The following is a 362,188-nucleotide window of genomic DNA, read 5'->3' as shown; positions in this document are numbered from 1 at the left end:
CCAGCGACGATATCGTCGCTGGCATCTTTCCGTTCGGAACTAGAAACCGGCTTTTGGTTTTGCTCGAAGCCCGTAGCTCGCGACTCGTGGCTAGGGTTATTTCTCGACGAACGCCCGCTCGATGACGTAGTCGCCCGGCTCGCCCATGCGCGGCGAGATGGCGAAACCGAGTTCGTCCAGCAGCCCGCTGGTTTCCTCGAGCATCGCCGGGCTGCCGCAGATCATGGCCCGGTCCTGCTTCGGATCCAGCGGCGGCAATCCGGTATCCTCGACCAGCTTGCCGCTGCGGATATGGTCGGTCAGGCGCCCCGTGGTGTGGAACTCTTCGCGCGTCACTGTCGGGTAGTAGACCAGTTTTTCGCGGATCTCGTCACCCAGGTATTCATGCGCCGGCAGCTCCTTGGAGATGAAGTCGGCATAGGCCAGCTCGCTGACGGTCCGCACGCCGTGGATCAACACGACTTTCTCGAAGCGCTCGTAGACTTCGGGGTCCTGGATCAGGCTCATGAAAGGGGCAAGGCCGGTGCCGGTGGAGAGCATGTAGAGATTGCGCCCCGGCAGCAGATCGTCACACACCAGCGTGCCGGTCGGCTTGCGGCTGACCATGATCTGATCACCGACCTTGAGATGCTGCAGGCGCGATGTCAGAGGGCCGTCCTGTACCTTGATGCTGAAGAACTCGAGGTGGTCTTCGTAATTGGGGCTGGCTACGGAGTAGGCACGCACCAGCGGCTTGCTGTCGACTTCCAGACCGATCATGACGAACTGGCCATTCTTGAACCGCAGGCTCCGCTCGCGCGTCGTCCGGAAGCTGAACAGCGTATCGTTCCAGTGGTGGACGCTCAGTACCTCTTCCAAGGCAAATTTGCTCATGACCCGCTCCTTATCTCTAATACGAACGCTAATAACTAAAGAGAATAAATCAAATCCAATATAGATAGGTTAACTATAAGAAAAGATGGGTATTCTGTTAAGCGGGTTATTTGGATAACCTATATCCATAAAATCGATAACGGACGCTCTTCATGCGCTATACCCTGCGTCAACTCGAGGTTTTCGTGGCGATTGCCCAGCATCAGAGCGTTTCTCGGGCCGCCCGGGTGTTGTCGATGTCGCAATCGGCAACGAGCACGGCACTGGCTGAGCTGGAGCGTCAGTTCGACTGCCAGTTGCTGGATCGCCTCGGCAAGCGCCTCAAGCTGAACGCGCTCGGGTTTCAGCTATTGCCCAAGGCGGTCGCCTTGCTGGATCGAGGGGAGGAGATCGAAGAACTGCTGCAGGGTCAGAGCGGCATCGGCTCGCTGGAGGTAGGCGCCACGCTGACGATCGGCAACTATCTGGCGACGCTGCTGATCAGCGACTTCATGCAGCGCTACCCGGAAAGCCGGGTCAAGCTGCAGGTTCGCAATACCGCCTCCATCGTCGAGCGCATCGCCTTGCATGAGCTGGACCTGGGTCTGATCGAGGGCGACTGCCAGCATGACGATATCGTCATCCAGCCGTGGATCGAGGATGACCTGACCGTGTTCTGCTCGCCCCGCCATCCGCTGGCCAGCGAAGGCACCGCCGATGTCGAGAGGCTGCTGCGTGAAGCCTGGATCATGCGCGAGGTCGGCTCCGGCACGCGCCGGACGCTGGAGCACGCCATGCGCCACCGCCGGGGCCGCTTCAATATTCTGCTGGAACTGGAACATACCGAAGGGATAAAACGCGCCGTGGAATCGGGTCTGGGGATCGGCTGCGTATCGCGCCTGGCGCTCAGGGACGCCTTCCGCCGGGGCAGCCTAGTGCCGATCGCGACGCCCGAGCTGGACCTGACGCGTCGGTTCGCGTTCATCTGGCACCGTCAGAAGTACCTGACGACCGGCATGCGGGAATTCCTGCGGCTGTGCCGGGAGATGACGGCCGGCATTCAGCGCAGCGATCAGATCGATCTGCCGTCGATTCCCTGAGAAACCGACGGCATCACGAATATACGCTTCACCAGCCCAGTTTCTGGGCAATCTCCTCTTCGCTGGCTTTCGAGAGATCCTTGTCGATCGTCTGGGTCACGCATTTCATCGTCGTCTTGTCGAGTTTACCGCGCAAATGGCCGAGAAACCTGGGCTCGGCGATCAGTACGATTTCGTCCGCCTTGCCCTGGGTCCGGGCGTCACGCAGATAGGTGGCAACTTCCTTGGCGAAAAACTCGGCTTCCTTCTCCGAAGTCGCCTGGTCATTGCCGGTATGACGCTGGCTGGCGCCAGGGCCGGAGAACGCCTCGCCTTGACCACCGGTTCGCAGATCGCCGGCATGCAAACGCCCCTCGGGATGCGTCAGCGTATGCACTTCGCGCAACACCCTCGCTTCGCGGGCGAAGATACGGGCGCGTGACGCGTCGGCAGCCACTACATAAGTCTTGTCCATGATCGATTCTCCTGTTCCGTGGATCGTTCCTCTAGCGTGGTAGAGAATCGCGCCGCGCTCAACTGGAGGTTGAACGAATACGCCCTGCCGTTCGGCAGGGCGCAGGATGAGACCTTCTTCGACGCCAACAGGCAGCTAGCCTCCAGGGTTCATCAATGACCCAAGATCTGGCTGAGAAACAGCTGTGTGCGCTCCGAGCGCGGGTTGTTGAAGAACTCGGTGGGCGGCGCTTCCTCGATGATCTGGCCCTGGTCCATGAAGATCACTCGGTCGGCCACGGTCTTGGCGAAGCCCATCTCGTGGGTCACGCAAAGCATGGTCATGCCTTCATGGGCCAATTCGATCATGACATCGAGCACTTCCTTGATCATCTCCGGGTCGAGGGCGGATGTCGGCTCGTCGAACAGCATCACCTCGGGACGCATGCACAGCGCCCGGGCGATCGCCACACGCTGCTGCTGGCCACCGGACAGCTGGCCGGGATACTTCAGCGCCTGATCGGCAATCTGCACGCGCTCCAGATACTCCATGGCGGTCTTCTCCGCCTCGGCGCGCGGCTTCTTCTGCACCCAGATCTGGGACAGACAGCAGTTTTCCAGCACGGTCAGGTGCGGGAACAGATTGAAGTGCTGGAAGACCATGCCGACATTGCGACGAATCTGCTCGATCCGCTTGACGTCATGGGTCATCGGCACGCCGTTGACCACGATCGAGCCCTGCTGATGCTCTTCCAGATGGTTGATGCAGCGAATCATCGTCGACTTGCCGGAACCCGAAGGTCCGCAAATGACGATACGCTCGCCTTTGGTCACGGTCAGGTTGATATCGCGCAGCACATGAAAGTTGCCATACCACTTGTTGAGATGATCGATTTCGATCATCGGTCGGTCGCTGCCGGGCGCGGTTGTCGGAGACGCTGTCACTTCGCTCATGGCAATGATTTCCTGATCACGATCTTGTTGTGTGAGGGCATGAATTCGGAGACGTTCATCGCTCTCATCGTTTATGTCCGGTATTCAGACGACGCTCGATGTACTGGCTGTAACGGGACATGCTGAAACAGAAGACCCAGTAGACCGCCGCCGCGAACACGTAGCCCTCGGTGGAAAAGCCGAGCCAGTTCGAATCGGTCAGACCCGCGCGGATGATCGCCAGCAGATCGAACAGGCCGATGATCAGCACCAGCGAGGTATCCTTGAACAGCGCAATGAAAGTATTGACGATGCCCGGAATGACCAGCTTGAGCGCCTGCGGCAGAATGATCAGCCCCATGCGATGCCAATAGCTCAGCCCCAGCGCCTGCCCGGCCTCGTTCTGCCCTTTGCCGATCGCCTGCAGGCCACTGCGGATGACCTCGGCCATATAGGCGCTCCAGAAGAACATGATGCCGATCAAGGCTCGCACCAGCTTGTCGAAATCGATGTTACCCGGCACGAACAACGGCAGCATGACCGAAGCCATGAACAGCACCGTGATCAAAGGCACGCCACGCCAGAACTCGATGAAGATCACGCAGACGCCCTTGACGAAAGGCATCTTCGAGCGCCGCCCCAGCGCCAGGATGATACCCAGCGGTAGCGATCCCACTATGCCTACGACCGCGATCGTCAGCGTCAGCATCAGCCCGCCCCAGGCGCGAGTAGGCACGTGCTGGAGACCGAACATGCCGCCTACCAGCAGGACGAAGGCGATGATCGGAAAGCCGATCAACGTGAACAGCGCGACCCACTTCTTGCGTGGCATTTTCGGGATCGCCAGCCACGCGACCAGGATCGCCAGCAGCGCAAAGACGATATCGACCCGCCAGCGCGCCGCTTCTGGATAGAAGCCATAGACGATGGATTCGAAGCGCGCCGAGATGAACACCCAGCAAGCCCCCTCGCCGGTACAGGCATCACGCGTGGTACCGATCCAGTCGGCGTCGATCACCGCCCATTCGAGGAACGGCCACACCAATCGCGCCAGTAGCAATATGACCAAGATCGAGATGATGCTGTTGATCGGCCCGTTGAACAGATTGGCACGGAACCAGCCGATCACGCCCCGGCTCTGGTCCGGCGCCTCGCGCGCCTCGATCATTTCGGTGCGGAAGGTAGAGTCAGTCATCTCAACGCTCCTTCAGCAGCGTGCGCGCATTGTAGAGGTTCATCAAAAACGACACCGTCAGGCTGATGACCAGATAGACCGCCATGGTCATGGCGATGATCTCGATCGCCTGTCCGGTCTGGTTGAGCGTAGTGCCGGCAAAGACGGCCACCAGATCCGGGTAGCCGATGGCCGTGGCCAGAGACGAGTTCTTGATCAGGTTGAGATACTGGCTGGTCATCTGCGGAACGATGACGCGCATCGCCTGCGGAATGACGATCTTGCGCAGGGTGATGGCCTCCGGCAGGCTCAGCGAGCGCGCCGCTTCGGTCTGGCCATGAGAGACCGACAGAATGCCCGAGCGCACGATCTCGGCGATGAACGCCGCCGTGTAGATCGACAGTGCCAGCCACAGCGCCAGCAGCTCCGGCAGAATATTGATGCCACCACGGAAGTTGAAGCCGGCCATTTCCGGCAGCGCCCACTCGAGCGGCGATCCGGTGGCCAGGAATACGATCAGCGGCAAACCGATGATGATGGCCGCACCGATCCAGTAGACGGGCAGCGCTTGCCCAGTGCGCGCCTGACGCCGCTTGGCGAGCAGCCCGAACACGATCGCGGCGACGATGGCGACCAGCAACGCCCACGGCGTGGCAGAGAACCCGTCCAGCGGCTGAGGGTCGGGCATCACCATGCCACGCACGTTGAAGAAGAAGGCATCGAACAGCGACAGGCTCTGTCGCGGCGATGGCAGTGCCCGCAGCACGGCGTAATACCAGAACAGGATCTGAACCAGCAGCGGGATATTGCGGAAAGCCTCGACGTAGATGGTCGCCAGGCGCGCCAGCAGCCAATTGGGCGACAGGCGTGCGATACCGACCAGAAAGCCGATGATCGTCGCCGCCACGATCCCCAGCGCGGATACCAGCAGCGTATTGAGCAGCCCGATGACGAACGTTCTGCCGTAGGTGCTATCGCTGGTGTAATCGATCAGCGTCTGCGGGATCGAGAAGCCGGCGCGCCCATCCAGAAATCCGAAGCCGGTATGAATACCGCGAGCTTCGAGGTTGAGCAGCGTGTTGTGAACCAGATAACCAATAAAGGCAGCCAGGACCAGGAACAGCACGGCCTGGATAATCAAGGCACGAACGGCGGGATTTCGCCACAAAGGGCCCCGCCCCCGTCGCGGGAGGGTCGTGGATGGACGCAGCATGAGCTGTCTCTACTCGAGCGTTGAGAGGCACCGCGCCCCGGCGCTCAGACCGAAAGGGCGCGGTGTCGAGAGGACGATTTGACGCTTAGCGAACCGGCGGAGCGTACTGAATGCCGCCATCGTTCCACAGCGCGTTGATGCCGCGATCGATCTTCAGCGGAGAGTCAGCGCCGACGTTGCGTGCGTAGATCTCGCCGTAGTTGCCGACCTGCTTGACGATGTTGTAGGCCCAGGCATTGTCCAGCCCCAGTTGCTCGCCGTACGTGCCGTCCTTGCCCAGCAGACGTGCCACGCCGGGATTCGGCGGGTTGTCGCGCATCTCATCGACGTTGTCGCTGGTCACGCCCAGTTCTTCGGCGTTGAGCATGGCGAACAGCGTCCACTTGGCGATGTCGAACCACTGATCGTCACCCTGGCGCACGACCGGGCCCAGCGGCTCCTTGGAAATACGCTCGGGCAGAATGGTGACGCTGTCCGGATCCTTGAGCTGCAGGCGCAGCGCCGCCAGTTGCGAGGAGTCGGAAGTCAGCACGTCGCAGCGGCCGCTATCGAAGCCCTGGGCGGTCTGGTCGGGCGTGTCGAACGTCACCAGTTGATAGTCGAGATTGTTGGCCGGGAAGTAGTCGGCGATGTTGAGCTCGTGAGTCGTGCCCGACTGGATGCAGATCGTTGCACCATTGAGCTCCTTGAGGCTACTCACCCCGAGATCCTTCGAGACCATGAAAGCCTGGCCGTCGTAGAACGTCACGCCGGTGAAGTTCAGCCCCAGGGCGTTGTCCCGCATGGCGGTCCAGGTGGTGTTGCGTGATAGTACGTCCACCTCACCGGACTGCAGCGCCGTGAAACGCTCTTTGGCCGTCAGCGGGGTAAACGCGACCGACTCGGATTTACCCAGTGTGGCAGCGGCCATCGCCCGGCAGAAATCGGCATCGATGCCGGTCCAGTGCCCGTCCTGATCCGGTGCAGAAAACCCGGTCAGGCCTGCGTTGACGCCGCAACGGAGAGTACCGTTGCTCTTGACGTCATCCAGCGTGGCGGCCTGAGCTTGCGTCGCGGCCAGCGTTCCCAGGGCAGCGATGGAGAGCAGGGCCAAGCTTTTGTTCTTGTGGCGCATAGTGAATCAACTCCCTAGCGTTATCGTATAAGTGCATGCCGAGCATGCTCGTACGACAGTAGCAAAGTCCATTCCACATCTGTCTTATTGTGCTTAAAAGTCTATTTTGAATGTCTTTTCGAGGCGGATGCCCCGTCATGACGCCCGGCATCGACATCCCGGCGGCAATAAATTGTTTCAAAACAGTGCTCAAAAAACACAGACGCACCAAAAAGGTGCCTAAGTCGAAGCGCGAGTCAACGTGGCATACATTGGAGATGGGTTATCGATCTTTCCGGCCATTGTCCAGAACGGCTTTCGTCCAGACCGGCCATTGTCCAGACAGACGACGGCGCCGCTTCGACTTCCCGCGTTGAACCAGAGCCAGCAATAGCAGGCCCGCGCCAGCGCCTAGTGCATTCGCAAGAATATCGCCCCAGTCTCCACCATGACGTCCTGGCACCCAGACCTGCAGATATTCGATGCCGATACTGAAGACGACTGCCGCGCCCCACGCAACCGGCCACCGGCAACCCGTAAGACGCAGACCTGTTGCCAGGCCAGCGTAGGCAATGAAGTGATTGAACTTGTCCCACGGCAGGTGCTGCGGCAGGTCGGTAGCCGGGCTCAAGCTGCCCCAGGCGATCCCCGCCGCCCAGATCAACGTGACCAGCGCGCACCCTTTTTGCCATAGGCTCATGGGCATGGGCTCTCTCCTGGTTCGCTGTCTCGCCTGCCGGGGCATTCACTGCACCGAGGTCGAGGCTCAACTTTCATCGGCGAGATTGGGCGGCAAGCCGCAGCGCCGACAGAGTGCCGGCGTCAGCGATGTCAGCCAGCGCTCATGGCTCTCGAGACGGTCGGCGCCGAGGAAGGCCAATCGATGGCGGTGATCGCCGATGAATCGATAGGTGCGTTCACGCAACGCTCGCGGCACCCGGCGCAGCGCACTGATACGCTGCCACTCTCCCTGCAGTCGAGTCGCGAGGCGCCAGGCGGCATCGCTATTGCGGCTGAGTTCGCCATCGGCGATGTACCAGATGCTGTCGGTGCCCGAAAAGTCGATCTGAAAGTGCTCGCCCAGCCGGCGGGACACCGGGCTTTTCAGCCCGGCAATGCGCAGCCGGCTCTCGGGGCGCTCGTGCGCCAGCAGCCAGCGCACCGAACGCCGGCAGAACGGGCAGTCGGCATCGAACAGCAGCAGGCCGTCGCCGGGTTCTTTAGCGACAGGCTCACCGGTGGTAGGCGGGGCTGAGTTCATGCAAGGCGTCCATGAAGGCGGTGACGTGGCCCGGGTCGGTGAACTGGCTGATGCCGTGCCCCAGGTTGAAGACATGGCCCTCGCCCGGCCCGAAGCTCTCGAGAATGCGCGCCACCTCTTCGCGAATCCGCTGCGGCGGCGCGAACAGCACGTTGGGGTCGAGGTTGCCCTGCAGCGCAACCCGCTCGCCGACACGGCGCCGGGCATCGCTCAGCTCCGTGGTCCAGTCCAGACCGACCGCGTCGCAGCCGCTGTCGGCGATCGACTCGAGCCACTGCCCGCCGTTCTTGGTGAACAGGATCACCGGCACGCGACGGCCGTCGTGTTCGCGAATCAGACCATCCACAATGCGCTGCATGTAGGCCAGGGAGAACTCGCGATAGGCCGGCGTCGATAGCGCCCCGCCCCAGGTATCGAAAATCTGCACGACCTGAGCGCCAGCGCGAATCTGGGCATTGAGGTAGTCGGTGACCGCGGTTGCAAGAATGCCCAGCAGCGCATGCAGGGTTTGCGGATCGCCGTAGAGCATCGCCTTGAGATGGCGGAAATCCTTGCTCGAGCCGCCTTCGACCATATAGGTTGCCAGCGTCCACGGACTGCCGGAAAAGCCGATCAACGGCACGCGGCCATCGAGCTCGCGGCGAATCGTGCTGACGGCGTTCATGACGTAGTCGAGATCCCGCTCCGCATTCGGCGCGGTCAGCGCCGCGACGTCAGCGGCGGAACGCACCGTCTTGCGGAACTTGGGTCCTTCGCCGGTCTCGAAGTAAAGCCCGAGCCCCATGGCATCCGGAATGGTCAGGATGTCAGAGAACAGGATCGCCGCATCCAGCGGATAGCGCTCGAGTGGCTGCAGCGTCACCTCGCAGGCCAGATCGGCGTTGCGGCACAGATCCATGAAACTGCCGGCCTGGGCCCGGGTCTGACGATACTCGGGCAGGTAGCGGCCCGCCTGGCGCATCATCCAGACCGGCGTGCGGTCCACCGGTTGGCGAGCCAGCGCCCGCAGCAGGCGATCGTTGTGCAGCGCCCGCGGCTGGAGATCCTGGGATAGTGTCATGGCAGCCTTCATAGTCGAGGGGGTTTAAATCAAGAGCCTCCGCATTGTAACGGATCGCCCGAACATGCAGTAAAACCTCCGGGTGTCAAAATTGATGTCAGCTATCGGCGCGATTTGCAGCCTTGTAACGGATCGGCCGGCAAGCCTGTTATAATGCCGCCCCTTTATTATTCATCGTCCGGCGCTTCGGCAACCATATTCGAGCGTCTCCCCCACATCGCGAGGTCATCGTGACGATCCGCTTCATCGCCGCATCGCAACTGCCGACTCCCTGGGCGACGTTCATGCTGCACGGCTTCCAGGAAGCCTCCACCGGCAAGGAACACGTCGTGCTGACGCTCGGCGACATCACCACGCCTGAGCCGGTTCTCGCCCGAGTGCACTCGGAGTGCCTGACCGGTGATGCCCTGTTCTCGATGCGCTGCGACTGCGGCTACCAGCTGCAGGAAGCCCTCAAGCGGATCGCCGACGAAGGGCGCGGCGCGCTGCTCTATCTGCGCCAGGAAGGTCGCGGCATCGGCCTGCTCAACAAGATCCGCGCCTACGCGCTTCAAGACGACGGTGCCGATACCGTCGAGGCCAACGAACGGCTCGGGTTCGGCGCCGACCAGCGCCGCTACGATATCTGCGTGCCCATGCTCGAACACCTCGGCATCCAGTCGCTGCGATTGATGACCAACAACCCGCGCAAGGTCGAGGCCCTGAGCCAGGATGGCGTGACGATTCACGAGCGCCTGCCAATCACCACCGGTCGCAATCCGTTCAACGAGCACTACCTGACCACCAAGGTCGGCAAGCTCAATCACATGATGAATCTGGACGACTTCACCCCGGCCAGCGACGTCGACATCGAACGCGACGCCTGAATCTTCTCGCACCCTGCGTTCGCGGGCTTTTGCCGGCGTCAACTCAGCGTCATGATGAGCCCATAGACTGAACCCGGGCCGCAACGGCCTGTCCAATCGGACAGCGCCTTGCATCCTGCACGCCCTGATCGTCGAGGGGGTTCGAATACCATGTCAGACGTTCAACCGGATTACCCGACCCAACGATCGGCTCCCTCGGGCAGCCGGCCCAGCGCCGATGAATCCGGTGCAGAGTTCTCGAGACTCGAGGAGTGGCTGCACAGCATCAGCCACGGCATCGGCGCCGCCCTGAGCCTCGCCGGCATGATCGTGCTCATCGTGCTGGCCAGCATCGCCGCCCACGTCGATCCGTGGAAGATCGTCAGCGTTTCGCTCTACGGCGGCTGCCTGCTACTGCTCTATACCGCCTCGACGCTCTATCACGGCTTTCGCCGCCAGCGACTGAAGCGCGTGTTCCAGGCTTTCGACCACTGCGCCATCTATCTGCTGATCGCGGGTACCTACACGCCGTTCCTGCTGGTCAACCTGCGCGGCCCGATGGGCTGGGCACTGTTCGCCGTCGTCTGGAGTCTCGCCCTCGGCGGTATCGCCCTGCGCCTGATCTGGCCGCATCGATTCAGCGTGCTGCGGATATTCATCTACCTGATCATGGGCTGGCTGATCCTGATCGCCTCCGGCGATATGGCGGATCATCTGCCCGACACCGGTATCGCGCTGCTGGTCGCCGGCGGCATCACCTACACCCTGGGCGTGATCTTCTACGCTGTTCGCGCAATCCCCTTCCATCACGCCATCTGGCACTTGTTCGTGATCGGCGGCAGCGTCTGCCACTTCTTTGCCGTCTACACCGCCGTGCTGCCCTTTCAGGCCTGACGCCCGCGACGGCCGATTTCGACACGCGGATTGCCAAAGCGCCCGAGGCGGCTATGATCGTTAGCGGCTGGCAAGTGCCCCGCAGTGGAAACACGTCAGCCCGTCGCGCTTACCTTCAAGGATTGCCATGTTTCGCTGGTTCGAAAACCGTCTCGACCCCTTCCCGCCGCAGGAACCGCAACGTCCACCGGACACGCTGATCGCCTTCTGCCTGCATTACACCCGCGGTGCCTGGCCGTACCTGATGGCGGCGACGGTGCTGATGGCGCTGATCGCCGGCATCGAAGTGTGGATGTTCGGATTCCTCGGCAACATCGTCGACTGGCTGGCCGGCCAGGATCGCGAGACGTTTCTCGCCGACCAGGGCTGGAAGCTGGCTGGCATGGCGTTCGTCGTGCTGCTCCTGCTGCCCGGCATGGTGTGGCTGCATTCGCTGTTCCAGCAGCAGACGCTGATGGCCAACTTCCCCATGCGCATCCGCTGGCTGGCGCACCGCTACCTGCTGCGGCAATCGATGGGTTTCTATCAGGACGAATTCGCCGGTCGTATCGCCACCAAGGTGATGCAGACAGCGCTGGCCGTACGCGAGTGCGTGATCAAGCTGTTCGACGTGCTCAACTACGTCAGCGTCTATTTCCTCGGCACGCTGCTGCTGGTGGGCAACGCCGACTGGCGTCTGGCGCTTCCCCTGGTGGCGTGGCTGGCCGGCTATCTCGTGCTGCTGCGGGTATTCGTGCCGCTCATGGGTCGCGTGTCCAAATCCCAGGCCGACGCGCGCTCGCGCATGACGGGCCGTATCGTCGACAGCTACAGCAACATCCAGACGGTCAAGCTGTTCTCCCATGCCAGCCGCGAAGCGACATTTGCCAAGGAGAGCATGGATGGCTTCCTGGTCACCGTGCATCGCCAGATGCGACTGGTCACCGGCCTCTATGGGCTGCTCTACCTGCTCAACGCGCTGCTGCTGTTCAGCATCGGCTGGCTATCGATCCATCTGTGGCTGACCGAAGCCGTCAGCGTAGGGGCGGTCGCCGTGGCGCTCGGCCTGGTCATGCGGCTATGGGGCATGTCGCAGTGGATCATGTGGGAAGTCTCCGCGCTGTTCGAAAACATCGGCACGGTGCAGGATGGCATGGCGACACTCTCCCTGCCCCGCCAGATCGAGGACGAGCCCGAGGCGAAGCCGCTCGCCATCGATCGCGGCGAGATCGTGTTCGACCATATCCGCTTTCACTACGGCAAGGGAAGCGGCGTCATCGACGACCTCTCGCTCCACATTCGCCCCGGCGAGAAGATTGGGCTGATCGGCCCTTCGGGCGCGGGCAAGTCGACCCTGGTCAACCTGCTGCTGCGCTTTTTCGAGCTGGAAGGCGGCGCGATCCGCATCGACGGGCAGAACATCGCCGACGTCACCCAGGAAAGCCTGCGCGCGAAAATCGGCATGGTGACGCAGGACACCTCGCTGCTGCATCGCTCGGTGCGCGACAACCTGCTCTACGGCCGGCCTGACGCCACCGACGAGATGGCGTGGCAGGCGGCGAAGCAGGCCCACGTCTCGGAGTTCATCGAATCGCTGCGGGACATTCATGGCCGGCAAGGCTTCGACGCCCATGTCGGCGAACGCGGCGTCAAGCTCTCCGGCGGCCAGCGCCAACGCCTGGCCATCGCCCGCGTCATGCTCAAGGACGCGCCGATCCTGATTCTCGACGAGGCCACCTCGGCGCTGGATTCCGACGTCGAAGCCGCGATCCAGGAGAACCTCGACCAGCTGATGCAGGGCAAGACGGTGATCGCCATCGCCCATCGCCTCTCCACCATCGCGGCCATGGATCGTCTGGTGGTCATGGAGCAGGGTCGCATCGTCGAACAAGGCAGCCACGCCGAGCTGATTCGTCAGAACGGCCTCTATGCTCGGCTATGGCGACGCCAATCGGGCGGCTTCCTGGAAGCGGAACCCTCCCAGCCCACGGCGGACGAGACGCGCTGACAGATGCGCTGGGCGTCGTCACGCCCGATGCGACGACAGCCCCGCGACGCCCTGCAGCGCCGAATTGCTGCCGCCGGCGTTGGGAATCACGCTGAAGGTGCCGTCGGTCTCCAGCACCACCGCATGTACACGCTCGACGTCGGCGATACCGTTCTCGCGAATCGCCGCACGCACCTCGGCCTCGACCACCCGCTCCTGCGCCATCGCCTCCTGACGGAACTGACCCTGGAACAGCAGGAGCGTCGGCTGCGACTTGATCAGATTCTTGACGGCACGAGAGCGCACCGAGGAAAACGTGATCACGAACTGCAGCGCGACGATGACCGCAAACGCCGTGATGCTCTGCGCCAGCGAGACCTGGGTCGAGACCAGCGCCGTCGACAGCGTCGACCCCAGCGCGATGGTGACCACGAAGTCGAAAGCGTTCCACTTCGACAGCGTGCGCTTGCCGGAGAGCCGGATGATGGCGATCAGGACCAGATAGCTGATGATCCCGACGACGATCGTATGGACGATCGGATGCATGGATAGACTCCTGATCAAGCTGTGATAGAGGAGCTGTCAGCGTAGGTGCCGTGGCGCGATGCGGCCAATCCTGCCCCGGCAAAAGGCCATGGCGGCTGGCCGACGACGGCGGACGCGGAGCGCCTCTTCAGCTCGCCAGTTTCAACCCCACTACCGCCGCGACGATCATCCCCACGAAGGCGAGCCGCAGCGGGCGTCGCGATTCTCCCCACAGCAGCATGCCCATCAGCGTGCTGCCGAGGGTGCCGATGCCGGTGAAGATGGCGTAGGCCACGCCCATGTCGATCGAGCGCATGGCGATCGACAACAGGCCGAGCGAACTGCCGAAACCCACGACGAGAAGCAGCAGGCCGTGCAGACGCTGGCCGCGATTGAGACGATCGAAGCCGGCAACGCCGACGATCTCGAAGCAGCCCGAGGCCAATAGCGCGATCCAGTGGAGAGTCGTCGGTTCCATCAGTCGTTCACCTGTTGAAGTCCAATCACGCCCACCAGCAGCAGCACGATGAATGCCAGCACCGGCCAGTGAAACGGCACGCCGAAGAAGACCCAGTCGGCCATCGCCGTACCCGCCGCGCCCAGCCCGACGAAGACCGTGTAGACGGTGCTCGTCGGCATGTAGCGTACCGCGCGCGAGGCGAGCCACAAGCTGGTGATCGCCAGCACCACCGTCAGCAGCCAGTCGGTGAGCGTCTCGGCATGCTTCAGTCCGGCGGCCCAGCCGACTTCGGCCAGGCCGGCCAGCGGCAGGATTCCCCATTGCGGTCGCATCATCGCTTGATCCACTCGATAAAAGATGGCTAACTAACGGTCGTTAGTTTATTTCGCCCCATGACTCTTGGCAAGCTACGCCTTCAATCACACCGGAAGATTCCCTTGAACACCCGAGATCGACTCAAGCAGATCGGCCTTTCGCTGTTCGCGCGCCATGGCTATGAAGGCACGACGCTGGCACAGATCGCCACGGCTGCCGGCATCAAGAAGCCTTCGATCTACAACCATTTCGACAGCAAGGCGGCGCTGTTTCTGGAACTGTCCCGCGATGCCGACGACGACCTGATCGCGCTAATCGATGCCAGCCTGGCCGATATGGCAGCCGCCCCGTTCGAACACCGACTGCGCCATCTGCTGCAGCAGTGCGCCACGTTTGCCTACCGCGAGCATCAGGGCGTGTTCTACAAGCGCTTCCTGCTGTTCCCCCCGCAGGATCTCGTCACCGAAGCCGAGGCCATCACCGAGCAGGGCGAATCACGGATCGATCGACGTCTCGTGGCCTTCGTGCAGGAGGGACGCCGAATCGGCGCCTTGCGGTCGACATTGACCGACGACCACTTCGTCGCAGCGTTCTACTGCGTCGTCGACGGGCTGCTCTCGGAGACTTTCATGTATGAAAAGCGCGAGTTCGAACGCCGGTTCGAAGGCGTCTGGTCGGTGTTCTGGGCGGGCGTGACGGCAGGCTGATCAGCCACTTTCCGGCTTGCGATACGCCTGGTAGCAGTGCTGGTTGCGTTCGAGGGCGACCAGCGAGTGTATCTCCAGGCCGGGAATGTTGGCGGCTTCGAGCCTGCCAAGTGCGGAGATGGACTCCGGCGGACAGTGATTGCGCGGCGGTATGTCGTTCCAGCCCAACAGAAAGAGACCGCCGGGCTTCAGACAGACCACCGCGCCGGCGAAGGCGGCTTCCACCGCATCGGGCTCGTCCAGGCCCCAGCCCAGCACGCCGTTGCAGATCACGCCATCCAGGCTCTCCGGAGGCAGGTGCTCGGTAATATCGGTCATGTTGGCCACGATGTGCGAATCGCCGCCGAAGGCTGCCTTGGCCGGGTCGATTTCCATGGTCGTGACGCGTTTGCGCGGCAGCAGTTGAGGATAGTGCCGGGTATACCAGGCGCAGCCGACCAGCAGCAGTGTTTCGACGCCGGGATCGCGGTTCAGGGCGGGCAGCACGACGTCCTCGAGCAGACGCCGGTCGCCGTAGCGATAGCGAAGCACCCAACCACTCTTGTCGATCGTGCCCAGCATCCGGGCGGCAGTACGGTAGAGATCGGCCTTCGCTGGCATGCAGTCACATCCTTGTTGCGGCTGTCTCGAGGTCGAATCTCTATCTAAGCGTGTTCGCCGACAGGAGACAATAGCGAACGCTGCCCTCGCGAGACGGCTTCAGCCCCCGCGCTGCTCCCGCGTTTTCTTGATCAGGTCGTAGGCGTTGCTGATCTCGCTGGTGCGCTCCTTGGCCATCTCGCGCATGCTCTCCGGCAACCCCTTGCCGGCCAGCTTGTCGGGGTGGTTTTCGCTCATCAGCTTGCGATAGGCGCGCTTGAGCTCGGCATCGGAGACATCCTCGGACACACCGAGCACCCGATAGGCATCCTCCAGCGACTGGCCGCTGGTCGCACCGCCCGCCCCCTGATGGGCACCGCCGCGCAGCATCGCTTCGATCTGCTGGATCTCGGCTTCGGAGAAGCCCAGGCCGCGCGCCACGCGCAGCAGCATGTCGTGTTCGGCGGGATGCATCTGGCCGTCGGCGGCGATCGCTGCCAGCTGCACCTGCAGAAATACCTGCAGCAGCGCACGCTGGCCGCCGGTGACGCGGCGGATCGTCTCGACCTCGGCATCGAGATCGAACTCCGGCGACTTGCCGCGATTGAAGGCAGCCTTGGCGCGTTCGCGCATCTCCCCGCTCAGGTTGAGACGATCGAACAGCATCTCCGCCGTGCGAATCTCGTCCTGGGTGATGTGGCCGTCGACCTTGCACACGCAGCCCATCACCGCGAAGGTCGACTCCAGGAACTGGTGCTGGATATTGACCACGCGCCCCAGCAGCGTGCTGCGCAGCTTTCGGCTGACCCACCAGCCGATGGCGGCGCCGATCAGAAGGCCCGGCAACTTGCCGAAGAGATAGCCGATGACGGCGCCGATCAGAATGGCAATTGACATGAAGATCCTATCAGTCGTTGTTGATGTTCAGGCGACGACGGATGGCCGCTTCGATGCCATCGGCATCCAGCCCGCAATCGCGCAGTAGTTCGGCCGGCTTGCCGTGTTCGACGAAAATGTCGGGAATGCCCAGATTGAGCACCGGCACCTGCACGCCCTCGGCCGCCAGCAGTTCGATGACGCCACTGCCGGCGCCACCGGCCACGACATTCTCCTCGAGCGTGACCAACAGATCGTGGTCCCTGGCCACCGCCAGAATCGCCTCGCGGTCCAGCGGCTTCACCGAACGCATGTTGAGGTGCGTCGCGTCGAGCCGCTCGGCGACCTCGGCCGCCGGCGTATTGAGGCTGCCGAATGCCAGCAGCGCAATACGCGCCTTGCCCTGTTCCGCCGTCGCTTCACGACGCCGCTCGGCCTTGCCGATCGGCACTCGCGCCTCGAGATCCGCCGGGATCTCGCTGCCCGGGCCGGTGCCGCGCGGATAGCGCACCGCCGCCGGGCCATCGTGGTGATAGGCGGTGGAGAGCATCGCCCGGCATTCCGCCTCGTCCGCCGGAGCCAGAACGATCATGCCCGGTACGCAACGCAGATACGAAAGATCCATCGCCCCGTGATGCGTCGGGCCGTCCTCGCCGACGAGGCCGGCGCGATCGATGGCGAAGGTGACATCGAGATGCTGCACGGCGACGTCGTGGATCAACTGGTCGTAGCCGCGCTGCAGGAACGTCGAGTAGATCGCCACCACCGGCTTCATCGCCTCGCAGGCCATTCCCGCCGCCAGCGTCACCGCATGCTGCTCGGCGATCGCCACATCGTAGTAACGTTCGGGATAGACCTGCGAGAAGCGGATCAGATCGGAGCCCTCGCGCATGGCCGGCGTGATGCCGATCAGCCGCGAATCCGCTGCGGCCATGTCGCACAGCCAGTCGCCGAAGACGTTGCAATACTTGCGCGGCTTGGGTCTGGTGGACTTGGACCGGGTTTCGGATGAAGCCGATAGTCCACTCGCCGGCGGCGTGGTCGCGTCCATTTCGGGCGGTGTCGGCGGCGTCTTTTCCAGCTTGGTAATGGCGTGGAAGCCGATCGGGTCGGCTTCCGCCGGCCGGAAGCCGCGCCCCTTGCGGGTGCGGACATGGAGAAACTGCGGACCGTCGAGATCGCGCACGGCCTCCAGCGCCTGATTCAGCGCGGCTAGGTCGTGACCGTCGATCGGCCCGAGATAGTTGAAGCCCATCTCCTCGAACAGCGTTGCCGGGCTGATCATGCCCTTGACGTGCTCTTCGGTGCGTCGCGCGAATTCCAGCGCGCCCGGCAGATGCGACAGCACACGCTTGCCGTTCTCGCGCATGGCGGTATACGGCTTGCTGGTGAGAATCCGCGTCAGGTAACTCGCCATGCCGCCGACGTTTTCCGAGATCGACATCTCGTTGTCGTTGAGCACGACCAGCAGGTTGGCATTGACGTGCCCCGCATGGGCCAGTGCCTCGAAAGCCATGCCGGCGGTCAGCGCGCCATCACCGATCACCGCGCAGACACGGCGCTGCTCGCCCTTGGTCCGGGCGCTCAGCGCCATGCCCAGCGCCGCCGAGATCGAGGTGCTCGAATGGCCGACGCCGAAGGTGTCGTAAGGCGACTCCTCGCGCCGCGGGAACGCGGCAAGACCGCCGTATTGCCGGATGCTCGACAGCGCCTCGCGCCGGCCAGTGAGAATCTTGTGCGGGTAGGCCTGATGGCCGACATCCCACAGCAGGCGGTCGTGAGGGGTATCCAGGGCGCGGTGGAGCGCCACGGTCAACTCGACCACGCCGAGCCCGGCACCGAAATGACCGCCGCTGCAGCCCACGCTATAGAGCAGGTAGGCGCGCAGCTCATCCGCGACCTGCCGCTGCTGGGACAGTGACATGTGGCGCAACCCCGCCGGCGACTCGAGGGTATCGAGCAGCGGCGTCAGGGGGCGCTGAGTAGGAATCTCGTCGAACAGCTTCATAGACATGTCGTTACCGGTCAGTGATCGCGATCGATCATGAAACGAGCCAGCGCCGCCAGCGGCTGGCCGGCCTCGCCCAGCGGCTCGAGAGCGGCGAGCGCATCGTCGAGCAGATCGCGGGCACGGCGCTGCGCCTGCGCAACGCCAAGCAGGGCGGGATAGGTGGGTTTGTCGCGGCGCGCGTCGGCGCCGGAGATCTTGCCCAGCGTCTGGGTATCGCCGGTGACGTCGAGAACATCGTCGTGAATCTGGAACGCCAGCCCCATGGCCGATGCGTAGCGGTCCAGCGCCGCGACTCGGGGATCGGACTCGTCGACCGCCACCAGCGCGCCCAGGCGGACCGCGGCCCGAATCAGCGCGCCGGTCTTGTGCTGATGCATCATTTGCAGCGCCGCGAGATCCATCGGCACCCCGACGGCGCCCAGATCGATCGCCTGCCCCGCGGCCATGCCGTCACGGCCCGCCGCCTGGGCGAGTGTCGTGATCAAGGCGCCCAGACGCGGATGCGGCCGGGAGGCCAGCGCCTCGAAGGCGAGCGTCTGTAGCGCATCGCCGGCCAGAATCGCCAGCGGCTCATCGAAGGCGCGATGAACCGTCGGCCGGCCGCGGCGCAGGTCGTCATCGTCCATGGCCGGCAGATCGTCATGGACCAGCGAATAGGCGTGGATCATCTCGATCGCCGCCGCCGGCGCGTCCAGCGTCTCGTCATCGGCGCCCAGCGCGCGCCCGGCCAGATAGACCAGCACCGGTCTCAGACGCTTGCCGGTCCCCAGCACGCTGTAACGCATGGCATCGTCGAGCGACGCGCTGGCGCCATTCGCACGATTGAGCCATGCCGCCAGCACATGCTCGCTGCGCGACCGCGCGGCGCCGATCAGCCCCGCGGCATCAGGCGTCTCAACGTTCATGATCCGGCTCCTGATCGAACGGCTCCTGGTCGTCGAACGGAACCGCCTGCAGCGTGCCGTCGCTCTGCTCGAGCAGCGCCTGCACCTTGAGTTCGGCGCTGTCGAGGCGATGCTGGGCATCCCGTGTCAAACGGATACCGCGCTCGAACGCGGTCAACGACGCTTCCAGTGTCAGTTCGCCGGATTCGAGCTGGGCAACCAATGTCTCGAGCTGATCCAGCGTCGCGGCAAAGTCCTTGGCAACGTCGGCGTCCTGGGAGGCGTCGACGTCCTGTGAAACGTCCTTGTCGGCCATCTTGTCGGGCATGGGGCTCTCATGTCATCGCTCGAGGACGCCCCAATGGCGCCGAGAGCGTTCTTCGAGGCACGGGCGTCGAAACGCTGCCGCACCGGTTCGGAAATGGCTTCTCAGTATACACCGCCGCCCCCGGGGGTCGTCTGCCCTTGGCGGCAAATCCGGCGGCCTCGCGGCGCTATCGAAATGGGCACGCTTCCTGATCCCGGTCGAATTCCGCCTTCATTGTTAATCCAGATCAACATAAAAGCCGTTAACCGCACTTATTGGCGCTATTGCGGCCATTCCATCCGAGATGCGCTGGAAGAGAGCCAACATGCTTTCTAACTTCAGGTGGACGCAAGCGACCGTTGTGTCGTCACGGAAGCCAAAACCATTGCAAGGAGCCACCTGCATGAAAGCACTGGTCTATCAGGGTAGCCACGACGTGCGCGTCGAAAACGTTCCCGAACCGAAAATCGAGCAGGACGACGATATCGTCTTGCGGGTTACCGCCACCGCCATCTGCGGCTCCGACCTCCACCTCTACCGGGGGTCGATGCCAGCCACCGAACCGGGCGACATCTTCGGCCACGAGTTCATGGGTATCGTCGAGGAAGCCGGCCCGGCGGTCACCAGCGTCAAGAAAGGCGATCGCGTCGTGGTGCCCTTCGTCATCGCCTGCGGCAGCTGCTTCTTCTGCCAGCACGCGCTCTACGCGGCGTGCGAAACCACCAATCCCGACGAGGGCGGCGCTCTCAACAAGAAGTCGATCCCCGCGCCGGCCGCTCTGTTCGGGTTCTCCCACATGTACGGCGGCATCCCCGGCGGGCAGGCCGAATACGTGCGCGTTCCCCAGGCCAATACCGGCCCGTTCCCCATCGCCGACGGGCTCGACGACGAACAGGTGCTGTTTCTGTCCGACATCCTGCCGACCGCCTATCAGGCGGTGCTGAACGCCGGCATCACCCCCGGTTCGAGCGTGGCGATCTTCGGTGCCGGTCCGGTGGGGCTGCTGTCGGCGGCCTGCGCCAGAATGGAAGGCGCCGAGCGGATCCTCATGGTCGACAATCAGCGCTATCGCCTCGACTTCGCCAAGCAGGCCTACGGCGTCGAAACGCTCGATTTCGATGAGATCGACGACGTGGCCGAAGCGATCATCCAGATGACCGACGGCTACCGTGGCGTGGATGCGGTGATCGATGCCGTGGGCTACGAGGCCAAGGGTCATGGCGGCAAACTGCCGGCGATGGACAACTTCGAGGTCGAGAGCAGCGACATCGCCCTGCACCAGTGCCTGGCTGCGGTGCGACGCGGCGGCAATATCAGCGTCCCGGGCGTCTATGCCGGCGCCGTCAACGGCTTTCTGATCGGCGATTTCTTCGACAAGGGCCTGACCATGAAAGGCGGCCAGACCCACGTTCATCACTATCTGCCCAAGCTGCTGGAAGCCATCGAGCAGGGCAAGCTCAAGCCCGAGGCGATCATCAGCCATCGCATGAAGCTGGATCAGGCTGCCGACGGCTACCGCATGTTCGAAGACAAGCAGGACGACTGTCGCAAGATCGTGCTGACGCCCTGAACCGCCGCGCTGCCGGCAGGCTTCACTGCTGTCGACCGCCCTCGATAAACCGCCCCCTCCGCACAAAACAAGACGGAAAAACAGAACGGCATCCCGGACGCCCCCATGCGGGGCGTTCCGCGTCCGTCATTGGCTGCCTTGCCGCCAGCACTCGCCGCCTGTCGCGGCAGATCTTGAATGCACGGACTTCATGTCGAAGCCGCGTCATTTTCATCCCGCCCGGCAGTGCCTGTGTTAAGCTGTGCGCCCGCTGGCGCCGCTGAGGCGGAGATTTCTGCCCCAGTCCCGCCAGGTCTTCCCCCATGACCGCGACACGGCTTTCATGCCACCGTCGCCACAAGCCGATGAAGAAGGGTTGATCCACCAATGGCCAAGACGTCTCTGGACAAGAGCAAGATCAAGATCCTCCTGCTCGAGGGCATTCACCAGTCCGCCGTGGATACGCTGCTGAACGCGGGTTACACCAATATCGAGACGCTCTCCACGTCGCTGGCCGAAGACGATCTGATCGAAAAGATCCGCGACGTGCACTTCATCGGCATTCGCTCCCGGACCCAGCTGAACGAGCGGGTCTTCGCCGCGGCGGAAAAGCTGACTGCCGTCGGCTGTTTCTGCATCGGCACCAATCAGGTCGATCTCGATGCGGCGCTCAAGCGCGCCATCCCGGTATTCAACGCGCCCTACTCCAATACTCGTTCGGTGGCGGAGCTGGTGCTGGCCGAAACGATCATGCTGCTGCGCGGCATCCCCGAGAAGAACGCTCGCGCGCATCAGGGCGGCTGGCTGAAATCCGCCAAGAACTCGCATGAAACCCGCGGCAAGACGCTGGGCATCATCGGTTACGGCAGCATCGGCGCCCAGCTCTCCGTACTCGCCGAATCGCTCGGCCTCGACGTGCTCTACTACGACGTGGTGACCAAGCTGGCGATGGGCAATGCGCGCCAGGTAGGCAGCCTCGAGGAGCTGCTGGCCCGCGCCGACGTGGTCAGCCTCCATGTGCCGGATCTGCCGTCGACGCGCTGGATGATCGGCGCCGAGCAGATCGCGCTGATGAAGCAGGGCGGCATCCTGATCAACGCTTCTCGCGGTTCGGTCGTGGATATCGAGGCCCTGGCCGAAGCGCTCAAGAGCGGCAAGCTGCTGGGCGCGGCGATCGATGTCTTCCCGGTCGAGCCCAAGGGCGCCGACGAGGAGTTCACCTCGCCGCTGCGCGGTCTCGAGAACGTGATCCTGACCCCACATATCGGCGGCTCCACGCTGGAAGCGCAGCAGAACATCGGCATCGAAGTCGCCGAGAAGCTGGTGACCTACTCCGACAACGGCACCACCATCACCTCGGTCAACTTCCCCGAGGTGGCGCTGCCGTCGCATCCGGACAAGCATCGCCTGCTGCACATCCACGAGAACGTGCCCGGCGTGCTCTCCGAGATCAACCGCGTGCTGTCCGAAAACGGCATCAACATCGCCGGCCAGTTCCTGCAGACCAACGACAAGGTCGGCTACGTCGTCATCGATGTCGACAAGGCCTACGGCAAGCAGGCACTGGAAGCGCTCAAGCAGGTCAACCACACCCTGCGCCTGCGCGTGCTCTACTCCGAGAGCGACTATCAGGCCTGAAGCACGATCAGGCCTGAAAAGATGCCTTAATGAGCCGACGATCGAAAAGCCGCCCTTGGGCGGCTTTTTACGTCAGGTCAGGCGTATCGCTACGTGTTTACGGCAGCTCGCCAGTGCCGTTCTGGCCCCGCGAAGCATCCGCCGGATTGCTGGTCGGCCCTTGCTGGGGCACGCCGGCCTTCACCTCGCGCTGCCCGTCGTTGTAACGGTTGAACGTGCAGCCGCCGATCAGGGAGAACAGGACCAGCGCCCCGGCAAACGCAATGAGAATTCGCATAACGGTTCCTTGAATCATCGTTGATGGCGGCGATGCTCGAACGCCGCTCTCGTATTGTGGTCATTCACACCAGACATTCACTCCGAACATTACTCCGGACATCCACATCAGCTATCGACACACGACATCGACGCGAAACCTCCTCGCGGGACATCGCCGTGTCAGAAGTCGATACCGATACCAGCATAGACCGTCCGCCCCGGTGCCGGATCGAAATAGCGCGCGTTGGTCGCATTGATGATCACGTTGGCATAGTGCTCGCGGTCGAACAGATTGCGGATGCCGACATAGCCCTTCAGCCAGGTATCGCCGCCCAGCCGCCAGCCATCGCCGCCGCGCAGGTTGACCAGCCAGACGTCGTCGATCTTCACCTCGTTGGCATCGTCGGCCATCATCGAACCGATGTACTGGGTTTCCACCGTCGCGAACCTCTGGCCGAGCCCCTGCCAGGTCAGGCGATTGACCCAGGTCTTCTCCGGCAGGCCGGGAATCCGGTTGCCGTCATAGTTGCCGTCGGCGTCCTCGAAGTCATCGAATTCGTACTTGGCCAGCGTCAGCGCGCTATCCAGGCGCCAGCTGGGCTGGAACTGCCAGCCCAGCGCCGCCTCGATACCGTCCTGCTGGCTCTTGCCGGCGTTCCGATAGTAGTCCCGGCCATCGATCTGATAGGAGACCAGTGAATCCCGCACCCGGGTCGAGAACAGCGTCACGTCGTAATCGAGGCCGTTGTCGAAGTTGCCGCGCAGGCCGATCTCGCGATTCCACGCCTTCTGCGGTTCGATGCCGGGATTGAAACCGCCGACGCCGGCCGGGTTGGCGAACTCGGCGAAGGTCGGCGTCTCGAACGACGTGCCCGTCGACAGATAGACCTGATGCGTGGGCAGGTAACGGAAGCTGAGCCCGGCACTGCCGCTCCACTGCTCGAAGGTACGGTCGCCGCTGTCGTCGCCGTCGTCATTGGCGAGATCGATATAGTCATCGTCGATATCGAAATCGACCCGATCGTAACGGGTGCCGAGCGAGAGCGTCCAGCGCTCGGTCAGGTCGAGATCGCCCTGCAGAAAGGCCCCCAGCGAGGTCGCTTTCTGGGTCTCGTCGGCGGTGCGTCCCTGATGGTCGCCATCGATGTTCACCGCCTCCCGGTAGCGGTCGTCCACCTGACGCCCCACATCCACGCCGGCCACATAGCGCAGCGGCAGCTCGCCCAGCCTCAGCGCCTGGTGATACTCGGCGCTGCCGCCGTAGTAGTCGCGATCGTAGGCAACGAAGTTGTCGTCACCCACATAGGCCAACTGCTGCTGGTAGTCGCGCTTGAGATAGAAACCCTTGAGGTAGAATTCGCCGGGGCCGGCGGAGAGATCCTCGTACTGCAGGCCGAGCACCTGCTGATCGACCTCCTGCCCCGCATCGATACGGGTCGGCGAGTAGAAGTTGCTGTCGACCGTGCCTGCTCGATCCTCGTCCACGGCTGCCGCGGTCAACCCGCCCGGGTCTTCGGCGTAGGGGCTATCCAGCAGATTGACGATCGCCGTGAGCGCGCGATCACTCCCCAGTTCGCGACGCAGCTTGGCGTTGAGCAGGTATTTCTCGGTCGAACTGTGGTCGCGATAGCCGTCGACATTGAGCGCCGACACGCTGATGTGGTGCGACCAGGGGCCGTTGACGCCGCCGTTGCTGACCGATGCCTTCTGATAGCCGTCACTGCCACCTTCGATACGGATATGGCTGCCCGGATCGTCGCTGCCGTCCGCAGTGGTCACGCTGATCACCCCGCCGGCGGCATTGCCGTACTGCACCGCGCTGGGGCCGCGGATCACTTCGATGCGCTCGGCGCTGTCGAGATCGATCGCATCCAGCTGTGCCTGACCGTCCGGCAACGTGTAGGGAATGCCATCGACCAGCACGGTGATGCCACGCACGCCCCAGGGCGTCCGCGCGCCAAACCCGCGAATCGACACCCGTTCGCCCTGGGCGAAGTTGTCGCGATTCTGCAGGAAGAGGCCGGGCACCGTGATCAGCGACTCGTCCAGGCGGACCCGCTGCTGCCCCTGCTGAATCTCCTCGCGCTCGACCACCGAGACGGCGGCCGGAGTGGCATACAGCTCGCGGGAGAGCCTTGGCGCGGTGACCTCGATCACCGGTTGCGCGGCCGGCGGCGGGCTCGCGGCAGACGGCGCCGAGCCGGACTGCGCCAGTGCTACGCCGGGCAGGACGGCGCCCAGGCATAGTGCCGTTGGAAGGTAGCGAAATGTCATGGCGTTCCCTGCAATGGAGATGTTTGCCGCTTTTCCAGCGGCTTGTGAAGATGTGGTGTATCGCTTTTGGCGAGCGTTCCGACTCGCACGGCCGCGAGACGGGCGCCATTTTTACGCCTCGATGGCGCCCCCGCAAGGCCAAGCCTCACGGTCGCCGGTTGGCAAGAATTCGCGACCTTGACCATGCTGGAGGCTCGAATACTGCATTCCTCGAGCAATCCAATCGTAAGCAGGGAGGCTTGGCAATGGATTTGGGCATTCGCGGTAAAACCGCATTAATCACCGGCGCGCAAAGTGGTATCGGCCTGGCCACGGCCCATACCCTGGCGGCCGAAGGCGTCAATCTGGTGCTCACCGATCTCGACCCGCAAGCGCTGGAGCGCGCCGCCAACGACTTGCCGGGCAAGCCGCTATGCCTGACGGCAGACGTGACGCGGCAAGCGGAAGTGGACGAACTGGTCGCCAAGGGCGTGCAGCGCTTCGGCGCGATCGATATCGTCATCCATACCGCCGGCGTGACTGGCGCCAAGGGCGATCCGCTGGAACTCACCGACGGGGATTACGAGCACGCCTGGCAGATCGACTTCTTCTCTGCCGTGCGAGTGGCTCGCGCCACCATTCCTGCCATGCGCGATCGCGGCTGGGGCCGTTTCATCTGCATCACGTCGGAAAACAGCGTTCAACCCTACTGGGAAGAGGCGGTCTACAACACCGCCAAGGCGGCGCTGAGCACCTTCGTCAAGAATCTCTCCTACAGGGAAGCCGCCCACGGCGTGCTCTGCAATACCGTGGCCCCCGCCTTCATCGCGACGCCCATGACCGATGGCATGATGAAACAGCGCGCCGATCAACTGAGCGTTTCCTTCGAAGAGGCGATCGCAGGTTTTCTCGAAAAGGAGCGCCCCGGCATCGTCGCCAAACGCCGCGGCGAAGCGCAGGAAGTCGCCCACGTGATCGCCATGCTGGTGTCAAAGCACGCCTCTTTCGTCAACGGCAGCAATATCCGTGTCGACGGCGGCTCCGTCATTTCCGTTCAGAATTGAACGCCCCGCCAGACAGTCAGCCATTCCAACCAACGTCTGGGCCGGGCCGACGAGCGACAAGGCGGAGAGCCCCGTCGCTCGCTCAGGCGTCACCAAGAGGGTGGCATATACCGAACCTTCCCTCCGGCATCAGCCTTCACAGCGGCAACCCCAGGCATAAACTAGGCATAAGCCCCTGGCATAAAAAAGGCGAGCCAATGGCTCGCCACAAACTTCCGTCAATGATTCGTTAGGTCTCATCCCGACGGAAGAGCGCTCGGGAATGGCACGCCTGCCCGAATACCGCCGGGCCTGATTCGCGAACCATCGCATGACTGTCGTGCAGCCAACGGCGCGGAAAAATGGCCGCGACCGATGCTCACAGGATGCCAAATTAAGCGAGCAACGCCCGAGCGTCAATATTTATGGAAACCGTTTCCACTTTTTTAATGGCGGATGCGGCGCCGTTATCAGAAGCAGGTTTCGAGAATGTCCTTCACCTCCAGCCGTTCGTCGACCAGCAGCAGGCGGCGCCACTTGTCGAAGGTCAGGCAGGGATGCGAGGTGCCGAAAGCGATGACATCGCCAACGGCAATCTCGGCATTCGCGGGAATCTCAAGAAAGACGTGCTGGTCCATGATGTGCGTCGTTCGCCACGCGCTGATATCGGTCGGCGTCGCGTTCTCCATGGCCGATGAATAGAGGCGCAGCGGCAGCGGCAGATCCGGCTCGTGGCCGATATCGCGCTTGCCCAGCGCGACGATCACCAGGCCCGGCTCGGGTAGCGACTGCACGTGGGCGAACACCTCGAGCGCGGGCTTCAACTCCCCCTCGAGCCCGGGGTGACGCGATTTCACGGCGTCCATGGCGCCAGCGTAAAGCCTGTGATCGTGAACGACGTAGCAGCCCGGCCGCAGCACCGGCGTGTAATGCTCGCGCAGCTCCGCCCTGTCGAACGCCTCGGCAATCAGATCGAACCACTTGGAGCCGGACGCGGTAACGATCGGCGCCTCGCGCTGGAGCACGCCACTGGCCTGCAACGCCCGGACGGTATCGACCAGTCGCTCGCCGTAGGCGCGCACGGCGGCGACCTCGTCGCCACCAGCGATCATCCCCTCGTAACCTTCGATACCCACCAGCGCCAGCGCCGGCTGTTCCGCGATCGCCGCCACCAGCGCCTCGACCTGTTCGGCGTCGCGACAACCGCAGCGACCGCCGTCGATGCCCAGCTCGATCAGCACATTGAGCGTGAGGCCACGTTCGGCGAAATAGCGCCCCAGATCGCGCACGTTATCGTCACCATCGACCACGCAGTAGTATTCGAGGCCACGCTCGATGGCATCCGCGATCAGCCTCATGTTCGGCCGGCCGACCAGTTGATTGACCATCAGCACGCGATCGATGCCGTGGGCATGCGCCGCCACCGTCTGCACCGCCGTCGCCAGCGTGATGCCCCAGGCACCCGCCTCGATCTGTCGCTGGAACAGCGCCGGCGTCATCGTCGTCTTGCCGTGGGGCGCGAGTTTGGCGCCGTGATCGTCCGCGAAACGCTGCATCCAGGCGAGATTGTGCGCCAGCGGTGCCTCGAAGATCGCCGCCGCCGGCAGCGGCACGTCCGCCAGCAGATTGGCGGGGGTCGAAAGCGGCGTGCCTTTCTGCGGCGGCGCCAAAGACGTCATCGGGTCAGCCATCGGTTCTTCTCCTGTCGCGAATGTTGTGCTTGTGGTGATCGTCGTCACCGAGAATGCCGGGCCGAGTCTGTCTTCCCAGCCCTTTGTCTCAGGTCTCTGTCTCAGGTCTTTGTCTCAGGCCTTTGGGGTATTTACTAACACACAAAATAAAAATATGTTAGTCACTAACATCGACTGCCTACTTACCGACTATCGAGCCCAACGTGAGCCAGGAAATCGACATCTTGTCGCACATCACCGCTTGCCTGCCGAGTCTGCGCGAGGCGGAGAAGAAGGTCGCCAATCTGATCTTCGATGATATCGACTTCGTCGCGGAGGCGAGCATCGGCGAGATCGCCAGGCGCGCCGAGGTGAGCGATGCCACGGTGACCCGCTTTGCTCGAGCGGTGGACTGCCGCAACGTTCGCGACCTCAAGACGCGCCTGACCCGGGCGCTGGCTGCCGGCCGCCGCTTCATCCAGGAGGCGAGCGAGGATGACGGCCTCGGCGTGATCTACGACACCGCCGCCCAGACGCTGGCGCTCAATCGCACGCTGATGGAGCAGGCAGACGTCGAAGGCGCGGTATCGCTGCTCGACGACGCCCGCCAGATTCTGGTGTTCGGGGCCGGCGGCGGGTCGACGGTGATGGCGCAGGAGCTGCAGTTCCGGCTGGTTCGCCTCGGCTACGCGATCAGCGCCTATCCCCAGTCGCTGCTGCCGCGCATGGTTGCCTCGACCCTGGAGCCCAGCGACGTGGTCGTGGCGCTTTCCGTTACCGGCTATACCCCGGAAATCGTCGAGGCGGCCGAACTGGCGCGCCAATACGGCGCCCGGGTACTGGCCGTCACTGCGGTCGGTTCGCCGTTGGCCAAGGTCGCCGATATCACGCTACCGCTGGCCGCCCGCGAGACCGATTACATCTATTTTCCGTCGTCTTCACGCTACGCCATGATGGCCGCCATCGACATGCTGGCCCTCGGTCTGGCGCTGCGCCACCGCTCGCGCACTCGCGACAAGCTGCGACGACTCAAGATCACTCTCGATGCCCACCGCGGCGGCGACAACCGCCAGCCGCTGGGAGATTGAGCATCACGAGCCGCTTTCAGGAGCCACCATGCCCCACGATTTGTTGATCCGCGGCGCCAGCGTCATCGACGGCACCGGACGCGAGCCTTTCATCGCCGACGTGGCGATCGAGGGCGACCGGATCGTCGCCATCGGCGATCTGGGCGATGCCGACGCCCGCGAGACCGTCGATGCCACGGGGCTGATTCTCACTCCCGGCTTCATCGATGTGCATACCCACGACGACACCAACGTCATCCGTACCCCCCAGATGCTGCCCAAGCTTTCCCAGGGTGTGACCACGGTGGTGGTCGGCAACTGCGGCATCAGTGCCAGCCCGGTACGGCTCGCCGGCGAGGTGCCGGACCCGATGAACCTGCTCGGCCGCGCGGAGGATTTCCGCTACCCCAGCTTCGCCGCCTATGCCGAGGCGATCGAGCAGGCGCAACCCAGCGTCAACGTCGCGGCGCTGATCGGGCATACCAGCCTGCGCAGCCAGGTCATGGATCGCTTCGACCGTGCCGCCAGCGACGACGAGATCGCCGCCATGCGCGAGCAGCTGGAAACGGCTCTGGCCGAGGGCGCCGTGGGCATGAGTTCCGGGCTCGCCTATCGCAATGCCTATCACGCCCCCACCGCCGAGATGAACGCGCTGGTCGAGGCCGTCGGCCGCGCCGGCGGCGTCTACACCACGCATCTGCGCGACGAGTTCGCCGGGCTCCCCGAAGCCATGGACGAGGCCTTCGCCACCGCCGCCCACGGCCAGGCGCCGCTGGTGATCTCGCACCTCAAGTGCGCGGGTGCCGGCAACTGGGGCAACGCGCCCAGGGCACTGGCGAAGCTCGACGACGCCGCACTTTCCCACGGCGTGCACTGCGACTGCTATCCCTATACCGCCGGCTCCTCGACGCTGGATCTGGGCCAGGTCACCGACGAGATCGACATCTTCATCACCTGGTCCGACCCGCACCCGGCAATGGCGCGCCAATCGCTGAAGACGATCGCCGAGCAGTGGAAGCTGTCACTGATGGACGCCGCCCGGCGCCTGCAGCCGGCCGGTGCGGTCTACCACAACATGAGCGAAGCGGACATGCGCCTGGTGCTGTCGCATCCGCTGTCGATGATCGGCTCCGACGGGCTGCCCAACGATCCGCATCCGCATCCGCGTCTGTGGGGCGCGTTCCCGCGAGTGCTTGCGCACTACAGTCGCGACCTGAAACTGCTGCCGTTGACCGAAGCCGTGCGCAAGATGACCGGACTTTCCGCCGCCAACTTCGGCCTGACCGACCGCGGCGAAATCCGCGTCGGCGCCTTCGCCGATCTTGTGCTGTTCGATCTCGACGCCCTCGAGGACACCGCGACCTACACCGCGCCGATCGCCAGGGCGAGCGGCATCGAGCGGGTCATCGTCAACGGCGTGGTCAGCTACCGCCAGGGCGAGGCCAGCGACCCACGTGCCGGGCGACTGCTGCGACGAGACGTTCGCCTCTCGCCTGCCCCGTCTCGTATCCATCCATGAACCCACTTATCCCGATCAGCAGTTCATCAAAGCAACAGGAGACAAGACCATGAGTATCAAACGTTATGGCGTCGAAGGCGGCGTCGGCACCGGTGGCCAGAAACTGCCCTTCGCCCGCGCCACCGAGGCGGCCGGCTGGCTGTTCGTCTCTGGCCAGACGCCGATGACCGACGGCGAAGTCGTCGAGGGAAGCATCATCGAACAGTCCCGGCTGGCGTTCGCCAACTGTCTGAAGATTGCCGAAGAAGCCGGCTACGGCGTCGAGGACGTCGTCCACGTCACCGCGGTGCTCACCGACGCGCGCTACTTCAGCTCGTTCAACAAGGTGTTCAAGGAAGTGTTCGGCGACCATCCGCCAGCGCGGATCTGCAGCGTTCAGGACCTTGTCGTCGACTGCAAGGTTGAGGTCGATATCAAGTGCTATCGCGCTGATCGCGCTTGATAAATGCCTGCGCGGACGCAGCACTGCGTTGCGCGGTACTCGGATGCTCGCCTAACCCCATGTTATGTCTCGCATCCTGCGTGCCGTGCGCCTTGCGCTGCATTCCGCTCGGCTATTTATCGATACGACTCGGATGCTGGTCGAATCATCTGACGAAAAACGTCGAATCGTTTGAAAGGAAGAAAGGTGGTCGCGCCCCGGCAAGGGCGCGACCGCAGTGAAAAACCCCATAGGCCATGACATTCCACACTGCTCCGGTCGCGGCAACGACCGGAACGACAATTATAAGAGGTCAATATGAACAGTCACGTTTTCCTCGGGGCCTTCATCGCCTACGTGCTCGTCATGATCGCGTTCGGGTGGTGGGTATCCCGCAACAGTCGCAGCACCGGCGACGACTTCCTGCTCGGCGGACGTAGCGTCCCGATCTTTCTGACCATCGGCACGACGGTGGCGACCATGGTCGGTACAGGCTCCAGCATGGGCGCGGTCGGGTTCGGCTATGCCAACGGCTGGGCCGGCGCGCTCTACGGCATCGGCGGTTCCATCGGCGTGCTGCTGCTGGCGTTCTGGTTCGCGCCGGTACGCCGCTTTCGCTTCATGACCATGAGCGAGGAGCTTTCCTATTACGTCGGCGCCAATCGTTGGGTGCGCAATATCGTCGCCGTTCTGATCTACATCGCCTGCATCGGCTGGCTGGGCGCGCATATTCTCGGCGGCGGGCTCTACCTCTCGTGGATGGCGGGAATCGACCTGACTACCGCGCGCATCCTGGTGGCGCTGGGTTTCGGCATCTACTGCGTGATCGGCGGCTACATGGCGGTGATCTGGACCGACACCGTCCAGGCGGTGGTGCTGTTCGTCGGCTTCATCGCGATGGCGATCATCGCGCTGTTCGAGGTCGGTGGCTTCTCCGGTCTCGGCGCCAACATGGACATCGCTGCCACCAGCTTTCTGGGCATCGACAAGATCGGCCTGGTGCCGGCAATCTCGCTCGCCGCGGTCATTGCCGTCGGCGTGCTGGCAACGCCCTCCTACCGCCAGCGGATCTACTCCGGCAATTCGGTCGGCTCGGTGCGCAAGTCGTTCGTGATCACCGGCATCCTCTATCTGTTCTTCTCGATCATTCCGGCGATCATCGGCATGGCGACCCATGCGCTGAATCCCGGTCTCGACAACAGCAACTTCGCCTTCCCGTTCCTGGCCACCGAGATCCTGCCGCTGTGGCTGGGCCTGCTGCTGCTGGTCGCGGGGCTGTCGGCCACCATGTCGAGCGCGAGCTCGGATGCCATCGCCGGCGTCTCGATCCTGCTGCGCGACGTCTACGTGCTGTTCACCGGCCATACGCCGTCGGCCCGCAAGGTCGTGGGTCTCTCGCGGCTGGCATTGGTCGCGACGATCGGGCTGGCGCTGCTGTTCGCGCTGACCTCCAATAACGTCATCAGCTACATCACCAGCATGATCGCCACGGTGATGGCGGGAATGTTCGTCTGTGGCGTGCTGGGGCGCTTCTGGCCGCGCTACAACTGGCAGGGCGCCATCGCCACCCTGATCGCCGCCTCCGCCACGTCACTGGCGGTGATCAATGTGGATAGCTGGACGGCGTTCTGGGGCAACCCCAGCATCCCGGCAGTGCTAGTGGCGCTGGTCGTGGGCGTCGTCGTCAGTCTGGTCACGCCGGCCTCGAAGGTGACGCCGGAACAGGCGCTCAAGATCATCGACGACGAGCGCGAGCGCATGGAGCTGGAGGAAGACCCGGCGGCGGCCGTCAGCGGCAAGACCGCCTGAGTCGGGACTCCACAAGAACTCGATGCCCCGCGCCAGCGGGGCATCGTCGTTCTCGACTCTCGCCCGCTGATCCGCTCTAGACCACCACCCGGATCGCCATCGGCCGCTCGTCGAGATTGTCGGCGCCAGCGCGGTCGACGACGAGGAACTCGCCTTCCCGCTCCAGCACCGAATGAATGGCATGCCAGGTGCCGGCGCGGTAGTTGACGCCCTGGCGGCCGTCAGTGACGAAGGCGCAGATCCCGTCAGGGTCGATGTCGTCTCCCGGCGGCGCCACGACGACGATGAAGCGTTCCTCGTGCAGCGGCATGAACGCCTGGCTGCCCAGCGGATGACGTTCGAGCAGCTCGAGCTCCAGCGGCAGCGTGACCGGCTGGCTGACGAACACGCTGATCAGCGGTCGCGAGGGGGCGTCCAGGATCTCCACCCGGGCCAGATCGTGATGGCGCTGCGTGCGCCCGCCGTTGATCGCAAATGACTCGCTGATACGCGCGTCGATCACCTCGCCGAACGGCGCGAAAGCCTCCGGCGTCAGCTTCTGGGCCTTCAATTCCAGCATGACTCTCTCCCCTTGGTACTTCGTTCCAATCTAGCGCATCATCGTATACAAAATGAAACCGTTTCGTCTTTATGCACCTTCATGGTGCGATTCGCTATTCCAGCGCGCATCGGTTGTGCGTCGTCATGCCATCCGAGCTTGAAGACTCTCTCGCCGCCTCCCCCCCGACAGGTGAACGCATGGCTGAAGCGAAATCATGCCATGCAATGGCGCCGATTCTAAAAGCCTGATCGCTGGTCTCTTTTTGGCAGCGTCGCGTTATCCACACCGTCTGCGCCCCATCCCCCTTCACGTGCATGCGGGATATGGCACGCATCTTGTATACAAAAAAAGGAACCATCATCGCAAACCGCCCTGCGGAGGGCAGCCGCCATGCCACAGCAACCGCATCATCAGTACAGCGACCGGCTCTATAACGCCGATCTCGCGCCCACCAGGCAGAACTGGAACTGGTACAACATTCTCGCCTTCTGGCTTTCCGACGTGCACAGCGTCGGCGGCTACGTGGTCGCCGCCAGCCTGTTTGCTCTGGGTCTGGCCGGCTGGCAGGTGCTGATCTCATTGTTGATCGGTATCTGCATCGTACAGATCTTCGCCAACCTGATGGCGAAGCCGAGCCAGAAAGCCGCGGTGCCGTTCCCGGTGATCTGCCGGCTCTCGTTCGGCGTGCTGGGGGCTAACATTCCGGCGATGATTCGCGGCCTGATCGCCGTGGTGTGGTACGGCATTCAGACCTATCTGGCCTCCAACGCCCTGACCATCGTGATCCTGCGCCTGTTCCCCGGCATGGAATCGCTGGCCGGCCCCAGCTTTCTCGGTCTCTCCTACCTGGGCTGGATCAGCTTCATGCTGCTGTGGGGCCTGCAGGCGATCGTGTTCTGGCGCGGCATGGATTCGATCCGTCGCTTCATCGACTGGAGCGGCCCGGCGGTCTATCTGGTGATGTTCGCCCTCGCCGCCTGGCTGGTGTGGCAGGCGGGCTGGTCCAACATCAGCTTTACCTTGAGCGACATCCAGCTCTCCCCCGGCGAGCAGCTGTGGCAGATGGTGATCGCCGCCGCCATCGTCGCCGGCTATTTTGCCGGGCCGACGCTCAACTTCGGCGATTTCACCCGCTACGCGCGCACCTTCGATGACGTCAAGCGGGGCAACTTCTGGGGCCTGCCGGTCAACTTTCTGGTGTTCTCGGCGACCACGGTGATGATGGTGTCGGCGACGCTGCCGGTGTTCGGCGAGATGATCGACGACCCGATCGAGACCGTTTCCCGCCTCGACAACACCTTCGTCGCCGTGCTGGGCGCCGCAACCTTCGTCACCACCACCATCGGCATCAATATCGTCGCCAACTTCGTCGCGCCGGCGTTCGACTTCTCCAACATGGCGCCCAGCAAGATCAGCTTCCGTACCGGCGGCTTCATCGCCGCCGTCGGCTCGATCTTCCTGACGCCATGGAACCTGTTCAGCAATCCGGAGATCATCCATTACACCGTCGATCTGCTCGCGGCCGCCATCGGTCCGCTCTATGGCATCCTGATCATGGACTACTACCGCATTCGCCGGGGCGAGATCGACGTGGACGCCCTGTTCAGCGTCGATCCCAACGGCCCCTACTGGTATCGCAACGGCTTCAATCCGGCCGCGGTGAAGGCCGTGGTCGCAGCAAGCGTGATCGGCATCGTGATCAACTTCCTGCCGCTGGGCGACCTGGGGCACTTCTCGGTCTTCATCGGCGGCGCCCTGGGCGCGACCTTCTACGCCATGGCGATGCGTCGTGCCACCGCCGCAGCGGCCGTCGCCTCGTAGGCGCCCGTTCTGTCTCCTTGAGCGCCTCGCGCGCTCTCTCCCGTTGCCGGCGCCTCCAGCGCCGGCTTTTTTGTGATCGCCGCGGCTCGACATCAAAGATCGCGCCTCATTTCCCGCACGGTACGCTTCCCATAGCGCCGTGAAGATTGTATAAAATCTACAATATCCGCGACATTTCTCGTCGCGATGCCTTCCCACGTCTTGCGGGGCCGCCCGGATCGGAGGAAATACGCATGAAGCGCATCCATGTCATCGATTCCCACACCGGAGGAGAGCCGACACGCCTGGTCATGTCCGGCTTCCCGGCGCTGCCCGGCGACACCCTCGTCGAGAAGCGCGACGCGCTGCGGGAATCCCAAGACCACTGGCGTCGCGCCTGCCTGCTCGAGCCGCGGGGCAACGATGTTCTGGTCGGCGCGCTCTACTGCGAGCCCGTCACGCCGGACGCGACCTGCGGGGTAATTTTCTTCAACAACTCGGGCTATCTGGGCATGTGCGGTCACGGCACGATCGGGCTGGTAGCGTCGCTGCATCACCTCGGGATGATCCAGCCCGGCGATCACCGGATCGACACCACCGTCGGCCCGGTCAGCGCCACGCTGCACGAAGACGGCGCGGTGACGGTGCGCAACGTGCCCGCCTACCGCTATCGCCAGCGCGTGCCGGTCGAGGTGCCTGGCTACGGCGTGGTGCATGGCGATATCGCCTGGGGCGGCAACTGGTTCTTCCTGGTCGGCGAGCATGACCAGACGGTAACCCTGGCCAACGAGGAAGCGCTGACGGCCTTCACCTGGGCGATCCGCCAGGCGCTAGATGCGCAGGCGATCACCGGCGAGAACGGTGGCCATATCGATCATATCGAGCTGTTCGCCGCCGACGACACTCGCACCGGCACACCGGCCGACAGCCGCAACTTTGTGCTCTGCCCCGGCAGGGCTTACGACCGCTCGCCCTGCGGCACCGGCACCAGCGCCAAGCTGGCCTGCCTGGCGGCGGACGGCAAGCTGGCCCCCGGCGAGACCTGGGTGCAGGCCAGCATCACCGGCAGCCGCTTCGAGGGGCGCTACGCGTGGCAGGGCGATCGCGTACTGCCCTCCATCACCGGCAACGCCTATGTCATCGCCGACGCCACGCTGCTGATCGACGATAACGACCCGTTTGCCTGGGGTATCACCGCGTCGTAGCCGTTCGGCAAGTTATTTTCGAAACGCTATTTCCGAAACGCCATTCCCGAAAGGCCATTTCCGAAAAGCCATTCCCGACAGACCTTCAAGGATTCCAGAGGACAACCATGAACGACTCCATCTTCACCGGCTGCATTCCCGCTCTGATGACGCCCTGCACCGCGGATCGCACGCCGGATTACGACGCGCTGGTCGCCAAGGGGCGCGAGCTGGTCGATCTCGGCATGCGCGCGGTGGTCTATTGCGGCTCGATGGGCGACTGGCCGCTGCTGAGCGAGGCCGAGCGTCAGGAAGGCGTGGCCAGACTGGTCGCCGCTGGCGTGCCCGTCATCGTCGGCACCGGCGCGGTCAATTCGAAGGAAGCGGTCTCCCACGCCGCCCATGCGGCCAAGGTCGGTGCCCAGGGGCTGATGGTCATTCCCCGCGTACTCTCCCGCGGTACCGCTCCCGCCGCCCAGAAGGCGCACTTCTCGGCGATATTGAAAGCCGCGCCCGAGCTGCCGGCAGTGATCTACAACAGCCCCTATTACGGCTTCGCCACCCGTGCGGACCTGTTCTTCGAGCTGCGTCGCGAGCACCCGAACCTGATCGGCTTCAAGGAGTTCGGCGGTGCAGACGACCTGCGCTACGCGGCCGAGCACATCACCTCCCAGGATGACGAGGTCAGCCTGATGGTCGGCGTCGACACCCAGGTATTCCACGGCTTCGTCAACTGCAATGCCACCGGCGCCATCACCGGGGTCGGCAACGCGCTGCCGAAAGAGGTGCTGCAACTGGTCGCGCTCTGCGAGAAGGCCGCCAAGGGCGATCTCGTGGCCCGGCGCCAGGCCCGGGAGCTGGAGTCGGCGCTGGCGGTGCTCTCCTCCTTCGATGAAGGCGTGGATCTGGTGCTCTATTACAAGCAGCTGATGGTGCTCAACGGCGACAGCGCCTACGAACTGCACTTCAACGAGAGCGACGCCCTGAGCGACGCCCAGCGGCGCTACGTCGAGACCCAGTACGCGCTATTCCGTGAATGGTACAAGCAGTGGTCGGCGCAGCTCGGCAACGTCGGCCAGGGGCTGCCAGCAGGTCGATGACCACTCTCGCCAGAGCCGGTGTTGCGTTCCGGCGGGACGGGAAACGGCGTGAAAAGTCGGCGAGCGCCTCCTGGATTGCATACAATATCCAACATTTTGCGGACACGATGGCACTTCATGGCGACTTTCAAGACCCGAGCCCAGCACGTGGCGGACGATCTGCGCGAACGCATTCTCGGCGGCGAGTTCAAGGGCGGCTCCCAACTGCGACAGGACGCGCTGGCCAAGGACTACGACGTCAGCCGCATTCCCGTTCGGGAAGCGCTGCTGACCCTGGAATCCGAAGGGCTGGTGGAATTCCACGCCCATCGCGGCGCCTTCACCACCGAACTCTCCGTGGCGGCGATCCGCGAACTGTTCGATCTGCGCGTGCTGCTCGAGACCTACGTGCTGCGCTACGCGATCCCGAACCTGACGGCGGCGGATCTCGATCACGCCGAGAGCATCCTGCGCCAGTACGACGCCGCGCTCGATTCCGGCAGCCAGATCGACAACTGGAGCGACTATAACTTCGCGTTTCACCATGCGCTGTACGCCCCTTCCGGGCTGCCCGAAACCCTGGCCATGATCGGCCAGTTGAATACCAAGTCCGGGCGTTATATCCGCATGCAGCTGCTCTATACCCGCCAGATCGAGAAGGCGGAACTCGAGCACCGTCAGTTGCTGGAACTGGCGCGCCAGGGCGACGTCGACAAGGCCTGCCAGTTGCTGGAAAACCACATCAAGGACGCCGCGGAAGGCATCGCGGCGGTGCTGGAAAAGAATCTGCGCAGCGCCTGAGCCGCTGCCCGCCCCATCGATCTGGTCGTGAGGTAGCGCATGTCGGACTCATCCCCTTCGGCTTCGCCCGATGCCGATATCATCGTCGTCGGCGCCGGCCTCGTCGGCGTCACCAGCGCGCTGGCATTGGCGCGTCAGGGCCACCGCGTGCTGGTGCTCGACAAGCAGGAGCCCGGACGCGGCGCCTCCTACGGCAACGCCGGGCATCTCGCCACCGAGCAGGTCTTCCCGATCGCAGATGCCTCGATCCTGACGTCGCTGCCCGGCATGCTGATGGACCCGATGGGGCCGCTGCGGCTGGACTGGAAATATCTGCCCCGCGCGCTGCCGTGGCTGACCCGGCTGGTGCTGAACCTGCGCCCGGCGCCGTTCCGCCAGAGCGTGGCCGGTATCCGCGCCCTCAACGAGCGCAGCCTGGCGGCGTGGCAACGCCTGCTGGCCTCGGTCGACAGCAGCCATCTGCTCAAGGCCGATGGCTCGCTGCTGGTCTACGAGAAGCCAGAGTCGCACTCGAAGCTGGAAGCGCTCGAGTCGCGCATGCGCGAACAGCAGGTGCCGGTCGAGCTATGGGACGGGAGCGCGATTCAGCGCGCAGCGCCGCAGCTCTCGAACGCGCTGCTGGGCGGGCTGTTCTTCCCGGCCACGGGCCATGTGCTGGATCCTTGGCGGGTAGTCAATACCCTGGTGGATGCCGCCCGACGCCAGGGCGTGCAATTTGCCCAGGAGGCGGTACGCTCGGCGCAGGTGATCGATTCCGGCGTCCGGCTCATCACCGATAGCCGACAACTGACAGCGAGCCGCGTGCTGCTCGCCTGTGGCGCCCACTCGGCAGCATTGACCGCGCAACTCACCGGCAAGCGCATACCGCTGGATACCGAGCGCGGCTATCACCTGATGCTGCCCCGCGAGCATGACCGGCTCCCCTTTGCGGTGACCTCGCTGGAGCGCCGCTTCATCATGACGCCGATGGAAACCGGCCTGAGGCTGGCTGGTACCGTGGAGTTCGCGGGGCTGGACGCACCGCCCAACATGGGCCGGGCGTGGCAGTTGCATCGCCTAAGCCGGGGCCTGTTCAAGAACGATCTCGACGCCGAGGACGCCACACCGTGGATGGGCTTCCGCCCGTCGCTGCCGGACTCGCTGCCGATCATCGACCGCCTCGAAAATGGCCGCGTGTTGCTGGCCTTCGGCCATCACCATCTGGGGCTGACGCAGTCGGCGATCACCGCCGAGATGATCGCGGGCCTGGCCGACCCCGGCAAACACGACGCCTCTGCCACATCGGTCCACCGGGACGACCTGCCACCGCGGGAGCCCTATCGGCTCTCCCGCTTCGGTTAACTTCCGGAAAGCGACAGTTTCATGTGCCGGTTGACGTCCTTGTAGAGCAGGTAGCGGAACGGCTCCGATCCGCCGGCATAGCAGGATTGCGGGCAGAAGGCGCGCAACCACATGTAGTCGCCGGCCTCGACCTCGACCCAGTCCTGGTTGAGGTGATAGACCGCGCGGCCCTCGAGCACGTAGAGGCCGTGCTCCATCACGTGGGTTTCGTCGAACGGGATCACGCCTCCCGGCTGGAAGGTGACGATGGTCACGTGCATGTCGTGGCGCAGATCCGCGGGATCGACGAACCGCGTGGTCGCCCAGCGGCCCTCGGTGTCCGGCATCGGCGTCGGCGCGATCTGCTGCTCGTTGGTGACGAAAGACTCCGGCGCCGCCAGCCCCTCGACGAATTCGTACGCCTTGCGAATCCAGTGGAAGCGCACCGGCGCCTCGCTCGCGTTGCGCAGCTGCCAGTCGCAGCCCGGCGGCAGATAGGCGTAACCTCCCGGCGTCATCTCGTGCGTCTCGCCCGCGATGGTCAGCATCATCTCGCCCTCGACCACGAACAGCACGCCCTCGGCACCGCTGTCCGGCTCCGGCCGCTCGCTGCCGCCACCGGGCGAGACTTCCATGATGTACTGGGAAAACGTCTCGGCGAAGCCGGAGAGCGGCCGCGACAGCACCCACAGCCGAGTCTTCTCCCAATGCGGCAGAAAGCTCGTGACGATATCGCTCATCACCCCCTTGGGAATGACGGCATAGGCCTCGGTGAAGACCGCACGGCCATGAATCAGCTGGCTTTGCGGCGGCAGACCGCCGTGGGGGGCGTAGTAGGTTCGTTTAGGTCCATCGTAGCTGCGCTGCGACATGAGGGGTTCCTTGCTTTTCAAGCCGGATGCTCGGCAGCCCAGTGGCGGGCAATATCCACACGGCGAGTTATCCACACCCGGTCGTGCGCTTCGAGATGATCGAGGAAGCGCTGCAGCGCGCGGAAGCGGCCGGGTCGGCCGACCAGCCGGCAATGCAGGCCGATCGACAGCATCTTCGGCGTGTCCGCGCCTTCTTCATAGAGCACGTCGAAGGCATCTCGCAGGTACTGGAAGAACGGCTCGCCGTGATCGAAGCCGGTCGGCGAGGCAAAGCGCATGTCGTTGGTATCCAGCGTGTAGGGCACGATCAGGTGACGATGGGTCTGGCCGTGGCTGTCCTGAACGTCGCTCCAGAACGGCAGGTCGTCGCCGTAGTAGTCGCTGTCGTAGAGGAAGCCGCCCTGGTCGAGCAGTAACCGCCGGGTGTTGGGGCTGTCGCGGCCGGTGTACCAGCCCAGCGGCAGCTCGCCGTAGAGGGACTGGAAAATGGCCAGGGCGCGTTCGAGATGCTCGCGCTCGATCGCTTCCGGCACGTTCTGGTAGTGGATCCAGCGATAGCCGTGGCAGGCGATTTCATGGCCCAGCTCGCGAAATGCCTGGGCGACTTCCGGGTTGCGCTCCAGCGCCATCGCCACGCCGAAGACCGTCAACGGCAGGCCGCGCCGCTCGAATTCGCGCAGCACGCGCCACACGCCGGCCCGCGAGCCGTATTCGTAGATCGACTCCATGCTCAGGTGGCGAGCGGGGTAGGCTTCGGCGCCGGCGATCTCGGAGAGGAACTGTTCGGAGTGGCTGTCGCCGTGGAGGATGCTGTTCTCGCCGCCCTCTTCGTAGTTGAGGACGAACTGCACCGCGACACGGGCCTGGCCCGGCCAGTTGGCTTGCGGTGGCGTGCGGCCATAGCCGATCAGATCGCGTGGATAGTCTAGGGAGATCATGCGCAGCGCCCTTGTGGTTGCCGAACCGATCGACGCGAATCGCGTCTCATCGGCCATCGTTATCGATATTGTATTCAAAGTCGTTTATTTTTGTGGACAAAATAAACGTACCGCGATTTTTCCCTCTCGCCAAGGTGGCAAGCCATGCGTATTCACGTCATCAATCCCAACACCACCGCCAGCATGACAGACAAGATCGGCGCCTGCGCCAGCCGCGTGGCCGCCGGGAACACGCAGATCCACATCAGCCAGCCCGACAGCGGGCCGGTATCGATCGAAAGCCACTTCGACGAGGCGATCAGCGCCGTCGGCGTGCTCGAGGAGATACGCCGCGGCGAAGCGATGGGAATGGACGCCTACATCATCGCCTGCTTCGGCGATCCGGGCCTGCTCGCCGCTCGCGAGCTGACCCGCGCTCCGGTCATCGGCATCGCCGAAGCCGGCTTTCACCTGGCGACGCTGGTCAGTACGCGCTTCTCCGTGGTCACGACGTTGCAGCGCACCGCAATCATTGCCGAGCACCTGCTCGACCAGTATGGATTCCGCGATCACTGCCGGCGAGTCCGAGCGACCGACCTGCCGGTACTGGAGCTGGAAAATCCGGCGGGCAACGCCTATCAGGCGCTGCTGGAGGAGTGCCGGCAAGCGAAGGATGACGACGGCATTGGCGCCATCGTGCTGGGCTGTGGCGGCATGGCGGATCTCACCGAGCGGCTGACGCTGGACCTGGGCATGCCGGTCATCGAAGGCGTCAGCGCCGCGGTGAAACTGGCGGAATCGCTGGTCTCGCTGGGGCTCGGCACCAGCAAGCACGGCGATCTCGCCTTTCCCCGACCCAAGCCGTTCGTGGGCCGTTTCGCCGATTGGGGCGAGTGAGCCTCGAGTTTTCCCTAGCCGAAAATCGCGCTCAGATCCGGCGCCTCGTCCCCGCTCTCCTCGATCGACAGCGACGCCTCGATCGCCTTGAGGTGGCGCTGCATGAAGGCGACCGCACGCGCTTCCTTGCCGGTTTCCAGCATCGTGACCAGTTCGTCGTGATCGTGGGATTCGCAGCCCAGATGGCCGGAGGATCCATAGACCGCCAGGATCAGCGAGGAGCGCGAACATAGGCGTTCGATGAACTCGGCCAGCGGCGTGTTGCCGGAGAGTTCGGCCAGGCGCTGGTGGAACTGGGCGGAAAGCTGGATGGCCCGGCTCTGCTCGCCGGCCCGCAAGGCCTGACGTTCGCTCTTCGCAAGCTCGCGCAACGCCTTGGCGTCGGCCGGCTTGAGCCGGCGGGAAACCCAGGGCATCAGTTGGCATTCGACCAGTTGGCGAGCGGCGAAGACGTCTCGCGCCTCCTCGATGCTGGGCCGGCTGACGCTGGCGCCACGGCGCGGCGTCAGCGTTACCAGGTGCTCGAGCGCGAGGCGCTGGAGAATCTTGCGGATGCCGGTGCGGCTGACACCGAACACCTCCGCCAGCGCGTCCTCGCGCAGACGCGCCCCGGGTCTGAGGCGATGCTCGACGATCGCCTCGCGAATCTGCTGATAGATCGCTTCGTGACGCTCGGCGCCGTTGCCCGCCTTGCCGGCCCCCCGGCTGCGCCCGGTCGGCTTGCCGGCTTGCCCTTCATCCCGCCCTGTCGCTGCGTTCGCGCTTGTTGCCATCGTTGTTCGCTCCACCCAGCGTACGTTTCCACGTCCATTGATCCATGGCTCGATTGTATACGCCGCCCCTGGAGATGACAGCCTCCCGTCTTCCTCAACCCTTGACCAGCCGCCGGGCGCAGGCGTTGTGCCTGGCCACCATGGCGTCGAGATCGTGACCGAGCAGCCGGCCCCCTTCGACGCGCCGCACGCCGTTGACGATCGAAAGATCGACGTTCGGCGGCTGGCAGAACACCAGCGAAGCCAGCGGATCGTGGAGCGCGCCGCCGGCCAGCGCCAGCGAGTCGAGCCGGAAGCCGATGAGGTCGGCGGCCTTACCCACCGCGAGCTGGCCGATATCGTCCCGGCCCAGCACCGATGCCCCGCCACGGGTGGCGAACCACAGCATCCGGCGGGCGGTGATCTCGCTCATGTCGCCCTGCAGCCGACCCAGCAGCATCGCCTGGCGCGCCTCCGCCAGCAGATGCGAACCATCGTTGGAGGCGCTGCCGTCGACCCCCAGGCCGACGCGCATGCCGGCGCGGTGCATCGCCATCACCGGCGCGATGCCGGAGCCGAGCCGCATGTTGGAGCTGGGGCAATGTGCGGCGCCGCAGCAGTGACCACCGAGTCGCGTGATCTCGTCGGCATGCGGATGCACCATGTGCGCGAACCAGACATCGCTGCCGACCCAGCCGACCTGCTCGGCGTACTCCACCGGCGTGCAGCCGAAGCGCTCACGACAGTAGGCTTCCTCGTCGCGGGTCTCGGCCAGGTGCGTGTGCAGATGCACGCCGTAATGGCGCGCCAGCGTGGCGCTCTCCTGCATCAGCTCGCGGGAGACCGAAAATGGCGAACAGGGCGCGACCACGATCCGGGTCATCGCCCGCTCGGAGGCGTCGTGATAGCGCTCGATGGCGCGCTGGGTATCGTCGAGGATCGCCTGCTCGGATTCGACCACGCTGTCCGGCGGCAGCCCGCCCTGGGACTCGCCCACCGACATTGACCCCCGCGAGGCGTGAAAGCGCAGGCCAAGCTCGGAGACCGCCGCGATCTGGTCGTCGATGCGCGCGCCGTTGGGCCAGAGGTAGGTATGGTCCGCCGCCGTGGTGCAGCCGGAGAGCAGCAGCTCGGCGGCAGCGATCTGGCTACTGGCGTGAAGCGACTCCGGATCGAGCCGCGCCCAGATCGGATAGTGCGTCACCAGCCAGTCGAACAGCTCGGCGTTCTGCCCGGCGGGCAGGTTGCGCGTCAGGGTCTGGTAGAAGTGATGGTGGGTATTCACCAGCCCCGGCAGGATCACATGGCCGCGAGCATCGATGACGACGTCGGCCGGTCCGGCTCGCTCTTCTGTCAGTTCTTCCGCCGGACCGATGGCAACGATGCGATTGTCCTCCAGCCGGATACTGGCGTTGCGCAGCTCGCGCTCGGCATCGTCGAACGTCGCGATCAGTTCGGCGTTATGGATCAGCGTGGTCGTCACAATAGATCTCCGGGAACATGAAAACTTCACTGACGGAGAAAAGCCGCGAGCGATGGCCAGGCGAGGCAAAAATTCTTGAGTCAGCGGAGTTAACGTATCTGTTAATGAGCATGGCGAGATAATTTTTAACGACGCATGGCCGAGTGCAGCGCTTTTCTAGCTGCCCCGATACGTGGAGTAGGCAAAAGGCGACAGCAACAGCGGCACGTGGTAGTGCTCGCCGGGCGCATCGACCGTGAACTGCAGCGGAATCCGGTCGAGGAAATGGCCCGGGGACGACTGGCTGGCACGTAAGCCGGATGTGTGGCCGGCCCGTAAATAGTCGCCGGCGTGGAACAGCAGTTCGTAGACGCCTGCGGTGAAGTCGTTGCCTTCGAGCAGCGGCGCATCGCAGCGGCCGTCCGCGTTGGTCTTCACGTCGGCCAGACGCAGGCGCGTGCCGCCCTCCAGCCGATAGAGTTCGATGCGCAGCTCGCTGGCGGGGCGGCCCAGCGCCGTGTCCAGCACGTGAGTGGTCAGATAGCCGTGGGAAGTTTCGCTCATGAGGGCCTCGATAGGGTGGCACGCGCGGCGGGCGCGAAAACAGTGGATTGCCGAGCGCGGAAAGCGTTAGCCTCATTCAAGTGCGTTTGTATACAAAGGTCAACCGGAGTCCTCATGGCCACAATGCTTCTCTCCCCGCGCCCCAGCCAGTTGGATCGCGACGCCTTCATCGTCAGTTATGGCGAGATCTACGAACACTCGCCATGGATCGCGGCGCAGAGCTGGGATACCGGTCTCGGCGAGGCGCAGGACCCCCCAGCCGGGCTGGCCGAGCGGCTGCGCCAGCAGGTAGACGCGGCATCGCCGGAAGCCCAGCTCGCGCTGATCCGCGCCCATCCCGATCTGGCCGGCAAGGCGGCGGTCGCCGGCGAGCTGACCGACGACTCCCGCTCGGAGCAGGCCGGCGCCGGCCTGGACCAGTGCACGCCGGCAGAGTTCGCCCGCTTCGAGAAGCTCAACCAGGCCTACCGCGAGCGCTTCGAATTCCCGTTCGTGATCGCCGTTCGCGGGCTCGACCGCCACGCGATCCTCGAGGCGTTCGAGACGCGCCTGAATCACTCCCCGGAAGAGGAGCGTCGCACCGCCATCGAGCAGATCCACCGGATCGCGCTGCTGCGCCTGGAGCAGCGAGCCGACCGAAAGTCGTAGCCGCTGGCGCACAGACACTGGGAGAGCGAGCGGTTATCCTGAGCGCCTGACCACGGACGAACACGAGAGCGGCGACGGGTGACGGACAAAGAGCGGAATCGGGTGACAGACCAGGAGCGGATTCGGGCGACAGCGACCGATCAGCCACGACACGGCGCGGCAGAGCCCAAACGTCGTTCCGTCGGCCGGCCGGCCGGCAGCGCCAAGAGCAGCGGCGGACACAGCCAGTCGCTGGTACGGGGTCTGACCATTCTGGAAGGGCTGGCTGCGGCTCCGGACGGGCTGGCACTTTCCGACATTGCCGAAGACGTCGATCTGGCGCCCTCGACCACGCACCGCCTGTTGCAGGCGCTGTTCCAGCAGGGCTTCATCACCCAGGATGTCGAAAGCGGGCTGTGGAAGATCGACGTCAAGACCTTCCGCATCGGCAACAGCTTCCTCGAAGCGCGGGATTTCGTCGCTACCGCGCGCCCGTTTCTGCGCCGCCTGACCGCCACCACCGGGGAAACCGCCAATCTCGGTATCCGCGACGACGGCATGGTGGTCTATCTCGCCCAGAGCGAATCCAAACAGATGATGCGGATGATCACCCGGCTCGGCTCGCGGGCACCGCTTCACGCTTCCGGTGTCGGCAAGGCGCTGTTGGCGTGGATGCCGCCGCAGGAGTTCGAGCAGATCGTGGCCGGACGCACGCTGGAGGGAGAAACGCCCAACACGCTGACCGATGTCGACAGGCTGCGCGCACAGCTGGTCGAGATTCGCCGCCAAGGCTACGCCGTCGATCGCGAGGAGCATGCCATCGGTCTCAACTGCGTTGCCGCCACGCTCCACGACGAAAGCGGCCTGCCGCTGGCCGCGATCTCAGTTTCCGGCCCGGTGGCCCGTATCGACGATTCCCGCCTGCCCGAGCTTGCCGCACTAGTCGCGGAAACGGCCCGCGAGATTACCGCCAAGATCGGCGGCAAGACACCGACCGAACCGCCGGCGTAGTATCTGGCCCCGAATAGTGTCTGGCCCGAAACGTCGTCGAGCGCAGACACTTTTCGCCCGGGAATCCTCAGGTATTCAGGATCACCCCGCCATTCAGATGGATAGTCTGTCCGGTCATGTAGGAAGACTCCTGGCTGGCCAGATAGACGTAGGCCGGGCCCATCTCGCTGGGCTGGCCGGCGCGCTGCATCGGCACCTGCCCACCGAAGCCCTCGACCTTTTCGTCATCGAAGCTGGCCGGAATCAGCGGCGTCCAGACCGGGCCCGGCGCCACCGCATTGACGCGAATCTCGCGATCCACCAGCGACTGCGCCAGCGAACGTACCAACCCCTGGATCGCCCCTTTGGTGGAGGAGTAGTCGATCAGCGTCGCGTTACCCTTGAAGGCATTGACCGATGACGTCGCGATGATCGTGTCACCGGCGCTCATGTGCGGCAGGGCTTCGCGCACGAAATAGAAGTGGCTGAAGATGTTGGTGGCGAAGGTGCGCTGCAACTGTTCGTCGGTGATCTCGGTGACGTCGTCCCAGTCATGCTGCTCGGCAGCGTTGTTGACGAGGATGTTGAGACCGCCCAGCTCCTGGCGCGTGCGCTCGACCGCTTCACGACAGAACGCGGAGTCGGCCACGTCGCCCTTGAGCAGCAGGCAGCGCTGGCCTTCGGCTTCGATCAGCGCCTTGGTGTCTTCCGCATCGCGATCCTCATCGAGATAGACCACGGCACAATCGGCCCCTTCGCGGGCGTAGTGCACTGCCACGGCACGGCCGATACCACTGTCGCCGCCGGTAATCAGCGCCACCTTGCCCTTGAGCTTGTCGGTGCCGCGATAGTCGTCGCGAATGAACTCCGGCTCGGGCTGCATGTCATGCTCGTCACCCGGCTGGTGTGCCTGGTGCTGCGGGGGAAAATGCGATTCTGACATTCTGGCTCCCTCCTGAATGGAATCGAATGAACGATGGCGGCTGAATGGGTGCCGTCTCTGCTCGCCGCGGCGAATCCTCCAATGGATTGCCACGGCGCACCCAAAGCATAGGAAGCCTGGGCGGATTCATTCAAATCCCGCTATCGGATCTTAAGCCAGATTAACGGTATCGACGACGCTGCAGGAGGTGGCTCCCGTGGGCCGTCGGCCCGGCCGGCGAACGGGAATATTCGACAGCCAGGACGATATCGCCGCCGGGCGTGAAGCCGGTGACGCACGGCGCGATGCTTAAGAAGATTCGAGCGATACCCATGCTCTTTTGCAATTCCCATTTGAAACCATTCCCATAAAATGCAATGGATCAAAATCTCTGTAGAGCTGAAACTGCATTTTTCCTTGACCAAAACAACGTCATGACTGAGAATCTGTATATCGACCTACAGAGATCTAAATATGAGACTCGCTGGGCTTTGCAATATCCACTCAGGCTATACAGCGCGCGGTAAGCTCGAGCCAGTATCGAAAGGCGGGGTTCCTGCCTTACAGCTGCGAGACGTCGCTATGGACGGCGCAACACCAGGCCCCAACTTCCAACGGTACGATCTTGGCAAGCTGTCCGATCACTACTTCGTTCGAGGAGGCGAAGTGGTGTTTCGCTCTCGTGGGGAACCGAATACAGCGGCTGCCATTGGGAATGCCCTTGCAGAGCCTGTCGCTGTTATTGTGCCGCTTTTAATAATGCGTCCAGACCCGAATTTTGTTCTTCCGGAATACCTGGCTTGGGCCATCAACCAGCCTGACGCGCAGCGAAGGCTCGGTGCGGAGGCTCAGGGGACAAGCCTCAGGATGATCCCGATGAGAGTCCTTGAAAATCTTGATATCGCCGTGCCCGACCTGAGCACGCAAAAACGTATCGTCGAACTGAGTGCCTTGGCGCGGCAGGAGGGTCGCCTGCTCCGAGAGATCGCCACTCGCAAGGAACAGCTTGCAAGCATCATTCTCAGCGAGGCCGCAATGGCTGCTGATCAGAAGGAAATTGCCCAATGACTGACCAAGTTACGCAACAGCAGATTAACCAGACAGCCTGGGCAGCCTGCGACACCTTCAGAGGTGCCGTCGATGCGGGTCAGTACAAGGATTACATCTTGGTTATGTTGTTCCTGAAGTACATTTCAGACCTCTGGAACGATCATCTCAAAACCTACCGTGAACGATACGGTGACGACCAAGCTCGTATTCGCCGACGCTTGGAGCGCGAACGATTTATCCTCCCCGAGGGGGCCAGTTTCTACGACCTTCACACTCAGCGAAACGAACCCAACATCGGCGAGCTGATCAATATCGCCCTCGAAAAGATCGAAGACGCCAATCGCAGCAAGCTGGAAGGTGTCTTTCGCAATATCGACTTCAACTCGGAAGCCAACCTCGGCCGCCCCAAGGACCGCAACCGCCGGCTCAAGAACCTGCTCGAGGATTTCGCCAAACCCGCACTCGACCTGCGCCCCTCGCGGGTGACCGAGGACATCATCGGCGAGTGCTACATCTATCTCATCTCGCGCTTCGCCTCGGACGCCGGCAAGAAGGCCGGCGAGTTCTACACGCCCACGGCGGTCTCGCGCTTGCTGGCCAAACTGGCCGCGCCCGAGCCGGGCAGCACCATCTGCGACCCCGCCTGCGGCTCCGGCTCGCTGCTGATCCAGGCTTCCCAGGAGGTCGGCTCCGAAAACTTCGCCCTCTACGGTCAGGAGGTCAACGGCGCCACATGGGCACTGGCGCGCATGAACATGTTCCTGCACGCCAAGGATGCCGCGCGCATCGAGTGGTGTGACACCCTCAACAGCCCGGCTTTGGTAGAGAGCGACCACCTCATGCGCTTCGACGTGGTGCTGGCCAACCCGCCGTTCTCGCTGGATAAATGGGGCGCAGAGAACGCCGGTGCCGATCCGTTCGCGCGCTTCTGGCGCGGCGTTCCGCCCAAATCGAAGGGCGATTACGCCTTCATCACCCACATGATCGAGATTGCCAAGCGTCAATCCGGCCGCGTCGCGGTCATCGTGCCTCACGGGGTACTGTTCCGCGCCGGTGCCGAGGGGCGCATCCGCCAGCAGTTGATCGAAGAGAATCTGCTCGACACCGTCGTCGGCTTGCCCGCCAATCTGTTCACCACCACGGGGATTCCGGTCGCCATCCTGATCTTCGACCGCTCGCGGGAGGAAGGCGGCGCCAACGAATCACGGCGCGACGTGCTGTTCATCGACGCCAGCAAGTCATTCACGCCGAGCAAGACCCAGAACGTGATGGATGACGCCCATATCGGCAAGGTGCTGGAGACCTACCGCACCCGCGCCGAGATCGAGCGCTACTCCCATCGCGCAAGCCCGAAGGAGCTCTTTGATAACGGCTATAACCTCAACATTCCCCGCTATGTGGATACTTTCGAGCCAGAGGAAGAGATCGACGTGGCCGCCGTGCAGCGAGACATCGTACGGATAGAAGGTGAGCTGGCCGAAGTTCGAAAGAAGATGGATGGTTATCTGAAGGAGCTCGGCGTCGATGTCTGAAGGCGAAATCATTCTCTACACCACCGAGGATGGTCAGGCCGAGATTCAGCTGCGTGCCGTGGATGGCACCGTATGGCTGACCCAGGGCCAGATGGCGGAGCTGTTCGCTTCCAGCCCGCAGGGCATCACCCAGCTCGTGCGGGCGATCTATGACGATGAAGAACTGACCGAGGCGGCAACCTGTAAGGAATTCTTACAAGTTCGTAGCGAGGGTGGGCGCCAGGTGCGCCGCTCGCTCAAGCACTACAATCTCGAGCTGATTCTGGCGGTGGGTTACCGCGTGCGCAGCCCCCGCGGTGTGCAGTTCCGCCGCTGGGCCTCGACGATCCTGAAGGAGTATCTCGTCAAGGGCTTCGTCATGCACGACGAACGCCTGAAGGACCCCACCTGGGACTACTTCGACGAACTGCTCGAGCGCATCCGCGATATCCGCGCATCAGAAGCGCGGTTTTATCAGAAAGTGCGCGATATCCTGGCGCTCAGCGAGGATTACGACCCCAGCTCGCCGGCAGTACCCACCTTTTACGCCACGATCCAGAACAAGATGCTCAACGCCGTGACCAGCCATACCGCCGGCGAGCTGATCCGCGCCCGCGCCAACCCCGAGCAGCCCAATATGGGCCTGACGACCTGGAAGAATGCCGACAAGGGGCGACCGCTGCGCAAGGCCGATGTGGGCACGGCCAAGAACTATCTGGCCGAGGCCGAAATCAAGGAGCTCAACCTGATCGTCGAAACCTTCCTCAACACCGCCGAACTGCGCGCGACGAGACGGCAGACCATGCGGCTGGCGGAGTGGGAGCGCGTGCTCGACACCTTCCTGACCGCCAACGAACTGCCAAAACTGGAGGGGCCGGGCTCCATCTCGGCGGAAGCCGCCAAGCGTATCGCGCACGAGCGCTACGAGGCGTTCGATGCCAGGCGCAAGGCCGCCCAGAAGCAGGCGGCGGATGAAGCGGGTGATCTCGAGGAGCTGAAGCGTATTGCCGATGTGGCGAAGTCGGGGAAGAGGGGGCGTGGCGATGACTGATCTCTCTCAGAAAGACGCTGTGCTGACCAAGACCAAATTGAACAACATTTCTTCGATGGCTAGAGCGCAAGAAACGAACATGGCAACAACGCCGCTCTCTGTGCTTGTAAAAGCCAATGCTCCCATCGTATACGGCATAGTACAGCCTGGATCTGAAGTACCGAAAGGCATTCCTTTCGTTCAGAGTAGAGATGTAGGTGGAGAAGTTGATATTCATGCACTACAACGGACATCGCCGGAAATCGCAGCACGATATGATCGATCTCAAATAGAGCTAGGAGATATTCTTTTTTCGCTCAGAGGCAATATCGGTCAGTCTTCAATTGCGCCACCTGATCTGGAAGGCGCGAACATCGCTAGGGGTGTGGCACGTATCCGTATTGGAGATAACTTCACCCCAGAGTTTGTGAGGTACGTGCTACAGGGACCAGTATTGCAGAGACTAATTGCACGCAACGCAAATGGCAGCACTTTTCGCGAACTCTCTATCGAAGAACTCCGAAAGTTACCGATTCCTAATGTTAGCTTGCCCGAGCAGTGCAGGATTGCCGAGATTCTGCGAACTTGGGACGAGGCGCTCGAAAAGCTCACCACGCTTCGAGCGACGAAGGCGCAGCGCCTAGGCAGCCTAAGGGGGACTCTTCTTTTCGGAAACCTCCGTCTGAATGGCCAGCGACACCACTGGACGCCGACACGCCTTGCGGCCGTTACCCATGAGCTGACCGAGCGAAATGGAGCTAAAGGACTCGGCCGCGACTACGTCATGGGGGTAACCAAGGCCCAGGGTGTCGTGCCCATGCGGGAACAGACCATTGCCGGTGATATCAGCCGCTATAAGCGCCTGCCGCCTCGCGCTTTCGCTTATAACCCCATGCGCATCAATGTCGGCTCCATCGCGATGAATCACCGCGATGAAGAGGTACTGGTCAGCCCAGACTACGTCGTCTTCGCCTGCAACGCCGACGGGCTTGATCCCGGCTACCTTGACCATCTGCGAAAGACTTCGTGGTGGGCCCACTACATCAATAGCGGTGGCTCGGGCAGCGTTCGCCAACGCACCTACTACGCCGATTTGGCCGCGCTGAAGCTACCACTGCCCGACCTCGATGAGCAGAAAGCGCTTGCCGACGTACTGGACACCGCACGAGACGACCTGGAAGCGACCGAACGCGAAATCGATGCTGTGACTCGGCAGAAGCGCGGGCTGATGCAGAAGCTGCTAACTGGTGAATGGCGAGTCGAAATGGAGTAATGAGATGACTGTGCGCACCCTCAACATACGTCTTTTACGTGAAGGCCGAGATATAGAAGAAGCTTTCACTGAAACCTTCGCCCCAAACACGAATCGCGCTCTTCAGCGAGGGCCATGGGAACTCATTGAGGGAGCCACAGTATTTGTCGGACAGATATATTCCAACCCTCCTAAATGGCGCTCTTTCATCGAGGAAGGATTTTATGAGCTATCCGACGACATCTTCACGGGTGGGGCGGGTGCTGTAATCTTCACGCCTGTTGGGTCACGATTCGCTGCCATTTGCTTCGGCCATATTCATATCGCTCTCAACGACGATGCGTTTGAGCGACAGTTTGGATTGAAGGTCACGCTGAACTCTGTTCCGGGGAGCAATATACGTTCACTGGATTTGGCAACACCAGATGCGGTTACATTCCAAAAAAGAGTTCAGGCTAGCCGTGATAGCGATGTCAATGCCTTCGGCGTTGATCGATTGCGTGATGTCGCGAGGGTCGCAGGTGGTACGCCTAAAGATCCAAGCTTTGCACGTTTTGTTGCAGGTAAGGATTCTTTATCTATCACTTGTGAGCTAGATATTAATGATGTCCAGAAAAAATGTAATGAGATCTTTAAGATTTACGAAAAAACAGACTATAAAACTGATTTTAAATGGGTTGATAACCTGCGACCCGTGATCGAAAAGGATCTCATCGAACAGCTGGACGAAAAGTTATTTGTAGATCTGGGTGAGTTGCGAAAGGGTAATCCGGTGGATCTTCACATGTCGCCACCGGAAGTGGCCAACTATATCGAAGGGAGTGAGCTTCACTACAATGGCTTTGGAAGTCATGGGGCCACATTTCACAGCTTGGCAATAACTGACTATATAAGTGAGCTGAACCGATGCAAATTCACCGGCGACATTAAAGAGATAAAGGAAAAACACCGAATTTCCGCGAAGCCGTCTGACAAAGATCAGTTTTCGGAAAAATGGAAAGTTTACGATTGCTTTATTCACGAGGCGTCTTTGACCTCGAAAACGGACACGTTTTATTTTATCCTTTTTGCTGGCAACTGGTTTCAGGTCGAAGCATTATTCAAGGATAGTGTGAACAAATTTTTTGATGAGATCGACACAGTCAATATTATTGGAAAGACCGCTGCACATAACGAGCAAGAACTCATCGCGAATCTGGTTGAGACTAGGGCAGCAGATCTTCTCAAGCTCGATAGGGAAAAAATCAACCCCGCCGGTGTGCGAAATGCAAACCTCGAGCCAGCGGACTTTTTGTCAGATAAAAAACACTTCATTCACTTGAAAGACGGCCACTCTTCCGGCCCCATAAGCCACCTTTGGTCACAGGGTGTTGTCAGTGCAGAGGCTTTCGTAGGCGATAAAGAGTTTAGGAAAAAACTGCGTTCAATTGTTAAGTCTGAGAAGAAAGGTTTTGAAGTCCATTTGCCAAAATCAACCGAACGTGTTGTTCGCGAAAAATACACTATTGTTTACGGAATCATGCGCCAACCCTACGCCGACGGGACTTTGGGATTGCCATTTTTTAGTAAGGTAAGTTTGCAAGTTTCAGTTGAACGCCTCCGAAAATTGGGATTCGACGTTGCGATAGAACTGATCGAAAAGCCGGCGTCTTCGGCAGGGGTAAGAAGAGGACGTACCTCTTCGGTTGCAACGTCCGAAGAAGCAGGCGGCAAAGCTCTGGCAAAATCATAATGAACAAAGTTTTTAACGCCGCTGAAAAACACCAGTCCCAGATTCCCGCGCTACAGCTGCTGGTGGCGCTGGGCTTCACTCCGCTGTCGCAGGCGGAGGCGCTGCGCCTGCGCGGTGGGCGGCTCAAGAACGTGGTGCTGGACGATATCCTGATCGAGCAGTCGATGCGCCTCAACCGCTTCACCCATCGCGGGCGAGAGTACCCCTTCGACCTGCAGGATGCCCATGAGGCGCTGCGTCGGCTAAAGCCCACGCCGGACCGGCTGAAGGGGCTGCGCGTTACCAATCAGGAGATCTACGACACCCTGGTGCTCGGCACCACGATCACCAAATCCATCGATGGCGACTCCAAGAGCCACTCGTTTCGCTATATCGACTGGGAGACGCCCGAAAACAACGTTTTCCACGTCACCGCCGAATTCGCGGTCGAGCGGACGGCGTCTCGCCAGACCCGACGCTGCGATATCGTCGCGTTCGTCAACGGCATTCCGTTCGTGGTGATCGAGAACAAGCGGCCCACTGAACACCTGAAGAAGGCCGATAGCCAGCTGATCGGCTATCAGCGCGAAGATGGCATTCCCCAGCTCTTCCACTTTGCGCAGCTGCTGATGACCATGAACCGAGTGGAGGCGCGTTATGCCACCGTCGGTGCCAAGGCGAAGTTCTGGCACGGCTGGCGGGAAGAGGATGATGCGGAGGATGCCCTCTCCGTCATGGCGCGCGCGCTCCCCGCCACGGCAGCACCGGCCCCGGAGCAGATGGCCGAACTCGCCAGCGAGGACGAAGCCGAGCGACTGCTGGCGGCGGCCAACCAGCCGCTGAGCATCGCGGAAGCGCAGGCGATCTATACCGGCCGCCTGGCGGATGCCCGCGACCATTTCCTGGCGCTGCGGGAGGAAGGCGAGCGCGCCGTGACCGCGCAGGATCGAACGCTCTATGCGCTGTGCCGGCCGTCGCGGCTGCTCGATCTGATCCGTCGCTTCACCGTGTTCGATGGCGGTGTGCGCAAGATCGCGCGTCATCAGCAGTTCTTCGGCATCCGGCGGGCGATCGAGACCATTAGCCAGCACGATACCCGCGGTGCGCGCAAGGGCGGCGTGATCTGGCACACCCAGGGCTCGGGCAAGTCGCTGACCATGGTAATGCTGGGTCGTGCCCTGGCGCTGGAAAGCGGCATCGAAAACCCGCGCATCATCATCGTCACCGACCGCGACGATCTCGACCGGCAGATCAAGGGGACGTTCAAGTCCTGCGATCTGGAGCCGGTACGGGCGACGACCGGCGCGCATCTGCTCGAACTCGTGCGCGACAAGACGCCACTGATCACCACGATCATCAACAAGTTCGATACCGCACTGAAGCACAACCAGCTGCCGGATGACGATCCCAACGTCTTCGTACTGGTCGACGAAAGCCACCGCACCCAGACCGGCCGCTACGGCGGGCATAGCCAGTTTGCCGCCAAGATGCGCCGGCTGCTGCCCCGCGCCTGCTATCTCGGCTTCACCGGTACGCCGCTGCTGAAGAAAGAGAAAAACACGCTACAGACCTTCGGCCGGCTGATCCATCGCTATGGCATCGACGAAGCGGTGGCCGACGAATCCGTGGTGCCGCTGCTCTACGAGGGCAGACTGGTCGAGCAGCAGGTCTCGGGTCAGGTGATCGACCGCTGGTTCGACAAGATCAGCGTTGGCCTGAGCGAGGATCAGCGCCGCGATCTGAAGCGCAAGTTCTCGCGCATGGATGCACTGGCCAAGACCGAGCAGGCGATCCGCGCCAAGGCGTTCGACATCTCCGAGCACTATCGCCAGCACTGGCAGGGGACGGGCTTCAAGGCGCAGATCGTCGCGCCGTCGAAGGCTGCGGCCGTTCGCTTCAAGGCAGTCCTGGACGAGATAGACCACGTCTCTAGCGCGATCGTCATATCGCCGCCCGATGAGAACGAGGGCAACGAAGAGGTCGATCAGCAATCGAGGGATATGGTGCAGGATTTCTGGTCGCAGATGATGGCGCGGTACAAGACCGAGGAGGCGTACAACCGCGAAATCGTCGAGGCTTTCAAGGGTTCCGGCGATCCGGAGATCCTGATTGTGGTCTCGAAACTTCTCACCGGCTTCGATGCGCCGCGCAACACCGTGCTTTACATCTGCAAGTCGCTCAAGGAGCACAATCTGCTGCAGGCCATCGCGCGCGTGAACCGACTCTTCGAGGAGGGCGATACGGAGAAGCAATTCGGCTTCGTCATCGACTACGAAGGCCTGCTCGGCGAGCTCGACAGCGCGTTGACCACCTACAACGCCTTCGAGGGCTACGAAGCGGCGGACCTCGCCGGGACGGTGCACGATGTCCGCGAGGAGATCCGCAAGCTGCCTCAGCGTCACGATCAGCTCTGGGATCTGTTCAAGTCGGTGCGCAACAAGCGCGACATGGAGCAGTTCGAGCGCCATCTCGCCGACGAAGCGCGCCGCCAGGACTTCTATGCGCGCCTGAGCGCCTTCAGCCGTTGCCTGCATATCGCGCTGTCGTCGGACAAGCTGTTCGACGTCTTCGACCAGAATAAAGTGGACGCCCTGAAGCGCGACTGGCAGCAGTTCTCGGAACTCAAGCGCTCGGTCCAGATCCGCTATCAGGAAACGGTCGATATCCGCGAGTTCGAACCCAAGATCCAGAAGCTACTCGACGATCATGTCGTGGCGATGCCCGCCGAGACGATCATCGATGTGGTCAACATCAACGATCCCGATGCGCTGAAAGCGGTGGTCGATGAAACCGGCGTCTCGGAAGCCTCGAAGGCCGACCGCATCTCCAGTGCCACGCGGCGGGCGATTACCGAGAACATGGATGAGGACCCCACCTTTTACAAACGTTTTTCGGAGCTGCTCGAAGAGACGATTCGCGCCTATCGCGAGCAGCGGCTCTCCGAACGTGAGTACCTGCAGAGCGTAGTAAAGCTGGCAAGCCAGATAGCACGCAAGGAGCGCGGCCATCACGTGCCGGAGCGCCTTCGTGGCGATGAGGATGGGCAGGCGTTCTTCGGTATCCTCGACGGCCAACTTCAGACCCGAGACGATGCGACGGTGGCGGGTGACGAAGCGGCCGTCATCTCCTTGGACATCATCGAGATCATCAAGTCACATCTGATCGTCGATCTGTGGTCGAACGAGGTGGCGCAGAACGATCTACGCAACGCCATCGACGATTACTTCTTCGATGTTATCCGCGACCAGAAGGGCGTCGATCTGCCGGTCGAGGTGCTGGACGATCTGGAGCAGAAGATCATGAATCTCGCCCGGGCCAGGTTCACCGCATGACTCGGGAACGTCACTGCCTGCGCTATGGCGCCCAGGAGATTCACTACGAGGTCAAACGCCGACCCAGAAAGACGCTCGAAATCGCCGTCGAGCCGGACGCCTCGGTGATGATCGCAGCCCCTCTGGAAACACCTTTGGCGGCCATCGAAGCCAGACTGCGCAAGCGCGCCGCCTGGGTGGTGCGGCAGCAGCGTTATTTCTCTCAGTTCCTGCCGCGGACACCCAAGCGGCAATATCTCGCCGGTGAGACGCACCTCTACCTCGGAAGGCAGTATCGCCTGAAGGTGATCCCGCATACGCACAAGCGTGTGAAGCTGATCCGGGGCTTCATCGTCGTGCAGACCCCTCGCCCCCACAGCCCCGAGACGACACGCGAACTGGTCGAGGCCTGGTACCGGGATCGGGCCCACATCAAGTTCCCGGAGCGGCTGGAGCACTGCCTGGCCCGCTTCGCGGTGCCGCAGTCATTCCGCCCGATCGGGATCATCGTGCGTCGGATTCAGCAACGTTGGGGCTCCATGTCTCCAGCTGGCCGCTTGCTGCTCAATCGCCGCCTGGTTCAGGCCCCGGTGGACGCCATCGACTATGTAATCACCCATGAACTCTGCCACCGCGCCGAGCCCCATCACGGCCCGGCGTTTTTCGAGCTGCTGGAACAGGTGATGCCGGACTGGGAGCGGCGTAAGCAGCGGCTGGAACGGGCTATGGCTTGAGGGCTGCGCCTGCCCAAATGTCCGGCTCTCTCACGAGCGCCGTTGCCAAGCCACCGCCGAGCGTGAAGCGAGCCGCCAGCGGCGCTACACTATCGCCGCCGCATGCGCTGTCACATTCGCCCGCCAAAGAGGTTTCCCGATGCCTTCGCACCTGCTCTCCGTCGACTCGCTCTCCCGTGACGCCGTCGATCACCTGATCCGCATTGCCGAGCGCATGGAGCCGATCGCCCAGCGGCGCAAGGTGACCCGCGTGCTCGAAGGCGCCGTGCTCGGCAACCTCTTCTTCGAGGCCAGCACCCGAACCCGCATCAGCTTCAACGCCGCCTTCTGCCGGCTCGGCGGCAGCGTCTGCGACACCACCGGCTTCACCTTCTCCTCGATGGCGAAGGGGGAATCGCTCTACGACACCAGCCGCGTCATGGGCGGTTACGTCGACGCCATCGTCATGCGCCACCCGGAGCAGGGCTCGGTGGCTGAATTCGCCGAAGCGACCCAGGTGCCGGTGATCAATGGCGGCGACGGCCCCGGCGAGCATCCGAGCCAGGCGCTGCTGGACGTCTACACCATCACCAAGGAGTTCGCGCGGCTGGGCAAGCCGTTGGCCGGCGCCCACCTGCTGCTGACCGGCGATCTGAAATACGGCCGCACCGTGCACTCGCTGATCAAGCTGCTGTCGCTCTACGAACCGCTGCGGATCACGCTGGTCTCGCCGCCGGGGCTGGAAATGCCGCAGCACCTGATCGACCTGGTGGCATCTCGCGGGCATCGCATCGAAACGCGCCCCAATCTGGCGGAGAACTTCGACGACGTGAACGTGATCTACGCCACCCGCATCCAGCGCGAGCGCTTCACTGCGGAGATGTCGGAGAGCTTCGCCGAACTGACCTCGGATTTTGTCGTCGATCGTGGCTTCCTCGACCGCCGCTGCTCGCCGACCACCATCGTCATGCACCCGCTGCCGCGAGACAGCCGCCCCGGCGCCAACGATCTCAGCACCGATCTGAACGGTGACCCGCGCCTGGCGATCTTCCGCCAGACCGACAACGGCATTCCCATGCGCATGGCAATCTTCGCCCACCTGCTGCAGGTCGAGAACCTGATCGAACAGGATCTGCGTGACGTGCGCTGGTTCGTGCCGCCGAGCTTCGGCGTCGACGACCGCACGCTCTGAATCAGCGTCGCGCCTGCCAGAACAGCGAAAACAACTCCGATTGCGAGCTGACACCCAGCTTGGCGTAGAGATGCTTCTTGTGGGCGCGCACCGTCTCGATCGAGATTGCCAGACGACGGGCAATCTCCTTGGTCGAGCTGCCACCCAGCATCAATTGACTGACTTCGCGCTCACGCTCGGTCAAGGCGTAGCGTGAATCGAATTCAAGCTCCTTGTCCGGTTGCGGATGCCACGGATGTGGTCCGGAAGCGCCAGCTTCTTCCGGCTCGAAATGCATGCGAAGCCGCATCAGCGCCAGTATCCACGGCTGCATCAGGGCGAGACTGCCCAGCGCTTCCCGGGAAAATGGACGAGTCGAGCCCAGCGACAGGCACAATGTCCGGCGCTCATCCAGCGTCTGATTGAAGTGGATCTCGTCGGCGACGATGTTGCGCTGGAAATAGCGCTGATAGTACTCGGTGCGCGTGAAGTGCTGCGGCGCCACTTCGGCCAGCGTGAACAGACCGCAACGTTCGCGCTCGCAGGCATCGATATAGAACGGATCGAGCAGATACAGGCCACGCTGATAGTCCTGAAACAGCGCGTCGTCCGCACCGTCGTCCTCGTCGCTTTCCGCGAGGATAAGGGGTGGCTGCTGGCGGTCGAAAACCAGTGCCACCCAGGTATCGAAATGCACTTCCCTCGCCAGCCGACGGACGAGAGCCAGCCAGAAGCCGGCGCGATCCACGTTCTCCGCCAGTTGGCCAAAGGCGCGATGCCACTCCAGGCTTTCCAGCGAGGTCATCTCGACTGAGCCTGTCTCCGGCCGAGCTCGTTGGGTCATCGTTTTTTCTCTTTCAGGCCAAGCCGAGTCCCCCGATCGGGTTACCCCGCTTGCGGGATAGGCAGTGGCGCGGGATTGGGGATACTGAAGGCATCAGCTCCCGTTTCAATCACAACTTCCCGGAGTGTTCCATGCAGCTTGTCCTGGCACAACTCGCCAGCCGTGAAGGCGAAATCGAGCACAATCTCGCCCGAGCGCTCGAGGTCGTTCATGGCGTCGACGACGATACTGCGCTGATCGTCTTTCCCGAAACGCATCTGAGTGGCTTTGCCGAACCGGAGCATGTGTCCGATCGTGCCCTGACGCTCGACGGGCCGGAGCTTCAGGCATTGATCGAGGCCAGTCGCGAGCGCGATCTGGCGATCGCCATCGGCCTGCTGGAGCGAGATGGCGAGACCGTGTTCAACACTACCGTGCTGATCACGCCCGAAGACGGTATCGCACTACGCTATCGCAAGACCCACCTGTGGCCGGACGAACGCACGCTGGTTCAGCCAGGCGATGCGCTTCATTGCCTCGAATGGCGCGGCCGATGCATCGGCCTGTTGATCTGCTACGACCTGGAATTCCCCGAGCCGGCCCGCGCGCTGGCAACCATGGGGGCCGACCTGCTGGTGGTGACCAACGGCAACATGGATCCCTACGGCCCCGTACATGCCCGTGCCGCTCAGGCCAGAGCCCAGGAAAACCAGTGCTTCCTGGCCATGAGCAACCGGGCCGGCCAGGGCGCCGGGCTCACCTTCGCCGGCGAGAGCGCATTGATCGGCCCCGATGGCGACACCCTGTTCCGAGCCGGTCGCGAGGAGACCGTTCAAGCGCTGCATCTGGACCCGGCGCGCCTCTCCAGTGCCAAACAGGATTACCACTACGCAGAGGATCGACGTCTAAGCCTCAGGGGGCATCTCGAAACCCAGGGCTCGCGGCGCAGCTGGCATTTCGACTGAACCCGTTCCGGCTCCCTGCGTTCATCACGACGACGGCTGCTAGCCGCAACGACCATAACTCGTCAAACAACCATAACTCGTAAAACAACCACAACAGGACATTACGATGTCGGAAATGAAGAAGACCCTTACCCTATCCCAGGTCGTGCTGTTCGGCCTGGCCTACATGACCCCGATCATCGTGCTCGGCACTTTCGGGGTGCTGGCAGTGGTCACCCAGGGTGCAGTGGCAGGCGCCTATCTCGCCGCGCTGGTGGCGATGCTGTTCACCGCCCACAGCTACGGCCGCATGGCCGCCGCCTACCCCGTCGCTGGCTCTGCCTACGCCTACGTTCGTCACGCCATCGATGATCGGCTGGGATTCCTCGCTGGCTGGGCCATTCTGCTCGACTATCTATTCCTGCCGATGGTGATCTGGCTGATCGGGGCGGCCTATCTGAACTCCGCTTTCCCGACCATCCCGACGGCGCTGTGGCTACTGGCGTTCATCGGCGTGACCACGGTCATCAACGTGCTGGGGCTGAAGCTGGCCAGCCTGGTCAATAGCGCCATGATGCTGATCCAGATGCTGGTGCTGGTCGCCTTCGTCGGTCTCAGTGTGCACTACATTCTCGGCGACCCGACCCAGCCACTGTTCAGCCTTACTCCCTTCCTGGGTAGCGACAATGCCTCGCTGCCGATACTGATGGCCGGTGCGGCCGTCGCCTGCTATTCGTTTCTCGGCTTCGATGCGGTGACCACGCTGACGGAGGAAACCAAGGATCCCCAGCGCACGCTGCCCCGGGCGATCCTGCTGATCACGCTGCTGGGCGGGCTGATCTTCATCGTCGTCTCCTACTGCGTCCAGCTCGCGGCGCCGGGCTTCGACTTCGCCAATCCGGACGCCGCCGCCTACACCATCGCGCGCAACATCGGCGGTGACGTGTTCGTGTCGATCTTCCTGATCGGATTGGTCGTGGGTCAGTTCGCCTCGGGCATCGCCGCCCAGGCCAGCGGTGCACGCCTGATCTACGCCATGGGCCGCGACGATGTGTTGCCGCGCCGCTGGCTCGGCCGTCTGGGTCGTCATGGCACGCCCGTGGGCGGGCTGCTTCTGAGCGCCGTGGTGGCCTTGCTGGCGCTGACGATGGATGTGCTTTCTGCGGCCTCGTTCATCAATTTCGGCGCTTTCCTGGCCTTTGCCCTGGTCAACCTGGCGGTGATCTTTCATTACTATCTCAAGGAGGGCCGCCGTGGCCCGAGCGATACCCTGCGCTTTCTGGTATGCCCGGCGATCGGACTCGGCGCGATCGTGTGGCTGCTGTTCAGCCTCGATCACAAAGCGGTCATGCTTGGCTCGATATGGCTACTGGCAGGATTGGGCTGGCTGCTGTGGCTGACCCGCGGCTTCCGACGCCCCACGCCGGAGTTGCATATCGACGCGTGAAGCAGCATCTTCTGTAAAGTGGGAACGGGTTCTCGCCGGGTGCGGGGCCCCGTTCTCCGGCATCCATCGAGCGGCGATGCCTCGCACGCTTCTCGCAATTTCCTCGCGCCAGCCCCGCCTCACATTCCCCCGTCGAAACGACGCGGCCTGCGAACACGACACGAACCATCATGCTGTCGAATATTCCATCATTCATCCCATATCCAGCGTTCTCGATATTCCGCTATGGGATAGCCAGATCGGCTCTGAACCGGATTGTAACATTGTGAAAAATAAGGCATTAAACGGCGATAAATCGGGTTTTTCATCGCGAATTCGGCAGGGAAAAGACCAGCGAGAAGGGCTGCGTGGTTGTCGGAATTCACGTCGTTCGGCAGGAAAGGGTGTTATTAAATAGTTGACATCGACCACGGCATTGATGACACACTGAGCGAGCCAGGTCACCCTTCGACATGGCAGAATCAACAATTACAAGCGCAGCGCGCAACCCAAGACGGACTTCCTATGACAGTTTATTCGTCGTCGGCGACAACCGCCTCCTGGTACCGGGACTCCATCGCCGTCGAGCTCGAGCCAGCGCTCCCGCTGGAAGGCGATCATCGCGCCGATGTCTGCGTGATCGGCGCGGGCGTTACCGGTTGCTCCGCCGCGCTGCATCTGGCTCAGCAGGGATACCGCGTCATCCTGCTCGAAGCGCTGAACGTGGGGCACGGTGCCTCCGGGCGCAGCGGCGGGCAGATACTGCCGGGCCTGGGCACCGACATACGCACCGTCGAGAACGCCCTGGGCCGATCCGCCGCCCGCGATATCTGGGAAATGAGCCGTGAAGCCGTAAGACTGACCGCCCACCTCGTCGATCAGCACCAGATTCCCTGCGAGATGTCCTGGGGCTACCTCCACGCCGCGGTCAAGCCTCGTCACGTCGTCGAGCTCCGGCAGTGGCAGGAGCGGATGGTCCGCGACTTCGACTATCACGGGCTCGAGTGGCGAGAAGGCGACGCGCTGCGCGAGCACGTCGTCACCGATGCCTACCCGGCGGCGCTCTGGGAGCGCGAAGCCGGCCACCTGCATCCCCTCAATTACACGCTCGGCCTGGCCCGAGCCGCTCAGCAGGCCGGAGCGATCCTTCATCAGTTCAGCCCCGTGGTCGATATTCGACACGGCAAGCAGGCCACCGTCGTCACCGAACGCGGCCGGGTCATTGCCGATCACGTGGTCATCGCCACCAACGCCTACGGCGACCGGCTGGTGCCCGAGATGAGCGGGCGCATCATGAGAGCAGCCAACTACATGATCGCCACCGCGCCCATGAGCGAGCAGCAGGCCGCCCAGGTGCTCCCTCGAAACGATGCATTGTCGGACACCAACTTCGTACTCGATTACTATCGCCTGTCGAGAGACAGACGCCTGATCTACGGCGGGGAGGTGAGTTACGACGGCCGCCCGCCGCGAGGCCTGGAAGCACGTACCGACGCCAAGATACGGCGCCTGTTCCCGGTGCTGAAAGAGATCGACATCGAATATCGCTGGGGGGGAGACGTGGCCATCACAATGAATCGCGCGCCGGACTTCGGCCGGCTGGCGCCCAATGTCTTTTATGCCCAGGGCTACTCCGGCCACGGGATGGCGCTGGCGGGGCTGGCCGGCAAGCTGCTGGCCGAGACCATTGCCGGGCAGAGCGAGCGCTTCGACATCTTTTCCGCCATGCCCCACCGGATGTTCCCCGGGGGGCGGTGGTTACGGACTCCCCTGCTGGTACTGGCGACCAATTTCTACAAGCTTCGCGACCGGCTGTGACGAGCGGCAAGCACGACGAGGAGTGCCCAATGACCGATTTGACGAACGCCGTGAACACCACCGAGCGCCTGGATCGAGAGGAGGCTCGGGTGGCAGCGGCAGATGCGGCGGCGAGAGGCAAGCGCGGCGCTTCCTCGATCAGGATGCAGGGGTTACGCAAGCAGTTCGGGCGCGATTCGATTGCGCTGGCGGGGGTCGACCTGGACATCCACGCCGGCGAATTCTTCACCCTGCTGGGGCCGTCCGGATGTGGCAAGACGACGCTGCTGCGCATCCTCGCCGGGCTGGAAGAGGCCGATGACGGCCAGCTGACGATCGGGGGGAAGGATGTCATCGACACCCCGCCGCATCAGCGCAGCGTCAACACGGTGTTCCAGTCCTACGCGCTGTTTCCCCACCTGTCGGTGCGGGAGAACCTGGCGTTCGGGTTGAAGATGCGCGGTGTCGCGGCCAAGGCGCGTGAAGCCAAGGTGGCGGAGATCGCCCAGTTCATCCAGCTGGGAGATCTGGTCGACCGGCGTATCGACCAGCTGTCCGGCGGTCAGCGCCAACGCATCGCCCTGGCGCGAGCGCTGGTCTGCGAGCCCGACGTGCTGCTGCTGGACGAACCGCTTTCGGCGCTGGATGCCGGCCTGCGCAGCCAGCTGCAGGTCGAGCTGCTGCGGGTCCAGAAGCGGCTCGGCATGACCTTCGTGTTCGTCACCCACGACCAGGACGAGGCGATGGTGATGTCGGACCGGATCGCCGTGCTCGACGACGGCCACATCCAGCAGGTCGGCCCGCCCCAGGAGGTCTACGAGCGCCCCGCCAACGCCTTCGTGGCCCGCTTCATGGGACACGGCAACCTGTATCGGATCCATCGCCGCGACGGCTCGCGCCTGAGCACGGAAATCGGCACGCTGCAGATGGACGGGGACAGCCAGGGCGAGCTGGTGCTGATGCGCCCGGAAACGCTGGATCTCAAGCCGGGCCACGTCGAAGGGCCCAATCATCTGCCCGGCACCATCACGGAACGGCTCTATCGCGGAAGCCATGCGGAATTTCGCATCCGTATCGCGGACACGACGCTGCAGGCTACCGTCAACAACCGTGGCAGGCGGCTACCGGACGTGGGGGACGAGGTGACGGTCGTCGTCGCCCCGGAAGACCTCGTGACCCTGAGCGAGTGAGACCCGACATGTCGACGAACAATATTGCGGTAATGGGACGCAGCCAGGGCATGGTCCGCGAAGCGCGTCATCTCCTGTTCACGGTGGCGCCGGGTGCCCTCTGGATCGTCATCTTCCTGGTGCTGCCAAGCCTCTACCTGATGGCCGTTGCCTTCATGTCCAACGGCCCCTACGGCCTGCCGCAGATGCCGCTGTCGCTGAACTCGTTCAAGCAGTTGGCCGGAGTCGGATTCCTGGGCTGGAGCCCGGGCAATCTCTATACCCTGCTGCGCTCGCTGTGGCAGACCCTGGTCGCGACCGGACTGGTGGTGCTGGTGGCCTATCCGCTCGCCTACTACATCACGATCTGCCGGGCGAAGTGGCGGCCGATCATGCTCCTGCTGGTGGTGGTGCCCTCCTGGACCAACCAGGTGATTCGCACCTTCGGCTGGATGAACCTGCTGGCACCCGGCACGCCGCTCTCCAACGCGGCCGAAGTGCTTGGCTTCATTCCGCCCAACATGGGCCTGTACCCCTCCAACTTCGCGGTGACGCTGGGGCTGGTATACAACTTCCTGCCCTTCATGGTGCTGCCGCTCTATGCCGCCTTCGAGAAGCTCGATACCGCACAGGTCGAAGCGGCGCAGGATCTCTACGCCAGGCCCGCCCGGGCGTTCTGGCACGCCGTCTTCCCGCAGACGCTGCCGGGGCTGCTGGCCGGAATCGTGCTGGTCGCGATTCCCGCCTTCGGCATGTACGTCATTCCGGAGCTGCTTGGCGGCGGCAAGGCGATGATGCTCGGCAATCTGGTCGCCACCCAGTTCTCCGGCGGTTCCAACTGGCCGCTGGGCGCGGCCGGTGCGATCCTGATGCTGATCGCGACCTTCATCGGGCTGTTCGCGATGCGGCGCATCGGCAAACGCCTGGGTGGCGGCGAGGAGGTGGTGATATGAGAAAGCGAACCCTCAAGCGCTGCCTGACGGCCTTCTGGTGGATCACGCTGGTGTTCCTGTACCTGCCGCTGGCCGTGGTGGTGCTGTTCTCCTTCAATGCGTCCAACAGCGCCGCCAGCATGACCGGCCTGTCGCTGCGCTGGTATCACCAGCTGCTCGGCAACGAGCAGATCATGGCCGCCTTCGGCAACACCCTGGTCCTGGCGATCTGCTCGTCGGTCATCGCGCTCGTCATTGGCTGCCTGATCGGCTACGGCATGTATCGCCACCGCCACCGCAAGCTCGGCTGGCTGATCGTGCTGATCTACCTGCCCATCGTGCTGCCGGACATCGTTTTCGGCATTTCCGAGATGGCCTTCTTCGTCCAGTTCCACCGGCTGACCGGGCTGCTCCAGCCGGGGCTGGGGACCATGGTCATCGCCCACGTGACCTTCCAGATTCCGTTCGTCGCGCTGATCGTCTATTCACGCTTCGTCGGGCTCGACCCGACGCTGTTCGAGGCGGCCAAGGATCTCTACGCCACCCCCGTCAAGCGCGTCGTCCACTTCATGCTGCCGACCATCAAGCCGGCGCTGATATCCGCCTTCTTTCTCTCCTTCACGCTGTCGGTGGACGACTTCGTGATCAGCTTCTTCACGGCGGGGCCGGAGAGCGCCACGCTGCCGATCTACATATGGGGCGCGATCAAGAAAGGCGTGTCGCCCGAGATCAATGCCATCGCCACGCTGATGATCGGTGCGGTAGCGATAGCCGCCGCGATCAGCCTGTTGTTCAGCCGTAAAAACCAGCACAGTCGCAAACGTCAATCCTGACCAGAGAGCCCGCGCGCGGGTAAACACTGAAGAGACAACAAGGAAAAAAGCCCATGTCGAAGCACACCAAGACTGCCGCCGCCGTTGCCTTCTGCAGCCTGCTATTGGGAACCGGCGCGCAGGCCGCGGAAGAGAAGCTCTACCTGTTCAACTGGACCGAGTACATGGACCCCGAGATCATCACGGCGTTCGAGCAGAAGTACGACGTCGAGGTGGTGCAGAACTACTACAACTCGCTGCCGGAGATGTTCGCCAAGCTGAACGCGGGCGGCGCGTCCCAGTACGACATCATTGTCCCCTCCAACTACTACGTGCCGCGCTTGATCGAAACGGGCCTGGTCCAGAAGCTCGACCACGCGAAGATTCCCAACCTTGCCAACGTCAAGGAGCAGTTCAAGGACCCGAGCTTCGACCCGGGTTCCGCATACTCCGCGCCCTACCAGTGGGGCACGACGGGCATGGTCTACAACACCGACACCTTCCCGGACGCCCCCAACAGCTGGTCGCTGATGTTCGACCCGAAGGTCAATCCCGACTATCCGTTCGCGATCATGGGCGACGGCCAGGTGGCCATCGGCGCCGCCTGCGGTGCGCTGGGCAAGCCCTATGACTGCAACACGCTGGACAGCTGGCGCGAGGCCGCCAAGCTGATGATCGAGACCAAGAGCCGCGACAACTTCTCCGGCTTCACCGACGGCACCCCGGCACTCCAGCAGCTGGCCCGGGGCGTGACCCACGTGGGCATGTCCTACAACGGTGACTATCTCTACTTCAAGGGGGAGGATCCGAAAGCCTTCGAGCATCTGGCATTCGCGATTCCCGACGAGGGCGCCGAAATGTGGGTGGACTCCATGATGATCCCCTCCGGCGCCCCGCACCCGGATCTGGCCCACAAGTTCATCGACTTCATCCTGGACGCGAAGATCGGCGCCCAGTTGTCCAACTACAACTACTACGCCAGCCCCAATGCGGCGGCCGAGCCTTATCTCGACGAGGCGCTGAAGCAGCCCCCCGCCCAGCCCACCGAGGAGGAGATGAAGCGCCTGCGTTTCACGCCAAGCCTCGAGGGCGAGCAGTTGCAGACGTTCCAGCAGCTCTGGTCCGAAGTCCAGGCCCGATAACGGCAGCGGCCGGGCGCGGCGGGTCTGCGCCCGGCAGCCAAGAGACACCACACGGGACACTCTCATGAGTCACCACCAGGAATCGTCACCGCTCAAGGACTGGTTTCAGCAGCACGGCATCACCGAAGTCGAGAGCCTGGTGACCGATCTCACCGGCATTCTCAAGGGCAAGATCATGCCGGCCAGCAAATATCTCAACGGAGGGCGGCCGCGACTGCCGGACTCCATCTTCATCCAGACCGTCACCGGCGGTTACCCGGACGACGAGGACATCCGCTTCTGGAATCCCGCGGAACGGGACATGGAGCTGGTGCCCGACCCCAATGCCGCCTTCCTGGTGCCCTGGGCGGACGACCCCACCGCCCAGATCATCCACGACTGCTACTACCTGACGGGCGAGCCGGTCGATCTCTCGCCCCGCCACGTGCTGAAGCGCGTTCTGGAGCTCTACGAACAGCGAGGCTGGCGACCGGTGGTCGCCCCCGAGGTCGAGTTCTATCTGGTCAAGACAAACATCGACTCCGACTATCCTCTCGAGCCGCCGATCGGCCGCACCGGACGCCAGGAGAGCAGCCGGCAGTCTTTCTCCATCGACGCGGTCAACGAGTTCGATCCGCTGTTCGAGGAGATGTACGACTACTGCGAGGCGATGCACCTCGACCTGGACACGCTGATCCACGAAGAAGGCGCCGGCCAGATGGAAGTCAACTTCCAGCACGGTAACCCGCTGGCGCTGGCGGACCAGGTGGTCATGTTCAAGCGCGTCCTCAGGGAAACGGCGCTGCGCCACGGCATGTACGCGACCTTCATGGCCAAGCCGATGGCCAACGAGCCGGGCAGCTCGATGCACATTCATCAGAGCCTGGTCGACGCCCAGGGCAACAACCTGTTTGCCGGTGAAGAGGGCCAGACCAGCACCCTGTTCCACCATTTCATCGGCGGCCTGCAGCGCTATCTGCCGGCCGCCATGCCGCTGCTGGCGCCCAACGTGAACTCCTATCGTCGCCTGCTGCGCCACGAGGCCAGCGGCTCGGCGCCGATCAACGTCGACTGGGGCACGGACAACCGTACCGTCGGCCTGCGGGTGCCCGTTTCCACCCCGGCGGCGACCCGGGTCGAGAACCGGCTGCCCGGGGCCGACGCCAACCCCTATCTGGTGCTGGCCGCCTCGCTGGCCTGCGGCTATCTCGGCATGATCGGCCAGATAGAACCGCGCCCGCCGATGGTCGGCTCGGCCTGGGCCAGCGGCAACAAGCTGCCGGACGACATCGGCCCGGCCCTGGATCGCATGCGGGAGTGTACCGCCCTGGCGGAGATCCTCGGCGAACGCTTCACCAACAGCTATCTCGCCGTCAAGCACACGGAACACCGCGCCTACTTCCGCGTCATCAGCTCATGGGAACGCGAGCATCTCCTGCTGCGGGTCTGACCCGGGCCATGACGACGATTCACGAGACGGCTCACGAGAGACGACGAATCTTGAAACAACGATTCGCAAGACGACGGACAGGCAACCAGGAGGCACCATGAAAGCGAAGCACTGGGCGGTCTTGATGGCAGCGGGAGTGATGAGCGGCAGCGCCCTGGCGGACGCTCGGCCACAGCTGAACCTGTTCAACTGGACCGAGTACATGGATCCGGAGATCATCGCGAATTTCGAGGCCGAGACCGGCATCGACGTGGTGGAGAACTACTACAACTCCAACGCCGAGATGCTGGCCAAGCTGAACGCCGGCGGCGACGCCCAGTACGACATCGTCATTCCGTCGGATTACTTCGTGCCGCGCCTCATCGGGGCGGGGCTGATCCAGCCGCTCGCGCCGGACGACCAGGCACTGGAAGGCATCGACAACATCATGGCAGATTTCCGCCACCCGGCCTACGACCCGGAAGACACTTATACCGTGCCGTATCAGTGGGGCGTGACCGGCATCGTCTACAACACCGACACCTTCCCCGACCCGGACCCCAGTTGGGGGCTGCTGTACGATCCCGCCGTCAACGCCGATTACCCCTTTGCCCTGCTCAAGGGGGATGCCCAGTTCACCTTCTCCACCCTCTGCGCCTACCAGGGCGAGGGGTTCGACTGCGTCGGGCAGGCGCCATGGGTCGAGGCGGCGAAGATGGTCATCGCCACCCGCGCCCGCGACAACTTCGTCGGTTTCGTCGATGCCACCGCCGCCATCGAGCAGATCGCCAGCGGCGTCATCCACGCCGGCATCGCCTACAACGGCGACCTGGCCAGCAAGAAGAGCGAAGACCCGGAGCTCTACGGCAATATCGGCTTCTTCGTGCCCAAGGAAGGCTCGCAGCGCTGGGTGGACGTGATGGCCATCCCGGCCCGGGCGCCCCATCCGGAGAGCGCGCGTAAATTCATCGAATATCTGCTGCGCCCCGACGTCGCGGCCCAGCTCTCCAACTACAACCTGTACACCTCGCCCAACGCCGCGGCACAGTCGATGCTGACCGCCGAGCTGCGCGAGCCGCCGGTGATGCCCGATGCCGACACCCGCTCCCGGCTGTCGCTGACGCCCACCGTCGACGGCGAGCAGTTGCAGTTGCTGCAGCAGTTGTGGTCGGAAGCCCGATCCCGCTGATCGGCCTTCACCCCTTTCGTTATTTCATTCATGGAGTCCAGGATGTCCGCGCCTTCCGACGTGAAACACCCGCCACCCGCCCTCGAACACGCCTCCTCCTGGTACGCGGCCTCGGCCAATGCCGCGCCGGCGCGCCCGGCGCTGTCGGCCGATGTCAGCTGCGACGTGTGTGTGGTGGGCGCCGGATTCACCGGCCTGTCGTCGGCGCTGCATCTGGCCGAGAAAGGCCTGAAGGTGATCGTGCTGGAAGCCGCGCGCGTCGGCTATGGCGCCTCGGGGCGCAATGGCGGCCAGATCGTCAACAGCTACAGCCGCGACATGGACGTGATCGAAGACAAGTACGGCGTCGAGACGGCTCGTGCTTTGGGCGACATGGCGTTCGAGGGCAATCGGGTGATCCGCGAGCGCATCGCGACCTACGGCATCCAGTGCGACCTGCGCAACGGCAACCTGTTCGCCGCCTGCAACACCAAGCAGCTCGAGGCCCTGAGGCATCATCAGGCGCTGTGGCAGCGTTACGGCAACGATCAGCTCGAACTGCTGGAAGGCGACGCCTACCGGCGTGAGGTCGGCAGCGACCGCTATACCGGCGTGCTGATCGATCACACCGGCGGCCACCTTCATCCGCTGAACCTGGCGCTGGGCCAGGCAGCCGCCCTGGAATCGCTGGGCGGCGTGATTCACGAGCAGAGCCCGGTCCTGTCCCTCGAGCATGGCGCCCCGGTCACGCTGAGGACCGCCAGCGGCACCATCAGGGCCGACCGCGTCGTCATGGCCGGCAACGCCTACATGAGCGGCGTGATGCCTGAGCTCGAGCGAAAATCCATGCCCTGCGGGACGCAGATCATCACCACCGAGCCTCTCGGCGAAGATCTCGCACGGCGCCTGCTGCCCAACGACATGGCAGTGGAGGACTGCAACTATCTGCTCGACTACTACCGGCTGACGCGCGACAACCGGCTGCTGTACGGCGGCGGCGTGAACTACGGCAGCGAAGGATCGGCCGATATCGAAGGCGTCATCCGTCCCAAGATGCTCAAGACGTTCCCCCAGCTCAAGGACATCAAGGTGGATTACGCCTGGAGCGGCAACTTCCTGATGACGCTGAATCGGCTACCGCAGTTCGGCGTCATCAACGACAACGTCTATTACGCCCAGGGCTACTCCGGCCACGGCGTGACCTGCACGCACCTCGCCGGCCGCCTGATCAGCGAAGTGATGACCGGGCGTGACGAGCGATTCGACGCCTTCGCCGGCCTGCCGCACCAGCCGTTCCCCGGCGGCCGCATGCTGCGCGTGCCGCTATCGGCGCTGGGCGCCTGGTACTACGAGACACGCGACCGGCTCGGCATCTAGCTTCCTCGGCATCAGACGCCGACAGGGCGCACGGGAAGGTCGAAGCCCAAGGACGGACGAGCGCCGGCAGCGCCCGTCACTGCGGCTGGCAGGCGCGGGCGAACCCCTGGAAGATCGCATCGTAGAGCGCGTGCTGCCGGGGCTCCCATTCGGGATGCCACTGTACCGCCAGGGTAAAGCCGGGCGCTTCCGGCAGGGAAACCGCCTCGACCAGACCGTCCGGCGCCACCGCCTCCACGAACAGGCCCTCCGCCAGCCGGTCTATGCCCTGCTGATGCAGCGAGTTGACCCGCGCCTTCAGCCCTTCCTGGCGCTCGCCGTAGAGGCTGGCCAGGCGGCCGCCGGGCCGGATGTCGATCTCGTGGCTCGGCGCATATTGCTGTGCTTTCGATCCTTCCGGCTCGCGGTGGTCCATCAGGCCGGGCACACGCTGGACGGCCTGATGCAGCGTGCCGCCAAGGGCCACGTTGAACTCCTGGAAGCCGCGGCAGATCCCCAGCAGCGGCAGGCGCCGTTCCAGTGCCAGCGGCACCCACAGCATGGCGGCGTGATCGCGATCCAGGTCGTCCCGGGTGTTTTCCGGCGCCCGCGCCGCATCGTATCGACTCGGCAGCACGTTCGTGTAGCTGCCGGTCAGCATCAGGCCGTCGAGACGATCCAGCAGCGCGCCGGCAGCGCCAGCGTCGCCGTCGCGCCAGACCGGCAGGATGACCGGCTCCAGCCCGTACTCGCGCAGCGCGCCGAGATATTTGTCGGTGACCATGTGGGCGGGGTGGCCTTCCACCTCGCGGCGGCAGGCAATGACACCAACCAGGGGACGCTTCTGCATGATGCCTCCTCGGAACCGGAATCCGTTGTGTTTTTATCAACAGGTGATGGTCTGCCTTTCTTGCCACGCACCGGTCTTGGGAAATGAAAGCATCGCCATATATCCATTTAAATTCAGACGCTTAATTATGAAAACAGCTGAATTCAACTTGGAAGCTCAGCGAATAACCCGTAAATAATTTGACAACAATACCGGGCAGACGGAACACTATCAACGACCATAATAAACGATCGCAGGTGACATCATGTCCTCCCTTCCCGTCGACGAGGCTCGTGACTTCCTGGCGCGTCACCCCGCTATCGATAGCATCGATCTGCTGCTGAGCGACCTCAATGGCGTGCTGCGCGGCAAGCGGATTCCCCGGGAAAATCTCGAAAAGGCCTACGTCAACGGCATCAATCTCCCCGGCTCGGTCTTCGCGCTGGATATCACCGGCAACACGATCGAGGAGACCGGCCTGGGCCTGGACATCGGCGACTGCGACCAGGTCTGCCGCCCGATTCCCGGCACCCTGATGCCGACGCCCTGGCTGCGGGACGGCCACCAGGGGCAGTTGCTGATGACCATGCGCAACGAGCACGACGGCCCGTTCTTCGCCGACCCGCGCAACGTCCTCGCGCAACAGGTGCAGCGCCTCAAGGCGATGGGGTTCACGGCCGTCGTCGCGCTGGAGCTCGAGTTCTATATCGTCGATCGCACGCGGGACGACCTGGGCCGGGTGCAGCCGCCCCGCTCGCCGGAAACCGGCGAACGCGCGACCACGAGCCAGGTGTATTCGATTTCGGAGCTCGACGAGTACGCCGGGTTCCTGGGCGACATCCAGGCCGCGGCCGCCACCCAGAACCTCCCGCTGGACACGGCGCTGAAGGAGTGCGCTCCGGGGCAGTTCGAGATCAACCTGGTGCACGGCAGCGACGTGCTCAAGGCGTGCGACAGCGCGGTGCTGCTCAAGCGCCTGATCAAGGGCATCGCCGTCAACCACGGCTTCGAAGCGACGTTCATGGCCAAGCCCTACGACGCGGAAGCCGGCAACGGCATGCATGTCCACATGAGCCTGCTCGATGCCCACGGTCGCAACGTCTTTGCCGCCGCCGACGAGAATCCGCTGGGCACCGAGATGCTGCGCCACGCCATCGGCGGCCTGCTCAGGCTGATGCCGGAATCGGTCGCCCTGATGGCCCCGAACCTCAACTCCTTCCGCCGTTTTCAGCCGGGGCTCTATGTTCCCATGGCGCCGACCTGGGGCTTCGACAACCGTTCCGTGGCCCTGCGCATTCCCTCCGGGCCCAATGCCGCACGGCGGATCGAGCATCGTGTCGGCGGCGCCGATGCCAACCCCTACCTGCTGCTGGCCACCCTGCTCGCTTCGGTCATTCACGGCATCGCCAACCGGATCTCCCCCGAAGAGATCGTCACCGGCAATGCCTACGAGCAGTTCGACCCGGTACTGACCAACAGCTGGTCTCGGGCGCTGGAGCTGCTCGAGCGGTCCGAGGTGTTGAACGAGGCGCTCGGCCAGGACTTCCTGAAAGTGTTCCTGGCGAACCGCCGTGCCGAGCGGGCATCCGCCATGCAGGTGGTCAGCCGGCTCGAGTACGACTGGTACCTGCGCCACGTCTGACCCGTGGAGCGTCACATCGGCGAACCGCCAGCGACGCCACCACGACGGCATCACCGCCGCCGATCCCAAATCCGGCACGTCCACCCAGGAGGAGCACGCCATGACATCGCCAGATGCCGCAAGACTCAAGGCGCTCGACCGCGATCACTACATGCACCCCTTCACCGATTTCAAGGCGCTGGGTGACGAAGGCAGTCGACTCATCACCGCCGCCCACGGCGTCTACATCGAGGACGACGAAGGCCGGCAGATCCTGGATGCGATGGCGGGGCTGTGGTGCGTCAACCTGGGCTATGGCCGCCAGGAGCTGGTCGACGCCGCGACCCGGCAACTGCAGCAGCTGCCCTACTACAACAGCTTCTTCAAGACCACGCACCCGCCGGCGGCCGAGCTGGCCGACACCCTCTGCGGCCTGGCGCCGGGTCATATCAACCGCGTGTTCTTCACCGGTTCCGGCTCCGAGGCCAACGATACGGTGTTGCGCATGGTGCGCCGCTACTGGGCGCTCAAGGGCCAGCCCGAAAAGCAGTGGATCATCGCCCGCGACAACGCCTATCACGGCTCGACGGTCGCCGGCATGAGCCTGGGCGGCATGGCGCCGATGCAGGCCCAGGGCGGGCCCTGCGTGCCGGGCATCGCCCACATCCGCCAGCCTTACTGGTTCGACGAAGGGCGAGAGATGTCGCCCGAGGCGTTCGGCAAGGTCTGCGCCGAGGCGCTGGAGGCGCGCATCCAGGCGCTGGGGCCGGACAAGGTCGCCGCCTTCATCGCCGAGCCGGTGCAGGGCGCGGGCGGCGCGATCATCCCGCCGGAGAGCTACTGGCCGGCGATCAAGGCGGTGCTGTCGCGATACGACATCCTGCTGGTCGTGGACGAAGTCATCTGCGGCTTCGGCCGCCTGGGCGAATGGTTCGGCAGCGTTCACTACGGTCTCGAACCGGACCTGATGTCGGTCGCCAAGGGCCTGTCGTCCGGCTACCTGCCGATCGGCGGCGTGCTGGTCGCCGACCGTGTCGCCCGGACGCTGATCGACGACGGCGGCGAATTCCATCACGGCTTCACCTACTCCGGGCACCCCGTCTGCGCCGCCGTTGCGCTCGAGAACCTCAGGCTGATGAAGGCCGAAGGCGTCGTCGAGCAGGTGCGCCAGGTGACGGGGCCGTATCTGGCGAAGCGCTGGAAGGCGCTAGAACGGCATCCGCTCATCGGCGAGGCCCGCTCCCTGGGACTGATCGGCGCGCTCGAGATCGTCGCCGACAAGGCCACCGGGGCGCGTTTCGACAAGTCTCTCAAGGCCGGCGAAACCTGCCGTGACATCTGCTTCGAGCTCGGGCTGGTGATGCGCTCGGTGGGCGACACGATGATCATCTCGCCGCCGCTGGTCATCACCGAGGCCCAGATCGACGAACTGCTCGCGCTGGCGACGGCCGCGCTGGACGAAACCGCACGCCGGCTGCAGGCCCAGGGGGCCACCATTTCGGCAACGAAGGAGACAACGACATGAGCCTGACGCCAACGCTGGCCGACTGGCAGGCCAGGGCCGCCACCCTTGCCGCCAGCCTCGAGACACGCGCCTTCATCGACGACGAGTTCGTGGCGGCCGAGAGCGGCGAGACCTTCGCCACGATCAACCCCGCGACGGGAGACACCCTGGCCGACGTGGCGAGCTGCGATGCCGCCGACGCCGACAAGGCGGTGGCCGTGGCCCGCGCGGCGTTTACGCGTGGCGACTGGGCGCGGCTGGCGCCCACCGAACGCAAACACGCGCTGCTGCGCCTGGCCGCGCTGATGGAGAGCCATCGCGACACGCTGGCCCTGCTCGACACGCTGGACATGGGCAAGCCGATCAACAGCGCCCAGAGCGATGTCAGCGGCGCCATCGGCTGCATCCGCCACCAGGCCGAATCGATCGACAAGCTCTACGGCGAGGTGGCGCCGACCGGCGACGATACCCTCGCCTTGGTGCTGCGCGAACCGCTGGGTGTCGTCGCCGCCATCGTGCCGTGGAATTTCCCGCTGATGATGACGGCCTGGAAGATCGGCCCGGCGCTCGCCGCCGGCAACAGCGTCATCCTCAAGCCCTCCGAGAAGTCGCCGCTCTCCGCGCTCTATCTGGCCTCGCTGGTGCGCGAGGCGGGCCTGCCGCGCGGGGTTTTCCAGGTGCTGCCGGGCTTCGGCCACACCGTCGGCAAGGCCCTGGCGTTGTCCATGGAGGTCAACTGCCTCGCCTTCACCGGCTCGACCGGCGTCGGCAAGCAGCTGCTGCAGTACGCCGGTCAATCCAACCTGAAACGGGTGTATCTCGAGTGCGGCGGCAAGAGCCCGAACATCGTCTTCGCCGACTGCAAGGACCTGGACCGGGTGGCCCGCCACGCCGCCGAGGCGATCTTCTACAACCAGGGCGAGGTCTGCATCGCCGGGTCACGCCTGCTGGTGGAAAACAGCGTGCGCGAGGCCTTCATCGACAGGCTGCTCGCCGCCGCCGAATCGATGCAGCCGGGCGATCCGCTGGACCCGGAAAGCTTCATGGGCGCCATCGTCGACCGTACCCAGTACGAGCGGGTGCTGGACTACATCCGCCAGGGCGTGGAAGAAGGGGCGCGGCTGCGCATGGGCGGCAAGGCCCTCGACGGGCCGGGTCTGTTCATCGGCCCGACCGTGTTCGACGGCGTCACCGACGACATGGTCATCGGCCGGGAGGAGATCTTCGGTCCGGTGCTGTCGGTGTTCGGCTTCGATACCGAGGAGGAGGCGATCGCGCTGGCCAACGACAGCGACTACGGGCTGGCGGCCGGCTTCTGGAGCCAGGACATCGATCGCATCATGCGGGTCACGCGGCGCCTCCAGTCCGGCCAGGTCTTCGTCAACAACTGGGCCGGCGGCGACCAGACCGTACCCTTCGGCGGCGTCAAGCAGTCCGGCAACGGGCGCGACAAGTCGCACCACTCGCTGGCAGAGTACTCCGAGCTCAAGAGCGTCTGGATGTCGTTGTCGCCGTGAAACCGGCATCGTGAAACCGTCGTCATGAACCCGTTGTCGTGAAACCGTCGTCGTGAACCGATGCCGCTCGTGGCAGGCCGCCACGAGCGATCAGAACGTCTTGGCGGGGGTGGCGCAGCTGACGAGCCGGCAGGCCGACTTGCCGGGGTTGCGGAAGCGGTGGGGGATGTTGGTGTTGAAGTAGTACGCCTCGCCCGGCGCCAGTGTCCGCGTCTGGGCGCCGATCGTGATCTCGATCTCCCCCTCGAGCACGACCCCGGCTTCCTCGCCCTGATGGGCGATCATCTCGCGTCCGGTATCGCTGCCGGCCGGATAGGTCTCGATCATGAACGACAGCGCCCGCGACTCCCGGTTGGCCCCCACCAGCTTGTAGATCACGTCGCCGGCGCCGACATCGGTCAGCTCGTCGGCGCCGAAGAAGACCTGGTTGCGGTTCTCCAGATCCATGGTGAAGAAATCCCCCACGCTCATGGGAATGGCGTCGAGGATCTTCTTCAGCGAGCTGACGGAGGGGCTGACCTTGCCCTGCTCGATCAGCGACAGGCTGGAGTGGGTCACGCCACAGCGCTTGGCCAGCTCTCGCTGGGAGATGCCGCGAAAGGTTCTCAGGGCTCGCAGGCGAGCGCCGACATCATCAGACATCCATTCTCTTCCTTAGGCGATGGTCACCGTACGTCGGGGATACCGGACGGAAGCGACTCGCGGTTGAACCAGCTCTCCAGGATCAACTGCGCGGCGATGCCATCCACGCCGCGATCGCGGTAGTTGCCCTTGTGGCCCTGCCCCTGGGCGATCAGCTTGGCGGCGCGGGTGGTGCCGCGCTCGTCGAACATCTCGACCGGCTTGCCGAAGCGCCCGTGCAGGCGGTTGCCGAACTTGCGGGCACGCACGCTCATCTCGGATTCGCTGCCGTCGTCGTGGATCGGCAGCCCCACCACCAGCAGATCCGGCTGCCACTCCTTCAACAGCTTCTCGACCTTGACCCAGTCCGGGATCCCGTCGCGAGCGGTCAGCGGCTCCAGACCGCTGGCGGAACACAGCATCTCGTTGCCGACCGCCACGCCGATACGCCGCGTGCCGTAGTCGAACGCCATGACAAGACGCCGGCCCAGCTTGCCATCCATCGCCGCTGCCATCAGGCGTGTCCGGCGTCGCGGGTCATCAGGTTGAGATCGACCCCGAGGATGCCGGCGGCCGCGCTCAGGCGCTGCTCCGGCGGGCGCTCGAACAGGATCGCGGCGTCGCCTTCGACGGTCAGCCAGGTGTTCTGCTTGAGCTCGTCCTCGAGCTGGCCGGACTTCCAGCCCGCGCATCCCAGCGTCACCAGGTACTGCTCCGGGCCGCGTCGCTGGGCGATCGCCTGCAGCATGTCCATCGACGTGGTCAGCGCCAGGCCGTCGGCGACCTGGATGCTGGAATCCCAGTCGCTGGCGTTGCCACGGTGCAGGATGAAACCGCGATCGCGGTAGGTCGGCCCGCCGTTGTAGACCAGCACATCGTTGTGCGGGCCGGGCTCGGATTCGATATCGAGCTGCTCGAACAGCCCGTCCAGCGTCAGCTCCGAGGGGCGGTTGACGATGACGCCCAGGGTGCCGTCGTCGTCATGATCGCAGAGATAGGTCAGCGTCCCTGCGAAGTTGGGATCTTCCAGGTGCGGCATCGCCATCAGGAAATAGTGTTTGAGGCTCTGCATCGGCGTAGGCATGGATGTTGGCCTGTTCGTGGACATAGGGCTCCGTCGGGCATCGCGCAGCGGCCCGGCCCGGCAAACAGGCCGCGAACCGCCAGTCATGGAGGAAAGGGGTCCAGTGTATCACCTGTGCCAGGCTAGACCGGATCAGCCGAGTCGCTTGGCGATCGCCGCCATCAGCTGAGCGGCGATATCGGTGCCGCGCTGGTCGTCGATCTCGCGCACGCAGGTGGGGCTGGTGACGTTGATCTCGGTGATGTAGTCGCCGATCACGTCGAGGCCGACGAACAGCAGGCCCTTCTCGCGGATCATCGGCTGCACCTGTTCGACCAGCCAGTAGTCGCGATCCGTCAGCTCGCGGGAGACGCCGCGGCCGCCGGCGGCCAGGTTGCCGCGGGTCTCGCCGGCGCTGGGAATGCGCGCCAGCCCGTAGGGCACCGGCTCGCCGTCGACCAGCAGGATGCGCGTATCGCCATCCTTGATCTCCGGCAGATAGCGCTGGGCCATGATCTGGCGCTGGCCACGCTCGGTGAGCTGCTCGATCACCGCGCCGAGATTGCGGCCTTCGGGGCCGATATGGAAGATGCCGGTGCCGCCCATGCCGTCCAGCGGTTTGAAGATGGTATCGCCATGCTCGGCCTGGAAGGCGCGCAGCACCGCATCACGGCAAGAGACCACCGTCGGCGGAATGCAGTGGGCGAACTGCTGGGCGAACAGCTTCTCGTTGCACTCGAACAGCGCCCGGGTCGGGTTGACCACCAGCGTGCCTTCCCGCTCGGCAAACGCCAGCAGATGGACGGCGTTGAGGAAGTGGCTGTCCACCGGCGGATCCTTGCGCATCAGGATCACGTCGAGCTCGCCGAGCGGCATGGCCTCGCGCTCGCCCAGGTCATACCAGTGCTGCGGATCGCGATGCACCTTGAGCGGGCGCACGCTGCCCATGGCGCGCCCTTCGTAGAGGTAGAGATCTTCCTGCTCGAGATAGTAGAGCGACCAGCCCATCGCTTCCGCCGCCCACAAAAGCGTCAGGGTGGTGTCCTTCTTGTAGGTGATATCGGCGATGGGGTCCATCACCACGCCGAGCTTGATAGCGTTCTGGCTCATCGATCGGGTCTTCCAGAAGAGGTATTGAATGGGCCGCAGTATGACGCAGCTCTCGCCGCGTCACCAAAAGAGATCGCGTTCAAAGCTCCCCGCTCGGCCTCGGATGCCTCACTCGCCATCACCCAGCTCGTTCCACAAGAACCGCCACGCCAGCGCGCCCAGCTTCGCCCGCTGGGCATTGTCTGCCGCGCCGCCGTGGCCGCCTTCGGTGTTTTCGTAGTAGTAGACGTTGCCCGCGCCCATCGCTTCCATGCGCGCCATCATCTTGCGGGCGTGGCCGGGGTGGACGCGGTCGTCCCGGGTCGAGGTGGTGAACAGCACCGCCGGATAATCCACGCCCTCGCACAGGTTGTGATACGGCGAGTAGTCTTTGAGGAAATTGTCCCAGTCGTCGCTGTCCGGGTCGCCGTACTCCGCCATCCACGAGGCGCCCGCCAGCAGCAGGTGGTAGCGCTGCATGTCGAGCAGCGGCACCTCGCACACCGCCGCAGCGAAGTGATCCGGGTAGCGGGTGATCATGTTGCCGACCAGCAGGCCGCCGTTGGAACCGCCCTGGATGCCGAGCTTGTCCGGCGTGGTGACGCCGGTGGCGACCAGATCCTCGGCGACGGCGGCGAAGTCCTCGAACGCCTTGTGCCGTTCGCCCTTGAGCGCGGCGCGATGCCAGCGCGGGCCGTACTCGCCGCCGCCGCGAATGTTGGCGACCACGTAGGCCCCGCCGCGGGAAAGCCAGCTGCGCCCGGCGCCGGCGATGTAGTGCGGCGTCAGCGAGATCTCGAAGCCGCCGTAGCCGTAGAGCAGCGTCGGCAGCGGCGCGGTCGGCCTGTCAGCGTTGCCGTTCGCTGGATCTCCCGCGCCGGCCGGCAGCACCAGAAAGTAGGGAATCGACGTGCCGTCCAGGCTGGTGGCGAAGCGCTGCGTCACCTGCATGCCTTGCGTCTCGAAGAAGCTCGGCGCGCGCTTGACCGTTTCCGGCGGCGCGTCTAGTTGCGCCAAATCCCGATGTTTCAGGTCCAGGCGCGCCAGCGTCGTGGGGGTGAGATAGTCGGTAATGATGACGAAGACCTCGTCGCTCTCCTCGTCGTCGACGGCCGCGACGCCGATCTCGCCGGTCGCGGGCAGCCCGGCCAGCGGCCGCGGCGACCAGTCGTCGCCCTGCCCCGGCGTCAGTACCTGCAGGCGATGCTTGACGTCCTCGAGGACATCCAGCACCAGGTAGTGCCGTGTCCACTCGAAACCTTCCAGCGAGCGGTGCGCATCCGGCACGAACAGCGTGGTGAAGTCGCGATCGCCGCGCTTGAACGTCTCGTAGTCGATCGCCAGCAGCGCACCGCTGGGATACGTCACGGCGGCGTCGTTCCCGCCGTTCCCGCCGTTCCCGCCGTTCCCGCCGTTCCCGCCGTTCCCGCCGTTCCCGCCGTTCCCGCCGTTCCCGCTATTCAGGGTCCAGTCCTCGCGCAGATGGACCAGCAACCATTCCCGATGGACCGATGCCTGGGCGGAGAGCGGCACCTCGATGGGCACATGCTGTCCATCCGGCGTGATTTCGAGCAGACGCTGCTCGTAGAACGCCAGCGCGTGATGGATGAAGTCGCGTTCGAAGCCGCGAGTGCTATCGTGGAAGGCGACGGCCATCAAATCCTGCTCGGCGGCCTCGAAGACGGTTTCCGCCTCGCTCAGCGGCTCGCCCCGCCGCCAGCGCTTGACGCGCCGCGGATAGCCGGAACTGGTCAGCGAATCGTTTTCCGAGCCCGAGTCGGCGCCACCGAAGTCGGTATAGACGAACACCGTGTCGCGGTCGATCCAGCTCATGCCGCCCTTGGCCTCCGGCCGCGTGAAGCCGTGTTCGCCTTCGCGATCGACCCCGCCCCCGACCCAGCGCTTGCCGATGAGATCGAACTCGCGGGTGACGTCGGCATCCGCGCCGCCGCGGGAGAGCGAGATCAAGGCGCGCTCCCAGGGCTCGCCGGGATGCGCCGGTTCCAGGCAGCTCGCGCCGTGCCAGACCCAGTTCTCCCCTTCGGCGGCGTTCAGCGCGTCGACGTCGATCAGCACCTCCCACACCGGTCGCGGCTGCCGATAGGAATCCCAGGTGGTGCGTCGCCACAGGCCGCGCGGATGTTCGGCGTCCTGCCAGAAGTTGTAGTAATGCTCGCCGCGTTTCACCACGAACGGAATGCGGTCGTCGGCGTCCAGAATCTCGCGCAATCCGGTCTCCAGCGACGCGAACTCGGCGTCCGCGAAGCGCGCCAGCGTCCGGCGGTTCTGGTCCTCGACCCAGGCCAGCGACTCGGCGCCATCTATCGCCTCCAGCCAGCGGTACGGGTCTTCGTTCGGGACGCCGGCCGTCTCGGGATCGGCCGACTGGTAACGACAAGGCGGAAAGTGAAGCACGGGCATCTCCAGAAAGCGGTCCAGAAAACGGTTCAAAAACCGATTCAAAAAACGGTTCGAAAAAACAGCTCGAGAAAACAGTCGTGGCTGCCGTTGAGCCTAGCATGCGCCAGTGACTCATGGCTGATGGCCGCAATGATTGCAGCCATCAGGCGATAAAAAATTGGCGATACGTGACCAGCTGTCCGACGCTGAGAGTGACCCAGCCAGTGTTGGCCGTATCTGGCCACCGCTCAGACCGTTCGCGCGGCCGGCCACCAACGTCGTATTGGCCGTGCTCTGGCTTCGTGCAACGGTGGCATCGCAATGACCACTTCCGGGAGAGCCTCATGGACGACTGGACGCAAACCCTGACGGCAGGACCGCTGTTGGGTATCGCCGCTGCAGCGATCGCACTGCTGCTGATCCTCATCATTCGCTTTCATCTGCACGCCTTTCCGACACTGGTGCTGGTCAGCCTGCTGACCGCGTTCGCCACCGGCATCCCCGCCGGCGCCATCGTCGATACCATGACCGACAGTTTCGCCGGCACGCTGGGTTCGGTGGCACTGCTGGTCGGCTTCGGCGCGATGCTGGGCAAGCTGGTGGAGCACTCCGGCGGCGCCCAGGTGCTGGCGGAACGGATGGTATCGCTGTTCGGCGAGGCCCGCGCCCCGTTCGCGCTGGGCATCGCTTCGCTGATCATGGGCTTTCCGATCTTCTTCGATGCCGGCCTGATCGTGATGCTGCCGATCATCTTCGCCGTGGCCAAGCGTCTGGGTGGTCCGGTGCTGCTCTACGCCCTGCCGGCGGCGGCGGCGTTCTCGGTGATGCACGTGTTCGTGCCGCCGCATCCCGGCCCGGTCACCGCCACCGAGCTCTACGGCGCCAACCTCGGGCTGGTGCTGCTGGTGGGCATCCTCATCGCCTTCCCGATGTGGTATCTCTCCGGTTACCTGTGGGGGCGCTTCGCCGCCAACCGCTTCGATTTTCGGCTGGAAGTGAGCCTGTTCGGCGGCCAGGACAACGACGAGATTCAAAATCCGCCTGGCGTCGGCACGGTCATCGCGCTGCTGTTGCTGCCGCTGGCACTGATCTTTCTCAACACCGGGCTCGACTTCGCCCGCGCCGCCGGCGTGGCCGACAGCGACGCCACCTGGTTCCAGTTCCTCTCCTCGCTGGGCGAGACGCCGATCGCGCTGCTGATTTCGGTACTGGTGGCGATCTACGTGCTGGGCAGCCGTCGCGGCGAAGGCGGCAGCGCCCTGGAGAAGATCGTCGACTCCTCGCTGGGGCCGATCTGCTCGGTAATCCTGATCACCGGCGCCGGCGGCATGTTCGGTGGCGTGCTGCAGGCTTCCGGCATCGGCGATGCGCTGTCCGATTCGATGAGCGACCTGGGCCTGCCGGTCATCGCCGCCGCCTACCTCGTCGCCGTGGTGATGCGTCTGGCGCAGGGTTCCGCCACCGTGGCGCTGGTGACTGCCGCCGGGCTGATGGCGCCGGCCGTGGCCAATGGCGATTTCTCCGCCATGCAGGTGGTCGCGATCACGCTGGCCACCGCCGCCGGCTCGGTCTTCGCCGGCCACGTCAACGACTCCGGCTTCTGGCTGGTGGGCCGCCTGCTGGGAATGGACGTGAAGACCACGCTGATGACCTGGACCGTGCAGCAGGCGCTGGAGTCCCTGGTCGGGTTCGTGCTGGCCTGCGTGGTTTACCTGATTTTCTAGATCGCAGACGCGCTAGCCATTGAAATTGGCCATAAGGGAGAACGATGAAAGACCTATTCGACATTCGCGACCGGCTGGCGCTGGTCACCGGTTCCACGCGCGGGCTGGGCAACGCGCTGGCACGCGGGCTGGCCGAACAGGGCGCCCACGTGATTCTTCACGGGCGCCGGCAGGAAGCGGCCGAGGAAGCCGCCCGGAAGCTGGCGGCGGAAACCGGCGCCAGCGTCGATGCGGTGGCATTCGACGTGACCGATGCCGAGGCCGTGAAGGCCGCCATCGACCCGCTGGTCGAGCGTCTCGGCGTGCCGGACATTCTGGTCAACAACGCCGGCCTGCAGAAGCGCGCCCCGTTCAACGACTTCGACCCCGCCGACTGGGAGGCGGTAATCGCCACCAACCTCTCCAGCGCTTTCTATGTCTCCAAGGCGCTGAGCCCGGCGATGTCCGAGCGCGGCAGCGGCAAGATCGTCAATATCGGCTCGGTGCAGTCGAAGCTCGCGCGGGAAACCATCGTGCCCTATGCCGCCTCCAAGGGTGGCGTGGCGCTACTGACCCAGGGCATGGCGGCGGATCTGGCCCGCTACGGCATCCAGGTCAACTGCCTCTCCCCCGGCTACTTCCAGACCGACATGAACCAGGCGCTATGGCAGGACGACGACTTCAACGCCTGGATCGAGAAGCGCACCCCGGCGCAACGCTGGGGCCAGGTCGAGGAACTGGTGGGCACGCTGATCTACTTCTGCTCCGGCGCATCGAACTTCGTCTCCGGGCAGAACGTGTTCGTCGACGGCGGCATGACCTCGGTGGTCTGAACACGCCTCACGACAGCGATCCAGCGATCCAGCGATCCAGCGATCACCGCTAGCCGGCGATAGCTTTCCTGTATCGGGTCAGTCGCAAGGATTCATTGTTGGCTGGCTAATTGTTTCCTAGACTTTGGTCCAATGACCGCGAGCCCAGATCGGGCTCGTTTTGCTTTTGGCCTGACCTCATAAGGCCCAATGTCATCATTGATTACGACATCATCGCTGATTACGGCATCGTAAAAAGGAGTTCACGATATGACATCGCTTTTCGAACCGTTCGATCTCGCCGGCACTCGCCTGAACAACCGCATCGTCATGGCGCCGATGACCCGCGCCCGCGCCAAGGGTGACGTGCCCGACGAGATGGGCGCGCTCTACTATCGCCAGCGCGCCAGCGCCGGGCTGATCATCTCCGAAGGCAGCCCGATCTCCCGCGAGGGCCAGGGCTACCTGTTCAACCCGGGCATCTTCGGCCCCGACCAGATCACCGGCTGGAAGAAAGCGACCCAGGCCGTGCATGAACGCGGCGGCGTGATCTTCTGCCAGACCTGGCACGTCGGCCGTGTCTCGCATACCTCGATCCAGTTGAACGGCGCCGCGCCGATCAGCAGCTCCGACAAGCAGGGCGGCATGGCCTTCGGCTACAACGAAGACGGGCAGCCCGACATGCTGGCGGCCACCAAACCCCGCGCCGCCACGACCGAAGAGTGCCGCCGGCTGGTCGAGGATTTCGGCCAGGCCGCGCTCAACGCGCGCAATGCCGGCTTCGACGGGGTCGAGCTGCACGGCGCCAACGGCTATCTGCTCGAGCAGTTCATCAACGCCGGCATCAACGATCGCACCGACGAGTACGGCGGCTCGCGGGAAAATCGCTGCCGCCTGCTGCTCGAATCGATCGACGCCTCCATCGCCCTGATCGGCGAGCATCGCGTCGGCGTGCGTCTGACGCCCTACGGCACGCTGTTCGACATGCCGCTGTATGACGACATCGAAGGCACCTATCTCTACCTCGCCGAAGAGCTGAGCAAGCGCAACCTGGCCTATGTCCATATCATGGATCAGGGCGCCCAGGGGCAGAACGCGCTGCCGCGCGAGTTCCTGCGCAAGTTCCGCGACGCCTATCACGGCACGCTGCTGTTCGCCGGCAACCTCGACAAGGCGGAAGCGCAGCGCCTGGTCGACGACGGCATCATCGACCTGCCGGTGTTCGGCCGCCCGTTCACCTCCAACCCGGATCTGGTCGAACGCCTGCAGAACGACTGGCCGCTGGCCGAGTTCGATCCGGACACCTTCTACGGCGGCGATGCTCGCGGCTACGTCGACTTCCCCACCTACGAGGAAGAGCAGGCACGCCTGGCACGCGAGAAGATGATCAAGGAAAAATCCTGATCCCGGCTCGCGGATCGCGCTGACGATCGTTCGAGACGGTCGTCCCGAATCATTGCATCATCCACAACGAGAAACGCCCCNNGGGGCGTTTCTCGTTTGCCTGTCGGCAGGCGTTAGGGAAGCGCTGAATAAATCGTCGAGCAGGATGAAGTGGGCGGCATTCCGTCGCAAGGCGCACGGAGCGCAGCAACCGGAGCCTATGGGGTATAGGTGAGGATTCCGACCGGGCTGGCGCTCCAGCACCGCGCAACGCAGCGATTCGCCTGCGCAGACATTTAGGCAGTGTTTCCTTAGCGGCGGATGCCCAGCGCCTCATGCTGCTTGGCAAACAGCGCCTGACAGCCGCTCTCGGCCAGGTCGAGCATGCCGTTGAGCTCGGCGCGGGAGAACGCTTCCGCTTCCGCCGTGCCCTGCACCTCAATCAGCTTGCCATCTTCGGTCATTACCACGTTCATGTCGGTATCCGCGGCGCTGTCTTCCGGATAGTCCAGGTCGAGTACCGGCGAGCCCTTGTAGACGCCCACCGAGATCGAGCTGACCAGCTGACGGAACGGATCGGTCTTGATCATCTTCTTGCGCTGCATGTACTGCAGCGCCTCGACCAGCGCCACGCAGGCCCCGGTGATCGAGGCCGTGCGCGTGCCGCCATCGGCCTGCAGCACGTCGCAGTCGACCGTGATCGTGAACTCGCCGAGCTTCTTCAGATCCACCGCCGCCCGCAGCGAACGGCCGATCAGGCGCTGAATTTCCAGCGTGCGCCCGCCCTGCTTGCCCCGCGCCGCTTCACGGCCGCCGCGAGTGTGGGTCGCGCGCGGCAGCATGCCGTATTCCGCCGTCACCCAGCCCTGGTTCTTGCCGCGCAGCCAACGCGGCACGCCGGCTTCGACGCTGGCGTTGCACAGCACCTGGGTATCTCCGAAGCTCACCAGCACCGAGCCTTCGGCGTGACGGGTAAAACCGCGGGTCAGCGTGACCTCGCGGGGCTGATCGGGTTGTCGTCCACTCGGGCGCATGAAAGCCTCTCGATCCAAAACATCAATGACAGAAGCGCCACACTGACGGCGCCTCATGGAGGTCGGCCATTCTACACGGGTCAGCCGCACATTCACGGCTACCGAGCGGCCGCCAAGCGCCTTGTCGATGCGGTACACTCCAACGATCAGCTCGACGATTCAAGGAATTCCCATGCCCCACAGCATGACCGCCTTCTCCCGCCAGACCCATGAGGCCAACTGGGGCAGCCTGCAGCTCGAACTGCGCTCCGTGAACCAGCGCTACCTGGAGCCCCACTTCCGCCTTCCCGATGCCCTGCGCGATCTCGAACCGCACTTCCGCGAAGCGATGCGCCAGCGTCTCGCCCGCGGCAAGGTGGAGTGCTCGCTGCGCTTCGACCCCGCCGAAGGCAACGCCGCGCCCGGGATCAACGCCGATCAGCTCGCCGCGCTCTCCCAGGCTCTGGAGCAGGTACGCGCCCAGTTGCCGGAAGCACCGATGCCCAACGCGCTGGAACTGCTCGCCCACCCCGGCGTGATGGCCACCCAGCGTCTGGATTTGGAAAGCGTCAAGGCCGCCGCGCTCGAACTGTTCGACACCGCGCTGAACGACCTGCAGACCGGCCGCGCCCGCGAAGGCGAGCGCTTGGCGGAACTGATCAGCGAGCGGCTCCAGGGCGTGCGCGAGCAGGTCGCCGTGGTTCGCGCCCACCTGCCGACGATTCTCGAACGCCAGCGCAAGCAACTGATCGAACGGCTGGAAAGCGCCAGGGCCGAACTCGACCCGCAGCGGCTGGAAGCGGAAATGGTGATGGTGGCGCAGAAGGCCGATGTCGCCGAAGAACTCGACCGGCTGGAGACCCATGTCACCGAAGTCGAGCGCCAATTGAAGCAAAAAGGCCCGATCGGCCGACGCCTCGACTTCCTGATGCAGGAACTCAACCGCGAAGCCAACACCCTCTCATCCAAGGCCATCGTCGCCGACACCACCCGCTGCGCGGTGGAGCTGAAGGTGCTGATCGAGCAGATGCGGGAACAGATTCAGAATTTGGAGTGAGCAGCATGCGCCGAGCGGCACCTTGGAGCGTTACTGAAGTCGAAGCCATCGTCGCAACGTACCGGCAGATGCTCGTCGCCGAGCTGAGTGGGCAGCGCTACAACAAGCGTCAACTCAACCAAGCGTTGATGGAACGGCTCCAAGATCGCTCAAGGTCTTCCATCGAATACAAACACCGCAATATCAGCGCCGTACTGCGCGACGCGGACTGTCCCTACGTGAGCGGCTACAAGCCCTTGAGCAACTACCAAGGAATGCTCGTCGAAGCCGTAGAGCGGGTATTGTTGGGTAGTGAGCTCTTCGATCGTGCCGCTCGTTTTGCGGCCGAGCGCCCGGCTGTCGATTCGGCCGAGCCAGTCGACGATGCCATTATCGTCATGCCCCCCGAGTCGTCTCGGCCACGACATAGCATCAATGAGAAGCCCGCCGCCTACGAACGGCAACCGCGCAAGCGAGACTATCTAGCGCGCGAGGCCCAGAACCGTGAACTCGGTCTAGCCGGCGAGCGTTTCGTGGTCAGCTACGAACAACACCGCTTGATGCAGGCCGGCCATGCCAAACTGGCCGATAAGGTCGAACATATCGCGGAGACGCAGGGCGACGGCGCGGGGTTTGACGTCCTCTCTTTCGAAGCGGATGGCCGGGAGCGATGGATCGAAGTCAAAACGACAACATTCGCCATCGAAAGCGCCTTTTTCATCTCGCCCAATGAACTGGCCTGCTCTCGCTCACACGCCGACCGCTACCACCTTTTCCGCCTATTCGACTTCCGGCAACGACCGCGGATGTATTGTTTACAAGGCGATCTGTATGATCATCTGTGGCTGGAGGCCAATAGCTACCGGGCAGGAATAATTTAGATCTCGCTAACACACGTACCACAGTCATCGTCAAAAGTTGTGCGAATGAAGCGTAGTTCGACGGCTAGATGGTCCGATGAGGGATACCCGAACACCTGCACGCGCCGAAAATGGTACATAAAAGGCAGCGTGATGCTGATAGAGATTGGCCGAGCAGCTCTCCCCACTCAACCGCCGAGGGCAACGCAGCAAGAAGCTGGTGGGGGTGGTGGACGAACTGAATCAGAAGATGGGGCACGGCACCGTCAGTCAGGATCGGTACGCCCAGCGCCGGTGCCGCATGACACCTGCGCTGCGCACATCGGTCGTCGAAGTATACAATGAGGCGAGAAGATGTTCCGGGTGCGAAGACTTAAAGTCACTACCGAGACGAACCTAAAGGCTCAATCCGCCATGAAGTTACTTTCGAAAAGTAAGATTTCTCTATAGAGCTCGTCTTCAAAATCATCACCACCTTGGAATTTAAACTCCCGTTTCTGGTGGAGATCCAGCACGACGCACTGTTCAAGGGGGAAGCCGCAAGATTCGGACATGATATAGCAAATATAATTAGCCCTTTTAACCGTCATAGATTGAGAGCCATTCAAATGCAGCTTTATAAGCTTTGCATTGTTTTCGACAATGTAATTTAACTCTGGGTTACAAATTATCCTAGTAGAAGCATAAGTGTAGACGCCTTTAGGAGAATCAAACTGCTGAACACTTTTCCCCTGAATCCAGCCTATAAACTTATCTATTAAGCTTTTATAGTGGGGACGTTTTTTTTCGCTAACTCTATCAACAATCGCCTGCAGCTCGATAAAGGATTTCTTATTTTTTACAAGGCCTTTAAGAGCCGGCCTCAACGATACGTAGAAATCTCGATAATGCTGGTACTCACCACGACCCTTGAGCTTCTGTGTCCGTCCCTTTTTTAACTGAGGGTTAGACGTAACGATGTACGAAAAATCAGAAACGTTTATTTCCGGCATGTAGCCTCCAGACAGTGCTCATTCGAGTGATTCGGCCCGATCTTTCACGGATGCACACAGCGCATGTGTATCTTCCAACACCTAAATTAACATTATATTACAATAAAGATGATAATCAATACATCGGCAGATAGAGGCCTACCAAAGGTGAATAAAAGTAGAGTAGATGAAAGAGGATTCGACTTGAGTCACGAAGGCTAAAGAGGGTTTACCAGCTCCTCATCATCCCCTTCGCCCGGCTTGTTCACACGGGTCGGGACAGCCCAATGTATGACCGAATCAGCGGGGATAGGCCGCACAAAGCGGCGAACAGTATCGCGGTCGGTGAGCTCCGGATCGAGCTAAGATTTCAGGCTTTCATCTTTAAAAATCAATGGTACGTGGTAGTACACGCTCCCCGCCGAGCCGCGGGTCGGTTCGATGATGATAGTGAGACACGGCTTGCCATCGGCGCGCTAGGTTCAGACACCGGTGAAGAAGAATGGCTCGCGATCCTCTCGGCAAAGGAAATACGGCTGCTTAGGTTTGTGCCGGGCAGCTCCCCAAATCAGCCGTCAGCGGGTATCAGAGGCAACTGTGACGCTGAAACGCCGCCTGATAGAAATTCGATGTCGCCACCGTTCCAACGCGTGCGTTGATCGGCTGCGGCACTCACTCTTCTGCCCACTTCGGCTTATAGCTCCACCGCTCGCTATCGAACATCAACTGCATATCATCCGCCTGTCACCGAATTCGCGAAATCTAAATGCTTGGCGCCACTGTAGCGTGGCGCCAAGCATCATCATCGCGAAGCTCACCGAAGCGTTGAGCGAATCGCGGGTATGTGCTGTAAAGAAGAAGTGGTTACGCACCAGCTTTCACACATCTTCAGTATGCTGAACATCGTAGACTTTATCTTGATAGTGTGAAATTAGACGATGATCAAGAAGCGCTTGAAATATATCTCTACAAACATCATCCGTCACAACAATCTTGTTATTATCATCAACTTCAATGTTCAGCCTGAGGCGATCCTTATTATTAATCAAGCTTTCAATAAAGCCAGAGTCCTTATAATACCCTTTTTGCTGAATAGCAGCCGCTCGCCTTAAATGTATCTTATTATTCCCCACATATTTTTTGATTGGCCCAACATCATTAAAAAGGTCAACGAAGTTCATATCGTTATTGAGCTGATTAAAGTTAGCTAGATGAGCTTGCTTATATCTAAGAATAGATTCGCAATTATTTTTTTGCAGCGCAAATACAGTGTTATTACAAACCAAAATATCAAACTTCTTTTGAAGAGAAAACGTATCCGAGTCTTCCACCTCGAGTTCTTCACCAGTGAAATGCACGGAAAAGAAATTTCGCCTATTAATATTTTTCCATTCTGAGGGTGTTTTCTTTATTCCATAAATAGCTCTCCCATCCTTAACGAACTTAGCGACATAGAAGACCGCATTTTCGATATGCTTTACCTTTTTAATCTTATTTTTATCATTTTGCTCCTCGCAAGCATCAATGATTAACCCCACGTGAGTCTCTTCGTAAGGTATAGTAAGCGCACTATTTTCATTAGTTTGCGCAAGAATATCATAAGGTGAAACTTCAGAAACTCTGTCGATTTCGCTTTGCACAACTTGTGAAAGCCCTAGGTCAAGGTTTTCTCCAGTTTCTATCCAGCGTCCTGTATATCTAGGAAGATCCTTGTTAGTAGCATCCTGACCAGTTTTGAATATCCATAAGTGAACATTTGCATTGTTGACATCAAACGCCTTTAGAGACTCAAAATCTTCGCTCACTGCTTCCTCCGCACTATTATCACATCTTGTATCTTGTTATGGCTAATCCATTTTCCAGAAACCACCTCTAGATTAGAAAGCATAACTCCAGACTTCTCCAAACCACCTTCCTTTAAAACATACGAAACTTCGTAAAACTTCCAGTTAAAAATAGCAAGGACAGGATTCAAAACAGCTCGCCCCGATTTAAAAGTTATCCAAAACAACCATGCCAAAAAAATTAAATAGCCTAAGAACTCTTTAGGCTCCGAGTAGTTTATGGATATAAATGCGACCAAGTATGGAAGCACATAGTTCATCAGATCCATAGGAACATGCTTAATTTCAAGAAGCTTGATTTCGTACTTGCACCTAATTCTGCTAAGCAAAAATAGAGACAAAAATAAGCAAGCTAGGCAAAATGCGACTATTCCAAAACCAAAACCCGGATTATAGAACGGCAGATAGCAACTTTCGACGCCAGAAAAATATCCCCAACAAACATTATCCCCAAGCGCAGATTCATCAAAATCTTTAATCAAGAGGATGACGCTAAGTGGTAGATAAGAACCACAAAAAATCAAAAATGCTGATGGAATTTTAAGCTGCATCTACCTATCTCAAACTTAAAAAAGTGTCATTACAAGGCGCATCTCAATGTTAAAATCATCCGAAAAAAATGTTTACCTCAAAGCCGTCCCGCTTTCCGTCATGCCTGTCCAATAACTCCATGCCTGGAGATCCTCGGGCTTGATCAACTCCCGCTCGTAGACCAGATTGTCACTGATCAGTATCCACGCTCCACCAGCTACGCGCTGCACTCGCTTTAGTCGTAGCTCGTCGACCATACGCAGCAGAAGCTTCCTTTTTAGAGTGCGTAGACACGATTGACCAGCACCTACTCACGGCCGAGGATCGATCCGATTCTTGGCAGTCGCCATCCCGTCCGATAGTGAACCATGTTACAAGGCGATACAAAAGCGCCTGACCGCTATTTCATTTTCGAGCAGAAGTTAAAATAGCGCCGCCCGCAATTTCAGCTTCGCATCAACGCATCAGTGCCGCCCCTGCCCCTGCCCCTGCCCCTGCCCCTGCCCCTGCCCCTGCCCCTGCCCCTGCCGCCACGAGACTAGCAGAACATCACAACACCCAACCCCGTTCCTGAGGTCGAAACCACTACCACCCTCGACCATTGGCGTAGAAGCGTCCCCGTTGTCGCCATGATCGGCTACCCTTGCGTCCCTGGCTTTGCCGCCGATATAGCACCTTTCGATCTCCAAGGATGGCTCTCTTGTCGACTTCCGTGATGCCCCGCCGGGGCGTTCTGACTCTCGTCGCGTTGCTGCTGGTGGCGCTCAATCTTCGCCCGGCGCTGACCAGCGTGTCGCCGGTGCTCGGCAGCATCGCTGAGGCGCTGGCGCTCTCCCCCAGCTGGCAGGGCATTCTGACAACCCTGCCGGTGCTGTTCCTGGGTCTCGCGGCGCCGCTGGCACCCAAGCTGGTGCGTCGCATCGGGCCGGAGCGCAGTGTTTTTGCCGCGCTTGTGGTGTTGGCGGTGGCGCTGCTGGCGCGGCCCTATATCGGCACGCCGGGGCTGTTTCTGGGTACGGCTGTCGCCGGGGGCTGTATCGGGGTCATTGGGGTGTTGCTGCCGGGTATCGTCAAGCGGGACTTCCCCCGTCGCGTCAGCATCATGACGGGGCTCTACACCGTGGCACTCAACCTCGGCGCTTCTGCTGCCGCGGGCACTACGGAGCCGCTGCGTCAGGCGTTGGGCGGGCTTTGGCAAGACGCGTCCCAAGGGGCTTCTCACAGTTCCTGGCAGGGCGCGCTGGCGTTCTGGCTGCTGCCGGCGGTGATCGCCGCATTGTTCTGGCTGCCGCAGCTCAAGGGCACCAAACCCGCTCGCGTACCCGTCCGTCGCGGGGCGCGCCTGCGTCACGATCCGCTGGCGTGGCAGGTGTCGCTGTTCATGGGGTTGCAGTCGTCGCTGGCGTACATCGTGTTCGGCTGGCTGCCGACGATCCTGCAGGATCGCGGCCTGGCGGCAGTCACCGCGGGGCTGGCGCTATCGGTGTCGATCCTGCTGCAGGTGACCACGGCGATCCTGGCGCCGTTGATCGGTAGCCGCATGCGTGACCAGCGGGCGGTGCTAATCGGCGTCATGGGGCTCACCCTGATCGGGCTGCTGGGCTGTCTCTATGCGCCGATCGGCAGCGTGTGGCTGTGGATCGTGGTGCTGGGGCTGGGTCAGGGCGGCACCTTCAGCATGGCGTTGACCCTGCTGGCACTGCGCGCGCCGGATGCGACCACAGCGGCCAGCCTCTCGGCAATGGCTCAGGGCATCGGCTATACCCTGGCGGCGATGGGGCCGCTGCTGGTCGGCGTGCTGCACGACTGGAGCGGCGGCTGGAACGTGGTGGGCGTTCTGGTGAGCGCGATTGCCCTCGGCGCGCTGGTGATGGCGCTGGGTGCCGGGCGCGACCGCCAGGTGGCGTCGACCTCTGGTGTGAATTGACGGCGCGAATTGAAGATTCGGGCTGACGAACCCGGGCGCCGGAATCGGTTACTCTAGAAGAGCAACCAACGACCCCGGAGACTCGCATGCCAGCCAGAGCCATCAGCCTCGAGCAACAGCAGCGCCTGATCGAGATCGTGCGCAATGCCGCCAAAACCGAAATCCTGCCGCGCTTTCGTAATCTCTCCGAAGACGCGATCCGCTCGAAGAGCGCGCCGGACGATCTGGTGACCGACGCCGACCAGGGCGCGGAGCGGATGATGACGGCGGCGATCCGCGAGCTGATGCCGGAGGCGACGGTGATCGGCGAGGAGGCGGTGGCCGATGCCAGCGCCAATCTCGACGATATCGCCGGCGCGGAGCTGGCACTGATCATCGACCCGGTCGACGGCACCTGGAACTTCGCCCGCGGGCTGAACCAGTTCGGGGTGATTCTGGCGGCGACCAGCTTCGGCGAGACGATCTTCGGCCTGCTCTACGATCCGCTGGCGGACGACTGGATCGTCGCCCGCCACGGCGAAGGCGCCTGGTTCGGCCGCCCCGACGGCACCGAGCGCAAGTTGCAGGTCTCGGATACCGCCAGGTTCGACGAGATGGTCGGCTCCACCTCGATCCGGCTGTTCCCCAAGGCGCAGCAGTATCAGCTCTCCGCGACCTTCCCCGACTTCCAGCGCATGATGGCCTTCGGCTGCGCCTGCCATGAGTACCGCACCATGGCGTTCGGCTTCGTCGATTTCATGCTCACCGGCAAGCTGATGCCGTGGGATCACGCTGCGGGGTTGATGATCCACGCCGAAGCCGGCGGCTATTCAGCGCTGCTGGACGGCACGCCCTACCAGCCGACGATCCATCAAGGCAGCGTGCTGGCCGCTAGCTCCCGGGCGCATTGGGAGCGGCTGCGTGACAATTTCGCGTTTTTGATGTGAAGGCGATCGACCCGTGTAGGGTTCGTTGATGACGACGAAAACCGGCGCCGAAAAGGCGCCGGTTTTCTTTCTATCGTCAATACAGACTCGTCGATAAGGACTGCCGTCAATAAAGGCTTGCTGCCAACGAAGATCCGTGTCGATCAAAAAATGATCAGCCAGACCGATCAGGGAATGATCTTCTCGGCGCGCAGACGATCGAACAGGTCGAAGAAGGCGCCACGCGTCTCGCGGAAGTGATCGAAGCCGAAGTCGCGGGACTTGGTGGTGTCGTTGACGCACTCCTGATCGCGGCCCAAATCGGCATCGGTGTGCCACCAAGAAGCGAGTTTGCTGACATCCGGCTCGACCAGATCGTGCTTCGCGGCAATTTCGCGCCAGGTTGATTCGGCACCGGCCATCTGTTGTTCCAGCGGCTGCATTGTATCCGGGTCGTCCGAGGCTTCGGGCCCCTGAACCTTGAGGTCAAAGTACTCGCCGATCTCGCGCCACATCCGGCGCCAGCGGAAGACATCGCCATTGACGGTGTTGAAGGCCTGGTTGGCCGCGCCCGGCGTGGTGGCAGCCCACTCCATCTGCCGCGCCAGTACCAGCGCGTCGGTCATGTCGGTGAGCGCGTTCCACTGGGTCTGCGAGCCCGGGAACACGAACGGCTGGCCGGTCTCCTTGCAGATCGAGGCGTAGACGGCGAGCGTCGTGCCCATGTTCATGGCGTTGCCGCGGGCATAGCCGATCACGGTGTGCGGGCGGTGCACGTTCCAGTTGAAGCCGTGGCGCTCGGCGGCTTCGAAGAGCACGTCTTCCAGCGCGTAGTAGAAGTTGTCGCCCGGCACGCGCGGCTCGGATTCGCGGAACGGGGTTTCGGTGCGTCCGCTGCCGTAGGCCTCGAACGAGCCCAGATACTGCTTGGTGCCGGTCACCAGCGAGGCGTGATCGAGCTTGTCGCTGTCGAGCCCGGCGAACAGGTTGCGCATCATCGCGCTGTTGGCCTCGACGTTGGCCTTCTCGTTGTCGCGACGGATCCAGGTGCAGTAGAAGACGTGGGTGATCGGCAGGCCGGCCAGCGCCTGCTTGGTGGCGGCTTCGTCCAGCAGGTCGGCGGTGACGGGAATCACGCCGCTCTGCTCGGTGGCGCGCCGAGACAGGCCGTAGACGGTCCAGCCGCTGGCGACCAGATGAGTTGCCAGATTGCCGCCGGTGATGCCGGTCGCGCCGACGACGAGTGCAGTGCCTTTACGCATGATCGATGACCTCCTTCCGAGTTCAGGAAGATCCGGCATCGCGCCGGATCGATGAACGCAGTCTGGTAGCGTCTGATCGTTGCTACAATCGAAAGTGTCGCAAATCTTTATTGCACTAAACGCAATTTCAGAAATTTCAAAGCAATGGATTTCAACGCCGTGAATGTCAATTCGCTGGATCTCAACGCCCTGCGCGTGTTCGAACGGGTCGCGGCCACCGGCAGCTTCACCGCGGCCGCGCACCATTTTCACCGGGCGGTCTCTTCGGTGTCACGCCAGATTCGCGGGCTGGAAGAGGCGGTCGGCCAGCCGCTGCTCTATCGACACACTCGGGCGGTCGCGCTGACCGAAGCCGGTTGGCGCTACTACGAGGAAGTGCGCGAGATTCTGGAACGGCTCGATCTCGCCACCGAAGCGTTGGCGTACCCTGACGCCGAGCCCAGCGGCGTATTGCGGATCAACGCGCCGGTGGCTTTCGGCCAGCGCCAGATCGTGCCGCTGTTGCACCGGTTCCAGCGCCATCACCCGGGCATCACTGCCGAGCTGCAACTGAACGATCATGTCGTCGATCCGGTGCGAGAAGGCCACGACATCACCTTTCGTGTCGGCGATCTGGCCGACTCCTCGCTGGTGGCGCGCCGCCTGGCGCCGATGAACTATGTAGTGGCCGCGGCGCCGAGCTATCTTCAAGCGCATGGCGAACCTCGCACGCCCGAGGCGCTGGCCGAGCACAACTGCCTGCTCTATCAGGGCGAGATGGGCCGCCAGCGCCGGTATTTTCAGGCACCGACGCAGAGCGGCCCGACCCCGTTCGAGGTCAGCGGCAACCTCTACAGCAACGATGCCGAAAGCCTGCTGCGCGCCGCGCTGCTGGGGCAGGGTCTGGTGCTGTTTCCGACCTGGCTGGTCGCCGATGCGCTGGTGCGCGGGGAACTGGTGCCCCTGCTCGAGGCGTGGCGCAGCGAGGTGATGCCGGGCCGGCGCGACATTCACGTGCTGACCACCGAGCGCCGGCTGCGCACGCGCAAGGTGCGCGCATTTCTCGACTACCTGCAGGCATCGCTGGAGCCGCAACCCGCCTGGGATCGGTGGCGGGAGAGGATCGGCAACGCCCCGCCGACGCTGTAGCTCGGTGGCCTGCCGGCGCTCCACCGCCCACGGCAGACCCGGGGCCTAGCGCCCCAGAACGATCGCTGTGATTACCCCGGTGGCGACGGCCGCCAGCACGTAGTCGCCGTCGATGTGCAGCCAGCGATGCCCTCGCGGCGGTTCCCGCAGGTGCCGGGCGTGCCAGTCGCGTACCCAGTAGCGATCGTCCCGATAATAGTGATCGGCAAGACGGCCGCCCTTATGCCAGCCGTGGTGATCGTCGCGATCGTGATAGGCATGGTCACGGTAATGATCGCGATAGTCCCGATCACCGCCACGATCGTGATGGCCGTTGCCATGATGACCCTTGTCGTGATGTCCGTGCTTCTGGCCATGCCCGTTACCGTGCCCATTACCGTGACCCGGGCTGGCCTGGGCGAGCCCCGCAGTACTCAGCGCGGCGATAAGAATGCCGATCGTCACTGCACGATGTTTCATGGGTTATCTCCTCTCGTCGCCCTCGGTGGCGCCATGGAGCCAGCATGAAACGGCATTAAGAAAACAGTGTTCATGAATTGTGAATTTCGCTTCGCCGACGCCCCTCGCTCGCCGATGACACGGCGACAGACCGGCACGCAAACCACGGGCGGATCCCTCTTAGCGTGCTAAGATCGCCGACTCCCCTTCTTTTGCCCGGACTCGCCGCCCGTGTCAGCCATCGCCTTTCAACCTGCAACGCCCACGCCCTGGCCCACCATCGTGCTGCTGGCGATGACCGCGTTCTGCGCCGCCGCCACCCAGCGAATCCTCGACCCGATGCTGCCGCGTCTCGCCGAGGTCTACACCACCACGCTGAGCGCCGCCTCCTGGGCCATCACCGCGTTCGCCATTGTCTATGGCTGTCTGCAGCTGGTACTGGGGCCGAGCGGCGACCGTTACGGCAAGCTGCGTGTGATCTCGCTGTTCTCCCTGCTCGCCGCCGTCGCCAGCCTGTTGTGTGCCTTGTCGGGGAGCCTGGCGACGCTGATCGCGGCGCGCATGCTGGCGGGGGTGGGTTGCGCGGCGGTGATTCCGCTGGCGATGGCGTGGATCGGCGACAACGTGCCCTACGAGCAGCGACAGGCGGTGCTGGCGCGCTTTCTGATCGGGCAGATCTGCGGGCTGGCCTGCGGCCAGACCTTCGGCGGCCTGGCCGCGGAACAGGAGTGGTGGCAGTGGCCGTTTCTGGTCTACACCGTGCTTTTCGCAGCCGCTGCCGGGCTGCTGTGGTATCGCGTCGGCCGTCACGAACGGCCCCGGAAACGGGAACGGGAATCCCTCGGCGTGAGCCTGCGCCACGTGCTGCAGAAGCCGTGGCCGCGCGTGGTGCTGATCAGTGTGTTCTTCGAAGGCGCGGCGGTCTTCTGCGGGTTCGCGTTCGTGGCCAGCCATCTGCACGTCGCCGGCGGGCTGCCGTTGACCGAAGCCGGGCTGATCCTGGCGGTGTTCGCCGTCGGCGGCTTGAGTTTCGCGCTGCTGGCGCGGCGTCTCGTCCCCAAACTGGGCGAAACCGGGCTGTGCCAGCTGGGCTGCGTGCTGATCGCGATCGCGCTGGCCGCCATCTGCCGGTGGCCGACGCCCGGTGTCGCTGTCATCGGCTGCTATCTGTTCGGGCTGGGGTTCTACATGCTCCACAACACGCTGCAGACCAACGCGACGCAGATGGCGCCGGAGCGACGCGGCGCCGCCGTCTCGCTGTTCTCGACCGCGTTTTTTACCGGCCAGTCTCTCGGCACCGCCATCGGCGGCGCCATTATCGCCTTCTCGGGTACGACACCGACCCTGGCACTGGCGGCCATCGCCGTGCTGCCGGTCGGCTTCGGCTTCGCCTGGCAGATCCGTCGGCGCGATCGTCAGGTAGCGGCAACCTCATAGAGGGCGAGAACGGCGAGGCTGAAGACATCGGCGGCTGGAGACATCGGCGTTACAAAATGTGTCTTCGGCGGCGATGATGGGTGGGCTCTTCTACCTTGAAAAGACGCACCGACGTTCAAGGAGGAGGAAGCATGCGCCTGTATATCTACGATTACTGCCCGTTCTGCGCCCGGGCGCGGATGATCTTCGGCCTGCGCGACGTCCCGCTGGAGACTCAGACCCTGCTGTTCGACGACGCCGAGACGCCGACGCGTCTGGTCGGCGAGAAGACTGTTCCCATACTCGAATTCGACGACGGCGGGACGCTGACCGATACCCAGCAGATCGTGCGCGGCATCGATGCCGAGGCGGAAGGCGTGAAGGTCATGGATGGCCCGCAGAATCCGGACATCGAGCGCTGGGTGAAGGCCGCCAGCGACACGATCTTCAAGCTGTTCGCGCCGCGTGCGGTAGAGGCGCCTCTCGGCGAGCTGGCTACCCCCGAGGCGGCGGAAGCCTTCCGCGCAAAGATGACCGATATGGTCGGCGACCTGGACGCGCTGCGTGAGCAGACGCCGGCGCTGCTGAACGATCTGGAGCGCTGGTTCACCGAACTCGAGCCGCTGATCCAGTCACCGGAGGCGGTCAATCAGGTGCTGTCGCTGGATGACATCACGCTCTACCCGGTGCTGCGCCACCTGTCGCTGGTCGAAGGGGTGAAGTATCCCGAAAAGGTCGACGCCTATCGCCTCGCCATGGCCCAGCTTTCCCGCGTGCCGTTGCACGACCAGCCGATCGAACCCGGCTGAATCCTGGAATCACGCTCGCTGTAGGCGGGCCAGGACGATCGGTTATGCTGAAGGAGACCGACGGACAGCGAGCCAACTCCATGCCTCCACACGCTTCGATCGACGACGCCAACGTCAACGTCAACGCCAATACCAACGCCAATATCAACGCCAAGCTCAATGCGCTCGCCACCTCGCAGCAGGTACTCGACTTCTGGTTCGAGGAGCTGACACCGAAGCAGTGGTTCATCAAGAGCGATGATCTCGACCGGGAGATCGCCGAACGCTTCGGCGAGACGCTGGCCGCCGCGGCCCGCTGCGAGTGCTGGCAATGGCGCGAGACGCCCGCGGGCCGGGTCGCGGAGATCGTGATGCTCGACCAGTTCTCGCGCAACGTCCATCGCGATACGCCGAGTGCCTTCGCCCAGGACCCGCTGGCGCTGGCACTCGCCCAGGAACTGATCTCGCGAGGCGAGGACGACGCGCTGCCGCTGACCCGGCGCATCTTCGCCTACATGCCGTTCATGCACAGCGAGTCGCTGGCGATTCACGACCAGGCGGTCAAGCTGTTCGACCGGCCCGGCATGGAGGAGCAGCTGGACTACGAGCACCGCCACCGCGCGATCATCGAGCGTTTCTGCCGCTACCCGCATCGCAACGCGATTCTCGGACGGGAATCGACGCCGGAAGAGATCGAGTTTCTCAGCCAGCCGGGCTCGTCGTTCTAGCCGCGAATCTTGGCCGAATCGCGGCCTTCAGCCTCAGCTCAGGATGAAACCCACGCAGGCAGCAGTGGCCAGCCCCATCACGCCGTTGAAGATGCGCCAGGCGCGCGGCGTCTTCAGCAGCCTGCCGATCGCCATGCCGAAGCCGGCCCAGAGCGAGATGCAGGGGAAGGCGATCACCTCCATGAACAGTGACAGGATCGTGGCATTGACTAGCAGGGAACCCTCGCTCGGCATGAAGCCGGCAATCAGCGCGATGCCCATCACCCACGCCTTGGGATTGACGAACTGGAACACCGCCGCCTGCCAGGCGGTCAGCGGTCGAGCCCCTTCCCTGGCGGCCAGATCCGGCGGCGGCGCGGTGGCGATCTTCCATGCGAGATAGAGCAGGTAGATGGCGCCGACGATCCTGAGCGCCTGCTGCACGACCGGGAAGCGCTCGAACAGCACGCCGAGACCCAGCGCCACGGCCATGAACAGCACGAAACAGCCCGCCATGATGCCGAAGATGTGCGGCAGCGTGCGGCGATAGCCGTAGAGCGCGCCGGAAGCGGTCAGCATCACGTTGTTGGGGCCGGGCGTGCCGGTCATCGAGATCGAGAACAGCGCCACCGAGAACCACCAGGCCAGCGAGGTCATTGGCCACCGCCCGGCGTTTCCGCCCAGGTCAGCGTGAAGCGGCGATTGCGCGCGCCGCGATTCTTGATGCTGGCGACCTGGATCGGCCCGATCTCGGCGGTGGAAGCGACATGCGTGCCGCCGCAGGGCTGGTAGTCGACATCACCGATGCGCACCATGCGGATCTCGCCGGCGCCACGCGGCGGCGTCACCGACATCGTCTTGACCAGCTCGGGGCGGGCATCGAGCTCCGCTTCGCTGATCCACTCGCTGGTGACCGGATAGTCGGCGGCGATCAGAGCATTGAGCCGCTCGGTCAGCTCGTCCTTGTCGAAGCTGGCGTCGCCGAGGTCGAAGTCGAGCCGCCCGCGATCGGCGCCGATGCTGCCGCCAGTCACGCCGTGGGGCACGACCACGGAGAGCAGATGCAGCGCGGTGTGCATGCGCATGTGGGCATGGCGCCGCGGCCAGTCGATCTGCTGGGTGACGCTCTGGCCGACTTCGAGACCATGTCCGGGGTCGAGCAAGTGGCATACCTGCCCATTCTCGCCCTTGCGGGTATCGTTGACCGCCAGCGTGCGGCCGTCGGCAGTAATGAACACGCCCCGGTCGCCCGGCTGGCCGCCACCGTGGGGATAGAACAGCGTGGCATCCGTGACCACGACACTGTTTTCGCCGATCGCCCCTGTCGTTGACAACACGGTCGCCAGGCTTTCACGGGCGTAGGGCAGTTCGCGGAACGTCAGTGCGGTAGACATCGGACACCTCTTCAGAAAATCGTTTTCCAAAATCGTAGGGGTACAATTTGTTGACTCGGCGGCTCAAAAGCCGAACAATCCGAGCATAAACGCCGCTGAATTCTGGTCAACTCGATTTTTGTCACCATGACAATCTGGATACCCACACTTCCCGGGCAGGGACCGCGCTACCGCGAACTGGCCGATGCCATCGCCGCCGCCACGGCCAGCGGCGAACTGCCGACGGGCACCAAACTGCCGCCCCAGCGCCGGCTGGCGGACGCGCTGGGTGTCACCGTCGGCACGGTGACGCGCGCCTACGCGCTTGCCGAACAGCGCGGCATCGTCAGCGCAAGAGTCGGCAGCGGCACCTATGTGCGTGACCGGCAGCCACGGGTCGAGCCTTTCAATCATGTTCGGCAGAGCCCGCCCGAGAGCGACATGATCGATCTCAGCCTGTCGCTGCCGCCGGCGCATCCCGAGCGCGAAGCCGCACTGGGACGGGCGATGCAGGCGATCCAGCGCGATCCGGCCAGTCTGCGGGCGGCGATCGACTACCAGCCGGAGCAGGGCCAGGCGGGCCAGCGGGAGATCTTCGCCGACTGGTTCACCCGCTCGGGCCGGCCGGTCTCGGCGGACGAGCTGCTGATCGATCAGGGCGGGATGCATGGCATCTATCTCAGCCTGAGCGCGCTGCTGACGCCGGGCGAGCGTCTGGCCGCCGAGCGCCTGACCTACCCCGGCCTGATCAGCGCGCTGCAGCAGCTCTCGCTCAAGAGCGTGGCGATTCCCCATGACGAGGAAGGCATTGATATCGGCGCCTTGGCCAGAGCCTTCGACCAGCAGCCGTTTCGCGCGCTCTACGTGATGCCGGACTGCCATAATCCGACCACCGCGCGGCTCGGCGAATCGCGCCGCCACGCTCTGGCCGAGCTGGCGCGGGAGCGGCAGTTCTGGCTGATCGAGGACGAGGTCTACCAGCACCCGCATATCGAACCCGCGACGCCGCTCTACCAGCTGGCGCCGGAGCGCACCGTGACGCTGTTCTCGGTCGCCAAACTGCTGGGTGGCGGCCTGCGCGTCGGCGCCCTGCGTGCGCCCAAAGCGTTGCACGGCCGTTTGACGGCAGCGCTGCGCGCCCAGAGCTGGATGCCGCCGCCGTTGATGACCTCGCTGGTCTGCCACTGGATCGCCAGTGGCGATGCCGCCGCCCTGCTGGCATGGCAGCGCGAGGAGCTGGCATGGCGTTTCGATCACGCCATGCAGAAGCTGGAAAGGTTCAAGCCGCACGGGCAGCGCGGCGGTTTCTATCTATGGCTGCCGTTGCCCGGCGAGCTGCGCACCAGCCATGTGGTAGAACAGTTGAAGGCGCGTCGGGTCACCGTCAGCAGTGCGGAAAGCTTCTGTCTCGGCAATGTCGCGGCGCCGCAGGCGATCCGCATCTGCATCAGCGCCGCCGAGAGCCGGGAGGCGCTGGATCGCGCGCTGAACATCATCGCCGAGACGCTGGGCAATCCGGACCCGATGCTGTGGCAGACGGTATAAGCTGTGGCGAACGGTATAAGCTTCGAATGACTCAATATCCCAAGGCGGGATCGACCCGATTCTCCAGTGGCCGGTCGTCCAGATAGCGCTCGACATTGGCGAAGAAGAAACGCAGGCAGCGCGGCACGTAATCGGCGTCGTAGAGCCCGCTGTGCGGCGTGACGATCAGGTTGCGCGTGGTCCAGTAGGACGAGTCCGCGGCCAGCGGCTCCTGGGGGAAGACATCCAGCACGGCGCCGCGCAGCTGCCCGGCTTCCAGCCGCTTCGCCAACGCCGCGACATCCAGCACCGGGCCGCGGCCGATGTTGATCACGCCGCCACGCGCGGGCATCGCCGCCAGTTCCGCCTCACCGACCACGTTGCGGGTCTCCGGCGTCAGCGGCAGCGTGATCAGCAGGAAGTCGGCGTTGGCCAGCGCGTCCTTCAACCGGCTCTGCGGCAGGCTGACATCGGCGAGCGGATGCGGCTTGCCCGAACGGCTGACGCCGATCACTTTCAGATCGAGCCGCTTGGCCGCCTCGGCCGCCGCGCTGCCCAGCGCGCCCATACCCAGAATCACCACCGTCTTGCCGTCGATGGGTTCGATCGCGGTCTGCTCCCAGTGCTTCTCGCGCTGTTGGGTGACGAAATCCGGCAACCGGTTGTTGAGCATCAGCAGCGCGGTCATCGAGAACTCGCGGGCCCGCGCCTCGTGATTGCCCTTGGCGTTGGTGACCAGCACGTGGTTCGGCAGCCGGTCCAGCGGCACTCGGTCCACCCCCGCGCTGGTGATATGGATCCATCGCAGGGCGGGCGCCCGTGCGGCGACGTCGGCGATATCCAGCGCGCCGACCAGAATCAGCACCTCCGCCGTCGCCAGCGCGGCATCGAGGGCGGCCTCGTCGTGGCTGAAGCTCAGCGCGATACGCGACGACAGCCCCGCGAACTCGTTCAGAATGCCGAAGACGCGCTCGTCGGCGAAGTCCTTCGACTGCCGGAAATCAGGGTCGGTATAGATATGGATATCGAGAGCGGTGGACATGAGGCTCCTCGCGCGCGGTTCGCGGTGATGGGATCATGGAGGGCCGGATCGCCAGCTGACCTGGGCGTGATGAAATCCGGCCGTCATCCGATCCGACGGTTGTCGTGTGCAGATCGTGTTATATGAAGATCGTGTTGTATGACGATTGGCGAACCCGCAGTGTTACCGTAAAACCTCATAGCCGGCAAATCATCGCCCGGCGAAACGGCGAGAATCGCGTTCCCCGTTCGATGTCATGCCGTACCGCCCGCGCCAAAACAACCGTCATGCCAAAGGAACCGCCATGCCTGCCCTGATCCGCCGCCCCTTCGTCTTCCTCCGCCACGGCCAGAGCACCCGCAATCTCGAACGCCGGATCGGCGGCCAGCATGACGTGGCGCTGACGCCGCAGGGAGAGGAAGAAGCCCGGCGCGCGCGGGCGCTGCTGGGCGATATCGACTGGTCGCTGGTGGCCGCGAGCCCGCTGCAACGCGCCTATCGTACCGCCGAACTGGCGCTGGGCCGAGCGCCGGATCGTGTCGTCGACGGGCTGATGGAGCGCCACTGGGGCGAGCTGGAAGGCCAGGCGATTCCGGAAACCATTCCCTACATGAGCACGCCGGCAGGCGGCGAATCCTGGGAGGCGTTCGTCGAACGCATCGCCGATACGCTCAACGCGCTGCTCGAGGAAGCCGACACCCCGCTGATCGTCGGCCACTCCGGGCTGGTGCGCGCCGTACGCTGGCTGGCTCATGGCACGCCTGCCGGCCCGCGCTCGGCCAACGCCGTGCCGCTATGGATCGCGCCGGAGGGCGCAGAGAAATGGACGATCCGGGCGTTGACACCTGCCGACTTGTCGTCGGCCCCATCGCAAGTCACCGCCTGCCAGCGACAAACCTGATACGGAGCCTGACCTTTGTCATCCCATGCCCTGAAGATCGCTGCCGCCATTATCGTCGATGACGAAGCGCGCCTGCTGCTCGTGCGCAAGCACGGTAGTCGTTATTTCATGCAAGCTGGCGGCAAGATCGACGCAGGCGAGACACCAGCGGAGGCGCTCGCTCGGGAAGTCAGGGAAGAACTCGGCGTGACGCTCACGAATTGGGAAGCCCCCGTCGAAGCCAGCGCCGAAGCGGCCAACGAGGCGGGATGTTTCGTCGAAGCCCATCTCTTCTGGGCAACGATCGCTGGCAACGTTGCCGCCGCCGCGGAAATCGAGGAGGTCTGCTGGGTGACTTTGGAACAGGCCAGGAGCCTTCCACTTGCCGCGCTGACCCGCGATACCGTATTGCCCATCATCGAACAGCGTCTAAAGCGTGCCTGATTGCACGGAGTCGAGGAGTTCGCCGGAATCCATGTCCGACGCCCGGCTCAGAGATTTGCAAGTCATTCCGGCCATCACCATGAGCTTGTCCTTCGCCTCATGCTGGTGCGGTTTCGTCTTCCACGACGCTAATATCGATCCGGTAATGCGCATGCGTGGAAAGGTTAACCAGCGCATCAAGACTGAACTTGCTGATTCGGCCCTTCAGCAAATCATTGACGCGAGGCTGAGTCAGCCCCAGGCGGCGGCCAGCTTCGGCCTGGCTTACGTTCCAGCTTTTTACCCGCTCGCCAAGAATCATCATCAGCTTGGACCGCAGACGCATGTTTGCCGCTTCCTCGGGGGTATCCTCGATAGCATCCCAAATGCTTGCGAAACGCTCATTGGCCATGTCTCTGTCCTCACTTTCATGCTGCTGTCCGCCGGTTGAAGACCGGTACGTCAACAGACGTAGCCTCTACTTTCGGCTTTTCGGGGGCTCGGGCGGCAGCTCCTTAAACCGTTGCTTGCCTAGCGCCAGATCCTTGGGAGCCGTCTTCTCGGTTTTCTTCTGGAAGCAGTGAAGGACATAGATAGCATCCTGTCGCTTCGCGATATAGAACGTCCGATAAGCCCCGGTTTCGTCCTTTACCCTGATTTCGTAAACCCCGTTGCCCACGGTTTTCATGGGCCTGGAATCTTCAGGCTCCAGGCCAGCTTGAACCCGACCGATCTGGTAACCCATATCCTGCTTTGCTGTCTGAGGGAAAGCCCGTAGCTGATCCAGCGAGTCCCCACAGAATTCAACCGGCTTTTCTTCCTCTGCCATGATGAACCCTTAATCGGTAACGCGACATTATATCTAATTCGATATACCGGCAAGATTACATCGAGACTATATTGCTCTTCGAACTGACCGCTAGGCTGGTGCGTCGCCACCCGTGCAGGTCTTCCAACGCTCAGAGAGTGGTAGAGCCTGCACGGGAACACTGGGCGAGCGTGGTTCATCTTTCCGCCAGAAAGATTCAGGAAAAATCAGAAGGCCGACACCAGCCCGCTCGCCCCTGATCCGCCTCAGCGCTCAGTCCACCGCCACCGACCAGGTCAGCGATTCGCCGGCCCGGTACGGTACGAAAGTGTTGTCGCCTTGGCCGATCGACTCGGCAACGGGTGTGGGTCGGCGCGTCAGTGTCACGCTGCCTTCATTCAGCGGCAGGCCGTAGAAGCGCGGGCCGTTCTCGGAACAGAAGGCTTCGAAGTGCTGGAGCGCACCCTCCTGCTCGAACACGTCGGCATAGACCGAGAGCGCGGCTTCGGCATTGAACACGCCGGCACAGCCGCAGGATGTCTCCTTGGCGGCGGTGACGTGGGGCGCGGAATCGGTGCCGAGGAAGAAGCGCGGGTGTCCGCTGGCGACGGCCTTTCGCAGCGCCTGCTGGTGCTCCTGACGCTTGAGGATCGGCAGGCAGTAGAGGTGCGGGCGGATGCCGCCGACCAGCATGTCGTTGCGGTTCTGGGCCAGGTGCTGTGGCGTCAGCGTGGCGCCCAGGAACTCGTCGCCTTCCAGTACGAACTGGGCCGCTTCCTTGGTGGTGATGTGCTCGAAGACCACCTTCAGCTCGGGGAACTGGCGGCGGATGTCGGTCATCACCTCGTCGATGAAATGCTTCTCGCGATCGAAGATGTCGATCTCGCCCCGGGTGACCTCGCCATGGATCAGCAGCGGCATGCCGATGCGCTGCATCACTTCCAGCAGCGGATAGACGTCGGTGATGCGCTTGACGCCGTGCTGGGAGTTGGTGGTGGCGTTGGCCGGATAGAGCTTGGCGGCGGTGAACAGGCCGTCGCCGTGACCGCGCTCCAGCGTCTCGCGGGAGACGCTCTCGTTGAGATAGCAGGTCATCAGCGGGGTGAAGTCATGGCCGGCGGGAGTTGCCGCCAGAATCCGCTCGCGGTAGGCGCTGGCCGCCTCGATCGTGGTCACCGGCGGCACCAGGTTGGGCATGACGATGGCGCGGGCGAAGGTCTGGCTGGTGTAGGGGAGCACCGTCTCGAGCACCTCGCCGTCACGCAGGTGCAGGTGCCAGTCGTCGGGGCGGCGGATGCGAAGCGTGTCGGGCGAAGCGGTCATCGGGAACTCCTGGCAGTCGGTTGAGCGAATCGGCACTCATGATACCAGAGACCGCCTCGCCGGCATTCGCCTCGCATCACGCCTAGGCGGACGCCTGGCGGCGGTTCCGGCGTAGCAGCAGCCACAGCGCCACGCTGCACAGCACCGCGACGAGCAGGTCGAACAGCAGCCCGGTCATCTTGAGGCTGAGAACGCTGCCGACGAGGCCGATGCCCACGACCGGCAGCGAGATGGCGATATAGGCCACGAAGAAGAAGGTGGAGACGACGGCCGCCTTGTGCTCGTCGGGGCTGGCCGCCGTCACCGCGCCCATTCCGGCACGGAAAGCGATGCCCTGGCCGATGCCGGCGACGATCGCGCCGATGATGAAGCCCGCCAGCTGCGCCGCGCCGATCCCCCAGGCGACGAAAAGCACGCCGACGAACAGCACCCCGCAGCCGATCGGCAGGCGGCGCGCCTCGGGCAGACGCCCCTGCAGCATCTGGCCGACCGTGGACGCGATGAACAGAAGCCCGGCCACGAAGCCGATCAACGCGTGATTGGTATAGCCCAGCACCTTGCCCAGAAAGACCGGGGTCACCGCAGTAAAGAAGCCGCACACCATGAATCCGGCAAAAGCGGCGATGGCCGCCGGGACGAACACGCCCCGCACCTCGGCGGGCACCTTGAGTTTCTGCACCCGCAGGCGAATCCGCTCGGGGCGCTTCACGGTTTCCGGCGCACGCCAGATGCAGACCACCGCCACCAGGGCGAGCACCAGGTGGACGATATAGGGCAGCGCCAGCGGCATGGGAAAGAGTACCGCCAGCACGCCGGCGAGCATCGGCCCGAGACCCAGGCCGCCCATGTTGGCCGCGGTGGCGACGAGAGTGCCGACGCGCCGCCACGAGGCCGGCACCAGTTCCATCACGGCGACGGTCGCCGTGCCGGTGAAGATGCCGGCGGAGACGCCCGACAGCACCCGCCCCGCCAGGATCATCCCCAATCCGTCCGCGTGCCAGAACACCAGGTCGCTGATGATCGACGCCGCCAGGCCGGCAAACAGCAGCGGGCGGCGGCCGAGCTGATCGGACCAGCGCCCGGTAATCAGCAGCGCCGCGATCACGCCGGCAGCGTAGACGGCGAAGATGATCGTGATCATCAACTGCGAGAAACCCAGCTGTTGCTGGTAGATGGGATAGAGCGGCGTCGGCAGTGTGGTGCCGATCATCGTCGCTGCGAAAGCCAGGGCAACCCCCAGAAATGGGCCGGCGCGGCGGGTTTCGGTAGCGTTCGAGGCGTTCATGGACGTCCTTGTCGGTTCGGCGCGGTCGCTGGCGGGACCGAATGTCACGAATGGGGAAGCAGTGTAGCCGATAGGGCTCGGCCAATCCGCGCCGGTGCCGACGATCTCGCCCCGTCTTCCGGCAGCGTCGCCCGGCATGGCGGGCTATCGGGGGTATGGCGTTTCCGTGGCATAATAGGCCGCTTCATGCATTCCCGGACGGTCGTTCTGTCATGTCGCACGCTTCTCCGACGCCTCATACTCCTGTCGCCGAATTCGGCGCCGGTGCCCTGGGCACGCTCTACATCGTTTCCGCGCCCTCCGGCGCCGGCAAGACCAGCCTGGTGCGCGCCCTGCTCCAGCGCAACGCGGATATCGGCGTCTCGGTGTCTCATACCACGCGGGCGATGCGCCCTGGCGAGCAGGATGGCGTCAACTATCACTTCGTCAGCCAGCCCGAGTTCGAGACGATGGTCGAACGCGGCGAGTTCTTCGAACATGCCTGGGTCTTCGATCGCCACTACGGCACCTCGCGGGTGGAGGTCGAAAAGCGCCTTGCCGTGGGCGAGGACGTGATCCTCGAGATCGACTGGCAGGGCGCCCAGCAGGTGCGCGCACAGGCTCCCGATGCCGAATCGATCTTCATCCTGCCGCCCTCGCGAGCCGCGCTCCAGGAGCGGCTTTCCGGACGCGGCACCGACGACGAGGCGATCATCGCGCGGCGCATGCGCGACGCGGTCAGCGAAATGTCCCATTACGACGAGTACGAGCACGTCATCATCAACGACGACTTCGAGCACGCGCTGAACGAGCTCGAGTGTATCGTCCATGCGCGCCGTTCACGGCTCGACAAGATGCAAGCGCGCCACGCCGCCCTGCTCGAGTCGCTGCTCAACGACGTCGACTGAGTGCTGCAGGGGAAATAACGGCCGCCCTGACCCCGGTGGTCGCGGCGGGGCTTGCTGGCCGGAGATGGCGCGCTCTTGTCAGAGATAACGCAACTCCAGTAGACTGCTCGGTCCCGCAGACCCCGTATTCCGGGGCGCGTCTACCCATTTTTTGGCAGCAGGGCTACCATCATGGCACGAGTGACCGTCGAAGATTGTCTGGAACATATCGAGAACCGTTTCAAGCTGGTAATGATCTCGTCCCAGCGCGCCCGTCAGCTCGCGCGCGGCTCCCGCGATGCGCTGCTGCCGTGGGAAAACGACAAGCCGACCGTCATGGCACTGCGCGAGATCGCCACCGGCCAGATCGACGACAGCATCCTCGACGAACCGGTCGAAGCCGCACCGCCGCGTCCGCGCCCCGAGCCGACCCAGGAATACGATATCTGAACCAGGCTTCCGGCGTGACCTGTGCTTCCGTGTCGTCGTCACGACCGCCGCGGACCGGTTGCCGAACGGAACGTCGATAACGGGTTGTCAATCGGGCTGTCAATCGGACCGTTAATCATATAGGGCAGGCGCGCCGCATGTTCACCATCGATGACCTGGCCGATCGCCTCGGCGGCTATCTCCCGGACGACGAGATTCAGCAGGTCAAGCGCGCCTTCTACTATGCCGAGCAGGCCCACGATGGCCAGCAGCGCCGCTCCGGCGAGCCTTACGTCACCCACCCGCTCGCCGTCGCCAATATCCTCGCCAACATGCACATGGACCATCAGAGCCTGATGGCCGCCATGCTGCACGACGTCATCGAGGACACCAGCGTCTCCCGGGAAGCCCTCGAAGCGCAGTTCGGCGAGGCCGTGGCGGAGCTGGTGGACGGCGTCTCGAAGCTGACCCAGATCACCTTCGAGGACAAGGCGGTCGCCCAGGCCGAGAATTTCCAGAAGATGGTCATGGCGATGTCCCGCGACATCCGCGTGATCATCGTCAAGCTCGCCGACCGCCTGCACAACATGCGCACGCTCGGCGCGCTGCGTCCGGACAAGAAGCGCCGGATCGCCCGCGAAACGCTCGAGATCTACGCCCGCATCGCCGGGCGGCTGGGTATCAACACCATCCGCGTCGAGCTAGAGGATCTGTCGTTCCAGGCGATCCATCCGATGCGGTCCGAGCGCATCAAGCGCGCGGTGGCGAGCGCCCGAGGCAACCGCCGTTCGACCATGCGCCAGATCCAGACCAGCCTGCAGCGCCGGCTCGACGAGGACGATCTCACCGGCAGCGTGGTCGGGCGGCAGAAGCATCTGCTGTCGATCTATCGCAAGATGCACGACCAGCGCAAACCGTTCGCCGAGATCATGGACGTGTTCGGCTTTCGCATCATCACCGACAGCGTCGACAACTGCTATCGCGTGCTGGGTGCGGTGCACAATCTCTACAAGCCGGTGCCGGGGCGCTTCAAGGACTACATCGCGATCCCCAAGGCCAACGGCTACCAGAGTCTGCACACCACGCTGTTCGGTCCCAGCGGCATGCCGATCGAGGTGCAGATCCGCACCCGCGAGATGGAAGCGATGGCCAACAACGGCATCGCCGCCCACTGGCTCTACAAGGCCGGCCAGACCGAACGGCCCATCGCCGCCGGCAGCCATGCCCGCGCCCGCGAATGGGTTCGCGGTCTGCTCGAGATGCAGCGCCACGCCGGCGACTCGCTGGAGTTCATCGAGCACGTCAAGAACGACCTGTTCCCGGACGACGTCTACATCTTCACCCCCAAGGGCGACATCATGGAGTTGCCTCAGGGGGCGACAGCGGTCGACTTCGCCTACAGCGTTCACACCGATATCGGCAACAGCTGCATCGCCTGCCGTATCGACCGCCATCTGGCGCCGCTGTCGACCCCGCTGGAAAGCGGTCAGACGCTGGAGATCATCACCGCCCCCGGCGCGCGCCCCAACCTGGCCTGGCTCAATTTCGTGATTACCGCCAAGGCCCGCTCGGCGATTCGTCACGCCCTGAAGAGCCAGCAACGCAGCGAGGCGATCCAGCTCGGCCGCCGCCTGCTCAACCGCGCCCTGGGCAGCTTCGAGACCAGCCTGGAAAAGCTGCCTTCGGAACGGCTCTCGGCGCTGCTGGACGAGCTGGAGCTCAAGACCGAAGACGACCTGCTCGAGACCATCGGCCTCGGCACCCGCCTGGCGCATACCACCGCGCGGCGGCTGGTCACGAACGATCTTCCGGTCGAAACCAGCGCCGGCGGCGAGCGGGATCTGGACCGGTTGCTGGCCGATTCGCCGCACAACGGCCCGATCGTCATCAACGGCTCCGAGAGCATGGCGATCAGCTTTGCCCGCTGCTGCCACCCGCTGCCGGGAGACCCGGTGATCGGCCACCTGTCGATCGGCAAGGGGATCGTCGTCCACCGTCACGAGTGTGGTAACCTCGACGAGTTGCGCGACGATCCCGACAAGCTGGTCTCGTTGACCTGGTCGAAGCAGATCGATCAGGATTTCCCGGTCCCGCTACGGATCGAAGTCGAGACCCGGCGCGGCCTGATCGCCGAACTGGCCAGCCTGATCACCGATGCCGAGGCCAATATCGAGCGCATCGGCATCGAGGAACGCGACGCCCGGCTCTCGATCGTCAATCTGACCATCCTGGTCAAGGGCCGCATTCATCTGGCGCGAATCATCAAGCGCCTGCGCAATCTGAATCACATCGGCCGCATCGTTCGCGCCCGAAACTGATCCGTGACGGCTGCCCCGCCGCGTCATGCGCGGCGGGGCAGCGTTTTTTTCGAAATGGCCATGCCATTAGAAAAATATTTATGAAAAGGCATTGGATAAGAAACTGGAGGGTACGCCATGAGCAACAAAGCCGTGATCAACACCGACAACGCCCCGGCCGCCATCGGCCCTTATTCCCAGGCCATCAAGTCGGGTAACACCGTCTATCTTTCGGGCCAGATTCCACTCGACCCCACCACCATGGAAATGGTCTCCGACGACTTCGAAGCCCAGGCCCGCCAGGTCTTCACCAACCTGGCCGCCGTGTGCCAGGAAGCCGCCGGCTCGCTGCAGGACATCGTCAAGCTCAACCTCTACCTGACCGATCTCGACAACTTCGCCGTGGTCAACAAGGTGATGGAAGAGTTCTTCCAGCCGCCCTTCCCGGCCCGTGCCGCCGTCGGCGTCAAGCAGCTGCCCAAGGGTAGCCAGGTGGAAGCCGAAGCGGTCATGGTCATCGGCGACTGAACCGGCCTTGCGCCCTTGGTGACCGACCGGATCGTCGATGAGAAGACTCTTCTTCGCCCTCTGGCCCGACGACACCACTCGCCAGGCACTGGCCGCCGAGGCCGAACGCCTGGCGCCACTCTGCGGCGGCTACCCGCTGCCCGCAGAGAACATGCACATCACGCTGGCATTTCTCGGCAATGTCGACGAAGCCCGGATCGCTCCCCTCGTGGCCCTCGCCCAGGGCTGGCCGGGGCTGCAGGGCGAGTGGACGCTGGATCGGCTGGGGCATTTCCCCCAGCCTCGCATCGTCTGGGCCGGCAGCCAGATGCCGAGCGACGCGCTACTGACGCTCGATGCCGAGCTCTGGCAGGCGCTGTCCCGCCACGGCTTCACCGCGCCGCAACGTGAATTCACCCCTCACGTCAGTCTGGTACGCCAGGCCGAACGTGCGGCACCCCAGTCACGGCTGCCCACGTCGATCCGCTGGCGCTTCGACCATCTCGCCCTGGTGGAGTCGCAGCTCGGCAACGGCGGCTCGCGCTATCGGACGCTGGCTGACAACATCAGCTGAGATCATGGCGATGGGCGCGACTCGCCCTCGGCGGCTTCGAGAAACGCCCCGGTATCGCCCTGGAACAGCGGCAGCATGCGGGCCAGACGCGCATGGGGCCAATCCCACCAGGCCAGCGCTTCCAGGCGTGCCGAGGTTTCCGGATCCTCGAAGCGGGGCCGCAGCGGACGAGCGGGGTTGCCGACAACGATGGTGTAGGCGTCAACGTTCTTGGTCACCACACTGCCAGCACCGACGATGGCGCCATTGCCGATGGTGATGCCGGGCAGCACGATGGCACCGTGGCCGATCCAGACATCGTGACCGATCACGACACGATCCTCGGCGCGCCAGTCGAAGATCCGGTCGTCGACGCCCTGGTCGCTGCCGGCGAAGCCGAACTTGCCGGGGCGGTAGCTGAAATGGTGCAGCGTCGGCCGCCACCAGGGGTGATTGCTGGGATTGATACGCACGCTGGAGGCGATCGACGTGAATCTGCCAATCTCGGTGAACATCAGGTCGCAATCGCGCTCGACATAGCTGTAGTCGCCGAGCGTGACGTGGTTGAAGACGCAGCGATCGCCCACGCCCAGGCGACTCTCGTGGAGTTTCGCCGTGGGCGCGCCGGTGGGGGCGGCGCTCAAGCGTCGGGAAGCGGGCTGTGAAGACATGAATCCCTCTCAGAAAAGAATGTCGCTGCCATCGGCGGCCAACTCCACGCCTTCCGGCAGGGTTCGCGACGTTGCCAAGAAGTCGGCGTCCAGTTCGTGACTGATGTGCGTCAGCCAGGCCCGCGCTGGCGACAGTCGCTCGATGATCTCCAGCGCCATGCTGACGTTGTTGTGGTTGCGGGGCGCGGCGTGAGACTCCGGGTGCGGGGAGTTATAAGAATCCGGATGGGTGGCATCGATCACCACACCATGCGGCCGCCATTCGGTCAGGAAGCGTTCGGTGGCGCCGGGCAAGCCCACGGTATCGCACAACCAGGCCAGCCGATTGACGCCGTCGGAGATCGCGTAGCCCAGCGTCGGCTTGCTGTGATTCAGCGGCAGCGGCGTGACCTCGAGCCGGCCCAGCTGCAAGGGCCGAAACGGCTTCAGGCCGGGTTGGAAGTCGAGAATGCCGGGGTTCTTGTGCAAGTCGGCACAGCCTTGAGGATCTTTGGGACCGTAGACCGGAATCGATTCGCCCCGGCCCCAGCGCAGATGCAACAGCCCCTGCACATGATCGGCGTGATAGTGGGTCAACAGGATGGCGGCCGGGCGCTGGCGCTCGCAGCGGGCGGCCAGATCCATGCGGCCGGCGTCGATCAGGATCAGATCGCCATCGAGTTCGATCTCGCCGCAACAGGGCTCGCGGCGGTGGCAGCTCAGCAGCCGCGCGCGCTGGCAGGCCAGGCAGTCGCAGCCGAAACAAGGCACCTGGGCGCTGTCGCCGGTGCCGGCGAAGCGCAGCTTCACGCCGGACCGTCCGCTACAGGCGTGGCGTCGAGCCAGGCTTCGAGCGCCTTCACGCCATGCGCCAGCTCGCCGCCGTTGTCGATACGCGCAATATCGCTCAGCGCATCCTCACCGCCGCCGCGCGCCAGCCGCGCCTCGATCTCGGCCGGTGTCTCGCGCCCGCGAGCGATCAGACGCCGGCGCAGCACCTCGGCATCCGCCACGACCAGAACCGGCATCAGGACCGCGCCGAAGCGTTGACGGGCGCGCTCCAGCGCTCGCCGGCTGCCGTTGAGCACCACCGTATGCCCCGCCGCCAGCCACGCTTCGATCTCGATGCCGACGCCGTAGTCGAGCCCATGTGCGCTCCATGAAAGGCAGAACAGCCCCTGCTCCCGCCGCCAGTGGAATGCCTCGCGGGAGAGTTCGATACAGTTCTCCGCCCCGCCGCTGGCGCGCGTGATGTAGCGATGCGCCACCAGCGCGTCCGGGCGCCGTCGTGCCAGCTCGCGCAGCAGACTGTCCTTGCCGACGCCGCTGGCGCCCATGACGTAGATCAGACGACCTTCATCCATATCGCTGCCTTTATGTATAAGCGTTCTCGGATTTCTCGGTCCTGAGATAATCGGTCCTGAGATAAATAGCCGAGCGAGATGACCGAGACATCGGCATTTATCCAGGGTCGATCTGAAAATCGACGAGCGCAGTCCAGACAAGGCAAAAATCGGCGAAAGAGCGGAGTTTACGGGGTGTAAATGAGCATCTTGAGCCGATTTTTAACGCCGTATGGACAAGCGCAGGCATTTTCAGACGTACCCTCAGTGAACTTGCTTACCCGCAGACCAAACCCGCTGCACCACCGGATGATCGGCGATCAATCGCACCCGCAGCAGATCGGCACGCAGCCCCGGCGCCAGGCGCCCACGATCGGTCAGGCCTACCGCTTCGGCCGGTATGCGTGTCGCAGTGGCGACCGCCCGGGTCAGTGCGTAGCCGTTCTCCATCGCCGCCACCCGGAATACGGCATCGAGCAGCGCCGCCGGATAGTAGTCCGACGACAGGATATCCAGCACGCCCAGCTCGACGAGTTCGGCGGCGGCGATGTTGCCGGAATGGGAACCGCCGCGAACCACGTTGGGTGCGCCCATCATCACCGCCATGCCAGCGCGGTGGGAGGCCTCCGCCGCTTCGCGGGTGGTGGGGAACTCCGCGACCCGGGTGCCGTATTCATGGCTTTCGACGACGTGCTCGACGGTGGCGTCGTCGTGGCTGGCGATCGCCAGGCCGCGTTCGCGACAGGTGGCCGCGATGGCGCGTCGATGCTCGGCGCTGTAGCGCTGGCTGTTGTCGATCTGGGTCGCCATGAAGGCATTCATCGCCGCGTCATCGAGCTGGTACTTGCCCTGATAGTAGACGCGATACGCCTCGAGGCTGGCGAACTGGCGCTGGCCGGGGGCGTGATCCATCAGCGAGACCAGGCCCAGCAATGGTGATGACGACAGCTCGTTGAACCGCGCCAGCGTGTTCGGGTGACTCACCTCGCAGCGCAGGTGCAGACGATGATCGACCCGCGCCAGACCGTCGTGAACGATCTGCGACAGGGCATGGCACATCTCGTCCAGTGCCCGGTGGCGCATGCTCTGCTCGTCGACGTCACCGATCGAGACCGCATCGAACACGGTGGTGATGCCGCTGGCCGCCATCTGGGCGTCGTGGGCCAGCGCCGCCTGACGCCCCGGCCACTCGACCTTGGGTCGCGGCTGGAAATACTTTTCCATGTTGTCGGTGTGCAGCTCGACCAGCCCTGGCAGCAGCGTGTCGCCTTCGCAATCGACGGCGCCCGTAGCCTGGCTCGCGCCATGGTCGATGGCGGTGATCCGGCCGTCGCGGATCACCAGCGTGCCGTCGATCACCTCGTCGTCGAGCACCAGCCTGGCGTTGGTCAGCACCTGTTCCTGCGTGCTCATGACAGCGTCTCCTGAGTGTTCTGGGTGACGGAAGCGCGGGCGCCGAGACTGTCGTCCAGCGGCAGCAGGCGATCGGCGACGCGATCGCGGACGTCCTCGTCGTGGAAAATGCCGAGCATCGCCGCGCCGCGGGCCTTGGCCTCGCCGATCAGGGCGATCACCACGTCGCGATTGGTGGCGTCCAGCGACGCGGTGGGCTCGTCGAGCAGCAGCAGCGGATGCTCGCCGATGAAGCCGCGGGCGATGTTGACGCGCTGCTGCTCGCCGCCGGAGAAGGTGCCGGGCGGCAGCTGCCACAGTCGCTCGGGCAGGTTGAGCCGGGCCAGCAGCGTCTCGGCGCGCTGGAGGGCCTCGTTTTCGTCGGCACCACGCGCCAGCAGCGGCTCCATCACCACGTCGACGGCGGCGACCCGCGGTACCACACGGAGAAACTGGCTGACGTAGCCGATCACGTCTCGGCGCAGGCCGTGCCAGGCGTAGGCCGGCAACGTCTCGAGGTCGAGTTCGCCATCCTCGAAATGCAGCCGGATGTGGCCCCGGTCGATGCGATAGTCGCCGTGGAGCATCTTCAGCAGCGTGCTCTTGCCGATGCCGCTGCGGCCGGCCAGCACCAGGCATTCGCCGGCGTCGAGGGTCAGCGAGAGATCGCGCATCACGTCGATCTCGAGCCCGCCCTGGCCATGCAGCAGGAACCGTTTGTGCAGCCCATCCACCGTGAGGCGAGGTCGGGCGCGCTTCGGGGAAACACTAGTCTCGGAAAGCATCGGAATTCCTCCCTCAAGGTGTCAGCACGGATGAAACCAGCAGCTGCGTATACTCGTGCTGCGGATCGTCGAGGATCTGGTCGGTGAGGCCGGTCTCCACCACCTGACCGCGGCGCATCACCATCAGGCGATGAGCGAGCAGGCGCGCCACGGCGAGGTCGTGGGTGACCAGCACCACCGAAAGCCCCATCTGGCGCACCAGCGTGCGCAGCATGTCGAGCAGGCGCGCCTGCACCGAGACATCCAGCCCGCCGGTGGGCTCGTCCATGAACACCAGCCGTGGCCGGGTGACCAGGGTGCGGGCGATCTGCAGGCGCTGCTGCATGCCGCCGGAAAACGTGCGCGGCGCGTCGTCGATACGGCCCGGATCGAGCTCGACCTGGTGCATCCACGCCTGCCCCGTCTCCCTGAGCTGGCCGTAGTGGCGCTGACCTTGGGCCATCAGCCGCTCGCCGATGTTGGCCCCGGCGGAAACGCCCATGCGCAGGCCGTCGCGGGGGTTCTGATGCACCAGCCCCCATTCGAGACGCAGCAGCTCCCGGCGACGCGCCTCGCCGATGGCGTAGAGGTCGAGCTCGGCCTCACCCCGGTCCAACACGTCTTCGCCGGCATGGCGGCGATAGATCACGCGCCCCGCATCCGGCGCTTCCAGCCCGGCGAGCACGCGCAACAGCGTCGACTTGCCGGAGCCGGACTCGCCGACGATGCCCAGCACCTCGCCGGCATGCAGTTGAAAATCGATCGCCTCGCAGCCCTTGCCGGGACCGTAGAGGCGGGTGATGTCCTGAACGTCCAGCAGGACCGGGCGCTCCAGTACCGGCTTCTTCATGCCACCTCTCCCCGTCGCGTCTGGCAGTAGTCGGTATCGGAGCAGACGAACATCCGCCCGCCCTTATCGTCGGTGATCACTTCGTCGAGATAGCTGTGATCGCTGCCGCACAGCGCGCAGGTGTGCTCCCAGGTCTGGACCTCGAACGGGTGGTCCTCGAAGTCGAGGCTCTCGACCCGGGTGTAGGGCGGGATCGCGTAAAGCCGCTTCTCGCGGCCGGCGCCGAACAGCATCAGCGCCGGGTTGCCGTCGAGCTTGGGATTGTCGAACTTGGGAATCGGCGACGGGTCCATCACATAGCGCCCGTCCACCTTGACCGGGTAGGCGTAGGTGGTGGCGATATGACCGTAGCGGGCGATGTCCTCGTAGAGCTTGACGTGCATCACGCCGTACTCCTCCAGCGCGTGCATCAGCCGCGTCTCCTGCTCGCTGGGCTCGATGAAGCGCAGCGGCTCGGGGATCGGCACCTGGAACACCAGGATCTGGCCGGCGCGCAGCAGGGTCTCGGGAATCCGGTGGCGGGTCTGGATGACGTCCGCCGCGGTGGTGGCGGTAGTGGTCTCGACGCCGGCCACGCGCTGGAAGAAGTGGCGGATGCTGACCGCATTGGTGGTGTCGTCGGCGCCCTGGTCGATCACCTTGAGAATGTCGTCGGCGCCGAGAATGCTCGCGGTGAGCTGCACGCCGCCGGTGCCCCAGCCGTAGGGCATCGGCATCTCGCGACCGCCGAACGGCACCTGATAGCCGGGAATCGCCACCCCCTTGAGCAGCGCGCGGCGGATCATGCGTTTGGTCTGCTCGTCCAGATAAGCAAAATTATACCCATCCATATCAGTTCTCCTCCGACGGCGACTTGACGGCTTCATGAGCATCCGCCAGCTCGGCCTGGCGTGCGGCATGTTCGCGTCGCAGGCGGCGCAGCAGATCGAGCTCGGACTGGAAGTCGACGTAGTGCGGCAGTTTCAGGTGCGAGACGAAGCCGGAGGCGTCGACGCTGTCGGCATGCGCCAGCACGAACTCCGCCTGCTGGGCGGGACCGATGATCGGCTCGCCCAGTTCCTCGGCGCGCAGGGCGCGGTCGACCAGCGCCATGGCCATGGTCTTGCGCTCGTTGTGACCGAAGGCGAGGCCGTAGCCACGCGTGAACTGCGGTGCAGCCTCGCGCGAGCCGCCGAACTGGTTGATCATCTGGCACTCGTTCAACGCGATCTCGCCGACGCAGATCGTCTCGTCCCACTCGTCGACGTGGATCTCGACCTCCACCTGGCCCAGGCGAATCTCGCCGGCAAACGGGTGGTTGCGGCCGTAGCCGCGCTGAGTGGAGTAGCCCAGCGCCAGCAGGTAGCCCTCGTCACCACGGGCCAGCATCTGCAGCCGGGCGGCACGGTCCATCGGATAATCGGGCGGATCGCGGGTGATGTCCGCAGGCTCACTGCCGTCGTCGATCTCCTGCTCGACCAGGCCTTCGTCGTTGAGCAGTTCCAGAATCTGCGGGCACGCCTCGGCTTCGGTGAGTTCTTCGCGAATCTCGGCGGCCGGCACCTCGGCACCGGCCAGCTGCAGGAAGTCGAGCAGGCGGTGGGTGTAGTCGTAGGTCGGCCCCAGAATCTGGCCGCCGGGGATGTCCTTGTAGGTGGCGCTGATGCGGCGCTCGATGCGCATGTTGGCGGTTTCGAGCGGCTCGCTGACCGCCAGTCGCGGCAGCGTGGTGCGATAGGCGCGCAGCAGGAACACGGCTTCGGTGAGATCGCCGCTGGCCTGCTTGAATGCGAGCGCGGCGAGTTCGGGATCGTAGAGCGAGGCTTCGCTCATCACCCGGTCGACGGCCAGCCGCAGCTGGTCACCGACCTGGGCGACCTCCAGTTCCGGGCGATCGCGATCGCCGCGGCGGCGGTCGGCCAGCCAGCGATGGGCGTTGGCAATCGCCTGCTCGCCTCCCTTGACGGCTACGTACATCAGTTCGTCTCCTGAGAATCGGCGCGAGCCTCGACACTCGCAATTCGGGTGCTGCGGGGAATCGCCGCCAGCTGCGCGCCGCAGCCGAAGATGACGTCCAGCCCCTGCGGAAAGCTGGCACGGTTGCCGGCCAGGCGAGTCATCAGTGCCCGGCAGCCGGCGCCGTCACCGATATCGAGCACCCGCGACTCGGCGATGCCGGGACCGCTGAGCCGCCAGCCGTTATCTTCGTCGTTGGCACCGTTCGAATCGTTTTCCAGCCGCTCGACGGCGACCAGTAGCGTGGTACCGCGATCGGGATAGGTGTCGCTGCCCACCGCGAAAGGTGTCTGCGGATCGAATGACTCGTGGGTCAGCAGCGCGAAATCGGCACTCGCCGGGTCGTCGGTGATTCGCGCGCCGGTGTGGAAGGCCAGAGCCTCGCGCAGGGCCGGCGAGTCGAAGTCGGCGGCGATCCAGACGCGTGTCTCGAGGTCGCAGAGCGTCAGCACCACGCCCCACAGTGCGGCGCCCAGCGCGTCACTCGGCGGTGCCGGCACGGCCAGCGTGGTCAGCGTGCCCGGCTCGGACATCGCGCCGAGAATCTGGCGAAACAGACGCTGACTGTCGTGGGCGGGGTCGGCCAGTCCAGGCCAGACGAGATCCCTCGTCGTTTCCGTCTTTACCGTCATTGCTTTGTCCATCGTCACTTTCTCCATCGTCATTCGCCCGTGCTCATTCGCCACGTGCTCACTCACTACGTACCTATTCACCACGTACGAGGGTGAAGAAGTCGACGCGGGTGGCGGCGGCGGTGGCGGCATCGCGGCGCTGGCGCTCGGCCAGTTCCTCGGCCAGCGGCGCGAGTACGTGCGTCTCGAGCCTCTGCTGCCATTCGGCGTGCTGGGCGACGGCATCGGCCAGTGCGATCAGCTCGGCGTGGCGGTGGTCACGGCCCCGCACCCAGCCGTGGCCGAGGGTGCCGTCATCGAGGGCGACGCTGGCGCGGGTCAGGGTCATCTCGCCGAGATGGAAGGCGTTGCCGGTACCGCCGGTGCGGCCCTTGAGCATCGCCATGCCGGTTTCCGGGCCGCGTAAGCAGCGATGTGCGGGCACTGGATCGAGCGCCGTCCAGCACGCCTCGATTCGCTCGCGGGTAGAGAGCGCCAGCAGCCGCTGGCGCGCGCCTCGTGATGTGTCGTTCATGACGCAACCTCGTCGGTGTCGAAATCCATGGGGTCGATGTCGAAATCAACGTGATAGGAGAGCCGGTCGGCACGCGCCCGGCCCATCGAGATTTCCACCAGCGCGCCGTCGGCATCGGTGTTGTCGCTGGTCATCAGCAGTAACGGTGCATTGAGCGGACACTGCAGCCAGCGGGCGTCGTCGCGGGTGGCGGTTGCGGCATCGATGCGCACCCGGCGTCGGTGAAGCCGCAGGCCATAGTGCTGACCCAGCAGGGCGCGGGTGGAACCGCCGCGATAGCGCTCCAACCAGCCCGGCACGCGCTCGGGATCGAACCAGTGGCGCAGCCGCATCAGCGGGGCATCATCGACGTAGCGCACGGTATCGACCCGCAGCAGCGGCTCGTCGGCGGGCCGTCCGAAACGCAGCGCGATCGCCTCGGGGGGCATCTCGAGCCCCTGTTCGAGACAGCAGGTATTCGAAGACAGGCCGAGGCCGGCCAGATTCTGGGTCACCTTGCTGCCGGCGCTGACGGCGTAGTCGAGACGCCGATCCACCACCTGGGTGCCGCGTCCCTGATGGCGCGTCACCAGGCCGGCGGCGACCAGCTCGTCCAGCGCCCGGCGCACCGTGTGGCGATTGACTGCGAAGCGCCTGGCGAGCTGGGCCTCGGTCGGCAGCAGATCGCCGGGGGCATAGTCGGCGCGCACTTCGCGCACCAGCTCCTCGGCCAGTTCGCGGTAGCGCGGCATCGTCAAAATTTGTCTAGACATCATCGGACCCAAAAAACCGGGGGAAGCCCCGGCATCAGATGAAGCGTTTGCGAACACGCTGCGACGCCATATCGAGCAAAGTGACGGCAACGATGATCACCAGCATGATCGTGGCGGTCTCGGTGTACTGGAATCCGCGCATGGTTTCCCACAGCGAGACGCCGATTCCGCCGCCGCCGACCATGCCGAGCACCGTGGCGGAGCGAATGTTGGACTCGAAGCGGTACAGGCTGACCGAAATCCACAGCGGCAGAACCTGGGGGATCAGGCCGAAGATAATCTCTTCCAGTCGCCCGGCGCCGGTGACGCGAACGCCTTCCATCGGCCCGGCATCGGTGGCTTCCACCGCTTCCGAGAACAGCTTGGCGAGCACGCCGGTGGTGTGGACGAACAGCGCCATGGTGCCGGCGAACGGCCCCAGGCCGACGGCGACCACGAACAGCATCGCGAACACCAGTTCGTTGATCGCGCGGCACGCATCCATCAGGCGTCGTACCGGCTGGTTGATCCACCACGGCGCCAGGTTGTCCGAGGAGAGCAGGCCGAACGGGATGGCGAACAGCACCGCCAGCAGCGTGCCCCAGATCGCGATCTGGATGGTCACCAGCATCTGGTCGATGTAGTGATCGAGACTGCCGAAGGTCGGCGGCACGAAGTCGGCGGCGAGCGTGGCCATGTTGCCGGCGTTGCTGACCAGCAGGCCCGGGGCCATTTCGGCGCCCTGCCAGGCCCAGCCGAGCACGCCTGCGGCAACCGCCCAGCCCAGCAGCGTGGTCCAGCTGCGCTTGCCGGCGCGGGCTTGCATGTCGAGGGAAGAGGCGCTTTGCATGTGCGTTGTCCTGACGAAGAGATCGATGAGGATCGGAGCTCGATCGTCGGCGGCAGGTCGAAGAGTCGATCTGCCGCCGGCCGGGAGCGGAACCTCAGTTGGCCATTGCCGTGGTGTTGTCGGCCTGCTTGGCCTGCGCGGCTTCGCGGGCATCCATGCGCTGGTTCAGCGATTCGAGGCGAGCGTCGATATCCGCGAGTTGCTGCTGCTTCTCCTCGGCATCGATCGAATCGTCGGCGGCGAGCTGGGCGCGCTGCTTGAACAGTTCGAGCTGACGGATCGGCAGCAGCTGGTCGTTGTCGGAAGCGGCAAAACCGGACCACTGCAGCGGTTCGAGAATCTGCTTCTGCTTGTCGGTATCGCCGTAGCTCAGGAAGAAATCGCGCAGCTCGTCCTTGGTTTCCTGCGGTAGATCGGTACGCCAGACCAGCGGATCGGAGGGGATCAGCGGCGACTTCCAGATCACCTTGAGCTGGTCGGCCTTGTCGGGATGGGTGATCTCCAGGCGCTCCATGCTTTCGGTGTTGAACGTCGCGACATCGACCTGGCCGTTGGCCACGGTCAGCGCATTGGTCTCGTGATTGGAATTGAGCGTGCGCTTGAACGCGGTGGCGGGATCGACGTGGTTCTTGGCGAAGACGTAGTAGCCCGGTACCAGATAGCCCGAGGTAGAGTTGGGATCGCCGTTGCCGAAGGTCAGTTCGCTGGCGTGATCCAGCACGTCGTCGACCGAGTCGTAGGGGCTCTTCTTGTTGACGATCATCAGGCTCCAGTAGCCCGGTGCGCCGTTGGCGGCGACGGTCTGGGCGAAAATTTCGCCGCCGGCGCGATCCACCGCTTCCATCGCCGACTTGTTGCCGTACCAGGCGAGATCGACCTTGTCGAAGCGCATCGCCTGGATTACCGCGGCGTAGTCGGTGGCGAAGAACGGCTGGACCTCGACGCCCAGCGCCTCGGTCATGTCGTCCAGAAACGGCTGCCACTGGGTCGACTGGTTGGAGCTCGATTCGGTAGAGATGATGCCGAAGCGCAGCGGCTCGTCAGCGGCCTGGGCCGAACTGACGGCCAGCGTGGTGCCGAACAGGCCGAGTCCGGCGATCAGCGGCAGGGCCGCACGGCGTAGACGGGATGAGATCATGTCGTTTCCTCGAAGCGTCGGGGGTTGGTGATCGATAGTCAGGGATCGGTCGTGGGTATGGCGGTGGTCCTGCAGCGCTCGCTCGGCTCAGCCCACCGCATGCAGCAGCGTCGCCATCCGGTGATCGGGCTGGCGGGATTCGAGCTCGTCGAGACCGGCGTTCTCGTAGAGCGCCTGCAGGCGGCTATCGGTGAGGCCTTCGATCGGCCCGTCGTAGTAGAGCCGCCCCTGCTTGAGGGCGATGGCGCGGCGGCAGTAGCGGCGCGCGACCTCGACCTGGTGCAGGGTGACGACGATGGTGCGGCCGTCCTCGCGGTTGATGCGCTGGAGGATTTCCATCACCTCGCGGGCGCTGCGCGGATCGAGGGAGGCGATCGGCTCGTCGGCGAAGATCACTTCGGCCTCCTGGACCAGCGCCCGGGCAATGGCGACGCGCTGCATCTGGCCGCCGGAAAGGGTGTTGGCGCGCTGGTGGGCGAGACCGACGATGCCGACCCGCTCGAGTGCGCGCAGCGCCAGGTCCCGTTCGTACTGGGTGAAGCGGCCCATCAGTGCCCGCCATCGCGGCATCGCCCCGAGGTGGCCGATCAGCACGTTGGTCAGCACGCTCAGGCGGCCGACGAGATTGAACTGCTGAAAGATGTAGCCGGCACGACGGCGCTGCTCGCGACGCGCGCCGACCAGTCGTCCCTGGCGCTGCACGTCGCGATCCAGCACTCTGACGTGACCGTGCGACTGGCGGTCGGCACGGGTCAGACCGATGAGATGGCGCAGCAGGGTCGACTTGCCGGAGCCCGACGGCCCGATCAGGGTGACCATTTCGCCGCTGGCGATCTCGAAACCCACCTCGCGCAGCGCGGCGTGGTTGCCGAAGGATTTGTCGAGCCGTTCGACGCTAATGATGGCGGTCATACGATTCGTCCCGGAAAGTGTTTGGAACCCGAAAAGGTTGGACACAGTCTGGCGACGTCGTGTGACGGTTATTTATCTAGACAATTAAGAAACGGTGACAAGGATGGGGGCAAAAAACGCCACGAAAAAAGCGCCCGCAGGCGCTTTATGAGGAGTATCAGCAGGTTGGCGGCGGCCGTCATCGTGTTGACACGAATTCGTCGTCGAATCGTCACATCCGACGGGAGACGATACCGGCCATCTAACGCGCGTCAGGCGGTTTCCGCGGCGGGCAGGAAACCACCCTGCCTGAGCACGTCCTCGTAACCTTCGCGGAAGGTGGGATAACGAAACGTGTAACCGGATTCGAGCAGCAGCCGGTTGTTGCAGCGCTTGCTGGAGCGGCGGCGCAGCGGCGATTGGATGACCTCCGGCGTCTCGACCTTGAGCCGCCCGGCGATCCAGGCCATCACCTCGTGCAGTGGCGCCGAATCGCAGTCGCTGGCGAGATAGACCGGCTCCAGCGGCTTGCCGTCCAGCGCCAGCTGGATCAGGTGAGCGATCACGCCCGCGCAGTCGTCGCGGTGAATGCGGTTGGAGTACATCGGTGGATTGGCGGCGGCGATTCGGCCTTCGCTCACCTGGCGGATCAGCCGGTCGCGACCCGGGCCGTAGATTCCCGAGAAGCGGATGGCCGTGCCGGGCAGATCGTGCGCGAGCAGCGCCTGCTCGGCCTCGCGCATCAGTATCCCCGAGAAACCGTGGGGTTCGGTCACCGAGGTCTCGTCCACCTCTTCGCCGCCCTGCTGGGCATAGACGCTGGTCGAGGAGACGAAAAACACCCGCTCGGGTTTCTTTTCACGGGCACCGAATGTCTGTAGAACCGACTTCAGGCCCATCGGATATGCCGCCTCGTAGGCCGACTCCTCGAACCGGTCTGCCGTCACCGTGTAGATCACGATGTCTGCATCCGGCAGTGCCGCCAGCGCGGCTTCATCGGTAATATCGAGCGCCACCGCTTCGATGCCGGTGCCGGCGAGCGCCTCGACATTGCGGCGCGCGCCGATCACGCGATGACCGGCCTCGATCAGTTGTTTCCCGAGCTGGGTGCCGATATCGCCGCAGCCGAGAATTAGCGTAGTTTTCTTCACCTTTCCCTAGCCTCTTGGTAAAACGTCCTTGATGACTCGTCCCTGAGGACGCGAATGACCTCGAGAACCACACACTGACTTCGTGCGACAGGGAGCCTTCCGGTCCCAGCCAATGACTCTAACAGAACTCCGCTACATCGTAACCTTGGCCCAGGAGCGCCATTTCGGCCGCGCTGCCGAACGCTGCTTCGTTTCACAGCCGACGCTCTCGGTGGCCGTCAAGAAACTCGAGGACGAACTCGGCATCGCCCTGTTCGAACGCTCCAAGTCCACCGTCCAGGTGACGCCGCTGGGCGAGCGGATCGTCGAGCAGGCGCATCGCGTGCTGGAGCAGGCCACGCTGATCCGGGAGATGGCCACCGAAGGCAAGGACCAGTTGATCAGCCCGCTGCGGATCGGCGCGATCTATACCATCGGCCCCTATCTGTTTCCGCATCTGGTTCCGGCGCTGTCGCGCATCGCGCCGCAGATGCCGCTCTATATCGAGGAGAGCTTCACCGGCGAGCTGCGGCGCAAGCTACGTGGCGGCGAGCTCGATGCGATCTTCGTGGCGCTGCCATTCAACGAGTCCGACGTAGTCACCAAGACGCTCTACGAAGAGCCGTTCGAGGTGCTGCTGCCGGCCGGCCATCCGTGGACGGAGAAGGCGGCGATCGCCAAGGAGGACCTGCTCACCGAACGGCTGTTGCTGCTCGGCGAGGGTCACTGCTTCCGCGATCAGATCCTGGAAGCCTGCCCGGCGATCAGCGTGCAGCTCAACAATCCCGCCAACACATTGATCGCCGAGGGCGGCTCGCTGGAAACCATCCGCCACATGGTCGCGTCGGGGCTGGGCATCACGGTCCTGCCCAGACTGGCGATCGGCACCAACCACTATGAAGGTGGCCTGCTGGAGAGTCGGCCCTTCAAGGGCAGCGCGCCCACACGCAGCGTCGCGCTGGCATGGCGCGCCAGTTTCCCGCGGCCCAAGGCGATCGATGCGCTGATTCAGGCGATCGATAAAATCCAGAGTAGCGACGTCGAGGCCGCATGAGCCTTGATGTGCCGGTAACCGACCTCTCCGGCGTCGGCGAGGCGCTGGCCGGCAAGCTGGCCCGGCTGCGCATCGAGCAAGTCGTCGACCTGCTGTTTCATCTGCCGCTGCGCTATCAGGATCGGACACGGATCACGCCCATCGGCACCTTGCGTGCCGGCACCGAAGCCGTGGTCGAGGGCGAAGTCAGCGCGGCAGAGGTCGTCCGCGGCCGTCGGCGAAGCCTGCTGGTCCGGCTCAAGGACGGCTCCGGCATTCTCAGCCTGCGCTTCTTTCATTTTTCGCCGGCCCAGCAGCAACAGTTCGTCAAGGGTGTTCGAGTACGCTGCTTCGGCGAGGCCCGCGCCGGCAGCACCGGGCTCGAGATCTATCATCCGGAATACCGCCTGGTTCAAGCCGATTCCGCCCCGGTCGACGAGCATCTGACGCCGATCTATCCCGCCACCGAAGGTCTCGCGCAACCGCGCCTGCGTGCTCTGATCCAGCAGGCGCTGAAGCGGCTCGAACAGGCGCCCGAGAGCTTGCCGGAGTGGATTCCCGAACCGCTGCGCGGCCGTTTTCGGCTGCCGGGGCTGATCGAATCGCTGCGCTATCTGCACGAGCCGCCGCCGGACGCCCCGCAGGAACGCCTGGCCGATGGCCGCCACCCGGCACAGCGACGGCTGGCGCTGGAAGAGCTGCTGGCTCACCAGTTGAGTTTGCGCCAGGTGCGCCTGCGCATTCAGACCGATGGCGCGCCCCGGCTCGCGGCGAGCAGCAACCTGCAGGCACGCTTTCTGACCCAGCTGCCGTTCTCGCTGACCCAGGCGCAGCGCCGGGTGCTGGAAGAAATCGGGCGGGACCTGGAGCGGGAAGTGCCGATGCTGCGGCTGGTGCAGGGCGATGTCGGCTCGGGCAAGACCGTGGTCGCCGCCATGGCGGTGCTGAACGCCATCGCCGGCGGCTGCCAGGCGGCGGTGATGGCCCCTACCGAGATTCTCGCCGAGCAGCACTTCCGCCAATTCCGTGCCTGGCTCGAACCGCTGGGGATCGAAGTCGGCTGGCTGGCCGGCAAGCTCAAGGGCAAGGCCCGGCTGGACACCAAGGCGGCCATCGCCGACGGCCGCGTGCAGGTCGCGGTCGGCACCCACGCGCTGTTCCAGGATGACGTGGCCTTTCATCGCCTGGGGCTGGCGGTGATCGACGAGCAGCATCGCTTCGGCGTTCACCAGCGCCTCGCGCTGCGCCAGAAGGGCGAATCCGGCGGTCTGACCCCGCATCAGCTGATCATGACCGCCACCCCGATCCCGCGGACGCTGGCGATGAGCGCCTACGCCGATCTGGATCTGTCGGTGATCGACGAGCTGCCGCCGGGACGCACGCCGGTACAGACCGTGGCGGTACCCGACGAGCGTCGCCCGGAAGTGATCCAGCGCATCCGCAACGCCTGCGCCGACGGCCGCCAGGCCTACTGGGTCTGCACGCTGATCGAAGAGTCGGAAGCGCTGACCTGCCAGGCAGCCGAGGTGACCCGCGATACGCTGGTGGAAGCACTGCCGGAGCTGAACGTGGGGCTGGTTCACGGCCGCATGAAGGCGCAGGAAAAGGCCGACGTGATGGATGCTTTCAAGCGCGGCGAGCTGGATCTGCTGGTGGCGACCACGGTGATCGAGGTCGGCGTCGACGTGCCCAACGCCAGCCTGATGATCATCGAGAATCCGGAGCGGCTGGGGCTCTCCCAGCTGCATCAGCTCCGCGGCCGGGTCGGTCGCGGCAGCGTCGACAGCTACTGCGTGCTGCTCTACCACCCGCCGCTGTCGAACCACTCCCGCCAGCGGCTCGGTATCCTGCGCGACACCACCGACGGCTTCAAGGTGGCGGAAAAGGACCTCGAACTGCGCGGCCCCGGCGAAGTGCTCGGCACCCGCCAGACCGGGCTGGCGCAGATGAAGATCGCCGATCTCGAGCGCGACCGCGACCTGCTGGATACCGTCACTGCCTTGGCCCAGGCGCTGCTCGAGGAAGCCCCCGACGCCGCGCCACCGCTGATCCAGCGCTGGCTGGGCGACGAAGCCGGGCGCTACGGGCAGGTGTGAAGCCTGGCCGTAACGCCCGCGCGCTCAGGAACTTCAAGCATTCTCGGCGGCTTTGCCGCCAATCTTCTCGCCGCTGTCCTCTTCGTCATCTTTTCCGTCGTCACCCTTTCCGTCGCCACTTTTGCCCTCGCCCGGCGTCTCCACCGGACGCGCGATCAGCCGGGCCGCCGCTTCGCTCATCGGCACCAGCTGGCGGCTGATGTGCAGCAGTTGGGTCTGGATCACGCGGCGCTCGTCGTCGGCGTCGTCCTGGGCGGCGGTGGGCTCCTGCTCGAAGATCGCCACCAGCGCGTTCTGCTCGGCCCGGGGATCGTCGATGGGCTGGCGCGATTGCAGGTTGGCAGCAATGGCGTCGAAGCGATCCGCGATCCGCCGTGCCGCGGCATAGATCTCGGCATCGCTTTCGGCATTCGACTCGTTGGCCGCCAGCGCGCCCCGATGCGCGCCCAGAGCCGAGAGATAGCCCAGCAGCGTGTGGGAGACGACCAGGAAGCGGAAACCCTCGTCGGCGTCCTTTTTGCGGTAGTGCCCCGGCTCCTGCAGCATGTTGGCCAGCACCGTGGAGAGCGCGGCATCGGCATTGTGGGCGTTGCGGCGCGCCAGCCGGTAGGCGAGGTCGTCCTGCTTGCCGGCCTCGTACTGGTGGATGATCTCGCGCAAATAGAGTGTGCTGTTGGTCAGCGCCGTCGAGGCCACCTTGTGCAGGCGCCGCCCCTGCCAGTCCGGCAGGATGAAGAACACCGCCAGGCCGGATATCAGCGCGCCGATCAGGGTATCGATCAGCCGCGGCAGGATCAGGTCGAAGCCGTCGCCGACCTGGTTGAAGCTGCTCAGCACCAGCGTGGTGATGGCGGCGGTGGCGATGACGTAATGCTTCTCGCGATTGGCGAAGAAGACGACGCCGGCCACCACGGAAATCAGCGACTGGAGCAGCGGGTTCGGGAACAGGCTGATCAGCGCCCAGCCCACCACCAGGCCGACTACCGTACCGATGATGCGCTGGCGCAGGAAGCGGCGCGTGGCACCGAAGTTGGGCCGACACACGAACAGCGTGGTCAGCAGGATCCAGTAGCCTTGGGTCGGATGAACCAGATGCAGCACGCCATAGCCCACCAGCAGCGCGGTCGACAGGCGCAGCGCATGACGAAAGGTCGGCGATCCCGGCGTCAGATTGAGGCGGATGCGCTCCCAGGCGTCGCGAAAGCTGCGCGGCGAACGGTCGAGGAGACTGGCATCCTTCTGATCGACCACCGCATCCGGGTTGTGGGCGCTGGAGAGCTGGTCCTCCAGTGTCGCCAGGTTACGGCCCAGTGCCTGCAGCGAGCGCAGCAGCGGGGTCCATTCCGGATTGCGCTGCGCTCGCAGGTAGACGATCGACGCCCGCAGATCCTCCAGCGCCTGCTCGCTCTGGCCATGCTCGAAGGGCTGGCGCAGCAGCAGCGCCTTGGCCAGCCGCTTGCACGCCCGGCCCTGCTGGTCGAGTAGCCGCTGGCAGCGGAACAGCACGTCGTGATGGAAGAAGGTCTCGGTCAATGCCGAATAGGGGTAGTGAGAGGCGCTGACCCGCTCGTGGATGTCCTGGGCGATGAAATAGAGCCGCAGGTAGCGGTTGAGCTTGCGGCTGCCACGCTGGCCCTCGAGCCGGCGGAAGATCATCTCCTTGGCCTGGTTGAGCGCGGTCACCACGCGGCCGTTCTGGCGCGCCAGCGCGACGCGACGGCTTTCGACATCGACCCCGCGCAGCGGCTCGAACAGTGTCGCCTTGATGATCAGATATTCGCCCAGCTCCCGGTAGAGCTGCGCCATGCTCTGCTTGACCGGCTGGCGCGAGAACAGCGCACACCAGACGACCGAGATCGCCCCGTACCAGGCCGCACCGCCGACCAGCAGCAGCGGCTGATGCCAGAAATTGCCGTCGGTGGTGCCGCCGTGCTGCTCGATATTGATCATCGAATAGACCGACAGGATCAGCGTCGCCGAGGCGATGGTGGCGTAACGTTGCTCGATGGCCCCGAGCATGATGAAGGTGAACGCCGACAGCGCCAGACCGGGCGCAAACAGCCAGGGCCAGGGAAACAGCAGTTCCACCGAACTCGAGGCGACCAGGAAACAGATCAGCGTCACCAGCAGTGCCCGAACGCGGCCTTCCCAGTTGTCGTCGGTCTCGGAGAGAGCGCTGGCGATGATGCCGAGGAACAGCGGGATGGCGAGCGAGATCTGATCCTGGGACCAGCTCAGCGCAATGGCGCCGCTGAATGCCAGGAACACGCGGAAGCTGTAGGCGAACTTGTCCAGCGTCCACAGCTGGCGCAGGGAGTGGGAAAACGAATCGGAAATCTCGGTCTCTCCAGGATTGTGGTCGTGCCGTCAAGATAGCGCGCCCGCGATACCGGGAACAGACGCCGCCGACCATGAACGAATAGAGAACCCCACCAAATGTTAGACTTTAGTATAACGTCGTTACACCTATCGGCAGCAACGGCTTTGCGCTTTATCCACGCCCCCACTTCATCCCTGTCCCGGAGTTCGGCATGATCGGGGTTTACCGGAAGATTGAGGCAGAACGTGCGACCGACCAGGCATTCGCATCGAAACGGCGTGTGGCGAGCACTCGCCATCATGGGCCAGGCATTGCGGGCGCTGGTGTTGCTGGCCGTGATCGCGTGGGGCGCGCTGGCGCTGCACTTCGAGCTGCCAGGATCGATGCTCGTCGTCGACTCGGTGATCGCAGTATGGGTGCTGGTCGGCCTGGCCGCGCTGCTGGCGCCTTTATGGAAGCACCGCCATCGCCGGGCGTCATCGACGCTGCGCGTCCTGTTCGCGCTGACGCTGATCGCCGTCGTGAGCTGGTGGCAGAGCCTCGAGCCCAGCAACGATCGCGACTGGGCACCGGACGTGGCGCGCCAGCTCTCGGTCGAGCGCGAGGGCGACCGGGTCCGGCTTCACAACGTGCGCGACTTCGAATGGCAGACGCCGAACACCGCAACGACTCGCTGGGAGACCCGCGAGTACGATCTCTCGCAGCTCGACTCGGTGGACATGGTGGTCTCCTACTGGATGGGCCCGGCAATCGCCCACACGCTGGTCACGTTTGGCTTTGCCGACGGCCGGCATCTGACGTTTTCGGTGGAGATCCGGCGCGAGCGGGACGAGGCATTCTCGATCAGCGGCGGCTTCTTCAAGCAGTTCGAGCTCAACCTGATCGCCGCCGACGAGAACGACATCCTGCGCCTGCGCAGCAACGTCAGAGGCGAGGACGTCTATCTCTACCGGGTCGGGCTTTCGCCGCAGGCACGCCGCGAGCTGTTCGTCGCCTATCTCGACGAAGCCGAGCGGCTGCGCCGAACGCCTGAGTTCTACAACACCCTGACCAGCAACTGCACCACCATCGTGTTCGACATGGTCGACAGGATCGTCGCCGGGCTGCCCAGGGACATCCGGCTGATTCTCTCCGGCTATCTGCCGGAATACGTCTACGAGATCGGCGGGCTGGATACCACCCATCCGCTGGCGTTCCTGCGTAACCGCGGCTATATCAACCTGCGCGCCCAGCAGATTTCGTACAATGCCGGGAGCGAGGCCTTTTCCCGTGCCATTCGCGACGGGGTTCCCGCCGCCGACGGCGAGATCCTTCACGCTTCGTCACCCTGACGTGCCCTGACCCGACCTTGATGCCATGACCTCCCTACGCGACGCCATCGAAAACCGTATCAGCCATCTGACCGGCCGCACGCTGGGCGGGGTCGACTATACCCAGCCCAAGGGCGATCCGGGCCTGTTCGGGCCGGATACCGTGGCGTGGAAAGTCCACGGCGAATTCACGCCGATGATGTGCGGCGGCATCAGCGCGCTGCTGCTGCAGATGCTGCACCCGCTGGCGCTGGCCGGCGTGTGGGATCACTCCAACTTCCGCCGCGACATGATCGGCCGGCTGCGCCGCACCAGCCAGTTCATCGCCGTCACCACCTTCGGCTCCCGCGACGACGCCGAGCGCATTCTCGAGCGGGTACGCCGAGTGCACGACAGCGTCAGCGGGCATGCCGCCGACGGTACGCCCTACGCGGCCAACGATCCGGATCTGCTGGTGTGGGTCCATGTTGCCGAGATGAGCCGTTTTCTCGCCTCGCATCGGCGCTATCGCGATCCCGGCCTGAGCCTCGAGGATCAGGATCGCTACTTCGCCGAAACCGCCCGCGTGGCCGAAGCGCTGGGCGCGCGCCACGTACCCAAAAGCCGGGCGGCCATCGATGACTATCTCGAGCGTCAGCGGCGCTATCTGGTCTGCGACGCCCGCACCCGCGACGTCATCGACGTGCTACTGCACGCGCTGCCGCCGAGCCCGGTCATCCGCCCCGTCGGCGCGCTGTTCATGCGCGCCGGCATTGATCTGCTGCCACCGTGGGCGGCGACGCTGCTGAGCCTCGAGATGTCGACGCTCGAGCGTCGCGCCGTGCGCAGCGGCATTCGTACCATCGCCCCGGTGGTGCGCTGGGCCGTGCGCAACGGCTCCTACCGTCGCGCCATGGAGCGGATGCAGGCCCGGGAGCAGGCTCAGGACTGATCGCCGGCCAGCTCGCGACGCAGCCATTCGGCGAGGCGCTCGCCGCGTCGGGCGTCGACTCCCGGAGCCAGCCACAGCCCCAGTGAGGCGGTGGTCTCGACCGCCGGCCATGGTGCCATCAGGCGTTCCTGACGCAGTTCGGCGGCCACCAGCAGCTGCGGGGCAATGGCGACCCCGAGTCCCGCCAGCGCGGCTTCCAGCAGATAGTAGAGATGTTCGAAGCTGCGCCCCCGGCCCCGCGCCGCTGCCAGCGTCTCGTCGTCCACGCCCATGGCCGCCGCCCATTCGGGCCAGGCTTGCGGCCGCGACGCCGTGTCCAGCAGCGTGAGCCGTTCCAGCATCGCCCCGGCCGACGCCTGCGATGTCGCCGTCCAGACCGCCGGTGTCGCCACGGCGACGATTCGTTCCGGCATCAGCGGGAACACCGTCATGTCGGCGGGCCACGGCGGCGCGGCGAAGCGCAGCGTGGCATCGACGTCCTCCCGGCGCGGGTCGAGTTCGTTCTCGCTGGAAACCACCCGCAGTCGCAGTTCGGGCAGGTCGGCGTTGAGCCGGTCGAGCCGTGGGATCAGCCAGCGCGCCAGCAGGCTGCCCGGGCAGGCCAGCGTGAACGGCGCTTCGTCGAGACGCCGCGCGAGTCTGGCGCAGCCCTCGCTCAAGCGTGAGAAAGCCTCATGCACCGCCGGATACAGCTCCCGGCCGTGGGCCGTCGGTTCGAGCCCGCGCCCCGCCTTGTCGAACAGCGCCGTGCCGAAATGGTGCTCCAGGGTTCGCAGTTGACGGCTCACCGCGCCGTGCGTGACATTCAGCTCCCGCGCGGCGTCGCTGACGCTGCCCAGACGAACCGTGGCTTCGAACGCACGCAGCGCATTGAGCGAAGGTAGCGTGGTCATCCCTCCTCCGTCGATTGGTGATTTTTTCTCACAGAAAGCGGAGAGTTTATCGATTTTCCCCGCCGCGTTACCAGCCTAGTCTGAGCTCATCGAATCGACTGACCGGGAACGACTGATGAGCACAAAGATGGTTGATCTCCCCGACGAGCATGGCTTTTTCGGCGGCTCGGACGATCGGGGCCAGGCAGGACGAGGCTATGGCGGGCGCTATGTCGCGGAAACGCTGATGCCGCTGATCGGCGAGATCGAGGCCGCCTACGACGAGGCGCGGGCCGACCCCGCCTTTCAGGCACGGCTGGACGAGCTGCGCCGTGACTATATCGGTCGCGCCACGCCGCTCTACTTCGCCGAGCGCCTGACCGAACACTTCGGCGGCGCGAAGCTCTACCTGAAGCGCGAGGATCTCAATCACACCGGCGCGCACAAGATCAACAACGCGCTGGGGCAGGCGCTGCTGGCGAGCCGCATGGGCCGCCGCCGGCTGATCGCCGAGACCGGCGCCGGCATGCACGGCGTTGCCGTCGCCACGGTGGCGGCGCGGCTGGGCATGGCCTGCGTGATCTACATGGGCGCCACCGACATCGAGCGCCAGCAGCCCAACGTGCAGCGCATGCGCCTGCTCGGCGCCGAGATCGTGCCCGTCCACGCCGGCACGGCGACGCTCAAGGACGCCATGAACGAGGCGCTGCGCGACTGGGTCGCCAATGTCGACGACACCTTCTACATCATCGGCACCGTGGCGGGACCGGCGCCCTATCCGCGCATGGTGCGGGATTTCCAGTCGGTGATCGGTCGCGAGACGCGCGAGCAGCTGCTGGCGACGCAGCATCGCCTGCCGGACTCGCTCGTCGCCTGCGTCGGCGGCGGTTCCAACGCCATGGGACTGTTCCACGCCTTTCTCGACGATACGGACGTGGCCATGATCGGCGTCGAAGCGGCCGGCGAAGGGCTGGAGAGCGGCCGCCATGCCGCCAGTCTCAATGGCGGCACGCCCGGCATCCTGCACGGCAATCGCACCTACCTGCTGCAGGACGACGACGGCCAGATTCAGGACGCCCACTCGATCTCCGCCGGGCTCGACTATCCCGGCATCGGTCCCGAGCATGCGTATCTGCACGATAGCGGCCGGGCGAGCTACGTGGCGGTGACCGACGACGAGGCGCTGGAGGCCGTCGCGCTCTGCTGCCGGCTGGAAGGCATCCTGCCGGCCTTGGAGTCGGCACATGCGCTGTACCACGCCGGGCGTCTGGCAGCGACACAGGGTCCGGATCAGGCCATCGTGGTCTGCCTGAGCGGCCGCGGCGACAAGGACATGGATACCATCACCCGTCACCTGATGCCCGAGGAGGCCGACTCATGAGCGCTTCGTCTTTGAATACGGATGCCCTGGATACGGACGTCCTGGATATGAATACCTCGAATACCCAGGCCTTGATCGCCGATTCGCGCCTGACGCGCCGCTTCGCGGCACTGCGTACCGAGAATCGCGCCGCGCTGGTGACCTACGTCATGGCCGGCGACCCCGACCCCAAGACCAGCCGTGACCTGCTCGAGCGCCTGCCGGCCGCGGGCGCCGATATCATCGAGCTCGGCATGCCGTTCAGCGACCCGATGGCCGACGGCGTGGCAATCCAGCGCGCCGGGCAACGCGCGCTGGCGGGCGGCCAGACGCTGGCGCGCACGCTGGAGAGGGTGCGTGACTTCCGCCGCCGCGACGATGACACCCCGATCGTGCTGATGGGCTATCTCAATCCGATCCAGCGCTTTGGCGAGGATCGCTTTCTGCAGGCGGCTGCCGAGGCCGGCGCCGATGGCCTGATCCTGGTCGACCTGCCGCCGGAGCATGGCGCCGCGCTGACCGCCCGGGCTCGCGACCTGGGGCTGGCGCGGATTCCGCTGGTGGCACCGACCACGCCGCCGGAGCGGTTACCAAAGCTGCTCGCTCAGGGCGATGGTTTCGTCTACCGCATCGCCTTCAATGGCGTGACCGGCACTCGGCGAACCGATATCGCGGCCTCGCTGGGCGAATCGCTCATCGAGCTCAAGCGACGCTCGACCCTACCGGTCGCCGTCGGCTTTGGCGTGCGTGACGGCGACACGGCCGCTGCCGTTGCCCGGGTTGCCGATGCCGTCGTCGTCGGTAGCGCGCTGGTCGAGCGGCTCGCCGAGACAGGCGTGGAGGGCGCGTTGGCACTGACACGGGAACTGGCCGAGTCGATTCACGGCGCCCGGAAAAGCGAATCCTGAACGCGTCAAATCGTTCGATTTTGCGCACGAGTACGTGCGCAAAAACGCGCTTTTGTTCGATTATTTAGGTAATACACTGTCTTCATTGCGCCGTCGCTGACGCTCGGCGCCCGAAACCAGGAGACAGACCATGTTGACGATTCGACGCGGTAACGAACGCGGTTATGCCGATCACGGTTGGCTCAAGAGCTACCACTCGTTCTCGTTCGCCGGCTATCACGACCCGAAACATGTGCACTTCAGCGTGCTGCGGGTGATTAACGAGGACCGTGTCGCCCCGGGTCAGGGTTTCGGCCAGCACGGCCATCAGGACATGGAGATATTCTCCTATGTGCTGAGCGGCGAGCTGGCCCACCGCGACACGCTGGGCAACGGCTCCTCGATCGGCCCCGGTCGGGTGCAGATCATGACCACCGGCACCGGCGTCGAGCACAGCGAGTTCAATCACTCCGCCAGCGAGCCGGTGCACTTCCTGCAGATCTGGCTGTTCCCGCGGGCGCAAGGGCTGACACCGCGCTACGCCGAAAAGGATTTCGATGAAGCCGATAAGCGTGGCCGGCTGTGCCTGATCCTGTCACCGGATGGTCGCGACGGTTCGCTGGAACTGCAACAGGACGCCTTCATCTACGCGTCGCTGCTGGACGGCGACGAACGGGCAGAATTGCCACTGGCAACGGATCGCCAGAGCTACGTGCACGTGGTCAGGGGCAGTATCACGGTCAACGGCCAGGCGCTCGAAGGCGGCGATGCGCTGATGCTCGTGGATGAGCCCGGCGTGACGCTGGAAGGCGGCGAGGATGCGGAAGTACTGGTCTTCGATCTGCCGGCCGTGCAGCTGTCTTGAGATCGATTTGGTATCGGCGACCGGCGACAGGGACGTTGCCGGTTTCGTCGTTCATGGTCTAGGGCTCATAGCCCGTAGCCATCATCAAAGATACTTCAGCAGCCCCTGCAGTCGTTCCAGATCGCGGGAGTCTCCCACCAGCCGCAATTGGCCGTTGAACAGCCCTTCGCGGAAGGCGCGCTGAGAGGGCTTGCGCAGAAATCGCGTGGCGCTTTCCGAGTCGCGGAAGCGCAGTTCCAGCGTCAGATCGGTCGGCAGGCCGACATCGCTCTGGATGGCGTGCGGCGTCATGCGATAGTGACGGGCGATCGTGAGGTCTTCGGTGGCAACGCCCCAATCGAATCGCTGGAGCTTTTCCAGGGCATCGCGAAACGCCGCCTTGCGGGAACGCGCGCGCTTGAGCATCACGCCCAGCCACCAGAGCATCAACTTGAGCTTCATGCCACCTCGCACGAATCGACCATCATGGGAATATGGCGGGGAAGAATGCCGACCCACCCTCTTGCGGCGGATCGGCTATCGTTTCGCCCATGGCAAACGAGCGAATCAAGAACCCGATTGCCCGAGCTTACTTGCTGACGGCGTCCTTGAGAGCCTTGCCGGGCTTGAAGGCCACGGTCTTGCTGGCCGGAATGTCCAACGGCTTGCCAGTCTGCGGGTTCTTGCCCGTCCGTGCGGCGCGCTCGCGAACCGTGAACGAACCGAAACCGATCAAAGTGACATCGCTACCCTTGGAAACCGTATCGGTGATCTCGTCGAGGATGACGTTCAACACCTGACTGGCCTTGTCCTTCGACAGATCCGCACGCTCGGCAATCGCCGCAGCGAGTTCTGGCTTACGCATAGAGCCCTCCTAGTTTGGCAATGGCGTCACCTAAAACGCCTCGCGTTTGAGACGAGTTGTTGTTCTCGATGAGGAACAACGCCCTCCGGTCGCATAATAGGCCGCTTGGGGCGCGGTTTGTCCAGCATCAGGTGACGATTCGTGGCTTATAGATCCGCAGCCACCGGGGCTAGCCTAGCAATGGGGGGGTCGCTCGCGCTAGTTCGACTTTTCGACGAACGCAGCGCCCGGTCAGCGCGAAGCCCAGCAGGACACCATTGTCGTCCTCGGCCAGCGCGGTGAAATCGCCGCCTTCTCCTTCGATCCGCCAGCGCTGAGGCGCTTTTCGCGGCGGCAGCGCGACCACCGGCAACAGCGGCGTCTTGACCACGATCGGCCAGCTCCCGTAGCTGACCTCGGTCGGCGTGCCGGTCAGCGTCGCCGCCAGCGCCTTGGCGCTGGCCTGCAGCGGCTGGACGTACATCGCGTTCAGGCCGTTGCCCGGGGTGCCGAGGCCGTCGACACAGGCCACGTCTCCCAGCGCGAAGACGTTCGGATCGCTGGTGGCGAGCCGGCGATCGGTGAGAATGCCCGCCGAAGACACCGCCAGCCCCGCAGCCTCGGCGAGCGCAGTCCGGGGCGTCAGTCCGGTCGCGATCAGCACCAGGTCCGCTTCGAGGCTTTCGCCATCCTCCAGCGCCAGCGTCACGCCTTCACCGTCGTCATGGAGTGCCGTCACCCGGCGTTCGAAAATGCTGCGGATGCCGGTCTCCTCGAACGCCTCGCCCAGCGCCCGCCCCAGCGGCGGTGGCAGCAGGCGGGCCAGCGGCGTTGCCTCGGGAGAGATCAGCGCCACCCGGTGACCGCCGGCATGCAGGTCGCTGGCGAACTCGCAGCCCACCAGGCCCGCGCCGATGATCGCGATGCGGGCCTGGTGACCGGGGTGACGATCCAGCAAGCCACGCAGCCGCCGGTAGTCGTCGAGATCGTTGATCTGGAAGACCCGATCGTGCAGCGCGGGGGAAACGTCGAACGGCTGCCGGGGCGCCGCGCCGGTGGCCAGTACCAGTTGGCCGTAGGGCAGGATTTCGGTGCCGATCCGCAACTGGCGATTGGCGGTATCGATGGCGTCCACCGTGGTATGGATGCGAACCCGGGCCTGCAACGATTCGGCCACGCCCACCGCATCGCGTATCGCCAGCGTTTCCGCCGTCTGCCGCTTGGTGAAGGCGCTGGAGAGCAGCGGCTTGGCATAGTCGTCGCCGCTGTCGGCGCTGATCAGGGTGATCGGCCGCTCGGCATCGTGGCTTCGTACCGCCCGGGCCAGGCCCAGGCCGGCCATGCCGGTGCCAATGATCGTCAGGGGCGCAGTGGAATGATCGGATTGACTCATTACGGGGGCTCGTTCGGTCGGTCGTCTCGAGACCTCATGGTACACTACGCCGCCTTCGAGCCGCGCCGCCCCGCGGTTCCCGCCATTTTCACGGCGCTTTTCATGATACTGCTCACGGAGTCGTTTCGCGTGCCCGCAACCTGCCACTGCCATGCCTTGTCATCCGCCGAACGATCCTGGCGCTGGATCCGCTGGTCCCCGGCCGCCGCTCAGCGCCCTCGCATGAGCACCGCCTGGTGGCAGTGGGTTGCCTCCACCGACTCCCTTACCGCACGGCTCATTGCGGCGTCCGAGCGCCCGTTCCGGGTCAAGCTGATCCATCAGGGCGTCGAGCGGCCGCGCCGCGACGAAGCCCAGGCCCTGGGCCTGGCTTCCAGCGAGATGGCCTGGGTGCGCGAGGTGATGCTGATGAGCGGCGAACGGCCCTGGGTCGCGGCGCGCTCGATCGCACCGCTGGATCGCATCGGTTGCCGGCGCCTGCGGACGTTGGGGGAACGCTCACTGGGCAGTTGGCTGTTCGCCCAGCACGATCTCCAGCGAGATCCGATCGAGGTGGCTCGGGTCTCGCCCGCCGGTGCCGGGCTCTGGCTGCGCCGCTCGCGCTTTCGCCACGGCACCATCCAGTTGCTGGTCCAGGAGTGCTTCCAGCGTGAAATGGCCGAGGATCTGGGCCTTTCTTCGATCTGAGCGGCAATTCGCGACCGAAACGACGATCTGGCCCAATTACCCGTCCAGCCTCGAAGCGAGACTGCAGTTGCAGTAAAGTCGTTGGCGATTTTCAGGCCTTGCCATTTCGGAGATTCGTATGTCCAGCGCCAACGATTCAGCCGCCCGACCCCGCGGCGATGGTCCCCCCGCTCTCCCCCGCGGCCTCGCCCGCCTGCCCGACTTCCTTCGCCTGACGCGTCTCGACAAGCCGATCGGCACCTGGCTGCTGATGTGGCCGACGCTGTGGGCGCTGTGGCTGGCCGCAGACGGCCTGCCGGATCGCGCCACGCTGATCATCTTCGTGCTCGGGGTCTACCTGATGCGCGCGGCCGGCTGCGTCGTCAACGACTACGCCGACCGCCATCTGGACGGGCACGTCAAACGCACCCGCGAGCGCCCGCTGGCGACCGGGCGGATCAGCGAAAAGGAAGCCAAGATCCTGTTCGCGGGCCTGGTGGTGCTGGCGTTCGTGCTGGTCTGCCTGACCAATCTCGCCACCGTGCTGCTCTCCTTCGTCGGCGTCGCGCTGGCCGCGATCTACCCGTTCATGAAGCGCTACACCCATCTGCCTCAGGTGGTGCTGGGCATGGCGTTCTCCTGGAGCATCCCCATGGCGTTCATGGCGGTGAGTCGCGAGGTGCCGCTGGATGCCTGGCTGCTGCTGGTCGCCAACGTCGCCTGGACCGTGGCCTACGATACCCAGTACGCGATGGTCGATCGCGACGACGACATCAAGATCGGGATCAAGTCCACCGCACGGCTGTTCGGCCGGTGGGACAAGCGGATCATCGGTCTGCTGCAGCTGCTGACCCTGGCGCTGCTGGCCTGGGTCGGCACCCGGACCCAACTGGACGGGTTCTTCTGGCTGGGGCTGGCGGCGATGGCAGCCACCTTCGTCTACCAGCAGTGGCTGATTCGCGAACGCGAGCGTGATGCCTGCTTCCGCGCCTTTCTCAACAATTTCTGGTCCGGCCTGCTGCTGTTCGCGGGGCTGGTTCTCGCCCTGTGGCCGCTGGTCTGACCAAGCCGAGACTGAGCGGCTGGCGCGGTTGTCATATCGCTGTCATATTTTCACGATGTAATCGTCACCGTTCTGTCACGGCCGGAAGTTATCCCGGTGCGCCAATCGCGCATGGGGAAAGCTCCCCGGCGGCTCACCCGAGGCATGCGCATGAGCTCCAAGACCGTACTCATCGTTGACGACGAAGCATCCATTCGCGAAATGATCGCCGTGGCGCTGGAGATGGCCGATTATCACGTGCTGGAGGCGGAAAACGCCCAGACCGGCCACGCCATGGCGCTGGACAAGAAGCCCGACCTGATCCTGCTCGACTGGATGATGCCCGGCACCAGCGGCATCGAACTGGCTCGACGCCTGAAGCGCGAGGAAGCCACCGCCGAAATGCCGATCATCCTGCTCACCGCCAAGGGCGAGGAGGACAACAAGGTGCAGGGGCTGGAAGCCGGTGCCGACGACTACATCACCAAGCCGTTCTCGCCCCGCGAGCTGGTGGCCCGCCTCAAGGCGGTGCTGCGCCGCGCGACGCCGCCGGGCATCGAGGAGGCCGTCGAGGTCGCCGGCCTGCGTCTCGACCCTTCCAGCCACCGCGTCACCTCCCACGGCGGCGCGCTGGAGATCGGCCCCACCGAATACCGGCTGCTGCAGTTCTTCATGACCCACCAGGAGCGCGCCTACACTCGTAGCCAGCTGCTGGATCAGGTCTGGGGTGGCAACGTGTACGTGGAAGAGCGTACCGTCGATGTCCATATCCGCCGGCTGCGCAAATGCCTGGGCGAGGCGCACCAGCATCTGGTCCAGACCGTGCGCGGCACCGGTTACCGTTTCTCGACCCGGGAGTGAGATAGGACGTGCGCTACTGGATCAACGAACTGTGGCGCCTCGGCTACATGCTGTTCGGGCTCGGCGCGATAGGCTTGTTGCTCGGTGAGCTGGGCGGCGAGCTGTTCGCCGGGCTGGGATGGGGCCTGGCGGCCGGCCTCGGGCTCTATGTCTTCCTGCATCTGCGCCACGTGCGCATGCTCTACGTCTGGCTGCTGAAGAACCCCCGCGAAGCACCGCCACCCGGCACCGGCGTCTGGGGTGACCTTTTCGACCGGCTCTACAACTACCAGAAGGCCCAGACGCAGCTGCAGCAGCGCCTGCGCGACATCCTGCGCCGTATCCAGGACTCCTGCGAGGCGATGCGTGACAGCGTGGTGATGCTCGACCCCAACGGCGATCTCGAGTGGTGGAACAGTGCCGCCTGCGACATGCTCGGCCTGCAGCCCGATCACGATCGCGGCCAGCCGATCACCAACTTCTTGCGCGATCCGCGCTTCATCGCCTATTTCGAGAACGGCGACTACAGCGAGCCCCTGCTGATCCCCTCGCCGATCCAGGCCAACCGTACCCTGCAGTTCCATCTCACCCTGTTCGGCGACAACGAGCGTCTGCTGATGGCCCGCGACGTCAGTCGCCTGCATCAGCTGGAGATGATGCGCCGCGACTTCGTGGCCAATGTCTCCCATGAACTGCGCACGCCGCTGACGGTGCTGGCCGGCTATCTCGAGACCTATCTCGACCATGCCGACCAGCTCCCCGAGCGCTGGCAGCGCGGGTTCGGGCAGATGCAGGCCCAGACCACCCGGATGCAGAACCTGGTCGAGGATCTGCTGCTGCTGTCGCGCCTGGAGATCGACAGCCCCGACGACGATCGAGACGTGCTCGACGTGGGCGCGCTACTCGAGGAGATCGCCGACGATGCCCGCGATCTCAGCGCCGGCCGGCATCAGGTGGCGGTGGAGGCCGAAGCGTCGGGACAGCTGCTGGCGAACACCAAGGAGATCCGCAGCGCCATCTCCAACCTCGCCTTCAACGCCGTCCGCTACACGCCCGAGGGCAGTACCATCACCCTGCGCTGGAAGCCCTGGCACGACGGCGCCGCCATCGAGGTCGAGGACAACGGCGACGGCTTCGACCCGATCCATATCCCCCGCCTGACCGAGCGCTTCTATCGCGTCGACAAGGGGCGCAGTGCCGCGACCGGTGGTACGGGGCTGGGCCTGGCCATCGTCAAGCACGTGCTGCTTCGCCATGACGCCAATCTGGAGATCGTCAGCCGCCCCGGTCTCGGCGCCCGTTTCCGCTGCGTGTTTCCGGCCTCGCGCCTGGCGCCAGCCCCCTCCCGACCCGCTCCGGATCTGCCCGAAACGCCGGTCTGACGCGCTCTGCCTGGTTTTTCAGTTTTTCCTCAACCTTCATCGTCCGCGGCCGATAGTGGAGGCAATTCACTATTTGTTTATATGAATTGCGCTCTCACAATCAATGAGGAATGGCCCGACGATGACGATGCGACAAAAACTCTGGATCACGGTTGGCCTGATGTGGCTGGGCATGCTGATTCTGGTGGGCTGGATGGCCCTGGAGAAACGCGAGACGCTGATGGCCGAACGCGTGAACAGTCTCAAAAGCTTCGTGGGCAGCGCCCAGACGATGGTCGAGCGATACGCCGAGCGCGCCGATAATGGCGAGTTCACCGCAGAAGCGGCCCAGAAATTCGCCCGCAGCAACCTCTCGGCGCTGGATCTCGAAGGCAGCTATGTCTACGCCTTCGACAGCGATATCCACCTGGTCTACCACCCCAAGCGCGAGATCGGCAGCGACATGAGCGGGTTCCGCGACGACAACGGGGTCTACTTCTATCGCGAGCTCAAGGCGCTGGCGGACTCGCCCGACGACGGCACGCTGGAGTACACCTCCACCAATGCCGACGGCGAGGACGTGTCACGCATCAACTACGTGCGCTACGTCCCCGAGTGGGACTGGTACCTCGCCGCCAACGTCTACATCAGCGACATCCAGCACGCCTTCTGGGCCGGCGTTCTCAAGATGAGCCTGATTGCCGGTGTCATCGGCGTGATCATCACGCTGATCATGGGCTGGATCATCCGCAACGTGCTGGACGATATCGGTGGCGACCCGCATCAGGCCCGCGAGGCGATCAAGGGCATGGCAGGGGGCGATCTCACCACCTCGTTGAACGTGAAACCGGGCGACAAGCGCAGCCTGCTCGCGGCCATCGAAGGCATGCGTATGCGTCTGGCCGAATCGATGACTCATATCCGTCACGCCTCGACCACCATCACCGTCGGCGTGGGCCAGATTCATAACGGCAATCAGGATCTGGCGGCACGAACCGAGCAGCAGGCCGCCTCCATTGGTGAAACCGCTTCCAGCATGGAAGAGCTGACCCAGACCGTGCGCCAGAATGCCGATAACGCCCGCCAGGCCAGCAACCTGGCCGGCGAGGCTCGCACCACCGCCACGGAAGGTGGAGAAATGATGGACCAGGTCGTGTCGACCATGCAGGACATCACCGACAGCTCGCGTCAGGTCACCGAGATCATCGAGGTGATCGACTCGATCGCCTTCCAGACCAACATCCTGGCGCTCAACGCCTCCGTCGAGGCGGCGCGAGCCGGCGAGCAGGGCCGTGGCTTCGCCGTGGTCGCCAACGAGGTGCGCACGCTGGCCAGCCGCAGCGCCGACGCCTCCCGCGAGATTCGCGAACTGATCGACGCCTCCAACCGCAAGATCGGTGCCGGCTCCGAGATCGTCGGCCAGGCTGGCGACACCATTCGCCGTGTGGTCACCGCGGTTGCCCGCATGACCGACCTGATCGAAGAGATTTCGGTCGCTTCCGGCGAGCAGTCCAACGGGATCGATCAGGTCAACGAAGCCGTGGTGCAGATGGATCAGGTGACCCAGCAGAACGCCGCGCTGGTGCAACAGGCTTCCGCCGCCGCCTCCACGCTCAATTCGCAGGTCGCGACGCTGGAACAGGCGCTGGCCGGCTTCAGGGTTGCGAGCGTCGAATACGACGATCTGATGTCGGGTTACCGTCAGCCGATGGCGTCGCCCACGACACCGAAACTGCCATCGACGCCCACGCCGAGCACGACATCGACTTCGCGCTCGACGCGAGACGATAACGACGACTGGAAGTCCTTCTAACCGGATCTCGGCTGGTTGCCATCATCGTTTCCCCCGCCACCGCATCGGGTTATGGTGGCGGCATCCAGCGATACGGAGTTCGACCAGGTGCCGATCATTCTCTCCCTTTCCTCATGGCGCCGACTGCTCGGCGCCACCGTCTTTGCCCTGCTGCTGTCATGCGTTACCGCCAGCGTCCGCGCCGACACCGCTCGTATCGATACCATCCCGATCACCTTTCCGGACAGCGTCCAGCAGGGGTCGATGGTCATCGGTCGCGTGCCGCCGGGCAGCCAGGTGACGACGGCAGGACGGGAGCTTCGCGTCACCGGCTACGGCACCGTGGTGTTCGGCGTGGGGCGCGATGCCAGCGGTGCCGAGCGCGTCGATATCGTGACCCCGGATGGTCGGGAACATCAGGTATCGGTGGCGATCACGCCCCGGGACTGGCCGATCGAGCGCATCGATGGCGTGCCGCCCAAGACCGTCTCGCCGCCCCCGGAGATCGCCCGGCGCATCCAGCGCGAGCAGGCCGCCGTCAGCGCCCAGCGCACCCGCAACGACGACCGGGTGGGTTTCGCCCAGACCTTCGTCTGGCCGGTCGAGGGGCGCATCAGCGGGCGCTTCGGCAACCAGCGCGTCTACAACGGCACGCCGGGATCGGCCCACTCGGGAATGGACATCGCCGCCGCCGAGGGCACGTCGGTCAAGGCGCCGGCCAGCGGCGTGATCACCTTCGCCGACGATCTCTACCTGACCGGCGGCACCGTACTGCTCGACCACGGCTACGGCATCAGCTCCAACTTCCTGCATCTCTCGCGGATCGATGTGGAAGTCGGCGACAGCGTCGAACAGGGAGAAGTGATCGGCGCGGTAGGCGCGACCGGCCGCGCCACCGGGCCGCATCTGCACTGGGGCATGAACTGGTTCGATACGCGGATCGACCCGCTGCTGGTTCTGGAACGTGGTCGTTAATTTCGAAAAGCTAGGCGCTTTCCCGTTTCCAGTAGCCGGTGACCAAATGCTGCCCCTTCTGCAGCCCGAACTCCTGCTTGAGCCGCTTGCGCAGGCGCTGGCTGACATCCGCCTCGCCGGCGAACCAGACGAACAGGTCGTCGCGGGTCGCGGGGATGGCCTCGGCGACTGCCGCGGCGAGCTGCTCGCTGGGGCCGTGGCCGCGACAGCGATAGCGCCACTGCACGTCGCAGTGATCGGGCACCGGCAGCTCGAGAGCATCGACTGGCGATTCGACCTCCAGCCAGGCCTCGACACGGGCGTGCCCCGGTAGCGTCTCCATCAGGCGAGAAATCGCCGGAATGGCGGTTTCGTCGCCGGCCAGCAGATAGTGGGAGGCCTCGGCGACGCCGCGTCCGTAAGGCCCGGCCATGCCGCAGAGATCCCCCGGCCTGGCACGCCGCGCAAAATCGCCTCCCGGCCCCGGCGCCTCGTGCAGCAGAAAATCGATCTCGACCTCGCCGCGAGCGACATCCAGGCGACGAATGGTGTAGTAGCGAATCTCGGCGCGTTCCTCTTCCGGCGGCCACTGGGTCCCGCCTTCCGCGGTAGGTCGCGGCCACTGCGGCCGCTCGATCCCAGCCGGCGGAAAGTGCAGGCGCACGTGCCACTCTTCCGGATGATCGAAGCGCGCCAGGTTCTCGCCACTCAGCGTCAGCCGCCGGATACTGGGGCTCAGATCCTCGATCCGCGTCACCCGCATCTCGCGGAAATTGGCGAAGGTCGGGGCCGCGACGACATCGCCGTGCCAGTGCAACGGCAGCGCGTTCTCGCCCGCGAAGAGCGACACGTAGTGCTCGATGATGCCCCGCAGCGTCTCCAGACCGTCCCGCGCCTCGGCTCGGGCTTCCATGTGCAACCCCACGCGGATCGCGGCGAAATGCGCCTCGCCCCCGGGCAGCTCGATCACCGTTAGGATATCGTCGGCTCGATAGGGCACATCGTACTCGTCCAGAAACGCTCTCAGGCGCAATTGAAAATTATTTACATCGGTGAGCGTCAATGTGGCGTCGCAGCGAAGTGCAGTCATGATGTGGGATCGTCTTGCAGCAGTGGGGCGGTGGCGTGCGGAGCTTGGAATCGGCGGGAGCCGATACCGTCAGCCTATCAGAAAAGGTCTGGCGGTGGGAATCCATGCAAGATGCCCCCGCTCCGGGGATGAAACCGAAGCGGGGGCATCTCGAACTGGCTTATGCCGAGACAGTCAGTACTGGACAGTTAGTACTAGACAGTCAGCGCCAAGGATCAGGCGGTGGCTTCGGCATAGCGACGATTGACTTCGTCCCAGTTGATGACGTCGAAGAACGCGGCAATATAATCCGGACGCTTGTTCTGATACTTCAGGTAGTAAGCGTGCTCCCAGACATCCAGGCCGAGAATCGGCGTCAGGCCTTCCATCAGCGGGCTGTCCTGGTTCAGGGTGTTGATGACCTTGAGCTTCTTCTCCGGAGTCACGACCAGCCAAGCCCAGCCACTACCGAATCGACCGGCTGCAGCTTTCTTGAACTCTTCCTTGAAGGCGTCGTAGCCGCCGAGTTCGCTGCTGATCGCTTCACCGACCTTGCCGGTCGGCTCGTCACCGCCGTCCTTGGACATCACAGTCCAGAACAGCGAGTGGTTGGCGTGACCGCCACCGTTGTTGATGACTGCCTGGCGCTTGTCCTGCGGAACCTTCTCGATATCGGCCATCAGCTTGTCGACCGGCACGTCTTCGAGCCCCGTGCCTTCCAGCGCGGCGTTGAGGTTGTTGACGTAAGTCTGATGGTGACGAGTGTGATGAATCTCCATCGTCATCGCGTCGATCTTGGGTTCCAGCGCGTCATACGCATAGGGTAGCGACGGTAAGCTATGAGCCATGATCAAAACTCCCTTTCGTGAGGAGGCATTGCCCGACGCGGGCGCCTCTCGGGTGAATCAAAATAGTGAGCAACGCGTGGCAGTGTCAAGCGAACCCGACCTCGATACGGCGCTGCTCGGGGGAACTATCGCTTTGATTTCACTAGGATTTGTAGAAGCGCCGATGCGCTTGGCTCCAGAACTTCGACAAACCCTCGTGCCGTATCCTTATACATGGCGTGCAACGGTGCCGCTTTCAACCCCGGCCGGCGTTTTTCTCGCCGGCCGGGCAGCCGCCCGCGCTCGCGCCCCCGCGTTCAGCGGCTCACTGCCGGCACCATGGAGCGGTAATAGCGGTCCCACAGCATGACACCACCGGCAACGCCACCGGGCAGCAGGATCAGGTTGAGCACCGGCACCCAGGTGGCCATGGACATGCAGGCGCCGTAGGTCAGCGTCGGCCACCAGCGGGCGCGCAGGCGACGACGCATATCGGTAAACCCGACCTGATTGTTGTCCATCGGGTAGTCGAGATACTGGACGGCCATCATCCAGGCGGAGAACGCCGCCCACAGGAAGGGCGTGATCAGGTTGAGGCCGGGCACGAATCCCATCAGGAACAGAACCGCCATGCGCGGCAGGATATAGCCCAGCTTGATCAGTTCCCGCCCCAGCGCATCGACGCCGGCCTTCATCAGCCCGCGCTCGTCGCTCGGCGGCCGGCCGGTGACGCGAGTCTCCACCTTCTCGGCCAGAAAGCCGTAGAACGGTGCCGCGATCAGGTTGGAAACCAGGGTGAAGGTGAAAAAGACGATCAGCGCCAGAGCAATGACCAGCAGCGGCCAGATCAACCATTCCAGCCAGGTCAGCCAGCCGGGTATCTGGCGCATGCCGTAGTCGAGCCAGCCGCCGAAGTTCTCGAAGAGATAGAAGATCGTGCCGCCGTAGAGCAGCAGATTGACCAGCACGGGGCCAATCACGAAACGACGCAGGCCGGGCTCGAACACCAGGCGCGTGCCACTGAAAATCACTTGCAGGGAGTAGATCATGCCAAATCCGCCGAACAGACAAACCGTTGCGAGGTCGACACGCTAACACAGTCCGAACGGCGGAGCGCTAGCCCCGAGCGAGTCGACGCCCGAGGGATTCAGCGTTAGCGGCCCTTGCCCAGGAGCTCGTGATCGAGATCGCTGACCGATGTGTGGCGGATGTCGCGGCCCTTGACCAGATAGATGACGTGCTCGGCCAGGTTGTCGGCGTGATCGCCGATCCGCTCCAGCGCGCGCAGCACCGTCATCACGTTCAGCACGCCGCCGATGGAGCGCGAATCTTCCATCATCAGGGTCGCCAGCGAACGCATGGCAGTGGTGTATTCGCTGTCCACCGAGGCATCTTCCGCTACCACTTTCAGCGCCAGCTCGGTGTCGAAGCGGGCGAAGGCAGTCAACGAATCGCGCAGCATGTTGCCGACATGTTCGCTGATGTGGCGAATCTCGACGCTACCCTGGGGAATCCGACCGGCTTCGATCAGATCGAGCGCATTGCGCGCGATCTTGTTGGCTTCGTCGCCCATCCGCTCGAGATCGTTGGTGGCCCGGATGACCGCGATGACCAGGCGCAGGTCGGAAGCGGCCGGCTGACGCCGGGCCAGGATCCGCACGCACTCCTCGTCGATCTTGAGCTGCATCCCGTTGACGCTGGCGTCGTTGTCGCGCACGCGAATCGCCAACTGGCTATCGCCCTCCAGCAGCGCCGTCAGGGCTTCCTGGAGCTGCTTCTCGACCAGTCCTCCCATCGCCATCAGCTGGGTCTTGATGGTTTCCAGGTCCTGGTTGTACTGCTGCGAGATGTGCTGACTGTGGGTATCGCTGGTGATATCCATGTGTGACTCCAAATGAGGCGCAACGAGAAACCGGGGCGCGACGAGAAACAGCAACGCGGTGAACGTTTTACGACTTATCTCGCCATTCTGGCACAAGAGTATTGCAAACAGATGACGCTGCCGACTGCCGTTACAACGGGGTCAGCTTGGCGAAGCCCAGCACCAGCCACTTGTCGCCCTCGCCCTCGAAGCTGACATGCACTCTAGCACGGGCGCCTTCCCCTTCGGCATCGAGGATCACGCCCTCGCCGAACAGCGGATGGCTGACGCGCTGGCCGAGCGACAGCGAAGGGAGATCGCCGCTGGCCTCGACACCCTGCTGGCGCAACGAGCCCACGTTGGGCCGGGACGTCACCGGGCGCGATACCTGCCCGCGCAGGCGCACTTCCTCGAGCAGTTCCTCGGGGACTTCCCGTAAAAACCGCGACGGCCGCGCCATGGTCTCGCGGCCGTGCAGGCGGCGGATCTCGGCATAGGTGAGATAGAGCTTGCGCATGGCGCGGGTCATGCCGACATAGCAGAGCCGGCGCTCCTCCTCGAGGCGTCCCGGCTCTTCCAGCGACATCTTGTGCGGGAACAGGCCCTCTTCGATGCCGGCCACGAACACCACCGGAAATTCCAGCCCCTTGGCCGAGTGCAACGTCATCATCTGCACGCAGTCCTCGAATTCGTCGGCCTCGTGATCGCCCGCGTTGAGCGCTGCCTCCGCCAGGAACGGTTCCAGCGCCGCGGCGCCTTCGCCGACCTCCTGCAGATCGATCGGGTTGGCCTGCGCATTCTGCGAGAATGCCCGCGCCGCGTTGATCAGTTCTTCCAGGTTCTCGACCCGCGCCTGACCTTTCTCGCCCTTCTCGCTGCGGTGGTGCTCGATCAGGCCGGAGATCTGGATCACGTGCTCGATGATCTCGTAGAGCGCCATGCCGGCGGTATCGTTGTCGAGACGTTCGATCAGCTCGGCGAAGGCATTGACCGCATTGCCCGCGCGGCCCTTGAGCGTGCCGTCGCTCAGGCTGTCGTGCAGCGACTGCCACAGCGAGACATTGGTATCACGGGCGCGGCCACGCAGGATCTCCACCGTGCGCGTGCCGATCCCGCGGGCCGGCACGTTGATCACCCGTTCCAGCGACGCGTCATCCTCGCGATTGAGCAGCAGGCGCAGGTAGGCCAGCGCGTTCTTGATCTCCAGGCGTTCGTAGAAGCGCTGACCGCCGTAGATGCGATACGGCACGCCGCTGCGGATCAGCGCCTCCTCGATCACCCGGGACTGGGCGTTGGAGCGGTAGAGGATCGCCATCTCGCGCCGGGCGACGCCGTTGCGAGACTGTTCGCCGATGGTATCGACGATGAAGCGCGCCTCGTCGAGATCGTTGAAGCCGGCATAGACGGAGATCTTGTCGCCAGCATCGCCGTCGGTCCACAGCTCCTTGCCCATGCGCCCGCTGTTGTGGCTGATCAGCGCGTTGGCGGCATCCAGAATGGCGCTGGTGGAGCGATAGTTCTGCTCCAGGCGCACGGTCCGGGTGTTGGTGAATTCGGTCTCGAAGCGGCGGATGTTCTCGACCTTGGCCCCGCGCCAGCCGTAGATCGACTGATCGTCGTCGCCGACCACGATCATGGCCGCACTGTCGTCATCGCCCTTCCCATTGCCATCAGCGCCGGCCAGCAATTTCAGCCAGGCGTACTGCAGGGTGTTGGTGTCCTGGAATTCGTCGACCAGGATATGGCCGAAGCGCTCGCGGTAATGCTTGAGCAGCGCCGGCGTATCCCGCAAAAGCTCCAGGCTGCGCAGCAGCAGCTCGCCGAAGTCGACCAGCCCGCCGCGTTCGCAGGTCAGCTGATAGAGCTCGTAGAGCTCGACCATCCTGGCCATGTAGGCGTCGCCGTGGGTCGCCACCTGCTGCGGGCGCAGTCCCTCCTCCTTGCAGCCGCCGATGAAATACTGCACCTGCTTGGGCGGATAGCGCTCATCGTCGACGTTGTGGTCCCGCAGCAGACGCTTGACCAGCCGCAACTGGTCGTCGCTGTCGATGATCTGGAAATGCTGGGGCAGACGCGCGTCGTGCCAGTGGGTGCGCAGCAGGCGATGCGCTATGGAGTGGAAGGTGCCGACCCACATGTTGCGCAGCGACGCCCCCTGCAGCGCCTCGAGACGTGTGCGCATCTCGCGGGCGGCCTTGTTGGTAAAGGTCACCGCCAGAATGGCATAGGGGGAAACGCCTTCGACCTGCATCAGCCACGCGATGCGATGCACCAGCACTCGGGTCTTGCCCGAACCGGCACCGGCCAGCACCAGCATATTGCCGGGCGGCGCGGCGACGGCCTCGCGCTGATTGGCGTTGAGGGAGTCGATTAGTGCCGAGACATCATCCATTGGAAACCGTGCGGGGCCTTGCTGCTGGAAAGGGGAAGAGCGCGCCAGCTTAACACAGCCGGCCAGCCCCGCCTGGCGTCAGGCGCTGCCTGATGCCCTGCTCGGGGCGCCTCCGCGCTTGCTGGCGGCATCTTCGGCGGCGGCGTGAATCGCCGCATCCTGCGGACGCCCGGTCGACGACCCGGACGTGCCGGCAGAAGCCGGAGCATCGGTCTTCGTCTCGCGCGTCTTCGTGGCGCTCATGGCGGCGCTGTCAGGCTTGCCGGTGGCCGGCGCCTTGTGCGCTGTCTGGGGCTCGGTCGCTTCCGTCTCGGTGGCCCGGGTCTTGGTGGTCTGGACCTCGGTAGCGGCCGAACGGGAGGCCGTGTCCGGCTCGTGCAGATCCTGGGTGATCGCTTCCGGCTTGGGCGGCGGCTCGATCACCGTTTCGTGGTGCATGTCGGCGAGCTTCTCGGCTCCCTTCGCGACATGGTGATACATCTCGCGATAGTCCTCGACCATCCGCGTCATGGTCGCGGAAACCTGCTCGAAGTGCTCGCGAACGTCTTCCTTGTAGGCATTGTGCTCGCGATTGAGCTCGCGCATCGGTTCGGTGTTGTGGCCGCCCATCCTGGTTCCCAGCCAGTAGCCGACCAGTACCCCGATGGCCCCCACGGCCACCGCGATGGCAATCCAGGGCCCTACGCCAATGCTCTCCATAAATCAGCCGCCTCTTGAGTTGTTTGAAGGAAAAATCGTTGCTGCGAAATACGCCACAATAAAGACCGGCAGCGCAGCACAATGGTTCCTTACCTAATCACAGGAGCACGCCGTTTTGCCAGCCCGCGCTATCGCGCTCCTAGTCGTCCGCACCGCCCCACAGCGCGTGCGACGGGAGCCGGACTAATGAAAATCCCGACTGCGCGTGCTCAGCCCCTCCAGCAGGCCGGTGAGATCGATCAGCCCTCTGGCAATCACGTGGCGCACGCCCGCCTGGCTTTCCAGCTTGCCCACTACCCGCAGCAGCCGAGACTCGAGCAGGACCCGGCGATAGCGTACGGCGAGATGCGGCCAGACCACGACATTGACCATGCCGAATTCGTCCTCGAGGGTCAGAAAAGTCACCCCCTTGGCGGAGCCGGGACGCTGGCGTCCGACCACCAGTCCGGCGATCGCCACGCCGACATCCCCCGGCAGCTCGGCGAGGCGCCTGGAATCCACCACGCCGCCCAGACCGCGAATGCCATCCGACCGGCAGCGCTGGCGCAGCAGCGACATCGGATGCGGCCCCAGCGTGGTGCCGAGCGTGGCGTAATCCGCCTTGATCGCTTCGCCGATCTCGACAGCCGGCAGCGCGAGCGACTCCTCTTCGCTATCGAACTCGATACCATTTTGGGCAAACAGCGGCAGCGACGCCTCGACACCGGCCGTGGCCCAGCGCGCCCGATGGCGATCTCCTGCCAGCCCCTCCAGCGCACCAGCATCGGCGAGCCGTGACAGCACCGCCCGCTTGACCCCGGATCGTGCCGCCAAGCGTTCGACGCTATCGCAACCCGGCGTGTCGCGCGCCGCCAGCAGCCGTTCGCCGTCGCTCTCGGCGAGCCCCTTGATCATGTGCAGCCCGAGCCGGATCGCCAGGGCGCCGGTACTGGTAGAGGCAACCTCCAGCGTGCTCTCCCACTGGCTCTGGCGGATGTCGACCGGGCGCACCTCGACGCCGTGACGGCGGGCATCCTGCAGGACCTGATCCGGCGAATAGAAGCCCATCGGCCAGCTGTTGATCAGGGCGCAGGCGAAGATCGCCTGTTCGTGGCACTTGAGCCAGCAGCTGGCGTAGGTCAGCAGGGCAAAGCTGGCGGCGTGAGATTCGGGAAAGCCGTAGCTGCCGAAGCCCTTGATCTGCTCGAAGATGCGTTCGGCGAACTCCAGCGCGTAGCCGCGTTCGAGCATGCCCTCGATGATGCGTTTGCGATGCGGCTCGAGACCACCGTGGCGCTTCCACGCCGCCATCGAACGCCGCAACTGGTCCGCCTCGCCGGGGCTGTAACCCGCCGCTTCCACCGCCAGCGCCATCACCTGTTCCTGGAACAGCGGCACGCCCAGAGTGCGCTTGAAGACGTCTTCGACGGCCTTCGATGGATAGGTGATCGGCTCCTCGCCGTTACGCCGCTTGAGATAGGGATGCACCATGTCGCCCTGGATCGGCCCGGGGCGCACGATCGCCACTTCGATCACCAGGTCGTAGAACTTGGCCGGCTTGAGCCGGGGCAGCATCGCCATCTGGGCGCGGGACTCGATCTGGAACACGCCGAGAGTGTCGGCGCGCTGGATCATCGCGTAGGTCTCGGCGCACTCCTTGGGGATCGTCGCCAGCGCGTAGTCGATACCGCGATGGAGACGCAGCAGATCCAGACTGCGCCGCAGCACCGTCAGCATGCCCAGCGACAGCACGTCGACCTTGAGCAGCCCGACCAGATCGAGATCGTCCTTGTCCCACTGGATCACCGTGCGCTCCGGCATGGCGGCGTTTTCCACCGGCACCAGCGTCTGCAACGGCGCATCCGAAATCACGAAGCCCCCGGGATGCTGGGAGAGATGGCGCGGAAAGCCAACCAGCGTACCGGCCAGCACAAGCAGACGCTGGAGCATCGGCTCCTCCGGCTCGAAACCCTGTTCGCGCAGCCGTGCTTCGTCGGGAATATGATCGGTCCAGCGCCCGGCGCAGCGGGCGAGCCGGTCGATACGCTCCGGCGCGAAGCCCAGTGCCCGGCCGATATCGCGGATCGCCCCGGCAGCGTGATAGTGGCTGACCACGGCGGTCAGCGCCGCGCGATGGCGGCCGTAGCGGCGGAAGACATACTGGATCACCTCCTCGCGGCGTTCGTGCTCGAAATCGACATCGATATCCGGCGGCTCGTCGCGCTCGCGGGAAATGAAGCGCTCGAACAGCAACGCCGTGCGCGACGGATCGATCTCGGTGATTCCCAGCGCGTAGCAGACCGCCGAGTTGGCCGCCGAGCCGCGCCCCTGGCACAGAATGTGCTGCTGCCGCGCGAAGTCGACGATGTCATGCACGGTGAGGAAATAGTGCTCGTAGCCAAGCTCCTCGATCAGCGCGAGCTCGTAGTCGATCTGTGCGGCCGTCTTCTCGGGCACGCCCGCCGGCCAGCGTCGTTGGCACCCGCTGGCGGTCAGCTCGCGCAGCCACTCGGCCGGCGTCTTGCCGTCCGGCACCACCTCGTGGGGATAGGTGTACTCAAGCTCGCCAAGATCGAAGTCGCAGCGCGCCGCCAGCGCCACGCTCTCGGCCATCAGCGCAGCGGGATAGAGCGCGGACAGCGCATCGCGGCTGCGTAGATGGCGCTCGCCGTTGGGGAACAGCGCGTCTCCCGCCTCGAACACGCTCTGGTGATGACGAATCGCGGTGAGACAATCCTGCAGCGCCCGCCGACCCCGGGCATGCATGTGAACGTCTCCCGCCGCCAGTGCCGGAATGCCCAGCGCGTCGGCCAGCGCCTGCAGTCGGGTCAGACGCGCGGCGTTGTCGCAACCGTTCTCGAAACCATAGTGAAGCTCTACCGCCAGCCACAGCCGATCGGGGAAGGCGCGTGCCAGCCGCTCGCCCACCTCATTATCACCTACCCCACGATCACCCATCTTACGATCCGGCACTGCCTCGGGAATCCACAGCGCAAACAGACCGTCACCGCCATCGAGTTCGTCGAGATCCGAGGCGAGCAGCCGGTATTCGCCCTTGGGCGCGCGCCCGCGAACGCGGGTGATCAATCCGCAGAGCGCCTCGTAGCCACGCCGGTTCTCCACCAGCAGCACCAGCTTGATGCCGCATTCGGTACGAAATTCGGCACCGACGATCAGGTCGACGCCATGCTCCCGCGCCGCCTGCCAGCCACGCACGATGCCGGCCAGCGTGGCCTCGTCGGTGATCGCCAGGGCACGGTAGCCGAGCCGTGCGGCGCGCTCGAAAAGCTCGTCCGCGGTCGACGCACCGCGCTGGAAGCTGAACGCGGAGAGGCAGTGCAGCTCGGCGTAGGGTTTTCCAAAGGCGCCCGAACCCGCGCCGATTCTACAGCCGCCCTTTTTATCGGTGCCCAGTGCCGCACCCGGTGCCGCGCCCAAGCTTTGTCGTGCGTCCGAAGCGGCAGCGTCGGGCCGCGATGAAAAGCCATCGTTCATCCGAACCATCCGTGCAGATACCAGCCCTGCCGACCCGGCTCGCACCAGACCCAGGCGTGGCGGCCGTCGACCCACTGGGCCAGATAGTAGTCGCGCCGGATGTCGCCGCCGTCCCACCAGCCGCTTTCGATCCGCTCCGGCCCCGCCAGCAGCTGCACCACGTCGCCATCGCAGCGCTGGGGCGTGGGGGTCAGCCAGCCGGGGCGCGTCGGGCCGGCGCTGGCGTCACGCGCCCGTGGGCCGGCGCCGTCGATCACCGCCATTTCCGGGCGATGCTCGCGGTACTCGATCAGCGGCTTGAGTACCGGCTCGCCCAGCCGCGCGACCAGCCGCTGATGCAGCGTCGCCCAGGCCTGGGCCTGGCGGGCCGGCCCTTCCAGCAGCTCCCGCCGGACCGGCGCGTAGGCCGACAGGCGCGGCGCGGAGAGCGTCAAGCTCATCACCGGGCCGGCGAGGCGCACGCGCTCCAGATGCGCACGGGTCAGCTCGAGCAGGGTATCGGGGTCGCGCTGTACCGCCAGCAGGCCGATCTCGACGGCCTGCGCCGGACCGTCCTCCAGTTCGAACGTCAGGCGGAACCGCTCGACGCCCGCGTCCTGGCCCATCAGAAACGCGGCCAGCTCCTGCAACAGGCGCTTGAGCGGAAAGGCCAGGCCGGCGATGGCATGCACCGGCTGGTCGAATTCGAAGGTACGTGAAAAACGCGGCGTGGGGCGATGGTAATCCAGCGCCAGCGGCCACTCCCCGCGCAGCTCGCTCAGATGACGCAGCAAACCGCCACCGAAACGTCGGGCCAGGGCGCTGCGCGGCAGGGCGAACAGCTCGTCCAGGCGCTGGAAACCGCTGCGCTTGAGGGTCTGCACGATGTCATGGCCGGCATCGATGTTCGCCAGCCCGGCACGGTCGAGGCGCAGCGCGGCCAGCGCCGGCTCCAGCCCGGCGTCGTCCACCGCCAGCCCGTCGTGGACATTGACCAGCACCCGCGCCGCCGCCGGATTGGGGGCGATCACCAGCCGATGCGAAAAGCCGAGTTCGGCGAGCTCCGACCGCAGCCGCGCCTCCAGCCGCGGCCAGGGGCCCAGCAGATCGAGGCTGCTGGCGACCTCGAACACCAGCGCGTGCGGATAGTGCAGGCTGACCTGAGCGCTGAAGCCATAGGCCCAGCTCGCCAGACGCCGCCGCCAGCGCTCGACGGATTCGGCATCGAACGGCGCCGTCTCGAGCCGCTCGCCCGAGGCAGGTTCAGAACCGTTTTCTGGCGCGGAGTTGGGCGCCTTGGAAAGCGGCGCGGCTCCGGGCGCCTTAAAAAGCGGCGCGTTAAACAGCGCTTCGGCGAAGCCTCTCGCCTGACCGGGTTTGACGCCCTGCTCGCGGGCGGCGCGATTGGCGGCGCGAATGCATTGGCGCTGCGCCGGGCCATCGACCAGCGCGAAGGGCGCCCCGGGGTCGGCACGACGACGCAGCGCCCCCTCCAGTGCCAGACGCGGAAACAGCAGACAGACCCAGCGCATGGCGTCACGCCCCGGTGCCGAAGGCGATTCGCCGCGCGGGCGGAAAGCCGCCACGGCACTTGAGGATCTCCAGCTCGGCATGCCGGTGCAGCCGTAACCGGAGCGGCGCCGGCGACGCCTCGGACACCTTCGCCAGCGGCCGGTGGACGAAAGCCAGCGTGTTGCCGCTCGCCGCCGCCACCTGCAACCGCCGCATGAGGCGGCTATCGGCCTGCGGCAGCCAGGCGACGACGGCCGCGCAGCAGCCGGCGCGCAGGCATTGCTCCGTCGCCCACAACGCCTCGCGGCCCTGCACGTCGAGCCAGTGACACTGCTCTAGCGCCACGCCCGCCTGCCGCCACGCCGCCGGATACGGCACGGCCGGTGGCGAGACCAGCACCACCGGCCGGCCTTCCCGGGTCATCCGCGAGATCACCGGCCACAGCAGGGCCAGCTCCCCGTTGCCGGCGCCCGCCGACAGCAGCTCGCTGACCGCGGCCGACGGCCAGCCACCGCCCGGCAGGATCGCATCGAGCGCCGCATGCCCGCTGGCGATCGCCTCGCCGCCCTGGCTATCGGCACCGGCCTGGGCGCGCCAGATCTGACGGCTATCGAGCAGGGATTCCAGGCTGCTCATCGGCCGCCCCCCGTATCGGGCAATGGCAGCGATATCCATCGGAAACAGCGAGAAGCGAGTGACGACATGACGGTGGCCGGGACGGTTGAAACGTTGTCACCAGTGTCACTCAGAACACGATTACTGTCTATATATACAGTATTCGAGACACAAAAAACGCCGAGCGAAGTCGGCGTTTCCCTGGTCATGAAGCCGTCACGACACGTTGTTGGACACCCGCAGCGACCCCAGGCTGCGCTTGATCGCCTTGAGCTGATCGGTGATCTGCGGCCCGCGATTCTTCGCCACGCCGACGGCGAGCACGTCGATGGTCAGCAGATGGGCAATACGCGAGGTCATGGGGATGTAGACCTCGGTGTCTTCCTGCACGTCGATCGGCAGCGTCAGGGTCACCTCGCGGGCCAGCGGCGAATCGCTGGGACACAGGCCGATCACGGTCGCGCCGGCCTTGACCGCCGTCTTGGCGCTGGCGAGCAGCGCCCGGGTGCGGCCGGTCTGGGAGATCGCTACCACCACGTCGCCCGCTTTGAGGGTGGCGGCGGACATCGCCTGCAGGTGCGGGTCGGAGTAGGCCGACGTCTGGATCTGCAGGCGGAAGAACTTGTGCTGGGCATCGGCGGCGACGATCCCCGAAGCGCCGTAGCCGTAGAACTCGACCCGGTTGGCCACCGCCAGCGCCGCGATCGCCTTGCCCAGCGCCTCGTTGTCCAGTTGATCGCGGACCTGCTCGAGCGTCTCGATGGTGCTGTCGAAAATCCCGTGGGAGAACTCGGCCACGCTGTCGCCGTCGTTCATGGTGAACTGGGCGTACTGGCTTCCCCGCGCCATCATCTGCGCCAGCTTGAGCTTGAACTCCTGGAAGCCGGCCATGCCCATGGCACGGCAGAAGCGCACCACCGTCGGCTCGCTGACCTGCGCCTCGCTGGCCAGGTCGGTGATTCGCATCAGGATCACCTCTTCCGGATTGCGCAGCACGAAGCGCGCCACCTTCTGCTCGGAGCGGCGCAGGCGATCCATGTGCACACGCAATTCATCGAACAGCGAACGGCTCATGGCTGGCCCTCGGATGACGACATCGGATCTTCTCGGTCGGGAATCAGGCGCCCAGTATGCCCGAGTCACGCGGGCGGGAACACGCCGTCACGGCGCGTTGAAAGCATGAAAAAAGCTAGCCGTCACGATCTTGTCATCTTGGTTATAGTATGCATGTCGGGCGCGAACCGACAGATCTTAGGATGCCAGGAGATTCGATCATGAAGAGCGTCGAACACCTTCATGCCCTCAAGAGCGACATTCTCGAGATTTTCATGACGCTAGAAGTCAGCGAACATGAACAACGCAAGCGCAAGGCCGCCATTCGCTATCTCAAGGCCCGGCGCGGCATCGAACAGCGCCAGGAAAAGCGCCAGCTGGCGGAAGAGATCGCTGAGCTACCCGAATAGCTCGAATAGCTCGAATAACCCGAGCGGCCACCGCCACCCGTCGTTCGTCGGCCACAACGACCAGCGGCCGCGCCCTCGAAGAGGACCGCGGCCGCTATCTGCCCCGCTGGAACCGTCATCCGGCGGGGAAGCCGGTTTCATGTCAATGACATGTGACCGTCGCGTTTTCTCACAGGCTGTTGAAGAACACCACGACCACCCCGATCGGCGCCACATAGCGCGACACGTAGTGCCACAGCACCCGGCCCTTCGGCCCCAGGCCCAGCTCCTGCTTCACGCCTTCGCTATCCAGGAACCACGCCGTGAAGACGATGGCGGCCAGCCCCGTCAGCGGCAGCATCAGCTTGCTGGTGAGCGCATCGAGCAGGTCGAAGACGTTGAAACCGAACGGCTGGAAACCGGACCAGACGTTGAACGCCAGCAGCGCGGCGATGCCCAGCGACCAGGTCGCCAGCGCGGCGACGAAGGCCGAAGCGACGCGCGACAGCGGCGTGCGCTCTTCCAGGAACTCCGTCACCGGCTCCAGCAGCGAGATCGCCGAAGTCAGCGCGGCTACCGTCAGCAGCGCGAAGAAGATCGTGCCGAACGCCAGCCCCCAAGGCATGTCGATGAAGGCCAGCGGCAGCGTCACGAACAGCAGCCCCGGGCCGGCGCTCGGGTCCAGACCGTTGGCGAACACCACCGGGAAGATCGCCATGCCGGCGCCCAGCGCAATCACCGTATCCAGGATCACCACGGTGCGCGCCGTCTTGATCAGGTTGACCTCCTGACCCAGGTAGGAGCCGTAGGCCATCATGATCCCCATCCCCAGCGACAGCGTGAAGAACGCATGCCCCAGCGCGGCGAGCACGACGCCGCCGTTGAGCTTGCTCCAGTCGGGCGAGAACATGAACGCGGCCGCCTCGCCGAAGCCGGCGGTGGTCGCGCCGAAGCCGATCAGCAGGACCAGCGCCACGATCAGCAGCGGCATCAGCCACTTGGCCGCCCGCTCCAGGCCGCCCTTGACGCCGCCGGCGACGATGCCGAACGTCAGCAGCATGAAGATCGTGTGCCAGAACAGCAGCGTGCCCGGCTGGCCCAGCAGCGTGGTGAAGTAGTCACCCACATCGACCCCGCTCGACTGGCCCAGATCGCCGATCAGCGTGCTCCAGGTGTAGTTGAGCGACCAGCCGCCGACGACGCTGTAGAACGAGAGGATCAGAAACGACCCCAGCACCCCGGCAATGCCCACCAGCACCCAGTCCGGCGAGAGCTTCGAATCGCGGCTGAGCTTCTGCATGGTATTGATCGGGTTGGACTGCCCACGCCGGCCCAGCAGCCATTCGGACACCAGGATCGGCAAGCCGATCAGCGCGATACACACCAGGTAGACGAGCACGAACACGGCGCCGCCGCTGTCGCCCACCATGTAGGGGAACTTCCAGATATTGCCGAGACCCACGGCAGAACCGGTCGCCGCCAGAACGAAGGCCGTTCGCGAGGACCACTGCGCATGGGTATGGGATTGCTTGGCCATGAATTCACCATCGAGTATTGCTGTTGTCGGAAACCCGCAGCGCTCCATGACGGGCGTCGGTCACGCGAGGGGGTTCTCGTGTCGGCGCGGATTATAACGATTCAGGTCCGTTTCATCCCCGTTTGGCCCATGAAATCGACCAAAAGGGTAAAAATCGTCCCCATAATGCAACGATAACGCATGAGCCACTGAGACGAGCGAGACTTCGGAAACCTCACGCACCGGTATCGGCCGGCCGTGAACGATGCGCGAAATGTCGTGTGTTCTTGTAGGGCATCTTCATGTAGCCGGACACGCCGAGCCCGTCGATCTGCGGCACCGCCGCCAGCAGCGTCTCCAGGCAGTCGCGGAACTCCTCCTCCCGGGCCGGATCAAGCAGGCGGTAGTAGCTATGGATCTTCAGGTGGGTCGGCAACGCCTCGAAGATGATCATGCCGGTGTGGTGGATGGCGTTGAGGCGCGACAGCGCCTCGATCATCACCGGCGGCAGGCGCAGGAACTCCTCGGGGTCCGGGCCGTCCTCGAAGTAGGAGTGCTCGCGGCTGGCATCCTCCAGCTCCGGCGTCGGGCTGACCTCGTAGGGAATGGCGCAGCCGGGATCGGGCACGAACGGCCGGGAAGCGTCGTCGCGATCGACATGCAGGGTGCGCCGGGCGTTGAACAGGCACGCCTTGAACACGCCATCACGACGGCGAATCGCCCGGGCCAGGGTGACCATGTTGTTCACCGCCGCGACGAAGGCCGTCCGCAGCGACGGTTCGTTGAGGCTCAGCGTGGTGTCGAATTCGACCCCCGCCTCGCTCCAGCGCACCGCCAGGCCGCCCACTACCGGATATTTGCCCAGCCGCCCCACCGCGACCAGAAAGGCCTTTTCGAGATCGCCCATGCCCTGCATGAAATGCTTGTAGTAGCGATCGAACTGGACGTCATTGATCGCGCTCAAGGTGTCGTCGCGGTCCCGTCCGCGCAGTGACGTGTCATGCAGGACATCCTCGCGCAGAAACGCCTTGCGCGAGCTGTAGACCACCGTCTCGATCTCCTGCTCCAGCGAGCGCACCCACACCGGCACCAGCGGGATTTCCGGCGCCGCCTGTGGTTCACGGATGATGGTGCGGGCGATGCGCGGCATATGCTCGAGAAAGTAGTCTCCGGCCCGACGGCGCAGCGCGGCGTCTTCGCTGAGCATGGCATCCAGCATCCGGGCGAACTCGACCGGCAGGCCCAGCGAGGTTGCCGGGATCGTCCCGTGGCCGAAGCGGCTGGACTGCGCGGTCGCCAGCGCATAGAGGGTCGCGGCGGCGCCCTGCTCATCGAAACGTGGCGACGACAACGCCCCGTTCAACTGTTCGTCGCCGATATAGTAGACATCGCCCATGCGAGCGTTGGTGTGCTGGAGATCGGCGGACATCAGCTCCATCACGTTACGCGACAGGAACTGGCCTTCGGCATCGAGCTGGGCGAAGACCGAGGAGCCCCAGTCGATCAGCGCGATCTGCTCGGTCCGCGCATCGAACATCAGATTCGAGGGTTTGATATCCCCGTGCACCACGAGTCGCCCCTCGGCGGACTCGCGGCGCAGCGTGCGCAGGATGTCCGCCAGCTGTGCCGCGATCCTGATCAACAGGCGTGGCGCCAGCCGTCCCTCGCGCAGCGAGAACTCCTCCAGGTTGATGCCCGGCGCGCGCGCCATCACCAGCATCGCCTGATGGCGCAGGGTGCGATAGGCGATCAGCCTGGGAACGCGGGGGTGATTCACCTGTTCGAGCATGAACGCCTCCTCCTCGAGGCGCTCATGAAACGACTGCGGCAGGTTCTGGCGCGTGAACTTGAACACGTGGCTGGCGCCGGCACCGTCGATGCCCGCGAAGACGAAGCCGTAGGCGCCCTTGCCGATCAGTTCGACCTCCCGATAGCCGACCTGGGCGAGCTGATGCCGACAGCGCTCGATCCACTCCCGCAGCTGTCTTGCCTGGCTCTGGCTGAGCAGATAGACCGACTGCTCCTCGGGAATGTAGAACTGCTGCAGCTCCGTCGGCTCGGTCATGAATATCCGCTCCGGCTCAGCGCAAATCTGCCAGCATCGTCTCCGGACCTTCCAGATACCCCTTCCAGCGATTGCAGAAACGCGCCATGGTGCCGCCATCCAGCACCCGATGATCGCCGGACCAGGTAACGGTCATGATCGACCGCGCCACCACGTTGCCGTCGGCATCGAAGCGCGGCAACCGCTGAACCCGGCCGAGCGCGACGATCGCCACCTCCGGCGCGTTGATGATCGGCATGGCGTAGGTGCCGCCGAGCACGCCGATGTTGGAGATGCTGATGGTGCCGCCCTTGAGATCGCCAGGTTCGACCCGCCCGTCGCGGGCCGCACGGGCCAGACGTTCCACCTCGCTCGCCACTTCGCGCAGGCTCAGCCGCTCGACGTGCTTGACGTTGGGCACCAGCAGGCCGCTGGCGCTGTCCACCGCCATGCCGATATGGCACGGGGTCTGATAGTGAATGGTGTCGGCTGCCGTATTGAGCCGGCAGTTGAGCAGCGGAAATTCCGCCACCGCCAGGGCCAGCGCCTTCATCAGCAGCGGCATCAGCGTCAGCCGTTCGCCGCGCGCCTCGAAATCGCCCTTGAGACGGTCCCGCAGCGCCAGCAGCTCGGTAACGTCGAACTCGTCGCCGTAAGCAAAATGCGGAATCGTGGACGCCGCTTCGCTCATTCGCCGTGCCATCACCGCACGCACACCGCGCAGCGGCTCGGTCCGCTCGTCGGAGGCAGCGTCCGGCACTGGCGTTCCACATCCCGGCGTTGCGGCTTCCGGCTGTGAATCCTGCGGCTTCGCACGGTGTTGTTCCTGGCGCATTTCCTGTTGCTGCTGAAATGCCAGCACGTCCTCCTTGAGCACCCGGCCATCCTTGCCGCTGCCGGGAATCTCCTCGAGACGCACGCCAAGCTCGCGCACCCGACGACGTACCGCCGGGCTCGCGGGGATGCGTCGCTGGCCGGCGCCGGACCTGCTCTCCGCTGCCGCACCGGCATCGGCCGAATCATGCCCCGCGTCGCCGTCGACGGCCCGAGGCACGTACGCGAACAGCGGCGCGTGGACTCTGGCGACCTCGTCGAGCTGGCAATACCGGCGCACCAGCCGGCCCGCTTCCGGCGCGGTAATCTCCATCACCGCCTTGTCGGTGCTGACCTCGACCACTGGCTGGTCTTCGGCGATCTCGTCGCCCTCCTCGACACGCCAGGCCACCACCTCGCACTCGACGATCCCTTCGCCCAGATCGGGCAGAATGAAATCCTTCGACGCCGCCGATTCTGTCTTGTCCGCATTCGGTGCGGGCGGCTGCGGCGCTTCGTCTTCGGGCGTGGCGGCGATCGGCTCGGGTGGCCGAGCGTCGTGATTGGATAGAGTGCCGGGGTCAGATCGGGCGTCATGGTCGGATCGAACGCCCGAGTCGGATTGAGTACCCTCGCTGACGCGCTCGATGGCAAACAGCGGCGCGTGAACCCGGGCCGTTTCGCCTTCGCGAACGTAGAGCCGCGTGACGCGCCCGGCCTCGGGGGCGGGGATCTCCACCAGCGCCTTGTCGGTGGTCACCTCGGCGACGGGCTGATCCTCGGCGATGATATCGCCCTCGCTGACCAGCCACTTCACCACTTCGCACTCGACGATGCCCTCGCCGATATCGGGCAGCAGGAAATCGCTCATCATCGCTCCTCAGAAGTCCATCGTGCGGTGGATGGCATCGAGCACCTTCAGCGGCCCCGGCATGTACTCCTTCTCGAGCGTCAGCGGGAACGGGGTATCCAACCCGGTAACCCGTTCGATCGGCGACTCCAGATAGAGGAAACAGCGGTTCTGGATGGTAGCGGCGATCTCGGCGGCAAATCCCCCGGTCAGCGGCGCCTCGTGGCTGACGATCAGGCGCCCGGTCTTGAACACCGACGCCGCCACCGTCTCGATATCCCACGGCACGATGGTTCGCAGGTCGATCAGCTCGCAGGAGACGCCTGCCTTCTCGGCCATCTCGGCGGCCTGTTCGATCACTTCCATCTGCGCGCCCCAGGCCAGCAGCGTGATATCGCTGCCCTCCTTGACGACTTCCGCCTGACGCAGCGGCAACTCGTAGTCGTCGTCCGGCACCTCGCCTACCGAGGCGCGATAGAGTCGCTTGGGCTCGAAGAAGATCACCGGATCCGGCGAGCGGATCGAGGCCAGCAGCAATCCCTTGGCCTGGTGCGGATTGCGCGGCACCACCACCGTCAGCCCCGGCGTGTGGGCGAAATACGCCTCCGGCGACTGGGAGTGATAATGGCCGCCGGCGATCCCGCCGCCGTAGGGCGCCCGCACGGTCAGGCCACCGACATCGAACAGGCTGCCGGAGCGATAGCGGAACTTGGCAGTCTCGTTCACCAGCTGATCGAAAGCGGGAAAGATATAGTCGGCGAACTGGATCTCGGCCACCGGCACCGAACCCTGGGCCGCCAGGCCGTTGGCGAAGCCGACGATGCCCTGCTCCACCAGCGGCGTATTGAAGCAGCGCTCGCGGCCGTACTTTTCCTGCAGATGGCTGGTGGCGCGGAACACGCCACCGAAAACGCCGACATCCTCGCCGAAGCAGAGCACGCGCTCGTCGACTGCCATGGCGGTATCCAGCGCGTTGTTGACGGCCTGGAGCAGATTCATCCGGCTCATGGCTGGCCCTCCGTCTCGGTGCTGCCATTAAGCCACGGCGCGCTTCTGGGATAGGCCTCGGGATGACGCCGAATATGCGCTTCCAGCGTTTCGAGCTGCTCGCGCAGCAGCGGGGGTGTCTCGGCATAGACATCGCTGACCAGTGTCTCGAGTGCCGGCGGGCGACGTTTTTCCGCCTGTTTCATGGTTTCCAGCACTTCGCGACGCAGCGACTCGGTCAGTTCGCGTTCTTCGTCTTCGTTCCACCAGCCGCGATCGAGCAGCCAGCGCTGCATCCGCCGCAGCGGGTCTTTCTTGTGCCACGCCTCCTCTTCCTTCTTGCTGCGGTAGCCGGACGGATCGTCGGAGGAGGAGTGGGCGGCCAGGCGATAGGTCATCGCCTCGATCAGCACCGGCTCGTTCTCCTCCACCGCCAGCCGTCGCGCCTCGCAGGTCGCCTCGTATACCGCCAGGATGTCGTTGCCATCGACGCGGATCGACTGCATGCGATAGCCGAAGGCGCGGGCGGCGACGCCGTCGCCGGCGAACTGCTCGGTGACCGGCGTGGAGATGGCGTAGCCGTTGTTCCGGCACAGGAAGATCACCGGCACCTTGTGCACCGACGCCATGTTGAGCGCGGCGTGAAAATCGCCTTCCGAGGCCGCGCCTTCGCCGAAGATCGTCAGCGTGCAGTGGCCCTTGCCGGCCAGCTTCTGGCCGTAGGCGTAGCCGGTGGCCTGGGGAATCTGGGTCGCCAGCGGCGAGGAGATCGTCAGATAGTGAAGATCCCGCGAACCGTAGTGGATCGGCATCTGGCGGCCGTGGGCGGTGTCGCGCTCGTTGCCGAACAGCTGGTTCATGAACTCGTCGGTGGTGAAGCCGCGATAGGCCAGCGCCCCCTGCTCGCGGTACTGGGCCATGATCATGTCGGCGTCGTCCAGCGCCGCCGTGCTGCCGATCACCGCCGCCTCCTCGCCGGTGCACTGCATGTAGAAGCTCAGCCGCCCCTGACGCTGGGCCGCCATCATGCGCTCGTCGAGCACCCGGGTATAAAGCATGGCGCGATAGATGCGCCGCGCGGTGGTTTCATCGAGAGAGGTCGACCCGGCATCCGCGTAGACGGTGCCATCGGGCTTGAGCAGGGTAAAGACAGGGATCTGGATGTCGTCGCCATTGGCAAAAACCGGCTTGTGAACGGGTTTTGCCGTGGATTGGGTCTTTTTCATCTGACTGTCCTGAGATCGATGACCGAGGTCCGAGCCGCCTCGTGAGCCGCCCTTTTTCCATGAATCGACAAATCGGGTCCATGAACCGACAAATCGGGAAACGACCGGTTTCGACAGCCGCCTCAACATGTGACCTTGACGTTAATGTCAACTTGCCGCCATCCGACCTTGGTCTTTCAGCCCTAGGTCCAATTGTCGTGGCGTCGATGCCATCGCTAGAACTGGACGACGGTGCGTGCCGCAGGCCCACAAGGCATGGCACGTCAAAGCGCCTTCAGCGATGGAAACCCCTGCGCCATGAATTTCGAACTCGACAACGACCAGCAGGCCTATCGGGAGGCGGCGCGTCGGTTTTCCCGGCAGGAATTGGCCCCCAACGCCGCCGAATGGGACGCCAACGGCGTCTTTCCCGTGGAAACGCTACGCCGCGCCGGCGACATGGGCTTCTGCGGGCTCTGCATCCCCGAGGCTCACGGTGGCCTGGGCCTGAGCCGGCTCGATGCCACCCTGATCATCGAGGAACTGGCCAGAGGTTGTACCGCCACCACCGCCTTCCTGACCATCCACAACATGGTCAACGGGATTCTGTCCCGCTACGCCACGGATGCCGTGCGTGAAGCCTGGCTGCCGGCCATGATCGCCGGCGAGAAGCTGGGCTCCTACTGCCTGACCGAACCCGGTGCCGGCTCCGACGCGGCAGCGCTGCGAACCCGCGCCCGCCGCGACGGCGACGGCGACGGCGATCACGCCAGTTACGTCATCGATGGCAGCAAGATGTTCATCTCCGGCGCCGGCAGCACCCAGCTGCTGGTGGTAATGGCACGCACCGGCGAGCCGGGCAGCGGCGCCGACGGCATCTCTGCCTTCGCCGTGCCGGCGGACAGCGCGGGCATCGAATACGGCAAGTCCGAAGAGAAGATGGGCTGGCGCAGCCAGCCGACCCGGGCGATCAGCTTCGACGGCGTGCGCGTGCCGGCAGACCACCGGCTGGGCGAGGAAGGCGAAGGCTTTCGGATCGCCATGCGAGCGCTGGATGGCGGTCGCATCAATATCGCCACCTGCTCCGTCGGCACGGCACAGGCCGCGCTGGAAACCGCCCACCGCTATCTCGAAACGCGAGAGCAGTTCGGCAGGCCGCTGGCCGATTTTCAGGCACTGCAGTTCAAGCTCGCCGACATGGCCACGCAGCTGGTCGCGGCACGCCAGATGGTGCGGCTGGCGGCGAGCAAACTGGATCGTGACGATCCCGACGCCGCGCTCTACTGCGCCATGGCCAAGCGCTTCGCCACCGACGAGGGCTTCACGATCTGCAACGACGCGCTGCAGCTGCATGGCGGCTACGGTTATCTGCGCGACTATCCGCTGGAGCGCCATGTTCGCGACTGCCGGGTCCATCAGATTCTCGAAGGCACCAACGAGATCATGCGCCTGGTGGTGGCGCGCCGGCTGCTCGCCAAGGACGATCTGGAGAATCTGTCATGACGATCGATCACGAATCTTCGCACGATGACGAGCATACCGGTCTGCGCCTGGAGCGGCGCGGTGCCGTGGCGCTGATCACCATCGACAATCCGCCGGCCAACACCTGGCACGAGGCATCGCTGGCGGCGCTGGAGCGTCACATCGAGACGCTCAATGCCGATGCCGGGAACCAGGCACTGGTGATCGTCGGTGCGGGCGAGAAGTTCTTCTCCGCCGGCGCCGATCTCAAGCGCTTCATCGACGGCGGCAAACCCGCCGCGCTGGAAATGGCGACGCGCTTCGGCCAGGCGTTCGAGACGCTGGGCGCCTATCGCGGCGTCAGTATCGCCGCGATCAACGGCTACGCCATGGGCGGCGGGCTCGAGTGCGCGCTGGCCTGCGACATCCGTATCGCCGAGCGTCAGGCGCAGCTGGCGCTGCCCGAAGCCAAGGTCGGCCTGCTGCCCTGCGCCGGCGGCACCCAGCATCTGCCCTGGCTGGTCGGCGAAGGCTGGGCCAAGCGCATGATTTTGTGCGGCGAGCGCATCGACGCCGCGCGCGCGCTCGCCATCGGGCTGGTGGAAGAGGTCGTCGATACCGGCGCGGCGCTGGACACCGCGCTCGAACTGGCCGAGCGCAGCACCCGGCAGAGCCCGGAGGCGCTGACCCGCTGCAAGCGCCTGATCATGAACGCCCGCCAGCAGGATCTGCCCAGCGGTTACCGGATGGAGCGCGAGCTGTTTCTGGAACTGTTCGATACCGACTCGCCCACCGAGGGTATCGGCGCCTTCCTCGACAAGCGCGAGCCGCGCTGGCGCTGCGATCCTGACTCGACACAGCGCGGGGAAGACTCATGAGCGATCAGGTCCGGTTCGATACGCTATCCACCGCCGACGGGTACCGGATCGGTGTCATCACGCTCGACGCGCCGAAGAGCCTGAATGCGCTCTCGCTCGGGATGATCGATGCGCTGCAGGCACGACTCGATGCCTGGGCGGCGGACGAGGCCATCGTGGCGGTGTGGCTGGAAGGCGCCGGCGACAAGGCCTTCTGCGCCGGCGGCGATGTGATCGCGCTGTATCGCGCCATCGTCGAAGGCAGGACGAACGCCGATCCCGAGGCCGTCGCGCACCGCAACGACGAGAGTTTCGTGGCCCGCTACTTCAGCCATGAATACCGGCTCGATCACGCCATTCACGGCTATCCCAAACCCGTCATCGCCTGGGGTGACGGTATCGTCATGGGCGGTGGTATCGGGTTGATGGCCGGCGCCTCCCATCGCGTGGTCACGCCGCGCGCTCAGCTGGCGATGCCGGAAATCACCATCGGCCTCTACCCCGACGTCGGCGCCAGCTGGTTTCTGAATCGCATGCCGGGGCGCAGCGGCCTGTTCCTGGGGCTGACCGGCGCGCGACTCAACGCCAGCGACGCACTGTTCGTCGGCCTGGCCGACCGTCTGATCGACGAGTCGCGGCGCGAGGCGGTGATCGACGGTCTGCTCCGGGCCGACTGGCGCGAGCCCGCTAGCGCCGTAGGCCAGGTGCTGCGCGAACACGCCAGCGCCAGCCGCACGCTCGCCCCAAACGGCGAGGTGGCACCGCGCCTGGATGCCATTGCCGCACTCACCGATGCCGATGACGACGCGACGCTGATTCGCCGGGTCATCGCCGCCGCCAGCGACGGCGACCCGTGGATCGCTCGCGCGGCGAAGAATCTGGCCGCCGGGTCGCCGCTTTCGGCCCGGCTGATCCTGCGTCAGTTGTCTCGCTGCCGACGGCTGTCGCTTTCCGAGGTGCTGCGCGAAGAGCTCGGCCTTTCGCTGGCCTGCGCCGCCCGTGGCGATCTCGCCGAAGGGGTGCGCGCGCTGCTGATCGACAAGGACAAGACCCCGGCCTGGCGCCATCGCCACGGCGAGGTGCCGGAAACCGATATCGCGGCCTGCTTCATTTCCCCGTGGGATCGCGATCGTCATCCCCTGCGCGATCTCGTCGATCGGCCAGCCGAGGAGGAACCGGCTCATGCAACTGGCTGAACGCACCTTCATCGTCACCGGCGGCGGCTCCGGGCTGGGCGCCGCCACGGCGCGGATGCTCGTCGATGCCGGCGCCAACGTCGCGCTGGTCGACCGAGACCTCGATACCGCCCGCCATCATGCCCGCACCCTCGGCAACACGGCGCTGGCCATTCAGGCCGACGTGACGCAGGAAGCCGATGGCGAGCGCGCGCTGGCCGAGACGCTCGAACGCTTCGGTGCGCTGCACGGTTTGATCAACTGCGCCGGTGTCGCGCCGGCGGAGAAGATCCACGGCAAGCGCGGCGTGCATGGTCTCGATAGCTTCCGCCGCACGATCGACATCAACCTGATCGGCACCTTCAACATGCTGCGGCTGGCGGTAGCGGCGATGCAGAAAAACCTCGCCGAAGGCGACACCCTGCCAAGAGAGGACGACGGTGAGCGCGGCGTGGTGATCAATACCGCCTCGGTGGCCGCGTTCGAGGGCCAGATCGGCCAGGCCGCCTATGCGGCCTCCAAGGCCGGCGTGGTCGGGATGACGCTGCCCGCCGCCCGCGAGCTGGCCTCGTCCGGCATCCGCGTCATGGCAATCGCCCCCGGCATCTTCGACACCGCGATGATGCAGGGCATGCCCGCCGAGGTCCGCGACGGCCTCAACGCCAAGGTGCCGTTCCCCAGGCGCATGGGCCACGCCGAGGAATATGCCGCGCTGGTGCGCCAGATTCTCGAAAATCGCTACCTCAACGGAGAGGTAATCAGGCTCGACGGCGGCATTCGCATGTCCGCTCAATAGAAAAGTGGCTGCGTTCGATCATATGACGCCAGGAAGCATCGATGAGTGACCATGCAGGCAACACCGGAGAGTCGACCATGAAATACGAAGACCCGATCGTGATCGTCGGCGCCAAACGCACGCCGATGGGGGCTTTCCAGGGCGCGCTCGGCGGCTTGAGCTGTCCGCAGTTGGGCGCGGCAGCGATCCGTGGCGCCCTCGAACAGTCCGGACTGGCGGCGGACGCCGTCGACGAGCTAGTCATCAATGAAGTGCTCATGGGCTGCGTGCTGCCGGCGGGCCTCGGCCAGGCGCCGGCCCGCCAGGCGGCACTCGGCGCAGGGCTCGCCGAGTCGACGCCCTGCACCACCGTCAACAAGATGTGCGGCTCCGGCATGAAGGCGATCATGCAGGCATTCGATGCGCTGCGCCTGGGTAGCGCCGAACATGCCATCGCCGGCGGCATGGAGAGCATGAGCAACGCCCCCTACCTGCTGCCCAAGGCCCGTGCCGGGCTGCGCATGGGGCATGCCCAGGTGCTCGATCACATGTTTCTCGATGGGCTCGAGGACGCCTACGAGCCGGGCCGGCTGATGGGCACCTACGCCGAAGAATGCGCCGAAGCGTTCGGCTTCACCCGCGAAGCCCAGGACGACTACGCCATCGCCTCGCTGACCCGGGCCAGACGGGCGATCGAATCCGGCGTGTTCGCCAGCGAGATCGTGGCGCTGGAAGCGCCGGCCGGGCGCGGTACGGACCGCGTCGAGCACGACGAGGCGCCGTACAAGGCCAATATCGACCGCATCGCGCAGTTGAAACCGGCCTTCCGCGACGGCGGCACGGTGACCGCCGCCAATGCCAGCTCGATCTCCGACGGTGCCGCGGCGCTGGTACTGATGCGCCAGCGCGAGGCCGAGCGGCTGGGGCTGACGCCGCTGGCCCGGCTCCACGGCCATGTCAGCCATGCCATGCGCCCCGGTGACTTCCCGGTCGCACCGATCCACGCCATCCGCAAGCTACACGAACGGCTCGGCTGGTCGCGGGAGAACGTCGATCTCTACGAGATCAACGAAGCCTTCGCGGTGGTGGCAATGGCAGCGATGCGTGAACTCGGCCTCGATCACGCACGGGTCAACGTTCACGGCGGCGCCTGCGCATTGGGCCATCCCATCGGCGCCTCTGGCGCGCGGATCGTGGTCACGCTGCTCAACGCGCTGGCGCATCACGGCATGGCGCGGGGTGTGGCGGCGATCTGCATCGGTGGTGGCGAGGCCACGGCCATCGGCATCGAACGGCTGACTTGAAACCATCCCTTTGAAACCACCACTTGAAACGATCCACTCGGCAGCACGCCCCGAATGGCGGCGCCCCTACCGGAGAAGCCAGCATGTCTGCAAGCGATGCCCCTGCGCACGGACGCCGTGCCAGTTATGTCAGCGGTACCAGCGATCTGCCCCTGATCGGCATGACCATCGGCGATTGTCTGGATGCCGCCGCCAGCGAATGCCCCGAGCGCGAAGCGCTGGTCAGTTGCCATCAGAACCTGCGCTATACCTATGCCGAATTGCGTGCAGAGGCCGACCGCATCGCCCGGGGGCTGATGGCGCTGGGCGTCGAGCGCGGCGACCGGGTCGGCATCTGGTCGCTCAATTGCGCCGAGTGGGCCATCACCCAGCTTGCCGCGGCCAAGCTCGGTGCGATCCTGGTCAACCTCAACCCCAGCTATCGCGCCCACGAGCTCAAACACGCGCTGACCCAATCCGGCCTTTCCACCCTGGTGTTGCAAGGCGCATACCGGGTCAGCGGCACGATCAAATCGCATTACGTCGACATTCTCTGCGAAATCGCGCCGGAACTGCGCGATCCGCCAAACGCTGGAGATCGGCTGCAGGCATGCGCAGCCCTGCCCCGGCTGAAGCATGTGATCTGCCTCGACGAGACATTCGCCACGCCCGGCATGTGGCGCTGGCCCGAGCTGCATACCCTCGCCGCCAACACACCGGTCGAACGCCTCGCCGAACGTCAGGCGGCGCTGCAGTTCGACGACCCGATCAATATCCAGTACACCTCCGGCACCACCGGCGCGCCCAAGGGCGTGACGCTGACCCATCACAACATTCTCAACAACGGCTACTTCGTCGGCGGCGGGATGAACCTGCAACCAGGCGAGCGCGTGGTGATTCCGGTTCCGCTGTATCACTGCTTCGGCATGGTGATGGGCAACCTGGCGTGTCTTTCCCATCGCGCTACCGCGATCTATCCCAACGACGGTTTCGATCCCGAGGCCACGCTGCGCGCCGTGGAAGCCGAACGGGCCCAGGCGCTCTATGGCGTGCCGACGATGTTCATCGCCGAGCTGGAGCATTCGCGCTTCGCCGAGTTCGATCTTTCCAGCCTGCGCACCGGCATCATGGCCGGTTCCAACTGCCCCATCGAAGTGATGAAGCGGGTGATCGAGCGCATGCACATGAAAGACGTCACCATCTGCTACGGCATGACCGAGACCAGCCCGGTCAGCCTGCAGACTCGCACCGACGCCCCGCTGGCCAAGCGGGTTTCCACCGTCGGCACCATCCATCCGCACCTGGAAGTGAAGATCGTCGACCCCGCCAGCGGCCGGATCGTGCCGCGCGGGGTCAGCGGCGAACTCTGCACCCGCGGCTACAGCGTCATGCTCGGCTACTGGAACGACGACGCCACGCATCAGGCGATCGACCCGCAGCGCTGGATGCACAGCGGCGACCTGGCGATGATGGACGACGACGGCTTCGTCGCCATCACCGGGCGCATCAAGGACATGATCATTCGCGGCGGCGAGAACCTCTATCCGCGCGAGATCGAGGAGTTTCTCTACACCCACCCGGCGATTTCCGATGCTCAGGTCTTCGGCGTGCCGGACCCGAAGTACGGCGAAGCGGTGGCGGTCTGGATCCGGCTGGTGGAAGGCGTGGAGCTCGACGAGGAAGCCATCCGCGATTACTGCCGCAATCGCATCGATCATCACAAGATCCCGCGCTATGTGCGCTTCGTGGATGAATTCCCCATGACCGTCAGTGGCAAGATCCAGAAATTCCGCATGCGGCAGTCCACCAGCCAGGAGCTGGGGTTGGAGTGATCACCCCCGATTGACCACCGCCATGGTCAACCGCGACATGCATACCAGCCGGCCGCGTTCGTCCTCGATGCGGATCTCCCACAGCTGCGTCGTGGCACCGATATGCAGCGGCCGGGCGCAGCCTTCGACCCAGCCCTGGCGCATCGCGCGGACGTGGTTGGCATTGATATCGAGCCCAACTGCCATCCTGTTCGGATCGGCGAGACACAGATTGGCGGCGATGCTGCCCAGCGTTTCCGCCAGCACCACCGAGCCGCCGCCGTGGAGCAGCCCATACGGTTGGCGGGTTCGGTCATCCACCGGCATGCGGCCACGCAGGCAATCCTCGCCCAGCTCGGTGAATTCGATACCGACGTGGCTGACCAGCGTGTTACGGCACTCGGCTTCGAGCGCTTCCAGCGATGACTCGCGTTTCCAGATCGACATAGGGGCCCCGGTTTTCCCAAGTAGAAGTGAACGTTTCCAGACGCCTGTCTTACCACATTGACGCTAACGTCAGTCCACTCGGATTGTTGGCCTCCAGAATGAGCGAATCCGGTTCGCCCATTCCGCCCTAGACCATGGTCGAGGGGCTATGGTCGCGCCCGCAATTTGACGTTAACGTTAACGTATCAATCAACATTGCTCGACTTCGTTCGCGAGGATTCCACCATGTACGCCCCCTATACCGAGCTCGATTTCGGTCTCGATGACACGCTCAACATGCTGCGCGAGCAGGTCAACGCCTTTGCCCGGGACGAGATCGCCCCGCGCGCGGCCCAGATCGACCACGACAACGCCTTCCCCAACGAGCTGTGGCGCAAGTTCGGCGACATGGGCCTGCTCGGCATCACCGTCGGCGAGGAAGACGGCGGCAGCGGCATGGGCTATCTGGCGCACTGCATCGCGATGGAGGAAATCTCGCGGGCCAGCGCCTCGGTGGGGCTCTCCTACGGCGCTCACGCCAATCTCTGCGTCAACCAGATCAAGCTCAACGGTAATGCGGAACAGAAGGCGAAGTACCTGCCCCGGCTGATCAGCGGCGAGCATGTCGGCGCGCTGGCGATGTCCGAGCCCGGTGCGGGGTCGGACGTGGTCTCGATGACGCTGCGCGCCGACAAGCGCGGCGACAGATACGTGCTCAACGGCAACAAGATGTGGATCACCAACGGCCCCGATGCCGACGTGCTGGTGGTCTACGCCAAGACCGACCCGGATGCCGGCGCCAAGGGCATCACCGCCTTTCTGATCGAGAAGGATTTCGCCGGTTTTTCCACCGCGCAGAAGCTCGACAAGCTGGGCATGCGTGGCTCCAACACCTGCGAGCTGGTGTTCACCGACTGTGAAGTGCCGGCGGAAAACGTGCTGGGCGAGGAGAACCGCGGCGTACGCGTGCTGATGAGCGGGCTCGATTACGAGCGCACCGTGCTCGCCGCCGCCCCAGTAGGCATCATGCAGGCGTGCCTGGACGTGGTGGTGCCCTACGTTCACGAGCGCAAGCAGTTCGGCCAGTCGATCGGCGAGTTCCAGCTGGTGCAGGGCAAGCTCGCCGACATGTACACCACCCTCAACGCCTGTCGCGCCTATCTGTATGCCGTCGCTGGTGCCTGCGACCGGGGCCGGGTCAGCCGCAAGGACGCCGCCGGCGTGATTCTCTACTGTGCCGAAAAAGCCACCCAGATGGCGCTCGACGCCATCCAGCTGCTCGGCGGCAACGGCTATATCAACGAATACCCCACCGGCCGCCTGCTGCGCGACGCCAAGCTCTACGAGATCGGCGCCGGCACGAGCGAAATACGGCGGATGTTGATTGGGCGCGAACTGTTCAACGAATCGGCTTGACCCCAGCCACGAGCCACGAGCCACGGGCTCCGGGCCACGAGCGGCTCGAAGCTCGAAGCTCGAAGCTCGAAGCTCGAAGACAGCATAAGCAAACCGCCCCACGGCAAGCACCTGGGGCGGTTTTTTCTTCCAGTTCAAAGCTTGTGACTTAAAGCTCCCGAGCGAAGCCCGGGCTTACTCGCCGGTCGCGATCGGCCTCGATGGGTCACGAATCCAGTCGCTCCAGGATCCCGCGTAAAGTCGCGGCAGCGGCAGACCCGCCACGGCATAGGCCAGGATATCGTGGCAGGCCGAGATGCCGGAGCCGCAGTATGCCGTCACCTTATCGGCCCCGGGCAACTCTTCCGCCAGCCGCTGGGGCGATTTGAAACGCCCATCCGCCTCGAGATTGGCGCTGCTGGGCCGACAGACTGCGCCGGGGATATGTCCCGCAACCGCATCGATGGGTTCCTCGTCGCCACGAAAGCGAGCTTCGCCTCGGGCATCGACCAGCAAGCCACCCTCTTCCAGCAGATCTCGTGCCGGGATGATCATCGTATCGTCGAAATCCGGCTGCCATCGGCTGATCAGCGGCGATATCGACTCATCCGTCGCCAGCTCGCCGCCAGCAACCTGCCAGGCGGGCAAGCCACCGTCGAGCACCCGCACATCGGGATGCCCCGCCCAGCAAGCCAGCATCCACCAGGCGCGAGCTGCCGATAGCTGCCCACCTCTATCGTCATAAACCACCACGGCGCGTTGCGGCTCGATGCCGAGACGTTGAATCGTCGTCGTAAAGACCTCACGAGACGGCAGCGGATGACGACCGCCATCGCCAGGCGGCTTCGAGAGATCCCGGTCCATATCCAGGTGGTAACTGCCAGGGATGTGCGATTCCTGCCAAAGCCGCTTTCCTGCCGCGGCGTCGTCCAAGCGGGCACGACAATCCAGCACCAGCGGCGGTCGATCGCCAGCCAGGCTTTGCCGCAGCTCCTCTGCCGTTACGAGCACGGATTCGTTCATCATTGCCTCCTTGGTGCTTTATCAGCCGAAACAGGTGTCGGTCGAGAAAGGTCGTCGATCGAGCAAAGTCGCTGTTGGCCGAATAAAATCGTGGCCGAGAAAGATCGTCGGTCGAAAGAGTCTGACCGATCAATGCCGTTTCGCCAGGGGCGCCCGCGCCGCGATCAGGCGACGTCGGCCGGCCGACTCGAAACGCACGTCGATGACCGGATTGGCTTCGTTGCCTTCGACCACCAGTACCTCACCGTCGCCGAAGCTGGCATGCCGCACTCGATCACCGACCTGCCAGCTCGCTCCGGATTTCGCCCCGCGTTCCGCGACGGGCGCTTCCGTCTCTCTGGCTCGCGGCACGAGGCCCCGTCCGACGTGCTCCAGCCCGACACGCTGCAGGTAGGCGCCGACCATGTCCGGCTCGCGAACCGCCACGGCGGCCTCGCTGCGCGCCTGGATCGCCTGGTCGATCCGACGGCAATCCTCCACCGCCGTCTCGTCGAGAAAGCGACTCGGCCGATGGTCGCCGCCATCCTGAACCAGCAGCAGCCGCTCTCGCGCCCGTGTGATCGCGACATAGTAAAGCCGCCGCTCTTCTTCCAGGCGCTCCGGCGACAGCGGATTGTCACGGCTGTAATGGGGAAAATCCTCCTCGTTGAGCCCCCATACCGCCACCAGCGGCCACTCGAGCCCTTTGGCGCCGTGTACCGTGCTGATCAAGACGCCATCGGGCCGGTTCTCCACCGGGTTGCGCAGCAGCTCGATGAAAGCCTCGGGATCGTTGGCCAGCTCGCCGGCCTGCTCGATCAGCACGTCGAGCAGACGCACGTCATCGTCCCCCTTCTCCCGCCGCGCTGCCGAGCGGCGCAGGACTTTCTCCGCATCGATGGCATCGACGACATGCTCGAGCAGCTTCGCCGGCGGCCAGGCGGATAGCTTGGGCAGTTCGCAGAGGAGCTGCCAGCGCCGCTTGAGATGGCGGCGCTGCCCCGGCTTGAGCCCCGCCAGGACCGGGGCCTCGCGCGCCGGCCATTGCTGCGTGCGTGCGAGCTCCTCGACCAGCCGACGCACGCGCTCCTGGGCGACGAATGTCGTCGGCTGCGAGAACAGCAGGACGAGATGGCCGGGATCGTGCAGCCGCTGCGGCTCACGGGCCAGCTGAAGATAGCCCGCCAAGGCCTGCACCAGCGGCAGCCGAAACACGAAGCGCTCTTCCTGTGCCAGCCGAAACGGTACGCCGGCCCGCAATAGCTGGAGCTGTACCGAGACCGACAGCGACCAGCTGCGCACCAGCACACAGGCTTCGTCGCTGCGCCGGCCATCGGCGTGCCAGCGCTGCAGCATCTCCAGCAACGCGCCAGCACCGACGCCCGTCCGCAGCCGTGTCAGTGGGTTGCCGGGCGCCGCCAGGCAGAGCTGATCCCAGCGTTGGCGATTGTTGCGAATCGCGTGGTTGGCGGCCAATGCCAGGGCGTGGCCGTGGCGGAAGGTGAAGGAGAGCGGATACTCGCTTGCCTGGCCGAACAGGCCGTCGAAGCGCGCCAGCATGGCGTCGGGCCGAGCGCCCCGCCACTCGTAGATACACTGGTTGGCATCACCGACGGCCATGACCTGCGCCTGATGACCGGCCAGGATCTTGAGCAGTCGCAGCTGGGCTTCGTTGATGTCCTGATATTCATCGACGATGACATGGCCCAGAAAGCCCTCGACCCGGCGCCGCGCCTCCGCATGGCGTTCCAGGCACTGCAGCGGCCGATAGAGCAGGTCCGCGTAGGTCATCGAAGCCGAGGCATCGAGCAGCGATTCCGCCACGTCGAAGGCCTCGATGAAGTGGCGCTCGCTGTCGGTATAGCCGAGCCGTTCGAAGAGCTCGGCGGGTGCCACCACTTCGGCCTTGACCAGATCGCAGAACTGGCCGAATGCCTCGAGCCGGTCCGCGTTCAGCGCTGCCTCGCGGGTCTCGCCATCGGCGGATTCCAGGCTCTGCATCACTGCCTGACGCAGCAGCCGCTCACGCTGCCAGTCGGCCTGCAGCAATTGGCGCGGCGGCAGATAGCCCCAGCGGGTCAGGCTCTGGGTCAGGCGGTGACCGATCGAATGGAAGGTACGCACCTCGGGCAAGACGACCTCGGCGGGCGCTTCTCGCACCAGCTTGGCCCGGAAGTCGTCCCGCGCCGCGCGGTTGAACATCAACACCAGGATGCGGCGCGGGTTTTCGCCATTGGCGAGCAGATGCAGCACCCGTCTGACCAGGGTCGTGGTCTTGCCGGCCCCGGCTACCGCCGCGACCCGCGCATGCCCTTCGCGATGACCGACCACGGCGCGCTGCTCGTCGGTCAGGCTGTCGGCGGTAGTATCCAAGGGCAGCGCCGCGTTCACCAGCTCGCTCATCTCGCACCGTCGTCGAGGCGGCCCAGCGGGTGCCACGCCCCGCCACTGTACAGCCCGAGCTCGTTGCCCTGCTGCTCGGCGAGCTCGATCCAGCGGTAGTACAGATTACGATGCAGCCGCGCCTGCAAACCGTGACGAACGGGCAGCGCCGGCAAGAGATCGCCATCCGGCGTCGCCAACAGTGACAGCCGGTGTGACACGTCCAGCGGTACGCGGTCACCGCAGGCAGTCACCGCGACCCAGTCGGCACCGGCCTGATCGGCATCCGTGACCCATAGCGGTAGATCCTCGACGCCGATACGCAGCTTCTCTCCCGGCGTCACCAGGTAATAGTCGCCGTCGGCCTCCCGCCGTAGCACGCGGCTGAGCAAGTTGACCAGCGCCGGCCGCCGGATCGGCGTGCCTTCGTGGACCCACTCGCCGTTGGCCGCGATGCGCAGATCCATTTCGCCGCAGAAAGGCGGATCCCACCGTTCGAGCGGCGGAATGGCTTGCGCATCGAGCTGTTGAAACAACGTGTCGAGTTTCATCGTGCCCCCGTATGACGATGCCCTCTCGCAGAGGGGCATCCATGCAGTGAACGTGCCTACACGAATGGATTGTCGGACTGGCCGCCGGGCGCGCAACCGGGAAACAGCTGATAGAAGTTGGCCCGCGTCTGCATCGCCACCTCGTCGACGGTAATGCCTCGCTCGCTCGCGATACATTCGGCGACTTCGACGACCCACTGCGGCTCGTTGGACTTGCCGCGATGGGGAACGGGGGCGAGAAACGGGCTGTCGGTCTCGATCAGCAACCGGTCCAGCGGCACCTGCCGGGCGACCTCGCGCAGGGCGCCGGCGCTGGCGAAGGTGACGATCCCGGACAACGAAATATAGAAGCCTGACCTGACCGCCTCCCGCGCCATGGCGAGATCCTCGGTAAAGCAGTGAAGCACGCCGCCCACCTTGGGGTCGACGTGTTCGCGAATCAGGTTCAGCGTTTCGTCGCGCGCCTCACGGGTATGGATCACCACCGGCAGCTCGAGTTCGCGAGCGGCGCGAAGGTGCGCAACGAAACGTTGCCGCTGGATGTCCCGCGGCACGCTGTCGTAGTGAAAATCGAGGCCGGTTTCGCCGATGGCGACCGCCCCGTAACGATCGGCACACGCCTGGATCGCTTCGCTGTCCGGCTCCGCCGACACCTCATGCAAGGGATGCAAGCCGACACTGATATCGACATCGTCATGCTGCCGCGCGATCTCCGCCAGGTTCGGAACCCCTTCCAACGATGTCGCAATCGCCAGGAAACGATGGACACCACGGCCGCGTGCAGCCTCCAGGGCCAGGTTGAGGTCGCCTTCGTAGGGCGACAGGTCGAGGCGATCGAGATGACAGTGAGAATCGACGAACATGCGAATTCCAGGTAGAGAATGACAAACATGGCGCCCGGCATGGCACGAGCATGGCGAGCAGACCACTCATGCCGACAAACCGAAAGCGCCGTCACAGGGTATGACTGAGCGACTCCCCTCGTCCGGGAGAAGATGCCAGCCGCGCCTCGATACGTTCACGCAGCGCCTGATCCTCGGCACTGAAATGAACCCCGATGCCGGCAACGCGTTGCCCGGCGCCGGTCGGCGTCAGCCATACGACCTCTCCGGCGACGGGGAAGCGCTCGCTCTCGCCGGGCAATGTCACCAGCAGATAGACGGACTGGCCAATCCGATAGTCCTGCTCGGTCGGCACGAACAACCCGCCATGCTTGAGCCACGACATATAGGCGCTACGCAGAGTCTCATCGTCGCGGATGGTCAACGACAGGGCCTTCTGGGCATTCATCAGCTTTCACCTTTACCGTTAGTCGCCGCATCAGCGTTCGACTCGTTGCCGCCGGCTCAAGAGCGCAACAGGGCCGCCCAGCGGACCAGCCAGGCCTCGAGCACCAGTTGCGGGTTGGGATTTCCCCCCGCCGCCAGCAACCGTCGCTGTTCGCGAGCGTAGTCGAGCAAGCGGAACCAGTCGCGGACTCGGGCATTCTTGACGGCCTGGCGATACAGCGGCAGCAGGTCGCTGTTGCGCACCCGCTGGGGGTCCCCCGACAAGCCGAGCCGGATCAGATCCTCGAGCCAGGCGATGCCATACCACAGTATGCGGTCGAGCGCCTGGGCATCGAGTCTTGCCGCTTCTCCCACGGGTTCGCCGCCGCGCACCAGCGCGTCGAAAAGCTCGCGCAGGTCCTGACGCATATTCCGGGCATCGGCACCCGCCAGCTCTTCGGCCAGCAGCGGCAGGCCACCGGCGACACGCAGCCAGAATCGCGCCTCTTCTCCTTCTCCCAGACGCTCGCGCAACCACGGCTCGGCTGCCTCCAGCGGCGGCACGGCGAGGTTCCAGTGCTGACAGCGCGAACGAATCGTCGCCAGCAGCCGCGAGGGAACATCGGAAACCAGGATGAACAGGGTGCGCTCACCCGGCTCTTCCAGGCTCTTCAGCAACGCGTTGGAGGCCGCGACGTTCATCGCCTCGGCCGGTTCGATACGGATGACTCGATAACCGCCCTGCTGCGCAGTCTGGGAGACGAAGCCGTTGACCTGACGAATCGCATCGACACGAATCTGGCGCGACTTTTCGGCCGGCGTCACACTGAGCAGATCGGGATGATAGCCCGACGCCAGCATTCGGCAGCCGTGGCATTCGCCACAGGCGATGTCTGCCGGCGTGCGACACAGCGTCCGCGCGATCAGCGCATCGGCCAACGGCTGCTTGCCGATCCCGCGCGGGCCGGACAGCAGCAAGGCGTGCGGGAGACGGCCGCCGTCCTGCAGCTCGACCAGCTTGCGCCAGCGATCGAGTTGCCATGGCAACGGGGTCATAACCATGCGGCCAGCCTTTCAGTCAGGCACTGCTCGATGGATTTCTGGACCGCTTCCAGCCCGGGCGAGGCGTCGATGATCGCGAATCTGGCTTCCTCGGCAGCACGTGCCAGGTAAGCCTCGCGCACGGCTTCAAAGAAAGTTTCACGCTCACGCTCGAATCGATCGAGCTGGGCACCTCGCTGGGTGACGCGCTGCGCAGCCACGCTCACCGGCACGTCGAGCAGCACGGTCAGATCGGGCTGCAGGTCGCCCTGGACCAAGGTTTCCAGCGTGCGAATGCGCTGGAAATCCAGTCCTCGCCCGCCGCCCTGATAGGCAAACGTGGCATCGGTGAAGCGATCGCAGACCACCCAGGCGCCGCGAGCCAGTGCCGGACGGATCCGTTCGGCCAGATGCTGGGCACGCGCAGCGAAGACCAGCAGCAGCTCGGCGTCGTCGCTCCACGCCTCTTCACGGGTCGGGTCCAGCAACAGCTCGCGAATGGCTTCGGCGCCAGGCGTGCCCCCCGGTTCCCGGGTGCGCACGACCTCGACGCCCCGTGACGTGAGCCAGTCGCAGACGAAGCCGACATTGGTCGTCTTGCCCACGCCCTCGCCGCCTTCCAACGTGATGAAGCGGCCGGTCCGCTGTTCCATATCGCCTGCGCTCATGCGGTGTCGTCTCGTCGGTATGGTCGGTTTTGCGGGTGCAAGCCCGCGATTTCAATCGCGATTCAGGATATAGCGGCGGACGGCCGCATTATGCTCTTGCAGCGTTCGTGAAAACTGGTGCGAACCATCGCCCTTGGCGACGAAATAGAGCGTATCGCCATCGGCGGGATGTACCGCAGCCTCGAGCGCGCCCCGGCCAGGCATGGCGATCGGTGTCGGCGGCAATCCCTCGATGACGTAGGTATTGTAGGCGGTCTGCCGCTGGAGATCGGCTCGCGTGATATTGCCGATGTAGCTGTCTCCCATGCCATAGATGACGGTGGGGTCGGTCTGCAGGCGCATGCCCTTCTCCAGGCGTCGCGTGAAGACGCCGGCGATCTCCTTGCGCTCCGCCGGGACGCCGGTCTCACGCTCGATCAGCGATGCCAGAATCAGCGCCTGGTAGGGCGAGTCGATGGGGAGATCGTCATCGCGCTCGTTCCATACCGCGTTCAGCGTCTGCTGCATGCGATCGAACGCGCGCTGCAGGAGTTCGAGATCGGCAACCCCCTTGTGATAGCGGTAGGTGTCGGGGAAGAACTGCCCCTCGGGATGCGTTCCCTCATGGCCCAGCGCCGTCATGATCTCCTCGTCGCTCATCTCGCTAGTGCGATGCTCGAGCTTCGGTGCCTGATCCAGCAGTCGGCGCATCTGCTTGAAGGTCCACCCCTCCGGCACCGTCAGGCGGTAGGTCACGACCTGGTCGCTCGAGAGATGCGCGATCAGTTGACGGCCGTTCATGCCCGGTTCGATCTCGAACTCCCCGGCCCGAATCCCCTGCGTGGCCTTGGGAGCGACGCGCGCCAGAATCCGGTAGGGCCATGCCGCCTCGATGATGCCCCGACTTTCGAGGTCGTGAACGACCTGGGTGAAAGCCGCACCGGGCGGCACCTCGTAGATCGTCGTCTCGTCGAGCGCGATCGGTGCATCGAGCTGTTTCTGCCAGTAGTGGAAACCGCCGAACACCACGATCGTGGCGACCAGCAACAGCAGGATCAGAATCTTGAGGACACGCATGTTTATCCTTAGTCCCGGAAATCAGTCCCGGATGTCGCTTCATGGCGCATCCGGGCAAAAATACTGAAGTCAGTCATTCGGGTTCAGCGGGTAACCCAGACGCCGGTGAGCCACTTGCTGAAGAGAGGAAGCGAACGTCGCCGGCCATCGTTTGAGGCATTTCCCGGCGGCATCGTCGAGCCGACGAATGGGCCAGACCCCCTGGACGCTGTTGAGCAGCCAGGCAGCATCGGCCTGGCACAACGAATCCAGCCCCGCTCGCACCCAGTGCAGCTCGATATCGTCATTCACGGCGTTCAACAACGTGCCCTTGACGCCGCAGCGATCCAGCAACGGCGTCTCGAGCCGTCCCTGCCGATACCAGATCAGATTCATCGCCGTGGCTTCGACCAGATGGCCCTCGCTATCGCAGAGCAGCCCTTCGACAATGGCGTCGTCCCGCCACTCCTGACGCGCCAGCACGTTCTCCAGCCGCGCCAGATGCTTGACCCCGGCCAGACGCGGCTGAATGCCCAGACGCAGTTCGCAGCACCGCACATCGACACCCTCGAACCAGCGCCGGGACGCAGGCTGGAAAGCCGACGCGGTCCAGCGCCAGCGCAGCTCGGCGGAGTCGGGAGGCCGATAACCGCGTCCACCGCTGCCACGAGTCACCATCAGCTTGAGTACGCGAAGCCCCGGGCCGCATTGTGCCGGCAACCGATCGAATGCCTCGAAGTCCGGCGACGGCAGCGAAAGCCGCTCGACGCCTTGTCGCAACCGCGCCATGTGGTATTCCCACAGCAACGGCTGCCCGTCCCGAACCAGAACGGTTTCGAATAGACCGTCGCCGTAGGCCAGTCCGCGGTCGTCGAACGGGAGCGCCGTGTCGCGCATCTCGATCAGACCTGGGTGAAGATCAGCGAACCATTGGTGCCGCCGAACCCGAAGGAATTGGACAGCGCGGTGCGGATCGGCATGTCCCGTGCCGTGTGAGGCACGTAATCCAGCACGCAATTCTCGTCGGGGTTATCCAGATTGATCGTCGGCGGCGCGACCTGATCGCGGATCGCCAGAACACAGAAGATGGCTTCGACGGCGCCGGCCGCGCCCAGCAGGTGGCCGATCATCGATTTGGTCGAGCTGACCGCGACGCGACGAGCCGCATCCCCCATGACCCGCTCGACGGCACGGCTTTCCGCCACGTCCCCGGCCGACGTCGACGTACCGTGGGCGTTGATGTACTGGATATCGGAAGGATCGATGCCGGCATCACGAATCGCATTGGCCATCGAGGCCGCCGCACCACTGCCATCTTCGGGTGGCGAGGTCATGTGGAAGGCATCGTCGCTCATGCCGAAACCGGTCAGCTCCGCGTAGATGGTCGCGCCACGGCGCTTGGCATGCTCGTACTCCTCGAGCACCATGACACCGGCGCCGTCGGATAGCACGAAGCCGTCGCGGTCGCGATCCCACGGGCGGCTGGCGGCCTGCGGATCGTCATTGCGCGTCGACAGTGCTCTGGCAGCGGAGAACCCGCCGAGCCCCAGCGGCGTGGTCGCCATCTCGGCCCCACCGCAAAACATCACGTCGGCATCACCATAGGCGATCGTGCGGGCACTGTAGCCGATATTGTGCGTGCCCGTGGTGCAGGCAGTGGTAATGGCGATATTCGGGCCTTTGAAACCATGCTGGATCGCCAGGCTGCCGGAGATCATGTTGATGATCGAACCCGGCACGAAGAACGGCGAAATACGACGTGGCCCGCCCTTCTTGAGCGAGTCGTGATTACGCTCGATCATCGGCAACCCGCCGATGCCCGACCCGATCGCGACGCCAATGCGATGCGCGTTCTCTTCGGTACATTCGATGCCCGAATTGCGCATCGCTTGCGTCGCGGCGGCGACACCGTACTGGATGAACAAGTCCATCTTGCGAGCATCCTTCGGATTGAGATACTCGCCGATATCGAAATCCTTGATCGCACCACCGAAGCGCGTGTTGAAACCCGCGATATCGAAACTGTCGATCGGCGCGATGCCACTCTTCCCTGAGAGGAGATTCTTCCAGCTCTCCTCGACCGTGTTACCCACTGGCGTTACCAACCCCAGCCCGGTCACCACCACTCTTCTGCGCGGCATCGAATCTCCTCCGAACTTCCTGATGACCATGGAAGGCATTTCCCGTGAATGTCGGCCTTGGCCATCACATCACGAGATCCCGACCTTCGCCTGGCCCGATTGGCGCAAATTATACCTGAACATCCCGGGAGATGGGCGCCACAAGCAGGGACTTTGGCCTCTCTGTTCGCGCGTCGGCACGATCTCGAGAAAAGACCCTGAAATGCAGAAAGCCGCTCTCATGGAGAGCGGCTTTCCGAACATCGCAATTTCAGCCAGCCAGAACACTCCGCCATGGCGGAGTGTGCAAGGCTTACTGGTGAGCGACGATGTAGTCGATCGCTTCCTGAACGGTCGTGATCTTTTCAGCTTCTTCGTCGGGAATTTCGGTGTCGAATTCCTCTTCGAGCGCCATCACCAGTTCGACGGTATCCAGCGAATCCGCGCCGAGGTCTTCGGTGAAGGACGAGGAGTTCTGAATATCCTCTTCCTTGACGTTCAGGCGTTCGGCAACAACCTTCTTCACGCGCTCTTCGATGGTGCTCATTATGTCGTTACTCCTAGTGGTACGAATCCGCCAGCTAAAAAGCTGCGGGTAGTTTATAGACCGCCCCCAGACGACGCAACCCGCGTCGCGGAAGGATTACCGCATGTTCATGCCGCCGTTGACCTGCAGCGTTTCGCCGGTAATGTACCCGGCAGCATCGCTGGTAAGAAACCCGATGGCGGCAGCGATTTCCGCCGGCTGCCCCAGGCGCGCCAGTGGAATTTGTCCCAGAAGCGCTTCTCGCTGCGCTTCCGGCAAGGACTGGGTCATGTCCGTGTCGATGAAACCGGGCGCCACGGCATTGACCGTGATCGCACGGGAGGCGACCTCTCGAGCCAGGGCACGGGTAAAGCCTTCCATGCCCGCCTTGGCGGCAGCATAGTTGGCCTGCCCCAGATTGCCCATCATCGCGACCACGGAACTGACATTGACGATACGACCGAAGCGTGCCCGCGTCATCCCCCTGAGACTCGCCTTGGAAACACGATAGACCGACTTCAGGTTGGTATCGAGCACCTCGTCCCACTCGCTTTCCTTCATGCGCATCAGCAGGTTGTCCCGCGTGATGCCGGCATTGTTGACCAGAATGGTCGGCGCCCCGAAGGTGTCGGTGATGCGCTTGAACACGGCATCGATACTGGCCTGATCCGTCACGTCCAGCGCCAGGCCCAACCCTTCGATGCCTTGAGCCTTGAGATCCTCGTCGATCCTCGCAGCGCCACTTTCGCTGGTCGCGGTGGCGACGACGATTCGCCCCTGCCGCCCCAGCTCGTGCGCGACCGCGCGCCCGATACCCCGGCTCGCTCCCGTGACCAGCGCGACTCTACGTTCGGTCATGATGTCATCCATCCTTTAAGGCTCTTGTACATCCAGCGCATCACGCGCCAGCTCCAGCGCCGAAGCCAGGGTATCAGGGTCGTTGACTGCGAGCCCCTTGGCCTGGCGCTGGATCCGCTTGTTCAGTCCGGTCAGAACCTTGCCCGGCCCGCATTCGATGAAGACGCCGGCGCCATCGTCGAACATGGCATTGACGCATTCGGTCCAGCGCACCGGACGGTAGAGCTGCTCGACCAGACGCTGCTGGAGCACCTCCGTTGTCTGCGGCACTTGTGCATTGACGTTCTGGTAGACGGCGTAACGCGGCAGCTTGAATTCCATCGTCGCCATTGCCTGGGCAACCTGCTCGGCCGCGGGCTGCATCAAGGCACAGTGGGATGGGACCGAAACCGGCAAGGGCAGCGCACGCTTGGCACCCGCTTCCTGGCACAGCGCAATGGCGCGATCGACAGCACCCTGATGCCCCGCGATGACGACCTGGCCCGGCGAATTGTAATTCACCGCCGACACCACCTCCGACTGGGCCGCATCGCGACAGGCCGCTTCCACCGCCGAGTCATCCAGGCCCAGGATTGCGGCCATCGCGCCAACGCCGGCCGGCACCGCCTGCTGCATCGCTTCGCCACGCAGACGCACGAGACGCACCCCCTCGGCAAAGCCCAGGGCGCCGGAGCAGACCATGGCGCTATATTCGCCCAGACTGTGTCCTGCCATCATGTCGGGGCGCGGCCCTTCGAGTTCCTGCCAGACGCGCCAGATCGCCACGCTGGCGGTCAGCAGCGCAGGTTGCGTACAGGCCGTTGCGTTGAGCTTCTCTTCCGGACCTTCCTGAACGACATGCCAGAGATCATAGCCCAGCGCTTCCGATGCTTCATCGAATGTCGTGCGCACGACACTATAACGTTCGGCGAGTTCCCGCAGCATGCCGACCTGCTGGGAACCCTGCCCCGGAAAGACCAAAGCCAGTGATTGCGTCATCGCGCTCACCCTTGAAATGATGGACCGTCGGAACTCGTCATATCGCGAGACCCGCTATCCACTCGGCCGCTCGCAACGGTCGACGAGATAACAGGCGTCGCTACATCCTGAGACCATGCAGCGCGGAAGTGCTCCGGAAGCCCGACTTCGACTTCCCGTATTGCCCGGTCGATGGCAAAAGCAAAAGCCTGGGCGCTGGCGTTACCATGGCTCTTGACCACGATGCGGTTCAGACCAAGCAGGCTGGCGCCGTTATGCCGCACCGGATCCAGCTGCGCCTTGAGCCGCATCAACGCCGGCCTTGCCAGCGCCGTGACCAGCCGCGTCGACCAGTGGGACTCGAAGGTTTCCTGCAGACGCTTGAGCAGCATCTGGGCGACCCCCTCGCTCGCCTTGAGCACGGCGTTTCCCACGAAGCCGTCGCAAACCACCACGTCGGCCTGGCCGGAAAAGATGGCATCGCCCTCGAGGTATCCGATGTACTCGAAGTCGCTGCCACCGCGAGCTCTCAGCAGCGCATCGGCCTCGCGCACGCGAGCCACCCCCTTGCTGGCCTCGACGCCGATGTTCAGCAGCGCCACCCTGGGCACTGTGATGCCGTCCACGACACGCGCCATCAGCGCCCCCATATGGGCAAAGTCGAACAGATGACGAGCATGGACGTCGACACTGGCGCCCAGGTCCAGCAGATAACAGCGCCCGCCCTTTCGGGTCGGCACCGCCGTACTGATGGCAGGTCGCGAAATGCCGGGAACCGTCCCCAGCTCACGCCGCGCCAAGGCGACCAGCGCGCCGGTATTGCCACAGGTAATACCGGCTTCGGCTTCATGTTCGCGCACGGCTTCCAGCATGCCGTACAGGCTGGTGGCAGAAGGGTCGTCGAACACATCCATCGGCGGCGTGGACTGGAGCACCACACGCGGCGCATCCACCAGCCTGACGCGTTCGGCGAGGGACGGCTCCCCCGAGGCCTTGGCCAGCTCCGCAACCAGAGCGGAAAGCTCTACCTGCGGGCCAAACACCGACGGTTCGAGATCAGGGTGGCGCGCCAACGCCAGAAACAGACCACCAATAGTGGCGCGGGGACCGAAGTCCCCGCCCATGGCATCAATGGCGATGCGCATTGCCTAGCGAAACGCTCGAGGTCTCGTTAAACGTCGATGACCTTGCGACCACGATAGTAGCCGTCCGGCGCGACGTGATGACGACGATGCGTGGTGCCGGTTTCCTGATCCTGGGACAGAGCCGGAGAAGTCAGGGCATCGTGTGCACGACGCATGCCACGCTTGGAACGGGTTTTACGGTTTTGTTGAACGGCCATGATACGACTCCAACGTCAATGTCTTTCAGATTCAGAGTTTTCCCTTCAACGACTTCAGGACGTCGAAGGGGTTGTCAGGGCGGGAGACCTCTTCAATCGGGGCATCACCGCTGCTCATTTGCTCACGAGAAACCGCGCAATCCGCTTCATCGTGATAGACCACTTGGGGCAGGCTGAGAATCAGCTCGTCCTCGATCGCCCCCAGCAGGTCAAGCTGTTCGTCGTCGACCAGAACCGGCTCGTAGTCGCTGGGCACCTCCGCCGCCAACGCATCGTCACTGACGATGGCCAGCCTGAAGTGGCTCGCGACGGATACCGCCATGGGCTGCAGGCAACGCCGACACGGCACCATGAGATCCGCTTCCAGATCGCCGTCGATGAGATGACGCCGCTGCGTGTCGACGTCGAACTGCAGCCTCACGCTAGCGCTGCCTTGCTGCGGCCCGATCTCGTCCTGCAGGCGCACCAGTTTCTCGAGGTCGACAAGACCCTCGATCATTTCTTGGTTAGCCGCTGCCCGATAAGGCTCAACGGTCGGGGGAAGTCGTCTGGTCAACATAGGCGCGACATAATAGGGACTCACCGTGCCCCTGTCAAAGCACATGAAGCACGCTATCCTGTTGCCGGAACGCGCCGACTGCGGGTCTCGGGCCGGAAGCCCGGCGCGACAGCCATCCGACTCCAAAGAGGAAGCCCATGTCTCGTCTGGTACTCGCCTCCAGCTCTCGCTATCGCCGCCAGCTACTGGATCGGCTCGATCTCTCCTATCAATGGGCTGCACCGGACATCGACGAAGCCCGGCGCGCCGGCGAGGACGCCGTCACTCTGGCGCACCGCCTGGCGCTATCCAAGGCGCAGGCGGTCGCGGCCGACTATCCCGATCACCTGATCATCGGCTCCGACCAGTTGGCGCTGTTCGAGGGAGACATTCTGGGAAAGCCCGGCGACTTCGATACGGCTTGCGCCAATTTGCGCCGATTTTCGGGCCACCGGGTCAGCTTCATGACCGGTCTCGCCCTGATCGACACCGGCGCCGGGCGTCATCGTGTCGTGCACGACACCTACCACGTCTGGTTCCGAGACCTGAGTGACGAGGAGATCGAAAGCTACGTCTCCCGCGATCAGCCTTACGACAGCTCGGGCAGCTTCCGCATGGAAGGCCTCGGCATTGCACTGTTCCAGCGCTTCGAAGGCAACGACCCCAACACCTTGATCGGCCTGCCCCTCATCAAGCTCTGCGAACTTCTGAGAGAGGCAGGGCTGAACCCCCTCGCGGGTCAGGGCAACTGATAGCGTACGGGCGAGGCGCCGTTGCTCAGCCCCAGCCAGTGAGCGGCAGCGCTGGTCAGCTTGTCGGAGACCAGCGCCCAGGGGTCCAGCGACGGCGTGTAGTCCTTCAGACTCACCTCGCCCAGGCGTGCGCGAGACAGTTGCTCGAGATTGCCGATGTCATCGACCAGCCCCAGCGCTTTTGCCTGTTCACCGGTCCATATCAGACCCGAGAAGAGTGCAGGATCGTCGCTCAGGCGGTCGCCACGCCCAGCCTTGACCGCATCGATGAACTGCCGATGCGTGGTGTTCAGCACCGATTGCCAGAAGTCGCGCTGCGGCGGTGAAATCTCGGAGAATGGATCCATGAAGGCCTTGTTTTCACCGGCAGTGAAGACCCGCCGCTCGACGCCCACCTTGTCGATCGCCTCCTGGAGGCCGAACCCGGCACTGATGACGCCGATGGAGCCGACCAGACTGGCTGGCGAAGCGTAGATGCGATCCGCTGCCGAAGCCATGTAGTAGGCACCGCTGGCACCGATATCCTCGATCACCGCCAGAATCGGCTTATCGCCCTGCCCCTGGAGATAGCGAATCTCGTCGTAGACTCGTTGCGACTGGACCGGGCTGCCGCCGGGACTATTGATATGCAGCACGACGGCATCGGCGTCCGAGGCCCGCCAGGCCTGCTGCAAGCCCTCGATGATGCGCTCCGCGCTGGCCTGGCCGTTCGCATCGATGGGCCCGCTGACCTCGACGATACCCAGATGGCGACGGCTGGCAGACGCTCCCTCCCCCTGCGCCAGGAACATGGCATAGGCGCTCAGACAGAGGCTCGCGATCACGATCAGCGCGAACAGCAGGCGAAAGAAGATCTTCCAGCGTCGTGATCGCCGCTGCTCTTTCAGGACGCCGCCGATCCAGCGATCCATCATCTGCACTTCGGCCAATCGCACCGAGTCGGCATTGGCCGACTCGTCACCGCGTGAAGACGCTGCCGCCCGGCGTCGCTCGACTTCCTCCCGGCTCAGCTCAGGCCCCTGCGTCCAGTCATCCCGTCGCTCGTCGCTCATCTATTATCCTCTCCTTGCTGAATGCCACCACGCGGTGGCGACCCGGCATCCGTCATGCCGGCGGGATCAGGTATCGCCTCGATACCGACAACGACGCTCTCAAGCCAGCAGCCACTCGACGACCGATGAAAAGTCGTCGGCAACGAATTGCGGCTCGCTACGCATCAGCCGCTGACGCTCGTGAACTCCGTAGGTCACCGCGACGCGATCCATGCCGATGGCCCTGGCCATCTCCAGATCATATTCGGTATCTCCGACCATGACCGCCTCGGCCACCGGCACGCCACACTCGGCCACCAGCTCTTCCAGCATCAGAGGATGCGGCTTGGAGCGGGTGAGATCGGCGGTGCGACTGGCAACGAACCAGTTACCGCAGGATTCGTGACCGAAGACACGATCCAGCCCGCGGCGACTTTTCCCGGTCGCGACCGCCAGCCGGCATGCAGCATCATCCCGCAAGCGCCGGATACCCTCGGCTACGCCGGGAAAGAATGGCGTCGGTATCCGATCGACGGCCCGAAACTGGTGACCATAGACTTCGCGCAACCGATCCTGCTCCGAAAGCGTCACGCCCGGAAACAGTACGGCGACCGCTTCGGGCAGCCCTAGCCCGATAATGTCGCGAACGGCAGCATCATCCGGCACCGGCCATTGCAGTTCACGCGCAGCGGCCTGCATGCAGGCGACGATACGCGCCGCGGAATCCATCAGAGTGCCATCCCAGTCGAAGATGACCAGCGAATAACGGCAGCGCCGGGACGCCTGGCCCGGCAGCATTTCGACCGCGCTCGTTTCAACCGCCATGACGGGCACGCTCCAGCACCTTTTCCAATCCCGGTTCCAGCGGCGCTCTCGCCTGCACCAGACGGCCGGTCTTGGGGTCAGGAAAAGTCAGCGTCAGCGCATGGAGGAACAGCCGATCCAGGCGCAGGGAGCGTGCAAGATAGGCTCCCTCGGCGCTGCCGTACTTGTCGTCGCCTAGCAGCGGGTGACCGGCATGAGCGGCATGAACACGAATCTGATGAGTGCGACCAGTGACCGGCTCCGCCTCGACCAGCGTGACCTTCGGGAACGTTTCCCGCACGGCGAAGCGCGTCCGCGACACCTTGCCGCCGTCATCCACCCGCACTCGTCGCTCGCCGTTACCGGCGTCATAGCGTTCCAGCCGCGCACTGACGTAATCGCGACGCGCCGGCCAGCGCCCCTGGACCAGCGCCAGATAGCCCTTCTCCATGCGACGCTCGCGCAGCGCGGTGTTGAGAGACAGCAGCGATTCACGATTCTTCGCCAGCAGCAGACAGCCCGAGGTATCGCGGTCGAGACGATGAACGAGCTCGAGAAAATCCAGGTCTTCCCGCACCTGGCGCAGCGCCTCGATCAGTCCGATCTTGACCCCGCTCCCGCCATGTACCGCCAGCCCGGAAGGCTTGTTGATCACCAGCCAGTCAGGGCCTTCGATGACGACACTGCCGGCCAGCAGGTTACGCAGGCTTTCGCTGGCTTCCTTGACGGCGCTTTCCGGCGCCAGCCGCAACGGCGGCACACGGACGACATCGCCGGCCTGGACGCGATAATCCGCCTTGATGCGCTTCTTGTTGACGCGCACCTCGCCCTTGCGAACGATGCGGTAGATCAACGACTTCGGCGCCCCCTTGAGCCGCGTGCGCAAGAAATTGTCGATTCGCTGCCCATGCTGCGACTCGCTGACCTCGATGAACTGAACTTCCTGGCCTTCGGCCATGCTTGACTCCCCTCGACAGCGCTCCATGGCGACACCCGCGCGCCGCCGGGCGCCATTCTAACGCACCGCACCGGCAGCGCGAGCTCAATTGCCGCTGCCTCGGCATTACTGTTATATTGCGAGCTCACTCGGTGGGCTCTGCCCGTTCAGGCGCCAGCCACTGGATACGCTGGCCGAAGTGAAAAAATGTCTCGATCTTCCAGAGAGTTAACGAAGCCTACCGCTCACGGCTGCTGGAATGATCAAAACACGTTTGGAACGCCAGACCCTCGACTCGACGGCGCGACTGACAGTCTCAGCTCGCCAGACTCGCGGGAAAATCCACAGGTACCAGTGGAAGGCGTCGCCGAACCGAACAATGCCAAGTGATATAGACGGCAGTCTGCAGGACCGGATGCGCCAACGAAAAAGCGCACCGTGACATGTCCTGCCACCGTTTCGTACTCGACCCATGTTCGTGTAGCACCCGATAAAAGCAGGTAACGACAGCAAAGATGTAATGGCAATGAGCAGGCACGTTACTGGGCTCGACGAGCGTCGACTCGAACTCGCATCAATGGGCATTTCGTGCCACGTGACAAGCGATTTTCGGACCTCCTCCTCGAGTCCCTGACGCGGGTTTCGCACGTGTTGCACGTTGAACCCGTTCTGACACACGCCGCGCTTGTTTGCCCTGCCGGGTCGCTCCACCCATGTGCGCGAGCACAGCACGACCGCTAGCGGTTCGTCGTCGCCGATTGCAGCACGCCTTCCACCGGCACGCTCAATTAGCGAGACCGTATGAAAAGAATGCTCATCAACGCGACACAGCCCGAAGAGCTGCGCGTCGCACTCGTCGATGGACAACGCCTTTACGACCTGGACATCGAATCCGGTGCCCGGGAGCAGAAGAAAGCCAACATCTATCGAGGCAAGATCACTCGCGTCGAACCCAGCCTGGAAGCGGCCTTCGTCGACTTCGGCGCGGAACGTCACGGTTTCCTGCCGCTCAAGGAGATCTCTCGCGAGTACTTCTCCAAGGAGCCGTCAGGCCGGCCGAACATCAAGGAAGTCCTGAAGGAAGGCCAGGAAGTCATCGTCCAGGTCGACAAGGAAGAACGCGGCAACAAGGGCGCGGCGCTGACGACCTTCGTCAGCCTGGCCGGCCGCTTTCTGGTCCTGATGCCCAACAATCCTCGCGCCGGCGGCATCTCTCGTCGTATCGAGGGTGAAGAGCGCAGCCAGCTCAAGGAGGCCATGGGCCAGCTGACGCTTCCCGACAAGATGGGCGTCATCGTGCGCACTGCGGGTATCGGCCGCTCGCCGGAAGAGCTGCAGTGGGACCTCGACTACCTGGCGCAAGTGTGGGACGCCATCACGACCGAAGCGGTCAAGCGGCCGGCCCCCTTCCTGATCTACCGCGAGTCGAACGTCATCATTCGCGCCATGCGCGACTACCTGCGCCAGGATATCGGCGAGGTGCTGATCGACAGCAAGGACGTGCATGAAGAAGCCCTCAGCTTCATTCGCCAGGTCATGCCGTCCTACCAGCAGAAGATCAAGTTCTACACCGACGACGTACCGCTGTTCTCGCGCTTCCAGATCGAATCCCAGATCGAGACGGCCTATCAGCGCGAAGTCAAACTGCCCTCCGGCGGCTCGGTCGTCATCGATCACACCGAAGCGCTGGTTTCCATCGACATCAACTCGGCACGCGCTACCCGCGGTGCCGATATCGAAGAGACCGCCCTGCAGACCAACCTGGAAGCGTCCGACGAGATCGCCCGCCAGCTGCGTCTGCGGGATATTGGCGGTCTGGTCGTCATCGACTTCATCGACATGTCGCCCGCGCGCAATCAGCGCGAAGTCGAGAATCGCGTGCGTGATGCACTCAAGCTCGATCGCGCACGCGTCCAGATCGGCCGCATCTCGCGCTTCGGCCTGATGGAAATGTCGCGCCAGCGTCTGCGCCCCTCTCTCGGCGAGACCAGCGGCGTCGTCTGCCCCCGCTGTGATGGTCAGGGCACCATCCGCGACGTACGTTCCATTGCACTGTCGATCCTGCGCCTGATCGAAGAAGAGGCAATGAAGGAGCGCAGCGCCCAGATTCGCGCCATCCTGCCGGTACCCGTGGCGACCTATCTGCTCAACGAGAAGCGCAACGTGCTCTCCGACATCGAGCGCCGCCAGGGCGTCAAGGTTCTGCTGCTGCCGAATCCGGAAATGGATACGCCGCACTACGAAGTCCAGCGTTTCCGCGATGATCACGTTTCCGAAGACGGCGACGACACCAAGTCGAGCTTCGAACTTTCCGTCGACAGCGAACTGCTCAAGGAGCCGGAGACGACGCTCGCCAAGCCGATTCAGCGCACTCAGGCCGCCGTGCAGACCGTTCAGCACACCGCACCTGCCCCGGACTCGCTCCACCAGGAGCCGGAGAAGGTACCGGAAGTACCGAGTGCACCCAGTGCGCCGACGCCGTCCACCGCGACTTCTCAGCAGGGTCAGAGTTCCGGCGGCCTGCTGCAGCTCTTCCGTGGTCTGTTCGGACGTCACCGTGCCGACGAAGAAGTTTCGAAGCCGAATGGCACAGCCAGCCAGCGAGGCCAAAGCGCCAATAGCGGCGGCCAATCGACGAGCACGCCCCGTGGCGGCGCCAGCGGCAGCAACGGCGCGAGCAATTCACGCCCGTCGCGCTCGCCTTCCCAGAAGAACGATCGTGACGGCGGCGCCAAGCGCAACGACGGCAACGCCAAAACCGCCGACAACGCTCGTAGCGACAGCAATTCCCGGAACGACGGCAACAGTCGCAACGACAACGGCAATCGGCAAGGTAATAACCGCCGGCGCCGCAGCCAGGACGACCGTCAGGGCCAGCCTCGTCAGCCGCGCCAGGATAATCGGCAGGAGAGCCGCCCGGATAACCGCAGTAGCGATAAGGTCGAAAAAGCCGACAAGGCCGAAAAAGCCGATAAAACAGCTAACGATCGGCGTAACGACACCTCGAAGCCCGACAGCAGCAAGCCGTCCAGCGACGTCAAGCCTTCGCGCACCGAGACCCGCGAGACGGCACCAGCCGCCGCGACGGAAGCCGTCGACAGCAAGCCGAAGCGCACGCGCAACAATCCGCGCAATCGCTCGCGCAAGCATGCGCTGAATCCGGCGGCGGTCGAAGAGCAGCAGCGTCTGCAGGCCGAGGCGCCGACGGATACCAGCGCGGCCGAGGCAGCGACACCGACCGCAGCCGACGACTCGGTTGAAGCCAAGGCCAAGGCAGTCGAAGCCAAGGCAACTGACGAAGCCAAGACGGCCGGCGAGGCAAAGACGGCTGCTGAGCCCAAGGCAACCGGTGAAGCCAAGGCGACCGACGAGGCGAAGACGAACGTCGAGACCAAGGCCTCCACGGCACCGCAGCCGTCGGTACAGGACGACAAGCCCACGGCCACGCCCGCGGCTCCCAAGGCAGATACGAATGCGGATACGAAGCCTGTTGAGCAGTCGGCCGGGAAGCCGGTAGCTGCCGAAAAGCCACTGGCCGCCGAGAAGCCCCAGGCTGACCAGACCGACACGGCGCCGAGCAAGACTGCCCAGCGGCAGGAAGCAGACGTCGGCAAGGCGGACGCCACCCCGACCGCCAGCCAGCCGATGAGCGCAGCCGCCGATGTTGCCGAGACGACGGCGGAATCCGCCGAGCGTCCCGCGGAAGCGCCTGCCACGCCGCCAAGCGACGGTAAGCCCGATGTCGCGACCAGGACGACCGCTGACGACGCCAAACCCGAAGGGCCCCGCCAGGAGGCAACGGCGGCACAAGCGAGCGAATCCTCTTCGTCGGAGACGCCAGCCGAGCCCAAGCCGGCGCAATCTCGCGAAGAATCGTCTCGTCAGAAGCGTGATCGTACGCCGCAGCCGGAAAAGGCGGCATCCTCGGCCGCTGGCAGCATATCGAACGCCGACGTACCGGCGGCGGCCGCTGAAGGCGCAATTGCTGGCGAGAAGGACGAGCCGGTTGCGAAGGCGAAGTCAGCGGCCGAGCGCGAAGCTGGCGTAGAAAAGGCTCAGGAAGCGCCAGCAACGCCGGTTGCAGGCACGACCATGCTGTCGTCTGCCGTGCCGGCTTCATCCGAGGCCCAGGAGCAGGCACCGGCTTCCGAGACCGCCAGCGCCGCAGCAACCGAGCCGACGACACCGGACACGGCATCCAGCCAGGTCGAAGCCGGCGACCACCAAGCGGCAGATGCGACACCCGACAACGCTGAATCCAGCGAGTCTGCGTCGGCAGCCAAGACGCCGAGTGCCGACGCTTCCGGCGAAGAAGGCAGCAGCGAGCCACGTCGGCCACGTCGTCGTCGGGCCCACAACGACCCGCGTGAAAAGCGTCGTCGCGAGTCCGGCCAGAACGATAGCTGATCGGTCACGACAGCTGCCGTAGAAAGCGAAAAGCCCAGACAATATTGTCTGGGCTTTTTCTTGGCCGCTCGCCAGCGTCTGTCTCGGGAGATTAGCCTCTTCGAGGACGTTACCTCTCTCGGCCATTTTGCTCTGTCACCACGCTCGCTACCCGGCCGAGCGCTCCCCGACCCAGCGCGGCTCGCGCTCCAGCGCCACCTCGAACCGGGCATGAACGGCCTCAACGATCTGGTCGGCAAAGGCCAATAGCCCTTCCAGCGTCCCGCCGCCGAAGTGGACCAGCACCAAGGCCTGGCGATCATGAACGCCAAAACTGCCTTGCCGGTACCCTTTCAGTCCACACTGATCGATCAGCCAACCTGCGGCCAGCTTCACCCGCCCATCCGGCTGCGGATAGTGCGGCATCGACGGCATCCGTGACAGCAGGCGAGACGCCTGGGCCTCGGAGACGAACGGGTTCTTGAAAAAGCTGCCGGCATTGGGCGTATGTGCAGGATCGGGCAGCTTCTCACGACGTATGGCGCAGACGGCCGTGAAGACATCCCGCGCGCTTGCAGGCGCGGTCACATGCTCACTCAGCGCCCCGTAATCGAGCCTGGGCGCGGGACGCGAGGAGAGCGTCAGACCAAGCCGGGTAATGACGACCTGATTCGCCAGCTCGCGCTTGAACACACTATCGCGATAGCCCAGCTCGCAAGCCTCGCGATCCAGGCGATGCCGCCTGCCGTCCCGCCGGTCCACGAGCTCGACCCAATCCAGCACGTCGGCGATCTCGACACCGTACGCGCCGATATTCTGGATCGGCGCAGCGCCGGCCAATCCGGGAATCAAGGCAAGATTCTCGATTCCCCATAGCTCGCGCTCGACACAGGATTCGACCAGCGCGTGCCAGCCGACCCCGGCACCGACTTCGACATGAACCGCATCGCCGCGACCCGACGCGAACGACACGTCTTCGAGATCCGCACGCAGCGTGAGCCCCTCGATACGGCGTGGCAACAGCACATTGCTGCCGCCGCCCAGCACCGTCATCTCCCACCCGTGCTCGTTGGCCAATTGCAGCCCCTGCACGACCTCACCTTCGGTCCGGGCGCGCCAGAAACGCGCTGCCCGGCTGGGTAACGCCAGCGTATTGGCATCGGAGAGATCATGATCGACCTCCAGACCGTCAACCTCGGCTTCCCGCATCAGAGGATACCCAGCCGCTGACGCAACGATGCCACGAGCCCTTCCACGGCGTCTTCCAATTGGTCCAATACCTGCTGAAACCCGGCTTCGCCGCCGAAATAGGGGTCCGGCACGTCCTCATCGGGCTGCCCGGCGTAATGCAGCAAGCGCGATACGCGAGCCCGGCTGCCAGCCGGCTGCAGCGCGAGCGCGCCCGCGAGATTGTCGCTGTCCATCACCAGGATCTCGTCGAACCGCTCGAAGTCCTCGACGGTCAGCTGGCGCCCGCGCAATTCACGAAGGTCGATGCCCCGGTCGGTGGCGGCCCGGAGCGCGCGCGGGTCCGGCGGCTGGCCCACGTGCCAGGCGCCGGTACCACAGGAGTCCACCGCCACGCGGTCGGCGATACCCTCATCTTCCAGTCGCTTCCTCAGCATGCCTTCGGCCGTAGGCGATCGGCAGATATTGCCCATGCAGACGAACAGGATTCGCCATTCGGGACGCGAATCGCTCATGCCTCGCTCCGCTTCTCGTCACTTAGTCGCGCAAAATGCTGACGCACGCGCTCCAAGTCCTCCAGCGTGTCGACACCGCCAGGCAGCGACGACGTGACCGTTGCCACCTGAATGAGATGACCGTGCTGCAGCGCTCTCAACTGTTCGAGCTGTTCGAGCTGCTCCAGCGGTGCCGGCTGCCAATTGACATACTCGGCCAGGAATCCGGCGCGATAGGCGTAGAGACCGATATGGCGCAACCAGGCATCCGTCTCCAGCAGCGTCGGCGGCTGGGTCTTCCAGGCGTTGCGATCCCAGGGAATCGGCGCCCTCGAGAAATAGAGCGCCCGCCCCGTCAGGTCGGTGACGACCTTGACCACGTTCGGGTTGAACAGCGTATCCACGTCATGGATCGGCTCGGCCAGCGTCGATACGGACGCCCGGCCGTCCGCCGCGAGCCGCGCGGCGACACGGTCGATCGCGCTGGCCGGCAGCAACGGCTCGTCACCCTGCACGTTGACGACGATGGTCTCGTCAGGCAATTGCAGCCTGGCGGCCACTTCGGCCAGGCGATCGGTGCCCGAAGGGTGATCATCGCGAGTCATCACCACCTCGGCGCCGAATGCCCGGGCGGCCTGCTCGATGCGGGCGTCGTCGGTCGCGATCACGATACGCGAGGCGCCGCTGTCATTGGCTCTCATCCACACGTGCTGGACCATGGGCAAGCCATCGATGTCCATCAGCGGCTTGCCCGGGAGGCGGCTGGACCCATACCGAGCAGGAATCACCACCACGAAATCATTCATGGTGCCGGCGCTGCCTTGCCGAGCTTCTCCTCGGTCGACATCACACGGGCTTCGTTTTCCAGCATCACCGGGATCCCGTCCCGAACCGGATAGGCCAGCCCGCTGACCGAACTCTTGAGCTCCTGACGCTCGCGATCGTAGGTCAGTTCACTGTGGCTGACCGGACAGATCAGCATTGCCATCAATTCCTTATCCATGATTCTTCCTTATCAACGATGCCTGTGTACGCCACCACGAGCCAGACGAAAACGACCCGCGGAAATCTGCGACCATGATCGCGCCATCGACGCCTGCATGCCAGAGGGGCTTTCATTCCAGAGGGGCTTCCATGCCAGTGAGGCTTACATGGCAGAGAAGAGAGGGTATCTAGGGTCTGTCTGAAAAGTACTGCGCTCGCCCATGCGGCGTTAAAAATCGGCTGGAGCGCCAGCCCGGTCAAAATGCTCATTTATACCCCGTAAATCCGCGCTTTCGCCGATTTTTGCCTTGCCTGGCCTTCGCTCGTCGACTTTTCAGACAGCACCTAGGATCGCGCCCAACCCTCGACTCGCTCGGCCCACCACTCGGCGAAGGCCGGTTCGGGTGCTGCCTCGACATCCAGCACCCAGCAACGGTCGTCGGCGAAGCCGGTACATTTGACCGCATCCTTCGCGGTCATGACCACGACTCTCGGGGCAGCGGGCAAATCGGCGACGGAAAACTGATGATGATCGCCGAACGCGATCCCTTCATGAGGCACGCCCAGCGCCTCGAGCGTGTCGAAGAATCGTTGCGGATGCCCGATTCCCGCCAGTGCCGCAACGGGGCGATCGAGCCCGAACGGCGGCTGCTCGACCGAGTAGCGCTCGCCGCTGACCAGGTGGCGCCACGCCGTCGGCACGAGGGTCATCGAAAAGCGCGGGACGCCTTCACCGTCGGTGCTGGCAAGCGATGCCGTACCGCCGTTGCCGATCAGCGCGTCGGCGTCGGCCAGGCGCTGCAACGGTTCCCGCAAGGGGCCTCGCGGCAGGCAGTGGCGATTGCCGAATCCTCGCACGCCGTCGACGACGACCAGTTCCAGCGATCGCCCCAGGGCGTAGTGCTGCAGACCGTCGTCGGCGATCAGAATGTTGCAACGGGAATGTTCGGTGAGCCAGCGTGCCGCCCGCGGCCGATCGGGATCGACGGCCAGCGGCGCGCCGGTCTGCTGTGCCAGCATCAACGGTTCGTCACCGCTCAGCGCCACGGGCGTCTGGCTCGTCACCGCCAGCGGATAGGATGGGGCCTTGCCGCCGTACCCCCGAGAGACGATGCCCGGCCGCCAGCCATTGTCCGTCAGCCAGCGCACCAGCCAGGCAACCAGCGGCGATTTGCCGGTGCCACCCACCGACAGATTGCCCACGACGACCACCGGGACCGGCGGCTGCCAGACCTCGCGACGACCTTCGCGGTAGGCCTCTTGGCGACGCACGACGATCTGTCGGTAAAGCGCTTCCAGCGGCGCCAGCAGCGTCAGCCATCGCGATCCGCGATACCAGGCGCGCTCGATCGGCGTCACGCCTCCTCCTGGAACTGCAGCTGGTAAAGGGAGGCGTAGGCGCCACCCTTTTCCAGCAGCTCGGCGTGGGTGCCGCTCTCGATGAGATTGCCCTGATCCATCACCGCAATGCGATCGGCGCGCTCGATGGTCGACAGGCGGTGGGCGATGACAAACGTGGTGCGGTCACGACAGACGACTTCCAGCGCCCGCTGGATGTAGCGCTCGGATTCGGTATCCAGCGCCGAGGTCGCCTCGTCCAGAATCAGTACCGGCGCATCCTTGAAGATGGCTCGCGCGATCGCCAGACGCTGGCGCTGGCCACCGGAAAGCATGACCCCGTTGTCGCCGACCAGCGTGTCGTACCCTTTCGGCAGTTGTTCGATGAACTCGTGCGCGTAGGCGGCCCGCGCCGCGGATTCGACCTGCTCGCGACTGGCATCGGGCACGCCGTAGGCGATGTTGTCGGCGATCGTGGTGTTGAACAACGTCACCTGCTGGGAGACCAGCCCGATCTGCTGGCGCAGCGGCGACAGCTGGTACTCCTGGATATCGATATCGTCGATCAGAATGCGTCCGGCGGTTGGTTGGTAGAACCGCGGCAGCAATCCCATCAGGGTCGACTTGCCGCTTCCCGAACGCCCCACGATCGCGACCATCTGGCCTGCGGGCACGTCCAGATCGATGCCCTTGAGCACTTCCGGCTGATCTTCGTCATAGGCAAACCGCACGCCTTCGAAACGTACGCGCCCTTCCAGGCGAGTCGGCAGGTACTCGCCCTCGTCCTTCTCGGTCGGCCGACTCAGCAGACCAAAGAGCTCCTGCGAGGCCGAGAGCCCTTTCTGGATGATGCTGTTGACGTCGGTCAGCGACCGGATGGGCTTGGCCATCAGGGACGCGGCGGTGATGAAGGCGACGAACTCCCCGGGCGTCATCGCATTCATCAGCTCCGGCGCCATCGCCAGCCACACGAGCCCCGCCAGCGCCAGCGCCACCAGCAGCTGAATGACCGGCGTGCTGGTCGCCTTGGTCATCGCCTCCTTGATGCTCTGCTCACGGTTGTAGTTGCTCGCGGCTTCGAAGCGGCGTTTCTCGTACTCTTCCGCCCCGTGTGTGCGCACCACCCGATAACCGGTCAGCGCCTCGGAGGCGACGTGCGTCACGTCACCCATGGAATTCTGGATGCGCCGCGAGATCTTGCGGAAACGCTTGCTGGTGTAGCGCACCACGAGCCCGATCAGCGGCGTGACGCCCATGAAAATCAGCGTCAGCAACCAGTTGGTCCAGAACAGATAGCCGATCAGACCGATCACGAACAGGCCTTCCCGCAGGATGATCGTGATCGCGTTGGTGGCCGCCCCCGTCACCTGCTCGACGTGATAGGTCACTCGCGAAATGAGATGACCGCTGGAGTGCATGTCGAAGAAGCGACCGGGCAGGTGCAGCATGTGGTTGAAGACGTTGCAGCGCAATTTGTGCACCACGTTACGCGCCACGTTGCTCATGAAGTAGGTGCCCAGGAAGGTACCGATGCCGCGAGCCGCGAACATGCCGATCACGAACAGTGGCAGAAAGTAGCGAAAGGCGGCATCCGGCTGCTGAATCCCGTCGATCAGCCGCTTCATCATCTCCGCCAGTGCCGTGCTCGAGGCGGCATAGATGGCATAGCCGACCACGGCGAGGGCGAAGGAACGCCATTCCACGCGGACGTATTCTAGGAGACGTCGATAGAGCGCCAGACTGGAAGCTTGTGACACGGTAACTCCGTTCGACTGGAAAAGGGTCTGGCTCCCGGCGCTGCGCCTGCCGCGCGGGCGAGGCGTCGAGCAAGCGGTATCGATGCCGGCTCGTCATCGTGCAGCGCGGGCGCTTTCAGGGGCTGGATTCTACCCCAACATCCCCGCCATCGACAGCCAGCCGACGCTCCCAACCGGGATGACGCTGTGCGTGAACGTCCCGCGTGGACGGGGTCAGCGTGACCCGGACAGCGCCATCATAGGCAGTATTCCAGACCCGGCTGCCGGCGTCGATGAACCGCTGGACGACAGAGGGCGCCGGGTGACCGAACGGGTTGCCGCGGCCGCTGCTGAAGATGACCTCGGCGGGCCGCGTCGCCGCCACCAGCGCCTGGGACGAACTGGTGGCACTGCCGTGATGACCGGCCACCAGCACGTCGAGCCGGCGATGTTCGAGCGGCCCGCTCGCGAGTGTCTCGACGAACTCGCGCTCCCGATTCACCCCGGCATCACCGGTAATCAGAACATGGCGCTTGCCCTGAGTGACCAGCAATACGCAGGAACGGTCATTGGCATTCGCGGCAATATCGCCGACAGGCGGGGACAGGAACCGCCAGGAGACGCCTTCGTCCCGCCAGCCGCCGCCTGCCTCGCAAGGCCGCGATGGCAACTGCAGATCGTTGCCGCGGGGCGCCCACCAGCGCTCGACCCGATGATCCTGGCGCAGCGCGGCGATGCCGCCCGAATGGTCGGTGTCGCTATGCGTGACGATGACATCGTCGAATCGCTGCCCGGCGGGCCACAGCAGGCTGGCCGGCATGAAGCCCGATCCGAAGCGCGGCCCGGTGTCGACCAGCACGCGTCGGTCACGTGTCTGAAGTTCGACCAGTTGCCCCTGCCCGACATCATAGACCGTGATGACCAATTCCCCCCGGTCCAGGCTGGGCGGCCGAAGCAGCAGCACCAGAACCAGCAGCGACGGGCAGGCCCACGCTCGCGTCAGTCGTGTCACGCCCGGCAGCAGCCAGAGCAGCCCCCACAGCAGCAGCGCGACAGCGGTCGGCCAGCGCCACCAGGGGCTTGGCGTCCAGAGCGGCAGACTGTCGGCGGCCTGCGCGAGGACACCAGCCAACCCATTGGCCAACTGATCGAAGGGCCACCAGGCCCAACCGGCCAACGTCGGCCAGATCGCGAACAGCCAGCCGACGAATCCCAGCGGCACCATCAGGCTGCTCACGAGCGGAACCGCGACCAGGTTGATCAACGGCGCCAGCGGCGACAACCGTCCGAAGGCGAGCAATACCGCCGCTGCCATGATCGGGGCCAGCAGCCACTGACTGCGCAGCAGCGCGAGACACCACCCCCGCCCTCCCGAAGGTCGGGGCCGGCCCGACCAGGCGAGGATCAACACGGCAACCGCCGCGAACGACAGCCAGAGCCCGGGACGCCACGGCGCCAGCGGGTCGGCAACCACCACGAGCCCCAGCGCCAGCCACCAGGCCTGCCACCAGCCGGGCGCATGACGACCGCTCGCCGCCCACAGGCCGATTGCAGCCATGATCGCTGCCCGTACCGCCGGTGGCTCGAAGCCCGCCAATCCCGCGTAGGCGAAGGCCGCCAGCCCGGCTCCCAGCCACGGCCAGGATGTCATCCGCCAGGACAACGGCTGCACCCGACGCGCCACGCGCCTCAACAGCCACAGGCAGAGCGCTGCCACGAGACCGATGTGGAGCCCCGAGATGACCATCAGGTGGGTCGTGCCGGTCGCGTTCAGCAAGTCCCAGTCATCGTCGTCGAGACGCTCGCCGGCGCCCAGCGTCAAGGCCGCCAGCCAGCGTTTGCCCAGCGGCGAGATGTCGGCGTCGTCCAGTCGATCCAGGGCGGCCTGCCGTAGAGAAAAAAGAGCAGTGGCCATCCGCTTCGGCGAGTCGTCGCGGACGTAACCCAGCGCCTGTATCCCTTCGCGCCAGAGCCAACCGCCGTAATCGAAGGTATCCGGATTGGCGAATCCCAGCGGCTGACGCAGACGGGCGGTCAGTTGCCAGCGCTCTCCCTCGTGGAGCGCAGGCGCGTCATACCAGGACAGCCGCAGTTGGGTGCTGGCAGGACAGACGTCGCCGGAAGCCCTGGGGCGACAGGAATCCACCTCGAAGCGAAAGCGCGTCCGACGCGGATCGACATCCAGCGCATGGATTCGGCCCGTCAGCCTGAAGTCGTGGCCGGCGAGCGATGCCGGAAATTCTCCCGCACGCTGCTGGCCAACCTGATGCGCGCAGCTCAGGAAGGCCAGAACCGTCAGCGCGCCCCACAGCGAGCGTCGCCACAGCGCAACCGCCAGCAGCGAGGCGGCGGTCGTGACAGACAGGATTCCGAACAGCGACTCCCCACCCCCGCTTCGATACCCGACGAACGAGCCGGCTAGCGCCGCCAGTGCCAGTGGCATCGCCCAGCCGGGGCGTCTCGCCAGCACGGCGACCCGACTCGCGGCATCAGTCGCTATCAACGTCGGCATTCCCGATAAGCGGACTTAACATGGCGGGGCCTTGAAGTTGTATGGATAATGGGCCTTCTTCGTTCAGCGAGCGGCCTCATGTCTCGTCGATGGTTACAACGCTACATTCCCAGCCAGGAGAGGCTGCAGCGCACTCGCTCTTTGCGTTTCATGCACCATATGCTGGGCGATCCGGCGATGTGGGTGCTATCTCGTCATAGCGTTGCCAACGCCTGCATGGTCGGCCTGTTCGCCGCCATGCTGCCGATCCCGTGCCAGATGCTGCTGGCCGCCTTTGGCGCCTACTGCTTTCGCGGCAACCTGCCGCTATCCGTCAGCCTGGTCTGGCTGACCAATCCGCTGACGATGCCGGTAGTCTTCTATTTCAACTACCGCGTGGGGGCATGGGTGCTGGACTACCCGGCCCGCAAGGTGCCGGATCACATCACCACGATGTGGATCGCCGAACAGATGGCGCACATCGTTCTGCCGCTGGCGGTCGGCTCGGTGCTCGTTGGCCTGGTTCTGGCCCTCGTCAGCAACGTTCTGGTACGGCTCATCTGGCGCTTCCAGATCTACCGCAGCTGGCGGCGACGCGCGAAACGCCGCCAGCGCCGGCAACAACATTAAACTCGCCATCGACTGACCCGACTGCCCCAACCGACGGCCGGCTCGACTGTCGTTTCCGACCGTTTCGGCCTCCGACCCCTCTGGCGATTTCGCACTGACGCAAAAAAACGCCGCCCTGGACTGTTGATCGTCCAGAGCGGCGTCAGCTTTAGGCCATGCGACAACTCGCTGCGTCAGCTCATACGGCGGTCAGTCGGCCTTTGTCCAGACGCATGGTGCGATCCTGGTGCGCCGCCAGCGACATGTCGTGGGTCACCACCACGAACGCACAGTCGGTGGTCGCCGCCAGCTCGTCCATCATCGCGAGGATGTTGGCCGCGGTAGTCTGATCCAGATTTCCCGTCGGCTCGTCCATCAATACCAGACTGGGATCGGTGACCAGCGCCCTGGCGATGGCCACGCGCTGGCGCTCCCCGCCCGACAGTTCACCGGGCTTGTGGGCACCACGTGGCGCCATGCCGACCCGGTCCAGCAGCTTCTGGGCCTTCTCCACGGCGACCTTCCGGCTCTGCCCGCGAATGATCAGCGGCAGAGCGACGTTTTCCGCCGCGGTGAACTCCGCCAGCAGATGGTGGAACTGATAGACGAAACCGATATAACGGTTACGAAAGCTGCCCAGCGCCGACTCATTCAGCCCCGCCAGCGATTGCCCGCCGATGACGACCTCGCCTCCATTGGGCCGATCCAGACCGCCCAGCAAGTTGAGCAGCGTGGTCTTACCGGAGCCGGAACTCCCGACGACGGCCACTCTCTCTCCGGCTCTTACCTGCAGGTCCAGGTGATCCAGCACGGTGAGATCCTGCGGGCCTTCGCTGTAGGTTCGCGTGAGTTGGCGGCAGTCGAGCATGATGTTGCCTCCGCTGGCAGACGATGACCGGAAATTGGCTTCACTCATAACGCAGTACCTCTGCCGGCTGGATACGTGCCGCTCGCCAGGCCGGATAGAGCGTCGACAGGAAGGTCAGTCCGAAAGCGCTGGAGACGATCACGCCCAGGTCACTCATCTCGAGCCGCGACGGCAGGTAGCTGATGAAATAGACGTTGGGATCGAGGAACTGGATACCGGTGACGGCCTGGACCCAGGCAATGATGTCGGACACCGTCAGCGCCAGGATCACGCCGGCAATCACCCCGATCACGATACCGATGATGCCGATCGCCAGCCCCTGCACGACGAAGATTCCCATGATCGACTTCGGCTTGGCGCCGATGGTGCGCAGGATGGCGATGTCCGCATGCTTGTCGGTAACCACCATGACCAGCGTCGAGACGATGTTGAACGCCGCCACCGCGACGATCACCATCAGCAACAGACCGATCATGTGCTTCTCCATCTGGATCGCCTGGAACAGGTTGCCATGGGTATAGGTCCAGTCCATGCCTCGATAACCGGCACCCAGATTCGAGACGATGTCCCGTGTCACCGGCCCGGCCTTGAACAGGTCATCCAGCTCCAGACGCAATCCATCGACCTTGTCGCCGAGGCGGGCGAGTGTCTGCATGTCCTCGATATTGGCATAGGCGAGATTGGCATCTAGGTCGGCACCGACCTTGAAGATTCCGCTGACGGTGAAGCGCTTCAGGCGCGGAAACACGCCACCCGGCGTGATCGATGCCTCCGGCACCAGCAGCGTCACCCGGTCCCCCACGCCGACCCCGAGATTGCGCGCCAGCAGCGAGCCGAGCACGACATGCCAGCTGCCGGCCGAGAGATCGTCGAGCGAGCCGGTCTGCATGTGCTGATCGATGATCGAGACGTCACGCTCGTATTCCGGCTGAACCCCGGTGACCATGGCGCCCTGGGTGCGTCCGCTGGCCGAGAACATGCCCTGCTGCTGCACGTAGGGGGCCGAGGCGACGACATTCCGATGCTGGTCGACCTTCTCGGCCAGCGCTTTCCAGTCCTGCATGCCGCCCTGCTGTTCGATGCGGGTATGCGGCACCATGCCGAGTACGCGGGTACGCAGTTCGTGATCGAAGCCGTTCATGACCGACAGCACCAGGATAAGGACAGCGACCCCCAGGGCCAGGCCAAGCATCGAGGTGAGCGATATGAAGGAAATGAAGTGGTTACGTCGTTTGGCCCGGACGTATCTCAGGCCCACCAGAAAGGGTAAACGGTCGAGCATCAGGTTGGATTCCTTGTCAGCAGCGGCTCATGTTACGGGTTTTGTCGGTTCCCGAAAACGCCAGTTTGTCGGGCGACCTTCGGCTTGCCAGCGGCGTCGCCCACGCTACACTGGCGCTCACCGGAAAGCGGTAGCGAGCGCCGTCGTCGCCGCGTCGAGACGACGCGCGACTCCTGCTTGCATCGCCGCGATCAGGCTCTACAATGCCGCGTCCTCGACATCGGCTCTGACGCACATCGGCCCTTATGCGCAATGGAGACACCATGACCCTGCGTCTGTTCCCCGAGTGGCACCCCCAGGATGCCATTCAACTGACCTGGCCGACCCCGACCAGCGATTGGGCACCGTTGCTCGAGCATATCGAGGCAACGCTGGAAGCGATGGTCGTAGCCATCACTCGCTATCAGCCGGTGCTGGTCGTCGTGCACGACGAGCCTCAGCGCGAACGCCTGGCGGCGCGTTTCACCGCGCTGGGCATCGACGCCCGGCGCTGGCATCTCGTGGAGGCTCCGAGCGACGACACCTGGGCCCGGGATCACGGCCCGATCGCCGTCGAACGCGATGGTCGCCTGACGTTGCTCGATTACGTCTTCACCGGCTGGGGTGGCAAGTTCGCCGCCGAACGGGACGATGCCTTGACTCGGGCGCTGGCATCCCGACAGGTATTCGCGGCACCGGTCGAATCGCAGACGCTGGTACTCGAAGGCGGCGGCATCGACACCGATGGCGAGGGCACGCTACTCACCACCAGCGCCTGCCTGCTCAATCCCAATCGCAACCCGGACCTCGACCGCGACGCCATCGAGACCTGCCTAGGCGAGCAGCTCGGCGTCTCCCGCGTGCTATGGCTCGAGAACGGGCATCTCGAAGGCGACGATACCGATAGCCATATCGACACCCTGGCGCGCTTCTGCGACCCGGCGACGATCGCCTACGTGCGTTGCGACGATCCCCGGGATCCGCATTACGAGGCCTTGGCGGCGATGGAGAACGAACTCAAGGCGCTCCGCCGCGAGGACGGCTCGCCCTATCGCCTGCTGGCACTCCCCTGGCCCAAGCCCTGCTTCGATCCGGACGACGGCCACCGCTTGCCGGCAACGTACGCCAACTTCCTGATCATCAACGGCGCCGTCCTGGTTCCGACCTATGGCGATGCCGCGGATTTCCAAGCACTCAAGGTCATCGACGGCGCCTTCCCCGGCCGCGACGTGATACCGATCGACTGTCGCGCCGTCATCCGTCAGCATGGCAGCCTTCACTGCCTGACCATGCAGTTGCCGCGCGGATCGCTCGATCCCTCGCTATCCTTGGGCTGAGTGGAAACCTGAGGCGAGAAGCCGAGTCAAAGAGCCGGTTCGAAATACAGGTTAAGGAGAGATCATGTCCAGAACGCTAAAGGTCGGCCTGGTCCAGCAGCAAGCCTGGCCAGACAAGCAGCGCAGTCTCGAAGCGAGCGAAGCCGGTATCCGCGAGCTCGCCGCCCAAGGTGCCGAACTGGTACTGCTGCAGGAACTGCACGCGACGCACTACTTCTGCCAGTGCGAAGATACCGAACTGTTCGACCTGGCCGAGCCCCTGGATGGCCCGACCGGCCAACGGCTCGCGACCCTGGCCCGCGAGCTGGATATCGTCATCGTCGGCTCGATCTTCGAACGCCGCGCCGCGGGGCTCTACCACAACACCGCCATCGTGCTGGACCGCGCCCGGGGCCGCGTCGGTCATTATCGCAAGATGCACATCCCCGACGATCCCGGCTTCTACGAGAAGTTCTACTTCACGCCTGGCGACGAAGACGCCAAGCAGGGTTTCGAGCCGATCGACACCTCCGTCGGCCGCCTCGGCGTGCTGGTCTGCTGGGATCAATGGTATCCGGAAGCGGCTCGATTGATGGCGTTGGCAGGCGCGGATCTTCTGCTTTATCCCACCGCCATCGGCTGGACGCCTTCCGACGACACGGCGGAAAAGCAGCGCCAGAAGGATGCCTGGACCCTGATCCAGCGCTCGCATGGTGTCGCCAACGGCTTGCCGGTCATTGTCGCCAACCGGGTCGGTCACGAGCCGGATCTCTCCGGCGTTGGCGAAGGCATCGACTTCTGGGGCGGCAGTTTCGTTTGCGGCCCCCAGGGCGAGCTGCTGGCCCATGGCGGCGAGGAAAGCCAGAACCTGCTGGTGGAGGTCGACCTGCTTCGCAGCGAAGATGTTCGCCGCATCTGGCCCTACCTGCGTGACCGACGGATCGACGCCTATGGCGACCTGACCCGCCGCTATCGCGATCGCTGATAGCGTTCGTCGCTGCTGCCATCGTTCCGGCGATGGCAGCGGCGCAAGACGGTCGATTTTCTAGACGATCATTCCCTCTAAATGCTCGTCCTCTCTAAATGACGTTCTTCCTGGACGACCTTCTCTCTGCATGCCCCCTCTTTTCCTTGCTTCCTTGCGGAAGAAAACATCGCCAATGGGTAGACGCACCAAGAAAGATAACGGTATAAATCGATATCTGTCTTCAGGAGACGCCCCATGGAACTGCAGTATCGCTTGCTGGCCGAGCTGGAATCCGATTTCGATCGTCTGATCGAGGCGGTCGAACAGCTGGCAACGGTCTATGCCAACAATCCGACACCCGCCTGGGCATTGGGCGAGACGACGGTCGATGCGCAATGGCTACGCCGCGCACTGACCGACTTCTGGTATCAGGACGGACAGGACGGCCGCGAGACGCGCAATTACATTGGTGTGGTCGTCGCAACGCCGACGATCATGGAAGCCGTCCAGACGGTCAACCTCGGCAAGGCGCGATTCGCCGCAACGCTGAAACGCATTCGCCAATCCGCCCCTCGACTCATCACCGAGGCCAAGGCTGTGCTGCCTTTCCGGCACCCGGTGCTGCATGATCATCTGCGTGGCCAAGGGCTCGCCCGCCTCCATCTCAAGCAGTGCTGGCGTCAGGTGCCCATTGCCGACGCGCCGCTATCGCGGATCAGGCTGGCGTGGTATACCAGCGGCCGCTCGATCAAGCGCATGAGCGTGGCCGACGCGGAAGCCAGATTGAAGCAGATGGACCTGTCGGCATCCCACATTCAGATCCAGCTGCGCAAGCTCGCCGATATACCAGATGGCGAGCCACTGGCGCAGATCCAGCAGCAGGCACCGGTGATGCGGGCGAATCTCTTCTTCCGCGAAGCGCTGGCGGATGGTCGAATGCGACGCGCCATGAACCTGCCCTTGCCGCTGTTCATTCCGGACCCGGCGCTGAAGATGCCACATCTCAACGATCCACCGGTACGGCCGCCAGCAACGCGAACCCGTGCACGCCGTTCCGATCAGCGACTGGAGGACGATGTCTTCCTGAAAAGCTTGCGCGTCTACCGCTATCGCAACCCGGCGCTGCAGATCGCGCTCGACAAGCAGCGCGAGCAGGACACTGACAGCGGCAGCAACGATCCGCAAGCCTGACCGCTACCCAGCCCCAGGTGGCGCAACGCGGATTGTCAGCGTTCCCCTACCCTGCAGGAAACGAGCCACCAGAAACGCCGTCGCCCCTGACTCGCGAAGCCTCGATAACAAGGCTGCAATTCAGGGGCGAACGACGATCAGGCCGGCCACTCAGAAAAGTCGGTTCAAACCGTTCTGGGCAGCGATTCGGTAGGCTTCAGCCATGGTGGGATAATTGAATGTGGTATTGATGAAGTAGCGTAGCGTATTGGCTTCGCCCTTCTGCTGCATGATCGCCTGGCCGATATGGACGATCTCGGAGGCTTGGTCGCCGAAGCAGTGAATCCCCAGGATTTCCAGCGTTTCGCGATGGAACAGGATCTTGAGCATGCCCGCCGTGTCGCCGGTAATCTGCGCGCGTGCGGTATCCTTGAAAAAGGCCTGGGCGACCTCGTAAGGCACCTTGGCTTCGGTCAGCTCCCGCTCGGTCTTGCCCACGGAACTGATCTCGGGAATGGTGTAGATCCCGGTGGGAATATCATCGACGAAGCGGAAATCCTCGCCGAGAAATTCATCGCTGGCGCTGCGCCCCTGATCGTAGGCCGCACTCGCCAGGCTCGGCCAGCCGATCACGTCGCCCACCGCGTAGATGTGCGGGATCTGGGTGCGGTAGTGGCCGTCGACCTGCAACTGACCGCGGCCGTTGGGCTCGAGACCGATGTTCTCGAGACCCAGATCGTCGGTATTGCCGGTACGACCGTTGGCCCAGAGGAAGGCGTCGGCACGAAGCCGCTTGCCGGATTCCAGGTTGACCACCACGCCGGCCTCGTCGCCCTCGACGCTACGGTACTCTTCGTTGTGACGAATCAGCACGCCGTTGTTGCGCAGCTCATAGGAGAGCGCATCGCTGATTTCGTCATCGAGGAAGGAGAGCAGGCGCTCGCGGGTGTCGATAAGATCGACCTTGACGCCCAGGCCGGAGAAGATGGAAGCATACTCCGAGCCGATTACCCCGGCGCCATAGATGATCAGCGTCCGCGGGGTATGCGACAGGCCGAGAATGGTGTCCGAGCAGTAAATGCGCGGGTGACGAAAGTTGACGTCGGCCGGACGATAAGGCCGTGATCCGGTGGCGATCACGAATTGAGGAGCGCTGAGCTCTTCCGCACCTTCATGATTGTCCCGCACGACGACGGTATGTTCGTCGCGAAAGCGTGCCACGCCGAAAAACAGATCGATGCGATTACGCGAGTAAAACTTGGTACGCAGTTCGACCTGCTGGTCGATCGTCACGCGAGAACGCTCGAGCACCTTGGGGAACGAAAACCAGCGCGGCTCACCGATATCACGGAACATGCGGTTGGTATTGAACTGCATGATCTGCTTGACCTGATGCCGCAGCGCCTTGGAAGGAATCGTTCCCCAGTGCGTGCAGTTGCCACCGACGGACGACTGCCGCTCGACAATGGCAACCCGCTTGCCATGTTTCGCCGCATTGATCGCGGCACTCTCGCCTGCGGGCCCCGAGCCGATGACCACGACGTCATAGTTGTGAACTGCCATTTGCTTCGCCTACTCCTTACATGATGGCTGGTACGACCTGATTGGATCGTGGCGACCGACAAACGAACCCAATACTGCCGCTACTCAGCGCTTGACGGCGTTGTAGCCCAGATCCGCGCCGCGATTTTCATCGCTGCGCCGGCGCGCACCAGCGACATTCTTGCGACTCTCTTCTTCACAGACCTCGTCGTTGCCGCCGCAGATCTCGCATCCGTTCTTGAGACCGAGGGTATTGAGGCCACCGCAGGAACCGGCAATGGGCTTGCGTCCGAGGATGACGCCAATCGCCATGCCGCCTACCAACAGCAGCATGATGGCGAAGGCCAGAATCCAGATCGTCATGACTGATTCTCCTCTTCCGAATCTTTGAGATAGTTTTGAAACGCCGTGGATACACGCGTTTCGAAGCCTTCCGGCGTTTTGACAACGAGATAGACCGCCAGGTTTTCACGCTCGGCCATGGCATAACCAGCGTCTGGGCCCAACACATCGATGGCTGTCGCCAAGGCGTCGGCGGTCATGCAGTCAGCCGTGATCACTGTCACGGAAACCAGATGGTGGGTGATCGGGCGACCAGTCCGCGGATCGATGGTGTGAGAATAACGCTTGCCATCGCTTTCGAAATAGTTGCGATAGTCACCCGATGTCGCCACTGCCGAATCATCCAGCTCAATGATACGCTGCACGCTACGTTCGTTCGAGACCGGCTTTTCCACCGCGATCCGCCAAGGCTGGTCGCCGGGCTTGTCGCCTCGTGTACGAATTTCGCCGCCCACCTCGACCAGGTATCGGCTCACCCCCAGGTCGTCCAGCGCCCGGGCGACCGCGTCGACACCGTAGCCTTTGGCAATACCGGAAAGATCCACGTAGACCGGCTTGGTCTTGGTCAGCGTATCGCCATCGAGCTGGAGAGCCCGATAATCGACTTCCTTCAGCGCTGCCGCGATCTCGTCGTCACTGGGCACGCGATCCGGGTGCTTATCCGGGCCAAAGCCCCAGAGGTTGACGGCCGATCCGACCGTGACATCGAAAGCACCGCTGGACATGTCACCCACGCGGATCGCTTCCCGAATCACTTCGGCCGTCTCCGGGGAGAGCTCGAACGGCTCGCCCACTGCTGCCTGATTGAAGCGTGACAGCTCGGAATCGGGCTTGTAGGTCGACATCAGGCGGTCGACGCGATGCAGTGCATCCTTGACCGAATGCTCGATCCTGTCGAGCTGTTCGTCGTCGTAGTCACCGTAGAAGGTCACGTGAAATCCGGTGCCGAAAATCGGCCCTTCCAGCCGGTAGGATTGAGGTTCGCGCTCGCACCCGGCCAGCAGTGCGAATAGCAACAGGGCCAACCCCAGAAGGATCGGCCCCGTCACTCGGCGCTCAAGCCGTTGGATCATCCGCCGAAATCATCCAGCATGATGTTTTCGGGCTCGACGCCCATATCGGTCAGCATCTTGATCACCGAGGCATTCATCATCGGCGGCCCACACATGTAGTACTCGCAGTCCTCGGGCGCCGGGTGATCCTTGAGATAGTTCTCATAGAGCACATTGTGAATGAACCCGGTCGGCCCTTCCCAATTATCCTCCGGCTGCGGATCGGAGAGCGCTAGATGCCATTCGAAGTTGTCGAACTCTTCGGCCAGCTGATCGTACTCTTCGTTGTAGAACGTCTCGCGCCAGGAGCGTGCGCCGTACCAGAACGACATCTTGCGCGTGGATTTCAGTCGCTTGAGCTGATCGAAGATGTGGCTGCGCATCGGCGCCATGCCCGCACCGCCGCCGATGAACACCATCTCCGCGTCGGTATCCTTGGCGAAGAATTCACCGAACGGCCCCATGACGGTCACCTTGTCGCCCGGCTTCAGGCTGAAGACGTAGGTCGACATCAGCCCCGGCGGATGGCTGGATTTCGGGGGCGGCGTCGCGATACGGATGTTGAACTTGAGGATCCCTTTCTCTTCGGGATAGTTCGCCATCGAGTAGGCGCGGATCACCTCTTCGTCGTTCTTGTGCGTGAGGTTGAACAGCCCGAAGTTCTCCCAGTCGCCGCGATACTGCTCCTCGATATCGAAATCGGAGAACTTCACGTCGTAGGGCGGCGCCACCAACTGCACGTAGCCACCGGCACGGAAGGCCACTTCTTCGCCTTCCGGCAGCTTCAGGTTCAGCTCCTTGATGAAGGTCGCGACGTTGGGATTCTCGATGACCTCGCATTCCCACTTCTTGACGCCAAAGACCTCATCCGGGACACGGATCTTCATGTCCTGCTTGACCGGCACCTGGCAGGAAAGGCGCCAGCCTTCCTTCTTCTCGCGCAGAGTGAAGTGAGACTCTTCGGTCGGCAGGATGGAGCCGCCGCCTTCGCTCACCTGGCACTTGCACTGCGCGCAGGAGCCGCCGCCGCCGCAGGCCGACGACAGAAAGATGCCGTTGGCGGCCAGCGTCTGAAGCAGCTTGCCCCCGGCCTGTGTCGTCACGGTGTTGTCAGGGTCGCCATTGATCTCGATCGCCACGTCACCGCTGCTGACCAGCCGGCTGCGCGCGGCCAGGATGACCGCCACCAGCCCCAGCACGATCACGGTGAACATGACGACGCCGAGCACGATGATGGATGTATCAACCATGTCGGGTTCCTATTTCCTTGTTGCGTTGATGTCGTTGCCTGGACGCCATGGGTCTTGCTGGCGTCAAAGCTGGATGCCGGAGAAGGACATGAAGCCCAACGACATCAGACCGGCCGTGATGAACGTGATCCCCAGTCCCTGCAGACTGCCGGGCACATCACTGTACTTGAGCTTTTCGCGGATACCCGCGAGCGCCATGATCGCCAGCGCCCAGCCAGCACCCGCGCCGGCACCATAGATCACCGACTCGCCGAAGGTGTAGTCACGCTGAACCATGAACAGCGAGGCACCCATGATGGCGCAGTTGACGGTGATCAGCGGCAGGAAAACGCCCAGTGCGTTGTAGAGCGCCGGCACGAACTTGTCGAGGAACATCTCGAGGATCTGGACGATCGCCGCGATGACGCCGATATAGCTCAAAAGGCCCAGGAAGCTGAGGTCGATGTTCTCGGCACCTTCGAGGCCAGTCCAGCTCAATGCCCCCGCCTTGAGCAGGTAATTGAGAATCAGGTTATTGACCGGCACCGTGATGGTCAGGACGACGACGACGGCGATGCCCAGACCGATGGCGGAAGAAATCTTCTTGGAGACGGCCAGGAACGTACACATGCCCAGGAAGAATGCCAAGGCCATGTTCTCGACGAAGACCGCCTTCACGAACAGGCTGAGATAGTGTTCAAACATTGGCAGTCTCCTTGATCTTGGCCTTGCTGTTGGCAACGATACGGTATTCCGTCTTCTCGACCTGCTCCGGATTGAGTGTACGCAGCACCCAGATCAGCAGGCCGATGACGAAGAATGCCGAAGGCGGCAGCAGCATCAAGCCATTGGGCACGTACCAGCCACCGTTCTGAACCGTCGGCAGGATGGTCAGGCCAAACACGCTGCCTGACCCCAGCAACTCGCGAACGAAGCCGACGATCAGCAGGATGACGGCATAGCCGAGTCCGTTGCCGACGCCGTCGAGAAAGCTCATCACCGGGCCGTTCTGCATGGCGTAGGCTTCCGCGCGCCCCATGACGATACAGTTGGTGATGATCAGGCCGACGAACACCGACAGCTGCTTGGACATGTCATAGGCATAGGCACGCAGCACCTGATCGACCACGATGACCAGCGACGCGATGATCGTCATCTGCACGATGATGCGGATCGACGACGGAATGTGATTGCGGATCAGCGAGACGAACATGCTGGAGAAGGCCGTCACGGCAATGACCGCGAGCCCCATGACCAGCGATACGCTCATGGAGTTGGTCACCGCCAGCGCAGAACAGATCCCCAGTACCTGCAGGGCGATCGGGTTGTTCTTGAAGACTGGTGATAGAACGACGTCTTTTACGGAGTCCGTAGCCATCTTCACGCTCCTCCTTGGGAATCGTCATGGAATCGGGCGAGGTACGGGGCATAGCCCTCGTTACTCAGCCAGAACCGCAACATGTTGGTGACGCCTCGGCTGGTAAGCGAGGCTCCCGACAGCGCATCGACTTCGTACTCGCCGCTGGCACCGCCTTTCACGAGTTGGATCTGAGGATCCTGGTAGTCGCCATCCTCGTAGATCTTTTTGCCATCCCACTTCGCCTTCCAGCGCGGGTTGTCGACCTCGCCGCCCAGGCCCGGGGTTTCGGACTGGTCGTAGTAGGAAAGCCCCACGATGGTATTGCCATCGCCGCGCACGGACAAGAAGCCTTCCATCAGCCCCCACAATCCCTGGCCGCGAATCGGCATGACGATCTGGTCTGGGTCGTCGGGATCACCGACCAGATAGACGGTGGAGAACTTCTCCTGGCGCCCGATACCCGCGATATCGTCATCGCCCGACAGCGTGCGCGACGTTGCCGGATCTCTGGCGGCGTCGAACTGATCGTAGGTATTCGGATCCAGATCGTCGGAATACTCGCCGGTTTCGAGGTTGACCACGCGTGGCGTGATCAGCTCGGCGTACTTCTCTTCGACATCATCGCCCGGCTTGTAGAGTTCGGTCACCTGCAGGATGTTGCTCTTGCGGTCCAGCGCCTGGTTCTGCAACTGCTTCGGCTTCAACACCACGGCCGCGGACGAGACGACCACCGAGCAGATGACGCAGAGGGAAAATGCGACGATCAGCGTCTTCTTGATCGAGTTGTTGCTCGCCATCAGACAGCCTCCTTCTCGGTGGACGCCAGCGCTGAAAGCCGCTTTTGGCGCCGCTTGATATTCGCCTGTACGAAAATGTGATCGATCAATGGCGCGAACAGGTTGGCAAACAGGATTGCCAGCATGATGCCCTCGGGGAAGGCCGGGTTGACCACACGGATCAGCACGGTCATCACACCGATCAGCGCGCCGAAGATCAGCTTGCCGTTATTGGTCATCGACGCCGATACGGGATCGGTTGCCATGAACACCATGCCGAAGGCGAAGCCACCCAGTACCAGATGCCAGTACCACGGCATCGCGAACATCGGGTTGCTGTCGGAACCGATAGCGTTGAACAGCGATGCGGTCAGGATCATGCCGATCATGACACCCGCCATGATGCGCCAGGAAGCGATGCGCGTCAGCAGCAGTATCGCCGCACCGATCAGGATCGCCAGCGTCGAGGTTTCCCCCACGGACCCCTGGATGAAGCCGAAGAAGGCATCCCACCAGCTGTACTGCTGATGCAGGCCTTCCATGCCGTTGAGCGCGGCGTTGGACAGCGCTGTGGCACCGGTATAGCCATCGGCCGGGACCCATACGCTATCACCGGAGATCTGGGCCGGATACGCGAAATAGAGGAAAGCGCGGCCGGTCAGTGCCGGGTTGAGGAAATTCTTGCCGGTTCCACCGAAGATTTCCTTGCCGATCACCACGCCGAAGGTAATGCCCAGCGCTACCTGCCACAGCGGGATGGTCGCCGGCAGCGTCAGCGCGAACAGCACCGACGTCACGAAGAAGCCTTCGTTGACTTCATGGCCACGCTTGACCGCGAACAGGACTTCCCAGAAGCCGCCCACGACGAAGGTCACCAGATAGATCGGCAGGAAGTAGGTCGCCCCCAGCACGAAATTGGCCCAGATGCTGCCCGGGTCGTGACTCCCCGCCAGCGCCATGGTCACCGCTTCACGCCAGCCAGCGATCGCACCGAAGCCATCGGCAATCGCCAGGTTGGCCTGAAGGCCTGCGTTGTACATGCCGAAGAACATGGCCGGGAACGTACAGGCCCAGACCGTGATCATGATGCGCTTCAGGTCGATCCCGTCGCGCACGTGAGTCATGCTTTTGGTGACGCTGGGGGGCGAATAGAAGATCGTATCGACCGCCTCGTAGAGCGCGTAGAACTTCTCGTACTTGCCGCCCTTCTCGAAATGAGGCTCCAGCTTGTCGAGCGTATTGCGAATCCCCATCATCAGGCCTCTTTCTCGATCATGGTCAGGTTGTCGCGCAGGATGGGACCGTACTCGTACTTGCCGGGGCACACGTAGGTGCACAGCGAGAGGTCTTCTTCATCCAGCTCCAGGCAGCCGAGCTGCATGGCCGATTCGATGTCGCCGACGATCAACGAGCGCAGCAGCTGGGTCGGCATGATATCCAGCGGCATGACCTTCTCGTAGGCGCCGATCGGCACCATGGCACGCTCGGATCCGTTGGTCGACGTATTGGGTGCGTAGTTGGGCAGTCCCAGGAACTGGGAGACGTAGATCCCCATGACCGAATGACGGTTGCGACCGGGCGACAGCCAGCCCATGAAGGCGCGCTTGTTGCCCTCTTCCAGCAGCGAGAACTGACGGTGGAAACGCCCCAGGAACTGGCGACTTCCCTCGCACTGCGTACCGCCGAAGATGGATCCGGAGATGACGCGGGTATCTTCCGGTTTCTCGATCTCGCCTTCGAGCAGCTCTTCGCTGCTGGCCCCCAGACGGGTGCGGACCAGGCGCGGATTCTTGGCTCGCGGCCCGCCGATGGCGACCACGCGGGTCGGATCGAAGCGCCCCTCGGCGAACAGCTTGCCGATGGCGATCACGTCCTGACAGTCGAGATGCCATACCTGACGCTGCAGCCCGACCGGCGAGAGATAGTGGATATGCGTACCCACCAGGCCTGCCGGATGGAGCCCCTCGAAGCCCTCGGCCTGAACGCCCTCCAGATCATCGCCCGGTAGCGTCGCGTTGCCGCGGCGAGTCACGAAGACCCGGCCGGGCGTCAGGTGACGGATGACCTGCAGCCCCTGGCGGAAGGCGTCGCTATCGGCGTCGATGATCACCGTGGGATCGGCCGACAGCGGATGCGTATCGATGGCCGTCACGAAGATGTCGGCCGGCACCGCGCCGAGTTCCGGCACGCGGGAAAAGGGCCTCGTTCTCAGCGCCGTCCACAAGCCGGACTCGACCAGTTGATCGACCACCTGCGACCGTGAAAGCGACGCCAACCCATCCACGCCGTGGGCCGTGAAGGCTTCGCTCTGCTCTTCCTCGTCGAGCTTGATGACCACCGACAGCAGGCGACGCTTCTCGCCCCGGTTGATCGCGACCACCTCGCCGGCGCCGGGAGCTGTATAGCGAACCCCGGCCACTTTCTTGTCGGTGAACAACACCTGGCCCCGCTTCACGCGATCGCCTTCACGGACCTCCATGGTCGGCTTCATGCCGACATAGTCGGACCCGAGCAGCGCGACATGGCGCACGGCGCGCCCGTCGTCGATACGCTGCTCCGGCGCCCCGGCAACGGGAAGGTCCAGGCCTCGTTTGACTTCGATCATAGTCTCGCCCAGTTGTCGAATCTGATGTCGATAAGGAAAAAGGTTCGACGGACGCCAGGCATGTCCGACTCCCGCAGCAAGGCTCAGGAAGAACAGGAAGGTGACGTCACGGAATCCGAATGCTTTTCTTATCAGAAAGGGTGACTTCCATGGCCCATGACTTCGATGGACCACGCCGAAAAACGCGCACCATTATAATGATGCCGGCCCCCGAAGACTACTCGCCGGCACGCCGACCCGGCCGCCGGACAACGAAAAAGTCTCGGCAGCGCCGAGACTTTTTAGACTAAAGTTCAATGGACGAATCAGGGCGTGGTCGGCAGGTACCGGTGACAGACGCGGGACATGTACTGCAGGATTCTCACCACCTGACAGCTATAGCCGAACTCGTTGTCGTACCAGACGTAGAGCACCGCCTGCTTGCCGTCGGCGATGGTTGCCTTGGCATCCAGGATCCCTGCATGGCGGTTGCCGACGAAGTCCGACGACACCACTTCCGGCGAATCGACATAGTCGATCTGCTTGTGCATCGGTGAATGCAGCGCCATCTGGCGCAGATACTCGTTGAGCGCCGTGCGGTCTGTCTCTTTCTCCAGCGACAGGTTGAGGATCGCCATCGAGACATTGGGCGTCGGCACGCGGATCGCATTGCCGGTCAACTTGCCGGAAAGCGCCGGCAGCGCCTTGGCTACCGCCTTGGCCGCGCCGGTTTCCGTCAACACCATGTTGAGCGGCGCACTGCGTCCGCGGCGATCGCCCTTGTGGTAGTTGTCGATCAGGTTCTGATCGTTGGTGTAGGAGTGGACGGTCTCGACATGGCCATGGACGATCCCGTATTCGTCGTCGATGGCCTTGAGCACCGGCACGATGGCATTGGTGGTGCATGAAGCCGCAGAGACGATACGGTCTTCCTCGCCGATGGTCTGATGATTGATACCGTGGACGATATTCTTGAGATCGCCCTTGCCCGGTGCCGTCAGCAACACCTTGGCAACCCCCTTGGATTGCAGGTGCTGAGCCAGCCCTTCGCGATCGCGCCATTTGCCGGTGTTGTCGACGACGATGGCGTTGTCGATGCCGTAGACGGTGTAATCGATCTCGGCCGGCGAATCGGCATAGATCATGCGGATGTAGTGACCGTTGGCGATCAGCGCATGGTTTTCGTGATCGATGTCGATCGATCCGGAGAACGGCCCATGGACGGAATCGCGACGCAGCAGGCTGGCCCGCTTCTCGAGATCGTCACCACTGCCGCGAACGACGATGGCACGCAGCCGAAGCAGGTTACCGCCACCGGCCTTCTCGATCAGGATGCGCGCCAGAATGCGCCCGATGCGACCGAAGCCGTAGAGCACGACATCCTGAGGCTCCCCGCCCATGCCGCTGCCGTCGTGAGCACCCACGATGTCGGCCAGCTCGCGCTCGAGAAACGCCACGACATCGCTTTCGCCGGAGTGCTTGAACGCCACGCCCAGTCGGCCGATATCGATATGCGCCGGCCCCAGATTCAGTTCGGTCATGGCTCGCACCATCGGCAGCGTGTCGGCGACCGAAAGCTCGGTTCCCTCGACCTTGCGAACATAACGATGGTTCTTGAGAATCCGCGTCACGGAACGATTGATCAACGACCGCCCGAACAGCGAAGGGATCACGTTGTACTGACGATAGAGCTTACCCAGAAGCGGAATCATCTCTTCCGCGCGAGCCTCGTTGTCCTGCCACTCCTGGAAGACGGTATCGAGCTGTTCCTGACTCACAAGCGGGCCTCTCTCTGATCGAATTGGGGGGTCGAATTGGCGCATCGACAGCGTCGGTCAAACGGATCGCTGGCACTGTCCGCACAGTGGTCGCCAACACTGCCTCAGAGCATCCGCCTGACCAAAAACCCGAGTATTATCTGCATCCTACGAAACGCCCCGCAATCGCCGCGTAGTCGCAAATGTTGTAGTTTCACTACACGGGCCATCGCCGATGCCTGACGTTCGACAACGGCACTCGAGGCAAGAAATGCGGCTCGACACCCCCGCCATTGCGACAGCCTGCTATCATCCCTGCACGTAAATTCGTTCTCCGAAAGGCTCATGTCGCATTTCACACCGCTCGCCCCGCCTCTGCCGACCGGCACGCGCGAAACTACCTATTGCCAACTGCCCCAGGGAAGCGCTACCGCGCTGACGCTGGCGCGCCTGGCCGACGATGCACCACTGCTGGTGGTGACGCCGGACACGGCAAGCGCGCAGCGCCTCGAGAGCACGCTGCGCTTCTATGCCGACGTGCCGGTAATGCCGTTTCCCGACTGGGAAACGCTGCCCTACGACAGCTTCTCGCCACACCAGGACATCGTCTCGGCACGGCTGAGGACGCTGCGGGAACTGCAGGAAGGCACCCAGGGGATCGTGCTGGCATCGATCAATACCCTGATGCAGCGACTGCCGCCACGCGACTACGTGGCCGGGCGCGTGCTGACGCTGGCGACCGGTGATCGGCTCGATCGGGAAAGTTTTCGCGAGCGCCTGTCGCGGGCCGGCTATCGCGCGGTGGAAACCGTCTACGAGCCGGGCGAATACGCCATGCGCGGCTCGCTGATCGACCTGTTCCCCATGGGCACTGACGCCCCGCTGCGCATCGACCTGTTCGACGACGAGATCGACACGCTGCGGCGCTTCGATCCGGATACCCAGCGCACGCAGGACAAGATCGAGCGCATCGACCTGTTGCCGGCGCACGAGTACTCGTTGTCGCGCTCGGCGATCGCCTGTTTCCGGGAAGGGTTCGAAACTCTCTTCGACGTCGATCCGCGGCAGTGCCCGCTCTATGTGGATGCGATCAAGGGCATTCCCTCTCCCGGCCTCGAACAGTACCTGCCGCTGTTCTTCGAGGAGACCGCCACGCTGTTCGAACATCTGGCGGAACAGACGCGCATTGCGCTGCTGCCCGACGTTTTCGAAGCTGCCGAACATCACTGGCTCTCGATCGAAGGTCGCTACGAGAATCTCGGCGTCGACCCGACTCGCCCGCTGCTGCCCCCGGCGAAGGCGTTCGTGCCCGCGGCCGAAGTCTTCGCCGCGATCAAACAGCACCCCCGTCTCGAATTCGTGACCGACTCGGCCTCACGCCACGCCATCGCCAGCGCGACCCAATCACCGCCGGCAGTCGCGATCAATGCCCGCGCCCAGCACCCGCTGGCGACGCTGGAGGCGTTTCTCGATGCTCATCGTGATCTGCGCATTCTGTTCGTCGCCGAGTCCCGCGGGCGCCGCGAAGCGCTGGATGAGGCACTCGCGCCGCTGCATCGGGATATCCCCCATATCGATGGCTGGCAGAACTTCCTGGATGGCAACCAGCCGCTCGCGATCGCCGAGGGGGCGCTGGACGAAGGTCTCTGGCTGGGCGATCCCGCTATCGCGGTCATCACCGAAACCGAGCTCTACGGCGAAGTCGTGCGCCAGACGCGCCGCCGCGCCAAGGCAACCGACGACAACGAGCTGGCCGTGCGCCACCTTTCCGAGCTGCGCCCCGGTGCGCCCGTGGTGCATCAGCATCACGGCGTGGGGCGTTACCTGGGCCTGGAGATGCTTACCGCCGGCGGTCAGGCAGCCGAATTCCTGGCGCTGGAGTATGCCGGCGGCGCCAAGCTCTACGTGCCGGTCGACAATCTTCAGCTCATCTCGCGCTACGCCGGCGCTACCGACGAACTCGCCCCCTTGCACAAGCTGGGCTCGGACACCTGGGACAAGGCCAAGCGCAAGGCGGCCGAGAAAGTCCGCGACACCGCTGCCGAGCTGCTCGACATCTATGCGCGGCGCGAGGCCAGGGAAGGATTCGTCAGCGACATGCCCGGCGAGGAATATCTGCGCTTCGCGGCGAGCTTTCCGTTCGAGGAAACCCCTGACCAGCACGCCGCCATCGAGGCGGTGATCGCCGACATGACCGCGCCGCGGCCGATGGATCGCGTCGTCTGCGGCGATGTCGGTTTCGGCAAGACCGAAGTCGCCATGCGCGCCGCGTTCCTGGCCGTCAGTTCCGGCCGTCAGGTAGTGGTACTCGTGCCTACCACGCTGCTGGCCCAGCAGCACTATGACAACTTCCGCGACCGCTTCGCCGATACTGCCGTGCAGATCGAGATGCTCTCGCGCTTCACTGGCGGCAAGGGGGAAGGCGATGCCCTGAAGCGCATCGAAGAAGGCCGTGCCGACATCGTCATCGGCACCCACAAGCTGCTCTCCAAGTCGGTCAAATTCTCCAACCTGGGCCTGATGATCATCGACGAGGAGCATCGGTTCGGCGTCGCTCAGAAAGAGCGCCTCAAGCAAATGCGCGCCGAGGTGGATATTCTCACGCTGACCGCGACACCCATTCCGCGCACGCTCAACATGGCCATGAACGGCATTCGCGATCTGTCGATCATCGCCACGCCCCCGGCACGACGCCTCTCGGTCAAGACGTTCGTGCAGCAGCGCAACGAGCCGGTGGTCAAGGAGGCGATCCTGCGCGAGGTGCTTCGCGGCGGCCAGGTCTACTTCCTTCACAACGAGGTCAAGACGATCGAAGCCAGTGCCGAAAAGATCCGCGAGCTGGTGCCGGAAGCCCGCGTCGGCGTGGCTCACGGCCAGTTGCCGGAGCGCGCCCTCGAACGGGTAATGTCGGACTTCTACCATAAGCGCTTCAACGTGCTGGTCTGCTCGACCATCATCGAGACCGGCATCGACGTGCCCAGCGCCAACACCATCATCATCGAGCGCGCCGACAAGTTCGGCCTGGCCCAGCTGCATCAGCTGCGCGGCCGGGTCGGACGCAGCCACCATCAGGCCTATGCCTACCTGCTGACGCCGCCGCCCAAGGCGATGACCAAGGATGCGATCAAGCGGCTCGAGGCAATCAGCCAAAGCGACGATCTCGGCGCCGGCTTCACGCTCGCCAGCCACGACATGGAAATCCGCGGCGCGGGCGAACTGCTCGGCGACGAGCAGAGCGGCCAGATGGAAACCATCGGCTACAGCCTCTACATGCAGATGCTCGATCGTGCGGTCAAGGCGATTCGCGCCGGCAAGACGCCCAATATCGAAGCCCCGCTCGATGAGGGCACGGAAATCAGCCTCAACCTGCCGGCGCTGATTCCCAACGACTACCTGCCCGACGTTCAGCAGCGCCTGATCATGTACAAGCGCATCAGCAGCGCAGCCGACGAGGGAGCGCTGAAGGAACTGCAGGTAGAGATGATCGACCGCTTCGGCCTGCTACCGGCGCCGCTCAAGACACTGTTCCGCCAGACGAGGCTGCGCCAGCGTGCCGAGCGCCTCGGTATCGCCAAGCTGGAAGCCGGAGCCGAACGCGGCCGGGTGATCTTTGGCCCCGACCCGCAGGTCGACCCGATGACGCTGGTCGAACTGATCCAGCGCCAGCCGGCGGAGTACAAGCTCGACGGCGCCGACACGCTGCGCTTCCACGGCGACATGGAAAAGGAAGAAGATCGCTTCCAGCGCATCGACACGCTGCTGGATATCCTCAACCGCAAAGCCAAGGCGGCCTGAGCTGCGAAAAATTAGACCGCGGCTATTCCACGAAAACGTCAGCGACATCATCGCTGGCGTTCTTTTTTACAGCGGCCCGACGCCGCCGTGGCTCGTGGCTCGTGGCTCGTGGCTCTTCAGTCTGCCCGGCGCAGCCAAATCCGCGTGATCTCGGCGGGCGCGCCAAAACGCATCGGCGGCCCCCAGTAGCCGGTACCCCGGCTGGTATAGACCCACATCCGCCCCTCCTTGCCCAGCCCGGCCAGAAAGCGGTTGGCACGACGCGCCAGTAGGCTCCAGGGCCATATCTGCCCGCCGTGAGTATGGCCGGAAAGCTGCAGGTCGAACCCGGCCTCTGCCGCCACGGGCGCGGAATTGGGCTGATGCGCGAGCAGCAGGCGCGTCGCTCCCGGCGGTATGTCACGGGCAGCCAGCACCGGGTCGCTGCGATGCGCCGGGACGTAGTACCCCGCCGACAGATCGGTAATGCCGGCAACGGCCAGTACCGCCCCGTCATGCTCGACAGGGTCGCACTCGTTGATCAGCACGCGCATGCCCAGACGTTCAAAGGCGGCGACCCACGCCTCGGCCTCGCTGTAGTACTCGTGATTGCCGGTCACGCAGAATGCGCCATGGCGAGCTCTCAAGTTCGCCAACGGCGCCAGGTCTTCTTCCAGCTCCGCGACGCGGCCATCGGTCAGATCACCGGTTATCGCGACCAGATCCGGGGTCAGCGAATTGACCCGTTCGACGATGCGCTGCAAGTGCTGGCGCTTGATCGTCGGGCCGATATGCAAGTCGCTCAACTGAACGATCGTCAGCCCCTCCAGCGCAGCCGGCAGCCCGACCAGCGGCACCGACACGTCGACGACCCGTGGCACTCTTCTCGCCTGCCACACCGCATAGATCGACAGCACGGACGATGCGATCAGCACGCCCCAGGCGCTACCGGTGACCAGCAAGGCCGTCGGCGCAGTCGCCACGTGCCATGTCGCGAGCAGAATGTCCCGGGCCAACGTGAACAGCAGCAGAAAGGAGAACACCCCCGTCATCACGGCGACCGGCCAGGCGAACCAGCGACCGTTGAGCCAGGTTACCCGGATCACCCAGGGCATCAGCAGCGCACTGGTCAGCAGGTAACCGGCCCCGACGACGTTGCTCCAGATGCCCAGCGAAAGTTCGGGCAGCAGGCGCCAGCCGACATAGCCATGCAGCACGAGCAGGACCAGTCGCAGACGTAAAAACGATCGATGATGTCGCAAGTTCAAGCATTCCTTGCATTGAATGAGCGAAAAACCGGCATGCCGGCACGCGGCGACTCGACATCCACTCCCGTTCTCCCGGCGCGAGACATGGACGCAACTGCCTCAACGTAGTAACGATGCCTCAACGTAGTCCCGCGTGACATTGGCCGCAACGCAAGGCGTTGCGCTATCCTTGGCGGTCGCGGCAGCCCCAGCCCGCCGCGATTTCACCTTTCTGGAGCCGATGTTTGCATGAGCTACGCTACTGGCCTTTCTCGTCTACCGTCACGTAATGCCGTTTTCATCGCCAGCCTTTGCCTGCTGGCCGTTTCCCTCGTCGGGCTTGCCTCATCCTCATACTGGTGGTGGGGCGTGGTCATCTTCGGCGGCCTGTCCTGGCTCGGGATTCACGATATCCGTCAAAAGCACCGCACCGTCAGCCGCAACTATCCCATTCTGGCGCACTGTCGCTATATCCTCGAGTCGATCGGGCCGGAGATTCGTCAATACTTCATCCAGTCCGACCTCGACGAGCGTCCGTTCTCCCGGGAGCAGCGCGCCGTCGTCTACCAGCGGGCCAAGAACGAGAGCGACAAGAAGCCCTTCGGTTCCTTGATCGACATGTATGCGCCCGGCCACGAGTGGATCAACCATTCACTGCGACCGACCCATATCGACGACAGCGACTTCCGGGTCCAGATCGGCGGTAGTCTCTGCAGCCAACCTTACTCCGCCAGCGTGTTCAATGTGTCGGCCATGAGTTTCGGCTCGTTGTCCGGCAATGCCATCGAAGCGCTCAACGCCGGCGCTCGCAAAGGCAAGTTCTATCACGACACCGGCGAAGGCTCGATTTCTCGCTATCACCGGATTCACGGTGGAGATCTGGTCTGGGAGATCGGCTCCGGCTACTTCGGTTGTCGCCACGACGACGGCAGCTTCAATGAAGAGCGTTTCGCCGCCAACGCGCGCGACGAACAGGTCAAGATGATAGAGATCAAGCTGTCGCAGGGCGCCAAGCCGGGCCACGGCGGCATCCTTCCCGCCGCCAAGGTCACCGCCGAGATCGCCGAGGCGCGCGAGGTGCCCATGGGCGAGGACGTGGTCTCCCCTGCCGGCCACAGCGCTTTCTCCACGCCGCTGGAGCTGATGACCTTCATCGGCCGCCTGCGCGAGCTGTCCGGCGGCAAGCCCATCGGCTTCAAGCTGGCCATCGGCCATCCCTGGGAGTGGTTCGCCATGGTCAAGGCCATGCGCGAAACCGGCCAGCGCCCCGACTTCATCGTCGTCGACGGTGGAGAAGGCGGAACGGGAGCCGCACCGCTGGAGTTCATCAACCGTCTGGGCGTGCCGCTGACCGAAGCGCTGATGCTGGTGCACAACACCCTGGTCGGCGCTGGATTGCGCGAAGAGATCAAGATCGGCGCCGCCGGCAAGATCACTTCCGGATTCAACATTGCCCGGACCCTGGCGCTGGGTGCCGATTGGTGCAACGCCGCACGCGGCTTCATGTTCTCGCTAGGCTGCATCCAGGCACTCAACTGCCACTCCGACAAGTGCCCCAGCGGCGTGGCGACCCAGGATCCCAAGCGCAGCCGCCACCTGGATGTCGCCGACAAATCCGAGCGGGTCTACAACTTTCACCACAACACGCTCAAGGGCTTGGCCGAGATGCTCGCCGCCGCGGGCCTGCAACATCCCGCGGAACTGGGGCCTGAGCATATCATTCGGCGCGTGTCCGCCGACGAGATCCAGTCCTACGACAAGCTGTTCACTTTCCTGAAACCGGACGAACTGCTCGAAGGCAACAGCGAGCACACCGTCTTCCGGAACTACTGGGAAGAGGCGCGCTCGGACTCCTTCCTGCCGCCCGCTCAACTGGCCGAATTGCGGCTGACCAAGCTGCGCTGATCGCCGACGTCAGCTCTCGGCTTCGCCAAGGCCGGCGCTGGGTGCCGCCCAGCACCGGTCACTGGTCACTGGTCACTGGTCACTGGTCACTGGTCACTGGTCACTGGCAAGTGAAGGCTCGCCACCGGCCCGCCTTACGCCAGGGTTCGTCAACAGACCTGACACGAGCAAACCCTTGCAAGCGTTATCATCGTGCGCCGCGTGAATCCCGTAGACTTGCAAGCGCCGCAGCGGCCCTCGCGATCTGTATAATGCGCCGTCGACGAATCCCATAATCTCGATGCAGGAGCCAGCCGCTCTATGGCCAATTACGCCTGGACAATTTCGATGCTCGCGATGACCATCGCTTTCATCACCTTCTTCACTTTCAGCGCCACCCGGCGTCGCGTGCTGTTGGTGACCGCACTGACATCGGCCGTCATCGCCGTGATCATGGCACTGGTAGCGGGCCTGATGCAGTAAGGGACACGGCGGTCCGCGTCGGTCAGCACCCCCGGTCGCGGCAGGATCGCGTCACCGTCTCACGGACCAGAGGGCGCAGAGCCGGCTAGTGAACGGTCGCCGGCGCTTCTTCGGCGGCATCTTCTTCATCACCTTCCCACAGATGGGTTCGAGTGATCGCATGGTCGAGCATCTCGCGGGCCACGTCGAAGCGACTGCGCCGCAACAGCTCGACGGCCTCTTCGGAGAAGCGGATCGAGACGAGCGGCTCACCCGTTGCCTCTGCCGGTCGCAGCACCACTTCTCCGTTGGCAAGTTCGACGATTTCCAGAATCGCGATATCGGACACGGCTCACCTCTCTTGTCACTCTCTTTCATGGAGTGACGACTCGAATAAAAGAACGGGACCAATAAAAAACGACCAGAGCCTGGGCCCCGGTCGTTGATGTCTGGATTCAGGCTAACACGTTTACCCCGAGCCAGTCACCACTCGCTGCTACCTTCACGCAGTGCCGGCAGCAGCGTCTTGAATTCACGGTGGCACCAGCGCAGCGTATCGCCCAGCGATGGGGCGCCGGCACTGGCAATCAGCCCTGCCCGTGCATCGCGGCGGGCCACGCCGTCGGCGCCGTGCAGCGCCTGCAATCGCGCCAGCAGCGTCCCCAGCCAGCTTTCAGGATCACGGGACAAGGCCCGTAGCCGTTCGAGCTCGGCCACATTGACGTTCGTCGCCCGCAGCCACGCCTGCCAACCGTCGTGGGGCAGATCGGTATGCTCGGTGACTTCTCGCAGCACGGAATCCAGCGCCAGTTCCAACTGGCCCAGCGCGGCCTCCTCCAGCGCCATGCGGCGCGCCGTCGCGTGCTCGTCGTTGCCCGGCTCGACCGCCAGCAACAATTCAGCCTGATAGAGCAGCTGATTGGTACGGGCCACCGAAGTCATTTGCGCTTGTCCTCCACCTGCCAGCGGCCATCTTCGTAGACGGCCCGCCAGCCGGTTGCCTTGCCCTCTTCATCGGTCATGACGAACTGGCTCTTGGTCTTGCGCGAGAAGCGGATCTGAGCCGGCCGACCGTCAGGATCCTCGCTCGGCGCTTCAAGCAGAAAATGGTACTTCTCGGGCAGAGCGTCGGCGTGCGCCTTCAGCTCCTTGACCAGCGGCGGACGGGTTTCCCGGTTCTTGGGGAACTGGCTGGCCGCCAGGAACAGACCGCTGGCACCGTCGCGCAGCACGTAGTGATCGTCGACCTTCTGGCAGGCCAGCTCCGGCATCGGAATCGGATCCATCTTGGGTGGTGCGACTTCGCCGCTCTTCAACAGCTTGCGGGTGTTGCCGCAGCCCTCGTTGGTACAGGCGAAATACTTTCCGAAGCGGCCGCTCTTGAGCTGCATTTCGGAGCCGCACTTGTCACATTCGATCACGGGACCATCGTAGCCCTTGATCCGGAAACGCCCTTGCTCGATTTCGTAGTAGCCGTCGTCATCGTTGCTGATATAGAGCTTGCGACCCTCATCGATCAGGTAACTGTCCATCGCCGTGCCGGTGTTCGGGTTACGACGCTTGGCGCGCAGCGCTTCCGTCTCGGCGGCCTCGTCGGCATCCGCGGGTACGGCTTCCTCTCCCGGGATCAGATCGATGGTCGTCTTGCAGCGCTCCTTCGGCGGCAGGTTGTAGCCGGAACAGCCCAGGAACACGCCGGTCGACGCGATGCGAATCTGCATCGGGCGGCCACAGGTCGGGCACGCGATATCGGTTTCGATGGGCTCGTTGGGCCGCATGCCATCCTCGCCTTCGGCACGCTCCAGCTTCTGCTTGAAATCGGCATAGAAGGCATCGAGCAGCTTCTGCCACTGCTCATGGCCCTCGGCGACCTCGTCGAGCCGGTCCTCCATGCGGGCAGTGAAGCCATAGTCCAGCAGGTCGTTGAACGATTCCACCAGGCGATCGGTCACGATCTCGCCGAGCTTCTCGGCATAGAAACGCCGGTTGTCCAGCTTGGCGTAGCCTCGATCCTGAATGGTGGAGATGATCGCCGCATAGGTCGACGGGCGGCCGATGCCGCGCTTCTCGAGTTCCTTGACCAGGCTTGCTTCGGTGTAGCGCGCCGGCGGCTTGGTGAAATGCTGCTGCGGGTCGATCTGTTCGACCTCGAGCGTCGCGCCTTCGCCGATATCGGGTAGTTGCGCCTGCTCGTCCTTCTTGGCCAGCGGCTTCATCACGCGGGTATAACCGTCGAACTTGAGCACCCGGCCACGGGCCTTGAGCTCGAAACCGGCCGTTTCGATGGTCAGCGTGGTAGCGAGATATTCCGCCGGCACCATCTGGCAGGCGACGAACTGGCGCCAGATCAGCTCGTACAGCCGCTGGGCGTCGCGCTCGACGGGCAGATCGTCGGCCCGCTGCTTGACGTTGGAAGGGCGAATGGCCTCGTGCGCTTCCTGAGCGTTCTGCTTGCTCGAGTAGCGATTTGGCGCTTCCGGCAGGTAGCGGTCACCGAACTCCGACTGGATGTAATCGCGCACGCCTTCGACTGCATCCTGGGACAGGTTGGTGGAGTCGGTACGCATGTAGGTGATGTAACCGCCCTCGTAGAGCCGCTGGGCCAGCGTCATCGTCTTCTTGACGGAGTAACCCAGTCGACCGCTGGCGGCCTGCTGCAGCGTCGAGGTAATGAACGGCGCATTGGGCTTGGAGCTGGTCGGCCTGGTTTCGCGGCTGGTCACGTCCAGCGTGTCCTGCCGCAACGGCGCGATGCGATCAAGGGTCTCTTTCTCGGAAGTCGGGCGGAAAGTCTCGCCATTCTCGCGGACCACCTCGAAGCGGATCGGTTCGCCGTCGGCGGTGACGAGATCGGCGTGGACGTCCCAGAACTCTTCCGGGTTGAATGCCCGGATAGCGCGCTCACGATCGACGATCAGCCGTACGGCCACCGACTGTACACGGCCGGCGGAGAGGCCACGAGCCACCTTGCTCCACAGCAAAGGCGAGACCATGAAGCCGACCACGCGATCCAGAAAGCGGCGGCTCTGCTGCGCCTCGACTCGGGCGATATTGAGCGTGCCGGGCTGCTTGAAGGCTTCCTGGATGGCATTCTTGGTGATTTCGTTGAACACCACGCGCTTGTAGCGCGAGTCGTCGCCGCCGATGGTCTCCTTCAAGTGCCAGGCGATCGCCTCTCCCTCACGGTCCAGATCGGTCGCGAGATAGATGGTATCGCTCTTGTCGGCCAGCCTCTTGAGCTCATCGACCACCTTCTCCTTGCCCGGCAGGATCTCGTAATGGGCCCGCCAGCCATGTTCGGGGTCGATACCCATGCGCCGAACCAGTTGATCCCGCTGCTTCTGCTTCTTGTACTCCGCCTTCTCTTCCGGCGACATCTTGCGGGTGATCGCCGCCTGCTTCGCGCGCTCCTTGGGATCGCTGGCCTGCTTGGAAGAACCGCTGGTCGGCAGATCACGAATATGCCCGACACTCGATTTCACCACGAAATCGTTGCCGAGATACTTGTTGATGGTCTTGGCCTTGGCCGGCGACTCGACGATAACCAGTGACTTGCCCATAGCGCTCCTGCTTCTTTATATATAGCGGCGGTCCCAGCCGATGGCGTGCTCGATGGCAGGGAGTGGGGCCGACCGGAAAATCCGCCTACCCTACCCTAGCCTTTCCCATGGCGCCAGCCGTAGCTTGACTTTGACCAACATTGACGGTGCGATGTCAATGGCCATTCACAATGGGGCTGACAAGACGGATTCCAAGTCGCGCCGTGGCGTCGTCTCGGGTTTGTGGGACTTTTCGTCCATGTCGCACCCGGCGCTCGCGCGCTACACTCGAATCCGTAACGTCATCGTCGCGAAAGGCCTCTAGGCTGAAACGTCAACAGCCCATCGGATGCTGGTGGCGATCCATTCGCCATTCGATGCCGAAAGCAGGCGTCTGGCTGAAACGCCAGCCATCCCGGCAGGCGGTGCATGTGGCTCCTCTAAGCCGGGATGACAGGACAGCAACAGCGCTTCGGACAAGACGGGCTCCTTGTTGTAAAATAACCACATGTCATCGTCGCGACTCGATCCATGACTTTTCAGCGCGGCGGGACGACTCATTCAGTTGCCAGGAGAATTTCCATGCAGCACGCGTTTCACGGTCCGATTCGCCGCACCAAGATCGTCGCCACCCTCGGCCCAGCCACGGATCGCGAGGGAGTATTGGATGCCATTATCGAAGCCGGGGTCGACGTCGTTCGCTTGAACTTCTCCCACGGGAATCCGGAAGACCATCGCCGCCGACTCAAGGCCGTTCGCGAGGCGGCGGATCGTCACGGCCGCGCGGTGGCTGCACTGGGCGACCTCCAGGGTCCCAAGATCCGTATCGCCCGCTTTGCCGCCGAAGGTGGTGTCAAGCTCGAAAAGGGCCAGCCTTTCGTGCTGGACGTATCGCTGGATCGCGATGCCGGCGACAGCGAGCGCGTCGGCTGCGACTACAAGGAGCTGGCCGACGATCTCGAGGCCGGCGACACCCTGTTGCTGGACGACGGTCGCCTGGTGCTCGAAGTGGACCGCATCGAAGGCCCGCAGATTTTCACCACGGTCAAGGTCGGCGGCAAGCTGACCAACAACAAGGGCATCAACAAGCAGGGCGGCGGCCTCTCCGCTGCGGCGCTGACCGAGAAGGACAAGGAAGACCTCAAGACCGCGATCGACATCGGTGTCGATTATCTGGCCGTATCGTTCCCGCGCAGTGGCGCCGACATGCAGTATGCGCGCGAGCTGCTGGGTGAAGCGGGCCAGGAGATCGGCCTGGTCGCCAAGATCGAGCGCGCCGAAGCCGTTGCCGACCCGGAAACGCTGGACGACATCATCCGTGCCTCGGAAGCGGTGATGGTCGCCCGCGGCGATCTCGGCGTCGAGATCGGCGACGCCCAGTTGATCGGCGTGCAGAAGCGGATCATCGCCCGCGCCCGCACGCTCAACAAGGTCGTCATCACCGCTACTCAGATGATGGAATCGATGATCGAGTCGCCGCTGCCGACCCGCGCGGAAGTCTTCGACGTCGCCAACGCGGTTCTGGATGGCACCGATGCCGTGATGCTCTCGGCGGAAACCGCCGCCGGCGACTTCCCGGTCGAGACCATTCGCGCCATGAACCGGCTGTGTCTGGGCGCGGAGCGCGAGCGGGCGGCTCAGCAGTCCCAGCACCGCATCCACGAAGGCTTCAGCCGGATCGACGAGACGCTGGCGCTGTCTGCCATGTATGCGGCCAACCACCTTTCCGGCGTGGTCGCCATCGCCTGCTTGACCGCGTCGGGCTACACGCCGCTGATCGCCTCGCGCATCCGCTCCGGTCTGCCGATCGTCGCGCTGGCCGAGACACCGCTGGTCCAGCGTCGCATGGCGCTCTATCGCGGCGTCGTCTCGCTGGTCTTCGACAGCTCCCGCTTCCCGCTGACCGAGATCAACAGCGGCGCGATCAAGGAGCTGGTCAGCCTCGGGCTCGCCAGCAAGGGCGACCTCGTCATCCTGACCCGCGGCGATCACATGAATGCTCATGGCGGCACCAACACCATGAAGATCATCCAGGTCGAAGAGTGATCGAGAGCGCTCTTTTCACGGGATAAAAAAACGCGGAGCCATGGCTCCGCGTTTTTGATTGCCTTCATCGGGAAGACAGCCCGGCCCTCACTCGATTTCGATCAGGACCTCGCCCGGTGTCACGCGGTCGCCCTTGGCCACATGGACCGCCTTGACCGTGCCGCTGACCCGCGCCTGCACTTCCGTCTCCATCTTCATGGCTTCGGTAATCAAGACGGCCTGTCCTTCCTTGACGCTGTCACCTTCAGCGACCAGCACATCGACAATGTTGCCCGGCATCGACGTGGTAACGTGCCCAGGCGAGCTGGCTTTGGCGCGCCCCCCGCTATTGCCTTCCTGCACGAACTCGTCCTTGGCCTCGAACACGACCTCTTCGGGCATGCCATCGAGCGTCAGATAGACACGGCGCTTGCTGCCACTGCTACTGCCGACACCGGTGATCTGCACTTCGTAGGACTCACCGTGAACGTCGATGACGAACTCGGTAGGCACCCCTTCGGAAACCGGCCGTCCGGCACCGCCGACGGCTTCCGCTGACGGAATCGATTCGGGCGTCAACGTGCCGTCACGCCGCCCCTGCAGATATTCCCGCCCCAGATCGGGGAACATGGCAAAGGTGAGCACATCCTCTTCGCTGGCGGCGAGATCGCCGATATCCTGCTTCAGCCTGGCCATCTCCGGCTTGAGCTGGTCGGCGGGACGGCCCTCGTCGACAAGTTCGTTGCCGATCGCCTTGCGACGCACCTCGGGATTCACCTCGGCCGGCGGCTGACCGTAGCCACCCAGCAGGTAGCGCTTCACCTCGTTGGTGATCGACTTGTAACGCTCGCCGGTCAACACGTTCATGGCGGCCTGGGTCCCGACGATCTGCGACGTCGGCGTTACCAGCGGCGGATACCCCAGATCGGCACGAACCTTCGGAATTTCATCGAAGACATCCTGAATCCGGCCCAGCGCATTCTGCTCCTTCATCTGATTGGCCAGGTTGGACATCATGCCCCCCGGCACCTGCCAGATCTGTACGCTCACATCCTCGCGAGTGTATTCGCTTTCGAAAGCCGCGTATTTCTTGCGCACTTCCCGGAAGTAGTCGCCGACCTCCTTCAGCGCGACCAGATCCAGGCCGGTGTCATAGGGCGTCTGCTGGAACGCCGCCACCATCGCTTCGGTGGAGGGATGGCTGGTACCGCCGGCGAAGGCGGAAATACAGGTATCGATATGGCGACAGCCTGCTTCGACGGCCTTCATCTGGCTCAGGGAAGCGAGCCCGGACGTCGCGTGGGCATGGAGATGGATCGGCACGTCGACCGCCTCGGCCAGCGCTGCCACCAGCTCGCCGGTGGCGTATGGGGTCAGCAGACCGGCCATGTCCTTGATGGCGATCGAATCGGCGCCCATGTCGACCAGCCGCTTGGCCTGCTCGACATACATGTTCCGAGTGTGAACGGGGCTGACGGTATAACAGATAGTGCCCTGGGCATGCTTGCCGCTGGCCTTGACCGCCTTCATGGCGGTCTCCAGATTGCGCAGGTCGTTCAGCGCATCGAAGACCCGAAAGATGTCGATGCCGTTATCGGCCGAGCGCGCCACGAAACGCTCCACCACGTCATCCGCGTAGTGGCGATACCCAAGCAGGTTCTGACCCCGCAGCAGCATCTGTAGCGGCGTGTTGGGAAGCGCTTCGCGCAACGACTGCAGGCGTTCCCAGGGATCCTCCTTGAGAAAACGCACGCAGGCGTCGAACGTGGCGCCGCCCCAGACTTCGAGTGAATGGAACCCGATCGCGTCGAGTTTGGCGCAGATTGGCAGCATGTCTTCGGTTCGCATGCGCGTGGCAATCAATGACTGATGCCCATCACGCAGGACGACGTCGCTGATCTTGACGGATGACGAGTCGGCGTTGTTCATCTTTTTCTCCTGATCCTGATTCTGATCCATTCGGCGCATTCAAAGTCCGGCGTGAGCCGCGATGGCCGCCGCAATCGCCAACGCCACCTCTTCAGGGTTGCGCTTGACGGAGTAGTTGAGCAGTTCGGGATGGGCGGGAACGAACCCGGTGTCGAAGTGCCCGGCCCGGAAATCGGGATGGCGCAGAATTTCCTGGTAATAGGGTGCGGTGGTCTTCACCCCTTGCAGACGCATGTCGTTCAGCGCCCGAATGCCACGATTGAGGGTCTCTTCCCAGGTCATTCCCCAGACGATCAACTTCAGGCACATCGAATCGAAGTACGGCGGAATGGTATAGCCGGTATAGATCGCGGTGTCCGTGCGGACGCCGGGGCCGCCGGGCGCGTAGTAACGGGTGATGCGACCGAAGCTGGGCAGGAAGTCGTTCTTGGGGTCCTCGGCGTTGATCCGGAACTGGATGGCATAGCCCTGGTGGCGGATATCCTCCTGGCGATAGGCCAGCCGGTCGCCTGCGGCAATGCGCAACTGTTCACGGACGATATCGACGCCGGTGATCGCCTCGGTGATGGTGTGCTCGACCTGAACCCGGGTATTCATCTCCATGAAGAAGACTTCGTTGTCCTTGACCAGGAACTCCACGGTACCGGCATTCTGGTAGCCGACTGCCTGGGCGGCGCGCACTGCCATCTTGCCCACGTAGCTGCGCTGTTCCGGCGTCAGCTGGGGGCTGGGCGCGATTTCGATCAGCTTCTGGTTGCGGCGCTGGATCGAGCAGTCGCGCTCGAACAGATGGATGACCCCACCGTGGCTATCCGCCAGTACCTGGACTTCGATGTGCAGCGGATCGACGACGCACTTCTCCATGAACACTTCCGCGCTACCGAAGGCTTTGGTCGCTTCGGAAATCACGCGATCCCAGGCCTGCCGGAGCTGTTCGGCCGTGTCGCAGCGGCGAATGCCACGGCCACCGCCGCCGGATGTCGCCTTGAGCATGATCGGGTAGCCAATCTCTTCGGCAACCGTCAGCGCTTCATCGAGATTGGCGAGATTACCGTCGGAACCCGGCGTCACCGGCACGCCTGCCTCACGCATCGCCGTTCGCGCGGCGGTCTTGTCGCCCATCCTGGCGATCACTTCGGCACTCGGGCCGACGAACGCGATACCCGCCTGGCTGCAGATCCTGGCAAATTCGGCACTTTCGGATAAGAAGCCGTAGCCGGGATGAATGGCATCACAGCCGGTTTCCCGCGCCAGGTTGACGATCCGCCGCGGATCCAGATAGCCCGCCAGCGGTTCGTCACCGACGAAATAGGCTTCGTCCGCTCCTTTGACATGCAGGGAGAAACGGTCGGGTTCGGTATAGATCGCAACCGAACGGATGCCCATCTCGGCGCAGGCTCGTACAATACGCACGGCAATCTCGCCGCGGTTGGCGATAAGCAGCTTTTTAAACACCGTTTGCCCTCCCGGTTTGTGCGTGGCGACGCTTTGTTATCGTCTCCCTACGCTAGCGATCCGGGTACCAATAGAAAAATTGATATTTTTTTGCCAACCTATAAGCTAAACGTTATACCTGACCGTGAGAGCATCCTGAATGTCGCGTCCCAACCTGCTCAATCGTCTGACGTTCCGTCAGCTCCAGGTCTTCCAGGCCGTTCATCGTCAGCAATCCTATTCACGCGCTGCCGAACAGCTGGGCCTGACGCAACCTGCCGTCAGCGCTCAGATCCGACAGCTCGAGCAGGCGCTGAGCCAGCCACTGTTCAAGTACGCCGGCAAGACACTCCATATACTGCCCGCCGCCGATGCGCTGGCCGCGTCCGTGCAGTCGATCTTCGGTCAGGTTTCGAGTCTGCAGATGGAGCTGTCGGAGCTGGCGGGCACGATCCGGGGCGAACTCAACCTTGCAGCCGTCTCGACCGCGCAATACGTCGTGCCGCACATTCTGGCGCGCTTCAGAGCCCGCTATCCGGAAGTCCAGATTCGACTACGCGTCTGCAACCGGGCACAGGCCCTCGAGCGGCTGGCGGAGAGACGAGATGACCTGGTCATCATGGGTATGGTGCCGGACGACCCCAACCTGGTATTCATGCCCATTCTGGACAACGAATTGATACCGGTGGTCTGGCCGGGCCACCCGCTGGTCACGGCCGAGCGGGCGACGCTCGAGGATTTCGCGCGGCACTATCTGCTGATGAGGGAGCCAGGCTCCGGCGCGCGGACGGCATTCGAGGATTTTGCGGCAAGGGAGCGCATCTCCCTGCACCACACCATCGAGCTCGGCACCAATGAAGCCATCAAGCAGGGGGTCATGGCGCACTTGGGTGTGGCCGTGCTCCCACGCCTGGCCGTACAGCTGGAGCTGGCTTCCGGACTGCTGGCGAGCCCGCGCATTCCCGGCTTCCCTCTGAAACGCTCATGGTGCACGGTCTATCCCAAGGATCGCTACCCGACGCCAGTCACGGAGCTTTTTCTACGCTTCGTGCGGGAACTGCTGCCGGAATTGAATGCACATTTCCGGGCCCCGATGACACCGATCGAGACGCCGACGCTGCTGTGTCTTCCTGCTGATGAGGTTTAAAAAGGACGTCAGCGCTCAGGCCCGATCACGCTGATTCGCCTGGACACGCAGGATATGCAGCTGGATCAGCTCCTCGGCCTGAGCGGCAAGAAGCCTCAATCGCTGCATATCGGTTTCCTCGAAAGCCCGGGGAAGCATGCCGATCAGACATAGCGTGCCCACACAGGCTTCCGGCTCCACGAACAGCGGATAGCCAGCATAGAAGCGAATGAAAGGGTCTTCCGTCACCAGCGGGTTGTCCGAAAAACGTGCATCCCGCAAGGCATTGTTGACCACCATTGGCTGGCCGTCGGCCACGACGTGACCACAGAAAGAAATCCGCCTTGGCGTCTCGCAGACCTTCAAGCCCTGATGCGACTTGAACCACTGACGCTCTTCGTCGATCAGCGTGATCATCGACATGGGAACGTCAAAAATCTGGGTCGCCAATTCCGTCAAACGGTCGAACCCCTTGTCGGATTCCGAATCGAGCAGCTGTAGATCCCGCAAAACGGTTAGACGCTCGACTTCGTTATGGGGCATATCCGGTGCAATCATAGAGCGGACTCTTACTCCTCAGGTTCGAGAAATCATCAACGCCGCACAGCCAACGTGGTTCCGGACAGAAAAGCCGCGAGATAATCCTTCAAAGATAGTTCTTCGACGATAATTCTCCGAAGCGTAACGACCGCCTGGCGCGGCGCACGGAAATCCTGCCCGGATGATCCGTGGTACGTACGTGACGAACGGTCATTGAATACGCCTGAAAAACCTCCTTGGATGCATACCTGTTGCCCATGACCCAAACGGTTCGTCATATCGCATTCCGGTATGAAAACAATACCAGGCAGGGGCAGAACGGGACCAGGCAGGGACGGAACGGGATCAGGCTGAGACAGAACGGGCCTGCCGATCTTATCGGCAGGCCCGTTAACGTCTTTCTGACGAGGCACGCTTACTTCACCTCTACCCCGTGTGCCTGCTTGTCGGCATGATAGGACGAACGCACCAGCGGCCCCGAGGCGACATGCTTGAATCCCATCGCCTTGCCCTGCTCGGCAAACCAGTCGAAGGTCTGGGGGTGCACCCAGCGATCGACAGGCAAGTGATTGCGCGAAGGCTGCATGTACTGACCCAGGGTCAGCATGTCGACATCATGAGCGCGCAAATCGCGCATGACCTCGATCACCTGCTCGTCGGTTTCACCGACTCCGAGCATCAATCCTGATTTGGTCATGACTTCCGGACGGCGCGCCTTGTACCCTTTAAGCAAGTCCAGCGACCACTGATAATCGGCACCCGGGCGGACCTTGCGATAGAGCGACGGCACCGTCTCCAGGTTGTGGTTGAAGACATCCGGCGCTTCGCCTTCCAGAATGTCCAGCGCCACCTGCATGCGTCCGCGGAAATCCGGAACCAGCACTTCGATTTCGATGTTCGGGCTGTCGCGACGAATCTCGCGAATGCAGTTGGCGAAATGCTGCGCCCCGCCATCACGCAGGTCATCGCGATCCACGGACGTCACCACGACGTAATTGAGCCGCATCTCGGCAATGGCTTCCGCCAGTTCGCGAGGCTCGTTCTCGTTGAGCGCATTGGGTCGTCCATGCGCGACATCGCAGAAGGGGCAACGGCGGGTACAGATATCGCCCATGATCATGAAGGTCGCCGTCCCGCCACTGAAACACTCGCCCAGATTAGGGCAGGAGGCTTCTTCACAGACGGTGTGCAGTCCGTGCTTGCGCAGGGTCTGCTTGATATGGGTGACCTGAGGAGAAACCGGCATTCTGACGCGCAGCCAGTCCGGTTTCTTCGGCAACGTTTCGGTCGGAATGACCTTGACGGGAATCCGAGAGACCTTCTCGGCACCGCGCAGTTTGACTCCGCGCTCGGCGCGTGCCGGCTTCTTGGTCTCGGGCGTTGGCATGACGGTCGTCTCGGTCATAGATCCCTTCCTGATAGGTCGTGGAACATCGGCAGCTAAGCAATCGCTGCCGGTTCAAAAGCTTGTGGCCACCCGGATCGAGCGTCGAGTGGCGCGGACAGTCGGCGTGCAAAGCAGCCTGCCAATCTTTCGGCTTCGCTGATCGATGACACCGGCTCGGTCACGTGGTCACGCAATTGGGTCATCTTCAATCCCGCATAGCCGCACGGGTTGATTCGGGCGAACGGTGACAGGTCCATGTCGACGTTGAGCGCGACGCCATGGAAACTGCAGCCCCGCCGAATTCGCAGACCCAGCGATGCGATCTTGTCGTCGGCGACATAGACCCCGGGGGCGTCCGGTCGCGCACGTGCATCGACGCCATGGTGCGCCAGCAGATCGATGACGGCGTTCTCGAGCAGCGTCACCAGCTCCCGTACGCCAAGCCCTCGCCGACGCACATCGAGCAAAGGATAGAGCACGACCTGCCCCGGCCCATGGTAGGTCACCTGGCCACCGCGATCGCTCGCGACGACCGGTATGTCTCCCGGCATCAGCAGGTGCTCGGGCTTGCCGGCCCGCCCCTGGGTGAAGACGGGGTCATGCTCGACCAGCCACAACTGATCCGGCGCCGAGGCATCGCGCGTGTCGGTAAAACGCGACATCGCCTGCCACACCGGCAGATAAGGCTGACGCCCGAGTCGGTAGAGTTGCAACGTGGACATTAGCGTCACAGCACCATGTGTACGCGTCCGGTCGCCTTCAGATCCTGAAACAGCGCATCCAGCTGCGCTTCTCCGGTGGCATGAATGACCACTCGAACCGATTGAAAGCGACCGTTGCGACTGTCGGAAAGCTTGATGGATGCCGAATCGAACCCGGGAGCATGCCGTTCGATCACCTCGCTGATGGCCGCAACGAAATCTTCGGCGGCATCACCGACTACCCGGATCGAGTAGTCGCACGGAAATTCGACCTTGGGCCGAGGCAGGTCAACATCATTGGGTGTCTGGGTCATGGCGCTATGGTTATCTGAGTCATGGCATTAGGCGCTGAAAGTCATTTCCGACCATTCTACTCAACAACAGCCCGAGCACCAACCGATGCCGGCGAAGCGCGGAAACCGCTGAAAGGATCCGCTACTCCGTTTGGAACCTTCGTCATCTTTCGGCACTGCCGCCTGGCCGGGCACCGAATCTCGCCAGCGCCCGACCGACAGCGCAAGAGCTGCCTTAATCGAACAGCCCGGTCACGAACAGCACGATGGAGTCCCATACACGCTTGAAGATACTGCCCTCTTCGACCCCTTCCAACGCCACCAGCGGCTGCTGGCCCAGCACCTCGTCACCCGACTTGATCTCCAGGGTACCGACCTGCTGTCCGGCCTGAATCGGCGCACGCAGCGTCTCCGGCAGATTGAGGCGTGCGGTCAGGTTATCGGCGCTACCCCGCGGCACGGTCATGCTGACCTCGTCCTGCACGCCGAGACGAACGGTATCACTGGCGCCGCCCCAGATACGCGCCTCGTTGAGTACGGAGCCAGCGTCATAGAGCTTGCGAGTCTGGAAGAAACGGAAGCCGTAGTTGAGCAGGCGCTGGGTTTCCGCCGCCCGAGCTTCATCGGAGTTGGTGCCCATCACCACGGCGATCAGGCGGGTATCCTGCTTTTTGGCAGAGGCGACCAGACAGTAGCCGGCTGCTTCGGTATGGCCCGTCTTCAAGCCATCGACGTCCGGATCGCGCCACAACAGACGATTGCGATTCGGCTGGCGAATGTCGTTGTAGGTGAAATATTTCTCCGAATAGACCTGATAGTGATCAGGGAAATCCGTGATGATGTGGCGCGCGAGGATGGCCAGGTCATGAGCGGACGAATAGTGGTCGTCGTGAGGCAGCCCTGTCGGATTCATGAAGTGGCTGTTTTGCATTCCCAGGCGCTGAGCCTGCTGATTCATCAGGTCAGCGAACGCCGATTCACTGCCGGCCACGTACTCTGCCAGCGCCACGCTGGCATCGTTGCCGGACTGTACCACCACGCCGCGAAGCAGGTTCTCGACGCTGACCTGCGTGCCCTCCTGGATGAACATGCGTGAACCGCCCGTGCGCCAAGCATTTTCACTGACGCTGACCATGTCGGTGTCGGAGATGCTGCCGCCGTCGATTTCCTGCTCGACGATGTAGGCCGTCATCATCTTGGTCAGACTGGCGGGCGGCAGCCGCTGATCGCCGTTGTGATTCACCAGCAACTGGCCGGTGGAAGCATCCATCAGCACCCAGGAAGACGCGGCCAGATCAGGCGGCGAGGGTATCAACTGCTCCGGTTCCGGGTTGGATGCCGACATCTGGCTATCGGGAGTGGGTTGCTGGGCGCCGGCCGGAGACGACAGCAGCCCCAGACACAATGACGCTGAGATGACCAGGCGTGATACAGACGAAGTGAACAACGCTTTCATGACAATCGGGTTCTCACTGGACGAGGTTACTGAGTGGGCGCTACCAGGAACGTCTGGCCATAGCCGGCGTCCTGCAGAGTAGCCCTGATGGATTCGAGCGATGCCAGGTCATGAATGGGGCCGACCTGGACACGATAGAGAGGAGACGCATTGTCGATGCGAACCGGCCGCGACAGCAAGCCCTGCAGCCGGTTCTTCAACGCTTCCGCACCGGCTCGTGAACCGAGCGCGGCAACCTGCACGAAGCGCTGCCCTGCCACCGAAGATCCTTCGAAGGCGGAGATGGGCGCAGCGCTTGCAGAAGATAGCGTGGACGAAGACGGAGATTCCTCGGCGTTCGCCGCCGTCAGAACGGGATCGATGCTTGCCTGGTAATTCGCGCCAGAGCTCGCACCCTCGGCCTGCGAAGCGACAGGCCGGGGGGAAGCCCCCGATGTCGATGGCTGACGCGATACCGAACGGGACGCGGCCGCGCTCTGACCGGCCTGCGAGCGGTCACCCGCCGACTCACCATGCGTACGCGCCCAGACCACGGGGTCTATCGCCTCGACCTTCACCCGCCCCGTCCCGCCTTTCAGAATACCCAGGCGTGCAGCCGCCGCGTAGGAAAGATCGATCAGCCGGTCGCTGTGAAACGGGCCACGATCGTTCACCCGCACGATGACCTTGCGACCGTTATCGAGATTGGTGACACGCGCGTAAGTCGGCAACGGCAAAGAGCGATGCGCCGCCGACATCTGGTACATGTCGTAGGTCTCGCCATTGGCCGTGTCGTATCCCTGAAACTTGACGCCGTACCAGGAAGCGAGCCCTTCGGCCTCGTAACCGGCAGGGTCGTCGAGCACATGGTAGGTCTTGCCCCATACCGTATAGGTCGAGCGGTTACCGCTCCTGGAACGAGGTTCCACGCGCGGCACCGCATCCGGCACGTTGGCGACGTCTTTCGGCGTATCCGGGTAGGCATCCTGATCCATGGCGTAACGACCGCTCCCGCCCTGGGAGCCGCCGCCACCGGCACATCCCGCCAATAGCGCCAGCAGCAACAGTGCCAGGGAGAAGCGCCATTTCACGGCACACCGAATCATGCCCCGTCACCTTGTGCGTCCTCGGACATGGCAGTCTGAATGCGCTGCGCCAGCGTCGCGACCGCCATCGCATAGAGATGGCTGTGGTTGTAGCGGGTGATGACGTAGAAATTGTCGAGGCCCAGCACATAGCGAATGTGCCCGTCGGCAAAATCCAGGGCCAACGGCACGACCTCGTCACTCGGCTGCAAGCTCCCCGCCGTCGGCTCGATACCGACCTGCTGCAACGCCGAAATCGATGTATCCGGCGGCTCGGTACGATTGAAGGTGATGGAAGACGGCAACACATCGGGGCCATCGGCCTCGACCAGCACCGCTTGATGCCGCTGCCAACCATGCTCGCTGAAGTAATTGGCGATACTGCCGATGGCGTCCACCGGGTTGTTCCACAGATCCTTCAGGCCATCGAAATCGAAATCGACCGCGTACGCCTGATAGCTGGTCGGAATGAACTGCGGATAGCCCATGGCACCGGCGTAGGAGCCATGAAGCGTGGCGGGATCGACATCCTGACCTAGCGTGATATCGAGAAACGCCTCGAGCTCACCACGAAAGAAGGCACCTCGGGAAGGATGGTGAAAGGCCAGCGTGGAGAGAGAATCCAGCACACGATGCGTGCCCTTGTGTTGGCCGTACTGGGTCTCGACACCCAGGATCGCCACCACGATCTCCGGCGGCACGCCGTAGACTTTCTCGGCCCGCGCCAACGCTTCATGATACTTCTCGAGAAAGGCAACGCCCTGTCGAATACGTTCAGGCTGGATGAAGATGTCGCGGTACTCGTCCCAGCGCAAGCGTCTTTCCGCCGCGTGATCCATCGCCTCCAGTACCTGCGGACGATACTGCGCCGCCTGCATCGCGGCTTCCAGCTCGTGACTCGGCAAGCCCTTCCGCGACAGGGCTTCCACCATCTCTTGCACTTCGGGATGGGTGGTCGGGTCGAAATTCTCCTCGGCCTGCGCCGCCGCGCTTGCCAAACCCCAGAGTCCCACCAGCAACAGACTGATGCTGAACCGACGATCTCGTCTCCAACGCAGCGGCATGCGCGACTAGCTCCCTGCTTGCGGCTCTTCCGGCGTCAGTGTGTCAACAGGCGCCGGTGCGTGTGAATCGACATGAGAATACCGAACCCGGCCATCAAGGTCACGCTGGAGGTCCCGCCATAGCTGACCAGCGGCAATGGCACGCCGACCACCGGCAGAATGCCCGTGACCATGCCGATATTCACGAAAACGTAGATGAAAAAGGTCAATACGATACTACCGGCCAGCAAGCGGCCGTAGGTGTCCTGCGCATGATTGGCCATGACCAGCCCGCGCGAGACCAGCAACAGATACAGCACCAGAATGGTACACATGCCGATCAGGCCGAACTCCTCTCCCAGCACGGCGACGATGAAGTCGGTATGGCGCTCCGGCAGGAACTCTAGCTGGGACTGCGTACCCAGCCCCCAGCCCTTGCCTTCCAGCCCGCCGCTGCCGATCGCGGTCTTGGACTGGATGATGTTCCACCCGGCACCGAGAGGGTCGCTTTCCGGGTTGAGAAAGGTCAACACTCGCTGACGCTGGTAATCGTGCATGTTGATCCACAGCAGCGGCGCCGCCGCCCCCGCCATGGCCACCAGCGTCAGAATGAATTTCCATGACAGCCCCGTCAGCAGAATCACGAACACTGCCGCGCAGGTCACCAGCAATGACGTGCCCAGGTCAGGCTGACGGGCGATCAGCAGCACCGGCACCCCGATGATCACCGCGCAGACGATCAGATCGCGCCAGGTGGGCGGCAGGGGGCGGCGATGAAAATAGGCCGCCAGCATCATCGGCATGGCGATCTTCATCACCTCCGAAGGCTGGAATCGCAACGGACCGATCTCCAGCCAGCGCTGGGCGCCCATGCCGATGTCCCCCATGATCTCGACGGCGATCAGCATCAAGAGGCCGCCACCGTAGGCCAGCGGTGTCCACCGGAACAGCGTGCCGGGCGAGAACTGCGCGATGATCACCGCGCCCAGCAAGGCCACACCCATGCGCGACGCCTGCGCCATCGTCGTCGAGGCCGACATGCCGCTGGCGCTGTAGAGCACCACCAGTCCGAACGAGATCAGCAGCAGCAGGATCGACAATAGCCACGGGTCGAGATGCATGCGCAGCCACAACGAGCGCTTGCGCCCGACTCGGGCTTGATGGGCTCTCGGTGCCACGCGTTGGAAATCAATCGCCATCGATACTCTCGATTTCTTCGTTGACGGTGGTACCCGGCGGATCCTCGAGCTTTCCGTCGGGCAACAGCCAGGCATCGGTAAGCTCGCGACCGAGGCCGGATACGCCGCCGCCTGCGTTCTCGACGATGACGGCAACCGCGATCTGAGGGTCGTCTACGGGCGCAAAACCGATGAACAGCGCGTGATCACGGAGGCGTTCGGCCAGTTCGTCGGCGTCGTACTTCTGGTTCTGCCCCAACGAAAAGACCTGAGCGGTGCCGGTCTTCGCTGCCATCTCGTACTGCAGGCCAGCGCCAGCCTTGCGGGCGGTCCCTTCGGAGCCGTTCATCACTGCTTCCATGCCTTTGAAGACATCCTGCCACCAGCGCGCCTGATCGATCTGTACATCCGGCTTGGTGTCCGCGAACGGCGGCTCGACGGTGTCGTCGCCGATGCGCTTGGCCAGGTGCGGCCGCACCCACTGTCCCCGATTGGCCAGTGTCGCGGTGGCAGCCGCCAACTGGAGTGGCGTCGCCATGAAATATCCTTGACCGATGCCGGCAGAAAGCGTTTCTCCCGGATACCACACCTGGTTGTACTTCTCGCGCTTCCATTCGCGTGACGGCATCAGGCCCGGCGACGCTCCCTGGACATCCAGCGACGTGACCTCGCCAAAGCCGAACTGGTGCATGAACGCCGAGAGACGGTCGATGCCCAGCCGGTACGCCATGGTATAGAAGTAGGTGTTGTTGGAGACTTCCAGCGCTCGCTCGAGATCGACACGACCATGCCCCCACCGCAGCCAGTTGTGGTAGCGCCGGCTATCATTGGGCAACTGGAAATAGCCAGGGTCGTAGATGACGTCGTTGGGCTTGACCACCCCATCCTGCAAGGCGCCCAGCGCCTCGAACGGCTTGACGGTCGAACCCGGCGGATACTGCCCGCGTACCGCACGGTTATACAGCGGCAGGTCCAGATTTTCCTGCAAGGCGCGATAATCCTTGTAGGAGATCCCGGTCACGAACTTGTTGATGTCGAAGCCCGGTGCCGAAACCATCGCCAGGATGTCGCCCGTCTTGGGCTGAATGGCCACGATGGCACCGCGTCGTCCGCCCAGCAGATCATAGGCCATGTGCTGCAGACGGCTGTCGATGGTCAGCGTGATGTCCTTGCCCGGCTCTGCCGGATTTCGGTCCAGTTCACGCAGGACCCGGCCACGGGCGTTGGTCTCGACCTTGCGCAGGCCGGCCTTGCCATGAAGCTGATCCTCGTAGGTGTACTCGACCCCCGTCTTGCCGATGAAATGAGTACCGGCATAATTGCCGGGATCCAGATCGGCCAGCTCATCGGCGTTGATCCGCCCGACGTAACCGAGCACGTGAGACATCACGATCGGATCAGGGTAATAGCGCATCAACTGGGCCTCGACCTCGACACCGCTAAGCAGATAACGGTTCACGGCCAGGCGGGCAATCTGATCCTCGGTGAGATCGCTGATCAACAGCGCAGGCTGATAGGGTCGCTGGCGCTGACGGGAACGCTCCCGAAAGGTCTCGACCTCGTCCTCGGGCAGCCCCAGGATATCCACCAGACGCTGTAACGTGGTATCGAGATCATCGACACGTTCGCGCACGATGGTGAGATTGTAGGTCGGGCGGTTTTCCGCCAGCAGCTTGCCGTTTCGGTCGTAGATCAGGCCACGACGCGGCGGTAACGGCTCCACTCGCATGCGATTGTTGTCGGAGCGCGTGATGAAGACGTCATGCTCGATGATTTGCAAATAGACCAGACGCGAAACGAGCGCGCCCGCCATCAGCAGAATGATCAGGGCAGCGACCAGCGAGCGATTGCGAAAGACACGAACTTCCTGTTCGTGGTTCTTGACGTTTTCCCGACGTTTACGCATGACAGAAGCAGCGATTCAGGGCAGGGATCGGCTCCGAGCCGTCACGGCGTCCGGCGGCGTCGCTTTCGGTGGCGTCAAATGGAAACAAGCGACTGACTCTCTGACTCAACGGTGATACGGATGTCCTGCGAGCAATGTCCAGGCGCGATAGAGCTGTTCCGCCAGCACCACCCGCACCAGGGGGTGCGGCAGCGTCAGTGCCGACAGCGACCAGGATTGCCGAGCGCGGGCGACGACGCGGGGATCGAGACCGTCGGGACCTCCGACCAACAGCGCGACGTCCTGCCCTTCCAGCCGCCAGGAGTCCAGCTCTGCGGCCAGTTGCTCGGTCGTCCAGGACACCCCTTTGACCTCGAGCGCCACGATACGTTCCTGATCGCGCAATTTTTCCAGCATCCGATCACCTTCGGCCTGGATTGCCCGCGTCACGTCGGCATTCTTGCCGCGAGCACCGGGCGGGATCTCGACGATCTCGAAGGGCATCTCGCGCGGCAACCGCTTGCGATACTCATCGACCCCGGCCTCGACCCACGCCGGCATGCGCGAGCCGACGGCCAGCAACCGGATCTTCACCCGCGAAGCTCTTGACCGCGAAGCTCTTGACGATCCGCGGCACGCTTCGAATCCGTGGGCAGATCGGCCCAGAGACGCTCGAGATCATAGAGTTGACGGGTCTCCGGCATCATCACATGAGCGACGACGTCGCCCAGATCCACCAGCACCCATTCACCGCTCTGCTGCCCTTCTACGCCCAGCGGTCGAAGGCCGGCCTCCTTCGCCTTTTCGATCACGTTATCCGCCAGTGCGGAGACATGACGCGACGATGTGCCGCTCGCGACCACCATGACATCAGTGACACTGGTCAATTCGGCTACATCCAGCTCGACGACGTCACGCGCTTTCAACTCTTCGAGCGCATCCACCACCAATGATTTAAGCGTATCTGTCTGCATAGCTCCTCGTCATATAGCCCCTTGAAAAAGGGCAATCGCGTCTCCCGGAAATCCGGAAGACGCGCATTTTACTCGGATAACCCGTCAACGCCAGTCCCCGACTCGCGATAGAGCCCGTGGGTTTCGATATAGCGCTCGACGGACTCGGGAATCAGATATCGCACGCTGAGCCCTTGCTGCAAGCGCCGACGCACTTCAGTCGCCGCGATCGCCATGCGGCTGGGCAAGCGCAGGCGCAACAAGTGGCCGGCAGGCGCCGTCATCAGCGATTCGACCGTAGCGACCTCACGACCTTCGATCAATGAAGCCAGTGCCGGCTTCAGCGGTTCCTCGTGGTCGGGACGATCGATCACCACGATGTGGGCGAGCGACAGCAAGCGCTCGTACTGATGCCAGTCGGGAAGCCCCAGAAAGGCATCGTGACCGACGGCCATGACAAGCCGCGCCTGTTCTCCCCACGCTTCGCGCAATGACGCCAGGGTGTCGACGGAGTAGGAATGACCTGAACGACGCACCTCACGGTCGTCCGCCACCAGGCCGGGCGTGTCACCGATACCGGCCTTCAGCATGGCCAGCCGGTGCTCGGCGGAAATACCGGGTGCCGTGCGATGAGGCGGAACGTGGACCGGAATCATGTGCACCGCATCCAGCGCCAGCGCCTCTCCCAACTCCACGGCACTACGCAGATGTCCTATATGGACAGGGTCGAAGGTACCGCCGAGCATGGCGATACGCGCAATGGACGAATGTCGTGCGTCAGTTTGTCGCACGTCAGTTCCGGACATGACCGTCGCCAAAGACCACGTATTTTCGGGTTGTCAGGCCTTCGAGGCCAACCGGGCCGCGGGCATGCAGCTTGTTGGTCGAAATGCCGATCTCGGCGCCCAGCCCATATTCGAAGCCATCGGCAAAACGTGTCGAGGCATTGACGATGACCGAACTGGAATCCACCTCGGCCAGAAACCGTCTGGCGAGGGTCAGGTTTTCCGTCACGATCGCGTCGGTATGCTGCGAACCATAGGTGTTGACGTGTTCGACCGCCTGGTCGAAACCGTCGACGATGCGAATCGCCAGAATCGGTGCCAGATACTCCGTCGACCAGTCCGCCTCCGAGGCGGCGACGGCATCGCCGATCCATTCCCGGGTGCGCGGACAGCCACGCATCTCGACGTGCTTGTCGCGATAGATCGCTGCCAGTTCGGGCAGCACCCGCGCCGCGATATCGGCATGCACCAGCAGGGTTTCCATGGTATTGCAGGGAGAGTAGCGCTGGGTCTTGGCGTTGTCGGCGATCGCCACCGCCTTGTCGACATCCGCAGCCGCATCGATATAGACGTGGCAGATCCCATCGAGATGCTTGATGACAGGCACCGTGGCCTCGTCGGCGACGCGCGTGATCAACGACTTGCCGCCTCGCGGAATGATGACGTCCACGAACTGCGGCATGGTAATCAACGCCCCTACCGCGGCACGATCGGTGGTTGCCACGATCTGCACGGCCGCTGCCGGCAGCCCGGCGTCCTCGAGCCCCAGACGAATGCACTCCGCGATCGCCGCATTGCTGGACGCCGCCTCCGAGCCGCCACGAAGAATGCAGGCGTTTCCGGACTTCAGACAGAGGCTCGCCGCCTCAACGGTCACATTGGGACGCGACTCGTAGATGATACCGATCACGCCCAGGGGAACACGCATCTGGCCGACCTGAATGCCGCTGGGGCGATAGCTCAGGCCATCGATCTGGCCGACGGGATCGGCAAGCGCCGCCACCTGACGAACACCGGCGATCATGGCATCGACTCGCTCGGGGGTCAGCGCCAGGCGATCCAGCAGGGCGTCACTCAGCCCGTTGTCGCGCCCGCGCTGCAAATCCTCCCGGTTGGCCGCCGCCAGGGCCGGCCGCGCCGCTTCCAGCCGAGCCACGATGGCCTCCAGCGCGCGGTTCTTGGAACCGCTGTCGACCCGGCGCAGCGCGGCACTGGCGCTACGCGCCCGCTGCCCCAGATCCTGCATGTACTGAACGATATCCTCGACCCGAGAGGCCGCAGTCTGCTGCATGGTGTACTATTCCATCTCGTTGGTAGCCCGCAACGAGCGCCGTTCGTCGTCGAAATCCGCAACGGCCCGGTAGGCTAGAAAACTTGGCGTCAATGATACGATAGCGCTTTGCCCGTTATCGTCGATCACGCTATACGCTCAGTCCCGGCACATGCGATAGTGAGACACGAATCGAGCACGCCATTCGCAATCGGTCCAATATAAGCCACCATGCAAAGCAAGTACAAAAGCCTCGGCTTCAAAACGCTTCTGGCGCTTATCTTGGTGCTTGCTCTGTTGACGGGCTGGCTGGCCGAAGGCGCGATGAGGGCAACTGCCTGGACCAGCGCCGTCGTCTTCGCTTTCCTGCTGGCTCGTCCTGCACGTCTCACGACGTGGTTTCCCATCGCGATTCTCCTGCTCGCCGTCGGCCTGCTCCTGGGCGGTCGCGCCCATACGGATATCTGGCTCTGGGTTCTGCCCTTGTGCCTGCTGGGACTGGCGGGTCGAGCCGGAATCGTGGTGAATGTGGCGGCCTACCTGTCGTGCGTGACCTACATCGGCTGGACGCAGACCCTCCCAACCGCCGTCGTTGCCGCGACTTCCCTGGCTATCGTCTGGCTGCTGTCCCTGGAGCGACAGCAGCGGACGCCGCCGCCAGTGAAGCCCGATTGGCTGCTCCCGCCGGCTCAGCTGGATACCGACATTCAACGCGAACTCAAGCGAGCCGAGCGAGAAGCCTTGCATGGCGAGGTGGTAGTTTTCGGCTGCGCCCGCTCGACGAGTGCCGACATGAAACAGCTCTGCCGATACCTTCAGGAGCAACTGGCACTCTATGAACGTGCCTATCGGCTCAATGACTATGGGGTTGCCGTGATTCTCGTGGCGCCCAGCGCCGAAGCCGCCCACCAGCGCCGACGATATCTGGGCTGTGCTGTCATGCCTCATCGGGAGGTCTCCTCGACCCCACTGACGGAAATTGGCGATCGTTTCGCTCGTCATACAGGCAAGCCGGCGAAGCATGCTTCGGAGATGCAACCTTGGCATTGAGTCGATACAAGCTGATCGCTCAGCTACTTACGCTGTTGCTGCTGGTGGGGCTCGCGCTGTGGGAACACCTGATGCGCCACTACGACTTGATATTGCCGCCTACGCTGTTGGCGATCGCGTTGCTGGTCTCTCTGCCGCTGCAATGGCTGGGGCGCTTGCGACCGACGGTGGTCGATCATCTGCTTCTGACTGGCGGGCTGATTCTGTGTGCGGTGGAAGCTCCGAGTAGCGACACCCCCATGCTGTGGCTGGGACTGTCGATAATCCTCGCCTTTCTGTTGTTGACGCTCCTCCCGGCGCTCCTGCTGGCGCTCTGTCTCGTCCCGGCGATGCTCACTCTGCTCGGCGACGAACACATCACGGCGCTCAACCTGATACTGGGCTGGTGGCTGGCGCTCGTTGCGGCTACCTTGCTCGTTCTGCTGAATCACCCATCCCGTGCTCAGCGCTTCACTTTGAGGCCTTGGCGACGCGACAAGCGACTTCCTATCGCCTGTATTCGAGCAAACCTGAAAATAGAAATCGCCAGGGCGTCTGCGCTCGACCAGCCATTGAGCGTACTGGTCGTGTACATTCCCCAGCTGGATCAAGCCGGAGATCAATTCGGTGGCCACTTGCGCGAGGTGCTTTCGTCCAATTTCAGCCACGCGGTTTCCGACAATAGCCGCCAGAGCGACCTGCTCGGCGAATACAATGCCAACGTTTTCTGGCTCATTCTGCCCAACACGGCTGAACCTGGAGCCATTGCCGCTGCCAAAAGGCTCTCGGACGTAGTGACGATGGTCGCCCATCCAGACATCGGCCCGCTGGAAACCTACAGCCGGGTATGCACCCTTCAGGCGCAGGAAAGCGTGGAGCAATTCTCGAAACGTCTCGAAGCCGCCGCCAACAAACTGCTGGAACCTCACGCGTGAACTTCACACACTGGCTCTATACGCTTGCGCCTCAGCCGGAACTGCTGTTGGCTATCATTTTCACGGTGGCACTGATCGAGTCCCTGGCCGTTGTCGGCATCGTGGTTCCTGGCGTCGTGCTGTTGAGTGCAGCCGCCTCGATCGCCGGTCATAACGACACCTCCCTGCCGCTGGTGCTGGCAGCCGGCACCCTCGGGGCTTTTGCCGGCGACAACCTCAGCTTCTGGCTGGGCCGCAAGCAACGCAGCCGGATCCCTCACTGGTGGCCACTGAAGCAACATCCCGAGTGGCTGAGCCGAGGCAACGCATTCTTCCAGCGGTATGGCACCCTATCGGTCATCGTCGGTCGCTTCGTCGGCCCCGTGCGCCCGTTCATCCCCATGGTCGCGGGCATGCTGTCGATGCCATCGAAGCGCTTCGCTGTCGTCAATATCATTTCTGCCCTGGCGTGGGCGCCGGTCTATCTCTTGCCCGGCTTTCTGCTGGGACGCTCGTGGGAAGAGCTGATGGAGTTGCCGGCAGGAGCCGAGCGCTGGCTACTGACGCTATCCCTGTCGCTATTGGCATTGGCGCTGCTGTTTTCCTGGATCCGCTATCAACTGAGCGGGGACGGCCGCGTGCATCGCTGGCTGGAAAATCGCATGACTCGCAGCCCCGTACTGGCCAAGGGGTGGAACCAGCTTTGCTCGCCTGCGCCGGCGAACGAATTCCCCCTGGCGTCATTGTCGTTGCTGGTGACCAGCCTGATTGCCCTGATTGGCTGGACCACATGGGTACTGATGCATGACGGCCCGTTGCCGATGGATGAGCAGATCCACTCCCTCGCTAACCTGCTTCAGCGGAGCTGGCTGGTGGGAACCAGCCAAACACTCGCCGAGATCGGCGATGCGATGGGCATCAGCGTACTGATGGCGCCGTGGCTGCTGTGGCTTCTTTATGCAAAGCGCTTCGCGGCGCTACTGCACATCGCCGGCGCCCTGATACTGGTCGCGGTCAGCAACACGGTCTTCAAGGATCTGGCGGGGCGGGCGCGGCCGGACACCCCCGATTACCTGACCGGCTCGATGTCCTATCCCAGCGCCCATACGTCGACGATCGTCGTCGTGGTGGGTTTGACGGCAGCGTTTGCCGCCCAGGTGATGCCCCAGCGCTACCGCGGATACGCCTACTGGATGGGCATCATCGTCTGCATGCCCATGGCGCTGTCCCGGCTGGTGATCGGCGTTCACTGGGCCAGCGACCTGATCGGCGGTGCCCTGCTCGGGCTGGTGGTCTGCGCCGTGACCCGCATCAGCTACCAGCATTTTCAGCGCCCCGACCGAGACATGCCGCCCTGGGTGTGGCTCTGCCTCGCCTCCCTGATACTGGAGACGGCACGCGTCGTCTTCTTCTCGCCCGTGTGATGCCGCTGTAGAACGGCTGCAAAAGAACGATACCCAGAACCCGTTCACGATCTCGCGAGCCAGGATCAAACTAGGCGAAAACGGCTCAGGAAACGGAATTACATCGGGGTAAATAAGTATTCCGATGTCGTTCGACTCGCTTTGCTCACCCTACGGGCCAGTCTTCGGCTGTTGTCTCCGCCGAGCTCCGACCCAAGAACGTGCGGCCGACACGCAGCAGATTGTGAACAGGCGCTCAGTCACCCCAGCGCGGCATCAATGTCTGGGCGATACCCAACTGGTTGAGTATTCGCGCCACGATGAAATCGATCATCGCTTCGACGCTGTCCGGACGGTGATAGAACCCCGGCGCCGCCGGCAGCATGACGGCGCCCATATGGGTCAGCTTGAGCATGTTGTCGAGATGCACCGCCGAGAGCGGCGTCTCCCGAGGCACGAGAATCAGCTGCCGACGTTCCTTGAGCGCGACATCGGCGGCCCGTTCGATGAGGTTGTTGCTCGCCCCGCAGGCTACCGCCGAGAGCGTGCCGGTCGAGCATGGGCAGATCACCAGTGCCCGCCAGTTGCCGGAGCCGGAAGCGACCGGCGCCATCCAGTCTTCCCGCCCGAAACAGCGAACCTGCCCCTCGCCAGCGCCGAATCGCTCGGTCAACGACTGGGCCAGCCGATCCGGCTGCGCCGGCAGATCGATATCGGTCTCGACCGCGACGACGCGATGCGCCGCTTTCGAAATCATCACGTAAACCTCGTGCCCGGCCCCCACCAGACACTCGATCAGACGCAGCCCGTATTGCACGCCGGAAGCGCCAGTCAACGCCACGGCGACCGGCGCCGCGTACGTCGCAGCTTCATCGCGCGTCATGACGAGCCTCCAGTGCCTGAAGCAGCTTGCCGTGAATCCCGCCGAATCCGCCATTGGACATGACCACGATTCGATCGCCCGAGGCTGCCGCCTCCACGACCTCGCCGACGAGCGCGTCGAGGTCGCTGGATACCCGGCTGGCCGCGTGTCCGGCGACAACCTCGCCCAGCGACCAGTCCAGCCCCGGTGGCTGATACCACCAGACCCGGTCGGCTATCGACGTACTGTCGGCCAGGCGCGATTTCATCGTGCCCTGGCGCATGGTGTTGGAGCGCGGCTCGATGATTGCCAGCAGCCGGCCACCGTGGCGGTCCTGGTGCAGCCCTTCGAGGGTCAGCGCAATCGCGGTGGGATGATGTGCAAAGTCGTCGAGCACCTGAATCCCGGCCACCTCCCCGCGGACCTCCTGGCGTCGCTTGGGCGCCGCGAAAGTGGATAGCGCTCGGCAACCGTCGGCCAGCGAAACCCCGAGCCGATGAGCGGCCGCCAGCGCGGCCACGCCATTGGCAGCATTGTGGCGGCCACTCATCGCCCAATGAACCACCTGCTGCTCGCCACCGGCCATCACCGTAAAGACACGGCTATCCTCCGGGTCGAGCGCAAAACGCCAGTCGCTGGCAGCACGTTGACCGAAGCGCTCTACCGGCGACCAGCAGCCCTGCGCCAGAACCCGCTCCAGTGCCGGCTCGTCGTCGGCGACCACCAGGCCGCCGTTACCCGGCACGGTTCGAACGAAATGATGAAACTGGCGCTCGATAGCCGCTAGATCAGCGAAGATATCCGCGTGATCGAACTCCAGGTTGTTGAGAATCGCGACATCCGGGCGGTAGTGGACGAACTTCGAACGTTTGTCGAAGAACGCGGTGTCGTATTCGTCCGCTTCCACCACGAACGGCGCACCGGCCTTACCAAGACGAGACGAGCATCCGAAATTGCGCAATACACCGCCGATCAGAAACCCGGGTTCGAAACCCGCGGCTTCCAGTATCCAGGCCAGCATGCTCGCCGTGGTGGTCTTGCCGTGCGTCCCCGCCACTGCCAAAACCTGCCGCCCCGGCAATACGTGTTCCGCCAGCCACTGCGGCCCGGAAGTATAGGGGAGCTTGGCGTTCAGCAAGGCTTCGATTTCCGGATTCCCCCGGGAGAGCGCATTGCCGACGATGACCAGATCGGGAGCCGGCTCGAGATTCTCGGGACGATAACCCTCTATCAACTCGATGCCGATCTCCTCGAGTTGAAGGCTCATCGGGGGATAGACGTTGGCATCCGAGCCGGTCACGCGATATCCCAGCATCTTTGCCAGACGCGCAAGACTGCCCATGAACGTGCCACAGACCCCCACTACATGAACGTGCATACCACTCTCCCTTGCATGAGCCGGCGAGCCTAGCATGGCCTCGCGAGCCGGGCCACCGGCCCGCTCGCCGTGGAACCCGCCCTCTGCCAGTGAGCGAAAAATGGCCTCGAGAGCCGCTTGAAGACGCTCCATGATCCTTGATGTCTTCCGGAAACGTATCGAAACACCGCTGCCAGATACCCCGCTCATCGTGGCAACAATGACAGGCGTTAGCGGCTAACTCATTCCGCAGTCGCAGAAAAATGACCGAGGCAGCTACGGGCTTCTCGTGTTAACAGGCATTCGCCTTTCGGCTATGCTGGGCCGGCATCCGTGACTCGCGACATCGCAACATCCTCGACAAGAGGCATCACGCCGTTGACCGCCGGGCTTCATCACCTGGTGGCCGAAGACAGGCTGTCTCTACCGCGCAGCGTCAAGGAAGTCAGCAGCGGTAGAAGATCTGCGCACGCCGGGCCAACGACGTGAGCCAGCATAACCGAATACCAGGAGATGAGAGCCGACATGGCCAAGCATAATGCCTTTTACGCCCAGTCCGGTGGCGTCACCGCCGTCATCAACGCCAGCGCCTGTGGCGTGATCGAGGCGTGCCGCCGCCACCCGGACCGCATCGGTCACCTCTATGCCGGGCACAACGGCATCATCGGCGCGCTCATGGAAGACTTGATCGATACCAATCAGGAGAGCGACGAATCCGTCTCGGCGCTCCGCCATACGCCGGGAGGCGCTTTTGGCTCCTGCCGCTACAAGCTCAAGTCGATCGAGACGCACCGCGCCGAATACGAACGCCTGATCGAAGTGTTCAAGGCTCACGACATCCGCTACTTCTTCTACAACGGCGGTGGCGACAGCGCCGACACCTGCCTCAAGGTCTCCCAGCTCTCGGAGACGATGGGTTACCCCCTGACGGCCATCCATGTGCCCAAGACCGTCGACAACGATCTGCCCATCACCGATAACTCACCCGGTTTCGGCAGTGTCGCCAAGTACGTCGCCACCTCGACACGAGAAGCGGCGCTCGACATCGAATCGATGTGCTCCACCTCGACCAAGGTGTTCATTCTCGAAGTCATGGGTCGTCATGCCGGCTGGATCGCTGCCGCTGGCGCGCTGGCTGGCGAGTCGCCCGAACAGGCACCGCATGTGATCATCTTTCCCGAGATCGCCTTCGATCGGACCACGGTCATGGCGCGTATCGACGAGGCCGTCAAACGTCACGGTTTCTGCGTGATCGTGGTCTCCGAAGGCGCGCAATATGCCGACGGCACCTTCCTTGCCGATGCCGGCAGCACCGATGCCTTCGGCCATAAGCAGCTGGGCGGAGTCGCGCCGATGCTGGCCTCCATGGTCAAGGAAGATCTCGGCCATAAATACCACTGGGCAGTGGCCGACTACCTGCAGCGCGCCGCACGCCACATCGCCTCCAAGACCGATGTCGATCAGGCCTATGCCGTGGGCGAAGCCGCCGTCGAACTCGCCCTGGCGGGGCAGAATTCGATGATGCCGGCAATCAAGCGCGTTTCGGACACGCCATACGAATGGAAGATCGAGGCGGCGCCGCTGTCGGAGATCGCCAACCACGAGAAGTTCATGCCGCGCGACTACATCAGCGAAGACGGTCTCTATATCAGCGAAGCCGGGCGACGCTATCTCGCCCCGCTGATTCTGGGCGAGGACTTCCCCCCGTTCGAGAACGGCCTGCCCAAGGTGGCCAAATTGAAGAAGGCCAAGGTCGAGCGCAAGCTGGCGACGTTCGAGCTGTAATACGCCACGACCGATATCGTCGGCATCACGATCACGGTGCCGACGAACGTACCGCTCCTTCCCCCTCGTACCAACCCTTCCCCTCGTACCAACCCTTCTCGGCCGTTCCCCCGAATATACGGCTGCCTTTCCTCGGCTTTTCGCCAGACGACTGTCTGCCGCATCGAGGCCTGTCGCCATTCGACAACACCTCGTTACCAAAATGAAAACAGTGTTCAACAACGCCTGACACAGGCGTTTGGCGAGCGCTTCGAGACTATACTGAGCCCATCTGGAGAACTCGTCCGGACGCGTCGATTCTCAAGGCGGATGCCGACCGGCAATCGACAGGGACACCAAAAGAGAAGTGGCAGCCACCGTCGGATACTCACGCCTCGTCGCGATATCCACGGTGAGTACGAAGAAGGAGCAAGGTCATGAAGAAGCCGATCATCATTGGCAGCATCATAGCGGCACTGGGCATCGCTGGTGGTGTCGCTGTCGGGGCCTATCAATCCTCCGAAAGCGGCCCGAGATATGCCGATATCGTCAGTGTGGACCCGATCGTGCAGACTTCCAGCAAACCCCGTGAGGTCTGCGAGAACGTCACGGTCACGCACCAGCGCCCTGTGAAAGACGAAAATCGCATCGCCGGCACGGCCATTGGCGCCATCGTCGGCGGGGTCGTGGGCAATCAGTTCGGCGGCGGTAGCGGCAAGAAGATCATGACGGCAGCAGGTGCCGTCGGCGGCGGACTGGCGGGTAATCAGGTCCAGCAGCAGATGCAGCAGGGCGACACCTACCAGACGACCGAACAGCGCTGCAGCACCGTCAACGACAGCAAACAGGAGACCGTCGGTTACGATGTCCGGTACCGCTATGACGGCGAAGTTCATGAAGCCAAGCTGGACGACAAGCCCGAGGGCGAGCGTGTCCTGATGCGCGACGGCAAGCCGCAGTGGGATGGAAATCCTCAATCTTCCTGAGCTTCACGCCTTTTTCTGCTTTCCTCTACAAGACGGGTCGCCCCGGGCGTCGCTCCGGGGCTCGCATTCAAAGTCACTCGATGGCTTCCCCTCTCCCACGGCGTCGGCAACAGCCCGCTGAAGAGAGTGCATGGCTCTGCTGATGACTGCCTTCGTCCCTTTATCCCTACATCCCTGCGCTAGCGATGGGTCAGCTTCCTGGGACGTCCCTGAGGCCCGACCGGCTTGCTCAGCGCAATTTCAATGGCACGCTCCCGCTCGATGCCTCTATCCATCAGCTTCTTGACCCGCGTTTTCAAGGTTCCCAAGGGCATCCCGACGGCCTGAGCTCGGTGAGCCAAAGTCCCAGTCCTGGGAGCATTCTTCGCTTGATGGTGGACAGCCTGCCAATCTCGCGCAGTCAATTTCATTGTCATTCCAAAGAGCACTCCCAAATATCGAACGAGAGATCCAATTGATTCGGCGAAGCTCTAATTAAACTTAATAATAAAGTTAATTGGAATTCAGTTTGCGCCTTTCTCGGCCCATTTCAATTAACCTGCGTCAAAAGCTGATGCATGTACTCTTCTCGGATGACAGGGCCGATTGATGTCGCGCGCGATACACGACGAGAGAAACGGAAAGATTGAGAAAAGATTCGGGGGGAAGCTACTGTATCGGCCTGCCAGAAGGCAGCCTTCGCGTTGCCAATAAAAAAGACGCCCGGCACACTTCATCACTTTACGCTGAAGTATGCCGGGCCAAAAGATCGCAGGATCGCGACCATGAACTCTTTAGGCCAAAATCAGGCCAAAACGCGCATATCGGGCGCGTTTCCAAACGATTCCTTACCTTGCCGAACTGACACTTTGACACGCAGAAAATCAATATCTAGTAGCAAATGACTTCAGCAATCTACAATAGCTACTAGACTATCAGGATATCGAGATCGAGAGGAAGAGGAATTTTCATCTACTTTAGTGTTGTTGAATATAATGTCCAGCGGCGCATTAATTCATTCAGATCTCTTTCGATCAAACTCCCCGCGGTTATAATTTCTCCCACCGCTGCGAATCCGGCGCAGAACCAACAAGACACCCAATCGCTCGAAGCCGGTGACGTGAAGCGGCGAGCTGGCCACTCTGCTCTGGCAGGTTTGCAGGCTGGCCTCCAGCGACGACCCATGAAGAAAAGCAGTCGATAGGACCCACTGTGCAACGTTTTCTTGCTCCCCGGTATCAACCCTATTTTCAGCAGAACCAAATCGATGATTTCGACGCGCTCTGGTCACTCGATCTCGATCCCGTCGATGCCCCCAACCTGGAAAGAGGCGGCCATTCGGAAGTCAGCCGAGTCACTCTCGAGGCACAGGACTTGCCGCCACGAACCTTTTTCGTCAAACGCCAAACCAACCATCTGGGTCGCAGCCTCCAGCGCCCCCTCGGCGAACCCACCTTCGCGCGTGAGGCACGCAACGTCGCGACGTTTCACCGGCTGAATATTCCCGCTCTGGAAGCCGCCTATTTCGAAGAGCGCAAGAACGCCAGACACTGGCAGGCTATCCTGATCACGCCCGAGCTCGAAGGGTATGCCGACATGATCGATATCCACTCAGGGTGGTCCGACACGCCCGAACCGACCCGAGGGCGCATTATCGACAGTTGCGGCGAGCTCCTTCGTACACTGCACAACCGCCGCTGGCGCCATGGCAGCCTTTATGCCAAGCACGTCTTTCTACGTGCCGACGACGCGGCTCCTCATGGCTTCGATGCCAGGTTCATCGACCTGGAGAAATCCCGGCCGCTGCTGATGGCCGGGAAAGAGAAGCGCCGTGACCTGCAAATTTTCGCTCGCCGACTGACGCAATGGCGGGCTGAAGAGTGGCGCAGGCTACTGAGCGTCTATCTGGAACAACCGATGGAGAGCCGCAAGGTGGGTCGGTGGATGCGGGCCTTGAAACTATCCGAGGCCTGACTGTCCCAACCTGCCTATCCGACACCCGACATGAGCACTCGGGTTTATCATCCTGAAGCGGTATCGCTCACCGTCCTGCGCATACCGCACAGGCCGGATCTCTCGGCAACGCGAAGCGACGCCACTCGCCGCTCAAGGCATCGAACGTCGACAGCCCGCGAAGGGGCTGTCCGGCGCCGCTGATCAGCTTCACGGCTTCCAGGGCCTGAAAGCTGCCGATGATCCCGACCAGCGGGGACACCACGCCACTTTCCGCACAGGTCAACGCCTCGTCGTCACCCTGCTCCCCATAGAGGCAGGCATAGCACGGCGACGATGGCTCGCGCGAATCAAAGACCGCCAGTTGCCCCGAGAAGCGTATGGCCGCACCGCTCACCAGCGGGGTTCGGGTTTCGACACAGGCGCGATTGATCGCGAAGCGGCTGGGAAAGCGGTCGGTACAATCGAGCACCACATCGGCGGCTCCGGTTTCAGCAATCAACTCCTCGTCGACGAGCCGAGCGCTCAAGGCACGCACATCACAGGTCGCGTTCATTTTTCTTGCCGCGTCGGCCGCCGAGCAGGCCTTGGATCGCCCCAGAGACGCCTCGGTATGAGCGATCTGGCGCTGCAGATTCGATAGTTCCACGACATCGTCATCGGCGATGCTCAGACGCCCGATGCCCGCGCCCGCCAGATACAGCGCAGCGGGAGAGCCGAGGCCGCCAGCGCCGATAATCAGCACGCGGGAACTCAGCAACCGCTCCTGCCCCGCGATATCGATCTCGTCCAGCATGATATGACGGCTATAGCGCAACAGTGCTTCGTCGTTCATGATCTTTGCATGACCTTTCTCCATGATCTGGCCCGAAGCGCAGCGGCTGCCGGTGGCAGCGGATCGCCTCCAGCGCGTTACTCGCCGTCCAGGTCGAGATCGGGGATCGGCAACGCCAACGCCTCCTTCACCTCTTCCATCACGACATAGCTCTTTGACTCCTTGACCCCGGGGAGCGTCAACACAACATCGCCCAGTAGCTGCCGATAGGCCGACATCTCGGGAATCCGGCATTTGAGGATGTAATCGAACTGCCCAGAGACCAGATGACACTCCTGAATCTGCGGCAGCTTCGCCACTGCCTTGCGGAACTCGTCGAAGACGGCCGGCGATTGGGTATTCAAACTGATTTCGACGAACACCAGCAGATTGGCGCGCAGTGCCTGCGGGTCGAGTATGGCCTTGTAGCCACGAATGATGCCCGCCCGCTCGAGGCGCTTGACGCGTTCGAGGCAGGGCGTCGTCGACAGACCGACCTGCGATGCCAGATCGACGTAGGAAATTCGTGCATTTTCCTGCAGGCAACGCAGGATATTGAGATCGATTCGATCGAGTGATCGAGATTTGGCTTTCATTGCTGTAATTGTTCCAAGCCGATGAATAGAAGTGGTCCACGCGTGAGGTAACGCCAGGGTGACGATGATTCGCCCCCGATGAGCGATGGCTGGTATCGGATGGATGTCACGCCCCGGCCTACCCCTGTATCGCGGGGCGATATTACTATCACAGTGTCGGCGCGAATCACCAGCGCGCCCGGCAACCCGCGTTCAACGCTCCGGCCGCTGGAGAGTGGTTCCATGCCCCAGACCACTCATCCCTACCGCCCGCCGATTGCTCATTCCCACCGCCCGCCGGTAACGCGCTCGTGGCCTGCGAGATCGCGCCGCGAGTCGACATCGCGGAATCCTCGACGCAACAGCACCTCCCGCACCAGACCCGCTTGCGCATGACCGTGTTCCATCCATAACCAACCGCCCGACTGCAGATGATCCGGCGCGCGCGCAGCCAGCCATTCGAGATCCGACATCCCGGAAGCCTCGGCCACCAGTGCCGAACGCGGCTCGAAACGCACATCGTCACGCAGCAGGTGCGGATCGTCGTCGGCAATATAAGGCGGATTGGAGACGATGAGGTCGAAGCGATGCCCGGCCAGCGCCGAGAACCAGTCGCTTTCGAGGAAGCAAGCGTTGGCGATCGCCAGCCGCCGGGCATTGGCTTGTGCCAGGGTCACGGCGTCAGGGGCAAGATCGACGCCGATAACCCGCCAGCCCGGGCGTTCGCTGGCAAAGGCCAGCGCGATGGCGCCGGTACCGGTGCCCAGATCGAGCAGCTCGCCAGTGGATGGCGTGGCAAACTCGAGCGCGACTTCGACCAGGCGTTCGGTATCCGGCCGCGGAATCAAGGTCGCCGGCGAGGTCTCGAGGCAAAGCCCCCAGAACTCCCGCGAGCCGACCAGGTACGCTACCGGCAGCCCCTCGACGCGCCGGGCGACCAGTTGCTGGAAGGCCTCGTGCTGGGCTGCCGTCACCTCCCGGTCGCCCCAGGTATAGAGCCAGGTCCGGTTCGTCTCGCAGACATGGGCCAGCAGCACTTCCGCATCGAGCCGCGCCGTCGGCGACATGACGAGGCGCCCTGCCGCCTCGCGCAGGGCGTCATCGATCGTCATCACTCCCCCTGCAATGCCGCCAGCTGATCGGCCTGGTACTCATTGACCAGAGGCCCGATGACCTCGTCGAGATCGCCGGCGACGACCTCGCCCAGCTTGTAGATCGTCAGATTGATGCGGTGGTCGGTGAGGCGGCCCTGCGGGAAATTGTAGGTGCGGATTCGCTCGCTGCGATCACCCGACCCTACCAGGGAACGGCGCGTATCGGCCTGCTGCTGACGCTGGGAGTCCACCGCCGCCTGCTTCAGCCGCGCCGCCAGCAGCGACATCGCCTTGGCACGGTTCTTGTGCTGGCTGCGCTCTTCCTGACATTCGACCACCAGCCCGGTCGGCAGGTGCGTGATACGGATCGCCGAGTCCGTGGTGTTGACATGCTGGCCGCCGGCACCGCTGGAGCGGAACGTGTCGACGCGAAGATCGTTGGTGTTGATATCGATGTCACCGACTTCATCCGCTTCGGGCATCACCGCGACCGTGCAGGCCGAGGTATGGATCCGCCCCTGCGATTCCGTTGCCGGGACGCGCTGCACCCGGTGCGCGCCGGATTCGAACTTCAACGACGCGTAGACGTTATCGCCCTTGACCCGAGCGATGATCTCCTTGTACCCGCCTTGTTCGCCATGGTTGGCGCTGACCACCTCGACCTTCCAGCCGCGCCGCTCAGCGTAGCGGGAATACATGCGAAACAGGTCGCCGGCGAACAGTGCCGCCTCGTCACCACCGGTACCGGCACGGACCTCCAGGAAGACGTTGCTGTCGTCGTCCGGATCCTTGGGCACCAGCAAGCGCTTGACCTCCTCCTCGAGCTCCTCGAGCCGGGCTCTGGAAGAACGCCACTCCTCCTCGGCCAGCTCGCGCATTTCGGGGTCGCTGTCCTGTCGCATCTGGTCGGCGGCCTCGATATCGCCCTCGGTGCGGCGGTAGACGAGCCAGGACTCGACCAGCGGTTCGAGCTCGGCGTATTCGCGGGAGTAATCGCGGAAACGCGGTTGATCGGCGATCACTTCGGGCTCGGAGAGCAGCGCTGACAGCTCCTCGAAGCGGTCCTGAAAGGCGTCGAGTCGTTCGCGCAAAGACGCTTTCATGCCCAGTCCTGTATTTTCATACCGAGTCCTGTGTCGTGGCGGGCCCTTCGATGAGCAAGTTGTCGGCCGCCTGAATGATATCGTGACGTGATTGACCCGACGCTTCGCGCAAGCGCAGCGTGGGGCCGTGCATCAATTTATTGGCCAACTGGTGCGACAGACGCTTGATCACCGTCTCCGGATCTTCGCCCCGCGCCAGTTGCGCCAGTGCCTCGGCTTCGGAATCGCGCCGCAGCGCCTCGCCATGCTGGCGATAGCGGCGAATCAGATCCCCCGCCCCGCGCACTCGGCGTTCATGCAGCCAGCGATCGACCCCGCTTTCGATCAGCGCTTCGGCCTGGCGTGCCGCGACCTCGCGATGACGCCGATTCTCGGCGATCACCTGCTGCAGATCGTCGACGCTATAGAGGAAGACATCGTCGAGATCGCCCACTTCAGGCTCGATGTCCCGCGGCACCGCGATATCGACCATGAAGATGGGCCGGTGGCGGCGTACCTTGAGCGCACGTTCGACCATGCCCTTGCCGAGGATCGGCAACTCGCTGGCCGTGGAGGCGATGACGATGTCCGCCTGCTCCAGCGCCTGCGGAATGGCATTGAGCTCGATCGCTCGCGCATCGCAGGTTTCGGCCAGCGCCTGGGCCCGCGCCAGCGTGCGATTGGCGACCGTCAGCCCCATGATGCCGGCCTCGCGCAAGTGACGTGCAACCAGCTCGACCGTCTCGCCGGCCCCGATCAGCAATGCCCGGGCACGACTGAAATCGTCGAAGATACGGCTGGCGAGACTGACGGCGGCATAAGCAACCGAGACCGGATTTTCCCCGATCGCGGTTTCGCTGCGGACCTGCTTGGCGACCGAGAAGGTCTGCTGGAAGAGACGCTCCAGCTCGCTACCCAGCCCTGCGTGCTGGCGCGCGATCTGGTAGGCATCCTTGAGCTGACCGAGAATCTGCGGTTCTCCCAGCACCATGGAATCCAGACCCGCCGCCACACGCATCAGATGCCTGGCGGCCTCCCCCTCATGGTAGTGGTAGGCACAATTCAACAGCTCCTGCGCGGGCATGCCGTGAAACGCCCCCAGCCATTCGAGCAACTGGCGCTCGCCATTGGCGACGGTAATGCAGTAGAGCTCGGTCCGGTTACAGGTGGAGAGCACCGCCGCCTCTCGCACGTCGGGCAAGGCCCGCAGCTGCGTCAGCGCGGACTCGAGTTGTGCCGGCGAGAAGGCGACACGCTCGCGCATGTCGACCGCAGCCGTTCTATGGTTGATACCCAGAGCTAGCAGCGTCATGAAATCACGGTCATTTGTCTTGCGTGGATCCGGCGTCTGCGCTCGCGGATGTCCTCGAAGCAAAGCGCGGCATACCGGAATGAAGCGCGGGGCATGTCAGGTTGCCGGCCGCTTCACCCATTCTCGCGGTCGACCGGAAGCGGAGACGGCGAGACGAACCCGGCCAGCAATATCCACCTCATTGTGGTCCGCCCGGCCGGGCGGCGCCATTTTAGCACAGCCGAAAGACGCTTAGCAGGCAATGAAACACGCCGACCGACATGCCTCGGCGATTGACCCCCGGCGGCCAGCCGTTATGCTGGAGCCATTGATCGATCTCGAGGACGGCATGCCCAAAAGTCTGTTCTACGCCGCCAGTTGCGCGGTTCTGCTGGCTGGCTGCCAAAACATGTCGGCCGACACGGCATCGGCGCCCGCCGATGATCCTTTGACATCGGCGCCGCCGATCACCCGCGGGTTCGACGCCCAGGGCCTGTCCCAGGTGCTGTTGTCCGAGATGGCCGGGCAGCGAGGTGACTTTCACCGCGCCGCCGACGGCTATCTGGAGGCCGCCGAACGCTACCGTTCCGCCGAACTCGCCGAGCGCGCCACGCTGGCCGCGCGATATACCGATGACAAGAGCCTGCTGACCTCCGCAGCGGCTCGCTGGCAACAGCTGGCGCCGCAGGACTCGGCGCCGCAGAAGCTGCTTTCCGGCATCGCCGTGGATCGGGGCGACTGGCCTGCGGCACTACGTCACAGGCTGGAGCTCGCCCGTTCAGGAGAAGAGGCACAGCTTCTCGAGCTCGCCGACCTGATGGTGGAATCCCAGGCAGACCTGCCACCGCTGATCGCCCAGTTGCGCGACTTCACCGCCGCCCAGCCCGACCATGCCGATGCCCAGATGGCAACGGCACGGCTCGAAGCGGCCAACGGTCAGTTCGATGAAGCCCGACAGCGGCTGACGAACCTGGCTCGCCGCCACGCCGACCTGCCGATACTCTGGCTCACCCGGTCGCAGATCGCGCTCGAGGCCGGCGACTACGATCAGGCCGTCTTCTCGGCGCAGCGCGGGCGAGAGCTGGCCCCCGATGACAGCCGGTTTTTGCTGGCGCTGGCACAGGCGGAAATCGCCAATGGCGACATCGCCGCTGCCGAGCCCCGAATCGACCAGTTGCTGGCGCGCCACGACGATACGCCGACGCTGCGTATCGGTCTCGCCCAGCTCTATCTCGACGCTGGCGCGCTTGAGCCCGCCCGAAGGCTGCTGCTGCCACTGCTCGATCGCGACGATACGCCGCCGGCGACCTACCTGGTGCTGGGCAGCATTGCCGAGTCGCAGGGAGAAATCGACAACGCGCTGCTCTATTACCGGCAGGTGCCGACCGGGCCCGGCTTCCTCGACTCCCGCGCGCTCGCCACCCAGATGCTGACGGTCGGCGACCGCACCGAAGATGCCCGGACATTCCTGCGCGTCGAGATTCTGCGTCATCCCGCCCAGCGCGCGGCGCTGACCCAGATCGGCGTGCAGGCGCTGGACAACGCCGGCCAGAGCGCTGCTGCGGATACGCTGCTCGCCGAGTCCCTCGAGCAGGCACCGGACGACACCGACCTGCTCTATACCCGAGCCATGCGCGAATTCGAACGTGGCAATGTCGAAGCGATGATGGCGCAGATGCGCGACATCATCGCCAGAGAACCCGACAATGCCGCCGCTCTCAACGCGCTGGGCTACACCCTGGCGACGACGACGGACCATTACGACGAAGCGCTGGAACTCATCGAGCGAGCCCACGCCCTCGAGCCGCAGAGCCCCGCCATTCTCGATAGCCTGGGCTGGGTTCATTTCAAGCGCGGGGAGACGCAAAAGGCGCTCGGGTACCTGCGTCGTGCCTACGCCGGCCAGCCGGATCAGGAAGTCGCCGCGCATCTGGCCGAAGCGCTGGTCGTTCTCGATCAGACGACCGAGGCGCGGGTACTGGTGGAATCGGCACTCGCCGGCAGCGAAATCCACCCGGATATCGACGACCTGCTGCTGCGTTATCCGCAGCTGGCGCCCTGACCCGCAGCCGGACACCTCAATTCATTCGCATTCGACAGGAAACATTCGATGCCACACTCCCTTTCGGCCAGTGAACGGCGACAGACCGTTTCGATTCCGTTCAAGCCGTGGTGGCAGGCGCTCGGCACCCTCGTTCTGGTGGCCTGGCTTGCCGGTTGCGCCGGACAGGCACCCGCACCGGACGTGCCGCGCCAGCCCGACGACTGGCAGCGGCAACAGGACGATCTGGCTGCGCTCGACACCTGGACGGTAGCCGGCAAGGTCGGCCTGCGAACCCCGGAAGAGAGCCGCAGCGCCAATCTGGACTGGTCCCAGTCGCCCGGCCACTACCGCATGCTGATCAGCGGCCCGTTCGGCGCCGGACGCAGCGTGCTCGAAGGCCGCCAAGGCGCGGTGACGCTGACCACCAGCGACGGCCGCTTCGAGGCATCGTCGCCGGAAGCCCTGATGCAGCAGCAACTGGGCTGGTCGCTACCGATCTCGGCACTCGACTACTGGGTGCGCGGCCTTCCGGCGCCCGGCCGCTCCCACCAGCAGAGCGACGACGAACTCGGCTTTCCCAAGACCCTGAGCCAGGACGGCTGGAATATCCGCTACCGCGACTGGACCTACGCCGATTCGCTATGGCTGCCGAGCCGCCTGATCATGACCTACGACGACATCCGCGCCACGCTGGTCGTCAACCAGTGGCAGCCGCAGGCTGGATCCGAACGTCCCTCCGACGGGTCTGGACGACCCGCTGAAGAGACACCGGACGCGACCCGATGACACCATTGACGCTGCCCGCGCCGGCCAAGCTCAATCGCCTGTTGCGCATTACCGGTCGTCGGCCGGATGGCTATCACACGCTGCAGACGCTGTTCCAGATTCTCGATCGCGGCGACACGCTGCGATTCCACCCACGGGCCGACAGCGACGACATCACGCTCTCCCCCGCGCTGGCCAATGTTGCCGAAGCGGACAATCTCGTCGTTCGGGCAGCGCGGCTTCTTCAGCGCGAAACCGGCTGTCGCCGGGGCGCGGCGATCGAGCTGGAGAAGCGCCTGCCGATGGGCGGCGGGCTGGGCGGTGGCAGCTCCAACGCCGCCACCACGCTGCTGGCGCTCGACCATCTCTGGGGGCTCGATCTCGGTCTCGAGCGACTGGCGACGCTGGGGCTGGAACTGGGCGCCGATGTACCGGTGTTCGTACGCGGCCATAGCGCCTGGGCGGAAGGGGTCGGCGAACGTCTCGTCCCCGTCGAGCTGGCGCCTTCCTGGTTCGTCGTCATCCATCCGGGCGTGGAAATCTCCACGGCGGCAATTTTCGGCCACCCTGGTTTGACACGTAATAGCACGGTCATTAGTATGCGTCGCGCACTCGACGGGGCCGCCCCTGACGCAGTGTGGCGCAACGATTGCGAGAGCATCGTGCGAGCGCTTCACCCCGAGGTAGACCGCGCGCTGAACTGGCTCGGCCAGTATGGCAAGGCGGCACTGACAGGGACAGGCGCCTGCGTCTTCTGTCCGCTGGACGGCGAAACGCAGGCCGAACGGGTACTGCGACAGGTCCCGGACGAATGGCAGGCATTCAAGGCCCGTGGCAGCGACGTTTCTCCGCTGCACCAGGCTCTGGAAACTGCCAAGGGTCTGGACAGGACTCGAGCGTGATCCGCCATGCCATCCGCTGAAAAGACCGCTTTCGACCCAGCGGTTTTTGCCAGATTTTTCAGACGGCTCGCGGCTTCATGACTGGTTTTTCGTCCACACCTAGCCAATGGTTTGTGCTTTTGCGCATAATAGGCGCGACCAATGATTGCTGGGGTATCGCCAAGTGGTAAGGCACTGGTTTCTGGTACCAGCATTCCCAGGTTCGAATCCTGGTACCCCAGCCACTTCCTGACTTTCGACAAGCCTGCATACGGAAACCGGGTCGCGATGGCCACTCAGCCCACACGATTTCCCCCACCGGCGTTGCGGTTGCTTCTCCTGCCGTCTCGACGTACGACTTCGATGCCAGAGCGCATCGTCGACGGGCAAGCGTGGCATTTCAAAATCCCGCCCATCGCCTCGCCTTCCCTATGCAGCCTCGTCATCCGTCCTGAAACCGAAACGAATGTCCTCTACCGACCTTCAACTGCTCTCAAAGGTGGCCGCGCGTGTCTAAATTGATGGTTTTTACCGGTAACGCCAACGTCGGACTTGCTTCGAAGGTAGCCGAGAGTCTGGATAACCGACTGGGTCACGCGACGGTCGGACAGTTCAGCGATGGCGAAATCGCCGTCGAAATCAACGAAAACGTACGCGGTAAAGACGTCTTCATCCTGCAGTCGACCTGCGCGCCGACCAACGACAACCTCATGGAGCTGATCCTGATGGTCGATGCGCTGCGTCGCGCCTCGGCCACCCGCATCACGGCCGTCGTGCCCTACTTCGGCTATGCGCGCCAGGATCGCCGCGTGCGTTCGGCCCGCGTGCCGATCTCGGCCAAGGTCGTCGCCGACATGATGGTCAAGGCCGGTGTCGATCGCGTCATGACCATGGATCTGCACGCCGACCAGATCCAGGGTTTCTTCGACGTGCCGGTGGACAACGTCTACGGCTCTCCGATCCTGCTCGACGACATCGAGCGTCAGAACTACGACGACCTGGTCGTGGTCTCTCCCGATGTCGGCGGCGTGGTCCGTGCCCGCGCCATCGCCAAGCAGCTCAATGTCGACCTGGCGATCATCGACAAGCGTCGCCCGCAGGCCAACCAGGCCCAGGTGATGCACATCATCGGCGACATCCAGGATCGCACCTGCGTGGTGGTCGACGACATGGTCGATACCGCCGGCACCCTCTGCAAGGCCGCCGAGGCATTGAAGGATCGTGGCGCTCGCCGAGTGGTCGCTTATGCCACGCATCCGATCCTGTCCGGGCCCGCCGTGGACAATATTAGCGGTTCAGTGCTTGACGAACTCGTCGTTGCCGATACCATACCGCTCTCCGAACCTGCACGTCGTAGCGGCAAGATCCGTCAGTTGACGGTCGCCGGCCTGATCGCCGAGGCCATTCGTCGTGTCAGTAACGAAGAATCCGTCAGCGCGATGTTCCACTGATCGCCATCGGAATGGCCCGATCACGGTCGTTCCGAACCGACAGGGAACCCCGCGCGGATACGTGGGCCACTGCCATGAGGGCAGTGGCCCTACTGGAAACGGCATCGTCTGGTCGCGGGCGATGCCGATTTCCATTACTTGACCATTAGAGGTGACAATCAATGTCCCATTACACCCTGACCGCCAATGTTCGCAAGGAGCTGGGGAAAGGTGCGAGCCGCCGCCTGCGCCGCAAGAACGAACAGGTCGCTGCCATCATCTACGGTGGCTCTGCCGAGCCGCAGCCGATCACCATCGACAAGCCGGCCTTCTACAAGGCGATCGAAGAAGAAGCGTTCTTCTCCTCGATCATCGACATCAATATCGACGGCAAGAGCGAGCAGGTCGTCATCCGTGATCTGCAGCGCCACCCGTACAAGGCGCTGGTCACTCACGCCGACTTCATGCGCGTCGATGCGACCCACGAGCTGACCCTGAACGTTCCGCTGCACTTCCTCAACGAAGAAACGTGCAAAGGCGTCAAGGACGAAGGTGGCGTGCTGCACGTTCTGAACAACGACGTTCAGATCAGCTGTCTGCCGTCCAAGCTGCCGGAATACATCGAAGTCGACGTGGCCAACCTGGGCCTCGGCGAAACCATTCACCTGTCCGACATCAAACTGCCGGAAGGTGTGACTCTGGTCGAGCTGACCCATGGTGAAGAGCACGACGCCGGCGTCGTCAGCGTCACGCACCCGACCGTCGCCAGTGACGACGAAGTCGCCGGTGAAGGTGTCGACGAAGAAGGCGAACCGAAAGGCGACGCGTAATCCTGCGTCAGAGACCGGACAACAGGCAGTCGGCATGACAGTGAAAGCGATCATCGGTCTCGGTAATCCGGGGCCGGAATACGAAGACACCCGTCACAATGCCGGTGCCTGGCTGGTCGAACAGCTCGCTCGGGACGCAGCGGAAACGCTGCGTCCCGAACGCAAGTTTCTGGGTCTTCATGCCAGGATCCGCCTGGGCGGGCACGATCTTCATCTGCTCAACCCCACCACTTTCATGAATCGCAGCGGTGCCTCGGTGGCTGCGCTGTGCCAGTTCTTCAAGATCGCGCCGGACGAGCTCCTCGTCGCTCACGACGAACTCGACATCGCGCCCGGCTGCGCCCGTTACAAGACGGGTGGCGGACACGGCGGCCACAACGGCCTGCGCGATATCATCAGTGCCCTGGGCAACAGCAACGGTTTCCACCGTTTGCGTATCGGCATCGGCCACCCCGGCAGTGCCAAGCTCGTCACCAACTATGTCCTCGGTCGTCCCGGCAAGGCCGAACGCCAGGCCATCGACGACTCGCTGGACGAGACCATCACCACCCTGCCTGACGTACTCGCCGGAGATTGGGCCAAGGCGATGAATCGTCTGCATAGTTTTAAACCCGCCTGATTCGCTCGTAGCTCGTAGCTCGTAGCTCGTAGCTCGTAGCTCGGCAAGAGTCTGGCCCCCGCCGACCGCGTCCCGTAGAATGCCCGCCATTCACTTTTTCGTGCTTATTCGTTCGCGTCTGCCATGATCGAATCGAATTCAGGATCACATCGTTTCAGGGATACACCATGGGTTTCAATTGCGGCATCGTCGGCCTGCCCAACGTTGGCAAGTCGACCCTCTTCAATGCATTGACTCGCTCCGGCATCGATGCCGAGAACTTCCCGTTCTGCACCATCGAACCCAATACCGGTATCGTGCCGATGCCCGACCCGCGTCTCGACAAGCTCGCCGAGATCGTCAAGCCGGAAAAGGTGGTGCCGACCACGATGGAGTTCGTCGATATCGCCGGCCTGGTCGAAGGCGCCTCCAAGGGTGAAGGCCTGGGCAACCAGTTCCTCGCCAACATCCGCGAAACCGACGCCATCGCCCACGTGGTTCGCTGCTTCGACGACGACAACGTCATCCACGTCGCCAACCAGGTCGACCCCACCGCCGATATCGAGACCATCAATCTCGAGCTGGCCCTGGCCGACCTCGACGCCGTCGAACGCTCGATCCAGCGCCTGACCCGTGTGGTCAAGGGCGGTGACAAGGAGGCGATCGCCACCAAGGCCATTCTGGATCGTATCCAGCCGCACCTGGCCGAAGGCCAGCCGCTGCGCAGCTTCGGTCTCGACGCCGAGGAACAACAGCAGTTGCGCAGCTTCGGCTTCCTCACGCTCAAGCCGACGATGTACATCGCCAACGTCAACGAGGACGGGTTCGACAACAACCCTCACCTCGATGTCGTGCGCGAGATCGCCGCCAGGGAGAATGCGGTGGTCGTGCCGGTCTGCAACAAGCTGGAAGCGGAGATCGCTGAGCTCGAGGACGAAGAACGCGCCATGTTCCTCGAAGAAATGGGCATGGAAGAACCCGGCCTCGATCGCGTCATTCGTGCCGGCTACGGCCTGCTGGGGCTGCAGACCTATTTCACCGCCGGGGTGAAGGAAGTCCGAGCCTGGACTGTCAAGGTCGGCGCGACCGCACCGCAGGCGGCCGGCGTGATTCACACCGACTTCGAGAAGGGCTTTATTCGCGCTGAAGTGGTCAGCTACGAGGACTTCGTCGCCCTGGGTGGCGAGAACGGCGCCAAGGAGGCCGGCAAGTGGCGTCTCGAAGGCAAGGCTTACGTCGTGAAGGATGGCGACGTCATGCACTTCCGCTTCAATGTCTGACGCACCGGCCCGAAAAACCGATTCCGATGTCGGAAAGCGTTGACGTTTCATCAAGTTATGGTAGTATTCGCAACCGTTGTCAGGCGCCTCTGTCTACTTCGACATGGCTACCTCGACACGGTTGCTTCGAAGGCTACGTAGCTCAGCTGGTTAGAGCACATCACTCATAATGATGGGGTCCCCTGTTCGAATCAGGGCGTAGCCACCAGATATCACGAAAAAGCCCGCCGTTCTCATGATCGGCGGGCTTTTTCGTATCGGCTTTACGCCGGCTTTCCTTATTGCCGCCTGGTCGGCAGGCTGTCGATTCCCGCAGCCTGCCGCCCGATTCAGACGGCGCGACGGCGACTCTCCTCGATGTAGGCTTCACGCAGCTTTCGCGCTACCTCGCCGGGGCGGCCACCGGCGACCGGCACATCGTCGATCGCGACGACCGGCGTGACGAACGACGACGCCGACGTGACAAAGCACTCCCTGGCCCCCTGCGCCTCCTCGACGCTGAACGACCGCTCCTCGACGCGCAACGACAGCGCCTGGGCGAGCTCCAGAACGACGGTTCGGGTAATACCGGGGAGGATGGCGTGGGAGAGTTCCCGCGTCACCAGCGTCCCGTCATGGGTCAGCATCCACGCGTTGTTCGATGCTCCTTCGGTCACCAGACCATCCTCGACCATCCAGGCATCGTCGGCACCGGCCGCCGTCGCCGCCATCTTGGCCATCGCGGGATAGAGCAGCTGCACCGTCTTGATGTCCCGCCGCGCCCAGCGCCAGTCGGGCTGCGTCGCGACACGAATGCCCTCGCGGCCACTGCGGCTGTCGACGAGAGACTTGGCCTGGGTGAACAGCACCAGCGTCGGCGGCGTATCGGCGCCGGGATAGTGGAAGTCCCGGTCGCCGGCGCTACCTCGCGTCAGCTGCAGATAGACCATGCCCTCCTCGAGCGCGTTGCGACGGATCAATTCGCGATGGATCGTCAGCAGCGCATCATCGTCCCACGGCAACCCCATCTCGAGTTCGCCCGCCGAACGCTTCAACCGCCGCATATGGCCGGGAAAATCGATCAGCTTGCCCTCGAGCACCGAACAAACCTCGTAGACACCGTCGGCAAACAGGAAGCCGCGATCGAAGACCGATACCTTGGCGTCCTGTTCCGCGACGTAGTCGCCATTCACGTAGACCGTGCGCTGTGTCATCTCATGCCGTCTCTATGTCTGTCATCATGTCCATCTTCCTGTGCTTCACGCTCAGATCCATTGCTACTAGCATCGCACCGGCGCAGCCCTGGCTCAGGATAGCGCTCGCTCAACCCCACAATGCCGATGTCGCCGGATGGATGCCATCGGCATCGAAACGCATGCCGTGCTCGCGATCCCGTGCCAGCAGCAACGGGCCATCGAGATCGACCACCGCCGCCCCCTGCGCCACCAGCAGCGCCGGCGCCATCGACAGAGACGACCCCACCATGCAGCCGACCATGATCTCGAACCCGCTCGCCAGCGCTTCCCGCTTGAGTGCCAGCGCTTCGGTCAAGCCGCCGGTCTTGTCGAGCTTGATGTTGACCATGTCGTAGCGGCCGACCAGATCGGGTAGCGACGTGCGGTCGTGACACGCCTCGTCGGCGCAGACCGGCAGCGGACGCTCGATCTCCGCCAGCGGCGCATCCTGGCCCGCCGGCAGCGGCTGCTCGACCATGCTGATTCCCAGCGACACCAGCGTCGGCGCCAGACGTTCGTAGGCGTCGCGATCCCAGCCCTCGTTGGCGTCGACGATGATCCGTGCCTCGGGCGCGCCCTCGCGAACGGCCTCGAGGCGCTCGATATCCCCTTCGCCGCCCAGTTTCAACTTGAGCAGCGGCCGAGCGGCGTGGCGCCGGGCCTTCTCGCGCATGGCATCGGGTGACTCCAGCGACAGCGTGAAAGCGGTGATCTCGGCCCTGGGCGCGTCAATCCCGGCGAGCTCCCACACCGGCTTGCCGGCGGACTTGGCTTCCAGATCCCAGAACGCGCAGTCGAGCGCATTGCGTGCCGCACCGGCCGGCAGTCGCGACTGCAGTTCGAGACGATCCATGCCCTGCGCCAGCGCATCGCGCATCGACTCGATCTGGGCGATGACGCTATCGACCGACTCGCCGTAGTGTGCATAGGGCACACATTCACCGCGGCCAGCATGAGCGCCATCGCTCAGCGTCGCGACCACGACTCGCGCCTCGCTGCGCGAACCGCGGGAGATGGTGAAGACTTCGGCGAGCGGAAATACCTGCGCCTCGACGCTCAGCTTCAGCATGCCAGCACCGCCTCGGCCAGCCGATCCGCGCCCTGCCGGTAGGGATCGACACACGGCAATCCCAGACGCGACTCGAGCGCTTCCAGATAGCGGTCCGCCTCGTCGACCGGCATACCGGAGGTATTGACCGAGACCCCGACGACCTGGCACGCCGGGTTCACTACCTGCGCCAGCGGCAGCGCCGTATCGCGCAGCTGTTCCAGCGTCGGCAGCGAATAGTGCGGCAACCCTCGCATATGGGTCCGCGTCGGCTCATGGCACAGGATCAGCGCATCCGGCTGGCCGCCGTGAATCAACGCCATGGTGACACCGGAATAGGAGGGGTGGAACAGACTGCCCTGCCCTTCGATGATGTCCCAATGATCGTCGTCGTTATCCGGCGTCAGCCATTCGATGGAACCGGCCATGAAATCGGCGATGACGGCATCCAGCGGCACGCCTTCGCCAGTGATCAGAATGCCGGTCTGGCCGGTGGCGCGGAAGCTCGACTTGGCGCCGCGCTCGCGCAGGGCGATGTCCAGCGCCAGTGCGGTGTACATCTTGCCGATGGAACAGTCGGTCCCGACCGCCAGGCAGCGCTTGCCACGGCGTTTCTTGCCGTCGCCGATCGGATACTGAACCTGCGGCACGCGCACGTCGATCAGGCGCCCGCCATACTTCTCCGCCGCCTCCACCAGCTCCGGCTCGTCACGCAGCAGATTGTGCAGGCCGGAAGCGATATCCATGCCGGCGGCCAGCGCCTCCTTGAGCACCGCAATCCAGCTGCGGGAAATCACCCCGCCGCGATTGGCCGCGCCGATCACCAGCGTCCTGGCGCCTTGCGCCACGGCTTCCTCGATATCGAGATCCGGTAGCTTCATGTCCGCCTGGCAGCCCGGTAACCGGTACTGTCCCAGCGCATACTCCGGGCGCCAGTCGCGAATGCCCTGGGCGACCTTCGCCGACAGCGGATCGGGCACGTCGCCCAGGAACAGCAAATAGGGAGTCTTGAGCATGTCATCACTACTCGTTCAATGTGGAAAGAGCCGACCCGCAAGCGGTCGGCACCGAACGTCATCCTGCACCGCCATCAGCCAGTTTGACTGACGCGACTCAACCGGTCATCAGATCGGCTCGATCGAAGAACACCTTCAACGCCCGGATCAGGTACGCCGGGTCACGACTGCCTGCCGTTTCGCGAATCGAGTGCATGCCGAATTGCGGTACGCCCACGTCGATGGTCGGCACGCCCAGCTCGGTGGCGGTGATCGGGCCGATGGTGCTGCCGCAGCCCATGTCCGCGCGGGTCACGAACTGCTGCACCGGCACGTCGGCTTCACGACAGATATCCTGGAACAGTGCCGCCGTGGCGCTGTTGGTGGCGTAACGCTGGCTGGCGTTGACCTTGATCACCGGCCCGGCGTTGAGTAACGGCCCATGATTGGCGTCGTGCTTGTCGGCGAAGTTGGGGTGCACGGCGTGGGCGTTGTCGCAGGAGATCATCAGGGAGCGCTGGATCAACCGTACGAAGCCTTCGTCGCCCGGCTCGCCGAGCGCGGCATTCACGCGACGCAGCACGTCGGCCAGAAACGGCCCCTGGGCGCCACAGGCACTGGCACTGCCGACTTCCTCGTGATCGTTGGCGACGAACAGTGCGCCCTGCTGGCCATCGGCAGCCAACAGCGCTTCGACACCGATGAAGCAGGAGAGCAGGTTGTCGAGCCGAGCGCTGGCGATCATTTCCCCGTTGATGCCGACCCGCGCTGGCGGCTGGACGTCGTAGAAGCCCAGCTCGAAGTCGACGATGTCCGCCACCTCGATGGCGTGCTCACGCTCGATCCACTGCTTGAGCAGGTGATCGAAATCCGGGGCATCGCCGCCCTGCATCAGCAGCGGTGCCATCTGCGTCTGCGCATTCAGGGCACGACCGTTGTTGGCTTCACGATCCATATGGATCGCCAGGCTGGGGATGATCGCTACCGGATCGCCCACATTGAGCAAAACTCCTTGCAGACGGCCATCGGTTCGGCGAACGTGAACCCGACCGGCGATCCCCAGGTCGCGATCGAACCACGGCGACAGCAACGCACCGCCATAGACCTGGACACCCAACTGCAGCCAGCCCTTGTTGACGATCGCCGGTTGCGGCTTGAGCCGCAGCGCCGGGCTGTCCGTATGCGCGCCGACCATGCGCATCGCCTCGAGCGGCGAAGCCGGCAACTGGAACGCGATCAAGGCACTATCGTTACGCGTCACGTAATATTTGTCGCCTCGTGTTAACTTCCAGCTGTCAGTTTCCTTGAGAGGCCGATATCCTGCCGCCTCCAGTCGTGTCACGAGGTTGGCGGTGGCGTGCCAGGGAGAGGGCGAGCGCTGGAGGAAATCGAGCAAGCGATCTTCGAGAGCCTTGTCGGCGGCGTGTTCTGACATGGGTTTCCTCGGATGTCGGTCTGTAGTCACGCGGACTGACTGCTACAATAGGTCCCGGACCTGAAAAAGATTCATGGATCCGGTGGTCTTCTAGGGAATAGAGAGTGTACAGGAAACCGGGAGTGCTTCATTGATGACCCTGACTGTCGCCGCTCGGTACGCGGCCATGTGTTTGCTATTGCTGGCATGGAGCGTCACGGCGCTAGCCGGTCCCACCCCAACGGACGATCAGCGTCAGGCGGCAAGCGAGGTCGCCGAGTCACTGCAATATGGCCACTACGCCGACGTCGATCTCGACGACGATTGGTCGAAGCGAGCCTTTCAACGTCTGCTGGACGTGCTGGACGATCAGCGCGCTTATCTGCTGCAACGAGACGTCGACAATTTCAGCGACCTGGAAACGTCACTCGATGATGCCGTCAAGTCCGGTGCTCTGGACCGCGTCTATGCATTTTATTCACACTATCAGGATCGTGTGGAAGCCCGGCTCCAGTGGCTGGTAGACAAGGTCGATCAAGGCATCGACTACGACTACACCAGCAACGAGCGTCTGGCGCTCGACCGGGAAGACTCTCCCTGGGCGGGCAGCGAGGGGGCGCTTGACGAACTCTGGAACAAGCGGCTGGAGAATGCCGCCCTGACGCTCTCCTTGAGCGACCAGTCGCCGAAGGAGATCCAGAAGACGCTCCACGATCGCTACGCCAATCAGCTCAATCGCGTCCGCCAGACCAATGCCGAAGACGTGCTCGTGCTGTTGATGGCAGCGGTCACCGGCACGGTCGACCCGCATACCGAATACTTTTCCCCCCAGCAGAGCGAATCCTTCGACATCCAGATGCGTCTTTCGCTGGAAGGGATCGGCGCGCTGCTGCAGAGCGACGGCGAGTACGTCAAGGTATCGAGCCTGGTGCCCGGCGGGCCTGCCGACAAGAGCGGCGCGCTGCAGCCGGCGGACCGTATCGTTGCCGTGGGCCAGGACGAAGACGGCGACATGGTCAACGTGGTTGGCATGCGTCTCGATGAAGTCGTCGACCTGATCCGCGGCCCGAAAGGCTCGACGGTGCGGCTCGACATCATCCCGGCCAAGGCCGTCGACGTGACCCGCACGCATACCATCCGGATCACGCGGGATACCGTCAAGCTCGAGGATCAGGCCGCCCACAGCCGGGTGGAAGAGATCCAGCGTGACGGTACGACGCACAAGATCGGCATCATCACCGTGCCGGCGTTCTATGTCGACTTCGATGCCTGGCAGGCGGGCGAGTCCGACTACCGCAGCACCACCCGGGACGTGGCCAAGGAGATCGACAAGCTCAAGGCGCAGAACGTCGAAGGCATCGTGCTCGATCTGCGCAATGACGGTGGCGGCGCGCTCCAGGAAGCCAACTCCATGATCGGCCTGTTCATCGACCGGGGCCCCACCGTTCAGGTCCGCGATGCCGGCGGACGCATCAATCTCTACGGCGATACCGATGCCGGGGTGGCCTACGAAGGTCCGCTGGCGGTGCTGGTCAACCGGCTTTCCGCTTCCGCCTCGGAAATCTTCGCCGGCGCGATCCAGGACTACGGTCGCGGCCTGGTGGTCGGCAGCCGCACGTTCGGCAAGGGCACCGTCCAGACGCTGACCGACCTGAGCCACGGTCAGATCAAGCTGACCCGCGCCAAGTTCTACCGCATTTCCGGCGAAAGCACGCAGCACCGCGGTGTCGAGCCGGACATACTGTTCCCGAGCCTGATCGACCCCGACGAGATCGGCGAAAGCGCCCTCGACAACGCCCTCCCCTGGGATCGCGTCCGCCCGGTGCAGTACCGTCTTTACGGCGAGCCGTGGCGTTATCTGGAAGCGCTGCAGGATCGCCACGAGCAGCGCATCGCCAACGACCCGGACTTCGTCTACCTGGAGAAGCAGGCTCAGTTGAGCAAGCGGCTGCGCGATCAGCAGACCAGCATCAGCCTCAACAAGGAGCAGCGTCAGCGTGAAATGGACGCCCAGGAGACCGAGCAACTGGCGCTCGAGAACCAGCGGCGCAGGGCGCTGGGCATGGAACCGCTCGATCACTGGACCGATGCCCGCGAACAGGACGAGACGTCAGGCAACGACCAGGCCGGCGATGACGATCAGGCCGGCAATGACGATCAGAGCAGTGACAACGGCGAGGAAGAGGCCGACGACGCCAACCCGACCGATCGCGCCGAACTGCAGGAGACGTCCCAGATCCTGCTGGATTACGTGCAATTGAAGTCCAACGGGTGATCGGCGGCGTTCCGGCCACGGCCCACCGTTACCGGGTCGTGAACCCGTAGCTGCCGGCGCTCGATCTCCAGCTTGACCGAAGCCTCGCGAAGATATTCGCGGGGCTTTTTTGATCGTCCTGGTTCGCTCGTTCGGGGCAGATCATCGTATCGCTGGCTCGAATTTCGCGCACGGATATTCAGAAAATCGCCAGCCGGTCGTTGTACGTTTAAAAGACCCGAGAGAGCGATGCCATGATTGCGATACTGATCCGGGCCGTGGCCCTCGTCTGGCTGGGGCTGGCCGGGCTTGCCCAGGCCGACACGACTCATGACGACACGATTCAGGCCGACACGATTCAGGCCGACGCGAGTCATGTCGGCAATGACCAGACGGCTCGTCACGCCACCACAGCAAACCCATGTCCACCGGGCGCGACTCAGGCGCAGCAGCAAGACGCCCTGGATGCGCTGACCCGCCAGCTCGAGACATGGGACGAGGCGTACTATCAACGTGGCAAGCGGCTCGTGGATGACGGCGTCTACGACGAAGCCAAACGCCGCTGGCAACGCTGGCGAGCCTGTCTCAACCCCCTCGATCTCAAACCCCTCGGTCTCGATTCGGCCGCCGAGCCATCCCGCCAGCCTACGCCTGCTTCCCCGCGGGATGAGCTCGAGCACCCCTTCGCCCAGACCGGACTCGACAAGCTGCCCGATCGCCAGGCCGTCGGCGAATGGCTCGCCAGACAGTCGGACCAGACGCTATGGATCCAGCCCAAGGTGGATGGCGTCGCCGTGACGCTCGTGTACCGGAACGGCCAGCTCGAGACCGCCATCAGTCGCGGCAACGGAGAAAAGGGCCAGGACTGGACGCGTCAGGCCAGGCAGATCGAGAGCCTTCCCCAGCATCTGCCGACCGACGAACCGGTCACCTTGCAGGGGGAGCTCTACCTGCGTCTCCCCGATCATGTGCAGGCCCGGGATGGCGGCGTCTCCGCGCGCTCCGAGGTGGCCGGGCTACTGAACCGACAAGCGCTGTCCGCGGAGGCGGCTCGCGACATCGGCTTCTTTGCCTGGGCCTGGCCGGATGGCCCTGCCAGCGGCGAACGTCGGCTCCAGCGACTGACCGATCTCGGCTTTGGCAACACGGCCAGATACACCCGAACGGTCTCGCAGCTATCGGAAATCGTGCAGTGGCGCGAACGCTGGTATCACGCCCCGCTGCCGTTCGCCTCCGATGGTGTCGTCATCAAGCGCAGCAGCCGACCTCCCGGGTCGCGCTGGCAGGCAGAGCCGCCGAGCTGGGCCATCGCCTGGAAATACCCGGCGGCGCAGACGCTGGCCGTGGTCGAAGCGATCGATGTTTCGGTCGGCCGCACCGGGCGCCTGACACCCGTCGCCCGGCTCGATCCCGTCCTGCTCGACGACCGGGAAGTCAGTTCGGTGAGCCTGGGGTCGCTGACGCATTGGCAGGAACTGGACGTTCGCCCCGGCGATCAGGTATCGCTCTCCCTCGCTGGCGCGACCATTCCCCAGATCGAACGCGTGGTCATCCCCGCAACGCCGCGCCAGGCGCTGACGCTTCCCGATGCCGAAAGCTACGATGCGCTCTCCTGCCTGACATTGACGCCCGGCTGTCGCGAACAGTTTCTGGCCCGCCTGGCGTGGCTCGGCAGCGAGGATGGCCTGGACATGAGCGGCATCGGCCCTGCCAGCTGGGCTGCGCTGGTCGATGCCGGCCTGGTCGATGGCCTGCTGGATTGGCGGCAGTTGAATATCGCACAGCTGCAAACGCTGCCTGGCGTCGGGGAAGCCCGCGCCCGGCAGTGGCTCGGTGCCTTCCATGCCGCCGAAAGGAGGGATCGGACGCGATGGCTCATCGCCCTCGGCCTGCCGTCGATACCGGATGAAGCGCGTCGAGCCGCCTTGGCAGCGCCACTCGCCGCCTTGCGAGATCGTTCGGAACAGGGCTGGCAGACGTACGCCGGCATCGGCGCCACTCGCAGTGCGCAACTGGTGGCGTTCTTCCACGATCCGACCATCGGCGCCCTGCTGGCCTCCCTGCCGCCGTCTTCATCAGTCTCGCCGTCAACCCCGTCGTCAGCGCCATCGTCAACCTCGCCGTCAACTTCTCCTGCCAGACGGCCTTGACTCGCCAGACGACCTTGACGGGCTGAGAAGCCTCATCTTTCCAATACGATGTAAACCACCGCCCGATTCACGAAAACGCGGCATGGCAGGCAAGCCAGGCCGCGCTACAGTCGAGACGTGCCTGCATCTTCCGGAGCCGGGCGGCGCCACCGGCACGCCGTCGGCAGTACGCCTCCGACCGGCGGGTCGACGCCACCAATGTCCGTGATTCCTCTCCCGGATGCATCCTGAAGGCATATTCCCAACCACGATGTCGACGACGGCCGATTCCCGCATCATCGCAGAGTCGCCAAAGCGTCCGACACAGACAGGGATCGACATGATGTTTCCGGCGAGGCGAGCCTTCCTGTTCCTTCAAGGGCCCCGCTCCCCGTTTTTCCATCAGCTCGGGCAGCGGCTCAGTGACGATGGCCACAAGGTCGTCAAGGTCAACTTCAGCACCGGCGACCAGGCCGGGTGGCATGGCAAGTCGACGGAGACCTTTCGAGATCCCTGGCCCATGCTGGGGGAATTCGTCACCGATCTATGGCGACGCCACGACATTACCGACCAGATCGCCTTCGACGACTGCCGCCCCGCCCACAAGGCGGTGATGCCCGCGGCACGCCGGCGCGGCATACGCAATCATGTCCTGGAATCGGGCTACTTCCAGCCCTACTGGGTCACGCTGGAACGTGAAGGCGCCCATGGCCATTCGCTGCTGCCGAAGGACCCGGAGTGGTATCACAGCGTCGGCCCGGCCATCCCCCGGACCTTGCCGCCCCGCCCCTTCCCGCAGCCGTTTGCCATGCGCGCCGTCCATGATGCCGGCTATCGTCTGGCACAGCTCGCCAACCCGTTGATGTTCTGGCACACCCGCGGCCAAGCCGAACTGCCCCGGGACGTGAGCTACCGCGGAGGCACGAGACGGCTTCTCGGCCGGCGTCAGGCCGCCAGCCGTTGCCGGGCGCTGCTCGATGACGGTCGACCGTTCTATCTCTTCCCGCTGCAGCCCGACGATGACCGTCGGACTCGCTTCCATTCGTCCTACGCCGACGGGTGGCAAGCCGTGGAGCAAGTCGTCGATTCCTTTGCCCGCTTTTCCCCGGAGCGTACACGTCTGGCGATCGTCGGCCCGGCCGACGACATGCCCGGCCACCGGCGCCGCCTGCGCAAGCTGGCCGTGGAAACCGATATCGGCGATCGCCTGGTCTTCCTGCCCGGCGGCAACCTGAGCACGCTGATCGATCACGCCTCAGGCCTGGTGACGATCAACGGCAGCGAGGGGCTCACGGCGCTCGAAAGCGAATGCCCCACGCTCGCGCTCGGCAATGCCATCTACCGGATGCCCGGGCTCACCTCGCCCAGCTCGCTCGACGACTTCTGGCGTCATCCGATCGGTCCGGACAAGCGGCTGTTCCGAAGTTTTGCCAGGGTTGTCATTCACGCGACCCAGATCAACGGGGGCTTCTTCAGCCGCGAAGGTATCGATCTGGCGGTGATCAACGCGGTATCCCACCTGACCGAGAACGTCTCGCCCATCGAGCGCCTGCTCTGGGATTCCCGCCTCCCGGTCGCCTCCTAGCGCCTGTTGCCGTTTCGGCGCGAGCGGCATTGCTGCACCCGATGGCCTCAGGCCAGGCTCGATCGCAAGGGCCTGAAACGGCAAGCGGCCAGGTGAATGCCACCTGGCCGCTGCGCTTTCCCGTCGAGAGTCCGATCTACTGATTGGCCGGCAACAACGCCCGTCCGATATCGATGCGGGGCTTCACCATCAACTTGGTGAACGCCATCAATACCATCTCCTCGATGGCCGGCCCCATGTCCTGCTTGAGCGCCTCGTAACTCGGATAGCTCGGTTCCGGGGCGATGCACATCTCGAAGAAATGCTGCCGGTTGATGTGCGGGTTATCGATGAAGAACTGGCTCAGACGGTTGTGCTTCTCCTGCTTCGCGGCGCTGGAAACGTAGTTGCCGATCCGGGCGAAGAACTGCTCCACGCTGCGCAGCGGCAAGTGGTAGATGCAGGCCTCCCACTCTCGGGCGAAATCCATGATCTCGGGCTCGGGCTCCAGCACCGCGCCATCCTGTTTCGCCATCAGCCAGTGATAGCCCATGTGGAGCCGGTGAGACTGGCGATAGACGAACAGCGCCTTGGTATCGGAAGCCTGTTCGCCCAGCGACCAGTACTCGGCTTCCAGCAGCTTGCCCTCGAGATCTTCCTGATAGGCAATGGATTCCTGACAGATCACGTTGATCCATGGCAGCCGGAAGTAGAAGCGCTTGAGGTTCTCCTCGCCCGGAAAACGCTGCGCGAACGCCGCGTAGAAATCCTTGACCGTCAGGCCCTTCTTGAAGGTCAGGAACTCGTCTGCATCGAAGCCGTAGACGACGTTGTAGCAATCCTTCTTCAGATAGAGTTCCAGCGCGCCGTTGATGTAGTCCGCCTTGCGCCTGGAGAAGCCCTGCTCGTCCTCGATCTCGACGAAGGCGACCTCCTTTTCCGGGTAGCGTTCTCGCAGCTCGGCAACACACTCCCGGAGAAAATCATGCTCGATATGGCTAAGCACGATGAGCCGGTCGAATCCCAGTCGCAGGTGGTGCAGGCAGGAAGCGAAGACGACGTCTTCTTCTCCCCGAACCATCGTGATGGCGGTAAATTCAAGTTTCATCGTGAAGTTTCCTGTCAATGTCAAAGGTTCTCGTCGCCCGGAGGCAACGCAGATCGGGAACGCTTGCCGTCATCATCCGAACGGATCGGGCCGGTAATTTCTGCCTTGCAACGCAGCGTCAGCGTCTCACCCACCAGAAGGCTCTGGCCTTCTCCGGATTGCCGATATCGAGCGCCTTGCGGGCTGCATTCTGTGCCATGCGTCGCGCCCCGACCGGATCGTCGATCAACTGCTGCATCGCCGAACGCCAGGCCTCGGGGGTATCCTCGACCAGCAAGCCGTCTTCGCCTTGCGAGACGATTTCGCGATAGGGCGAGCGGGCGCTGTAAAGCCCCACGCTGCCCATCGCGGCGTTATCCAGAAACTTGATGTAGGTCTTGCCGGCGTTGAACGGGGTATCGCGCATCGGCGTCAGACTGATATGCATGCGCTGCCGGTCGCGATAGCGCTGGAAGGCCCGCCAGCCGAGCGGCTTGGGAGTGCGTACCCGCTGCAGCCCCCGCAGCGAGACCGGCGAAAAGCCTCCCAGCATGATCTCGAACATCAACGCCTTGTTGCGTTCATGAATATCGACCAGGGCCGGCGTGATGTTCTCGAGATCGGCCAGGTGGGCACGCGAGCCATGGAACCCGACGCGCGGCGCCGACTGGATGAAATGATCGTGGGTGGGCATCGGCGCGATCAGCGATGGCGCCAGCAGCGAGACCGAATCGTGGCGCCGGCTGAAGTGCTTCGCCAACGGCTCGCAGCAGGCGATCACTTCGTCGGCGATCGCCAGCAGGCGCGGCTGCACGTGGGACGACACGTGCGCCATGCGCCGCCGGTAGGTTTCCGGCAGCTTTTCGTCCAGCGCGGCGGCATCGATATCGTCGTCGATCAGATAGCGAATGGTGGCCACGCGGTGCCGGTTGTCTTCCAGCCACGAGATCCAGGCGCCGTTGAGCGATCGGCAGACGAGGATATGGGCATTGCGCAGCTCGCCCACCAGCCACGGCATGCACATGACCGGCAGCCGCCAGTAGCTGGTGTCGATACGCTTGACCTCGATGCCACGTGATTGCAGCCACGGTGCCACCGATTTCAGGAAGTAGATATCTTCGGTCGGGCAGGTTCCATCACTCAAAACCACCCAGCGCGGATAGTTCATGATCAGTCCCCTCGTAGGCTGGATTGTCATTCCTTTCGCGACGGTTCAACGCAGCGAAAAGTCCTCGTAAGTCAGTGTCAGGCTGGGGTGGTAGGCCGGATCGTCGAACAACCGATGACGCCACCGGCGGCGCATGTAATCCGCCTCCCGGGTCGCTCGCAGGCGCTTGGCACTGGTATCGTCGGCGCCCCGGGAAACGGACTCGTGGTGGTAGAGCTCGGCAAACGGCGTCCATAGATTGCGGTATCCCGCTTCCTGCACCTTGAGGCAGAAATCGACGTCGTTGAACGCGACCGCCAGGTTCTCTTCGTCCAGCCCGCCGACGGCATCGAACAGCGACTTGCGCACCACCAGGCACGCCGCGGTCACGGCGGAAAAGTTCTGGACGAGATGCAGCCGGCTGAAATAACCGGGTTCGTGGCGCGAGAAATACTTGTGCGCATGACCCGCGACACCGCCCACACCCAGCAGCACCCCGCCGTGCTGGACCATGCCGTCGGGGTAGTAGAGCTTGGCACCGACGCAGCCGATCTCCTCGCGACAGGCCTGGCTTACCATCTCCTCCAGCCAATCCTCGTTGATCGGTTCGATGTCGTTGTTGATCAGCCCCAGGATGTCGCCGCGCGCGTGACGAGCGCCGAAATTGTTGATTGCCGAGTAGTTGAACGGGTATGGCCACGACAGCACGCGAACTCGTGCATCCCTGGCGATCTCGTCCAGGAAGGCCAGGGTCTCGCGGCAGGTGGAGCCGTTGTCGAGAATCAGCACTTCCAGCCGCGAATAGCGTGTGCGTTCGAGCAGTGCCTCGACACAAGGCCGCAGGATCGACACCTGGTCGCGCGTCGGAATGAGCAGACTCACCAGCGGCGCCGGGTCGGGAAGCGGCCAGCGAATCCGATAAGTATTGGGATACTTGCCCGGCTCGGCGCGCGCCCCCGCGGTATGCCGGTCCAGATGATCCTGCACCGCACGCAGACCGGCGCCGGCGGTATAGCGCTTCTCCACGGCCGCGGCTGCCGTCGACCCCTGGCCGGCGTGCCAGTGATAAAGCACCCTGGGGATCCTGACGATTCGATCCACCGCGAGCCCGGTGCAGAATCGCAGGGTCAGGTCGTGATCCTGGCTGCCCTCGAAGCCCTGGCGGAAACCGCCGATGGCCCGCACTCTCGACGTCCGATAAACGCCGAGATGGGAGATATAGTTCTGGCCCAGCAACAGATCCGGGTTCCAGGCCGGCTTGAAGTGGGGATCGTAACGCTCGCCGAACCCGTCGACCTTGTCCTCGTCGCTGTAGAGCAGCTCCGCCTGCGGCTGCTCCTGCAGCGCCTCGACGATGTGATAGAGCGCCTCCGGCACCAGCCGGTCATCGTGATCCAGCAGGGCCACGTACTCGCCCCGGGCACGCGCCAGCGCACTGTTGCTCGCCGCACAGATATGACCATTGGTCGGGCGAAACACCACCTCGATGCGCGAATCCCGCTCGGCGTAACGGGACAGCGTCTCCCGAACCCGCGAATCGGTGGAGGCATCGTCGGCGATACACAGCTGCCAGTGCGGGTAGCGCTGCGCCAGGACCGATTCGATACAACGCTCGAGGTCTTCGGGCGCCGGGTCATACGTCGGCAGCAGGATCGAGATCAGCGGCCGATAGGAAAATGCCGCCAGCTGGTGCGCTATCCGATCGGGGGACAGCACGGGCTGCTGTACCAGCCACTGTCGATAGCTCTTGCGCGGACACAGTCGAACGAACGTCTCCTCGTACTGCCGGAGGGCAAGCGCTCGCCAATGGACGTTCTGCTCTCTGGCATGCTGCTTCAGTTGCGGCAGAATGTCGGTCTTGGGAGTCTCGAGCCACTGGCCGTGCAGATTGGCCAGGCGTTGGGCCAGGCGGTCGTAGGCAAACCACGGGCTCAGCCAGACCAGCCTCAGATGCTCGACGGCGAAGCACCCTTCGGTTTCCAGCGGATCGAACCGAATCGCCCGGACACCCGCACCGATGTAACAGAGCCGCTTGGCGGTCCGCCCCGGCTTGAGCGTCAGGTAGAAACTCTCCGCCTCGTTGAAGCCCCGCCCCGTATCGACGTACAACCGCGCCGCCCCGCTCGGCTGGTCATGCCGAATCGTGACTTCGAGCATGTTCCAGCCGGGCACCGGCAAATGGCGCTTCCAGGCGAACTGGGGGTCGTTGCCCGTCGAACGCCAGACATACTGGCGAGCCTCGTCCGCTTCTTCCTGCGTCAGCCGCTCGAGATGGTAGAGCGGCTTCAGGCGCGGGTGACAGACGATCCGCGTGGTGCGATTCAGGCCGCGCCAGAACATCCAGTGCTTGGCGTCCGGTACCGGCGACAGAGAAGTCTGCATGGCGTGTCCCTCAAGTTTCCAGCACGGGCTGAAGGGAAGCGGTTCGATGCACGCGGTGCCGCCCCAGGGACTGCTGGGTCAGGGTCACGCGGCAGTCGACGATGTCGCCGGGCACGGCTTCCAGCGGCAGATGGAAACCCACGTAGGAGCCCCGCGGCGCGCCCCAGCGCAGCATGCCGGGACGCAGCGCATTGGCCAGCGTGCGGCCGACCTTGCGATCGTTGACCCAGACCTCGATCTCGACCGGGCTGTCATCGGTGGCCCACCACGCCCACCCCACCACCTTGTCGGCCACGCACTGCTGAATCGCCCCATGCACGAACGGCCGACCCTGCTGGAAAAGCCCCAGCCTCAGCTCGAAGAGACGCCGGCTCTCCCGATAGAGCTGGAAGTCCTCCGCGTTCAGCTCCCGCAAGGCCAGCTCGTCGGCCGGATCGATGTCGTAGACGTGATCGACGGAGGCGTGACCCAGGTTTTCGGCCATGCCCGGTATCTGCCAGCCGTAGAGATCGTTCAGGATCGCCAGCGATTCCGCGTACCGTTCCGTCAACCCGACGAATCCCAGCGCCTCGAGCCGCGTCGACTCCAGAAAGCGACTCTGGCGGTTGATCATGTCGTGGCGCCGGTAGAACGCCGAGAATGAATCCTGGTAGCCGTGGTGGCGCACGAAGTGGTGGTATTCGGACGCCAGCCGCTGCAAGGGGTCGCGCACGAACGAAAAGCAGTAGCGCAGCCCTGCCAGATGGGCATATTTATCCAGCCGAACGTGCCCACCCAGCAGCTGTACATTCTGTTCGGAGAGAATCTGCCAGACCCGCCAGAGGTCGCGCCGCTCGTAGGCCCAGCGCACCACCATGGGAGCGGTTTCGCGCTGGTTTTCGCCGTAGTCGTGCCAGACCTGGCCCTCGCCGAGATGCGACCTGGCCCCCAGCCGGAAACTGGTTCCCGCGGTCTTGGGAATGTGGACGAAGAAGCAAGGCTGGCGCCGCGGTGTGGCCATTTCCGGCAGCAGTTCACAGCTGGCCTGACGCACCCGACTCAACAGCTCGGACGAGAAGCTGACGCTCACCTCGTTCATGTCGTGGTTGCGGAAATAATCCAGATCGCGGGAATGCGCCGGCCCCATGTTGGCGCGCCCGCGCGTCATCTTGGTATCCACGAACTCTTCGTAGGATTTGATGTTGTAGTGGTAGATCTTCAGCGGGGTATCGACCACGCGCTCGGTACGGCCGGATTTCACCTTGCCTTCCAGGAAATCCGCCTGCTGACCGTTGGCGGTGAGATAGCGGTAGCCGGGCTTGAGCTCCGCCGTATGCGCGGTCATCGACAGCACCAGCGACGGCTTGACGATCGACTTCACGTGACAATTGACGACGCGCTCGTTGTCGCTCGCCAGGCTGAAGCGCTCCAGGACACCGCCGGGTTGGCGAAAGCGCATGCCCGACGAACCGAAGATCCGCCAGTTGATCGCCACGGCACCCACGTCATGGGAAGCCAGGGTCGGCGCCAGCCATTCCAGCGGACGATCACAGTTCGGGTGCACCAGGAATTCGTCGACATCCAGGAACGCCATATAGGTGGCTTCCTGCCCGTGATGCGCCAGCACATGCTGGTACCACAGCGTCTGCGCCCGCTCCTCGGGCTCCCACTGCCGCGCGGTGACCACCCCCTGGCGTTGCCACTTCGCCAGCAGCAGATCGGTACCATCGGTACTGCCATGGTCGGCAATGTAGAAATGCTCGAAGCCGATCAGGCGGTGATAGGCGATCCACTCGGCCAGATAGGGCCGTTCGTTCTTGACGATGGCGACGATGGCAAAGCGATAACGGGCTTGATTGGCAGTAGTACGTGAAATCATCGGCGTAAGTTTCCCAGGCAACACGAACTCGGCGGCTATTTCGCCGAGCTCAGGACCGGGCCGACGTCCACTCGATGGCGGTAAATGAATCGAGTGATGGCCCGAATCTTTCTATCGGTAATGGCTTCACCGAAGACATCTGCAGCTTCGGCGAGACTTGCGAATCTTGGCTGGCTGGCGGTACACGCCGAAAACAGCGCATCGGCAATATCGAAAGGCAATTCGGCATGGGCGGGAGACTGGCCCGAGCCGGTCTGGATCATCACGCGCCGCATGGGCCCTTCCAGGCGCGCCCGGAACTGATCCGGGCTGCGCAACGGCACGTGATAGACGCACGCCCCGCTGGCCTCGACGAACTTCAGCGTCTCGGGATCCGGCAGTACCGGAACGTCCTTCTCGCCGGCGAAAGCCTGGTGATAGGCCATGTGAACCCGCGTACCGGAACGCTTGCGGAACAGCACCTTGTGGCGGCTGTTCTGGCGGGTATCGACGCAGAGATAGTCCCCGTCGAGAAACTGCCCGCTCAGATCCCGCTCCGCGTAGTGGCGGCGTTGGGGGATCAGGTTCAGCCACGGCAGCGCAAAGCACTCCCCGACCGCGCCCTCTCGCGCACCGGCGGGCAGGCCGGCCAGGAAGGCGGCGAAGAAGTCGCCGATCGAGGCATGACTTCCCAACGACAGGAACTCGTCGGCATCGAAGCAGTAGACGTAGTTCTCCTTCTTGGGGTCGATGAACAGAGACAGCGCCCGATTGACGTAGAAAGCCTTGCGCCGCCCGAAGTGCCCCTGGCTTTCGAGCTCGACCAGGTTGACTTCCACTGCAGGGAAATCGCGACGCAACTTGTCGATGCACTGACGCAGGAAGTCATGTTCCAGATAACTGATCACGATCAGGCGCTGGAACCCCAGGCGCGCATGGTGAAGCAGCGACGACCACACGATATCGCTCTCGCCGCGCACCATGGTGAGGGCGGTGAAACAGATGTTCGGCGTGGAACGAGAATCCGCGCGCTTTGAATCGACCGTCACGCTCTCCCCCTCAACCGCTAAATATGTCGCAGGATCGGCACTGGAGATCGATAGCGGATCTCCATCTGCTCTTTCGTCAATCGACCGACGGTGAACGAATCCGCTGGCAATGCATCGGCTCGTCGTCATCGGCGACAGGGCCCGCCACCCGGCCAACGCTCACCACCGAGCGGCCAGCGTCGGCGCCGAGTGGCCAGCGCCGATGTCATTCGCCGATGAACGGATTTCTTCCGACTTCGTTGATCAGTCGGCCCCACTTGAGGATCTGCATCTCGTCCAGCGCGTCCGCGCCATGCAGCACCGGCGGAAATCCCAAGGCCGCCCACTTGTCCATCGGATGGAGAATGTGGAAGGTCGTCAGCCCCAGGTCGCCGGGCATCTGGGCATCCGCGACCACGTTGTCGCCAATGTGCAGATGACGATCGATGCCTTCGTTGGCCAGGTCCTGTTTCACCTTGACCCACATCGAGCCGTTATCCTTGCGCGCCTGTTCTTCGCTGGAGACCATCAGCCGATAGGCAGCGGCAACGCCGGCCTTGCGCAGCATCAGCCCCACCTGCTCGCGGTTGTAATAGCTGTCGGAAATGACCCAGAGGATGTGCCCCTGCGCGGCAAGATGGTTGAACAGCTCGACCATCTCGTCCTTGGGCTGGATCATCTCGAGATCGAGTTCGTACTCCAGCGCCATCCACTCCTGCGCGGTGTCCGGGCTGACGTCCAACTGATCGGCCAGCTCGTCGTAGATCGCCTCGATACGTACGTCGCCCTGGAAGTTGGCACGTCGGCGCAGGGTCGATTCGGCATCGTTGCGCAACTTGACGAAGGCCTGCGCGGAGGGAACGATCCCCTGTTCCGCCAGCATCTTGCCCAGCTTCAGCTTGGCGTAATCCGGCACGGTGTATTCGCGGCGCACCAGGGTGTCGAACACATCGAAACTGATGCAGGCATGCGCCTGGATGCTGGCGATGTGCTGCTCCAGCCGGCCGTGATAGCTGGCGGTGATATAGCCGTTGTCCGTGGTGAACTGCCCGGTGGGCGGATAGAAGAACAGCTGCCGGAAGCCGTGATGCTCGGCCAGCGGCCCCAGCACGCGCTCGAGGGCATGAAGCATCGAGTTGTCGTTGGGCAATGGCTCTTCCGGGAAGTCTTCATAGGTCCAGGTCTGGTCCAGCACGCCGTTCATCGCCTCGGGGCGCGACCAGAACATGCCGCCGGCGGGATAGCTCAGGAACTCGGGAATGTGGCCCAGTCCCAGCTTCTCCTGCCACTCGCGCATGAAACCCTTGTTCATGGTCTGATGGTTGACCCAGGAAGGCATCATCCAGAACGTCGTCGGGTAGTAGAGCCCGAGGGATTCATCGGCGGCGAAGGCGTTCAGCAGCCGCGTGATGACGGAAGTATCGCGGAGCAGATACTCGATCAGGTACTCTGCCCACTGCGTCTGTTCCTTGCCCGAATAGAGCGACTTCTTCGAATGCAGGTGGCAGAACAGATCGTACTCCTGCAGGGCCTGGCCATACTCCACCAGCACCGGGCCGAAGTTGCGGCCGCGGTTGGGCACGACACGAGTCTCGAGCTTGCCGACCCGCGCATGCTCGCCGAACAGCTGACGGGCACGCGTTTCGAAGCTGGCATCCGCCAGCGTGAGATAGACGTCGACGGTCACCGGGAACCGCTCGATGGCCTGGGCAAAGCGATCCAGAAAATCGACATAGAAGACATGCAGGCAGAGCGCGACCTTGAGCTCGCTCGCTGCCGGTGTCAGCCGCTTGCCGGGCGTGACGATCTCCCGAGGGAACCAGCGCACCGTAGCGGGCACATGCTGCCGGCCTTCGCTACGTCCATGCAGCAGATAATGCTGAAGCGGGCTCTGCTGGGCATGAAAGACATCGATGTACATCCGATGATAGGTTTCGCTGTCGAAGCGCGGCGAGGGGTTGACCGGCGCGAAGCGGGACTTGCGGATGTAGTCGTCGAATGCCTCACGCTGTGTCGAGAAGCGCAGCCCGTACGTCGCCTGATACCACTTGGGATCGAACAGCCCCGTATTCAGCGCATCCATGAACGCCTGGCTCATCATGGCGGCGTGGGCTCCGCCTTCACGCGCGGCATCCCCCAGCGGAAGCTCGAGGACTTCGGACTCGACGGCTTCGGGAGCGACGGCTTCCGAATCATCGATAAGCGAGCTTGTCACTTCCTCACCGATGGCCGTCGCGGGGTCGACAGACGGTGTCGTTACCTTGTCGTCTGCGTCGGCGTCGGTCGAGGAAAGATCGTCGTTGACCGCCTCGCCCTCTGCGACGACGAACGTTTCGGTCACGGTGACCAGATTCCTGTCATCGGGGATGGGCGTCTTGCGCGGCTGATCCTCGATACCGCTCTCCGGCACGACGATATTGTCGTCCATTCCCACGACCTCTTCCGCCGCCAGACGCTTCTTGCGCGCCTGACTGGCGAACTGGGTCTGAAATAGCCACGGTAGTAGCGATATCATCTTTCCCGTTGGTTTCATGTGGGCCCCCACCTCTTGATTTATATTGCGAACATTTGCATCGGATTGACGATGCCGTTGCCGGTGATGTCGTCATCGACACTGAAAAGGTGCCAGACATCGTGCGGGATACAGTTGGGTCGGGTCGCAAAGACCTCGTAAAGCCCCTGCACGTCCTCTGGCGAATAATTCACGCCGTGTCGTCGACACATCACGACGTGATCGATCGCCCCATCGAAGACCGTCTTCAAATCCTGGAAATGACGCTGCGTTCCCGCCTGGCGTCCGTAGAAGTATTCGAACTCCTGGTTGCTCTTCTGCCGAATGTCGACCATCTGCCCGTGCGGCGCGGTCAGCAGGCATTCGAAAAGCAGCGAACGATCGAGCATGGTGCAGCCATTGCGCCAGCCGACGCCCTCGTGGAAGACGCCCTTCAACAGTGCATGGTGCTTGCTGACTTCGGTGTCACCCGGCTTGGTAGCGATGAAATAGAGCCCCGTGGTATCCCGCTCGATGATATGAGTGAGAATCTTCTGGATCGTGCCGGAGTAGCCCAGATCCAGCATCAGGGGGCGCTTTTCCGGGTCCATCAATCCGGACCGTTCCAGATAGGCGACCAGCGATTTTCGGGTCGGTGAAACGACCTTTTTCAACGCCTCGAGATGGGGCATCAACCACTGCAGAACCAGATCCTTGTCCTTGGGAAGCTCGCAATTGAAGCGCAGCAGCTCGAACGGCAACGCCGCGAATATCTCGTGCAGCTGAAGACCGAACCGCTTGCGCATGAGATCCAGAATGCTGCCCGAGAAATCGTTGCTCAGCGCCATCGGCGTGATCGTCTCCGAACCCAGCATGGCGCGGAAGAGCAGCGTTCTGGAGACCCGCAGGTAGATGGGATCGTGCGGCAGGTCGATCGAGGACTCCCGCTGGAGACGAATCAACAGACGGTGAAAGCACCAGCCTTCCCTCGCCAGGCACACCGGCAAATGACCTTCGGCCTCGGCTTCAATGGACTCGGCGTAAACGTGCAATGCGGGCCCAAGAAAGGTCGCCCCGAATTCATATAATGCCCGGCTCTTGGCTTGCATGATGATGCCTCGTCTGTCGTTTGGTTTGTCGCAATGAGCGACTTATTTCTATGAGCGACTTATTGCTATTCTTTTCCATCACGGCGATGGAATACCACCAGGCGCATCTTCGGAATGCGTCATAACACCAGAGTGTCATTATCGGTAACGGTGACACAGGCAGAAGCAACGTTGCTTCATCGTAATAACGTTATCTTTATTTTCATGACCAGGAGTATCGATTGCCGCCCTATAACAACCCGCCATGACAATTCGTTGACTATTCCCCAGTAGCCACTGCCGGTTGGCAACAGGCTTCTCGAACCACCAGCAGTATCGACAGTCAACGAAATAGAACTTTAAAATCAAATCAATGGTGACATTCAGTCAGCTTTAAGCGCCGGTAACCGAGCAACCATTGCTAAGACTTTAGTCAGGTTAATCGCGACTCGCCCTTTATTGAAGATGAATTTACTCATCGATATTCACCATCCATAAATCGATGAATAAATCATTCCAGAGCTCTATTAAAAACTTCATTAACGGCAGGATTAGACTTACTCAACAGAAACGTTTCGCGAAACTTTCTTATCGTTTTGTAGCCCGGCAACGCCCACTCGAGTGGCGGGCCGGGCTTTCGACAGGTGGAAAAAACGTGTCAGGCGGCAACGCGAGGATCGATCGTCTTGCCCCGCCCCACCGCGTAGTAGTCGACTCCGGCCGCGGACATGGTTTCCGGGTCGAACAGGTTGCGACCATCGATGACCACCCGAGCACTCAGTTGGCCGCGAATCCACTCGGCATCGAGGGTGCGAAACTCCTTCCATTCGGTGCAGATCACCAGCGCATCGGCCTTCTTGACCGCCTGGATACGGTCCGCGACCAATATCAGGTCATCTCGCTCGCCGTAGATGCGGCGGCACTCCTTCATGGCCTCGGGATCGTAGGCCTGCACCGTGGCTCCTTTGTCCCATAGCGCTTCCATCAGCGTCCGACTTGGCGCATCCCGCATGTCGTCGGTTTCCGGCTTGAAGGACAGCCCCCAGACCGCGATCGTCTTGCCTTCCAGCTCGCCATCCAGGGCATGGGAGAGCTTCTCGAACAGGGTGGATTTCTGGCGCTTGTTGACCGCTTCCACGGCTTTCAGCAGCTCGGCTTCGTACCCCACCTTGCTGGCGGTACGGGCCAGTGCCTGCACGTCCTTCGGAAAACAGGAACCGCCATAGCCACAGCCGGGATAGATGAAGTGATAGCCGATACGCGGGTCGGAGCCGATGCCGCGACGCACGTCCTCGATATCCGCACCGAGGCGTTCGGCCAGATTGGCGATCTCGTTCATGAAGCTGATCTTGGTCGCCAGCATCGCGTTGGCCGCATACTTGGTCAGTTCGGCCGCGCGCACGCTCATGAACATCAACTTCTCGCGATTGCGGTTGTAGGGCGCGTAGCACTCCCGCATCAGATCGGCGACGCGATCCGATTCGGTCCCGACGACGATACGAGCGCCTCGCGTGAAATCCTCCAGCGCCGAACCTTCCTTGAGGAATTCCGGGTTGGAGCAGACATCGAACGGCAGATCGGCGACGCGTTCCGCCAGCACGCCCTCGATACGCTCCCGCACCTTGTCGGCGGTACCGACCGGCACGGTCGACTTGTCGATGACGACCTTGTAGCCGTTCATGTACTGACCGATGGTGGACGCCACCGACAGCACGTATTGCAGGTCGGCGCTGCCATCCTCGTCGGGCGGCGTGCCCACGGCAATGAACTGCAGCACGCCGTGTTCCACCGCCATCCTGGCATCGGTGGTGAATTTCAGGCGCTGGCCTTCGATGTTGCGCAGCACCATCGACTCGAGACCGGGTTCATAGATGGGAATGTCTCCCTGAACCAGGCGCTCGATCTTGCTTTGGTCGATATCGACACAGACCACGTCATGGCCAACGTCAGCCAGACAGGTACCCGTGACCAGACCGACATAACCGGTACCGAAAACGGTGATCTTCATCCGAGAAATCCCCATGATGCGCGATGCCGCCCACTGGGCAGCTCAGAAATTCGAATAGGCGAGACCGGCCGGCCCCGCACGGAATGACACTTTCGCCTCGTCGCCTCGTCGCCCCGATACCCACGATCCAGGATTCTGGATCCGTGAATCAGGCCAATGACCGGAACGCGGACCGGCGAGCGCTGGCGGTTCAGGAACGGTGGCCTGGAAGATCTTCGAGTGAGCGTCGAGTGAATGTCGGGTGAGCCTCGAATCCGCTTCGAGACGGCTCCCGCAGCGTGTCCCGAAATCGACTCGGGACTAGGCGAAGGTCGCGGCGTCGGCCAGTCGTCTTCCCTGCTCGTCCTTGTCGGAGGTCACAGGCTCGTCGCTCACCAGCGGCCAGTCGATGGCCAGTTGCGGGTCGTTCCAGTGCAGGCTGTATTCGTCGCCCGGCGCATAGTAGTCCGTGCACTTGTACTGGAACTCGGCGATCTCGCTGGTGACGTAGAAGCCGTGGGCGAAGCCTGGCGGCACCCACAGCATCTGGCGATTGTCTTCGCTCAACAACGCGCCGACCCACTGCCCGAAGGTGGGCGAACTGCGGCGAAGATCGACTGCGACGTCATAGACCTCGCCCCGGGTGACCCGGACCAGCTTTCCCTGCGGCTGATGCAGCTGATAGTGCAGCCCGCGCAGAATGCCCTGGCCGGACCTGCTGTGGTTGTCCTGCACGAACCGGTAGTCGCCGCAGTGTTCGATGAACTCGCTGTGTCGAAAGGTCTCGAGGAAGAAGCCTCGTTCGTCGCCGAACACATGGGGTGTCATCAGCACGACGTCAGGAATGGCCAGCTTTTCGTAATTCATGTCGTCCGTATCTCCGGCTGGGTTGATGGCTAGGTTGATGGCTGGGTTGGTGGCTGAGGTGATTGGTTGAACTGACGAACCGAAATCAGCGACTGCCGCCGAAGCCGGCCATGACGACTTCGCCCGTCGTCCCGCCGCGCTGCGCGTCTTCGAGGCGCTTGAGCAGATACTGGCCGTAGCCGGTCTTCTTGAGGGCGGTTCCGCGTTCGGCCAGCGTCGCGTCGTCGATCCAGCCATGATTCCAGGCGATCTCTTCCAGACAGGCGACCTTGAGCCCCTGGCGGTGCTCGATCGTCTGCACGTACTGCCCGGCTTCCAGCAGGCTGTCGTGCGTACCGGTATCGAGCCACGCGAAGCCGCGCCCCAACCGTTCGACGCGCAAATCGCCCCGCTCGAGGTAGGCATTGTTGATACTGGTGATTTCCAGCTCGCCGCGCTCGGAGGGTTTGACCTGATGGGCGATCTCGACCACGTCGTTGTCGTAGAAGTAGAGGCCGGTAACCGCGTAAGGCGACTTCGGCTTGATCGGCTTCTCCTCGATCGACAGCGCCTTGCCCGAGGCATCGAACTCCACCACGCCGAAGCGTTCCGGGTCCTTGACCAGATAGCCGAAGACCGTCGCACCCTTCTGCACGTCCGAAGCCCGCATCAGCTGCTCCGAGAAGTGCTGGCCGTGGAATACGTTGTCGCCCAGTACCAGACACACGGAGTCGTTGCCGATGAACGATTCGCCGATCAGGAACGCCTGGGCCAGACCATCCGGTGAAGGCTGTTCGGCGTATTCGAACCGCACCCCGAACTGCGCGCCGTCGCCCAGCAGATATTGATACTGCGGCAGGTCGGAAGGCGTCGAGATGATCAATATCTCGCGGATCCCTGCCAGCATCAGCACCGAGATCGGGTAGTAGATCATCGGCTTGTCGTACACCGGCAGCAGCTGCTTGGAGATGCCCTGGGTAATCGGATGCAGGCGAGTACCGGAACCGCCGGCCAGAATGATGCCTTTACGTGCCATGGTGAAGCTCCTTTCGATACGAAGATCGATTCAGACATTCAAGGTAACGGTATAAAAGTCGCCCCTCTTGCAAGGGTCTCCTTTCACGGGAAGTTGCGAGCGCGTCACGGAAGAACGCGCTATGCGGCTTCGAGCAGCTCCGCCAGCGTCAACTGCAATTGGGATTCCCAATTCGGCAGCGTGATGCCCAAGGCTTGCTCGACTTTCTCCAGCGACAGCCGCGAGTTGAGCGGCCGACGCGCGGGTGTGGGATAATTCGCGGTCGCAATCGACACCACCTGATCCGGCTTTACCTGCAAGGTTTCCCCGAGTGCCTCGGCATGTCGGAAGATCGCCTGGGCGAAGCCATGCCAGTTGGTCTCGCCACGCGGGGCGAGATGGTAGAGGCCCGGTTCGAGACGGCCCTCCCCGCGCTGCTTCACGGCCAGTAAGGTCACTTCCGCAATCAGCCGGGCCGGCGTCGGTGCGCCGATCTGGTCGCCGACGATGCGCAACGCCTCGCGCTCCCGAGCCAGGCGCAGCATGGTCTTCATGAAGTTGTGGCCGCGCGCGCTGTAGACCCAGCTGGTGCGGAAGATCAGCGCATCGGCGCCGCTGGCCAGCACCGCCTCGTCACCGGCCAGCTTGCTCTTTCCGTAGACGGACAGCGGGCCGGTCTCGCTGGTCTCCTGCCACGCCGTGTCGCCACCGCCGGGATAGACGTAGTCCGAGGAGTAGTGAACGAGCTTCGCCGAGTGGGACGCACAGTAGTCGGCAAGCTGGGCCGGCAGCGCCGCGTTGAGGCGAAAGGCTTCGTCACGTGACTTTTCGGCGGCATCCACCGCCGTCCAGGCCGCCGCATTGACGACGAGGCTCGGGCCAAGCTCGTCGAGCAGACGCACGACGGCCGCGGCATCCTGCAGATCGAGCGACCGGCGCCCCGGCGCAATGCAGTTTCCGAGCGGGGCCAGCGCGCGCTGCAGCTCGAAGCCGACCTGGCCGCTTCCTCCCAGAATCAGAATGTTCATGCGATGGCTCCCAGCCGCTCCCCTTGATAACTGCCGTTCTGCACCCGGCGCCACCAGACGTCGTTTTCGAGGAACCACTGCACTGTCTTGCGCATGCCGCTCTCGAAGGTCTCCTGCGGCGCCCAGCCCAGTTCACGCTGGATCTTGGAGGCGTCGATCGCATAGCGCTGGTCATGGCCCGGCCGATCGGTCACGAAAGTGATCAGGTCACGATAGTGAGCAACTCCCGCCGGCTTCCGCGGCGCCAGTTCCTCGAGCAGCTCGCAGATGGTCTCGACGACCTGAATGTTCTGCTTCTCGTTGTGGCCGCCGATGTTGTAGGTCTCGCCGATGCTGCCCTCGCTGGCGACTTTCACCAGCGCCCGCGCGTGATCCTCGACATAAAGCCAGTCGCGAACCTGCTTGCCATCGCCGTAGACGGGCAGCGACTTTCCGGCCAGCGCGCTGAGGATCATCAGCGGGATCAGCTTTTCCGGAAAATGGAACGGCCCGTAGTTGTTGGAACAGTTGGTCACCAGCGTCGGCAGGCCGAAGGTCCGGTGCCAGGCGCGAACCAGGTGATCGGAGCTCGCCTTGCTGGCCGAATAGGGTGAACTCGGCGCGTACGGCGTCGTCTCGGTGAACAGATCGTCGACGCCGTGCAGGTCGCCATAGACCTCGTCGGTGGAAATGTGGTGGAAGCGGAACGCCGCGGCCTTGCGGGGGTCGCTGTCCTGCAACCCTTTCCAGTAGGCGCGTGTCGCCTCCAGCAGGACGTAGGTCCCCATGATGTTGGTCTCGATGAACGCCGCCGGCCCATCGATGGAGCGATCCACGTGGCTCTCCGCCGCCAGGTGCATGACGACGTCCGGCCGGTACTCCCTCAGGATCCGGTTCATGGCCGAGGCATCGCAGATGTCGGCCAGCCGAAATTCGTAGCGCTCGTCGCTGTCGACGCGTGCCAGCGATTCCGGGTTGCCGGCGTAGGTCAGTTTGTCGACATTGATGACGCGATGCGGTGTGTGCTCGATCAATTCGCGCACGACTGCCGAGCCGATGAACCCGGCGCCACCTGTCACTAGAAATGTCATGCTCATGGTGATTCCCCCGTCGAGCCTATAGTTGGGTAGATCTTTAATTGGGCAGATCTGTCGTTGGGTAGATCTGTCGCTGGGTCGTTCGTCTTGTTGGTAACCGTCTTGTTGGTAACCGTCTTGCTGGTAACCGTCTTGCTGGTCGGTACTGCTGCGCCGCCAGGGAGGGCCGGGCCGCGGCATGCGCCGAACCCGCCCTGCCTGCCGTTTAGTCGCGGTGGTCCTTCACGATCAGGATCAGCATGTTGATGATCAGCGTGATGAACAGCGCGATCACCGCGAATACCACCGAGTTGTAGAGCCGCTCGGGCTGCTCGGGGTATTCCGGCATCGTCGGCGTCTGCAGCACGGAGACCTGCTTGAGCTTCCGTGCTGCTTCGATGCGGGTGTTCTCGAGCGCGCCCAGCGCCCCGGAGTAGCTGTCCTGAGCGAACTGCGCCCGCAGCATCAGGGTCTGGTACTCCGAGGAAATGCTGTTGAGCGCGTTGCCCGACTGGCGGGCCAGACGCTGCTGTTCCTGGGTGATCTGATTGGTAAGCGCCTTGATCTCGCTGTTGATGCGCACGACTTCCGGAGAACGGGCGCTCTGGTAGCTGGTCATCGCGCTCTTGCGCGCCTTGGCGATGGCGAGCTGCCCTTCCAGCCCCGAAACCACCGAGCTGAGGCTTTCCACCGTGCCCGTCGGCGAGACCAGTCCGTTGGCGTTCTGGTAGTCGAGCAATGCATCACGGGTCTGCTGGAATTTCTCTTCCAGCAGCGCGACCTGCTGTTCGAGGAAGCGCACCTGCTCCTCCGCCAGGCGCTGGCCCATCAGGTTCATGTGGCGCTCGCCCTCGTCCAGCAGCAGTTGCGCGATCTTGTTGGCTTCCTCCGGATCGAAGGCTTCGACATCGACCCGCAGCACGCCGGCGTAGTCGTCCAGCTCCACCGAGACCCGCGAGAGGAAGTAGTCGTGCAGCTCTTCCAGCGGCGCGTTTTCATCCCCTAGTGCGCTGAAGAAGTCCGCCCCGGAATTGGCGTAGTGATTGCGGAAATCCGCCTCCTCGACGAGCAGCTTCAGCATGTCGACGGACCGCATGTAATCGCGCAGCAGCAGCATGTCCGCGAGATTGCTGGTCGCCCCGCCGCTCAGCAGCGAACTCACGCTCAACGTCGGCGAGGCGAGCTGGGGGCTTTCGAGCACCACGTTGGCATGGGAGACATAGCGATCGCTGGCCCACAACGCCCAGTAGAGCGAGACGACGACGATCGCGATCAAGCACACGATCCAGTGGAACGACTTGCGCAACCGCGATGATTTATTGGTATGAGATGACTTGTTCATGGCCGACCTGTCTTTTTCGGGGGCTTATTCGGAGTCTTTTTCGTTCGATTACGAGGCTTCGCTTTCGCCTGTGACTGGAACTGCTGCACATGACGGCGCGCCTCGTGCATCCGCTCGCGGGCCTCCTCCATGCGCCAGCGCAGCGCATCGCCGGGATCATTGCGGGCGGGATCGTCACTGGCTATCTGGTACTCGAGACGGGCCTGCTCGAACTCGAGATTGGCTTGCATCAGCTGCTGCTTCGCTTCGGCGAGCGACGTGGGCACCTTGGGCGGTGCGATCTTCTTGCCGTCGGTCGCCTCGTGATAGGCGCTGATCGCCTCCTCGATATCGTCGAACCATTTCGCCTGCCCTTTCTCCAGCACGATGCCCGCCTCGCAGAACTCCCTCAGCACCCCTTCGCCGTGGGAGACCATGATCAGGCTGGCCCGGCCGACACGCTCCTTGAACGCATTCTTGGCCTTGGCCTTGAAGGCGCGGTCGCCCACGGCGGTCGCCTCGTCGGAGAGATAGACGTCGAAGTCGAAGGCCAGCGAGAGCCCGAACGCCAGGCGTGAGCGCATCCCGGAGGAGTAGGTCTTGACCGGCTCGTCGAAGGCATCGCCGATCTCGGCGAAGTCCTCGACTTCCCGCACGACCCGTTCGATCTCCTCCTCGGCACCGTGAATCCGAGCCACGAACTTGACGTTCTGGCGCCCAGTCATCGAGCCCTGGAAGCCGCCCGCCAGACCGATCGGCCAGGAAACCCGGCTGTTGCGAATGATCTCGCCGCGGTCCGGCGAGTCCATGCCGCCGATCAGTCGCAGCAGCGTCGACTTGCCCGCCCCGTTGCGACCCAGCAGTCCCACACTGACCCCGGAAGGGATGGTCAGAGAGATGTCCTTGAGCACCCACGGGCTGTCGTGATGGTTGTGGTAGCGCTTGTAAAGATTGCGGATTTCGATCATGGGGACAGTTCTCACGTTGTCTGAAAAATCAGTGCGCTTTCAGCTGATCGCGAAAGCGCATGTGAAGGACAAGCCCCAGCGAAATCAGCGCCAGCGCCCAGAACCACAGATACGTCATGTCGATACCGTCGATCGTGTGGTAGCCGGCAAAGAAGTTCAGACGCATGCTCTCCAGGCCGTGGACGATCGGATTCCACAACAGGTATTCCCGGTATTGATGCGGCACGTAGAGCACCGGAAAGATGACGCCGGAGAGCAGCAGCAAAGGCAGGTTGAGAATACGAGCGACCTTGCCGATTTCCGGCACCAGATCGCCCAGCACCGACAGCGTCAGCCCCATGCCCCAGCCCAGCGCCCACAACGACAGCCAATCCATCATGGCGCCGAACGGATAGTCCGGCATCAGCTCGAACTTGAGCAGGCTGCCGATCGTGATGAACAGGATGAAGATCAGCGACTTGAGCATGCCTTCGAGGAAGCAGCGGACCAGCACCGGATCGATCGGCTTGACCTGGCGATAGGCGAATAGCCCGCGATTGGCTTCCACCGCGCCGATCGAGCGCATCATGTTTTCGCGGAACAGCATGAAGCCCATCAGCCCGACCACCATCCAGGCCACGTAATCGGCACCGGCGATGTGGCGGCCGGACATGAACAGCCCCCGCACCGACACCATCACGCCGATGATCGCCAGCGGCTCGAAGATCATCCAGAACCAGCCCATGCGATCGGCCATGGTGCGCGAGATCGCTTCCCGCATGAACATGGCGAACCAGACGCTCCGGGCCACCCGCCACGGAGAGCGGGAAGGCGCGCCGGGCGGTCTTGCGAAATCGGATCCTGAAGAATCCGGTCGTAAAGAATCCGTAGCCATGATGGATTACCCCCGAGAGAGTGCGCGCGACGGACGCGTCAGGCGGAAAGATCGCGGATCGAGTGCGCTCATAGGTCGAGCGCCACACGAGTCGCCACGGCAACCTGGAACAGGATCTGGGTAATCGCGGAAGCCAGTTCGATATTGCTAGTCGGGGCCGCCGGGAGAACGATGATCTCGTCGCCGGCGCGCATCCGGGTCTGACCCGACTGGACGACAGCACCATTGCGGTGAACCACCAACACCTGATCTTCGTCGGCCCTGGGCGTGAATCCGCCGGCCTGCTGGATGTAATCCATGGCGCTCATGCCTGGCGTGTAGACCATCGCCTGAGGAATGATCACCTCGCCGCTCAACAGGACGGAGTCGGTGTTCTCGGGGATCGTGACGATATCGCCGTCCTGTAGTCGGATGTCCGCGACATTGCCTTCCCGGGCGACGACCAGCCGACCCGTCGGCTTGACCTGGGACGCCTTCCGCACGAACCGCTCGATCAGCTCCGCCTGACGCACCTGAATCTCGCCTTCCTTGGCCGTGCGGGCCGGGTAACCGAGATAGGTCGTCTCGAGCCGACGCAGGCTGTCCTTCAGTGACTGGGCCTGCTGCTCCGCCACGCTGATCCGGCGGATGGAAATATCCTGATAGCTGGTCATGCTCTGGGGCACGCTGATCGCGTTGAGAAACTCGCCCAGACGCGCATCCCGCGGCAGCGCATAACGTGAAGGCCCGTAATAGCTGCCCTCCACCTGGACCACGATGGTCTCGTCGCGCAGGTCGGCGCTGAACAGCACCTCGTCGCCGCGGCGCACCTCGGCGCTGCGGAACTCCGCCAGCGGCAGATAGCGGGAGATCGGGCCGGACGGACGGCTGCCGCGAAGCAGCACATGCGATACGCCGGATTTCAGTCGCGCCAGGTTGATCACGTCCTGTCCGGTCAGGGCATCGCCGATCAGCTCGTAACGGTAGTTCTTCTGCACGTCGCCAACGACGCTGATGGCCGGTCCGCGCTCCTCGACCACGATGGTGTCGCCGTCCCGAAACTGCGGCCGCGCGATATCGCCATCGATGAGGAAGTCATAGAGATCGACAATGTCGACGACCCGGTTGCCGCGCTTGATCAAGACCTGACGGTAGCTGCCCAGCGCCTGATCGATGCCGCCCGCCTGATCGAGGAAGTAGAGCACCGAATCGTTCGGGGTCCCCGAGTAGCGCCCCGGATTCATCACGTAGCCCGTGACGAAGACCCCCACCGGCTGCACGCCCTGCAGATTGGTGTAGACGCTGACGTTTTCCGGGTAGACCGACTGGATCGCCCCACGCACCCTGGCATTGAGCTGGGCATTGGAGATGCCCTGGACCTGCAACGGCCCGATGCTCGGCAGGAAGATGTTGCCTTGGGCGTCCACCGCCAGCACGCGATCGATCTCGACCCCGCCCCAGACCCGGATCGTGATCTGGTCGCCGGGCTTGATCAGATAGTCGGGGTTGAGCCCGTCGGCCATCATCCCGCGGAAGCCGCCGCTGAACAGGTTCTCGCCGAACGGCGGCAGGGTATTGGGATCGACCATCGCCTGTGCCCGGGGATCGACCGGCCCGTAAGTGCCGCTATCCCAGTCGGCTCGCGGCGGCGTCTCGGCCATGTCGCCCTCTTCCGACTGCGAGGTCATCGCCTGTGCTTCCTGGTCGCTGCCCAGCAGCGTGCTGCTGTTCAATCCGATGTCCTGCCCGTGAGCAAGGTTGGCGCTCAAGCACGCTACCGCCACCAGGCACATGGCCCGGAAAATCATTGCTACCCGCTTCATGATGGTTCCCTTCCTTCACGTTTTTTCAGGCCACGAATACCGGATCTCGAAACATTGAATAGCCGGTCAAATGCCGCTGAAGGCACTCGTCAATTCGGTGGCAACCAGGTCGCTCCGGCATCTGGAACGACGGATTTTGACGGCTTCGCCGATCACGCATCCGAACGCTTTTCGGATGCGATCTAGCGAATGATTTCCGTCACCAGACGTTGTGCGTACCAGCCTTTACCGGGCACCAGGCAGGTGATTTCCCCCGCCGGCAGGCTGGCCGGTGCCGCGTTGCGCGTGACATCCAGACGAACGCAGCGCCGGCCGCTGGCCGAGAAGTAGCGTTCGCGGGCATGAATCGCCACGTTGGCGCCCCAGGGCGACGTGGCGAGCGTGGTGACGCTGCCCGTGGCGGCGCTGTCGAGAAACGTCGCCAGCGCCGCGTTCACCGGCGTGGCATCGTCCATCGGCACCACGGCCGTATCGGGGCGTTGCTGATAGGAGGTCGCGCACCCCGAGACGGCGGCGAGCGTCAGCGCCACCGCCAGCCATCGAGATGCGCGATCGAACCTGACTTTCCTGACTGCTTTTTTCATCGTGCCCACCTTTCCCTCGATTTCCCGTGCGTTATCGCCGAGAACCTTGCCTGCTGTTGCGATGTAATGGATTGCTGCTTCTCTACCCACTTACTGCCACCTGCTGACTGCCCATTCTTGAAAAATCGACTGCTTGCACGCCCGCCTGTGCGAGCGGGATTCATGCCCTTCAAATGATCCGATGCCGACGCAGAGCCGCGATGAGTCGCCCGACGGTTTCCTCGAGGTCATAAGCGGAGGTATCGATTTCGACTTCGGGTGATTCCGGCGCCTCGTAAGGGGAACTGATGCCGGTGAACTGGCTGATCTCGCCGCGACGCGCCTTGCGATAAAGGCCCTTGGGATCGCGCTGTTCGCAGACCGCAAGCGGGGTATTGACGAAGACTTCGATGAACTCCCCGTCTTCCACCAGATTGCGGATCATGCGGCGGTCGTCGCGAAACGGTGAGATGAACGAGACCAGCGTGACCATGCCGGCATCGACCATCAGCCTGGCCACCTCGCCGATCCGGCGGATGTTCTCCTGGCGATCCTCGTCGCTGAAGCCGAGGTCGCGGCAAAGACCGTGGCGGACGTTGTCGCCGTCCAGCAGATAGGTGTTGTAGCCCATGCCGAAAAGCTGTCTTTCCAGCGCATCGGCCACCGTGGACTTGCCCGCCCCGGAAAGCCCGGTGAACCAGATGATGCTCGGCTTCTGGCGATTGCGTTCGGCACGCCGACGCTTGGTGACCGCCATGTCGTGCCAGACGATATGGCCGACGTTCAGCGCATCCACGACCATGCCGGCGCCGACCGTCAGGTTGCTCAGCTTGTCGATGAAGATGAAATTGCCGGTTTCCGGAGAACGCTGATAGCTATCCAGCACCAGCGGCTGGGTGACCTCGATCTGGCAGCGGGCGATGCCGTTGAGCCCCAGGGTATCGGTGGCGCTGCGCGCCATGGTATTGACGTCGACCTGATAGACGATGCGGACGACACGCCCCGGCACGATGCGGGTGCCGGCCTTGATCTCGTACTCCTGGCCCAGCATCAGCGGCGTCTCGTGCATCCACACCACGTCGGCGGTGAATGCCGTGCAAGGCTCGATGTCGCTGTTCGCCGCGACGAGGGTGTCGCCCCGGGAGATGTCGATCTCGTCGTGCAACGTCAGCGTCACCGATTGCCCCGGATAGGCCACGTTCAGGTCGCCGTCGTTGGTCACGATACGCGCCACGCTCGAACGCTGGCCGGAGGGCTCGACCCGAATTTCGGTCCCCACCTCGACGGCACCGGCCGCCAGCGTGCCGCAGTAACCCCGGAAGTGGAGATTGGGTCGATTGACGTACTGCACCGGGAAGCGCAGCTCGTGCAGGTTCTGCACCGCCAGGATCTCGATCTGCTCGAGCTGGGTCAAAAGCGGCGCCCCGTCGAACCAGCGCATATCGCTACTGGGATTGACGACGTTGTCGCCGTTCAGCGCCGATATGGGCAAGAAGCGCACGTCGGTCACGTTCAACCCGTCGGCGAAGTCGCGGTAGTCGGCGACGATCTCCTGGAACCGGGCCTCGGAATAGTCGACCAGGTCCATCTTGTTGACCGCGATCATGAAGTGACGAATGCCGAGCAGGTCGCAGATGAAACTGTGCCGCCGGGTCTGCAACTGCACGCCGTAGCGTGCATCGATCAGGATCACCGCCAGGCTGGCAGTGGAAGCGCCGGTGGCCATGTTGCGGGTGTACTGCTCGTGTCCCGGGGTATCGGCGATGATGAACTTGCGCTTGTCGGTGGAGAAAAACCGATAGGCGACATCGATGGTGATGCCCTGCTCGCGCTCCGCCTGCAGCCCATCGACCAGTAGCGCCAGATCGACCTGGCCGCCCACGCTGCCCCGTAGCCGAGAATCCCGCGTCACCGCAGCCAGCTGGTCTTCCCGGATCATCCTGGAGTCGTGGAGCAGCCGGCCGATCAGGGTCGATTTGCCGTCATCGACGCTGCCACAGGTGATGAAGCGCAACAGCCCCTTGCTCTCGTGCTCCTTGAGGTAGCGATCGATATCATTGGCGAACAGCGCGGGTTGAAGGGTCATCGGACGTACCCCTCGCGCGCTTTCTGCTCCACCGGACCAACGCCGCCATGATCCACGACGGGACCGAAGCGCTCGCCGGTACGGGCGAGCAGCATTTCCTGAATGATGGCCGGCAAGGTGGTCGCGCGTGACTCGATGGCACTGGTCAGCGGGTAGCAGCCCAACGTGCGGAAGCGTACCCAGCGCTCCTGCGGCACCTCGTCGGCAGCCAGCGGGAACCGGGCATCGTCGACCATGATCAGCCGGCCGTCCCGCACGACCGTAGGGCGTGGTGCCGCGTAATAGAGCGGCACGATAGCGATCGACTCGAGATGGATGTACTGCCAGATATCCAGTTCGGCCCAGTTGGAAAGCGGGAACACCCGGATCGATTCGCCCGGGTTGAGCTTGCCGTTGTAGAGACTCCACAGCTCGGGCCGCTGCTGTCTGGCGTCCCAACGGTGGTGCTTGTCGCGAAACGAGTAGACGCGCTCCTTGGCACGGGAAGCTCCCTCGTCTCTTCGCGCCCCCCCGAACGCCGCATCGAAGCCGTACTTGTCCAGCGCCTGCTTGAGCGCCTGAGTCTTCATGAGGTCGGTATATCTGGCGCTACCGTGATCGAACGGGTTGATCCCGGTGGCCCGGCCCTCTTCGTTGACGTGCTCGATCAGCTCCATGCCGACCTGAGCGGCCACGCGATCGCGGAACGCCCTCATCTCGCGGAATTCCCAGGTGGTAGCGACGTGCAACAGCGGAAACGGCGGCGTCCCCGGGTAGAAAGCCTTGCGCGCCAGGTGCAGCATCACCGACGAATTCTTGCCGATCGAATACAGCATTACCGGGTTGCGAAACTCCGCAGCCACTTCCCGAATGATCTGGATCGATTCTGCTTCGAGTTGCCGAAGGTGAGTGAGAGCCCTGATTGTGAATTCGCGCATAACGTTTCCATGCATCCGATCGAGAGTAACGAAACGAAAGTTTCCAATAGTCAAAACCGGCTCGAGAACACTCGGGACGCCGCTTCCACTTGTTATTTTCGAGACCTTTTTCGACCAACTACCTAGTCAGAGTCAAATATTAAAATCGTGACAGGTAAGCTCATGTAAAGCGTCAAAACCACCTAAAAAGGTCTTTGAAAAAGACTTGTACATCAATGTCTCATGCTAAAGAACGAGCGCCACGAAATCACAACAAGTCATTGTTTTATAAGAAAATATAAAATTCATTAACAATGACAAGGAAAGCCTGAATGGCGATTCTTCTCATTTTTAAAAATGACAGGGCGCAAAATGCCCAGACACCCTCTCACGATATTCCTCATCGATTTACGCTGGAGGAAAGGAATTAAATACCCCTTAAGGAAAAGACAAAGGTTGAGTTTATTAATACCTCCAACATCGACTTTTCCCGCAGAAAAGATTGCTTACATTTGCTTCATTCGTTAACTCATTAACGATTACGAATTTTCCTGGCGCGTATCAATTCGACACACTGGAGAGACGCGCCGGGCGCGAACTTTGCGTTACACTACCCCTCTGATTGCCTCACGCTCGGGGTAACGTACGGAACTTTCGTACCGATCCCGGCCACTCGAGCCGCCTCGATGCCACGATGGCGGCTCGAATCCGTGATGCAGACTTTAATTTGACGTTCTCTCTGACGACGGACCGCACCCGCTTTAGTGACCATGCCCAACGATTCGACAGCCCTGCGACCGTCCTCCTCACGCGTGGCCGGCTATCTCTCCAAAGGCTTGGCGCGCTGGAACATCATCCACTGCCTGCTACCGGAGTATTCGCGCCAGGTTCGCCTCAAGCCCGGTAGCCGCCAGCCCGTCGACGCGATTCTCGGCTGGGGCCTGAAGCCCACCTCGACACAGGCAAGAAAGCTCGCCGCACGGCGCGGCTTGCCGTATGTCGCCATCGAGGATGGCTTCCTGCGATCGCTGGGGCTGGGCGTCAACTACTCCCAGCCGCACAGCCTGGTCGTGGACTACAGCGGCATCTATTACGACGCGACCCGCCCATCCGACCTGGAACGGCTGCTCGCCGAGGCCAACTTCGAAGCAGACGAACTGGCACGTGCCAACCTGGCCATGCAGCGTCTGCGCCAGCTTCGGCTGTCGAAATACAATCACGCGCCGGATCGGCCGCTGCCTCCCGCCGATCGGCCGCGGGTACTGGTCATCGACCAGACCCGCAACGACGCCTCCATCACTCACGGCATGGCCGATGCCAGCTCGTTCCAGCGCATGCTGGAGTGCGCGATCACCGACCATCCGGATGCCGAGATCCTGGTCAAGACCCATCCCGACGTCATTGCCGGGCGCAAGCAGGGTTATCTGACCCAGGCATCAAAGCACCCCCGCTGTCGGCTGGTCGGTGACGACCTCAATCCATGGGCATTGATCGACGCCGTCGATGCGGTCTACGTGGTCACCAGCCAGCTGGGGTTCGAAGCGCTGATGGCGAAGAAGCCGGTGCACTGTTTCGGCATGCCGTTCTATGCCGGCTGGGGGCTGACCCGGGATGCGCTACGCTGTGAGCGCCGCCAGCGACATCGCACACTGCCGGAACTGTTCGCCGCGGCCTATCTACGCTACTGCCGCTACGCCAACCCCTATACCGGACAAGCCTCGACGCTGGAGGCCACCATCGATCTGATCGCCGATCAGAAGCGTCAACGGGACCGCCTCGCCGGGCACTGGCTGGCAGTCGGGTTTTCCAGTTGGAAGCGCGCCTTCATTACCGATTTTCTCGGCCCGGCGTCGAGCGTACGCTTCATTCAGAACGACCATCCCCAGCCCCATGAACTCGAGGGTCGTGACAGTCTGGTGGTGTGGGGGCAGAAGGCCACCGAGGAGCTCAAGGCACTATGTCGCCAGCGTGACCTCAAGCTTTGGCGGATGGAGGACGGCTTCGTGCGCTCGGTCGGGCTCGGGGTCGACCTGACCCGGCCGCTGTCATTGGCCTTCGACTCTCGCGGGCTCTATTACGATGCCAACAACGCCAGCGACCTCGAGCATCTGCTGGCGGAGACGGATTTCGAACCTGCGCTGCTGGCACGTGCCAACCGCCTGCGCCAACGCCTGATCGAGCTGAAGCTGTCGAAATACAACGTGCGTGGCAAGACGCGGCCCGTGCTTCCGCAGGACATGGTCGGCTCTCGCCCGATCGTGCTGGTACCCGGCCAGGTCGAGAGTGACGCCTCGATCGCCTACGGCTCACCCGAGATTCAGTCCAACCAGGCGTTGCTCGAGGCCGTCCGACAGAATCGGCCCGATGCATTCATCGTCTACAAGCCTCATCCGGATGTCGTTTCAGGTGCACGAGTCGGCCTACTCGCCAGCACAGCGCGCGACCTTTACGACCTGGAACTGGTCGACTGCGACATCGTCGACCTGATCGAGCTCGCCGACGAGATTCACACCATGTGCTCATTGACGGGATTCGAAGGATTGATGCGGGGTGTAAAAGTGCATACTTACGGCCTGCCGTTCTACGCCGGTTGGGGGCTGACTCAGGATCGGTTATCCTCCCCGCGCCGTCACCGACGACTGACGCTGGAGGAATTGATCGCCGGCGCACTGTTGATGTACCCGACCTACGTGGATCCCGTTACCGGCGAGTTCTGCAACGCTGATACCGCCGTCGAACTGATGCAGCAGCAGCGTGATCGGCGATCGGGGCTGCCCCTTCGCGTCCGCTTCTACCGGCTATACCGCAACCTGCTTTCCAGAAGGCAATGACTTGAGCAACATGCGTAAACACTTTCTGTTGCTACAAGGCGTCTGCTCACCGTTTTTCGACCGGCTGGGCGCGCGATTGCTGGCGGCGGGTCACTCGGTAACCAAGATCAATTTCACCGTGGGTGACAGTGTCTACTGGCGCCAGGGAAACACCTACGTCTATCGTGGCCAGGCCAAGGACATTCCCGAATTCCTTTGCGGAATCTGGGATCGCCACGGCATCACCGACCAGGTGGTCTTCGGCGATCGCCGCCCGGTGCATCGCCGAGCGATTCTGGCCGCGCGTCGCCGCGGCATCCGCAATCATGTCTTCGAGGAAGGCTATTTCCGGCCTTACTGGGTGACGCTGGAGCGCGAGGGCGTCAACGCCCATTCGCTGCTGCCACGCGACCCGGACTGGTATCGGGAAGCCGGCAAGCGCCTGCCCAGCGCCGGCCGACCGCTGGCCTTCCCCAACCAGTTCCACACCCGTGCGCGGCATGACGTGCTTTATCACCTGGCTGGCGCCGCGAACCCGTTCCTGCATCCGCACTACCGCAATCATGCCTTGGTCACGGCGCCGGTGGAGTACGCCGGCTTCCTGCTGCGCAAGCTCCGCGAGCCGCATTGGAAACGGCGTGACAACGAGCGCCTGCAGGCGCTGATGGAATCCCGGCGCCCGTTCTACCTGCTGCCGCTGCAGTTGAAGAGCGACGCCCAGATCCGCTACCACTCAGACTACAAGAACATGCAGGAGGTGATCGGCAAGGTGGCCGCCTCGTTCGCCTACCATGCGCCAAGCGATGCATTTCTGGTGATCAAGAACCACCCGCTCGACATGGGGCTGGCCCAGTACGCACGGCTGATCAAGGTCTTGACCCACGAGTACGACCTGGGCGACCGTCTGGTCTATCTTGAGGGCGGCAACCTCGAGGCCCTGCTCAAACGGGCCGACGGCCTGATCACCGTCAACAGCACCGCCGGCAACGTGTCGCTGGGATTCGGCTGCCCGACCCACACCCTGGCTTCACCGATCTACGACATGCCAGGGCTGACCCACCAAGGCACGCTGGATGATTTCTGGCACAATACCCCTGCGCCAGATGCAGAGCTGTTCCGGGCCTACCGGCGAACGGTCGCCCAGACGGTTCAAATCAACGGCGGGTTCTACTGCCGCCCCGGCATCGATCTGGCTGCGGAAAATGCTCTTCAAGCGCTACAAAGAGAGCGCTCTCCATTAAAAAAACTCATGGGTGAGATCGCGTCATGACCCGAATCGTCATCACCGGCGCCACCGGGGCCATCGGCCAGGCGCTGGCCGCCGTTTATGCCAGGCCCGGCAACCGGTTGATCCTGCATGGCCGGCAGCGCGACGTGCTCGAGACGCTGGCAGATAACTGCCGCGACGCCGGTGCCGAGGTCGAGCTGAGCCAGGTCGAACTGGGTCAGGCCGAACCGGGCCAGTTCGAACAGGGCCAATTCAAACAGAATAAGGACGAAGCGCTGTTCGCCTGGCTGGAATCGCTGTGTGCCCCCTCAGTGCCGGATATTGTCATCGTCAACGCCGGCATGAACATCAACATCGGCGAAGACGGCAGTGGCGAACATTGGGAAGACGCCAGCCGTCTGCTCGAGATCAACCTGCGCGTGCCGATGGCGATGGGCAACTTCCTCGGCAAACGCATGCGCGCCGCCGGGCGCGGGCAATTGGTGCTGATGAGCTCGCTGGCGGCCTATCACGGCCTGCCGGTCACGCCGAGCTACAGCGCCAGCAAGGCCGGTGTCAAAGCCTATGGCGAAGCGCTGCGCGGCTGGCTGGCGCCTTACGGCGTCGGCGTCAGCGTGGTCATGCCGGGCTACGTCAGCTCGAAGATGTGCCACGAGATGCCCGGCCCCAAACCGTTTCTGTGGCAACCCGAACGCGCCGCCAAGGTCATCGCCCGGGGCATCGAGCGCAACCGTGCCCGGATCAGCTTCCCGTTCCCGCTCAATTTCGGCTGCTGGTGGCTGGCCGTGCTGCCGGCGGCGATCTCCCAGCGCCTGCTCAACTGGCTCGGCTATGACCCCGACCATGGCGACGGAGCGCATTGATGATTCACGGCTTCTGGAACGGGTTCTGGGCCACGATCGCCACGCTGGTCGTCACCAGCCTGTTCGAACTACTGCTGAAACCTCGCCCCCAGCCGCTGTGGCAACGTGCACCGGCCGCGATCGCCGTACATCTGGCGACTGCGGTGCTGCACTTCGCCTTCTGGCTGCTGGTGGTGCAGCGCCCCTGGTTTGCGCTGGTGATCGCCGCCTCGCTGCAGATGGTGGTCATCCAGGTCAACAACACCAAGTCGACCTCCCTGCGGGAACCCTTCCTGTGTCAGGACTTCGAGTACTTCGTCGATGCGGTGCGCCATCCTCGGCTTTACATCCCGTTTTTCGGTATCGGCCTGACCATTGCCGCCAGCGCGGTCGGCGCCATCGCGATCGGCATCGGCTTCTGGCTCGAGCCCTCGCTTTACGGACATGCCGATGCGCCCTGGTCGCTGCTGGGGACGCTGGTGCTGGTCGCGGCGAGCGTTGCCGTACTGGCCCGGCAACTGCCCCGCCTGCCCGATTGCACGCTGGAGCCCAACGAAGACCTGGTCAGGCTCGGCCTCTACCCCTATCTCTGGGCCTACGGTCGGCTGACACGCCACCCCATCGATCGCCAGGACAACGATGCCGCCTTCGCAGCGCCGGCCGATCCTGACGCGATCGATACCGCCAGGCTGCCGAACGTGGTACTGGTCCAGAGCGAATCCTTCTTCGATCCGCGCGACTGGCACCCGGCCATTCGCCGCGAACTGCTCGGCGAGTACGACGCGCTGACGGCTGAAGCGTTGCAGAGCGGGCGTTTCGATGTACCCGCCTGGGGTGCCAATACCGTGCGCACGGAGTGCGCGGTGCTCACCGGATTCACGCCGTCCCGGCTCGGCGTGCATCGCTTCAACCCCTACCATCAGTTATCGAAGCTGCCGGCCAACAATCTGGCCGGTGCGCTCAAACGCCTGGGTTATCGCACCGTCTGCATTCATCCGTATCCGGCCAGTTTCTATCTGCGCGACAAGGTCTATCCCAACCTGGGTTTCGATACGTTCATCGATATCGCCGACTTCGACATCAGCGAGCGCGACGGCCAGTACACTGGCGATCTCGCCCTGGCGGACCGAGTTCAGAAGCAGTTGGAAGCGACCGACGACAAACCGCTGTTCGTTTTCGTGATCAGCATGGAAAATCACGGCCCGCTCCATCTGGAAACGGCAGACCCGACCGTCGCCGAACGGTGGCTCGAAGGCGGCGTTACCCGCGGTTGCGAAGCGCTAACGGTTTATCTAAGGCATCTGCGCAATACCGATAGTATGCTTGCACGACTCAGGGATTCTCTTCGGAGAAGTGAACGGCCCGGCATCCTGGGTTTCTACGGAGACCACGTGCCGATCATGCCAAAAGTCTACGCACTGCATGGCGAGCCGGATGGTTTAACGAACTATTTCATCTGGCAGACCGCACCCCATTCGAGCGATAACGTACGAATGACGCTCTCAGCCGATAAACTTGGCACAACGATCTACGACATAATTATCGACCATACCGGCGAGTTTGGTGCGAATTGAGAAAGGCGTAGCCAATGCTACGAAGCAAGGAGTCCCAATGACCAAACGCGTTGCCATCATCGGCGCAGCTCACCGGTTCCCGAGTGCCCCGACATCACAACGTTTCTGGCAAGCGCTCAAGGCGGGTGAAGACCTCGTCACCACGGTCGCCGACGACCGCTGGGGTATGGAGGCCTATCGCCATCCCGACAAGCAGCACCCTGGCACCAGCTACACTTTTGCCGCCGGCAGTCTCGGCGACATTGCCGGCTTCGACGCCAGCTTCTTCGGCATCTCGCCGCGTGAAGCCGCCCAGATGGACCCGCAGCAGCGCATCCTGCTGGAAATGGCCTGGGAAGCGATGGAAGACGCCGGCATCCCGCCGCAGACGCTGCGCGGCAGTCAATGTGGCGTGTTCCTGGGTATCGCCAGTCTCGACTATTCGTACCGCATGGCCGACGACATGTCGGTGATCGACACCTCGACCGCGACCGGCAACACATCGAGCATCGCCTCGAACCGCATCTCCTACGTGTTCGACCTGCATGGCCCGAGCATGTCGATGGATACCGCCTGCTCCTCGTCGCTGGTCGCCTTTCACCAGGCGTGCCAGTCGATCCGCAGCGGCGAAACGGAAATGGCGCTGGCCGGCGGCATCAGCCTGCATCTGCACCCGTTCGGCTTCATCATCTTCTCCAAGGCGAGCATGCTCTCGCCCACCGGACGCTGTCAGGTCTTCGACGAATCCGGGGATGGCTACGTGCGCTCCGAGGGCGGCGGCATCTTCCTGCTCAAGGACTACGACAAGGCCGTCGCCGACGGCGACCGGATCCTGGCCGTCGTCGCCGGCAGCGGTGTCAATACCGACGGGTTCAAGAAAGGCCTGACCGTCCCCAACACCGACGCCCAGGTCGCGCTGATGAGCCGGACCCTGGCGCGTGCCGGGCTGACGCCGGACGATATCGACTACCTGGAAGCCCACGGCACCGGCACTGCCGTCGGCGACCCGCTGGAAACCCGCGCCATTGGGGCGGCGATCGGCCAGAAGCGCAAGACGCCGCTGCCGATCGGCTCGGTCAAGAGCAACCTCGGCCACCTGGAGACCGCCTCCGGCGTCGCGGGGCTTGCCAAGGCGCTCTATGCCCTGCGTGAACGCGAAGTACCCGCCACTATCGGTATCCGCAAGGTCAACCCGCGGATCGACCTGGCAGGCTGGAATCTCGACATCGTAGACAAGCCGCGCAAGCTGAAAGCCGAAGGCCAGTTGACCATCGGCATCAACTCGTTCGGTTTCGGCGGCGCCAATGCCCACGTCATTCTGCAGTCGCCGAGCGAGACGCTGCAGCCCGAGGCAGCCGGCCAACCCAAGGCACCCGTCCGCAAACTGCCGCTATGCCTGAGCGCCCGCAGCCCGGAAGCGCTGCGCGAGTTCGCCGCTCGCCTGAGCGACAACCTGACCGCGGGCAACGTGTCGTTCTACGACACCGCCTACAGCCTGGCCTTCCGCCGCGAACGCCATCCGCACGCGGCGGTACTGCTCAGCGACAACGCCGCCGATGCGATCACCCGGCTGGATGCCCTGGCCGCCGCCGAGAGTGTTCCCGGCGCCGCCGTTGGCGAACGGGTCGACAACGGTTTCGGCCCGGTATTCGTCTACGACGGCAACGGCTGCCAGTGGACGGCGATGGGCCGTACGCTGCTGAACGAATCCCCGGTCTTCGCTGCCGCCGTCGACGAGGTCGACGCGCTGTTCGCCAGCCACGCCGGCTTCTCGCTGCGTGCCGAGCTGGAGGGGATCAATCAACAGAACGCCGCCGAAGGCGAAGATCGCCTGGCGCGGACGGAAATCGCCCAGCCGGCGCTGTTCGCGCTTCAGGTCGGCGTGACCCGACTGCTCGAATCCGAAGGCGTGCGCCCCGCAGCCGTCACCGGCCACAGCGTCGGTGAAGTTGCCGCGGCCTGGGCCTGCGGCGCACTAAGTCTGGCCGATGCGGTCAGCGTCATCTATCACCGCAGCGCCTGCCAGGGCCGCACTCGGGGCAGCGGCGAGATGACCGCCGTCGGCCTCGGTGCAGATGCCATGCAGCGCTGGCTGGATGATCCCGCCGATTCCAAGGACGGTTCCAAGGGCTATGCGGACATCGTGATCGCCGGGGACAACAGCCCCAAGGGCGTGACGCTGGCCGGCCCCACGCAAGCGCTCGAGCGCCTGGAAGCGGCGCTCTCCGCCGAGCGGGTCTTCGCCAAACGCCTGGCGCTGGACTACGCCTTCCATAGCCCGGCCATGGATCCGATCCGCCAGGACGTGATCGACGCCCTGAGACACATCACGCCTCGCGCCGGTCGCGTGCCGTTCATCTCCACCGTCGCCGGCAAGGTGCTGGAAGGCAGCGAACTGGGTGCCGAATACTGGTGGCTCAACATCCGGGAGCCGGTGCAGTTCGGGCCGGCGGTCGATTCGCTGATCGAATCCGGTGCCCGTGCGTTCATCGAGATCGGCGCCCAGCCCATCCTGCGCCGCTACCTGACCGACGCCTTCACAGCCCGATCGGTCACCGGCAGCGCCATCGGCACGCTGAGCCGCGATCATGACGGCGCCAGTGCCATGGAAGCCAGCCTCGCCGCCCTGCTGGTCAGCGGTGCCGTTTCTCCCGAGGCGTGGTTCCCGGTTGCCGGTCGCTTCGTCGACTTGCCGCACTACCCCTGGCAGCGCGAGCGCTACTGGATCAAGACGACCGGCGACTCCCAGGGCCTGATGGGACGCCACTACGAACACCCGCTGCTGGGCTACCGCCTGGCGCGTCAGGGCATGGCGTGGGAAAGCCAGCTCGATACCCGCCGCCTCCCCTGGCTGGCCGACCACCGCGTCGGTGATGCCACGGTATTCCCCGGCGCCGGTTTCGCGGAACTGGCGCTCGCCGCCGCCGCGGCTGCCAAGGCATCGCCGGTGCTGGATATCGAAGCGCTGGAAATTCTCAGCCCGCTGCTGCTCGACGCCGCCCACGGCAAGAAGCTGCAACTGGAGATCCAGGATGCCGACGGCACCCTGACCATGAAGACCCGCGAGCCGGCCAGCGAGGATGCCTGGACGCTCAATGCCCGCGCCCGCATCGCGGCGCAGACGCGTGGCCTGCTGCTGACGCGTCGTGGCACGCCGCTGCCGGACCGGCCGGCGGATGTCACCCGCGAACAGCATCTGGCGATGGCCGCGCACGTGGGGCTGGAGTATGGCCCCGGCTTCCAGGCGATCAGCGAAATCTGGATCGAGGGCGACCGTGCCGTGGGTCGCGTCGAGCTGCCCGCTGCCATTGCCGAGGATCAGCGCGACTGCCTGCTGGCACCGGGGATTCTCGACAGCGCCTTCCAGCTGTTCATCCCGCTGCTGGCAGACGAACTCGCCAAGGCCGGTGGCTTGGCCTTCGTCCCGGTGCGCCTGGAGCGACTCCAGCTTCAGGTCGATGCCGCGCCGCCGGCGTCGATGGAAGTGCGCCTGACCAATCGCGCACCGCACTCGCTGTGCGCCGACGTCGCGCTGTTCGATGCCGCCGGCAACACCGTGGCGGTGGTCGAGGGCGCGCGTTTCAAGGCCGCCCGCCTGCGCCACGCCGTACAGCACCGGCTCAGCTATCTCGACCATCGCCTGGTGCCGGCGCCGCGTGAAGCCGCCGCGCTGCCGCTCGACGACGCCACCGCCGAACTGGCGCTGGGTCAGCTGATCGAGAACTATCGTAGCGTGACCGATGGCCGCTACGGCGACGAAGTCGAACCGCTGCTCGAGACACTGGTTTCCGCGTTTCTCGACGAGGCGCTGCGCAGCTATGCCGACAGCGACGGCCAGCTCTTCGCCGATCAACTGCTTACCGACCCACTGCTCGCCGGGCCTCTCGAGGCCGGCACGACCGAGCCCCGCCAGCGCCGCCAGGCGGTGATCGAACTCGCTCTTGCCATCGGCATCGCGGCGGAAACGCCGACTGGCTGGCAGTTGCAGGAAGCGCCGGAGATCGACGCAGCAACGATATGGAACCTGCTGATTCGGGACTACCCGGACTACGCCGCGCTGACCCACAGCATCGGCCGCTTCGGCCTGCACCTGACGGACTGGCTCGAAGGGCGTCTCGACGATCATCCTGATAGCCGGGCCACGCTGGGCCTGGATGCTCCGCGCCTGACACGGCTGGTACAGGCTGCCGTCAGCGAACGCGGCTGGTACGCGCTGGCAGATACCTGGCTTTCGCAATACGCCATGTCGCTGGAGCTGCTGCCGCCCCACCAGCGGCTGGTGATGCTCGAAGCCTCGGCGCTGCGTCCGCAGCTCGGCGAACGGCTGATGAGCGGCCTGACCGGCGATCGCGCCCAGTATCGCTTCGCCGCCCTGAGAGACAGCGCGTCTAGCGAAGCACAATCCCTGGCGGAACACGACGCCAGGGTGGATCTGCTGACGCTCGATGCCGCCGCGCCCGCGATCGGCGCCAATGTCGCGCTGGTGACGCTGGATGGCACGCAGAACGAAATCGACAAGCTGCTGCGCTGGCTACCGGCGCAGTTGGCGGACGACGCCCAGATCGCGTTCCTGGTACTGGGCGACACCGACTGGCAGTCGTTCCTGTCGATGGCGATGGAACCGGACACCCGTCCTGCCGACCTCCAGACCACGCTGCAGCAACTGGAAGCGCTGGGGTATCGTCAGATCGAACGCCACGCGCTGGAAAGCGAGCAAGGCGGCCTGCAGCTGTTGACCGTCCAGGCCCCGATGGCGGCACGCTCGACGGAAACCGAATCCGAGCGCCTTCGTGGCGATGCGGCCCATCCCGCCGAGCAGTGGCTTATCATCAGCGACGACCACTCTCAATGGCTGGCCGCGAAACTCGTCACGCGCTTCGAGACGCTGGGCCAGACCGCGCATCATCTGGTCGGCAGCGAACTGGCGCCTCAGGACCTGCTCCCGCTGGCGCTCGAGTCCTTCAACCCGAGCCAGATCGTCGATCTGCGCGGCCTGGCAAGCGCCGCCGAAGACCGCTGCGTGCTGGCCGCCCAGTGGTTGCAGACACTGGAGGCTCACGAGAGCCCTTCTGCGCTCTGGTGGCTGACGCTGGGCGTGGGTGCGCACTATTCCAAGCTGCCCGAAGACGCAGCAAAAGCGCCGTTCGGTTCGATGCGGTTCGACGATGCTGTAAGCCAACTATCCGAACTTTCTACGCGGTCCGGCGCCACCGCGCTTTCTATACCGCCCGAAGCCGCAGCAAGCGCGCCGCACGGTTCTACGTCGTCTGAGCTTTCCGGGCTAGCTGAAGATGCAGCCTTGTGGGGCTTCGGCCGCTCGCTGCAGAACGAGGCCGGGAGCCGCCAGGTGCGGCTGCTGGATCTGCCGCTGTCGAGCCGGGACACGCTGTCCAACGAGCTGCTGGATGCGTTGCTGTTCGAACTCAGCGTGCCGGACGCGGAGACCGAGATCGTGCTCGACGCCGATGGCCAGCGCTGGGTGCCGAGGCTGGGTCTGGCACCGGCGCCCGGCACGCAAGTCGACGGCGAGGAAGCCTCCGCCAGCGATCGCGCCGTCAGCCTGGGCTTCGAGCTGCCGGGTCAGCTGCGCCATCTGCGCTGGCAGCCGCATGATCTGCCCGCACCGCAAGCCGGCCAGGTCGAGATCGCGGTCAAGGCCACCGGACTCAACTTCCGCGACGTGATGTACGCGCTCGGCCTGCTCTCCGACGAAGCGATCGAAAACGGCTTCGCCGGCCCCACGCTGGGCCTGGAGTTCGCCGGTGAAGTGATCAGCGTCGGCGATCCCGATGGCTCGCTGCGCCCGGGTGATGCAGTGGTCGGCTTCGGCCCCGCCAGTTTCAGCGACCGGCTGATCGCCGACGTCAACGCAGTGGCCAGGATTCCTGCCGAGATCGGCTATGCCGCCGCGGCGACGATCCCGACGACCTTCTTCACCGTCTACTACTCGCTCAAGCATCTGGCTCGTGTGCAGCCCGGCGAACGGCTGCTGATCCACGGCGCGGCCGGCGGCGTCGGCCTCGCCGCGATCCAGGTCGGCCGCTGGCTGGGGGCCGAGATCTACGCCACTGTCGGCTCGCCGGAGAAGCAGGACTTCCTGCGGCTGATGGGAGTCGATCGTATCTACGACTCGCGCAGCCTGACCTTCGCCGAAGAGATTCTTCACGACAACTTCCTGGAGCGTCAGACCCGGGAAGGCGACGGCAACGGCCAGCGTGTCGGCGCCGATGGCGTCGACGTGGTGCTGAACTCCCTGGCCGGCGAAGCGATCAACCAGAACCTGCGCGTGCTCAAGCCGTTCGGCCGCTTCATCGAACTCGGCAAGCGCGACTTCTACGAGAACACCAAGGTCGGACTGCGCCCGTTCCGCAACAACCTGAGTTACTTCGGCGTCGACTCCGACCAGCTGATGAGCGAGCTGCCGGAACTCACCGGCGAGCTGTTCACCGAGATGATGGCGCTGTTCGCCGACGGCACGCTGTCGCCGCTGCCGTACATCGCCTTCGGCAGCGACCGCGTGGTCGAGGCGTTCCGCTACATGCAGCAGGCTCGCCAGATCGGCAAGGTCGTCGTCACCTACGAACGCCCGCCGCAGATGGCGCCGGCCCCCGCGAAGGACATTCCGCTGACGCTGAATGCCGCCAGCACCTATGTCGTGACAGGCGGCCTCGGCGGCTTCGGCCTGGCCACCGCCGAATGGCTGGCCGCCAAGGGCGCGCGCCAGCTGTTGCTGCTGAGTCGTCGCGGCCCCGTCACCGAGGAAGCCGAAGCCGGCATCGCACGGCTGGAAGCACTCGGCGTCACGGTGGCGGCCCGCGCCTGTGACGTGACCGATGCCGAGGCGCTCGAACGCGTGCTGGACGAAGCGCGTCAATCGCTGGGGCCGATTCACGGCATCGTCCACGCAGCGACCGTCATCGACGACGGCCTGATCCGCAATCTCGACGAATCGCGCATCCGTCACGCCATGGCGCCGAAGCTCGAAGGCGCGCGCCATCTGGATTCGCTAACCGTCGACGACGCGCTCGAATTTTTCGTGGTCTACTCCTCGGCGACCACGCTGTTCGGCAACCCCGGCCAGGCGAGCTACGTGGCTGCCAACCACTGGCTGGAAGCCTTCACCGCCCACCGGCGTGCCAACGGGCGCCCGGCCACGGTGGTGCGCTGGGGCGCGATCGAGGACGTGGGCTTCCTGGCCCGCAACACCCAGACCCGCGACAGCCTGCAGGAACGTCTCGGCGGCCAGGCGCTGACCTCCGCCGATGCCTTGGCGGTGCTCGAGCGCATGCTGGTGGCCGATGTCGCCTCGCTCGGCGTGCTCGAACTCGACTGGCGCGCCCTGGCGCGCTTCCTGCCCACGGCGGAAGCGCCGCGCTACCGGGAAATCGCTCGCACCGCCGAGGACGACGGCAGCCAGGAAGGCGACGATGACCTGCAGAAGCTGCTGGCCAGTCTGGCGCCGGAAGCGCTCTACACCACTCTGATCGACGTCCTCAGCAAGGAGCTCGCCAAGATCCTGCTGATCGACGAGGAGAAGATCGATATTCACAAATCCGTCTACGACATGGGCTTCGACTCGCTGATGGGTGTCGAGCTGGTGACCGCACTGGAAGCCCGCCTGGGCGTCCAGGTCCCGGTCATGGTGCTCAGCGAGGCCGGCACGCTGGCCAAGCTGTGCGACTACCTGATGCTCAAGCTGCGTGGCGACGAAGCCCCGTCAGACAGCGATGAAGACGCCCTCAGCGGTCTGGCCGCCCAGCACGGCGTCGAGGTGTTGCAGAATGGCGGTGGATCACAGGGCGACGCCGGGGAGGCCAAATCATGAGCCAGTCCCGCGACGTGCTGAAGCAGCGCCTGCTGCAGGAAGCCCGCCAGCGCCGCCAGCAACGGCCGGAGGGTGATACCGCCCCCAGGCCGGCCGCGACCAGCGTCGACGAGCGCTTCATCCGCTTCGACCGTCATCCGGGCTATCAACAGCTCAAGATGATGCGCGAAGGCGGCAAGCGCCTGGGTATTCCCGACCCGTTCTTCAAGGTCCACGAGAGCACTGCCGGGGCGACAACGGTGATCGGCGGGCGCGAGTGCATCAATTTCGCCAGCTACAACTATCTGGGCCTGGCGCATCACCCCAAGGTGATCCAGGCCGGTATCGATGCGCTGAATCGCTACGGCAGCTCGGTCTCGGCCAGCCGCCCGGTCTCCGGCGAACGGCCGATCCACCACGAACTGGAACGGGCGATCGCCGAGACGTATGAAGTCGAAGACGCCGTGGCGTTCGTCAGCGGCCACGCCACCAACGTTTCGACGCTGGGCTACCTGCTCGGCCCCAAGGACCTGATCCTTCACGACGAGTACATCCACAACAGCACCGTGGTCGGCGCGCAGCTCTCCGGCGCGCGCCGCATGAGCTTCGCGCACAACGATCCGGCTGCGCTCGAGACGCTGCTGACGCGCCATCGCCGCCAGTTCGAGCGCGTGGTGGTCGTGATCGAAGGGCTCTACAGCATGGATGGAGACGCTCCGGATCTGAAGCGCTTCGTCGAGATCAAGCAGCGCCACCAGGCGTGGCTGATGGTGGACGAAGCCCACTCCTTCGCCGTGATGGGCGACCGGGGGCTGGGGCTGCGGGAATACTGCGGCGTGCCGGCTGGCGATGTCGATATCTGGATGGGCACGCTCTCCAAGACGCTCTCCGGCTGCGGCGGCTATATCGCCGGCTGTCGTGAACTGGTGGAAATGCTGCGCTACTTCGCGCCGGGGTTCCTCTACAGCGTGGGCATGCCCGCCCAGGTGGCCGGGCCGTCGCTGGCTGCCTTGCAGGTGATGAAGGAAGAGCCCGAGCGCCTGAAGCGCCTGCACGATATCTCGCGCTACTTCCTGCAGCAGGCACGGCTCAAGGGGTTCGATATCGGCGAGAGCATCGGGGTCGCCGTCGTGCCGGTGATCGTCGGCAGCTCCGTGCTGGCCGCCGGGCTATCGGACGCCCTGCTCAAGGACGATATCAACGTGCAGCCGATCCTTCACCCTGCCGTGCCCGAGAAAAGTGCGCGCCTGCGCTTCTTCCTCAACTGCGACCACACCCGCGAGCAGATCGATCGGACTCTCGACATGCTCGAGATAGAGTGGAAAGCGCGTACCGCCTAGGACCGCAACGAGCTGCGTACCGATCACCATCTCTAAGCGACGATGAAACGACGAAGGCCTGCCGTGCTGGCAGGCCTTCGAGATGCTTTCGTACGAACGATAATCGACAGGATTCGAGACCGCGTACTTTCAGCGGCGATCGTACTCACTAGCCGAACCGGTGGCCCTTTGAGAGGCATCTCCGGGGGAAAACCCGAGCCAACCGAGCATCACCATGAACCACGAATGGGGCCTTGCCGGCTGAGTCGACGGAAGATTCGTTTCCGGCTCCCCGACACGTTGGTCGACCGGGGCCTGGATTGGCTCGGCGGCGACTGGCGACTTGACCGAAGGAACCGGCGGCTTCTCGGCTCCCCCTACGTCATGATTCGTTCCGCTCGAGGGTGCCGTTGCCTGGGCAGGAACCGGCGTATCGAGCATTGGCTCGACTGGCGACTTGACCGAGGGAGCCGGCGCCGTCTCGGCTTCGACAACGGCATGGCGCGTTCCTCTCAAGAACGCTATCGCCTGGGTGCGCTCCGGTGTCTCGAGCCTCTCTTTTACCATTCGCACTGCGCGGCGAGCTCTTGCGAGAATATCGGCCTTATCCTGGGTGATGAGGCTTTCGATATCGAGCGCTGCCAAGAAGCGCTCTCGCTGAAGCGCGTAATCGCGATACTCCTCTTCCGGCCAGAAGAAGCGATAGCGTATCGATACATTCCGGTGGGACCGGTAGCCAGGGCGATTCATTTTCAACCGGCGGCGCTGGGAAGGCCGACCGCGAAGTGACAACGCCATGTACTCCTGTTCCGAGCGGTACATCCGATGAATGATGTAAGCGCTTTTCGGCTTCATGGCGCTGCGAGATGCCAATTCCGACTGCTGCTCATCGAACGTCATCGGCGCGCCATCGGCATCCAGCGGCGTCACCTCCGCCCCGAAGATGGGGTGATGGACTCGCACGTGTCTGATATCGATGCCATCGAGCGGAAACAGGGTCTTCAAATGGGAAGAGAGTTCATAACCGGCGCCACGCTGCAATGGCGTGAACGGGGCATGCTGGCCCAGCTCGCAATGCCATAAATGACAGATAGGCTGAGGCCGGCCATCAACGCAGGTTCGGGCCACGAAACGGTCAACGGAGGTGGCAAAGTCATTGGGCGTCCAGAATTCATCGATATCCAGAAACAAGAGCCAATTCACGCCCTGCTGGCGAGACTGCTCGAGCTCCTTGGCATAGGCGACCGTCTGCAGCTTGGCGCTGACGCCCGGATCGCAAAGGTCGATCCAGTCGATAAACTCGAAGGTGACCTGAGGGTAAGATTGGCCTATTCGTTCCAGCACGGCGGCCGAGGCGTCCGAAGTGCGGTTGATATAGACGTGAATGAGATCGAACCCAAAGTGCAGATGGTGAAAGACCCACTCGGCCAGATACGGCCCTTCGTCCTTGGCCACGGCACAGACTTTGAATAACGGCTTCATACCTGAACTCCTTGGAACGCCATGGGGCATGGTTGTTATTGGGAACAGTGAATAGCCATGCAAAGCCTGCGGTCTGGCGCTGTCGACACAGTCTGTGCAGCATCGGGCAACACCAGATAATGGACAAGATGGTTTATCTCGCACTCATGACTTCAGTCGGCGTGCCTTAAAGTTAAATACCGTTCGTCAAGCGGCAGTTGGCATAGGCGCAATTGGTGAGGCGGAGTCAGAATATTCGCAACGTCTGAGGAGCCCAAAACGAAAAAAGCAACCCGAAGGTTGCTTTTCACTGAAACGAAGAGTGATGCCGTGAGAAGCCTACACGCGTTTTTGCTCGATCACATGCCAGGATGATTGCTTGCCCTTGGCGGCGGATCTGGCGTCCTCCTGCCGACGCATGCGCTGGAGCACACGATACTGCAAGCGGTTGAAGTATTCGAATCCCAGCCCCGGCAATGGCAGGAAGGGGTTGGTCCGGCTCATGCCCCATAGCGCCAGGCGGGAGCTGCCCGGCTCGGCATTGCCCCGGGCATGGACACCGAAGGTATTGGCGATGAGCAGCGTGTTAGCCGCGACCCGGAATGGCCGTGGGCCGCCCTCGCCCAACCTTTCAGCCTCTTCCTGGCTTACCCGGAACGAGCCACGAGCCGTATAGCGATCCGCGTGTTCGCGGGCACGCAGGCTCATCTGGTATTCCCACTTCAAACGCTCACGGTGCGGCCGATTGGAGCCCGGCACGAACACGAACGGGCCATTCTCGTCGGTCACGTCCTCCAGATAGAGCCAGAACTTCATGGTGGGCTGGAACGTATCGACATGCAGGTTCTTCTGCGGGTCCCGCACCGTGTCATTTTTCCGGCTGCCGTTATGCACGTTCTCGATATGGCAGATCGGCAAGCGGGCATGCCCGGCACAATAGCGGAACAGCCGCTTCAGCGCGGCATCTTCCAGCACCGCCTTGACCTGGGGCAGCTGCTCCAGCACTTCCGGCGCCAGCAGAATCCGGTGGGTATTGGTATCGCCCTGGCAGCACTCGCGGATTTCACCCTCGTATTCCCGCACCGCCTTCACCAATGCCAGGAACTGCGACTCGGGCAGGTAGCTTTCCTTGAGCACGTAACCGTACTGCTGGAACTGCTCGCGATCCGCCCTGGGCACGCCCGGCGCCAGCATCGCCATGCGCAGACGAGACATCCAGTACGCCAACCAGACACGCCCCACGTGAAGACCGTAGCGATTGAGATGATCGTTCCCTATGAGAGGGTTGGCCTTGAAAGATTTGGCGCCGGTGAATAGCTCACCCAGCCAGATCGGATATTGAAAAACCCGTTTCATAACGGTTACCTCCGGTTCATCTCACTGCCCCAGCCCGCCATCGCTCAGGCCTTCATTGCGCCATCGAATGCATGACACGACTATAGCCTTCCACCGACTGGAACACATCGGCCTTCCCCTGAGCTTCGAGGATCTTGTCGCTGAGATAGCGCAGCGCGCCCGCCCCACCCGAGACAGGCAGCACGCCGGTAGCCGCACTGGCGATATACTCGGGTGCATCATTCACCGTAAAGCTCAGCCCGCAAGCGCCAAAAGCGGGAAGATCTATCGAGTCGTCCCCCAGGCACACAGTCTGTTCCTTGGTAACCGCCGCCTGTTCCTGAAGGAGACGGCAGGCTTCCGCCTTGTCTTTCACGCCATAGAGAACGTGTCGAATACCCAGATCCGCAGCCCGCTTTCTCAAGGTCGGCGAATCACGTCCCGACAGCAGGGCCACCTGCACACCACACGCCATCAGCATCTTGATCCCAAGACCATCGCGAACATGGAACGTCTTCGTCGTTTCCCCCGCTTCGGTGTAGTGCAAGCGACCATCAGTCAAAATGCCATCCACGTCAGCAATGACCAGCTTGACGTTGGCTAGCGGATCAGCGGGGGCGTATTCCTGCCCGAGGAAACGCGCACGGACCCGTTCGAGACACTCAGGCGTATCGACGCCGGGCCCCGTCGGCTCGACCTCGACGGCGCGGATCGTCATTCCCGCGTACAGCAGCCGCAACTGCTCCAGCACTTCCGAGCGTTCCAGCATGGGTGAGGCCAGGCGACCATAGCGCTCCAGAACATCGCGACGGTAGGCATAGACGCCAATGTGCTTCAGGAAACTCGCTTCGGCGGGTTCTCGCGGAAACGGAATTGGCGAACGGCTGAAATAGAGGGCATCGCCATTCTCCTTGAGCACAACTTTGACACTGTTCGGACTCTGCGCTTCCTCATGGGAGATCGGATGGCAGAGCGTACCGACATGAACGTCCGGCCCGACGTCTTGCATCGCCGCAGCCAGCCGTTCGAGGTCGCCGGAGCGAATCAGAGGTTCGTCGCCCTGCACATTGATGTAAAGATCGGCCTCAACCTGTTGCATCACCTCGACCAGACGGTCGGTGCCGGAAACATGGTCGGGAGAGGTCATGACCGCGTTACCACCGAAGCCGGCAACGCAATCCACTACCCGCCGATCATCGGTAGCCACCCATACCGCGTCCACATTGCCGACGGCGCTGGCACGCTCGTAGACATGTTGGATCATCGGTTTGCCAACGATATCGGCGAGAGGCTTGCCCGGCAAACGACTGGAGCCGTAACGAGCGGGAATCACAATGACTGTTTTCATGAAGGACAACCGGCTCAGTCGATCTGGAGTTTGGGCAGTGACTTCACCGCGTCGTCTATCGTCTTGATATGGGTGAGAAACGGCTCGAGCAGATGCAGCGGCAATGCGCTTGGCCCATCGCACTTGGCGTTGTCGGGATCGGGATGCGCTTCCAGGAACAGACCGGCCAACCCTGTCGCCATGCCCGCGCTGGCCAACTCGACGACCTGCTGCCGACGACCGCCGGATGCGGCGCCGCCCGGATCGCGCTGTTGCAGCGCGTGGGTCACGTCGAAGATGATCGGCAGATCGCCGGAAACCTTCTTCATGACACCGAAGCCCAGCATATCAACCACGAGGTTGTCGTAACCGAAGCATGTCCCCCGGTCGCACAGCATCAACTGCGAGTTACCCGCCTCGTTGAACTTCTCGACGATGTTCAGCATCTGAGCCGGGCTCAGGAACTGCGGCTTCTTGATATTGACCGGCTTGCCGGTTTTGGCCATGGCGACGACCAGATCCGTCTGTCGCGCCAGGAAGGCGGGCAGTTGGATGATATCCGCCACTTCGGCCACGGGCGCCGCCTGCCATGTTTCATGGACATCGGTAATGACGGGAACGCCGAATTCGGACTTGATGGCCTCGAATATCTTCAGCCCCTCTTCCATCCCCGGACCACGATAGGAATGAATGGAAGAGCGATTGGCTTTGTCGAAGCTCGCCTTGAACACGTAAGGAATCGACAGCTTGTTTGTTACCTCGACGTAGTGCTCGCAGGCCTTCAGCGCCATATCGCGAGACTCAAGAACATTGATGCCGCCAAACAGGGCGAAGGGTGAATGGTTATTTAAGCTATCAATAACGATTTTATTACTCAACTTAATTTCCTCTCAGTCTGCTAAAGGGCCACGATCGACGAGCGCCTCATATTCATCCGGCGTGCCGCAAAAATCGATATTAAGGGAAGAGACTTCCAAATATCGAATATCTTTACCGGCCTGAATCAAAAAGTTATACAAAGGAGCGACATAAAACTCCCCTTTTGACTTTATATCATTCTGGACAGCGTTTTCAAAAGCGGATAAAAACAGTGCTTTTGACGCAAAATGGTAGAGTCCATCGCTGCACAAATCAGATATTCTGTCTTTTTCCGTAGTCCGTAAAACAGTAAAATCAACTCCAGGCCCTACGAATGACCAATGGTCGCCTTCCCCGTGGAATACCTCAAGATAACCGTCACTATCATTGATAAAGTCAGGCAACTCAAAGTCGTACCGTAGAGTATCGATATTGAAAATAGTGATTGGCTCTTCGTCAGCAACGTCACACAAACCATGCGCAACAGTGTCTGCTTGACCTTGCGTCATGGCATCAAGGACGACAATCGAAAAATCAGAAATTCCAAGGCGGTGTATTTCAGCCTGGACAAAATCTCTAGCTTGATAATCGTCCCGCAGAATAAATAAAAAAGTTTGCTGATCAAAATACTTGTGGAACGAGCGCATCACCCAATAGAAAACAGTCTCGCCCCATAATGGCAGCTGATATTTAGGCCTATCGTAACCGGCTTTAAAAAAGCGACTACTGGCGCCGACCATAGGAATGACAATCACGAACGTACCTCCTTTATTTCTGCATACAATCGTAGTGCGTTCGCGAGCATCGCCTGTTGACGGTCCGGCCTATCGGAATGCAGAGGCAGCATGGATAAGAACAGTAAAACCACAAGAGGTTGGATGTCACGAGTGGGAAGACCTGGGATAAACTCAGTATCTAAGAACAGTTTTTGTATAACCAACAGGCGGTCACTGATGTCGAATTCAATGCCCATATCGAAATCATCGAATAATTCCAAACGATACCGGCCAGCAATAATATAGTCGTACATCCCTACGACCGAATGAAAGAGTTTAGCCAGATCGTAGCACTGGTCACCATAAACTGTGAGCTCGCCACCATCGTTGATCCCGCGCGGATCTATAAGTTTCAGATTATCGGCACGAGAGTCGAACAGCATGTTGCTGAAGCATAAATCGCCGTGAATCCAAGCTGGTATCCGGGGCAACAAAAGTATCCTATCAACACAGTATGAGGCTATCTCTTCCAAAGTTCCAAGAGGTTCACCCCGGTAGTGTACGAAAGTTTGCGGAGTGTACATCCCGTCTTGAGAAAACTGAGAAAGCCTTTTATAAGTTTTATCTCGAATGAGCACTTCAAAGTCAGATTTTACAGAATACCGAAATGCTTCCGAATCCGGGACCGAACAACGAAAATCGGCGAGTAAATTACCAACTAATGAGAATATTTTTTTCCAATAAAACGGGGGATTGAGCCCGTAAACATAAACCTCATTAAGCGGAGGAAGCGTCAAGTACTCCAGGCTATAACTCACGTCGTTTTCGCCGTCGTCCTCGACAGACATCAGCTGAGGAGCATATTTTTTTAGATGAGCAGGCAAATTTTGGAACCATTGACTTTCCGCTCGAATTTTCTGAGCTGGCGAGCCGGTTTTAGTTACTCTGCCATTGCCAATTTTTAAGTCATTAAAAGATCTCTGAGTAGTAATCTTTTCCCGAGACTTAAAGTACGTATTTAAATGCCCCAGATCAAACCAATCTTCAACACGAAAAAACGCAGAACCATTGTCACTACTGTATGCTTTAACTGCCTCGACAAAATCCCCGCGAGATAATGCCAATGCCTGAATGAATTTTCTAACATTAGAGAAAGAAAAATAACCGCACCAAATCAGCTCACTATCCTCGCCGACCTCTTCCAATTGCCAATCATAGTTCTCAGTAGTTTTACTGATACCCACCACATCCAGTTCACCTGGAAAATGTTTGAGATAGGTATCTCCATGTAGCATGTACAATTCTTCGTCTACGGTGCCCGTCGAATTTAAAACATAGAGAACGGACTCACCCAAGCTAAATCCATCGGGGACCCGAACGACAAGTATATTTTTTAAATCAAACAATGTGCTATCCGACGCACTGGCGAAATAGCTATTTGGCAGCGACAAAACAACTCGCTGATCATTAACAGCACTTTCTTCAATAGTCTGCAGCTGGTGCTGTAACAACAATTTATTGCCAAGAGGTAGCATACAAGCAGGAACTTTACCATATTCAACCTGCAGTTCGGGTACCACATAGCCCGCTGAATTAATCAGGATCATTAGGCTTACTCGTCAATGCCCGGAGTTTTTCATAAGATAGATTGACAAATTCGTCAGGTCTGACAGCTTTGTCATCAATATAAAAGCCCTCCTGACCACACCATGGCTTACCGACATAGAGTTCATCATATGGCACTCCATGACGCTCAAGCCATTCAATAATTACAGGCAATGTGTTTGCATTAATCTTACCAAGATTGCCTTCATAAGTACGCATATTCCTACTAGTAGCTATAATTATTTTAAAACCTGCAGCCCTATACTCTCTAAGTCTACTAACAACTTTGACATTGGGCAGTGAGTTTTTATAATCGCCAGCTACCGTAGTGCAAATAGTATCGTCTAAATCACAAACAATATTTTTCATAAAGACTCTTGTGCATTACCAACGACGTCCATTAGCAAATCCTCATCAATAAAATAATCTGAATTATTACCATTACCTAAAGGCTTTCCGATGATCGAGCGGACTTTTTGGTTATAGACGCTTTCTGTGAAATGAAGTATATATCTAAAAAAGGCGGAGGATTGCAACAGGATAATATGCGTATCAGGAGGAAAAAGAAATTGATTTTGTACACCTCCACCGTATTGCGAAACCACAATAGATGCTTCAGAAAATTTTTCTTGTTTCTCTTCTAGAGTCATGTTACCAGGTGTTAAAATCTCGAAACCGCAACATTGCAGTTTCTCTCTAATATTATCCTCGTTTGTAACTGAGCGCACACCCTTGCGATAGTCATTTCTATCCAAAAAAAACATTTTTCCCGGCACCTTAGGCTTCGAAGAAAGTCTATTTAGAAAGAGTGCTGATTTCCTCCTAACCCACTTGTTATTGATAGCTAGCTTATCGCTAACATACAACTCATTCACAAAAACCGTGCTACCACCTGCAAACACCACCTCATTTAAATCCAAGCCAAGAGCAGACAAAAATTCTTTTTTATATTGTGGCAGCGATTCTTTGTCGCCAGCCTCTAACACTAGAAGTTTAAGATCATGCTTAACTTTCTTCAGCTCAAAAAAATTCACCAGTAATGTTAGGGTATCCCAAACAAAGTGGCTGTAGGATTCTGAACGCAAAGACGAGAACAAAAAAACTGGCTGTGACACATATTTGGAAGCAGTAATAGGATTATCAAAAGAAGCTTCACCGCGCCCAAGTAAATTGAGGCTTAAACGAGACTTAACCGCCTCTAGATAATTAGGCTTTAAATGATTCACGCTCTTGTAAACATTGTCATTCAGCAAGTGATCAGTAAAAAGCTTGTTATCACTAGTGATGATGCCTCCATTATCGAAAACCACGGCGCTATCAAACCTGTATACCGCATCATCATTGAGAAAGAAGCGCTTTCTTGAACGGAAATTTTCTTTTAAATATCCATCAGCTTTAACTTTGACACTCACACTTTTTTCCGGTGAAAAAAGATATTTTAAATAAGACTTCTTTTTCAAATATTCATCTGGATCAATAAAAAGAGACAGTGATGAAGTGGTTCTAAACTCACTCCTATGTAATAATTTCAGCATCCACCCTCCCCAAAAAGAATTTTATAAACTCGATTTGAAAAGTCTTTTGATAAAGCGCGAGCCTCCAAAAGAGATCCAGGAAAATTCTTCGCAGATGTAAGCCCTTCTTCAACCGAAGATACTATAGGCGGAAGATTTCTTAAACTATAAAACTTGCTGCCAAAAGGTATGACAGCAACATTTTTACCAAGCAAAGCTGCCCAATATGCACCATGATAACTACTAGTTACCACAGTTTTAGCTGAAGCTAGAAATGCTATTGCACCACCAAACCCTGACTTATCATTATTAAGGAGGTGGGGAATATTCAAAGCACGCGCTTCTTCGGCAAGAGGCATTTTTCCAGCATGGCCATAGACTACTGATTCATGCTTTATTTCAAACTGCTTATCAAACAACGGGTGCATGCAAGAGGCGCAAGGAACATAAGTGTCGAGGGCTCGATAATCTCGGCACCCGTATAGTTCATAACCTTGAGAAAACTTCTCGTGCTTGGAAGCATCAACAATTTCATCGGTCGCTTGTGTTGCTCCGACTCCCCAAGCTATATGCTTGGCTGACGGAAACAATACTCTTAACTCTCTGCAGTGTCTAGCTATTGCCCCGCCACCAATAATCACGACATCAGGCTTAGCATCATCAGGTATATTTCTGACGTCTGCTTTAACTATTTTAACATCAGGCGAAACTTCAAACCCAAAGTAGTCCAATGGATTGCAATATCGATCACCAATATTTTTTGTATCTCGATAATGCACGCTAAGTATTTCCATACCCACCCCTCTAATCATTCACTTATTTATTCCACAATACTATCTAAAACTTTTCGCTCCGCGATCCAATTGTGCCGAACACTTACCGATTTCTTAGAGGCATAATGTGAATTCTTGCCTACCTGTTGATCTATCATTGAGAAACCATAGACCTGCTTATGGGAAATTGGACCTATCAAAGTGTAGATCCAGTATAGTATTTGCAGGCCCGCACTAGGAGCTGACCCAAGCTCCGTAGACAGTCGCTTGTAAACCTCACTGGGAACAACAGCCACACTCTTATGAAACCTTTGAAATAAATTAAACGTCTCCACACCATCAGGGAGTCTTGAAATCCAATTTGAACCACTAATAATTACGTTATCTATATTTTTCTCAGACAGCCCCATATTTTTCGGCATTCTAACCCATATAGAGGTTTTAGTGCCGTAATCTTGGCTGTAGGGGAAGTCCACATTGAAATCATTAAATCTGATGACGCATTCGAAACTATCGATGACCTGACCGTTCTCGCTGCCAAGCTCACAAGGTGAGTTTCCAACGAGACAGAAATTACTACGATTTTGCTTTACATATTTCTCAAATTCACGAACAGATTTAATAACATTTTCATAAATTTGATCAACAACAAAATCAGATTGATTAGAAGGTTTCACCGTTCCACTCAGAACATAAGAAAGGTACAAGTATCCAGTTATAAAAGAGTTATTTTTGCCGCTTGGAAACGATGAAAGCATGCTATCGAAATAGCCACCATCAGCATACATTGCAGCCATGGCGTTTCTATCACTATTACTTAAACCTGCCAGGCTTTTAAGCTTAGCTAGCACTGCGTGCAACTCTTTATTGTATCCACGAAACTCCCAAAGAAATTTTGCATAAGCTAAAAGGCATTTTTTATTCTTCCATTCGGTTATCTCACAAGCATAGTGGAAATCTGATTCGGCTTTAGGACCAACATCACCACTAGACACTCTTACTTTGGCTCTTGCAAGATAGGAGTCAAAATCCGAATACGCTGCTACTGCGAAGTTAGCGAGAACAAGTGCATCTGCATACTTGCCTGACGCCATTAAAGATTCTATTTTTTTGATATGGGACTGACTGTTACCCATTAGACTAGGTGAAGGTGTCGGCTGTATGTTTTTAGCTTTAATCCAATCTAAAAGTTTAAGCGATTCTTCCGGAGTACTTTTTTGTAACGTGAACGGATTTACGTAAATTGGGTAGAGTATATATGCGGCGGCAAAAACCTCTTCCACACTTAGTTTACGCTTACGCCTATCGACGAGTTGCCGATCATCAGTCAGCCCCCATCCTGAATAAAAAGGAGCACCAACGGTTGTAACTTTTATGCCGCGAAGCAGTGCTTCAAAGCCAGAAAGCGATGTGATAGTGTACACGTGATCAATAGTTTCAAATGAATCCGACAATGAGACCTGATCATATAAAACGTCTGCGACATCTTCTACAACTGAGGGGTCTGAAAGTCGCTTCCTAAGTCCAGACAGGACATCTGGATGTGGCTTATAAATTATCTGAGCCTCAGGATTTTCAAACTTCGCCAAATACACCAAATCATTATTTGTTATTTGCCTACTGCAACCAAAGACAATAGAAGCGTCATCTTCCACCTGCCCTATGACTAAGATCCTTTTTTTTGATTTAACCCCGTAATATTTCTCAATATCGACAGCGTGATTGAAATTATATTTACTTGTACCTTTCTCAATCATGTCCCGAATCATACCCCTACTCCTTTCCATAAGCCGGGGGTTTGAATCGAAGTCATATTCATTGAGAATTTTTTCTAAGCGCGACTCTTTAGTAGCATCAAAATAAATACCTGAATCATCATCAATATATGATAAGGGGATTGGCTGCAACCCGCCTAGTCCAACGGAGCGGATAAAAGCATCTTCGATACGATGGACTGAAATACCGAGCTCTCGCAGTTTTCCTTCGAGTCCATCAGGATCTTTCCTACCCCAAATTACAACTCTATCGCCTTCAACTGCACCAAAAGCTGAGATAATTTGAGAAGCAGTTAACGCAACCTGCTGGCTCACAGGCATATTCAAAGAATAAACGTTAAAGTGGTTTTGCAACTGACGTACGAAAAAAGTGACTTTTTGCAGACCAAATCCAAATAGGAATGCTTTCGGGCCGCCCTTCTCTATTCGAGCAGAAAGCTGCTCGACTTTTATTACTTTTCTATTTTTATTTTTTTCATCATTAGCGACAGAACTAATGCTGGCTTTTTTCTTCAACTTTGAAACGATCAGATCTATTACTTCCTCTACTTCAACTTGGATCTTTCTGTAAGGATCAAAATATTGCGGATATAGGATATATGCAGCAGAAAAAATCTGATCAACGGTAAGTTTTCTATCTCTCCTTATATTTTCCTGACGATCATCCGTCACGCCCCAGCCTGCATAAAATGGACAGCCAAGAGTAGTGACTGATATTCCTCTTATCAGAGCTTCGAGGCCGACCTGAGATGTTATTGTATAAACTCTCTGAATATTCTCACCAAGTAGAGAACATATCGAAATATCCTCATAAATCACCGTCGCGATATCTTCCACTTCTTTAGGATTAGAAAGCATTTCTCGTTTTTTTGCAATAACATCAGGGTGGGGCTTATATAAAATCTCGGCTTCGGGATTTTCTAGAGCAGCAATATTAACAAGATCATTGTTCGATATTTTTTGCTTACAGCCGTAGATAATTGAAGCATCATCTTCAACTTGACCGACAACCAATATTTTTGGTTTGTCTGAAAGAGATTTGCTTAGCAACTTCTCATTATTATGATTATATTTACTGATATCATTTTTTATTATTTTGTTTTTTAGCTCTGCCGCGCGTCTCGATAACTCTTTGTCGTTATCAAAATCATAGCTGCTTAATAACTTCTCCAAATCCGTTTCGACCGTTGCATCAAAATATGGAGCTTTTGAGTCAAAACATAGCGACATGGGAGGTGTATGATTAGCTCCAAGGCCGACTGACCTTATAAATCCATCCTCTACGTATCTGATGGGCTTAATAGTATTTTTCATCGGCACGGGAAGATTGTGCCCCCAAACTAAAACCTCTGCATTTGGAGTGTTATTTATAAGCGGAAGCCACTTTTTTTCAAGCTCCACATCACTTGTTTTAAAAGGTACATATATAAGGGTTTTCCCTGACATCCAGGATTCTAAAAGAGGCCTCTTCCAATCATTGACCCGAAAAGCAAAGATTGGGTTTTCTACATTAGCCACCTTTGCTAGTTCTTTCTTCTTCTTTGCGGCATCTTCAAAAAATTTGACTGGGTGCTTGATCAACTTGGTAACTTTACTCATCAGACTATTCCTTAACTATCAAGCATCAAAGCTTTTGATAACGCCAACTGGCTCAAGCTGTTCATTAACTACAACCAACGATGTCAATCTTTTTTCACGCATCAGGCTTTCACACTCATAGAGGTTGGAGCCTCTGGGCACGGTCGTAGGCATTTTTCCCATAATATCCTCTGCTACGAGCGCCTCGGTTTTACCGTATTTCTCTATCGCTCGGCGCAAGTCCCCGTCAGTTACGACGCCAACCAAGGCGTTATCTCGAGAAAGAATACAGACAATTCCTTTGCCACCTTCGCTGATCTGATGAACGATGTCGGAGAAGGACGCTCCTTCCTGAATGGAGGGCACGGGGTGCATGACTTCCTGGACCTGGGTTAGCAATTTTCGCCCCAGCGATCCGCCCGGATGGAATCGGGCAAAATCGACCGGCATAAAGCCACGTCGATCCATCAGGGCGACTGCGAGGGCATCCCCCATAACGAGCGTAGCGGTCGTAGATGTCGTCGGTGCCAGATTGTTGGGGCAAGCCTCTCGCTCGATGGACACGTCTAAATGAATGTCTGCAGCAATAGCAAGCGTCGAATCCCTATTTCCGGTTATCGCGATGCTCTTGGCCTGGATATGACGAATGTAAGGCAGCAGTTTCACGACTTCGTCAGTTTCACCGCTGTAGGAAATCAATACGACAAGATCGTCAGCGCCGATCATGCCCAAATCGCCGTGATAGGCCTCACCGGGATGCACGAAGAAGCTTGGCGTACCAGTGGAGGCCAAAGTCGCGGCGATCTTCCTCCCGATGATCCCGGACTTCCCCATACCAGAGATGATGACCTTACCTTGGCACTCATGCATCAGATCAACGGCGAGAATAATCTCGCCGTCCAGGGATTCACCTATGGTCTGGAGAGACTTGGCCTGTTCCCAGAATACGTTGCGTGCGACTTCCAGTGACTGATCCTTGTCGTGAATTTTTTGAGCTTCCATGTTCGCCTCGGCTTTAGTCTCGATGATCTCTAACGATCAAAATCAACATATTCACAATCAGCGTGATAAACAGCGCAATTACAGTAAAGAGTACGATGTCATAAAGTCTTTCAGGCCGCTCGGGATATTCAGGCATCGTCGGTGATTGGAGAACCGAAAGCTGTTTGAGCTTGCGAGCCGCTTCGATACGCGTATTTTCCAACGCGGACAGCGCTCCGGAATAGCTCTCCTGTGCGAACTGCGCCTGCAGTTGCAAACGTTGATACTCGGATGAAACGGCATTCAGCGAATCACCAGATTTGGTAGCCAGCCGTTGCTGTTCTTGAGTGATCTGCTCATTAAGCGCCCTGATCTGGCTATTGATGCGGACAATCTGAGGTGATTGGGAACTCTGGAAGCTCATCAATGCACTCTTCTGCGCCTGCAAGCTGGCTAGTTCACCCTGCAAGCTCGACACAACGGAACTCAAGCTCTCTACCGTTCCTGTTGGAGATACGAGACCGTTTTCATTCTGGTATTCCAGCATTTGCTGGCGGGTGTCTTCATAGCGCTGTTTGAGTAGCTCGACTTGCCCTTCGAGGAAACTGACTTGCTCCTCGGCGAGCTGCCTGCCCAGTTCATTCATGTGCCGCTCGCCTTCTTCCAGAAGTAGGGAGGCAACTTGATGGGCTTTTTCGGGCGTGAATGCTTCTGCATCAACACGAAGCACGCCGGCATAGTCGTCAACTTCTATGGATACGTGGTCCAGATAATAATCGTAGATTTTCTCCAAGGGCTCGTCGGCGCTGCTCAGTCGACTAAAGATATCGGCACCCGAATTCGCATAATGCTCGCTGTAATCAGCGTTATCGATCAAATACTTCAACATATCGACAGAGCGCATGTAATCGCGCAGCACCAACATGTCGGCGTTGCCGCCACCGCCTGTCAGCAAACTGCTGAAATTCAACTGTGGCTGGGAAAGCTGCGGACTTTCGAGAACAACATTGGCATGAGAAACGTAACGATCACTCGCCCATATCCCCCAATAGAAAGCGTTGACGATGATCGCGAGGAAGCAAATAGCCCAATGCGGGTGTTTCTTGAGATAACTCTGAACTCTCATATTCAATACTTACCCATAACGTTATTCGTACTACTAATCAGTTTCATGGTGATATTCTGCAATGGCATCTTCAATATTGTCATACCAAAACGCTTCACCCTGCTTCAGGTAGATGCCAGCCTGACACATTTCTTTAAGGATACTCTCGCCATGGGATACCATAATGAGGCTAGCCTTGCTCACTCGGTCTTTAAAGGCCTTCTGAGCTTTCTTCTTGAATGCCCGATCCCCTACCGCTGTTGCTTCGTCCGAGAGATAGACATCGAAATCGAAAGCCAACGATAGTCCAAACGACAATCTGGCTCTCATCCCGGAGGAATAGGTACTGACCGGCTCATCGAAAGCTGGACCGATTTCTGCAAAGTCCTGAACTTCCTGCATCAGCTCGTCCAGCCTGGCTTTGACTCCATGTATTCTTGCCACGAACTTGACGTTCTGCCGTCCGGTCATGCCTCCTTTGAATCCGCCGGCCAGGCCGATGGGCCAGGACACACGGCGGCGTCTGATAATGGTGCCCTTGTCAGGTCTATCTATCCCCCCTATTAAACGAAGAAGCGTCGATTTACCTGCGCCATTGCGGCCGACCAGACCAACGCTAGTACCATCAGGTATTACCAGATTAATATCCCGCAACACCCAGTCGCTACCGTGATGATTATGGTAGCGTTTATATAAATGGCTAATTTCTATCATCCCACATCGCTGCCTATCAGTACCTATGGTTATAGGGCCTTCAGCTTTGCTGAAAAGCGAATGTGCATCAGCAAGCCAAGTGTCAAACAGGATAATGCCCATAACCATAGATAAGTTATGTCTATACCATTAATGGTATGGTAACCGTCAAAAAAGGAGAGCCGCATGCTTTCCAGCCCGTGCACGATAGGGTTCCAGAGTACGTACTGCTGGAACTGATGCGGTATATAGGTGATAGGGAAAATTACGCCAGAAATAATAAGCAAGGGCAAGCTTATTATTTTTACAACTTTTCCAACCTCAGATACTAACGTCGATACTACCGACAACAGTACCCCCAAACCGGCCCCCAGCGCCCAGAGCGATAGCCAATCCAGCAAGGCGCCAACGCCAAAATCAGGAAGCAAATCAAGCTTCAGAAGCTCTCCGACAAAGATGAACAACAAGAAAATAAAACTTCTTATCATTCCTTCAGCAAAGCAACGTACCAGCACCGGATCAATCGGCAGAATCTGCCGATAGGTGAACAGGCCACGGCTGGCGTCGACCGCCCCCATGGGTTTCATCATGGTTTCGCGGAAGATATAGAAGCCCATCAGCCCGACAATCATCCAGGGCACGAAGTCAGCACCGGCTATGGTCCTTCCACTCATGATGAAAGTACGAATCCCCACCATGACGCCAATGGTTGCCAATGGCTCGAAGATCATCCAGAACCAGGCCATACGATCCGCCGTGGTTCTTGAGACCATTTCACGCGAAAACATTGCAGCCCAGACATCCCATGTAACACGCAAAGGATGTCGGGCAGCTCCATCATTCTCTAAAGAAAACATTGTCGTAAACCTGAAGCGGCGAGACGCTGCCGCCTCGCCGCTCGATTGAAATTAAAGATCCAGCGCGACCTTGGTCGCAACGGCCACCTGATAGAGGATCTGTGTGATGCTAGTGGCCAGCTCAATGTTGCTGGTCGGCGCAGCCGGCAGCACCATGATCTCGTCCCCGGCTCGAACCCTTGTATCGCCAGCGCGAATGACGGCGCCGTTGCGATGCACGACGAGCACCTGGTCTTCATCCGCTCTTGGAGTGTAGCCACCCGCTTGCTGAATATAGTCTTCGGCGCTCAGGCCCGGCGTGTAGACCATCGCCTGGGGGATCGTCACTTCGCCACTCAGCAGCACGGAATCGGTGCTTTCCGGAATGGTGATCACGTCGCCATCCTGCAGGCGGATGTCCGCGATGCTGTTGTCCCGGGCGACGACCAGTCGGCCAGTCGGTTCGACCTGAGACGCCTTCTGCACGAACTTTTCGATCAGCTCGGCCTGGCGAACCTGAATCTCGCCTTCTCCCGTCGTGCGTGCCGGGTAACCCAAATAGGTCTGCTCCAGCCGACGCAGGCTCTCCTTGAGCGATTCTTCCTGCTGCTCCGCGACGCTTTCGCGGCGAATCGAAACGTCCTGATAGCTGGTCATGCTCTTGGGCACGCTGATCGCGTTCAGGAACTCGCCCAGATGCGCATCCCGCGGCAGCACGTAACGAGAAGGCCCGTAGTAGCTGCCTTCGACCTGCACGACGATGCTTTCGGCACGCTGATCGGCACTGAACATAACCTCGTCACCGCGCTCGATCTCGGCTGTGCGGAACTCGTCCAGAGTCAGGTAACGTGCGACAGGCCCCTCCGGGCGATCTCCGCGCAACAGCACATGAGAAACGCCGGAGCGCAGACGTGCCAGGTTGGTCACATCGCCACCGGTCAGGCTTTCCCCTGCCAGCTCGTAGCGGAACGGGCGCTGAACGTCCCCCACCACGGCGACCGCCGGGCCACGCTCTTCGACAACGATGGTGTCGCCATCGCGGAACTGCGGGTGCGGCATGTTGCCGTCGATCAGGAAGTCATAGAGATCGATCGTGTCGACGGTGCGGCCGCCGCGCTTGATCACGATCTGGCGATAGCTGCCCAGGGTCTGGTCGATACCACCGGCCTGATCGAGGAAGTAGAGCATCGAATCGCTCGGCGTACCGGAGTAGCGGCCAGGATTTTTGACATAGCCAGTCACGAACACGCCGACCGGCTGCACGCCCTGCAGATTGGTGTAGACCTGGACGTTTTCCGGGTAGACCGACTTGATCGCGCTGGTCACACGGGAATTAAGCTCACCGTTGGACGTGCCCTGCACATTGAGCGGCCCGATTCCCGGCAGGAAGATGTTGCCCTGGGAATCCACCGTCAGCACGCTCTGCATCTCCGTGCCGCCCCAGACCCGCAGGTTGATCTGGTCGCCCGGCTTGATGGTGTAAGCCGGGTTCAGGCCATCGGCCATTACGCCACGAAAGCCGCCGGTGAACAGGTTGGCACCGAACGGCGGCAACATATTGGGGTCGACCGGCGGCTGGTCAGGATCGACCGGACCGTAGTTGGCACTGTTCCAGTTGGCCCGAGGCTGGTCGTCGACTGCCTGCTGCTGGGCCTGCTGCCCGTCAGACCCTTGCGTCCGAGAGGTCATCGATTGGGCTTGCTGATCCTGCGGAATAATGCTGCCGGAACCAAAGGATTGGGCGTTAGCCAAACTGACGTTCAGGCACGCTACCGCCACCAGGCACCCGGCCCGGAAAAACGATGCTGCATGTTTCATGCAATACTTCCTGTAGTGTTTCGCGCAGCTTCAACGCCTGCAATCTCCGGTGAAAACGATACACGCGGTCACAGGCATGAAAGCAGAAGATTTTTGTTACGGATTGCTGGGGCTAGTTAGAACATGCGTCACCAAGCGCTGGGTATACCAGCCACTGCCTTCGACCAGGCAAGCGAGCTGTGCTCGATCGGCACTTTGCGGTGCCCCCTTCCTTGCAACATCCAGATGCGCACAGAGCCGGCCGCTACCGGCAAAGTAGCGCTCCTGCACAATGATGGAGACATTCGAGCCCCAAGGGCTCTTGGGAAACGCGGCGATACTGCCGGGCGTGGCATTGTCGAGAAAGCTCGAGATTTCGGGGCCCGTGGCCGCCGCGCCCTGCATGGTGGCTACGGTATCGCTACCATAATGGCCACTTTGCGTCGCACAGCCGGTTATTGTGCCGGCCATCGCGGCAACGACCAAAATTCTGCCAATGCCACGTCGAGAAGATAAAGACGACCTACGACTAGGGAACATGTTTTGCGCTCAGTCTAGGAAAAGGATGGAGCCTAAAAAATAGTGACCTACCCCTGGATCATGAACCCAACGGGAAGCGGCCAGTCGAATAGGTTACTGCAACCGAGGAGGTTACCAAAGTCATGACACAAATCTAGGCCAGTTCTAAGTCTCGCGCCTGACGAGAACTCATCTGTACCAACCAACAAAGGTGAAGCTGCAGGAAAAGCGTATCAGGACCGGGTGAGGTTACTCGGAAAGATATTGAGAAAGGGGCAAACCAAGAGATGTCACCGCACCGACAATGGCGTCATTGTCGAACGTCAAGTAGCTCGGGCGTGCGGTAATCCAGCCGGGCGGAGCGATCGGCAGGGAAGCGGTTAGCTTGCATGCGTGACCACCAGAACCGTTGCGCTAAACGGTTATCACCAATAGTCGACGCTTTTTCCCGGGCCTTGTCCGCCATCCGACGCGTTCTATCCCTGTCATCGGTGAGCTGTAACATGGCATCGGCCCAGGCCTCCGGATCGTCTTCTACCAAGAGCCCGTCTACGCCGTGGTGCACGATGCTTTGATAAGGCTCCCGGTTGCTGAAGATGCCCACGCCCCCCATCGCGGCTACATCCAGGTATTTGATGAATGACTTGGCATTGTTGAAAGGTGTGTCCCACAGAGGCACCAAACCGACGTGGATACGCTTGAACCGCTGGTAATGTCGGAACGCAGCCCAGGAAAGAGGTCGAGGCGTTGCTACTCTGGAGAGCAGTTTCAGCCTGTCAGGAGTATGCCTGCCCAACATGATTTCAAAGTTAATGGTTGGACGCCGGCCATGAGCGATCTGGATCGCCGGAGCAATATGCTCGAGGTCCGGCAAATGAGCACGCGTGCCGTGAAAAGCCAAGGTCCAGTTCGGATACCCAAAATGTTCGAGACTATCTGGTTGGGATAACCAGGGGGGCGTCATCATTTGAACGTTTCGATGTGCTTTTTTCAGAATTGTCTGCAAATGCAGGCTCGGTACGACGACCTCGGTTGCCAATGACAAAAGCCGTGGCTGATGATCTGAAAGGATACCGGCCAGTCTATGACGATAAATCTGTGGCAGTCTCTCGTCTTGTACAGCAGCCTCGAAATCGTCGTCTATCAGGTAATAAACAGCGCTCCAGGTACGCTGGGTTTCCAGCAGCTCTATCCATCTCAAGGGTAACGATCGACTGACCAGTATATAGGCCCCGTCGACCAATTTTGCGAAGCGCTTTTTGCTCATTGGCGGCACGGTCCACCGCCTGGTATTGATCTTCTTTACTTCACAACCTTGATCGGCTAGCCAAGGTGCCACGGAATTTAGAAAATAGATGTCTTCTGTCGGCAGAGCAGTATCACTCAGCACGACCCATTTAATATTAGACAAACCCTGCCCCCTTGGGCGTTTTTATAAACTTACCGAAGGCCTTCTACGAGATCTGAAAGAGAGCTTAAAAATACAAAGGGAAGTTTCAGCGAAGAGAAAAGTCTTCGTGGACAAGCGTCAGATTAGGATTGTAGGCGGGATCCGAATCCAAGGCCGGCCCCCAGGCTTTTCTCATATAGGCGACTTCACCTGCTGCTCGAGCCCGCTTCTTGGCGTTGTCATCCTGCCCGCGTGAGACCGACTCATGGTGGTAAAGCTCGGCGTAGGGAGTCCACAGGTTCCGATACCCCGCCTTGCGTACTTTCAGGCAGAAATCGACGTCGTTGAAAGCCACGGGCAGGTGTGTCTCATTCAGCCCATCTACTTGTTCGAATACCGATCGGCGTACCAAAAGGCACGCTGCGGTTACCGCCGAAAGGTTGTGGGCCAGGTGCAAGCGGGTGAAATATCCCGGAGAATTTCGACTGAAGTATTTATGGGCATGCCCTGCCACGCCACCGATCCCGAGAATGACGCCAGCATGTTGAACCGTTTCGTTGGGGTAATACAGCTTGGCCCCCACGCAACCGATTTCAGGGCGAGTAGCCTGTCCAACCATCTCGGTTAACCAACCCGAATTGATAGGCTCGATATCGTTATTGACCAGACCAATGATGTCTCCTCTGGCCTTCCGTGCCCCGAAATTGTTGATTGCCGAATAGTTGAACGGCTGATTCCAATGCAATACTCGCACTCGCGAATCACGCTCGCTGACTTTGTGCATATAGGCCAAGGTCTCAGCACAAGTGCTCTGGTTATCCAGGATCAACAACTCGAAATTGGGGTAATCGGTGCGCTCGAGTATCGCATCGACACAGGGCCTGAGAATTTCCACTCGATCACGGGTCGGCACCAAAAGGCTAACGAGAGGTGCCGGCTCAGGTAGCGGCCAGTGCACTCGATAGGTATTGGGGTACTGCCCGTGCTCGGCTCTGGCACTTGGATGATGGCTCGCCAGATAAGACCTTACGGCCTTCAGGCCTGATTCGCTGGTATAGTCCTTCCCCTCACTCCCCTTTGCCGTAGAGCCTTCTCCCGCCCGCCAGTGATAGAGCACATGCGGAATATGCACGATCTGTGAAGGTGCCAAACGCGCCGTGCAGCGCAGCGCCAGGTCATGATCCTGACTTCCTTCGAAGCCTTCACGGAACCCGCCTACCTCGCGTACCAGGTTGGTCCTGTATACCCCCAAGTGGGAAAGATAGTTCTGCGCCAATAACAGGTCCGGATTCCATTGCGGCTTGAAATGCGGGTCGTAGCGTTCGCCCGCTTCGTTGATCTTGTCCTCATCGCTATAGAGCAAGCCGGCTTCCGGATGACGCTGCAACGCCTCGACGATGTGGAACAGTGCGTTAGGCGTCAGCATGTCATCGTGATCCAGTAGCGCCACAAACTCCCCACGCACCAAATCCAAGGCACTATTGCTAGCCGCGCAAATATGGCCGTTTTCCGAGCGATACGCTATCTGAATGCGGTCGTCCCTGACGGCATACTCAGCCAGCAGATCGCGAACCGCGGTATCAGTCGAAGCATCGTCAGCTATGCACAACTGCCAACAGGCATAGGTTTGTTCGAGTACCGAGTCCAGACATTCACGCAACCACTCCAGGCGCGGGTTATAGACAGGTACCAACACCGAAATCGTTGGTTTGAAAGAAAGCGTTGCCAATGCCTGGGATAGTTCTTCAGGTTCAGGCTCACGCAAGTCTGCCAGCCAGCCAGAATAACTGCGTTGGGCCGACATTCGTTCAAAGGTAGCGTCATAATCCGCTAACGCCAGCTCACGCCAGTGCCGGCCTTGCTTCAGAGCCTGACGCTTCAGCCTCGGCAAGACATCGGCCTTGGCGATATCGCGCCAGTGGTAATGCATATTCGCCAAGCGTTGCGCCAAACGATCGTGAGCAAACCAGGGCGTCAGCCACACGATGCGAAAATGGCGAAGGGCAAAGAACCCTTCGCTTTCCATCGGATCGAATCGAAGCGCCTTGAGCCGGCCGGGAACGTAAAACAGTCGCTTGGTGATACGCCCGCTCTTTAGCGGCAAGTAGATACTCTGCGCCTGACTGAACCCCTCCCCGGTATCCATATACAGCCGCACCGATACGCTGGGCTGGTCGTGATCCATGGCCACTTCGAGCATGTGCCAGCCCGGCAGCGGCAGGCGCTTGAACAGCCAGAACTGAGGGTCATTGCCGGTAGCCTGCCAAGCCCAATGCTGGCGGCTGCCTTGTTGGCTCAGATGATGCCAGGGCTTGAGCCAAGGTGTCGGTTCGATGATCCATGGAATATAACGCGGCCATTGCACGGGGCTACCGAACCATGACGACATAACAGCCTTATGGTGTGGCGAGTGCTTCCCGGTCTCAGAGGTCACTTGGCCACCTCGTCATTTGCCTTGCCAAGGCGCTCCCGCAGGCGGTCAAGAATCTTGCGAATCCCCTGCCCTTGCGGGCGTCTTTCCTGGGCGGTTCCCATGATCAGTAACGCCTCTTCGAAATACCCCAGGCGCTCCAGGGTCAAGCCAAACTCTCGTAGATAGTCAGCATCTTTCGACTTCTCGTTGCCCAGGACCTGACGAGCCTGAGGCGATAGTGCCTGCTGAGGGAAAGCCGGTTCGGCGAAATCGATATTCAGAACTTCCAATAAACGGAAGAAGGCATAGCTATTCGCCCCTTGATCGCGGAGACAAACCGCCTGATGACGAATCGCGTCCAGTGTTTCGGGGGCATCTTCGGCAAGGCTCGCCAAGGGGGTTGCCAGATCCAGCGATCCCAAGGGGGCATTATTACTCCCGCTGTCGATCGTGCCTAGCGCCGTTGCCAACTCAGGGAAGCGCTCAACGACCGGCTGCATCTGCCCCTGAAAATGCCCGACAAGCCGATTCATAACTTCTTCTGGAAGATCCTGAGAATGATAGCTTCGCAAGTCATGAGCCCGGTCGGAAAAACCCTGAAGACTCCAGTCCACCTCATGGGCCATGCGATCCGGCAGGTTCACCAGTGCCGTGTTCAACAGGCGCTTGAGTTCTAGCGCAGAAGCGACATAGCTGCGGTTGGTAATTTCGGTCTTCGGGACCCAGGCTCGTGCCTGCTCGGCACTTGCCCCAAGCGCTTCAAGAAAGGCCCGCTCGATCGGTGGCCCATCCTCCCGGGGAGAAATATAGGCGCGAAAATCACAGACTGAATCACCGAAGGCATCGGCCCAGGCCAGCAAGGGAACGCCCGCCAAGTGCCCGGTGGGTGTTTCCAGGGCCCACTCGACCTCCTGACTCAGGCGACGGGTACTCATGTGCCGCTTTATGCCCTGATTGTGGTTACCGATGAGGTAGTCGAGCGGATTGCGCAAGAACGCCAGTACCCTGACGTTCAACCCTTGGGTCATCTGGCGCAATTCAGCGTGCTTGCCATAAAAGGCCTCCGCTGACAGCAGCAGCGTCAACCCTTCCTGCCGTGCTTCATCCAGCCACTCCTGAAATTTTTCTCGAGCAGCCTCGAAATCACCATTGATGAGCCGTCCCGCCACCTGAGTATGGCCGCCAGAAACGCCATTCTTGTCCAAAGAGTGCTCAGGGTAATAGAAGCCCAGCTTGCGCAGCTCGGCCGTGTGGCCGAGGCAAAAGCGCTGGATGGCTGAGCTTCCCGATTTTGGGGCACCAATATGGAATACGACATCGGGAGGCGGTTCTATGCCGTTGCCTTCCCGCCAGGCGCGAAGTACGCGTTTAATCATGTCATTGCACTAAAGAGGCTATGAAAATTCGAAGCTCGCAAACAGCTTCACAAATTATTGGTCGTGATGGCGCTGATCCCAGCCTGCGCTTTGTCCAACGGATATTCATCAGGATGCGGCAGGTGGCTTATCCGTTTCTCCCACGCCCAGGCGTGGCGGATAATCGCTTCCAGCTCGGCATATTGCGGCTGCCAGCCCAGCTCCTGCTTGGCCAGTGTGGCATCGGCAACCAATACTGCGGGGTCGCCGGGGCGGCGATCACCCTCCTCAACCCTGAGTGAGCAGCCATCCTTCGCTACCACGCGCTGCACGGCGTCGATAACCTGCTGCACCGAATAGCCCTGACCGTTGCCCAGGTTATACGCCAACGCGCCCACCTTCTCACCGCGTACCAGCACTTCAAGCGCCAGAACATGAGCGCTACACAGATCTTCGATATGGATATAGTCGCGTATACAAGTGCCATCCTCGGTAGCGTAATCGCGACCGAATACGGTAATCGAATCACGCCGCCCGGAAGCCACCTGCAGGATCAGCGGGATCAGGTGCGTCTCCGGGTCGTGGCACTCGCCCAAGTCACCTTCCGGGTCAGCTCCACAGGCATTGAAGTAGCGCAGGCATACCGAGTTGAGGCCGTGGGCCGTGTAAAAATCCTGCAGCATGCGCTCCACCATTAGCTTGCTCGCCCCATAGGGATTGATGGGCCGCTGGGGGTGCGCCTCGTCGATGGGCGCGTACTCCGGCTCGCCAAAGGTCGCTGCTGTGGAGGAGAAGATAAAGTGCTTCACCTCGTGACGCACCATCACTTCCAGAAGGTTGAGGGTGTTGGCCACGTTGTTGCGATAGTACTTGCCCGGATCCTGCATGGATTCGCCTACCAGGCTCGCCGCAGCGAAGTGCATCACGCCATCGATACGATGCTCGGTAAACAGCCGCTCCAGCAGCGAGGTATCCGCCAGATCCCCCACTACCAGCTCGCCATGCCGAGCCAGCTCGCGAAAACCGGTGGTGAGATTATCCAGCACTATAACCGAATGACCGGCATGGGAAAGTTGCTTGACCATATGGGAGCCAATAAAGCCAGCGCCGCCAACCATAAGCAATATCATTGAAATTCCCAAATCATTCTCAAACAAAAACCATTGTACATAATAAAAAGCACATACTTAAAACAATCAAATTACTCACAAACAATTAAACTAAAGAAAAGGCAAGAGGCAGCCCTCAGCCCTCAGTCTTTCCTGCCCTTTCCCTCAAAATCTCAACATCGTTTTTTAGACTATTTATTTCTCGCGCCTGTCTTTCGAGGATTTGGAACAAAACAGAATAGGCAATGTTATGATTTATTGAAAAACCGTTAATCTTTTTTTCTTGGAAATTTAATCTAGGCTGACCTCGCTCTTCTAACATCGTATTGACTTGTTCTTGGTCATCTTTGGTTGACTCCACGACTAACTTCATGTCTTCTTCAGACGGCAATAAACTGTTTAGCCAACTTACCGGATCGGTTTTAAAATCAATATGAGCGGTTTGAAAAAGGCGTTCAAAGCTAAACGGAATCACTTCATCATACTGTTTGTCATTGAAAAAAGCTCGCAAAACTAATTCTTCATTACCAGGAGACTCGTTAACTCTGGCCAGATCAATGGCTTGCTTATCAACTTTGAGCAAACCAATAAAATCCATTACAACATCTCCTACATGATCAAAATTTCTCATAACAAATTTTTCACCAAAAAATTTTGCCCAAGGAGAAAATGCCTCTGCAAATGCGACCGGCCTCCTTTCAATATAATCGCGAAAAGAAACAATATTTCCTTTGTACGTTTTATGCTTTACCCCCCACTGACCATAAGCAGACTTTGCCCATGCATCATGCCTTCTCACATACCCAACAACATATACTTCATGCCCCGCGTTTTCCAAGCGCTTAATTGGATTTAAAACCCCCCAATGCCTTCCAAAAAACCATTCATTACTCCATACAACTGTATGCACACCATCTTTTTCTAAAAACTTTATATTTTTATCAAGAACTTCATCAACCTGCTTTTCCGCCTCTAGCTGCTCAAGTTTAAGAAACTCTTCTGTAGCAGAATCTTTTTGCCAACTAAAAAGTTTCACAGGAGCATTTTCCAGCATCATACCCAGATATTTAACACCTGCTTTCTGCAAACCTTTATCGGAATTAAGCAAAGTGCGTTGAATGGAGGATGTGCCAGTCTTACCAGCACCAATATGGAAAAAAATTTTCATATTCACCTCAATTGATATTTTTAAAAACTTTCATGTACGATAGAGCAGACAACTTATAACTTAATGGCGACTTAATAGCCTTATGAAAACCCATCCATTCATTATCATCCATAGCAGCAGCACGCTTAAGCGTTTCTGCCAAACTGAGCGGGTTTCTCGCTTCGAAGTGTAGACCATCGACTTCGTGATTAATCTTCTCTTTCATCCCACCAATATCAGAAGCGATGACCGGTCGGCCATTTACAAAGGCTTCCTGAATCACCATGGGTGAATTTTCCCACCAAATGGAAGGAATGATGACCCAATCGATGTTACGCATTCGATCGCGTACCTGGAAAGGTTCGTAGGAACCTACCCATCGCAGTGAACCCTCCTCCATCAGGATATTAGCCATCTGCATCACCGATGTCTTGAAATCATCGGCCTGATGTTCAAAATTGGCGCCGTGTATCTCTACGACAAGCCTATCGCGCTCTTCTTTTTCCATCGACAGCATGGCATGCATGAGGATATCGATGCCCTTGAAGGGATTAATCTGACCAAAAAAAGCCAAACGATTACGTGTCGGTTTGCTTGGTTTTAGGCAAGATTGAGATGCGCAGCGTTGAGTGGTCCGGCAAGCGGTGCCACCCTGCTCACCATCTATATCAGCACGAACGTCTAGCATGTCATCTGCTTCTGCAACAGCGGGCAGCGTCCGTGGCGCAAGCTTGGATTCGGGAGACTGGCCGTTTTCTATCACACTGATCTTTTCTTCAGGAACTCCCCACTCCACATAACGCTGTTTTAGGAAGTTTGATGGGGAGACAAAATGATCAACGTAATCAAAGTGATGCCCAATGAAACTTCGCCGCAGCCAAAACTGCTCTTTCGAGAACTCTGGAAAACAGCGATGACAATCCTCCAACGACGAGCGGAAGCACAGCTTATTGGACCCACGCTTGACCATCTGTCCCTGCTGATGGCAAATCGCCATATACTCATGCAGCGTCAGCACAACACGGATGCTGGGATCTTCTTCCTTTATGATTCGAAGCAGCTCGATGCCCAGGTGAAAGTAGTGGTGCAGGTTCACCACGGTGGGTTTTAATACACGTATCAGTTGGCGGAAATCATTCCATACTGCATAACTGTTGGCCGCTTTGAGCAAGAAAGAGTCACCCAACGACTGCTGCCACAGGTATTCGTTTTTTCTACGCAGGGTCAGCGCACCGGTGGGGCCGTTGCCACTGTCGTGCCGCGCGATAAACCAAGCCTGTTCTATGCTTTCATCATCGCGCAGGGCCTTGAATATATTATAGGCGGCAAGCTCGCCGCCACCTAGAGAAAAATCGGGATGCCCGTGGGCCATTACCAGAACGCGAGGCGAGTGATTTTGTGCCGATACCGATTCCATAGCCATTCGCTCCTTAAGTAAACCGCTGCATTACTGACGGAATCTGCTCTCCCCATCGCTGGGTATGGCGCCAGGCATTGAAGCGAACAACCAGAGTTCGAAACGACGTGTCTCCCAAGGCTGAAAAAGACTGGCGCTCCAAGTGCACCAACTCCACGCCCGGCACATACCCCACCTTGTGACCCGAGGCGACGACCTTCAGACAGAGATCCGAGTCCTCAAAATCACCTATTAGATAGCCTTCATCAAGCCCGCCGACTTTATCATATAAGTCTCGCGTCATGATGACGCATGCCCCTGTTACGGCAGGCTTCTCGATAACCTCCATACCCTCAGGCGCCTCGTCGAATTGCGGTGCCAGGCCAACCAAGGGATGCTTATTGAGCCATACTTTCCAAGAACTGGAGTAGAAAAATACCATCCCCGCATGCTGTATCCCACCTTCGGGGTTCAACAGACGGGCACCCAACATGCCGAATTGCGGATATGCATCGAGAAGACTGCTTAGCTGACTCGCCCAGCCCGGCTTCATCGGGAAGGCATCGCTATTCAACAGCAGCACTTGGCGACCATGACTAACGCTAACACCTAGATTATTAGCCCCGGAAAAGCCTCGGTTGCGATGCCCCCAAACCAACTTGAAAGGAACTTCGTACAAGCGGTAAAGATTTTCAACTTCATTGGAAATCGCGGTGAGAATGCGTGGATCATCCACCACGTAAATAATTTCGGTGCTCTCTAAAAGGGCGGGATCGCATGAGAAAGCTAGTAGCTGATGTTCCACAAAGTCCCAACGGCTATACAAGGGGATGATTAAGCTAAGGGATGGTGCCTTGGGAACATTCCCAAGTATTTGCACCTCAGGCTCATTGCTGCAGGAATCGAAATAGGTCTGGCGTTCAGTCAGCAGATCTTCGATCAGAGCGCCCTCCCACCGGTTTAACCGCTCATTAAATTTCTCCGCCGGTGTAGGCACTGTAAAAGCCCAGCGGGCATACCCTTCAGGATCGCTGGAAACCTCTTCCGGAGAGCTACTAAACACTTCAAAGGCCTGAGTAGACTCAGGATGATAAGCAATGAGCCTCAAGACCGCGCCAGGTGTAAGGGCATAAGGCCAAGGCATCACGAATCCCGCATCTACCGTATGCTGGCCAAATTGATCACGAAACAGTTCGACGATGTCTTGGCGCTGATAACGCAATGCCTTATCCAGCGACTCGACATTCCCTTCACTATCACAAAGCCAAACCTCCCACCCCGGTTTGATGACCACCCACCCTGCTAGCAAGCCACTACGCCGGGGCATAATGCCAAAGCGGTCCAAATGGGCATTTACCTTCATGAAATCAGGATTCCGCCAAATGGCACTTTGCAAAAATTCTGACGCATACACCATTTTTTCAGAAGATTTAAACTCAGGCTCACTTTTTATAGATTCTTCATAAGGCACAATACTATCAGACTCTTCTTCAAATTCCGGAAAACTGACATCGAACAGCCGCATTTCATGTTCTTCTTCCGGCTTCCAACCCACATAAACTCCTTGCTGAGGCAGTGTTTTCAATTGCGTTTTTAATTGAAATCCGTGACACTTCAATGAAGCATTAGCCTCTCGCATACTGTTTGAAACGTCAGCACGTGGTCTATGCGTGGATGTCGCCTTCTGGATAGTACCGTCTACCCAAAGAGTCAGCGTGGTCGAGGCAGTACTGGCCTCCCAACCTTCCACAAGCAACTCACCCTGTGCAAAACTTATGCTGTCTATTTTTATCGCCGACTGAGGCTTATTGCCGCGCGTGACAACATAAGGCGAAGCCTCGATGTCGTGGCCGATGACGTTTTTCGACTTGATGCCCGCCTTAGCCGGCTTTCCTATTTTGAACACGCTTATGTCCTTTACGATATGCTTTAGTACTATTCGATAAAAATAATCTTAGGAAAATTTCTTTGCCTCTATGAACAAGCTACCCTGTTCATCCTTCTCGGAAACCTGCGGTGCCTTGCCATCCACCAGCAGCCAGTCGATGGCCAGTGCCGAATCGTCCCAGCGAATACAGTACTCGTCGCCTGGGTTATAGTAATCGGTACACTTGTACTGGAATTCCGCCTCGTCGCTGATCACGTAAAAGCCATGCGCGAAGCCGGGCGGCACCCAAAGCATCTGCTTATTCTCGGCACTCAGGGTTGCGCCCACCCACTGGCCGAAAGTTGGGCTGCTCTGACGCAGGTCCACGGCCACGTCGAATACCTCGCCGCGAGTGACACGCACCAGCTTGCCCTGGGGCTTTTCCAGCTGGTAATGCAGGCCACGCAGGATGCCGTGGGCGGAGAGGCTGTGGTTATCCTGAACGAACGCATAGTTACCGCAGTGCTGCTCGAATTCGCTCTGGCGGAAGGTTTCCATAAAGAAGCCGCGCTCGTCGCCAAAGACTTTCGGCGTCAGTAGAACGACATCCGGGATTTTAAGTTTCTCGAATTGCATAATGAACTATTGGGTTTTACTAGAAGAAGAAAGAGGAGGCTCAGTCGGTAGCCAGGGCAGCGTTACGCTTGGCCTTTTGCTTGACCAGTCGCTTCAGATATTTGCCGTAGCCGGTCTTGGCCAGGGCTGTCGCTTTCTCGAGCAGGTCATCATCACTGATCCAGCCCTGCAACCAGGCAATCTCTTCCAGGCAGGCCACCTTCAAACCCTGACGGTGCTCGATGGTCTGCACGTACTGGCTGGCTTCCATCAGGCTGTCGTGGGTGCCGGTATCCAGCCAGGCGAAACCACGCCCCAGCCGTTCGACGTTGAGGTCGCCACGCTCGAGATAGGCATTGTTGATGCTGGTGATCTCCAGCTCGCCGCGTTCGGAGGGCTTGACCTGCCTGGCGATTTCCACCACGTCGTTGTCGTAGAAGTAAAGGCCGGTCACGGCGTAAGGCGACCTGGGCTTTTGGGGTTTCTCCTCGATGGATAGCGCACGCCCTTCGTCGTCGAACTCCACCACACCGAAGCGCTCGGGGTCCTTCACCAGGTAGCCGAACACGGTCGCGCCGTGGGGCTGGCTTGCGGCGCGCTCCAACTGCTCGGAGAAATGCTGGCCATGGAAGATGTTGTCGCCCAGTACCAGGCACACGGCGTCATCACCGATGAACTCCTCACCGATCAGGAAGGCCTGGGCCAGTCCGTCCGGTGACGGTTGCACGGCATATTCGAAGCGCACGCCAAACTGTTCGCCATCACCCAGCAGGCGCTGATACTGAGGCAGGTCGTCCGGGGTGGAAATGACCAGTATCTCGCGAACCCCGGCCAGCATGAGCACCGAGATCGGATAATAGATCATCGGTTTGTCGTAGATCGGCAACAGCTGCTTGGAAACCCCGTGGGTGATGGGGTGTAACCGTGTGCCGGAACCGCCGGCAAGAATAATGCCCTTGCGAGCCATAGCCTTTTTCTCTTCTCATCGTCTGGCTGTCGCTGCCGGTAGGATGCTTACAAGCAGCAAACAGATTGAATTTCGTACTGGCCTACCGGCTCAGATGTTCTTGCAGGGTCAACGCAAGCTGTGACTGCCAGTCCGGCAACTGGATGCCCAAGGCTTCTTCCAGCTTGCCCAGCGCCAGCCGTGAATTTCTTGGCCGCGATGCGGGCGTCGGGTAATCCGAGGTAGGAATGGGGCTTACGCTTGCCGGCTCAAGGGCAAGCGCTTCGCCGGCCTCGGCTGCCTGACGGAAGATTTCCTGTGCAAAGGCACACCAGTTGGTCTCTCCCCGAGGCGCCAGGTGATACAACCCTGAGGGAAGAGCCAAATTGTTACCTTTCGGATTCAGCGCCAGCGCCGTGACCTGGGCGATCAACCTGGCGGGGGTCGGCGCGCCAACCTGGTCGTCGACTACCGCCAGAGCATTACGCTCGCGACCCAGACGCAGCATGGTCTTCA

The 362,188-nt window shown here is 62.6% G+C and carries 309 protein-coding genes, 2 tRNA genes and 1 pseudogene (1 of these 312 running past the window's edge); 116 read left to right on the top strand and 196 right to left on the bottom strand.

Annotation, left to right across the window (positions count from 1 at the left end):
* Positions 1–96 precede the first annotated feature (96 nt).
* Positions 97–873 (bottom strand): ferredoxin--NADP reductase, encoded by a 777-nt coding sequence (locus DOM32_RS03290; RefSeq protein WP_110631096.1) that lies wholly within the window; start codon positions 871–873, stop codon positions 97–99.
* A 152-nt stretch (positions 874–1,025) separates the two neighbouring features.
* Here DOM32_RS03290 and DOM32_RS03285 point away from each other — a divergent pair, with 152 nt between their 5' ends.
* Complete coding sequence (locus DOM32_RS03285) at positions 1,026–1,952, top strand: LysR family transcriptional regulator (RefSeq protein ID WP_110631093.1); 927 nt, start codon at positions 1,026–1,028, stop codon at positions 1,950–1,952.
* A gap of 28 nt (positions 1,953–1,980) precedes the next feature.
* On the opposite strand, the gene DOM32_RS03280 is transcribed toward DOM32_RS03285, so the two are convergent.
* The 8 genes from DOM32_RS03280 to hemE all read right to left on the bottom strand — a co-directional run bounded on the left by DOM32_RS03280 (position 1,981) and on the right by hemE (position 9,118).
* The gene (locus tag DOM32_RS03280) at positions 1,981–2,406 is read right to left on the bottom strand and encodes a baeRF12 domain-containing protein (RefSeq protein WP_110631090.1); all 426 of its coding nucleotides are present in this window, start codon (positions 2,404–2,406) and stop codon (positions 1,981–1,983) included.
* Between the two features lie 152 nt (positions 2,407–2,558).
* On the bottom strand, positions 2,559–3,287 hold the full coding sequence (locus DOM32_RS03275; protein ID WP_071231170.1) for an amino acid ABC transporter ATP-binding protein: 729 nt from the start codon (positions 3,285–3,287) through the stop codon (positions 2,559–2,561).
* Positions 3,288–3,402: 115 nt separating this feature from the next.
* The gene (locus DOM32_RS03270) at positions 3,403–4,512 is read right to left on the bottom strand and encodes an amino acid ABC transporter permease (protein ID WP_110631087.1); all 1,110 of its coding nucleotides are present in this window, start codon (positions 4,510–4,512) and stop codon (positions 3,403–3,405) included.
* 1 nt (position 4,513) lies between these two features.
* Positions 4,514–5,704 carry an amino acid ABC transporter permease gene (locus DOM32_RS03265; RefSeq protein WP_110631084.1) on the bottom strand — a complete coding sequence of 397 codons (1,191 nt, stop codon included), beginning with the start codon at positions 5,702–5,704 and terminating at the stop codon, positions 4,514–4,516.
* 85 nt (positions 5,705–5,789) lie between these two features.
* Positions 5,790–6,818, bottom strand: coding sequence for an amino acid ABC transporter substrate-binding protein (locus DOM32_RS03260; protein ID WP_110631081.1), 1,029 nt, complete (start codon positions 6,816–6,818; stop codon positions 5,790–5,792).
* A 262-nt stretch (positions 6,819–7,080) separates the two neighbouring features.
* Positions 7,081–7,503: a VanZ family protein gene (locus DOM32_RS03255; protein ID WP_110631078.1), complete on the bottom strand. Its 423-nt coding sequence runs from the start codon at positions 7,501–7,503 to the stop codon at positions 7,081–7,083.
* 60 nt (positions 7,504–7,563) lie between these two features.
* Positions 7,564–8,058, bottom strand: a complete 495-nt coding sequence (locus DOM32_RS03250; protein ID WP_157957012.1) for a thiol-disulfide oxidoreductase DCC family protein — start codon at positions 8,056–8,058, stop codon at positions 7,564–7,566.
* Positions 8,030–9,118, bottom strand: coding sequence for a uroporphyrinogen decarboxylase (gene hemE, locus DOM32_RS03245; protein WP_110631075.1), 1,089 nt, complete (start codon positions 9,116–9,118; stop codon positions 8,030–8,032). Before hemE ends, DOM32_RS03250 begins: the two co-directional genes overlap by 29 nt.
* Before the next feature lie 230 nt (positions 9,119–9,348).
* On the opposite strand from hemE, the gene ribA reads away from it, so the two are divergent.
* From ribA to DOM32_RS03230, 3 genes are all read left to right on the top strand, one after another.
* Positions 9,349–9,984, top strand: coding sequence for a GTP cyclohydrolase II (ribA, locus tag DOM32_RS03240; RefSeq protein ID WP_110631072.1), 636 nt, complete (start codon positions 9,349–9,351; stop codon positions 9,982–9,984).
* Positions 9,985–10,134: 150 nt separating this feature from the next.
* Complete coding sequence (trhA, locus tag DOM32_RS03235) at positions 10,135–10,857, top strand: PAQR family membrane homeostasis protein TrhA (RefSeq protein ID WP_110631069.1); 723 nt, start codon at positions 10,135–10,137, stop codon at positions 10,855–10,857.
* 127 nt (positions 10,858–10,984) lie between these two features.
* Entirely contained in the window at positions 10,985–12,844 is a 1,860-nt protein-coding gene (locus tag DOM32_RS03230) for an ABC transporter ATP-binding protein (RefSeq protein WP_110631066.1), read from the top strand.
* An 18-nt stretch (positions 12,845–12,862) separates the two neighbouring features.
* Here DOM32_RS03230 and DOM32_RS03225 read toward each other — a convergent pair whose 3' ends face one another.
* From DOM32_RS03225 to DOM32_RS03215, 3 genes are all read right to left on the bottom strand, one after another.
* The gene (locus DOM32_RS03225) at positions 12,863–13,369 is read right to left on the bottom strand and encodes a DUF421 domain-containing protein (RefSeq protein WP_110631063.1); all 507 of its coding nucleotides are present in this window, start codon (positions 13,367–13,369) and stop codon (positions 12,863–12,865) included.
* 127 nt (positions 13,370–13,496) lie between these two features.
* A complete protein-coding gene (locus DOM32_RS03220; RefSeq protein ID WP_110631060.1) occupies positions 13,497–13,826 on the bottom strand; it encodes a DMT family transporter in 330 nt (109 codons plus the stop codon).
* Positions 13,826–14,143: a DMT family transporter gene (locus tag DOM32_RS03215; protein WP_208625291.1), complete on the bottom strand. Its 318-nt coding sequence runs from the start codon at positions 14,141–14,143 to the stop codon at positions 13,826–13,828. The genes DOM32_RS03220 and DOM32_RS03215 overlap by 1 nt, the downstream gene beginning before the upstream one ends.
* Before the next feature lie 102 nt (positions 14,144–14,245).
* Between DOM32_RS03215 and DOM32_RS03210 the strand changes: the two genes are divergently transcribed.
* A complete protein-coding gene (locus DOM32_RS03210; RefSeq protein ID WP_208625290.1) occupies positions 14,246–14,830 on the top strand; it encodes a TetR/AcrR family transcriptional regulator in 585 nt (194 codons plus the stop codon).
* On the opposite strand, the gene DOM32_RS03205 is transcribed toward DOM32_RS03210, so the two are convergent.
* From DOM32_RS03205 to DOM32_RS03185, 5 genes are all read right to left on the bottom strand, one after another.
* Positions 14,831–15,430, bottom strand: a complete 600-nt coding sequence (locus tag DOM32_RS03205) for a class I SAM-dependent methyltransferase (protein ID WP_110631054.1) — start codon at positions 15,428–15,430, stop codon at positions 14,831–14,833.
* Positions 15,431–15,529: 99 nt separating this feature from the next.
* Entirely contained in the window at positions 15,530–16,306 is a 777-nt protein-coding gene (gene djlA / locus DOM32_RS03200) for a co-chaperone DjlA (protein WP_110631052.1), read from the bottom strand.
* A 10-nt stretch (positions 16,307–16,316) separates the two neighbouring features.
* A complete protein-coding gene (gene dxs / locus DOM32_RS03195) occupies positions 16,317–18,293 on the bottom strand; it encodes a 1-deoxy-D-xylulose-5-phosphate synthase (RefSeq protein WP_208625298.1) in 1,977 nt (658 codons plus the stop codon).
* 17 nt (positions 18,294–18,310) lie between these two features.
* On the bottom strand, positions 18,311–19,201 hold the full coding sequence (locus tag DOM32_RS03190; protein WP_110631049.1) for a farnesyl diphosphate synthase: 891 nt from the start codon (positions 19,199–19,201) through the stop codon (positions 18,311–18,313).
* The gene (locus DOM32_RS03185; protein ID WP_110631187.1) at positions 19,191–19,496 is read right to left on the bottom strand and encodes an exodeoxyribonuclease VII small subunit; all 306 of its coding nucleotides are present in this window, start codon (positions 19,494–19,496) and stop codon (positions 19,191–19,193) included. The genes DOM32_RS03190 and DOM32_RS03185 overlap by 11 nt, the downstream gene beginning before the upstream one ends.
* Positions 19,497–19,890: 394 nt before the next feature.
* Between DOM32_RS03185 and DOM32_RS03180 the strand changes: the two genes are divergently transcribed.
* Both DOM32_RS03180 and serA read left to right on the top strand, forming a co-directional pair.
* Complete coding sequence (locus DOM32_RS03180) at positions 19,891–21,057, top strand: zinc-dependent alcohol dehydrogenase (protein WP_110631047.1); 1,167 nt, start codon at positions 19,891–19,893, stop codon at positions 21,055–21,057.
* A gap of 366 nt (positions 21,058–21,423) precedes the next feature.
* On the top strand, positions 21,424–22,674 hold the full coding sequence (gene serA, locus DOM32_RS03175) for a phosphoglycerate dehydrogenase (protein ID WP_110631045.1): 1,251 nt from the start codon (positions 21,424–21,426) through the stop codon (positions 22,672–22,674).
* A gap of 97 nt (positions 22,675–22,771) precedes the next feature.
* Here the strand turns inward: serA and DOM32_RS03170 are convergent, their stop codons facing one another.
* Both DOM32_RS03170 and DOM32_RS03165 read right to left on the bottom strand, forming a co-directional pair.
* Entirely contained in the window at positions 22,772–22,951 is a 180-nt protein-coding gene (locus tag DOM32_RS03170; RefSeq protein WP_110631043.1) for a hypothetical protein, read from the bottom strand.
* Between the two features lie 161 nt (positions 22,952–23,112).
* Positions 23,113–25,206, bottom strand: a complete 2,094-nt coding sequence (locus DOM32_RS03165) for a TonB-dependent receptor family protein (protein ID WP_110631041.1) — start codon at positions 25,204–25,206, stop codon at positions 23,113–23,115.
* A gap of 245 nt (positions 25,207–25,451) precedes the next feature.
* Here DOM32_RS03165 and DOM32_RS03160 point away from each other — a divergent pair, with 245 nt between their 5' ends.
* Complete coding sequence (locus tag DOM32_RS03160; RefSeq protein ID WP_110631039.1) at positions 25,452–26,249, top strand: SDR family NAD(P)-dependent oxidoreductase; 798 nt, start codon at positions 25,452–25,454, stop codon at positions 26,247–26,249.
* Positions 26,250–26,698: 449 nt separating this feature from the next.
* On the opposite strand, the gene DOM32_RS03155 is transcribed toward DOM32_RS03160, so the two are convergent.
* Positions 26,699–27,919: an amino acid deaminase gene (locus DOM32_RS03155; RefSeq protein WP_110631037.1), complete on the bottom strand. Its 1,221-nt coding sequence runs from the start codon at positions 27,917–27,919 to the stop codon at positions 26,699–26,701.
* A gap of 224 nt (positions 27,920–28,143) precedes the next feature.
* Here DOM32_RS03155 and DOM32_RS03150 point away from each other — a divergent pair, with 224 nt between their 5' ends.
* The 4 genes from DOM32_RS03150 to DOM32_RS03135 all read left to right on the top strand — a co-directional run bounded on the left by DOM32_RS03150 (position 28,144) and on the right by DOM32_RS03135 (position 32,714).
* Positions 28,144–28,986 (top strand): MurR/RpiR family transcriptional regulator, encoded by an 843-nt coding sequence (locus tag DOM32_RS03150; protein ID WP_244179780.1) that lies wholly within the window; start codon positions 28,144–28,146, stop codon positions 28,984–28,986.
* A gap of 28 nt (positions 28,987–29,014) precedes the next feature.
* Positions 29,015–30,484: an N-acyl-D-amino-acid deacylase family protein gene (locus tag DOM32_RS03145; RefSeq protein ID WP_110631033.1), complete on the top strand. Its 1,470-nt coding sequence runs from the start codon at positions 29,015–29,017 to the stop codon at positions 30,482–30,484.
* A gap of 49 nt (positions 30,485–30,533) precedes the next feature.
* Positions 30,534–30,926, top strand: a complete 393-nt coding sequence (locus DOM32_RS03140) for a RidA family protein (protein ID WP_071231068.1) — start codon at positions 30,534–30,536, stop codon at positions 30,924–30,926.
* 297 nt (positions 30,927–31,223) lie between these two features.
* Complete coding sequence (locus tag DOM32_RS03135; protein WP_110631031.1) at positions 31,224–32,714, top strand: sodium:solute symporter family protein; 1,491 nt, start codon at positions 31,224–31,226, stop codon at positions 32,712–32,714.
* A gap of 76 nt (positions 32,715–32,790) precedes the next feature.
* Here the strand turns inward: DOM32_RS03135 and DOM32_RS03130 are convergent, their stop codons facing one another.
* Complete coding sequence (locus DOM32_RS03130) at positions 32,791–33,273, bottom strand: ureidoglycolate lyase (protein WP_110631029.1); 483 nt, start codon at positions 33,271–33,273, stop codon at positions 32,791–32,793.
* A gap of 372 nt (positions 33,274–33,645) precedes the next feature.
* On the opposite strand from DOM32_RS03130, the gene DOM32_RS03125 reads away from it, so the two are divergent.
* The 5 genes from DOM32_RS03125 to DOM32_RS03105 all read left to right on the top strand — a co-directional run bounded on the left by DOM32_RS03125 (position 33,646) and on the right by DOM32_RS03105 (position 39,460).
* Positions 33,646–35,076, top strand: a complete 1,431-nt coding sequence (locus tag DOM32_RS03125; RefSeq protein WP_110631027.1) for an NCS1 family nucleobase:cation symporter-1 — start codon at positions 33,646–33,648, stop codon at positions 35,074–35,076.
* Positions 35,077–35,309: 233 nt separating this feature from the next.
* Positions 35,310–36,260, top strand: coding sequence for a 4-hydroxyproline epimerase (locus DOM32_RS03120; protein ID WP_110631025.1), 951 nt, complete (start codon positions 35,310–35,312; stop codon positions 36,258–36,260).
* A 107-nt stretch (positions 36,261–36,367) separates the two neighbouring features.
* Positions 36,368–37,339, top strand: coding sequence for a dihydrodipicolinate synthase family protein (locus DOM32_RS03115; protein WP_110631023.1), 972 nt, complete (start codon positions 36,368–36,370; stop codon positions 37,337–37,339).
* Positions 37,340–37,456: 117 nt separating this feature from the next.
* Entirely contained in the window at positions 37,457–38,119 is a 663-nt protein-coding gene (locus tag DOM32_RS03110; RefSeq protein WP_071231108.1) for a GntR family transcriptional regulator, read from the top strand.
* A 39-nt stretch (positions 38,120–38,158) separates the two neighbouring features.
* A complete protein-coding gene (locus DOM32_RS03105; protein WP_110631021.1) occupies positions 38,159–39,460 on the top strand; it encodes an NAD(P)/FAD-dependent oxidoreductase in 1,302 nt (433 codons plus the stop codon).
* Here the strand turns inward: DOM32_RS03105 and DOM32_RS03100 are convergent.
* Positions 39,457–40,311, bottom strand: coding sequence for a bifunctional allantoicase/(S)-ureidoglycine aminohydrolase (locus tag DOM32_RS03100; protein WP_110631019.1), 855 nt, complete (start codon positions 40,309–40,311; stop codon positions 39,457–39,459). The two genes, DOM32_RS03105 and DOM32_RS03100, sit on opposite strands and share 4 nt — an antisense overlap.
* 17 nt (positions 40,312–40,328) lie before the next feature.
* Entirely contained in the window at positions 40,329–41,249 is a 921-nt protein-coding gene (gene puuE / locus DOM32_RS03095) for an allantoinase PuuE (RefSeq protein WP_110631184.1), read from the bottom strand.
* A 144-nt stretch (positions 41,250–41,393) separates the two neighbouring features.
* On the opposite strand from puuE, the gene DOM32_RS03090 reads away from it, so the two are divergent.
* On the top strand, positions 41,394–42,125 hold the full coding sequence (locus DOM32_RS03090; protein ID WP_110631017.1) for an aspartate/glutamate racemase family protein: 732 nt from the start codon (positions 41,394–41,396) through the stop codon (positions 42,123–42,125).
* A 14-nt stretch (positions 42,126–42,139) separates the two neighbouring features.
* Here the strand turns inward: DOM32_RS03090 and DOM32_RS03085 are convergent, their stop codons facing one another.
* The 3 genes from DOM32_RS03085 to uraH all read right to left on the bottom strand — a co-directional run bounded on the left by DOM32_RS03085 (position 42,140) and on the right by uraH (position 44,903).
* Positions 42,140–42,898 carry a GntR family transcriptional regulator gene (locus DOM32_RS03085; RefSeq protein WP_110631015.1) on the bottom strand — a complete coding sequence of 253 codons (759 nt, stop codon included), beginning with the start codon at positions 42,896–42,898 and terminating at the stop codon, positions 42,140–42,142.
* Positions 42,899–42,992: 94 nt separating this feature from the next.
* Positions 42,993–44,360, bottom strand: a complete 1,368-nt coding sequence (locus DOM32_RS03080; protein WP_244179779.1) for an 8-oxoguanine deaminase — start codon at positions 44,358–44,360, stop codon at positions 42,993–42,995.
* A 156-nt stretch (positions 44,361–44,516) separates the two neighbouring features.
* Positions 44,517–44,903, bottom strand: a complete 387-nt coding sequence (gene uraH, locus DOM32_RS03075) for a hydroxyisourate hydrolase (RefSeq protein WP_110631013.1) — start codon at positions 44,901–44,903, stop codon at positions 44,517–44,519.
* Positions 44,904–45,017: 114 nt separating this feature from the next.
* On the opposite strand from uraH, the gene uraD reads away from it, so the two are divergent.
* Together uraD and DOM32_RS03065 are read left to right on the top strand one after the other, a co-directional pair.
* Positions 45,018–45,551, top strand: coding sequence for a 2-oxo-4-hydroxy-4-carboxy-5-ureidoimidazoline decarboxylase (gene uraD, locus DOM32_RS03070; RefSeq protein WP_110631011.1), 534 nt, complete (start codon positions 45,018–45,020; stop codon positions 45,549–45,551).
* A gap of 102 nt (positions 45,552–45,653) precedes the next feature.
* Complete coding sequence (locus tag DOM32_RS03065; protein ID WP_244179778.1) at positions 45,654–46,541, top strand: IclR family transcriptional regulator; 888 nt, start codon at positions 45,654–45,656, stop codon at positions 46,539–46,541.
* A gap of 67 nt (positions 46,542–46,608) precedes the next feature.
* Here the strand turns inward: DOM32_RS03065 and DOM32_RS03060 are convergent, their stop codons facing one another.
* Complete coding sequence (locus DOM32_RS03060; RefSeq protein ID WP_110631009.1) at positions 46,609–47,463, bottom strand: SDR family oxidoreductase; 855 nt, start codon at positions 47,461–47,463, stop codon at positions 46,609–46,611.
* 561 nt (positions 47,464–48,024) lie between these two features.
* On the opposite strand from DOM32_RS03060, the gene DOM32_RS03055 reads away from it, so the two are divergent.
* The 8 genes and pseudogenes from DOM32_RS03055 to pyrB all read left to right on the top strand — a co-directional run.
* Positions 48,025–48,510, top strand: coding sequence for a restriction endonuclease subunit S domain-containing protein (locus tag DOM32_RS03055; protein WP_208625289.1), 486 nt, complete (start codon positions 48,025–48,027; stop codon positions 48,508–48,510).
* Complete coding sequence (locus DOM32_RS03050; protein ID WP_110631005.1) at positions 48,507–50,024, top strand: type I restriction-modification system subunit M; 1,518 nt, start codon at positions 48,507–48,509, stop codon at positions 50,022–50,024. The genes DOM32_RS03055 and DOM32_RS03050 overlap by 4 nt, the downstream gene beginning before the upstream one ends.
* The gene (locus tag DOM32_RS03045) at positions 50,017–51,054 is read left to right on the top strand and encodes a virulence RhuM family protein (protein WP_110631003.1); all 1,038 of its coding nucleotides are present in this window, start codon (positions 50,017–50,019) and stop codon (positions 51,052–51,054) included. The genes DOM32_RS03050 and DOM32_RS03045 overlap by 8 nt, the downstream gene beginning before the upstream one ends.
* The gene (locus DOM32_RS03040) at positions 51,047–52,306 is read left to right on the top strand and encodes a restriction endonuclease subunit S (protein ID WP_208625288.1); all 1,260 of its coding nucleotides are present in this window, start codon (positions 51,047–51,049) and stop codon (positions 52,304–52,306) included. The genes DOM32_RS03045 and DOM32_RS03040 overlap by 8 nt, the downstream gene beginning before the upstream one ends.
* A gap of 4 nt (positions 52,307–52,310) precedes the next feature.
* Positions 52,311–54,017: a TIGR04141 family sporadically distributed protein gene (locus tag DOM32_RS03035; protein WP_110630999.1), complete on the top strand. Its 1,707-nt coding sequence runs from the start codon at positions 52,311–52,313 to the stop codon at positions 54,015–54,017.
* Positions 54,017–57,328 (top strand): type I restriction endonuclease subunit R, encoded by a 3,312-nt coding sequence (locus tag DOM32_RS03030; protein WP_110630997.1) that lies wholly within the window; start codon positions 54,017–54,019, stop codon positions 57,326–57,328. The genes DOM32_RS03035 and DOM32_RS03030 overlap by 1 nt, the downstream gene beginning before the upstream one ends.
* Positions 57,325–58,041 (top strand): M48 family metallopeptidase, encoded by a 717-nt coding sequence (locus DOM32_RS03025; protein ID WP_110630995.1) that lies wholly within the window; start codon positions 57,325–57,327, stop codon positions 58,039–58,041. The genes DOM32_RS03030 and DOM32_RS03025 overlap by 4 nt, the downstream gene beginning before the upstream one ends.
* An 88-nt stretch (positions 58,042–58,129) precedes the next feature.
* Positions 58,130–59,212 (top strand): annotated as a pseudogene (gene pyrB, locus DOM32_RS03020) (aspartate carbamoyltransferase); the annotation flags it as partial.
* Between the two features lies 1 nt (position 59,213).
* On the opposite strand, the gene DOM32_RS03015 reads toward pyrB, so the two are convergent.
* Positions 59,214–60,035, bottom strand: a complete 822-nt coding sequence (locus DOM32_RS03015; protein WP_208625287.1) for a response regulator transcription factor — start codon at positions 60,033–60,035, stop codon at positions 59,214–59,216.
* A 131-nt stretch (positions 60,036–60,166) separates the two neighbouring features.
* Here DOM32_RS03015 and DOM32_RS03010 point away from each other — a divergent pair, with 131 nt between their 5' ends.
* From DOM32_RS03010 to DOM32_RS02965, 10 genes are all read left to right on the top strand, one after another.
* Positions 60,167–60,979 carry a carbon-nitrogen hydrolase family protein gene (locus DOM32_RS03010; RefSeq protein ID WP_110630989.1) on the top strand — a complete coding sequence of 271 codons (813 nt, stop codon included), beginning with the start codon at positions 60,167–60,169 and terminating at the stop codon, positions 60,977–60,979.
* Positions 60,980–61,085: 106 nt separating this feature from the next.
* Positions 61,086–62,405, top strand: coding sequence for an APC family permease (locus DOM32_RS03005; protein WP_110630987.1), 1,320 nt, complete (start codon positions 61,086–61,088; stop codon positions 62,403–62,405).
* A 504-nt stretch (positions 62,406–62,909) separates the two neighbouring features.
* Entirely contained in the window at positions 62,910–64,202 is a 1,293-nt protein-coding gene (locus tag DOM32_RS03000) for an NAD(P)/FAD-dependent oxidoreductase (protein ID WP_071231126.1), read from the top strand.
* Positions 64,203–64,231: 29 nt separating this feature from the next.
* The gene (locus DOM32_RS02995; RefSeq protein ID WP_110630985.1) at positions 64,232–65,371 is read left to right on the top strand and encodes an ABC transporter ATP-binding protein; all 1,140 of its coding nucleotides are present in this window, start codon (positions 64,232–64,234) and stop codon (positions 65,369–65,371) included.
* Between the two features lie 8 nt (positions 65,372–65,379).
* Positions 65,380–66,303, top strand: coding sequence for an ABC transporter permease (locus DOM32_RS02990; RefSeq protein WP_110630983.1), 924 nt, complete (start codon positions 65,380–65,382; stop codon positions 66,301–66,303).
* Positions 66,300–67,115, top strand: coding sequence for an ABC transporter permease (locus DOM32_RS02985; RefSeq protein ID WP_110630981.1), 816 nt, complete (start codon positions 66,300–66,302; stop codon positions 67,113–67,115). Before DOM32_RS02990 ends, DOM32_RS02985 begins: the two co-directional genes overlap by 4 nt.
* A 53-nt stretch (positions 67,116–67,168) precedes the next feature.
* Positions 67,169–68,236, top strand: coding sequence for an ABC transporter substrate-binding protein (locus DOM32_RS02980; protein WP_110630979.1), 1,068 nt, complete (start codon positions 67,169–67,171; stop codon positions 68,234–68,236).
* A 64-nt stretch (positions 68,237–68,300) separates the two neighbouring features.
* The gene (locus DOM32_RS02975) at positions 68,301–69,665 is read left to right on the top strand and encodes a glutamine synthetase family protein (protein ID WP_071231130.1); all 1,365 of its coding nucleotides are present in this window, start codon (positions 68,301–68,303) and stop codon (positions 69,663–69,665) included.
* Positions 69,666–69,762: 97 nt separating this feature from the next.
* Positions 69,763–70,833: an ABC transporter substrate-binding protein gene (locus tag DOM32_RS02970; RefSeq protein WP_110630977.1), complete on the top strand. Its 1,071-nt coding sequence runs from the start codon at positions 69,763–69,765 to the stop codon at positions 70,831–70,833.
* Between the two features lie 42 nt (positions 70,834–70,875).
* Positions 70,876–72,189, top strand: coding sequence for an NAD(P)/FAD-dependent oxidoreductase (locus DOM32_RS02965; protein WP_110630975.1), 1,314 nt, complete (start codon positions 70,876–70,878; stop codon positions 72,187–72,189).
* 76 nt (positions 72,190–72,265) lie between these two features.
* Here the strand turns inward: DOM32_RS02965 and DOM32_RS02960 are convergent, their stop codons facing one another.
* Positions 72,266–73,018: a gamma-glutamyl-gamma-aminobutyrate hydrolase family protein gene (locus DOM32_RS02960; protein WP_110630973.1), complete on the bottom strand. Its 753-nt coding sequence runs from the start codon at positions 73,016–73,018 to the stop codon at positions 72,266–72,268.
* Between the two features lie 244 nt (positions 73,019–73,262).
* Between DOM32_RS02960 and DOM32_RS02955 the strand changes: the two genes are divergently transcribed.
* From DOM32_RS02955 to DOM32_RS02945, 3 genes are all read left to right on the top strand, one after another.
* A complete protein-coding gene (locus DOM32_RS02955; RefSeq protein WP_110630971.1) occupies positions 73,263–74,639 on the top strand; it encodes a glutamine synthetase family protein in 1,377 nt (458 codons plus the stop codon).
* A 100-nt stretch (positions 74,640–74,739) separates the two neighbouring features.
* Positions 74,740–76,143: an aspartate aminotransferase family protein gene (locus DOM32_RS02950; RefSeq protein WP_110630969.1), complete on the top strand. Its 1,404-nt coding sequence runs from the start codon at positions 74,740–74,742 to the stop codon at positions 76,141–76,143.
* Positions 76,140–77,639 carry an aldehyde dehydrogenase gene (locus tag DOM32_RS02945; RefSeq protein ID WP_110630967.1) on the top strand — a complete coding sequence of 500 codons (1,500 nt, stop codon included), beginning with the start codon at positions 76,140–76,142 and terminating at the stop codon, positions 77,637–77,639. The genes DOM32_RS02950 and DOM32_RS02945 overlap by 4 nt, the downstream gene beginning before the upstream one ends.
* Positions 77,640–77,729: 90 nt before the next feature.
* Here the strand turns inward: DOM32_RS02945 and DOM32_RS02940 are convergent, their stop codons facing one another.
* The 5 genes from DOM32_RS02940 to DOM32_RS02920 form a co-directional block, all read right to left on the bottom strand.
* Positions 77,730–78,281, bottom strand: coding sequence for a cupin domain-containing protein (locus tag DOM32_RS02940; protein ID WP_071231136.1), 552 nt, complete (start codon positions 78,279–78,281; stop codon positions 77,730–77,732).
* A 23-nt stretch (positions 78,282–78,304) separates the two neighbouring features.
* Positions 78,305–78,775, bottom strand: coding sequence for a Holliday junction resolvase RuvX (ruvX, locus tag DOM32_RS02935; RefSeq protein WP_071231137.1), 471 nt, complete (start codon positions 78,773–78,775; stop codon positions 78,305–78,307).
* On the bottom strand, positions 78,775–79,332 hold the full coding sequence (locus DOM32_RS02930) for a YqgE/AlgH family protein (RefSeq protein WP_071231180.1): 558 nt from the start codon (positions 79,330–79,332) through the stop codon (positions 78,775–78,777). The genes ruvX and DOM32_RS02930 overlap by 1 nt, the downstream gene beginning before the upstream one ends.
* A 144-nt stretch (positions 79,333–79,476) precedes the next feature.
* A complete protein-coding gene (gene gshB, locus DOM32_RS02925; protein ID WP_071231138.1) occupies positions 79,477–80,433 on the bottom strand; it encodes a glutathione synthase in 957 nt (318 codons plus the stop codon).
* Between the two features lie 108 nt (positions 80,434–80,541).
* The gene (locus DOM32_RS02920; protein ID WP_244179777.1) at positions 80,542–82,827 is read right to left on the bottom strand and encodes a prolyl oligopeptidase family serine peptidase; all 2,286 of its coding nucleotides are present in this window, start codon (positions 82,825–82,827) and stop codon (positions 80,542–80,544) included.
* A gap of 329 nt (positions 82,828–83,156) precedes the next feature.
* On the opposite strand from DOM32_RS02920, the gene DOM32_RS02915 reads away from it, so the two are divergent.
* The 3 genes from DOM32_RS02915 (at position 83,157) to DOM32_RS02905 (ending at position 86,731) form a co-directional block, all read left to right on the top strand.
* Entirely contained in the window at positions 83,157–84,536 is a 1,380-nt protein-coding gene (locus tag DOM32_RS02915) for a GntP family permease (RefSeq protein ID WP_071231139.1), read from the top strand.
* Between the two features lie 44 nt (positions 84,537–84,580).
* Complete coding sequence (locus DOM32_RS02910) at positions 84,581–85,348, top strand: SDR family oxidoreductase (protein WP_110630965.1); 768 nt, start codon at positions 84,581–84,583, stop codon at positions 85,346–85,348.
* A gap of 249 nt (positions 85,349–85,597) precedes the next feature.
* Positions 85,598–86,731, top strand: coding sequence for an alkene reductase (locus DOM32_RS02905; protein WP_110630962.1), 1,134 nt, complete (start codon positions 85,598–85,600; stop codon positions 86,729–86,731).
* A 290-nt stretch (positions 86,732–87,021) separates the two neighbouring features.
* On the opposite strand, the gene rph is transcribed toward DOM32_RS02905, so the two are convergent.
* The gene (gene rph, locus DOM32_RS02900; RefSeq protein WP_110630960.1) at positions 87,022–87,744 is read right to left on the bottom strand and encodes a ribonuclease PH; all 723 of its coding nucleotides are present in this window, start codon (positions 87,742–87,744) and stop codon (positions 87,022–87,024) included.
* A 172-nt stretch (positions 87,745–87,916) separates the two neighbouring features.
* Between rph and DOM32_RS02895 the strand changes: the two genes are divergently transcribed.
* Both DOM32_RS02895 and DOM32_RS02890 read left to right on the top strand, forming a co-directional pair.
* Positions 87,917–88,780, top strand: coding sequence for a YicC/YloC family endoribonuclease (locus DOM32_RS02895; protein WP_110630958.1), 864 nt, complete (start codon positions 87,917–87,919; stop codon positions 88,778–88,780).
* A 5-nt stretch (positions 88,781–88,785) separates the two neighbouring features.
* Positions 88,786–89,640: a protein NO VEIN domain-containing protein gene (locus tag DOM32_RS02890; RefSeq protein ID WP_110630957.1), complete on the top strand. Its 855-nt coding sequence runs from the start codon at positions 88,786–88,788 to the stop codon at positions 89,638–89,640.
* A gap of 383 nt (positions 89,641–90,023) precedes the next feature.
* On the opposite strand, the gene DOM32_RS02885 is transcribed toward DOM32_RS02890, so the two are convergent.
* The 3 genes from DOM32_RS02885 to DOM32_RS17690 form a co-directional block, all read right to left on the bottom strand.
* Positions 90,024–90,611, bottom strand: a complete 588-nt coding sequence (locus DOM32_RS02885) for a hypothetical protein (protein ID WP_110630955.1) — start codon at positions 90,609–90,611, stop codon at positions 90,024–90,026.
* Between the two features lie 857 nt (positions 90,612–91,468).
* A complete protein-coding gene (locus DOM32_RS02880; RefSeq protein ID WP_110630953.1) occupies positions 91,469–92,395 on the bottom strand; it encodes a Kiwa anti-phage protein KwaB-like domain-containing protein in 927 nt (308 codons plus the stop codon).
* A complete protein-coding gene (locus tag DOM32_RS17690; RefSeq protein WP_157957010.1) occupies positions 92,392–92,985 on the bottom strand; it encodes a hypothetical protein in 594 nt (197 codons plus the stop codon). Before DOM32_RS17690 ends, DOM32_RS02880 begins: the two co-directional genes overlap by 4 nt.
* Positions 92,986–93,656: 671 nt before the next feature.
* Between DOM32_RS17690 and DOM32_RS02865 the strand changes: the two genes are divergently transcribed.
* Both DOM32_RS02865 and DOM32_RS02860 read left to right on the top strand, forming a co-directional pair.
* Positions 93,657–94,892, top strand: coding sequence for a CynX/NimT family MFS transporter (locus tag DOM32_RS02865; protein ID WP_110630947.1), 1,236 nt, complete (start codon positions 93,657–93,659; stop codon positions 94,890–94,892).
* Between the two features lie 86 nt (positions 94,893–94,978).
* A complete protein-coding gene (locus DOM32_RS02860; protein WP_110630945.1) occupies positions 94,979–95,818 on the top strand; it encodes an inositol monophosphatase family protein in 840 nt (279 codons plus the stop codon).
* 167 nt (positions 95,819–95,985) lie between these two features.
* Here DOM32_RS02860 and DOM32_RS02855 read toward each other — a convergent pair whose 3' ends face one another.
* On the bottom strand, positions 95,986–97,059 hold the full coding sequence (locus DOM32_RS02855) for an SDR family oxidoreductase (RefSeq protein ID WP_110630943.1): 1,074 nt from the start codon (positions 97,057–97,059) through the stop codon (positions 95,986–95,988).
* Positions 97,060–97,233: 174 nt separating this feature from the next.
* Between DOM32_RS02855 and DOM32_RS02850 the strand changes: the two genes are divergently transcribed.
* Complete coding sequence (locus DOM32_RS02850; RefSeq protein WP_110631170.1) at positions 97,234–98,187, top strand: LysR family transcriptional regulator; 954 nt, start codon at positions 97,234–97,236, stop codon at positions 98,185–98,187.
* A 45-nt stretch (positions 98,188–98,232) separates the two neighbouring features.
* On the opposite strand, the gene DOM32_RS02845 is transcribed toward DOM32_RS02850, so the two are convergent.
* Positions 98,233–98,646, bottom strand: a complete 414-nt coding sequence (locus DOM32_RS02845; protein WP_071230441.1) for an RcnB family protein — start codon at positions 98,644–98,646, stop codon at positions 98,233–98,235.
* A gap of 210 nt (positions 98,647–98,856) precedes the next feature.
* Here DOM32_RS02845 and DOM32_RS02840 point away from each other — a divergent pair, with 210 nt between their 5' ends.
* The 3 genes from DOM32_RS02840 (at position 98,857) to DOM32_RS02830 (ending at position 101,557) form a co-directional block, all read left to right on the top strand.
* Positions 98,857–100,062, top strand: a complete 1,206-nt coding sequence (locus DOM32_RS02840) for an MFS transporter (protein WP_110630941.1) — start codon at positions 98,857–98,859, stop codon at positions 100,060–100,062.
* A gap of 131 nt (positions 100,063–100,193) precedes the next feature.
* The gene (gene grxB, locus DOM32_RS02835) at positions 100,194–100,850 is read left to right on the top strand and encodes a glutaredoxin 2 (protein WP_110630939.1); all 657 of its coding nucleotides are present in this window, start codon (positions 100,194–100,196) and stop codon (positions 100,848–100,850) included.
* Between the two features lie 80 nt (positions 100,851–100,930).
* Positions 100,931–101,557 (top strand): DUF924 family protein, encoded by a 627-nt coding sequence (locus tag DOM32_RS02830; RefSeq protein ID WP_110631167.1) that lies wholly within the window; start codon positions 100,931–100,933, stop codon positions 101,555–101,557.
* Between the two features lie 33 nt (positions 101,558–101,590).
* On the opposite strand, the gene DOM32_RS02825 is transcribed toward DOM32_RS02830, so the two are convergent.
* The gene (locus DOM32_RS02825) at positions 101,591–102,193 is read right to left on the bottom strand and encodes a LysE family translocator (RefSeq protein WP_110630937.1); all 603 of its coding nucleotides are present in this window, start codon (positions 102,191–102,193) and stop codon (positions 101,591–101,593) included.
* Entirely contained in the window at positions 102,190–102,930 is a 741-nt protein-coding gene (locus tag DOM32_RS02820) for an alanyl-tRNA editing protein (protein ID WP_110630935.1), read from the bottom strand. The genes DOM32_RS02825 and DOM32_RS02820 overlap by 4 nt, the downstream gene beginning before the upstream one ends.
* 126 nt (positions 102,931–103,056) lie before the next feature.
* Between DOM32_RS02820 and DOM32_RS02815 the strand changes: the two genes are divergently transcribed.
* Positions 103,057–104,454 carry an aminotransferase-like domain-containing protein gene (locus DOM32_RS02815; RefSeq protein ID WP_110630933.1) on the top strand — a complete coding sequence of 466 codons (1,398 nt, stop codon included), beginning with the start codon at positions 103,057–103,059 and terminating at the stop codon, positions 104,452–104,454.
* 31 nt (positions 104,455–104,485) lie between these two features.
* On the opposite strand, the gene DOM32_RS02810 is transcribed toward DOM32_RS02815, so the two are convergent.
* Positions 104,486–105,475, bottom strand: coding sequence for a D-2-hydroxyacid dehydrogenase (locus DOM32_RS02810; RefSeq protein WP_110630931.1), 990 nt, complete (start codon positions 105,473–105,475; stop codon positions 104,486–104,488).
* Between the two features lie 283 nt (positions 105,476–105,758).
* Here DOM32_RS02810 and DOM32_RS02805 point away from each other — a divergent pair, with 283 nt between their 5' ends.
* Both DOM32_RS02805 and DOM32_RS02800 read left to right on the top strand, forming a co-directional pair.
* The gene (locus DOM32_RS02805) at positions 105,759–106,355 is read left to right on the top strand and encodes a histidine phosphatase family protein (RefSeq protein WP_110630929.1); all 597 of its coding nucleotides are present in this window, start codon (positions 105,759–105,761) and stop codon (positions 106,353–106,355) included.
* 15 nt (positions 106,356–106,370) lie between these two features.
* Positions 106,371–106,778, top strand: a complete 408-nt coding sequence (locus tag DOM32_RS02800) for an NUDIX hydrolase (protein ID WP_110630927.1) — start codon at positions 106,371–106,373, stop codon at positions 106,776–106,778.
* A gap of 97 nt (positions 106,779–106,875) precedes the next feature.
* Here the strand turns inward: DOM32_RS02800 and DOM32_RS02795 are convergent, their stop codons facing one another.
* The 4 genes from DOM32_RS02795 to DOM32_RS02780 form a co-directional block, all read right to left on the bottom strand.
* A complete protein-coding gene (locus DOM32_RS02795) occupies positions 106,876–107,169 on the bottom strand; it encodes a helix-turn-helix domain-containing protein (RefSeq protein WP_110630925.1) in 294 nt (97 codons plus the stop codon).
* A gap of 66 nt (positions 107,170–107,235) precedes the next feature.
* A complete protein-coding gene (locus DOM32_RS02790; protein ID WP_110630923.1) occupies positions 107,236–107,586 on the bottom strand; it encodes a type II toxin-antitoxin system RelE/ParE family toxin in 351 nt (116 codons plus the stop codon).
* Between the two features lie 252 nt (positions 107,587–107,838).
* A complete protein-coding gene (gene pyrC, locus DOM32_RS02785; RefSeq protein WP_110630921.1) occupies positions 107,839–108,888 on the bottom strand; it encodes a dihydroorotase in 1,050 nt (349 codons plus the stop codon).
* A gap of 82 nt (positions 108,889–108,970) precedes the next feature.
* Positions 108,971–110,173, bottom strand: a complete 1,203-nt coding sequence (locus tag DOM32_RS02780) for an MFS transporter (protein WP_110630919.1) — start codon at positions 110,171–110,173, stop codon at positions 108,971–108,973.
* A gap of 212 nt (positions 110,174–110,385) precedes the next feature.
* Here DOM32_RS02780 and gmk point away from each other — a divergent pair, with 212 nt between their 5' ends.
* The 5 genes from gmk to thpR all read left to right on the top strand — a co-directional run bounded on the left by gmk (position 110,386) and on the right by thpR (position 114,846).
* Positions 110,386–111,060, top strand: a complete 675-nt coding sequence (gmk, locus tag DOM32_RS02775) for a guanylate kinase (RefSeq protein WP_110630917.1) — start codon at positions 110,386–110,388, stop codon at positions 111,058–111,060.
* A 171-nt stretch (positions 111,061–111,231) separates the two neighbouring features.
* Positions 111,232–111,489, top strand: a complete 258-nt coding sequence (rpoZ, locus tag DOM32_RS02770) for a DNA-directed RNA polymerase subunit omega (RefSeq protein WP_087720644.1) — start codon at positions 111,232–111,234, stop codon at positions 111,487–111,489.
* A 137-nt stretch (positions 111,490–111,626) separates the two neighbouring features.
* Complete coding sequence (locus tag DOM32_RS02765) at positions 111,627–113,786, top strand: RelA/SpoT family protein (protein ID WP_110630915.1); 2,160 nt, start codon at positions 111,627–111,629, stop codon at positions 113,784–113,786.
* Between the two features lie 117 nt (positions 113,787–113,903).
* On the top strand, positions 113,904–114,293 hold the full coding sequence (locus tag DOM32_RS02760; RefSeq protein ID WP_110630913.1) for a RidA family protein: 390 nt from the start codon (positions 113,904–113,906) through the stop codon (positions 114,291–114,293).
* 37 nt (positions 114,294–114,330) lie between these two features.
* Positions 114,331–114,846 (top strand): RNA 2',3'-cyclic phosphodiesterase, encoded by a 516-nt coding sequence (gene thpR, locus DOM32_RS02755; protein ID WP_110630911.1) that lies wholly within the window; start codon positions 114,331–114,333, stop codon positions 114,844–114,846.
* A gap of 2 nt (positions 114,847–114,848) precedes the next feature.
* On the opposite strand, the gene DOM32_RS02750 is transcribed toward thpR, so the two are convergent.
* From DOM32_RS02750 to DOM32_RS02680, 15 genes are all read right to left on the bottom strand, one after another.
* Entirely contained in the window at positions 114,849–115,496 is a 648-nt protein-coding gene (locus tag DOM32_RS02750; protein ID WP_110630909.1) for a DapH/DapD/GlmU-related protein, read from the bottom strand.
* Positions 115,497–115,505: 9 nt separating this feature from the next.
* On the bottom strand, positions 115,506–116,285 hold the full coding sequence (gene phnP, locus DOM32_RS02745) for a phosphonate metabolism protein PhnP (RefSeq protein WP_110630908.1): 780 nt from the start codon (positions 116,283–116,285) through the stop codon (positions 115,506–115,508).
* Entirely contained in the window at positions 116,282–116,839 is a 558-nt protein-coding gene (phnN, locus tag DOM32_RS02740) for a ribose 1,5-bisphosphokinase (protein WP_110630906.1), read from the bottom strand. Before phnN ends, phnP begins: the two co-directional genes overlap by 4 nt.
* A 243-nt stretch (positions 116,840–117,082) precedes the next feature.
* Positions 117,083–118,231, bottom strand: a complete 1,149-nt coding sequence (locus DOM32_RS02735) for an alpha-D-ribose 1-methylphosphonate 5-triphosphate diphosphatase (protein WP_110630904.1) — start codon at positions 118,229–118,231, stop codon at positions 117,083–117,085.
* A complete protein-coding gene (gene phnL / locus DOM32_RS02730) occupies positions 118,228–118,995 on the bottom strand; it encodes a phosphonate C-P lyase system protein PhnL (RefSeq protein WP_110630902.1) in 768 nt (255 codons plus the stop codon). Before phnL ends, DOM32_RS02735 begins: the two co-directional genes overlap by 4 nt.
* A gap of 13 nt (positions 118,996–119,008) precedes the next feature.
* Entirely contained in the window at positions 119,009–119,824 is an 816-nt protein-coding gene (phnK, locus tag DOM32_RS02725; protein ID WP_110630900.1) for a phosphonate C-P lyase system protein PhnK, read from the bottom strand.
* Positions 119,821–120,654 (bottom strand): alpha-D-ribose 1-methylphosphonate 5-phosphate C-P-lyase PhnJ, encoded by an 834-nt coding sequence (locus tag DOM32_RS02720; RefSeq protein WP_110630898.1) that lies wholly within the window; start codon positions 120,652–120,654, stop codon positions 119,821–119,823. The genes phnK and DOM32_RS02720 overlap by 4 nt, the downstream gene beginning before the upstream one ends.
* A gap of 1 nt (position 120,655) precedes the next feature.
* Positions 120,656–121,780, bottom strand: a complete 1,125-nt coding sequence (locus DOM32_RS02715; protein WP_110630896.1) for a carbon-phosphorus lyase complex subunit — start codon at positions 121,778–121,780, stop codon at positions 120,656–120,658.
* Positions 121,780–122,451 (bottom strand): phosphonate C-P lyase system protein PhnH, encoded by a 672-nt coding sequence (gene phnH, locus DOM32_RS02710; protein ID WP_110631163.1) that lies wholly within the window; start codon positions 122,449–122,451, stop codon positions 121,780–121,782. The genes DOM32_RS02715 and phnH overlap by 1 nt, the downstream gene beginning before the upstream one ends.
* Positions 122,452–122,524: 73 nt before the next feature.
* Entirely contained in the window at positions 122,525–122,965 is a 441-nt protein-coding gene (phnG, locus tag DOM32_RS02705; protein WP_110630894.1) for a phosphonate C-P lyase system protein PhnG, read from the bottom strand.
* On the bottom strand, positions 122,962–123,717 hold the full coding sequence (gene phnF, locus DOM32_RS02700; RefSeq protein WP_157957009.1) for a phosphonate metabolism transcriptional regulator PhnF: 756 nt from the start codon (positions 123,715–123,717) through the stop codon (positions 122,962–122,964). The genes phnG and phnF overlap by 4 nt, the downstream gene beginning before the upstream one ends.
* A 34-nt stretch (positions 123,718–123,751) precedes the next feature.
* Positions 123,752–124,546 (bottom strand): phosphonate ABC transporter, permease protein PhnE, encoded by a 795-nt coding sequence (phnE, locus tag DOM32_RS02695; RefSeq protein WP_071230465.1) that lies wholly within the window; start codon positions 124,544–124,546, stop codon positions 123,752–123,754.
* A 94-nt stretch (positions 124,547–124,640) separates the two neighbouring features.
* A complete protein-coding gene (gene phnD / locus DOM32_RS02690; protein ID WP_110630890.1) occupies positions 124,641–125,684 on the bottom strand; it encodes a phosphonate ABC transporter substrate-binding protein in 1,044 nt (347 codons plus the stop codon).
* Between the two features lie 87 nt (positions 125,685–125,771).
* Entirely contained in the window at positions 125,772–126,596 is an 825-nt protein-coding gene (phnC, locus tag DOM32_RS02685; protein ID WP_110630888.1) for a phosphonate ABC transporter ATP-binding protein, read from the bottom strand.
* A gap of 251 nt (positions 126,597–126,847) precedes the next feature.
* Positions 126,848–127,726, bottom strand: coding sequence for an NAD-dependent epimerase/dehydratase family protein (locus DOM32_RS02680; RefSeq protein ID WP_110630886.1), 879 nt, complete (start codon positions 127,724–127,726; stop codon positions 126,848–126,850).
* 112 nt (positions 127,727–127,838) lie between these two features.
* On the opposite strand from DOM32_RS02680, the gene DOM32_RS02675 reads away from it, so the two are divergent.
* Entirely contained in the window at positions 127,839–128,759 is a 921-nt protein-coding gene (locus tag DOM32_RS02675) for a hydrogen peroxide-inducible genes activator (protein ID WP_110630884.1), read from the top strand.
* Positions 128,756–130,834, top strand: a complete 2,079-nt coding sequence (gene recG, locus DOM32_RS02670; RefSeq protein WP_110630883.1) for an ATP-dependent DNA helicase RecG — start codon at positions 128,756–128,758, stop codon at positions 130,832–130,834. The genes DOM32_RS02675 and recG overlap by 4 nt, the downstream gene beginning before the upstream one ends.
* Positions 130,835–130,867: 33 nt before the next feature.
* Here the strand turns inward: recG and yccS are convergent, their stop codons facing one another.
* Positions 130,868–133,171, bottom strand: a complete 2,304-nt coding sequence (yccS, locus tag DOM32_RS02665; protein ID WP_110630881.1) for a YccS family putative transporter — start codon at positions 133,169–133,171, stop codon at positions 130,868–130,870.
* Between the two features lie 261 nt (positions 133,172–133,432).
* On the opposite strand from yccS, the gene DOM32_RS02660 reads away from it, so the two are divergent.
* The gene (locus DOM32_RS02660) at positions 133,433–134,485 is read left to right on the top strand and encodes an Lnb N-terminal periplasmic domain-containing protein (RefSeq protein WP_244179775.1); all 1,053 of its coding nucleotides are present in this window, start codon (positions 133,433–133,435) and stop codon (positions 134,483–134,485) included.
* Positions 134,486–134,510: 25 nt separating this feature from the next.
* Positions 134,511–135,395, top strand: a complete 885-nt coding sequence (locus DOM32_RS02655; RefSeq protein WP_110630877.1) for an oxygenase MpaB family protein — start codon at positions 134,511–134,513, stop codon at positions 135,393–135,395.
* On the opposite strand, the gene DOM32_RS02650 is transcribed toward DOM32_RS02655, so the two are convergent.
* Complete coding sequence (locus tag DOM32_RS02650; protein ID WP_110630875.1) at positions 135,386–136,288, bottom strand: LysR family transcriptional regulator; 903 nt, start codon at positions 136,286–136,288, stop codon at positions 135,386–135,388. The genes DOM32_RS02655 and DOM32_RS02650 overlap by 10 nt on opposite strands.
* Positions 136,289–136,403: 115 nt before the next feature.
* On the opposite strand from DOM32_RS02650, the gene trpB reads away from it, so the two are divergent.
* The 3 genes from trpB (at position 136,404) to DOM32_RS02635 (ending at position 139,379) form a co-directional block, all read left to right on the top strand.
* Positions 136,404–137,648: a tryptophan synthase subunit beta gene (gene trpB / locus DOM32_RS02645; RefSeq protein ID WP_244179774.1), complete on the top strand. Its 1,245-nt coding sequence runs from the start codon at positions 136,404–136,406 to the stop codon at positions 137,646–137,648.
* The gene (trpA, locus tag DOM32_RS02640; protein WP_244179773.1) at positions 137,645–138,535 is read left to right on the top strand and encodes a tryptophan synthase subunit alpha; all 891 of its coding nucleotides are present in this window, start codon (positions 137,645–137,647) and stop codon (positions 138,533–138,535) included. The genes trpB and trpA overlap by 4 nt, the downstream gene beginning before the upstream one ends.
* A gap of 130 nt (positions 138,536–138,665) precedes the next feature.
* Entirely contained in the window at positions 138,666–139,379 is a 714-nt protein-coding gene (locus tag DOM32_RS02635; protein WP_110630873.1) for a pirin family protein, read from the top strand.
* A gap of 84 nt (positions 139,380–139,463) precedes the next feature.
* Here DOM32_RS02635 and DOM32_RS02630 read toward each other — a convergent pair whose 3' ends face one another.
* The 3 genes from DOM32_RS02630 to DOM32_RS02620 all read right to left on the bottom strand — a co-directional run bounded on the left by DOM32_RS02630 (position 139,464) and on the right by DOM32_RS02620 (position 141,595).
* Complete coding sequence (locus tag DOM32_RS02630) at positions 139,464–139,820, bottom strand: hypothetical protein (RefSeq protein WP_110630871.1); 357 nt, start codon at positions 139,818–139,820, stop codon at positions 139,464–139,466.
* Between the two features lie 127 nt (positions 139,821–139,947).
* Complete coding sequence (locus tag DOM32_RS02625) at positions 139,948–140,223, bottom strand: HU family DNA-binding protein (protein ID WP_110630869.1); 276 nt, start codon at positions 140,221–140,223, stop codon at positions 139,948–139,950.
* A gap of 169 nt (positions 140,224–140,392) precedes the next feature.
* Positions 140,393–141,595, bottom strand: a complete 1,203-nt coding sequence (locus DOM32_RS02620; RefSeq protein ID WP_110630867.1) for an NAD(P)/FAD-dependent oxidoreductase — start codon at positions 141,593–141,595, stop codon at positions 140,393–140,395.
* Positions 141,596–141,631: 36 nt separating this feature from the next.
* On the opposite strand from DOM32_RS02620, the gene DOM32_RS02615 reads away from it, so the two are divergent.
* The 6 genes from DOM32_RS02615 (at position 141,632) to DOM32_RS02590 (ending at position 148,271) form a co-directional block, all read left to right on the top strand.
* Positions 141,632–142,282 (top strand): chorismate--pyruvate lyase family protein, encoded by a 651-nt coding sequence (locus tag DOM32_RS02615; protein ID WP_244179772.1) that lies wholly within the window; start codon positions 141,632–141,634, stop codon positions 142,280–142,282.
* A 118-nt stretch (positions 142,283–142,400) separates the two neighbouring features.
* Positions 142,401–143,324 carry a 4-hydroxybenzoate octaprenyltransferase gene (gene ubiA, locus DOM32_RS02610; protein WP_110630865.1) on the top strand — a complete coding sequence of 308 codons (924 nt, stop codon included), beginning with the start codon at positions 142,401–142,403 and terminating at the stop codon, positions 143,322–143,324.
* Between the two features lie 150 nt (positions 143,325–143,474).
* Positions 143,475–144,164 (top strand): phosphate regulon transcriptional regulator PhoB, encoded by a 690-nt coding sequence (phoB, locus tag DOM32_RS02605; RefSeq protein WP_110630863.1) that lies wholly within the window; start codon positions 143,475–143,477, stop codon positions 144,162–144,164.
* Positions 144,165–144,172: 8 nt separating this feature from the next.
* The gene (gene phoR / locus DOM32_RS02600; protein WP_110630861.1) at positions 144,173–145,525 is read left to right on the top strand and encodes a phosphate regulon sensor histidine kinase PhoR; all 1,353 of its coding nucleotides are present in this window, start codon (positions 144,173–144,175) and stop codon (positions 145,523–145,525) included.
* Positions 145,526–145,646: 121 nt separating this feature from the next.
* The gene (locus tag DOM32_RS02595) at positions 145,647–147,317 is read left to right on the top strand and encodes a methyl-accepting chemotaxis protein (protein ID WP_244179771.1); all 1,671 of its coding nucleotides are present in this window, start codon (positions 145,647–145,649) and stop codon (positions 147,315–147,317) included.
* Between the two features lie 87 nt (positions 147,318–147,404).
* Positions 147,405–148,271, top strand: coding sequence for a M23 family metallopeptidase (locus DOM32_RS02590; protein ID WP_244179770.1), 867 nt, complete (start codon positions 147,405–147,407; stop codon positions 148,269–148,271).
* 10 nt (positions 148,272–148,281) lie between these two features.
* Here the strand turns inward: DOM32_RS02590 and DOM32_RS02585 are convergent, their stop codons facing one another.
* The 10 genes from DOM32_RS02585 to hexR form a co-directional block, all read right to left on the bottom strand.
* Positions 148,282–149,340: a siderophore-interacting protein gene (locus DOM32_RS02585; RefSeq protein WP_110630857.1), complete on the bottom strand. Its 1,059-nt coding sequence runs from the start codon at positions 149,338–149,340 to the stop codon at positions 148,282–148,284.
* A gap of 215 nt (positions 149,341–149,555) precedes the next feature.
* Positions 149,556–150,167, bottom strand: coding sequence for a superoxide dismutase (locus DOM32_RS02580; RefSeq protein WP_110630855.1), 612 nt, complete (start codon positions 150,165–150,167; stop codon positions 149,556–149,558).
* Between the two features lie 296 nt (positions 150,168–150,463).
* Positions 150,464–151,195, bottom strand: a complete 732-nt coding sequence (gene cysZ / locus DOM32_RS02575) for a sulfate transporter CysZ (protein ID WP_110630853.1) — start codon at positions 151,193–151,195, stop codon at positions 150,464–150,466.
* Between the two features lie 104 nt (positions 151,196–151,299).
* The gene (gene phoU, locus DOM32_RS02570) at positions 151,300–152,028 is read right to left on the bottom strand and encodes a phosphate signaling complex protein PhoU (protein WP_071230484.1); all 729 of its coding nucleotides are present in this window, start codon (positions 152,026–152,028) and stop codon (positions 151,300–151,302) included.
* A gap of 130 nt (positions 152,029–152,158) precedes the next feature.
* Positions 152,159–154,399 carry a DNA helicase II gene (gene uvrD, locus DOM32_RS02565; protein ID WP_071230485.1) on the bottom strand — a complete coding sequence of 747 codons (2,241 nt, stop codon included), beginning with the start codon at positions 154,397–154,399 and terminating at the stop codon, positions 152,159–152,161.
* A 78-nt stretch (positions 154,400–154,477) separates the two neighbouring features.
* Entirely contained in the window at positions 154,478–155,098 is a 621-nt protein-coding gene (locus DOM32_RS02560) for a ZapG family protein (protein WP_071230486.1), read from the bottom strand.
* Between the two features lie 183 nt (positions 155,099–155,281).
* Positions 155,282–158,515 carry an error-prone DNA polymerase gene (locus DOM32_RS02555; protein WP_277354938.1) on the bottom strand — a complete coding sequence of 1,078 codons (3,234 nt, stop codon included), beginning with the start codon at positions 158,513–158,515 and terminating at the stop codon, positions 155,282–155,284.
* 53 nt (positions 158,516–158,568) lie between these two features.
* Complete coding sequence (locus DOM32_RS02550; protein ID WP_208625285.1) at positions 158,569–160,137, bottom strand: Y-family DNA polymerase; 1,569 nt, start codon at positions 160,135–160,137, stop codon at positions 158,569–158,571.
* The gene (gene imuA, locus DOM32_RS02545; RefSeq protein ID WP_110630850.1) at positions 160,088–160,699 is read right to left on the bottom strand and encodes a translesion DNA synthesis-associated protein ImuA; all 612 of its coding nucleotides are present in this window, start codon (positions 160,697–160,699) and stop codon (positions 160,088–160,090) included. Before imuA ends, DOM32_RS02550 begins: the two co-directional genes overlap by 50 nt.
* Positions 160,700–160,894: 195 nt before the next feature.
* Positions 160,895–161,752, bottom strand: a complete 858-nt coding sequence (hexR, locus tag DOM32_RS02540; RefSeq protein ID WP_071230489.1) for a transcriptional regulator HexR — start codon at positions 161,750–161,752, stop codon at positions 160,895–160,897.
* 200 nt (positions 161,753–161,952) lie between these two features.
* On the opposite strand from hexR, the gene DOM32_RS02535 reads away from it, so the two are divergent.
* On the top strand, positions 161,953–162,141 hold the full coding sequence (locus tag DOM32_RS02535; protein ID WP_071230490.1) for a PA3496 family putative envelope integrity protein: 189 nt from the start codon (positions 161,953–161,955) through the stop codon (positions 162,139–162,141).
* Positions 162,142–162,310: 169 nt separating this feature from the next.
* On the opposite strand, the gene DOM32_RS02530 is transcribed toward DOM32_RS02535, so the two are convergent.
* The 5 genes from DOM32_RS02530 to DOM32_RS02510 form a co-directional block, all read right to left on the bottom strand.
* The gene (locus DOM32_RS02530) at positions 162,311–163,657 is read right to left on the bottom strand and encodes a sodium-dependent transporter (protein WP_110630848.1); all 1,347 of its coding nucleotides are present in this window, start codon (positions 163,655–163,657) and stop codon (positions 162,311–162,313) included.
* Between the two features lie 214 nt (positions 163,658–163,871).
* Positions 163,872–165,701, bottom strand: coding sequence for a protein kinase domain-containing protein (locus DOM32_RS02525; protein ID WP_110630846.1), 1,830 nt, complete (start codon positions 165,699–165,701; stop codon positions 163,872–163,874).
* A gap of 16 nt (positions 165,702–165,717) precedes the next feature.
* Positions 165,718–167,364: a dihydrolipoyllysine-residue acetyltransferase gene (locus DOM32_RS02520; RefSeq protein WP_110630844.1), complete on the bottom strand. Its 1,647-nt coding sequence runs from the start codon at positions 167,362–167,364 to the stop codon at positions 165,718–165,720.
* Positions 167,365–167,373: 9 nt separating this feature from the next.
* Positions 167,374–168,351: an alpha-ketoacid dehydrogenase subunit beta gene (locus DOM32_RS02515; RefSeq protein ID WP_110630843.1), complete on the bottom strand. Its 978-nt coding sequence runs from the start codon at positions 168,349–168,351 to the stop codon at positions 167,374–167,376.
* Positions 168,348–169,556, bottom strand: coding sequence for a thiamine pyrophosphate-dependent dehydrogenase E1 component subunit alpha (locus DOM32_RS02510; protein ID WP_110630841.1), 1,209 nt, complete (start codon positions 169,554–169,556; stop codon positions 168,348–168,350). The genes DOM32_RS02515 and DOM32_RS02510 overlap by 4 nt, the downstream gene beginning before the upstream one ends.
* A 297-nt stretch (positions 169,557–169,853) precedes the next feature.
* Here DOM32_RS02510 and DOM32_RS02505 point away from each other — a divergent pair, with 297 nt between their 5' ends.
* The 6 genes from DOM32_RS02505 (at position 169,854) to DOM32_RS02480 (ending at position 176,918) form a co-directional block, all read left to right on the top strand.
* Positions 169,854–171,038, top strand: a complete 1,185-nt coding sequence (locus DOM32_RS02505; RefSeq protein WP_110630839.1) for an acyl-CoA dehydrogenase family protein — start codon at positions 169,854–169,856, stop codon at positions 171,036–171,038.
* Positions 171,035–171,874 (top strand): enoyl-CoA hydratase, encoded by an 840-nt coding sequence (locus DOM32_RS02500; protein ID WP_110630837.1) that lies wholly within the window; start codon positions 171,035–171,037, stop codon positions 171,872–171,874. Before DOM32_RS02505 ends, DOM32_RS02500 begins: the two co-directional genes overlap by 4 nt.
* Positions 171,871–173,049, top strand: a complete 1,179-nt coding sequence (locus tag DOM32_RS02495; RefSeq protein ID WP_110630835.1) for an enoyl-CoA hydratase/isomerase family protein — start codon at positions 171,871–171,873, stop codon at positions 173,047–173,049. Before DOM32_RS02500 ends, DOM32_RS02495 begins: the two co-directional genes overlap by 4 nt.
* Positions 173,036–173,824 carry an SDR family NAD(P)-dependent oxidoreductase gene (locus DOM32_RS02490; RefSeq protein WP_110630833.1) on the top strand — a complete coding sequence of 263 codons (789 nt, stop codon included), beginning with the start codon at positions 173,036–173,038 and terminating at the stop codon, positions 173,822–173,824. Before DOM32_RS02495 ends, DOM32_RS02490 begins: the two co-directional genes overlap by 14 nt.
* A gap of 41 nt (positions 173,825–173,865) precedes the next feature.
* Positions 173,866–175,107 (top strand): acetyl-CoA C-acyltransferase, encoded by a 1,242-nt coding sequence (locus DOM32_RS02485; protein ID WP_244179769.1) that lies wholly within the window; start codon positions 173,866–173,868, stop codon positions 175,105–175,107.
* Positions 175,108–175,190: 83 nt separating this feature from the next.
* On the top strand, positions 175,191–176,918 hold the full coding sequence (locus DOM32_RS02480) for an AMP-binding protein (RefSeq protein ID WP_110630831.1): 1,728 nt from the start codon (positions 175,191–175,193) through the stop codon (positions 176,916–176,918).
* Here DOM32_RS02480 and DOM32_RS02475 read toward each other — a convergent pair whose 3' ends face one another.
* On the bottom strand, positions 176,919–177,344 hold the full coding sequence (locus DOM32_RS02475; RefSeq protein ID WP_110630829.1) for a hotdog fold thioesterase: 426 nt from the start codon (positions 177,342–177,344) through the stop codon (positions 176,919–176,921).
* A 225-nt stretch (positions 177,345–177,569) separates the two neighbouring features.
* On the opposite strand from DOM32_RS02475, the gene DOM32_RS02470 reads away from it, so the two are divergent.
* Positions 177,570–178,739, top strand: a complete 1,170-nt coding sequence (locus tag DOM32_RS02470; RefSeq protein ID WP_110630827.1) for an isovaleryl-CoA dehydrogenase — start codon at positions 177,570–177,572, stop codon at positions 178,737–178,739.
* A 174-nt stretch (positions 178,740–178,913) separates the two neighbouring features.
* On the opposite strand, the gene DOM32_RS02465 is transcribed toward DOM32_RS02470, so the two are convergent.
* The 16 genes from DOM32_RS02465 to DOM32_RS02390 form a co-directional block, all read right to left on the bottom strand.
* On the bottom strand, positions 178,914–179,741 hold the full coding sequence (locus DOM32_RS02465) for a sulfurtransferase (RefSeq protein ID WP_110630825.1): 828 nt from the start codon (positions 179,739–179,741) through the stop codon (positions 178,914–178,916).
* A gap of 129 nt (positions 179,742–179,870) precedes the next feature.
* Entirely contained in the window at positions 179,871–182,123 is a 2,253-nt protein-coding gene (locus DOM32_RS02460) for an ATP-dependent helicase (RefSeq protein WP_110630823.1), read from the bottom strand.
* Positions 182,120–182,653 carry a DUF1285 domain-containing protein gene (locus DOM32_RS02455; protein WP_071233045.1) on the bottom strand — a complete coding sequence of 178 codons (534 nt, stop codon included), beginning with the start codon at positions 182,651–182,653 and terminating at the stop codon, positions 182,120–182,122. Before DOM32_RS02455 ends, DOM32_RS02460 begins: the two co-directional genes overlap by 4 nt.
* A gap of 56 nt (positions 182,654–182,709) precedes the next feature.
* Positions 182,710–183,516, bottom strand: coding sequence for a TatD family hydrolase (locus DOM32_RS02450; RefSeq protein ID WP_110630821.1), 807 nt, complete (start codon positions 183,514–183,516; stop codon positions 182,710–182,712).
* A gap of 91 nt (positions 183,517–183,607) precedes the next feature.
* Positions 183,608–183,943, bottom strand: a complete 336-nt coding sequence (locus DOM32_RS02445; RefSeq protein ID WP_071233048.1) for a PilZ domain-containing protein — start codon at positions 183,941–183,943, stop codon at positions 183,608–183,610.
* A 56-nt stretch (positions 183,944–183,999) separates the two neighbouring features.
* Complete coding sequence (locus tag DOM32_RS02440) at positions 184,000–184,983, bottom strand: DNA polymerase III subunit delta' (RefSeq protein WP_110630819.1); 984 nt, start codon at positions 184,981–184,983, stop codon at positions 184,000–184,002.
* The gene (gene tmk / locus DOM32_RS02435; RefSeq protein WP_420855066.1) at positions 184,974–185,630 is read right to left on the bottom strand and encodes a dTMP kinase; all 657 of its coding nucleotides are present in this window, start codon (positions 185,628–185,630) and stop codon (positions 184,974–184,976) included. Before tmk ends, DOM32_RS02440 begins: the two co-directional genes overlap by 10 nt.
* 51 nt (positions 185,631–185,681) lie before the next feature.
* Positions 185,682–186,686, bottom strand: coding sequence for an endolytic transglycosylase MltG (gene mltG / locus DOM32_RS02430; protein WP_208625284.1), 1,005 nt, complete (start codon positions 186,684–186,686; stop codon positions 185,682–185,684).
* Positions 186,687–186,755: 69 nt separating this feature from the next.
* Positions 186,756–187,562, bottom strand: coding sequence for an aminodeoxychorismate lyase (gene pabC / locus DOM32_RS02425; RefSeq protein WP_071233054.1), 807 nt, complete (start codon positions 187,560–187,562; stop codon positions 186,756–186,758).
* A gap of 5 nt (positions 187,563–187,567) precedes the next feature.
* On the bottom strand, positions 187,568–188,806 hold the full coding sequence (gene fabF / locus DOM32_RS02420) for a beta-ketoacyl-ACP synthase II (RefSeq protein WP_071233056.1): 1,239 nt from the start codon (positions 188,804–188,806) through the stop codon (positions 187,568–187,570).
* A gap of 292 nt (positions 188,807–189,098) precedes the next feature.
* On the bottom strand, positions 189,099–189,332 hold the full coding sequence (gene acpP, locus DOM32_RS02415; protein ID WP_071233058.1) for an acyl carrier protein: 234 nt from the start codon (positions 189,330–189,332) through the stop codon (positions 189,099–189,101).
* A gap of 96 nt (positions 189,333–189,428) precedes the next feature.
* Positions 189,429–190,172: a 3-oxoacyl-ACP reductase FabG gene (fabG, locus tag DOM32_RS02410; RefSeq protein WP_110631140.1), complete on the bottom strand. Its 744-nt coding sequence runs from the start codon at positions 190,170–190,172 to the stop codon at positions 189,429–189,431.
* A 12-nt stretch (positions 190,173–190,184) separates the two neighbouring features.
* Positions 190,185–191,147, bottom strand: a complete 963-nt coding sequence (gene fabD / locus DOM32_RS02405; protein WP_110630814.1) for an ACP S-malonyltransferase — start codon at positions 191,145–191,147, stop codon at positions 190,185–190,187.
* 5 nt (positions 191,148–191,152) lie between these two features.
* Positions 191,153–192,271, bottom strand: a complete 1,119-nt coding sequence (gene plsX / locus DOM32_RS02400) for a phosphate acyltransferase PlsX (RefSeq protein ID WP_110630811.1) — start codon at positions 192,269–192,271, stop codon at positions 191,153–191,155.
* Between the two features lie 26 nt (positions 192,272–192,297).
* Positions 192,298–192,468, bottom strand: coding sequence for a 50S ribosomal protein L32 (gene rpmF / locus DOM32_RS02395; RefSeq protein WP_071233061.1), 171 nt, complete (start codon positions 192,466–192,468; stop codon positions 192,298–192,300).
* Between the two features lie 31 nt (positions 192,469–192,499).
* Entirely contained in the window at positions 192,500–193,027 is a 528-nt protein-coding gene (locus DOM32_RS02390; RefSeq protein ID WP_071233162.1) for a YceD family protein, read from the bottom strand.
* 137 nt (positions 193,028–193,164) lie between these two features.
* On the opposite strand from DOM32_RS02390, the gene DOM32_RS02385 reads away from it, so the two are divergent.
* On the top strand, positions 193,165–193,758 hold the full coding sequence (locus DOM32_RS02385) for a Maf family protein (RefSeq protein ID WP_071233063.1): 594 nt from the start codon (positions 193,165–193,167) through the stop codon (positions 193,756–193,758).
* On the opposite strand, the gene sppA is transcribed toward DOM32_RS02385, so the two are convergent.
* The 3 genes from sppA to DOM32_RS02370 form a co-directional block, all read right to left on the bottom strand.
* On the bottom strand, positions 193,746–194,810 hold the full coding sequence (gene sppA / locus DOM32_RS02380) for a signal peptide peptidase SppA (RefSeq protein WP_071233065.1): 1,065 nt from the start codon (positions 194,808–194,810) through the stop codon (positions 193,746–193,748). The genes DOM32_RS02385 and sppA overlap by 13 nt on opposite strands.
* 99 nt (positions 194,811–194,909) lie before the next feature.
* Positions 194,910–195,614 carry an HAD-IA family hydrolase gene (locus tag DOM32_RS02375; RefSeq protein ID WP_244179768.1) on the bottom strand — a complete coding sequence of 235 codons (705 nt, stop codon included), beginning with the start codon at positions 195,612–195,614 and terminating at the stop codon, positions 194,910–194,912.
* Positions 195,604–196,551 carry an RluA family pseudouridine synthase gene (locus DOM32_RS02370; RefSeq protein WP_071233066.1) on the bottom strand — a complete coding sequence of 316 codons (948 nt, stop codon included), beginning with the start codon at positions 196,549–196,551 and terminating at the stop codon, positions 195,604–195,606. Before DOM32_RS02370 ends, DOM32_RS02375 begins: the two co-directional genes overlap by 11 nt.
* A gap of 780 nt (positions 196,552–197,331) precedes the next feature.
* On the opposite strand from DOM32_RS02370, the gene rne reads away from it, so the two are divergent.
* A complete protein-coding gene (rne, locus tag DOM32_RS02365; protein WP_110630809.1) occupies positions 197,332–200,937 on the top strand; it encodes a ribonuclease E in 3,606 nt (1,201 codons plus the stop codon).
* A 147-nt stretch (positions 200,938–201,084) separates the two neighbouring features.
* On the opposite strand, the gene murB is transcribed toward rne, so the two are convergent.
* From murB to DOM32_RS02330, 7 genes are all read right to left on the bottom strand, one after another.
* Positions 201,085–202,125 (bottom strand): UDP-N-acetylmuramate dehydrogenase, encoded by a 1,041-nt coding sequence (murB, locus tag DOM32_RS02360; protein WP_110630807.1) that lies wholly within the window; start codon positions 202,123–202,125, stop codon positions 201,085–201,087.
* Complete coding sequence (locus DOM32_RS02355; protein ID WP_110630804.1) at positions 202,125–202,619, bottom strand: low molecular weight protein-tyrosine-phosphatase; 495 nt, start codon at positions 202,617–202,619, stop codon at positions 202,125–202,127. The genes murB and DOM32_RS02355 overlap by 1 nt, the downstream gene beginning before the upstream one ends.
* Complete coding sequence (gene kdsB, locus DOM32_RS02350; protein ID WP_110630802.1) at positions 202,616–203,404, bottom strand: 3-deoxy-manno-octulosonate cytidylyltransferase; 789 nt, start codon at positions 203,402–203,404, stop codon at positions 202,616–202,618. The genes DOM32_RS02355 and kdsB (DOM32_RS02350) overlap by 4 nt, the downstream gene beginning before the upstream one ends.
* Positions 203,401–203,601, bottom strand: a complete 201-nt coding sequence (locus DOM32_RS02345; protein ID WP_208625283.1) for a Trm112 family protein — start codon at positions 203,599–203,601, stop codon at positions 203,401–203,403. Before DOM32_RS02345 ends, kdsB (DOM32_RS02350) begins: the two co-directional genes overlap by 4 nt.
* Positions 203,602–203,927: 326 nt before the next feature.
* Complete coding sequence (gene lpxK / locus DOM32_RS02340) at positions 203,928–204,941, bottom strand: tetraacyldisaccharide 4'-kinase (RefSeq protein WP_110630798.1); 1,014 nt, start codon at positions 204,939–204,941, stop codon at positions 203,928–203,930.
* Complete coding sequence (gene msbA, locus DOM32_RS02335) at positions 204,938–206,677, bottom strand: lipid A export permease/ATP-binding protein MsbA (RefSeq protein ID WP_071233077.1); 1,740 nt, start codon at positions 206,675–206,677, stop codon at positions 204,938–204,940. Before msbA ends, lpxK begins: the two co-directional genes overlap by 4 nt.
* Positions 206,678–206,792: 115 nt before the next feature.
* Entirely contained in the window at positions 206,793–209,159 is a 2,367-nt protein-coding gene (locus DOM32_RS02330) for a DNA internalization-related competence protein ComEC/Rec2 (RefSeq protein WP_244179767.1), read from the bottom strand.
* An 87-nt stretch (positions 209,160–209,246) separates the two neighbouring features.
* Between DOM32_RS02330 and DOM32_RS02325 the strand changes: the two genes are divergently transcribed.
* The gene (locus tag DOM32_RS02325) at positions 209,247–209,777 is read left to right on the top strand and encodes a DUF2062 domain-containing protein (RefSeq protein WP_071233080.1); all 531 of its coding nucleotides are present in this window, start codon (positions 209,247–209,249) and stop codon (positions 209,775–209,777) included.
* A 178-nt stretch (positions 209,778–209,955) separates the two neighbouring features.
* On the opposite strand, the gene DOM32_RS02320 is transcribed toward DOM32_RS02325, so the two are convergent.
* Positions 209,956–210,672 (bottom strand): ABC transporter ATP-binding protein, encoded by a 717-nt coding sequence (locus DOM32_RS02320; RefSeq protein WP_071233082.1) that lies wholly within the window; start codon positions 210,670–210,672, stop codon positions 209,956–209,958.
* Positions 210,665–211,906, bottom strand: coding sequence for a lipoprotein-releasing ABC transporter permease subunit (locus tag DOM32_RS02315; RefSeq protein ID WP_110630794.1), 1,242 nt, complete (start codon positions 211,904–211,906; stop codon positions 210,665–210,667). Before DOM32_RS02315 ends, DOM32_RS02320 begins: the two co-directional genes overlap by 8 nt.
* 263 nt (positions 211,907–212,169) lie before the next feature.
* Here DOM32_RS02315 and DOM32_RS02310 point away from each other — a divergent pair, with 263 nt between their 5' ends.
* The 3 genes from DOM32_RS02310 to DOM32_RS02300 all read left to right on the top strand — a co-directional run bounded on the left by DOM32_RS02310 (position 212,170) and on the right by DOM32_RS02300 (position 215,359).
* A complete protein-coding gene (locus DOM32_RS02310; protein ID WP_071233085.1) occupies positions 212,170–213,222 on the top strand; it encodes an agmatine deiminase family protein in 1,053 nt (350 codons plus the stop codon).
* 64 nt (positions 213,223–213,286) lie between these two features.
* Positions 213,287–214,186, top strand: a complete 900-nt coding sequence (locus DOM32_RS02305) for a carbon-nitrogen hydrolase (protein ID WP_087719830.1) — start codon at positions 213,287–213,289, stop codon at positions 214,184–214,186.
* A gap of 237 nt (positions 214,187–214,423) precedes the next feature.
* On the top strand, positions 214,424–215,359 hold the full coding sequence (locus tag DOM32_RS02300; RefSeq protein WP_244179766.1) for a DNA replication terminus site-binding protein: 936 nt from the start codon (positions 214,424–214,426) through the stop codon (positions 215,357–215,359).
* Between the two features lie 150 nt (positions 215,360–215,509).
* Here the strand turns inward: DOM32_RS02300 and sthA are convergent, their stop codons facing one another.
* The 10 genes from sthA to DOM32_RS02250 form a co-directional block, all read right to left on the bottom strand.
* The gene (gene sthA / locus DOM32_RS02295) at positions 215,510–216,901 is read right to left on the bottom strand and encodes a Si-specific NAD(P)(+) transhydrogenase (protein ID WP_071233091.1); all 1,392 of its coding nucleotides are present in this window, start codon (positions 216,899–216,901) and stop codon (positions 215,510–215,512) included.
* 84 nt (positions 216,902–216,985) lie between these two features.
* On the bottom strand, positions 216,986–217,243 hold the full coding sequence (gene nqrM, locus DOM32_RS02290) for a (Na+)-NQR maturation NqrM (RefSeq protein WP_071233093.1): 258 nt from the start codon (positions 217,241–217,243) through the stop codon (positions 216,986–216,988).
* Positions 217,240–218,295, bottom strand: a complete 1,056-nt coding sequence (locus DOM32_RS02285; RefSeq protein ID WP_071233095.1) for an FAD:protein FMN transferase — start codon at positions 218,293–218,295, stop codon at positions 217,240–217,242. Before DOM32_RS02285 ends, nqrM begins: the two co-directional genes overlap by 4 nt.
* Positions 218,292–219,524, bottom strand: a complete 1,233-nt coding sequence (gene nqrF, locus DOM32_RS02280) for an NADH:ubiquinone reductase (Na(+)-transporting) subunit F (RefSeq protein ID WP_071233097.1) — start codon at positions 219,522–219,524, stop codon at positions 218,292–218,294. Before nqrF ends, DOM32_RS02285 begins: the two co-directional genes overlap by 4 nt.
* A 63-nt stretch (positions 219,525–219,587) precedes the next feature.
* Positions 219,588–220,208 carry an NADH:ubiquinone reductase (Na(+)-transporting) subunit E gene (gene nqrE / locus DOM32_RS02275; RefSeq protein WP_071233099.1) on the bottom strand — a complete coding sequence of 207 codons (621 nt, stop codon included), beginning with the start codon at positions 220,206–220,208 and terminating at the stop codon, positions 219,588–219,590.
* Positions 220,201–220,881 (bottom strand): NADH:ubiquinone reductase (Na(+)-transporting) subunit D, encoded by a 681-nt coding sequence (locus tag DOM32_RS02270; RefSeq protein WP_071233101.1) that lies wholly within the window; start codon positions 220,879–220,881, stop codon positions 220,201–220,203. Before DOM32_RS02270 ends, nqrE begins: the two co-directional genes overlap by 8 nt.
* Positions 220,882–220,883: 2 nt before the next feature.
* On the bottom strand, positions 220,884–221,663 hold the full coding sequence (locus DOM32_RS02265) for a Na(+)-translocating NADH-quinone reductase subunit C (protein WP_110630792.1): 780 nt from the start codon (positions 221,661–221,663) through the stop codon (positions 220,884–220,886).
* Positions 221,660–222,895, bottom strand: coding sequence for an NADH:ubiquinone reductase (Na(+)-transporting) subunit B (locus DOM32_RS02260; RefSeq protein ID WP_071233103.1), 1,236 nt, complete (start codon positions 222,893–222,895; stop codon positions 221,660–221,662). Before DOM32_RS02260 ends, DOM32_RS02265 begins: the two co-directional genes overlap by 4 nt.
* On the bottom strand, positions 222,895–224,244 hold the full coding sequence (locus DOM32_RS02255; RefSeq protein WP_110630790.1) for a Na(+)-translocating NADH-quinone reductase subunit A: 1,350 nt from the start codon (positions 224,242–224,244) through the stop codon (positions 222,895–222,897). Before DOM32_RS02255 ends, DOM32_RS02260 begins: the two co-directional genes overlap by 1 nt.
* A gap of 305 nt (positions 224,245–224,549) precedes the next feature.
* Positions 224,550–226,001 carry a glyceraldehyde-3-phosphate dehydrogenase gene (locus DOM32_RS02250; protein ID WP_110630788.1) on the bottom strand — a complete coding sequence of 484 codons (1,452 nt, stop codon included), beginning with the start codon at positions 225,999–226,001 and terminating at the stop codon, positions 224,550–224,552.
* 324 nt (positions 226,002–226,325) lie between these two features.
* On the opposite strand from DOM32_RS02250, the gene mfd reads away from it, so the two are divergent.
* Positions 226,326–229,775, top strand: a complete 3,450-nt coding sequence (mfd, locus tag DOM32_RS02245; protein WP_110630787.1) for a transcription-repair coupling factor — start codon at positions 226,326–226,328, stop codon at positions 229,773–229,775.
* Positions 229,776–229,891: 116 nt separating this feature from the next.
* Here mfd and DOM32_RS02240 read toward each other — a convergent pair whose 3' ends face one another.
* The gene (locus DOM32_RS02240; protein ID WP_110630785.1) at positions 229,892–231,016 is read right to left on the bottom strand and encodes a metallophosphoesterase; all 1,125 of its coding nucleotides are present in this window, start codon (positions 231,014–231,016) and stop codon (positions 229,892–229,894) included.
* A gap of 234 nt (positions 231,017–231,250) precedes the next feature.
* Here DOM32_RS02240 and DOM32_RS02235 point away from each other — a divergent pair, with 234 nt between their 5' ends.
* Positions 231,251–232,906 carry an FMN-binding glutamate synthase family protein gene (locus DOM32_RS02235; RefSeq protein WP_110630782.1) on the top strand — a complete coding sequence of 552 codons (1,656 nt, stop codon included), beginning with the start codon at positions 231,251–231,253 and terminating at the stop codon, positions 232,904–232,906.
* A 327-nt stretch (positions 232,907–233,233) separates the two neighbouring features.
* On the top strand, positions 233,234–233,368 hold the full coding sequence (locus DOM32_RS18185) for a hypothetical protein (RefSeq protein WP_277354937.1): 135 nt from the start codon (positions 233,234–233,236) through the stop codon (positions 233,366–233,368).
* 85 nt (positions 233,369–233,453) lie between these two features.
* Here the strand turns inward: DOM32_RS18185 and DOM32_RS02230 are convergent, their stop codons facing one another.
* From DOM32_RS02230 to topA, 3 genes are all read right to left on the bottom strand, one after another.
* Positions 233,454–233,696 (bottom strand): hypothetical protein, encoded by a 243-nt coding sequence (locus DOM32_RS02230; protein WP_071233109.1) that lies wholly within the window; start codon positions 233,694–233,696, stop codon positions 233,454–233,456.
* Positions 233,697–233,830: 134 nt separating this feature from the next.
* Entirely contained in the window at positions 233,831–234,289 is a 459-nt protein-coding gene (locus DOM32_RS02225) for a DUF6586 family protein (RefSeq protein WP_110630780.1), read from the bottom strand.
* Positions 234,286–236,907 (bottom strand): type I DNA topoisomerase, encoded by a 2,622-nt coding sequence (topA, locus tag DOM32_RS02220; protein WP_110630778.1) that lies wholly within the window; start codon positions 236,905–236,907, stop codon positions 234,286–234,288. Before topA ends, DOM32_RS02225 begins: the two co-directional genes overlap by 4 nt.
* Positions 236,908–237,468: 561 nt before the next feature.
* Here topA and pyk point away from each other — a divergent pair.
* Positions 237,469–238,932 carry a pyruvate kinase gene (pyk, locus tag DOM32_RS02210; RefSeq protein WP_071233112.1) on the top strand — a complete coding sequence of 488 codons (1,464 nt, stop codon included), beginning with the start codon at positions 237,469–237,471 and terminating at the stop codon, positions 238,930–238,932.
* A gap of 87 nt (positions 238,933–239,019) precedes the next feature.
* Here pyk and oadA read toward each other — a convergent pair whose 3' ends face one another.
* Together oadA and DOM32_RS02200 are read right to left on the bottom strand one after the other, a co-directional pair.
* Positions 239,020–240,840: a sodium-extruding oxaloacetate decarboxylase subunit alpha gene (gene oadA / locus DOM32_RS02205; protein ID WP_110631135.1), complete on the bottom strand. Its 1,821-nt coding sequence runs from the start codon at positions 240,838–240,840 to the stop codon at positions 239,020–239,022.
* Between the two features lie 39 nt (positions 240,841–240,879).
* Positions 240,880–242,295 carry an acetyl-CoA carboxylase biotin carboxylase subunit gene (locus DOM32_RS02200; RefSeq protein WP_110630774.1) on the bottom strand — a complete coding sequence of 472 codons (1,416 nt, stop codon included), beginning with the start codon at positions 242,293–242,295 and terminating at the stop codon, positions 240,880–240,882.
* A gap of 139 nt (positions 242,296–242,434) precedes the next feature.
* On the opposite strand from DOM32_RS02200, the gene DOM32_RS02195 reads away from it, so the two are divergent.
* Positions 242,435–243,421 carry a LysR family transcriptional regulator gene (locus DOM32_RS02195; RefSeq protein ID WP_110630772.1) on the top strand — a complete coding sequence of 329 codons (987 nt, stop codon included), beginning with the start codon at positions 242,435–242,437 and terminating at the stop codon, positions 243,419–243,421.
* A gap of 15 nt (positions 243,422–243,436) precedes the next feature.
* Here DOM32_RS02195 and DOM32_RS02190 read toward each other — a convergent pair whose 3' ends face one another.
* The 13 genes from DOM32_RS02190 to DOM32_RS02130 all read right to left on the bottom strand — a co-directional run bounded on the left by DOM32_RS02190 (position 243,437) and on the right by DOM32_RS02130 (position 255,976).
* Positions 243,437–243,958 carry a GAF domain-containing protein gene (locus DOM32_RS02190; RefSeq protein ID WP_110630770.1) on the bottom strand — a complete coding sequence of 174 codons (522 nt, stop codon included), beginning with the start codon at positions 243,956–243,958 and terminating at the stop codon, positions 243,437–243,439.
* A gap of 397 nt (positions 243,959–244,355) precedes the next feature.
* A complete protein-coding gene (gene lipA / locus DOM32_RS02185) occupies positions 244,356–245,345 on the bottom strand; it encodes a lipoyl synthase (protein ID WP_208625282.1) in 990 nt (329 codons plus the stop codon).
* Positions 245,346–245,380: 35 nt separating this feature from the next.
* Positions 245,381–246,049 carry a lipoyl(octanoyl) transferase LipB gene (lipB, locus tag DOM32_RS02180; RefSeq protein ID WP_110630768.1) on the bottom strand — a complete coding sequence of 223 codons (669 nt, stop codon included), beginning with the start codon at positions 246,047–246,049 and terminating at the stop codon, positions 245,381–245,383.
* Between the two features lie 5 nt (positions 246,050–246,054).
* A complete protein-coding gene (locus tag DOM32_RS02175) occupies positions 246,055–246,342 on the bottom strand; it encodes an HP0495 family protein (RefSeq protein ID WP_110630766.1) in 288 nt (95 codons plus the stop codon).
* A gap of 214 nt (positions 246,343–246,556) precedes the next feature.
* Positions 246,557–247,777 carry a D-alanyl-D-alanine carboxypeptidase family protein gene (locus tag DOM32_RS02170; protein WP_110630764.1) on the bottom strand — a complete coding sequence of 407 codons (1,221 nt, stop codon included), beginning with the start codon at positions 247,775–247,777 and terminating at the stop codon, positions 246,557–246,559.
* A 26-nt stretch (positions 247,778–247,803) separates the two neighbouring features.
* A complete protein-coding gene (locus DOM32_RS02165; protein ID WP_110630762.1) occupies positions 247,804–248,862 on the bottom strand; it encodes a septal ring lytic transglycosylase RlpA family protein in 1,059 nt (352 codons plus the stop codon).
* Positions 248,859–249,905, bottom strand: a complete 1,047-nt coding sequence (mltB, locus tag DOM32_RS02160; RefSeq protein ID WP_071233121.1) for a lytic murein transglycosylase B — start codon at positions 249,903–249,905, stop codon at positions 248,859–248,861. Before mltB ends, DOM32_RS02165 begins: the two co-directional genes overlap by 4 nt.
* Before the next feature lie 35 nt (positions 249,906–249,940).
* A complete protein-coding gene (rodA, locus tag DOM32_RS02155; protein ID WP_071233122.1) occupies positions 249,941–251,083 on the bottom strand; it encodes a rod shape-determining protein RodA in 1,143 nt (380 codons plus the stop codon).
* Entirely contained in the window at positions 251,073–252,968 is a 1,896-nt protein-coding gene (mrdA, locus tag DOM32_RS02150) for a penicillin-binding protein 2 (protein WP_110630760.1), read from the bottom strand. The genes rodA and mrdA overlap by 11 nt, the downstream gene beginning before the upstream one ends.
* 105 nt (positions 252,969–253,073) lie before the next feature.
* Positions 253,074–253,541, bottom strand: a complete 468-nt coding sequence (gene rlmH / locus DOM32_RS02145; RefSeq protein WP_110630758.1) for a 23S rRNA (pseudouridine(1915)-N(3))-methyltransferase RlmH — start codon at positions 253,539–253,541, stop codon at positions 253,074–253,076.
* Positions 253,538–253,921, bottom strand: a complete 384-nt coding sequence (gene rsfS, locus DOM32_RS02140; protein ID WP_071233125.1) for a ribosome silencing factor — start codon at positions 253,919–253,921, stop codon at positions 253,538–253,540. Before rsfS ends, rlmH begins: the two co-directional genes overlap by 4 nt.
* A 68-nt stretch (positions 253,922–253,989) precedes the next feature.
* Entirely contained in the window at positions 253,990–254,646 is a 657-nt protein-coding gene (gene nadD, locus DOM32_RS02135; protein ID WP_244179781.1) for a nicotinate-nucleotide adenylyltransferase, read from the bottom strand.
* A gap of 46 nt (positions 254,647–254,692) precedes the next feature.
* The gene (locus tag DOM32_RS02130) at positions 254,693–255,976 is read right to left on the bottom strand and encodes a glutamate-5-semialdehyde dehydrogenase (protein WP_110630754.1); all 1,284 of its coding nucleotides are present in this window, start codon (positions 255,974–255,976) and stop codon (positions 254,693–254,695) included.
* 210 nt (positions 255,977–256,186) lie between these two features.
* On the opposite strand from DOM32_RS02130, the gene DOM32_RS02125 reads away from it, so the two are divergent.
* From DOM32_RS02125 to DOM32_RS02115, 3 genes are read left to right on the top strand one after another with little or no spacing between them, the layout of a single operon-like run.
* A complete protein-coding gene (locus DOM32_RS02125) occupies positions 256,187–257,005 on the top strand; it encodes a hypothetical protein (protein WP_110630752.1) in 819 nt (272 codons plus the stop codon).
* Positions 256,996–257,919, top strand: a complete 924-nt coding sequence (locus tag DOM32_RS02120; RefSeq protein ID WP_110630750.1) for a diguanylate cyclase domain-containing protein — start codon at positions 256,996–256,998, stop codon at positions 257,917–257,919. The genes DOM32_RS02125 and DOM32_RS02120 overlap by 10 nt, the downstream gene beginning before the upstream one ends.
* Entirely contained in the window at positions 257,916–259,322 is a 1,407-nt protein-coding gene (locus tag DOM32_RS02115; protein ID WP_110630748.1) for a bifunctional DedA family/phosphatase PAP2 family protein, read from the top strand. Before DOM32_RS02120 ends, DOM32_RS02115 begins: the two co-directional genes overlap by 4 nt.
* Before the next feature lie 235 nt (positions 259,323–259,557).
* Here DOM32_RS02115 and DOM32_RS02110 read toward each other — a convergent pair whose 3' ends face one another.
* Positions 259,558–260,184 (bottom strand): flavin prenyltransferase UbiX, encoded by a 627-nt coding sequence (locus DOM32_RS02110; protein WP_110630747.1) that lies wholly within the window; start codon positions 260,182–260,184, stop codon positions 259,558–259,560.
* A complete protein-coding gene (gene mpl / locus DOM32_RS02105; protein WP_110630745.1) occupies positions 260,171–261,541 on the bottom strand; it encodes a UDP-N-acetylmuramate:L-alanyl-gamma-D-glutamyl-meso-diaminopimelate ligase in 1,371 nt (456 codons plus the stop codon). The genes DOM32_RS02110 and mpl overlap by 14 nt, the downstream gene beginning before the upstream one ends.
* Before the next feature lie 504 nt (positions 261,542–262,045).
* On the opposite strand from mpl, the gene DOM32_RS02100 reads away from it, so the two are divergent.
* From DOM32_RS02100 to DOM32_RS02085, 3 genes are all read left to right on the top strand, one after another.
* Complete coding sequence (locus DOM32_RS02100; protein ID WP_110630743.1) at positions 262,046–263,305, top strand: 6-phosphofructokinase; 1,260 nt, start codon at positions 262,046–262,048, stop codon at positions 263,303–263,305.
* 416 nt (positions 263,306–263,721) lie between these two features.
* Positions 263,722–264,270, top strand: a complete 549-nt coding sequence (locus tag DOM32_RS02095) for a glycine zipper 2TM domain-containing protein (RefSeq protein ID WP_110630741.1) — start codon at positions 263,722–263,724, stop codon at positions 264,268–264,270.
* 1,191 nt (positions 264,271–265,461) lie between these two features.
* A complete protein-coding gene (locus tag DOM32_RS02085) occupies positions 265,462–266,223 on the top strand; it encodes a lipopolysaccharide kinase InaA family protein (RefSeq protein WP_157957007.1) in 762 nt (253 codons plus the stop codon).
* Positions 266,224–266,290: 67 nt separating this feature from the next.
* On the opposite strand, the gene DOM32_RS02080 is transcribed toward DOM32_RS02085, so the two are convergent.
* The 5 genes from DOM32_RS02080 to hemA form a co-directional block, all read right to left on the bottom strand.
* Complete coding sequence (locus tag DOM32_RS02080; protein WP_110630736.1) at positions 266,291–267,037, bottom strand: HesA/MoeB/ThiF family protein; 747 nt, start codon at positions 267,035–267,037, stop codon at positions 266,291–266,293.
* Between the two features lie 77 nt (positions 267,038–267,114).
* The gene (locus tag DOM32_RS02075; protein ID WP_110630735.1) at positions 267,115–267,612 is read right to left on the bottom strand and encodes an Lrp/AsnC ligand binding domain-containing protein; all 498 of its coding nucleotides are present in this window, start codon (positions 267,610–267,612) and stop codon (positions 267,115–267,117) included.
* A 260-nt stretch (positions 267,613–267,872) separates the two neighbouring features.
* The gene (gene prmC, locus DOM32_RS02070) at positions 267,873–268,703 is read right to left on the bottom strand and encodes a peptide chain release factor N(5)-glutamine methyltransferase (protein WP_110630732.1); all 831 of its coding nucleotides are present in this window, start codon (positions 268,701–268,703) and stop codon (positions 267,873–267,875) included.
* A complete protein-coding gene (prfA, locus tag DOM32_RS02065) occupies positions 268,703–269,788 on the bottom strand; it encodes a peptide chain release factor 1 (RefSeq protein ID WP_110630730.1) in 1,086 nt (361 codons plus the stop codon). The genes prmC and prfA overlap by 1 nt, the downstream gene beginning before the upstream one ends.
* A gap of 16 nt (positions 269,789–269,804) precedes the next feature.
* Positions 269,805–271,079 carry a glutamyl-tRNA reductase gene (gene hemA / locus DOM32_RS02060; RefSeq protein WP_071233141.1) on the bottom strand — a complete coding sequence of 425 codons (1,275 nt, stop codon included), beginning with the start codon at positions 271,077–271,079 and terminating at the stop codon, positions 269,805–269,807.
* Between the two features lie 328 nt (positions 271,080–271,407).
* Here hemA and DOM32_RS02055 point away from each other — a divergent pair, with 328 nt between their 5' ends.
* The 9 genes from DOM32_RS02055 to DOM32_RS02015 all read left to right on the top strand — a co-directional run bounded on the left by DOM32_RS02055 (position 271,408) and on the right by DOM32_RS02015 (position 279,094).
* The gene (locus tag DOM32_RS02055) at positions 271,408–273,120 is read left to right on the top strand and encodes a tetratricopeptide repeat protein (protein WP_110631132.1); all 1,713 of its coding nucleotides are present in this window, start codon (positions 271,408–271,410) and stop codon (positions 273,118–273,120) included.
* Between the two features lie 48 nt (positions 273,121–273,168).
* Positions 273,169–273,888 (top strand): lipoprotein insertase outer membrane protein LolB, encoded by a 720-nt coding sequence (lolB, locus tag DOM32_RS02050; protein ID WP_110630728.1) that lies wholly within the window; start codon positions 273,169–273,171, stop codon positions 273,886–273,888.
* Complete coding sequence (ispE, locus tag DOM32_RS02045) at positions 273,885–274,769, top strand: 4-(cytidine 5'-diphospho)-2-C-methyl-D-erythritol kinase (RefSeq protein ID WP_110630725.1); 885 nt, start codon at positions 273,885–273,887, stop codon at positions 274,767–274,769. Before lolB ends, ispE begins: the two co-directional genes overlap by 4 nt.
* A 149-nt stretch (positions 274,770–274,918) precedes the next feature.
* Positions 274,919–274,993: transfer RNA gene (locus DOM32_RS02040), tRNA-Gln, on the top strand.
* 264 nt (positions 274,994–275,257) lie between these two features.
* Entirely contained in the window at positions 275,258–276,199 is a 942-nt protein-coding gene (locus DOM32_RS02035) for a ribose-phosphate pyrophosphokinase (RefSeq protein WP_170835901.1), read from the top strand.
* Between the two features lie 161 nt (positions 276,200–276,360).
* Complete coding sequence (locus DOM32_RS02030) at positions 276,361–277,008, top strand: 50S ribosomal protein L25/general stress protein Ctc (protein WP_110630723.1); 648 nt, start codon at positions 276,361–276,363, stop codon at positions 277,006–277,008.
* Positions 277,009–277,042: 34 nt separating this feature from the next.
* A complete protein-coding gene (gene pth / locus DOM32_RS02025; protein ID WP_110630721.1) occupies positions 277,043–277,627 on the top strand; it encodes an aminoacyl-tRNA hydrolase in 585 nt (194 codons plus the stop codon).
* A gap of 167 nt (positions 277,628–277,794) precedes the next feature.
* A complete protein-coding gene (gene ychF / locus DOM32_RS02020; RefSeq protein ID WP_071233146.1) occupies positions 277,795–278,886 on the top strand; it encodes a redox-regulated ATPase YchF in 1,092 nt (363 codons plus the stop codon).
* A 131-nt stretch (positions 278,887–279,017) separates the two neighbouring features.
* Positions 279,018–279,094, top strand: a tRNA-Met gene (locus DOM32_RS02015).
* A gap of 121 nt (positions 279,095–279,215) precedes the next feature.
* On the opposite strand, the gene DOM32_RS02010 is transcribed toward DOM32_RS02015, so the two are convergent.
* The 4 genes from DOM32_RS02010 to DOM32_RS01995 all read right to left on the bottom strand — a co-directional run bounded on the left by DOM32_RS02010 (position 279,216) and on the right by DOM32_RS01995 (position 283,578).
* The gene (locus tag DOM32_RS02010) at positions 279,216–280,079 is read right to left on the bottom strand and encodes a D-amino-acid transaminase (RefSeq protein ID WP_110630719.1); all 864 of its coding nucleotides are present in this window, start codon (positions 280,077–280,079) and stop codon (positions 279,216–279,218) included.
* Positions 280,080–280,188: 109 nt separating this feature from the next.
* Positions 280,189–281,169: an N-acetyl-D-Glu racemase DgcA gene (gene dgcA, locus DOM32_RS02005; RefSeq protein ID WP_208625281.1), complete on the bottom strand. Its 981-nt coding sequence runs from the start codon at positions 281,167–281,169 to the stop codon at positions 280,189–280,191.
* Positions 281,163–282,164 (bottom strand): N-acetyltransferase DgcN, encoded by a 1,002-nt coding sequence (gene dgcN, locus DOM32_RS02000; RefSeq protein ID WP_110630717.1) that lies wholly within the window; start codon positions 282,162–282,164, stop codon positions 281,163–281,165. Before dgcN ends, dgcA begins: the two co-directional genes overlap by 7 nt.
* 97 nt (positions 282,165–282,261) lie before the next feature.
* Positions 282,262–283,578, bottom strand: a complete 1,317-nt coding sequence (locus tag DOM32_RS01995) for a M18 family aminopeptidase (RefSeq protein ID WP_110630715.1) — start codon at positions 283,576–283,578, stop codon at positions 282,262–282,264.
* Positions 283,579–283,711: 133 nt separating this feature from the next.
* On the opposite strand from DOM32_RS01995, the gene DOM32_RS01990 reads away from it, so the two are divergent.
* The 3 genes from DOM32_RS01990 to DOM32_RS01980 all read left to right on the top strand — a co-directional run bounded on the left by DOM32_RS01990 (position 283,712) and on the right by DOM32_RS01980 (position 289,525).
* Positions 283,712–285,832: a carboxy terminal-processing peptidase gene (locus DOM32_RS01990; protein ID WP_110630713.1), complete on the top strand. Its 2,121-nt coding sequence runs from the start codon at positions 283,712–283,714 to the stop codon at positions 285,830–285,832.
* A gap of 233 nt (positions 285,833–286,065) precedes the next feature.
* A complete protein-coding gene (gene ligB / locus DOM32_RS01985; protein ID WP_110630711.1) occupies positions 286,066–287,961 on the top strand; it encodes an NAD-dependent DNA ligase LigB in 1,896 nt (631 codons plus the stop codon).
* Positions 287,962–288,280: 319 nt separating this feature from the next.
* The gene (locus tag DOM32_RS01980) at positions 288,281–289,525 is read left to right on the top strand and encodes a capsular polysaccharide export protein, LipB/KpsS family (RefSeq protein ID WP_157957006.1); all 1,245 of its coding nucleotides are present in this window, start codon (positions 288,281–288,283) and stop codon (positions 289,523–289,525) included.
* 136 nt (positions 289,526–289,661) lie between these two features.
* On the opposite strand, the gene DOM32_RS01975 is transcribed toward DOM32_RS01980, so the two are convergent.
* The 19 genes from DOM32_RS01975 to cysD all read right to left on the bottom strand — a co-directional run bounded on the left by DOM32_RS01975 (position 289,662) and on the right by cysD (position 315,026).
* A complete protein-coding gene (locus DOM32_RS01975) occupies positions 289,662–290,612 on the bottom strand; it encodes a glycosyltransferase family 2 protein (RefSeq protein WP_071231557.1) in 951 nt (316 codons plus the stop codon).
* Between the two features lie 118 nt (positions 290,613–290,730).
* The gene (locus tag DOM32_RS01970; protein WP_071231558.1) at positions 290,731–291,759 is read right to left on the bottom strand and encodes a glycosyltransferase family protein; all 1,029 of its coding nucleotides are present in this window, start codon (positions 291,757–291,759) and stop codon (positions 290,731–290,733) included.
* A gap of 45 nt (positions 291,760–291,804) precedes the next feature.
* Positions 291,805–294,120, bottom strand: coding sequence for a glycosyltransferase family 2 protein (locus tag DOM32_RS01965; RefSeq protein ID WP_110630707.1), 2,316 nt, complete (start codon positions 294,118–294,120; stop codon positions 291,805–291,807).
* 10 nt (positions 294,121–294,130) lie between these two features.
* Positions 294,131–295,978, bottom strand: a complete 1,848-nt coding sequence (locus tag DOM32_RS01960; protein WP_110630706.1) for a glycosyltransferase family 2 protein — start codon at positions 295,976–295,978, stop codon at positions 294,131–294,133.
* 35 nt (positions 295,979–296,013) lie between these two features.
* Positions 296,014–297,006, bottom strand: a complete 993-nt coding sequence (locus DOM32_RS01955) for a glycosyltransferase family 2 protein (protein ID WP_157957005.1) — start codon at positions 297,004–297,006, stop codon at positions 296,014–296,016.
* A 205-nt stretch (positions 297,007–297,211) separates the two neighbouring features.
* On the bottom strand, positions 297,212–299,500 hold the full coding sequence (locus DOM32_RS01950; RefSeq protein WP_208625280.1) for a rhamnan synthesis F family protein: 2,289 nt from the start codon (positions 299,498–299,500) through the stop codon (positions 297,212–297,214).
* Positions 299,501–299,538: 38 nt separating this feature from the next.
* Positions 299,539–300,585 carry an HAD family hydrolase gene (locus DOM32_RS01945; RefSeq protein WP_110630702.1) on the bottom strand — a complete coding sequence of 349 codons (1,047 nt, stop codon included), beginning with the start codon at positions 300,583–300,585 and terminating at the stop codon, positions 299,539–299,541.
* Between the two features lie 637 nt (positions 300,586–301,222).
* Entirely contained in the window at positions 301,223–302,572 is a 1,350-nt protein-coding gene (locus tag DOM32_RS01940; protein WP_110630700.1) for a UDP-glucose dehydrogenase family protein, read from the bottom strand.
* 300 nt (positions 302,573–302,872) lie between these two features.
* On the bottom strand, positions 302,873–303,418 hold the full coding sequence (gene rfbC, locus DOM32_RS01935) for a dTDP-4-dehydrorhamnose 3,5-epimerase (protein ID WP_110630699.1): 546 nt from the start codon (positions 303,416–303,418) through the stop codon (positions 302,873–302,875).
* Positions 303,419–303,503: 85 nt separating this feature from the next.
* The gene (gene rfbA, locus DOM32_RS01930; protein WP_110630697.1) at positions 303,504–304,433 is read right to left on the bottom strand and encodes a glucose-1-phosphate thymidylyltransferase RfbA; all 930 of its coding nucleotides are present in this window, start codon (positions 304,431–304,433) and stop codon (positions 303,504–303,506) included.
* A gap of 119 nt (positions 304,434–304,552) precedes the next feature.
* Positions 304,553–305,440 carry a dTDP-4-dehydrorhamnose reductase gene (gene rfbD / locus DOM32_RS01925; protein WP_110630694.1) on the bottom strand — a complete coding sequence of 296 codons (888 nt, stop codon included), beginning with the start codon at positions 305,438–305,440 and terminating at the stop codon, positions 304,553–304,555.
* The gene (rfbB, locus tag DOM32_RS01920) at positions 305,437–306,510 is read right to left on the bottom strand and encodes a dTDP-glucose 4,6-dehydratase (protein ID WP_208625294.1); all 1,074 of its coding nucleotides are present in this window, start codon (positions 306,508–306,510) and stop codon (positions 305,437–305,439) included. Before rfbB ends, rfbD (DOM32_RS01925) begins: the two co-directional genes overlap by 4 nt.
* Positions 306,511–306,721: 211 nt before the next feature.
* A complete protein-coding gene (locus tag DOM32_RS01915; protein WP_071231567.1) occupies positions 306,722–307,837 on the bottom strand; it encodes a KpsE/RkpR family capsule polysaccharide export protein in 1,116 nt (371 codons plus the stop codon).
* Positions 307,834–308,784 carry an ABC transporter ATP-binding protein gene (locus DOM32_RS01910; RefSeq protein ID WP_110630690.1) on the bottom strand — a complete coding sequence of 317 codons (951 nt, stop codon included), beginning with the start codon at positions 308,782–308,784 and terminating at the stop codon, positions 307,834–307,836. Before DOM32_RS01910 ends, DOM32_RS01915 begins: the two co-directional genes overlap by 4 nt.
* A gap of 28 nt (positions 308,785–308,812) precedes the next feature.
* Positions 308,813–309,550, bottom strand: coding sequence for an ABC transporter permease (locus DOM32_RS01905; protein ID WP_110630688.1), 738 nt, complete (start codon positions 309,548–309,550; stop codon positions 308,813–308,815).
* Positions 309,551–309,726: 176 nt separating this feature from the next.
* Positions 309,727–311,460 carry a polysaccharide biosynthesis/export family protein gene (locus DOM32_RS01900; RefSeq protein ID WP_244179765.1) on the bottom strand — a complete coding sequence of 578 codons (1,734 nt, stop codon included), beginning with the start codon at positions 311,458–311,460 and terminating at the stop codon, positions 309,727–309,729.
* Between the two features lie 182 nt (positions 311,461–311,642).
* Positions 311,643–312,044 (bottom strand): DVU3141 family protein, encoded by a 402-nt coding sequence (locus tag DOM32_RS01895; RefSeq protein ID WP_110630686.1) that lies wholly within the window; start codon positions 312,042–312,044, stop codon positions 311,643–311,645.
* A gap of 169 nt (positions 312,045–312,213) precedes the next feature.
* The gene (gene cysN / locus DOM32_RS01890) at positions 312,214–314,109 is read right to left on the bottom strand and encodes a sulfate adenylyltransferase subunit CysN (protein WP_110630684.1); all 1,896 of its coding nucleotides are present in this window, start codon (positions 314,107–314,109) and stop codon (positions 312,214–312,216) included.
* Positions 314,106–315,026 (bottom strand): sulfate adenylyltransferase subunit CysD, encoded by a 921-nt coding sequence (gene cysD / locus DOM32_RS01885; protein ID WP_110630682.1) that lies wholly within the window; start codon positions 315,024–315,026, stop codon positions 314,106–314,108. The genes cysN and cysD overlap by 4 nt, the downstream gene beginning before the upstream one ends.
* A 749-nt stretch (positions 315,027–315,775) precedes the next feature.
* Between cysD and DOM32_RS01880 the strand changes: the two genes are divergently transcribed.
* Genes DOM32_RS01880 through DOM32_RS01850 form a run of 6 tightly spaced genes read left to right on the top strand, consistent with a single transcriptional unit; the run spans position 315,776 to position 330,582 of the window.
* Positions 315,776–317,836: a capsular polysaccharide biosynthesis protein gene (locus DOM32_RS01880; protein WP_110630680.1), complete on the top strand. Its 2,061-nt coding sequence runs from the start codon at positions 315,776–315,778 to the stop codon at positions 317,834–317,836.
* Positions 317,837–317,846: 10 nt separating this feature from the next.
* A complete protein-coding gene (locus DOM32_RS01875) occupies positions 317,847–319,085 on the top strand; it encodes a capsule biosynthesis protein (RefSeq protein ID WP_110630678.1) in 1,239 nt (412 codons plus the stop codon).
* Positions 319,082–319,906, top strand: coding sequence for an SDR family NAD(P)-dependent oxidoreductase (locus tag DOM32_RS01870; protein ID WP_110630676.1), 825 nt, complete (start codon positions 319,082–319,084; stop codon positions 319,904–319,906). Before DOM32_RS01875 ends, DOM32_RS01870 begins: the two co-directional genes overlap by 4 nt.
* Positions 319,906–321,459: an LTA synthase family protein gene (locus tag DOM32_RS01865; RefSeq protein ID WP_110630674.1), complete on the top strand. Its 1,554-nt coding sequence runs from the start codon at positions 319,906–319,908 to the stop codon at positions 321,457–321,459. The genes DOM32_RS01870 and DOM32_RS01865 overlap by 1 nt, the downstream gene beginning before the upstream one ends.
* Positions 321,460–321,496: 37 nt before the next feature.
* Positions 321,497–329,263 (top strand): type I polyketide synthase, encoded by a 7,767-nt coding sequence (locus tag DOM32_RS18000; RefSeq protein ID WP_244179764.1) that lies wholly within the window; start codon positions 321,497–321,499, stop codon positions 329,261–329,263.
* Positions 329,260–330,582: an aminotransferase class I/II-fold pyridoxal phosphate-dependent enzyme gene (locus tag DOM32_RS01850; protein WP_110630672.1), complete on the top strand. Its 1,323-nt coding sequence runs from the start codon at positions 329,260–329,262 to the stop codon at positions 330,580–330,582. Before DOM32_RS18000 ends, DOM32_RS01850 begins: the two co-directional genes overlap by 4 nt.
* A gap of 129 nt (positions 330,583–330,711) precedes the next feature.
* Here DOM32_RS01850 and DOM32_RS01845 read toward each other — a convergent pair whose 3' ends face one another.
* From DOM32_RS01845 to rfbD (DOM32_RS01725), 26 genes are all read right to left on the bottom strand, one after another.
* Positions 330,712–332,073 carry a glycosyltransferase family 2 protein gene (locus DOM32_RS01845; RefSeq protein ID WP_110630670.1) on the bottom strand — a complete coding sequence of 454 codons (1,362 nt, stop codon included), beginning with the start codon at positions 332,071–332,073 and terminating at the stop codon, positions 330,712–330,714.
* Positions 332,074–332,361: 288 nt separating this feature from the next.
* Positions 332,362–333,378, bottom strand: a complete 1,017-nt coding sequence (locus tag DOM32_RS01840; RefSeq protein ID WP_110630668.1) for a phytanoyl-CoA dioxygenase family protein — start codon at positions 333,376–333,378, stop codon at positions 332,362–332,364.
* 52 nt (positions 333,379–333,430) lie between these two features.
* Entirely contained in the window at positions 333,431–334,705 is a 1,275-nt protein-coding gene (gene kdsB / locus DOM32_RS01835; protein WP_110630666.1) for a 3-deoxy-manno-octulosonate cytidylyltransferase, read from the bottom strand.
* Between the two features lie 14 nt (positions 334,706–334,719).
* Positions 334,720–335,562, bottom strand: coding sequence for a 3-deoxy-8-phosphooctulonate synthase (gene kdsA / locus DOM32_RS01830; RefSeq protein ID WP_110630664.1), 843 nt, complete (start codon positions 335,560–335,562; stop codon positions 334,720–334,722).
* A gap of 12 nt (positions 335,563–335,574) precedes the next feature.
* Positions 335,575–336,297 (bottom strand): glycosyltransferase family 2 protein, encoded by a 723-nt coding sequence (locus tag DOM32_RS01825; RefSeq protein WP_110630662.1) that lies wholly within the window; start codon positions 336,295–336,297, stop codon positions 335,575–335,577.
* Entirely contained in the window at positions 336,294–337,865 is a 1,572-nt protein-coding gene (locus tag DOM32_RS01820; protein WP_110630660.1) for an aminoglycoside phosphotransferase family protein, read from the bottom strand. The genes DOM32_RS01825 and DOM32_RS01820 overlap by 4 nt, the downstream gene beginning before the upstream one ends.
* Positions 337,852–338,232: an HAD hydrolase family protein gene (locus tag DOM32_RS01815; RefSeq protein ID WP_110630658.1), complete on the bottom strand. Its 381-nt coding sequence runs from the start codon at positions 338,230–338,232 to the stop codon at positions 337,852–337,854. The genes DOM32_RS01820 and DOM32_RS01815 overlap by 14 nt, the downstream gene beginning before the upstream one ends.
* Positions 338,229–339,398 carry a glycosyltransferase family 61 protein gene (locus tag DOM32_RS01810; RefSeq protein ID WP_110630656.1) on the bottom strand — a complete coding sequence of 390 codons (1,170 nt, stop codon included), beginning with the start codon at positions 339,396–339,398 and terminating at the stop codon, positions 338,229–338,231. Before DOM32_RS01810 ends, DOM32_RS01815 begins: the two co-directional genes overlap by 4 nt.
* Positions 339,392–340,171 carry a glycosyltransferase family protein gene (locus DOM32_RS17680; protein ID WP_157957004.1) on the bottom strand — a complete coding sequence of 260 codons (780 nt, stop codon included), beginning with the start codon at positions 340,169–340,171 and terminating at the stop codon, positions 339,392–339,394. The genes DOM32_RS01810 and DOM32_RS17680 overlap by 7 nt, the downstream gene beginning before the upstream one ends.
* 26 nt (positions 340,172–340,197) lie before the next feature.
* Positions 340,198–343,524, bottom strand: coding sequence for a glycosyltransferase family 29 protein (locus tag DOM32_RS01805; RefSeq protein ID WP_110630654.1), 3,327 nt, complete (start codon positions 343,522–343,524; stop codon positions 340,198–340,200).
* Positions 343,525–343,542: 18 nt separating this feature from the next.
* Complete coding sequence (locus DOM32_RS01800; protein WP_110630652.1) at positions 343,543–344,505, bottom strand: KpsF/GutQ family sugar-phosphate isomerase; 963 nt, start codon at positions 344,503–344,505, stop codon at positions 343,543–343,545.
* Positions 344,506–344,518: 13 nt separating this feature from the next.
* On the bottom strand, positions 344,519–345,610 hold the full coding sequence (locus DOM32_RS01795) for a KpsE/RkpR family capsule polysaccharide export protein (protein ID WP_110630650.1): 1,092 nt from the start codon (positions 345,608–345,610) through the stop codon (positions 344,519–344,521).
* 33 nt (positions 345,611–345,643) lie between these two features.
* Positions 345,644–346,303, bottom strand: coding sequence for an ABC transporter ATP-binding protein (locus tag DOM32_RS01790; RefSeq protein WP_110630648.1), 660 nt, complete (start codon positions 346,301–346,303; stop codon positions 345,644–345,646).
* A gap of 29 nt (positions 346,304–346,332) precedes the next feature.
* Complete coding sequence (locus tag DOM32_RS01785; RefSeq protein ID WP_167400640.1) at positions 346,333–347,139, bottom strand: ABC transporter permease; 807 nt, start codon at positions 347,137–347,139, stop codon at positions 346,333–346,335.
* Between the two features lie 51 nt (positions 347,140–347,190).
* Positions 347,191–348,936, bottom strand: coding sequence for a polysaccharide biosynthesis/export family protein (locus tag DOM32_RS01780; RefSeq protein ID WP_110630644.1), 1,746 nt, complete (start codon positions 348,934–348,936; stop codon positions 347,191–347,193).
* A 96-nt stretch (positions 348,937–349,032) separates the two neighbouring features.
* Positions 349,033–349,386: a DVU3141 family protein gene (locus DOM32_RS01775; RefSeq protein ID WP_157957003.1), complete on the bottom strand. Its 354-nt coding sequence runs from the start codon at positions 349,384–349,386 to the stop codon at positions 349,033–349,035.
* A gap of 358 nt (positions 349,387–349,744) precedes the next feature.
* Positions 349,745–350,845: a glycosyltransferase gene (locus DOM32_RS01770; RefSeq protein ID WP_208625278.1), complete on the bottom strand. Its 1,101-nt coding sequence runs from the start codon at positions 350,843–350,845 to the stop codon at positions 349,745–349,747.
* A gap of 85 nt (positions 350,846–350,930) precedes the next feature.
* Positions 350,931–353,213, bottom strand: coding sequence for a glycosyltransferase family 2 protein (locus DOM32_RS01765; protein ID WP_110631114.1), 2,283 nt, complete (start codon positions 353,211–353,213; stop codon positions 350,931–350,933).
* A gap of 41 nt (positions 353,214–353,254) precedes the next feature.
* A complete protein-coding gene (locus DOM32_RS01760; protein WP_110630640.1) occupies positions 353,255–354,613 on the bottom strand; it encodes a hypothetical protein in 1,359 nt (452 codons plus the stop codon).
* A 47-nt stretch (positions 354,614–354,660) separates the two neighbouring features.
* Positions 354,661–355,722 (bottom strand): UDP-glucose 4-epimerase GalE, encoded by a 1,062-nt coding sequence (galE, locus tag DOM32_RS01755; protein WP_110630638.1) that lies wholly within the window; start codon positions 355,720–355,722, stop codon positions 354,661–354,663.
* Positions 355,723–355,837: 115 nt separating this feature from the next.
* Positions 355,838–356,869, bottom strand: coding sequence for a hypothetical protein (locus DOM32_RS17675; RefSeq protein WP_157957002.1), 1,032 nt, complete (start codon positions 356,867–356,869; stop codon positions 355,838–355,840).
* 7 nt (positions 356,870–356,876) lie between these two features.
* On the bottom strand, positions 356,877–358,265 hold the full coding sequence (locus DOM32_RS01745) for a glycosyltransferase (protein WP_167400639.1): 1,389 nt from the start codon (positions 358,263–358,265) through the stop codon (positions 356,877–356,879).
* A gap of 13 nt (positions 358,266–358,278) precedes the next feature.
* A complete protein-coding gene (locus DOM32_RS01740) occupies positions 358,279–360,150 on the bottom strand; it encodes a glycosyltransferase family 2 protein (protein WP_110630632.1) in 1,872 nt (623 codons plus the stop codon).
* A gap of 48 nt (positions 360,151–360,198) precedes the next feature.
* Positions 360,199–360,747: a dTDP-4-dehydrorhamnose 3,5-epimerase gene (gene rfbC, locus DOM32_RS01735; protein ID WP_110630630.1), complete on the bottom strand. Its 549-nt coding sequence runs from the start codon at positions 360,745–360,747 to the stop codon at positions 360,199–360,201.
* A 40-nt stretch (positions 360,748–360,787) separates the two neighbouring features.
* Positions 360,788–361,693 (bottom strand): glucose-1-phosphate thymidylyltransferase RfbA, encoded by a 906-nt coding sequence (rfbA, locus tag DOM32_RS01730; RefSeq protein ID WP_110630628.1) that lies wholly within the window; start codon positions 361,691–361,693, stop codon positions 360,788–360,790.
* A gap of 82 nt (positions 361,694–361,775) precedes the next feature.
* Positions 361,776–362,188 carry the final stretch of a dTDP-4-dehydrorhamnose reductase gene (gene rfbD / locus DOM32_RS01725; protein ID WP_110630626.1) on the bottom strand. Its footprint extends 475 nt past the window's final position, so 413 of the gene's 888 nt are visible here — the last part of the coding sequence; its start codon lies beyond the right edge, outside the window — the gene reads right to left on this strand; the stop codon is at positions 361,776–361,778.

This window comes from Salinicola salarius (genome assembly GCF_003206135.1).
GTDB classification, from domain to species: Bacteria; Pseudomonadota; Gammaproteobacteria; order Pseudomonadales; family Halomonadaceae; genus Salinicola; species Salinicola salarius.
The sequence above is the reverse complement of the archived record's forward strand: the minus strand, read 5'-3'. Positions and strand labels throughout refer to the sequence as shown.

Coding starts and splice junctions, on each gene's coding strand:
- DOM32_RS03290 (WP_110631096.1), bottom strand. CDS start 873: ATGAGCAAATTTGCCTTGGAAGAGGTACTGAGCGTCCACCACTGGAAC.
- DOM32_RS03285 (WP_110631093.1), top strand. CDS start 1,026: ATGCGCTATACCCTGCGTCAACTCGAGGTTTTCGTGGCGATTGCCCAG.
- DOM32_RS03280 (WP_110631090.1), bottom strand. CDS start 2,406: ATGGACAAGACTTATGTAGTGGCTGCCGACGCGTCACGCGCCCGTATC.
- DOM32_RS03275 (WP_071231170.1), bottom strand. CDS start 3,287: ATGATCGAAATCGATCATCTCAACAAGTGGTATGGCAACTTTCATGTG.
- DOM32_RS03270 (WP_110631087.1), bottom strand. CDS start 4,512: ATGACTGACTCTACCTTCCGCACCGAAATGATCGAGGCGCGCGAGGCG.
- DOM32_RS03265 (WP_110631084.1), bottom strand. CDS start 5,704: ATGCTGCGTCCATCCACGACCCTCCCGCGACGGGGGCGGGGCCCTTTG.
- DOM32_RS03260 (WP_110631081.1), bottom strand. CDS start 6,818: ATGCGCCACAAGAACAAAAGCTTGGCCCTGCTCTCCATCGCTGCCCTG.
- DOM32_RS03255 (WP_110631078.1), bottom strand. CDS start 7,503: ATGCCCATGAGCCTATGGCAAAAAGGGTGCGCGCTGGTCACGTTGATC.
- DOM32_RS03250 (WP_157957012.1), bottom strand. CDS start 8,058: ATGAACTCAGCCCCGCCTACCACCGGTGAGCCTGTCGCTAAAGAACCC.
- hemE (WP_110631075.1), bottom strand. CDS start 9,118: ATGACACTATCCCAGGATCTCCAGCCGCGGGCGCTGCACAACGATCGC.
- trhA (WP_110631069.1), top strand. CDS start 10,135: ATGTCAGACGTTCAACCGGATTACCCGACCCAACGATCGGCTCCCTCG.
- DOM32_RS03230 (WP_110631066.1), top strand. CDS start 10,985: ATGTTTCGCTGGTTCGAAAACCGTCTCGACCCCTTCCCGCCGCAGGAA.
- DOM32_RS03225 (WP_110631063.1), bottom strand. CDS start 13,369: ATGCATCCGATCGTCCATACGATCGTCGTCGGGATCATCAGCTATCTG.
- DOM32_RS03220 (WP_110631060.1), bottom strand. CDS start 13,826: ATGGAACCGACGACTCTCCACTGGATCGCGCTATTGGCCTCGGGCTGC.
- DOM32_RS03215 (WP_208625291.1), bottom strand. CDS start 14,143: ATGATGCGACCGCAATGGGGAATCCTGCCGCTGGCCGGCCTGGCCGAA.
- DOM32_RS03205 (WP_110631054.1), bottom strand. CDS start 15,430: ATGCCAGCGAAGGCCGATCTCTACCGTACTGCCGCCCGGATGCTGGGC.
- djlA (WP_110631052.1), bottom strand. CDS start 16,306: ATGTCAATTGCCATTCTGATCGGCGCCGTCATCGGCTATCTCTTCGGC.
- dxs (WP_208625298.1), bottom strand. CDS start 18,293: ATGAAGCTGTTCGACGAGATTCCTACTCAGCGCCCCCTGACGCCGCTG.
- DOM32_RS03190 (WP_110631049.1), bottom strand. CDS start 19,201: ATGAACGTTGAGACGCCTGATGCCGCGGGGCTGATCGGCGCCGCGCGG.
- DOM32_RS03185 (WP_110631187.1), bottom strand. CDS start 19,496: ATGGCCGACAAGGACGTTTCACAGGACGTCGACGCCTCCCAGGACGCC.
- DOM32_RS03180 (WP_110631047.1), top strand. CDS start 19,891: ATGAAAGCACTGGTCTATCAGGGTAGCCACGACGTGCGCGTCGAAAAC.
- serA (WP_110631045.1), top strand. CDS start 21,424: ATGGCCAAGACGTCTCTGGACAAGAGCAAGATCAAGATCCTCCTGCTC.
- DOM32_RS03170 (WP_110631043.1), bottom strand. CDS start 22,951: ATGCGAATTCTCATTGCGTTTGCCGGGGCGCTGGTCCTGTTCTCCCTG.
- DOM32_RS03165 (WP_110631041.1), bottom strand. CDS start 25,206: ATGACATTTCGCTACCTTCCAACGGCACTATGCCTGGGCGCCGTCCTG.
- DOM32_RS03160 (WP_110631039.1), top strand. CDS start 25,452: ATGGATTTGGGCATTCGCGGTAAAACCGCATTAATCACCGGCGCGCAA.
- DOM32_RS03155 (WP_110631037.1), bottom strand. CDS start 27,919: ATGGCTGACCCGATGACGTCTTTGGCGCCGCCGCAGAAAGGCACGCCG.
- DOM32_RS03145 (WP_110631033.1), top strand. CDS start 29,015: ATGCCCCACGATTTGTTGATCCGCGGCGCCAGCGTCATCGACGGCACC.
- DOM32_RS03140 (WP_071231068.1), top strand. CDS start 30,534: ATGAGTATCAAACGTTATGGCGTCGAAGGCGGCGTCGGCACCGGTGGC.
- DOM32_RS03135 (WP_110631031.1), top strand. CDS start 31,224: ATGAACAGTCACGTTTTCCTCGGGGCCTTCATCGCCTACGTGCTCGTC.
- DOM32_RS03130 (WP_110631029.1), bottom strand. CDS start 33,273: ATGCTGGAATTGAAGGCCCAGAAGCTGACGCCGGAGGCTTTCGCGCCG.
- DOM32_RS03125 (WP_110631027.1), top strand. CDS start 33,646: ATGCCACAGCAACCGCATCATCAGTACAGCGACCGGCTCTATAACGCC.
- DOM32_RS03120 (WP_110631025.1), top strand. CDS start 35,310: ATGAAGCGCATCCATGTCATCGATTCCCACACCGGAGGAGAGCCGACA.
- DOM32_RS03115 (WP_110631023.1), top strand. CDS start 36,368: ATGAACGACTCCATCTTCACCGGCTGCATTCCCGCTCTGATGACGCCC.
- DOM32_RS03110 (WP_071231108.1), top strand. CDS start 37,457: ATGGCGACTTTCAAGACCCGAGCCCAGCACGTGGCGGACGATCTGCGC.
- DOM32_RS03105 (WP_110631021.1), top strand. CDS start 38,159: ATGTCGGACTCATCCCCTTCGGCTTCGCCCGATGCCGATATCATCGTC.
- DOM32_RS03100 (WP_110631019.1), bottom strand. CDS start 40,311: ATGTCGCAGCGCAGCTACGATGGACCTAAACGAACCTACTACGCCCCC.
- puuE (WP_110631184.1), bottom strand. CDS start 41,249: ATGATCTCCCTAGACTATCCACGCGATCTGATCGGCTATGGCCGCACG.
- DOM32_RS03090 (WP_110631017.1), top strand. CDS start 41,394: ATGCGTATTCACGTCATCAATCCCAACACCACCGCCAGCATGACAGAC.
- DOM32_RS03085 (WP_110631015.1), bottom strand. CDS start 42,898: ATGGCAACAAGCGCGAACGCAGCGACAGGGCGGGATGAAGGGCAAGCC.
- uraH (WP_110631013.1), bottom strand. CDS start 44,903: ATGAGCGAAACTTCCCACGGCTATCTGACCACTCACGTGCTGGACACG.
- uraD (WP_110631011.1), top strand. CDS start 45,018: ATGGCCACAATGCTTCTCTCCCCGCGCCCCAGCCAGTTGGATCGCGAC.
- DOM32_RS03060 (WP_110631009.1), bottom strand. CDS start 47,463: ATGTCAGAATCGCATTTTCCCCCGCAGCACCAGGCACACCAGCCGGGT.
- DOM32_RS03055 (WP_208625289.1), top strand. CDS start 48,025: ATGGACGGCGCAACACCAGGCCCCAACTTCCAACGGTACGATCTTGGC.
- DOM32_RS03050 (WP_110631005.1), top strand. CDS start 48,507: ATGACTGACCAAGTTACGCAACAGCAGATTAACCAGACAGCCTGGGCA.
- DOM32_RS03045 (WP_110631003.1), top strand. CDS start 50,017: ATGTCTGAAGGCGAAATCATTCTCTACACCACCGAGGATGGTCAGGCC.
- DOM32_RS03040 (WP_208625288.1), top strand. CDS start 51,047: ATGACTGATCTCTCTCAGAAAGACGCTGTGCTGACCAAGACCAAATTG.
- DOM32_RS03035 (WP_110630999.1), top strand. CDS start 52,311: ATGACTGTGCGCACCCTCAACATACGTCTTTTACGTGAAGGCCGAGAT.
- DOM32_RS03030 (WP_110630997.1), top strand. CDS start 54,017: ATGAACAAAGTTTTTAACGCCGCTGAAAAACACCAGTCCCAGATTCCC.
- DOM32_RS03025 (WP_110630995.1), top strand. CDS start 57,325: ATGACTCGGGAACGTCACTGCCTGCGCTATGGCGCCCAGGAGATTCAC.
- DOM32_RS03015 (WP_208625287.1), bottom strand. CDS start 60,035: ATGACCCAACGAGCTCGGCCGGAGACAGGCTCAGTCGAGATGACCTCG.
- DOM32_RS03010 (WP_110630989.1), top strand. CDS start 60,167: ATGCAGCTTGTCCTGGCACAACTCGCCAGCCGTGAAGGCGAAATCGAG.
- DOM32_RS03005 (WP_110630987.1), top strand. CDS start 61,086: ATGTCGGAAATGAAGAAGACCCTTACCCTATCCCAGGTCGTGCTGTTC.
- DOM32_RS03000 (WP_071231126.1), top strand. CDS start 62,910: ATGACAGTTTATTCGTCGTCGGCGACAACCGCCTCCTGGTACCGGGAC.
- DOM32_RS02995 (WP_110630985.1), top strand. CDS start 64,232: ATGACCGATTTGACGAACGCCGTGAACACCACCGAGCGCCTGGATCGA.
- DOM32_RS02990 (WP_110630983.1), top strand. CDS start 65,380: ATGTCGACGAACAATATTGCGGTAATGGGACGCAGCCAGGGCATGGTC.
- DOM32_RS02985 (WP_110630981.1), top strand. CDS start 66,300: ATGAGAAAGCGAACCCTCAAGCGCTGCCTGACGGCCTTCTGGTGGATC.
- DOM32_RS02980 (WP_110630979.1), top strand. CDS start 67,169: ATGTCGAAGCACACCAAGACTGCCGCCGCCGTTGCCTTCTGCAGCCTG.
- DOM32_RS02975 (WP_071231130.1), top strand. CDS start 68,301: ATGAGTCACCACCAGGAATCGTCACCGCTCAAGGACTGGTTTCAGCAG.
- DOM32_RS02970 (WP_110630977.1), top strand. CDS start 69,763: ATGAAAGCGAAGCACTGGGCGGTCTTGATGGCAGCGGGAGTGATGAGC.
- DOM32_RS02965 (WP_110630975.1), top strand. CDS start 70,876: ATGTCCGCGCCTTCCGACGTGAAACACCCGCCACCCGCCCTCGAACAC.
- DOM32_RS02960 (WP_110630973.1), bottom strand. CDS start 73,018: ATGCAGAAGCGTCCCCTGGTTGGTGTCATTGCCTGCCGCCGCGAGGTG.
- DOM32_RS02955 (WP_110630971.1), top strand. CDS start 73,263: ATGTCCTCCCTTCCCGTCGACGAGGCTCGTGACTTCCTGGCGCGTCAC.
- DOM32_RS02950 (WP_110630969.1), top strand. CDS start 74,740: ATGACATCGCCAGATGCCGCAAGACTCAAGGCGCTCGACCGCGATCAC.
- DOM32_RS02945 (WP_110630967.1), top strand. CDS start 76,140: ATGAGCCTGACGCCAACGCTGGCCGACTGGCAGGCCAGGGCCGCCACC.
- DOM32_RS02940 (WP_071231136.1), bottom strand. CDS start 78,281: ATGTCTGATGATGTCGGCGCTCGCCTGCGAGCCCTGAGAACCTTTCGC.
- ruvX (WP_071231137.1), bottom strand. CDS start 78,775: ATGGCAGCGGCGATGGATGGCAAGCTGGGCCGGCGTCTTGTCATGGCG.
- DOM32_RS02930 (WP_071231180.1), bottom strand. CDS start 79,332: ATGCAGAGCCTCAAACACTATTTCCTGATGGCGATGCCGCACCTGGAA.
- gshB (WP_071231138.1), bottom strand. CDS start 80,433: ATGAGCCAGAACGCTATCAAGCTCGGCGTGGTGATGGACCCCATCGCC.
- DOM32_RS02915 (WP_071231139.1), top strand. CDS start 83,157: ATGGACGACTGGACGCAAACCCTGACGGCAGGACCGCTGTTGGGTATC.
- DOM32_RS02910 (WP_110630965.1), top strand. CDS start 84,581: ATGAAAGACCTATTCGACATTCGCGACCGGCTGGCGCTGGTCACCGGT.
- DOM32_RS02905 (WP_110630962.1), top strand. CDS start 85,598: ATGACATCGCTTTTCGAACCGTTCGATCTCGCCGGCACTCGCCTGAAC.
- rph (WP_110630960.1), bottom strand. CDS start 87,744: ATGCGCCCGAGTGGACGACAACCCGATCAGCCCCGCGAGGTCACGCTG.
- DOM32_RS02895 (WP_110630958.1), top strand. CDS start 87,917: ATGCCCCACAGCATGACCGCCTTCTCCCGCCAGACCCATGAGGCCAAC.
- DOM32_RS02890 (WP_110630957.1), top strand. CDS start 88,786: ATGCGCCGAGCGGCACCTTGGAGCGTTACTGAAGTCGAAGCCATCGTC.
- DOM32_RS02885 (WP_110630955.1), bottom strand. CDS start 90,611: ATGCCGGAAATAAACGTTTCTGATTTTTCGTACATCGTTACGTCTAAC.
- DOM32_RS17690 (WP_157957010.1), bottom strand. CDS start 92,985: ATGCAGCTTAAAATTCCATCAGCATTTTTGATTTTTTGTGGTTCTTAT.
- DOM32_RS02865 (WP_110630947.1), top strand. CDS start 93,657: ATGGCTCTCTTGTCGACTTCCGTGATGCCCCGCCGGGGCGTTCTGACT.
- DOM32_RS02860 (WP_110630945.1), top strand. CDS start 94,979: ATGCCAGCCAGAGCCATCAGCCTCGAGCAACAGCAGCGCCTGATCGAG.
- DOM32_RS02855 (WP_110630943.1), bottom strand. CDS start 97,059: ATGCGTAAAGGCACTGCACTCGTCGTCGGCGCGACCGGCATCACCGGC.
- DOM32_RS02845 (WP_071230441.1), bottom strand. CDS start 98,646: ATGAAACATCGTGCAGTGACGATCGGCATTCTTATCGCCGCGCTGAGT.
- grxB (WP_110630939.1), top strand. CDS start 100,194: ATGCGCCTGTATATCTACGATTACTGCCCGTTCTGCGCCCGGGCGCGG.
- DOM32_RS02830 (WP_110631167.1), top strand. CDS start 100,931: ATGCCTCCACACGCTTCGATCGACGACGCCAACGTCAACGTCAACGCC.
- DOM32_RS02825 (WP_110630937.1), bottom strand. CDS start 102,193: ATGACCTCGCTGGCCTGGTGGTTCTCGGTGGCGCTGTTCTCGATCTCG.
- DOM32_RS02820 (WP_110630935.1), bottom strand. CDS start 102,930: ATGTCTACCGCACTGACGTTCCGCGAACTGCCCTACGCCCGTGAAAGC.
- DOM32_RS02815 (WP_110630933.1), top strand. CDS start 103,057: ATGACAATCTGGATACCCACACTTCCCGGGCAGGGACCGCGCTACCGC.
- DOM32_RS02810 (WP_110630931.1), bottom strand. CDS start 105,475: ATGTCCACCGCTCTCGATATCCATATCTATACCGACCCTGATTTCCGG.
- DOM32_RS02805 (WP_110630929.1), top strand. CDS start 105,759: ATGCCTGCCCTGATCCGCCGCCCCTTCGTCTTCCTCCGCCACGGCCAG.
- DOM32_RS02795 (WP_110630925.1), bottom strand. CDS start 107,169: ATGGCCAATGAGCGTTTCGCAAGCATTTGGGATGCTATCGAGGATACC.
- DOM32_RS02790 (WP_110630923.1), bottom strand. CDS start 107,586: ATGGCAGAGGAAGAAAAGCCGGTTGAATTCTGTGGGGACTCGCTGGAT.
- pyrC (WP_110630921.1), bottom strand. CDS start 108,888: ATGACCGCTTCGCCCGACACGCTTCGCATCCGCCGCCCCGACGACTGG.
- DOM32_RS02780 (WP_110630919.1), bottom strand. CDS start 110,173: ATGAACGCCTCGAACGCTACCGAAACCCGCCGCGCCGGCCCATTTCTG.
- gmk (WP_110630917.1), top strand. CDS start 110,386: ATGTCGCACGCTTCTCCGACGCCTCATACTCCTGTCGCCGAATTCGGC.
- rpoZ (WP_087720644.1), top strand. CDS start 111,232: ATGGCACGAGTGACCGTCGAAGATTGTCTGGAACATATCGAGAACCGT.
- DOM32_RS02765 (WP_110630915.1), top strand. CDS start 111,627: ATGTTCACCATCGATGACCTGGCCGATCGCCTCGGCGGCTATCTCCCG.
- DOM32_RS02760 (WP_110630913.1), top strand. CDS start 113,904: ATGAGCAACAAAGCCGTGATCAACACCGACAACGCCCCGGCCGCCATC.
- thpR (WP_110630911.1), top strand. CDS start 114,331: ATGAGAAGACTCTTCTTCGCCCTCTGGCCCGACGACACCACTCGCCAG.
- DOM32_RS02750 (WP_110630909.1), bottom strand. CDS start 115,496: ATGTCTTCACAGCCCGCTTCCCGACGCTTGAGCGCCGCCCCCACCGGC.
- phnN (WP_110630906.1), bottom strand. CDS start 116,839: ATGGATGAAGGTCGTCTGATCTACGTCATGGGCGCCAGCGGCGTCGGC.
- DOM32_RS02735 (WP_110630904.1), bottom strand. CDS start 118,231: ATGAGCACGCAGGAACAGGTGCTGACCAACGCCAGGCTGGTGCTCGAC.
- phnL (WP_110630902.1), bottom strand. CDS start 118,995: ATGCTTTCCGAGACTAGTGTTTCCCCGAAGCGCGCCCGACCTCGCCTC.
- phnK (WP_110630900.1), bottom strand. CDS start 119,824: ATGAAGAAGCCGGTACTGGAGCGCCCGGTCCTGCTGGACGTTCAGGAC.
- DOM32_RS02720 (WP_110630898.1), bottom strand. CDS start 120,654: ATGGATGGGTATAATTTTGCTTATCTGGACGAGCAGACCAAACGCATG.
- DOM32_RS02715 (WP_110630896.1), bottom strand. CDS start 121,780: ATGTACGTAGCCGTCAAGGGAGGCGAGCAGGCGATTGCCAACGCCCAT.
- phnH (WP_110631163.1), bottom strand. CDS start 122,451: ATGACGGTAAAGACGGAAACGACGAGGGATCTCGTCTGGCCTGGACTG.
- phnG (WP_110630894.1), bottom strand. CDS start 122,965: ATGAACGACACATCACGAGGCGCGCGCCAGCGGCTGCTGGCGCTCTCT.
- phnF (WP_157957009.1), bottom strand. CDS start 123,717: ATGTCTAGACAAATTTTGACGATGCCGCGCTACCGCGAACTGGCCGAG.
- phnE (WP_071230465.1), bottom strand. CDS start 124,546: ATGCAAAGCGCCTCTTCCCTCGACATGCAAGCCCGCGCCGGCAAGCGC.
- phnD (WP_110630890.1), bottom strand. CDS start 125,684: ATGATCTCATCCCGTCTACGCCGTGCGGCCCTGCCGCTGATCGCCGGA.
- phnC (WP_110630888.1), bottom strand. CDS start 126,596: ATGACCGCCATCATTAGCGTCGAACGGCTCGACAAATCCTTCGGCAAC.
- DOM32_RS02675 (WP_110630884.1), top strand. CDS start 127,839: ATGACTCTAACAGAACTCCGCTACATCGTAACCTTGGCCCAGGAGCGC.
- recG (WP_110630883.1), top strand. CDS start 128,756: ATGAGCCTTGATGTGCCGGTAACCGACCTCTCCGGCGTCGGCGAGGCG.
- DOM32_RS02655 (WP_110630877.1), top strand. CDS start 134,511: ATGACCTCCCTACGCGACGCCATCGAAAACCGTATCAGCCATCTGACC.
- DOM32_RS02650 (WP_110630875.1), bottom strand. CDS start 136,288: ATGACCACGCTACCTTCGCTCAATGCGCTGCGTGCGTTCGAAGCCACG.
- trpB (WP_244179774.1), top strand. CDS start 136,404: ATGAGCACAAAGATGGTTGATCTCCCCGACGAGCATGGCTTTTTCGGC.
- trpA (WP_244179773.1), top strand. CDS start 137,645: ATGAGCGCTTCGTCTTTGAATACGGATGCCCTGGATACGGACGTCCTG.
- DOM32_RS02635 (WP_110630873.1), top strand. CDS start 138,666: ATGTTGACGATTCGACGCGGTAACGAACGCGGTTATGCCGATCACGGT.
- DOM32_RS02630 (WP_110630871.1), bottom strand. CDS start 139,820: ATGAAGCTCAAGTTGATGCTCTGGTGGCTGGGCGTGATGCTCAAGCGC.
- DOM32_RS02625 (WP_110630869.1), bottom strand. CDS start 140,223: ATGCGTAAGCCAGAACTCGCTGCGGCGATTGCCGAGCGTGCGGATCTG.
- DOM32_RS02620 (WP_110630867.1), bottom strand. CDS start 141,595: ATGAGTCAATCCGATCATTCCACTGCGCCCCTGACGATCATTGGCACC.
- DOM32_RS02615 (WP_244179772.1), top strand. CDS start 141,632: ATGGTACACTACGCCGCCTTCGAGCCGCGCCGCCCCGCGGTTCCCGCC.
- ubiA (WP_110630865.1), top strand. CDS start 142,401: ATGTCCAGCGCCAACGATTCAGCCGCCCGACCCCGCGGCGATGGTCCC.
- phoB (WP_110630863.1), top strand. CDS start 143,475: ATGAGCTCCAAGACCGTACTCATCGTTGACGACGAAGCATCCATTCGC.
- DOM32_RS02595 (WP_244179771.1), top strand. CDS start 145,647: ATGACGATGCGACAAAAACTCTGGATCACGGTTGGCCTGATGTGGCTG.
- DOM32_RS02585 (WP_110630857.1), bottom strand. CDS start 149,340: ATGACTGCACTTCGCTGCGACGCCACATTGACGCTCACCGATGTAAAT.
- DOM32_RS02580 (WP_110630855.1), bottom strand. CDS start 150,167: ATGGCTCATAGCTTACCGTCGCTACCCTATGCGTATGACGCGCTGGAA.
- cysZ (WP_110630853.1), bottom strand. CDS start 151,195: ATGATCTACTCCCTGCAAGTGATTTTCAGTGGCACGCGCCTGGTGTTC.
- phoU (WP_071230484.1), bottom strand. CDS start 152,028: ATGGATATCACCAGCGATACCCACAGTCAGCACATCTCGCAGCAGTAC.
- uvrD (WP_071230485.1), bottom strand. CDS start 154,399: ATGGATGATGTCTCGGCACTAATCGACTCCCTCAACGCCAATCAGCGC.
- DOM32_RS02560 (WP_071230486.1), bottom strand. CDS start 155,098: ATGGAGAGCATTGGCGTAGGGCCCTGGATTGCCATCGCGGTGGCCGTG.
- imuA (WP_110630850.1), bottom strand. CDS start 160,699: ATGAGCAGCCTGGAATCCCTGCTCGATAGCCGTCAGATCTGGCGCGCC.
- hexR (WP_071230489.1), bottom strand. CDS start 161,752: ATGAGCCGTTCGCTGTTCGATGAATTGCGTGTGCACATGGATCGCCTG.
- DOM32_RS02535 (WP_071230490.1), top strand. CDS start 161,953: ATGAAGAGCGTCGAACACCTTCATGCCCTCAAGAGCGACATTCTCGAG.
- DOM32_RS02530 (WP_110630848.1), bottom strand. CDS start 163,657: ATGGCCAAGCAATCCCATACCCATGCGCAGTGGTCCTCGCGAACGGCC.
- DOM32_RS02525 (WP_110630846.1), bottom strand. CDS start 165,701: ATGACCGAGCCGACGGAGCTGCAGCAGTTCTACATTCCCGAGGAGCAG.
- DOM32_RS02520 (WP_110630844.1), bottom strand. CDS start 167,364: ATGAGCGATTTCCTGCTGCCCGATATCGGCGAGGGCATCGTCGAGTGC.
- DOM32_RS02515 (WP_110630843.1), bottom strand. CDS start 168,351: ATGAGCCGGATGAATCTGCTCCAGGCCGTCAACAACGCGCTGGATACC.
- DOM32_RS02510 (WP_110630841.1), bottom strand. CDS start 169,556: ATGAAAAAGACCCAATCCACGGCAAAACCCGTTCACAAGCCGGTTTTT.
- DOM32_RS02505 (WP_110630839.1), top strand. CDS start 169,854: ATGAATTTCGAACTCGACAACGACCAGCAGGCCTATCGGGAGGCGGCG.
- DOM32_RS02500 (WP_110630837.1), top strand. CDS start 171,035: ATGACGATCGATCACGAATCTTCGCACGATGACGAGCATACCGGTCTG.
- DOM32_RS02495 (WP_110630835.1), top strand. CDS start 171,871: ATGAGCGATCAGGTCCGGTTCGATACGCTATCCACCGCCGACGGGTAC.
- DOM32_RS02490 (WP_110630833.1), top strand. CDS start 173,036: ATGCAACTGGCTGAACGCACCTTCATCGTCACCGGCGGCGGCTCCGGG.
- DOM32_RS02485 (WP_244179769.1), top strand. CDS start 173,866: ATGAGTGACCATGCAGGCAACACCGGAGAGTCGACCATGAAATACGAA.
- DOM32_RS02480 (WP_110630831.1), top strand. CDS start 175,191: ATGTCTGCAAGCGATGCCCCTGCGCACGGACGCCGTGCCAGTTATGTC.
- DOM32_RS02475 (WP_110630829.1), bottom strand. CDS start 177,344: ATGTCGATCTGGAAACGCGAGTCATCGCTGGAAGCGCTCGAAGCCGAG.
- DOM32_RS02470 (WP_110630827.1), top strand. CDS start 177,570: ATGTACGCCCCCTATACCGAGCTCGATTTCGGTCTCGATGACACGCTC.
- DOM32_RS02465 (WP_110630825.1), bottom strand. CDS start 179,741: ATGAACGAATCCGTGCTCGTAACGGCAGAGGAGCTGCGGCAAAGCCTG.
- DOM32_RS02460 (WP_110630823.1), bottom strand. CDS start 182,123: ATGAGCGAGCTGGTGAACGCGGCGCTGCCCTTGGATACTACCGCCGAC.
- DOM32_RS02455 (WP_071233045.1), bottom strand. CDS start 182,653: ATGAAACTCGACACGTTGTTTCAACAGCTCGATGCGCAAGCCATTCCG.
- DOM32_RS02450 (WP_110630821.1), bottom strand. CDS start 183,516: ATGTTCGTCGATTCTCACTGTCATCTCGATCGCCTCGACCTGTCGCCC.
- DOM32_RS02445 (WP_071233048.1), bottom strand. CDS start 183,943: ATGAATGCCCAGAAGGCCCTGTCGTTGACCATCCGCGACGATGAGACT.
- DOM32_RS02440 (WP_110630819.1), bottom strand. CDS start 184,983: ATGGTTATGACCCCGTTGCCATGGCAACTCGATCGCTGGCGCAAGCTG.
- tmk (WP_420855066.1), bottom strand. CDS start 185,630: ATGAGCGCAGGCGATATGGAACAGCGGACCGGCCGCTTCATCACGTTG.
- mltG (WP_208625284.1), bottom strand. CDS start 186,686: ATGCGTGTCCTCAAGATTCTGATCCTGCTGTTGCTGGTCGCCACGATC.
- pabC (WP_071233054.1), bottom strand. CDS start 187,562: ATGCGCGACACGGCGCTCCCGTTCGACGACCGCGGACTGGCCTACGGC.
- fabF (WP_071233056.1), bottom strand. CDS start 188,806: ATGCCGCGCAGAAGAGTGGTGGTGACCGGGCTGGGGTTGGTAACGCCA.
- acpP (WP_071233058.1), bottom strand. CDS start 189,332: ATGAGCACCATCGAAGAGCGCGTGAAGAAGGTTGTTGCCGAACGCCTG.
- fabD (WP_110630814.1), bottom strand. CDS start 191,147: ATGACGCAATCACTGGCTTTGGTCTTTCCGGGGCAGGGTTCCCAGCAG.
- plsX (WP_110630811.1), bottom strand. CDS start 192,271: ATGCGCATCGCCATTGATGCCATGGGCGGGGACTTCGGTCCCCGCGCC.
- rpmF (WP_071233061.1), bottom strand. CDS start 192,468: ATGGCCGTTCAACAAAACCGTAAAACCCGTTCCAAGCGTGGCATGCGT.
- DOM32_RS02390 (WP_071233162.1), bottom strand. CDS start 193,027: ATGTTGACCAGACGACTTCCCCCGACCGTTGAGCCTTATCGGGCAGCG.
- DOM32_RS02385 (WP_071233063.1), top strand. CDS start 193,165: ATGTCTCGTCTGGTACTCGCCTCCAGCTCTCGCTATCGCCGCCAGCTA.
- sppA (WP_071233065.1), bottom strand. CDS start 194,810: ATGAGCGACGAGCGACGGGATGACTGGACGCAGGGGCCTGAGCTGAGC.
- DOM32_RS02375 (WP_244179768.1), bottom strand. CDS start 195,614: ATGGCGGTTGAAACGAGCGCGGTCGAAATGCTGCCGGGCCAGGCGTCC.
- DOM32_RS02370 (WP_071233066.1), bottom strand. CDS start 196,551: ATGGCCGAAGGCCAGGAAGTTCAGTTCATCGAGGTCAGCGAGTCGCAG.
- rne (WP_110630809.1), top strand. CDS start 197,332: ATGAAAAGAATGCTCATCAACGCGACACAGCCCGAAGAGCTGCGCGTC.
- murB (WP_110630807.1), bottom strand. CDS start 202,125: ATGCGGGAAGCCGAGGTTGACGGTCTGGAGGTCGATCATGATCTCTCC.
- DOM32_RS02355 (WP_110630804.1), bottom strand. CDS start 202,619: ATGAGCGATTCGCGTCCCGAATGGCGAATCCTGTTCGTCTGCATGGGC.
- kdsB (WP_110630802.1), bottom strand. CDS start 203,404: ATGAATGATTTCGTGGTGGTGATTCCTGCTCGGTATGGGTCCAGCCGC.
- DOM32_RS02345 (WP_208625283.1), bottom strand. CDS start 203,601: ATGGATAAGGAATTGATGGCAATGCTGATCTGTCCGGTCAGCCACAGT.
- DOM32_RS02325 (WP_071233080.1), top strand. CDS start 209,247: ATGTCTCGTCGATGGTTACAACGCTACATTCCCAGCCAGGAGAGGCTG.
- DOM32_RS02320 (WP_071233082.1), bottom strand. CDS start 210,672: ATGAGTGAAGCCAATTTCCGGTCATCGTCTGCCAGCGGAGGCAACATC.
- DOM32_RS02315 (WP_110630794.1), bottom strand. CDS start 211,906: ATGCTCGACCGTTTACCCTTTCTGGTGGGCCTGAGATACGTCCGGGCC.
- DOM32_RS02310 (WP_071233085.1), top strand. CDS start 212,170: ATGACCCTGCGTCTGTTCCCCGAGTGGCACCCCCAGGATGCCATTCAA.
- DOM32_RS02305 (WP_087719830.1), top strand. CDS start 213,287: ATGTCCAGAACGCTAAAGGTCGGCCTGGTCCAGCAGCAAGCCTGGCCA.
- DOM32_RS02300 (WP_244179766.1), top strand. CDS start 214,424: ATGGAACTGCAGTATCGCTTGCTGGCCGAGCTGGAATCCGATTTCGAT.
- sthA (WP_071233091.1), bottom strand. CDS start 216,901: ATGGCAGTTCACAACTATGACGTCGTGGTCATCGGCTCGGGGCCCGCA.
- nqrM (WP_071233093.1), bottom strand. CDS start 217,243: ATGACGATCTGGATTCTGGCCTTCGCCATCATGCTGCTGTTGGTAGGC.
- DOM32_RS02285 (WP_071233095.1), bottom strand. CDS start 218,295: ATGATCCAACGGCTTGAGCGCCGAGTGACGGGGCCGATCCTTCTGGGG.
- nqrF (WP_071233097.1), bottom strand. CDS start 219,524: ATGGTTGATACATCCATCATCGTGCTCGGCGTCGTCATGTTCACCGTG.
- nqrE (WP_071233099.1), bottom strand. CDS start 220,208: ATGTTTGAACACTATCTCAGCCTGTTCGTGAAGGCGGTCTTCGTCGAG.
- DOM32_RS02270 (WP_071233101.1), bottom strand. CDS start 220,881: ATGGCTACGGACTCCGTAAAAGACGTCGTTCTATCACCAGTCTTCAAG.
- DOM32_RS02260 (WP_071233103.1), bottom strand. CDS start 222,895: ATGATGGGGATTCGCAATACGCTCGACAAGCTGGAGCCTCATTTCGAG.
- DOM32_RS02255 (WP_110630790.1), bottom strand. CDS start 224,244: ATGATCGAAGTCAAACGAGGCCTGGACCTTCCCGTTGCCGGGGCGCCG.
- mfd (WP_110630787.1), top strand. CDS start 226,326: ATGTCGCATTTCACACCGCTCGCCCCGCCTCTGCCGACCGGCACGCGC.
- DOM32_RS02235 (WP_110630782.1), top strand. CDS start 231,251: ATGAGCTACGCTACTGGCCTTTCTCGTCTACCGTCACGTAATGCCGTT.
- DOM32_RS18185 (WP_277354937.1), top strand. CDS start 233,234: ATGCTCGCGATGACCATCGCTTTCATCACCTTCTTCACTTTCAGCGCC.
- DOM32_RS02225 (WP_110630780.1), bottom strand. CDS start 234,289: ATGACTTCGGTGGCCCGTACCAATCAGCTGCTCTATCAGGCTGAATTG.
- topA (WP_110630778.1), bottom strand. CDS start 236,907: ATGGGCAAGTCACTGGTTATCGTCGAGTCGCCGGCCAAGGCCAAGACC.
- pyk (WP_071233112.1), top strand. CDS start 237,469: ATGCAGCACGCGTTTCACGGTCCGATTCGCCGCACCAAGATCGTCGCC.
- oadA (WP_110631135.1), bottom strand. CDS start 240,840: ATGAACAACGCCGACTCGTCATCCGTCAAGATCAGCGACGTCGTCCTG.
- DOM32_RS02195 (WP_110630772.1), top strand. CDS start 242,435: ATGTCGCGTCCCAACCTGCTCAATCGTCTGACGTTCCGTCAGCTCCAG.
- DOM32_RS02190 (WP_110630770.1), bottom strand. CDS start 243,958: ATGATTGCACCGGATATGCCCCATAACGAAGTCGAGCGTCTAACCGTT.
- lipA (WP_208625282.1), bottom strand. CDS start 245,345: ATGACCGAGACGACCGTCATGCCAACGCCCGAGACCAAGAAGCCGGCA.
- lipB (WP_110630768.1), bottom strand. CDS start 246,049: ATGTCCACGTTGCAACTCTACCGACTCGGGCGTCAGCCTTATCTGCCG.
- DOM32_RS02175 (WP_110630766.1), bottom strand. CDS start 246,342: ATGACCCAGACACCCAATGATGTTGACCTGCCTCGGCCCAAGGTCGAA.
- DOM32_RS02170 (WP_110630764.1), bottom strand. CDS start 247,777: ATGAAAGCGTTGTTCACTTCGTCTGTATCACGCCTGGTCATCTCAGCG.
- DOM32_RS02165 (WP_110630762.1), bottom strand. CDS start 248,862: ATGATTCGGTGTGCCGTGAAATGGCGCTTCTCCCTGGCACTGTTGCTG.
- mltB (WP_071233121.1), bottom strand. CDS start 249,905: ATGCCGCTGCGTTGGAGACGAGATCGTCGGTTCAGCATCAGTCTGTTG.
- rodA (WP_071233122.1), bottom strand. CDS start 251,083: ATGGCGATTGATTTCCAACGCGTGGCACCGAGAGCCCATCAAGCCCGA.
- mrdA (WP_110630760.1), bottom strand. CDS start 252,968: ATGCGTAAACGTCGGGAAAACGTCAAGAACCACGAACAGGAAGTTCGT.
- rsfS (WP_071233125.1), bottom strand. CDS start 253,921: ATGCAGACAGATACGCTTAAATCATTGGTGGTGGATGCGCTCGAAGAG.
- nadD (WP_244179781.1), bottom strand. CDS start 254,646: ATGCTCGGCGGTACCTTCGACCCTGTCCATATAGGACATCTGCGTAGT.
- DOM32_RS02130 (WP_110630754.1), bottom strand. CDS start 255,976: ATGCAGCAGACTGCGGCCTCTCGGGTCGAGGATATCGTTCAGTACATG.
- DOM32_RS02125 (WP_110630752.1), top strand. CDS start 256,187: ATGCAAAGCAAGTACAAAAGCCTCGGCTTCAAAACGCTTCTGGCGCTT.
- DOM32_RS02110 (WP_110630747.1), bottom strand. CDS start 260,184: ATGACGCGCGATGAAGCTGCGACGTACGCGGCGCCGGTCGCCGTGGCG.
- mpl (WP_110630745.1), bottom strand. CDS start 261,541: ATGCACGTTCATGTAGTGGGGGTCTGTGGCACGTTCATGGGCAGTCTT.
- DOM32_RS02100 (WP_110630743.1), top strand. CDS start 262,046: ATGGCCAAGCATAATGCCTTTTACGCCCAGTCCGGTGGCGTCACCGCC.
- DOM32_RS02095 (WP_110630741.1), top strand. CDS start 263,722: ATGAAGAAGCCGATCATCATTGGCAGCATCATAGCGGCACTGGGCATC.
- DOM32_RS02080 (WP_110630736.1), bottom strand. CDS start 267,037: ATGAACGACGAAGCACTGTTGCGCTATAGCCGTCATATCATGCTGGAC.
- DOM32_RS02075 (WP_110630735.1), bottom strand. CDS start 267,612: ATGAAAGCCAAATCTCGATCACTCGATCGAATCGATCTCAATATCCTG.
- prmC (WP_110630732.1), bottom strand. CDS start 268,703: ATGACGATCGATGACGCCCTGCGCGAGGCGGCAGGGCGCCTCGTCATG.
- prfA (WP_110630730.1), bottom strand. CDS start 269,788: ATGAAAGCGTCTTTGCGCGAACGACTCGACGCCTTTCAGGACCGCTTC.
- hemA (WP_071233141.1), bottom strand. CDS start 271,079: ATGACGCTGCTAGCTCTGGGTATCAACCATAGAACGGCTGCGGTCGAC.
- DOM32_RS02055 (WP_110631132.1), top strand. CDS start 271,408: ATGCCCAAAAGTCTGTTCTACGCCGCCAGTTGCGCGGTTCTGCTGGCT.
- lolB (WP_110630728.1), top strand. CDS start 273,169: ATGCCACACTCCCTTTCGGCCAGTGAACGGCGACAGACCGTTTCGATT.
- ispE (WP_110630725.1), top strand. CDS start 273,885: ATGACACCATTGACGCTGCCCGCGCCGGCCAAGCTCAATCGCCTGTTG.
- DOM32_RS02030 (WP_110630723.1), top strand. CDS start 276,361: ATGTCCCATTACACCCTGACCGCCAATGTTCGCAAGGAGCTGGGGAAA.
- pth (WP_110630721.1), top strand. CDS start 277,043: ATGACAGTGAAAGCGATCATCGGTCTCGGTAATCCGGGGCCGGAATAC.
- ychF (WP_071233146.1), top strand. CDS start 277,795: ATGGGTTTCAATTGCGGCATCGTCGGCCTGCCCAACGTTGGCAAGTCG.
- DOM32_RS02010 (WP_110630719.1), bottom strand. CDS start 280,079: ATGACACAGCGCACGGTCTACGTGAATGGCGACTACGTCGCGGAACAG.
- dgcA (WP_208625281.1), bottom strand. CDS start 281,169: ATGCTGAAGCTGAGCGTCGAGGCGCAGGTATTTCCGCTCGCCGAAGTC.
- dgcN (WP_110630717.1), bottom strand. CDS start 282,164: ATGCTCAAGACTCCCTATTTGCTGTTCCTGGGCGACGTGCCCGATCCG.
- DOM32_RS01995 (WP_110630715.1), bottom strand. CDS start 283,578: ATGTCAGAACACGCCGCCGACAAGGCTCTCGAAGATCGCTTGCTCGAT.
- DOM32_RS01990 (WP_110630713.1), top strand. CDS start 283,712: ATGACCCTGACTGTCGCCGCTCGGTACGCGGCCATGTGTTTGCTATTG.
- ligB (WP_110630711.1), top strand. CDS start 286,066: ATGATTGCGATACTGATCCGGGCCGTGGCCCTCGTCTGGCTGGGGCTG.
- DOM32_RS01980 (WP_157957006.1), top strand. CDS start 288,281: ATGATGTTTCCGGCGAGGCGAGCCTTCCTGTTCCTTCAAGGGCCCCGC.
- DOM32_RS01975 (WP_071231557.1), bottom strand. CDS start 290,612: ATGAAACTTGAATTTACCGCCATCACGATGGTTCGGGGAGAAGAAGAC.
- DOM32_RS01970 (WP_071231558.1), bottom strand. CDS start 291,759: ATGAACTATCCGCGCTGGGTGGTTTTGAGTGATGGAACCTGCCCGACC.
- DOM32_RS01965 (WP_110630707.1), bottom strand. CDS start 294,120: ATGCAGACTTCTCTGTCGCCGGTACCGGACGCCAAGCACTGGATGTTC.
- DOM32_RS01960 (WP_110630706.1), bottom strand. CDS start 295,978: ATGATTTCACGTACTACTGCCAATCAAGCCCGTTATCGCTTTGCCATC.
- DOM32_RS01950 (WP_208625280.1), bottom strand. CDS start 299,500: ATGATATCGCTACTACCGTGGCTATTTCAGACCCAGTTCGCCAGTCAG.
- DOM32_RS01945 (WP_110630702.1), bottom strand. CDS start 300,585: ATGCAAGCCAAGAGCCGGGCATTATATGAATTCGGGGCGACCTTTCTT.
- DOM32_RS01940 (WP_110630700.1), bottom strand. CDS start 302,572: ATGAAGATCACCGTTTTCGGTACCGGTTATGTCGGTCTGGTCACGGGT.
- rfbC (WP_110630699.1), bottom strand. CDS start 303,418: ATGAATTACGAAAAGCTGGCCATTCCTGACGTCGTGCTGATGACACCC.
- rfbA (WP_110630697.1), bottom strand. CDS start 304,433: ATGGCACGTAAAGGCATCATTCTGGCCGGCGGTTCCGGTACTCGCCTG.
- rfbD (WP_110630694.1), bottom strand. CDS start 305,440: ATGAACATTCTGATTCTGGGAGGAAGCGGCCAGGTCGGCTTCGAGCTG.
- rfbB (WP_208625294.1), bottom strand. CDS start 306,510: ATGACATTTCTAGTGACAGGTGGCGCCGGGTTCATCGGCTCGGCAGTC.
- DOM32_RS01915 (WP_071231567.1), bottom strand. CDS start 307,837: ATGAACAAGTCATCTCATACCAATAAATCATCGCGGTTGCGCAAGTCG.
- DOM32_RS01910 (WP_110630690.1), bottom strand. CDS start 308,784: ATGATCGAAATCCGCAATCTTTACAAGCGCTACCACAACCATCACGAC.
- DOM32_RS01905 (WP_110630688.1), bottom strand. CDS start 309,550: ATGTTCATGCGGGAAGCGATCTCGCGCACCATGGCCGATCGCATGGGC.
- DOM32_RS01900 (WP_244179765.1), bottom strand. CDS start 311,460: ATGAAGCGGGTAGCAATGATTTTCCGGGCCATGTGCCTGGTGGCGGTA.
- DOM32_RS01895 (WP_110630686.1), bottom strand. CDS start 312,044: ATGAAAAAAGCAGTCAGGAAAGTCAGGTTCGATCGCGCATCTCGATGG.
- cysN (WP_110630684.1), bottom strand. CDS start 314,109: ATGACCCTTCAACCCGCGCTGTTCGCCAATGATATCGATCGCTACCTC.
- cysD (WP_110630682.1), bottom strand. CDS start 315,026: ATGCGCGAATTCACAATCAGGGCTCTCACTCACCTTCGGCAACTCGAA.
- DOM32_RS01880 (WP_110630680.1), top strand. CDS start 315,776: ATGCCCAACGATTCGACAGCCCTGCGACCGTCCTCCTCACGCGTGGCC.
- DOM32_RS01875 (WP_110630678.1), top strand. CDS start 317,847: ATGCGTAAACACTTTCTGTTGCTACAAGGCGTCTGCTCACCGTTTTTC.
- DOM32_RS01870 (WP_110630676.1), top strand. CDS start 319,082: ATGACCCGAATCGTCATCACCGGCGCCACCGGGGCCATCGGCCAGGCG.
- DOM32_RS01865 (WP_110630674.1), top strand. CDS start 319,906: ATGATTCACGGCTTCTGGAACGGGTTCTGGGCCACGATCGCCACGCTG.
- DOM32_RS18000 (WP_244179764.1), top strand. CDS start 321,497: ATGACCAAACGCGTTGCCATCATCGGCGCAGCTCACCGGTTCCCGAGT.
- DOM32_RS01850 (WP_110630672.1), top strand. CDS start 329,260: ATGAGCCAGTCCCGCGACGTGCTGAAGCAGCGCCTGCTGCAGGAAGCC.
- DOM32_RS01845 (WP_110630670.1), bottom strand. CDS start 332,073: ATGCCCCATGGCGTTCCAAGGAGTTCAGGTATGAAGCCGTTATTCAAA.
- DOM32_RS01840 (WP_110630668.1), bottom strand. CDS start 333,378: ATGAAACGGGTTTTTCAATATCCGATCTGGCTGGGTGAGCTATTCACC.
- kdsB (WP_110630666.1), bottom strand. CDS start 334,705: ATGAAAACAGTCATTGTGATTCCCGCTCGTTACGGCTCCAGTCGTTTG.
- DOM32_RS01820 (WP_110630660.1), bottom strand. CDS start 337,865: ATGATCCTGATTAATTCAGCGGGCTATGTGGTACCCGAACTGCAGGTT.
- DOM32_RS01815 (WP_110630658.1), bottom strand. CDS start 338,232: ATGAAAAATATTGTTTGTGATTTAGACGATACTATTTGCACTACGGTA.
- DOM32_RS01810 (WP_110630656.1), bottom strand. CDS start 339,398: ATGCTGAAATTATTACATAGGAGTGAGTTTAGAACCACTTCATCACTG.
- DOM32_RS17680 (WP_157957004.1), bottom strand. CDS start 340,171: ATGGAAATACTTAGCGTGCATTATCGAGATACAAAAAATATTGGTGAT.
- DOM32_RS01805 (WP_110630654.1), bottom strand. CDS start 343,524: ATGAGTAAAGTTACCAAGTTGATCAAGCACCCAGTCAAATTTTTTGAA.
- DOM32_RS01800 (WP_110630652.1), bottom strand. CDS start 344,505: ATGGAAGCTCAAAAAATTCACGACAAGGATCAGTCACTGGAAGTCGCA.
- DOM32_RS01795 (WP_110630650.1), bottom strand. CDS start 345,610: ATGAGAGTTCAGAGTTATCTCAAGAAACACCCGCATTGGGCTATTTGC.
- DOM32_RS01790 (WP_110630648.1), bottom strand. CDS start 346,303: ATGATAGAAATTAGCCATTTATATAAACGCTACCATAATCATCACGGT.
- DOM32_RS01785 (WP_167400640.1), bottom strand. CDS start 347,139: ATGTTTTCTTTAGAGAATGATGGAGCTGCCCGACATCCTTTGCGTGTT.
- DOM32_RS01780 (WP_110630644.1), bottom strand. CDS start 348,936: ATGAAACATGCAGCATCGTTTTTCCGGGCCGGGTGCCTGGTGGCGGTA.
- DOM32_RS01775 (WP_157957003.1), bottom strand. CDS start 349,386: ATGGCCGGCACAATAACCGGCTGTGCGACGCAAAGTGGCCATTATGGT.
- DOM32_RS01765 (WP_110631114.1), bottom strand. CDS start 353,213: ATGTCGTCATGGTTCGGTAGCCCCGTGCAATGGCCGCGTTATATTCCA.
- DOM32_RS01760 (WP_110630640.1), bottom strand. CDS start 354,613: ATGATTAAACGCGTACTTCGCGCCTGGCGGGAAGGCAACGGCATAGAA.
- galE (WP_110630638.1), bottom strand. CDS start 355,722: ATGATATTGCTTATGGTTGGCGGCGCTGGCTTTATTGGCTCCCATATG.
- DOM32_RS17675 (WP_157957002.1), bottom strand. CDS start 356,869: ATGAAAATTTTTTTCCATATTGGTGCTGGTAAGACTGGCACATCCTCC.
- DOM32_RS01745 (WP_167400639.1), bottom strand. CDS start 358,265: ATGGAATCGGTATCGGCACAAAATCACTCGCCTCGCGTTCTGGTAATG.
- rfbC (WP_110630630.1), bottom strand. CDS start 360,747: ATGCAATTCGAGAAACTTAAAATCCCGGATGTCGTTCTACTGACGCCG.
- rfbA (WP_110630628.1), bottom strand. CDS start 361,693: ATGGCTCGCAAGGGCATTATTCTTGCCGGCGGTTCCGGCACACGGTTA.